Origin of the sequence: uncultured Marinobacter sp., assembly GCF_947488835.1 — a bacterium.
GTDB lineage: Bacteria > Pseudomonadota > Gammaproteobacteria > Pseudomonadales > Oleiphilaceae > Marinobacter.
In genome coordinates, this window is sequence record NZ_CANLBK010000001.1 from 57,672 (window position 1) to 519,044 (window position 461,373).

Annotated in this window: 423 protein-coding genes, 13 tRNA genes, 3 pseudogenes and 1 riboswitch (2 of these 440 running past the window's edge); of the genes and pseudogenes, 246 read left to right on the forward strand and 193 right to left on the reverse strand. The window is 53.0% G+C overall.

Features of this window, described 5'->3' with window-relative positions:
• The 5 genes from Q0824_RS00270 to Q0824_RS00290 form a co-directional block, all read left to right on the forward strand.
• Window positions 1-501: the final stretch of a DUF2066 domain-containing protein gene (locus Q0824_RS00270; protein ID WP_298446785.1), read on the forward strand. The gene continues 825 nt to the left of window position 1, outside the view; 501 of the gene's 1,326 nt are visible here — the last part of the coding sequence; the start codon falls outside the window, past its left edge; the stop codon is at window positions 499-501.
• Window positions 502-522: 21 nt separating this feature from the next.
• A complete protein-coding gene (locus tag Q0824_RS00275; protein WP_298446786.1) occupies window positions 523-1,083 on the forward strand; it encodes a CDP-alcohol phosphatidyltransferase family protein in 561 nt (186 codons plus the stop codon).
• The gene (gene hda, locus Q0824_RS00280) at window positions 1,062-1,778 is read left to right on the forward strand and encodes a DnaA regulatory inactivator Hda (protein WP_298446787.1); all 717 of its coding nucleotides are present in this window, start codon (window positions 1,062-1,064) and stop codon (window positions 1,776-1,778) included. Before Q0824_RS00275 ends, hda begins: the two co-directional genes overlap by 22 nt.
• A gap of 82 nt (window positions 1,779-1,860) precedes the next feature.
• On the forward strand, window positions 1,861-2,658 hold the full coding sequence (locus Q0824_RS00285; RefSeq protein WP_298446788.1) for a ParA family protein: 798 nt from the start codon (window positions 1,861-1,863) through the stop codon (window positions 2,656-2,658).
• 9 nt (window positions 2,659-2,667) lie between these two features.
• The gene (locus Q0824_RS00290; protein ID WP_298446789.1) at window positions 2,668-3,003 is read left to right on the forward strand and encodes a YqcC family protein; all 336 of its coding nucleotides are present in this window, start codon (window positions 2,668-2,670) and stop codon (window positions 3,001-3,003) included.
• A 31-nt stretch (window positions 3,004-3,034) separates the two neighbouring features.
• Here Q0824_RS00290 and nadC read toward each other — a convergent pair whose 3' ends face one another.
• Window positions 3,035-3,874 (reverse strand): carboxylating nicotinate-nucleotide diphosphorylase, encoded by an 840-nt coding sequence (gene nadC, locus Q0824_RS00295; RefSeq protein WP_298446790.1) that lies wholly within the window; start codon window positions 3,872-3,874, stop codon window positions 3,035-3,037.
• A 235-nt stretch (window positions 3,875-4,109) separates the two neighbouring features.
• Between nadC and Q0824_RS00300 the strand changes: the two genes are divergently transcribed.
• From Q0824_RS00300 to Q0824_RS00315, 4 genes are all read left to right on the forward strand, one after another.
• On the forward strand, window positions 4,110-6,413 hold the full coding sequence (locus tag Q0824_RS00300) for a DUF1631 domain-containing protein (protein ID WP_298446791.1): 2,304 nt from the start codon (window positions 4,110-4,112) through the stop codon (window positions 6,411-6,413).
• 72 nt (window positions 6,414-6,485) lie between these two features.
• The gene (gene ampD / locus Q0824_RS00305; RefSeq protein WP_298446792.1) at window positions 6,486-7,136 is read left to right on the forward strand and encodes a 1,6-anhydro-N-acetylmuramyl-L-alanine amidase AmpD; all 651 of its coding nucleotides are present in this window, start codon (window positions 6,486-6,488) and stop codon (window positions 7,134-7,136) included.
• Window positions 7,137-8,024, forward strand: a complete 888-nt coding sequence (locus tag Q0824_RS00310) for a histidine kinase (protein WP_298446793.1) — start codon at window positions 7,137-7,139, stop codon at window positions 8,022-8,024.
• 103 nt (window positions 8,025-8,127) lie between these two features.
• Window positions 8,128-10,158, forward strand: a complete 2,031-nt coding sequence (locus Q0824_RS00315; RefSeq protein WP_298446794.1) for a methyl-accepting chemotaxis protein — start codon at window positions 8,128-8,130, stop codon at window positions 10,156-10,158.
• 161 nt (window positions 10,159-10,319) lie between these two features.
• On the opposite strand, the gene Q0824_RS00320 is transcribed toward Q0824_RS00315, so the two are convergent.
• Genes Q0824_RS00320 through Q0824_RS00330 form a run of 3 tightly spaced genes read right to left on the reverse strand, consistent with a single transcriptional unit; the run spans window position 10,320 to window position 14,777 of the window.
• Window positions 10,320-10,877 carry a cob(I)yrinic acid a,c-diamide adenosyltransferase gene (locus Q0824_RS00320; RefSeq protein ID WP_298446795.1) on the reverse strand — a complete coding sequence of 186 codons (558 nt, stop codon included), beginning with the start codon at window positions 10,875-10,877 and terminating at the stop codon, window positions 10,320-10,322.
• Window positions 10,878-10,899: 22 nt separating this feature from the next.
• Complete coding sequence (locus Q0824_RS00325; protein ID WP_298446796.1) at window positions 10,900-11,922, reverse strand: 2-dehydropantoate 2-reductase; 1,023 nt, start codon at window positions 11,920-11,922, stop codon at window positions 10,900-10,902.
• A 2-nt stretch (window positions 11,923-11,924) separates the two neighbouring features.
• Entirely contained in the window at window positions 11,925-14,777 is a 2,853-nt protein-coding gene (locus Q0824_RS00330; protein WP_298446797.1) for a valine--tRNA ligase, read from the reverse strand.
• A 283-nt stretch (window positions 14,778-15,060) separates the two neighbouring features.
• On the opposite strand from Q0824_RS00330, the gene Q0824_RS00335 reads away from it, so the two are divergent.
• Window positions 15,061-16,272 (forward strand): pilin, encoded by a 1,212-nt coding sequence (locus Q0824_RS00335; protein WP_298446798.1) that lies wholly within the window; start codon window positions 15,061-15,063, stop codon window positions 16,270-16,272.
• A gap of 63 nt (window positions 16,273-16,335) precedes the next feature.
• Here Q0824_RS00335 and Q0824_RS00340 read toward each other — a convergent pair whose 3' ends face one another.
• Window positions 16,336-16,854, reverse strand: coding sequence for a DNA polymerase III subunit chi (locus tag Q0824_RS00340; protein ID WP_298446799.1), 519 nt, complete (start codon window positions 16,852-16,854; stop codon window positions 16,336-16,338).
• 9 nt (window positions 16,855-16,863) lie between these two features.
• Window positions 16,864-18,357: a leucyl aminopeptidase gene (locus tag Q0824_RS00345; protein WP_298446800.1), complete on the reverse strand. Its 1,494-nt coding sequence runs from the start codon at window positions 18,355-18,357 to the stop codon at window positions 16,864-16,866.
• A 200-nt stretch (window positions 18,358-18,557) separates the two neighbouring features.
• Here Q0824_RS00345 and lptF point away from each other — a divergent pair, with 200 nt between their 5' ends.
• Together lptF and lptG are read left to right on the forward strand one after the other, a co-directional pair.
• On the forward strand, window positions 18,558-19,661 hold the full coding sequence (gene lptF, locus Q0824_RS00350) for an LPS export ABC transporter permease LptF (protein WP_298446801.1): 1,104 nt from the start codon (window positions 18,558-18,560) through the stop codon (window positions 19,659-19,661).
• A complete protein-coding gene (lptG, locus tag Q0824_RS00355; protein ID WP_298446802.1) occupies window positions 19,654-20,715 on the forward strand; it encodes an LPS export ABC transporter permease LptG in 1,062 nt (353 codons plus the stop codon). Before lptF ends, lptG begins: the two co-directional genes overlap by 8 nt.
• A gap of 17 nt (window positions 20,716-20,732) precedes the next feature.
• Here lptG and Q0824_RS00360 read toward each other — a convergent pair whose 3' ends face one another.
• Window positions 20,733-21,272 (reverse strand): RDD family protein, encoded by a 540-nt coding sequence (locus Q0824_RS00360; RefSeq protein WP_298446803.1) that lies wholly within the window; start codon window positions 21,270-21,272, stop codon window positions 20,733-20,735.
• 141 nt (window positions 21,273-21,413) lie between these two features.
• Between Q0824_RS00360 and alaS the strand changes: the two genes are divergently transcribed.
• From alaS to Q0824_RS00405, 9 genes are all read left to right on the forward strand, one after another.
• On the forward strand, window positions 21,414-24,044 hold the full coding sequence (gene alaS / locus Q0824_RS00365) for an alanine--tRNA ligase (protein WP_298446804.1): 2,631 nt from the start codon (window positions 21,414-21,416) through the stop codon (window positions 24,042-24,044).
• Window positions 24,045-24,152: 108 nt separating this feature from the next.
• Window positions 24,153-25,391 (forward strand): aspartate kinase, encoded by a 1,239-nt coding sequence (locus tag Q0824_RS00370; RefSeq protein ID WP_298446805.1) that lies wholly within the window; start codon window positions 24,153-24,155, stop codon window positions 25,389-25,391.
• 148 nt (window positions 25,392-25,539) lie between these two features.
• A complete protein-coding gene (csrA, locus tag Q0824_RS00375) occupies window positions 25,540-25,737 on the forward strand; it encodes a carbon storage regulator CsrA (RefSeq protein ID WP_100640407.1) in 198 nt (65 codons plus the stop codon).
• 128 nt (window positions 25,738-25,865) lie between these two features.
• Window positions 25,866-25,955 (forward strand) — tRNA-Ser (locus Q0824_RS00380).
• A gap of 65 nt (window positions 25,956-26,020) precedes the next feature.
• Window positions 26,021-26,097, forward strand: a tRNA-Arg gene (locus Q0824_RS00385).
• A 209-nt stretch (window positions 26,098-26,306) separates the two neighbouring features.
• Window positions 26,307-26,383, forward strand: a tRNA-Arg gene (locus tag Q0824_RS00390).
• A gap of 206 nt (window positions 26,384-26,589) precedes the next feature.
• A complete protein-coding gene (gene dsrO / locus Q0824_RS00395) occupies window positions 26,590-27,369 on the forward strand; it encodes a sulfate reduction electron transfer complex DsrMKJOP subunit DsrO (protein WP_298446806.1) in 780 nt (259 codons plus the stop codon).
• On the forward strand, window positions 27,350-28,459 hold the full coding sequence (gene nrfD, locus Q0824_RS00400; protein ID WP_298446807.1) for an NrfD/PsrC family molybdoenzyme membrane anchor subunit: 1,110 nt from the start codon (window positions 27,350-27,352) through the stop codon (window positions 28,457-28,459). Before dsrO ends, nrfD begins: the two co-directional genes overlap by 20 nt.
• Before the next feature lie 22 nt (window positions 28,460-28,481).
• The gene (locus Q0824_RS00405; RefSeq protein WP_298446808.1) at window positions 28,482-31,583 is read left to right on the forward strand and encodes a molybdopterin dinucleotide binding domain-containing protein; all 3,102 of its coding nucleotides are present in this window, start codon (window positions 28,482-28,484) and stop codon (window positions 31,581-31,583) included.
• A gap of 51 nt (window positions 31,584-31,634) precedes the next feature.
• On the opposite strand, the gene dsbG is transcribed toward Q0824_RS00405, so the two are convergent.
• On the reverse strand, window positions 31,635-32,426 hold the full coding sequence (gene dsbG / locus Q0824_RS00410; RefSeq protein ID WP_298446809.1) for a thiol:disulfide interchange protein DsbG: 792 nt from the start codon (window positions 32,424-32,426) through the stop codon (window positions 31,635-31,637).
• A gap of 20 nt (window positions 32,427-32,446) precedes the next feature.
• Window positions 32,447-33,259 (reverse strand): TlpA disulfide reductase family protein, encoded by an 813-nt coding sequence (locus Q0824_RS00415; RefSeq protein WP_298446810.1) that lies wholly within the window; start codon window positions 33,257-33,259, stop codon window positions 32,447-32,449.
• A gap of 123 nt (window positions 33,260-33,382) precedes the next feature.
• Here Q0824_RS00415 and Q0824_RS00420 point away from each other — a divergent pair, with 123 nt between their 5' ends.
• Complete coding sequence (locus Q0824_RS00420) at window positions 33,383-34,114, forward strand: 5-oxoprolinase subunit PxpA (RefSeq protein WP_298446811.1); 732 nt, start codon at window positions 33,383-33,385, stop codon at window positions 34,112-34,114.
• Here the strand turns inward: Q0824_RS00420 and Q0824_RS00425 are convergent.
• Window positions 34,104-34,640 carry a DUF2058 domain-containing protein gene (locus tag Q0824_RS00425; protein ID WP_298446812.1) on the reverse strand — a complete coding sequence of 179 codons (537 nt, stop codon included), beginning with the start codon at window positions 34,638-34,640 and terminating at the stop codon, window positions 34,104-34,106. The genes Q0824_RS00420 and Q0824_RS00425 overlap by 11 nt on opposite strands.
• 107 nt (window positions 34,641-34,747) lie before the next feature.
• Here Q0824_RS00425 and dbpA point away from each other — a divergent pair, with 107 nt between their 5' ends.
• The 4 genes from dbpA to Q0824_RS00445 all read left to right on the forward strand — a co-directional run bounded on the left by dbpA (window position 34,748) and on the right by Q0824_RS00445 (window position 39,775).
• Window positions 34,748-36,121, forward strand: coding sequence for an ATP-dependent RNA helicase DbpA (gene dbpA, locus Q0824_RS00430; RefSeq protein WP_298446813.1), 1,374 nt, complete (start codon window positions 34,748-34,750; stop codon window positions 36,119-36,121).
• Window positions 36,122-36,340: 219 nt separating this feature from the next.
• Window positions 36,341-36,589 (forward strand): OadG family protein, encoded by a 249-nt coding sequence (locus Q0824_RS00435; RefSeq protein ID WP_298446814.1) that lies wholly within the window; start codon window positions 36,341-36,343, stop codon window positions 36,587-36,589.
• 49 nt (window positions 36,590-36,638) lie between these two features.
• On the forward strand, window positions 36,639-38,426 hold the full coding sequence (oadA, locus tag Q0824_RS00440; protein WP_298446815.1) for a sodium-extruding oxaloacetate decarboxylase subunit alpha: 1,788 nt from the start codon (window positions 36,639-36,641) through the stop codon (window positions 38,424-38,426).
• 14 nt (window positions 38,427-38,440) lie between these two features.
• Window positions 38,441-39,775: a sodium ion-translocating decarboxylase subunit beta gene (locus Q0824_RS00445; RefSeq protein WP_298446816.1), complete on the forward strand. Its 1,335-nt coding sequence runs from the start codon at window positions 38,441-38,443 to the stop codon at window positions 39,773-39,775.
• Window positions 39,776-39,842: 67 nt separating this feature from the next.
• On the opposite strand, the gene Q0824_RS00450 is transcribed toward Q0824_RS00445, so the two are convergent.
• From Q0824_RS00450 to imuA, 4 genes are all read right to left on the reverse strand, one after another.
• A complete protein-coding gene (locus tag Q0824_RS00450; protein WP_298446817.1) occupies window positions 39,843-41,969 on the reverse strand; it encodes a methyl-accepting chemotaxis protein in 2,127 nt (708 codons plus the stop codon).
• A 190-nt stretch (window positions 41,970-42,159) separates the two neighbouring features.
• The gene (locus Q0824_RS00455) at window positions 42,160-45,282 is read right to left on the reverse strand and encodes an error-prone DNA polymerase (protein ID WP_298446818.1); all 3,123 of its coding nucleotides are present in this window, start codon (window positions 45,280-45,282) and stop codon (window positions 42,160-42,162) included.
• Entirely contained in the window at window positions 45,282-46,700 is a 1,419-nt protein-coding gene (locus Q0824_RS00460; protein WP_298446819.1) for a DNA polymerase Y family protein, read from the reverse strand. Before Q0824_RS00460 ends, Q0824_RS00455 begins: the two co-directional genes overlap by 1 nt.
• Window positions 46,701-46,705: 5 nt before the next feature.
• Entirely contained in the window at window positions 46,706-47,395 is a 690-nt protein-coding gene (imuA, locus tag Q0824_RS00465) for a translesion DNA synthesis-associated protein ImuA (protein ID WP_298446820.1), read from the reverse strand.
• 144 nt (window positions 47,396-47,539) lie between these two features.
• On the opposite strand from imuA, the gene Q0824_RS00470 reads away from it, so the two are divergent.
• Window positions 47,540-47,878, forward strand: a complete 339-nt coding sequence (locus tag Q0824_RS00470) for a 4a-hydroxytetrahydrobiopterin dehydratase (protein WP_298446821.1) — start codon at window positions 47,540-47,542, stop codon at window positions 47,876-47,878.
• Here Q0824_RS00470 and Q0824_RS00475 read toward each other — a convergent pair.
• Window positions 47,869-48,042, reverse strand: coding sequence for a DUF2897 family protein (locus tag Q0824_RS00475; RefSeq protein WP_298446822.1), 174 nt, complete (start codon window positions 48,040-48,042; stop codon window positions 47,869-47,871). The two genes, Q0824_RS00470 and Q0824_RS00475, sit on opposite strands and share 10 nt — an antisense overlap.
• 139 nt (window positions 48,043-48,181) lie before the next feature.
• On the opposite strand from Q0824_RS00475, the gene Q0824_RS00480 reads away from it, so the two are divergent.
• The 3 genes from Q0824_RS00480 to Q0824_RS00490 all read left to right on the forward strand — a co-directional run bounded on the left by Q0824_RS00480 (window position 48,182) and on the right by Q0824_RS00490 (window position 50,203).
• On the forward strand, window positions 48,182-48,484 hold the full coding sequence (locus Q0824_RS00480) for a monooxygenase (RefSeq protein WP_298446823.1): 303 nt from the start codon (window positions 48,182-48,184) through the stop codon (window positions 48,482-48,484).
• A 63-nt stretch (window positions 48,485-48,547) separates the two neighbouring features.
• Window positions 48,548-49,435 carry a glutathione-dependent disulfide-bond oxidoreductase gene (yghU, locus tag Q0824_RS00485; protein ID WP_298446824.1) on the forward strand — a complete coding sequence of 296 codons (888 nt, stop codon included), beginning with the start codon at window positions 48,548-48,550 and terminating at the stop codon, window positions 49,433-49,435.
• Between the two features lie 42 nt (window positions 49,436-49,477).
• On the forward strand, window positions 49,478-50,203 hold the full coding sequence (locus tag Q0824_RS00490) for a divalent cation transporter (RefSeq protein ID WP_298446825.1): 726 nt from the start codon (window positions 49,478-49,480) through the stop codon (window positions 50,201-50,203).
• Window position 50,204: 1 nt separating this feature from the next.
• On the opposite strand, the gene Q0824_RS00495 is transcribed toward Q0824_RS00490, so the two are convergent.
• Both Q0824_RS00495 and ggt read right to left on the reverse strand, forming a co-directional pair.
• Window positions 50,205-50,453: a YkoF family thiamine/hydroxymethylpyrimidine-binding protein gene (locus Q0824_RS00495; protein WP_298446826.1), complete on the reverse strand. Its 249-nt coding sequence runs from the start codon at window positions 50,451-50,453 to the stop codon at window positions 50,205-50,207.
• A 51-nt stretch (window positions 50,454-50,504) separates the two neighbouring features.
• Window positions 50,505-52,283: a gamma-glutamyltransferase gene (ggt, locus tag Q0824_RS00500; RefSeq protein ID WP_298446827.1), complete on the reverse strand. Its 1,779-nt coding sequence runs from the start codon at window positions 52,281-52,283 to the stop codon at window positions 50,505-50,507.
• 169 nt (window positions 52,284-52,452) lie between these two features.
• Here ggt and purU point away from each other — a divergent pair, with 169 nt between their 5' ends.
• From purU to pyrF, 12 genes are all read left to right on the forward strand, one after another.
• On the forward strand, window positions 52,453-53,307 hold the full coding sequence (gene purU, locus Q0824_RS00505) for a formyltetrahydrofolate deformylase (protein ID WP_298446828.1): 855 nt from the start codon (window positions 52,453-52,455) through the stop codon (window positions 53,305-53,307).
• Window positions 53,308-53,436: 129 nt separating this feature from the next.
• Window positions 53,437-56,085: a DNA gyrase subunit A gene (gene gyrA, locus Q0824_RS00510; protein WP_298446829.1), complete on the forward strand. Its 2,649-nt coding sequence runs from the start codon at window positions 53,437-53,439 to the stop codon at window positions 56,083-56,085.
• A 50-nt stretch (window positions 56,086-56,135) separates the two neighbouring features.
• The gene (gene serC / locus Q0824_RS00515; protein ID WP_298446830.1) at window positions 56,136-57,218 is read left to right on the forward strand and encodes a 3-phosphoserine/phosphohydroxythreonine transaminase; all 1,083 of its coding nucleotides are present in this window, start codon (window positions 56,136-56,138) and stop codon (window positions 57,216-57,218) included.
• A gap of 2 nt (window positions 57,219-57,220) precedes the next feature.
• Window positions 57,221-58,318 (forward strand): prephenate dehydratase, encoded by a 1,098-nt coding sequence (gene pheA, locus Q0824_RS00520; RefSeq protein ID WP_298446831.1) that lies wholly within the window; start codon window positions 57,221-57,223, stop codon window positions 58,316-58,318.
• 22 nt (window positions 58,319-58,340) lie between these two features.
• Window positions 58,341-59,465, forward strand: coding sequence for a histidinol-phosphate transaminase (gene hisC / locus Q0824_RS00525; protein WP_298446832.1), 1,125 nt, complete (start codon window positions 58,341-58,343; stop codon window positions 59,463-59,465).
• 1 nt (window position 59,466) lies between these two features.
• Window positions 59,467-61,725 carry a bifunctional prephenate dehydrogenase/3-phosphoshikimate 1-carboxyvinyltransferase gene (locus Q0824_RS00530; RefSeq protein ID WP_298446833.1) on the forward strand — a complete coding sequence of 753 codons (2,259 nt, stop codon included), beginning with the start codon at window positions 59,467-59,469 and terminating at the stop codon, window positions 61,723-61,725.
• 2 nt (window positions 61,726-61,727) lie between these two features.
• Window positions 61,728-62,405, forward strand: a complete 678-nt coding sequence (gene cmk, locus Q0824_RS00535; RefSeq protein WP_298449463.1) for a (d)CMP kinase — start codon at window positions 61,728-61,730, stop codon at window positions 62,403-62,405.
• Between the two features lie 130 nt (window positions 62,406-62,535).
• Window positions 62,536-64,230 (forward strand): 30S ribosomal protein S1, encoded by a 1,695-nt coding sequence (rpsA, locus tag Q0824_RS00540; RefSeq protein WP_200204364.1) that lies wholly within the window; start codon window positions 62,536-62,538, stop codon window positions 64,228-64,230.
• A gap of 132 nt (window positions 64,231-64,362) precedes the next feature.
• Window positions 64,363-64,659, forward strand: a complete 297-nt coding sequence (locus Q0824_RS00545) for an integration host factor subunit beta (RefSeq protein ID WP_100640373.1) — start codon at window positions 64,363-64,365, stop codon at window positions 64,657-64,659.
• Between the two features lie 67 nt (window positions 64,660-64,726).
• Window positions 64,727-65,029 carry a LapA family protein gene (locus tag Q0824_RS00550; protein ID WP_298446834.1) on the forward strand — a complete coding sequence of 101 codons (303 nt, stop codon included), beginning with the start codon at window positions 64,727-64,729 and terminating at the stop codon, window positions 65,027-65,029.
• The gene (gene lapB / locus Q0824_RS00555; RefSeq protein WP_298446835.1) at window positions 65,029-66,198 is read left to right on the forward strand and encodes a lipopolysaccharide assembly protein LapB; all 1,170 of its coding nucleotides are present in this window, start codon (window positions 65,029-65,031) and stop codon (window positions 66,196-66,198) included. The genes Q0824_RS00550 and lapB overlap by 1 nt, the downstream gene beginning before the upstream one ends.
• Before the next feature lie 68 nt (window positions 66,199-66,266).
• A complete protein-coding gene (gene pyrF / locus Q0824_RS00560) occupies window positions 66,267-66,977 on the forward strand; it encodes an orotidine-5'-phosphate decarboxylase (RefSeq protein WP_298446836.1) in 711 nt (236 codons plus the stop codon).
• 53 nt (window positions 66,978-67,030) lie between these two features.
• Here the strand turns inward: pyrF and Q0824_RS00565 are convergent.
• A tRNA-Asn gene (locus Q0824_RS00565) sits at window positions 67,031-67,106 on the reverse strand.
• A gap of 69 nt (window positions 67,107-67,175) precedes the next feature.
• A complete protein-coding gene (locus tag Q0824_RS00570; RefSeq protein WP_298446837.1) occupies window positions 67,176-68,360 on the reverse strand; it encodes a pyridoxal phosphate-dependent aminotransferase in 1,185 nt (394 codons plus the stop codon).
• A 213-nt stretch (window positions 68,361-68,573) separates the two neighbouring features.
• On the opposite strand from Q0824_RS00570, the gene uvrB reads away from it, so the two are divergent.
• Window positions 68,574-70,634 carry an excinuclease ABC subunit UvrB gene (uvrB, locus tag Q0824_RS00575; RefSeq protein WP_298446838.1) on the forward strand — a complete coding sequence of 687 codons (2,061 nt, stop codon included), beginning with the start codon at window positions 68,574-68,576 and terminating at the stop codon, window positions 70,632-70,634.
• Between the two features lie 18 nt (window positions 70,635-70,652).
• On the opposite strand, the gene Q0824_RS00580 is transcribed toward uvrB, so the two are convergent.
• Window positions 70,653-71,777, reverse strand: coding sequence for a GNAT family N-acetyltransferase/peptidase C39 family protein (locus tag Q0824_RS00580; RefSeq protein WP_298446839.1), 1,125 nt, complete (start codon window positions 71,775-71,777; stop codon window positions 70,653-70,655).
• Between the two features lie 199 nt (window positions 71,778-71,976).
• Between Q0824_RS00580 and Q0824_RS00585 the strand changes: the two genes are divergently transcribed.
• Window positions 71,977-73,476: a RimK family protein gene (locus Q0824_RS00585; protein ID WP_298446840.1), complete on the forward strand. Its 1,500-nt coding sequence runs from the start codon at window positions 71,977-71,979 to the stop codon at window positions 73,474-73,476.
• Window positions 73,477-73,509: 33 nt separating this feature from the next.
• Here Q0824_RS00585 and Q0824_RS00590 read toward each other — a convergent pair whose 3' ends face one another.
• Entirely contained in the window at window positions 73,510-74,673 is a 1,164-nt protein-coding gene (locus Q0824_RS00590; RefSeq protein ID WP_298446841.1) for a cation diffusion facilitator family transporter, read from the reverse strand.
• A 355-nt stretch (window positions 74,674-75,028) separates the two neighbouring features.
• Here Q0824_RS00590 and Q0824_RS00595 point away from each other — a divergent pair, with 355 nt between their 5' ends.
• Window positions 75,029-76,048 carry a quinone-dependent dihydroorotate dehydrogenase gene (locus tag Q0824_RS00595; RefSeq protein ID WP_298446842.1) on the forward strand — a complete coding sequence of 340 codons (1,020 nt, stop codon included), beginning with the start codon at window positions 75,029-75,031 and terminating at the stop codon, window positions 76,046-76,048.
• Window positions 76,049-76,203: 155 nt separating this feature from the next.
• On the opposite strand, the gene rmf is transcribed toward Q0824_RS00595, so the two are convergent.
• Window positions 76,204-76,416, reverse strand: a complete 213-nt coding sequence (gene rmf / locus Q0824_RS00600; RefSeq protein ID WP_200204386.1) for a ribosome modulation factor — start codon at window positions 76,414-76,416, stop codon at window positions 76,204-76,206.
• 319 nt (window positions 76,417-76,735) lie between these two features.
• On the opposite strand from rmf, the gene rlmKL reads away from it, so the two are divergent.
• Window positions 76,736-78,910, forward strand: coding sequence for a bifunctional 23S rRNA (guanine(2069)-N(7))-methyltransferase RlmK/23S rRNA (guanine(2445)-N(2))-methyltransferase RlmL (rlmKL, locus tag Q0824_RS00605; RefSeq protein ID WP_298446843.1), 2,175 nt, complete (start codon window positions 76,736-76,738; stop codon window positions 78,908-78,910).
• Window positions 78,911-78,938: 28 nt separating this feature from the next.
• Here the strand turns inward: rlmKL and Q0824_RS00610 are convergent, their stop codons facing one another.
• Window positions 78,939-79,547, reverse strand: coding sequence for an outer membrane beta-barrel protein (locus Q0824_RS00610; protein WP_298446844.1), 609 nt, complete (start codon window positions 79,545-79,547; stop codon window positions 78,939-78,941).
• Between the two features lie 82 nt (window positions 79,548-79,629).
• Window positions 79,630-80,115: a hypothetical protein gene (locus Q0824_RS00615; protein ID WP_298446845.1), complete on the reverse strand. Its 486-nt coding sequence runs from the start codon at window positions 80,113-80,115 to the stop codon at window positions 79,630-79,632.
• Between the two features lie 136 nt (window positions 80,116-80,251).
• Here Q0824_RS00615 and Q0824_RS00620 point away from each other — a divergent pair, with 136 nt between their 5' ends.
• Window positions 80,252-81,541, forward strand: coding sequence for a M18 family aminopeptidase (locus tag Q0824_RS00620; RefSeq protein ID WP_298446846.1), 1,290 nt, complete (start codon window positions 80,252-80,254; stop codon window positions 81,539-81,541).
• A 5-nt stretch (window positions 81,542-81,546) separates the two neighbouring features.
• Here Q0824_RS00620 and Q0824_RS00625 read toward each other — a convergent pair.
• Window positions 81,547-81,622 (reverse strand) — tRNA-Asn (locus Q0824_RS00625).
• Window positions 81,623-81,695: 73 nt separating this feature from the next.
• Between Q0824_RS00625 and Q0824_RS00630 the strand changes: the two genes are divergently transcribed.
• Window positions 81,696-82,661: an alpha/beta fold hydrolase gene (locus Q0824_RS00630; RefSeq protein WP_366521613.1), complete on the forward strand. Its 966-nt coding sequence runs from the start codon at window positions 81,696-81,698 to the stop codon at window positions 82,659-82,661.
• A gap of 6 nt (window positions 82,662-82,667) precedes the next feature.
• Here Q0824_RS00630 and Q0824_RS00635 read toward each other — a convergent pair whose 3' ends face one another.
• Window positions 82,668-83,297, reverse strand: coding sequence for an arylesterase (locus Q0824_RS00635; protein ID WP_298449467.1), 630 nt, complete (start codon window positions 83,295-83,297; stop codon window positions 82,668-82,670).
• Window positions 83,298-83,355: 58 nt separating this feature from the next.
• On the opposite strand from Q0824_RS00635, the gene Q0824_RS00640 reads away from it, so the two are divergent.
• Window positions 83,356-84,075 (forward strand): ABC transporter ATP-binding protein, encoded by a 720-nt coding sequence (locus Q0824_RS00640; protein WP_298446847.1) that lies wholly within the window; start codon window positions 83,356-83,358, stop codon window positions 84,073-84,075.
• Window positions 84,075-86,561 (forward strand): FtsX-like permease family protein, encoded by a 2,487-nt coding sequence (locus Q0824_RS00645; protein ID WP_298446848.1) that lies wholly within the window; start codon window positions 84,075-84,077, stop codon window positions 86,559-86,561. Before Q0824_RS00640 ends, Q0824_RS00645 begins: the two co-directional genes overlap by 1 nt.
• Window positions 86,562-86,609: 48 nt before the next feature.
• Here Q0824_RS00645 and Q0824_RS00650 read toward each other — a convergent pair whose 3' ends face one another.
• The 4 genes from Q0824_RS00650 to Q0824_RS00665 form a co-directional block, all read right to left on the reverse strand.
• Window positions 86,610-87,389: a transporter substrate-binding domain-containing protein gene (locus Q0824_RS00650; protein WP_298446849.1), complete on the reverse strand. Its 780-nt coding sequence runs from the start codon at window positions 87,387-87,389 to the stop codon at window positions 86,610-86,612.
• A 175-nt stretch (window positions 87,390-87,564) separates the two neighbouring features.
• On the reverse strand, window positions 87,565-88,752 hold the full coding sequence (locus Q0824_RS00655; protein WP_298446850.1) for an iron-containing alcohol dehydrogenase: 1,188 nt from the start codon (window positions 88,750-88,752) through the stop codon (window positions 87,565-87,567).
• On the reverse strand, window positions 88,753-89,298 hold the full coding sequence (locus Q0824_RS00660; RefSeq protein ID WP_298446851.1) for a hypothetical protein: 546 nt from the start codon (window positions 89,296-89,298) through the stop codon (window positions 88,753-88,755).
• 171 nt (window positions 89,299-89,469) lie between these two features.
• Window positions 89,470-90,702 (reverse strand): M48 family metalloprotease, encoded by a 1,233-nt coding sequence (locus Q0824_RS00665; protein ID WP_298449469.1) that lies wholly within the window; start codon window positions 90,700-90,702, stop codon window positions 89,470-89,472.
• Between the two features lie 152 nt (window positions 90,703-90,854).
• On the opposite strand from Q0824_RS00665, the gene Q0824_RS00670 reads away from it, so the two are divergent.
• The 6 genes from Q0824_RS00670 to Q0824_RS00695 all read left to right on the forward strand — a co-directional run bounded on the left by Q0824_RS00670 (window position 90,855) and on the right by Q0824_RS00695 (window position 96,893).
• A complete protein-coding gene (locus Q0824_RS00670; RefSeq protein WP_298446852.1) occupies window positions 90,855-91,325 on the forward strand; it encodes a PaaI family thioesterase in 471 nt (156 codons plus the stop codon).
• Entirely contained in the window at window positions 91,322-91,756 is a 435-nt protein-coding gene (locus Q0824_RS00675; RefSeq protein WP_298446853.1) for a PaaI family thioesterase, read from the forward strand. The genes Q0824_RS00670 and Q0824_RS00675 overlap by 4 nt, the downstream gene beginning before the upstream one ends.
• 220 nt (window positions 91,757-91,976) lie before the next feature.
• Window positions 91,977-93,869 (forward strand): molecular chaperone HtpG, encoded by a 1,893-nt coding sequence (gene htpG, locus Q0824_RS00680; RefSeq protein ID WP_298446854.1) that lies wholly within the window; start codon window positions 91,977-91,979, stop codon window positions 93,867-93,869.
• Window positions 93,870-93,874: 5 nt separating this feature from the next.
• Window positions 93,875-94,093, forward strand: coding sequence for a DUF2835 domain-containing protein (locus Q0824_RS00685; RefSeq protein ID WP_298446855.1), 219 nt, complete (start codon window positions 93,875-93,877; stop codon window positions 94,091-94,093).
• Between the two features lie 186 nt (window positions 94,094-94,279).
• Window positions 94,280-95,794, forward strand: a complete 1,515-nt coding sequence (locus tag Q0824_RS00690; RefSeq protein ID WP_298446856.1) for a catalase — start codon at window positions 94,280-94,282, stop codon at window positions 95,792-95,794.
• Window positions 95,795-95,912: 118 nt separating this feature from the next.
• Entirely contained in the window at window positions 95,913-96,893 is a 981-nt protein-coding gene (locus Q0824_RS00695; RefSeq protein WP_298446857.1) for a tRNA-dihydrouridine synthase, read from the forward strand.
• A gap of 7 nt (window positions 96,894-96,900) precedes the next feature.
• Here Q0824_RS00695 and Q0824_RS00700 read toward each other — a convergent pair whose 3' ends face one another.
• The gene (locus Q0824_RS00700; RefSeq protein WP_298446858.1) at window positions 96,901-97,914 is read right to left on the reverse strand and encodes a class I fructose-bisphosphate aldolase; all 1,014 of its coding nucleotides are present in this window, start codon (window positions 97,912-97,914) and stop codon (window positions 96,901-96,903) included.
• A 100-nt stretch (window positions 97,915-98,014) separates the two neighbouring features.
• A complete protein-coding gene (locus tag Q0824_RS00705; protein ID WP_298449471.1) occupies window positions 98,015-98,281 on the reverse strand; it encodes a DksA/TraR family C4-type zinc finger protein in 267 nt (88 codons plus the stop codon).
• Window positions 98,282-98,398: 117 nt separating this feature from the next.
• Between Q0824_RS00705 and Q0824_RS00710 the strand changes: the two genes are divergently transcribed.
• Together Q0824_RS00710 and Q0824_RS00715 are read left to right on the forward strand one after the other, a co-directional pair.
• Window positions 98,399-99,157: a DUF1499 domain-containing protein gene (locus Q0824_RS00710; protein WP_298446859.1), complete on the forward strand. Its 759-nt coding sequence runs from the start codon at window positions 98,399-98,401 to the stop codon at window positions 99,155-99,157.
• 100 nt (window positions 99,158-99,257) lie between these two features.
• A complete protein-coding gene (locus Q0824_RS00715) occupies window positions 99,258-99,920 on the forward strand; it encodes a histidine kinase (RefSeq protein ID WP_298446860.1) in 663 nt (220 codons plus the stop codon).
• A 38-nt stretch (window positions 99,921-99,958) separates the two neighbouring features.
• On the opposite strand, the gene Q0824_RS00720 is transcribed toward Q0824_RS00715, so the two are convergent.
• From Q0824_RS00720 to Q0824_RS00775, 12 genes are all read right to left on the reverse strand, one after another.
• Window positions 99,959-100,330, reverse strand: coding sequence for a YajD family HNH nuclease (locus Q0824_RS00720; RefSeq protein ID WP_298446861.1), 372 nt, complete (start codon window positions 100,328-100,330; stop codon window positions 99,959-99,961).
• A gap of 142 nt (window positions 100,331-100,472) precedes the next feature.
• The gene (locus Q0824_RS00725; protein ID WP_298446862.1) at window positions 100,473-100,715 is read right to left on the reverse strand and encodes a hypothetical protein; all 243 of its coding nucleotides are present in this window, start codon (window positions 100,713-100,715) and stop codon (window positions 100,473-100,475) included.
• 150 nt (window positions 100,716-100,865) lie between these two features.
• Window positions 100,866-101,201, reverse strand: coding sequence for an MliC family protein (locus tag Q0824_RS00730; RefSeq protein ID WP_298446863.1), 336 nt, complete (start codon window positions 101,199-101,201; stop codon window positions 100,866-100,868).
• Window positions 101,202-101,239: 38 nt separating this feature from the next.
• Window positions 101,240-102,778 carry a glutamate synthase-related protein gene (locus Q0824_RS00735; RefSeq protein WP_298446864.1) on the reverse strand — a complete coding sequence of 513 codons (1,539 nt, stop codon included), beginning with the start codon at window positions 102,776-102,778 and terminating at the stop codon, window positions 101,240-101,242.
• 21 nt (window positions 102,779-102,799) lie between these two features.
• On the reverse strand, window positions 102,800-104,053 hold the full coding sequence (locus tag Q0824_RS00740; protein WP_298446865.1) for a glycerophosphodiester phosphodiesterase family protein: 1,254 nt from the start codon (window positions 104,051-104,053) through the stop codon (window positions 102,800-102,802).
• A gap of 73 nt (window positions 104,054-104,126) precedes the next feature.
• Window positions 104,127-104,909, reverse strand: coding sequence for a DeoR/GlpR family DNA-binding transcription regulator (locus Q0824_RS00745; RefSeq protein WP_298446866.1), 783 nt, complete (start codon window positions 104,907-104,909; stop codon window positions 104,127-104,129).
• Window positions 104,910-104,925: 16 nt separating this feature from the next.
• A complete protein-coding gene (locus tag Q0824_RS00750) occupies window positions 104,926-105,699 on the reverse strand; it encodes an HAD-IIB family hydrolase (protein ID WP_298446867.1) in 774 nt (257 codons plus the stop codon).
• 70 nt (window positions 105,700-105,769) lie between these two features.
• Window positions 105,770-106,597: a phosphonate ABC transporter, permease protein PhnE gene (gene phnE, locus Q0824_RS00755; RefSeq protein WP_298446868.1), complete on the reverse strand. Its 828-nt coding sequence runs from the start codon at window positions 106,595-106,597 to the stop codon at window positions 105,770-105,772.
• Window positions 106,573-107,391 (reverse strand): phosphonate ABC transporter, permease protein PhnE, encoded by an 819-nt coding sequence (gene phnE, locus Q0824_RS00760; RefSeq protein WP_298446869.1) that lies wholly within the window; start codon window positions 107,389-107,391, stop codon window positions 106,573-106,575. Before phnE (Q0824_RS00760) ends, phnE (Q0824_RS00755) begins: the two co-directional genes overlap by 25 nt.
• Entirely contained in the window at window positions 107,388-108,182 is a 795-nt protein-coding gene (gene phnC, locus Q0824_RS00765; RefSeq protein WP_100640337.1) for a phosphonate ABC transporter ATP-binding protein, read from the reverse strand. The genes phnE (Q0824_RS00760) and phnC overlap by 4 nt, the downstream gene beginning before the upstream one ends.
• Before the next feature lie 52 nt (window positions 108,183-108,234).
• Window positions 108,235-109,227, reverse strand: a complete 993-nt coding sequence (phnD, locus tag Q0824_RS00770) for a phosphate/phosphite/phosphonate ABC transporter substrate-binding protein (protein WP_298446870.1) — start codon at window positions 109,225-109,227, stop codon at window positions 108,235-108,237.
• 167 nt (window positions 109,228-109,394) lie between these two features.
• Window positions 109,395-110,183: a DUF1206 domain-containing protein gene (locus Q0824_RS00775; RefSeq protein ID WP_298446871.1), complete on the reverse strand. Its 789-nt coding sequence runs from the start codon at window positions 110,181-110,183 to the stop codon at window positions 109,395-109,397.
• Between the two features lie 162 nt (window positions 110,184-110,345).
• On the opposite strand from Q0824_RS00775, the gene Q0824_RS00780 reads away from it, so the two are divergent.
• Window positions 110,346-110,669 carry a hypothetical protein gene (locus Q0824_RS00780; protein WP_298446872.1) on the forward strand — a complete coding sequence of 108 codons (324 nt, stop codon included), beginning with the start codon at window positions 110,346-110,348 and terminating at the stop codon, window positions 110,667-110,669.
• A gap of 72 nt (window positions 110,670-110,741) precedes the next feature.
• On the opposite strand, the gene Q0824_RS00785 is transcribed toward Q0824_RS00780, so the two are convergent.
• From Q0824_RS00785 to Q0824_RS00845, 13 genes are all read right to left on the reverse strand, one after another.
• Window positions 110,742-111,236, reverse strand: a complete 495-nt coding sequence (locus Q0824_RS00785; RefSeq protein WP_298446873.1) for a hypothetical protein — start codon at window positions 111,234-111,236, stop codon at window positions 110,742-110,744.
• A 149-nt stretch (window positions 111,237-111,385) separates the two neighbouring features.
• A complete protein-coding gene (cysK, locus tag Q0824_RS00790; RefSeq protein ID WP_298446874.1) occupies window positions 111,386-112,357 on the reverse strand; it encodes a cysteine synthase A in 972 nt (323 codons plus the stop codon).
• A gap of 26 nt (window positions 112,358-112,383) precedes the next feature.
• Window positions 112,384-112,632, reverse strand: a complete 249-nt coding sequence (locus tag Q0824_RS00795) for a DUF3297 family protein (RefSeq protein ID WP_298446875.1) — start codon at window positions 112,630-112,632, stop codon at window positions 112,384-112,386.
• A 91-nt stretch (window positions 112,633-112,723) separates the two neighbouring features.
• Window positions 112,724-112,903 carry a hypothetical protein gene (locus Q0824_RS00800; protein WP_298446876.1) on the reverse strand — a complete coding sequence of 60 codons (180 nt, stop codon included), beginning with the start codon at window positions 112,901-112,903 and terminating at the stop codon, window positions 112,724-112,726.
• 61 nt (window positions 112,904-112,964) lie between these two features.
• The gene (locus tag Q0824_RS00805; protein ID WP_298446877.1) at window positions 112,965-113,381 is read right to left on the reverse strand and encodes a hypothetical protein; all 417 of its coding nucleotides are present in this window, start codon (window positions 113,379-113,381) and stop codon (window positions 112,965-112,967) included.
• Between the two features lie 39 nt (window positions 113,382-113,420).
• Window positions 113,421-114,506 (reverse strand): glutathione S-transferase family protein, encoded by a 1,086-nt coding sequence (locus Q0824_RS00810; protein WP_298446878.1) that lies wholly within the window; start codon window positions 114,504-114,506, stop codon window positions 113,421-113,423.
• A gap of 101 nt (window positions 114,507-114,607) precedes the next feature.
• On the reverse strand, window positions 114,608-114,991 hold the full coding sequence (locus tag Q0824_RS00815) for a DoxX-like family protein (protein ID WP_298446879.1): 384 nt from the start codon (window positions 114,989-114,991) through the stop codon (window positions 114,608-114,610).
• Complete coding sequence (locus Q0824_RS00820; RefSeq protein WP_298446880.1) at window positions 114,984-115,421, reverse strand: thiol-disulfide oxidoreductase DCC family protein; 438 nt, start codon at window positions 115,419-115,421, stop codon at window positions 114,984-114,986. Before Q0824_RS00820 ends, Q0824_RS00815 begins: the two co-directional genes overlap by 8 nt.
• 126 nt (window positions 115,422-115,547) lie before the next feature.
• A complete protein-coding gene (locus Q0824_RS00825; protein WP_298446881.1) occupies window positions 115,548-115,880 on the reverse strand; it encodes a YnfA family protein in 333 nt (110 codons plus the stop codon).
• A gap of 45 nt (window positions 115,881-115,925) precedes the next feature.
• On the reverse strand, window positions 115,926-117,500 hold the full coding sequence (locus Q0824_RS00830; RefSeq protein WP_298446882.1) for a hypothetical protein: 1,575 nt from the start codon (window positions 117,498-117,500) through the stop codon (window positions 115,926-115,928).
• A gap of 296 nt (window positions 117,501-117,796) precedes the next feature.
• Window positions 117,797-118,339 carry a DinB family protein gene (locus Q0824_RS00835; RefSeq protein WP_298446883.1) on the reverse strand — a complete coding sequence of 181 codons (543 nt, stop codon included), beginning with the start codon at window positions 118,337-118,339 and terminating at the stop codon, window positions 117,797-117,799.
• Window positions 118,340-118,378: 39 nt separating this feature from the next.
• Window positions 118,379-119,074: an aspartate/glutamate racemase family protein gene (locus Q0824_RS00840; protein WP_298446884.1), complete on the reverse strand. Its 696-nt coding sequence runs from the start codon at window positions 119,072-119,074 to the stop codon at window positions 118,379-118,381.
• Window positions 119,075-119,091: 17 nt separating this feature from the next.
• Window positions 119,092-119,367 carry a hypothetical protein gene (locus Q0824_RS00845; RefSeq protein WP_298446885.1) on the reverse strand — a complete coding sequence of 92 codons (276 nt, stop codon included), beginning with the start codon at window positions 119,365-119,367 and terminating at the stop codon, window positions 119,092-119,094.
• A gap of 207 nt (window positions 119,368-119,574) precedes the next feature.
• Between Q0824_RS00845 and Q0824_RS00850 the strand changes: the two genes are divergently transcribed.
• The gene (locus Q0824_RS00850) at window positions 119,575-120,702 is read left to right on the forward strand and encodes a zinc-binding dehydrogenase (protein WP_298446886.1); all 1,128 of its coding nucleotides are present in this window, start codon (window positions 119,575-119,577) and stop codon (window positions 120,700-120,702) included.
• 164 nt (window positions 120,703-120,866) lie between these two features.
• Here Q0824_RS00850 and Q0824_RS00855 read toward each other — a convergent pair whose 3' ends face one another.
• The 9 genes from Q0824_RS00855 to Q0824_RS00895 form a co-directional block, all read right to left on the reverse strand.
• On the reverse strand, window positions 120,867-121,448 hold the full coding sequence (locus Q0824_RS00855) for a hypothetical protein (RefSeq protein ID WP_298446887.1): 582 nt from the start codon (window positions 121,446-121,448) through the stop codon (window positions 120,867-120,869).
• A 75-nt stretch (window positions 121,449-121,523) separates the two neighbouring features.
• On the reverse strand, window positions 121,524-122,417 hold the full coding sequence (locus Q0824_RS00860; RefSeq protein WP_298446888.1) for a hypothetical protein: 894 nt from the start codon (window positions 122,415-122,417) through the stop codon (window positions 121,524-121,526).
• 123 nt (window positions 122,418-122,540) lie between these two features.
• A complete protein-coding gene (locus Q0824_RS00865; RefSeq protein ID WP_298446889.1) occupies window positions 122,541-123,323 on the reverse strand; it encodes a hypothetical protein in 783 nt (260 codons plus the stop codon).
• A 217-nt stretch (window positions 123,324-123,540) separates the two neighbouring features.
• Complete coding sequence (locus tag Q0824_RS00870; protein ID WP_298446890.1) at window positions 123,541-125,124, reverse strand: transposase; 1,584 nt, start codon at window positions 125,122-125,124, stop codon at window positions 123,541-123,543.
• Between the two features lie 259 nt (window positions 125,125-125,383).
• A complete protein-coding gene (locus Q0824_RS00875) occupies window positions 125,384-126,376 on the reverse strand; it encodes a hypothetical protein (protein ID WP_298446891.1) in 993 nt (330 codons plus the stop codon).
• Window positions 126,363-128,852, reverse strand: coding sequence for a hypothetical protein (locus Q0824_RS00880; protein ID WP_298446892.1), 2,490 nt, complete (start codon window positions 128,850-128,852; stop codon window positions 126,363-126,365). Before Q0824_RS00880 ends, Q0824_RS00875 begins: the two co-directional genes overlap by 14 nt.
• Before the next feature lie 354 nt (window positions 128,853-129,206).
• A complete protein-coding gene (locus tag Q0824_RS00885) occupies window positions 129,207-129,686 on the reverse strand; it encodes a hypothetical protein (RefSeq protein WP_298446893.1) in 480 nt (159 codons plus the stop codon).
• 713 nt (window positions 129,687-130,399) lie between these two features.
• On the reverse strand, window positions 130,400-131,095 hold the full coding sequence (locus tag Q0824_RS00890; protein WP_200371165.1) for an NrdJb: 696 nt from the start codon (window positions 131,093-131,095) through the stop codon (window positions 130,400-130,402).
• A gap of 29 nt (window positions 131,096-131,124) precedes the next feature.
• A complete protein-coding gene (locus tag Q0824_RS00895) occupies window positions 131,125-133,269 on the reverse strand; it encodes an adenosylcobalamin-dependent ribonucleoside-diphosphate reductase (protein ID WP_298446894.1) in 2,145 nt (714 codons plus the stop codon).
• Window positions 133,270-133,889: 620 nt separating this feature from the next.
• Here Q0824_RS00895 and Q0824_RS00900 point away from each other — a divergent pair.
• Window positions 133,890-134,708 carry a DUF6160 family protein gene (locus Q0824_RS00900; RefSeq protein WP_298446895.1) on the forward strand — a complete coding sequence of 273 codons (819 nt, stop codon included), beginning with the start codon at window positions 133,890-133,892 and terminating at the stop codon, window positions 134,706-134,708.
• A gap of 48 nt (window positions 134,709-134,756) precedes the next feature.
• Here the strand turns inward: Q0824_RS00900 and Q0824_RS00905 are convergent, their stop codons facing one another.
• From Q0824_RS00905 to Q0824_RS00915, 3 genes are all read right to left on the reverse strand, one after another.
• Window positions 134,757-135,551, reverse strand: a complete 795-nt coding sequence (locus Q0824_RS00905) for an ABC transporter ATP-binding protein (RefSeq protein ID WP_298446896.1) — start codon at window positions 135,549-135,551, stop codon at window positions 134,757-134,759.
• A gap of 9 nt (window positions 135,552-135,560) precedes the next feature.
• Complete coding sequence (locus tag Q0824_RS00910) at window positions 135,561-136,463, reverse strand: ABC transporter permease (protein ID WP_298446897.1); 903 nt, start codon at window positions 136,461-136,463, stop codon at window positions 135,561-135,563.
• 70 nt (window positions 136,464-136,533) lie between these two features.
• Window positions 136,534-137,508: an ABC transporter substrate-binding protein gene (locus tag Q0824_RS00915; protein WP_298446898.1), complete on the reverse strand. Its 975-nt coding sequence runs from the start codon at window positions 137,506-137,508 to the stop codon at window positions 136,534-136,536.
• Between the two features lie 241 nt (window positions 137,509-137,749).
• Here Q0824_RS00915 and Q0824_RS00920 point away from each other — a divergent pair, with 241 nt between their 5' ends.
• Both Q0824_RS00920 and Q0824_RS00925 read left to right on the forward strand, forming a co-directional pair.
• Window positions 137,750-139,417: an AMP-binding protein gene (locus tag Q0824_RS00920; protein ID WP_298446899.1), complete on the forward strand. Its 1,668-nt coding sequence runs from the start codon at window positions 137,750-137,752 to the stop codon at window positions 139,415-139,417.
• A 127-nt stretch (window positions 139,418-139,544) separates the two neighbouring features.
• The gene (locus Q0824_RS00925; RefSeq protein ID WP_298446900.1) at window positions 139,545-140,036 is read left to right on the forward strand and encodes a thioesterase domain-containing protein; all 492 of its coding nucleotides are present in this window, start codon (window positions 139,545-139,547) and stop codon (window positions 140,034-140,036) included.
• Window positions 140,037-140,042: 6 nt separating this feature from the next.
• Here Q0824_RS00925 and Q0824_RS00930 read toward each other — a convergent pair whose 3' ends face one another.
• Window positions 140,043-141,731 (reverse strand): iron ABC transporter permease, encoded by a 1,689-nt coding sequence (locus Q0824_RS00930; RefSeq protein WP_298446901.1) that lies wholly within the window; start codon window positions 141,729-141,731, stop codon window positions 140,043-140,045.
• Between the two features lie 147 nt (window positions 141,732-141,878).
• Window positions 141,879-142,895 carry a Fe(3+) ABC transporter substrate-binding protein gene (locus tag Q0824_RS00935; protein WP_298446902.1) on the reverse strand — a complete coding sequence of 339 codons (1,017 nt, stop codon included), beginning with the start codon at window positions 142,893-142,895 and terminating at the stop codon, window positions 141,879-141,881.
• A gap of 224 nt (window positions 142,896-143,119) precedes the next feature.
• Between Q0824_RS00935 and Q0824_RS00940 the strand changes: the two genes are divergently transcribed.
• The 3 genes from Q0824_RS00940 to Q0824_RS00950 all read left to right on the forward strand — a co-directional run bounded on the left by Q0824_RS00940 (window position 143,120) and on the right by Q0824_RS00950 (window position 145,586).
• Window positions 143,120-143,398, forward strand: coding sequence for a PilZ domain-containing protein (locus Q0824_RS00940; RefSeq protein WP_298446903.1), 279 nt, complete (start codon window positions 143,120-143,122; stop codon window positions 143,396-143,398).
• A 55-nt stretch (window positions 143,399-143,453) separates the two neighbouring features.
• Window positions 143,454-144,074: a hypothetical protein gene (locus Q0824_RS00945; protein WP_298446904.1), complete on the forward strand. Its 621-nt coding sequence runs from the start codon at window positions 143,454-143,456 to the stop codon at window positions 144,072-144,074.
• A 201-nt stretch (window positions 144,075-144,275) separates the two neighbouring features.
• Window positions 144,276-145,586, forward strand: a complete 1,311-nt coding sequence (locus Q0824_RS00950) for an HD domain-containing phosphohydrolase (protein WP_298446905.1) — start codon at window positions 144,276-144,278, stop codon at window positions 145,584-145,586.
• 6 nt (window positions 145,587-145,592) lie between these two features.
• On the opposite strand, the gene Q0824_RS00955 is transcribed toward Q0824_RS00950, so the two are convergent.
• Complete coding sequence (locus tag Q0824_RS00955; protein ID WP_298446906.1) at window positions 145,593-146,741, reverse strand: organic solvent ABC transporter permease; 1,149 nt, start codon at window positions 146,739-146,741, stop codon at window positions 145,593-145,595.
• A gap of 234 nt (window positions 146,742-146,975) precedes the next feature.
• Here Q0824_RS00955 and Q0824_RS00960 point away from each other — a divergent pair, with 234 nt between their 5' ends.
• Genes Q0824_RS00960 through queF form a run of 3 tightly spaced genes read left to right on the forward strand, consistent with a single transcriptional unit; the run spans window position 146,976 to window position 149,558 of the window.
• Window positions 146,976-147,926, forward strand: coding sequence for an ABC transporter ATP-binding protein (locus Q0824_RS00960; protein WP_298446907.1), 951 nt, complete (start codon window positions 146,976-146,978; stop codon window positions 147,924-147,926).
• Complete coding sequence (locus Q0824_RS00965) at window positions 147,923-148,696, forward strand: ABC transporter permease (protein WP_298446908.1); 774 nt, start codon at window positions 147,923-147,925, stop codon at window positions 148,694-148,696. The genes Q0824_RS00960 and Q0824_RS00965 overlap by 4 nt, the downstream gene beginning before the upstream one ends.
• A gap of 43 nt (window positions 148,697-148,739) precedes the next feature.
• The gene (queF, locus tag Q0824_RS00970) at window positions 148,740-149,558 is read left to right on the forward strand and encodes an NADPH-dependent 7-cyano-7-deazaguanine reductase QueF (protein ID WP_298446909.1); all 819 of its coding nucleotides are present in this window, start codon (window positions 148,740-148,742) and stop codon (window positions 149,556-149,558) included.
• Here queF and Q0824_RS00975 read toward each other — a convergent pair whose 3' ends face one another.
• On the reverse strand, window positions 149,559-151,004 hold the full coding sequence (locus Q0824_RS00975; RefSeq protein ID WP_298446910.1) for an adenylate/guanylate cyclase domain-containing protein: 1,446 nt from the start codon (window positions 151,002-151,004) through the stop codon (window positions 149,559-149,561).
• A gap of 178 nt (window positions 151,005-151,182) precedes the next feature.
• Between Q0824_RS00975 and Q0824_RS00980 the strand changes: the two genes are divergently transcribed.
• The 19 genes from Q0824_RS00980 to secF all read left to right on the forward strand — a co-directional run bounded on the left by Q0824_RS00980 (window position 151,183) and on the right by secF (window position 170,206).
• Entirely contained in the window at window positions 151,183-151,746 is a 564-nt protein-coding gene (locus Q0824_RS00980) for a nitroreductase (protein ID WP_298446911.1), read from the forward strand.
• A 225-nt stretch (window positions 151,747-151,971) separates the two neighbouring features.
• The gene (gene flgB, locus Q0824_RS00985; RefSeq protein WP_298446912.1) at window positions 151,972-152,370 is read left to right on the forward strand and encodes a flagellar basal body rod protein FlgB; all 399 of its coding nucleotides are present in this window, start codon (window positions 151,972-151,974) and stop codon (window positions 152,368-152,370) included.
• A gap of 34 nt (window positions 152,371-152,404) precedes the next feature.
• On the forward strand, window positions 152,405-152,854 hold the full coding sequence (gene flgC, locus Q0824_RS00990; protein WP_298446913.1) for a flagellar basal body rod protein FlgC: 450 nt from the start codon (window positions 152,405-152,407) through the stop codon (window positions 152,852-152,854).
• 18 nt (window positions 152,855-152,872) lie between these two features.
• Window positions 152,873-153,550, forward strand: a complete 678-nt coding sequence (locus tag Q0824_RS00995; protein WP_298446914.1) for a flagellar hook assembly protein FlgD — start codon at window positions 152,873-152,875, stop codon at window positions 153,548-153,550.
• A 26-nt stretch (window positions 153,551-153,576) separates the two neighbouring features.
• Complete coding sequence (locus Q0824_RS01000) at window positions 153,577-155,517, forward strand: flagellar hook protein FlgE (protein ID WP_298446915.1); 1,941 nt, start codon at window positions 153,577-153,579, stop codon at window positions 155,515-155,517.
• An 88-nt stretch (window positions 155,518-155,605) separates the two neighbouring features.
• Window positions 155,606-156,358, forward strand: a complete 753-nt coding sequence (locus tag Q0824_RS01005) for a flagellar basal body rod protein FlgF (RefSeq protein WP_298446916.1) — start codon at window positions 155,606-155,608, stop codon at window positions 156,356-156,358.
• Between the two features lie 81 nt (window positions 156,359-156,439).
• The gene (gene flgG / locus Q0824_RS01010) at window positions 156,440-157,228 is read left to right on the forward strand and encodes a flagellar basal-body rod protein FlgG (RefSeq protein WP_298446917.1); all 789 of its coding nucleotides are present in this window, start codon (window positions 156,440-156,442) and stop codon (window positions 157,226-157,228) included.
• Between the two features lie 28 nt (window positions 157,229-157,256).
• Complete coding sequence (gene flgH / locus Q0824_RS01015) at window positions 157,257-157,958, forward strand: flagellar basal body L-ring protein FlgH (RefSeq protein WP_298446918.1); 702 nt, start codon at window positions 157,257-157,259, stop codon at window positions 157,956-157,958.
• A complete protein-coding gene (locus tag Q0824_RS01020; RefSeq protein WP_298446919.1) occupies window positions 157,955-159,052 on the forward strand; it encodes a flagellar basal body P-ring protein FlgI in 1,098 nt (365 codons plus the stop codon). The genes flgH and Q0824_RS01020 overlap by 4 nt, the downstream gene beginning before the upstream one ends.
• An 8-nt stretch (window positions 159,053-159,060) precedes the next feature.
• Window positions 159,061-160,044: a flagellar assembly peptidoglycan hydrolase FlgJ gene (gene flgJ / locus Q0824_RS01025; RefSeq protein WP_298446920.1), complete on the forward strand. Its 984-nt coding sequence runs from the start codon at window positions 159,061-159,063 to the stop codon at window positions 160,042-160,044.
• A gap of 3 nt (window positions 160,045-160,047) precedes the next feature.
• Window positions 160,048-162,084 carry a flagellar hook-associated protein FlgK gene (gene flgK, locus Q0824_RS01030; protein WP_298446921.1) on the forward strand — a complete coding sequence of 679 codons (2,037 nt, stop codon included), beginning with the start codon at window positions 160,048-160,050 and terminating at the stop codon, window positions 162,082-162,084.
• Between the two features lie 18 nt (window positions 162,085-162,102).
• Window positions 162,103-163,341 (forward strand): flagellar hook-associated protein FlgL, encoded by a 1,239-nt coding sequence (gene flgL, locus Q0824_RS01035; protein ID WP_298446922.1) that lies wholly within the window; start codon window positions 162,103-162,105, stop codon window positions 163,339-163,341.
• A gap of 83 nt (window positions 163,342-163,424) precedes the next feature.
• Window positions 163,425-163,511, forward strand: a tRNA-Leu gene (locus Q0824_RS01040).
• Between the two features lie 266 nt (window positions 163,512-163,777).
• On the forward strand, window positions 163,778-164,425 hold the full coding sequence (locus tag Q0824_RS01045; protein ID WP_298446923.1) for a hypothetical protein: 648 nt from the start codon (window positions 163,778-163,780) through the stop codon (window positions 164,423-164,425).
• A gap of 222 nt (window positions 164,426-164,647) precedes the next feature.
• Window positions 164,648-165,760 carry a tRNA preQ1(34) S-adenosylmethionine ribosyltransferase-isomerase QueA gene (gene queA, locus Q0824_RS01050; protein WP_298446924.1) on the forward strand — a complete coding sequence of 371 codons (1,113 nt, stop codon included), beginning with the start codon at window positions 164,648-164,650 and terminating at the stop codon, window positions 165,758-165,760.
• Window positions 165,761-165,774: 14 nt separating this feature from the next.
• Window positions 165,775-166,896: a tRNA guanosine(34) transglycosylase Tgt gene (tgt, locus tag Q0824_RS01055; RefSeq protein WP_298449473.1), complete on the forward strand. Its 1,122-nt coding sequence runs from the start codon at window positions 165,775-165,777 to the stop codon at window positions 166,894-166,896.
• Between the two features lie 29 nt (window positions 166,897-166,925).
• On the forward strand, window positions 166,926-167,291 hold the full coding sequence (yajC, locus tag Q0824_RS01060) for a preprotein translocase subunit YajC (RefSeq protein ID WP_298446925.1): 366 nt from the start codon (window positions 166,926-166,928) through the stop codon (window positions 167,289-167,291).
• A 94-nt stretch (window positions 167,292-167,385) separates the two neighbouring features.
• Window positions 167,386-169,260, forward strand: coding sequence for a protein translocase subunit SecD (secD, locus tag Q0824_RS01065; protein ID WP_298446926.1), 1,875 nt, complete (start codon window positions 167,386-167,388; stop codon window positions 169,258-169,260).
• Window positions 169,253-170,206 (forward strand): protein translocase subunit SecF, encoded by a 954-nt coding sequence (gene secF / locus Q0824_RS01070; RefSeq protein WP_298446927.1) that lies wholly within the window; start codon window positions 169,253-169,255, stop codon window positions 170,204-170,206. The genes secD and secF overlap by 8 nt, the downstream gene beginning before the upstream one ends.
• 113 nt (window positions 170,207-170,319) lie before the next feature.
• On the opposite strand, the gene Q0824_RS01075 is transcribed toward secF, so the two are convergent.
• The gene (locus Q0824_RS01075; protein ID WP_298446928.1) at window positions 170,320-171,120 is read right to left on the reverse strand and encodes an inositol monophosphatase family protein; all 801 of its coding nucleotides are present in this window, start codon (window positions 171,118-171,120) and stop codon (window positions 170,320-170,322) included.
• 183 nt (window positions 171,121-171,303) lie between these two features.
• On the opposite strand from Q0824_RS01075, the gene trmJ reads away from it, so the two are divergent.
• The 13 genes from trmJ (at window position 171,304) to der (ending at window position 184,013) form a co-directional block, all read left to right on the forward strand.
• Window positions 171,304-172,140 (forward strand): tRNA (cytosine(32)/uridine(32)-2'-O)-methyltransferase TrmJ, encoded by an 837-nt coding sequence (trmJ, locus tag Q0824_RS01080; protein WP_298446929.1) that lies wholly within the window; start codon window positions 171,304-171,306, stop codon window positions 172,138-172,140.
• A gap of 18 nt (window positions 172,141-172,158) precedes the next feature.
• Window positions 172,159-172,932, forward strand: a complete 774-nt coding sequence (cysE, locus tag Q0824_RS01085; protein ID WP_298446930.1) for a serine O-acetyltransferase — start codon at window positions 172,159-172,161, stop codon at window positions 172,930-172,932.
• 77 nt (window positions 172,933-173,009) lie between these two features.
• Window positions 173,010-173,507: a Fe-S cluster assembly transcriptional regulator IscR gene (gene iscR / locus Q0824_RS01090; RefSeq protein WP_298446931.1), complete on the forward strand. Its 498-nt coding sequence runs from the start codon at window positions 173,010-173,012 to the stop codon at window positions 173,505-173,507.
• A gap of 18 nt (window positions 173,508-173,525) precedes the next feature.
• Entirely contained in the window at window positions 173,526-174,674 is a 1,149-nt protein-coding gene (locus tag Q0824_RS01095) for an IscS subfamily cysteine desulfurase (protein WP_298446932.1), read from the forward strand.
• Window positions 174,675-174,755: 81 nt separating this feature from the next.
• The gene (gene ndk, locus Q0824_RS01100; RefSeq protein ID WP_200204986.1) at window positions 174,756-175,184 is read left to right on the forward strand and encodes a nucleoside-diphosphate kinase; all 429 of its coding nucleotides are present in this window, start codon (window positions 174,756-174,758) and stop codon (window positions 175,182-175,184) included.
• Between the two features lie 62 nt (window positions 175,185-175,246).
• On the forward strand, window positions 175,247-176,359 hold the full coding sequence (rlmN, locus tag Q0824_RS01105; RefSeq protein WP_200204985.1) for a 23S rRNA (adenine(2503)-C(2))-methyltransferase RlmN: 1,113 nt from the start codon (window positions 175,247-175,249) through the stop codon (window positions 176,357-176,359).
• 46 nt (window positions 176,360-176,405) lie between these two features.
• Window positions 176,406-177,206, forward strand: a complete 801-nt coding sequence (gene pilW / locus Q0824_RS01110; protein WP_298449475.1) for a type IV pilus biogenesis/stability protein PilW — start codon at window positions 176,406-176,408, stop codon at window positions 177,204-177,206.
• Entirely contained in the window at window positions 177,196-178,170 is a 975-nt protein-coding gene (locus Q0824_RS01115; RefSeq protein WP_298446933.1) for a RodZ domain-containing protein, read from the forward strand. Before pilW ends, Q0824_RS01115 begins: the two co-directional genes overlap by 11 nt.
• 37 nt (window positions 178,171-178,207) lie before the next feature.
• Window positions 178,208-179,326: a flavodoxin-dependent (E)-4-hydroxy-3-methylbut-2-enyl-diphosphate synthase gene (gene ispG, locus Q0824_RS01120; protein ID WP_298446934.1), complete on the forward strand. Its 1,119-nt coding sequence runs from the start codon at window positions 178,208-178,210 to the stop codon at window positions 179,324-179,326.
• 41 nt (window positions 179,327-179,367) lie between these two features.
• Entirely contained in the window at window positions 179,368-180,648 is a 1,281-nt protein-coding gene (hisS, locus tag Q0824_RS01125; RefSeq protein ID WP_298446935.1) for a histidine--tRNA ligase, read from the forward strand.
• Between the two features lie 43 nt (window positions 180,649-180,691).
• Window positions 180,692-181,357, forward strand: a complete 666-nt coding sequence (locus tag Q0824_RS01130; RefSeq protein WP_298446936.1) for a tetratricopeptide repeat protein — start codon at window positions 180,692-180,694, stop codon at window positions 181,355-181,357.
• Window positions 181,357-182,574: an outer membrane protein assembly factor BamB gene (gene bamB / locus Q0824_RS01135; RefSeq protein ID WP_298446937.1), complete on the forward strand. Its 1,218-nt coding sequence runs from the start codon at window positions 181,357-181,359 to the stop codon at window positions 182,572-182,574. The genes Q0824_RS01130 and bamB overlap by 1 nt, the downstream gene beginning before the upstream one ends.
• A 17-nt stretch (window positions 182,575-182,591) precedes the next feature.
• Complete coding sequence (der, locus tag Q0824_RS01140) at window positions 182,592-184,013, forward strand: ribosome biogenesis GTPase Der (RefSeq protein ID WP_298446938.1); 1,422 nt, start codon at window positions 182,592-182,594, stop codon at window positions 184,011-184,013.
• Between the two features lie 26 nt (window positions 184,014-184,039).
• Here der and pta read toward each other — a convergent pair whose 3' ends face one another.
• The 3 genes from pta to Q0824_RS01155 form a co-directional block, all read right to left on the reverse strand.
• On the reverse strand, window positions 184,040-186,196 hold the full coding sequence (gene pta / locus Q0824_RS01145) for a phosphate acetyltransferase (RefSeq protein WP_298446939.1): 2,157 nt from the start codon (window positions 186,194-186,196) through the stop codon (window positions 184,040-184,042).
• Window positions 186,197-186,266: 70 nt separating this feature from the next.
• The gene (locus Q0824_RS01150; protein WP_298446940.1) at window positions 186,267-187,454 is read right to left on the reverse strand and encodes an acetate kinase; all 1,188 of its coding nucleotides are present in this window, start codon (window positions 187,452-187,454) and stop codon (window positions 186,267-186,269) included.
• A gap of 21 nt (window positions 187,455-187,475) precedes the next feature.
• Window positions 187,476-189,893 carry an EAL domain-containing protein gene (locus Q0824_RS01155; protein WP_298446941.1) on the reverse strand — a complete coding sequence of 806 codons (2,418 nt, stop codon included), beginning with the start codon at window positions 189,891-189,893 and terminating at the stop codon, window positions 187,476-187,478.
• Between the two features lie 243 nt (window positions 189,894-190,136).
• Between Q0824_RS01155 and ccoM the strand changes: the two are divergent.
• Window positions 190,137-190,229: pseudogene (ccoM, locus tag Q0824_RS17320) on the forward strand (cytochrome c oxidase subunit CcoM); the annotation flags it as partial.
• Between the two features lie 128 nt (window positions 190,230-190,357).
• Here ccoM and Q0824_RS01165 read toward each other — a convergent pair.
• The 3 genes from Q0824_RS01165 to Q0824_RS01175 form a co-directional block, all read right to left on the reverse strand.
• Window positions 190,358-190,433 (reverse strand) — tRNA-Glu (locus Q0824_RS01165).
• A 93-nt stretch (window positions 190,434-190,526) separates the two neighbouring features.
• A complete protein-coding gene (locus tag Q0824_RS01170; protein ID WP_298446943.1) occupies window positions 190,527-191,429 on the reverse strand; it encodes a TIGR01777 family oxidoreductase in 903 nt (300 codons plus the stop codon).
• Between the two features lie 11 nt (window positions 191,430-191,440).
• Window positions 191,441-191,818, reverse strand: a complete 378-nt coding sequence (locus tag Q0824_RS01175) for a CbiX/SirB N-terminal domain-containing protein (protein ID WP_298446944.1) — start codon at window positions 191,816-191,818, stop codon at window positions 191,441-191,443.
• A gap of 101 nt (window positions 191,819-191,919) precedes the next feature.
• On the opposite strand from Q0824_RS01175, the gene Q0824_RS01180 reads away from it, so the two are divergent.
• The 4 genes from Q0824_RS01180 (at window position 191,920) to Q0824_RS01195 (ending at window position 195,547) form a co-directional block, all read left to right on the forward strand.
• Window positions 191,920-192,522 carry a DUF924 family protein gene (locus Q0824_RS01180; RefSeq protein ID WP_298446945.1) on the forward strand — a complete coding sequence of 201 codons (603 nt, stop codon included), beginning with the start codon at window positions 191,920-191,922 and terminating at the stop codon, window positions 192,520-192,522.
• 80 nt (window positions 192,523-192,602) lie between these two features.
• A tRNA-Gly gene (locus Q0824_RS01185) sits at window positions 192,603-192,678 on the forward strand.
• 95 nt (window positions 192,679-192,773) lie between these two features.
• On the forward strand, window positions 192,774-193,568 hold the full coding sequence (locus Q0824_RS01190) for an MOSC N-terminal beta barrel domain-containing protein (RefSeq protein ID WP_298446946.1): 795 nt from the start codon (window positions 192,774-192,776) through the stop codon (window positions 193,566-193,568).
• An 8-nt stretch (window positions 193,569-193,576) separates the two neighbouring features.
• On the forward strand, window positions 193,577-195,547 hold the full coding sequence (locus tag Q0824_RS01195; RefSeq protein WP_298446947.1) for an ATP-binding cassette domain-containing protein: 1,971 nt from the start codon (window positions 193,577-193,579) through the stop codon (window positions 195,545-195,547).
• Between the two features lie 84 nt (window positions 195,548-195,631).
• Here Q0824_RS01195 and Q0824_RS01200 read toward each other — a convergent pair whose 3' ends face one another.
• Window positions 195,632-196,063, reverse strand: a complete 432-nt coding sequence (locus Q0824_RS01200) for a universal stress protein (protein ID WP_298446948.1) — start codon at window positions 196,061-196,063, stop codon at window positions 195,632-195,634.
• A gap of 74 nt (window positions 196,064-196,137) precedes the next feature.
• Window positions 196,138-196,956 carry a hypothetical protein gene (locus Q0824_RS01205; protein WP_298446949.1) on the reverse strand — a complete coding sequence of 273 codons (819 nt, stop codon included), beginning with the start codon at window positions 196,954-196,956 and terminating at the stop codon, window positions 196,138-196,140.
• A gap of 427 nt (window positions 196,957-197,383) precedes the next feature.
• Between Q0824_RS01205 and fadB the strand changes: the two genes are divergently transcribed.
• The 3 genes from fadB (at window position 197,384) to topA (ending at window position 203,651) form a co-directional block, all read left to right on the forward strand.
• On the forward strand, window positions 197,384-199,531 hold the full coding sequence (fadB, locus tag Q0824_RS01210) for a fatty acid oxidation complex subunit alpha FadB (protein WP_298446950.1): 2,148 nt from the start codon (window positions 197,384-197,386) through the stop codon (window positions 199,529-199,531).
• A 33-nt stretch (window positions 199,532-199,564) separates the two neighbouring features.
• A complete protein-coding gene (gene fadA, locus Q0824_RS01215) occupies window positions 199,565-200,740 on the forward strand; it encodes an acetyl-CoA C-acyltransferase FadA (protein ID WP_298446951.1) in 1,176 nt (391 codons plus the stop codon).
• A 271-nt stretch (window positions 200,741-201,011) separates the two neighbouring features.
• The gene (gene topA, locus Q0824_RS01220; protein WP_298446952.1) at window positions 201,012-203,651 is read left to right on the forward strand and encodes a type I DNA topoisomerase; all 2,640 of its coding nucleotides are present in this window, start codon (window positions 201,012-201,014) and stop codon (window positions 203,649-203,651) included.
• Window positions 203,652-203,733: 82 nt separating this feature from the next.
• On the opposite strand, the gene Q0824_RS01225 is transcribed toward topA, so the two are convergent.
• Window positions 203,734-204,606, reverse strand: coding sequence for an NAD(P)-dependent oxidoreductase (locus Q0824_RS01225; RefSeq protein ID WP_298446953.1), 873 nt, complete (start codon window positions 204,604-204,606; stop codon window positions 203,734-203,736).
• Between the two features lie 133 nt (window positions 204,607-204,739).
• Window positions 204,740-206,014 carry a citrate synthase gene (gene gltA / locus Q0824_RS01230; protein ID WP_298446954.1) on the reverse strand — a complete coding sequence of 425 codons (1,275 nt, stop codon included), beginning with the start codon at window positions 206,012-206,014 and terminating at the stop codon, window positions 204,740-204,742.
• 477 nt (window positions 206,015-206,491) lie between these two features.
• Here gltA and sdhC point away from each other — a divergent pair, with 477 nt between their 5' ends.
• The 13 genes from sdhC (at window position 206,492) to rluB (ending at window position 221,682) form a co-directional block, all read left to right on the forward strand.
• Window positions 206,492-206,869, forward strand: coding sequence for a succinate dehydrogenase, cytochrome b556 subunit (sdhC, locus tag Q0824_RS01235; RefSeq protein WP_200204961.1), 378 nt, complete (start codon window positions 206,492-206,494; stop codon window positions 206,867-206,869).
• The gene (sdhD, locus tag Q0824_RS01240; RefSeq protein WP_298446955.1) at window positions 206,860-207,207 is read left to right on the forward strand and encodes a succinate dehydrogenase, hydrophobic membrane anchor protein; all 348 of its coding nucleotides are present in this window, start codon (window positions 206,860-206,862) and stop codon (window positions 207,205-207,207) included. The genes sdhC and sdhD overlap by 10 nt, the downstream gene beginning before the upstream one ends.
• A 3-nt stretch (window positions 207,208-207,210) precedes the next feature.
• A complete protein-coding gene (gene sdhA, locus Q0824_RS01245; RefSeq protein ID WP_298446956.1) occupies window positions 207,211-208,983 on the forward strand; it encodes a succinate dehydrogenase flavoprotein subunit in 1,773 nt (590 codons plus the stop codon).
• Window positions 208,984-208,997: 14 nt separating this feature from the next.
• Entirely contained in the window at window positions 208,998-209,702 is a 705-nt protein-coding gene (locus Q0824_RS01250) for a succinate dehydrogenase iron-sulfur subunit (RefSeq protein WP_298446957.1), read from the forward strand.
• A 316-nt stretch (window positions 209,703-210,018) separates the two neighbouring features.
• Entirely contained in the window at window positions 210,019-212,856 is a 2,838-nt protein-coding gene (locus Q0824_RS01255) for a 2-oxoglutarate dehydrogenase E1 component (protein ID WP_298446958.1), read from the forward strand.
• 25 nt (window positions 212,857-212,881) lie between these two features.
• Window positions 212,882-214,111: a 2-oxoglutarate dehydrogenase complex dihydrolipoyllysine-residue succinyltransferase gene (gene odhB / locus Q0824_RS01260; RefSeq protein WP_298446959.1), complete on the forward strand. Its 1,230-nt coding sequence runs from the start codon at window positions 212,882-212,884 to the stop codon at window positions 214,109-214,111.
• Window positions 214,112-214,146: 35 nt separating this feature from the next.
• A complete protein-coding gene (lpdA, locus tag Q0824_RS01265; RefSeq protein ID WP_298446960.1) occupies window positions 214,147-215,589 on the forward strand; it encodes a dihydrolipoyl dehydrogenase in 1,443 nt (480 codons plus the stop codon).
• A gap of 194 nt (window positions 215,590-215,783) precedes the next feature.
• A complete protein-coding gene (sucC, locus tag Q0824_RS01270) occupies window positions 215,784-216,950 on the forward strand; it encodes an ADP-forming succinate--CoA ligase subunit beta (protein WP_298446961.1) in 1,167 nt (388 codons plus the stop codon).
• Window positions 216,950-217,822, forward strand: a complete 873-nt coding sequence (gene sucD / locus Q0824_RS01275) for a succinate--CoA ligase subunit alpha (protein WP_200204954.1) — start codon at window positions 216,950-216,952, stop codon at window positions 217,820-217,822. The genes sucC and sucD overlap by 1 nt, the downstream gene beginning before the upstream one ends.
• Window positions 217,823-217,941: 119 nt before the next feature.
• Window positions 217,942-219,156: a tryptophan--tRNA ligase gene (locus tag Q0824_RS01280; RefSeq protein WP_298446962.1), complete on the forward strand. Its 1,215-nt coding sequence runs from the start codon at window positions 217,942-217,944 to the stop codon at window positions 219,154-219,156.
• On the forward strand, window positions 219,149-219,940 hold the full coding sequence (locus Q0824_RS01285; RefSeq protein ID WP_298449477.1) for a segregation/condensation protein A: 792 nt from the start codon (window positions 219,149-219,151) through the stop codon (window positions 219,938-219,940). The genes Q0824_RS01280 and Q0824_RS01285 overlap by 8 nt, the downstream gene beginning before the upstream one ends.
• A gap of 47 nt (window positions 219,941-219,987) precedes the next feature.
• Window positions 219,988-220,629 (forward strand): SMC-Scp complex subunit ScpB, encoded by a 642-nt coding sequence (gene scpB, locus Q0824_RS01290; protein WP_298446963.1) that lies wholly within the window; start codon window positions 219,988-219,990, stop codon window positions 220,627-220,629.
• Between the two features lie 39 nt (window positions 220,630-220,668).
• Window positions 220,669-221,682, forward strand: coding sequence for a 23S rRNA pseudouridine(2605) synthase RluB (gene rluB / locus Q0824_RS01295; RefSeq protein WP_298446964.1), 1,014 nt, complete (start codon window positions 220,669-220,671; stop codon window positions 221,680-221,682).
• A 42-nt stretch (window positions 221,683-221,724) separates the two neighbouring features.
• Here the strand turns inward: rluB and Q0824_RS01300 are convergent, their stop codons facing one another.
• A complete protein-coding gene (locus Q0824_RS01300; RefSeq protein ID WP_298446965.1) occupies window positions 221,725-222,651 on the reverse strand; it encodes a GGDEF domain-containing protein in 927 nt (308 codons plus the stop codon).
• Between the two features lie 289 nt (window positions 222,652-222,940).
• Between Q0824_RS01300 and Q0824_RS01305 the strand changes: the two genes are divergently transcribed.
• The 5 genes from Q0824_RS01305 (at window position 222,941) to Q0824_RS01325 (ending at window position 233,323) form a co-directional block, all read left to right on the forward strand.
• Complete coding sequence (locus Q0824_RS01305) at window positions 222,941-223,627, forward strand: GntR family transcriptional regulator (RefSeq protein WP_298446966.1); 687 nt, start codon at window positions 222,941-222,943, stop codon at window positions 223,625-223,627.
• Between the two features lies 1 nt (window position 223,628).
• Window positions 223,629-227,123 carry a chromosome segregation protein SMC gene (smc, locus tag Q0824_RS01310; RefSeq protein WP_298446967.1) on the forward strand — a complete coding sequence of 1,165 codons (3,495 nt, stop codon included), beginning with the start codon at window positions 223,629-223,631 and terminating at the stop codon, window positions 227,121-227,123.
• A 147-nt stretch (window positions 227,124-227,270) separates the two neighbouring features.
• Window positions 227,271-228,296, forward strand: a complete 1,026-nt coding sequence (zipA, locus tag Q0824_RS01315) for a cell division protein ZipA (protein WP_298446968.1) — start codon at window positions 227,271-227,273, stop codon at window positions 228,294-228,296.
• Between the two features lie 78 nt (window positions 228,297-228,374).
• On the forward strand, window positions 228,375-230,405 hold the full coding sequence (gene ligA, locus Q0824_RS01320) for an NAD-dependent DNA ligase LigA (protein WP_298446969.1): 2,031 nt from the start codon (window positions 228,375-228,377) through the stop codon (window positions 230,403-230,405).
• A 191-nt stretch (window positions 230,406-230,596) separates the two neighbouring features.
• Window positions 230,597-233,323 carry a hypothetical protein gene (locus Q0824_RS01325; protein ID WP_298446970.1) on the forward strand — a complete coding sequence of 909 codons (2,727 nt, stop codon included), beginning with the start codon at window positions 230,597-230,599 and terminating at the stop codon, window positions 233,321-233,323.
• Between the two features lie 27 nt (window positions 233,324-233,350).
• Here the strand turns inward: Q0824_RS01325 and Q0824_RS01330 are convergent, their stop codons facing one another.
• The 3 genes from Q0824_RS01330 to Q0824_RS01340 all read right to left on the reverse strand — a co-directional run bounded on the left by Q0824_RS01330 (window position 233,351) and on the right by Q0824_RS01340 (window position 236,568).
• Window positions 233,351-233,983 (reverse strand): CBS domain-containing protein, encoded by a 633-nt coding sequence (locus tag Q0824_RS01330; RefSeq protein ID WP_298446971.1) that lies wholly within the window; start codon window positions 233,981-233,983, stop codon window positions 233,351-233,353.
• Window positions 233,984-234,059: 76 nt separating this feature from the next.
• Window positions 234,060-235,964, reverse strand: coding sequence for an FAD-dependent 5-carboxymethylaminomethyl-2-thiouridine(34) oxidoreductase MnmC (mnmC, locus tag Q0824_RS01335; protein ID WP_298446972.1), 1,905 nt, complete (start codon window positions 235,962-235,964; stop codon window positions 234,060-234,062).
• Window positions 235,957-236,568, reverse strand: coding sequence for a peptidylprolyl isomerase (locus tag Q0824_RS01340; protein ID WP_298446973.1), 612 nt, complete (start codon window positions 236,566-236,568; stop codon window positions 235,957-235,959). Before Q0824_RS01340 ends, mnmC begins: the two co-directional genes overlap by 8 nt.
• A 216-nt stretch (window positions 236,569-236,784) precedes the next feature.
• On the opposite strand from Q0824_RS01340, the gene Q0824_RS01345 reads away from it, so the two are divergent.
• The gene (locus tag Q0824_RS01345) at window positions 236,785-237,528 is read left to right on the forward strand and encodes a pilus assembly protein PilB (protein WP_298446974.1); all 744 of its coding nucleotides are present in this window, start codon (window positions 236,785-236,787) and stop codon (window positions 237,526-237,528) included.
• Here Q0824_RS01345 and Q0824_RS01350 read toward each other — a convergent pair whose 3' ends face one another.
• The 3 genes from Q0824_RS01350 to flgA form a co-directional block, all read right to left on the reverse strand.
• Complete coding sequence (locus tag Q0824_RS01350; RefSeq protein WP_298446975.1) at window positions 237,529-237,999, reverse strand: flagella synthesis protein FlgN; 471 nt, start codon at window positions 237,997-237,999, stop codon at window positions 237,529-237,531.
• A gap of 7 nt (window positions 238,000-238,006) precedes the next feature.
• Complete coding sequence (gene flgM, locus Q0824_RS01355; protein WP_298446976.1) at window positions 238,007-238,333, reverse strand: flagellar biosynthesis anti-sigma factor FlgM; 327 nt, start codon at window positions 238,331-238,333, stop codon at window positions 238,007-238,009.
• 197 nt (window positions 238,334-238,530) lie between these two features.
• Complete coding sequence (gene flgA / locus Q0824_RS01360; protein ID WP_298446977.1) at window positions 238,531-239,232, reverse strand: flagellar basal body P-ring formation chaperone FlgA; 702 nt, start codon at window positions 239,230-239,232, stop codon at window positions 238,531-238,533.
• Window positions 239,233-239,420: 188 nt separating this feature from the next.
• Between flgA and Q0824_RS01365 the strand changes: the two genes are divergently transcribed.
• From Q0824_RS01365 to Q0824_RS01375, 3 genes are read left to right on the forward strand one after another with little or no spacing between them, the layout of a single operon-like run.
• On the forward strand, window positions 239,421-240,350 hold the full coding sequence (locus Q0824_RS01365; RefSeq protein ID WP_298446978.1) for a chemotaxis protein CheV: 930 nt from the start codon (window positions 239,421-239,423) through the stop codon (window positions 240,348-240,350).
• Window positions 240,351-240,389: 39 nt separating this feature from the next.
• The gene (locus Q0824_RS01370; RefSeq protein ID WP_298446979.1) at window positions 240,390-241,217 is read left to right on the forward strand and encodes a protein-glutamate O-methyltransferase CheR; all 828 of its coding nucleotides are present in this window, start codon (window positions 240,390-240,392) and stop codon (window positions 241,215-241,217) included.
• 3 nt (window positions 241,218-241,220) lie between these two features.
• Window positions 241,221-242,411: an MFS transporter gene (locus tag Q0824_RS01375; protein WP_298446980.1), complete on the forward strand. Its 1,191-nt coding sequence runs from the start codon at window positions 241,221-241,223 to the stop codon at window positions 242,409-242,411.
• Here Q0824_RS01375 and Q0824_RS01380 read toward each other — a convergent pair.
• Window positions 242,359-243,027 (reverse strand): cupin domain-containing protein, encoded by a 669-nt coding sequence (locus Q0824_RS01380; RefSeq protein ID WP_298446981.1) that lies wholly within the window; start codon window positions 243,025-243,027, stop codon window positions 242,359-242,361. The genes Q0824_RS01375 and Q0824_RS01380 overlap by 53 nt on opposite strands.
• A gap of 72 nt (window positions 243,028-243,099) precedes the next feature.
• On the reverse strand, window positions 243,100-243,630 hold the full coding sequence (locus tag Q0824_RS01385) for a hydrolase (RefSeq protein WP_298446982.1): 531 nt from the start codon (window positions 243,628-243,630) through the stop codon (window positions 243,100-243,102).
• Between the two features lie 210 nt (window positions 243,631-243,840).
• Here Q0824_RS01385 and Q0824_RS01390 point away from each other — a divergent pair.
• Window positions 243,841-243,931 (forward strand) — tRNA-Ser (locus Q0824_RS01390).
• 44 nt (window positions 243,932-243,975) lie between these two features.
• Here the strand turns inward: Q0824_RS01390 and Q0824_RS01395 are convergent.
• Entirely contained in the window at window positions 243,976-244,845 is an 870-nt protein-coding gene (locus Q0824_RS01395) for a LysR family transcriptional regulator (protein ID WP_298446983.1), read from the reverse strand.
• Window positions 244,846-244,938: 93 nt separating this feature from the next.
• Here Q0824_RS01395 and Q0824_RS01400 point away from each other — a divergent pair, with 93 nt between their 5' ends.
• On the forward strand, window positions 244,939-245,439 hold the full coding sequence (locus tag Q0824_RS01400; RefSeq protein ID WP_298446984.1) for a lactoylglutathione lyase family protein: 501 nt from the start codon (window positions 244,939-244,941) through the stop codon (window positions 245,437-245,439).
• Here the strand turns inward: Q0824_RS01400 and Q0824_RS01405 are convergent.
• Complete coding sequence (locus tag Q0824_RS01405) at window positions 245,433-246,122, reverse strand: haloacid dehalogenase type II (protein WP_298446985.1); 690 nt, start codon at window positions 246,120-246,122, stop codon at window positions 245,433-245,435. The genes Q0824_RS01400 and Q0824_RS01405 overlap by 7 nt on opposite strands.
• Window positions 246,123-246,285: 163 nt before the next feature.
• Here Q0824_RS01405 and Q0824_RS01410 point away from each other — a divergent pair, with 163 nt between their 5' ends.
• Window positions 246,286-246,900, forward strand: coding sequence for a TetR/AcrR family transcriptional regulator (locus tag Q0824_RS01410; protein WP_298446986.1), 615 nt, complete (start codon window positions 246,286-246,288; stop codon window positions 246,898-246,900).
• A 91-nt stretch (window positions 246,901-246,991) separates the two neighbouring features.
• Here the strand turns inward: Q0824_RS01410 and Q0824_RS01415 are convergent, their stop codons facing one another.
• The 3 genes from Q0824_RS01415 to Q0824_RS01425 form a co-directional block, all read right to left on the reverse strand.
• Window positions 246,992-247,546: a carboxymuconolactone decarboxylase family protein gene (locus Q0824_RS01415; RefSeq protein WP_298446987.1), complete on the reverse strand. Its 555-nt coding sequence runs from the start codon at window positions 247,544-247,546 to the stop codon at window positions 246,992-246,994.
• A gap of 402 nt (window positions 247,547-247,948) precedes the next feature.
• Complete coding sequence (locus Q0824_RS01420; RefSeq protein WP_298446988.1) at window positions 247,949-248,212, reverse strand: hypothetical protein; 264 nt, start codon at window positions 248,210-248,212, stop codon at window positions 247,949-247,951.
• A gap of 14 nt (window positions 248,213-248,226) precedes the next feature.
• Complete coding sequence (locus Q0824_RS01425; protein ID WP_298446989.1) at window positions 248,227-248,547, reverse strand: 2OG-Fe(II) oxygenase; 321 nt, start codon at window positions 248,545-248,547, stop codon at window positions 248,227-248,229.
• 108 nt (window positions 248,548-248,655) lie between these two features.
• Between Q0824_RS01425 and Q0824_RS01430 the strand changes: the two genes are divergently transcribed.
• Together Q0824_RS01430 and Q0824_RS01435 are read left to right on the forward strand one after the other, a co-directional pair.
• Window positions 248,656-248,994: a MarR family transcriptional regulator gene (locus Q0824_RS01430; protein ID WP_298446990.1), complete on the forward strand. Its 339-nt coding sequence runs from the start codon at window positions 248,656-248,658 to the stop codon at window positions 248,992-248,994.
• Window positions 248,994-249,623 (forward strand): annotated as a pseudogene (locus tag Q0824_RS01435) (siderophore-interacting protein); the annotation flags it as partial. The gene Q0824_RS01430 and the pseudogene Q0824_RS01435, both read left to right, overlap by 1 nt.
• Window positions 249,624-249,644: 21 nt before the next feature.
• On the opposite strand, the gene Q0824_RS01440 reads toward Q0824_RS01435, so the two are convergent.
• Both Q0824_RS01440 and Q0824_RS01445 read right to left on the reverse strand, forming a co-directional pair.
• Window positions 249,645-250,244 (reverse strand): DUF938 domain-containing protein, encoded by a 600-nt coding sequence (locus tag Q0824_RS01440; protein WP_298446991.1) that lies wholly within the window; start codon window positions 250,242-250,244, stop codon window positions 249,645-249,647.
• 44 nt (window positions 250,245-250,288) lie between these two features.
• A complete protein-coding gene (locus Q0824_RS01445) occupies window positions 250,289-251,236 on the reverse strand; it encodes an AEC family transporter (RefSeq protein WP_298446992.1) in 948 nt (315 codons plus the stop codon).
• Window positions 251,237-251,367: 131 nt separating this feature from the next.
• Between Q0824_RS01445 and Q0824_RS01450 the strand changes: the two genes are divergently transcribed.
• The gene (locus Q0824_RS01450; protein WP_298446993.1) at window positions 251,368-251,772 is read left to right on the forward strand and encodes a DUF1330 domain-containing protein; all 405 of its coding nucleotides are present in this window, start codon (window positions 251,368-251,370) and stop codon (window positions 251,770-251,772) included.
• Window positions 251,773-251,781: 9 nt separating this feature from the next.
• Here Q0824_RS01450 and Q0824_RS01455 read toward each other — a convergent pair whose 3' ends face one another.
• Together Q0824_RS01455 and Q0824_RS01460 are read right to left on the reverse strand one after the other, a co-directional pair.
• Complete coding sequence (locus Q0824_RS01455) at window positions 251,782-252,132, reverse strand: AzlD domain-containing protein (RefSeq protein ID WP_298446994.1); 351 nt, start codon at window positions 252,130-252,132, stop codon at window positions 251,782-251,784.
• Entirely contained in the window at window positions 252,125-252,829 is a 705-nt protein-coding gene (locus Q0824_RS01460) for an AzlC family ABC transporter permease (protein WP_298446995.1), read from the reverse strand. Before Q0824_RS01460 ends, Q0824_RS01455 begins: the two co-directional genes overlap by 8 nt.
• Window positions 252,830-252,916: 87 nt before the next feature.
• Between Q0824_RS01460 and Q0824_RS01465 the strand changes: the two genes are divergently transcribed.
• The 4 genes from Q0824_RS01465 to pgsA all read left to right on the forward strand — a co-directional run bounded on the left by Q0824_RS01465 (window position 252,917) and on the right by pgsA (window position 256,331).
• Window positions 252,917-253,168, forward strand: a complete 252-nt coding sequence (locus Q0824_RS01465; protein WP_298446996.1) for a hypothetical protein — start codon at window positions 252,917-252,919, stop codon at window positions 253,166-253,168.
• A 98-nt stretch (window positions 253,169-253,266) separates the two neighbouring features.
• Window positions 253,267-253,926, forward strand: coding sequence for a UvrY/SirA/GacA family response regulator transcription factor (gene uvrY, locus Q0824_RS01470; RefSeq protein ID WP_298446997.1), 660 nt, complete (start codon window positions 253,267-253,269; stop codon window positions 253,924-253,926).
• Window positions 253,910-255,772 (forward strand): excinuclease ABC subunit UvrC, encoded by a 1,863-nt coding sequence (gene uvrC, locus Q0824_RS01475; protein ID WP_298446998.1) that lies wholly within the window; start codon window positions 253,910-253,912, stop codon window positions 255,770-255,772. The genes uvrY and uvrC overlap by 17 nt, the downstream gene beginning before the upstream one ends.
• A 7-nt stretch (window positions 255,773-255,779) precedes the next feature.
• A complete protein-coding gene (gene pgsA, locus Q0824_RS01480; RefSeq protein ID WP_298449479.1) occupies window positions 255,780-256,331 on the forward strand; it encodes a CDP-diacylglycerol--glycerol-3-phosphate 3-phosphatidyltransferase in 552 nt (183 codons plus the stop codon).
• Here pgsA and Q0824_RS01485 read toward each other — a convergent pair.
• From Q0824_RS01485 to thiB, 7 genes are read right to left on the reverse strand one after another with little or no spacing between them, the layout of a single operon-like run.
• Window positions 256,328-256,954, reverse strand: coding sequence for an ABC-type transport auxiliary lipoprotein family protein (locus Q0824_RS01485; protein WP_298446999.1), 627 nt, complete (start codon window positions 256,952-256,954; stop codon window positions 256,328-256,330). The genes pgsA and Q0824_RS01485 overlap by 4 nt on opposite strands.
• The gene (locus Q0824_RS01490) at window positions 256,951-257,889 is read right to left on the reverse strand and encodes an MlaD family protein (RefSeq protein WP_298447000.1); all 939 of its coding nucleotides are present in this window, start codon (window positions 257,887-257,889) and stop codon (window positions 256,951-256,953) included. The genes Q0824_RS01485 and Q0824_RS01490 overlap by 4 nt, the downstream gene beginning before the upstream one ends.
• A gap of 6 nt (window positions 257,890-257,895) precedes the next feature.
• Window positions 257,896-258,723 (reverse strand): ATP-binding cassette domain-containing protein, encoded by an 828-nt coding sequence (locus Q0824_RS01495; protein ID WP_298447001.1) that lies wholly within the window; start codon window positions 258,721-258,723, stop codon window positions 257,896-257,898.
• Between the two features lie 3 nt (window positions 258,724-258,726).
• Window positions 258,727-259,908 (reverse strand): ABC transporter permease, encoded by a 1,182-nt coding sequence (locus Q0824_RS01500; protein ID WP_298447002.1) that lies wholly within the window; start codon window positions 259,906-259,908, stop codon window positions 258,727-258,729.
• A 41-nt stretch (window positions 259,909-259,949) separates the two neighbouring features.
• Complete coding sequence (locus tag Q0824_RS01505) at window positions 259,950-260,564, reverse strand: ATP-binding cassette domain-containing protein (RefSeq protein WP_298447003.1); 615 nt, start codon at window positions 260,562-260,564, stop codon at window positions 259,950-259,952.
• Window positions 260,557-262,281, reverse strand: a complete 1,725-nt coding sequence (thiP, locus tag Q0824_RS01510) for a thiamine/thiamine pyrophosphate ABC transporter permease (protein WP_298447004.1) — start codon at window positions 262,279-262,281, stop codon at window positions 260,557-260,559. Before thiP ends, Q0824_RS01505 begins: the two co-directional genes overlap by 8 nt.
• A 9-nt stretch (window positions 262,282-262,290) precedes the next feature.
• Window positions 262,291-263,295 carry a thiamine ABC transporter substrate binding subunit gene (gene thiB / locus Q0824_RS01515; RefSeq protein WP_298447005.1) on the reverse strand — a complete coding sequence of 335 codons (1,005 nt, stop codon included), beginning with the start codon at window positions 263,293-263,295 and terminating at the stop codon, window positions 262,291-262,293.
• A gap of 67 nt (window positions 263,296-263,362) precedes the next feature.
• Window positions 263,363-263,460, reverse strand: a riboswitch (TPP riboswitch).
• A 52-nt stretch (window positions 263,461-263,512) separates the two neighbouring features.
• Between thiB and Q0824_RS01520 the strand changes: the two genes are divergently transcribed.
• From Q0824_RS01520 to Q0824_RS01535, 4 genes are all read left to right on the forward strand, one after another.
• The gene (locus tag Q0824_RS01520) at window positions 263,513-264,646 is read left to right on the forward strand and encodes a DNA repair exonuclease (RefSeq protein WP_298447006.1); all 1,134 of its coding nucleotides are present in this window, start codon (window positions 263,513-263,515) and stop codon (window positions 264,644-264,646) included.
• The gene (locus Q0824_RS01525) at window positions 264,643-267,291 is read left to right on the forward strand and encodes an AAA family ATPase (protein WP_298447007.1); all 2,649 of its coding nucleotides are present in this window, start codon (window positions 264,643-264,645) and stop codon (window positions 267,289-267,291) included. Before Q0824_RS01520 ends, Q0824_RS01525 begins: the two co-directional genes overlap by 4 nt.
• A 113-nt stretch (window positions 267,292-267,404) precedes the next feature.
• Window positions 267,405-267,480, forward strand: a tRNA-Gly gene (locus Q0824_RS01530).
• A gap of 63 nt (window positions 267,481-267,543) precedes the next feature.
• Window positions 267,544-267,617 (forward strand) — tRNA-Cys (locus Q0824_RS01535).
• A 97-nt stretch (window positions 267,618-267,714) separates the two neighbouring features.
• Here the strand turns inward: Q0824_RS01535 and Q0824_RS01540 are convergent.
• From Q0824_RS01540 to Q0824_RS01555, 4 genes are all read right to left on the reverse strand, one after another.
• Window positions 267,715-268,326, reverse strand: a complete 612-nt coding sequence (locus Q0824_RS01540; protein WP_298447008.1) for a VTT domain-containing protein — start codon at window positions 268,324-268,326, stop codon at window positions 267,715-267,717.
• Between the two features lie 36 nt (window positions 268,327-268,362).
• A complete protein-coding gene (locus tag Q0824_RS01545) occupies window positions 268,363-271,518 on the reverse strand; it encodes an EAL domain-containing protein (RefSeq protein ID WP_298447009.1) in 3,156 nt (1,051 codons plus the stop codon).
• Window positions 271,519-271,661: 143 nt separating this feature from the next.
• Complete coding sequence (locus Q0824_RS01550) at window positions 271,662-272,030, reverse strand: type 1 glutamine amidotransferase domain-containing protein (RefSeq protein WP_298447010.1); 369 nt, start codon at window positions 272,028-272,030, stop codon at window positions 271,662-271,664.
• A gap of 215 nt (window positions 272,031-272,245) precedes the next feature.
• Window positions 272,246-274,345: a catalase gene (locus Q0824_RS01555; RefSeq protein ID WP_298447011.1), complete on the reverse strand. Its 2,100-nt coding sequence runs from the start codon at window positions 274,343-274,345 to the stop codon at window positions 272,246-272,248.
• A 231-nt stretch (window positions 274,346-274,576) separates the two neighbouring features.
• Here Q0824_RS01555 and Q0824_RS01560 point away from each other — a divergent pair, with 231 nt between their 5' ends.
• From Q0824_RS01560 to Q0824_RS01575, 4 genes are all read left to right on the forward strand, one after another.
• Complete coding sequence (locus Q0824_RS01560; RefSeq protein WP_298447012.1) at window positions 274,577-274,801, forward strand: ChaB family protein; 225 nt, start codon at window positions 274,577-274,579, stop codon at window positions 274,799-274,801.
• Between the two features lie 122 nt (window positions 274,802-274,923).
• Window positions 274,924-275,892: an ectoine hydroxylase gene (gene thpD / locus Q0824_RS01565; RefSeq protein WP_298447013.1), complete on the forward strand. Its 969-nt coding sequence runs from the start codon at window positions 274,924-274,926 to the stop codon at window positions 275,890-275,892.
• 47 nt (window positions 275,893-275,939) lie between these two features.
• A complete protein-coding gene (locus tag Q0824_RS01570) occupies window positions 275,940-276,962 on the forward strand; it encodes a potassium channel family protein (RefSeq protein WP_298447014.1) in 1,023 nt (340 codons plus the stop codon).
• 164 nt (window positions 276,963-277,126) lie between these two features.
• Window positions 277,127-277,411 (forward strand): hypothetical protein, encoded by a 285-nt coding sequence (locus tag Q0824_RS01575; protein WP_298447015.1) that lies wholly within the window; start codon window positions 277,127-277,129, stop codon window positions 277,409-277,411.
• A 106-nt stretch (window positions 277,412-277,517) separates the two neighbouring features.
• Here the strand turns inward: Q0824_RS01575 and Q0824_RS01580 are convergent, their stop codons facing one another.
• Both Q0824_RS01580 and Q0824_RS01585 read right to left on the reverse strand, forming a co-directional pair.
• Window positions 277,518-278,243 (reverse strand): PspA/IM30 family protein, encoded by a 726-nt coding sequence (locus Q0824_RS01580; protein ID WP_298447016.1) that lies wholly within the window; start codon window positions 278,241-278,243, stop codon window positions 277,518-277,520.
• Between the two features lie 4 nt (window positions 278,244-278,247).
• On the reverse strand, window positions 278,248-278,517 hold the full coding sequence (locus Q0824_RS01585; protein ID WP_200204705.1) for a YiaA/YiaB family inner membrane protein: 270 nt from the start codon (window positions 278,515-278,517) through the stop codon (window positions 278,248-278,250).
• A 153-nt stretch (window positions 278,518-278,670) separates the two neighbouring features.
• Here Q0824_RS01585 and Q0824_RS01590 point away from each other — a divergent pair, with 153 nt between their 5' ends.
• A complete protein-coding gene (locus Q0824_RS01590) occupies window positions 278,671-279,435 on the forward strand; it encodes a helix-turn-helix transcriptional regulator (RefSeq protein WP_298447017.1) in 765 nt (254 codons plus the stop codon).
• 45 nt (window positions 279,436-279,480) lie between these two features.
• On the opposite strand, the gene Q0824_RS01595 is transcribed toward Q0824_RS01590, so the two are convergent.
• Complete coding sequence (locus Q0824_RS01595; protein WP_298447018.1) at window positions 279,481-280,230, reverse strand: CLCA_X family protein; 750 nt, start codon at window positions 280,228-280,230, stop codon at window positions 279,481-279,483.
• 439 nt (window positions 280,231-280,669) lie between these two features.
• Between Q0824_RS01595 and Q0824_RS01600 the strand changes: the two genes are divergently transcribed.
• Entirely contained in the window at window positions 280,670-281,677 is a 1,008-nt protein-coding gene (locus Q0824_RS01600; protein ID WP_298447019.1) for a hypothetical protein, read from the forward strand.
• 95 nt (window positions 281,678-281,772) lie between these two features.
• On the opposite strand, the gene Q0824_RS01605 is transcribed toward Q0824_RS01600, so the two are convergent.
• From Q0824_RS01605 to Q0824_RS01615, 3 genes are read right to left on the reverse strand one after another with little or no spacing between them, the layout of a single operon-like run.
• A complete protein-coding gene (locus tag Q0824_RS01605; RefSeq protein WP_298447020.1) occupies window positions 281,773-283,275 on the reverse strand; it encodes a tripartite tricarboxylate transporter permease in 1,503 nt (500 codons plus the stop codon).
• The gene (locus tag Q0824_RS01610) at window positions 283,275-283,745 is read right to left on the reverse strand and encodes a tripartite tricarboxylate transporter TctB family protein (protein WP_298447021.1); all 471 of its coding nucleotides are present in this window, start codon (window positions 283,743-283,745) and stop codon (window positions 283,275-283,277) included. Before Q0824_RS01610 ends, Q0824_RS01605 begins: the two co-directional genes overlap by 1 nt.
• A 26-nt stretch (window positions 283,746-283,771) precedes the next feature.
• Entirely contained in the window at window positions 283,772-284,740 is a 969-nt protein-coding gene (locus Q0824_RS01615) for a tripartite tricarboxylate transporter substrate binding protein (protein ID WP_298447022.1), read from the reverse strand.
• 532 nt (window positions 284,741-285,272) lie between these two features.
• On the opposite strand from Q0824_RS01615, the gene Q0824_RS01620 reads away from it, so the two are divergent.
• From Q0824_RS01620 to Q0824_RS01655, 8 genes are all read left to right on the forward strand, one after another.
• Window positions 285,273-286,049 (forward strand): SDR family NAD(P)-dependent oxidoreductase, encoded by a 777-nt coding sequence (locus tag Q0824_RS01620; RefSeq protein WP_298447023.1) that lies wholly within the window; start codon window positions 285,273-285,275, stop codon window positions 286,047-286,049.
• A 90-nt stretch (window positions 286,050-286,139) separates the two neighbouring features.
• A complete protein-coding gene (locus Q0824_RS01625) occupies window positions 286,140-287,717 on the forward strand; it encodes an aldehyde dehydrogenase (NADP(+)) (RefSeq protein WP_298447024.1) in 1,578 nt (525 codons plus the stop codon).
• Window positions 287,718-287,800: 83 nt separating this feature from the next.
• Window positions 287,801-288,535: a ribonuclease activity regulator RraA gene (locus Q0824_RS01630; protein ID WP_298447025.1), complete on the forward strand. Its 735-nt coding sequence runs from the start codon at window positions 287,801-287,803 to the stop codon at window positions 288,533-288,535.
• Between the two features lie 127 nt (window positions 288,536-288,662).
• Entirely contained in the window at window positions 288,663-289,646 is a 984-nt protein-coding gene (locus tag Q0824_RS01635; RefSeq protein ID WP_298447026.1) for a DMT family transporter, read from the forward strand.
• 132 nt (window positions 289,647-289,778) lie between these two features.
• On the forward strand, window positions 289,779-290,480 hold the full coding sequence (locus tag Q0824_RS01640) for a FadR/GntR family transcriptional regulator (RefSeq protein WP_298447027.1): 702 nt from the start codon (window positions 289,779-289,781) through the stop codon (window positions 290,478-290,480).
• 64 nt (window positions 290,481-290,544) lie between these two features.
• Window positions 290,545-290,709, forward strand: coding sequence for a hypothetical protein (locus Q0824_RS01645; RefSeq protein ID WP_298447028.1), 165 nt, complete (start codon window positions 290,545-290,547; stop codon window positions 290,707-290,709).
• A 38-nt stretch (window positions 290,710-290,747) separates the two neighbouring features.
• Complete coding sequence (locus Q0824_RS01650; protein WP_298447029.1) at window positions 290,748-292,361, forward strand: FAD-dependent oxidoreductase; 1,614 nt, start codon at window positions 290,748-290,750, stop codon at window positions 292,359-292,361.
• A 53-nt stretch (window positions 292,362-292,414) separates the two neighbouring features.
• The gene (locus tag Q0824_RS01655) at window positions 292,415-294,070 is read left to right on the forward strand and encodes an acetolactate synthase large subunit (RefSeq protein WP_298447030.1); all 1,656 of its coding nucleotides are present in this window, start codon (window positions 292,415-292,417) and stop codon (window positions 294,068-294,070) included.
• Between the two features lie 114 nt (window positions 294,071-294,184).
• On the opposite strand, the gene Q0824_RS01660 is transcribed toward Q0824_RS01655, so the two are convergent.
• Window positions 294,185-295,207, reverse strand: coding sequence for an AraC family transcriptional regulator (locus Q0824_RS01660; protein ID WP_298447031.1), 1,023 nt, complete (start codon window positions 295,205-295,207; stop codon window positions 294,185-294,187).
• Window positions 295,208-295,338: 131 nt separating this feature from the next.
• Between Q0824_RS01660 and Q0824_RS01665 the strand changes: the two genes are divergently transcribed.
• The gene (locus tag Q0824_RS01665; RefSeq protein ID WP_298447032.1) at window positions 295,339-296,841 is read left to right on the forward strand and encodes an NAD(P)/FAD-dependent oxidoreductase; all 1,503 of its coding nucleotides are present in this window, start codon (window positions 295,339-295,341) and stop codon (window positions 296,839-296,841) included.
• 30 nt (window positions 296,842-296,871) lie between these two features.
• Window positions 296,872-297,687 (forward strand): alpha/beta hydrolase, encoded by an 816-nt coding sequence (locus Q0824_RS01670; protein WP_298447033.1) that lies wholly within the window; start codon window positions 296,872-296,874, stop codon window positions 297,685-297,687.
• 3 nt (window positions 297,688-297,690) lie between these two features.
• Here the strand turns inward: Q0824_RS01670 and Q0824_RS01675 are convergent, their stop codons facing one another.
• The 7 genes from Q0824_RS01675 to Q0824_RS01705 form a co-directional block, all read right to left on the reverse strand.
• Window positions 297,691-298,146 carry a DUF302 domain-containing protein gene (locus Q0824_RS01675; RefSeq protein ID WP_298447034.1) on the reverse strand — a complete coding sequence of 152 codons (456 nt, stop codon included), beginning with the start codon at window positions 298,144-298,146 and terminating at the stop codon, window positions 297,691-297,693.
• An 89-nt stretch (window positions 298,147-298,235) separates the two neighbouring features.
• Entirely contained in the window at window positions 298,236-299,507 is a 1,272-nt protein-coding gene (locus tag Q0824_RS01680; RefSeq protein WP_298447035.1) for a TRAP transporter large permease, read from the reverse strand.
• Window positions 299,507-300,070, reverse strand: coding sequence for a TRAP transporter small permease (locus tag Q0824_RS01685; RefSeq protein WP_298447036.1), 564 nt, complete (start codon window positions 300,068-300,070; stop codon window positions 299,507-299,509). Before Q0824_RS01685 ends, Q0824_RS01680 begins: the two co-directional genes overlap by 1 nt.
• Before the next feature lie 81 nt (window positions 300,071-300,151).
• Window positions 300,152-301,141 (reverse strand): TRAP transporter substrate-binding protein DctP, encoded by a 990-nt coding sequence (gene dctP, locus Q0824_RS01690; RefSeq protein ID WP_298447037.1) that lies wholly within the window; start codon window positions 301,139-301,141, stop codon window positions 300,152-300,154.
• 52 nt (window positions 301,142-301,193) lie between these two features.
• Window positions 301,194-302,141 carry a hydroxymethylglutaryl-CoA lyase gene (locus Q0824_RS01695; RefSeq protein ID WP_298449480.1) on the reverse strand — a complete coding sequence of 316 codons (948 nt, stop codon included), beginning with the start codon at window positions 302,139-302,141 and terminating at the stop codon, window positions 301,194-301,196.
• An 11-nt stretch (window positions 302,142-302,152) separates the two neighbouring features.
• On the reverse strand, window positions 302,153-303,382 hold the full coding sequence (locus Q0824_RS01700) for a CaiB/BaiF CoA-transferase family protein (RefSeq protein ID WP_298447038.1): 1,230 nt from the start codon (window positions 303,380-303,382) through the stop codon (window positions 302,153-302,155).
• 120 nt (window positions 303,383-303,502) lie between these two features.
• A complete protein-coding gene (locus Q0824_RS01705) occupies window positions 303,503-304,390 on the reverse strand; it encodes a LysR family transcriptional regulator (RefSeq protein ID WP_298447039.1) in 888 nt (295 codons plus the stop codon).
• 164 nt (window positions 304,391-304,554) lie between these two features.
• On the opposite strand from Q0824_RS01705, the gene sstT reads away from it, so the two are divergent.
• Window positions 304,555-305,778, forward strand: a complete 1,224-nt coding sequence (gene sstT, locus Q0824_RS01710; RefSeq protein ID WP_298447040.1) for a serine/threonine transporter SstT — start codon at window positions 304,555-304,557, stop codon at window positions 305,776-305,778.
• A gap of 31 nt (window positions 305,779-305,809) precedes the next feature.
• Here sstT and Q0824_RS01715 read toward each other — a convergent pair whose 3' ends face one another.
• On the reverse strand, window positions 305,810-306,448 hold the full coding sequence (locus Q0824_RS01715; RefSeq protein WP_298447041.1) for a TetR family transcriptional regulator: 639 nt from the start codon (window positions 306,446-306,448) through the stop codon (window positions 305,810-305,812).
• A gap of 102 nt (window positions 306,449-306,550) precedes the next feature.
• On the opposite strand from Q0824_RS01715, the gene Q0824_RS01720 reads away from it, so the two are divergent.
• From Q0824_RS01720 to Q0824_RS01755, 8 genes and pseudogenes are all read left to right on the forward strand, one after another.
• The gene (locus Q0824_RS01720) at window positions 306,551-307,342 is read left to right on the forward strand and encodes a MipA/OmpV family protein (protein WP_298447042.1); all 792 of its coding nucleotides are present in this window, start codon (window positions 306,551-306,553) and stop codon (window positions 307,340-307,342) included.
• A gap of 25 nt (window positions 307,343-307,367) precedes the next feature.
• The gene (locus Q0824_RS01725) at window positions 307,368-308,447 is read left to right on the forward strand and encodes an efflux RND transporter periplasmic adaptor subunit (RefSeq protein WP_298447043.1); all 1,080 of its coding nucleotides are present in this window, start codon (window positions 307,368-307,370) and stop codon (window positions 308,445-308,447) included.
• Entirely contained in the window at window positions 308,447-311,488 is a 3,042-nt protein-coding gene (locus tag Q0824_RS01730) for an efflux RND transporter permease subunit (protein WP_298447044.1), read from the forward strand. The genes Q0824_RS01725 and Q0824_RS01730 overlap by 1 nt, the downstream gene beginning before the upstream one ends.
• A gap of 129 nt (window positions 311,489-311,617) precedes the next feature.
• The gene (locus Q0824_RS01735; protein ID WP_298447045.1) at window positions 311,618-313,366 is read left to right on the forward strand and encodes an amidohydrolase family protein; all 1,749 of its coding nucleotides are present in this window, start codon (window positions 311,618-311,620) and stop codon (window positions 313,364-313,366) included.
• The gene (locus Q0824_RS01740; protein ID WP_298447046.1) at window positions 313,363-314,310 is read left to right on the forward strand and encodes an ROK family protein; all 948 of its coding nucleotides are present in this window, start codon (window positions 313,363-313,365) and stop codon (window positions 314,308-314,310) included. Before Q0824_RS01735 ends, Q0824_RS01740 begins: the two co-directional genes overlap by 4 nt.
• 306 nt (window positions 314,311-314,616) lie before the next feature.
• Window positions 314,617-315,132, forward strand: a pseudogene (locus tag Q0824_RS01745) (outer membrane beta-barrel protein).
• A gap of 37 nt (window positions 315,133-315,169) precedes the next feature.
• On the forward strand, window positions 315,170-316,063 hold the full coding sequence (locus tag Q0824_RS01750; RefSeq protein ID WP_298447047.1) for an EamA family transporter: 894 nt from the start codon (window positions 315,170-315,172) through the stop codon (window positions 316,061-316,063).
• A gap of 45 nt (window positions 316,064-316,108) precedes the next feature.
• Window positions 316,109-316,921: a thioesterase family protein gene (locus tag Q0824_RS01755; protein WP_298447048.1), complete on the forward strand. Its 813-nt coding sequence runs from the start codon at window positions 316,109-316,111 to the stop codon at window positions 316,919-316,921.
• A 105-nt stretch (window positions 316,922-317,026) separates the two neighbouring features.
• Here Q0824_RS01755 and Q0824_RS01760 read toward each other — a convergent pair whose 3' ends face one another.
• A complete protein-coding gene (locus Q0824_RS01760; RefSeq protein WP_298447049.1) occupies window positions 317,027-318,649 on the reverse strand; it encodes a M28 family metallopeptidase in 1,623 nt (540 codons plus the stop codon).
• 283 nt (window positions 318,650-318,932) lie between these two features.
• Between Q0824_RS01760 and Q0824_RS01765 the strand changes: the two genes are divergently transcribed.
• On the forward strand, window positions 318,933-320,492 hold the full coding sequence (locus tag Q0824_RS01765; protein WP_298447050.1) for a DUF4139 domain-containing protein: 1,560 nt from the start codon (window positions 318,933-318,935) through the stop codon (window positions 320,490-320,492).
• A gap of 53 nt (window positions 320,493-320,545) precedes the next feature.
• Here the strand turns inward: Q0824_RS01765 and Q0824_RS01770 are convergent, their stop codons facing one another.
• The 4 genes from Q0824_RS01770 to Q0824_RS01785 form a co-directional block, all read right to left on the reverse strand.
• The gene (locus tag Q0824_RS01770; RefSeq protein ID WP_298447051.1) at window positions 320,546-322,105 is read right to left on the reverse strand and encodes an FGGY-family carbohydrate kinase; all 1,560 of its coding nucleotides are present in this window, start codon (window positions 322,103-322,105) and stop codon (window positions 320,546-320,548) included.
• Complete coding sequence (locus Q0824_RS01775) at window positions 322,095-323,732, reverse strand: glycerol-3-phosphate dehydrogenase/oxidase (RefSeq protein WP_298447052.1); 1,638 nt, start codon at window positions 323,730-323,732, stop codon at window positions 322,095-322,097. The genes Q0824_RS01770 and Q0824_RS01775 overlap by 11 nt, the downstream gene beginning before the upstream one ends.
• Before the next feature lie 14 nt (window positions 323,733-323,746).
• Complete coding sequence (locus Q0824_RS01780) at window positions 323,747-325,363, reverse strand: FAD-binding oxidoreductase (protein ID WP_298447053.1); 1,617 nt, start codon at window positions 325,361-325,363, stop codon at window positions 323,747-323,749.
• A gap of 112 nt (window positions 325,364-325,475) precedes the next feature.
• Window positions 325,476-326,129 (reverse strand): type II secretion system protein N, encoded by a 654-nt coding sequence (locus Q0824_RS01785; protein ID WP_298447054.1) that lies wholly within the window; start codon window positions 326,127-326,129, stop codon window positions 325,476-325,478.
• 255 nt (window positions 326,130-326,384) lie between these two features.
• Here Q0824_RS01785 and gspE point away from each other — a divergent pair, with 255 nt between their 5' ends.
• The 11 genes from gspE to gorA are packed head-to-tail and all read left to right on the forward strand — an operon-like array spanning window position 326,385 to window position 336,231.
• On the forward strand, window positions 326,385-327,893 hold the full coding sequence (gene gspE, locus Q0824_RS01790; protein WP_298447055.1) for a type II secretion system ATPase GspE: 1,509 nt from the start codon (window positions 326,385-326,387) through the stop codon (window positions 327,891-327,893).
• 3 nt (window positions 327,894-327,896) lie between these two features.
• Window positions 327,897-329,108 (forward strand): type II secretion system inner membrane protein GspF, encoded by a 1,212-nt coding sequence (gene gspF, locus Q0824_RS01795; protein ID WP_298447056.1) that lies wholly within the window; start codon window positions 327,897-327,899, stop codon window positions 329,106-329,108.
• 48 nt (window positions 329,109-329,156) lie between these two features.
• Entirely contained in the window at window positions 329,157-329,603 is a 447-nt protein-coding gene (gspG, locus tag Q0824_RS01800; RefSeq protein ID WP_298447057.1) for a type II secretion system major pseudopilin GspG, read from the forward strand.
• Between the two features lie 3 nt (window positions 329,604-329,606).
• Complete coding sequence (gene gspH / locus Q0824_RS01805; protein WP_298447058.1) at window positions 329,607-330,143, forward strand: type II secretion system minor pseudopilin GspH; 537 nt, start codon at window positions 329,607-329,609, stop codon at window positions 330,141-330,143.
• Complete coding sequence (gene gspI / locus Q0824_RS01810; RefSeq protein WP_298447059.1) at window positions 330,143-330,544, forward strand: type II secretion system minor pseudopilin GspI; 402 nt, start codon at window positions 330,143-330,145, stop codon at window positions 330,542-330,544. Before gspH ends, gspI begins: the two co-directional genes overlap by 1 nt.
• Entirely contained in the window at window positions 330,541-331,266 is a 726-nt protein-coding gene (gene gspJ / locus Q0824_RS01815) for a type II secretion system minor pseudopilin GspJ (RefSeq protein ID WP_298447060.1), read from the forward strand. Before gspI ends, gspJ begins: the two co-directional genes overlap by 4 nt.
• A 6-nt stretch (window positions 331,267-331,272) precedes the next feature.
• On the forward strand, window positions 331,273-332,283 hold the full coding sequence (gspK, locus tag Q0824_RS01820) for a type II secretion system minor pseudopilin GspK (protein WP_298447061.1): 1,011 nt from the start codon (window positions 331,273-331,275) through the stop codon (window positions 332,281-332,283).
• A gap of 2 nt (window positions 332,284-332,285) precedes the next feature.
• Window positions 332,286-333,590, forward strand: a complete 1,305-nt coding sequence (gene gspL, locus Q0824_RS01825) for a type II secretion system protein GspL (RefSeq protein WP_298447062.1) — start codon at window positions 332,286-332,288, stop codon at window positions 333,588-333,590.
• A 4-nt stretch (window positions 333,591-333,594) separates the two neighbouring features.
• The gene (locus Q0824_RS01830) at window positions 333,595-334,125 is read left to right on the forward strand and encodes a type II secretion system protein M (RefSeq protein ID WP_298447063.1); all 531 of its coding nucleotides are present in this window, start codon (window positions 333,595-333,597) and stop codon (window positions 334,123-334,125) included.
• A 55-nt stretch (window positions 334,126-334,180) separates the two neighbouring features.
• Complete coding sequence (locus Q0824_RS01835) at window positions 334,181-334,843, forward strand: GNAT family N-acetyltransferase (RefSeq protein WP_298447064.1); 663 nt, start codon at window positions 334,181-334,183, stop codon at window positions 334,841-334,843.
• A gap of 26 nt (window positions 334,844-334,869) precedes the next feature.
• A complete protein-coding gene (gorA, locus tag Q0824_RS01840; protein WP_298447065.1) occupies window positions 334,870-336,231 on the forward strand; it encodes a glutathione-disulfide reductase in 1,362 nt (453 codons plus the stop codon).
• A 54-nt stretch (window positions 336,232-336,285) separates the two neighbouring features.
• Here gorA and Q0824_RS01845 read toward each other — a convergent pair whose 3' ends face one another.
• From Q0824_RS01845 to Q0824_RS01855, 3 genes are all read right to left on the reverse strand, one after another.
• Window positions 336,286-338,229: an ATP-binding protein gene (locus Q0824_RS01845; RefSeq protein ID WP_298447066.1), complete on the reverse strand. Its 1,944-nt coding sequence runs from the start codon at window positions 338,227-338,229 to the stop codon at window positions 336,286-336,288.
• Entirely contained in the window at window positions 338,222-339,172 is a 951-nt protein-coding gene (locus Q0824_RS01850; protein ID WP_298447067.1) for an ABC transporter substrate-binding protein, read from the reverse strand. Before Q0824_RS01850 ends, Q0824_RS01845 begins: the two co-directional genes overlap by 8 nt.
• Window positions 339,173-339,243: 71 nt before the next feature.
• Window positions 339,244-341,436, reverse strand: a complete 2,193-nt coding sequence (locus Q0824_RS01855) for a TonB-dependent receptor (protein ID WP_298447068.1) — start codon at window positions 341,434-341,436, stop codon at window positions 339,244-339,246.
• A gap of 124 nt (window positions 341,437-341,560) precedes the next feature.
• Here Q0824_RS01855 and Q0824_RS01860 point away from each other — a divergent pair, with 124 nt between their 5' ends.
• Complete coding sequence (locus tag Q0824_RS01860; RefSeq protein WP_298447069.1) at window positions 341,561-342,025, forward strand: hypothetical protein; 465 nt, start codon at window positions 341,561-341,563, stop codon at window positions 342,023-342,025.
• Between the two features lie 10 nt (window positions 342,026-342,035).
• Here the strand turns inward: Q0824_RS01860 and Q0824_RS01865 are convergent, their stop codons facing one another.
• From Q0824_RS01865 to Q0824_RS01885, 5 genes are all read right to left on the reverse strand, one after another.
• Complete coding sequence (locus Q0824_RS01865) at window positions 342,036-343,040, reverse strand: bile acid:sodium symporter family protein (protein WP_298447070.1); 1,005 nt, start codon at window positions 343,038-343,040, stop codon at window positions 342,036-342,038.
• A 2-nt stretch (window positions 343,041-343,042) separates the two neighbouring features.
• Window positions 343,043-343,720, reverse strand: coding sequence for a FadR/GntR family transcriptional regulator (locus Q0824_RS01870; protein WP_298447071.1), 678 nt, complete (start codon window positions 343,718-343,720; stop codon window positions 343,043-343,045).
• 197 nt (window positions 343,721-343,917) lie between these two features.
• Complete coding sequence (locus Q0824_RS01875) at window positions 343,918-344,190, reverse strand: YebG family protein (RefSeq protein ID WP_298447072.1); 273 nt, start codon at window positions 344,188-344,190, stop codon at window positions 343,918-343,920.
• A gap of 98 nt (window positions 344,191-344,288) precedes the next feature.
• A complete protein-coding gene (locus Q0824_RS01880; RefSeq protein ID WP_298447073.1) occupies window positions 344,289-345,452 on the reverse strand; it encodes a mechanosensitive ion channel family protein in 1,164 nt (387 codons plus the stop codon).
• 60 nt (window positions 345,453-345,512) lie between these two features.
• Window positions 345,513-346,481 carry a beta-ketoacyl-ACP synthase III gene (locus Q0824_RS01885; RefSeq protein WP_298447074.1) on the reverse strand — a complete coding sequence of 323 codons (969 nt, stop codon included), beginning with the start codon at window positions 346,479-346,481 and terminating at the stop codon, window positions 345,513-345,515.
• Window positions 346,482-346,736: 255 nt separating this feature from the next.
• On the opposite strand from Q0824_RS01885, the gene Q0824_RS01890 reads away from it, so the two are divergent.
• The gene (locus Q0824_RS01890) at window positions 346,737-347,807 is read left to right on the forward strand and encodes a nitronate monooxygenase (protein WP_298447075.1); all 1,071 of its coding nucleotides are present in this window, start codon (window positions 346,737-346,739) and stop codon (window positions 347,805-347,807) included.
• 24 nt (window positions 347,808-347,831) lie between these two features.
• Here the strand turns inward: Q0824_RS01890 and Q0824_RS01895 are convergent, their stop codons facing one another.
• Window positions 347,832-349,037 carry an alpha/beta fold hydrolase gene (locus Q0824_RS01895; protein ID WP_298447076.1) on the reverse strand — a complete coding sequence of 402 codons (1,206 nt, stop codon included), beginning with the start codon at window positions 349,035-349,037 and terminating at the stop codon, window positions 347,832-347,834.
• Between the two features lie 235 nt (window positions 349,038-349,272).
• Between Q0824_RS01895 and Q0824_RS01900 the strand changes: the two genes are divergently transcribed.
• Together Q0824_RS01900 and Q0824_RS01905 are read left to right on the forward strand one after the other, a co-directional pair.
• Entirely contained in the window at window positions 349,273-349,677 is a 405-nt protein-coding gene (locus tag Q0824_RS01900) for an antitoxin Xre-like helix-turn-helix domain-containing protein (protein WP_298447077.1), read from the forward strand.
• Entirely contained in the window at window positions 349,677-350,375 is a 699-nt protein-coding gene (locus tag Q0824_RS01905; protein WP_298447078.1) for an RES family NAD+ phosphorylase, read from the forward strand. The genes Q0824_RS01900 and Q0824_RS01905 overlap by 1 nt, the downstream gene beginning before the upstream one ends.
• A gap of 5 nt (window positions 350,376-350,380) precedes the next feature.
• Here Q0824_RS01905 and Q0824_RS01910 read toward each other — a convergent pair whose 3' ends face one another.
• Window positions 350,381-351,571, reverse strand: a complete 1,191-nt coding sequence (locus tag Q0824_RS01910; protein WP_298447079.1) for an MFS transporter — start codon at window positions 351,569-351,571, stop codon at window positions 350,381-350,383.
• A 99-nt stretch (window positions 351,572-351,670) separates the two neighbouring features.
• Between Q0824_RS01910 and Q0824_RS01915 the strand changes: the two genes are divergently transcribed.
• Entirely contained in the window at window positions 351,671-352,024 is a 354-nt protein-coding gene (locus Q0824_RS01915; RefSeq protein ID WP_298447080.1) for a YkgJ family cysteine cluster protein, read from the forward strand.
• Window positions 352,025-352,111: 87 nt separating this feature from the next.
• On the opposite strand, the gene Q0824_RS01920 is transcribed toward Q0824_RS01915, so the two are convergent.
• Window positions 352,112-352,657, reverse strand: coding sequence for a DUF488 domain-containing protein (locus Q0824_RS01920; protein WP_298447081.1), 546 nt, complete (start codon window positions 352,655-352,657; stop codon window positions 352,112-352,114).
• 357 nt (window positions 352,658-353,014) lie between these two features.
• Here Q0824_RS01920 and Q0824_RS01925 point away from each other — a divergent pair, with 357 nt between their 5' ends.
• Both Q0824_RS01925 and Q0824_RS01930 read left to right on the forward strand, forming a co-directional pair.
• Complete coding sequence (locus tag Q0824_RS01925; RefSeq protein WP_298447082.1) at window positions 353,015-354,775, forward strand: protein adenylyltransferase SelO family protein; 1,761 nt, start codon at window positions 353,015-353,017, stop codon at window positions 354,773-354,775.
• 105 nt (window positions 354,776-354,880) lie between these two features.
• On the forward strand, window positions 354,881-355,156 hold the full coding sequence (locus Q0824_RS01930) for a DUF6172 family protein (RefSeq protein WP_298447083.1): 276 nt from the start codon (window positions 354,881-354,883) through the stop codon (window positions 355,154-355,156).
• A 27-nt stretch (window positions 355,157-355,183) separates the two neighbouring features.
• Here Q0824_RS01930 and Q0824_RS01935 read toward each other — a convergent pair whose 3' ends face one another.
• Both Q0824_RS01935 and Q0824_RS01940 read right to left on the reverse strand, forming a co-directional pair.
• On the reverse strand, window positions 355,184-355,729 hold the full coding sequence (locus tag Q0824_RS01935) for a hypothetical protein (protein WP_298447084.1): 546 nt from the start codon (window positions 355,727-355,729) through the stop codon (window positions 355,184-355,186).
• A gap of 17 nt (window positions 355,730-355,746) precedes the next feature.
• The gene (locus tag Q0824_RS01940) at window positions 355,747-356,580 is read right to left on the reverse strand and encodes a hypothetical protein (protein ID WP_298447085.1); all 834 of its coding nucleotides are present in this window, start codon (window positions 356,578-356,580) and stop codon (window positions 355,747-355,749) included.
• 216 nt (window positions 356,581-356,796) lie between these two features.
• Between Q0824_RS01940 and Q0824_RS01945 the strand changes: the two genes are divergently transcribed.
• From Q0824_RS01945 to Q0824_RS02005, 13 genes are all read left to right on the forward strand, one after another.
• On the forward strand, window positions 356,797-357,759 hold the full coding sequence (locus Q0824_RS01945) for a helix-turn-helix domain-containing protein (RefSeq protein ID WP_298447086.1): 963 nt from the start codon (window positions 356,797-356,799) through the stop codon (window positions 357,757-357,759).
• A gap of 241 nt (window positions 357,760-358,000) precedes the next feature.
• A complete protein-coding gene (locus Q0824_RS01950; protein ID WP_298447087.1) occupies window positions 358,001-358,915 on the forward strand; it encodes an ATP-binding protein in 915 nt (304 codons plus the stop codon).
• The gene (locus Q0824_RS01955) at window positions 358,912-359,532 is read left to right on the forward strand and encodes a response regulator (RefSeq protein ID WP_298447088.1); all 621 of its coding nucleotides are present in this window, start codon (window positions 358,912-358,914) and stop codon (window positions 359,530-359,532) included. Before Q0824_RS01950 ends, Q0824_RS01955 begins: the two co-directional genes overlap by 4 nt.
• A 137-nt stretch (window positions 359,533-359,669) precedes the next feature.
• Window positions 359,670-360,047 (forward strand): response regulator, encoded by a 378-nt coding sequence (locus tag Q0824_RS01960; protein WP_298447089.1) that lies wholly within the window; start codon window positions 359,670-359,672, stop codon window positions 360,045-360,047.
• A 160-nt stretch (window positions 360,048-360,207) separates the two neighbouring features.
• Window positions 360,208-362,436 carry a DUF3604 domain-containing protein gene (locus tag Q0824_RS01965; RefSeq protein WP_298447090.1) on the forward strand — a complete coding sequence of 743 codons (2,229 nt, stop codon included), beginning with the start codon at window positions 360,208-360,210 and terminating at the stop codon, window positions 362,434-362,436.
• A complete protein-coding gene (locus tag Q0824_RS01970; protein ID WP_298447091.1) occupies window positions 362,437-363,384 on the forward strand; it encodes a peptidyl-prolyl cis-trans isomerase in 948 nt (315 codons plus the stop codon). It abuts the gene before it with no gap.
• On the forward strand, window positions 363,381-364,400 hold the full coding sequence (locus Q0824_RS01975; protein WP_298447092.1) for a HupE/UreJ family protein: 1,020 nt from the start codon (window positions 363,381-363,383) through the stop codon (window positions 364,398-364,400). The genes Q0824_RS01970 and Q0824_RS01975 overlap by 4 nt, the downstream gene beginning before the upstream one ends.
• A gap of 143 nt (window positions 364,401-364,543) precedes the next feature.
• The gene (locus Q0824_RS01980; protein WP_298447093.1) at window positions 364,544-365,965 is read left to right on the forward strand and encodes a DUF1254 domain-containing protein; all 1,422 of its coding nucleotides are present in this window, start codon (window positions 364,544-364,546) and stop codon (window positions 365,963-365,965) included.
• Between the two features lie 28 nt (window positions 365,966-365,993).
• Entirely contained in the window at window positions 365,994-367,511 is a 1,518-nt protein-coding gene (locus Q0824_RS01985) for a DUF1254 domain-containing protein (protein ID WP_298447094.1), read from the forward strand.
• A gap of 134 nt (window positions 367,512-367,645) precedes the next feature.
• Complete coding sequence (locus tag Q0824_RS01990; protein WP_298447095.1) at window positions 367,646-369,064, forward strand: DUF1254 domain-containing protein; 1,419 nt, start codon at window positions 367,646-367,648, stop codon at window positions 369,062-369,064.
• Window positions 369,065-369,132: 68 nt separating this feature from the next.
• Window positions 369,133-370,698, forward strand: a complete 1,566-nt coding sequence (locus Q0824_RS01995) for a DUF1254 domain-containing protein (protein ID WP_298447096.1) — start codon at window positions 369,133-369,135, stop codon at window positions 370,696-370,698.
• Between the two features lie 77 nt (window positions 370,699-370,775).
• The gene (locus Q0824_RS02000) at window positions 370,776-371,393 is read left to right on the forward strand and encodes a hypothetical protein (protein ID WP_298447097.1); all 618 of its coding nucleotides are present in this window, start codon (window positions 370,776-370,778) and stop codon (window positions 371,391-371,393) included.
• Between the two features lie 92 nt (window positions 371,394-371,485).
• On the forward strand, window positions 371,486-372,325 hold the full coding sequence (locus Q0824_RS02005) for a transporter (RefSeq protein WP_298447098.1): 840 nt from the start codon (window positions 371,486-371,488) through the stop codon (window positions 372,323-372,325).
• Window positions 372,326-372,424: 99 nt separating this feature from the next.
• Here the strand turns inward: Q0824_RS02005 and Q0824_RS02010 are convergent, their stop codons facing one another.
• From Q0824_RS02010 to Q0824_RS02020, 3 genes are all read right to left on the reverse strand, one after another.
• Window positions 372,425-372,616, reverse strand: coding sequence for a phage/plasmid replication protein (locus Q0824_RS02010; protein WP_298447099.1), 192 nt, complete (start codon window positions 372,614-372,616; stop codon window positions 372,425-372,427).
• A 601-nt stretch (window positions 372,617-373,217) separates the two neighbouring features.
• Entirely contained in the window at window positions 373,218-373,754 is a 537-nt protein-coding gene (locus Q0824_RS02015) for a porin family protein (protein WP_298447100.1), read from the reverse strand.
• A gap of 163 nt (window positions 373,755-373,917) precedes the next feature.
• A complete protein-coding gene (locus tag Q0824_RS02020; protein WP_298447101.1) occupies window positions 373,918-374,844 on the reverse strand; it encodes a pirin family protein in 927 nt (308 codons plus the stop codon).
• Between the two features lie 146 nt (window positions 374,845-374,990).
• On the opposite strand from Q0824_RS02020, the gene Q0824_RS02025 reads away from it, so the two are divergent.
• Complete coding sequence (locus Q0824_RS02025; protein WP_298447102.1) at window positions 374,991-376,013, forward strand: adenosine deaminase; 1,023 nt, start codon at window positions 374,991-374,993, stop codon at window positions 376,011-376,013.
• On the opposite strand, the gene Q0824_RS02030 is transcribed toward Q0824_RS02025, so the two are convergent.
• On the reverse strand, window positions 375,999-377,447 hold the full coding sequence (locus Q0824_RS02030) for a malate:quinone oxidoreductase (RefSeq protein ID WP_298447103.1): 1,449 nt from the start codon (window positions 377,445-377,447) through the stop codon (window positions 375,999-376,001). The two genes, Q0824_RS02025 and Q0824_RS02030, sit on opposite strands and share 15 nt — an antisense overlap.
• Before the next feature lie 310 nt (window positions 377,448-377,757).
• Here Q0824_RS02030 and Q0824_RS02035 point away from each other — a divergent pair, with 310 nt between their 5' ends.
• Window positions 377,758-379,065, forward strand: a complete 1,308-nt coding sequence (locus tag Q0824_RS02035) for a carboxylate--amine ligase (protein WP_298447104.1) — start codon at window positions 377,758-377,760, stop codon at window positions 379,063-379,065.
• A gap of 19 nt (window positions 379,066-379,084) precedes the next feature.
• On the opposite strand, the gene Q0824_RS02040 is transcribed toward Q0824_RS02035, so the two are convergent.
• Both Q0824_RS02040 and Q0824_RS02045 read right to left on the reverse strand, forming a co-directional pair.
• Complete coding sequence (locus Q0824_RS02040) at window positions 379,085-379,708, reverse strand: ATP-dependent zinc protease (protein ID WP_298447105.1); 624 nt, start codon at window positions 379,706-379,708, stop codon at window positions 379,085-379,087.
• Complete coding sequence (locus tag Q0824_RS02045) at window positions 379,705-380,280, reverse strand: ACP phosphodiesterase (protein ID WP_298447106.1); 576 nt, start codon at window positions 380,278-380,280, stop codon at window positions 379,705-379,707. Before Q0824_RS02045 ends, Q0824_RS02040 begins: the two co-directional genes overlap by 4 nt.
• A 244-nt stretch (window positions 380,281-380,524) precedes the next feature.
• Here Q0824_RS02045 and Q0824_RS02050 point away from each other — a divergent pair, with 244 nt between their 5' ends.
• Window positions 380,525-381,937 (forward strand): TrkH family potassium uptake protein, encoded by a 1,413-nt coding sequence (locus Q0824_RS02050; RefSeq protein WP_298447107.1) that lies wholly within the window; start codon window positions 380,525-380,527, stop codon window positions 381,935-381,937.
• A 36-nt stretch (window positions 381,938-381,973) separates the two neighbouring features.
• Here Q0824_RS02050 and Q0824_RS02055 read toward each other — a convergent pair whose 3' ends face one another.
• Both Q0824_RS02055 and Q0824_RS02060 read right to left on the reverse strand, forming a co-directional pair.
• The gene (locus tag Q0824_RS02055; RefSeq protein WP_298447108.1) at window positions 381,974-382,633 is read right to left on the reverse strand and encodes an alpha/beta fold hydrolase; all 660 of its coding nucleotides are present in this window, start codon (window positions 382,631-382,633) and stop codon (window positions 381,974-381,976) included.
• A 39-nt stretch (window positions 382,634-382,672) separates the two neighbouring features.
• Complete coding sequence (locus tag Q0824_RS02060) at window positions 382,673-383,866, reverse strand: 1-acyl-sn-glycerol-3-phosphate acyltransferase (protein WP_298447109.1); 1,194 nt, start codon at window positions 383,864-383,866, stop codon at window positions 382,673-382,675.
• A gap of 188 nt (window positions 383,867-384,054) precedes the next feature.
• Here Q0824_RS02060 and recQ point away from each other — a divergent pair, with 188 nt between their 5' ends.
• Window positions 384,055-385,923 carry a DNA helicase RecQ gene (recQ, locus tag Q0824_RS02065; protein WP_298447110.1) on the forward strand — a complete coding sequence of 623 codons (1,869 nt, stop codon included), beginning with the start codon at window positions 384,055-384,057 and terminating at the stop codon, window positions 385,921-385,923.
• A 21-nt stretch (window positions 385,924-385,944) separates the two neighbouring features.
• On the opposite strand, the gene Q0824_RS02070 is transcribed toward recQ, so the two are convergent.
• Window positions 385,945-386,499 (reverse strand): DUF4442 domain-containing protein, encoded by a 555-nt coding sequence (locus Q0824_RS02070; protein ID WP_298447111.1) that lies wholly within the window; start codon window positions 386,497-386,499, stop codon window positions 385,945-385,947.
• Window positions 386,500-386,707: 208 nt separating this feature from the next.
• Here Q0824_RS02070 and Q0824_RS02075 point away from each other — a divergent pair, with 208 nt between their 5' ends.
• The gene (locus Q0824_RS02075; RefSeq protein WP_366521617.1) at window positions 386,708-387,658 is read left to right on the forward strand and encodes a hypothetical protein; all 951 of its coding nucleotides are present in this window, start codon (window positions 386,708-386,710) and stop codon (window positions 387,656-387,658) included.
• Between the two features lie 7 nt (window positions 387,659-387,665).
• Here the strand turns inward: Q0824_RS02075 and Q0824_RS02080 are convergent, their stop codons facing one another.
• Window positions 387,666-389,552, reverse strand: a complete 1,887-nt coding sequence (locus tag Q0824_RS02080) for a methyl-accepting chemotaxis protein (protein WP_298447112.1) — start codon at window positions 389,550-389,552, stop codon at window positions 387,666-387,668.
• A gap of 114 nt (window positions 389,553-389,666) precedes the next feature.
• Here Q0824_RS02080 and Q0824_RS02085 point away from each other — a divergent pair, with 114 nt between their 5' ends.
• From Q0824_RS02085 to selD, 4 genes are all read left to right on the forward strand, one after another.
• On the forward strand, window positions 389,667-391,187 hold the full coding sequence (locus Q0824_RS02085; protein WP_298447113.1) for a bifunctional GNAT family N-acetyltransferase/carbon-nitrogen hydrolase family protein: 1,521 nt from the start codon (window positions 389,667-389,669) through the stop codon (window positions 391,185-391,187).
• 116 nt (window positions 391,188-391,303) lie between these two features.
• On the forward strand, window positions 391,304-391,702 hold the full coding sequence (locus Q0824_RS02090; protein WP_298447114.1) for a hypothetical protein: 399 nt from the start codon (window positions 391,304-391,306) through the stop codon (window positions 391,700-391,702).
• A 38-nt stretch (window positions 391,703-391,740) separates the two neighbouring features.
• Window positions 391,741-392,391: a helix-hairpin-helix domain-containing protein gene (locus Q0824_RS02095; protein ID WP_298447115.1), complete on the forward strand. Its 651-nt coding sequence runs from the start codon at window positions 391,741-391,743 to the stop codon at window positions 392,389-392,391.
• A complete protein-coding gene (selD, locus tag Q0824_RS02100) occupies window positions 392,391-394,667 on the forward strand; it encodes a selenide, water dikinase SelD (RefSeq protein ID WP_298447116.1) in 2,277 nt (758 codons plus the stop codon). The genes Q0824_RS02095 and selD overlap by 1 nt, the downstream gene beginning before the upstream one ends.
• Window positions 394,668-394,669: 2 nt before the next feature.
• Here the strand turns inward: selD and senB are convergent, their stop codons facing one another.
• Window positions 394,670-395,641 carry a selenoneine biosynthesis selenosugar synthase SenB gene (gene senB / locus Q0824_RS02105; protein WP_298447117.1) on the reverse strand — a complete coding sequence of 324 codons (972 nt, stop codon included), beginning with the start codon at window positions 395,639-395,641 and terminating at the stop codon, window positions 394,670-394,672.
• Window positions 395,642-395,850: 209 nt separating this feature from the next.
• On the opposite strand from senB, the gene Q0824_RS02110 reads away from it, so the two are divergent.
• From Q0824_RS02110 to Q0824_RS02120, 3 genes are read left to right on the forward strand one after another with little or no spacing between them, the layout of a single operon-like run.
• Entirely contained in the window at window positions 395,851-396,726 is an 876-nt protein-coding gene (locus Q0824_RS02110) for a putative selenate ABC transporter substrate-binding protein (protein WP_298447118.1), read from the forward strand.
• Window positions 396,726-397,376 (forward strand): ATP-binding cassette domain-containing protein, encoded by a 651-nt coding sequence (locus Q0824_RS02115; protein ID WP_298447119.1) that lies wholly within the window; start codon window positions 396,726-396,728, stop codon window positions 397,374-397,376. The genes Q0824_RS02110 and Q0824_RS02115 overlap by 1 nt, the downstream gene beginning before the upstream one ends.
• Window positions 397,377-397,392: 16 nt before the next feature.
• Window positions 397,393-398,859, forward strand: coding sequence for an ABC transporter permease (locus tag Q0824_RS02120; RefSeq protein WP_298447120.1), 1,467 nt, complete (start codon window positions 397,393-397,395; stop codon window positions 398,857-398,859).
• A 26-nt stretch (window positions 398,860-398,885) separates the two neighbouring features.
• Here the strand turns inward: Q0824_RS02120 and Q0824_RS02125 are convergent, their stop codons facing one another.
• Together Q0824_RS02125 and cls are read right to left on the reverse strand one after the other, a co-directional pair.
• Entirely contained in the window at window positions 398,886-400,295 is a 1,410-nt protein-coding gene (locus tag Q0824_RS02125; RefSeq protein WP_298447121.1) for a MipA/OmpV family protein, read from the reverse strand.
• 33 nt (window positions 400,296-400,328) lie between these two features.
• Window positions 400,329-401,759, reverse strand: a complete 1,431-nt coding sequence (gene cls, locus Q0824_RS02130) for a cardiolipin synthase (RefSeq protein ID WP_298447122.1) — start codon at window positions 401,757-401,759, stop codon at window positions 400,329-400,331.
• 183 nt (window positions 401,760-401,942) lie between these two features.
• Between cls and Q0824_RS02135 the strand changes: the two genes are divergently transcribed.
• Window positions 401,943-402,515 (forward strand): hypothetical protein, encoded by a 573-nt coding sequence (locus Q0824_RS02135; protein ID WP_298447123.1) that lies wholly within the window; start codon window positions 401,943-401,945, stop codon window positions 402,513-402,515.
• Window positions 402,516-402,519: 4 nt separating this feature from the next.
• On the opposite strand, the gene Q0824_RS02140 is transcribed toward Q0824_RS02135, so the two are convergent.
• On the reverse strand, window positions 402,520-402,822 hold the full coding sequence (locus tag Q0824_RS02140) for a hypothetical protein (RefSeq protein ID WP_366521618.1): 303 nt from the start codon (window positions 402,820-402,822) through the stop codon (window positions 402,520-402,522).
• Window positions 402,823-402,920: 98 nt separating this feature from the next.
• Entirely contained in the window at window positions 402,921-403,385 is a 465-nt protein-coding gene (locus tag Q0824_RS02145; RefSeq protein ID WP_298447124.1) for a hypothetical protein, read from the reverse strand.
• A gap of 147 nt (window positions 403,386-403,532) precedes the next feature.
• On the opposite strand from Q0824_RS02145, the gene Q0824_RS02150 reads away from it, so the two are divergent.
• Genes Q0824_RS02150 through Q0824_RS02160 form a run of 3 tightly spaced genes read left to right on the forward strand, consistent with a single transcriptional unit; the run spans window position 403,533 to window position 405,735 of the window.
• Window positions 403,533-404,468: an ABC transporter ATP-binding protein gene (locus Q0824_RS02150; protein ID WP_298447125.1), complete on the forward strand. Its 936-nt coding sequence runs from the start codon at window positions 403,533-403,535 to the stop codon at window positions 404,466-404,468.
• Between the two features lie 11 nt (window positions 404,469-404,479).
• Entirely contained in the window at window positions 404,480-405,241 is a 762-nt protein-coding gene (locus Q0824_RS02155) for an ABC transporter permease (RefSeq protein ID WP_298447126.1), read from the forward strand.
• Entirely contained in the window at window positions 405,205-405,735 is a 531-nt protein-coding gene (locus Q0824_RS02160; protein WP_298447127.1) for a DUF192 domain-containing protein, read from the forward strand. Before Q0824_RS02155 ends, Q0824_RS02160 begins: the two co-directional genes overlap by 37 nt.
• On the opposite strand, the gene Q0824_RS02165 is transcribed toward Q0824_RS02160, so the two are convergent.
• A complete protein-coding gene (locus Q0824_RS02165) occupies window positions 405,732-406,514 on the reverse strand; it encodes an enoyl-CoA hydratase (RefSeq protein ID WP_298447128.1) in 783 nt (260 codons plus the stop codon). The two genes, Q0824_RS02160 and Q0824_RS02165, sit on opposite strands and share 4 nt — an antisense overlap.
• Before the next feature lie 86 nt (window positions 406,515-406,600).
• Window positions 406,601-407,617: an AraC family transcriptional regulator gene (locus tag Q0824_RS02170; RefSeq protein WP_298447129.1), complete on the reverse strand. Its 1,017-nt coding sequence runs from the start codon at window positions 407,615-407,617 to the stop codon at window positions 406,601-406,603.
• Between the two features lie 142 nt (window positions 407,618-407,759).
• Here Q0824_RS02170 and Q0824_RS02175 point away from each other — a divergent pair, with 142 nt between their 5' ends.
• Together Q0824_RS02175 and Q0824_RS02180 are read left to right on the forward strand one after the other, a co-directional pair.
• Window positions 407,760-408,656: a fatty acid desaturase gene (locus tag Q0824_RS02175; protein ID WP_298447130.1), complete on the forward strand. Its 897-nt coding sequence runs from the start codon at window positions 407,760-407,762 to the stop codon at window positions 408,654-408,656.
• Window positions 408,657-408,704: 48 nt separating this feature from the next.
• On the forward strand, window positions 408,705-409,211 hold the full coding sequence (locus Q0824_RS02180; protein ID WP_298447131.1) for a hypothetical protein: 507 nt from the start codon (window positions 408,705-408,707) through the stop codon (window positions 409,209-409,211).
• 17 nt (window positions 409,212-409,228) lie between these two features.
• Here the strand turns inward: Q0824_RS02180 and Q0824_RS02185 are convergent, their stop codons facing one another.
• From Q0824_RS02185 to Q0824_RS02215, 7 genes are all read right to left on the reverse strand, one after another.
• On the reverse strand, window positions 409,229-409,729 hold the full coding sequence (locus Q0824_RS02185; protein ID WP_298447132.1) for a GNAT family N-acetyltransferase: 501 nt from the start codon (window positions 409,727-409,729) through the stop codon (window positions 409,229-409,231).
• Between the two features lie 123 nt (window positions 409,730-409,852).
• Entirely contained in the window at window positions 409,853-411,124 is a 1,272-nt protein-coding gene (locus Q0824_RS02190) for a DUF2254 domain-containing protein (protein ID WP_298447133.1), read from the reverse strand.
• A gap of 97 nt (window positions 411,125-411,221) precedes the next feature.
• A complete protein-coding gene (locus tag Q0824_RS02195; RefSeq protein ID WP_298447134.1) occupies window positions 411,222-411,902 on the reverse strand; it encodes an SDR family oxidoreductase in 681 nt (226 codons plus the stop codon).
• Window positions 411,903-411,948: 46 nt separating this feature from the next.
• Window positions 411,949-412,347: a GFA family protein gene (locus Q0824_RS02200; protein ID WP_298447135.1), complete on the reverse strand. Its 399-nt coding sequence runs from the start codon at window positions 412,345-412,347 to the stop codon at window positions 411,949-411,951.
• Between the two features lie 128 nt (window positions 412,348-412,475).
• Window positions 412,476-412,694 (reverse strand): DUF6500 family protein, encoded by a 219-nt coding sequence (locus Q0824_RS02205; RefSeq protein ID WP_298447136.1) that lies wholly within the window; start codon window positions 412,692-412,694, stop codon window positions 412,476-412,478.
• 276 nt (window positions 412,695-412,970) lie between these two features.
• Window positions 412,971-413,057 (reverse strand) — tRNA-Leu (locus Q0824_RS02210).
• An 84-nt stretch (window positions 413,058-413,141) separates the two neighbouring features.
• Window positions 413,142-413,768 carry a class I SAM-dependent methyltransferase gene (locus tag Q0824_RS02215; RefSeq protein WP_298447137.1) on the reverse strand — a complete coding sequence of 209 codons (627 nt, stop codon included), beginning with the start codon at window positions 413,766-413,768 and terminating at the stop codon, window positions 413,142-413,144.
• A gap of 184 nt (window positions 413,769-413,952) precedes the next feature.
• Between Q0824_RS02215 and Q0824_RS02220 the strand changes: the two genes are divergently transcribed.
• From Q0824_RS02220 to cydC, 4 genes are read left to right on the forward strand one after another with little or no spacing between them, the layout of a single operon-like run.
• Complete coding sequence (locus Q0824_RS02220; RefSeq protein WP_298447138.1) at window positions 413,953-415,380, forward strand: cytochrome ubiquinol oxidase subunit I; 1,428 nt, start codon at window positions 413,953-413,955, stop codon at window positions 415,378-415,380.
• A gap of 2 nt (window positions 415,381-415,382) precedes the next feature.
• Window positions 415,383-416,384, forward strand: a complete 1,002-nt coding sequence (cydB, locus tag Q0824_RS02225) for a cytochrome d ubiquinol oxidase subunit II (RefSeq protein ID WP_298447139.1) — start codon at window positions 415,383-415,385, stop codon at window positions 416,382-416,384.
• Complete coding sequence (gene cydD, locus Q0824_RS02230; protein ID WP_298447140.1) at window positions 416,385-418,100, forward strand: thiol reductant ABC exporter subunit CydD; 1,716 nt, start codon at window positions 416,385-416,387, stop codon at window positions 418,098-418,100.
• Window positions 418,093-419,712 carry a thiol reductant ABC exporter subunit CydC gene (gene cydC / locus Q0824_RS02235; protein WP_298447141.1) on the forward strand — a complete coding sequence of 540 codons (1,620 nt, stop codon included), beginning with the start codon at window positions 418,093-418,095 and terminating at the stop codon, window positions 419,710-419,712. The genes cydD and cydC overlap by 8 nt, the downstream gene beginning before the upstream one ends.
• A 10-nt stretch (window positions 419,713-419,722) precedes the next feature.
• On the opposite strand, the gene Q0824_RS02240 is transcribed toward cydC, so the two are convergent.
• Window positions 419,723-420,964, reverse strand: coding sequence for a saccharopine dehydrogenase NADP-binding domain-containing protein (locus tag Q0824_RS02240; RefSeq protein ID WP_298447142.1), 1,242 nt, complete (start codon window positions 420,962-420,964; stop codon window positions 419,723-419,725).
• A gap of 277 nt (window positions 420,965-421,241) precedes the next feature.
• Between Q0824_RS02240 and Q0824_RS02245 the strand changes: the two genes are divergently transcribed.
• Window positions 421,242-421,514, forward strand: coding sequence for a hypothetical protein (locus Q0824_RS02245; RefSeq protein ID WP_298447143.1), 273 nt, complete (start codon window positions 421,242-421,244; stop codon window positions 421,512-421,514).
• Between the two features lie 12 nt (window positions 421,515-421,526).
• The gene (locus Q0824_RS02250; RefSeq protein WP_298447144.1) at window positions 421,527-422,003 is read left to right on the forward strand and encodes a hypothetical protein; all 477 of its coding nucleotides are present in this window, start codon (window positions 421,527-421,529) and stop codon (window positions 422,001-422,003) included.
• Window positions 422,004-422,016: 13 nt separating this feature from the next.
• On the opposite strand, the gene Q0824_RS02255 is transcribed toward Q0824_RS02250, so the two are convergent.
• From Q0824_RS02255 to Q0824_RS02265, 3 genes are all read right to left on the reverse strand, one after another.
• Entirely contained in the window at window positions 422,017-422,859 is an 843-nt protein-coding gene (locus tag Q0824_RS02255; protein WP_298447145.1) for a putative RNA methyltransferase, read from the reverse strand.
• Window positions 422,860-422,964: 105 nt separating this feature from the next.
• On the reverse strand, window positions 422,965-423,906 hold the full coding sequence (locus tag Q0824_RS02260; RefSeq protein WP_298447146.1) for an FAD-binding protein: 942 nt from the start codon (window positions 423,904-423,906) through the stop codon (window positions 422,965-422,967).
• On the reverse strand, window positions 423,907-424,656 hold the full coding sequence (locus Q0824_RS02265; RefSeq protein ID WP_298447148.1) for an electron transfer flavoprotein subunit beta/FixA family protein: 750 nt from the start codon (window positions 424,654-424,656) through the stop codon (window positions 423,907-423,909).
• A gap of 535 nt (window positions 424,657-425,191) precedes the next feature.
• Between Q0824_RS02265 and Q0824_RS02270 the strand changes: the two genes are divergently transcribed.
• A complete protein-coding gene (locus Q0824_RS02270; RefSeq protein WP_298447150.1) occupies window positions 425,192-426,844 on the forward strand; it encodes an electron transfer flavoprotein-ubiquinone oxidoreductase in 1,653 nt (550 codons plus the stop codon).
• 153 nt (window positions 426,845-426,997) lie between these two features.
• On the opposite strand, the gene Q0824_RS02275 is transcribed toward Q0824_RS02270, so the two are convergent.
• The 7 genes from Q0824_RS02275 to Q0824_RS02305 all read right to left on the reverse strand — a co-directional run bounded on the left by Q0824_RS02275 (window position 426,998) and on the right by Q0824_RS02305 (window position 432,537).
• Window positions 426,998-427,459 carry a peptidylprolyl isomerase gene (locus Q0824_RS02275; RefSeq protein ID WP_298447152.1) on the reverse strand — a complete coding sequence of 154 codons (462 nt, stop codon included), beginning with the start codon at window positions 427,457-427,459 and terminating at the stop codon, window positions 426,998-427,000.
• A 200-nt stretch (window positions 427,460-427,659) separates the two neighbouring features.
• Window positions 427,660-428,226 carry a DUF1285 domain-containing protein gene (locus tag Q0824_RS02280; protein WP_298447154.1) on the reverse strand — a complete coding sequence of 189 codons (567 nt, stop codon included), beginning with the start codon at window positions 428,224-428,226 and terminating at the stop codon, window positions 427,660-427,662.
• A 24-nt stretch (window positions 428,227-428,250) separates the two neighbouring features.
• Window positions 428,251-429,147, reverse strand: a complete 897-nt coding sequence (locus tag Q0824_RS02285; protein ID WP_298447156.1) for a radical SAM protein — start codon at window positions 429,145-429,147, stop codon at window positions 428,251-428,253.
• A 43-nt stretch (window positions 429,148-429,190) separates the two neighbouring features.
• The gene (sixA, locus tag Q0824_RS02290; protein ID WP_298447158.1) at window positions 429,191-429,640 is read right to left on the reverse strand and encodes a phosphohistidine phosphatase SixA; all 450 of its coding nucleotides are present in this window, start codon (window positions 429,638-429,640) and stop codon (window positions 429,191-429,193) included.
• Window positions 429,641-429,674: 34 nt separating this feature from the next.
• A complete protein-coding gene (locus tag Q0824_RS02295) occupies window positions 429,675-430,742 on the reverse strand; it encodes an NAD(P)H-dependent glycerol-3-phosphate dehydrogenase (protein WP_298447160.1) in 1,068 nt (355 codons plus the stop codon).
• A gap of 66 nt (window positions 430,743-430,808) precedes the next feature.
• The gene (locus Q0824_RS02300) at window positions 430,809-431,300 is read right to left on the reverse strand and encodes an STAS domain-containing protein (RefSeq protein WP_200200716.1); all 492 of its coding nucleotides are present in this window, start codon (window positions 431,298-431,300) and stop codon (window positions 430,809-430,811) included.
• A 16-nt stretch (window positions 431,301-431,316) separates the two neighbouring features.
• Window positions 431,317-432,537, reverse strand: coding sequence for a SpoIIE family protein phosphatase (locus Q0824_RS02305; protein WP_298447164.1), 1,221 nt, complete (start codon window positions 432,535-432,537; stop codon window positions 431,317-431,319).
• A 113-nt stretch (window positions 432,538-432,650) separates the two neighbouring features.
• Here Q0824_RS02305 and Q0824_RS02310 point away from each other — a divergent pair, with 113 nt between their 5' ends.
• Entirely contained in the window at window positions 432,651-434,135 is a 1,485-nt protein-coding gene (locus tag Q0824_RS02310) for a phosphohydrolase (protein WP_298447166.1), read from the forward strand.
• Here Q0824_RS02310 and Q0824_RS02315 read toward each other — a convergent pair.
• Window positions 434,125-435,168, reverse strand: coding sequence for an FAD-dependent oxidoreductase (locus tag Q0824_RS02315; RefSeq protein WP_298447168.1), 1,044 nt, complete (start codon window positions 435,166-435,168; stop codon window positions 434,125-434,127). The genes Q0824_RS02310 and Q0824_RS02315 overlap by 11 nt on opposite strands.
• A gap of 118 nt (window positions 435,169-435,286) precedes the next feature.
• On the opposite strand from Q0824_RS02315, the gene Q0824_RS02320 reads away from it, so the two are divergent.
• The 6 genes from Q0824_RS02320 (at window position 435,287) to Q0824_RS02345 (ending at window position 439,813) form a co-directional block, all read left to right on the forward strand.
• Entirely contained in the window at window positions 435,287-436,243 is a 957-nt protein-coding gene (locus Q0824_RS02320; RefSeq protein ID WP_298447170.1) for an acyl-CoA desaturase, read from the forward strand.
• Window positions 436,240-436,575 carry a nuclear transport factor 2 family protein gene (locus tag Q0824_RS02325; protein WP_298447172.1) on the forward strand — a complete coding sequence of 112 codons (336 nt, stop codon included), beginning with the start codon at window positions 436,240-436,242 and terminating at the stop codon, window positions 436,573-436,575. The genes Q0824_RS02320 and Q0824_RS02325 overlap by 4 nt, the downstream gene beginning before the upstream one ends.
• 56 nt (window positions 436,576-436,631) lie before the next feature.
• Window positions 436,632-437,780, forward strand: a complete 1,149-nt coding sequence (locus Q0824_RS02330) for a cyclopropane-fatty-acyl-phospholipid synthase family protein (protein ID WP_298447174.1) — start codon at window positions 436,632-436,634, stop codon at window positions 437,778-437,780.
• Window positions 437,781-438,028: 248 nt separating this feature from the next.
• Complete coding sequence (locus Q0824_RS02335; protein WP_298447176.1) at window positions 438,029-438,268, forward strand: hypothetical protein; 240 nt, start codon at window positions 438,029-438,031, stop codon at window positions 438,266-438,268.
• An 81-nt stretch (window positions 438,269-438,349) separates the two neighbouring features.
• A complete protein-coding gene (xthA, locus tag Q0824_RS02340; RefSeq protein WP_298447178.1) occupies window positions 438,350-439,162 on the forward strand; it encodes an exodeoxyribonuclease III in 813 nt (270 codons plus the stop codon).
• Between the two features lie 18 nt (window positions 439,163-439,180).
• Entirely contained in the window at window positions 439,181-439,813 is a 633-nt protein-coding gene (locus Q0824_RS02345) for a TetR/AcrR family transcriptional regulator (RefSeq protein ID WP_298447179.1), read from the forward strand.
• 7 nt (window positions 439,814-439,820) lie between these two features.
• Here the strand turns inward: Q0824_RS02345 and Q0824_RS02350 are convergent, their stop codons facing one another.
• Window positions 439,821-440,237: a phasin family protein gene (locus Q0824_RS02350; protein ID WP_298447181.1), complete on the reverse strand. Its 417-nt coding sequence runs from the start codon at window positions 440,235-440,237 to the stop codon at window positions 439,821-439,823.
• A 392-nt stretch (window positions 440,238-440,629) separates the two neighbouring features.
• Here Q0824_RS02350 and Q0824_RS02355 point away from each other — a divergent pair, with 392 nt between their 5' ends.
• From Q0824_RS02355 to hemH, 4 genes are all read left to right on the forward strand, one after another.
• Window positions 440,630-441,067, forward strand: coding sequence for a YeeE/YedE family protein (locus Q0824_RS02355; protein ID WP_298447183.1), 438 nt, complete (start codon window positions 440,630-440,632; stop codon window positions 441,065-441,067).
• A gap of 4 nt (window positions 441,068-441,071) precedes the next feature.
• The gene (locus Q0824_RS02360; protein WP_298447184.1) at window positions 441,072-441,503 is read left to right on the forward strand and encodes a DUF6691 family protein; all 432 of its coding nucleotides are present in this window, start codon (window positions 441,072-441,074) and stop codon (window positions 441,501-441,503) included.
• 62 nt (window positions 441,504-441,565) lie between these two features.
• Window positions 441,566-441,994, forward strand: coding sequence for a TIGR01244 family sulfur transferase (locus Q0824_RS02365; protein WP_298447186.1), 429 nt, complete (start codon window positions 441,566-441,568; stop codon window positions 441,992-441,994).
• 45 nt (window positions 441,995-442,039) lie between these two features.
• A complete protein-coding gene (gene hemH / locus Q0824_RS02370; protein WP_298447188.1) occupies window positions 442,040-443,149 on the forward strand; it encodes a ferrochelatase in 1,110 nt (369 codons plus the stop codon).
• A 69-nt stretch (window positions 443,150-443,218) separates the two neighbouring features.
• Here hemH and Q0824_RS02375 read toward each other — a convergent pair whose 3' ends face one another.
• From Q0824_RS02375 to Q0824_RS02405, 7 genes are all read right to left on the reverse strand, one after another.
• Entirely contained in the window at window positions 443,219-443,437 is a 219-nt protein-coding gene (locus tag Q0824_RS02375; protein WP_298447190.1) for a hypothetical protein, read from the reverse strand.
• Window positions 443,438-443,594: 157 nt separating this feature from the next.
• The gene (locus tag Q0824_RS02380) at window positions 443,595-444,902 is read right to left on the reverse strand and encodes a HAMP domain-containing sensor histidine kinase (protein WP_298447191.1); all 1,308 of its coding nucleotides are present in this window, start codon (window positions 444,900-444,902) and stop codon (window positions 443,595-443,597) included.
• Window positions 444,889-445,578 carry a response regulator transcription factor gene (locus Q0824_RS02385; RefSeq protein WP_298447193.1) on the reverse strand — a complete coding sequence of 230 codons (690 nt, stop codon included), beginning with the start codon at window positions 445,576-445,578 and terminating at the stop codon, window positions 444,889-444,891. The genes Q0824_RS02380 and Q0824_RS02385 overlap by 14 nt, the downstream gene beginning before the upstream one ends.
• Entirely contained in the window at window positions 445,572-448,739 is a 3,168-nt protein-coding gene (locus Q0824_RS02390) for an efflux RND transporter permease subunit (protein WP_298447195.1), read from the reverse strand. Before Q0824_RS02390 ends, Q0824_RS02385 begins: the two co-directional genes overlap by 7 nt.
• On the reverse strand, window positions 448,732-449,898 hold the full coding sequence (locus Q0824_RS02395) for an efflux RND transporter periplasmic adaptor subunit (protein WP_298447197.1): 1,167 nt from the start codon (window positions 449,896-449,898) through the stop codon (window positions 448,732-448,734). Before Q0824_RS02395 ends, Q0824_RS02390 begins: the two co-directional genes overlap by 8 nt.
• A complete protein-coding gene (locus Q0824_RS02400; RefSeq protein WP_298447199.1) occupies window positions 449,895-451,196 on the reverse strand; it encodes a TolC family protein in 1,302 nt (433 codons plus the stop codon). Before Q0824_RS02400 ends, Q0824_RS02395 begins: the two co-directional genes overlap by 4 nt.
• 332 nt (window positions 451,197-451,528) lie before the next feature.
• Window positions 451,529-451,619, reverse strand: a tRNA-Ser gene (locus tag Q0824_RS02405).
• Window positions 451,620-451,876: 257 nt separating this feature from the next.
• Here Q0824_RS02405 and Q0824_RS02410 point away from each other — a divergent pair.
• From Q0824_RS02410 to Q0824_RS02430, 5 genes are all read left to right on the forward strand, one after another.
• The gene (locus Q0824_RS02410; protein ID WP_366521620.1) at window positions 451,877-452,593 is read left to right on the forward strand and encodes a Bax inhibitor-1/YccA family protein; all 717 of its coding nucleotides are present in this window, start codon (window positions 451,877-451,879) and stop codon (window positions 452,591-452,593) included.
• A gap of 105 nt (window positions 452,594-452,698) precedes the next feature.
• Window positions 452,699-453,115, forward strand: a complete 417-nt coding sequence (tusD, locus tag Q0824_RS02415) for a sulfurtransferase complex subunit TusD (RefSeq protein ID WP_298447201.1) — start codon at window positions 452,699-452,701, stop codon at window positions 453,113-453,115.
• Between the two features lies 1 nt (window position 453,116).
• Window positions 453,117-453,467 carry a DsrE family protein gene (locus Q0824_RS02420; RefSeq protein ID WP_298447202.1) on the forward strand — a complete coding sequence of 117 codons (351 nt, stop codon included), beginning with the start codon at window positions 453,117-453,119 and terminating at the stop codon, window positions 453,465-453,467.
• Window positions 453,468-453,492: 25 nt separating this feature from the next.
• Window positions 453,493-453,777, forward strand: a complete 285-nt coding sequence (gene tusB, locus Q0824_RS02425; RefSeq protein ID WP_298447204.1) for a sulfurtransferase complex subunit TusB — start codon at window positions 453,493-453,495, stop codon at window positions 453,775-453,777.
• 3 nt (window positions 453,778-453,780) lie between these two features.
• Window positions 453,781-454,107: a TusE/DsrC/DsvC family sulfur relay protein gene (locus Q0824_RS02430; RefSeq protein ID WP_298447206.1), complete on the forward strand. Its 327-nt coding sequence runs from the start codon at window positions 453,781-453,783 to the stop codon at window positions 454,105-454,107.
• Here the strand turns inward: Q0824_RS02430 and Q0824_RS02435 are convergent.
• The 3 genes from Q0824_RS02435 to nfuA all read right to left on the reverse strand — a co-directional run bounded on the left by Q0824_RS02435 (window position 454,104) and on the right by nfuA (window position 456,584).
• Entirely contained in the window at window positions 454,104-454,436 is a 333-nt protein-coding gene (locus Q0824_RS02435) for a hypothetical protein (protein WP_298447208.1), read from the reverse strand. The two genes, Q0824_RS02430 and Q0824_RS02435, sit on opposite strands and share 4 nt — an antisense overlap.
• A gap of 30 nt (window positions 454,437-454,466) precedes the next feature.
• The gene (locus Q0824_RS02440; protein WP_298447210.1) at window positions 454,467-455,666 is read right to left on the reverse strand and encodes a hypothetical protein; all 1,200 of its coding nucleotides are present in this window, start codon (window positions 455,664-455,666) and stop codon (window positions 454,467-454,469) included.
• A 330-nt stretch (window positions 455,667-455,996) separates the two neighbouring features.
• Window positions 455,997-456,584 (reverse strand): Fe-S biogenesis protein NfuA, encoded by a 588-nt coding sequence (nfuA, locus tag Q0824_RS02445; protein ID WP_298447212.1) that lies wholly within the window; start codon window positions 456,582-456,584, stop codon window positions 455,997-455,999.
• Window positions 456,585-456,826: 242 nt separating this feature from the next.
• On the opposite strand from nfuA, the gene metH reads away from it, so the two are divergent.
• From metH to Q0824_RS02460, 3 genes are all read left to right on the forward strand, one after another.
• Window positions 456,827-460,525, forward strand: coding sequence for a methionine synthase (metH, locus tag Q0824_RS02450; RefSeq protein ID WP_298447214.1), 3,699 nt, complete (start codon window positions 456,827-456,829; stop codon window positions 460,523-460,525).
• Window positions 460,526-460,559: 34 nt separating this feature from the next.
• Window positions 460,560-460,796, forward strand: coding sequence for a DUF2970 domain-containing protein (locus tag Q0824_RS02455; protein ID WP_298447216.1), 237 nt, complete (start codon window positions 460,560-460,562; stop codon window positions 460,794-460,796).
• 364 nt (window positions 460,797-461,160) lie between these two features.
• Window positions 461,161-461,373 carry the beginning of a nitrite/sulfite reductase gene (locus Q0824_RS02460; protein ID WP_298447218.1) on the forward strand. It continues 1,440 nt past the right edge of the window, so the window shows 213 of its 1,653 coding nt (coding positions 1-213); the start codon lies at window positions 461,161-461,163; its stop codon lies off the right edge, out of view.

A 461,373-nucleotide genomic window follows, 5' to 3' on the forward strand; every position in this document is an offset into this window, starting at 1 on the left:
GCAGCCGGTGAGGTTGGAGACTTGCCGCAGGTTGATATTGTACTGCGGGGTGTTACCTCAGTTACGGACTATGGCAAGGCTACTCAGGTTCTTGAGGGGCTAACGCCTGTGGTAAGTGCAGGGGCTTCGCGAGTCAAGGGTGAGCAATTAACACTCAGGGTGGCATTTTCCGGTGAGCTCGATCAACTCAAGGAATACATTGCTCTGGATTCAAGGTTCGTGCCTGTTGAGGGTGAACCTCAGGATATGCGGCAGTCTCGTTTGACGCCACCTGAAACCCCCGCAAAGCCAGCCCAGTCGCAAGCCGGGCAGAGCAGCCCAGAGGCGGCTCCAGAAATAAAAGCAGACACAGAAGCGGGTTCTGCTGAGCAATCCAAGTATACCTACCAGCCATCTCCTGTAGATGAAGAGGAGGCGGAGCAGGCATTCGAATCGCTCTATCAAGTTCTCTATTACCGCTGGCAGCCCGTGCCGGTTATTGTGAATGATGGCGGGCAGTAAGCCGCAACCGGAGGCAGCTCAGTGAACACATACGCCTGGCGCTGGATTCCCAATGCTTTGACGTTTGTGCGCATATTGCTGATTGCTCCTTTTGCAAGGGCGTTACTGGTGCATGAGTACCGCCTTGCTTTGCTTATCTTTGCTGTCGCGTCGTTGACAGATGGTCTTGATGGTTTCCTTGCACGTCATTTCAACTGGCGTTCGCGTTTTGGTGCTGTGGCCGACCCCTTGGCCGACAAGGCTCTATTGATCACAGCCTATCTGGTGTTGACATACACATCTGTACTGCCGTTGTGGTTGTTCGCACTGATACTCGGGCGGGATCTTCTGATTGTTGGTGGTGCACTGGTTTATCATTACCGAATCGGCCGCTTTGAAATGGAACCCAGTATGCCTGGAAAGTTGAATACCCTGGTTCAGGTTCTGGTAATTTTGGGCGTGATTATTGTTATGGCGGGTTTGCCGGTGCAGCCCGTGTGGATGGATGTCGGAATCTGGCTGGTTGCAGCTTCAGCTGTGTTTAGTGGAGGCCATTACGTAGTTGTCTGGGGTGCACGAGCATGGAGGGCCAGTCAGTCGTGAGCGCATCGCAACTGGTTCTTGGTGTCCGGCTTCGGGACGATGCACGTTTCGATAATTTTCACGGGGATCGCAACCGGGAAGCTGCGCAGCGGCTGTCATCGGTGTTCAGTCAGCCTGAAGGGCTGCCGGTGGTGGTGGTCTGCGGCGATTCCGATACGGGTAAAAGCCACCTGTTACAGGCAGCTTGCCACCATGGAGAAGCCGACGGAAAAACAGCCGTGTGTATCAGTATTGCCGAGCTGGAACCTTTCGGGCCAGACGCGCTTGCGGGGCTGGACACCATGGATGTTGTCGCGCTTGATGATCTGGATCGGATAGCCGGTAAAGCAGACTGGGAAGAGGCGGTTTTTCACCTTTATAACCGCCTGCACGACGGTGGGCGTATGCTCGTTGTCAGTCTCTCTGAGGTCCCTGCCTCCTTGCCCTTTGTATTGCCAGATCTGGTCTCTCGGTTGCATCACGGTGTTACGGTGCAGCTTGGGATTTACCGTGATGATGATCGGTTAAGGATACTCATGGCCCGTGCCGAACAGCGCGGGCTAACAATGACGGACGACGTTGCAGGCTTTATTATGCGCCGTGCTCCACGGCGTCTCGGAGAATTGTTGAGCATTCTCGATACCCTCGATGAAAATTCCCTGCAAGCACAGCGACGTCTCACTATTCCGTTCGTGAAAACGGTCATGCAGTGGTGAGTCAAAGGCACAGGCATAACCAAACACAAAAACAGCAATCAAACGATAAGACGCTGAGTAAAGCGCCAGATGGAGAAATGACATGAGACGGGTAGTATTCAACCAAAAAGGTGGAGTCGGAAAATCCAGTATTACCTGCAACCTGGCAGCGATCAGCGCGGCAAGAGGCAAGCGCACGCTGGTTGTTGATTTGGACCCCCAAGGTAACTCAACGCATTATCTCTTAGGCAAACCTGCGAGCGAGCTCAAAGATACGGTTGCAGACATGCTGGAACAAACGGTGGCCTTCAAGGTATTCAATCGGCGTCCGGAGGAATTTGTTCACGCGTCGCCGTTCCGAAACCTCTATGTGTTGCCCTCTAGCCCGGAGTTGGATTTTCTTGAGCGTAAGCTGGAAGCGAAGCATAAAATTTACAAGCTGCGGGAAGCCCTCAAAAAGCTGGGTGAGTCCTTCGACGAAATCTACATCGACACGGCACCGGCTCTGAACTTCTACACCCGTTCGGCACTTATCGCGGCTCAGCGCTGCCTGATCCCATTTGATTGTGATGATTTTTCTCGTCAGGCGCTATACAACATTCTCAATGAAATTAGAGATCTGCAGGAAGATCATAACGAAGAGCTGGTGGTGGAAGGTATTGTCGCCAACCAGTTCCAGCCCAGGGCCAGCCTGCCCAAGAAGCTGGTGAAAGAGCTGATCGAAGAAGGATTGCCAGTGCTGCCCGTACGCTTGTCAGCGTCTGTAAAAATGAAAGAGTCTCACCAGTGTCGGCAGCCGCTTATTTACATGGCTCCAAAGCACGCCCTCACAAAGCAGTTTGAAGATCTGTATCGCGTATTGAGTGGCGAGACGGTCGAGCTGGAACCTTTGGCGGATTGAGGAGGGGTTATGGCCGGCACCGGTGACGTGACAGGGCGGGTGGCAGATTGCCTTCTCGGAATTGAAATAGAGCTGCGCAAACTTGACATGTGGGCGGCTGAACGCCCGCCAGCAGAGGCATTCGACAGCACTGAGCCCTTCTGCATCGACACACTGGCATTTACCCAGTGGATTCAATTTGTATTTCTCGAGCGCATGAAGTTCATTGTTGAAAACGGCCACCCTTTGCCCAGGGTGTCTGGCATTGCGCCCATGGCAGAAGAGTACTTTCGTGGTCTTCCTGAGTCAGGGCAGGGGTTGATACAGGAGCTTGAGGCAGTTGATCAGCTACTCTCGGGTAGCTGATCAACTGTGCTTGAATGGTGAACAGCCCGGTTCAGTCCAGGCGCATGGATAGGTCAATTGCTTTGACATCTTTGGTCAGCGCGCCAATGGAAATATAGTCGACACCGGTTTCTGCAATAGGAACCAATGTGTCTGTATTGATACCTCCCGAAGCTTCCAGTTTTGCCCGCCCTCCGGTCATGGCGACGGCAGTGCGCAGATCTTCCATGGAAAACTCGTCAAGCATGATGATGTCAGCTCCGGCACTGAGCGCTTGCTCCAGTTCTGTCAAATTTTCGGTTTCCACTTCTACGGGTTTTCCTGGTGCGATTCTGTGGGCTGCTGTTATAGCGTCGGCGATGGAACCGCAGGCGGAAATATGGTTTTCTTTGATCAGAAATGCATCCCAAAGCCCCAGACGGTGATTGTGGCAGCCGCCGCAGGTTACCGCGTATTTCTGGGCGAGCCGCAATCCGGGCAGTGTCTTCCGGGTATCCAGAAGGTGAACACTGGTATGCGCCACACGCTCAGCGTAGCCCGCACAGTTTGTTGCAACCCCTGAAAGCGTTTGCAGCCAGTTCAGTGCGGCCCTCTCAGCGGTTAAAAGGCTCCGGGCGGTGCCCTTCATGCGAAACAGAACCTGGTTGGGCGACGCGGATTCACCATCCTCGATTAGCCACTCCAGAGTGACCGAGCTGTCTACCTGGCGGAACACTTCATTCACCCATTCGCGCCCTGCGATGTGGGCCCGCTCCCGGGTAATAACATGACCTGTAGCCTGCTTTTCCAGTGGGATAAGTTGAGCTGTAATATCGCCATCGCCGATATCTTCTCGCAGGCTCGCTGCGACGGATTCAATTCGTGACTGGCGTAGGCGTTCGGTGAAATTCATGGTCATGCATCCGCTTGTGTCTGGGGCCAAAGTGCTCTGAATGAGTTGAGGAGCATGATTCTATAGACCGCTAGCGGTTTCGCCAAATTCTGCCAAGATTGTGATCTGGGTCCGCTCTACACAAAAGGTGACAATTTCTGACACAAGGTGACGCAACTAACTCGTATGATATGTAATCCGAGTAGTTTCTTAGCGATGCTCAGGCGTTTCACGTACCTTGGCTGAGGGGTAATCAATGAAGCAGGAAAACAAGGTTGTCAATTTTTCCGGGCAGAAATCGTTTTCACGGTTTGATCTGCCGCCGGCCCTTGTTCGCCTGCGTGATTCGTCTGGCCAGTCTTTGAAAGGTGTGCTCGAACGTTTTTTCGAGCGTGCTGACGACTCCTTGTTTGAGCTTGCGGATCGCGCCGGCTCCAACATGGATCAGACAGTCTATTTTGATGCTATGCGCGAATTGCGGCTGCGCCGCAAAGCCATGGTCGTTTCAATGCTGCAGTACGTTAGCCAGGCTTTTAACGATATTGGCAAGTTCCGGCCCCGACAGGCCGCAGGTGCCCTTGATGAAGTTGATCGCGATTCCCTGAGCCTGCTGGAGCATTCAGACCTGGAGCAGCAGGTAGCGATTGATAACCTTATCAATAAGCTGCGAAATCAATATCAGGCCCCCATCCAGCTTTTGTCTTTGCGGGTGAACCACCTGGTGAAGGGGGTGGATCTCTCCGGCAGTCAGATGCCTCTCAGTCCCGAGGTGATCTGTGGCGGTATCGCAGAGGCTTGTGCTGATCTGGATATCGATATCCGTGCAAAACTTGTTGTTCTTAAACTGTTTGACCGTTTGTTGGCGGATACGCTCGGTGATTTCTATCAGGAAGCTAACCGCACGCTGGTTTCAGAAGGTGTTCTTCCGGATGTAAAGCGTCCACCAGCCCGTTCCGCCGGTGCCAGGTCTGCGACCTCCGCCCCGGTGCCGCCAAGCTCAATGCAGCAAGGCGCGAGTGAAGGGTCGGGTGAGGTCAGTGGTGGCCAGTATTACAGTCATGACCAGATCCAGGGCGGTGCTTCCTATGCAACGTTTTCCGAATTGAGCGCGCTCCTGCATCAAAGAGGTGCATCCCAGGCTATGTTAGAACCGGACAAGGCTGATGAAGCCTACCTGGATACTGATGGGTTGCTGGCTCGTCTCAGCGAGGCACAGACATCGTTCGCGCAGTGGGAAGGCGGTGACGTGGCTTCTCTCGATCAGCGGCTTCAGCCTGTTCTCAGGGCGGCTAGTGGCGAGAAAGCGAACATTGGGCAGGTAGACAATGATGTCATAAACCTGGTTTCCATGTTGTTTGACTTTATTCTGGAAGACCGGCAATTGCACCCGGTTATGAAGGCGCTCATAGGGCGCTTGCAGATACCCGTTTTGAAGGTTGCCCTGAGCGACAAAAACTTTTTTAACCGTGGTGGGCACCCGGTACGAAAATTATTGAATGAACTGGCGCTATCTGCCATTGGTTGGAGTGAGAAGCGGGCCGGCCAGCGCGATCCGCTGCACGAAAAGATCGAAACGGTGGTGGACCGGGTGTTGAGTGAATTCACCAACAACGTGTCACTCTTTGATGAGCTCTTGAAGGATTTTTGTCACTTCACGGACCTTGATCGCCGCCGTCGGGAACTGGTAGAGCAACGCTTGCGCGATGCGGAGGAAGGTCGGGCTCGGCAGGAGCAGGCGTCGAAGGTTACTGACACTCTGATTCAGCAGCATACCGCTGGCAGGGATATTCCTGAGCCTGTGCACGAAATGCTCACAGAAGCATGGACAAAGTACCTGCAGTGGGTGGTATTGCGGGAGGGGCAAGACAGTGAACGCTGGGCAGACGCAAAAGAGCTGACTGGCCACCTTGTTTGGAGTGTGGATCCTCAGCCTGTAGAGAGCTCCACCCGAAGCGACTTGCTTCGCGCAATCCCGGCTATTGTGGATGATTTCCGCAGGGCGCTTCAGGAAATTTCCTGGGATCCGTTTGCAACAGATACCGCGGTAAGAGATCTCGAACTGGCGCACGTGGACGTGTTTCAGCGTTTGGCAACGGCCCCGTCGCGGCCAGTACCGGCGGTGGAAGATGAAGAACCACTCATTGAAACTTTTGTAGTGCCAGAGACCGAGGCTACACCGCCGGACACCGGAACGAAGGCTGAGGCGAATATACAGCAGCAACCTGAAGTGGTGGGGTCGCTAGTCGAAGCGTCCTCTGAGTCGGTTGAGGAAGATATTCCGGAACGGTGGCTGATCAGGGCAGACGGCCTTCGCGTTGGCGCCTGGGTAGAGCTTACCCGCGAGGAAACCAAGCTTCGTTGCAAGCTGGCTGCCGTTATCAGAGCCACCGGCAAGTACATTTTCGTTAACCGCAGCGGTGCCAAAGTGGCGGAGTATCATCGCCAGGAGTTGGCAGCCGCAATGGCCGCTGGCTCGGTATGCATGCTTGACGATGGGCTTATCTTCGACAGAGCACTGGAATCCATCATCGACAATCTGCGCAACACTCGCAAAGATTGATCCGTGGTAACAGGTGTTACTTTGTGATTCAATCAGATCACAGTGTAATGCTCTGATAATAATGGATTCATCTTGCCCCATTCAGCCTCCGATCATGGTAGTACAGCTAATTACGGCGAAAACATAGAGGCGCTTCGCCAAACGGGGCGCCTTGAAGGTGCTCGCTGGTGTCCTTCGCCGAATTACGGCCCTCGCCCGGAAAGCGCGACCATAAACCTTCTGGTGGTGCACAGTATCAGCTTGCCGCCCGGCGAGTTTGGTGGCCCCTACATTGAAGACTTCTTCACCAATAGCCTGAATCCGGATTTGCATCCTTACTTCGCAACCATTGCGGAGATGCGCGTGTCGGCCCACGTACTGATTCGCAGGGATGGCAGCCTGGTTCAGTTTGTCAGCCTGCTGGAAAGGGCTTGGCATGCGGGCCGATCCAGTTTTCAGGGTGTACAAGAGTGCAACGACTTCTCTATTGGCGTTGAGCTTGAAGGCGCAGACGATGTTCCTTATACGCTCGAGCAATATCGGGCGCTGGCAGAACTCTCGGTAGTAATTTGTTCTGCCTGGCCGGCGATCACCGGCAACCGTATTACTGGCCACAGTGATATTGCTCCTGGTCGCAAAACGGACCCTGGGCCGGCGTTTGATTGGCAGCAATTTCGGGCGGCTCTACAGACAGCTCAAGCTGGAAAAAGCAGTGCCGAACAGCCTCCTGAAGGAGCAGTTTAGATGATTCTGGTGGTATTTCTCATTGCGTACCTGGTACGCAGACGACTTGATAGCCTGAATGCGATTTCCGGGGATGAACTTTGGCGGCGTTGGTTTCGCCAAGGCACCGTTGTTAAAGCGGGTCGTGAATCAGGGGTGGTGGCTGGTCTGGTTCTGATCACTGTGCCTGCGCTGCTGGCGGCTTTGAGCGTTTATGCTTTTGAGCTATACGGCTGGCGGCTTGCTGCCTACCCGCTGGAAACTCTAGTGCTTGTGTTGATGATGGGCTCGCCTGGCTGGCGGCAAGCACTTGAGCCCTACGCGGAAGCTTGGCGTAAAGGTGACATGCAAGCTGCATGGCATCTTATACAGGAGCGCCTGCCTGCCAACGAGCGTGGTGCTGCTGTATCACCTGAGATTATGCACCTTGCCTTGTGCAAAGCGTTGATGTTGGCCGTATTTCAACGGTTCTTCCTTGTGGCTTTCTGGTATGTGGTGGGCGGCATTGGCTTGGCAATTTTTGTACGTGGGCTTGTGGCTCTATCAGAACAGTGGCCACAGACAGCGGCGAGACCGCGGTACTTGAACGCATGTGAATGGTTTAACTGGATACCGGTGAGGTTGCTTTCAATAACCTTTGGGATTGCCGGTGATTTGTCGGGTTGGTTGAGTGAATCCAGAGCTGCGATGACGAGTATTACGAAAAAGACGTCAGAGATCCTCATGATTTCCGCCAATGGGTCGTTAACCGGGTATGCACTTGATCCAGCCCGCTTTTCCCGGATTCATGCGGACGAATGGGCCGGTTTTGGCGGTCGCAGTTTGAGTGCGGTAAGAGACTTACTCAGCCGGAGCATGCTGGTGTGGATTTGTGCGCTTGCGTTACTGGTGATTGCAGGGGTTGTTTGACCCTTAGTTTGGTAATAAATAGTTACTCAAGTTTTTTCGAATTTGGGCGATAATAAAAACAGAACATGCATTCATTTGTTTGCGTTTCAAAGAGAGGGTCGATGTGAAGCAACTCATTAATCCCGCAGTAGCACTGATGAACCGGCTGCCGATGCTGTATAAATTCAGCCTTATCAGCATCTTGTTCCTCTTACCGATTGGTGGGTTATCCTGGCTTGTCATGACGGAACTCAACCGCTCAGTTGCAACCACAACGCGGGGCGTTGAAGGCCTTGAGCAGCTTCGCCAGATTGACCGACTTGTTGACGCAGCTATTGATTATCGGGACTACCGTGCGCCTGGAGTCGCCAAGGATGAAGGCAGTCTAAAGGCTCTCTCCGACCAGACTGCCAGCGAAATAAATTCCATTCTTGATGCCCTGACTGCAGAGCCACGTTCCTTTGATACGTCTGGAGCCTGGGCCGAGCAAGTGGAGGCGCTCAAAGCGGAGTGGCAGAGCATTCGTGGGGATGATAACTATCAGACCAACTTTGACCCCCAGTTTAAATATTTTCAGGAATTTGTTCAGAAAGCGTTGGCCCTGATTCCTGCCACTATAGAGACGTCGGGGTTGGGCCAAGGTGCCTCAAGGGAAAACCTGCTTATTCTCGGCCTGATCCGTGAAACCCTTCCCGATGCCCGCAGCGAACTAGGTCGGGCGCGCTCCTATGGTTTGTTCGCGCTTGTTGATGGCCAGCTAGGTTACGCCCTCAGCGAAAACCTGAATGAAATCTATGATGCTTTGACTAACCGTAGTTCACTGCTTTCGCCAGCCTTGACCCTCGCGGCAGATGCGTCTCCAACCCTTGCGGCTTTGGCGGGAACAGCATTGAATCGCGTTGATGAGAGTCTTTTGAACGCCCGTGAATTGCTTGAGGTGAATGTCATTGCGCCAATGCGGCTGGAGATGGCTTGGGCGGAATACGATTCCCGGATTTCTGCAGAGTTGGAAGGCTATGTTGAGCTGAAGGAGGCTGCGTTTGATGTGGTGGCCGCCAACTTGGGAGCCAGGCTGGAGCAGGAGGTAAGTCAGCGCCGTCTCATTGTAGTGGCACTGATTGTTGTGCTGCTGTTTGTTGTGTACCTCTATGTCGGCTTCTTTATGTCTGTCCGTACTGCGATAAACCGCTTCAGCGAAGCGGCGCGCAAGGTTGCTGCTGGTGATATGACGACCCGGATTTCCCTGGATAATCGCGATGAACTTGGCGAGTTGACCGGTGAGTTCAACAATATGACGGATCGCATAGCCGAATTGATTCGCTCTGTTGGCCAGACAACGCACGAGGTCGATCAGCAGGCTGCTCGCGTGAAGGATACAGCGGCCGCCAACAGCGAAGCGGTAGCCCGGCAGATGGCCGAGAGCGGTCAGATCAATGAAGCCATGAGCCAGATGGTAGAGGCGGTGAGTGAAGTCACTGAAAGCGCCCACCGGGTTGCTGACAGCGCCACCGCCGCAGAGCAAGATACGGAAACCGGCCGCGGCGTTGTTTCCGATACCGTTGAAACCATCAATCGCCTGGCAACGGAGATTTCCAGTGCGGTGGACGTGATCAACCGGGTAAGCGAGGACAGCAATAACATCAGCCAGGTTTTGGTGGAAATCAAAGCCATTGCTGAGCAGACCAACCTGTTGGCCTTGAACGCTGCCATCGAGGCAGCACGTGCCGGCGAGCAAGGGCGTGGGTTTGCGGTGGTTGCAGATGAGGTTCGCTCTCTGTCCCAGCGCACGCATAAGTCCACTGAAGAAATTGAAGGCATGATTTCACGGCTTCAAAGTGGAGTAAAAGATGCCGTAGCGGCCATGACCAATAGCCGTGATGTTACTCAGACAACCGTTCAGAAGTCGGGAGAGGTTACTGAGGCGTTGAGCAGAATTGCCAAGGGTATTTCGGTGATTGTGGACATGAGCCACCAGATTGCCCAGGCAGCTGAAGAGCAGTCGGCGGTGTCCAAAGACGTGAACTCCAGCGTTGCTCACATTGGCGAACTGGGTGAATCGACTGCTGCGAACGCTGAAGAGACTCTGGCTTCTTCCCAGGAGATGTCCGATTTGACGGCTTCTTTGCAGAGGCTTGTTGAGGCGTTTAAGGTTTAGTTTTTAAGACGGCCAGGTGTGGCGCGAAGGCTCCGGAAACACGCTGTTAATACGTCCGTGTACGCTTGGCTCCGCCATCCCTGGCTCCGCACAGTTTCCGGAGCCTTCGCGCCACACCTGGCCTGGTTATGGTGAACGCGACGTTACGCTCAGCGCGATTGTTACATCCCCGACTTCTTCTGATCCCACAGAATCTCTTCAGCGCCTTCCCTGCGCGCCAACACCCTTGAAGCTACAAACAACAGATCGGACAAACGGTTCAGGTATTGGCGCCCCAGTGGATTGATGGAATCCTCGTGACTGAGGGCTACCACTACACGCTCTGCTCTGCGACAAACGGCGCGGGCCAAGTGGCACTGAGCAGCAGCCGGGCTTCCGCCTGGGAGGATGAAGTTCTTTAGCGGAGGCAAAGGCTCGTTCATTTCATCCAGCAGATTCTCCAGCCAGCTGATGTGATCGTCTGTAATTGCCGTGCTACCCGGAATCGCAAATTCACCACCCAGATCAAACAGGTGATGCTGAATGCGGCGCATGGATTCCAGCATGTCATCGTCGCTGTCCAAAGTTTCGATCAGCAGGCCAATATGGCAGTTCAACTCATCGGCCATGCCCATCGCCTCAACACGCTGAGCGTTTTTGGCAATACGGTTGCCATCGGCCAGGCCAGTAGTGCCATCGTCACCAGTGCGGGTGTAGATCTTTGAAAGGCGGTTGCCCATAAGGTTACTCCTGATTGTTGAGTTATAGACCTTGTACTCGTTCGGTCAGCATTTGGTTTACCGGCGTGGCAATACCATGGCGCTTTCCACGCTGAACAAGGTAGCCATTGATAAAATCGATCTCGGTTTTACGGCCAGCTATAACATCCGCCCGCATGGACGAAGTATTGCTGGCGGTATTCCTCGCCACGGTTTCGATTCGTTCCCGAAGAACCCCCGGCGCAATCGCCTCTGAGGTTTCAGCTTCCAGCAAAACCGAAATCTCCGAGCAAAGCCCGTCAATGTTCTGCTGGTAAAGAGGTGAATTCAGAATATCGCCGTTGGGGCAGTCGAGCAGGGCCGTAAACGGATTGATCCCTGCGTTAACCACCAGTTTCTGCCAAAGCCGCTGCAGAATGTTTTCCTCCACATGAATCCGCAAGCCGGTTTCAGCCAACCGTTGAACAACACTCTCGGTATGATTAACGGCAGTAGCCGTAAGTGCGCCCACCCAAGTGTCACCGGCTCCGGCATGAACCAGAATATCCGGGGAAGGGCGGTTAGCCCCTTCGGTAGTGCTGGCCGCCAAAATCGGCCGCTCCGGCCAGCGTGCGGCCACTGCCTGCTGGCTACCCAGACCGTTCTGAAATAAAACAACGGGTGTAGCAACCGGAATGCGAGGCAGCCAAGTATCTAAAGCCGCGAGGGTATCTCCGGCTTTTGTTGTTACCAGCAGAAGAGTTAGATGCTCAACTGACTGAAGCCACGGAAGGCTTACGTTAGTGCGGGCTTCACCAAAGTCCGGCGAAGCCGTCAGGGCGCCCCTCCCGAAACCTTGTGGAGCCATGGATGGCGGAACAGAGCGTACAAGGACGTATTCACAGCGTGTTTCGGGAGGGGCGCCCTGACGGCTGACGCTACTCCCAAGTTGAGAAGCGTGCTCAGGCCGAGGCAAGAAACCACAAAGAGCAGAAGGCAAAAGGGCGGCCCAAAGCCGCCCCAAAGAACCCGCTCCAAGAATGGCAATCACCCCGCCACCCCCGGAACGCTCACCCGCAGATACCATACCTACATGGCCTCAATATCTACACGCTGCTGCTGCAACCGGTTCAAATTACCCTGAACCTCAGCCAGCTTCTCCTGCTCCTTGGCCACCACTTCCGCAGGTGCCTTCGCAGTAAATTTCTCATTGTTCAGCTTTCCTTCCAGGCGCCCGATCTCCTTCAGCAAACGCTCAAGCTCCTTATCCAGACGCTTCAACTCCGCATCCTTATCGATCAGCCCCGCCATAGGCACCAACACTTCCATGTCGCCAACCAACTGGGTGGCACTCATGGGCGCATTATCACCCTCAAACCACTCCAGGCTCTCAAGCTTGGCCAGAGAACTCAGGAACTGACGGTTCTCATTCATCCGGCGCTGACCTTCCGCACTGTTACCACGGAACAGAACCGGAATCTTCTTCGCCGGAGAAATGTTCATCTCGCCGCGAATATTACGCACCGCCACAATCACACCCTTCAGCCATTCGATATCTTCAACGGCTTTAGCATCGTGCTTGCTGGCATCCATTTGAGGGAACGGCTGCAGCATAATGCTGTCACCGGACTTCCCGGCCAGTGGAGCAATGCGCTGCCAGATTTCCTCGGTGATATACGGCATGATCGGGTGCGCCAGGCGCAGAACCGTTTCCAGCACGCGAACCAGAGTGCGGCGTGTGCCGCGCTTCGCCTCAACACTGCCGCTGTCGTCGCTCAGGCAAGGCTTGGAAAGCTCCAGATACCAGTCGCAATACTCATTCCAAATAAACTCATACAGTGCGTGAGAGGCCAGATCGAAACGGTACTGATCTAAATGGCGGGTTACATCCTGCTCGCACTGCTGCAGTGCGCTGATAATCCAGCGATCGGCCAGAGACAGCTCTACCGGCTCGCCATTCACACCGCAGTCTTCGCCTTCCACGTTCATCAGCACATAACGGGCAGCGTTCCACAGCTTGTTGCAGAAGTTGCGGTAACCTTCCAGGCGTTTCATATCCCAGTTGATGTCACGACCGGTAGTGGCCATGGCTGCCAGAGTGAAGCGCAGCGCATCGGTACCGTGGGCAGAAATTCCTTCCGGAAATTCCTTTTCGGTCTGCTTGGCAATCTTCTTCGCCAGTTTGGGCTGCATCATGTTGCCGGTGCGCTTCTCAAGCAGCGGGGCCAGATCAATGCCATCAATCATATCCAGCGGGTCAATTACGTTGCCCTTGGATTTGGACATCTTGTCGCCGTGCTCGTCGCGGATCAGACCGGTCACATACACCGTTTTGAACGGAACCTGAGGCGTGCCGTCTTCATTTTTCATGAAGTGCATGGTCATCATGATCATCCGGGCAACCCAAAAGAAAATGATGTCAAAACCGGTCACCAGAACATCCGTCGGGTGGAAGGTTTTCAGGCGCTCGGTAATTTCCGGCCAGCCCAGAGTGCCGAACGTCCACAGAGCAGAGCTGAACCAGGTATCCAGTACGTCATCATCCTGCTTCAAGGCGAAGTTGGCTGCCAGGTTGTGCTTCTCGCGGACTTCCTCTTCACTGCGACCTACATAAATATTGCCGTCGGCGTCGTACCAGGCAGGGATGCGGTGGCCCCACCAAAGCTGGCGGGAGATACACCAATCCTGAATGTCCCGCATCCAGGAGAAGTACATGTTTTCGTACTGCTTGGGCACAAACTGAATGCGGCCGTCTTCGACTGCTTCAATGGCCGGCTCGGCCAATTTTTTCGCATCGGCAAACCACTGATCGGTCAGCATCGGCTCGATAATCAGGCCGGAGCGGTCGCCACGGGGTACGCTCAGTACGTGATCTTCCACTTGCTGAACCAGGCCGGCGGCTTCCATGTCGGCCACTATCTGCTTGCGGGCGTCTTCCCGGGTCAGTCCGGCGTACGCTGCGGGCAGGCTGGCATCCAGCTCAGTGTTTTCTGTGCCGTCGCTGTTGAAGACTTCGGCCTGCTCACGGATGTTCGCATCCTGAGTCAGCACGTTCATCATCGGCAGGTTGTTACGTTTGCCTACGGCATAGTCGTTAAAGTCGTGGGCCGGGGTAATCTTCACGCAGCCGGAACCTTTCTCGGGATCGGCGTGGTGGTCGGCAATCACCGGTATGCGACGGTTCACCAGCGGCAGCATCACGAACTTGCCAATCAGGTGCTGGTAACGCTCGTCATCCGGGTGAACGGCGACAGCGGTATCGCCCAGCATGGTTTCCGGGCGGGTAGTGGCCACAACCAGATAGTCTTTACCATCTTGTGTGGTAGCGCCGTCAGCCAATGGATAACGCAGGTGCCAGAAAAAGCCTTTTTCTTCCTTGTTCTCTACTTCCAGGTCGGAAATGGCGGTGTGCAGCTTCGGATCCCAGTTCACCAGGCGCTTACCACGGTATACCAGTCCGTCCTCGTACAGACGGATAAACACTTCCTGTACGGCTTTGTAAAAACCATCGTCCATGGTGAAGCGTTCGGTATCCCAATCAACGGAGTTACCTAACCGGCGCATCTGACCAGTAATAGTGCCGCCAGATTCTTCCTTCCAGTCCCAGATACGCTTGATGAACTCGTCGCGGCCCAAGTCATGGCGGGTTTTGCCTTCTTCGGCCGCCAGTTTGCGCTCAACCACCATTTGAGTGGCGATACCAGCATGGTCACTGCCAACCTGCCATAAGGTGTTGTGGCCCTGCATGCGCTTATAGCGGGTGAGGGTGTCCATGATGGTGTGCTGGAAGGCGTGGCCCATGTGCAGGCTGCCGGTCACATTGGGTGGCGGGATGGCAATGCTGTAGGACTCACCCTCGCCGCTGGGGCGGAAGTAGCCTTTGGATTCCCAGTTTTCGTACCACTGGCGCTCAATGTTTTCTGGCTGGTAGGTTTTTTCCATGGGTTTTTCTGGCGACCGTTTGATTGATTCACAAGGGGAAATTGAAACGCTGGATTATACATGGTCGCTTGCCTTCGAGCCATGGAGGTCGGCTTCGGCAGGCCGTGTCCCACCTTCGGGTATGTGAAATCGACATGTAGTCGTGGAAGATGTTCGCTGTTTTTCTCTATAATCGCCGGCTTTGCTGCGTGGGTGCGCCGCAATAAACCTCAGTCATGGTTGGCTCAGGTCTTGTGCCGTGCACTCGCCGGTCACTTTGAAAGCATCTTAACGAGGGAATACCATGGATTTGGTTTACAAGAACGAGAAACCGTTGCTCAGGATAGCGGTCGTGTTTTCAGCGATTATCTGGCTTGCGTTGTTTGTCGGGACGTTCGGGATTTTGTTGTTGTACTTGCTTTTGGGCTATGTGTTTTTTCTGTTTGCGCATTCGGCATTTATCTCCCACCTGAAAGGCTCGGGTGTGCGCATCAGCCAGGATCAGTATCCAGATCTCTATGAACGGCTTGTTCGTTGTTCTGAAAAAGTCGGCGTCACAGAGTTACCTGAGGCATATCTGCTTCGCACCGATTTCTTTAACGCACTGGCTACCAAGTTTCTCGGCCGTCACTTTGTGGTGTTGTTTACCGATGTGATTGATGCCCTGGAAGATCAGCCGGGTGCGGTCGACTTCTACATTGGCCATGAACTTGGCCACATACACCGCAAACATCTTTCCTGGCGCGCGTTTGTCATGCCCGGCTCGCTGTTGCCTGTGGTTGGTCCGGCTTTGCGTCGTGCAGAAGAGTACACCTGTGATCGCTACGGCGTTGCCTGTTGCCAGTCTTCAGAGGATATCAAGGCCGCCATAGCAGCCATCGCTGCAGGGGATACCCGCTGGAAGACCATCAATGTGGATGCATACCTCAGTCAGATTCAGGCAACCAGTGGGTTCTGGATGTCGTTCAACGAGCTAACCGGCGACTATCCGTGGCTGACAAAACGCATGGCGACCGCTTTGGCGCTGGCACAAGGCAGGGAGGTGAAGCATCCTCGCCGCAGTATCGGGGCCTGGGTGCTATCGATGTTTGTGCCCCGGTTGGGTGGTGGTGCTGGCGGAGCTGCATCCCTGTTGGTAACTATCGCGATTATCGGTGTGCTGGCTGCGGTGGCAATTCCTGCTTACCAGCAGTACGTCGAAAGCGCACGTTATTCGGCTGCATACTCCATGGCTCAGGAGGTCCAGGCTCGAGTCACCTCCTACGCCACTGAGAACCAGGCTTGGCCGGTAACTATGCAAGAGCTGGGCTACCCGGAGCTGACATTGGAGAATGACGTCCAGAACTATACGATCGATGTATATGAAGACGGCATGATCGGGGTCGAAATGGGCGTGGACCGTTCGGGAGAGTCCAAATATATCGTACTTGAACCTGCCGTCGATGAGGGCGAGATCAGTTGGATGTGTTACGGCCAGAATGTGAATGAAAAGCACTTGCCAGCGAATTGTCGTTAATTTCGTCGTATTCGCAAGCTGGAAGCTTTAATCCAGCGCTGTCCAGCAATGTATGATCAACGATCAGGATCCTGGTCGTTGATCATACACCTGAGCCTCGATACCCAAGGCGCGCAACTGCTTGAAATGTGAACGAGCCTGGTTGAGAACGGCGGGGTCGTTATGGGCCACTAAAGCGAGGCGTTTGAATTTTTCTGCGTTCGCGGGAAGGGTGTGGGAGAGAATGATTACGGTATCCCAGTCCTCCGCAATCGGCGGGCACAACAGTATGCCAACAGGCTCTGCGCAGGGTGTTGCGGCATCGGGTATGACGCTGTGCGGGATGAATGCGTCCGGGCTGAAGCTCCAGAGTAGTTCGTCCAGTTCCTCAGCTTGTTGCTGGGTGTCACACACAATGCACACCCTGTCACCCTGCTGCCAGGCCTTGCTTACAAGCTTGGTGGCGTGCAGGTTGCGGGCGGCGGGAGTGTCTTGCAGGAGAATGTGAAACCAGTAACGCTGGTTTTTATCTTCCTGTGCCGACCCGGGCCGAGAGTTGCCGGCAGCAAGGCTGCCGGGTTGTGAGGCTGAATTACTTTCCATTACTTGCCATTATTTTCCAGCGTGGGACATCAGGTAGTCGACCAGCAGGGGAACCGGTCGGCCGGAGGATCCCTTGGCTTTACCGGAATGCCATGCAGTTCCCGCGATGTCCAGATGAGCCCAGCGATACTCCTTGGTAAAGCGCGCCAGGAAGCAGGCTGCGGTTATGGTGCCTGCAGTGCGGCCCCCAATGTTGGCCATGTCTGCAAAGTTGCTGTCCAGCAGGCTCTGATACTCGTCCCAAATGGGCAGGCGCCAAGCTTTGTCGCTGGCACGTTCGCCCGCAGCCAGCAGTTCGTTGGCCAATTCGTCGTTGTTTGCCATCAGGCCTGTCGTTTCGTGGCCAAGGGCAACAATGCAGGCACCGGTCAGTGTGGCCAGGTCGATGACCACTTCCGGATCAAACTTCTTCACATAGGTGAGGGCATCGCACAATACCAGGCGGCCTTCAGCGTCTGTGTTGAGGATTTCAACCGTCTGGCCAGACATGGTGGTGACGATATCGCCAGGGCGAGTCGCGTTGCCATCCGGCATATTCTCAGCAGCTGCGATAACGGCAACCACGTTGATTTTTGGTTTGGTTTCCGCGAGTACCTGCATGGCTCCGAATACGGCAGCAGAGCCACCCATATCGTATTTCATTTCATCCATGCCAGCGCCCGGTTTAAGGCTTATGCCGCCGGTGTCGAAGGTAATGCCTTTGCCTACCAGGACATGAGGCTTGTCTTTCGCATTGCCGCCACGGTATTCCATGATGATCAAGCGGGGTGGTTGGGCGCTGCCCTGACCCACGGCCAGAAGGGAATTCATGCCGAGCTTTTTCATCTGCTTTTCATCAAGCACTTCGGTCTTGATGCAGTCGTGTTCAGCGGCCAGCGTTTTGGCTCGATCTGCCAGCCATGAGGGGTGGCAGATGTTCGGTGGCATATTGCCCAGATCGCGGGCCAGGTTCATGCCACGACCAGTAGCCAGGCCAAGGTTGAACGCTTCTTTTTGAGCTTTTCCAGCATCGGAAGAGGCGACCAGAACCTTGTTGAGCCTGCGCGCAGAAGGCTTCTCGCTTTTGAATTCGCTGAAGCTGTACAGTTGGTCTTCCAGGGTGCGGCCGATCAGGCTTAGTTTTGATTGTTCGGAGCTAAGGCTTTCATCGCCGGCCAGGGGGGTGTCGGTCAGGTTGATCAGCACGCTCTTTGATGGCCCATCTTTCAGCGCGCCCACCATGGCAGTCAATGCCTTTCGAAAATTTGCACCAGTGCGTTCAGTGTCTTTACCTGTGCCAACAACAAGCAGTCGATCCCATGGTTGGTCGCTAAGTGGAATCAGGCTTGTGTCCGTATTTTTACCATTGATGTCGCCGGCTTTCTGGAGTTTGGTAATCAGCCCGCCAAGTGCGCTGTCCGCCTCGGTAGTAGAGGCTGGCCAATCCCCTTGTTCTGGAAGGGCGACGACCAGGCAATCGGCTTTTGTGCTCGCAAGGGCAGTACTGTTAAGGCTGAAGTTCATGGAAACTCCTATAGTTATCCGGGGAACGCCGCAATGATGAGCGGCGAGAATGATTTGATCCTGTTCCCCCAAGCATTGGGGTTTGTAGGCGGATTATCAAGTTAGGAGGGCTACACTGTTATTCAGCCCCAAGGTTACATAGAATACCCGCAGTTTTCCCATTCCTCCATGTTCCGGTTTATACGGGCAGAGAAACCGTTTTGAGCATTATTTTCCGCTATCTCATACGTCAGGTTATGGTCAGCATGGTTGCCGTCTCGGGCATTCTTCTGCTGGTGTTTATGAGCGGCCGCTTTCTCAAATATTTGGCCGGTGCCGCTGAAGGCAAGATTGCCCCCGGCGTGTTGTTTGAAATTATGGCGTATCGCTTTCCCGGGTTTCTTGAGCTTATCCTTCCGTTAGGTCTGTTCATCGGCATACTGCTGGCCTATGGCCGTATGTATCTCGAAAGTGAAATGACCGTGCTGTCCGCTTGCGGTGTAAGCGACGGTCAGTTGTTGTCAAAAACCCTGGTGGGCAGCCTTGTCGTCATGTTGATTGTCGGAAGCATGAGTCTGATGGTTTCGCCTTGGGGTATGCAGCAGGTTGAAGAAATTTTTGCGGAGCAGGCGAAGGCAACCGAATTCGATCTGCTGGCGCCGGGGCGGTTCCAGAAGCTTTCGTCGGGTGGGCGAGTGACCTACACCGAGGCCCTTAGCGATGATAAGCGCCAGCTGCAAGGCGTGTTTATTGCTGAGTACGGTAAAGGCGGAACTGGTGTGAACGTCATCACCGCCGATTCCGGATCCCAATTGATTGATGAGGAAACCGGCAGTCGTTTCCTTATTCTCGAGAACGGTGCGCGTTTTGATGGGACGCCCGGGAAACTGGATTACCAGATTACAAGCTTTGAAGCCTACGGCCTGAAGATTCGCAGCGGCAGCAGCGGTGATGTGGATTTGGATGAGGGCGTCACTACCGGTCAGTTGATGAAGTCGAACGACCCCCGCGACCGGGCCTTGTTGCACTGGCGCTTTTCGTTGCCGCTGATTGTTCCGATAGTAACCCTGCTGGCGGTTCGGCTAAGCCGGGTTAATCCTCGACAAGGGCGCTTTTTCCATCTTCTGCCCGCCATGCTTGTATACGTTGCCTACCTTGGCTTGTTGATTGTTGCCCGAGATGCCATGGCGGACGGCAAGGTGCCTGAGTGGTTGGGCATGCTCTGGGTGCACGCGATCTTCCTTGCGCTTGGTCTCTGGCTGCACTTTGGCCCGGCTTGGCTTCACAGGAAAAAGGTGAAGCGGGAAGGAGTGGTCAATGCGTAAGATCGATCATTATGTGATGCGCAATGTAGGCGGAGCCATGCTCTTGGTGATGCTCGTAGTTCTGTCCCTCGACCTGATCTTCGCCTTCGTTGCCGAGCTGGACGACACCCGTAATAACTATCAGATTCTGGATGCCCTCTGGTTTGTAGTCCTTACCGTGCCGCGCCGGGTATACGACTACCTGCCTCTTGGAGCCTTTATGGGCTGTTTGATCGGGCTGGGTAGCATGGCCAGTTCTTCCGAGCTCACGGTGATTCGTGCGGCCGGGGTTTCTATCAAACGGGTTGTCTGGTCTGCAATGAAGCCTGCATTGGTGATCGTTCTGGCGGGTGTCCTTATTGGTGAGTACCTGGCGCCCCCGGCGGAGCGCGCTGCTCAAAGCCATAAAGCGGTTGCTCTCGGTGCGGGCCAGAGTGTGGCCGCAGCCCACGGGGTATGGCACCGGGAGGGTAATGTGTTCATGCACCTTAATGCGGTGCAGCCAAACGGTGTGTTGCACGGTGTTTCGTTGTTTCGTTTTGATGATCAGCGGCAACTGATAGCGGCCAGTTTCTCGGAGCGGGCAATTTATCAGGGCGACCACTGGCTGCTGGAGAACTCCACGACCACTCGCCTTGAGGGTGAATCCACCAAGCGGGTAGATCACAAGAGTCTGCGCTGGGATACGGGGCTGTCCCCAAGTGTGTTGAGCGTGCTGATCGTTAAGCCGGAAAACCTTTCTATGACAGGCTTGTATACCTACGCCAACTACCTTGGTGATCAGGAGCTAAATGGCTCTCCCTACTGGCTGGCCTTCTGGAAAAAGGCCCTGATGCCGCTGGGCACAGGGGTGATGGTGTTGGTGGCGATTTCCTTTATCTTTGGGCCGCTGCGCTCAGTGACTATGGGGTTCCGGGTGTTTACCGGGCTACTTGTGGGATTGTTATTCAAGTATATGCAGGACCTGCTGGGCCCCATGAGCCTGGTTTATGGGTTTAACCCGGTTCTGGCGGTGGTCGTGCCGATTGCAATCAGTGCGTTGTTTGGTGGCGTATTGATGCGCCGGGCAGGATAGCCGCCCGGCATTCTGGTTCAGCCTGCCTTGGCTTTATGGGGGATGCCGACAACCATGCTGTCTGAAAACCTGTCAGTTATGGACAGACCGTTTATAGGGTAGAACAGCGCGATCATCGCTGGAACGGACAGAAATAGAGTTGCCGAACCGAGGTAGTAGCCGGCCAGAAGAGCCAGAAAAAATACCGCCGCTGCGCTCACATACCTACGAAGAGCCTGACTCCAGCTCACCGAGGAGCCATCCAGATTCTCAATGCGGATACGCCAAACCTGCATGCCCAGTGTTTGCCCGATTCGTGTCCAGAAATACGCAAAGAACAGGTACATCACCAGAAACAATACGAATGTCAGGCCGGGGTCGCCGGATAGCTGCCCCGCTTCTGCCTTCTGCTCCATACTGTCCCAGCCGGTAATCCAGCCAGTTATCATGGTGTATATCCATGTGGTAACCAGAAGTACGGCAATGCTGATCAGGCCATCGTAAATAATGGCCAGTGATCGTTTGAGAAACGTCGCCGGGGGTAGTAATTCGTCAGCGGCGTGGAAGCGGCGGGGCATGGGCTCTCCTGTGATTTTTCACGTTTTTCCTGTACTCAGCGTGTGCTAGAGTAGCCGATTTGCACACGCATGTAAGTATTCGAATTCAATCGCGGATCCCGCCGCTTCCCGGTGGGATTTATGGAAAGGTATCAACGGGCTATGAAAACCGCAGAGTTGCGACAGGCATTTCTCGATTATTTTAAACAGCAAGGTCATTCCATTGTTTCAAGCAGCTCGCTGGTGCCGGCAGACGATCCGACACTGCTGTTTACCAATGCGGGAATGAACCAGTTCAAGGACGTATTTCTTGGCCGTGAGGAGCGCGACTACAATCGCGCGACCAGTTCCCAGAAATGCGTTCGTGCTGGCGGCAAGCATAATGATCTGGAGAACGTGGGTTACACAGCGCGCCACCATACGTTCTTCGAAATGCTGGGCAACTTCAGCTTTGGCGACTATTTCAAGCGCGAAGCCATCAACTATGCGTGGACCTTTCTGACCGGCGAACAGTGGCTGAAGCTGCCCGCTGAGAAGCTTTGGGTAACCGTCTACGCCGATGATGACGAAGCCTACGATATCTGGAATAAAGAAGTGGGCGTGCCAGCAGATCGTATTGTTCGCATTGGCGACAATGGCGGCGCACCCTATGCTTCAGATAACTTCTGGCAGATGGGCGATACCGGCCCTTGCGGCCCTTGTACCGAAATTTTCTATGACCACGGCCCGGACGTGGCGGGTGGTCCTCCCGGCAGCCCTGACGAAGATGGCGACCGCTACATCGAAATCTGGAACGTGGTCTTCATGCAGTACAACCGCACTGCAGATGGCGAGATGCTTAAGCTGCCGAAGCCTTCGGTAGATACCGGCATGGGCTTGGAGCGGGTTACCGCTGTGATGCAGGGCGTACACAGCAACTACGAAATTGACCTGTTCGATGATCTGCTGAATGCAGCGTCGGCCATACTGGGCGGTGCTGCAACAACGGAAGCCAGTCTGCGCGTAGTGGCCGATCATATCCGCTCTTGTGCATTCCTGATTTCCGACGGGGTTATGCCTTCAAATGAAGGTCGTGGTTTTGTGCTGCGCCGCATCATTCGTCGCGCAGCTCGCCACGGCAACAAACTTGGCGCTACCGGTCCGTTCTTTTACAAGTTAACCGGTGCATTGGTTGAGTTGATGGGCGAGGCGTTTCCGCAACTGGTCAGCAGCCGGAAACAGATAGAGAGAGTGCTGCTGCAGGAAGAAGAACAGTTTGTAAAAACTCTGGATAAAGGCCTGCGCCTGCTGGAGCAGGATATCGCCGACCTGAAAGGCGACATAATTCCCGGTCAGACGGTTTTCACACTGTACGACACCTACGGTTTTCCTGTGGACCTTACCAACGATATCGCCCGAGAGCGTGGCCTGACGTTGGATTATGAAGGCTACGAAAAAGCCATGGAAAGCCAGCGTGAACGGGCCAGAGCTGCCAGCAAATTTGGCATGGATTACAACGCAGCTGGCCTGGGTATTGACGGTAAAACCGAGTTCACCGGCCACGAGCACATTGATGGCCACGAGCGTATCCGTGCCGTCATCGTCAACGGCGAGCAGAAAGCAGCAGAAGCCGGCGATGAAGCAATTGTGGTGCTGGAGCGCACACCGTTTTACGCTGAATCTGGTGGCCAGGTAGGTGATACCGGGCTGCTGACCTGGAGCGGTGGCCGCTTCAAGGTAACCGATACGCGAAAAGACGGTGATAACCATCTGCATGTGGGCACCCTCATAGAGGGTGAGCTGTTCGAAGGCCTGGAAGTGGACGCCCGCATTGACCACGCACGCCGTGAGCGGGTTCGCCGGAATCACTCTGCCACGCACTTGCTGCATGCGGCATTGCGCAAAGTGTTGGGAGAGCATGTAGGCCAGAAGGGTTCTCTTGTGGATCCGGACAAGCTGCGCTTTGACTTCTCGCATTTCGAAGCGGTTACGCCTGAACAGTTGAAAGAAATTGAGCGCCAGGTAAACGAGCAGATTCTCAGCAACACCGCAGTACAGACCGACATTACAGATATGGAGCAGGCGCAAGCAAAAGGCGCCATGGCTTTGTTTGGTGAAAAGTACGGTGATGTGGTTCGGGTGCTGAGCATGGGTGCCGACAGCTACTCTGTAGAGCTTTGCGGTGGCACCCACGTAACTCGCACTGGCGACATTGGCCTGTTCCGTATTACATCCGAAAGCGGCATTTCTTCGGGTGTTCGTCGAATTGAAGCGGTGACCGGTTTTGGTGCCCTTGAGTGGGTTGACGATACCGAGCGTACGCTGCGTGAAGCAGCCCGACTGGTAAAAGGCAGCCGGGAAACAGTTATCGACAAGGTGCAACAGACCATTGACCGGAATCGGCAGCTTGAGAAAGATGTTGATGCCCTGAAGGCCAAGCTGGCCAGTTCCGCTGGCAGTGATTTGGCTGATTCTGCTGTAGACGTTGCTGGCCTGAAGGTTGTTGCTGCCGAGCTTGAGGGCGCAGACCGTCAAACGCTTATGGAAACTGCAGACCAGCTTAAAAACAAGCTGGGAGAGGGTGTGGTTGTTCTCGCGAGCGTAGAGGATGGAAAGGTAACCTTGGTGGCGGGTGTAACAAAGTCTGCAACTGGTCGCATCAAAGCGGGTGACTTGATGAAGCATCTGGCAGGGTTGGTTGACGGTAAAGGCGGCGGTCGCCCGGATATGGCCCAGGGCGGTGGTAACGACGCCTCGAAGCTTGCGGATGCCCTTGCCGGGGTGCCTGAGTGGGTTGGGAAAAATATCACCTGAGCAACTATTTTTCAGAAGCGATCGGGGTTTATAATTCCGGTCGCTTGTATATTGACGGGTAGGGTGCTCCGCCCTGCCGTAGGCCTCGATTCGGATATTGGAAAGACAATGGCTCTGTTTGTTCAGAAATTTGGTGGCACCTCGGTGGGTACAACCGAGCGCATAGAGGCAGTGGCTGAAAAGGTGATTGGCTTCCGCAATGCGGGCCATGATGTGGTTGTTGTAGTGTCTGCCATGAGCGGTGAAACCAACCGGCTAATCGGGTTGGCCAGCGATATTATGGAAGAGCCTGCGCCTCGTGAAATGGATGTTCTGATTTCTACGGGGGAGCAGGTAACCATGTCGCTTCTCTCTATGGCGCTGCAAAAACGTGGCCTTGATGCTCGCTCTTATACCGGTTCGCAGGTCCGTATACTCACGGACAATATGCACACCAAGGCGCGTATAAAACAGATCGACGAGCAGCGTATACGTGCGGATCTGGATGCAGGCCGTGTTGTAGTTGTTGCTGGATTCCAGGGCGTTGATGAGGAAGGCAATATCACTACCTTGGGCAGAGGTGGGTCAGATACCACTGCGGTGGCCCTGGCGGCCACGCTCAAGGCCGATGAATGTCAGATCTATACCGATGTGGATGGCGTTTATACAACGGACCCACGAGTGGTAGACAGCGCCCGTCGGCTGAAACAGATTACGTTTGAAGAAATGATGGAAATGGCGAGCCTGGGATCCAAGGTTCTCCAGATTCGCGCTGTAGAGTTTGCAGGAAAATACAACGTTCCGTTAAGGGTTCTTTCCAGCTTCGAGGAAGGTGAAGGCACCCTGATTACATTTGAGGATAACAACGCCATGGAACAACCGGTCGTCTCCGGCATCGCTTTTAATCGTGATGAAGCCAAAGTCACCATCTCTGGAGTGCCTGACACCCCGGGTAGTGCGTTGCGCATTCTGAAGCCGGTAAGTGAAGCCAACATTGGTGTGGACATGATTGTTCAGAACGTTGGCGAGGATAATCGCACAGCCTTCACTTTTACCGTTCATCGCAATGATTTCAAGCGCGCTAAAGACGTGCTTCAGCGTGTGTCGGATGAGCTGGGTGCTCGGGGCGTCAGTGGCGATACCAAAATCGCGAAAGTCAGTATTGTCGGCGTTGGTATGCGCTCTCACGCGGGTGTGGCAACTCAAATGTTTGAGGCGCTGTCGAATGAAGGGATCAATATTCAGATGATCTCCACATCGGAAATCAAGATTTCTGTCGTGATTGATGAGAAATACCTTGAGCTTGCGGTTCGCGCACTTCACAGTGCGTTTGAGTTGGACAAGCCTGGAGTAGAAGAAACCTTATAAAAAGAGACCCACTTTCTGGCCTAGTGCTCGCATGTGTTCGTATAAGGGGATGTGCGTCTTTTGGTTAGCCCGTGTTCTCAGTATAAAAGTCGAACTAAATAAAACATTACTTGTCGGAACAGGTAGCTCAGGATAGGGAGAAAGGGATATGTTGATTTTGACTCGCCGTGTTGGCGAAACGTTAATGGTCGGTGATGATGTCACTGTTACTGTGCTTGGGGTGAAAGGTAATCAGGTGCGTATCGGTGTTAATGCACCGAAAGAAGTAGCCGTGCACCGGGAAGAGATCTACCAGCGCATCCAGTCTGAAAAAGACGGCGATGAGCCGGAGCCGGGCAACAGCTGAGAAGAGAAAAGAGGCCGCCCAAGCAAAACTTAGGCGGCTTTTTTGTTTTCAGGGGAAATGAAGGTTAAAAAAATCTTGTCAAGCCTATGAAAACAGAAAAATTATGGTAGTATACGCCCCGTTCTGAAGGAGAGGTGGGTGAGTGGCTGAAACCAGTTCCCTGCTAAGGAACCGTACGAGCAATCGTACCGAGGGTTCGAATCCCTCCCTCTCCGCCATTTTCTTTTTATAAGAAAAGCGGAACAGGTTGAAGTTGCATTCAACCAACTAAAGTGATCAATGCGCGGCTGTAGCTCAGCTGGATAGAGTACTCGGCTACGAACCGAGCGGTCGGAGGTTCGAATCCTCCCAGCCGCGCCACTTTTTAGAATAATGACTCGTGAACCCGGCCATAGAGTCTGGCTCAAAAGTCAGAAAGGATTTGAACCGAAAGAGGTTCGACCGAAGCACACGAAGTGTGCTGAGGAACGCCAGAGCGAAGCGACGGCGGCCCCGAAGGGGTGAGGGCCAAAGGCCCGAATAATCCTCCCGTTGGCTCATACCCATCCGGGCAGGATAGAAAGTTATTGGCGGCTGTAGCTCAGCTGGATAGAGTACTCGGCTACGAACCGAGCGGTCGGAGGTTCGAATCCTCCCAGCCGCGCCATATTCAAGTCAAAGCGCCTCAGTTTGTGAATCTCACAAGCTGGGGCGTTTTGCTTTGTGCCCCCCGCAATCATTCCCGCCTATGGGAATACCCCTACTGCTCAACAGCTTCCAATTGACCCCCGTCAAGTTTCCCTATGCCCGACCCGCTAGACTTTCGTTAGTTACCTTATTAATCCACGTCCAGCGCAATTGGATGGAGAACTCATGGATAAAATTCGCCGCGCTCTGCTCGGGCAGATAGCCAAATTGACCGCCGGAGCAGCGCTTGTTCCCCTAAGCAGCATTGCTTCTGCTGGCATCAACGACCAACCACCCCGCAGGGAGGGTGATCCTGAAAAGCGCTACGCGATGCTGATTGATCTAAGGGCGTGCATCGGATGCCAGGCGTGTACTGTTTCCTGCCATATCGAAAACGAAGCACCGCTTGGCAACTTCCGTACCATTGTTTCGCAGTATGAAGTGGAGCATGAAGAGACGGGCAACACTGCCACCTTTATGCTGCCGCGCTTGTGCAATCACTGCGAGACTCCGCCTTGTGTTCCTGTGTGCCCTGTACAGGCAACCTTTCAGCGTGAGGACGGCATTGTTGTCGTCGACAACGAAGCATGCGTGGGCTGTGCCTATTGCGTGCAGGCTTGCCCATACGATGCCCGGTTTATCAACGAATATACCCAAACAGCAGACAAGTGCACTTTCTGTGCGCATCGCCTGGATGTGGGTTTGCTGCCAGCGTGTGTGGAGTCGTGTGTGGGTGGCGCCCGTATTATCGGCGACATACGCGACCCCGACAGCCAGATCAGCCGCATGATGAAAGAACACTACGACGAGCTGATGGTACTCAAGCCGGAAATGGGCACTGCACCCCACGTGTTCTATTTGGGCATGGACGAGCGGTTCGTATCCCGGCCAGATGCTAAGCCCGCAATCTGGGATGTGCGAGACCAACAAGGTGAGGAGGTTGGCTATGAATTCAGCGGTCATTGAGGTTCTGGCACCTCGCTATGGTATTGCCTGGTATCCATGGGCAGTCCAGTACTTCTTCCTGATTGCGGTTTCATACTCGGCGCTGCTGTTGACGGTGCCGGGTTTGCTGTTCGGCAAGAAGAATTATGAGTCGCTGGCGAAAGTGGCCCTGTTGGTCACCGTGAGTTGCACTCTGGTAGGGCCGGTAGCTTTGCTGGCTGACCTGCATCAACCGCTAAGGTTTTGGCATTTCTACGCGAATCTCACGCCTTGGTCGTGGATGTCCATAGGCAGCTTGCTGCTCCCCGTGTATCTCGTGCTGGTTGTGGCTTATGCATGGCTTGCGTGGCGGCCGGCTATGCAGGTACAGGCTCAGGGTGAAGGGTGGATTGCGAGGCTCTCGGGCTGGGTCAGCTTGGGCCAATGGCATGCGTCTCGTTGGATGCTGGTGGTTGCGGGGCTTGGTGCGCTCGTTCTCTCTGTTGGCATCATGGTCTATACCGGCGCGGAAGTGGCGATCGTTAAAGCCCGTCCTCTCTGGAATACCTACTGGCTCCCCGTCATGTTCGTGCTGACCGGTTTGGTCGCAGCGGCGGGATTGGTGATTCTGATTAACCGCCTGATGACAGGTAACGATCAGGAGGTTAACGAGCAGAGTCTGAAAGTCATCTTCGTGACCATGGTTCTCTCTGCCCTGGTCGCTGCACTCTGGGTTTCTGAAGGTATTACCGGCTTCAGCCCCTCGGTTGAGCAGGCCTTTGCGTCGCTGCAGAGAAACCCCGAGTGGCGTGCCGTCGCGATCTACGGCTTGTTGGTGGGGGTGGCGCTCACACTCAGTGCCATCGCTATGCTGCGGCGTCCCGGCTGGATAGGGCGTTCCTGGCTAGCAGGCCTGTTGGCCGTGCACATCGGCTGGACGTTTCGCTGGATGGTACTGATGGAAGTACAAACCGTGGCCAAAAACACGGCGGGCTACTACCACTACGCCATTGAGGCTGGTTCCAGCGGGTTGATGGGCATTATCGGAACCTTCGGGCTCTGGCTGGCCGCACTGCTGATTATTGACATTCTGGTGCCCTGGAAGAAAAGCCTCCAGGCAAGCAGCCATTGATTCACGTCTTCGGAGCAAAATAATGGACAAGAATCGTCGTAATTTCCTGAAAGGTGCAGCCGCTGCCGGCGGTGCTGCAACTTTCGCGGCGGGCTACTATGGCCCGCTGGAAAAAATGGGCAAGGGCCTGGTGAATGGTACTTCTGGTGTCGCTACGGCGGATCGGCTGCACGGCAACAGCTTGGCACCTGAATACTCAGTTGACCCCAAAACCGGAGAAGTAGTGCTTAATCCGGATCAGCGCATCGCTTTTACCGTCTGTTATGGCTGTACCACCAAATGTGGCGTGCGGGTTCGAATCGATAACAACGAGGAAAAGGTTCTGCGGGTATCGGGTAACCCATACCACCCGTTGTCCTCTGACGAGCATCTGGATGAAAGCGCACCGGTGCTGGAAGCCTTTCAGCGTATGAGCAGCTTTCAGGATCAAGGCCAGCTTAACCGGTCGACTGCGTGTGCCCGTGGTAACGCGGCAATGTCACAGCTGACCAGCGACCAGCGAGTGCTGAAGTGCCTCAAACGCACCGGCCCGCGTGGAAGCAATCAGTGGGAAACCATTCCCTTTGAGCAGTTGCTGGACGAAATTGTGGCTGGCGGTAACCTGTTTGGAGAAGGCGAGGTTGAAGGCCTGCGCTCTATCCGTGATTTGAAAACACCACTGGATTCGGAGAACCCTGAATACGGGCCCAAGTCAAACCAGTTGCTGGTGATGGAAGCAACGGATTACGGACGGTCGGCGTTGCTTAAGCGCTTTGCATTCAATGCTTTTGGAACCCGAAACTACGGGCATCATGGCGCCTATTGTGGTCTGGCGTTCCGTATGGGCTCTGGCGCGCTGATGAATGATCTGGCGAAGAATGCCCACGTGAAGCCGGATTATGCCAACGTAAAGTTTGCCTTGTTTATCGGAACCGCGCCCAGCCAGGCGGGTAACCCGTTCAAGCGTCAGGGCCGTTTGCTGGCACAGGCGCGGACTTCAGGCAATATGGAGTATGTGCTGGTTGACCCCGCACTGACTGCCGCTGCATCCCATTCCGCCAGTGACCGTAACCGTTGGGTGTCTATCCTGCCGGGTACCGATACTGCCTTTGCCATGGCATTGATTCGCTGGATGCTGGTGAACGAAGCCTATGCCAAAGATTATCTGGAACTCCCTGGCAATATGGCCGCCAGTAAAGCAGGCGAGTCTGGCCACACCAACGCAACGCACTTGGTGATTGACGACGATAACCACCCCCGTGCAGGTTACTTTCTGCGCCTGAGTGACATAGCCCAGGCACAGGCCGGCGCCGATGATGATTACCCGGTCGTGGTGAACATGACGGGCGATTTTGAAAGCTCTGAAGTAGCCACGCGCGGCCAATTATTCGTTGAACGCACTGTGGAAACCGGTGCTGGCCCGGTACGGGTGCGTAGTTCACTGTTCAAACTACGCCAGGAGGCCATGCGATACAGTATCGAAGAATACGCAGAGTTCTGTGGCATTGAGCCTGATGTTATACGCAATCTGGCCAAGCGCTTCACAAGCTTTGGGCGTATGGCGGCGGCAGACACCCATGGTGGAATGATGTCGGGCTCTGGCTTCTATGCCTCATACAGCATCAATATGCTGAACCTGCTGGTTGGTAGTTTTAACCAGAAGGGTGGGGTGGCCAAAGGTGGCGGAAGCTTCAACGGTGTTGGTGCTGGCCCCCGCTATAACCTTGAGGACTTCCCCGGGAAAGTTGGGCCCAAGGGCGTGTTTCTCTCCCGCTCGCGTTTCCCCTATGAGAAAACCAATGAATACAAACGCCGTGTGGCCGCGGGCGAGTCTCCTTATCCGGCTGCTGCACCCTGGCGTTCGCTGGCTCCACCCATTCTCACTGAACACCTGCTTTCTGGCCTTGAAGGGTACCCCTACAAGATCAAAGCGATGATAGGGGTTATGGCTAACCCCATGTATGGCCAGGCGGGCCTGACCTCTTTGCTGGAAGAAAAACTGAAAGATCCCGGGAATATTGGTTTATATGTGGCTGTAGACGGCTTCATTAACGAAACCAACCGTTTTGCAGACTACGTAGTGCCGGATTCGGTTATGTATGAGGTTTGGGGCTTCACCGGCGCCTGGAGTGGCACTCTGACCAAAATGACCACTGCTTGTTGGCCGGTTGTTGAGCCTCGCCAGGCTAAAACCGCTGCGGGTGAGCCTGTATGCATGGACAACTTCTTTATTGAACTGGGTAAGCGCCTTGAGTTGCCGGGCTTTGGTGATAATTCAATTGAGGGGGCAGATGGCCAGATGCACGGCCTGAATCGCGCCGAGGATTTTTATCTGCGCGCGGCGGCCAATATCGCCATGGCTGGAAAGCCTTTGCCGGTAGCCAGTGACGAAGACATCCATGCCAGTGGCATTGAGGCATTGCTGGATCGAATCAAAAGCACGGTGGCCGGGGATGAGGTTGGCCCTGTGGCTCACTTGTACTCCCGTGGTGGCCGTTTTGAAACCATGGCGAAGGCCTATGACAAGGATAAGCTCGGCCATGCATGGAAGCGCCCTTTGTGCGTTTACAATGAGGCAGTGGGTACGGCAATCGACAGCTACAGTGGAAAGCGGCTGGTGGGAACCCCCACGCATCATGCGCCAAGGTTCTGGGATGGCTCCCTGCTAAGAGACCATTATCCGGAGAGCGAGTGGCCGTTGCTGGCTTTCTCGTTCAAATCGAACCTGATGAACTCCTACGCCATTGGGCTTGAGCGTCTGCGCATGATCAAGCCTTACAACCCGGTGCTTTTGCATCGCAACGATGCTGAGAAGTTCGGTGTGCGTCACGGTGACACCATCAGTATTGAAAGCCCCGGCGGCAAGGTTCTGGCGCTGGCGTTGGTAGGGGGTAACGTGCACGAAGGCGCACTCGGTATTGAGCATGGCTACGGCCACCGCGAACTGGGTGCTGCAAGCCACATCATTGATGGTCAGGAGCGCGCCGGCAATCCCTACCTCGCGGCAGGTGTGAACATCAACGATCTGGGTTTTGCGGATCCCACCCGCAAGGACGGCACAGCTACCTGGCTGGAAAACGTCAGCGGTGCATCTGTTAGGCAAGGATTGCCTGTTCGGGTGCGTGTGGTAGAGAGTATGGCCTGATACTTGAGAGGATAAGGGCCCAGCAACGCTGGGCCAGAATCTCTGAATTGTTCAGGGTTTTGGGCTACCCATAATGGCTTCCATTTCATCGGAACGCGGCGCACCCTGTTTCATCTGGATGGCGCCATCAGTGCCTTTAAAATAGGTGCTTGGTGTAGCACTCAACCCCAAGTCAGACATCAGCCGATTGTTCTGCCTGATTTTTTTCGCATGCGCACTGACGATGTTGCGATTCACGGTAACGCCACCCTGAGCATGATTTTGCTGGTTTTCTTTCAGAGCTTCACTGGGATTGTTTGAGCCCAGGATTGTCGCGGCCTTGGGCAGGCTGTCCTGTGCCAGTATGCCCACCATTACGTGCCGGAGTTGCACCTTGCCTGCATCAATCCAAGGCTCCGCGGCTTGGCGGAATCTGTGACAGAACGGGCAGTTAGGGTCGGTAAAGGTGTAGACAATAACCGGCGCATTGGCATCGCCATCACGCACCCAGTTGGCTTTTTCAATCTCACCCCAGGCCTTTTCGTTCTGAGGTCCCACAACCAATTCCTGTATTTTCGGGGCCGTAAGGTTTTCGCCGCGGCTGTCCAGCATGTTGCCTACGATCACGTGCTCCTTGTCTGGAGTGAGATAGAACGCAACCGGGCCACCTGGCATGCTGCCGACATAGCCGGTCATGCCTCCAGGGCCTTCAAAAGTTGCCGAGATCGTTACGCCGCGATCAACCAGAAGTTGAACCGGATCAGGAAGTTTTTCTTGCGCGAGCGCGGGGAGGCTTAGCAGCCCGCTGGTCATCAGCGCCGTTGCAAGCAGGGATCGTTTCAGAGAGAAATCAGACAAGTGCATAGTTAGTCTCCAGGTGAGGTTCAGTCCGCGCTAAAGCTTCGGAGATTGTGAGCAAGGGATGCGTTCGACAGTTCGCCCAAGTGCGCATTCACCTGCTTACCGTTTGCATCGTAGAAGAGCGTGGTCGGCAAGGCTTGGCTGCCCGTTGTGCGGCCAAGGCTGGCGCTGGTGTCAGTAAGGACATTGTTCAGCGAGAGCTTGTGCTGGTCCATGAACTGAGTAATGGTTTCAGGGTATTCACCCTGATTTACAAACACAAAGGTAATGTCCGGGTTTTCCAGTTGAGCTTGTTCCAGTACAGGCATCTCCCGGATGCAGGGCGGGCACCAGGTTGCCCACAGGTTCACCACAATGGGCTTACCTTTTGCTACTTCCTGAAGCGTTACCGGCGTGCCGTCCATCAGACTGAAACTACTTTGAGGCATGCTTCTGGAGCTGCTTTCGACCAATGTGACCAGCAGGGATATGGAGCCCCAGGTTAGCATCCCGGTTGCTACAGCAATGGATAAAGGCTTACGGATACTGGCGTGCCGCCAGAGCTTCCAGGCGGTCAGCGCAATTGCACCGAGCACGCCGGCGACAATATGAAAGCCGCCATCCCGAATATCGACGATGCCCCAAAGGTTGTCCTGATAATACTCGAAGTACTGGATTACGAAGCCAACTCGCGCAGCAACCATGGAGGCCAGAAAAATATCAGATAGGGTTCCGGCGATAGGCACGCCGTGTTTTCGCCCACTGACAGCGCCAACAACCAGTGCAAGCACGAATGCGCCAAGTAACAGAACATGCCCCAAAGACAGGCTTAGCGGGCCTAAACTAACCGATAGCATCATCGCTCCTTGTTTATAACTTTATAACTGGCGGGCATACGACCCGAAGATCTCCCATGAGTTCCTTTTTCAGGCTATTGTTAGGCTCAATAGTTTGTTTTTTAGGGGTGACTGGATACAAGCATGTTATTGAATTGCGATATTGGTGAGAGTTTTGGTGCCTGGACGATGGGGCTGGATGAGCAGGTTATGCCTTATATTGACCAGGCAAACATTGCCTGCGGCTTTCATGCCGGTGACCCTTTCGTTATGCAAAATACCGTTCGCTTGGCGCTGCAGCATAACGTGGCTCTGGGTGCCCATCCTGCCTACCCGGATCTTCAGGGCTTTGGCCGTCGCTCCATGGTATGTCGCCCGGAAGAGATTCACGCCATGGTGCTTTACCAGGTAGGAGCCTTGAGCCAGATAGCGGCAGCACAAGGTGGCAAGCTCAGCTACGTTAAACCCCATGGCGCGCTCTATAACGACATGATGCGGGATGAAGCCGTGCTCAGGGCAATTCTTGGAGCGCTTGGTCAAACCACTGGCAAACTTGCACTCATGGCGATGACAACGGCTGATAATCAGCCGTTAAAGGCGCTGTGTGCGGAGTATGGCGTTGAGTTATTACTTGAAGCCTTCGCGGATCGTGCATATGACGAAAAAGGGTACATTGTTCCTCGCCGCATCGCGGGGGCCGTACATCACGATACGGACATTATACTGCGCCAGGCAAAAGCGATTGCTGAAGGGGGCGCCATCTCGACGATTAACGGAAGATTGCTCACACTGGAAGCAGATACTCTGTGTGTTCACGGCGACAACCCCGAGTCGGTTGCCGCCGTGCGAGCTATTCGTCAGGCGCTTACCACATAAGGTCGTCGGGAATTTCATACCCTGCGTATGGATCGTCGTCACCCACATCGTCTTTCGTGCGGTCGTGGAGCACAACCACTGCCTGTGCATCACGCTCGATAATCTTACGCGCCACACCGTCGGCGACAATCTCATACTGATCATTTACCGACACGATGGCCAAGCGGCCCCGGGAGAGTTGATCGGCCATGATGTCGTCGACATACAGTTTTTTGATTTTTTTGTCGTGAACGAATTGATATGAGGTTTCGCCCCGGCTGCGATCCAGCCGATTGGTCTCCACCAGTTGGCGAATTTGGGCCTGAACAGCCTTCTTCTCGGCTTCCTGCTGCCGCTTGAGGTTCAGCTGACGGTCGCGTTCGGCCTTTTCTTCACGGGCTTGACGGGCCCGGATCTCGGTCTCATTAACCTGCACGGCACCTTTGGGCTGCTGTTTGCGCTGTTTGTGTTTTTCATTGCGAATAGCTTTGGCCTTTTTTTGATCGGCCAGGCCCGCTTTCAATAGCTGATCCTGCAAGGATGCCATGGGATAACTCCGTTAATTGGTCATGAATTCTGGTATTCTATGGCGTTAGTATACGCCCTCGTGCTTACCTTCTTAACCAGCAACCGCTGATTCCGGGATTTTCTTGTATGCCTTCCTTTAAAGATCTTGATCTGTCTGCAGCCATGCAGGCCAATCTCGCCCAGTTGGGCTTTTCACAACCTACGGACATTCAGGAGCGAGCCTTGCCTCATTGCCTGGCGGGTCGTGACGTGATCGCCATGGCGCAGACCGGCAGTGGTAAAACGGCGGCTTTCGGCATCGGACTGATTGAAGGCCTCAAGCCGAAACTGTTTGCGGTGCAGGGGCTGGTGCTGTGTCCCACCCGTGAGCTGGCAGATCAGGTAGCGAAGGCCCTGAGGGAAATGGCACGGGCGCAGGAAAACGTAAAGATTCTGACCCTCTGTGGCGGCGTGTCTATTGGACCGCAAATTGGCTCTCTGGCTCATGGTGCGCATATCGTTGTTGGTACACCTGGGCGAATTGCCGACCATCTGCGCAAAGGGACTCTGGATCTTAAGCGTCTCACGACCCTGGTTCTGGACGAGGCCGACCGGATGCTCGATATGGGTTTCCAACCCGCCATGGAAGAAATTCTGAGTTACACGCCCAAGCAACGCCAAACGCTGATGTTTTCAGCGACCTGGCCGGATTCGATCCGTAAACTCAGCGCCGGGTTCCAAAGGGAGCCGGTGGATGTGCGGGCAGAGTCGCAAAGCGTCAATACCGATATTCGTGAGCTGTTTTATGAAATTCCTGCCTCGGAGCGCACCCGAGCCATCGTGAGCTTGTTGTCTGAGCATCAGCCTGCATCCTGTCTGGTGTTCTGTTCCATGAAACAGCAGTGCGATGAACTGGCGGCAGAGCTTGGCGCGCAGGGGTTCTCGGCATTGGCGTTGCACGGCGATCTCGAGCAGCGCGAGCGCGATAGTGTCCTGGTGCGTTTTGCTAACCAGAGTTGTCAGGTTTTGGTGGCAACCGACGTTGCAGCACGCGGTCTGGACATCAAGGCTTTGCCATTGGTAATCAATGCCGAACCCGCACGGGACCCGGAAGTGCACACTCATCGGGTAGGGCGCACCGGGCGTGCAGGTGAAGCAGGTCTGGCGGTTACGCTGTGCAGCCCCGCGCAGGGTCATAAAATTAATCGTCTTGAGAGTGAGCGGGGGCGTCCGGTTACTTGGGGAGACACCGAAATTCTGCTTTCAGTACCCGCAGAGCCGGTCACCCCGGCGATGAAAACGCTTTGTATCGCAGCCGGGCGTAAGGAAAAGCTCCGCCCGGGGGATGTGCTTGGTGCACTCACTGGAGAAGCCGGCCTGGATGGTAAATCCGTGGGCAAAATCGATCTGTTTGAGTTTCAGTGCTTCGTCGCTGTCGAGGCAGGGCAGGCCAAACGTGCCCTGAAACGCCTTGAAGATGGAAAAATAAAGGGTCGCAAGCTAAGGGTCAGGCTGGTCTGAGAGTGTGTCGTCGCGGGCTTTTCTTGCGCTTTGAGGTCGTGGCGAAGCGCTCGGAAAGTTCGTATAGCCTTTTTTGATTTGGTTGCTCACTGCGCCCGAAACCGGTAAATTACGCAGGATTTTGCCTCCGGGTTTATTCCGGCGCACCTAAAGGCTCAGGCCATCGGTGCACCGGTTCCCTGGGAAAACACACAAATGAATCACAGGTAGCTATTCAATATGGATGACCTGATGTCACAAGCCGTCGATCTGATGGTTGCGGGTATGGGCTTTGTGTTCGTGTTCCTGATTATTCTGGTGTTCGCGACCCTGCTTATGTCCAAACTGCTTATCCGGTTTGCACCGCCCGAGCCGGTAACCCCGGCCAAAAAGCCCCGTGCCAAGCCCAAGGCACCTGTTTCAGTTGATCCTGATACAGCAGAGGCGATTAAACAGGCGATTGCCAAATTCCGGTCGCGCCACAAGTAAGTGAGCCGGTAACCGATTAGATAGAACCTTTAAACAGAAGGCTGACACGATGACTGATACAAAGAAACCGCTGGGGATTACGGACGTTATACTCCGCGACGCCCACCAGTCCCTGCTCGCCACCCGTATGCGGCTTGACGACATGCTGCCCATTGCCGAGAAACTCGACAAAGTCGGTTTCTGGTCTTTGGAATCCTGGGGTGGAGCTACCTTCGACTCCTGCATCCGTTACCTGGGCGAAGATCCTTGGGAGCGCATTCGCGAACTGAAAAAGGTAATGCCCAACACGCCCCAGCAAATGCTGCTTCGTGGTCAGAACCTTCTGGGTTATCGGCATTATGCGGATGACGTGGTAGAGCGGTTTGTTGATCGTGCCGCAGAAAACGGCATTGATGTGTTCCGTATTTTCGATGCGATGAACGATCCCCGCAACCTGGCGACCGCCATCAAGGCCGTGAAGAAAACCGGCAAGCACGCACAAGGCACCATCTCTTATACCACCAGCCCGGTGCACACCATCGAGATGTGGGTAGAGTTGGCGAAAGAAGTTGCCGACATGGGCGCAGATTCCATTGCGATCAAGGACATGGCCGGTATTCTCAAGCCCTACGTGGCTTTTGATCTGGTTAGCCGCCTGAAGAAAGAACTCGACATCCCGATTCACATGCAGTGCCACGCGACCACTGGCATGTCTACCGCGACAGCTATCAAAGCAGCGGAAGCCGGTATTGATAACGTGGATACGGCCATATCTTCAATGAGTATGACTTACGGCCATTCGCCCACTGAGGCGGTTGTTGCCATTCTTGAAGGCACCGAGCGTGACACTGGTCTGGACCTTGTGTTGCTGGAAGAAATTGCCAGTTACTTCCGCGAAGTTCGCAAGAAGTACGCAAAGTTTGAAGGCAGCCTCCGTGGTACCGATTCGCGCATCCTGATTGCTCAGGTACCGGGCGGTATGTTGACCAACATGGAAGGCCAGCTCAAAGAGCAGAATGCTGCGCATCGATTTGACGAAGTACTGGCTGAAATCCCCAAGGTTCGTGAGGACCTGGGCTTCATCCCGCTGGTAACACCGACGTCTCAGATTGTAGGTACTCAGGCTGTACTTAACGTTCTGACGGGCGAGCGTTATAAGTCTATCTCCAAGGAAACCGCGGCCATCCTGAAGGGCGAGTACGGCTCCGCGCCTGCGCCTTTCAACAAAGAGCTGCAGGAAAGGGTTCTGGAAGGTAAAGAAGCTATTACTTGCCGTCCGGCTGACAATATTGAGCCGGAAATGGACAAGCTGACCGACGAGCTGAAAAAGCTGGCAGGCGAGAAAGGCATTAAGCTGGCGGACAACACCGTTGATGATGTTCTGACCTATGCTCTGTTCCCGCAGATTGGTCTCAAGTTCCTTGAAAACCGCAACAATCCGGATGCCTTTGAGCCAGTGCCTACGGCTGAAGGCGCGCTTCCGGCCAAGAAGGCCAGCGGCCCTGAAACTTATACTGTTGATGTTAACGGTAAGAAATTCGTGGTTGCAGTGTCTGAAGGCGGCGAAATCTCCCAGATTCAGGGCGAGGGTGGTGCTGCATCTGCGCCAGCTGCGTCTGCCGCGCCAGCCCCGGCTGCCGGTGAAGGCGAGCCTGTTATCGCACCTCTGGGTGGCAACATCTTCAAGGTGCTGGTGTCACCAGGCGAAGCCGTTGAAGAAGGCGATGTGCTGATTATTCTCGAGGCCATGAAAATGGAAACCGAGATTCGTGCACCAAAGGCCGGCACTGTCGGCGAAGTCTTCATCAAGGTCGGTGATGCCGTCTCCCCTGATGATGAAATGCTGACAATCGCATAAAGGGCCAGCATTCCATGGATAAGTTAATGACGTTATGGACAGGTAGTGGCCTGTTCAATATAGAACTTGGCCAGGTGATCATGATTGCCGTTGGCCTGCTTCTTCTGTTCCTTGCGATTCGCAAAGGGTTTGAGCCATTGCTGCTGGTGCCTATCGGGTTTGGTGGCATTCTGGCGAATATTCCGGAGGCAGGGCTTGCCCTGACTGCGGCAGAAAATGCTATCCATCTTGCCATGAGTGGCGGGAAAGGGGAGTTGCTGGCTGCGCTTGCTGCGCCTCTGGATGTGGCTTATCAGGCTGGGCAAGCAATTACGCCCGAGCTGAAAGAAGCGTTCAAGGTGGCCGTAAAAGAAGCTAGCTATTCCGAAATGGCAGCAGCTAATACGGTCGCTCAGGATGCCGGTTATGGTAATGGCATGCTGTATAACTTCTATTCTGTGGTTATCGGCAGCACCATCGGGCCTCTGGTGATTTTCATGGGTGTTGGTGCAATGACGGATTTCGGTCCGTTGCTGGCTAACCCGAAAACCATGCTGCTGGGTGCTGCTGCCCAGTTCGGTATCTTCGGTACCGTTTTGGGTGCCGCACTGCTGGATTGGCTTGGCATACTGGAGTTCACGATTCTGGAAGCCGCCGCTATCGGTATCATTGGTGGTGCTGATGGCCCGACGTCCATCTACGTTTCCAGTGTTCTGGCTCCGCATCTGTTGGGTGCAATTGCGGTATCCGCATACGCCTACATGGCTATGGTTCCGATGATTCAGCCGCCGATCATGAAAGCGCTGACTACAGAGAAAGAGCGGGCTATCAAGATGTCCCAGCTGCGCCCTGTCAGCAAGCGTGAAAAGATCGTTTTCCCGCTGGTTGTTCTGATCGCTGTGGTTCTATTCCTGCCAGATGCTGCGCCCCTGCTGGGTATGTTCTGCTTCGGTAACCTGATGCGCGAGTGTGGTGTGGTGGAGCGTTTGAACGACACCGCCCAGAATGCTCTGATCAACATCACTACGATTTTCCTGGGTTTGTCTGTTGGTTCCAAGCTGATGGCGGACAAGTTCCTGGATGGCCAGACTCTGGGTATTCTGGGGCTGGGTATCGTAGCGTTTGGCGTGGGCACGGCGTGTGGTGTTCTCATGGCCAAGTTGATGAACAAGTTCAGTAAGGATCCGATCAACCCGTTGATTGGTTCTGCCGGTGTATCTGCGGTGCCGATGGCGGCGCGGGTTTCCAACAAGGTTGGTCTTGAGGCGAATCCGCAGAACTTCCTGCTGATGCATGCTATGGGGCCGAACGTTGCTGGTGTTATCGGTTCGGCTGTTGCTGCGGGTGTGATGATCAAGCTACTTAGCTGATTGTTGCCCTTGTAGTTCTGAAAACCCCGCCTTGCGTTAGCTCGGTGGGGTTTTCTGCTTTTCAGGCTCAGGTTTTCAATCGTCCTAGCTCGGTATCCAGTATTTCAACCTCTTTATCGAGTGATTCACCGCTACCACGCACCCGCTGGGCAAGCTCGCGCAGATCACTTGCGGCATCACCAATAGCGGTCAGATTTCGGTTTATTTCTTCACTAACAGAGCTTTGCTCTTCTGCAGCTGTGGCTACCTGAGTGACGTGTTCAACAATGGTGCCTATGCGCGTTACCACAGATGCTAGCGAGTGATCGGCTTCACGGGTGCCTTCAACGGCCATGGTTGCCCGCTCAACACCGGTATTGATGACCGCTACGGTTTGGTGCACTTCTTGCTGCAGGCCATCGATCATTTGACTGATTTCATCGGTTGATTGCCGCGTACGCGATGCCAGTGTGCGCACCTCATCGGCTACCACCGCAAACCCGCGACCCTGCTCTCCTGCTCGGGCGGCTTCAATAGCGGCGTTCAGTGCCAGCAGGTTGGTTTGCTCGGCAATGCCTCGAATGACATCCAGAATGCGGTTGATCTCATCACTGCGACTGGCGACATGGCCAATCGCTTTGCTAGCCTCGCCCATATCATCGGCTAAGGCGCTTACACCCTCAACAGCAGAACCCAGGGTTTCTTGTGTAAAGCGAATACCATCCTGTGCCTGGCGAGCATTCTCGGCAGACTCACTGGCAAAGCCAGCCACTTCACCTGCGGCCGCTGACATTTCATTCATTGCCGTGACTACGCTGTCTACCTCATGGTGCTGTCGTGTTGTGTTTTCCTCAGTATCCCGGGCAATGGTGCCGACATCCGTGGCTTGCTCATGTACGCGAACATTCACCGCTTTCAGGTCGTTAATCATCTCGCGCAGACGTGCCAGGAACGTATTGAAACCACCGGCAAGTTCAATCAGTTCGGCATGGGTATCAATATTCAGCTCTCGGGTCAGATCGCCTTCAGCGTTGCTGAGGCTATTCATCCGGTCGCGAATTTCATCCAGCGGCCGAATGACAGAACGAACCATCAGGATCAGCATTAATACCGAAAAAATGGATACAACAATGCCCACCAGCAACTGACGTTGTGCCGTTGCTGAAACCTCATTTGAAAGCAGCGTGGTTATTTCATCAAGCTGCGCAAGTGCCGCAGCACGGGGAAGTTCAATCAGCAGCGACCATTCCCGGCCGGCGTCTGCTATCCGAACCGGGTAGGATACCGCGAGCGTCTCACCGTCATCATAGCGGCCTCCATCGCGATGCAGTGCTGCCATTTCGCTGGCCCGCTCGGGCATGGCCTCTGCCAGCGGCCGCGCCAAGGCGTCACCGTAGTGGCTGCTCGCTACGATCAAGCCTTTCTCGCTCAGTAAAGTGACACGTGATTGCCCGTTATAGAGCTGCCCGCTGACTGATTTAACAGTGTCTTGCAGGGTATCAAGGTTGATATCGACACCGACAACGCCCGCAAAGTTACGGTCGGCCATGATCGGCACTACGAGCGTAGTCACCAGCTTGCTGTAGCCGTCTTCAATCTCATAGTTGTACGGTTCCATGATGCAGGAACCTTTGGTTTCCATCGGGCAGAAATACCACTCGGCCTCGCGGGCACCAAATTCGTTCAGTGTGTCATCGTATTTTTCTTCGGGATCATCCACTTGCTCAAACTGGACATCACCATTACGGTCACGGAAATAATAAATCTCCAGTGTGCCGGTGGGAGTGCTGTGTTCTTCAACGTTCCCGGTGAAGTATCGGTCCTGGCCATCGTAAGCATTGGGTTCAAATTGGGCGTAAATAGTACTGAGGTTTTGTTCTGGAATCAGCACTGCTCGGACAGCGTCTGATAGGGCACTACGGCTGATCCGCGCAGAATTATCGGCCGCTATGTTCTCTTGAATAATGTTGCGTACGATTCCCGGAACTTTGAATGCAGCGTTGAACTCACCGCCTACCTGCTCGCCATACTCGCCTGCCGTTGCAAGCAAACGATCCATGACAATATCCTGCACCAGTGTGCCGGTGTCTTCAGTCAGGCGATTTTCCATCTGGCTAAGCGACAATTGCGCTGTCACCATCATGCTGGCACCCATTACGAGCAACAAGCTGATAACCAATGCGTATAGCTTGATCTTAAGCGGTAGCTTTTTCATACCTCAAGTAACCTTCTTGGCTTTAATCATCAATCGGTTTTGTGCGGGGTGTTACATTTTATTGCAGTATATATGGTGTTATCGGCGGGCAAGTTGATCACTTGACGTGATAAACGTAACGGAACGTTAGCAAAAGCCGCTTTGGCTCTATGAGCCTGGGAGGTGTCGCCCAGGGAGTTCAGCAGAATACTTAATGAAAATCTCGCGAACTGACCGGGAGTGTCTGTATCAGATGGCTCAGGTCCGAGAGTTTCCCTGCCATAACATGAACAATTTCCCCCTCTCTTTCCAGAATGCCTTTTACGTGCAACAACCGTGCGGTGAGTAACGGTTTTCGCTGCCGGCGGGCGGTTTCCAGCCAGACCACGACGTTCACGTTGCCGGTTTCGTCTTCCAGGGTTACGAAGGTAACGCCGGAGGCGGAGCCGGGGCGCTGGCGGCCGGTTACCAGGCCGGCTACCTGTACGGGGATGCCGGCTTTGGTGGTTTTTAGTTGTTCAGCGCTGAGGCAGAACTGTAGGTGGCCTTGTTCCCGGAGCAAGGCCAGTGGGTGGCGTTGGAGGGTTAGGCCCTGACTGGCGTAGTCGGCGAGGACGTTCTGGCCTTCGGTGGGTTCCGGTAATTGGTTGCAGGTTTCCAGCTCGTAGTGTTCGTCGTCTTCGGCGGCAGCGAAGAGCTCAGAGGGTTTTTCGTGGCCCAGCAGTTGCCAGTAGGCTTGATGTCGGTTCGCAGCGAACGCGGGCATGGCGTTGGCGCCGGCAAGGAGTTCCATGTCGCGCTGGTTGAGGCTTGCCAAGCGGCGTAGCTCTGTGGAAGACCGGTAGCCAGTTTCGGGGCGATTTTGATATAGGCGCTCGGCGGCACTGCTTGAAAATCCCTGGATGATTCTCAGGCCCAGGCGTAGTTGCAGGTCCGGGCCTTCCAGAGTGTGATTCCACTGGCTGTTGTTGATGTCGAGAGGTAGTGCCACTACGTTGTGGCGTTTGGCGTCCTGCAACAGTTGCGATGGGGAGTAGAATCCCATGGGCTGGCTGTTGAGTAAGGCGCAGTAGAACGCAGCAGGGTAGTGGCATTTTATCCATGCGGAAACGTAAACGAGCAAGGCGAAACTGGCTGAATGGGATTCCGGGAAGCCGTAACCACCGAAGCCGCAAATTTGCAGGTAGAGGCGTTCGGCAAAGTCGGCATCGTGGCCCCGTGAAAGCATACCGTTGATGAGCTTTTCCCGGAACGGCGTCATGTCGCCATGGGATTTCCAGGCAGCCATGGCGCGGCGGAGTTGGTCGGCTTCGCCTGCTGTGAATCCCGCAGCGACCATGGCGAGTTTGATGACCTGTTCCTGGAAAATGGGCACGCCTAGCGTGCGCTCCAACACGCCACGGATGGCGTCGTTGGGGTAGTCCACCGGCTCCAGCCCATGCTTGCGGCGCAGGTATGGGTGCACCATGTCGCCTTGAATGGGACCGGGGCGGACGATGGCAACTTCAATCACCAGATCGTAATAGGTTTCAGGCTTCAGTCTGGGGAGCATGTTGATCTGGGCGCGGGATTCCACCTGGAATACACCAATGCTGTCGCCTTTTTGCAGCATGTTGTAGGTGGCTCGGTCTTCTTGGGGAATGTCCTGCATGCGAAAGGGTTCGCCTTTCTGTTGACTGATCATCTCCAGGGCTTTGCGTATTGCCGTGAGCATGCCCAGTGCGAGCACGTCAACTTTCATCAGGCCCAGGCTTTCCAGGTCGTCTTTGTCCCACTGGATAACGGTTCGGTCTGCCATGGCGGCATTTTCCACTGGCACCAGTTCGGACAGGGGGCCGGAGCTGATTACAAAGCCACCCACGTGTTGGGACAGGTGGCGGGGGAAGCCGAGCAGGGTGTTCACCAGAGCAAAGAACTGGTCTGCCACTTGCGGGTTGCGGGTCAGACGTTTGTCGAGAATTTGCTGGCGCCAGTTGGTGGCTTTGTCACGCCAGTCGATGCCTTCAAGAAGTTGCTCCACCAGTGCTGGATCGAACCCCAGAGTCTTGCCAACGTCGCGAATAGCGCTCTTTGGACGATAGCGGATAACTGTGGCTGCCAATGCCGCCCGCTCTCGGCTATAGCGTCGGTAGATGTACTGGATCACTTCTTCCCGGCGTTCGTGTTCAAAGTCCACGTCGATATCCGGCGGCTCGTTTCTGTCTTTGGAGATGAAGCGTTCAAACAGCAAATCCACCTGTGCCGGGTTTACTTCGGTAATGCCCAGACAATAGCACACGGCGGAGTTTGCGGCGGAGCCACGGCCCTGGCATAGAATGTCGCGGCTGCGGGCGAAGGCTACTATGTCGTGAATGGTGAGGAAGTAGTGTTCATACTTCATCTCTGAAATCAGCCCCAGTTCTTTGCGGATCAGGGCCTGAACAGACAGTGGCGTGCCTGCCGGGTAGCGTCGTCGCTCACCTTCCTGAGTTAGGCGTTTCAGATAAACATCCGGGGTTTCTCCCTTTGGCACCAGGTCTGGGGGATATTCGTAACGCAAGCTGCCGGGCTCAAAGGTGCACTGTTGGGCAATGCGTACAGATTCTTTCAGCCAGGCTTCCGGAAACAACCGTTGCAGGACCGGTAACGGGCGGAGGTAGCGTTCACCGTTCTGGAATAGACAGTGGCCGGCGCTTTCCAGGCTGGTGTGGTTGCGCAGGGCAGTGAGGACATCTTGCAAAGGTTGGCGTTGCCGGTTGTGCATGTGAACTTCGCCAATGGCCGTAATCGGGCAGCGCAAGTGGTCACTAAGCCAGCGGGCTCTGGCCAGTTGCTGCTCTTCACCGGATTCCAGGGTGCGGGCGGCGGCAATCCAGAGGCGGTGTTCGAATAACCGGGTTAACCATTCGCCGCAGGCCAGAGCCTGATCCGCATCAGCTTCGATAGTTGAGGGCGGCAACCACAGGCACAGGCAGTCATCCAGAGCATGTGTTTCCACGTCGCTATGGAAAATCCGGTATTGCCCTTTTTCAGCCCGGCGCCGACCGATGGTTATAAACTGGCAGAGCTGCCCATAGCCTTTGCGAGTGCGCGCCAAAAGAATAAACCGAGACGTGCTGGCACCGGGTGGGCTGTCAGCCAGCTCAAACCAGCTCCCGGTAATCAATTTTACCGGGCTTTCTTTCAGTGCTGCCCAGGCGCGGGGGATGCCCGCAACCGAGCAGGCATCGGTGATGGCCAGTGCTGTATACCCAAGCTCTGCGGCGCGCTCTGCAAGTTCATGGGGGTGAGAGGCTCCAGTCAAAAAAGTGAAGTTACTGAAGCAGAAGAGTTCAGCGTAGGAAGATTCGCCCATCAGCCAAACCACCCGTGTATAAACCAGCCTTCCCGCATATCCCGGAATACCCAGGCCAGTTGTCCGCTGTTCAGTTGGGCTATGTAATAATCCCGGTGTACTCGCTGGCCGTCCCACCAACCCCCGCTGATCCGTTCCGGGCCGGTAAACCAGGCTTTGGGACTTTCTGTGAGCGGCTGAGGGCCTTGCAGGAGCCACAGAGGGCGGCGGGGCAGTTGGCATGCTGTTGTTATCGTTGCACGGTTTGATCGGCGCACATCTGAGGTACTCCAAGCCCGCTCGGGCCGGTGGTCATCCTTGGGCGCTAGCTGTTTCAGTGCGTTATCCCCAAGCCTTGCCTGCAGGCGGCTCATCAGGGTGTGCCAGGCTTCGTTCAAATCCTGGTTTTCGCCTAGCAAATCCTGTCCTCCGGGCACCTCCCGCCCAAGAAACCGCTTAACCGTCAGGCGCAATGACGCGACCGGAGCTTTAAGCGGCTGCTGTTCAAATCGCAGGCTAATGAGGCTCAAAAATGCCTCCGCGCGGTGTTCCGGGCCGGAAGTGCGAATGCGGAGGCGCGTGGGTTCCCCGTGCCGATGTTGGAGCACTAACAATAAACAATCAGTATCCTGCTGGCGCCAACACAGATCTTTTTCCAGCTCAGACAACATGCGGTGCAATGGGAAAAGCAGCCCCTGTGACTGTTCAATATCCTGGACAAAGTCTGCTTGTTGCCGGAAATGATGTGGCGGTTGCCAAGATACTTGAGGGTCTGCCCTGGAGCCTTGAATTTTCTGGATGGTCGCCAGGGTTTCCGGGGATAGTCGCCGTGCCATTTCTGTCGGGGGCAAACTGAAGACTTCACCAAGAGTGCTCAAGCCAAGTCGTTTCAAGCGTGTGCGGGTGCGTACGTCAAACTCCGCAGCTTGCAGGGGTATTCTGCCTAGAGTCCGGAGGATATGGGCTGTATCAGATGTACATTCAGCCATACCGTTACGTGCGATCAGGCCCGCTGCCAAGGGTGTGTGGCCAATGCCCACCCAGGCGGTAAGCTGACGCTCATGAAGCACTTCTTCTATTGTTCTCCAAACAGCCGGAAGGCCACCGTACATTCGCTGCAGACTGCCGATTTCAGCCAACAAACCGTTAGGCGGAACCAACACAATATGAGCTGCATAGCGATACATCCAGAGAGCCTGGTCTTCCAGAATGCGGGCTTCTTGTGATTGGTCTGCTCTTACTATTCCCAGATCCGGCGCAAGGCTGACGGCCGTTTTTAGCCGCATGCCAGCTTTCACGCCCAGGTCCCGGGCGGCAGGGCAGGCCTGTATTACCTTCTGCCCGGAGCCCTCCACAATCACCAGCGCCGCGACGTGTTCACCGGAGCGGCGAATGTGATCCAGCAACAGGTGAGGGAAGTGCAAATGCAGCCAAAGCATAGAAGTTACCGTGCCGCCCCAGGCCATGGGCCTTGAACCACGCGGGGCGCTTCATGGTGAGACAGGCTTGCCCGATGAGCTATGGCAAGCGAGCAGCGTTGGCCCGGCCAGCTGCCGCGGCGTTTTACCACATTCACTTTCAGGCCCTGCTGATGGTCAGGCTCCAGCTCAAGGCGCAAGGCAGCCGGGGAGTTTTGTTCCACGTAGTGGCGCTCACGAAAAAGCACGCAAACATTGCTTCCAGCTTCAGCCGCCAACTGCAAACGCCGGATTTCCCGGGCGGCCAGTTTACCGGGCCAAGCCATGACCAGGCCGGTAACCGGGGAACGCAGGCAATTTTCCAGAGTCCAGAGAAAGTCTCCTTTGTCTTCGGTGTGGATTATGATGACTTGATCCAGGTCGATACCTGCCCGCGCCAGTGCCGGAGCATAGGGCGTGTGAGGCGGATTCAGCCAGAACACGGTTTTACCGGCCTGCGACAACCTCTGCATTAGCGGTATTAACAGAGTCAGCTCACCAATGCCGGGAGTATCCAGTAGGCACTCACTCAAAGCACCTCGGGGCCAGCCCAGCCCGCCGAGCTGGTTATCCAAGGCCTGATAACCGGTCGGTTCTGCCGGTTGAGTGGTTTTGTTGTGTTTGTGTCCCTGCCAAACACGGGCATCCTGCATTAGTGTGTTAAGAAGCTCGCTCATGGTGTAATCTCGGAATACTGTTTAAATATACAGTATTCCGAAGAGGGGCCGATTTCAAGACGCCGGTTGATAAAATGTATGACCGGGCCCATCTTGTATTATGTGTAGCGGTAGAGAATTCGGATATCGGCTCGGAGGTTTTGCATGAGTGGACTGGCTGAACTGCGTTGTGAGGCGTGTAGTGCGAACGCCCCCAAGGTAACTGATGAAGAGAAACGGTCACTGCACAAAGACGTTCAGGAGTGGGACATTCTCAGCGTTGATGGCGAAGAACAATTACGCCGGGTATTTAAATTCAGGAATTTTGCTCAGGCCCTGGCGTTTACCAACACGGTAGGGGAGCTGGCTGAGGAAGAAAATCATCATCCGGCCATTTTATTGGAATATGGGAAGGCGACCATAAGTTGGTGGACCCACGCAATCGGTGGGTTGCACAAGAATGATTTCATCATGGCAGCGAGAACAGACTCGGCTTACCACTGATCGTCTTTTTTTTCCTCGGCTTCAAGTTCTGCCTTGCGCTTGCGGACTTTTTCCAGCTTGTCTTTGGGAATGCTCATTTTTCTGGCTGAGTCCCGAAGCATGAATAAACTGCCCAGAATCAGACCCAAGGCGGCGAGTATAAAAATCCAGCCTATCATTGGCATACGTCAGGCTCCTTTTTAGTTGGAGTAGTGTTGTTGGAGTGGCTTTCTCTATAGTGGCATGTCCCGGCCGGGTTGGCGGCACATTCCACCCCTTATCAAGCATTATGGCAGTGTCTGCCGAAAACAGGAGTGCTACCAGGTGGCAAAACTATTACAGATCGATTTTCCTTTCACGGGTCCGTTTGGTTCAGAAATGGCTGAGGCGCTAAGAGATCTCGCCGTTTCCATCACGGAAGAGCCCGGCTTTATCTGGAAAATCTGGACGGAAAATGAGTCTGAAAAAGATGCGGGCGGTATTTATCTTTTTAAAACGGAAGAGACTGCGCAAGCCTATCTTGAGAAACACACAGCAAGGCTCAAGGGGCTTGGCGTTGAAAAGGTTCACGCCAAGATCTTTGATGTGAACGAGGCATTATCCAAGATTACAGCAGGGCCGATTTGAAACTCTGGCATCCGCATAGATCCGATCCGTCGTAAACAAACAGCATTTAAGGAGTCCGATACAATGAGCGATCCCGGTTATGTTCCCCCCAAAGTCTGGAAGTGGGAATCTGCCAGCGGTGGTGCATTTGCAAATATTAACCGCCCTATTGCAGGCTCTACTCACGAGAAGGATCTGCCGATTGGCAAGCATCCTTTTCAGCTCTATTCACTGGCGACACCAAACGGTGTAAAAGTCACAATAATGCTGGAAGAGCTGCTGGAGCTGGGCATCAGCGAGGCGGAATACGATGCCTGGTTGGTTCGCATTAATGAAGGTGAGCAGTTCGGTAGCGGGTTTGTGGATGTGAACCCCAACTCCAAGATTCCCGCGTTGATGGATCACTCGCAGGACCCTGCTGTTCGGGTGTTTGAGTCTGGTTCCATACTGCTTTATCTGGCTGAGAAGTTTGATAAGTTTCTGCCGTCGGATATCACTGCTCGTACCGAGACACTTAACTGGCTGTTCTGGCAAATGGGCAGTGCCGCGTTTGTGGGTGGTGGTTTCGGACACTTCTATGCTTATGCGCCAGAGAAGTACGAATACCCTATTAACCGCTACACCATGGAAGTGAAGCGGCAGCTGGATGTGCTGGATCGCCAGTTGGCCAATAATCGCTATGTTGCGGGTGACGAATACACCATTGCCGATATGGCCATCTGGCCTTGGTATGGCGCACTGGTAACTAACGCTGTGTACGATGCCGCAGAGTTTCTTGAGGCACACACCTACACCAATGTGATGCGCTGGGCTCTGGAGCTTAAAAAACGGCCGGCCGTGCAGCGCGGGCGAATGGTCAACCGCGCCTGGGGTGAACCAGAAACCCAGTTGCACGAGCGCCATGACGCCAGTGACTTTGAGTACAAAACCCAGGACAAGATTGGTGAGAGTTCTGAAAGCTCTGAGGGCTGAGGGCTCTTAATTCCTGAAGCGTTAATTAAGCCAGGCAGTTTGATGATTTCTGACATTGCTTACATTGTTGGCTTAACGGCACTTGCCGGTATCTGTATTCCTCTTGGCGGATTACTGGCAAGCGTTGAGCGCATTGGTCCCAAGTGGCTGGAACAGGAGTTTCGGCACTTCCTGATCGCGCTGGGCGGGGGTATTCTGCTTGGCGCGGTAACCATTGTGTTAATCCCGGAGGGGCAGTCGAGCATTGGCGACTCCTTCTGGGCTATCCCCGCCATCATTGCCGGCGGCCTGCTGTTTTTCTGGATCGAACGGATGCTTGGGGTACATCACCGGGAATCGCCCCAGTTGATGGGTGTGATGCTGGACTTTGTGCCGGAAGCCGCCGCTCTGGGTGGGCTGATTATAGTGAACCCAGGCCTGGCACCCTTGATGGCTGTACTGATTGCCATGCAAAACCTGCCTGAAGGCTTTAATGCCTACCGGGAGTTTCTGGATAAGCCGGGCTACACACCGAAGAAAACTCTGGCTGGCATGTCCAGCCTGGCAATGGCCGGGCCGGCCGCAGGACTTCTTGGGTACTTCTTCCTTTCTGAACAGCCCGTGGTTCTGGGAGCCATCATGCTGGTGGCGTCCGGTGGGATTCTATACCTGATCTTCCAGGATATAGCGCCCCAGTCCCGATTGGACAGGCACTGGGGGCCACCGCTTGGTGCAGTACTCGGTTTTTGCCTCGCGTTGTTCAGCGATATGTTGGTCGCAGGGGGCTGAACTATTTCGGCCTCCGGTCCCCCTCCATAATTTTTGCCACAAAAACGGACTTTCCATACGTCTCAAATGACCATTTCATGGTATCGGAAAGTACCTTCATAACTTCGTCATACTCACCAAAAATCTCAGTACTCATGCGCCCAGCGACAACTTGCAGGCCGGTTTCTTCCAGCCGGGCAATCAGGTCCCAGATAGGCTGCTTGTAGTCGTCGGTAAGTGGGTAGCAGCTAAGTTGTACAGACAGAAACATAAAAGCCTCCAGTGTTCATATTCACTAGTCGTTTGTTCGGTGCGCAAAACATCAGTAACCCATGGCCGAAGACGTGCTGCGTCTCGGATCTGCGCCGCCGTACAGCGTGCCATCTTCTCCAATCATAATACTCTGAATGGCCCCCATGGCTGAGTTGGTGACCACCTTGTGGCCCCGGCTTTCCAGCAGGCGTATTGTGTCTTTGCTGATACCTTGTTCGATGCGAATTTCATCCGGCAACCACTGGTGATGGATGCGTGGTGCATTGACGGCGGTTTGTATATTCATGCCGTGGTCAATCACGTTCATGAGCACCTGCAGGGTCGTCGTGATAATTCGGGAACCGCCAGGGCTGCCGGTGACCAGAAAGTTCCGGTCGCCTTTGCGAACGATGGTGGGCGACATGGAGCTGAGCATGCGCTTACCAGGCTCCACTTTGTTCGCTGCGCCGCCAATCAGGCCGTAGGCATTGGGCACGCCCGGCTTGGCGCTGAAGTCGTCCATTTCATTATTAAGCAAAAAGCCGGCACCTTGAACAGTAATGCCTGAGCCATAACTGAAGTTAATGGTGTAGGTGTTCGATACCGCATTGCCCCACTTGTCGACAACCGAAAAATGCGTGGTTTCAGGGCTTTCGTAGCTGGCTGGCTGGCCGTAGCGAACGTCTTGGGCAGGGCGTGCCTTGTCTGGTTTGATGCCTTGCCTTAGCTCTTCTGCGTAAGCTTTGCTGGTCAGCCCTTTCAGCGGTACGTCTACATAATCCGTATCGCCCAAATACTCGGAGCGGTCGGCATAGGCAAGCTTCATGGCTTCGGCCATATAGTGAATGGTATCTGCTGAGTTGTGTCCCAGATCCGGGATAGGAAAGCCTTCAAGAATGTTCAGTATCTGTACGATGTGAGCGCCGCCAGAAGAGGGTGGTGACATGGAAAAGATATCGTAGCCCCGATAATTCCCATGCACAGGGGTGCGTACAGCTGGCTGATAGTTTTCAAGATCCTGTCGGGTGATGAGGCCCCCGTGCCTTTCCATCTCTTCAACAATCAACTTTGCAGTTTCACCTTCGTAAAAACCTTTAACGCCCGCGTCTGCAATGCGCTGCAGGGTGTCTGCCAGTTCCGGCTGGCGAAAACGCTCGCCGGCTTGCCAGGCAGAACCGTCTTCTTTGTAAAAGGTTGCCTGGGTTGCGGGCCAACGCTGAAGTCGTTCGCGGGCTTGCTCAAGGCCTTCGCTGAATCGCTGCGGAACAATAAAACCGTCACGGGCAAGTTTGATGGCCGGGGCCAATGCCTGTTTCAAGGAGATAGTGCCGTGACGCTCCAGTGCCAAAGCAAAGCCAGCAACGGTGCCTGGGACGCCCGCGGCCAGATGGGTAAACCGGCTGCGATCCTTGACCACTTCTCCGGATTCATCCTGATACATGGTTTCAGTCGCGCCGGAGGGTGCTTTTTCCCGATAATCTATGGCTTCCGGTTCAGAGCCGTCGCCTTTGGAGATCAGCATAAAGCCGCCGCCGCCGATGTTTCCGGACCTTGGTTGGGTGACGGCAAGTGCGAATCCGGCGGTTACAGCGGCATCCACTGCATTGCCACCGTTTTTCAGCACTTCCAGTGCTACCTCTGTGGCCAGGGTATGACTGGTTGCCACCATGCCGTTAGTGGCGCTGGCGGGATAAAAGCGTTCACCCTCCAGAATGGCCTGGCTGAAAACCGGAGTTGCCAGAGTTGCAAGGTAGACTGTGATGCTCGCCATCAGGGCGAGTGCGCGTAGCCTGCCTGAGGGTGCAGTGAGTTGGGCTTTTCGGATTTGCTGGTGCGGGCCTCTGTCCATGTCTCGATTCCTCGTTTCTGATGTTCAGATAGGCTATAATAGCCCGTCATTTTATAGGGTGCGTACCGACTAACCCTGGTTTCTATTCAGGTTCCTGTTCGGACTGCCGTTTCCGGCAAGAGTTTTCGACGCATCTGCTTTCCCGTTTGTCAGTTAAGGAAAGGCTTTCATGGAGCATACCTACCGTCTTGTGATTTCCTGCCCCGACGGGGTTGGAATTGTCGCCAAGGTGAGTAATTTTCTATCTACTTATAATGGTTGGATAACCGAAGCAAGCCATCACTCCGATACTCATAGTGGTTGGTTTTTCATGCGTCACGAGATCAAAGCTGAGTCTATCCCGTTTGGTCTTGAGCAATTCCGTGCTGCATTTGCGCCGATTGCCCGGGAATTCAATATGAATTGGCATATCGCCGATTCTGCCCAGCCAAAGAAAGTGGTCCTGATGTGCAGCAAGGAGTCCCACTGCGTGGCCGATCTCCTGTACCGCTGGCACAGCAACGAAATCAACGCTGATATTGTCGCGGTTATTTCCAATCACGATGACTTGCGCAGTATGGTGGAGTGGCACGGTATCCCATACCACCATATTCCGGTGAGCAAGGCCAATCGTGAAGAGGCGTTTGCCCAGATCGACGAGCTTTTCGAGGGCTACGAAGCCGATGTGGTGGTGCTTGCGCGCTATATGCAGATTTTGCCCGCCGAGCTTTGTGCAAAGTACTCAGGCAAAGTGATCAACATTCATCACAGCTTTCTGCCTTCCTTTGCCGGGGCGCGGCCTTACCATCAGGCGTACAGCCGTGGAGTGAAGCTGATCGGCGCTACCTGCCACTACGTGACCCAGGATCTTGATGAAGGGCCAATTATTGAGCAGGACGTTATCCGCATTAATCACAGTGACACCATCGAAGACATGGTGCGCCTGGGTAAAGATGTCGAGAAAAACGTTCTTGCAAGGGGGTTGCGCTCTCATATCGAGGATCGTGTGATCACCCACGAAAACAAGACAGTGGTATTTGATTAAGGCTGACGCACCACAGTTGCCCCCAGCAGGGTGCGACTGTGGTAGAGTTGGCGGTTTGATGAAGAATAATTATGGGGCCGGGAAGCGGCCCTGAAACGACTTCCAGATAACGCAAAGGAACCTTTCTCGATGGGTGAATTAGCCAAAGAGATCCTGCCGGTCAATATTGAAGACGAACTGAAGCAGTCTTACCTCGATTACGCCATGAGTGTAATCGTCGGGCGAGCGCTTCCTGACGTGCGGGATGGCCTCAAGCCGGTTCACCGTCGTGTTCTGTTCGCTATGTCCGAACTGAACAACGACTGGAACAAGGCCTACAAGAAGTCTGCCCGTGTGGTGGGTGATGTTATTGGTAAATACCACCCGCACGGTGACTCTGCTGTTTACGACACTATCGTTCGTATGGCCCAGCCTTTCTCTCTGCGATACCCGCTGGTAGATGGCCAGGGCAACTTTGGTTCTATCGACGGTGACAACGCGGCAGCCATGCGTTACACCGAAATCCGCATGAAGAAAATTGCGCACTCGTTGCTGGCGGATCTCGAGAAAGAAACCGTAGATTTTGTCGATAACTACGATGGCACAGAGCGTATCCCCGAGGTTATGCCTACCCGGGTTCCTAACCTGTTGGTAAACGGCTCTTCCGGTATTGCCGTAGGTATGGCGACCAACATACCGCCCCACAACCTGACCGAAGTGGTTAGTGGCTGTTTGGCGTTGATTGATAATCCGGATCTCACCTGCGATGAACTGATGGAGTTCATACCAGGCCCGGATTTCCCGACAGAAGGCATCATCAACGGTCGTGCCGGAATTGTTGAAGCCTATCGTACTGGTCGTGGCCGCATTTATATTCGCGCTCGCCACGAAATCGAAACCGATAAGAAAACCAATCGCGACGCCATCATTATCACTGAGCTGCCGTATCAGCTGAACAAGGCTCGCCTGATCGAAAAGATCGCTGAGCTGGTGAAGGAAAAGCGTCTGGAAGGCATCACCGAGCTTCGGGATGAGTCCAACAAGGAAGGTATTCGAATCTTTATAGAGCTGCGCCGCGGTGAAAACCCGGAGGTTGTGGTCAACAACCTGTTCAAGCACACCCAGCTACAAACTGTATTCGGTATCAACATGGTTGCGCTGATCAACGGCGAGCCAAGAATACTTAATCTTAAAGAAATGCTGGATGCGTTCGTGCGTCACCGCCGTGAAGTGGTGACCCGTCGTACCATCTTTGAGCTGCGTAAAGCCCGCGAGCGTGGCCATATTCTTGAAGGCCTGACCGTCGCACTGGCCAACATCGATGAAATGATCGAGTTGATCAAGGCGTCCCCAAGTTCTTTGGAAGCCAAAGAAAAGTTGATGGCCCAGGGCTGGGCGCCCGGTAATGTGATGGCAATGCTTGAGCGTGCCGGCGAAGATGCATGCCGCCCTGACGATCTGCCAGAAATCTATGGCCTGCGCGATGGCCTGTACTTTATGTCTCCGGAACAGACCCAGGCTATCCTGGATATGCGTCTGCACCGTCTGACCGGTCTGGAAACTGAAAAGCTCCAGAACGAGTACAAGGAAATCCTGGAAAAAATTGCTGGCTTGCTTGAGATTCTGGCTGACCCTGATCGTTTGATGCAGGTTATCCGTGAAGAGCTGGAAGCCGTGGTTGAAGAATTTGGTGATGAGCGTCGTACGGAAATTACCAGCTCCCAGCGCGATCTTACGATTGCCGACCTGATTGATGAAGAAGAGCTGGTTGTCACCATTTCCCACAGCGGTTATGCGAAGACCCAAGCGGTAGAAGACTATCAGGCCCAGCGCCGTGGTGGCCGTGGTAAGGCCGCGACCTCTATGAAAGACGAAGACTTCGTTGAGAAGCTGCTGGTTGCCAACTCCCACGACACCATTCTGTGCTTCTCTAACCGGGGCAAGGTTTATTGGTTGCGTGTGTTTGAGATTCCCCGTGCCAGCCGTGCGTCCCGTGGTCGGCCGATGGTAAATATCCTGCCGCTGGATGAAGGTGAGCGTATCACCACGTTCCTGCCGGTGCGTGATTACCCTGAAAACCAGTTCGTTCTGATGGCAACGTCTGCCGGTGTTGTCAAGAAAACGGCTCTGCCGAACTTCTCACGCCCGCGTAGCAGTGGTTTGATTGCTTTGTCTCTGGACGAAGGCGATACATTGATTGGTGCTGCGATTACTGAAGGTGATGCGGAAATCATGCTGTTCTCTACAGCAGGCAAAGCGGTTCGCTTTAATGAAGAAGCCGTTCGACCGTTGAGCAGAACGGCCCGCGGTGTGCGCGGTATCAGAATGCCGGAAGGCCACCAGGTGGTATCCCTGATCATTCCGCAGGAAGGCGGCGTCATTTTGACCGCCAGTGAGAATGGTTACGGTAAGCGCACCGCGCTTGAAGAGTTCCCAACCTACGGTCGTGGCAGTCAGGGCGTTATCGCCATGCAATGCTCCGATCGTAACGGCAACCTGGTTACAGCTCTGCAGCTGTTTGAGGGTGACGAGATGATGCTGATCTCCGATAAGGGCACGCTGGTTCGTACCCGCACGGATGAAGTATCGGTTCTTAGCCGGAACACTCAAGGTGTGCGTTTGATCAGATTGAGCCAGGAAGACGAGCGCCTGGTTGGTGTGGAGCGGATAGCGGAAACCGACGATGAAGACATCGAAGATGCAGATGTAGACGTTGAAGGTACAGATATCGAAGGCGAAGACGCTTCAACAAACGAAAGCGATACTAACAGTCCGGAACAGGATGCTGGCGAGGAATAAGCCAGCACTGCCGAACACCGAATCCGCAAGACGTGAGAGACCACAGGAACATGAGCAGGGCGTATAACTTTTGTGCAGGTCCGGCAACCTTGCCGGAAAGTGTGCTGGCACAGGCACGGGATGAAATGCTGGACTGGCGTGGCACAGGCATGTCCGTAATGGAGATGAGCCACCGTAGTGATGCGTTCGTTGAGATCGCCGAAACTGCTGAGCGAGACTTGCGTGAATTGGCCGGTGTATCAGATGATTACGCCGTACTCTTCATGCAAGGTGGAGCTTCAAGCCAGTTCTCCACGATTCCTCTGAACCTGCTTGGCGAAAAAACGTCTGCGGATTATGTAAACACGGGAATCTGGTCGAAAAAGGCCATTGATGAAGCCAGGCGCTACGCCAATGTGAACGTAGTTGCGAGCTCGGAAGAGGGCGGTTTCGTCAGCATTCCAGATCAAACATCATGGCAGACCAGTGCCGATGCGGCTTATCTGCATTACACGCCCAACGAAACCATCGGTGGCCTGGAATTTGACTTTGTTCCCGATAGCGCCGGTGTTCCATTGGTGGCAGACATGTCTTCTACCATGCTTTCGCGCCCGGTAGATGCTTCAAAGTTTGGTCTTATCTATGCAGGTGCCCAGAAAAATATAGGCCCCTCCGGCCTGGTTGTTGTCATCATCCGGAAAGACCTTCTGGGCAAAGCCCGCAAGGACACTCCGACCATGATGAATTATCAGGTAATTGCGGATAACGGCTCTATGTACAACACACCCGCAACATACTCCTGGTACCTTGCCGGACTGGTCTTCAAGTGGTTGAAAGCTCAGGGTGGTGTAACAGCCATGGGCGAGACAAACCGCAGAAAAGCAGAAAAGCTGTACGGCTTTATCGATGCCAATGAGTTTTACGCCAACCCTATTGATCCACGCTTCCGTTCCTGGATGAACATTCCCTTTACCCTTCAGGACGATGCCCTCAACGGCGCTTTCCTTAAGGGAGCCGATGCGCGGGGATTGTTGAACCTGGCTGGACACCGCTCAGTGGGAGGTATGCGTGCCAGCATCTATAACGCTATGCCTGAAGCTGGCGTGGATGCTTTGATCCAATACATGACTGAATTTGCGAAGGAGCGGGGCTGATCATGAGTGATGAGCAGACTCGCTTAGGGGAATTACGGGTAGAGATAGACAGCCTTGATCAACAGATCATGGAGCTGATCAGTGCCCGCGCAAAATGCGCTCAGGAAGTAGCCCACGTAAAGACGGCTGCAAACCCCGGGCAGGACGTGTTTTTCTATCGTCCGGAACGGGAAGCTCAGGTGCTACGCCGTATCAAAGAGGCCAACCCGGGTCCTTTGCCTGACGAGGAAATGGCACGGCTGTTTCGTGAAATCATGTCGGCTTGCCTGGCGCTGGAAAAGCCCATGCACATTGCCTTTTTGGGCCCTGTTGGCACTTTCACCCAAGCCGCTGCGCTCAAGCATTTCGGGCATTCGGTCGTAAGCGTACCTCTGCCGGCAATTGATGCGGTGTTCCGCGAGGTCGAATCCGGCGCAGCTCATTATGGTGTTGTGCCGGTCGAGAACTCCACGGAAGGCATGATCAACCACACCCTTGATATGTTCATGTCATCTCCGCTCAAAATTTGCGGTGAAGTGCAGCTTAGAATTCACCATCATCTTTTGGTGTCGCCGGAGTTTCGGGATCAGGAAATAACCCGCATTTATTCCCACCAGCAATCATTTGCCCAGTGCCGCCAGTGGTTGGATACCCACCGCTACGGTATTGAGCGAGTAACCGTTTCCAGTAATGCCGAGGCGGCACGCCGTGCAGCTAAAGAACCCGGTACCGCAGCGATTGCTGGGGATATGGCCGCAGAGCTCTATGGCCTGGAAAAGCTGGCGAACAGCATCGAAGATCGACCAGACAACACCACCCGGTTCCTGATTATTGGCCGTGAAGAAGTGCCAGCCAGCGGACACGACAAATCATCCATTCTTGTCTCCATGAGAAATAAGCCGGGTGCTTTGTATCAGCTGCTTGAGCCGTTTCACAGTCATGGTATCAGCCTTACACGTATTGAAACCCGGCCGTCGCCTAGCGGCACATGGGCTTATGTGTTCTATATCGATTTTGAAGGGCATATGAACGATGAGCAGGCTCGCAAAGTGCTTGCTGAGGTGGATGAAGAGGCGGTCGAGCTCAAGCGCCTGGGTTCCTATCCCATCGGTGTTCTTTAGCAGATAGTTTTAAGGAAGGTATATGGCCATCGATTATCAGAGCCTTGCTGTAAAAGGCGTTCAGGCTTTGTCTCCTTACCAGCCGGGCAAGCCGATCAGTGAGCTGGCCCGTGAGCTTGGGCTGCACCCAGCTGACATTATCAAGCTTGCCAGCAATGAAAACCCTTTGGGCCCCAGCGATAAAGCGATTGCAGCGGCTGAAGACGCGCTGAAGGAACTTTGCCTGTATCCCGACGGCAATGGATTTGATCTGAAGCAGAAGCTGTCTACCTATCTTGGTGTTAGCTCGGATCAGATCACGCTTGGAAACGGCTCAAATGACGTGCTTGAAGTGATTGCCCGTTGTTTTGCAGGCGCGGATTCCGAAATTATATTTTCCCAGTATGCATTTGCCGTTTACCCGATTGTTACTCAAGCCATTGGCGCTAAAGCAGTTGCTGTACCGGCCAAAGACTGGGGTCACGACCTGGATGCCATGGCGGCGGCAGTCACAGAGCGCACCCGTCTGGTATTTGTGGCTAACCCGAACAACCCAACGGGCACCGTGCACGATTCAGACGCGATTGAAGCATTTTTGGGCGAAATTCCGGGCGATGTACTGGTAGTCCTTGATGAGGCCTACTACGAATACATGACCGGAGAGAAAGACCCGGACGGTGTTGCGCTGCTGAGCCGCTTCCCCAATCTGATCGTGTGCCGTACCTTTTCCAAAGCCTGGGGTCTTGCTGCCCTGCGTGTTGGTTACAGCATCAGCTCACCGGCGATTGCCGATATCCTGAACCGCGTGCGCCAGCCTTTCAATGTGAACTCCACCGCTCTTGCAGCCGCCACCGCGGTGTTGGACGACAAAGACTATTTGCAGCGCTCCCGTGCCGCCAACACTGCTGGTCTGAAACAGTTGCAAGAAGCCTTCGATCAGATGGGGCTTCGGTATATTCCGTCATCCGGTAACTTTGTGGCCGTTGAAGTGGGGCCGCAAGCTATGGGTGTGTACCAGGCCTTGTTGAGTCAGGGAGTTATTGTGCGCCCTGTAACAGGCTACGGCATGCCCAATCATCTTCGGGTGTCCGTGGGTTTACCTGAACAAAACGAACAATTTATCGCCGCCCTCGCAAAAGCGCTGGCGGCATCAGGGCAGGGAGCCTGAGGTGCGATTGCGCGAACCGCTATTTCAGCGTGTGGCCATTATTGGGTTAGGCCTGATAGGTGGTTCGTTGGCGAGCGCCATCCGCAACAACAATCTTGCACGGGAAGTGGTTGGCGCAGATCAGAGTAAAGAAGATCTCCTGTTTGGCCAGTCTCTGGGTGTGATTGATACAGTTGCGGAAACCACTGCAGATGCAGTGCAGGGGGCTGACCTCGTTGTGCTGGCTGTGCCAGTGCAGGCGACCCGTAAGGTATTAGAAGACGTACGCCCGCATCTTGCAGAAGACGCCATTCTTACGGATGTGGGTAGTACGAAATCCGGTTTCGTAAAGGACGTAGAGGCGGTGTTTGGAGAGTTTTCGCCTCGCGTTATTCCCGGACACCCGATTGCGGGATCGGAGCGAAGTGGCATTCGTGCGGCCAACCCCGATCTGTTCAGCAACCACAAGGTGATACTGACCCCTCCTGATAAGGTTAGCGCCCCTCATCTGGCAAAGCTCCAGGCCTTGTGGGAAGCCTGCGGTGCCACAGTGCTCACCATGTCGGTGGCATATCATGATGAAGTGTTGGCGGCGACCAGCCACTTGCCCCACCTGATTGCGTTCTCCCTGGTGGATACACTGGCCGGCGAAGACCAGAACATGGATATTTTTCGGTATGCTGCAGGGGGTTTCCGTGATTTTACCCGGATAGCCGCGAGTGACCCGGTTATGTGGCACGACATTTTTCTTTCAAACCGCGATGCCGTTCTCCGGGTGATTGACCACTTTACCCAGGATCTGGACCAGCTGCGCACAGCAATCGCAGATCAGGACGGCGCCACACTTTTGCGTGTGTTCGGCCGCGCCAAAGCAGCACGCGAACACTTTTCAAAAATGCTTTCAGGACAGGCTTACGTGACAAATAACAGTGAAAATCAAGTGACGTTTCGTCTTCAGCCCGGCGGCTCAGTTAATGGTGACATTCGGGTGCCCGGCGATAAATCCATTTCTCATCGCTCGATTATGCTTGGGGCGCTGGCAGAGGGGGTAACCGAGGTAAAAGGTTTCCTCGAAGGAGAAGACAGTCTCGCAACACTGCAGGCTTTCCGTGATATGGGTGTTGCCATTGAAGGGCCGGATAACGGCTTTGTGCGCATTCACGGTGTTGGAATGCATGGTTTGCAGGCGCCGCGTGGGCCAATATATCTCGGCAACTCTGGCACTGGCATGCGCTTGTTTACCGGGCTGCTGGCCGCGCAGCCTTTTGAGTCTGAGCTCACCGGCGACGCCAGCCTATCCGTTAGGCCTATGAATCGAGTTGCTGACCCACTTAGGTCTATGGGTGCAGTGATCGACACAGCAGAGGGTGGTCGTCCGCCTTTGAAAATCCGGGGTAGCCAGAACAAGAAGCTCACCGGTATCCACTACGATATGCCGGTTGCCAGTGCCCAGGTGAAGTCTTGCCTGTTGCTTGCCGGCTTGTATGCCGACGGCACCACCTCTGTTACTGAACCAGCGCCAACTCGCGACCATACTGAGCGCATGCTGACTGGGTTTGGCTATAAAGTAGAGCGTGATGGCCCAACTGCCAGCCTTACAGGTGGTGGTAAGCTAATGGCTAATGCTATTGATATTCCCGCAGATATATCATCGGCCGCTTTTTTTATGGTTGCCGCCAGTATTGCTCCGGGATCTGACCTGACGCTGCGCCATGTGGGTATGAACCCGACACGGGTAGGTGTGATCAACATCCTGCAGCAAATGGGCGGAAACATTGAGGTCATGGCCGAGCGTGAAATTGGCGGCGAGCCAGTTGCCGATCTTCGCGTTCGCTCCGCTGAGCTCAAAGGTATTATTATCCCGGAAGACCAAGTGCCGCTGGCTATCGATGAGTTCCCGGTGCTATTTATTGCTGCCGCTTGCGCTACGGGGCGTACCGTTTTAACCGGCGCTGAGGAGCTGCGGGTAAAAGAAAGTGACCGTATTCAGGTGATGGCAGACGGCCTTGCAACACTGGGTGTCGAAACCACGGTTACGGAAGATGGCATTATTATCGAGGGCGGGCAGACCATTAAAGGCGGCTCTGTTTACAGCCATGACGACCATCGCATTGCTATGTCTTTTGCAGTGGCCTCGTTGCGCGCCACCGAAGAGATTGAAATTAACGGCTGCGCGGTTGTGGCAACATCCTTCCCGGGCTTTGTAGAGCTTGCGAAGGAGACAGGTATCAATATTGTCGCTGAGGTTTCCGAGCCGGGCGCTGAAAAGGGAGCCCATTAATGCTGGAAGGTAGCGCACCGGTTATTGCCGTTGATGGCCCAGGCGGATCAGGCAAGGGCACAATTACTCAAATGTTGGCCAAAAAGCTGGGCTGGCACTTACTCGACAGCGGCGCGCTCTATCGGCTGACGGCTCTTGCGGCAGAGCGTCAAAACGTATCGCTGGAGGATGAGGCCGCGTTGGTAAGTGTGGCAGCGTCTCTGGATGTGGCTTTCGAACCCACGCCCGAAGGTGAGCCGGTAAAAGTGATATTAGCCGGAGTAGATGTCACTGCAGATATACGTACAGAAACTTGTGGCAACAACGCTTCAAAGATTGCCGTTATGCAGCCGGTTCGTGATGCGCTTTTGCAGCGTCAGCGTGACTTCCAGCAAAAACCTGGGTTGGTAGCTGATGGCCGTGATATGGGTACCGTGGTGTTCCCGGACGCACCCGTCAAAATTTTCCTGACGGCCAGTGCAGAAGAGCGAGCTCAGCGGCGTTTCAGCCAGTTGAAGGCAGCGGGTGTCGATGTTAGTATTGACGCCCTTTTAGAGGAGATACGGGTTCGTGATGAACGGGATATGAACCGTTCCGCAGCCCCTCTCAAGCCAGCAGACGATGCGCAAGTCATTGATTCTACAGGTTTGAGTATACAGGAGGTGCTAGACAGGTGTGTGGCCGCAGTAGGTCAGACCTGACTACACCTTTTTGTCGTTGAAAGTCCGGGAACAGCGTAATCTGCCAGCCGCTGGCTGATTCCGGAATTTATTAACAGACCGTGTTGCTGGTGACACGGAGCATACTTGCATTGAACCTATAGGACTCATAATGAGCGAGAGCTTTGCGGATCTTTTTGAAGAAAGCCTAAAAGAAATTGACATGAAACCAGGTTCCATCGTCCAGGGAACCGTAGTTGATGTTGATAGCGACTGGGTCACAGTTAACGCCGGGCTGAAGTCCGAAGGTGTTATCCCCGCCTCCCAGTTCCTGAATGAAAAAGGCGAGTTGGAAGTAGCTATTGGCGACGTAGTCGACGTAGCACTGGATGCAGTGGAAGATGGTTTCGGTGAAACCCGTCTTTCCCGTGAAAAGGCCAAGCGTGCTGAATCCTGGAAGGTACTCGAGAAGTCCTTCGAAGCGGAAGAAGTGGTCAAAGGTATTATTAACGGCAAGGTTAAGGGTGGTTTCACCGTTGATCTGGCTGGTATTCGTGCGTTCCTGCCGGGCTCCCTGGTAGACGTTCGTCCGGTCCGCGATACCGCGCACCTGGAGAACAAGGAACTCGAATTCAAAGTTATCAAGCTGGACCAGAAGCGTAACAACGTGGTTGTTTCTCGCCGCGCCGTTCTGGAAGCTGAAAACAGCGCCGAGCGTGAAGCTCTGCTCGAAACCCTGACAGAAGGTCTGTCAATTCAGGGTATCGTCAAGAACCTGACCGACTACGGCGCGTTCGTAGATCTGGGCGGTGTTGACGGCCTGTTGCACATTACCGATATGGCTTGGAAGCGCATCAAGCACCCGAGCGAAATCGTAAACGTTGGTGACGAGATCAACGTTAAAGTACTGAAGTTCGATCGTGAGCGTAACCGTGTATCTCTGGGTCTGAAGCAGCTGGGTGAAGATCCCTGGGTTGATATCAAAGGCCGTTACCCTGAAGGTACCAAGGTTACTGCACGTGTAACCAACCTGACTGATTACGGCTGCTTTGCTGAGCTGGAAGAAGGTGTTGAAGGTCTGGTTCACGTATCTGAAATGGATTGGACCAACAAGAACATCCACCCATCCAAAGTCGTTAATGTTGGCGACGAAGTGGGCGTGATGATTCTCGACATCGATGAAGAGCGTCGTCGTATCTCTCTGGGTATCAAGCAGTGCGTATCCAACCCATGGGAAGATTTCTCCGGCAACTTCAACAAGGGCGACCGCATCTCCGGTAAGATCAAGTCAATCACTGACTTCGGTATCTTCATCGGTCTGGACGGTGGCATCGATGGTCTGGTTCACCTGTCAGACATCAGCTGGAACGAAACAGGCGAAGAAGCCGTTCGTGAATACAAGAAGGGCGACGATGTTGACACCGTTATCCTGTCTGTAGATCCCGAGCGCGAGCGTATCTCCCTGGGTATCAAGCAGCTCGAAAGCGATCCATTCGCTGAGTTTGTTCAGTTGAACGATAAGGGCTCTATCGTTAAAGGCACTGTTTCCGCCATTGACGCCAAGCAAGCTACTATCGCTCTGAACGACGAAGTTGAAGCGATTCTGAAAGCCTCTGAAATCAGCCGTGATCGCGTTGAAGATGCGCGTAACGCTCTGAAAGAAGGCGAAGAAGTCGAAGCTAAGATCATCAGCATCGATCGCAAGAACCGCATCATCAACCTGTCTGTCAAGTCCAAGGACGTTGAAGACGACAAGCAGGCGATTGATACAGTTCGCAGCAAAACTGCAGAAACTTCCTCCGGTGCGACCACCATTGGTGATCTCATCAAGGAACAAATGCAGCAGCAGAACGCCAACAAGGACTAATATCCGGTTGGTAATAAAAAAACGGGCTCTAAGAGCCCGTTTTTTTTGTGTTTTTTTCTGATTTAGCTAAACTGAAGGGGTGGGAATTCGGCGATCATCGGCCGAATAAATAAGAAAAGAGGGAAGTGCCTCATGACGAAGTCAGAACTGGTCGAATTAATTGCCTCGAAACAAACGCAGCTCTCAGTTAAAGACGTTGAGTTGGCGGTGAAAACAATTATTGAGCATATGTCCCAGTCGCTTGCTAACGGACAAAGAATTGAGATCCGGGGATTTGGCAGTTTCTCCCTTCACCATCGAGCCGCCCGCACAGGCCGGAACCCGAAAACCGGAGAGGCTGTGCAGTTACCGGCAAAGTATGTTCCTCACTTCAAGCCCGGCAAGGAACTTCGTGAACAGGTGAATGACAGTTTGAAACAGGGCTTTTAGGCTTTTCATCCCTGAATCGAAACACCTATAATTCGGGCACTTAACAGCGTTTGGGAGAGCTAAAGCTATGGCAGGATTACAGAAGATCCTTTTGATTCTGTTGGTACTGGTCCTGGTATTGCTGGCACTTGTGTTCTCCCTGAATAATCAGATGGCGGTGGCTCTCAACTTTTTGGTGTTTGAGACCAAGCCCCATGGCGTCGCCGTCTGGATTATCATGGCTTTTGTTATTGGCGCATTGGTTGGAATTTTAATAACCATTCTCGCTACTTTCCGCACGTCAGTTTCCCGTCGAACTCTCCAGAAACGACTAGGTCGCGCCGAGCAGGCATTGGAGAAATCCAAGGCTCAGAACGATCAGGCTATTTAATGGACATAGTCTTTCAGTGGCTACTGTTGACCGTTGCAGTTGCCGTGGGCTGGTTTGTCGGCCGGCTGGGTAATGGTCGTAGCCGAACTCGAACAAAGATTGCCGACGAAGACTCCGTTAAAGATCGACTGCAGTTTCTCTTTACGAATTATTCGGACCAGGCCGTCGATAATTTTGTGCAATCGCTGGCTGTTAATAAAGATACGGTAAGTCTCCATCTCTCCATTGGAAGACATTTTCGCAACAAAGGCGAAACCGACCGGGCCATTCTCGTGCACCAGAATTTGCTCGCAAGGCCTGAGTTGCCTCCTCGGTTCTCCCCCCAGGTAACGCTAGAGCTTGCAATGGATTTCCTCAATGCAGGATTGTTGGACCGCGCTGAAGCGCTACTGCAGCAGTTGATGGGGGATCGCGAGTACGGCCGAAAAGCGGCGCAGCAACTCATCGAGCTCTATCAACAAGAGAAGGAATGGGGCAAGGCTGCAGATGTCGCCCGAGCCCTGACCAAAAATGATGCAGATCCTGCCATGTTCAAGGATCTTGCTTATCTTACCTGTGAGTTGGCGGAAAAGGCCCTTGTGCAGGATGACCGCTGGGGCGCTCAGAAGCTTGCCAAAGAGGCTCTGGATTACGACCGCTCTTGTGTTCGCGCCACATTGATTCTGATGAAGATACTGGTCCGACAGGGCAGCTATCGGGATGCGGGTAACCAGGGACTGAGAGTATTTGACCAGAACCCGAATTTTGGACCGGAAGCCATTGACCGTCTCATGAAGCTTGAGCACGAGCACGGAGATATTGGCAGGCTGGCCAAAAAACTACGTAAGTTATACGAGACCTACCCGAGTACCAGCTTACTATTGGCTCTGGTAGAGTCGGTTGAGCGAGTTTCAGGCCGCCCCGCGGCTATAGAGTTGTTGCGTCTTGAGCTGGAAACCCGCCCCAGTATGAGAGGCCTGTTACGGCTTGTTGAAATGGCAGGCTATGAAAAGGGTATAACCACTGACGAAGGGCGCCTCGTTAGCCGCATCGGTCTTATGATCCTTGCCAACAGGCCGGTTTACCGCTGTGTAAGCTGCGGCTTCTCCGGGCAGCAGCTGCACTGGTTGTGCCCAAGCTGTAAACAATGGGAAACGGTTCGCCCAATACAGGGTGTTGAGGCTGAATAGCTTTTCCCTGTTTTCCGATATTAATATTTACCGACATTCTTTATCAAAACCCTGCAGGACATACCAACGTGCAAACTTCGAACGACCCCAATATCATCGTTGCTCTGGACTTCCCCTCTGCAAGCCCGGCGCTGGAGCTGGCAGATAAGCTTGATCCGAAAAAGTGCCGACTGAAGGTTGGCAAAGAGCTTTTTACCCGATCCGGACCTCAGCTGGTTGAAAGCTTGCAGGATCGAGGGTTTGATGTGTTTCTGGATCTGAAATTCCACGATATCCCCAACACTGCCTCATCGGCTGTGGCTGCCGCGGCGGATCTGGGCGTGTGGATGGTGAATGTGCATGCATCTGGCGGCGAGAAGATGATGCTGGCTTGCCGCGAGCGGCTGGAGACCTTTGGTAAAGATAAACCACTGTTGATCGCAGTTACGGTCCTCACCAGCATGGGTGCGGAAGACCTCGCCGGAATCGGTATAGCCGACTCCCCCGAAGTGCAGGTGTCCCGGTTGGCGACGCTGACCCGAAACTGCGGCCTGGACGGCGTAGTTTGCTCCGCACAGGAAGCCCCCAAGCTCAAAACAGAGCAGGGCATAGGCTTCAAGTTGATCACCCCGGGCATTCGGCCCTTAACCGCCGATAAAGGCGACCAGCAGCGCATTATGACGCCCAGCGATGCCCTCAAAGCCGGTTCCGACTATCTTGTTATAGGTCGCCCGATAACCCAGGCGGCCGATCCTCTGGCTGCGCTTGAGGCTATTTATGCTGAGGTAGTGGGGCTCTAGGGTGTAAAACGAAAAAACCCGCTAACTCAAAGAATTAGCGGGTTTTTAAATAGTGGCTCCCCGAGCTGGGCTCGAACCAGCGACAAACGGATTAACAGTCCGTTGCTCTACCAACTGAGCTATCGGGGAACGTCGTCATGTGACGAGGCGCGTATATTAAGATTACACCACGGCCTCGTCAACCCCTTACCGAAGTTTTTAGCTCAAAGCCTTCTGTAAACGCTCAATGGCCTTCTCCAGATTATCCATGCTCGTCGCAAAACTCAGGCGCATATGGCCAGGGCAACCGAACGCAGAGCCCGGAACCAGGGCCACGCCGGCTTCGCTCAACAGCTTCTCTGCGAACTCCACATCGTTGCTGACCCCCGGAGTGGCATCAATTGCTGCCTGGAAGCTCGGGAACACGTAGAAGGTGCCGTCGCCTTTCAGGCATTCAACACCTGGCAGCTTGTTCAAAGCATCTACCAGCCAGTCGTGGCGTTCTTTGAACGCCTTGACCATTTCACCTACGCAAGCCTGATCCCCATCCAGAGCGGCAGTAGCAGCGGCCTGAGAGATGGAGCAGGGGTTAGAGGTGCTTTGAGACTGAATCTTCTTCATAGCCCCAATGATTTTCGCGGGGCCAGCAGCGTAACCGATACGCCAGCCCGTCATTGAGTAAGCTTTGGATACCCCATTGAGAACAAAGGTGCGCTCGTAAAGCTCTGGGCAAGCGTTGAGAATGTTGCAGAACGGCTGACCTGTCCAGAGGATCGGCTCGTACATATCATCTGTGGCAATCATGATGTTGGGGTGCTTCTTCAGCACCTCGGCAATCGCCTTCAGCTCTTCCATGGTGTAAGCCATACCGCTGGGGTTGGAAGGGCTGTTGATCACGAACAAACGTGTGCGCTCGGTAATCGCGCTTTCCAGTTGTTCCGGAGTGATCTTGAAGCGGGTTTCGGCACCGGTTTCGATGATAACCGGCTTGCCTTCAGCAACCAGAACCATATCCGGGTAGGATACCCAGTAAGGCGCAGGGATAATGGCCTCGTCGCCAGCATTCAGAGTCGCCAATGCAAGGTTGAAAAAGCTCTGTTTGCCACCACTTGATACGAGTATCTGGTTGGCTTCGTATTCCAGGCCGTTATCCCGTTTGAATTTCGCAATGATTGCTTTCTTTACGGCTGGCGTACCATCAACAGCTGTGTACTTGGTCTGGCCGCTTTTGATGGCCTCAATGGCTGCCTGCTTGATGTGCTCCGGGGTATCGAAATCCGGTTCGCCTGCACCAAGGCCTATAATGTCCTGGCCAGCTGCGCGTAATTCGGCAGCTTTATTGGTGACTGCGAGAGTGGGGGATGGCTTGATTGCCTGTACTCGGCTGGAAAGTTGAAGGTCCAAACTTGCGCTCCTTAAAGCTGCGTCTGATAGGTCCATGACCGGCGGGGTGTCTGAATCCTTGCCTTATGGCGGCTGATTTTCGCCCAGCCGTCGATCGCGTTGATGGTACCATGAAGCTGGCGTAACAATAAATTTCTCTCTCTGGCCAAGTCTTGCAACCATAAGATCTGGCTAGGGTTCTTAGGTTGTGTAAGCGGAGGTTGTGTGCCGATTATGGCCAGTAGTGATTCCAGCATTTCAGGTAAAGAGGGCGTCTTCATTGTTGACTCGCCATTTGAGCCCGCAGGCGACCAGCCAAAGGCCATAGAAGGCCTGATTGACGGCATTCATTCGGGATTGGCAAGCCAGACGTTATTGGGCGTTACCGGCTCGGGCAAGACGTTTACCGTAGCCAAGGTGATCGAATCGGTACAGCGTCCGACCATTGTAATGGCCCACAACAAAACCCTGGCTGCGCAGCTTTATGGCGAATTTCGCGAATTTTTTCCCGACAATGCCGTGGAATACTTCGTGTCCTACTACGATTACTACCAGCCTGAGGCCTACGTTCCCTCATCGGATACATTTATAGAGAAAGACGCTTCTATTAACGAGCACATAGAGCAGATGCGGCTGTCTGCCACCAAAGCACTGCTTGAGCGCCCCGATGCGATTATTGTGGCAACGGTGTCTGCAATCTATGGCTTGGGTGATCCAAAGTCCTACCTGAAAATGATGTTGCACCTGGATAGGGGTGACAAGATAGACCAGCGGCATATTCTGCGCAGGTTGGCTGAGTTGCAGTACACCCGCAACGACATCGAATTCCACCGGGCCAATTACCGGGTGCGGGGTGATGTTATCGATGTGTTTCCAGCGGAATCGGAAAAGGAAGCGGTGCGCATCGAGTTGTTTGATGAAGAGGTGGAAAACCTCAGTTATTTCGACCCGCTTACCGGCGAAGTGCTCCGACGGGTTCCCAGGGTTACGATCTATCCCAAGTCGCACTACGTCACACCGCGGCAGACGATTCTGGACGCCGCGGAGCGAATCAAGGTTGAGCTGGACGAGCGCCTGCAGCAGCTTCGGGACAACAACCGCCTTGTGGAAGCCCAGCGGCTGGAAGAGCGAACCCGCTACGATATGGAGATGATGAACGAGCTGGGCTATTGCAACGGCATCGAGAACTATTCCCGCTACCTTTCAGGCAGGGAGCCCGGCGAAGCCCCTCCAACACTGTTTGATTACCTGCCGCCGAATGCGCTGCTGGTTGTTGATGAATCCCACGTGACCATTCCGCAAATCGGTGCCATGTACAAAGGCGACCGCTCCCGGAAAGAAACTCTGGTGGAGTATGGTTTCCGCTTGCCGTCTGCGTTAGATAACCGACCCATGCGGTTTGACGAATGGGAGCGCATTGCGCCCCAGATGATCTTTGTGTCAGCCACACCCGGCAATTACGAAGCCGAACATGCGGGGCAGGTGGTAGAGCAGGTTGTCAGGCCCACTGGTTTGTTGGATCCGGTGATTGAAGTGCGCCCGGCGTCGACACAGGTGGACGATCTGCTTTCGGAAATCCGTGCCCGAGTGAAGGTGGAAGAGCGAGTTCTGGTAACAACGCTCACCAAACGTATGGCAGAAGATCTTACGGACTTCCTGATGGAGCATGATGTTCGCGTGCGCTACTTGCACTCGGACATAGACACGGTTGAGCGTGTAGAGATTATTCGGGACCTGCGCCGGGGCGAATTTGATGTGCTTGTGGGCATCAACTTGCTGCGTGAAGGCCTGGATATGCCGGAAGTGTCGCTCGTGACCATTCTGGATGCGGATAAGGAAGGCTTCCTGCGCTCCGAAAGGGCACTGATTCAGACGATTGGCCGGGCCGCCAGGAACCTCAACGGGAAAGCCATTCTGTACGGCGATCGCATTACCGGTTCTATGCAGCGGGCCATTGATGAAACAGATCGCCGGCGCGCCAAACAGCAAGAGCACAATGAGGCCCAGGGTATCACGCCTCAGGGGCTTAATAAGAAGGTGGCGGACATCATGGAAGGTGCCGGTGGTGGTGGGCGCGGCCGGCGCAAAGCCGAACGGCCAGGGGAGAAGGCTGCAGAAGAGGCTGAGCAGTATCGCGCACGGGTTGGCAGTCGTTCGCCACAGGATTTGCTCAAGGAAGTGTCACGCCTTGAGGACGAGATGTACAAGGCAGCGGCAGATCTGGACTTTGAGGCAGCCGCCCGCCTGCGTGATGAAATATCCGGCCTTAAAGAGGCCGCTCTGCGAACCGGTTAAACCGGTTCAGAGACCATTTCAGCGCTTGGGGCCAACAATAACAGCGGCCCTGAGTGGCTGAACGCTGCCGTATCGAGAAATTTGGCTGAATACCCGTTTATCCACCGGTAAATACTGTTTGTCTGCCACGGTTTCGCCGTCGTCCGTGTCTATTTCCGGATCGTGCAAATACACAAACTGGTCGTCTATGGCGCATACCGTGACCCAGTGAGGCACGCGGCTGCGGTTCAATTGCCAGGTGCTGATCAGTATGACCGGTATCTGGCCGCTAAGCAGAGCCTGCTCCATGGCCTCCAGCGTCAGCGGGTCGTGGTGTAGTTCGATGTCTGTTTGGCCGATATCATGTAGAAACCCTTCATGAACCAGCTCCAGAACCCGCTTTTTATCGTCGCTGCGAACCGTGTCCCGGAATAGTGGGCCTTCCGTGCTGATCCAGGCACTGGCTTCAAAACCACGCTTCCATGCCGACAGCGCAAGACCATGGGGACCGCAGCCACCGTGGCCGGCCAGCATGAAGATTGTGGTCGCCTCACGCCAGATTCTGAGTTCTTCCAGCGTGGTAAGGGATTGCTTCTCATCAAGCGCAGCCATAGCCATAATCAATGCGGCCGGGCCACAGGAAAAATCAGTGGTTTGCGGATAATAGGGTACGGGCAGGAATTCCTGTGTCGGCTCATAAAACAGGATGCGGCGCTCAAAGCGCAGAGCGGTGCCTTGATCTTCGTAGTAGTCCCGATAGGTACCAAACTGCCGATAGCCCAGGCGCTTGTATAAGGCAATGGCACCGCCGTTATCTTCCCGAACTTCCAAACGCATGAGAATGCGGCCAGCATCTGCGGCCTCGCGCTCTGCCGCCTTAACCAGTTTTTCACCAACACCGCGGCCACGCGCTGCTGGTAGCACCGCAATCGAGTATATGCGCGCCATTCGGGTTGCTGCGCTCATCAACACCAGGCAATAGCCTAAAAGCTCGCTCACGCCCTCCTTTGTTGCCTCTGCAACAATCAGCCTGTCACGGGGCATGTCCAGAAAACGCCGGAAGCTTCGGCGAGATAACCTGTCTTCCGTAAAACAGCGATGCTCAAGCTTTAGAAGTGTATTCAGATCATCACTTGTGGCTTGCCGGAGTTGCAAATCGGACATGGTTAGGCCTTGCGAATATAGGCATAGGGCATGCTGGTAGGCTTCCCGTATGCAGCTATTATGATTGAGAGTAACGAATTGGAAAATACGCTTATTATGAGTAAAAGCACTCATTATCAGTGGATTGTTCTAGCACCCGCAGCGGCGTATTGTTGCGGCGTGTTATCCAGGCATTTATCTCCGGGGAGGAGCGCCTTTAATGTCTCGTTTGCTTATCGTTGTAGACCGCACCAAGGACTGGGCTCCGTATTACCCCAGTGAGGATGTACTGACGTTCGATCAGTACCTGCAATTTTCTGCGCCAGCGACCAGTCGCGTGCGTGTTATCAACTTGTGTCAAAGCGCGAAATACCTCAGCCGTGGTTACTACTGCTCCTTGCTGGCAGAAGCCCGGGGACACCACGTAGTTCCGTCTGTGATGACGCTGAACGATTTGAGCCGGAAAGGGTTATTCTCTCTGGAGTTGGAAGAACTCGACGCGAGTGTCGTCAATTGGCTGGAAGCGGCTGGCTCGGCCATTGATCCGGCCAGCGATGAGCGCAATGCCACCCACGAGGTTCGGGTTCGCACCTACTTCGGGCAAACCGAGCATCCGGATCTTAAACCGGTGGCGCGGGCCTTGTTTGAGCGGTTTCCTTGCCCGATTCTTGAGATCGTGTTCCGGCGCAGGAAAAACTGGCAAATTGAATCCATGAAGCCCGCTGCGCCTGCAGATCTGAACGAGGCTGACCAGGATGTTTTTGCCGCCGCACTGGATCGATTCAGCAGCATGGTATGGCGTAAGCCCCGAACCCGCCGCCGCTATCGCTATGACCTGGCGATTCTGGTGAATCCGGATGAAGAAATGCCACCCAGCGATGCGGTGGCATTGAAACGCTTTGAAAAAGCCGGACGTAAGCTGGGTATTAACGTGGAGCAGATTACGCGCCGGGATTACATGCGTTTGCCTGAGTACGACGGCCTGTTCATCCGTGAAACCACAGCCATAGACCACCACACCTATCGCTTTGCTCGTAAGGCCGAAGCTGAAGGCATGGTGGTGATTGACGATCCTGCATCGATCCTGAAATGCACCAACAAGGTCTTTTTGGCGGACCTGCTGAAAAACAACAAGATACCTACGCCCAAAACGCTGATTCTTTCAAAAGACCAGAAAGATGCCGTGGAACAGGTGATTCAGGAGTTGGGTTTTCCGGCGGTTATTAAAATACCGGATGGTGCATTCTCCCGAGGAGTGACCAAGGCTGAAGATGAGGCATCCCTCAGGGCAGGGTTGAAAGATCTGTTCCGGCAGTCAGCGTTGGTGTTGGCGCAAGAGTATCTGTATACCGATTACGACTGGCGTATCGGCGTACTGGGTGGCCGGGCCATCTACGCGTGCAAATATATGATGGTGAAAGGCCACTGGCAGATCTATCAACATGGCGAGTCAGCAAGTGAGAGCGGTGGGTTCGAAACCATGCCCACTTATGAGGTGCCGAGAAATGTTATCCAGGCCGCACTGAACTCCACGCGACTGATCGGTAACGGTCTCTACGGTGTGGACATCAAACAGTCCGGAAACCGGGTTGCCGTTATTGAGGTCAACGATAACCCGAGTATTGATGCTGGCGTTGAAGACCTGTTTCTCGGCGGCGAACTTTACACGCTGATCATGCAGGAATTCCTTTCCAGAATGGAAGAGAATCGCCGCCGTTAATACCTTTTGAATTGCCGGTGCCGGGTGGCCGGCTTACAGGCCAGCTACCCAGATTCGTACACTGCCAAACCATGGGTAAGGTTCCAGACGCAGCCGGACGTTTTCCAGCGTAAACACTGAATCCGGGTCCTCCTCATCCAGAAAAATCTCCAGGTGCAGCTTGTTTCTCAAGTAATGAAGTCTTAGCCGGCTACGCTGGGGAATTTCGCCCAGGTGTTCCGCAATGATGCTTGTAACTTCTGCACGTGAGGGCAGTTGTTTGGTGGTTGCAAACTCATGATCCTCGTCATTCTCGGCGTCAATGTGAAAGTTGATGTCGAGAATGTTGTCCAGAGCATTGCGCATTCCGGCGACCACTTGCATACCTATCTGATGCCCTTCGGACACGCTGATTTCCGGGCGCACGACCAAGTGGATATCCAGCAGAATATCCTGCCCCATACGCCGGCTGCGAAGTTCGTGCACGTTTAAAACGCCGTCAGTTTCCCGCGCTATGGTTTTCAGCATTTCGGTATCATCGGGTGACAACCCGGTGTCTACAAGCTCCTGAACGCTGTCCCAGGTAAACTTCCAGCCAATGTGGATAATGATCACCGCAATCGCTACGGCTGCGAGCATATCCAGCCATACAAATCCAAGCATGGCGCCCGCGGTTGAAACCAGAACCACCAGAGAAGAAAGGGCATCGGTGCGGCTGTGCCAGGCATTGGCGATAATTAAATCTGAGCGGATGGCCAGGCCGACGTGCTTGGTGTAGCGGTAAATCCACTCCTTTCCCACAACAGAAATGGCTGCGGCGACCAGCACTGGCCATTCGGGAATGTGGTCAACATCGCCTTCAATCAGCCTGAGGGTGTTTTCCCAGGCAAGGGCTGCACCCACAGCGATCAAGATACTACCAAGTACCAGGGTGCCAAAGGTCTCGATGCGCTGATGTCCGTATGGATGACAATCATCCGGTTCCTGGCGGGAGACTTTCATTACGCCCAGCACAACAACATCGGATGCTACATCCGTAAAAGAGTGAATTCCGTCAACCAGAAGAGCTTGGGAGTGAAAAAGCGTGCCGCCAATGACCTTGATGACGCCAAGGAAGGCATCAAGGATCATTCCTATAATCGTAACCCGGGAGGCTGCTTTCATTTCCACCGCCAGGTTGTCCCGATTGCGTTGGGCTGGTGAAACGGGTTGCTGCATTGAAAAAAACTCCGAAAATTTCTGTATTCCTGCTTGATTTATACACATCATAGCAGTAGTGGCTTTGAATGACAGTTTGTTCAGAATCTTTTCTATTTTAAGTAAAAATTAAATAACATGTTGAAAATAAAAGAAAAATAAACTGATCAAAAAATGATCAATCTGTAGATGGGCGCAGATTGCAAGGGTTAGGCAAGGATGCTCCGCGATTTTCAACAGGGTTATCCACAGATTCCGTGGAAAAGCTCCCAAGGGCCTAAGTATACAGATGTTTAGCGCTGTTGTTTTATGTTACCGGGCCGCTGTGGAAAACTTCCGGTATACTCGCGAGCACGTTTTATTGAGGAGTTTTCAGATGTACGGCGTTATCCGCAACCTGCTTTTCCGGTTACCACCCGAACAGGCACATGCTGTTGCATTGAACGGCTTGGATCTGGCGCATCGCCTGCGTCTGCTAGGTGCTTTATCACCTAAAACGGAAGCACTGCCAGTCAGCGTGATGGGGCTTGATTTCCCCAACCCGGTGGGGCTTGCAGCAGGGCTGGATAAAAATGCAGATCATCTGGACGCTCTGGGCGCCCTCGGCTTTGGGTTTATTGAAGTTGGAACCGTTACACCGCTGGCCCAGCCCGGTAACCCGAAACCCCGCATGTTCCGCTTGCCAGAGCATCAGGCCATCATTAACCGCATGGGGTTCAATAACGAAGGCTTGGCCCACATGCTGGAGCGAGTAGACAAACGCAGCTACCGAGGCATTCTCGGCATTAATGTTGGTAAAAACAAAGATACGCCAAACGAAGAGTCCGAGTCGGATTACCGTAAGGGCATTGCAGCTGTTTATAGCCGGGCAGACTACATCACTGTAAACGTGTCATCACCGAACACGCCGGGTTTACGGGATCTTCAGTTTGGTGATTCACTGAAAGGCCTACTCCACGCCATCAAGGATGAACAGCTGAAGTGCCAGAGCCAGCTCGGTCGTTACGTGCCTATAGCCGTTAAAATTGCACCGGACATGGATGACGAAGGTATAAGGTTTGTTGCGTCAGCTCTGAAAGAGGCTGGCTTGGATGGAGTTATCGCCACAAACACCACCATAAGCCGCGATGCCGTTGCCGGCCACGTTTATGGGGCAGAAGCCGGAGGGCTTAGTGGTGCACCGGTTAGAGAAGCGTCCTTAAGGGTAATCAAAGGGCTGTATGCAGAGCTTGGTGATGAACTGCCGATTATCGGTGTGGGCGGTATTACCGATGGCCAGAGTGCGGCTGAAAAAATCCGTGCCGGTGCCAAACTGGTTCAGCTATATACTGGCTTTATATACCGGGGGCCCGAACTGATTGGTGAAACCGTCGAGGCGATTCGGAAGCTCCGGTAAAGGAAGGGCCCGCAATGCGGGCCCTCACGGGGAGTTAACCCCGTTGCGCTCATCAGCGCATGAGACGGGGCGGGAGGCCCCGTATTGGTTGTGCTGAATACTGCGTCAAATGGTGTGACAAAAGATCAGATTAAGAAGTCGGGGTTTAGCAAATATCACGCGGTGGTGACGTTTGCCATTTTATGGATACCAGAGACGCCGGTCATGCCATCCCATTGATCTGTGCGGCCTTCTCGCCACCCGTTCAGCCATTCCTGGCGAACTTCTGCCTGGTCGAGCGGACAGCTGTCTTTGGACTTTCCGGATACGCCAGCGAGGTAACCCCGCTTGAATGCACGAGCGTACATATCTCTTTTCTGTCTTTTCATGCCGTTCCTCACTAATGGATTAACAGAACAAGCGTGTACACTTCTGCAGTGGCTGTGACATGTGGAATCCACTCCGGGATAACCCACTATTGCCAGCTCCAGCCAGAGCAGTCAGGATCCTGTTAACGAAAGGGAGTTACCCCTTTCCGAACGACGCGTCACCTACAAGGTAAGCCGAAGTTCGAGCAGAAGTACACTATCATTTTGATCTAACGGATCGCTTTTTTTGGTCTAAACTGAATAAGCGATTACCTAAAACCTATGAACGCTGCAATTCCCGTGACTTAGCGAGAGTTGCCTAAAGAGCCTGGAGTTGAACTTGTCCAAACCTGTATTTTTTGTAAGTTGCCCAAAGGGTGTTGAGTACCTTCTGGCGGACGAGCTCGGCACCTTCGGTCTCGGGCTGGTGAAAAACGCACCGGCTGGCGCATGGGTAGAGGGCTCGCTTGAGGCTGGATACCGGGCCTGCCTGTGGTCGCGTTTGGCGAACCGGGTGGTTCTCCATATCGACGAAGTAGCGGCTACCAGCGCCGATGAGCTTTACGATGGCGTTGTTCACATCGACTGGCAGAAGCACATTCCGGTGGATGGCAGCTTCCGGGTCAACTTCATTGGTGAAAACGAAGAAATCCGTAACACCCAGTTTGGTGCTCAGCGGGTAAAAGACGGAATCGTAGACCGGTTTACGTTGGGCGGCGGAAAGCGCCCAGCAGTTGAGGCAAAAACACCGGATGTCACCGTGTCTGCACGGTTACATCGTGGTCGACTGGCATTAGGTATCGACATCAGCGGGCACAGCCTGCACCAGCGCGGCTATCGAACAGAACAAGGTCTTGCGCCTCTGAAGGAAAACCTTGCAGCTGCGTTGCTATTGCGAGCGGGCTGGCCTGAAATTGCAGCGGCGGGTGGTGATTTTATTGATCCGATGTGTGGCTCGGGCACGCTGGTAATCGAAGCGGCCCTGATGGCGTTGGATATAGCACCTGGCCGACGTCAGGAGCGATTTGGTTTCGAAAAATGGTTGGGCCACCAACCTGAAACCTGGCTGTCTTTGCGGCAAGAGGCTGAGAAGCGGGCTTACGAAGGCAAGCAGGGCAGAATACCGACGTTTTTGGGATTCGATCAGGATAGCCGGGTCATTTCCACTGCCCGCAATAATGCGCAGCGAGCAGGGCTTGAAGGTTTGATTGAGTTCCATGCGCAACCAATTGAAGAGCTTTCATTGGGTGAGAATCGGTCAGAATCCGGACTGGTTCTGGTAAACCCTCCCTACGGCGAACGCCTGAGCGACAGGCAGGCTTTGGCAGGCCTGTACGAATCACTTGGCGATGCTGTAAAAGAAGCCGCATCAGGATGGCGCCTGGGCGTGTTCACGGGTGCTCCGGAGTTCGGTAAGTCCATCGGCCTGCGCAGTTTCAAACAGTACAAGCTGTTTAACGGCAAGCTACCAGCACAACTGCTTCTGTTCACCATTGACGAGGCGAGCGTACGCACGCCTCGTGAGCCTGGACTACCGGGTGAAGTTTTGCCGCGTATCGCGAATGAAGAGCGTGCCGCCATGCTGCGAAACCGACTCAAGAAAAACATGAAAACCATCGGTCAGTGGGCGCGCAAACAAAATATAGGCTGTTACCGCCTGTACGATGCGGATATGCCGGAGTATGCGCTGGCGATCGATATGTATGAGGGCAGGGTGCATGTGCAGGAATACGTTGCCCCCAAATCCATTGATGAGCGTTCCGCACGGGATCGTCTGGCCGAAGCGCTGGCGGTTATTCCGGAAGCCCTGGGCATTGAGCGGGATCAGATGGTGTGCAAACAGCGGCAGCGTCAGGCTGGCGTAAGCCAGTATGAAAAGCAGGATGCCAGTGGCGAGTTCTTTCAAGTAAAGGAACACGGTGTCACCCTCAAGGTGAACCTCAAGGATTATCTTGATACCGGGCTATTCCTTGATCATCGCCCTGTGCGCCATTGGATACAGCAGAACGCTCAGGGCAAGCGCTTCCTGAACCTGTTCTGTTACACCGGTGCTGCGACTGTTCATGCGGTTGCTGGCGGTGCAAGCCGGTCCCTCAGCCTGGATTTGTCGAACACCTATGTTGGCTGGGCTCAGGACAACCTCAGATTGAACGCGGCAGATCCACGGAAGCACAAGGTAGAGCAGACGGATTGTCTGGCGTGGTTGGCTGCAAAGCCCAAACCTGATCAGGTTTACGATCTGATCTTTATGGACCCGCCAACCTTCTCCAACTCTGCCCGTATGGCAGGTGTATTGGATGTTCAGAAGGATCACGGCAAGTTGATCCGCCAGGCCATGGCAAGGTTAAGTACGGACGGCTTGCTGATTTTTTCCAATAACTTCCGGCGCTTCAAACTTGATGACGAGTTGGTCGCAGAGTTCGAGGTTGAAGAGGTAAGTGCAAGCACTCTGGATAAGGACTTTCAGAGGAATGCTAGAATTCACCGGTGCTGGCACATCCGGAAAAGCCTGTAGCATTCCATCTGAATATTGAGAAGGTGTTTCAAAACTCGTATTTCAGGCCGGTAGAAAACTGAAAGGTGTTGGCGTCAGTACCAGTATCCTTGAAGAATTTACCGCCCTCTAATACGAGGTAAGTGTCGTCAAACACTTCGAAGTCCATCCCGAATACCCAGCTTACGCCGAAGCTGCTGTCGGGAAAATCACCTTCCATATCCTCGAATTCGGATCGTACCGGCCCATTCTCATCGCTGATCTCAGCAGTGCCGTGGATAAAGGAAAATCCGGCCTGAGCGTAGACGTTGGCATAGTCTGTAACAGGGTAGTGCAGCCCCATGTACCAGCTGGCAAAGTAGTCAACGGCTAGGGTCAGGCCGCTATCGCCTACTTTGGCATCCCTGTATCCACCGCCTGCACGTAGCTCTGCGTGGAACAGATCTGTGATATGGGTGCCCATAATCAATGCGGCGCCACTACCAGTGGCCTGCTCTTTCGAGACTTCACCTATGGTGCGGTAGTTAAACGCTGTGGTTATCAAGCCCACATAGTGTTTATCCTCCCGTGGCTTTTCCTGCGCCAAGGAAGCATGAGAGTGAAGCAGGCAAGCCGGCAGCAGTGCGAGGATCAGGTGCGATCGAACAACCTTTTTCATTATTATCGGGTTTCCTGACGTGAGCGGTTACGGGCTGAGTTTGCCTTGTGTAACCGATTGTTACGTCGACCCAAGTCACAGTTTAGTCTTCCTCGAACAGGCCATGTTCCTGAGCCATCAACAATAGAGCGTAAACGCCGTTTTCCGGCAGTTGGGGCTCAAGACTTTCATCAAACAGCAACTGGCGCCGGCGATCTTCCAGGGCGTTGCTATCCATGCTGGTGATCAGGTCTGTGATGGGTGCGATCTCGAAAGGTGCGTCTTGCTCCATGGCGGTAAAAATCAAATCAATCAGGATTTCGTCCGGATCCAGCCCGTCTACGTATACGGTTTGATCGGGCAGGTCTTGGTGCAGTTCATGAACAAGCTCAATTAAAGGCACGCCTTGTTCGGCCAGGTAGTCCAGATCGATGTCGCCGAAGTCGCCGTCTTCCGGTAGCCATTCATCCACTGGAGCAATAACCACTGTTTTCATTTGGCCGTCTTCCAGTGACCAGGCCATTGCAATTGGAAACAGGGCATCTTCGGTCTGGCAGTACTCGATATCGAGAAATCTTGGTGTCGACATGGCAGGCTCCGTTTAGTGGGTGGCGTACAGTGAGTTCAAGGTTTTAAAGAAGGCGATTAATGTCTGTTGGTCAGGTATGAGGTATTAAGGCTTCATGCCATACTGTAGCAATCCATATCATTCTATCAGGGACACCATGGAACAAGCTGAATTCAACAAAGATTTACTGAAGTTTTTGAACGCATCGCCCACGCCCTGGCATGCTGTGGCAACCATGAAAAAAAGGCTGGATGCAGCCGGTTTCAAAGAGCTGGATGAAAAAGAAGATTGGTCTCTTGACGAAAATTGCAGTTATTACGTTATCCGCAACGGGTCGTCTATCGTAGCGTTCCGCACCGGAACAAACGATGCCGTTGCATCGGGTATCCGCATGGTTGGCGCTCATACCGACAGCCCGTGCCTAAAGGTTAAGCCCAACCCCGAACTGCGCCGCAAAGGCTATTTTCAGCTGGGTGTCGAAGTTTACGGAGGCGTGCTGATGAACCCGTGGTTCGACCGGGATCTTTCGCTGGCCGGCAGGGTGACGTTCCTGGATGGCCATGGGAAGGTCGCGGATACACTGGTGGATTTCCGTAAGCCGGTGGCGTTCATTCCCAGCCTCGCAATCCATCTGGACAGAGAAGCCAACACCAAGCGCACAGTGAATGCGCAGACAGATCTTCCGCCCGTGCTGATGCAAGTTGCGGAAGACGATAGCACCAGCTTTCACGACCTATTGGGCCAGCAGATAACCAGTGAGACCGGGCTCAAGGTGCGCAAGATTCTTGGTTATGAACTGGGCTTCTACGATGCCCAGGAAGCTGGCTTTGTCGGGCTGCGTGAGGAATTTATTGCGTCTGCACGGCTGGATAACCTGTTGAGTTGCTACATCGGCCTGCAGGCTTTGCTGAGTACCTCAGGTGACGAGGCGGCGCTGCTGGTGTGTAACGACCACGAAGAAGTGGGTAGCGTATCTTCCGAGGGCGCTCAGGGGCCATTTTTGACTGCGGTTCTTGACCGCTGGTGTGGCGCCGGCAAGGCAAAAGCCATTGCGCGCTCGATGATGATATCAGCCGACAATGCCCACGGTGTTCACCCCAACTTCATCGATAAGCACGATGAAAACCATGGTCCCATTTTGAACCAGGGTCCGGTTATCAAAGTGAACCATAACCAGCGCTACGCAACCAACAGCCGGTCTGCCGCGGTTTATCGGCATATCAGTGACGAATTGGGGTTGCCGCACCAGAGCTTTGTCGTGCGCAGTGATATGGGTTGTGGCAGCACCATCGGGCCGATTACGGCTGCAAATCTGGGGGTGACAACACTGGATATTGGCGTGCCGCAATTCGGCATGCACTCGATTCGTGAGCTGATCGGTACTGAGGATGGCTTTACGCTGTATCGTGTGCTGACAGAGTTCATGCAGCGTGGGCAGGTGTTCTGACTAAGTGGCTCCCCGAGCTGGGCTCGAACCAGCGACAAACGGATTAACAGTCCGTTGCTCTACCAACTGAGCTATCGGGGAACAGCATCAAGTCGGGCGGCATAGTAGTCGCTTTGAATTAGCTGGTCAACCCCCTGATATAAAAGGTCAAAATTTGTACCGCAGTATGGCTCATCAATATCGCCCTCCACCCTGGTTTCGCAGTGGCCATGTCCAATCGGTATGGCCCGCGTTGTTTCGCAAGGTAAACCTGCAGGATCCGGTAGCAGAAGTGCTCCCCACGGACGATAAAGATGAGCTGCATCTCGATTGGTATCGTCAGGGGAGCGGCCGCTTGGCCATCATTTCCCATGGGCTGGAAGGAAATAGCCGGAGACCCTATGTGAAAGGGATCGCCAGGGCGCTGATGGCCGAAGGATGGGATGTTCTGGCCTGGAATTTCCGCTCCTGCGGGGGTGTGATGAATCATCAGCCAAGGTTTTATCACAGCGGCGCCACCGAGGACCTGCGCAGGGTTGTGAGCCATGGTTTGGCGCAAGGCTATCAAACAGTGTTTCTGTCCGGTTTCAGCATGGGAGGCAACCTTACGCTGTTGTATCTCGGCGAGCAGGGCGAGCGCGTTGACAGCAGAATCTGTGGTGCAGTGGCTTATTCGGTACCCTGCGATTTGGCGGGCAGTGCAGATAAGCTTGCCTTGCCAAGTCGGAAGATCTACATGCAACGATTTTTAAAGGATCTTCGCGTAAAGATGCATGAAAAGGCGCAAAAATTTCCCGAACTTATTGATGTGTCAGATTTTGACTCAATCCAAAGTTTTCATGGCTTTGATGATCGATATACCGCGCCACTGCACGGATTCAAGAACGCTGAGGATTATTGGGAGCAGTGTTCTGCATTGGGCAGGCTGAAAGATATCCGGGTGCCGGCGCTTATGATTAATGCCGCGGACGATCCGTTTCTATCGTCCGCATGTTTCCCGGAATCGCCGTCTTTACTCGGCGCTCACGTGCGTATGGATGCGCCCAAATGGGGTGGCCATGTGGGGTTCGTGGAGCTTGGGCAGGGCGGCATCTATTGGTCTGAGCGCCGGGCCCTGGCATTTTTGCAGGGCGTGGTGTGATTCACTTTATTGAAGCAAAGGCTTGAGGACTGGCCATACGTTTTCAAGGAGTATGGGTTGGGCTTCGGCAGTAGGGTGAATGCCATCACCCTGCATAAGGTTCTCCTGATCGTAGATTCTGTCGAGAAAGAAGGGAACCAGAGCGGTGTTATAGCTGTCTGACAGCGCTGGAAAGATGTCAGCAAACATTTGCGTGTAGCGCTGGCCGTAGTTGGGGGGTATTTGTATTCCCACCAGAATGGCGCGGGCGCCAGAGTTCTGAACATGCCCAACCATGGTTGCAAGGTTGGACTTGATTACATTGGGTGGAAAGCCGCGCAGGCCATCGTTACCACCCAGTTCGATAATCACCACGGAGGGGCTATTCTTTTCCAGCAGCTCTGGCAGTCGGCGAACACCGCCATCGGTGGTTTCACCGCTGATGCTGGCATTTACCACGTGCCAGTTGCCAAGGCCATTGCTTTGTAAGCGCTCACGCAAGAGTTGTACCCAGGCGGTTTCGGTTGGCACGCCGTAGGCGGCGCTCAGGCTGTCACCCACAATCAGCAACGTTTGCTGACTGGCCATCACGGGCACGGTAATAAATGCCAGCAGAATGAATGCGATCGATCTTGAATACAGCAGCACTTTGTACATAAACAACTCGTATACCTTGATAAATGAACGTGCTTGTTCCGGGAGCTCCGTAAACAAAATGCAGACTATAAATCCTGATAGCCAGCGCCCGATGTTGCGCGTTGAAAACCTGACCCATCGTGTAAGTCTGGAAACAGATACGCTGACGATATTGAAGGCGGTCAGTCTTGAAATCAATCGGGGAGAATCCGTAGCCATTGTCGGCCGCTCCGGCTCCGGCAAAACCACCTTGCTTGGGTTGCTCGCCGGCCTTGATACACCCACCGAAGGCACGGTTGAGCTCGATGGCGCCGTTATAAGCCGGTTAAGTGAAGATGAGCGGGCCCAATTGCGTGCTCACCGGGTCGGGTTTGTATTTCAGTCATTCCAATTGCTGCCCGCGCTGACTGCCCTGGAAAATGTCATGCTGCCTCTGGAATTGGCCGGCATGGACGCGCCGGAAAAACGTGCCCGTGAATTACTTGAGCGGGTTGGACTCGGTGAGCGGCTTACCCATACACCTCGGCAGCTATCTGGCGGTGAGCAACAACGGGTGGCCATTGCCCGGGCGTTTGCTTCTGACCCGGCCATTCTGTTTGCTGATGAGCCGACTGGAAACCTGGATAACCGCACTGGGCAGGAAATCTCTGACCTTCTGATGGCGCTGAACCAGGAGCAGGGCACCACGCTGGTGATGGTTACCCACGATGAACAACTGGCAGCACGCTGCTCCCGACAGTTCCACATAGAGGCCGGTGAGTTAACTGAGCCAGTTGCTCAGGCGGAGCTTGCTTACTGATGGCTGCTGCAAAAAAACTGATGTCTGTACGTCGCGATTGGCGCGAGCGCGATGTGAGGGTGGTGCTGGCGGCACTGATTATTGCCGTTGCGACTGTTGCGACGATTGCTCTGTTTGCCAGCCAGCTACAACGCACTCTGGTGTCTTCAGCCAGTTCATTCTTGGCAGCAGACCGGCAACTGGAAGCCGAGAATGGCCGCCCCGTGCCTGAGCCCTGGATTACTGAAGCCATGGATCGCGGGTTGGAAACCGGTCGCATGGTGGAGTTCTCTACCATGGTGTTTGGCCGGGATGCCTTTCAGCTAGTGTCGGTAAAGGCGGTCAGCAACGAGTACCCATTGCGCGGCGAGCTCGAGATACAGGGGCCGTCAGAAGGTTTGCGGGTTCAAGTTCAAAATGGGCCAGCGCCGGGTGAAGTCTGGATCAACCCCAGGCTGTTACGGCTGCTGGATATTCAGATTGGCGATGCCCTGGAAGTAGGTAACCGAAAACTGACCGTGTCGAGCCTGGTGCTACGTGAACCGGACGGTGGGTTCAGCCTTTCTGCACTCGCACCCAGGGTAATGATGCACGTGGATGATGTGGCGTCTACAGGCGTTCTGCAGGAAGGCAGCCGGGTCGAATACGTTTACCTCTTTGCCGGCGAGGAAGCGTCTCTTGAACGCTATTATCAATGGCTGCAGCCACAGTTGGAGCCGAGCCATGAATGGGAAGGTGTGCGCGATGGTGAAACTTTTTCACGATCTCTGGATCGTGCTGAGAGCTTCCTGCTGTTAGGCGGCAGCCTTGCAGTTTTACTGGCGGCTGTCGCTGTGGCAGTGGCAAGCCGGCAGTACGCGCTTTCCCAACGCGACACCGTGGCTCTGCTCAAAACCCTGGGTCTTGGCAGTTCCGGAATCGGCAGGCTATACCTTAAGCGGCTCGCGCTCTGGGGCGTGACCGGTATGGTCGGCGGCCTTCTGGTAGCTTTGCCGCTGTTCTGGGTGCTCACCCGATTGCTCAGCGAAGCCTTGGAAAGACCGGTGCCGTTTCAGTTGGATTCAGCCGCACTCACGCCCGCGCTGTTAACAGCGGTCGTTTCCCTTTTTGCTTTTGCTTATCCGCCCATCAGGCGCCTTAGAAACGTGCCAGCTATGCGTGTGTTACGCAGCCAACCGGGCGAAACCGGGCGCGAAGCCCTCCCTGATATGTTGATTGCGATTGTGGCTGTGTTTGGCCTGGTGTGGCTGTACGCGGGCGAGGTGTCGCTGGTAATTTCCCTGCTGGGAGGCCTTGCTTTGTTGCTGGGTGCTCTGGGCGTGCTGGGTTGGCTGCTTGTGGCAACTCTGCGAAAGGTTCGCGGTGGCGGGCATGCCTGGCGCCTTGCGTTGGTTGGATTGTACCGCCATCGCCGTGCCAGCCTGTCGCAAATTGCCGTGTTTGCCATGACGCTCATGCTGGCGACAACGCTGATTCTGGTGCGCACCTCCTTGCTGGACGATTGGCAAGGACAGCTGCCAGACGATGCACCGAATCACTTCCTGATCAACATTGCTCCGGATGCAGTGGATGAGGTTGCCGGCTATTGGGAGGAGCGTGGTCAGACATTGGATCAGCTATATCCAATGGTGCGTGGCCGGTTTACAGAACTGAACGGGCAGCCTGTAAAAGAGGTGGTGAGTAAAGACCAGCGAGTAGGGGCCCTTAACAGAGAACTGAATCTCACATGGATGCCCTCGCTTCCGGCTGACAACGTTATTGTCGAAGGCAGCTGGTTTAAGGAGGGCCAAACCGATGGTGTCTCCGTAGAGGCCGATCTGGCGGCTGCGCTGGGCCTGGAGTTGGGCGATGAGCTGACGTTCACCATCGGTTCCGACAAGGTCAACGCAACGGTCACCAGCATTCGCACAGTTCAGTGGGACAGCATGAAACCCAACTTCTACATGGCGTTTCCTCCGGGGGGTGCTCTAACCAATATGCCCGCCACCTGGATAACCAGCTTCCACTTGCCCAGAGATCGTAAAAGTGAACTGAATGAGTTTTCCCGGCGTTTCCCGACAGTGTCGTTGCTGGAAATTGACAACATCATTGAGCGCATACAGGAAATTGTTCGGCAGGTTACCCAGGCCATAGAGGCAATCCTGGTGTTGATACTGGCAGCAGCCCTGGTGGTGATGGCCGCAGTAGTCAGCGCCACGCTTCAGGATCGCCAGCGGGAAGGCGCACTGTTGCGCACACTGGGCGGTCGCCAGAGCTTGCTGGTACGAAGCACCATGCTGGAGTTTGCCTTGCTAGGAGGCTTTGCCGGGATTCTTGGGGTGGCAGCGGCAGAGGCTGCCGTATGGGCCTTGCAGTTCCGGATGTTTGAGGGGGCCTTCAGTTGGCACTGGCAAGTTGTTCTGCCTATACCGATAATCAGTGCGGTAGTGCTTTCATTGTTCGGGCGCTGGCAACTCCGGCCAGTATTGAGTGTTTCGCCTATGCTACTGTTAAGGCGCCTCGAATAAAGTGATGCCTCCGGCAAATGAATCGTCCGTTTCTGTTCCAGGATATTCTTAGCGGTAATTCGCGAGAATAGCGGCCAGTTCGCCGCTCTTGCGGATGCGTGCCAGTTCTGCGTTGAACTTCTCGGCAAATTGCCGGGATTCCTTGCGCAGCATAATCCGGAAGCCGTAAGAGCTTATGCTCCCTGAAGACACGATCTGATCCTGCAAGCCTTCATTTTTCAGCATCCACTTGCCCACAAGCAAATCCATCACCGCGACATCGAAACGGTCGCCGTGAAGTAAAAATTTAAACATATCTATTTCTTTGGGCACGTCGAAACGCTTGATAGCACCCGACTCGAAGTGTGGTTCCAGTACCGGGTATATGTAACCTAAATGGGTAACGACCGTTTTTGAAAATAGGTCTTCGGGGGAGTGGTAAGTCTCACCGGTACTTTTGGGTGCAAAGAACACTTCCTGCACATCTACTACTGGTTCGGTAAACAGAAAGTCTTCGGGGTTTTGTGTCCATTCAATAGCCCGGGAAGTGCCATCGATATAGCTATCCAGCAACATCTGATCCACGCGTTTGCGGGGAATCTTTTTGGCGACGAGTTCATAACCCAGGCGCTCGGTAATCAGCGAAACTACGTCCCACATGATGCCGGAGGGCGCGTCCTGATCAACGATCATATAAGGCGGGTAGCCGTTAGGGGAAATGTTGAAGCGAAACACCTTTGCATCGCTGGCAAACGCAGTGTTTATGGCCAAGGCAAACATCAGCAATATGGGCAGGCGGACAAAGCGTCTCGTAAAAGCTGTAAACCAGCCAGATTTCAGGTGCTTCATCAAAAGGGACTCTCTGCGGGTGGTACGGTCCGTGGAAGAACTGACCCGGCTAAATCCCTGCCAGAAGGTGGGTAATTGTTACTTGTCTGTCACGTTATTTCAACAGTGTTGAGTAATGTTGTGTTAAACAGGAACGGAGCCGGTGTTCGGGCTCCGTTTCAGCGTCGTTGTTGTATCAGGCCCAGGCGCGCTGCAGTACTGCTCGTGCGTCCTTCAGGTTCACCTCTTTCGGATTGAACATGATGGAACCGTCGTCAAGCGCCATCTCTGCAATTTGATCCAGCTGATCTTCGGTAACCTTGCCTGTTTCTTTCAGTGTGCGCGGCAGCTTACAGCGTTTGTAAAGCGCATCTCTCAGTTTGCGCAAGGCTGAGATGCTGGCTTCTGCGCGGCGGCTGGAAGGAGTAGCGGCGTACACCTCCGGGCCTTCCAGGTACAAAAGCAGTTCGCTAAGTGGTTCGCGGATAGTTTCAAGATTGTACTCAAGTACATAAGGCAGGTAGAGACTCATGCACAGACCGTGGGGCAGGTGGCAGATAGCACCAGTGGCGTGGCCAAGAGAGTGCACCAGACCAACCATGGAGTTAGAAAACGCGATGCCCGCCATGGTGGACGCCTGCGCCAGCTCAAGCCTACCATCGCTGTCTTTCGGGTTGTCCATTACCTGTAGCAGAGAACGGCTGACCTTTTTTATAGCCGCGGCAGCATAAGCATCGCTCAGGGGGTTTTTCGCCATACACGTGAAGGACTCAATTGCGTGGGTCATGGCGTCCATGGCCGTTGCTGCCGTGATGTGAGGTGGCAACGTCAGGGTCATTCGCGGGTCGATCACAGCCGCGTTTGGCAGCAGATATGAAGAGGTGAAAGGCAGTTTTACACCTTTTTTCTCATCGGTTATGACAGCAATAGAGGTTACTTCGGAGCCGGTTCCCGCCGTGGTAGGTACCACCAGAAATGGTTTGAGGGGACGTTTCAGCACCCCAGCACCCGTGTACTTGGCAATGTCATCTCCGCCTTCTGAAACCAGAATATTGACCGCTTTGCCTGTGTCGATGGCCGAGCCACCGCCAATAGCAATGATGGAATCGCATTTTTCCTTACGGTAGACGGCTGCAATGTCACGAACAACGGTGGTGGAAGAGTCCGGTGGAACATCGTCGTAAATGGAAATAATTTCGAGCCCACTTTCTTCACAAGCGGCAATCACAGGGTCCAGCAGCCCGGCGGCACGAACGCCCTTATCTGTGACAATCATCGGGCGCTTAGCGGCGAGGCCGCTCAATTCATAAGGTATGTGCTCAAGGGCAGCTTTGCCGGCAATGACTTTTACCGGGCAGAAGAACTCGTAATAAGAGTTGGACATTTAGGCTCTCACTGTCTGGACAAAATGGGTCGCAACTTTCAAGTAAATCTGTGCAGCACTGATCAGCTTTTCCGGGAGGTGCAGGTTTGCCGGATATTCCTTTACGGCTCGCTCGGCAATGATCTTGGGCAGAATGAATGCCTCCAACCGGTTCAGCACCCGTGTCATACGCACAGCGTAACTGACATCGCCATCCACCAGCATGCGGTCATTGGCAAATGCGACTGAGGTTTTTTCCTGGAACGACAACACCAAAAAAGCGTGGGTAAGGTGCTTGAACTTGATGGACACATCTACCGGGCGAGGAGCTGAGTTCCCATGGTAATGGAAACGGCCGTCGCCGATGTGTTCCACGATCAGCTTGGAGCCGTCTGGCATCACCATCATTTCAAACAGGAACCTTTCAGGCAGAGTTCGCGCCTCCCCCTGAACCTCGCTATCAACCTCACTGACTGCCTGTAGGGCCCGCCCCATAACCTGGAACATAAGCTCTACATACAGGCGTTTCGCCTGGGAAGCCATCGGCTGGATACGTTTCGCTAACATGTCCGTCACCTGAATATGGTTATTGATGGCTGATTTTTAGAGTTATTGCTCTAAAAGTCAATGATCATGATGACAGTAAAGTTGCGCACTCTTGGCAAACCTGGATTCGGAAACGAAAAAAGGCCGTCATCCCCAGGATGGCGGCCTTTTAACGTATGATTTTTGGACGTGTTACTGGGTTAGCGCGGCAAGCTTACGCTTGGCTTCCTCCGCAATGTCGCCGCCGGACTCTGCCGCTGTGCTGTAATAAGCGATGGCCTCCTTGCGGTTGTTATCCTTTACGGCAATATCGCCCAGCCGCAGAAAGGCAATGGACGTGGGTACCACCTCGTTAGCCCGGGTCAGATTCTCCCGCGCTTTGCTCAGATTATTAAGCTGCAGCGCAGTCAGGCCGCTGTGGAGGCGATATGTGAACATCTCGGGGTACATAGACACCGCCTTGTCGAAATCAGCCTGGGCTTTCTCGGGCAGCTTCTGCTCCTGATAGATGCGGCCACGTAATGAATAGAACATGGCTTCGCGGGGTAGCAGATTAATGGCCTCGTTGACCTTTTTTAGCGCCCCGGACATATCATCACTGGACGCAAGTTTCATGGCTTCATCGTGGGCATCGTAGGCGGGCTGAGCCTTGCGCAGGAACGCGGTTTTCTTCTTGTAAACGTCTTCCCCGCGATAACCACCGCCGCCTATCTTGGCAACCAGTTTACTGTTCTCCTGTACGCGCTTGGCGGAAGGCGGGTGGGTTGCAAAAAGACCATCCACAAATCCTGCCTGCTGCCCCTTGGACAACTGAAGAAAAATCTCTTGCAGTTCAACGGCAGCCTGTGGGTCGTAGCCGGCTTTTTTCATATAAACGATGCCGTAGTAATCCGATTCCAGCTCGTCTCCCTGGCCGTATTGCGCCAGAGCAAGCTGCGCGCCGACGGCCGCGCCACCCATAAGCAAACCAGCCCACTCGTTATCAGACAGCGCAAACCCCAAACCGGCTACGCCGGCGCTGATCAGCATTCCCTTTTGCATACGCTGAACACTGTGGCGCGCGGCCGCATGCACAATCTCATGGCCCAGCACCGATGCAAGCTGGGCTTCATCACTAAGCTGCGTCAGCAGGCCACGATTAATAGCAATCTTTCCGCCCGGCAACGCCCAGGCGTTAGGCACACTGCTGTTGAGAACCACGAATTCGTAGGGCAGGTCGGGGCGGTCGCTCACCTGCGCCATCTTTTGGCCAACCTCCCGGACGTACAGCGTAAGCTCGGGGTCAATGTAGAATTGCCCGCCTTGAGTCTGCTGGGTGGGCGTATACTGTTCAGCACCCATGGCGAATTCCTGGCTCTCACCAATCAGCGAAAGCTGGTTCTCGCCAGTAACCGGGTTTACCGAGCACCCGGTAAGCACCAGCATAAATGCCAAAACTGGCGCACAGCGTTGCAAGACCGTGTTTTTCACACTCGACTCCTGTAATTGAAATACTAAAGCGTATAATTACACGGCTGCTGCCGGCTTGAAACACTGCCAGTGGTAAAACCCATACACGACGCACAGGTTTGTTCTGAATGAACGATCGAATCCGAGCCGACCGGGTAACCCGGTTTATCCAAACGCTCAATCAGGCTGTGGAGCTTGGTCTCACGGTAACCGAGACAACGGATCGCAGCCTCACACTTTGCTTGCCATACAGTAACCGAATCATCGGCAATCCAGTTACTGGCGTGATTCATGGCGGAGCCATCACAACGCTCATGGACACCACATCCGGATCGCTCATGCTTTGTGCCCTGGACGTATTCGAACTTTGCCCCACGCTGGATCTTCGGGTTGATTACATGCGCCCGGCCGAGCCTCACAAGCCCGTATACGCAAGGGCAGAGATCCACAGATTAACCCGCAACATCATATTCACCCGGTGCGAAGCCTATCAGGACCACGGCGAAACCGTAGCTAACGCCGTAGGAACCTTCATGCGCATCGGCCCCCAAGCCTTGCCGCAAGCCTACCGCGAAAAAATCACCGGAGGCCCGGTATGACCGATCTGGAAACCTTAAAATACACCCGAGAAACAGGCGACTTCTCGCGGCTGATCGCGAGCATTCCCTATGCAAACTTCATTGGCCTGGAATGCGATCAATTTGGCGACGACCTCATCTTTCGCCTGCCAGCCAAAGACCAAAACCTGGGCAACCCCGTACTGCCCGCTATTCACGGCGGCGTAATAGGCGGTTTCATGGAGCTATCCGCTGCGATATACCTGATGCTCGCCCAGGAAACCGTTCGCATGCCCCGCATCGTAAACTTCTCCCTGGACTACCTCCGCGCCGGCCTCGACCGGGAAACCTACGCCGAATGCCAGCTCACCCGACAGGGCAACCGGGTAGCCAACGTAATGATAACCGCCTGGCAAAAGTCCCGCTCCAAGCCGATTTCCACCGCACGGGCGCATTTCCTGCTGGAAGACTGATTCAGTTGGCATGTCGGGGCTTGAAATACCCCTGCATGCCCCCACTTTTGCTGCAAGACACATCTGAACGTTAGACGATGCGGGAGCTGAGGGGCTTTTCAAAACCGTGCGGAGCCATGGATGGCGGAGCCGAGCGTACACGGACGTATTCACAGCGTGTTTTGAAAAGCCCCTCAGCTCCCGCGTCCTCCCCCAATGTCTGCAGCAGGAGAGACAATAAATGACAGTTGAATCGCAAAAAGAGACGTTAGGATTCCAGACCGAAGTAAAACAACTACTTCACCTGATGATCCATTCACTGTATTCAAACAAGGAAATTTTCCTCCGCGAACTGATTTCCAACGCCTCCGATGCCGCCGATAAAATGCGCTTCGCCGCCGTGAAAGACGACGGCCTGTACGAAGGCGATTCCGACCTCCGAATCCGCCTGGATTACGACAAAGAAGCCAACACCATTACCCTGACTGACAACGGCATCGGCATGAGTCGTGAAGACGTTGTTCAGAACCTCGGCACCATCGCCCGATCCGGCACTGCAGAATTCCTTAAGCAGCTTTCCGGCGATGAAAAGAAAGACAGTAAACTGATTGGCCAGTTTGGTGTGGGCTTCTATTCCGCATTCATCGTTGCCGACAAAGTAGACGTATTCACCCGCCGTGCAGGTGCGCCAGCAGAAGAAGGCGTACATTGGCAGTCGGCTGGAGACGGCGAGTTTACAATCGAGCAGGTCGCTCGCGAAAAGCGCGGCACTGAAATTGTTATTCACCTGAAGCCGGATGCCACCGAGTTTGCCGATGGATTCCGCCTGCGCAACCTAGTGAAGAAGTACTCCGACCACATCTCCTTCCCGGTGGTCATGAAGTCCGAACCGACCGAAGAAGGCGAAGAGCCGAAAGACGAAACTATTAACGACGCAACTGCGCTTTGGACCTTGCCTCGCACTGAAATCAAAGACGAGGAATACAAAGAGTTCTACAAGCACATTGCCCACGACTTTGAAGACCCGCTCACCTGGTCCCACAACAAAGTGGAAGGCAAGCTCGACTACACCAGCCTGCTGTACATTCCAGCCCGTGCACCGTTTGACATGTACAACCGTGATGCGCCCCGTGGCCTGAAGCTCTATGTACAGCGCGTGTTCATCATGGACGACGCAGAGCAGTTTCTGCCGTTGTACCTGCGCTTTGCTAAAGGAGTGGTGGATTCCAATGATCTGTCACTGAACGTATCCCGTGAAATTCTGCAGAACGATGCCACGGTAGACAGCATCCGCACAGCGCTTACCAAGCGTGTGCTGGACATGCTTGGTAAGTTGTCCAAGAAAGATGCCGGTGAATACCAGAAGTTCTGGGATGAGTTCGGCACGGTTCTCAAGGAAGGCCCGGCGGAAGATTTCAGCAACCGCGAGAAAATTGCCGGCCTGCTGCGCTTTGCCTCTACCCACACAGGTGAGAGTGCCCAGAACGTATCTCTGGACCAGTACATTGAGCGGATGAAAGAAGGTCAGAGCAAGATCTACTACATCACTGCTGATAACTTCATGGCCGCCAAGAGCAGCCCGCACCTGGAAGTCTTCCGCAAGAAAGGCATTGAAGTGCTGATCCTCTCCGACCGTATCGACGAGTGGATGATGGGGTACCTCAACGAATACAGCGAAAAGCAGTTCCAGGACGTAGCCCGTGGCGATCTTGATCTTGGCGATGTGGAAACCGAAGAAGACAAGAAGCTCAAGGAAGAAGCTGCTGAAGAGCACAAGGCGCTTCTGGAGCGTATCAAAACAGCACTCACCGACCGGGTTCAGGAAGTGCGGGTAACCAACCGCCTGACAGACTCACCGGCGTGCCTGGTAACCGGCGACTTCGATATGGGCGCCCAGATGAAGAAGATTATGGAGGCGGCTGGCCAGAAGGTTCCCGACAGCAAACCGATCTTTGAAATCAACGTAGATCACCCGCTGGTTCAGCGCCTTGAAAGCGAGAAGGGCGATGAACGCTTCAACGAACTTTCTGCCGTTCTGCTGGATCAGGCCACACTGGCCAGTGGCGAGCAGCTACAGGATCCCGGTGCCTACGTAACCCGCTTGAACCGTCTGTTGCTGGAACTGGCTAACTAAAGCCCATGCACCAGATTATCGTGGACATTAGCATCAGCCCTGATGAGTGGATAAAATTCTACCAGGGCGTTGCTACCGATGTTCACGCTACGGCCCGGGACGGACGCTCAGTCCGCTTCCCGGCCCGTATTCTCTCCCGCTTTTATCTTCGCGACGGCGTTCGCGGCTCCTTCCGAATTGTGTTTAATGAACAAGGTAAGTTTGAGTTCATTGAGCGAGTTTAATACCTTTCCATTATTGATAGTTAAAAGCTCTGGCTTTCTTTTTCTTAATTGATTATCCGCGCAGTGACTGACGTGGTCCAATGACGTTGAACGCTTACACCGAAACAAGGAAAAGAGCGAAAGTTGCTGAGTACAAGTCTTGGTATAAGCTGTTCAATGGTGATATGAACTTCAGAGGAACGGATCATGAGCGATGAAAACTCGAAAAAGGGTAAGTGCCCGGTATCACACCTGACAACCGCTTTTGGTGCCCCGGTAGTCGACAACCAGAACTCGATGACCGCTGGTAAGCGTGGCCCCGTGTTGGTTCAAGATGTGTGGCTTAACGAAAAGCTCGCTAATTTCGTGCGTGAGGTTATTCCTGAGCGCCGCATGCACGCCAAAGGGTCGGGCGCGTTTGGTACGTTTACCGTAACCAATGACATTACCCGCTATACGCGCGCTAAAATTTTCAGTGAAGTAGGGAAAAAGACCGAAATGTTTGCCCGCTTCAGTACTGTCGCAGGCGAGCGGGGCGCGGCCGATGCCGAGCGTGATATTCGCGGCTTTGCGCTCAAATTCTATACCGAAGAAGGCAACTGGGACATGGTGGGCAACAATACCCCTGTGTTCTTTTTACGGGATGCCAAGAAGTTTCCGGATTTGAATAAAGCCGTAAAACGCGATCCGAAAACCAACATGCGTTCGCCCACGAACAACTGGGATTTCTGGACACTTCTGCCCGAAGCTCTGCACCAGGTGACTGTGGTGATGTCAGACCGTGGCATCCCCAAAAGCTACCGGCACATGCATGGCTTTGGCAGCCACACTTATAGCTTTTGGAACGAGGCAGGTGAGCGTTATTGGGTGAAATTCCACTTCAAAACGCAGCAAGGCATTGAGAACCTGACCGACGCCGAGTCAGCGGCAGTTGTTGCTGTTGACCGTGAAAGCCATCAGCGGGACCTTTTTGAAGCGATCGAGCGTAGCGACTTCCCGCGCTGGAAAATGTATGTGCAAGTGATGCCCGAAGCCGAGGCGGAAACCTACCACGTGCATCCGTTTGACTTGACCAAGGTTTGGCCCAAGGGGGACTACCCGCTCATCGAGGTCGGCGAGTTTGAGCTAAACCGAAATCCTGAAAACTATCATATGGATGTTGAGCAGGCGGCCTTCTCGCCAGCGAATCTAGTACCTGGTATCAGTGTCTCTCCGGACAAGATGCTTCAGACGCGGCTTATTAACTACCCCGATTCGCAAAGGTATCGTTTGGGTGTGAACTACCAGCAGATACCGGTGAATGGGGCTAAATGCCCGGTTATGAGCAACCACCGCGACGGTCTTGGCAGGGTGGACGGCAATTACGGTAGTTTGCCGCATTATCAGCCAAACAGCTTCGGTCAGTGGAGAGATCAACCCGAGTATGCAGAGCCGCCGCTCAAGATTGACGGGAATGCGGCCATGTTCGATTTCCGTGAGGATGATGACGATTATTACAGTCAGCCGCGCGCACTGTTTCAACTGATGACACCTGCTCAACAGCAGATACTGTTTGAAAATACGGGACGAAACATGGGGGACGCTCCGGATTTCATTAAACAGCGCCACATCGACAACTGCACCCGTTGCGACCGGGCGTATGGCGAAGGAGTTGCCAAGGCTCTGGGTATGTCGGTCAAGTCGCCTGATGAGCTGGATCCCAACCCTGAATTGGCAGAGTAATATTTACCTGCAGTAAAAAGCTTTCATGGGAGGTGAGCCCCGGTAGCCTTCACTACCAAAGCGAGCGCGAATTGCCTACAATCGCGCTCGCTTGAATTTTGAACAATTGGAGACACCCATGCGAATCATCCTTGCCCCGATGGAAGGGTTGGTCGATGCACCTATTCGTGAAACCCTGACCAAAGTCGGCGGGATAGATCGTTGCGTAACCGAGTTCATCCGTGTGACCCATAGCATGTTGCCGCCACGGGTTTTCTATAAGTTTGCCCCTGAACTGCATAACCATTCCCTCACACGGGTGGGCACCCCTGTGGCTGTTCAACTGTTGGGTTCAGACCCGGAGCAAATGGGCTGGCACGGGAACAGAGCAGCGGAGTTGGGCGCAACTCAAGTTGATATCAATTTCGGCTGCCCCGCCAAAACGGTGAACAAGCACAAGGGTGGCTGTGTGTTGATGCGAGAGCCGGAACTGATGCATAACATCGTTGCGGCCGTGCGTAAGGCGGTTCCTGAAGGCGTGCCGGTTACGGCCAAGATGCGCCTGGGGTACGACGATCGCTCCATGGGCGTGGCCTGTGCTCAGGCGCTGGAAGCCGCCGGGGCAGAGGAGATTGTTATCCATGCCCGCAGTAAGGTGGATGGCTACAAACCACCTGCCTACTGGGAGGAAATCGCCAAGGCTCGCGAGGCGGTGAAATGCAAAGTGATAGCCAATGGTGAAATCTGGACAGTAGCCGATTACTGGCGCTGCCGGGAAGTGTCCGGTTGTGAGGATGTCATGATCGGCCGAGGCCTGATTGCAAGGCCGGATCTGGCCCTCAAGATCAAGGCCAGCCAGCAAGGCGAAGAGGTTACAGGCATGTCCTGGCCAGAGGCGGTAGCCTTGGTTCGAGAATATGCCGAAGTGCTACAGGGCTGGCTGGAAGACAAGTATGTAACCGGCCGCATCAAGCAGTGGCTGAACTTTTTGCGACAGGGCTTTCCGGAGGCTGAAGCCATCTGGCAGGATGCTCGTAAAATTCGGGAAGTTGTGCCAATGCTGGCGTGCCTTGAGCAGGTTGTCCCTGCCAAGCCCTCGGCTCCCGTTCAGGCTGCCTGAATTACCTTCAGGTTTCCATATCGGGTGTGTACAAGCCTTGAGACGCAGCACCGTTCAGACGTGCGCGTTTTAGCATGGCTGCCTGAGTGTACGATTTGTTGTTAAGGTCGCCAGCCCAGGCTATCTGAGCGGGCTCTTGTAGTGCGCGCCCATAGGAAAAACTCAGATACCAAGGTTGCGGGCCATGGCTGTTCATGGCGTTCAGGTTACTGGTCGCTTCTTCAGGGGTCTGTCCTCCAGACAAGAAATTAATGCCTGGAACCGCTGCAGGCACAACCTTGCGGAATACCTTCAACGTCGCTGCTGCGACTTCCTCTGGAGACGCCTTCGCACACTCTTTGCCTGGCGTTAACATGCTCGGTTTAAGAATGATGGTTTCCAGTTGCACTCGATGCCGGCGAAGCGCGTTGAAAACCTCCGAAATCACGACTTCGTTTACTTCCGCAGACCGTTCGATGGTGTGATCACCGTCAATCAGTACCTCGGGCTCCACAATAGGCACAATGCCTATGGCCTGGCAGAGCGCGGCATAGCGCGCCAGCATTTCAGCGTTGGCTTCCACCGCTTGGCGTGAGGGTAGGGTCTCGGAGATAGTGTAAACAGCGCGCCACTTGGCAAACCGGGCACCCTGATTCTTGTAGATTTCCAGACGATCATCCAAACCGTCCAGCCCGTAGGTTATTTCATCGCCCGGGGCGTTAACGAGTGGTTTCTTACCCTTATCTACCTTGATCCCCGGCACAATCCCCTGGTTTTCCAGCAGCGCCGGGATTGTGACTCGTTCAAGACTGTTCTGGCCAAGGGTTTCCTCAAAGAGAATGACGCCACTGATGAACTCACCGAGCCCGGGTGTAGAAAAAACCAGACTGCGATACTCCTGACGTTTGCTTTCCGTACATTCGACACCAACGGCCTTGAAGCGCTTGGCAATCGTGGGATGGCTTTCATCGGCGGCAAGAATTCCTTTTCCTGGCTGAATGAGGGCTTGAATGGTTGAATTCAGTTCGGCTTGAATGCTCATACCGGCTCCTTATGACGGGGAGAGTGTTATGGCGTATATCCGTTGTGGTATATCCTCAAGTGTAGTCTGTGCTTCAAGGCCTTTCTTTGATTGCACCCGGTTATCTCAGTTGGCTATCTTTACTGCCTCGTCGGTTGATGCCGCCTGATGCTGTTTCCTGTTTTTCCAGCGCCGCCTGACAATTAACACACAGGCGTACACCGGAAATCGCTTTGCGCCGAGCTTCAGGAATAGGGCAGTCACACTCTTCGCAGAACTCCGCACTTTCACCCCTGCCAAGCCGACTACGTGCCTCGGCGACGGCATCCTCTACGCTCGCATCAATCTGATCCTGCACAGCCCCATCACGGGTCCACCCACCAGCCATAACCTTACCCTCGGCAAAGCCTTTACCTGTTGTGAACATCAGCATACCAAAGCCGTGGTGATCGGGCTAAGGTAGGGCATCGTATTAGGTTTTCCCACGTATAGATAAGGAAGCAGAATGTCGCCTGAAAACAACTCAACCCGACGCGGCGGAAAGTGGCCACTTGTTACTGCGTGGCTTGCAATAACACTGTTGATCGTAGCGGGCGCGTTGATGGGCGTTGCCGGGCCGGCATTCAGGGCAGAGTGGATTGAGTTGGGCACCTCCTTCACGTGGATGCGGCAGGGCGCGCAACTGGCAATGGGTGCTGCGGTAGTGGGGCTGATTACTTTGGTACTTGCAGGTGCACTGCGCCGATGGCGGCCGGCTCTGGTGGGTGCTTTGGTCACCCTGGCGGTAGTGGCCATGATCGCCATACCCATGCAGATGAAGCAGCGCGCCCAAAGCGTTCCGCCCATCCACGATATAACAACGGATATGGAAAACCCTCCGGCCTTCACATTGTTGGCGGCGGCCCGTGAGGAAGCACCCAATGCCGTCGATTATCCGGGAGCGGAAACTGCAAAGCAGCAGCAATTGGCCTACCCCCAGTTAAAGCCGATTATTCTGGATGCTCCTTTAACGGGTGTTATGAACGCAGTGAAAACCATGGTTCAAGCCTGTGGCTGGGAGATTGCCGGAATCACCGACAATACCATTGAAGCCACCGCGACAACCCGCTGGTTCGGGTTTAAAGATGACGTGGCAATTCGCATGACGGAAACAGAGCAAGGCGTGCAAGTAGATATGCGTTCTGCCTCCAGGCTAGGGAAAAGCGATCTTGGCACCAACGCAGAGCGAATTCAGGTTTTTCTTGAAGATCTGGCAAAACGATAAAGTCGTTTTCCAAGCGAGCCAAGGGGTATACTCTGGAGGAGTAGGGTTTTCCGCTTCATTTTACAGGTTGGCGGGCCTAACTCCTTTAGTGTGACCCACAATGAAATCACCCCTGCGTCTTCGCTACCAAACTATTGAGTTCGGCAACGTGGACATTCACGTGTGTACCTTGCGTGATAATCAGCAATTCGACGATCCAAACGACATCGCCCTCAAGCTGGGTATTTCCTCTGCTACCTGGCCCCTGTTCGGAATTATCTGGCCATCAAGCCTGGTGCTTGCCCACCACATTGTGAAGCATCCAACGGAGGGCAAGAGAGTTCTGGAAATTGGCTGCGGAATGGCGCTGTCCAGTTTGTTGCTGAACGAACGTAACGATGATATTACGGCGACCGACTATCACCCTGAAGTAGGCGTTTTTCTGGAGCGGAACACTCAGCTCAACCATGGTAAACCGATAGGCTATCAACGAGTCGACTGGGCGGATAAAGCCAGTGATCTCGGCTTGTTTGATATTATCATTGGCAGTGACGTGTTGTACGAAGACGAGCACGTAAACCTGTTGGCCGACTTCATTGACCGGCACGCCAACCCGACCTGTGAAGTAATTCTGGTGGACCCGGGAAGAGGCAGAAAAAACAAATTCAGCCGCCGCATGGAAACTCACGGTTTCAGCTTTTCTGAAGAGAAGCCGGAGCATACGGACTACCTGGAAAAGCCATTCAAAGGGCACGTACTTAAATTCTGGCGGGGGGATGTGTAGAGCCAGCCCAAAGGGGCTCTTAAGATCCAGGCAGGCTGTTAGTTTTTCTTTTCAAGGGCCTCCTTCAGGCCTGCAAACGGGTTGTGCGTTGCGGCTTCACGCCGTTTCTCGGAACTGCCGCCGTACCGCACAAAATCCTCAAACTTGCTGTGTTCTTCATCGTGACAGTAAACACATAACAGCTCCCAGTTACTGCCGTCGGCCGGGTTGTTGTCGTGGTCATGGTCAACATGGTGCACGGTGAGCTCTCGTAAATTGATGCGCGTAAACTCACGGGCGCAACGGCCACATACCCAGGGGTACATTTTCAGAGCGCGTTCACGGTAGCCACTTTCGCGCTTTGCGATATAGTCACGCTGCTCAGCCAGTAGTTTGTCTACCTTGCTTGTGCTGCCGGTATTTTGGCTCATGCAGGTTACTCCCCTGTGCGGGCGTAATTGGTGCCCATGCTGTCCTGTAGATCAATCATCGACTGCTGGCTCACCTTTATTAAACCGCTTTGGGGGCGATTAAGGTCCACAACCAGTGTCATAAGCACCGCGAAAGCCAATATCAAGGGGATAAGTCGCGGGTATGTACCGCTTCCAGCCGAACATCCTGTTTTCTTTGATCATTCTGAGAGGATGCCATCGAAAATGTGAACGCCAGTACAAAAGACGCCATTGCGTCTTCGTCCCGACGAGTTCGGGTGCGTTTGCCAAATTGGTAGCCAATTTCACCGAAAGCCATCATCAAAAACGCAACTGCCACGTAGAGAACACTGATAGGCAGGGATTCGAACAGCTCATTATTCATAGGGGCTCCAGCGCTCCTGAACTACCTGTTATTATTTTTTCGACCCCTGTTTACACTGGGCGAAGGCGCAACCTCGCGCCTTTTCTGGGCCCAGTCTCTATATTAGTTCAAATGCTACAGAGCAAGCGTGATTATCATCACTTTCGATGCTCAGGATTCAGCACAGTTCTCGATGATTTTGCCTGAAGTGCCGTCAGACATGTGGTGGAGCAGGGCAGCTTCAGCTCCAGGGCCGGAACCCTTCGTCCACCACTCCAATTCGTTGCCGACGTAGCGTGAACCACTGGCAGAGACTGCGATTTGCAGGGTGTGCTTGGCACCCTTGTGCTGAATTACTGCAGATTTGCTGGAAGGGTAGGTTGCAGTAATCACTTCGCCACTGTCGCACTGATAAGTATGCGCGGTGCGCCCATCATCTTGCTGCGAACTTGCACAGGCAGTTAGGAAAAGGGCAGACGCCAACGTAAGGGGAGCATAAATTTTCATACATGCCTCGAAGGTTTGATTAGTGATGAAAAAGTTGATCAGGGTTCGATGAACCCGGAAAACTTTACTCCTGATAACAGAGCCATCTCTCGATGCCAAGTTGCCAAATCGTCACTGTTGAAGGAATTCAACGAATCGTGACCACAAGCTCTGGCCATCACTTGCATCAACTCTACAGAGGCTTCTAAGAAATTCCTGAGCTGCCCGGCGGATTTTTCGACGTTCAAACGCTGCCGAAGATCGGCCTTTTGTGTGGCTATACCGGCAGGGCAGTTGTTGGTGTTACATATACGAGCCGCCACACAGCCTATTGATTGCATCGCGCTGTTTGCTATGGCTACCCCATCGGCGCCCAGAGCCAGGGCCTTCACAAAATCCATAGGTGTACGCAGGCCACCGGTAATAATCAGGGTAACGTCGCCACCCACGCCTTGCTCATCCAGATAACGGCGTGCCCGTGCCAGCGCAGGTATGGTAGGCACACTGATGTGATCGCGGAACATTTCTGGTGCCGCACCCGTACCGCCGCCGCGCCCATCCAATATGATGTAATCCGCACTGGCATCCAGCGCAAATTGAATGTCTTTTTCGATATGGTTGGCACTCAGTTTAAAACCAATGGGAATGCCGCCCGTTACCTCACGCACACGATCAGCAAACTTCTTGAAGTTTGCAGCGGTGTGCAAATGTGCAAACGTGGGCGGAGATACGGCAGGCTCGCCTTCGGGAATGCCACGAACCTGTGAAATTTTTCCGACGTTTTTATTACCGGGCAGATGGCCGCCGGTTCCGGTTTTTGCGCCTTGGCCGCCCTTGAAGTGAAAGGCCTGAACACCTTTCAGCTTTTCTTCGTCATACCCGAACTGGGCGCTCGCCAATTCGTAAAAATAACGGGAGTTGGCAGCCTGTTCTTCTGGAAGCATCCCGCCTTCGCCAGAGCAAATACCTGTGCCGGCTAGCTCGGCACCTTTCGCTAAAGCCAGCTTGGCTTCTTCTGATAGCGCCCCAAAACTCATATCAGACACAAACAGAGGGATTTTAAGTTTCAGTGGCTTTCTAGCTTTAGGGCCAATAACCAGTTCGGTGCGAACAGCAACGTCTTCAAGCAAGGGCTGAGTGGCCATCTGGGCCGTCATCACTTGCAGGTCGTCCCAGTGGGGGAGCGTGTGACGGGGCACACCCATGGCCGTCATAGGGCCGTGGTGTCCCATTTTGGATAAGCCATCCCTGGCCAACTGATGTATGAACTCGACCGTAGGTTCCTCTACAGTGGCACTAGCGACGGGCATCTCACCCGCACCCGCTTTAACGCCTGGCCCTTCTTTACCAACCGCATCGGCATCAAATTGCTTATGAGTGCCATCGCAAAACGGCAGGTTTGCCGAATGCTTGCACTGACACAAAAAAGCATCACCGGATTTCTCGGCGGTAAAGGGCATTGGTTTAAAGTCAGTACCCACGTGGGAGCCGTCGCAAAATGGCTGATTGGCAGAACGACCACAGGCGCAAAAGTAGTATTCTTCGCCTTCATTAAGGTCGACTTTTGCGGGTCTGTTATTCGCTACGGTCGGGTTCATTAGTTAACTCCAGGGTTCAGCTTATATGCCCATGCAGTTGGCGTAGTAGGTTGTAGTGGCCGGCCAGTCCGAAAAGATTCCGATTACACCCACATCCTGAGCCAACACATCAATCACTGTGAACATATCACCATCATTATTGATGGCATCGGTTACGCTTTGATAGTACCAGCCACCGCCCGTGTGTAGCGGTCCGCTGCGCTCTAGCGACCAGCCAATCAGGTCAAGGCCTGCAGCTTTGGCGTTGAGAGCGTACTCAGAAGGTACAATTTCGTTGTTGCTGTTCAGGGTCAGCATTTTCCAGATTGCAGGCGCCAGAACAGGAACCCCTTGTTGAACGAGGCTTTCCATGTACTCAAGGGATACGTTTTCAGGGGTGTGATCATCTTCATCAAGGAAGACCGCTTGCTTGCCAAATTCAGGCGTTTCATTGATCCAGAAAACCACGTCTTCCAGCAGGAACGACTGCGGCCATACATCGGAAGGGCTAACGCCTGCCTGTACATAATCATTAATCATCTGGCGAGCATAATCCTGCTGTGTGTAGTCGCCTTCAAACGGCATGTCGACCACCGGCGTTTTCAGCTCCGGAGTGAACTGAACACCCAGTTCCTTGAGCAGCTCGATGCTTTCACGGTGGCTTAATACCGTTCCATTCGTGGAGTACAAATCCGTTCGCCAGTCGGCTGTGCCGCCCAGGTATTCTTCTGGTGTGGTGGCATCGGCGTTAAACGCATCCATTTTACCCCTGAGCGATTTGAACTCAGCCAGTGTTATGTCGCTTGTGCGGCATTCAGCTTCGGCCTTTTGGCCTGTGGCCGGATCTGCCGGGGTGAAGGGCTTGGTGCATTTGGCGTTCAATTCCGGCACAGCCACGATGTTGGTGGTTGTGTGCAGGTCATTCTGGGCATGGCGGCACACGAGCTCCCGGTCCTTGGTAAAGGCCACGTCGCACTCTACGATCCCGGCGCCCATTCGTGCGGCCGCTATGTAAGATTCGCGGGTATGCTCAGGAAACTGCATAGGAGCACCGCGGTGACCGATGGAGAAGGTCGACGACGTCACCGGCTTGGATTCACATGCTTGTAAGGACTGCTTCAGCTTGCCTTCGTCCATGTTGTTAATCAGGAAGTAAGGCCGGGGTCCAACTTGAACCAACGCCTGGCTGTCAGTAGGGGAGGCTCCAGGTGCGCTGGCATTGTGATCCATGGTGCTGCAGCCAGACATGACCGCAATAGCACCCGCGAGTAGTGACAGGGAAAGTGTACGTTTCATGACAGAATCCTTCTGTATTTTTTGTTTGAATTTATATTACTGAGCTAAACATTAGTGGCCACCTCATTATTGGTCAACTAACCACCAGCTGTGGTTCGTCGCATTCAATGATGGCCATGGAGCCGGGCAGGTTTGCCCGCTGTTTCCGTGGGACGGAATCGGTGTAAAAACGGTCAACGTATTTGAACGTAGCCACTTTACAATGTGCGTTCAGAGCCCATTTGCTGTGGTCTGCCACAAGCATACGGGTTCTGGTGTTTGCGATGATGGCACGGCTAACTTCAGCCTCGCGGATTTCGTGATCCATCAAGCCTTGTTCCAGATCCATGCTTCCGGTGCTGAAAATGCCGAAGTCTGTCGTGAAGGAGCTGAAAAAGCTGGTGACTTCTGGCCCAACCACATCGTGATGGTTATGGCGGTACATGCCTCCAGACACGATAACCTCGATACCCGGGTTACCTGAAAGTGCCGCCGCCACACTGAAATTGTTGGTCAATATCCGAAGCGAATGATGATGAATCAGTGCTTGTGCAACCAGTTCAACGGTACTGCCAACCCCCAGACTCACAGTGGCGCCTTCAGGAATATCTGTGGCAACGCGTTTGGCCATTCGCTGTTTAGCGATTTGACTGGATGTAGGTTTATCCTGGGGCACAGCAAAGGATGGTGCAGGCGTTGCCGGCAGGCTGACACCGCCATAACGACGGCGCAACAAACCCTGTTCGCACATCTTGTTGATGTCGCGGCGAATGGTTTGGGTAGTGACGCCAAAGCGCTGAGCGATGTCTTCAACTTCGACATGCTCTTGTTCATGCACCCATTCGAGGATGCAGCGCTGGCGTTCTTTGGCACTCATCAGATTACCTGCTCGGTCAGGTGCGATGTTGCAGCCAGGCCTCTGCCATTTCTGCAAAGCCCAATCCCGAAGGCTGGCTGACAATCGCTGCGGGCTGATGGGTCATAACGTGCAAATGCTTACGAATATTGGCCACGCCAACACTCATGGGAAAGCTGCGGAACATGCTCTCATCATTAGGGGCATCACCAATGAAAATGGAACGCTTCTGCAAAGACTCGATATCCAGCCCCAGTAACTCCTGGCCCACTCGAAGTGACATAGTGGATTTATCGAAATCGCCGAGCCAGATGTTGATGTGGATAGAGCTTTGGCGAACGCTGAAGCCCTGGGAAACCAAAGGATCATGTATCGCCGCTACCTGCTCAGGTGTTAGCGATTCCTGCTGGTTGTAGTCCACTGCCACATCGACAAAACGGAAGGGTTGGTCTGTGGCCAGCTTGGCCTCGAAATCCAGATCCAGTGCTGCGACAGCGTCTAATATGGACTGCTGGTCGCGTTGGTGTTTCGCTTCGTTTTCCCAGAAGTGCCATTTAACAGTTTGCGGGGCAGTGCGCTCAGCATAGAAGGCTCCGCCTTCACCAATCACCGCTTTTACCGGCCAGGTACGAATAATCTGGTCACACCAGCCAGCACAGCCCCCTGTTACGGGAATGACGCTGATACCTGCATCGGCCAGCCGGCAGATCGCGAGATAGGTCTCTGGCAGAAGGCGGCCACAGGTGGTGAGTGTATCGTCGACATCGGTGAAAAGAATGTCGGCCCTGCCAAAATCAATACTGTCTTTCATAGAATCGGTTATCCAGTTCACAGCGCGAGTGTTTGCCACCCGAAACGCTCGGGCGGCAAACTACTCAAGGTCAAATTACTTTTTTGCGCAGGACGCTGGTCAGCGCCTCGCCCAGAATGACCAACACAACGATTGCAAGCAGGATGGTTGCAACGGTTTGCCAAGCGAACATGTCGATTGACCCCTGCAGCAATACACCGATACCACCGGCACCGACCAAACCCAGCACAGTGGATTCACGGATGTTGATGTCCCAGCGCAGAATGATGATGGCGAAGAATGCCGGCATTACCTGAGGCACAATCGCGTACAACACCACTTTCATCTTGCTGGCACCGGTCGCTTCCATGGCTTCCACCGGGCGGCGGTCAATCTCTTCTATCGCCTCGCCCATCAGCTTGCCGATAAACCCAACGGAGCGGAACATCACCGCCAAAATACCGGCTAGCACGCCCGGGCCAAAAATAGCCACGAACAGCAATGCCCAGATGATGGTATTCACAGAGCGGCTGGATACCAGGATGAACCGGCCAATCCACAGTGTGACTTTGTTCGGTGTGGTGTTCTGAGCCGCTATGTAAGACACCGGCAGAGCGATGAAAATCGTCAACATGGTGGATAGGGTGGCAATGTGCACCGTCTCCAGCATGGCGGAGAAAATCGCACTCCACTTGCTGAATTCCGGCGGCCACATGCGTGCGCCCAAGCTTTGGATCTGGTTGGGCGCATCCCAAACCCAGGGCCAAAAAATATCAATATCACGCACGGCCCAAACAATAGCTATCAGCGTGGCCAGGTAGACCGCATAGCGCGTAAGCTGTTCTTTACGGTCGTAGCGCGACCAGACTCGATCGGTCAGTTTTGCAGCGTGATCTACCATACTTTTTTCCTCACCCATCCGCTCAAACCTTCACTGACCAGAATGATCGCAATAATCATCAGCAAAATGGCAAAGGCGAAATCGTAATCGTAACGTCCGAATGCGTTCATCAGAGTGCCACCGATACCGCCAGCACCCACAATGCCAACAACGGCCGATGCGCGAAGGTTGCTGTCGAGCTGATACATGGATAGCCCGATCTGGCGTGGCATGATCTGAGGGAAAACCCCATAAACCAGGATTTTCATGTAACCGGCGCCAACAGAACGCATGGCTTCAACCTGACCCCAATCGATTTCCTCAATCTCCTCAGCCAGTAACTTGGCAACGAAGCCGATGGAGTAAAGGGTTAGGGTAAGAATGCCCGCCATTGGGCCAAAGCCCACCGCTGCAACAAACAGAATGGCGACAATAACCGGGTGAAAGCTGCGGGAGACGATAATAAGTGTCCGCCCCAGTATGTAAACGGGAAGGGGCGCTACGTTACGAGCCGCCATAACCGCAATGGGCACAGACAGGAGAACGCCCAGCATGGTCGCCAAAAAGGCGATCTGGAAGCTTTCCTTGAAGCCCGTCCACAGTAGCCCGCCACGTTCGAAACTGGGAGGGAAAGCGCCGCCAAAAATTTTGCCTGCACGGGGCAAGCCTTCAGCGATACGCTGCCAATCAAAGGGCAGTGTTGAGAATGCCCAGAACAGATAGGCCAGGGTGATTGCGACCAATCCATAGCGAATCCAGGGATTTGCTATGAAAGGGGGCTTTTTCCAGACCCTGCCCGGTTGTGCACCGGATGCAGTGTTCCCGGATGTCATGCCGAAGCCTCCTCAGTTGGGGATGCGGGTTCACCTGCATCTTCTTCCGGCGATTCAATGCCACCGTAAATGGCATCCAGAGCATCCTGGTTGAAGTCTTTAGGTTCACCGTCAAAAATCATCTGCCCATGACGCATGCCGACAATACGGTCGGTGTACATGCGCGCCTGAGTTACGTTGTGAATGTTGATCAGTACAGGCAGGGACATTTCACTGGCAAGGCTTTGCAGCAGGCTCATGATCTGCTGTGAGGTTTTCGGGTCCAACGACGCCGTGGGCTCGTCGGCCAAAAGAATCTCGGGCTCTTGCATCAAAGCACGTACCACGGCAACACGCTGGCGTTCACCACCGGAGAGTTGGTCGGCACGTTTATCGGCGTAGTGGGCGATACCCACACGCTCCATGAGGCTGAATGCGCGGTCGATATCCGATTGTGGGAAGCGACGGGTCAAAGCCTGAAAGAAGGACACATAGCCCAAGCGGCCGGAGAGCACGTTTTCCATAACGGTTAAACGGTCGATCAGGTTAAAGCCCTGAAACACCATACCGATACGCCGACGAGAGTGGCGCAGGTCGCTTCCGCGAAGATTGACCAACTCGTGGCCGTTCAGCTTGATCGAACCCGACGTTGGCTCGACCAACCGGTTGATGCATCGTAACAAGGTGCTTTTACCTGCACCGGATGCGCCGACGATGGAAACAACACTGCTGCCTTCCACCTTCAGATTCAGGCCTTTGAGCACAGGTTCGTTTTGCCCGTAACGTTTTACGAGGTTGGTAATCTCTAACATGTGTTTACTCCGGATAGAGCCTCTGGCGTGATGCCAGAGGCTCCTGGGCTACTTATTTAAGGTTATCGCGGGTGTACTGAACGCCATTAGAGGCCTGGATGGTGCGGATGACCTTCCAGTTATCTTTGTAGTTGATGGGAATGAATGTTTCGACGCCTTCAAACTCCTCACCTAGCTCGGTGCCGGCAAACTTGAAGGTGTAAAACGCTTCGCGGATCTTCTCAACCAGATCCGGGTGCAGGTTGTGCGCATAGTTGTATGAGGTAGTCGGGAAGCGATCGGATTCCCAAACAAGACGCACGTCGTCTGTGTCATACAGCCCGCGAGCCGCCATACGCTCCACAACTTCTGATGCTACCGGAGCGGCATCATAGTCTTTTGCGACGACACCAAGCATGGACTGGTCGTGGCTACCCGAGAAAGAAATCTCATAGTCATCCCCAGGAACGATACCCATCTCAGGGAACAGAGCCCGTGGAGCCTGGTTGCCCGAGTTAGACGTTGGGGAAGTGTGAGCGACACGCTTGCCCTTCAGATCTTTCATCTCATGAATATCGGAATCAACGTGGGTGAACACCTGCAGCGTGTAACCAAACTGACCTGTGTCTGAACCCATCAGCGCAAACGGAACCGCACCGGCCAGGTTAACCGCGAAAGGCGTTGGGCCAGTGGAGAAGCCAGCAATATGCAGACGGCCACTGCGCATAGCTTCTACTTGAGCTGAGTTGGACTGAACGGCAAAGAAGCGAACATCACGGCCGGTTACTTCCGACAGGTGATCGATGAACGGCTGCCAAATATCGGAATAAATGGCGGGGTCTTCAACCGGGGTGTAGGCAAAAATCAGGGTGTTGGGATCGTTCCACTTGGACTTGTCCTCAGGCAAGTCTGCAACCATGTCGCCATTTTCATCGCAATACAGAGTATCCAGTGCGCCTCTCTCGCAGTCGGCAAATGCCTGACCGCTGAAACTTGCCATCAAAACGGAAGCCGCTAAGGCAGCAGAGGGCAGTACCCCGGGAAGCTTTTTTTTATGGAAATTCATTGTGATTCTCCGTCGGGAGCGGTCCATGCATGGGGTTCCATGCGGTTTTATTGAACATCTGGGAGGGCCGACTCCATTGGTTTATTATTACTAGATGTTCAATTGAACATGATGATAGCAGTAAACCCTGACTAGGCAAGGATGAAAAAGCATGAATGTTGATCGGGCTATGGTGGATCAACACGTCGATAGAAAGCCTCCAACATGCTGTACATGCCGAAAGCGAACAGCCCGACGGCGATGAACGCCATAAGTGGCGTGCCGAAAGGCTGCTTGCGGAAGGTTGAGAACACTTCGGCTATACCGCCGGCCTCATCCGGATTGACCTGGTAAGCCGCGATAATAAAAAAAGTACCCGTAACGATGAACACCAAGCCACGAACGACCAGGCCAAATCGGCAGATGGGGTAAGCCCAGCGCTGGGTGCTCTGTGGCATACAAAAATGGCGTTCAAATTTGGCCTTTGCGCCCTTAACGCTGTGCGCTACTCCGGCGCCGATCATCATCAGCCCAACAGCTCCCACTAACCACTGGCCATAAGGTTGCTTCATGAGCCAGCCGGCAGCGCCGTCAGAACCACTGCCACCGCCGCTGCCACCCAAGGTAAAGATCAGATTAATGGCAAAGAACGCGAGTAGCAGGTGCGTTGCGGCACTTACGAGCAGGCTGGCCCTGATAATAATGCCTTTAAAGCTTTTCCCATGGCGGTCGGTGTCTGCGATGGCTTGTATGCAGCGCCATAATGCATAACCAACAAGGCCTAAGGCCATTGCGCCTAAAAGAATCTCGCCCAGAGGTGCCGACAACAATCTTTCCAACGCCCCTTGGCTTCCCGTAGTCTGGCCGCCTCTACCGAGCGCCGACAAGGTGGCTAGGCCTCCGATCAGCAAATACACAATCCCGCGGGCGGCGTAGCCAGCTCGAGCAAAAAAAGCGATGGATTTGTCGGGGGGCATTGTTTTGACGGCTCCTCTCGTAACTCGGGCTGTTGTGCACCCGAACCTTGCTACAGATATATGCAGTCTAGCCTATCAGGCTCGTTGGCGTTCAGCGTGGTTGAGGAAAGTCTCATCAGGTATGCTCGTAAAAAGCTCACAACCAACTGCAAGATAATCATTATGTCTGTTGATCCCCTGAAAACTCTGGCCGATATGGCCAGTGAAGCACACGCACGAATTCAATCCACGCATGAGCACATAAACCCAGTTGTTGAAGTGCGCCGCGGCATGCGCGATGCAGGCATTCCTGCAGATGCAATGACCATCGATTGCCTGCGAACGCGTCGGCGCATTACGCTTATTTTGCATGACGAGCAGCCCGGCAAACTCCTCTATCAGTTTATTACCATTGATGAAGAAGTTGGCGAGGGGTTCAAAAGTGTTGATATGGCGGATGTGAGCGCGGAAACGTTGTTTGAATGGATGCAGGAGTACTTTGGTTGAGCAGTACTCCCGGAGTTTGCCTTCTCAGTGAGCACCGAGAAGGCGAGGTTCAGTAAGTATTGAAGTTTGAACTTACTGGTATACAACCTCTCTCTTGGAGACGAGGCAGATATTGTCGTTCGTACCCTGAGCTGAGAGATAGATATTCACTGTGTCGTCGTCATTTTTAAGAATTAGAGTCTTCTCGTTCATGGTGCCTACATAGGCCCAGTCACCAAACACCTCTTCTCGGGTGAGCATGCAGGATTTGGCCAAGGCAAAGGTTTCAATATAGGTTGTATCGCACTTGCCGGATGACGTGGGCGCGGCAATCACCGTTACATGGGAATCGCCATCGGAGTAACCCTTGCTCGACAAGGACGCATAGATGCGGTTGTCCGGGTCTTTCGAGTTCCATGTTGAATGGGACGCGTGGCTCTTATCCCCAATAATGAAATCCCCCATCTCTGCCAGAGGTTCAGCGCATTTTACGACCCCATTTTTGTCGGCCTGAGATTCGATTACGGTAGTGTCTGCATGGGCACTCAAAGCAAACAGAACAGACGCAGCCAAAAGGATTTTTTTCATTATGTCTCCAAAAATTAAACTAATCTTCGCTTGGGCTAGGCTGGCGTAGCAGCCAGCCGTTTAAGGTTGCGCTAACCCTAGCCCAAAGCGAATGGAACCGGAACACGGAACCCGCGGATTTTGCAGTGTTTTACGGGGCAGGGTGCCTTTTACTGCACGTTTTCCGTATCGCCAAACTGCTCAGCAAAGAGGGCGCTGGAGAGGTAGCGCTCGGCAGAATCCGGCAGGATGACCACAATGTTCTTGCCCTTGTGTTCAGGTTGCTGGCCAACACGGACAGCGGCAACCACTGCTGCACCACAGGAAATGCCACACAGAATGCCTTCTTCCTGCATCAACCGGTGCGCCATGGCCATGGAGTCTTCATTGGTGACCGTTTCCACCTGATCAACCATGTCCAAATCAAGGTTTCCAGGCACAAAGCCTGCGCCAAGCCCCTGAATTTTGTGCGGTGCCGGCTTGAGGGGTTCGCCATTACGCACCTGAGTGATAATGGGTGAGTCGGCAGGCTCAACGGCTACCGTAGTGATAGCCTTGCCCTGGGTGTTCTTGATGTAGCGAGATACGCCTGTAAGCGTGCCGCCCGTGCCTACGCCAGAAACAAAAATATCCACGGCGCCATCGGTGTCGTTCCAGATCTCAGGACCGGTGGTGTCTTCGTGAATTTGCGGGTTAGCCGGGTTGTTGAATTGCTGAGGGAGAAAGTACTTCTCAGGCTCGGCCGCTGCCATCTCTTCCGCTTTGGCGATCGCGCCGGGCATGCCTTTGGCGGGTTCTGTCAGCAGCAAATCTGCACCCAGCGCTTTCAATACCTTTCGGCGCTCCAGGCTCATGGAGGCGGGCATGGTAAGAACGATCTTGTAACCTCTGGCCGCAGCAACAAAAGCCAGAGCGATGCCCGTGTTGCCACTGGTGGGCTCGATAATGGTCATGCCCGGCTTCAGCACGCCCCGCTTCTCGGCATCCAGCACCATGGCCGTGCCAATTCGGCATTTCACCGAGTAGGCCGGGTTACGACCCTCAATCTTGGCCCAGATAGTCGCGCCATCATTTACACGGTTAAGCCTCACCAGCGGTGTGTTGCCAATGGACTGAGAGTTGTCTTCAAAAATGCGGGGCATGGGCTGTCTCCTTGGCACCGTGTTGCTTAGTCGTAGTAGGCTTCAACCTTACCCTTCATGGTCATCATAAGCGGTTGGCCACGACGGTCCAGCGCCTTGGGGGAGGCGATTTTTATCCAACCTTCACTGATGCAATATTCCTCAACATTGGTGCGCTCTTTTCCATTCAGCTTGATAGCAATGTCGTGCACGAAAACTTCAGCGACATGGTGCGGGCTATTGGGGTTTCTTGAAAGACGATCCGGCAGTGCTGGCAAAGATGTAGTTTCGCTCATGATAGTAATCCGCGTTGAATAGGAAAGGGCGCCATTCTAGGCAATATAGATCGAGCGCTCAATAACGGCAGCAGGGTTATTCGCGCTGCACTTAGTTGCCTTCGCGCCTTGGGCCTGGCTTGAAGAGTTTAAACCAGGCAATTGCGCCTGCTATAGACGCGAGCGCTAGAATTACGAAGAATTCCTGGGCGTTAAAATCGCCAACCTTGTGCAATAACCCCAGAAAAACCAAAAGAAATGTTCCAATGGTGCCAACAATCCTTAAATGCATATTTGTTCCTCGGAGCTGGAGCAGCCCACTGAGTGTGCTGCGTGCTCCACTCATAGATGGTTTATTGTCTTTGGATCAGAACCCGCTGGATAACATGGCCCCAGGTGCGATCTTTAGCATCGCTGGCATGCTGGTCAGCGCGGCTTAGGGCTTCTGCTTGGCCCGCACTTGATACAAAGGCCGTAAACTGTTTGGTCACGGCCTGATGATAACCCCTGAAAGCAGCCTCACAGCCCGCTTGGGCACCCTTGGCAATGTCTGAAGGGGGTGCCGAGCTTATATGGCTGAAGCGATCGGATTCACCGACCATGCAATCCTGATACGCCTTGTACTTCTCGTTCAGGTTGGCACTGAGGGCTTTCTTTTCATCGGCGGTCAAATTCGGTGCAGGAGAAAGTGCCGCGCAACTGGCCAGCGATCCGCACAATGCAACTGCAATGGTAGCGCCCCGCCAACGGGCAGCATTAAAGAAAATCATACCTATCAACCCCTTATAATGTGCATTGAGCATTGTATTCTAGCTTTTATAAAGCCGAGCCCGCTTTAATTCTACCTTCACAGGTAAGGGCTCAGAAAAGACGGAAGCCAGCCCGAGTTCTTGGATAAACCCTTTAAGCTCTGAAGAGCCTGCGTCCACATTTTGATTGATTCGTTGCACCATCCAATAAGGATAGCTCACGTTGTAGCGCGTCTCCGATTCTCCCTCAATCGTTAACCGAGCGTCTCCAAGACGTTGGGGTATCTTATCTTTAGCGGGGTTTTCATCTGCCCAGGTTTTCACCCCCTGAATAGCTTGTTCTAACAATGGAGCCTGCAGTGACGACATTGCCTGCAATACTGAAATCAGTGTGTCAGGTATTTGATCATTTGATCGCAAGGCTTCACAAGGCTGATCGAACGATCCATGCATAGCCATTAGCCAGGTATACAGATGGTCGTATTTTTTAACTAAATCTACCGGTTCGGGGTCACGATGCAGGTGGGCGTATAGCTGGCCGTATAGTGCGAAGTCCCCAATGGTAGGCTGGCCGCCTAATAGAAATGCACAGGCCTTAAAGTGCTCGTCCAACAGGGACAGAATATTTTCGACCGCGACCTCTAACTTGGGCTCCATTTTCTTGGTGATGCCCAAAATTGGCAAATAGCCTGACATTTTTCCGGCGAACTTTTTAGCCACAGTGCGCTGTAGGACGCCGGGGAAATAGGGGAGTGCATTTTTACCGAATTCGCCAATAATAAACCTCAAGTTACCCTTGTAATTCCAACGGTAGTGAAGGGAGGCCATGGGTAACCACTCATCAGCAAAAAGCTCTACCAACAGGCTGGCAAAGGCTTGTTTTGGTGTTTCTGGGATAACCGGTTTGAGTCGGTTTTCCGTTTCATACACATCGATGATATGGCTTGAGTCTTGTAGCACGGTGCCATCGAGCCGAAACACAGTGGGCATTATTATTTTGCCAACGGCAGGCTGCACCTTTCTGAACAGTGTGTGCGCGTTGGGTGGCCTGTAGTCGTATGGAATGTTTTTGTAGTTGAAATAACTCCGCACTTTCGCGGTGTATGGGGAAACATCCCACCCTAAGAGCTGGTCTTTTTTAGCCATTTTGTTCTCGTTGTTTTATGTTTTTGGCCGACGCTGATTTAGCGATTCGCTAAATGATGTCCTTTACGATCATGTTTCGAACGAGCTCAACGGCATCTCTATCACTCTATCACCCGCAGAAGGTGCAAACTGGTGATTGAAAGCGCAGCGACAGCAACATTCGTTGTTACTGGGTTGAACGCGGCACCTAGCATTATGGGCTGCACCAGAGTTACGAATGCCAGCAAACCTACCATTGCGGTTAATGTAAGCAGCAGCGGCCAACGCTGTCGCCAAAATATCAAGATTACAACGGCCATGGCAATCTCTAACACGCCAGCGATAGTGGCCAACTGAACTGCATCAGAGCGTGAAAATCCGGCCGCCATGCTCATTGCCAGCTCATCCTCATGGGGGTAGAGCAATTTCGGAATCAAGCCTTGATAGAACCAAATAAAAGCAATGGTGCCCCGGCATACTGCGTAGCTTAAAAGTGGACTATTCACCCAGGAACCTTGAATCGTGATCTTTGTTGGGAATCACACAAGCATCGTAGCGACCGAACAGCTTGTAGCGGTTTACTGCAATTCGGTCGTATAGCCAGTCTCGAATGACGGATGGCACAACCCAACCAATACAGGCCAATGGCCACGGCCATGGCAGTTCACGCATTACCCTGAAAAAGGCCGTAGATTTGGTATAAATATCCGGCCCCTCAGCAAGCAGCATGGTTTCGTAGTAGTCCGTTGGGAAACCGTGCGACTGAAGAATCGCCTGGCCTTCAGGTGATTGAACGGTCGCTAATTTAAATCGGCGCTTTCTATCAAACCTAATGAGGAAGCGAGCCCATGCGGCGCAAAGTCGACACACGCCATCGAACAAAACCACAGGGTCCTGCGTAGCAACATTTGTTTGGGATTGCGGTTTCTGTGTCATAGTAAATTTGAGTTATTGATGTTTTTCTTCGGCATGATATGAACCGTCTTTAAATCCCGGACTGCAACAACCTGGCGCCACATCTCGTCGGGGACGACGAAGCTTCCCCTTGGGCCTGTGCTTCGGTTATGTAGCGCGCGGTGCAAACATAATGATAGCCATACCTGCTAAGGCAACGCCTGAGCCAGCCAGATCCCAGGTAGTGGGGCGAATGCCGTCCACGGTCCATAGCCAGAGAATGGCCGTGAAGATATAAACGCCGCCATAGGCAGCATAAACCCTGCCTGCAGCCGTGGGGTGCAACGACAGTAACCAGACAAATGCCACAAGGCTCAACGCGCCTGGCACCAGGAGCCATACGGTTTTACCTTCCCGAAGCCAGAGGTAGGGCAGGTAACAGCCAACAATCTCGGCTAGAGCGGTAACGAGGAATAGTCCAACTGTTTTCAACTCAGACAAAATAACCTGCTCCTTGGTTGAGAGCTTACTTTCATGCCCTGACTATCATGCGTCTCCGTCAAACATGGCTTCAAAATCCGGGTCGTTCTTTGACTTGCATGCCTGTCTATCCGTACCTATCTTGCTCATCGTCGTTTTAAGATCTTCAAGATAACGATCATCCACTTTGACTTCCGGCAGCCTTAGCGACGCAGCAGAGTATTTCCCGGTGAAACCCGTCAGCGGCATACCTGTTAATGCCTTCAAAGCGTTGACAGTCGTCATCATGCTTGTGCCCTCGCAATGAAAATTCCCTGCTACACAGTGGCATTTGGGGCTTACATCGTAGGAGCCAATTCGCGTTCTGGCAGGGAACCGGAGAGCAGAGTCAGAAATATCTCCAGCCAATGTCGAGCCGGGTTTGTATGAGCCATAAACGACAGCTCGAACATCAGCACCGAAGGGATTGGAAAGATACCATTTCACCGGACTGTAGGAACTCAACACTAACAGGACCGGCCGGGCGGTCTTTTGCATGTTCACCACAGTCATCAGATCCTTCGATGAGCTTTCATAAACACTCGCATAATACACCTGGTAATCCCCGAGAAGGTTGGCCTTCAATTGGGCATTTATCTCATTCAGATCGTAATAGGCGACCTCTGAATTTATATCTACGCTCAGCTCAGTGGTATGCCAGTTGTTGACGTATTCCACCTCGATCTGATGTAACCCTGGCTCGAAGCGGTACAGAATCGATGCGTCTGAACCACCCTCGTACAATACACCGCCATTAATAAGAATTCGGGTTTTCGACCAGCTTTGACTGACAGAAATTCTCCTCACTTCCTGGGTATCGAATTCCAGGTTACCCACCCAGTAACCACCAAAATCCCTGGATTCAATGCCGTGTAGTTCATCCCTGATATAATTGATGGCGATGTTGTCCACGGATTCGGTGGCGATCACCGTGCGAGGCTCGTTTGTGTTGATATAGAAGGCTTGAAAGCCGTCTTTCGGTAGCTTATTCGTCGGGTTCAGGTACGCACCCCAAGTGTTTTTGCTAACCTTTAGGTCGGTTGCCGTTTTGATAGCAGGTGATTCGCTGTTCTCCCCGGACGAGCGTGATCTTGCCGCCTTCCTTTTTTCTGCGGCCTTTCTCAAACGCTCCGTTCTGTCTGCCAGGTAGGCTTCGTCGGCTCTCGTGCAATCGAGCTGATAGCCATAATCCGGAAGGGGTGATTGGTAGGTGCATTGATTGATGTAAGCCTCGAAGCGGCCCTTATAGACAGGATTATTTCCTGCCAGTGCAGCCGGATAATGCCCAGCCTGACCGAAATAGGCTTCCACCTGTTTGTAAACATCTCTGGAAACCGCACCGCTGTTGATTTCACGATTGTGCTCAGAGCTGGACCGCGCCCGATAATCTTCAAACCGTGCTGCTCGCTCCTTTAGGGCTTCGGTAGCGGCCACGGTATCCAGGTACTGCGTATTGATACGGTCGAATGTTGCCAGTGCCTGCGCAAGCTCTCCACGATCCCACTCCTGGATCCCTTGATTGAGCAGAGTGCGAGCTTCCTTTTCGGAGTTGGAGCAGGCAGCGAGAAATGGCAGTAACAGTAGGGCGAATACAATCTTCACAGAAAATCCTTAACTGCTTTCAGATTACCGTCTGTCGAACTCGAAGAGGCCAATCTGAACGATAGGGCATCGATCAGAACTGACGATGCTTTGCGAGCGGCAAACCGTTAGCCTCAACGTACGCGTTCGAGCTTGCGAAGTGCTCGTAAGAAATGACACATCAATAATATGCGCATATACATTGCCCATCAACCCTGCGCGGCGGCGAGCTTAGGTGTTGATGTAAGAGAATTCCTGGGGTCAGTTACCAATGCTTGCTGAAGTGGCGAAAGTGCAGAACGTACTTAAGAGACAGGTTATACATGAGCTTCCTCCGGAATCAGAGCCAATAGATCAGTAACCCCAACGTCCGCACCTGCCTGTGATAATAAAGCAGAAACTTGCCCTCGGTGGTGAGTCTGATGGTTGAAGAAATGAAGAATCAGACTCGAATAGCGCTTGTTGGCCGAAATCCCTTTGGTATTTCTGTAGCTAAGAACTAAACCCAGATCACCTTCGGTTAGCTGGGCTATCCAGCTGACAATTTGCCGGTCAAGCCAAGCCCGATGTTCAGATAAGCTACCAATATCGTCAAACACTGTCTGGCTTAGGCTTGTCGGGTTTGAAAGCTTGGAGACCTCCTGCAAGGAACTCACGCAGGATGGATGGGTGGCAAACCGCTTCAGCCAGATGGTGTCACCAACGAGGATGTGATTCAGAGTTCCAAGAATCGAGCCAAAAAAAGCACCGCGGTCTTTCGCTAATTCTGTTTCAGAGAGTTGGCCTGCTGCCTCATAGACTTTGGAGTTCATCCACTGATTGTAAGCAGCTAACAATTCAAAATGATGTTTCAGGGTCATAAGTGTTGTGCTCTCTCATTCCCTTGCCGCAGACTCTGGTTAAATCCTGCCCAAGGCATACTGAACCGCCTGCTCGGCATGTATTTCTGTGGTGTCATACAGTTTGACCTCTGTATCCGAGCCCTGAATCAAAAGGCCTATCTCCGTGCATCCCAGAATCACTCCCTGCGCACCGCGTTCAGCCAATGATGCGACAACGTCCAGATACATGGCTTTTGAATCAGGCTTGATCACACCTTGGCACAACTCATTGTAAATCACCGAATGAACGCTCTCTCTTTGAGACTCATCTGGCACAACAACCTGGATACCATGGTCCTGAAGACGCCCAAGGTAAAACGTCTGCTCCATAGTAAATCGTGTTCCCAGCAGTCCTACACAGGTTATCCCATCCTGTTTGAGCACGTTGGCCGTGGCATCTGCGATGTGGAGTAGGGGGATGTTTACTGAGCGTTCAATTTGGGGAGCGACTTTATGCATCGTGTTCGTACAGAGAACCAAAAATTCTGCGCCTGCCGATTCAACCGACTGGGCGACTGATCCCAGTATTTCCCCTGTTGCCTGCCAATCCCCTTGGTGCTGCAACGCCTCAATCTCGGCAAAATCCACACTATAGAGAACGAGTTTTGCCGAATGGAGTCCACCGAGTTCGTCTCTTACTCGTTCGTTGATCAGGCGGTAATAAGTCTGAGTTGACTCCCAGCTCATTCCACCAATTAGACCTATTGTTTTCATGGGATGCCTTACCGTGTTTACCAACCCCACCAGCCCCAAACTTTGGCCATAGCGCGCCAAACAGCCCCGAGAATCGATGGAAAGAGTTGCGGGAGCAGCAACGCCAATACAGCAAATACGATGATACAGCTGACAAGGTAGCTACTACTGAGAAAGCCATCCCAATAGACGGCCAGCTCCAGGTTTGCCCAGAGCCAAACGAAGGCTGCGGTCGGGATAGAGAAGAACAGCGATGCGAAGAGGCTAATCAGCCTTGTTTCAATCGGCCCGCCTTGGCCGCGATGTTTTGCCATAATCGATGACTTCCTTGTATATAACTTCAGCGCCTGCACCCGCTTGTAATAATAGAGCAGAAGCTCGCCGCCTTCAGCTCATTGTCGGTGCCATTGAGGGCTGTTGAACATTAATACTTGGTGAAGTGCTAATCTGACACTAGTTTTCCGTTACGATCAAACAGTTCAGCAAAGTGACAGACAACCTGACTCTTTTGGGAGAAAAAAATGTCGGACACCAACATCGAACTTATTTCCACCATTAGCGAAGACAACAAGCTGGAACTTGCTCTGCGCGAGATCGAGATTCCCCAGCCCGGCGAAAACGAGGTGGTCATCCGCATCGAAGCCGCCCCTATCAACCCGTCTGATTTGGGCGTGATGTTCAGCGCGGCCGATATGACGACGGCCAGCCAATCCGGTACCGCCGAACGCCCGGTCATCAGTGCCGATGTTCCGGCCAAGTTCATGGGTGCCGTTAAAAAGCGGGTTGGCAAGCCTATACCTGTAGGCAATGAAGGGGCAGGTACCGTCGTTGCTGCAGGCTCATCCGCCGCTGCGCAAAGCCTGATGGGCAAAACCGTTGCGTTCATTGGCGGTGGTAGCTACCGCAAATATCTCTGTGCCAAGGTGCAAAGCTGTCTGGAGCTAGAGCAGGGTACGACTGCAGCCGAAGGCGCTTCAAGCTTTGTTAACCCGCTGACGGCATTAACCATGGTCGAAACCATGCGCGCTGAAGGTCACAAGGCTATCGTTCACGCAGCCGCCGCCTCTAACCTCGGACAAATGCTCAACCGCATCTGCATCGCCGACGGCATCGACCTGGTGAATATCGTCCGCAAGCCAGAACAGGAAACATTGCTGCGGGAATTGGGTGCCAAATACGTGGTTAACTCCAGTAGCGACAGCTTTATGGCAGACCTGACCCAAGCACTGATCGAAACCGGCGCGACCATCGCGTTCGACCCGATTGGTGGTGGTAAATTGGCCAGTGACATTCTCACCTGCATGGAAGCCGCCGTGTCTCGCAACATCACTGAATACAGCGTGTATGGATCTGACATCTATAAACAGGTTTATATTTATGGCGGACTTGATCGCGGCCCCATCACGATAAACCGCAACTTTGGTTTTGCCTGGGGTGTGAACGGCTTTTTATTGTTTAATGCATTAGGAAAACTGAACAAGGAAGCCGTGTTCGCCATGCGCAAACGCATAGCCGCCGAGATCAAAACCACGTTCGCCAGCCACTACACTCACGACGTATCCCTGGCTGGTGCATTACAACTGGATGCGATGGCGGTTTATGGCAAACAGGCTACTGGGGAGAAGTTCCTGATCAGGCCACAGAGCTGACGTTTGATGTTTGGCCGAAAAGCCATTCCAGGCTGCTGGAGGCAGAGTGACTCCAGCAGCCTAACTCTCTTGTTTGTGCTGTTTAACTGCTCTGGGGAAGTGCAGAACGAACTTAATTGACCGGTTATGTATTTGAAATAGTTATAGCTGAACATACCTTGCCTTCAATTCGTAAGGATTCTCAGTAAGATTAGGTTTACCTTGGGCGGGAGATCTTGGATTATGCCAATTGTGCCCCGAAGGCTTGAGACTGGGGTATATGCCTTGTTAGACCTAACCAGAATCTCCGGCCACTGGTCTGCCTCTTGAAAATCAAGCAGAAGCTGCGATAGCTGAACCCACCAATAAGCTTCGGTTGTTGAGTCTTTAGAGTTCCGAATTTTAGAAAACACCACTTCTGAATTAGAAACGATTACCTCTATTTTTCTTTGAATATTAACAGGGTTGCTCCGCAGCTCCCCAAGAGCGCGGGCCATTGAGTCAACATCCAGATCTCCAATCTTATTTATCTCGGCCGTAACCCAACTTTTTTCCGCGGGAGTTGGAGCTTTTACAGACTGGCCAAGACCCTGAAGCATTCGTTCGAACAGCTCAAGGCCGAGCATCCGTGCATCTCGACTTTCATAATTAAACTCCCCGCCCATAAGAGAACGAAATACCTCTTGTCTATCTAGCTTCGCCACAGCTGGCGAAGCTACAAAGAAAGAAAAAATAACTAAAAGCAATGCGATGTTTAATCGAAACACAGTTTCAACCTCTTATGACATAACGCCTTGAATAGGCCGCCGTTTGGAGCGGTAGCGCAAAACGGTCGGCTTGATTCACTGGTTATTTCTTTTTCGGGCAGTCCTCTTGGCGATTTTGGGCACTGACTCAGATGGTGAAACAACGGTGCTTCCCTGCACACTTTCGCCAAGATATTTTTGTACAAGCGATGCCATTGGCTTGCCGGTTTTTCTACTTTCCTCCGCCATAGCAACAATAGCATCGCCACTTATTGGCTCCTTGTCCGCCTTTATCATTGTTTGTATATGGTAAGTCGCCTCTGCTTCATCCTCGCATAAAGTAGTATTCTCAACGATATCTTGAGGCTCAATTTCTACTGCTTCCTGCATGCCAGAACCACCCGGGCCAAAATCGTGATGGACTATATCTGGTTTCTCTCTCACGAGGTCTAGGTTGAACAAATCTCTTTCAGAAAAAGGGATGTGGTGAGAGTTGAATTTTATGAACGGACGTTCTTCGATTCTCATCTGGAAATGAAAATGCGGAAAATCCGATTTGGTTCCCTCATGCCCCTGATAGTCGCTCTCTGAGCATTCGAATGTCCATTCGATGTTTTTCCATTGAATTGTTGTTTGAAAGACCTTTTTCTCTGACCTCTCATCTTTCAGGTCATTGATATTTCCCTGAAAACGCTCTTCGTTCGCGATCCATCGTAGGTATGATTCAATCTGATGGTAATCAAACTCTCGGTATAACTTAGGGAAATCCTTCGCTTTAAATTTGCATCGCCGCAGTAACCAGTGAAGACACGGCTTCTCTTTACTTATTGTTTTAAACGGTTTTCCACAAAGATAACACTCACCTCTTGAATACGAATCCTTAAAACGCTCGTACTCTTGGAGGTTAAGTTCATGCTGACTTTGGTTGCGGTGATCAATCTCTTCGGGACCCAATCTCTCAAGCATTTTCTCAAAAGCCTCGGGATCCATTCGTCTTGGTCGATTCATATGTCACGCTCGTAGAAATAACGCTTTTGTTAAGCGGCGACCTTTTGCAGCGAAGCGGAGAAAGGGCGTCCGGTGGAGGCCTTTCAGGGCCGGAACGACCTGCAACTAATTGTTATACAGATATAAACCAAGATCACTATCCAATCCATCAATCAAAAACTCTCGATATCGCTCCGGGACCATAAAAGGTATGCTCCGAACATTGAATCTTATGGACAAGAAAGAAGCTACCGCTAATGACAAGAAAAAAACAACAGTAAAAACATCAAGAAAAACTGATCCATTTGTAAAATGAGGAAAGGTAGTCGAAGCGTAACCAAAAGTAGAAAAAATGAGAAAGCCAGAAATAACAAGAGGCCAAACTATATTCGTAGCGGTTCTGCTTTCTATAAGTCCTTTTTTGACTTTTGCACCCTTAATAGACCCAAGAAACTCAAATTCAGCATTTTCCTCGTCGGCACTCGAAAAGTATATTTCCCCTATGAGGGCATCGTCTTTGTTGAGGTAGTCGAAGGTTAGGCATGCCTCATTGTGCTTAGAGAACGTTATTTTGCCAGTGTCATCCCCAGTCGAAGAATAAGCGAGCTGACTTAAGACCTTGGAGCCGCTATCGAATTTAATTCTTGGGCCCGCTTTTGGGTTCGGCAAATCTTCTGACCTGATTTCCTTTTTGCCTGCGTTCCATAAAACAAATCGCAAAACATAAAGGTTTGGAACAGGATCTCCTTTAAAGGTAATTCCAATATCAGGGTGTTCGATCCCTCCAAACTTAGAAATGTCGATTAAATACAGGGGGCGAACGCTTTTGTGCAGTACGACCGTTAATACCGTGGCGATAGCGGTAAGCGCCAAACCACCTATACCGATAAGAAAACCTAGGTAATCCACACTCTATCCTTTTCTGTATAACGAGGCTGTAGAAAAACACAAAAATTAGCGAGCATTCCACCGCCTACGATCTCGTTTTTTTCAGCCGGTCAGTTCGCCCGGCAACGTTCAGTTTTCGTATGAATTGTCCTTTATAGCCCCCAATCCTGGGATTTCAGCGTTCAGGCGCCCGTAATCTTCTGCCCAAGGGGTATTTCGGGAGGGCTTGCTCCCCCGATCATGCCGCCATCCGCCCATAATTCGCTAGCTTCTCAATATTGTGCACCATGCAGAACAATCGCCACTGACCTTGCACCTTCTTTTTGCCCCTGAGACTGAAGCGGTTCAACCGCTTGTTGGTGCCAATATTACCAAACACCGGCTCCACCACCGACATTCGATGGCTGTAAATCTCTTTGCCCTGAGGGCTATCCACCCGATGCTTCATCCAGTCGGTGTAGCTCGGCGCACGATTGCGCTCTAATGCAAACGTCACTTGCCTGCCACTGCCTTTGCGGTGGTCAGCCGACGCCGGGTTTTGCATGCACTGGTGCTTTTTGGTGCAATGACGACACTGCAGCAGGCGGCCTTTGAAGTGGGCGCGGGAGACACCATTCCCATCCGTGCGAGTCGCCTCATAATGAAGTTCTTGGCCGGCCGGACAAATGCAAGTGAGGTTGATCGGATCGAACTGGAATTCACGGGCAGGAATGACCTCTTTCCAGCCTGTGTCTGGCTGGTTCTGGTGACGCTTGCCGTATTTGTCCTTCTGGTTCTGGAACTTTGGATCCCTGCTGCGGAAGCGATTGTCCGGGATGTAACCGTTGATCTGCCGTTCGTGCAGGTACTTCATGTTGGCTTCATTGGCGAAGCCGGTGACCGCAGTGACAAGGGTACCCTGATGATAAATGTTGTCTGCAATGCTGAGCTTTTTGAAGCGGGCTTCCACACTTTCCAACACCGGCTTTAAAGTGTGGTGTTCCTGGCCTTCGCCGAAGGCTTGGGCATCGATGATGATCTGGTGTTTCTTGTCCACCGTGGCGACGCCGTTATAGCCTTGGATCGTGCCCTTGCTGGTGGTCATCTTGCCGCTTTCGTTATCGGTGATGTTGCTCTTCACTTCCTTGCGTCGCTTCCCCTGGCCCATCCTTGGGCTGTTGGTCTTTAGGAAGCGGTCCACTTTCTGCAAGGACTCGTCCAGAGAGAGAACCGTCTTCGCACGGCGGATATCCCGGTCCAGCTCGGCCTCGGTTTCCGCCTCATCCCGTTCGTGGTGTTCTTTCAGGTGGTGGCGGATGAGTCGTTTGAGTTTCTGGCGTTTTTCTTCCAGCTCTTTAAAGGTGCCAGACCATTCCTTGGCGGCATTGGAGGGCATCTTGCAACCGTCGATGGCAAATAGTTCGTGGCACAGCAAGCCCTGTTCGTCACAGACCAGCAGCACCTGCTCGAACAATTCCTCAATCTCATCAGCATGGCTGCTGACGAACTTGGCCAAGGTCGTGAAATGGGGAACCGTGTCGCAGGACAGCGCTTTGAAAATAACGTTGGTCTCGCAGCACCACTGGATCTCCCGGCTGGAGGTGATACCGCGGGAATAGGCAAACAGAATAACGGGCAGCAGAATGGCCGGGTCGTAGGCCCGACGGCCTGTGTCCTTGTTGCGATAACGGGGATAAAAAACCGACAGATCGAGCTTGTGCTGGATCAGGTAGTGCACGGCATGTTCGAAGGTGCCGGGCTGAAGCTGATCTTTATAATTCACCACGAGAATAGTGTCCTGGTCGTGGTTATAGGGCCTGAAGCGGGGCTTGGCTTTGGGCATCTGACAGCTCCTTGTCTGTTTGCTCAATCCTATCAAACCGAAGCGTGATTTCGGGGTTTTTCTACAGCCTCAACGCCGCAAATCACCGGCGAAAAAATGCAGAGCGAGGAACGAGCGACGCTTTTTGTCGTCCGTGTGAATTTGCCTTGTTATGTTCGCCATACAATAAATAAACGTGATCACCTACGACTGCTTCGTGCCCACTCCAGACATTCATCAGGCTTTAGTCTGCTGCATTGCGGCCCTTCGAACAGGCCATTCAGCGCTTGTAGCAATAGTCGATGATTTCATTGAATCCCACCTCTTCACTCGCCAGCCTCACCTCCAATTCGTTAAGGTGTGAGACGTTGGGCAATTCATCAGTTCCCGATATTTCAACCGAGAATTCGGCCTTGTAACCTTTACCAATCCTCGAGAGCTCACTGCTGAGCTGGTTCAAAATGTCGTCTCTTAGCAAGAGTTGGTTTCGTCGAAAGCGGATAAGACGGTGACAATCGAAGAAGTCTGAGCGCTTTGTCGAGTCATATTTTCTACCGTTCCAGCCGGTTCTTCGCGTGGCACGATACAAAGCGCGTTCTTGCGTATCTCTCCACACACGGAAATCGAAATGGTTGGTCGGATTTGGGTTCTCGTGTGTGGCCTGAGAGTGAAAATTAGCTTCTCCAAATTGGTGTTTATCAAGGACAGCCAAAGTCCTGTTCTGTGCGGATAACATGCGTTTTATTGGTGTGGGCATGTCGAAGCGCATTACTTTGGCTGCATCCAAGATACGTATTTCTCTCGGAATTTCCTCGTCATCTCGATCCCAGTGCCTCTCCAGCCGTTTGGGAACCCACTGAATATACGTACAAAAGAGGCGCACAACGCCGTCTGAGCTGAATGAAGCCATGTGAATTTTTTCCTGCTCTGTATCATCGTGAAGGAAAAAGTACGCTCTTCCGGACCAAATTAGCGACTGAGCTATTTCCTCCACCAACTCACGTATGGTTTCGTCAACTGAATGTGGTGCATATCTCGTCTTAATGTTGCCAAGTAACTTTTGCGTTAATTCTTCATCATTCGACACGATATCGAAAAGGTTGCCGCTTCGCTGGTTCATCGAGCGAAACAATCTGGCAAAATCTTCATCAAACATCCGACGATTAAAATCAGGCCTCTCTCGCTCTCTTTTCACCAAAAGTCGATCAATTAACCCAAGATGCACATCGTGAAAGTGGTGTTGGTGCAAAGGTTCGGCTCTAAATATCTTCATGCTGAATCTCTTCACGTTCTTCACTCAATCGACGCGCAAGACTGGTGATGTGGTAGTCGATATCGAAGTCAATTGGATCGAGTTGCGGCACAATCTGGTCTGCAAAGAACAGATGTGACGCATCGGCATGAGACTTCAGGAACTCCCTCACTATTTTATTTGGGTGTGGCACCCCTCTCGCCATTCCCATTTGGTCCTCAAAACCATCATGTCTCGCGCGGTGTTCAAACGACATTTTCCAGTTAATCCGGATTAGACTACGTGGCGACGCACTCAGGCTAAAGTTATGCGGGTTTAAGAGGAGTAACATTCTCTTGAAGTACTGTTGCTTGTCAGTTGCGTGCTCAATCCAAGCATCGAACTTCGCTATAGCTCCCGCAGACAACTTTTCATTGCCAAAGTATGCTCCGTAAAGAATGGCAAAACCTAAGACTGAAGCCAAGTCATTGATCACCGTTGAAATGAGATGGAGTCGGAACTCGTTGTTTACATCCAGTGATGGATCTGCAAATCTCGAGTCCGCCGCCAGAAACGCAAGGGACATGAACATCGGGAGTACCTTGTCCAACTTACTTTCATCGTTTTGTTCAAGAGCGCTTATACATGCTTCGGCCAGTTCGAAGTAGATCTGCCCAAAATGATCCGGCAGTTCATCATTGTGTTTTGGTTCGAAGATATGTCCGACCATGGTTCCGCTGCCGAGCAGGGTAATTGCATCATCTCGGGCAGAAGCAAGCTGCTGGGTCATCTCGACAGTGTTTATCTCAGGCAGTTTGTACTGCTCTTCGGTGTAGCGCCCATATTCATGATACCGGTCCACTAGTTGGGTAAATTCTTCGAACCAGCGTGGTAATTTCCAATGGCTATGTAAGCTTGCTAGGACTACCTGTGTTGCGGATTCGGACATTTTCAATTTTGATAGCGAGTCCACAAAGTCTGGAAGCATATTCTGGTAGAAGTCGCATATCGCAGGCAGGACTTTTGAATAGTGCTGCAACAGCCTTTGGACCGCCAACTGTTGGACGTATTTTGGCTTGGATAGGCGTTGCCCCTCGATCACTTGTTCAAATTCAATACGTTCGACGATGAAGGCGAGCTCTACTTGGAAAAGGGCGGGTAGTCTGCGTAGGGACTTTTCGGACCACTCGTCCCTCTCAAAGAACCTTTCCAGTTCTTTTTCAAAGGTAAACATTCTGCGTAGTGTTTCTAAACAGAGGTTGCTCCCTAGCGCAGCCCATGTGTCTGCTATGCCAATCTGTACCTTTGCTGCTTTATCATCCGCTACGGGATTCAATGAGGCGAAAGCCTGCTCTATGATTTCTTTGAATCTCTTGAGCTCTTGCATGCCAATATCGAACTGAAACCGTGCTGCATAAGCTGAAATACGAGTCGAGAAGCCACCGATGAGTTTTAATGCAAGATCGAAGTCTCCGACTTGAAATGCAAGCTCAATATGGCCAGCCAATCTGTCGACGAGCTCGTTTTCGAGCCATTGGCGATCAGGCTCTTCTTCAACCAGCGGTTGCTGACTGCTCGTTTGCAGCGCCATAGAAGTGGCTGTGTCCCCCGCAAGAAACCACTCCTTATGTTTGCGTCGTCTTGGAAACCAATAGCTTTCTTGGTCTATTGTGTGTTTTCGTTGAAGGTAGTGCAAAAGCAAAGCCGTATAGTCGTCGGTCAATGCAGGCAGCTTATCTTCCAAACCCTCCTTGCCAGCTTTTACACGATCATCAATGTACGAAAGTTGTTCAAGAGCCAGTCGCGCTGCCTTTGAATGATGGTTGGCCAATGAATTTGAATTCTTACGGTTTGCCGCACCCTCAATGTGACGCGCAATGTTGGGAAGTATTTCGCTGCGAACTAGAATATTTAGGTCAAAGAAATTAAATATTCTCTGGCCCAAGGGAAACAAAGCCAAAGCGCTCAACAGAGTCAAAATGGTACCGCCGGCATAAACGAAAAGGCCGGGTTCTAATCCAAGCAAAGGCAAGGCCGTTGCGGCTAAACAGAACATCGCTGAAAGCACCAAAACTCGAGAATACACGCTACCCACCTGCTCGTTGGTGAGCATTTGGATGATATCCCGGCGAAGTCTGGTGTAACCGGCACTCAGTATAATGCCAATTGTAGCGAAATAGATCGAGAATATTGCAGTGAGCAGTTGGGCATACAGTCTGAGCTGCTCGATATTGAATTTTTTGTCGTCCGCGCTAAGTGGTGGGAGCCAAGACAGGTTGTTATTGACGTAATCTTCAACGAAAATTAGGGTTGCCAAACCCAAAATGACCCAAAACAGGCTTTTCACACCGATCCATGTGAAAGAGCCTAAAATGCGAGTGTTTTCCTTTGCTTTTGAGAATGAGGCGCTTCTCTTGTACGCGCTGCGCTCAAAGGCAAAGTTTATTTTTCCTAACCATGTTCGGAACTTCCAAAACCAGGGCTTGGAGCTCATCCAGATCTTCAACCAATCTATCAAAAAGTTCTCCTTCTCAATGCTTATTCCAATTGCTAGATTTTGTAACCTCTATCGTTCTGGGAGTAGTTACGGAATCTTCAATCGTTTGGAAGCCCTTTTGCTTCAAACCTTCAAGAGACAGCACAACTTCTGAATGATCGCTTAAAGCTTGCTCGGCTGCTACATTGCACTTACACCGAGCAATCGTCATTGGCAGATAGCAACACTACGCTAAGGCCAAGATCCAAATCTTAAGCTGCAACTTAGGCAACATAACGCCAATATTCAGCGGCGGCCTTTGCGTAGCGAAGCGGAGAAAAGGCCGTCCGGTGTAGGCCCGTCGGGCCGAAACGAACTGGAATGACTGGTTATATTTTACCGAGCCACAGTCCGAACTATCCTATCCTGCGTGCCATCCTCATTTTCCCACCGAAGAGAAATGCTGTAGGCAGACTGCCGAACGCTCAACGGGATCTGAGCAAGAAGGTAAAAACTCTCACCTGAGGCCAATGATGGGAAAGGAGTCTTCTGCTCAAAATCTCCATGAACCAATGGATTGTGCTCATTATTCTCTTCGAGCCCAAAGTAGATATCCGTTGCGGTGGCTTGGCCCGTATTCGTGATAACAAATTTGTTGTTATTGCCCTGCTGCTCCATATGACAACGAAGTTTCGCTTTCTGTGCCTGGCGCTCCTGCTCTTCCATTTCGGCAAGTTGCTTTCGGCTCAGCTCTGCGTGGACCCGCTCAAGCTCGATTAGCTGTGCATGGTTTCGCCTTGACCGAATGAGCGCAACAGCCGAAATAACCACGGCGACGACCGAAACCAGTAAGCTGATGATCTCGAAAGGACTCAAGTTATCTCCTCAAAATATAATTTGGAGCTCATGAGCGCTCGCAACGCGAGTGTCTCATGTAGCGACTTTGTTTGGCTGCCTAGTCCTGCGAGGGTACCAAGAGTCACCTTCTTCTCAGGCCACTCCGGATTTATGGGCATGCGGTGTGGTTCCAGGCCAATAGTTAAAGACTTGCTGAGAAGATGCGAATAGCACCAAAAAGGCAACGCGATCGCTGATGAATGGCGTACCCTCAGAGACCCGCTGGTGTCGCTTTCAAGCTGCGTCTTGACGCGCACCAGCGGGTCTCTGAGGGTAGCTAAAAAAGCGTTCAACAACGATCTTCCTTATTGGGTTTCGTGGTTCAGATCTCAAATTAAAGAATACTGGTTGAATATACAGCTTTCATTATCTAAGTTATTGAGATCTTGGTTCTTTGGGTCTATTGCACTCAACTAAGGTCTGCCCAAACAGCGTATTAGACCGCACTCTTCGTTATTCAATATCGTGACTTCCACATTGTCACGCATCGCGATTACGTGCTTCTTAAGCAAGCTACTCAAAAAACTAGCCTAAAACCAAACAATTACAACTGCGCTGCAGTGAAATTCCGTAATATCACCGCGCTATAACGAAGCGGTCACGCGATTACAAGGCTGCGGTAGGTGAGGGCACAAAAAAAGGCCCGAAGCGTTAACCCCGAGCCTTCCTTTCAATCGGTCAATCGAGTTACGTCAACCGCACTTACTATCCCCACAAGACAAGCAAGTCGCACAGCCGTCCATCACAATCACCGCCTTGGTGCTGCACTTGCCGCACATGGTGGCGTTGGGTGGGAAGTCACCGGCTTTGTCGTCGTTGGTTGCCTTGGCGTTATTGGCTTCAAACTCCGCACGCTTTTCCGCAAGGATGCGTTTGGTGGTTTCGCTCATTTCTTCGCTTTCCATCAGGCCTACGGCCTTCAGGTGCTTCTCGATAACCGCGCCAATTTCAGCCACCAGGGAGGGCATGAACACGCCGCCCTTTTTGAAGTAGCCGCCGTTGGGGTCGTATACCGAGCGCAGTTCTTCAACCAGGAAGGTCAGGTCGCCGCCTTTGCGGAATACCGCCGAGATTACGCGGGTGAGGGCGATTACCCACTGGAAGTGCTCCATGGATTTGGAGTTGATGAACACTTCGTACGGCTGACGGCTTTCGTGGTCAGTGTCTTCGTTCAGTATGATGTCGTTGATGGTGATGTACATCGCGTGCTCGGCCACGGGCGGTTTGATCTTGTAGGTGGTGCCTACAAGAAACTCTGGCCGCTCGATGTACTCATTCATTTGTACCAGTGAGGTTTCTGGCTGTGCTGCCGGCTGTGGGCTGGCTGCATCTGTGTCGGCTTTCTTTACCCGGTAGCCGACGATTTTATTGCTGATTTTAACTGTCATGTCTCTATGTCCTGTGTCGGTGTTCCGGATCAATACTTTCCGTAGGTGCCTTCTTTGAGCGCGTCAAACAGGTTGGCGGCGGTGTGCATTTCGCCGTCGTACTCTACCTGTTCGTTGCCTTTCAGCTCTACTTTGCTGCCGTCGTCGAGGGTGAACTCGTAGAGGGTGTTTTCAAGGTCTTTCTCTTTTACCAGTACGCCCTGGAAGGCTTCCGGGTTAAAGCGGAAGGTGGTGCAGCCTTTCAGGCCCATGTCGTAGGCGTAGAGGTAAATGTTCTTGAATTCCTGATATTCAAAATCAGTCGGCACGTTCGCGGTTTTCGAAATGGATGAGTCTACCCACTTCTGTGCGGCGGCCTGGATGTCTACGTGCTGTGCCGGGCTTACATCATCTGCGGTGGTGAAGTAGCTGGGCAGTTTTTTGTCTTCTTCGTCTGAGAAGGGCATGGCACCGGGGTTTACCAGGTGGCGGTAGGCCAGCAGCTCGAAGGAGAATACGTCGACTTTTTCTTTGGTCTTACGGCCTTCGCGGATTACATTACGGGCGTAATGGTGCGAGAAGCTGGGCTCTATGCCGTTACTGGCGTTGTTGGCCAGGGACAGGCTGATGGTGCCGGTTGGTGCAATGGACGTGTGGTGAGTAAAGCGGCCACCTTTTTCGGCCAGTTTTTCAACCAGCTCTGGCTCAACTTTGGCAATTTCCTGCATGTAGCGGCTGTATTTGGCGTGCAGTACGCGGCCTGGCAGTTTATCGCCGATTTTGTGGCCGTCTTTCGCCAATTGTGGGTTTTTGCCCATCATTTTCGGGGTAATTTCAAAGTCGTCGTTCATGATCGGCGCAACGCCTTTCTCTTCCGCAAGGGCAAGAGACTGGCGCCAGCCTTCTACGGCCATTTCACGTACTACGTCTTCGGTAAACTGTACGGATTCATCAGAGCCGTATGGCATACGCAGCATGGCGAGGGTTGAGCCCAGGCCCAGAATGCCCATGCCGTGGCGACGCTTGTAGTTGATTTCGTGGCGTTGCTCAGGAAGAGGCAGGCCGTTGATTTCTACTACGTTGTCCAGCATGCGGGTGAAGATGCCCACTACTTTGCGGTACTTCTCATAGTTGAAGCTGGCTTTGTCGGTGAACGGGTAATCCACAAACATGGTCAGGTTCACAGAGCCCAGCAGGCAGCTACCGTAAGGGGGCAGGGGCTGTTCGCCACAGGGGTTGGTGGCGCGGATGTCTTCACAGAACCAGTTGTTGTTCATCTGATTGACCTTGTCGATCAGGATGAAGCCAGGCTCTGCGTAATCGTAGGTGGAGGTCATGATGGTGTCCCAGATGAACTGGGCTTTCAGGGTGCGGTAGATACGGCACGCCACCTTGCCTTCATCGTTAACCACATAGCCGTCGAGGATTGGGAAGTCGCGATACACAAACTGCTTGGAATCGGCGAGATCCAGGCCTTCTTCTTCCACTTCTTTCTGGGTAACCGGGAAGGAGAGGTGCCAGTCGCTGTCGTTGCGAACGGCTTCAATGAAGTCTTCGGTGATCAACAAGGACAGGTTGAACTGGCGCAGGCGGCCATCTTCACGCTTGGCCTGGATGAAATCGATGACGTCCGGGTGGTGAACGTCGAAGGTTGCCATTTGCGCACCGCGGCGGCCACCGGCAGAGGATACGGTGAAGCACATGCGGTCGAAGATATCCATGAACGACAGCGGGCCAGATGTGGTTGCACCGGCGCCAGCAACGTAAGCACCTTTCGGGCGCAGGGTAGAGAACTCATAACCGATACCACAGCCTGCCTTGAGGGTGAGGCCTGCTTCGTGGTTTTTCTCCAGGATGTCGTTCATGGAATCCTGAACGGAGCCAGATACGGTGCAGTTGATGGTGGAGGTTGCAGGCTTGTGCGCTTCGGCACCGGCGTTGGAGGTAATCCGGCCTGCAGGAATGGCACCGTTTTTAAGAGCCCAGGCAAAGTTCTTCATCTGCTCGGCGCGAACATTTTTGTTCTCTACCTGAGACAGGGCAACCGCAACGCGGTGATAAGTGGCGTCGATGTCCTTGTCTACAGGTTCGCCGGTTTTCGTTTTCAGCTGGTATTTACTGTTCCAGATATCCAGCGAAGTTTCCTGCATCGGAATCGTTGTAACCACTGCCTCTGCTTTAGCCTTAGCGTTCATTGCCACCCTCAATCTTCAAATATGACTGTTGTCTGTCGATGGCACCCTTATCGGCGGTGCCATTTCCCTGTAAAAGTTTGCTAAACCTGCGCTTGTGCTCTTGATCTTTGCACGGCGTTTATGTTTCACCGCTGAAACACTATATGTGGTGCTCGCGAGAACCTGCTGTAGTGCTCCGGTACCTGATAACCACACCCGGAAAACAACCCCTCAAGCGTTCATTTCGGGGCTTTGGCCGCTAGTATGCTTGCTTTGGTGCAGGTTTGCCAGAAAGTAGTTTGCCCTATATATGGGATTATTGTGGGGTGAGTATAACAGGATATAGTGGTTTGTGAATTTAAGCTGGGCTATTGATATGTGACTTCTTGCAAAGAAAATCAATGGGAAATAGCTTGCAAGAAATAAAAGTTCGGTAAATCCGTCGCTTGGCCGCCAAAATTGGAAATTACTACATGTTGTGATCAAAAAATGCGCGAAGTTAGTTGTTTTACTTAGTAAATACACACTGTTTGTGACTCCTGCACGTATTCAAATTGCACGTGTCGCTAAAGTAGTGACGTGGTGTCGAAAACCGCAGTGGCCCACAGGATGTAATAACGACTATAAAAAGGAACCGAACAATGAAGGGCCTGAAACCTACATTGCTAGCGCTGTGTATTGCGGGGGTCACACCTGCAACCATGGCTGACATACAGCGCCTGGATGATTCCATGATGGGTAACATCACGGGGCAGGCGGGTGTGAGTATTGAACTTGAAACAAAAATCGATATCGGCCGCTTCCTTTATTTCGATGAAGGTGCGCTGGCTATCGAAAACATCAGTATTGGCGGTGCTGAGCGCACGGATTTCTTCGGGTTCGGCGGGATTGCCGGGCCAACCGGTACGGATCGGTTGGATAACATCCGGATTGATATCGATGTGCTCGCGGATGGCGATGCGGCGATTAATATCGTGCCCACAAACTTTGCTGCGGTGGATTTCAGAATCACCACAGGTGCATGGTATCTGGCTGCCACAGACGGAAGTAATAATTACACCGATCTGATTGGTAACTTTTTTGCGGAAGGCTTAATGGGGCGTGGTTCTATTCACATCGATACCGCAACGGATGTGATGCGCTTCAGAACGGCTTTTGCGATTGAGACCATGGAGTTTGATGTGCCGTTCCTGGCGATTGGTGTGCGCGGCATGCAAATTACCGGTGCCGATTACGATCGCACGTTCCCCAGCCCGTTGGATCTGTTTGCTGAGGTGGATCTCTATATCTACGAAGGCGCTCGGTTCTCTAACGGTTGGTCGTCTTTGGCGATTGAGATGCCGTCGTTCCGGGCGGATATCGGGATAGATGAACTGATTGTTGGGCAGCAGTCCATCGGCAGTATTTTTGTGGATGACCTTGCGATTACCAATACGTCGATGCGTATCTACGGTCACTAAAGGTTGGTGCAGTAAAAAAAGCGGGAGCTCAAGGCTCCCGCTTTTTTGTTAGCCGAGCAGTAAACTGTCGTCGTCTACCGTTAGGCCTCGCTGCTTTTCAAACAGCTCCAGAAGATCCTTAACTTCAAGACCTTCCCGGTCTTTGCCTGCAATATCGAACACCACCTGGCCCTGATGCAGCATGACTGTGCGGGTGCCCACTTCCAGCGCCTGCTTCATGCTGTGGGTGACCATCAGAGCGGTCAGTTTCTGCTCGTTAATGATCTTGGTGGTGAGTTCCAGCACAAAGGCCGCTGTTTTTGGGTCCAGCGCTGCAGTGTGTTCGTCCAGCAACAGAATGGCTGATGGGGTAAGGCTTGCCATCAGCAGGCTTACGGCCTGGCGTTGGCCACCGGAGAGTAGGCCCATTTTGTCGCCAAGGCGGTTTTCCAGCCCGAGGTTCAAAGAGGAAAGGCTTTCCCGGAATTTATCCATGTACTGCTTTTTAACGGCGGTACCCAAACCACGGAACTGGCCACGTTTGATGGCGAGCGAGAGGTTTTCTTCAATGCTCAAGCCTTCGCAGGTGCCTGCGAGAGGGTCCTGAAAGACTCGTGCTACGCGTCCCGCCCGTTTGTGGGTTGGCAGTTTGGTAACGTTTACGTTGTCGACCACGATCGTGCCGCTATCGACCAGGGTTTCACCTGCCAGAGCATTCAGGAAGGTGGACTTACCGGCGCCGTTACTGCCAATCACGGTAACAAATTCGCCCTGATTTACGGTCAGGCTCATGCCTCGCAGTGCAGGGTTCTCCAGTGGAGTGCCCTTGCCGAAGGTAAGCCGGAGATCGGTTGCGCTGATCATAGTGCCTCCTCAGGCCTTTTTGCGGGTGAGTTTGTTTACCAAAGAGGTGCGAACACCAGGCAATACTATTGCCAGGGTAACCAGCACAGCGGTAATCAGGTTCAGATCTTGCGCCTGCAGACCAAGGAAATCAGCGTTCAGTGCGAAGGCGATGGCCAGGCGGTAGATGATGGCACCAACCACGCAGGCAATCAGCGCACGCACAACGGTTGATGGGGTAATAACCGCTTCACCACCAATCAGAGACGCCAGGCCAATAACAATGACGCCAACGCCCATGGTTACGTCTGCAGCACCTTGGCTCTGGGCAAACAGCGCGCCCGCCAAGCCAACCAGGCCGTTGGATACGGCAACGCCAAGAATGATCATGGCGCCGGTGGCGATGCCTTGGGCGCGGGCCATTCTGGCGTTAGCTCCGGTGGCGCGCATGGCCAGGCCGGTTTCAGATTTCATGAAGCGCCAGAGCAGAATAAGGGCGACAACAATCACGATTGCAAACAGCAATACCGGCACCTGGTGGTAGGCAATGTCCAGCGAGTACCAGGGGGTGAGTACGGTCTCTTCACCAAGTAACGCTATGTTTGGTCGCCCCATAACCCGGAGGTTGATGGAGTAGAGGGCAATCATCGTGAGGATGGATGCCAGCAGGTTCAGGATGTTCAGTTTTACGTTGAGTATGGCAGTAACTGCACCGGCGGCCATGCCGGCAAGAACGGCAGAACCGGTTGCCAGCCAAGGGTTCCAGCCTTCCATAATAAGAACGGCCGCAACGGCTGCACCGAGAGGGAAGCTGCCGTCAACGGTCAGATCCGGAAAATCGAGTACGCGAAAAGAGAGGTAAATACCGAACGCAACCAAACCATAAATAAGGCCAGTTTCGACTGCGCCGTAAAATGCAATTTCACTGAGCATGGGAAAGATTCACTGTGGAAGAAAAAACGGGCGGGCCCTTTATACAGAACCCGCCCGCGTATGTCAGGTATTACTTTCCGCTACTAATCACTTCAGCAGCTTCAGCGAGTATGTCGTCTGGCAGGGTGGTGCCCATGCGCTCACCGGCTTCCGGGTTTACAAACAGGTTGAGCTTTTCCATGGTTTCTACCGGCATGTCGGCTGGTTTTTCACCGTTGAGAATGCGCGCAACCATAACGCCGGCCTGGCGGCCGTGGTCGTAGTAGTCAAATCCCAGTGCGGCTACGGCGCCACGGGCGACGGTGGCTGTGTCGGCTGCAAATACCGGGATTTTGGCGCGCTCGCCCACAGAGATTACGGCTTCAGCGGCGCTGATCACGGTGTTGTCGGTGGTCAGGTAGATAGCATCGGCTTTGCCCACCAGGGAGCGTGCTGCACCGAGCACTTCGGAGGTCTTGGTGGCGGCACCTTTAACCAGAGTCAGGCCGCGGGCTTCAAGGCGTTCCTCAAGCAGCTCGATAAGGGACACTGCGTTGGCTTCACCGGGGTTATATACGGTGCCGATACGCTTGGCGTTCGGAACCATGCGCAGCAGCATGTCGATGTGCTTGTCGATAGGCAGCATGTCGCTTACGCCAGTAATGTTGGCACCCGGTGCTTCAGCGCTTTTTACCAGCTTTGCGCCGACCGGATCTGTTACGGCTGCAAACACGACCGGAATGTTCCGGGCAGCGGCGGCAACAGTTTGTGCAGACGGTGTTGCGATGGCCACGATAACGTCGGTGTTATCGCCCACAAATTTACGGGCAATCTGGGAGGCAATCGCTGAGTTACCCTGGGCGCTTTCATGCATGAGTTTGAGGTTTTCACCCTCAATAAAACCCTGGGCGGCCAGTTCATCTTTTACACCTTGATGAACAGAGTCGAGAGCAGGGTGCTCCACAATCTGCGTAATAGCGACAACACGCGGTTCCGCGGCCATTGAAAGACTTGTCAGTGCCATTAGTGACGCGCCCAGCAGGGTGCGCAGTGTTTTCTTGGCCATATTGCCCATCTCCGAGGTTTGATACGGTATTTCGAGTTGTTAAGGTGCGGGAGTTTATCACAGCCTCACCCACTTGTTGTTAGAGCGTGCTAACGTGTTTGCAGTCTGATTCGTTATTCTCCGGTTGAGTTTCTGTTCAGCAGGCCTGTGTCACGCTTTGGCCCGCCATAATGTGTTGAAATATGCTACTAAAGTCTAAATAATGCCCTTATAAATCAAATAACGTACGTAAGGAAAGTCCATGCCAACTAAAAATAAATTGCCCCTGGATATGGTCTATCACTGGGAAACGGCTAAATCGAATTCCCTGTATATGACACAGCCCATCGGAGATGGGAAGGTGGTTGAATACACTTGGGGTAGAGCGGTCGACGAAGCCCGCCGAATGGCGTCCTATTTGAAGTCGCTTAACCTTCCGGAAAAGAGCCGCGTAGGCCTGATTTCCAAAAACTGCGCGCACTGGATTATGACCGACTGGGCAATCTGGATGGCGGGGCACATTTCTGTACCTTTGTACCCAACCTTGAATGCCGACACCGTCAATTACGTGCTGAACCACGCCGAGTGCGACGTGTTGTTTGTGGGCAAACTCGACGACTGGGATATGATGAAACCGGGCGTTCCTGAATCTGTTCGCTGCATTTCCTTCCCCCTGAGCCCCCCCAACGATTTTGAAACCTGGGATGATATTGTTGCCAAGTACCCGCCGCTGGAAGAAAACGTTCAGCGTGATGCAGACGAACTGGCAACCATCGTTTACACCTCCGGTAGTACTGGAAGGCCCAAGGGTGTCATGCTCAGCTTCCGCAATATGGCTTACGCAGCGGAAGGTGGTATGGATGTGCTGCAGGTAGGCCCCAATGAGCGCATGCTGTCTTACTTGCCTCTTGCCCATGTGTTTGAGCGTACGTTTGTTGAGCTTGCATCGCTGTATGCCGGCTTTCACCTGTTCTTTGCGGAATCTCTCGACACCTTTGTAGATGATATGAAGCGTGCGCAGCCCACTCTGTTCCTCTCGGTTCCGCGCCTTTGGGTCAGGTTCCAGCAGGGTGTTCTGCAGAAGCTGCCACAGAAAAAGCTGAATACCTTGCTGAAGATTCCTGTGGTGAACAAACTGATCAAAAAGAAGGTTCTCACTGGGCTGGGCCTGGATAAGGTCAAGTTGGCGGGTAGTGGTTCTGCGCCGCTGGCCGGTGATGTGCTGGATTGGTATCGCAACCTGGGCCTGGAGTTGCTTGAAGGCTATGGCATGTCGGAGAACTTTGCCTATTCCCATATCAACAAACCAGGGCGCTCTCGCACCGGTTACGTGGGTGAATCCATGCCCGGTGTGGATACCAAGATTAGCCCGGAGGGTGAAATTCTGGTGAAGAGCCCGGCCACCATGGTGGGTTACTACAAGGATGAGGAAAAGACCAACGAAACCTTTACCGAAGACGGATACCTGAGAACCGGCGATAAGGGTGAAATTGACGAGATGGGCCGCCTGAAAATTACCGGCCGGATGAAGGAAATCTTCAAGACCAGCAAAGGCAAGTACATTGCCCCCGCGCCCATTGAAAACAAGTTGATGGCAAATCAGTCTATCGAGCTGGTGTGCGTGTCGGGTGCCAATCAGACCCAGCCCTATGCCATGATTCAACTGGCGGAAGGCGTTCGGCCCAAGGTGGGCGATGCGAACTTCCGGAAGGAACTTGAAGCGGAACTGACGGAGCTGGTTGAACGGGTGAACAAAACTGTCGACCCGCATGAGCAACTCGCATTCGTTATTATTGTGAGCGATGAGTGGAGTATCGAGAACAGTTTCCTTACACCAACGCTGAAGCTGAAGCGGAACGTGGTAGAGGACACCTACGAAGGTAAAGTAAACGAGTGGTATGCGCAGAAGAAGAAGGTAGTTTGGCAGTAACGCGCAATCCGTTTTGTTTCAAATCAGGCCCGGCTCACGCTGGGCCTGATGCGTTTTGGAACCGACATTGGTCGCATTGGGAAAGACGAGTGGCGGGCATAGAATTAACTCACATCAGGAGGGGTTTATGGCTCAGCTTTCCGCTTTCCAACGGCGCATCCATGAGGAAATTCCGCTTTCTCGCGCGCTAGGCATCCAACTGCATTCATGGGATGGCAGCTCGTTGCTTCTCAGCGCCCCGCTTGCGCCCAACATCAATCACCAAGGTACTGGGTTTGGAGGTAGCGTTTATTCAGTGGCCGTAACGGCAGCTTGGGGACTCACGGAGCTTGCGCTGGCTGATCTTGGGCTGAAGGGGAGTGTGGTGGTGCAAACAGGGAGCATTGATTACCTTGAGCCAGTTACCTCTGACTTCTACGCCATTTGTCGCCTGCCTGGGGATGAGATCCCCGAGCGCTTCAGGAAAAGCCTGGCAAGGCATGGTAAGGGCCGTCTTGATTTGACCACAGAAGTGTTCTGCGGCGAACCTAACCCTTTGCCCCAGGGTGATCCGGTGGCGGTGTTTCAGGGCCGGTTCGTGGTTCAGGACGCCCGCTCAAAGATGCCCCCTCCGCTTTGAGGTGTTTCAGGCCATAGAGCGGGAGTTGGAGATGGATCGGCTCATCAGAATGATGGGAATGATACCGGCCAATACAATAATCAGGGCAGGCAGAGCGCTGTGGTACAAACGCTCATCAGAAGCAAACTGGTACACATAGGTAGCCAGGGTTTCAAAGTTAAAGGGCCGGAGTATCAGCGTGGCCGGTAGTTCCTTCATGCAGTCCACAAAAACCACCAGTGCGGCGGTTACAAGGGTGCCGCGCAGCATGGGCAGGTGCACCTTCACCAATGTTTTGCCGGGGCTATTGCCCAGCGACCGCGAGGCCATATCCATACTCGGGGTGATTTTTTGCAGTGCGCTTTCGACGCTGCCGGCGGAGACAGCAAGGAAGCGCACGGTATAGGCAAATACAATGGCGAAGGCCGAGCCGCTCAGCAGCAGGCCGGTGCTCACACCGAAGTAATCCCGCATCAGGCTGTCCAGCCAGTTATCAAAACCCGCCAGGGGCACAATTACACCCACTGCCAGCACGGCCCCCGGCATGGCATAGCCCAGGCTTGAAAGCCGCATGAGCACCTGCATGCCGCGGGTATTGTGAAGCCTGCGGCTGTACGCAAGGGTAACGCCGATCAAAAGGGTGGTCAGAGCGGCCGTTCCCGAAAGGAACAGGCTGTTGAAGGTGTTGCGAACGAAATCCGGGTTCCAGCTCTCACCAAAATACTCCCACGCATAAACACTCAGCGTGACGCCGGGAATGACAAAGCCAAGCACCACTGGCACGGCGCAAACGGCAACGCAGATCAGCTGCCGGGGAAACGACATGGTAAAGCGGCGAATAGGGTCGCGGTTGTCGCGCGCTGCGAACTGTTGCTGGCGTCGCCGGGAATAGCGTTCCAGGGTGACCAGAATAACAACGAAGATAAGCATGGTGGTGGCAATTTGCGCGGCGCCGCCGAGGTTGCCCAGGTTCATCCAGGTATCAAACAGGCCAGCAGTGAGCGTTTGTACGGCAAAGAAATCGACGGTACCAAAGTCGTTCAGTGTTTCCATCAAAACCAGTGAAAGACCCACAGCAACGGCTGGGCGGGCAATGGGCAGAACCACTTTGAAAAAAGTGCTCAACGCTGAATGGCCAAGGCTACGGCTAACGGCAAACAGAGAGGGCGACTGCTCCAGGAAGGCGGCGCGGGCAAGCAGGTAAACGTAAGGGTAAAGCACCAAGCCGATCATTAAGGTGGCGCCTTCCAGGCTGCGGATTTCCGGGAACCAGTAATCGGCGGCGCTGGTCCAGCCAAACACCTCCCTCAAGGCGCCTTGTACCGGGCCGGCATAATCCAGAAGGCTGGTGTATACATAGGCGATAACATACGCCGGAACCGCAAAGGGTAACAACATGGCCCATTCAAAGAACTTGCGCCCCGGAAATTCGCACATGGTGACTGCCCAAGCGGTTGCAAGGCCAATTACCAGAGTAATGGCACCGACACCGGCCATGAGCTTAATGGTGGTTACAAGATAGCGGGGTAGAGTTGTATCCAGCAGATGAGGCCAGATGTTTTCTTCCGGGAAAAAGGCCAGAAAAATAACGGTGAGAACCGGCAGCGCGACAATGGCTGTAGTGAGTGCAGCGCTGACCAACCAACGGCGTGAGGTTCGCTTTGCCAGCAAGGGCTGGGTTAGCCCGGGGTTAACGCTGGTCGCGACCTCGCTCATAGGGTTCCTGTTGGCAATTTGGAATAGGGTTTAACGCTGAAGGGTAGGGATTGTAGTCAGCTCAAATAGCCGCTGCAATGACTGGTGTCATTTGCCAGGCCGATTAAAGAAATAGCGAGGGTGGTTGCGCCACCCTCGCCAAAACACTTATTCGCCGTCGTAATCTACGCGGTCAACCAATTTCACTGCTGCATTGCGCTTGTCTGCAATTTCCTGAAGAGAAAGGCTGTCTGGGTGGATTTCTCCCCATTCTGCTACCAGGCCAGTGGGTGTTACGTTCGGGTTGGCTGGGTATTCAGTATTCGCCTCAGCGTAGATGCCTTGGGCTTCCGGAGATGACAAGAACTCCATCAGCTTGATCGCGTTTTCGCGGTTCGGGGTGCTCTTGGTCAAAGAGATACCACTGATGTTGATGTGGGTACCACGGCCATCGGCATTAGGGAACACCAACCGAACGGCTTCTGCCGTTGGGCGCTGGCTCTCATCCTGTAGCATGTTGCCGTAGTAATAGCTGTTGCCGATAGACACATCACACACACCTTCCGCGATGGCTTTAATCTGGTCGCGGTCTCCGCCTTGGGGTTTGCGGGCGAGGTTGTCTTTCAGGCCTTTGAGCCAGGTTTCTGTCTCGGCTTCACCGTGATGCGCGATCATGGATGAGATCAGGGCGATGTTGTAAGGGTGCTTGCCACTGCGGGTACAGATGCGGTTGTCCCACTTGCTGTCAGCCAGCTGCTCGTAGGTTGTGATTTCACCTTCTTCAACGCGCTCCTTCGAGGTGTAAATCAGGCGGGCACGGGTAGTAAGGCCAAACCACTTACCTTCGGGGTGGCGAAGGTTTTCGGGGATGTTCTTTTCCAGCACATTGTTGTCCAGGCCTTGAACCAGATCGCGCTCTACCAGTTCGTTAAGGCGTGAGATGTCTACGGTCATCACAACGTCGGCCGGGCTGTTGCGGCCCTCACGCTCCAAGCGCTCAGCCAGACCCTGCTTTGCAAACACAACATTACTCTTGATGCCAGTCTCTTGCTCGAATGCGTTCAGCAGCGGCTCAAGAAGATACGCCTGCCGGTATGAGTAGATATTAACTTCACCGTCTGCGGAGGCGGCAAGTGGGAGAGCTGTAAGGGCGATTGCCGCAGTTGCAGCGAGTTTCATGCGCATAATGCATCCTTAAATGAGTCTGTTTGGGTTCGCATCTGAGTTTGAGATGAGTTGCGGTTGGTAAACGCCAACCATTCTCATTTCTATTACAGGTGTTGTCAATATTCCCTTTGGCGTACTTCTTCAAAATGGTGTTACTCTACGTATTGATACATACGAAATATGATTCGTATAAACACATAAAAATCTACAATGTACCGTAGTTAAGCAGTGGATCTTTGTTGATGGCTGTAGATGACCGCAGAATACACTGTCGCACGGCGATGAGTGCCAAGGTAAAAGTAACCCACGAACAGCTGGGAGAATTTATATTCTCTACCCGCGATATATCAGATGGTGGGGTGTTCGTCGTGGTAGACACTGAGCCGTTTGCTCCGGAAATGGGCGATAAGGTAAATGTTCAGGTGCAAGGCTTGCCCGTAGAGGCACCGCTGCTGGAAATGGTTGTAGTTCGCAAAACCATTGATGGATACGGCTTACAGTTTGATGAAAGCGTAAACTAGGACACGCCTGCCGGCTGCACCACCACACATATTCCCTATGTACAGATTAGGTATCATGACCGCTTTTCGATTTAACACCTCCCTTAGTGGTACTGCTGGCATTGCGCGCTTGTTGGTTGTCGCCGGGTTGCTGGTGATGCAGGCTGGCTGTGCTACCTATTACTCCCATTACGCGATGTTTCCTGCGGAAAATTCGAAGGGAGAACCGCGCACTGTCCGGCTATCCTGGGACACTGCGGAATACCCCGGTTGGTGGTTTGCATCCGATCGTGCCACGCCTTTAACAGTCGAAACCCAGTGCAGTGAGCGGGTTTGGAAGCTTTATGATGAGAGCCATGCTGAGGCGGAAGGCTGTGGCCAGGGTATCCGGGCCTGCGGGCAGCCCGCGCAGGATCGGCTGGTAGAAAGCAGGCAGCCAGCGGGTGTGGACGATCTGTGTATGTCGGTGAGGTCGTCCGATTCGGAGGCAAGAATTGCAGATATCCCCGGCCGGCTGGAGCTTGTTGTGGCCTGTGAGCCGGTTTCTCCCGTTAAAGGCGAAGGCAAGGAGGCGGTGAATGTTGATTACATTCGCGCATCGACGGTGCCTTATACTGTTTACTCTCGCAAAGCCCCAAGGGGCGCGTTCAATGCGCGCCCTCCAAAGTTCGAACGCTCGGTATGCGATGCCGAGTGATCGGTATTCAGATTTAGTGACATGGTGAGGGTAAGTACTGTGATGTTTGTCACGGTATTACACTCTGTTTCCGGCCGATTACAGTCGTTACTGTTTGTGTTGTTGTCGTTACTTTAAGGTGCCAAGTTGTAATAGACAATTCCCTTTCTTCGGTTGAAAATAGTAGCAATCAAAGAAGTAACTGGCTCAAGGAGTGACGCGGTGGGTGTCTGTCAGAGAAAAGTAGCGGTGCATGATCTGGAGGTTGGCATGTTTGTGTCTGACCTTGATCGGCCGTGGCATCAGACACCGTTTCCGATTCAGGGTTTTCATATCCGCTCCGAAGACGATATTCGTGCGCTTGTCTCCCATTGTAAATGGGTGTCCATCGACGTTGCGGAAACATCTGGTACCGTTGAACTGACAAGAATTGTACGGCCGTCTTTTGGAAAAAGAAGCCAACAAAAGAATGAAGGGCGCGAACAGCTTCAGCTTCCGCCGCTTAGTATACGTGAGCCGGTAAAGTATCAGGCAAGCACCACGCTGAAGCGTGAAATGAAAACCTCCAAGCACCTGCTTGAAGATGCCTGCACTGCCCTTGAGCGGCTTTACACCGCTGTAAATACCCAGGAAACCCGCGACCTGCGCCCGATTGCAACCGTGATCAATAAAATGGTGCGCAGTGTTATTCGCCAGCCAGATGCCTTGTTATGGCTGAGCCGTATTCAGCAGCACGATAGCCATGTGTACCGGCATGCACTCAATACGTCCGTGTGGGCGCTTGTTTGTGGTCGTCAGCTTGGTTTGAATGAAGGCTTGCTGAGTCATCTTGGTTTGGGTTGCTTGTTGTCCCAAGTGGGTAAAGCGCAGCTGCCTCAAGACCTGCTCAGTCGGGAAGGCCAGTTGGGCCCGGAAGAATTTGCGTTGTACCGGAGTTATGTCGAAAAAGGCATGGCGATGCTCGAGGATAGCGGGCTTTCCCGTGCGGTTCTCAGCGTTGTGCAGGGCCACCGTGAGCGCCATAACGGTTCGGGCTTTCCGGAAGGCATTCGTGGTGACAGGATTCCATTGTTGGCCAAGATTGCCGGGATTGCTGAGTTCTTCGAATCGCTTATTGAGCCGAGGGCAGGTTTAGGCGAGCCGATGACGCCTGCAAGGGCAGTAACGCTGCTTTATGACATGCGCAACATAGAGTTTCAGGATGAGCTTGTTGAGGGGTTTATACGTGCCATAGGCATTTACCCAACAGGCAGCCTTGTGGAGCTGACGGATGGTCAGCGCGGTATTGTGGTGTCGCATTCACCCGGGCGCCGTTTGTGGCCCAAGGTGATGGTGATGTCGGACAGCAACCGCTCGCCTCTGAAAGCCGCAAAGGTTGTTGATCTTGCGAAATACAACCAGAGCCGTTCAGCAGCCCAGGTATTGGCGATCAGGGAGTGCCTTGCCCACGGAACTGAGGGCCTGAACCCGGCCGGTTACGATGTTACCGGTTCAGAATCCCGTTGGAGTGTGAGCCGGTTTATCAGTCGATAACCGTTTTCACGGTGTTATAACAACCCGCAGAGTCTTCCGCACCCATCTGTAAGTAGAATCGGGCAAGAAGCTGGTCACAATCTCGGACTCGCCACCGGCAGGTCCGCCTATAAAGTATTCCACATCGGCCGTTTGCCAACTAAAAGAATGCACACTCACATCTTGTGGTCGGGTTGTGATGGCTTCAAGGTCTGTAAGCTCAGCACTGCCACCAATACGACGTATTTCAAACCGTTTTATGCCGGTGTCGCTAGCCGGGTGCTTGGCTACGTGATTTTCCAGATAAAAGCGGTTTCCAATGGTGGTCGAAATGCTATCCAGCTCCCGGGTTAGATAGAGCCTGGCATCTTCAGAATCAACATCCTCCATGGAGCGAACAGAGTCGAGAATACGTTGTCTTTTGTTGCGCAGATCTTCTTTGTACTCAATGTTCGGGTCCCATAGATCTTCGTCTTCTGGCCGATCAGGGGCTTGGTCTATTTCGTCTTCAGTTGGGGGCGCCTGGCAAAGTTCATTATCTGGCGGGTAAAAACAGATGCTGGTCAGCAACTGGTTTGCGGGGGAAGGCGCCGCGCCGGTTGCATTAAACTCAGCCTCACTCACGCGGAAATCAATTGGGCTGGTGAGGTTGGGCAGGGCGGCGTTCATCTGCTGCAGTACGCGGTCGCGGATATCGATGCCATTGCCTTCCCGCAAATTTTCGGACCAATTGAGCGACAAAAGGAATCGGGTGAGGTTGGTCAAGGTTACGTTAGTAAGAAGCTGTTGTTCCGTAATCCTGTGAGTGCTGAGACCCTCAGCATCGACAGCGGGTGTTGTGAGTTGGCTGCGTACTTCCAGTAGAAACTCGAGTAGCGTGACCCATTCCTGCGCAGGTACGTCTTCTGCAAGAAGCAGATCGCCAACTTTGAGGCGGAGTGTTTCACCTGGGTAATACTGAAAATGGCCCTTGATGTCGGTTTTACCGGACTGGCTGCTGGTTTGATAACTTAACCCGCTAACGCCCAATGCGTTTATTGTCCCTGTGCTCGGGCCACCACCGTTATTGTTGCTGTCACTGCTCAGGCACCCGGAGAGTAGAGGCGCGACAATCAGCGCAGCTAGGAGCGCGCGGGGAGGAGTAAAAAGTGAGCGAGCAAGGTGAACGGCAGCCATGGTTCGTTGTACATTCCCTGAGGTTGGGCCGTGCCAACTGAGCAGTCGTGGACGGCCTTCTGTAAATTGTTGTAACCGGCATTATAGGGAGCCCAATCAGGGTATATCGGGATACCTGTCGCAGTTTGCAGATTTCGCGGAGCCTGAGTGGGTGTGCATCGGCCTTGAAAAAATGGGATAAGCCTCAATAAATGAGTGTTCCCTGAACACTGCCTATTTCAATCGGAACCTTTTATGACCAACGCTCTGGAAATCGAGGGGCTAACCAAAACCTACGGTAGTGGGTTTGAAGCACTCAAGGGAATTGACCTGAAGGTAACGCAGGGCGATTTCTTTGCGCTGCTGGGCCCCAACGGTGCCGGCAAATCAACCACGCTGGGTATTGTGTGCTCCCTGGTGACCAAAAGTGCGGGTAAGGTAAGCGTATTTGGTTACGACATAGATACCCATCTTTCCCAGGCAAAGCTCCATCTCGGGGTGGTGCCTCAGGAGTTCAATTTTAACCAGTTTGAGAAGGTGTTTGATATTGTCACCATTCAAGCGGGTTATTACGGAATTCCGTTAAAGAAAGCCGCGGTTTCTGCTGAAAAGTATCTGAAAAAGCTCGGTCTGTGGGATAAGCGGAACACACCAGCACGCATGCTGTCTGGTGGTATGAAGCGCAGGCTGATGATCGCCCGTGCCCTGGTGCACGAACCAAAACTGCTGATTCTTGATGAGCCCACCGCGGGTGTGGATATTGAATTGCGGCGTTCCATGTGGTCATTTCTTGAGGAAATGAACCGGCAGGGCACCACCATCATCCTTACGACCCATTACCTGGAAGAGGCGGAGGCCCTGTGCCGGAATATCGCCATTATTGATCATGGGCGTATCGTCCGGAATACCAGTAAGCGGGAACTGCTGCAGCAGCTCAGTCTGGAAACCTTTCTGCTTGATACCGAGAAGCCGTTGAGTAAAACGCCAGAGTTGGAAGGTTTTACCTGCCGGTTAGACAATGAGGGTGTTCTGGAAGTGGATGTCCACAAAGGGCAAGCATTAAACGATGTATTTGCGCAGTTGGAACAGCAGGGTATAAAAGTTATCAGTATGCGGACCAAAGCAAACAGGCTGGAAGAGTTGTTTATCCGCATGGTGGAATCCAGTGAACCTGCAGGCGAAGCCATCACGGAGGGCAGGGCATGAATGCTCAGGCACTGTTTACCGCTTACAGCACTATTGTACTGCGGGAAATTCGCCGGTTTACCCGTATCTGGCCCCAGACTCTGCTGCCACCTGCTGTCACCATGACGCTCTACTTTATTATATTTGGCAACCTGATCGGCTCCAGAATTGGTGAGATGGGCGGTTTCGACTATATGTCGTTTATCGTTCCGGGGCTTATCATGATGGCGGTTATTACCAGCTCCTACGCCAACGTAGTGTCGTCGTTTTTCTCCATGAAGTTTCAGCGCAGCGTTGAAGAACTGCTTGTTTCACCCGTGCCGAACTGGATCATATTGGCCGGTTATGTAACGGGAGGAATGGCGCGCGGGCTAGGAATTGGCGTGATTGTGACTCTTTTGTCGCTGGCGTTTACCCAGCTGAAAATCCACAGCCTGCCCATGGTTGTGGTAACGGTATTTCTGACATCTGCATTGTTCGCGGTGGGCGGCTTTATTAACGCGCTGTTGGCCACCAAGTTTGATGATGTCTCCATTGTGCCGACCTTTGTTCTGACGCCGTTAACCTACCTCGGCGGGGTGTTTTACAGCATCGATCTATTGCCGGATTTCTGGCAGGGCGTGTCTATGGCAAACCCGATCCTGTACATGGTTAACGGCTTCCGGTTTGGCATACTCGGCGTTTCTGATGTAAACCCGTTTGTGTCCCTGGGAATGATACTGGTGTTCATCGTTGTGCTTTCCTTTATCGCGCTCAAATTGCTGGCGCGGGGCAAGGGTATCAGGCATTGATGCCTTCACCCGATACTGACAACTGTTATTTTTAGGACGTTTTATGGCTCTTGATAATGCGCCGCTTGGCAAAACCAGTGACTACCCGGATCGATACGATCCAGCCCTGCTTTTCCCGGTAGCCCGGGATGAAAATCGCCGCCGAATCGGCCTCGAGGATGGGCGCTGGCCCTGGTTTGGGGGTGATTTGTGGCAGGCTTGGGAGATATCCTGGCTGCGGCCCGATGGCATTCCCCGGGTTGCCTGGGCAGAAATCCGGTTTCCGGCAGCATCTCCGTCTCTGGTTGAATCCAAGTCACTCAAGCTCTATTTAAACTCTCTGAATCAAACCGTGTTCTCATCCGATGAACAGGTTGAGGAGATCGTTACTGCGGATCTCTCCAGTGTGTGTGGAGCTGCAGTGAATGTTCGCCTTTTGAGTGTTGATGAGTCTGACACGGCTACCGGGCGTCCATCGGGATACGAATTGATTGATAACGAAACGGTTGAGGATGTGGTGTATGACTATGCGCCGGAGTCACTTGCGGCATCCGGGCCTGTGGTTTCAGAGAAGCTGTGCTCACACCTGTTGAAGAGTAATTGCCCCGTAACCGGGCAGCCGGATTGGGGCACGGTGTTGATCAGCTATACCGGCTCAGCCATCGATAGAGCAGGGTTGTTGCGGTACATCGTGAGTTTTCGGCAGAAGCAGGACTTCCACGAGCATTGTGTGGAAACCTTGTTCACGGATTTGTTGAGTCGTTGCAAGCCCGAGAGCCTGACAGTTTGCGCCCGCTATACCCGCCGGGGTGGCTTGGATATCAACCCTTGGCGCAGCACTCAGCCGGAAGAGCAGGTTGGCCCCAGGCTGATTCGCCAGTAATCAGTCCCGGGCGCTGTCTTCTTCATGCCGCAGTCGCTCGGCGGCATCTTCCAGGGCACTGAGGATACTCTGCCGTTCTTTGCCGGTGATTTTTTCAGAATCCAGGTACATGGCAAAGCCGCTGTGCTCATGCTCCATAAAGCTGCGGTTTGGCCCCATGTCCCTGCGGAAATCTACCACTTCATAGATGGGTACGGGGCGGCCGAAGCCTTTCACCGTGATTTCGCCCTTGTCTCGGCACATGATCCGATCCTTGATCAGTGAGAAGGTCTCGTAGGAAACGAGAATTTCCCCCGGCTCTGCGAGAGATTCCAGCCGGCTGGCAAGGTTAACTTCCTTGCCGATAATGGTGTAGTCCATGCGGTTTTCAGCGCCAAAGTTGCCAACGGTTGTGTAGCCGGTGCTGATGCCCATGCGGATTTCGAGGGGAGATTTAATGCCCTGGCTGCGCCACTTCTGCCGCATGATCTTCATGTGCTTGCGCATATCAATAGCCATGGATACGCAGGCAAAGGCGTCTTCCCGCTGGCCACGGCTGGTGGGGTCGCCAAAGAAGATCATGATGGAATCGCCCACGAACTTGTCGATAGTGCCACCATACCGGAGGGCTACTTCAGACATTCCGTTGAAATAGTGGTTGAGCAATTCGGTAAGGGCCTCTGGCTCCATCTCTTCCGACAGTTCAGTAAAGCCTTTTATGTCGGAGAAAAATACAGCGAGCTTTTTGCGCTGGGTTTCAAGGCGAACATCTCTTTCCCCGGTAAAGATGGATTGCCATACCTGGGGTGAGAGGTATTTGGACAGCTTGTGGGAGAGTGCTATGGACTGCTCGCGCTGGTTTTGAATCTGGGTTTTTGCCAGCATGAGCGCCCGCGCCTGTTGATGCGAGTAAAACGCAGTCACACAGATGTAAAAGCCAGCTGCGAGTATGGAGAACAGGCTTGTGAATAAAGGTGACTGGAACGAATCTGCGGGTCCCACCAAGGCCAAAAAGGCCAAAGCGGAGATGAACATATACACGCAGCCAATAAGCCACTGTCGAATCCCGCCAATGATCAGCGCGCTGAACATCACCATAAGCCCGGCACAAGCGGATGGAATGGCAATCAACCCGATACATCCCATGAAACTGCCGCCGATCAAGGAGTCGACCATCAGCATTTTTTGCCGAATGCGGGAAGAGTTTTTCAAAAACGTACGACGGCTTAACAGGTGCGCAATGTGCGGCCACATCAAGGCGCCGGCAACCAGCCACAAATGCCATGTTTGGAACACTTCCTCCCAAACGCCCACAGTAATAATGATGGCTGTGGCCGTATACGCCAGCACTCGCCCGCTGTAGTCGGGCATCGGGGGAATCACTACCGGTCTGTTCTGAGCATCGGATGCCAGAGATTTCCCCAAGCTATTACTGGCGTTGCGCAGATCTGCCGGAGCACTCATCATGTATGCTGATCACTCATGGTGCTGGAACCATTCAAATTTATTTGTAGTTTGTAAGGCACGTTTGAGAGTAAAGATTGGAAGTACGACTAAAGGTTAGCAGTATTACGTATAACCCACAATTCGCTGGCACGGTTTGAATGCTAACGGGCCAGTGTTCTGTTATTGGAAAATTATCGATATGAGTTCAGTCACTGACTTTTTGCTCAACAGGGCATCTGAGCCACGGCTGGAAGCGCCAGCTCCTGATGCCGCAACACTTGACCGGGCCTTTGCTTGTGCAGCCCGGGCACCAGACCATGCATTATTGCGCCCGTGGCGTTATCTGGTGATTGAGGGTGAGGGTCTGGATGCCCTGGGTGAGGTGCTTGCGGTGGGCTACTCCGATTTAAGGGGTAAGACCGACGAAAAAAAGCTCGACATCATACGCAATAAGGCGCGTCGCTCCCCCATGATCATTGTTGGAATTGCATCCCCTAAGCCCCATCCGAAAGTTCCGGAGGTTGAACAGATACTCTCGGCGGGCGCCAGCATGAGCTATCTTGGGCTTGCCCTTCAGGATGCCGGCTATGGGGTTATGTGGCGCACCGGTGAACTGGTTTACAACCGCTTGGTTCTGGAAGGGCTTGGCCTTGAACAGGGAGAATCCATAATCGGTTTTCTCTATACAGGTACCGTGTCGTCGAACAAGCCCGCAGTTCCAAGGCCTGAGCTGTCGGAATTTGTTGCCCGTTGGCCGGCGTAACAACAGGTCTGCTTCCCCTGGCGATTCAGCGGGGGAAGCCGCTTGCCGCTTTCATCAGACTTTGCCGCTTCTTTATCTGCATCATTATTCCCCACAGCTCTGTAATCCCCTAAAACACCCGAATTCAGCGTACTTCCGAAATCTGGCATCAGCATTGCTTTAGTTCTGCCATAGAACGAAACCGGCAAAGCCAAACATTGCTGGTGACAGTATTTCGGAGGTTGTATGGCAATCACTTTTGATAGAGCTCTTGGCATTCACCAGCATGCGCTGCACGCCCGGGTTCAGCGTGCGGAAATTCTGGCGAACAATCTTGCCAACGCCGATACGCCGGGCTTCAAGGCTCGGGATGTGGACTTTCAGGCAATGATGCAGAAGGCCCAGGACAGCATGGGCGGCATTAGCATGGAGAAAACCCACGCAGGCCATATGGATACCTCAGCAGGTGGCGGCGTTTCAGATGTGCTGTATCGGGAGCCAGACCAGCCTTCGGTAGATGGCAATACGGTGGATGCACAGGCAGAACAGACCCGGTTCATGCGCAATGCGATGGATTACCAGGCGAGCTTCCAGTTTTTGAACAGTAAATTTACCGGCCTGACCAAAGCCCTGAAAGGCGAGTAATCCGCGGTTCCACGATTTGTGAAGGAGAGTCACCATGTCCCTGGGCAACATATTTGATATCGCCGGTTCCGGCATGACAGCGCAATCGTTGAGGTTGAATACCACCGCCTCAAACATCGCTAACGCCGAGACAGCGAGTTCCAGCACCGACACGACCTATCGTGCGCGCAAGCCGGTGTTCTCAGCCATTCAGCAGTCGATGATGAATCCAGGCCAGCAGGGATTCGGGGTTCAGGCAGGAGAGGGTGCGGGTGCGGGCGTTCGTGTGGAGGGCATCGTTGAGAGCGATGCCGAGCTGCAGATGCGTTACGAGCCACATCACCCGGCTGCCAATGAAGATGGCTATGTGTACTACCCCAACGTGAACGTGGTGGAAGAAATGGCAGACATGATGTCTTCCTCAAGAAGCTTTCAAATGAACGTGGACATTATGAACACGGCGAAATCCATGATGCAGCGCATCCTGACACTTGGTCAGCAGTAACGGGGCGGGGATTGAATCATGAGTGCAGTTAACGCAACACAAGCCTCAGATGTACTGGCGAACTACAGGAGCCAGCCACAGAGCGGCGCCAGCGGCAAAGGCGAACTCGGCAAAAATGAGTTCATGGAGCTTATGCTGGCACAGCTAAAAAACCAGAACCCGTTAGAGCCCCAGGACAACGGCGAGTTTATTTCCCAGTTGGCTCAGTTCAGCTCGCTGGAAGAAATGCAGAAACTGTCGGGCACTGTTGAAGACGTGGTAGGTCAGTTCCGCTCCACGCAGGCGCTGCAAGCCTCTGCAATGGTTGGCAAGACAGTTCTGGCGCCTTCGGAAGTCGGTATTCTTGGTGCGGAAGGTGAAATCTCCGGCAACATTCAGGTACCGGCCTCCACCGGCGGCGTGCGCTTGTCGATCCAGAGCCCCAATGGCGAACTGGTGCGGCAGATTGATCTTGGCAGCAGCTCTGCCGGGGTCAAAGCGTTCAGCTGGGACGGCAAGGATGGCAACGGCAATAGTTTGCCGCCCGGGCCTTATCGAATTGTGGCTGAAGCCTCTTATCCGCAGGGTAGCGTGCAGCTTCCGACTCTGGTCAGTGCAAACGTGGACAGCGTGTCACTTGGGCAAAATGGGTCAGTTACTTTAAACCTGGCAGGCATGGGTTCTATTGCCCTGTCAGATGTACAACAAATCAATTAATACCGGTGTCAGACCAGGGGTGAATTATGGCTTTTAATACGGGGCTCAGTGGCCTGCGGGCTGCAGCGGTAGATCTGGATGTGACGGGCAATAACATTGCCAACGCCAGCACAGTAGGGTTTAAAGGGAGCAGGGTTCAGTTTGGCGACCTGTATGCCAGCGGCTTTCTGAGCGGCGGCTCCAACCCGATTGGCGACGGCGTAAATGTTCAGGACGTAAAGCAGTCGTTTGGTCAGGGCAATATCAGTTTTACAGACAATGGCCTGGATATGGCTATTAGTGGCGATGGCTTCTTTATTCTGAATAGTGGTGGCGAAACCCGCTACTCTCGTGCCGGGCAATTCACCATCGACAAAGACGGCTTTGTGGTAAATAGCCAGTCGATGCGGGTACAGGGCTACACTGCTGATGATGATGGTAACCTCTCGGGTATCCGGGGCAATCTTGAAATTGCCACGGATAACCTGGCGCCGCGCCGTACCACCAATTTACGCTCGGATCTGAACCTGGACTCTCGCCAGTCTGTGCTGGAATCCAGAGTACGGGATGTGGTGCCCTTGTCATACAATGACATTAATACTGAGTCTTTCGATGTAACCTATACCGATGGCACTCCTGCCTATTCCGTGGATTTGAGTTCGTTGCCAACGGCACGTGCGATGGCCGACCAAATAGCCAGTGCGCCGGGTCTTAGCGCTTCCGCGACAACAACGGCACGCATTCAGCATCCAACCACGCCTGCACCGGCGGGCTCGGAACTTAACGACGCCTATATTTCGACGGCTCAAGCTCAAGTCCCAAGCAGTTTCTCATTCAATCTCAGTGTTAACAATGCGCCGATTCCTATAGATATCAGTTCTGTAAACTCGCTGGTTGACCTTCGGGATGCTATTAACAGATCGAGTGATAGCGCAATCTCCGCCACCATTGACAGTACTACTGGTGTGTTGAATGTTGTTCATAATCAGGGTGAGAATCTTCAATTCAGTTATGGCAATGGAAATCCGGGCCAATCCATAGATCCAACCTCGCCTGTAACGGTCTTTGGTGATGTGAATGCCATAGGCGACCGAACCATTTTGGGTCTTAATTCAACAGGCGGAACAAGCAACTTTGTTGACAGTTATGGGACGTCTCCTATCCGCATAACCAATGAGTTCAACCCGCAGGATCAGCGAACCTATAACCACGCCACATCGACCTCGGTTTTTGACAGCTTGGGGAACTCCCACGAGCTGACGCAATTCTTTGTTAAAGAGCCAGCCCCAGGAAACGGTGTGGGCGTGAGTGAGTGGTCTGTGTACCTGCAGATTGATGGTGAAATGGTAGCGGGCACAGACATTACCCCCTACACGGCACGATTTGATCAAGACGGTGTGCTGCAATCCATTAACGGCGATACCAGTGGTGAAATTCTGATCACTGACTGGGTTCCGAAAGATAGCCAAGGCCTGCCAAACGGCGCCGATGGCCCTCCGGCTGCTGGCGCACTTGTGGTCACTCCCATTCCGGAGCCGCCTACTTCGTCCGCCTTTGTGTTGAGCCTTGGGGAAACCACCCAGTACGGTGCCGCCTTTGGCGTGGACGATCAGCGCCAAAATGGCTACACCACTGGGCGGTTGTCAGGCCTGGATGTGTCCAAGCAGGGTGTTTTGTTCGCCCGCTACACCAATGGTCAATCCAAAGCCCTGGGTCAGGTGGCCCTTGCCAGCTTTAACAACACCGATGGCTTGTCGCCCGTGGGCGATACCAGCTGGGTTGAAACCTTCGAGTCGGGCCAGCCAATTATTGGCCAACCTGATACGGGCACATTAGGTGGCATCAAAGCCAGTTCGGTGGAGGAATCCAACGTGGATCTTTCTGCGGAACTGGTCAACCTGATCATTGCGCAGCGCAACTATCAGGCGAACGCGAAAACCATTGAGACCTCCGATGCGGTCACCCAGACCATCATTAACCTCCGCTAAACCGGCTTTGATATGAACATGGCATGACTCCTGCAGGAATGACTGTAAGAACACTGAAAACAGTCAAAATTCCGGCAGGAGTTTTCCCATGGACAAAGCACTCTATCTTGGTATGTCTGGCGCGAAGCAGAATATGCTTTCCCAGCGTGCCCATGCCAACAACCTGGCAAACGTAAACACTACAGGCTTCAAGAAGGACTTTGCTCAGGCCCGTAGCATGCCCGTGTTCGGTGGGCATCATCCTACCCGTGCTTACGCCATGGCTGAACGCCCCGGTACAGATCTTTCGGCGGGTGCACTGATGCAAACCGGCCGGAAAATGGACGTAGCCATAGAAGGCGAGGGCTGGCTTGCCATTCAGAACAACCTCGGCGAGGAAGTTTTTACCCGGTCTGGCAGCTTGCAGATTGATGTGAACGGCCTGGTGCGCCTGGGTACTGGCGAGATGGTTCTCGGTAACGGCGGCCCGGTGGCTCTACCCCCCTTTGATAACGTACAGGTCGGTGCTGATGGCACTGTGTCTATTGTTCCCGTGGGTGGCCCGCCAGATCAGTTGGTGGAAGTGGACCGACTAAAATTGGTCAACCCGCCGCCAGAAGCGCTTGAGAAAGGCCTGGATGGTTTTATCCGCCGCAAACCTGGCGAGGGAATTGATGGCGAAGAACCCACCGATGCGAACTTGCGCGTGGCCTCAGGCTTCCTCGAAAGCTCCAATGTGAATGCCGTAGAAGAAATGATTTCCAACCTTCAGCTCTCACGCCAATACGAGATGCAGGTGAAGGTAATGCGTACGGCAAACGAGAATTCCGAAGCAGCGGCACGACTGTTGCAGAACCTTTGATAGCGATTGAAAACAACGCCCGTCTGGCCAGGAAGCGGCAAATCTTAGCCGCAGGCCGGGCACCGGCAAGGAGTAATGACTATGCATCCAGCTCTTTGGGTTAGTAAAACGGGGCTCAGCGCCCAGGACACCAACATGTCCACCATCTCGAACAACCTGGCCAACGTGAACACCACGGGCTTCAAGCGAGATCGGGCGGTATTTCAGGATTTGCTGTATCAGATCAACCGGCAGCCTGGCGGCATGAACACGCAGAACTCTGAGCTGCCTTCGGGTTTGCAGCTGGGTACGGGTGTGCGAGTTGTCGGCACAGCAAAGCAGTTTAGCCAGGGCAACCTGCAGATCACTGAACAGCCTTTGGATTTGGCTGTTAACGGCCGTGGGTTCATGCAGATTGAACTGCCGGATGGCCAAACCGCTTATACACGGGATGGCCAGTTTCAGCTCAACGCAGATGGCGATGTGGTTACGCCGGAGGGCTATGCACTTCAGCCCAATATCAACGTGCCTGAAAACGCCACAAAAGTGACCATCGGCAAAGATGGCACTGTTTCGGCGATCACTGATGATCAGGCTGCGCCGGTGAACCTCGGGCAGATCACTCTGGTGAACTTCATCAACCCTCAGGGCTTGCAGGCTATTGGCAACAACCTGTTCAAGGAAACCAACTCCAGCGGTGACCCTGCTGAGGGTGAGCCTGGCTTGGCCGGGCTGGGCTCATTGGAGCAGGGAATGATTGAGTCGTCCAACGTGGAAGTGGTTGAGGAGTTGGTGAACATGATTACCACCCAGCGTGCTTATGAGATGAACTCAAAAGTTGTTTCAACTACCGATCAGATGCTCCAGTTCATTACCAATAATATTGGCTAATAGACTGAAAGAAGTGAGGAGTGTGCTCATGAAACCGACTACATCAATCTGGATAGCTAAACCGGTAGGCAGCGTTGCTCTGGTATGGCTGCTGATCCTGCTGCAAGGATGTACGGCCATGAGCCGGCCCAGAGCCGAGCCGGATGATCCCGCATACGCACCTGTGCGCGCCAATGCAATGATGCAGCGTGATCCGGAATCAGGCGCGATTTTCCAGAGCTCCCGCAACTACAATTTTTACGGCGATACAGTGGCTTTGAATGTGGGCGATGTACTAACGGTTACGCTCAAGGAGTCTACTCGCGCCAGCAAAAATGCTGAAACCAAGATCAATAAGGACAGTGATATTTCACTGATAGAGCCCACTATTCTGGGCAGGAATGATTTTGGCATCGCAACGTCCATCAAGAATGAAAGAGACTTTAACGGTAAAGCCGAAGCAGACCAGAGCAATAGCCTGGCGGGCAGTATTACAGTGACCGTTATAGAAGTGTTGCCCAACGGCGTATTGAAAGTGCGTGGCGAGAAGTGGATCTCGCTGACCAACGGCGATGAGTATGTGCGTCTGACAGGCCTGGTGCGCCCACAAGATATTGACCCGGGCAACATTGTTGCTTCCAGCCGTATAGCCGATGCGCGCATTGCCTACGGTGGCACCGGCGATTTCGACCAGGCGAATCAGATGGGCTGGCTGGCCCGGTTCTTCAACAGTGAGTGGTGGCCCCTATGACGTTACGCCGGTGCGTAGTTCTCTCACTGATGCTTGCGGTAATGGCCGCACCCGTAATGGCCGACCGCCTGAAGGACCTCGCGCGCATCAAAGGTGTGCGTAACAACCAGCTTGTGGGTTACGGCCTGGTGGTTGGTCTGGATGGTACGGGTGATAAAGCACCTTTCACCAACCAGACGTTTCGAAACATGATGAACCAGTTCGGCATTACTCTGCCTGATGGTGTGAACCCGAACCTGGCCAACGTGGCTGCGGTTACGGTGAGTGCCACTTTACCGCCATTTGCAAAAATGGGTCAGGAAATGGATATAACCGTTTCGTCGATTGGAAACGCCGACAGTTTGCGCGGCGGAACCTTGCTGATGGCCCCCCTGAAAGGCGCAGACGGTAATGTTTATGCCATGGCACAGGGTAGCCTTGTGGTGGGCGGGTTCGGTGCTCAGGGACAGGATGGTTCGCGTATTACAGTGAACGTGCCCAGTGTTGGCCGGATTCCCAATGGTGCGACCATTGAGCGTGAAATTGCCTCGCCGTTCACCCGCGGTGACACGATTACCTTCAACCTGATGCGTCCGGACTTCACTACGGCGCGCCGGGTGGTAGAGGTGGTTAACGAATTCCTTGGCCCTGATATGGCCTATGCCCATGATGCAACAGCCATCTCGGTTCGTGCACCACGGGACCCTTCCCAGCGTGTGAGTTTTCTGTCCATTCTCGAAAATCTGGAAGTGGAGCCTGCAGAGGATGCAGCAAAAGTTGTCATAAACAGCCGCACGGGCACCATTGTTGTTGGGCAGAACGTGAAAGTCAGCCCCGCGGCCGTCACCCACGGCAACCTGACGGTGACCATTCAGGAGAACCCCGCCATTCAGCAGCCCCTGCCGTTCTCAGGCGGCACCACTGCGACCGAGCTGGACAGCCAGATTGCCATCACAGAAGACCCGGCCCGCATGTTCAAGTTTGGGCCAGCGGTTACGCTCAACGAAATTGTTCAGGCTGTAAACCAGGTAGGTGCGGCACCGGGGGATGTTATGGCCGTGCTGGAAGCTCTCAAACAGGCTGGCGCACTGCGCGCTGAGCTTATTGTTATCTAGGTGATGTGATGCAGGATTATCAGCTTCAACAGGCCAGGGTATACACAGATTTCAGCGGGCTGAACGCACTGAAGCACAGCGCCGGGGATGACAAACAGGCTGCGCTGGAAGAAGTGGCGCGCCAGTTTGAGAGTATTTTCCTGTCTGAAATGCTGAAATCCATGCGCAAAGCCGGAGATGTGTTTGCTGAGGGCAACTACCTGAACAGCAATCAGTCTGAAATGTATCGGGACATGTTCGATAGCCAGCTGAGCCTGTCCATGGCAGGCGGGCAGGGCACCGGGCTTGCGGATGCTCTTGTACGTCAGCTCGGCAAAAACATTCCGGGAATGGATGAGCAGGGTAGCCCCTTGGCCTCCCACAAGAAGGTGTTGACGGACTATGAGCGCAGCCTGCCGGTGATTTCACCGCGATTGCCTGAGCGGGTTGATGAAGTGGCAGAAGTAGCGCAGCAATCCAATGCCAAGCCTGCTGTTCAAACCATCACGCTGCCCGAAACGTTTGAATCGCCCGAACATTTTGTAAGCACATTGCTGCCGGTGGCAGAAACCATTGCTGCCGATACGGGCATCAGCCCCAAGCTGATGGTTGCGCAAGCGGCGCTGGAAACTGGTTGGGGCCGGCACATGATTCGTGGTGACGGAAATCAGCCGAGTTTCAATCTTTTTGGTATCAAGGCGGACAGCCGTTGGCAGGGTGATTCGGTGACGATTACAACCACAGAGTTCCGTGAGGGTGTGCCCATGAAAGAGCGAGCGGACTTCCGCGCTTACCCGGATTACGAATCCAGCTTCCGTGATTATGTGGCATTTCTGGAATCGAACCCTCGCTATCGTGATGTGTTGGCCAGCGCCGATCAGCCCGATGTGTTTGCCAGAAAGCTGCAGGAAGCCGGGTACGCCACGGATCCGCAGTATGGGGATAAGATCAATCGGATTATGAACCGGGATTCTCTGATGACACTTTCAATGGGCAATGGAGCCGGGGAGTAAATTATGGCGGGACTGATTGGTATTGGCCTGACCGGTATTCTTGGTCATCAGAGTGCCTTGAACACTACGGGCAACAACATCACCAACGCGAATACGCCTGGCTACAGTCGGCAGGAAGTGGTGTTCGAAACTCAGCAGGGGAACCGAACCGGCGCCGGAACCATCGGCACGGGTGTCAGCGTTATAGACATTCGCAGGCTGGCAAATGAGTTCCTTGTGCAGCAGGTTCGGGAAGACAGTACCCTGACAGGCGAGCAGCAAACGTTGAATTCCGAACTGCGCCGGCTCGACAACTTGCTGGGTGGCGAGACCACGGGGCTGAACAATGCCCTGAATAACTTTTTTGCGAGCCTGCAGAACGCGGCAGAAGACTCAGCCTCCCTGCCACAGCGCCAGCTTGTGTTGAGCGAAGCCAAGCAGGTGGTTAACCGGTTTCAATCGCTGAGCCAGGAGTTCATTCAGCAGCGGGAATCTGTAAAAACACAAATGCAGCAGGGTGTTAAAGACGCCAATACCTTGTTGAAAAGCATTGCCGATCTTAACTTGGCGATCTCGGAATCCCCGGGGTTGGCCCAAGGCAGAATGCCAAATGAGTTGCTGGATCAGCGTGATGAAAAACTGCGCCAGCTCTCTGAGTTGGTCAATATCCGGGTAACCGAAACAGAGGGCAGCCAGGTTAACGTTTCTCTATCCAACGGGCTGTCCCTTGTGGTTGGAAATAACGCGGCTCAGCTCGGTACCCGGAATAACGCGGAAGATCTGACCCGCCTGGAATTCACACTTAGTACCGGTGGTCGCACTCTTAATATTGATGAGCAGATCACCGGTGGAAAGCTTGGTGGTTTAAGACGCTTTGATGATGAGGCGCTTAAACCCGCGTTTGATGAACTGGGCCGGATCGCCATCGGGCTTGCGGCCAGTGTGAACCATCAGCACGAAATCGGGATGGACCTTGAGGGGGATCTCGGTGGACTGTTTTTCAACGACATTAATGATCTGGCTGTTCAAAGAAGCCGTGTAGTGGCCAACGCGAACAATCAGTTGCCGAAAGATGGGCAGTTGGCGGTTGAGATTACTGACAGCACAAAGCTACCTGCGGGTAGCTGGATACTGCAGTTTAGTGGTGACGGCAGCAGTTTTGAGCTTATCGACAAGGCCAGCGGGGAAGTTGTTAATCAGGGCCGGCTGCCAAATCCCGTGCAGTCGGAAATTTCCATGCCCGGCTTTAATATTCGTATTGAAGGTGGCACCTTCAACGCGGGTGACAAGTACCTGATTCAACCGAGCCGAAACGCTGCCGAGTCCATGGGCTTGCAGGTAAGTCGGGAAGAAGACCTGGCATTTGCCAGCCCAATACGGGCGACGTCTGGCGATCAGAATGTCGGAACTGCGAAAATTGATCAGGGCACCATGCTCGATGTGCGTAATCCTTTTACGGGTTCGCTGTTGCCAGGATTCCAAACGACGGGCGAACTGGCGAATGGTCCGCTGACAATCACGTTTGATGTGCCAGACCCTAACAACCCGAATGCCATGACCTACACGGTTTCCGGAACGTCAGGGTTCGTGAGCACAACCACCGCGTTCAACCGTGGCGACAACATAACGTTGTTCAGTGATGACCCTGCCGCAGGTGCTGCCTATCAGGGCTTTCAGTTCAAGGTGACGGGTAAGCCTGCGGACGGCGATACCTTCGAGATTGATTTCAACAGCAACGGCGTGTCAGACAACCGCAACGCTGAACGACTGGCTGCGCTCGGTACAGCCAATACGCTGAACGGCAAAAGCCAAAGCTTCACCGAAGGCTACGCCGGTTTAGTTGAGGATATTGGTGTAAAAACCCGCCAGAGCCAGTTTGATCTTTCAGCGGGCAAGACACTGCTCGAGCAGTCCACTGCTCAGCGCGAGTCGGTTTCAGGGGTCAACCTTGATGAGGAAGCCGGCAGGCTCATTCAGTACCAGGCCGCTTACAACGCTTCGGCGCAGGTAATATCGGTGGCCCAGGATTTGTTCAATACGCTGTTGCAGACGTTCCGGTAACAGACGAGGTGATGTGACATGATCAGAATTTCATCACAACAGGTGTTCTCAAGCGGTATCAACCGGTTGCAGGAGTTGAACAGTAACCTGAACAACACGCAACAACAGATATCTACGGGTAAACGGGTGAACAAGCCCTCGGATGATCCGGTGGCTGCGGCTCGCATTCTCAAGCTGGATCAGGAGCTGACCCGGGTTAAAACCTACGAGCGCAACGTGAACCTTGCGGATAACCGGCTCAAGCAGGAAGAAAATACGCTCACAAGCGCGATCGACGTAATACAACGGATCCGCGAGTTGACGGTGCAGGCAGGTAACGGGGCTCTGTCCCCCAATGATCGCAAGTCGATTTCTTCCGAAATGAAGGAGCGGCTAGGGCAGCTTGCCAACATCGGCAATACCCGGGATTCCTCAGGTGAGTATATTTTCAGTGGGTTCCAGGGGTCGGTGCAGGCGTTTCAGAAAAATGCCGAAGGCAAGTACGAATACCATGGCGATGAAGGGCAGCGGGTTCTTGAAATAGATGACGGTGTGACTGTACCGATCAGTGACAACGGCAAGGGTATATTTGTCAATGTGCCAGCGGCAGTGACTGGGCAGTTTGATGGTCCAGCCCCTGCGGGAGAATCTATTTCAGGCGTTAAGGTAGTTAACGAAGCCGATTTGGTTGCTGCGTTTCCGAACGGATTCCCCAATGATATAACGCTTCAGGTCGATAACAGCGTGCCGCCACAGGTGTTAGCTTTCGACGACAGCACCACTCCACCACGCCCCCTGCCTGTTAGTCCGGCGGATTATGAGGATGGAGGTGTGTTTGTTGTTGCCGGGATCGAGGCAAGTATTGCCGGAGCAACTCCAGGTTCGCCTGATACGTTCACACTGAAGGTAGGTGAGAAACAATCCGTTTTCGGTACCATCGAAAACCTGATTGCCGGCCTGGATGCGATCAATAAAGGCACTCCGGAAGGTCAAGCCGAATATGACGATTTGATCGCGCAGTCTCTGGTGAATCTCGATAATGCTCAGGAAAGCTTTATTCTCAAGCAGACAGAGCTCGGCGGTCGAATGAATGCAATTGAGTCTACCAAGAGCTTTCTTGCAGACTCCTCTGTGTACACCAATGAGATTCGCTCACAACTGCAAGATGTGGATTATGCAGAGGCAATCAGTAACCTGAGCTTCCAGAGCTTTGTGTTGCAGGCAGCCCAGCAGTCGTTTGCCCAGGTTTCCCAGCTGTCGTTATTTGACCGGCTGTAAAATGTTTAGCCTGTGAGGAAAACTTGCAGGCTCAGTGTCTTGCTTTCGCGATCAGGCTAAGTATAATTCCCCCACTCTTCGTTGGCGGCGTGGTGGAATTGGTAGACACGACGGATTCAAAATCCGTTGCTAGAAATAGTGTGGCGGTTCGAGTCCGCCCGCCGCTACCAAAATCTTACGAAGGTTTTTGGTTAAAAAGAGAAACACAAAACCAGCTTCAAGGCTGGTTTTTTTGTGCCTGTCTGTTTCCCGGGGATTGGGGGGGGAAGGGGCGGGAAGCATTCCTACTCAGTTCACTAAATTGAGAATTTCGTGGGCGATTGATAGGTCGCCTGGGACCTGCTGAACTATAATGTTCTTGATTTGCGTCCGAAGTCTCGAGCAACCGAATAAGAAAAGGTCTGGCTATGGCCTTCAAAGAATCAAGAGGAAGAGTATGAAAGGAACTACGGCGATGATGAAATATGCCTGCTTTTTTATTGCTGCACTTCTGGTCGGGTGCGCCGGCCCCGGTACGAAGGTTGAACGCATTGACGCAGTCTCAGAGGTTGATAAAGACTATAAACGCGTCATGGTGTTTGCAGTAACGGAAAAAGAGCATAACCGCTCGATGATTGAAGCCGAGCTTGTTGCGGAACTGAACGCGCATAATTTCAAAGCCAGTCCGTTTCCTGTGTCTAACTCTGATATCCCCTGGGGTGACCCCACCAGGCTGCAGCAGCTCGTTGCTGAGGATGCCCGAAATGGAGCATACGACGGTGTGATGGTGGTTTCGCTTGTGAGTAAGCAGCGCGAATCACGATACGTGCCAGAACAGGTAAACTATCAGCCCATTGTTACATCAGTTGGGCCGCTCGCTGCATCTACCTATATGCAGACAACAGTTGTACCGGCTGAATACGAAGAAACAACCACCTATGCATTGAAATCGACACTGTTTGATACCGACTCCGCCAAGCCTGTTTGGCAGCTGTATTCCAGCACCGTTGACCCGAAGACCATAGATGCTGCTGCCAAAGACTTCGGGGCAGTTATTGTTAAGGCACTTGAAAAGACCTTGCCCCACGTAAAGAAGGGTCCGTAAGGGCATTCAGGCCTGAGTGGTTACGGTGAGCTGCGGCGTGGTATGCGCGCGCTGTGTGGTTGTAACCAGGCTGGTGTGCGTGCGATACTATGCCGCCTCCGTAAGTGGGTGAATCCAACTAAATCAGCCACTTACGGAAATTAGCCAGCAGCGATCCGGAATTGGCATCTGCCGCTACCCCAATCAAGTCGCAGTAATGCGGCGCCTTGAATAGTCTGGTCCATGAACGTCTCCGATTTTCACTTTGATCTCCCGGATGATCTCATCGCCCGGTACCCTCTCAGGGAGCGTAGCGCTTCCCGTATGCTCTGTCTTGACGGTATTACCGGCGACACGACACACCGCTCTTTTACCGATCTTCCGGATTTACTCCAGCCAGGCGACCTGCTTGTTTTTAATAACACCCGGGTTATCCCTGCCCGGCTGTTCGGAAAAAAGGAAACCGGTGGCCAGGTTGAAGTGTTGGTTGAACGTGTCACTGGTGAGCATGATCTTGTTGCCCATGTTCGTGCCTCCAAGGCATTGAAAGAAGGCCAAAAGGTGATCCTTGAGGATGGCAGTGCACTGCGCATGACGGGGCGAAGCGATGCCTTGTTCCATCTTGAAAGTGAGGCAAGTGAGCCGGTGTTGGAGCTGCTTGAGCGCATCGGGCATATGCCGCTGCCGCCTTATGTTGATCGTCCCGATGAATCAACTGACCGCGAGCGCTATCAAACCGTTTACGCGAAAGAGTCTGGAGCGGTTGCCGCGCCGACAGCGGGTTTGCATTTTGATTCGACAATTTTGGATGTTTTAAAGACCAGGGGTGTTGAAAGTACGTTTGTTACCCTACATGTAGGGGCGGGCACGTTTCAGCCGGTGCGGGTTGATCATATCGATGAGCACGTTATGCACAGTGAAATAGTGCATGTGTCCCAAGAGGCAGTGGATGCGGTTAATCGCACCCGGGCAAGGGGAGGGCGAGTGATCGCCGTTGGTACTACATCTGTGCGATCCCTTGAATCTGCTAGCCGGAGCGGTCGTTTGGAAGCCTTCCAGGGTGAAACCAATATCTTTATATACCCCGGCTACCGATTTCAGACCGTAGATGCACTGGTCACTAACTTTCACCTGCCTGAATCCACACTGATTATGCTCGTCAGTGCGTTCGCAGGGTATGGGCATGTAATGCAGGCATATAAGGAAGCGATTGCCGAAAAGTATCGGTTTTTCAGTTACGGCGACGCCATGTTCATTACCGGGCAGGAGCCGAGCAGGGGTATGCTACGGGGCGCGCCCGATGAGCATGCACATGCGGGCAGCCCATCATCATTCAATTCCGGAGATAAAGCGTGAGCCAGTCCTGTTTTATGACATTCGAAAAGCTGGCGGAAGATGGCCTGGCCCGTCGCGGTCGGCTGAGCTTTCCCCGTGGAACCGTTGAAACACCGGCATTTATGCCCGTAGGCACCTACGGCACGGTAAAGGGAATGTTGCCCCGGGATATCCACGAAACCGGTGCAGAAATTATTCTCGGCAATACGTTTCACCTGATGTTGCGCCCTGGTACGGAAGTGATAAAGGCCCACGGTGACCTCCATGATTTTACTCAGTGGAAGGGGCCGATCCTCACGGATTCGGGTGGTTTTCAGGTGTTCAGCCTGGGGGAGATGCGAAAAATCACTGAAGAGAAGGTGACGTTTCGTTCTCCGGTAGATGGATCTCCAGTCGAGTTGTCGCCAGAAATTGCGATTCAGGTCCAGCGCGATTTGGGCTCTGATATCGTCATGATTTTTGACGAGTGCACGCCTTACCCGGCGACAGAAAAGCAGGCAAAAGAATCCATGGAGCTTTCACTACGTTGGGCAAAGCGTAGCAAGGACGCTCATGGAGACAGTTCTTCAGCGCTGTTTGGCATTGTTCAGGGCGGAATGTATGAATCGCTGCGCGATCGTTCTCTCGAAGGGCTGACGGATATAGGCTTTGATGGCTACGCCATTGGTGGTCTTTCCGTTGGTGAGCCCAAAGAGGATATGATCCGCATACTCGACCACCTGCCACCCAGGATGCCGGCTGATAAGCCCAGGTATCTGATGGGAGTTGGGCGGCCGGAAGATCTCGTGGAAGGGGTGCGCCGTGGCGTCGACATGTTTGATTGTGTGATGCCCACAAGGAATGCCCGCAATGGCTACTTGTTCACGTCCACCGGAATCGTAAAGATCCGAAACGCCAAGAATCGCCATGATACGGGCCCTTTGGATGATCGTTGCGACTGTTATACCTGCAAGAATTTTTCTAGAAGTTACCTGCATCATCTGGATAAGTGTGGGGAAATGCTGGGCTCCCAGCTGAACACAATCCACAATCTGCGCTACTACCAGAACCTCATGGCTGGATTGCGCGGGGCCATTGAAGCAGGTACATTGTCGAGCTTTATAAATGACTTCTATGCTCTGCGCGGCGAGACAGTGCCAGCCATGGGTAGTGAGTAAATCCTTTTCTTAATCAACGGAGAGTTTTGATGAAATCAGTCAAGTTGTTTTTGGCCGGCCTGATCGCAATGATGCCTGCACTGGCTATGGCTCAGGCGGCTCCTGCCGCTGGTGGTATGGGTGTTATGGGTCAGGTTATCTTTTTCGCCGGTTTTATCCTTATTTTCTACTTTTTGATCTGGCGCCCACAGTCCAAGCGTGCCAAAGAGCACAAGTCACTTATGTCTGGCTTGAACAAGGGTGATGAAGTGATTACCTCTGGCGGCATTGCTGGAAAGATCACCAAAGTAGCTGACGACTTCATCGTTGTTGAGATTGCTGACAATGTTGAAGTAAAGGTACAAAAAGTAGCTGTAGCTGCCGCACTGCCTAAAGGTACGCTCAAAGATATCTGAGCAAGGACTCTCTGGCCGGCCCTGATACCCGCCGGCCTGAACCTTTCTGGCTGAAACACCAAGGCCGGCTTTTGGGCCGGCTACAAGGGATCCCATGCTGAACAAGTACCCGCTTTGGAAAAACCTGATTATCCTGGTCGCGGTCGTGATCGGGTTTATCTACGCTTTACCCAACCTGTTTCCCGATGATTACGCTGTACAGATCACCGGTGCCCGTAGTAGCACCGAAGTGAACTCCGCTGTTCTCGAACGAGCCGTTAAAGCGCTGGAATCGGATGGCATTGAGGTTAAAAGCAGCACGCTTGAGGATCGGGATGCCCTTATACGGTTAACCAGTTCCGATGATCAGTTGCGTGCCCGCCCTGCCGTTCAGGCAGCTCTTGGCAGAGATTATCTCGTTGCATTGAACATGGCACCGTCTACGCCAGCCTGGCTCAAGAGTCTGGGTGCGGGGCCAATGAAGCTTGGCCTTGATCTGCGTGGCGGCGTCCACTTTTTGCTTGAAGTGGATATGGATACTGCCGTTGGTCAGAGGCTGGAAGCAGTTTCTGGTCAGATCAAGCGCGAACTCCGCGAAGAACGCATCCGCTACCGCGGAGGCGATGTTAAAGGTACTCGCGATATCATTTTGAGCTTCCGCGATGAAGCGTCGCGTACCGAAGCCTTTAACCTCATCAAGCGTCAGTACAATGAGTTTCTTTTGGATGAAAAGACTGTCGGCGATGAGTTTCAGATTGTCCTTACGCTTTCCGAAGCAGAAGTAAGTGCCATTCGAAAGTATGCCCTCGAGCAAAACCTGACCACTATTCGCAATCGAGTGAACGAGCTGGGCGTTGCAGAGCCTTTGGTTCAACAGCAGGGCGCAGACCGGATTATTGTTGAGCTTCCGGGTGTTCAGGATACCGCTCAGGCAAAACGGGTACTTGGAGCCACGGCGAACCTGGAATTCCGTATGGAGGCGCGGCAGGATGCACCTGCCAGTGAAACCGAGCAGTTCAGTTTCCGGAATGAGCGCCAGCGTACTGCTCGTTTGGAGCGGGACACAATCGCTACCGGTAACAACGTTGCAAACGCGCAGCAGGCCTTTGATGAGAATGGTCAGCCACAAGTTAGCATTACGATGGACTCGATCGGGGGCGATCTGATGAATCGCGCTACGCGGAATGCAATAGGGCGGCGCATGGCTGTTCTGTTTATCGAATTCCGCACGGAAACCGAAACCAGAATGGTTGATGGTGAGCCTGTTGAAGTCGACAAGCGGGTCGTTGAGAAAGGCATTATCAGCCTCGCGACTGTTCAATCTGCTTTAGGTAGCAGCTTCCGCATCACCGGGCTGGATTCGATACCTGAAGCGTCCGAGCTTGCGCTGCTGTTGCGTGCAGGTGCTTTGGCGGCGCCTATGTACTTTGTTCAGGAGCGCACTATTGGACCTAGCCTGGGTCAGAAGAACATTGATGCCGGCATGATGTCGGTGGCTCTGGGCTTCATTCTTGTGTTGCTGTACATGCTGGTCTACTACCGTGGGTTTGGCGTTGTGGCGAATATCGCTCTGACCATCAACCTGATGCTGCTGATAGCGTGTATGTCCATCCTTTCCGCGACGCTAACGCTGCCTGGTATTGCCGGTATCGTTCTGACTGTGGGTATGGCGGTCGATGCTAACGTTCTGATATTCGAACGTATAAAAGAAGAGCTTAAATCGGGTGTGTCGCCGCAGCTTGCTATAAACGCGGGCTACTCTCGTGCTTTTGTGTCGATCTTTGATGCGAACATTACCACTTTACTTGTGGCCATTATCCTTTTCGCAATGGGCTCAGGCCCGGTAAAAGGGTTCGCGGTGACACTGTGTATCGGGATTTTGACGTCCATGTTCTCAGGACTGATGGTCAGCCGCAGTATCGTCAATATGGTTTATGGCGGCCGCAGGGTCGAGAAACTGTCGATCGGAGGAAAGCTCGCCAATGTCTGATGATCAGAAGCAAAAGTTCGATTTTATGGGGTTTCGGAAAATTGCTTCCGTAATCTCCATTACTTTGGTGGTCGCGTCTATCGTGTTGCTTGGAGTCCGCGGCCTCAACTTCGGCATGGATTTTACCGGCGGTACGTCGGTGGAACTGGAATACGCACAAGCGCCGCAACTGGATGAGGTGCGCTCAACCCTTACAGAGGCTGGCTACGATCAATTTGTTGTACAGAACTTCGGTGCGGATACGATTGTTCTTGTGCGCCTCAATGAATCGGGTAACGACCAGTTGGCTCCAGAGATTGTCAGCGTTTTGACCAAAAACGGTGGCGACCTGAAGCTGATAGGTTCCGAATTTGTAGGGTCGCAAGTGGGCGACGAGCTTAAAGAGAACAGCGGCCTTGCGCTTCTCATCGCGCTTGCGGTGGTGCTCATTTATGTGGGCATGCGGTTCCAGTTCAAGTTTGGTATTGCGTCGGTAGTGCCATTGGGTCACGACGTTATTATCGTTCTTGGAATCTTCGCGCTGTTTCAGTGGACGTTTGACCTTACGGTTCTTGCAGCTCTGCTGGCGATTATCGGCTACTCGCTGAACGACACCATCGTTGTGGCTGACCGTATTCGGGAGAATTTCCGGAAAATGCGGGTGGGAGAATCCTGGGATATCATCAACGAGTCTATTCATCAGACCATTGCCCGTACCATAAACACCTCTGGTACTACGTTGGTGGTTCTTCTGGCTCTGTATTTCTTCGGAGGCGAAGCCATTAACAAGTTTGCGTTGGCATTGATTATTGGTGTGGTGGTGGGTACCTACTCATCTATCTATGTCTCTGCCAACTTGCTGATGGTAATGGGTGTTTCTCGCGAGGATCTTATGGTGCCTGCTAAAGAGGGCACTGGGGAAGGTGATGAAGAGGAACAGCCACCGGAATGGCTTGACCGTATGTAATCCAGGTCCCGGGTTAATAACCCGGGCACAAAAAAACCGCCACTAATTAGTTGGCGGTTTTTTTGTGCCCTGAACTTGGCTTTGGCTCAGCTCAGGGGTTAAGCGTATTCAGCTCAGGCGGGCATGCGACCACGGAATGGGTGCAATACCTTGAGAACTTCCCGAAACAGCTTCGGGTTCGCAACGACGAGTTGGCGTGCCTTATCTGTTGAAGGGTTGCCCGAGAAGTCTGCGGTGAGAGCACCGGACTCCATTGCCAAGGCTACGCCAAGGTCCAGATCAACGGCATCTGGGCGGAAGATGACTGCAGCATCGAGAAGGCCAGCGGAGACCCGCGCAATATCGAGAACCACGCAGCCAGATGTGCGAAACATGGAGGAGTTCTGAGCCAGCACTGCGGCCATCTCGCCCCAAAGCAGCGGGTTCTCGCTTTTACGTGCCTGATCAAGCAGGTTGGTTGCAAATGCAGCTTTCTCGGCATGCTTGACGTCAGATACCCGAACTCTGCGGCTATTCAGTGCGGCGCCTCGGCCACGGCTGGCAGAGTATTCCTCACCGGTAACCGGGTTAACCAGAAGAAGGTTTTCCGTGCGGTTGTTTTTCTTCTGAGCCAGTGCCAGAGCAAATTCAGGAATGCCACGAAGGAAATTTTCGCGTCCCAATACCGGGAAAATATGCCAGCTACGTTCGCTGGTTCCGGCGTCTGATTCGTTCAGGGGCGCAATGGTGTGATCTTTGTAGGCCTTTTCGAGTTGCTCTGCAAAGTTGTCATAAATGGATTGCTCGACCCGGTCCAACTGGAAGCGACGCTCGTCGTCGTCTTTTCCGGTAGGCTCCTGGCGCTCGAAGTGGGCTTTCAGGTAATCCGACCCTTGACGCGCGACGCGCAGGGCCATTTTAATAGCTGGTTGCATCTGTGTGTTCGTTATCCGGGTGTGTGAAGGCCGGGTATGATAGCAAAAGATCCCCCTCCTTGTATGTTTTTTGACTCAGGAAAAGCACGGATGTTGCTATGTGAGTGAATATCCGGAGCGCAGAAGGTATCTGGTTTCTGCTATCATTGCGGCCCTTAAATTTTAACCTCGGGCTAGTCACCAATGCATAAGCCATCTCCGCCTCTGGAAGGGCCAGACGCGTTTCAGGATAAAATTCGAATTGTCCTGGTTGAGACCTCTCACTCCGGAAACATCGGGGCTGTCGCACGGGCCATGAAAAACATGGGGCTGGCCAATCTTTGGCTGGTCAATCCCAATTCTTTTCCAGATGAAGCCTCATACGCCCGAGCAGCCGGAGCCTCCGACATACTTGATAGGGCCCAGGTGGTTCCAACCCTGGATAAGGCGCTTGAAGACTGCATTATGGTGATGGGTACCAGTGCCAGAGGTCGGAAAATTCCCTGGCCAGTATTGCCGCCGCCGGAGGCCGCCGGGATTGCTGCCGAGAAAAGTCTCGCAGGGCCAGTGGCGCTGGTGTTTGGGCGTGAAAATCATGGGTTGAGTAACGATGAGCTCCACCTATGCCATTACCATATTCATATTCCGACGAACCCGGATTACAGTTCGTTGAACCTGTCTATGGCAGTTCAGATCATGTGCTACGAATTGCGCATGCTATTCTTGCGTAATCTTGAAGATGGCAAAGACAACCCATACTTAAAGCCCATGTTGGCGCCGGGAGATGCTGGCTGGGATGTACCGCCCGCCAAGGTTGGTGATGTGGAAGGTTTTTTTGGCCACCTCGAGCAGACCCTACATGATGTGGATTTCCATCGTCGTGATAATCCCAGGCAGTTGATGTCTCGCTTGCGCCGACTGTTCCAGCGCGCAAAGCTTGATCAGATGGAAATCAACATCCTTCGGGGCATTTTGAGTGCCGTTCAAAAGGCCGCAGGCGCATCCGGGAACACCAATTCAACCAAGGCCAGTACAGACTGACCGGGCAGGGAAATGGCCATGTTTAGGCATTTGAAAGAAGATATAAATAGCGTTTTTCATCGAGATCCTGCTGCCAGGAACACTTTTGAGGTACTCACGAATTACCCGGGGCTCCATGCTCTGCTTATTCACCGGTTCTCCCATTGGCTATGGAATGTCGGGCTAAAATGGCTGGCTCGCACAATATCGACCTTGGCGCGATGGTTTACGGGTATCGAGATTCATCCGGGCGCTACGATTGGTCGGCGCTTTTTTATTGACCATGGCATGGGTGTGGTTATTGGGGAAACGACGATTATTGGCGACGATGTGACGCTGTACCAAGGTGTGACGCTCGGCGGAACAAGCTGGAATAAGGGCAAGCGGCATCCCACGATTGGTAACGGTGTGGTCGTTGGTGCAGGCGCGAAAATACTGGGGCCCTTTGAGGTAGGCGAGGGTGCCAAGGTTGGATCTAACTCAGTGGTAACCAAAGCGGTTCCCGCCGGTGCAACTGTTGTGGGAATCCCCGGGCGGATTATCGTAAAGCAAAAAATGGAAGACGATGCCCGCCGCAAGGTTATGGAAGAGCGCATGGGTTTTGATGCTTACGGCGTGACCGAAGAGATGCCGGATCCTGTTGCTCGCTCCATGCGTGCGCTGTTGGATCACATGCATGCGGTGGATGATCGCATTGAAATCATGTGCAAGGCACTGCGCAAGGTGAATAGTGAATACCAGAATGGAGAGCTTCCGGTGCTGGATGAAGACGATTTTGATTGCGTGCGTGATGAAAGTGAGGATCGCGGCTGAATACTTGACTGAATTACTTGGTCAATTCATACTCAGTCTCGCATACTGAGATTCATTCCCATCATGGGGCTGATGCCATGAAGTTGACTACTAAAGGCCGCTACGCCGTTACGGCAATGCTCGATCTTGCTCTCCACGGGGGGCAGGGGCCAGTAACTCTAGCGGATATTTCAGCCCGTCAGGAAATATCGCTTTCCTATCTGGAGCAACTCTTCTCACGTCTTCGTCGCCGGGAGTTGGTGATAAGTATTCGTGGGCCCGGCGGTGGTTATCACCTTAGCCGAAGTGCAGCCAGTATTTACATTGCCGAAGTGGTTGATGCGGTCAGTGAGTCGCTGGATACCACACGGTGTGGAAATAAGGGCGATTGCCAGAATGGTGAAAAATGTCTGACGCATCACCTGTGGTCTGACTTGAGTGATCAGATTCATCAGTTTCTTAGCGGGATCAGTCTCGGAGATCTGATGCAAAGACATGAAATCCGCCAGGTTGCGGACCGACAGAACCGCCGGCAAGCCGAAGGTGATTCTGACACAATTAATACCGAGCGTCTGATAGATCAGGCGCCCGCCTGAATCAAACCTCTGTATTCTATGAAAAAGCCTGTATACCTCGATTACGCTGCAACAACACCCGTTGATCCTGCCGTAGCGGAAGAGATGATCAAGTACCTGACACCGGATGGCCTCTTTGGTAATCCGGCGTCCCGTTCCCATGGTTTTGGCTGGCAGGCTGAAGCGTCTGTAGAGGCTGCTCGAGGTCAGGTGGCGAGCCTGATTCATGCGGATCCTCGTGAAATAGTCTGGACTTCAGGAGCTACCGAATCTGATAATCTCGCCATCAAAGGCGCGGTTGCGGGTCGAGATAAAGCCCACGTCATAACCTCTACTATTGAACACAAGGCGGTTGTTGATACCTGTAAATGGCTCGAGGGCCGCGGTGTTGAAGTTACGTGGTTGGAGCCTGAACGTGATGGCGTGATCCGGCCGCAGCAGGTATTTGATGCGCTTAAGCCAGAAACTCTTCTGGTGAGCCTGATGCTTGTGAACAATGAGTTGGGTTGTGTAACTGACATAACCACTATTGGTGCGGAGCTTCGCAACCGTGGTGTTTTGTTCCATGTCGATGCAGCCCAGGCCGCTGGTAAGCTCGCCGTTGATGTCACCACTATGCCGGTGGATCTTATGTCTCTCTCCGGCCACAAAGTATACGGACCCAAAGGTGTGGGCGCGCTCTATGTGAGGCGGTCGCCGGATGTTCGTATCGAAGCCCAGATTCATGGCGGGGGCCATGAGCGTGGTATGCGTTCGGGAACCCTGCCGACGCACCAGATTGTTGGCATGGGGAAGGCATTCGCAATTTCCCAGCTCTGTCTTGAGGAAGAAATCGGCAAGCTCGAAGCCTTGCGTGCTGAATTTCTCGGTGGCCTTGATGGGCTGTCGGGGATAACCCTCAACGGTTCAGACTCTTGCCGTGTGCCCGGAATAATTAACCTTTCCTTTGATGGTGTAGATGCCGAATCTCTCATGCTTGGTCTCAGGCATCTCGCTGTGTCATCTGGTTCTGCTTGCGCCTCCGCCACCTTGGCACCTTCATATGTGCTTCTCGGTATTGGATTGGGCGAAGAGTTAGCCCATCGTGCACTGAGATTTTCGATCGGGCGTTTTACCACGTCTGAGGAAATTGCCTTCGCCAGCGCGCAAATTGTTGAAGTTGTTACCCGCCTTCGCGCAGTGCGGTAGGCAGTGGGCCTCTGACTGCGTATAATCGCAGGCCTGAAATTCATCCGTATTCCATAACCCAAACCCTCTAGGAGAAATACCATGGCTAATGAGCGCACGCTTTCTATTATCAAGCCCGATGCAGTTGCAAAAAATGTGATCGGTGAAATCTACAGCCGCTTTGAAAAAGCCGGCCTGAGCATTGTAGCGTCACGCATGATGCACCTTACCCAGGAGCAGGCAGAAGGCTTTTACGCTGAGCACAAAGAGCGTCCTTTCTTCAACGATCTGGTTGCATTCATGACCTCCGGTCCTGTTGTTGTTCAGGCTCTGGAAGGCGAAGGCGCAATCCTGAAGAACCGCGACCTGATGGGTGCAACTAACCCGAAGGAAGCGGATGCCGGCACGATCCGCGCAGACTTCGCTACATCTATTGATGCGAATGCGGTTCACGGTTCCGATTCTGCAGCTTCTGCAGAGCGTGAGATTGCTTATTTCTTCAGTGACAACGAAATCTGCCCGCGCGGCTGATTTTGTTGGTCGGGGGCTGCCGTCGGCGGCTCCCGCATTGATTATCTGATCGAGGTTATAAAATGACAGCCGCTGCTGAAAAGACCAACCTGCTGGGAATGCCCAAAGCAAAGCTTGAGGCTTTCTTTGAATCCCTGGGCGAGAAGCGATTTCGTGCTACTCAAATGCTCCAGTGGATGCACCAGCGGGGTGTGGATGACTTCGATCAAATGACCAATGTGAGTAAATCTCTACGGGAAAAACTCAAGGAGATAGCCGTAATTCGTGGTCCGGAAGTTGTCTACGATGAAACATCGAAAGACGGCACACGCAAGTGGGTCATGCGCATGGATAACGGCAACAGTGTAGAAACTGTTCTGATTCCAGACGGTGAGCGGGGCACTTTGTGTGTGTCTTCGCAAATCGGCTGCACCCTGGACTGCACCTTTTGCTCAACGGGCAAGCGTGGTTTTAACAGAAACCTGACGGCTGCCGAAATTATCGGGCAGGTATGGGTTGCGCGCAAAGCCTTCATGCCATTTGAGCCGGGCCCTGACCGGCCAATTACCAACGTTGTCATGATGGGAATGGGAGAGCCCCTGATGAATTTTGACAACGTGGTAGATGCAATGAATCTTATGATGGAGGATCTTGCATACGGTATCTCCAAGCGCAGGGTAACTCTCAGTACCTCGGGCGTGGTGCCGGGCATTGATAAGCTTGCGGAAGTTACCGATGTTTCACTGGCCATTTCCTTGCATGCGCCCAATGATGAGTTGAGAAACAAGCTGGTGCCGCTTAACAAAAAGTACCCGATTGCGGAGCTTTTGGCGGCCACAAAACGCTATTTCAGCCGTCTTCCTGATAAGCGTAAAGCGACCATTGAGTATACGGTTATTGAAGGCATGAATGACAAGCCAGAGCATGCTCACGAGCTGGCTGAGTTGTTGCGGGACATTCCTTGCAAAATCAACCTCATTCCCTTTAATCCGTTCCCGGAAAGCGACTTCCGTCGGCCTAGCATGAACGCTACCCGGCGTTTTCAGGCTGTCCTGAATGAGGCGGGCTACATCGCTACCATCAGAACAACCCGCGGCGATGATATTGATGCGGCGTGTGGACAGCTTGTTGGACAGGTTGAAGACCGTACCCGTAGAAGCCAGCGATACATCAACGTTCAGCAGGTGAATTCCTGATCGGACACTTGCAATGTTTAACCCGCGAGGAACGCATTCTGTGGCTATGAAATTGCTAAATGGACGATGTTCTGCGGCAGCGGCCTTGTTGGTTGCTCTGCTGGTCACCGGGTGTGTTACCACTACGGATAACCGTTTTTCCCGTGAAGCGGACCGCCAGAAAGCTGTTGATAGTTACGTTGAGCTTGCCTCGGCCTATATTGGCCAAGGTAATATTGAGCGCGCGCGGCATCATCTGGACCGTGCTCTTGAGATTGAGCCAAACAGCCCGCAGGCCCTGGCGACTCTTGCGTTGATTTATAACGCTGATGGCGAGTCGGAGCTTGCAGAAGAGAGCTTCAAGAAAGCAATTTCCAAAGACGCCGGATACACACGTGCAAGAGTGTATTATGGCGCCTTTCTTTATTCCAAACAGCGGTTTTCAGAGGCGCGCAATCAATTTAGCGCAGCTTCCAGAGATACGAGTTACAAAGACCGTGGGTCTGTTTTTTACAATCTGGGTATGACACAGGAGCGTCTTGGGGAGCAGGACGGTGCAATTGTTGCCTATCGTCGCGCGACGGAGCTTTCCCGTGGCGATGCGCGCTCCTTGCTTTCGCTTTCCCGGGTAATGGTCGACTCGGGCGATGTGGCCGGGGCCAAGCGCTATTATGACCGCCTTCTGTCGATCATGCAGCGTAACCCGAATTTGCAGCATTCGCCTGAGAGTCTTTTTACGGGTATTCGTATTGCGCGATACTCCGGTGATAGAAATCAGGAAGCAAGCCTGATTCTGCAGCTGAAGAACAAGTACCCGGAGTCAGTAGAGTACCAACAATACAAGGCGCTGATTTCAAATGACAAGTGATGACTCCCAACAAGATGCAGCGAATGAAGCCGTTGGCCAGCAACTGAAGCGGGCTCGTGAAAGGCAAGGATTAAGCATTGCCCAGATTGCTGATGCCCAGCATTTAAGAAATGGTGTTGTCCAGGCTATTGAAAATGGCGATTACGCACAAATCGACAGCGAGCTATTCCTTAAAGGTTATGTTCGAGCCTATGCTAAACAGGTCGGCCTGGATGCAGATGCCATTATTGCTGATTTAAATGTTGAACTTGAACCTGCGCGAATTCAAAAAGCCCGGGAGCTTGAAGCCAACCCTCTTATTGATATTGAGCGCCGGAGGCGCAGGAAGCGTCGAATCGCCAAGCTTTTTTTGCTGTTTGCGGCATTGGTGGCTATTGGCGCTTTAGTGGTTATGTTTGTTATGCCGAAGTTTACTGCGGGCCAAGCAGATGCCGAGCTTCCGGCAGAAACGGGTGTAATGTCGCAGCCGGATGACGCGCTGCCAGAAGATAGCATCAGCATACCTGATGATCCCGGCAGTAATAGTGGTGGCAATAACGAGATTCAGTCTGATCTTGGATATCTTGATGAAGCCCCAGCGGCCGAGCTGGTTGGCAGGGATGTTGAGCCTGAGCAGGTTGTGGTGCAGCCTGAAGTTTCAGACCAGGTACCCGTTGTGGCTCAAACCATAGAGCCAGCTCTGGCCCAGCCTCCGGTTACGGAAAGCTCTGGGCCTGTATCCGGCGTGCTGGAAATTGCATTTACAGGTGACTGCTGGGTACAGGTAAGTGACGCCACTGGAGATCGTCTGGCCAGTTCCCTGCAAAGAGCAGGTGATACACTTCAAGTAGCCGGCAAACCCCCGTTAAAGGTTGTTATTGGCGCAGTAAGTACCGTGGATACGATTCGCTTTCAGGGCGAGTCTGTGGACATAAGGGACTTCCCGGTGGTGAACAATCGGTCTGAGTTCACACTGACAATCTGAACACTTTTTTGCATTTATCTATCTCGGTCGTAAGCACATGAAACACGAATCCCCGATCAAAAGACGCAAATCCCGCCAAATCATGGTTGGGGATGTTCCCGTTGGTGGCGATGCGCCCATAGCCGTTCAGAGCATGACCAACACCAATACCTGCGATGTTGACGCAACGGTGGGTCAGATTACTGCGCTCCAGGAAGCGGGTGCCGACATTGTCAGGGTATCTGTACCCTCAATGGAAGCTGCTGATGCCTTCGGAAAGATTCGCGAGCGGGTGTCTCTGCCGTTGGTTGCAGACATCCACTTTGATCATAAAATAGCGCTTCGGGTTGCTGAGCTGGGTGTTGATTGCTTGCGCATAAACCCCGGTAACATTGGTCGCGACGACCGGGTGAGCGCCGTAATCAGTGCCTGCCGTGATCGCAATATACCTATGCGTATTGGCGTAAATGCCGGTTCACTTGAAAAAGAGCTTCAGCGCAAGTATGGCGAGCCCACTGCGGACGCTTTGGTTGAGTCTGCCATGCGCCATATCGACATTCTTGATCGGCATGATTTCCAGAATTTTAAAGTGAGTCTGAAAGCATCGGAAGTGTTCATGACGGTAGAAGCCTACCGCAAGATCGCCACCCAGATTGACCAGCCGCTTCATCTGGGCATAACTGAAGCCGGCGGGCTTCGGGCAGGTACCGTTAAATCATCCATCGGTCTTGGTATGTTGTTGATGGACGGTATTGGCGACACTATCAGAGTGTCTCTGGCCGCAGACCCGGTCCAGGAAATCAAGGTCGGTTTCGATATACTCAAAAGCCTGCGCTTGCGTAGTCGGGGCATTAATTTCATCGCGTGCCCGAGCTGCTCCCGTCAGAACTTCGACGTTATCCAGACCATGAATGATCTGGAAGTGCGACTGGAAGACGTGAACGAATCACTGGATGTTGCCATCATCGGCTGCATCGTCAACGGTCCCGGTGAAGCCAAAGTGGCGGATATCGGGCTAACCGGAGGCAGCCCAAAGAACCTGTTTTACAGGGCGGGAAAACCAAATCAAAAGCTCGACAATGCCAATCTTACGGATGATCTTGAGCGGCTGATTCGTGAAGAAATCGCCCGGAAAAAAGAACAGGAAGATGCCATTATTGCGCGCTCGGGCAAGTAATCGAGCAGGCACGATTATCCAGCAGGAATTAAGGGTTTACATTGGCTAAGATTCAGGCAATACGCGGGATGAACGACATCCTGCCAGAGCAGACACCCATTTGGCAGTTTGTTGAGTCCACTGCGCGCAAAGTGCTCCGGCAATATGGGTATCAGGAAATCCGGATGCCCATTGTCGAGCAGACAGATCTGTTTAAACGCTCCATTGGCGAAGTGACCGATATCGTCGAAAAGGAGATGTATACCTTTGAGGACCGTAACGGCGATAGCCTGACGCTTCGGCCAGAAGGTACGGCTGGCTGCGTACGGGCTGCTGAAGAGCACGGGCTGCTGTTCAACCAGACCCGGCGGTTGTGGTACACCGGGCCGATGTTCCGGCATGAGCGGCCACAAAAAGGGCGCTATCGTCAGTTTCATCAAATTGGCGTTGAGTGTTTCGGCATTCAGGGCCCGGACATTGACGCAGAACTGCTGATTCTTACTGCCAGACTCTGGCGGGAATTGGGCCTTACCGATCATGCTCGCCTGGAAATCAACTCAATCGGATCATCTGCTGCCCGCAAGGAGTTTCGTGGGGCATTGGTTGAATACTTGGGGCAGTACAAATCGGAGCTAGATGAAGACAGCCAGCGACGACTCGACACCAACCCACTTCGCATTCTGGATACCAAAGACCCGGGCACCCGCAAGTTGCTTGCCGATGCGCCGCGCCTTGAAGACTATCTTGATGCAGAGTCACGTGAGCATTTCGATCGCCTGAAACAGCTTCTGGATGCTGCGGGTATCGTCTACACCGTTAACCCAGCTCTGGTACGCGGGCTCGATTACTACGGGAAAACCGTTTTTGAGTGGGTTACCGAGAGTCTTGGCGCCCAAGGTACTATCTGTGCGGGCGGCCGTTACGACGGTCTTGTTGAGCAGCTTGGCGGGAAGCCGACTACGGCTGTTGGTTTTGCCATGGGGCTGGAGCGTCTCATTTTACTGCTGGATACCCTCGGGCTTGTGCCGGAAGAAGCAAACAGCAATGCGGATGTCTACGTAACCGCTATGGGCGATACAGCGTTAGCACCGGCAATGGCGCTTGCGGAAACACTGCGTAATCAGCTGGAAGGTCGAGTGGTGATCAGCCACTGTGGCGGTGGCAGCTTCAAAAGTCAGATGAAAAAAGCAGACAAAAGTGGCGCTCGGTACGCAGTGATTCTGGGCGACAATGAAATAGAGAACGCAACGGTGGGTCTCAAACCGCTGCGTTCCGATGAAGAACAAAGCAGTGTGGCACAGAGCGATCTTGCATCGGTGCTTGCGAAAGCCCTGGCGAACTGAATTCGCATCAATATAAAAGTAAAAAACCATTACAGGAGTCATCATGGCGGAAATGCGCACCGAAGAAGAACAGGTTCAGGCGATCAAGGACTGGTGGAAGAAAAATGGCAGTTCTCTGCTCATTGGTATCGGTGCCGCCCTCGCAATTGTGTTCGGCTGGCAGGCTTGGCAGAACCATCAGGAACAACAGCGAGCGGAAGCTGCTAACCAGTTTGCCACGCTGTTAAACGCATTTGGCAATCAAGCGGATGACACTGCTGGCGAAACGGTGGACTTCGTTGCGAACACGCTGCGTGAAGATCATGCCGAAAGTGCTTACGCAGTTTATGGCAATTTGATTCTGGCCCGTCAGCAGCTGGTTGAAGGCAAGGATGCGGAAGCAGCCGTTGCTTCACTGGAGTGGGCTCTGGCAAAAGCCGGTGACCATAAAGCACTGGCGCTGGTGGTTCGTAACCGCCTGGCCCGCGCTCAATTCTCTGCCGAGCGTTATGATGATGCACTGGCAACCATCGATGGTGCTGGCGATGTTGAAAGCGCTGACGCTTTTGCTGCAATTTTCTCTGAGTTGCGTGGTGACATTCTGTTGGTTAAGGGCGACAAGAAAGGTGCACTGGATGCTTATCTGGCTGCCCGTGAACAAAGCCAGCAAGGCCGCAGTGGTATTTTGGAGCTCAAGCTGTCTGATCTTGGTGTTGGAGAGGAGGCCTGATGAAGTTTGCGGGTAACAGGCTGTTCCGGGCTGGTGTTTTTTCAGCCCTGGTAGCTGCACTGGGTATCACCGGGTGCAGCACAACCGATACCTTTGAGCAACCAGTGCCGGTTCCTGAAGTAGATACTTCCGTTACGCTCAAAACAGTCTGGGAGATGTCCGTCGGCGACGGGCATGATGGCGATTTTCTATACTTGGCACCATTGAATGCGGGAGACGTTGTGTACGCGGCTTCTGCGGATGGCGAGCTGGTTGCCGTAAATTCGGAAACTGGTAAGTTGCTATGGGAGCGCGAGCTTCAAGACCGCATATTCGCCGGTGTTGGTGGGGATCTGGAACAACTCTACCTGGTCACCCGTGAAGCAGATCTGGTCGCGCTTTCCCGTGAAGATGGGCAGGAGCTATGGCGTAGCGCCTTGCCCACAGAGGCCTTGGCGGCACCGCAATCGAACGGATCGCTGGTAGTGGCTCAAACAACGGATGGGCGAGTCCTCGCGTTTGATACAGCTGATGGCGAAATACTCTGGCAGTATGACGGAGTTGTACCTGCGTTGTCTCTGCGGGCTGCTACCGCTCCATTGGTGGGCGGCGATGTGGTGATTGCGGCGTTCTCCAACGGAAAGCTAATGGCGTTGGCGGCCGACTCAGGGCAGCCATTGTGGCAGTACGAAGTTGGGCAGCCTCAGGGGCGGACGGAACTTGAGCGGCTTGTGGATATTGCGGGTCAACCTTTGGTGCTCGAGAGTGCAATAATGGTTGCGGGATATCAGGGAAAGCTTGCGCTGGTTGATATACGCACTGGGCAGGAAATATGGAGCCGTAAGGCATCCAGCTTGCAAGCCCCGATGATCGGGGGTGGCAATATATATATGTCATCTGCTAACGGCGATGTTGTAGCTTATCGTGGCTCGGACCGCAGAGAAGTATGGCTTCAGGATAAGTTATCCTGGCGCCAGTTGACCCAGCCGGCTGTTTACGAAAACTATCTGGTTGTTGGCGACTACGAAGGCTATCTGCATGTATTGTCTGCAGATGATGGGCGCCTTGTTGGTCAGACGCACTATGATAGCGATGGACTCCGGGTTCCATTACAGCGGTTGGCGAATGGCAACCTGATGGTTTTCGGAAACGGCGGTAAACTGTCTGTATTCACACTGAGAGAACGGAGCGGATCCGTTCGTACTCAAGGCTCTGCCAAAAGGCAGAGCCTAAAATAACTTCATAGCGAACCATTATGACCCCAGTAATTGCCCTTGTTGGCCGGCCGAACGTTGGCAAGTCGACGTTATTCAACCAGATGACGCGCTCCCGCGATGCTTTGGTGGCGGACTTTCCCGGCCTGACCCGGGATCGCAAATACGGTGAGGGCACCTACGAAGACCAGCGCTTTATCGTTATTGATACCGGCGGTCTGACGGGTACAGAAGAAGGGCTGGATCTCGAAATGGCCCGGCAGTCCATGCAGGCCGTAGACGAAGCAGACATAGTTCTGTTCCTGGTTGACGGTCGGGCTGGCCTAACTGCTGGCGATGAGATAATTGCGGATCACCTGCGCCGGTCGGGCAAGCCAGCCCATTTGGTGGTTAACAAGACCGATGGGCAGGATCCCGATGTCGCTGCGGCTGACTTTTATAGCCTTGGGTTTTCTTCAACGTTTATGGTTGCTGCATCCCATAACCGCGGCATACGATCGATGCTTGAATTGCTTCTACCTTCTGAAGAGGAGCGTGAAGCCGCTGATCGGGCGGATCGTTATCCTGGTATTCGCATAGGCATTGTCGGTCGTCCCAACGTAGGTAAATCAACGCTGGTCAACCGTATGCTGGGCGAGGATCGGGTGATTGTTTATGACATGCCTGGTACTACCCGGGACAGTGTTTATATCCCTTATGAGCGCCACGAAAAGCAGTACACCCTTATCGATACCGCAGGTATTCGACGCCGCAAGAATGTGAATGAAGCGGTGGAGAAGTTTTCCATTATCAAAACATTGAAGGCCATCGACGATGCCCATGTTGTGATACTGGTTATTGATGCGCGTGAAGGATTGGTTGATCAGGATTTGCATCTTATCGGCTTCGTTCTCGATGCCGGCCGTTCACTGGTGATTGCAGTCAACAAGTGGGACGGAATGGATCCGGAAGCCCGCGCCAAAGTGAAGGAGCAGGTGAAGCGTCGTCTGGACTTTCTGGATTATGCTGACAAGCACTATATCTCTGCGCTGCACGGCTCGGGGGTAGGGGTTCTGTACGAGTCAGTGGAGGCTTGTTATGAGTCAGCCATGGCGAAGTGGCAGACCAACCGGCTTACGGCAATTCTGGAAGATGCGATTGCGCAACATCAGCCCCCAATGGTTCGTGGGCGCCGGATAAAATTGCGCTATGCACACCAGGGTGGCTCTAACCCGCCGGTTATTGTTGTCCACGGCAACCAGACAGATGCCTTGCCTGGCTCTTACAAACGCTATCTTGAAAATACGTTTCGCAAAGTGCTGAATGTCACCGGTTCACCGATCCGCTTTGAGTTCCGTTCCGCCGAGAACCCGTTTGCCTTCAAGGTAGACCGGAAAACACCTCGCCAGAAGGTAAAGCAGGACAACGACCTGAAGGCAGGTCGTCAAGTGAAAAAGACCCGCCAGAAGAGCACTAAACGCTAGCGGGACTGTTTGTTGATCGGGGCGGCTCAGGCCAGCCCCGCATCCTCAACCTGCTTTGCCTGCACCGCTGTCAGTGCGATGGTAAACACAATATCCTCTACTAACGCCCCCCTCGAGAGATCGTTAACTGGTTTCCTCAGGCCCTGCAGCATTGGGCCAATGCTCACCACATTAGCGCTACGCTGAACCGCTTTATAGGTTGTGTTTCCGGTGTTGAGATCCGGGAATATGAACACCGTCGCCTTGCCCGCGACCTTGCTATTGGGTGCTTTACTACGTGCCACGCTTTCGATGGCTGCTGCGTCGTACTGCAGCGGACCGTCGATGAGCAGGTCCGGCCTGCGTTCACGGGCTATTCTGGTGGCCTCTCGCACCTTCTCCACATCGTGCCCACTGCCAGACTCGCCAGTGCTGTAGCTGATCATGGCAACCACAGGCTCCACACCAAAAGCTTCTGCAGATTCGGCGCTCTGGATAGCGATATCGGCCAGCTCCTCTGCATTGGGGTCTGGATTGATTGCGCAGTCACCATAAACCAGTACCTGTTGCGGAAGCAGCATGAAGAACACGGACGACACTACTTTGGCGTCGTCATGGGTCTTGATCAGCTGCAGGGCAGGGCGCACGGTGTTTGCGGTGGTGTGGATAGCACCTGAAACAAGACCGTCGGCCTCATCCAGAGCCACCATCATGGTGCCCAGAACCACGTTGTCCTCAAGCAGTGCTTCAGCCATATCCGGAGCCAGCCCTTTGTGTTTGCGCAGCTCTACCATGGGGGCAATATAGTTTTTGCGCACCGCAACCGGGTCAATGATCTCAATGTCGTCAGGCAACTCGAAGCCTTGCGAAGCCGCAACATCCCGAATGTCTGCTGCGTAGCCAATCAGGGCGCAACGTGCAAGCTTGCGTTGGTGACAAATGATCGCTGCCTGAACGGTGCGTGGCTCACTGCCTTCTGGCAGTACAATGCGCTTGTCTGCCGCCCGGGCGCGTTCAGATAACTGATAGCGGAATGCCGGTGGGGACAGTCGGCTTTGAACGGCAACGCGCAGATGCTCCTGCAGCCAGTCGGTATCGATTTTGGTCGCTACGGCTTCCATCGCTTTTTCGACCCGGTCGGGGTCGTCGGTGGGAATTGCGCTGGAGAGATTCGCCAACATGTGTGCGGTTTCATACGTGTTGGTGGGGGAGCTCAGCACCGGCAAGCCCGTATGCAGCGCACGGGAGCACAGATCAATTACTCGCTGATCAGGCATAAGCCCGCCGGTCAGCATGAGGCCCGCTAAAGGAACACCATTAAGTGCCGCAACGGCGGTTGTCACAATAATGTCTTCGCGGTCGCCAGGGGTCACCATTAAGGTGCCTGGGCCAAGGGTCTCCGTCATGTTTCGAATGGAGCGGGCGCAGACAGATACTCTCTGAACTCGTCGAGTGTGCATCTGGCCTTCATACAGCACCGGGACATTAAGCTCTCGGGCAATATCAGACACGCGCGGTGCCAGTAAGTCGGACTGCCACGGGATTTGGCCAAGCAAGCGGAAGCGCCCATCGCGGAACACCTTGCAGCTATTTCGGTAGTCCGGCGTTTCCCCTTCGGTCTGGCTGATATTGCTGTAGGGTTCCATGCCAGAACGTTCGGGCTCGCCGAGTTTGTTGAGAATAACGGCAATCACATCCTGAGCTGAAACATCGGAAAACAGCCGTGCAGAGAAATCCAGTTCCTCGTCGAGTTCGGCAGGGCTGCTCTTGCCCGGTGTGCTGACCAGCACCACGTCTGAACCCAGATTGCGCGCCACTTCCACGTTTAGACGGGCGATGTAGGCCTCGCGACGGTCGGGAACAAGACCTTCAATAATAACAACATCGACATCTTTGGCGACTTTCTGGTATTCGCCCACCACGGTTTCCATCAACAGATCGGATTTGCCGCGGTTCAACAGGTGCTGAGCCTTCTTCAGGGGAATCGGTTCGGGGGGCTGCAGGTGGCTTCGCGAGCGCACAAAGGTAACGGATGAATCCTTGCCATCGTTATGCAAAGATTCGGCTTGGTTCACCGACTGGTAGAAGGGTTTGTAGAACCCAACGCTTATACCCACGCGCTCCATTGCGCGCAACAAGCCCAGACAAACGGATGTAAGCCCTGAGTCCATGGATGTAGGTGCAATAAACAGACTTTTCGCCATATATAGAGGTTCCGGTAGTTCTGGTAACAGGTTCTGGTAGTGGGCGAAACAGGCAGCCCGGTAAATCTATTTAAAAACTCTCAGCCAGGCGCGCAGCCTCGCGTGCGATTACAAGCTCTTCGTTGGTGGGAATGACCAGAATCGGAAATCGTGAGTTGGCGCTTTCTATCCTGCCATCGCTGCGACGCCCGTTATGCTGATTCCGGTCCGAATCCAGATCAAATCCAAGCAGCTTCAGATGACCCAGTGTCTTCTGTCTTACCCGACTGCTGTTTTCTCCGATACCACCGGTGAATACAAGCGCATCAAGATGATCCAGTGAGGCCATCATGGCACCAACATACTTTGCCAGGCGGAAGGAGAATATCTCGATTGCTAGCGCTGAAGGCTCGTGCCCTTGGTCGGCCAGTTCACACAAGGTGCGCATATCGTTCGTTTTTCCGGATATTCCCAGAAGCCCACTGTTTTGGTTCAGTTCCTTGTGTACATCGGCTAATTGCATACCACGGGAGTTCAGGTAATCAAAAAGCCCCGGATCGATATCACCACTGCGGGTACCCATCACCAGTCCTTCCAGCGGGGTCAGACCCATGCTGGTGTCCACGCTGGCACCGTTCTTGATTGCCGTAATGCTGCACCCATTCCCCAGATGAGCTGAAATAATCGAGGTAGTGGCAAGGGTTTTACCAAGAAGACGCGCGGCCTCATTGGCCATAAAGAAATGGCTGGTTCCATGGAACCCGTAGCGTCTTACGCTCCAGTCTCGATAGTAGGACTCTGGTAGTGCATAAAGATAGGCATGGGGTGCAAGGGTTTGGTGGTACGCGGTATCAAACACGGCGACTTGTGGTATTTCAGGAAACTGTTCCCGGGTGGCTTCAATGCCAGCAAGATTGACCGGGTTATGGAGAGGAGCCAGGCCTGCGCAGTCGTTGATTGCGTCCACAACACCGTTGTCTATTAAAACGGCTTCGCGGAAGGTTTCGCCACCATGCACCACGCGATGGCCGATAGAAGTGGGCGCTGCGGGCATAAAATCACGCTCACGGAACGCCGATACCAATGCACTAAGGGCTTGCTTGTGATTAGCTTTGGCTGGCAATTCGACGATGCGATCATCACCATTGATTCGTGCGAAGGCTTGCGGCTCATTGAGCCGTTCTGCTATTGCAGATACGAGCTTTTCTTCATTTTCGTCGAACAAGGCAAGTTTCAGCGACGAACTGCCGCAGTTAACGACAAGAATGGACTGTTTCATGTTACCGGTATTCCGTGAGAGTCAGGTTGGTGTACGGTGATTGGCTTTCAGCCACTCAATAAACTCCCCTGCAGGGAGTGGGCGACTGTAAAAATAACCCTGGGACAAATCACACCCTTCCTGCTTCAGGAAATGGGTCTGTGATTCCTCTTCAACGCCTTCCGCTATGATGGTTAGCCCGAGGCTGTGAGCCATATTAATTATTGCGCACACCAGGGAGGCTCCCCCTTGTGTCTTTGTCACATCGTTGATGAAGGTGCGGTCAATTTTGAGGGTATCGAACGGGTAGCTCTTGAGGTAGCTTAGAGCAGAGTAACCAGTACCGAAATCATCAACTGACAGGCGGATGCCCGCCCGGTCCAGCTCTCTGAGAATTTCTGCTGTTTCGATGGAATTGTCGAGCAGCAAGCGCTCGGTAATTTCCAGTTCCAGCAACTGGGGGGCGAGATCGTTGTTGGTTAGCGCACGCATCACAGCATTGATAAATCCGGGGTCCCGGAACTGTCTTGGTGACACGTTGACAGAAATTCCAATATCCCGGCCGGCAATTGATTTCCACTCGGTAGCTGCGAGGCAGGCTTGTTCAAGCACCCACTCACCAATAGCGATGATAAGCCCCGTCTCTTCAGCCAGCGGAATAAAGCGGTCCGGCATGACCATTCCCATAGCGGGGTTGTTCCAGCGTAGAAGTGCTTCTACAGAACGCACTTCGCCGGTAGTGGTCTCAACAATCGGTTGAAAATACAGTTCGAATTCATTTTGCTCCAATGCCCTCCGCATGCGGGATTCCATTTGCAGACGCTCATGGGAGACCTCAGACATTTCGGGAGTGAAGTGCGCAAAGGAGCTTTTGCCTTGGCGCTTTGCCTGATACATGGCGGCATCCGCGTGCTGAAGAAGGGTGCCACTGTTGTCCGAATCGGTCGGGAAAATTGCAATACCAATACTGGTCGTAACAAAGACTTCCTGGCCATTCAGGGTATAGGCCGGGGTAAAGTTCGAAAGAATACGTTCTGCCACTTGTGCTGCGGATTCAGAGCCGTTAAGCCCTGGCAAAATGACAAGAAATTCATCGCCTCCGAGCCTGGCGACCGTGCTTGTTCCGCGCAAACAACTGGATATTCGCCTCGCAGCTTCAATCAGCAGATTGTCGCCTGCGTCGTGCCCTAGTGTGTCGTTAATGTGCTTGAAGTTATCAAGATCCAAAAACATGACGCCAACCATGGTGCCTTCGCGGCGCGCCTGAGCCAGGGCCAATTTGAGCCTGTCCAATGCCAGCATGCGGTTGGGTAAACCGGTCAGTATGTCATAGTTCGCTTGACGCAATAATTGCTGTTCGTAACGCTTACGAATGCTGATGTCTTCACCGAGAATAAGGTAGCCCGTCGCTTCGCCAGCACTATCCTTGATTGGTGTAACAATAAGCTGTTCCCAAAAGCGCTCGCCATTGCGTCGTGCGCTGTTTACTTCACCCTGCCATACACCCACGCGCTGAACCTGCAGGCGGATGGATTGCCACAGTTGGCGATTCTCACGGATTTCCATGGTGTTATCGCTTAGTGCACCAGGGTGTTGGCCAACAATCGCTTTTGCGTTGTAACCCGTAAGCTGCGTGAACTTGTGGTTCGCAAACTCGACCCGCCACTGCCGGTCGCATATAACGACAGAGGAGGGGCTTTGCTCGATAGCCATGGAGAACTTGTGAATCTCGGCGGCATCCCTTTCCTGCCGCACCATGTCGTCATTCAAACGCTCGCGCATCTGGTTGATAGCATCGGTTACTCGGCCGATTTCGTCCCTGTGGTGCGACGGCGTATCCGGACGGTCAAGAGTGAGCGGGGTGCCGAGGTTCTTCAGGGAGATGTCCTTTGCGTAGTTCGCCATAGCGGTTAAATGGCGGGTAACAAAGTGCTGGAAAACCCAGATGATCAATATCGATACAAAAAAGGTTTTCAGGAATTGGGTGGCGAGAATAATGCCGACTTTAACCTTTAGATCTTCATAAACACGATCAAGATTGGCTGTTACCGTGAGCTCGCCCAGTTTGAATGCCCCTTCGCCCTCATGAAACAGATCAAATTTGTGGGATTTGGTATCAGAGCCTCGAGGAATGTCTCCCATAACCAGCTCAGAGTCTGGTTCAATGCCCAGTCTCAGATGAACAATGTCTGGCAGGCTGAGAATCCCTTCCATCTGGGTTTGCAGAAGTTTCTGGTCAAGGGCCCAGAGGCTTCTGGCAAGGCTGGAGGCATACCCGGATTCAACCACAGCTATGCGGCTATCGATCTGTGATAGGTCTTTGCGGTAATCAGAATAAATTTGGATAGCCGATGCTATCAGCGTGAAGGCCGAGCTGAACAGAAGTATCCAGGCGAGCAGCCTGAAGGACAGGGGGGAGCCTGAGCGAAAACGTTGTAAGCGTGTCGGCAGTTTCGGCATCTTATACTTCAGCCACCCAGACCGGTTGATATAAACAGATAGTCCATTATTCGCTGACTATAGCAGTCCTATTATTCAAATTCCCTGCAAATCCGCGAAAACACGGGATAATTATATTCACTTTTGTATTTGAGGGCTTTTGAGTTATAGCAGTGATGTCGCCATTGATCTAGATCAATATCCGTATTCAGTAGTGACGTAATCTGAGCTTAATCAAGTTTGAATATGGGTAGGAGAAAAAATATGTATATGGATGTGGTGGTTTTCGCTGGAATTGCGACTGTGTTGTTGATGGTGGCGTTTTTTGTTGGCGTAGGCATTTTCGTGATGCGGGATCAAAAAGCTCACGGCTCTAGCGCAACAAAGAAAGATATTAAACTGGATAGAAAGGCCGCCTGAACAGGCGCGCCTTGATGTGGGCAAGTAAGCGCTTTTTTCACTCAAGAGTTCTATGAGAGAGAAAATGGCGTCCCCTAGGGGGTTCGAACCCCTGTTGCCGCCGTGAAAGGGCGGAGTCCTAGGCCACTAGACGAAGGGGACGCAACGCTTTAAAACTTTGCCTCGTCGAGGTGGCGCGTATATTAAGTAAGCCTCGTGCAGCTGTCAACGCTTTTGATGAAAAAAGCTAATAAGTTATTTAGTGCTGGCTTCGAGCGCTTCTGCAAGTGTCGGATAGCGAAATTCGAATCCGGAGTCGATCAGCCTTTCTGGTATTGCCCGTTGGCCAGTCAACAAGAGTCGTGACATCTTCCCGAGTGCAAGTTTGAGCACTGATGCCGGAACCGGGAAAATAGCGGGTCGATGTAGCGTGCTGGCAAGGCAAAGGGTGAACTCACGATTGGTGACCGGGTTGGGACTGACTACATTGTATGCACCGGAGGCCTGTGGCGTTTCCAGCATCCAGATAAGAGCTGCGACCACATCCTCGCGATGAATCCAGGGCATGTACTGATGCCCGGCACCAAGGCGGCCACCCAGTCCAAGCTTAAATGGCAAAACCATACGCTTCAAAAAGCCTCCCTCAGGACCTGCCACTATGCCCGTTCTGGAGAGGCATACGCGCACTCCAAGCGATTCCAGTTCGAGCGCCGCCTTTTCCCAGTCCCTGCACATCTGGTGAGTAAACTCATCGTTGGGTGCGGTGTTTTCGGTTACCCGCAGCTCGCCCTGATCACCGTAAAAGCCCACAGCCGAGCCCGAAACTATCACGTCAGGCTTTTGCTTCCAGCTCTTGATGACCTCTGCCAGAGTGTGGGTTAAAACCACGCGGCTGTTTATCAATGCCTGCTGCCGCTCGGCAGTCCAGCGCTTGTCGGCGATGCCTTCACCTGCGAGATTGATCACGGCATCGAAACCCGCATGGCCCCGGAGGCTTTCAAGGTTATTGATCACTTCAACCTGCCCGCACAGGGCCCGTACTGCATCGGCGGACTGACGGCTTAAAATGGTCAGCCCGTAGCCACGATCAAGCAACGTGCCGCAAAGCGCGCCGCCAATAAAGCCAGTGCCGCCGGTAATCAGTACGCGCTTGTTCATGTTGGTGCTCCTTAATCTTTGGTGCTGTGAGCCAGTTGCAGGGTTACCACGTCTTTGATGGCTTGTCCCAGAAGCGGGTTCTCTCCAATAGGGGGGGAAAGCGTAATATTTGCCCCTGTGGATGTCTCAAGGGCTGCAATCATGGCAGGCACATCTTTACGCAGGTGGCGTCCGGCGGCTAGAAAAAGGGGAACAATTGTGAATTCTCGGCTTCCGGCTGCCACACCGTCGCGAACGACGGCCTCCATGGAGGGTTCCGCCAGTTCCATATAGGCAATCCTCGAGTTTGCTACAGCCTTGAGCGTCGGCTCTGCAAGCGCTTCGAACGTATCGCACCAGCGTTTATCGCTGCTACCATGGGCTAACAGAATAATGCGGCGACTGCTCATTCGTGCTCCTCGATGATCTGTGACAGGTGTCTGTCGTAAATTTGGTTGCGGGTCGGTATTCTCTGTCGATCCCGTCAGTCAAGATAACAGGGTGTTCTTTAATGTTCGATTGGAAAGAGATTCTGGATTTCTGGTTCGGTGAATTAGATGAAAATGGACTCCCTGACAGCGAACATCGTAGTCGTTGGTTTCTCTCAAGCCGTAAGTTCGACCAGGAAATTCGCCGTCGGTTTCTTTCCATGGTTCTGTTTGCGTCTGAGCAGGGTCTGGATCACTGGCGTAAGACTCCTGGTGGTCGGCTAGCTGAAATTATTCTGCTTGACCAGTTTTCCAGAAATATTTTTCGGGGCGGGGCACTTGCGTTCGAGCAGGACAAGCAGGCAAGGGAGCTTTGCAAAGAAGCCATGCGCAGGGGAGGTGATGTCGCGCTTCCACCGATTCAGCGTGCATTTATGTATATGCCTTTACAACACTCTGAGCGGCTTGATGATCAAGCGTTGTCGGTGGAGTGTTATGAGCAGCTGGTCGCGTCTACCTCAGGGATGCTGCAGGATTTTTTAAGAAGCTTTCTGCGGTCAGCTCAGGATCACCACAACATCATTGAGTGTTTTGGGCGGTTTCCCCATCGTAATAAGGCTCTCGGACGACCCTCGACTGAGGCGGAGAAGGACTATCTGGGCACCGCCAATCGATTTGGGCAATAAAAAAGTTTGTAAAGGAGGTTGACGAAAGGGGCGGGATGCGTAGAATACACATCCGTTGTTAGCGCAAGCTGATCAACATTGCGGGAATAGCTCAGTTGGTAGAGCACGACCTTGCCAAGGTCGGGGTCGCGAGTTCGAATCTCGTTTCCCGCTCCAAATTCCAGAAACCCGGCCTCGAAAGAGGTCGGGTTTTTTGTTTTTGGTTATACTGCCCGCCTCCCCACATTTGATTCCTGCTCTGGAGACGCGCCTTGAAAGTTCATTCACTCCATATTTACCCGGTGAAGTCGCTCACTGGCATCGAGGTTTCCTGTTTTGAAATGGACGACTTCGGCCCTAAAGGTGACCGGCGATGGATGATTGTTGATGAGGAACGCCGGTTTGTTACCCAGAGAGAGCTTCCTGAGTTGGCCAGGGTGTCAACTTCTCTACATGGAGGCTCCGTTAGCATTCACGTGCCAGGTGAGGGCGATTTCCAGTTGCAGCAGACTGACCGGGAGTTACGAGTGCTGGTCTGGCGCGACTGGGTTAAAGCTCTGGAGGGTGGGTCAGCCGCCAGTGAGGCGCTAAGTCACTATTGCGGTAAGAGCTTGCGCTTTGTCTATATGCCGGACTCTTCGTTTCGGCGGGTTGATGCCGGGCATGTAAGTGAATATCGTCGAGTAGGCTTTGCCGATGGCTTTCCTTTTTTGATCACCAATCTGGCCTCTTTAAGTGAGCTTAACGGGCGACTCGAGACGCCTGTGGATATGCGCAGGTTCCGGCCCAACATCGTTATAGAGGGCATGGCACCCTGGCAGGAAGACCACTGGCGCACGCTTTTGGTAGGAGATCAAAGCTTCAATGTTGTGAAGCCAAGTTCCCGTTGTGTGCTGACCACCGTTGATCCGGATACCGGGTTGAAAGATCCCGGCCTGCAGCCTTTGAGAGCGCTCTCTGGATACCGCAGAACGCCAGACGGTGTTATTTTCGGCCAAAATGCCATTCACGAATCCCCCGGAATAATCCATGTGGATGATTCCGTCACTGTTATTGAATCGGAGTAGAAAACAACGTGCCACTGTTAACACTGGACTCGATTTCCCTGGCCTTCGGAATGCACCCGCTGCTTGATCAGGCTTCGCTGAATATTGAAGCTGGCGAACGGGTATGTTTGTTGGGAAGGAATGGCGAGGGTAAGTCCACTCTGCTAAAGATCGTCTGCGGTGATGTTATTCCGGATGGCGGCAAGGTACGCCTTGACGATGGCGCCGTGTTGGCGGTCCTGCCCCAGAACCTTCCCTCTGACGATACCAGAACGGCGTATGAAGTTGTGTCTGGCGCCTTCCCGGAAGCAGGTCAACTCCTGGCGGAGTTTCACACACTTACCCAAAGCGCAGACGAATCCAGTCTCGATCGCATGATGAAGGTTCAGGAGCGCATTGAAGCTCTTGACGGGTGGCGGCTCGATCAAAAGGTTACGGCCATTTTGGCGCAATATGGCATAGATCCGGACCAGCGGCTGAATACGCTCTCTGGAGGGTGGCAGCGGCGGGTGTTGTTGGCGAAAGCGCTTGTTGGGGAACCGGATATTCTTTTGTTGGATGAGCCCACCAACCACCTTGATGTGCCAGCCATTGCTTGGCTTGAGGAGGCGCTTGGCGCCTTTCGTGGCGCCATGCTGTTTGTGAGCCACGACCGGGCTTTTATCAGGCGCATGGCTACCCGCGTTGTAGAGTTGGATCGCGGAAAGTTGATTAGCTTTGCTGCCTCTTATGACCGGTACCTTGATCTTAAAGAGAAGGCGCTTGAGGAGGAGGATCGGGAAAATGCGCTTTTCGACAAGCGGCTGAAGCAGGAAGAGACGTGGATTCGCCAGGGTATCAAGGCTCGCCGCACCCGCAACATGGGTAGGGTAAGGGCCCTGAAAGCGATGCGCGAAGAGCATCGGCAGCGCAGAGTTCGTGGTGGTACAGCAAGCTTCGCTGTGGAAGATGCTGCGCGCTCGGGCAAGCTGGTAGTGGAGACAGTTGAGGCTGGCTTTGCTTACCCTGACGGGACAGCCATCATTCGCGATATGAGTCTTACTGTGCTCCGGGGCGATAAAATTGGCCTTGTGGGTGAGAACGGAACGGGTAAAACAACGTTGGTGCGTTTGTTGTTGGGCGACCTGAAGCCGACTGAAGGCACGATCCGCTTGGGTACCAACCTTCAGGTAGCCTATTTTGATCAGCTTCGTGGCGAGCTCGACCTCAATTTGAACGCGCTCGACAATTTGTCGGAAGGCCGGGAATTTATTGATATCAACGGCCAGAGCAAGCATGTGCTTGGGTATTTGCAGGAGTTCCTGTTTACGCCAGAGCGGGCCAGATCGCCTGTTCGGGTATTCTCCGGGGGTGAGCGTGCAAGGTTGTTGTTGGCAAAACTGTTCAGCAAGCCAGCAAACATTCTGGTATTGGATGAGCCAACCAACGATCTGGATGTGGAAACCCTGGAGTTGCTGGAAGAACAGCTTTCCGAATTTGCAGGCACCGTCATTGTTATCAGCCACGACCGTGAGTTTCTCGATAACGTTGTAACGGAAACGGTTTTCCTGGACGGTTCTGGGCGGGTGCGAGAATACGTAGGTGGTTATAGCGACTGGCGTCGGCAGGGAGGATGTTTCCCTGCTGAGGAAACGGGCGCACGCCCCGATCGGCACGACAAGGCAGCAAAGTCAGGTAAGCAAACTGGTGCCAAAAAAAACGGTGATTCGCCAGCAAAGGGTGAGCAAGCTGCAGAAAGCTTGAATAACGCCGGTGCCAGCAAGCCTAAGCCGGTTAAACTGAGTTATAAGTTGAAGCTCGAGCTTGAACAGTTGCCAGCGCAAATAGAAGCTTTGGAGCAGGATGTAGCGAGTATTCAGGCGCGTATCGCTTCAGCCGATTTTTATTCCGGTACAGCTGAAGAGGTTGCTGAGGTTCTGGAAGAGCTGGAACAGAAAGAGCTCAAGCTGGAGAAGGTCATCGAGAGATGGATGGAACTGGAAGAGCAGGCGCTTGGTTAAGGTAAGTGCTTGGGGTTAATAAAAAAAGCCTGGGGCAATGCATTGCCTCAGGCTTTTTTTCAGGGCTGGGTGTTGCGAGATGAGTTAGCGAATTCTGATTGCTAAAACATCGCACTCTGTGCCATGCAACACGCCATTTGCAGTTGAGCCGAGTAGCAACTGGAAGCCCTTCCTGCCGTGGCTTCCCACAATCACAAGATCCGCAGCCTGCTCTTTAACCAACCGGTGTATCTCTGATTCCGGCCGGCCCACAGTCACAATCTGGTTGGTCTTTTCGACGCCATACTGTTCACCGTACGCAGCCAGCTGTTCCCGAGCCGCTTTATCGAGCTGAGTTTGAAGCTCGGTCAGGTCCATCGGGATATCTCCTCCATACGCGTACCCCACTGGCTCGACAACGTGTACCAGAACCAGGTTGGCACCGTGAGCTACGCTCATGGCTTTAGCTTTCTCCAGAACCTGAGGTGCTTCTTCGGTAAGATCGATAGCAACGAGCATTGTATTGTATGCAGACATCCCTAACTCCTTCTATATCGGCTTTGCTACAGCATAGTACGCGAGCCCGGCTGGGGGAAGGGCTCTCGTGGTATTCACGCGCTCTGCTGGAGTAGCGAAATAACCGAAGTCAGGCTTTCGAGGATGCGCTTGGAGTACCTGTCAATTACAAAGCCAACGTTGTTTTCGTTGTAGTTGATGTAAGAGCCGCGAATAAACTGCCATTTGGCATTTACGTCGCTCAATAGTCCGCTCAGCTCTGCGTTACTTTCACCCGTGCTCATTGTTTCAAGCAGCTTGTCAAAGTCTTTGGCCTGCTCATCAAGTGACGTTTCCAGGGAGGAGCCTTGAAAGATTTGCGCGACCGACGAGTTGGTGCGAACAGAGTACTTTGCCATCATTTGGGCGATGACAACCGCGCCCATTCTGGCTGCTTCAACCCGTGGGCGTGTTTGTTTCGTGGAGCTTTCCTGGGCAATCTGGTACAGCTCGGTTGCCTTGCTGTTCATTTCCAGTGCCTGGTTAGCCATGTCTGACACCAAACGTAAATCTGGATAACCCGTTGTCCGCACATCGTTGATGTTGTCGCGCATCAAGCTTTTGAACTTATCAAATTGGCCGTTGAGCTCTTCAAGTTGTTCTTTGGATAGTCCGCCACTTGTATTGTTTGTAACGAGGTTCATGGCGTCGTTAGCTGAGTTGATACCCGCCACGATCTCGTTCAGAGTGTTGGTGCTGCCAGATCCGATAAACCGGTAATACGCATCAAGCGCCACGTAGTTGCTCACGCGGAAGTTATGCAGTTGGGCGAGGAAGTCGTCAGACTCCTGTGCCTTTACGTTCAAAGATGTGAGCAAGAACAAAAACAGTGAAGCAACCAGAGAGGCGCGAGCGCCCAGGTGGGTGGTTTTCATCGGACGGATTCTCCGTAAAGCGTTTATTATTGTGTACCAAAGTCGTAGAACGAAGGTAAAGTAAGTTTCTCGGCCAATCAAGCAGTTTTGCTGGCGCGGGAATCAGGAATTGTAAATATCTTTGAAATTTGCGCCATGAAGTTCAAGCTCTTTCTATGTATTAGGTTGTAATATGCTGATACGCAAGGATCTGATGTCGTGGCGCAGGTGTAATAGCTGCATGTTGCGTCCGATCTCAAAGAAACAAATTGACAAACGTGCTGTTTTTTCACATCGTGTGCCCTCACGATTCAAACGACTGTATGAATTTTTGGTCGTCTGATCGGGCAGTGACAGAAATCTCGCTGCATCAAACAGCTTTGGCAATCTCAATAAAGAGGCTGTCCAGAGTTGGAAGCAGTTCCAAACACAGACTGGAGATCAGTTGATGATTTACGAAGGTAAAGCCATCACGGTTAAAGAGATCGAAGGCGGGATCGCTCAGTTGGACTTCGACTTGCAAGGCGAGTCGGTAAACAAGTTCAACCGTCTTACCATTGAAGAGCTCCACGCCGCGACTGATGCACTTAAAGCACAGAAGAAACTCAAGGGCCTGGTAGTAACCAGTTCCAAAGACAGTTTCATTGTTGGTGCCGACATCACAGAGTTTACTGAACTGTTTGCCGGTTCCGAGGAAGATCTGGTTGCCAACAACCTGAAGGCCAATGCAATTTTCAGCGCGGTAGAGGATCTTCCTTTCCCCACTGTAACTGCAATTAACGGTATCGCTCTGGGCGGCGGTTTTGAAATGTGCCTGGCGACCGATTATCGGGTTATGGCTCCGAAGGCTAAAGTAGGCCTGCCTGAAGTAAAACTGGGTATCTTCCCGGGCTTCGGCGGCACTGTTCGTCTATCCCGCCTGGTAGGTGTGGACAACGCCGTTGAGTGGATTTGTGGCGGTGCAGAAAACCGTGCCGACGTAGCTCTGAAAACAGGTGCTGTTGACGCAATCGTTGAGCCGGCGAAGCTGGTTGAAGCGGCTGTTGCAATCATTGATCAGTGCAACGAAGGCAAGCTTGACCACGAAGCGCGTCGCGAAGAGAAGAAAGGCAAGATCAAGCTCAACGCCATGGAAAGCATGATGGCGTTCGAGATTTCCAAAGCCTTTGTGGGTGCCAAAGCGGGCAAGAACTACCCGGCACCGGTCGAAGCGATCAAGGTGATGCAGAAGCACGCTGGCATGACCCGCGACAAGGCCATTGAAGTGGAAGCCAAAGGCTTTGCCAAAATGGCGAAGACGAATGTGGCGGCCTGCCTTGTTGGCTTGTTCCTGAATGATCAGGAACTTAAAAAGAAAGCCAAAGCTTGGGAAAAAGAAGCGTCTGAAGTGAAGCTGGCTGCCGTTCTGGGCGCCGGAATCATGGGTGGTGGTATTGCTTATCAGTCGGCACTGAAAGGCACGCCCATCATCATGAAAGATATTAATCAGGACGGTATTGCACTGGGCCTCAAAGAAGCCAAAAAGCAGCTAACCAAGCGCGTCGATAAAGGCCGCATGGACGCAGGCAAGATGGCTGATGTTCTCAACAGCATTACTCCAACGCTTAACTACGGTGATTTCAAGAACGTAGACTTGGTTGTTGAGGCTGTTGTTGAAAATCCCAAGGTAAAAGATGCGGTTCTGCGTGAAGTTGAAGATGCGGTTCGTGATGACGCTATTCTGACGTCTAACACGTCGACTATTTCTATCGACCTTCTGGCTAAGAACCTTAAGCGTCCGGAAAATTTCTGTGGCATGCACTTCTTTAACCCAGTGCCCATGATGCCGCTTGTTGAAGTTATCCGTGGCAAGAAGACCAGCGATCGCGCTATTGCAACAACGGTTGCCTACGCCAAGGCGATGGGTAAGACCCCGATTGTTGTTAACGATTGCCCAGGGTTCCTGGTGAACCGTGTTCTGTTCCCTTACTTCGGCGGTTTTGTCGGCTTGGTACGTGACGGTGCGGATTTCCAGCGCGTAGACAAGGTAATGGAAAAGTTCGGCTGGCCTATGGGCCCGGCATACCTGCTGGACGTTGTTGGCATGGATACCGGCAAACACGCTGGCGAAGTGATGGCCGACGGCTTCCCGGATCGTATGAAGCATGCAGAAAAAACGGCCATTGACGTGATGTTTGAAAACAACCGTTATGGTCAGAAGAACGAACTGGGCTTCTACAAATACGAACTGGACCGTAAAGGTAAGCAGAAGAAGGTTGTCGATGAAGAGACCTACGAGCTGCTCAAGCCGGTTGTTCAGGGTGAGGGCGAGTTCAGCGACGAAGATATCATTGCTCGTATGATGATTCCGCTATGTCTGGAAACTGTGCGTTGCCTGGAAGATGGCATCGTGGCAGATGCAGCTGACGCGGATATGGGTCTGATCTTCGGTATTGGCTTCCCGCCGTTCCGTGGTGGTGCCCTGCGCTACATCGATGATATGGGTGTAGACAAGTTCGTTGAGCTGGCAGACAAGTTTGCAGATCTTGGTGCTTTGTATCATCCGACCGAGAAGCTGCGTGAAATGGCCAAAACTGGTGAAAAGTTCTTTGGTTAACCCTGAACGAGATTTCCGAACGGAGAAAGATCTATGAGCCTTAATCCGAGAGACGTTGTCGTCGTCGATTGCGTGCGGACTCCGATGGGTCGTGCCAAAAATGGTTGTTTCCGCCATGTGCGTGCGGAGACCCTTTCGGCTACGCTGATCGATGCGCTTTTCGAACGCAACCCGAAGCTCGACCCAAAAGAAGTTGAAGATGTTATCTGGGGCTGTGTAAATCAGACCAAGGAGCAGGGCTTTAACGTGGCGCGGCAGATTTCTGTGCTGACCCGTATCCCTCACGAGTCTGCAGCCCAGACTGTGAACCGCCTGTGTGGATCTGCAATGAGTGCAATCCATACGGCAGCTCAGGCCATCATGACCGGCAACGGCGATGTGTTTGTGGTAGGTGGTGTAGAGCACATGGGGCACGTACCCATGACGGAAGGTTTCGACCATAACCCGGCTGCCTCCAAGTACACTGCCAAGGCCTCGAACATGATGGGTCTGACTGCAGAAATGCTGGCGAAAATGCACGGTATTACCCGTCAGCAGCAGGATGAGTTCGGCGCGCGTTCACATCGTCTGGCCCAGGAAGCGACCGTTGAAGGTCGTTTCAAGAACGAAATCGTGCCTATTGAAGGTCACGATGAGAATGGCTTCAAGGTGCTGATTGAGCATGATGAAACCATCCGTCCACAGACCACCGTTGAATCACTGGGCCAGCTCAAGCCGGCTTTTGATCCGAAGAGCGGTACTGTAACAGCTGGTACTTCCTCTCAGCTGACTGATGGTGCCTCTGCAATGGTACTGATGTCTGCAGAGCGTGCAGAAGCGCTGGGCCTTAAGCCGATGGCGAAGATCCGCAGCATGGCCGTTGCTGGCTGTGATCCCGCAATCATGGGTTACGGCCCAGTACCAGCAACCAAGAAGGCGCTCAAGCGTGCAGGCCTGAAAGTTGAAGATATCGACTTCTGGGAACTGAACGAAGCCTTTGCTGGTCAGTCTTTGCCAGTACTGAAAGACCTGAAACTGCTGGGTGTTATGGAGGAGAAGGTAAACTTGAACGGTGGCGCGATTGCTCTTGGGCATCCGCTGGGCTGCTCAGGTGCCCGTATCTCTACGACCCTGCTGAACGTAATGCAGGCCAAAGGCGGTAAACTTGGTGTGTCCACCATGTGCATCGGCTTGGGTCAGGGTATTGCGACGGTCTGGGAGCGCCTGTAATCCGCTAGACGGATGCAGTAACGCTTTCATGGAAGGCCCGGCTCGCGCCGGGCTTTTCTTGTTTCTGGGGAGCTGTAGAGTGCGCCACGGAAACTTGAAAAATGCATGACTGAAACAAAGAATGGGTTGTCTTGCTATTCCTGACCCTGTAAAACAGTGAGCCTATACACAATGGCGGCTCCTATAGCTTTTCCAGCCGATTGATTTTACAGCGAGTTTACGGTCTGCTTGTTTACCGGCCGATTTATCGCAAAGGATACAGAACTCCGATATGGGTAAAAGTCTCGTAATTGTCGAGTCACCAGCGAAAGCGAAGACCATCAACAAGTACCTGGGCTCTGACTTCATCGTAAAGTCCAGCGTTGGGCACATTCGTGATCTCCCTGTTAGTGGCAGCGGATCCCAGTCTGATCCGAAAGAGCGCGCCAGGCAGGCGGCGATAACTCGTAAGCTCAGCCCGGAAGACAAGGTTGCACACAAAAAGCGCAAAGCGCGGGAACAGTTGGTTGCCCGGATGGGTGTTGATCCGGACAATGACTGGAGCGCTCGCTATGAAGTGCTTCCTGGCAAGGAAAAAGTTGTCAGTGAGCTGAAGCGCCTTGCTAAAAATGCCGACCACATCTATCTCGCAACGGATCTTGACCGCGAAGGGGAGGCCATTGCGTGGCACCTCAAGCAGACCATTGGTGGTGAGCCTGAAAAGTACCGCCGTGTGGTGTTCAATGAGATCACCAAGCGAGCCATTCAGGGAGCATTTGAAAACCCGGGAAGTCTCGATACGAATCAGGTTAACGCCCAGCAGGCTCGTCGTTTTCTCGACCGGGTTGTTGGCTACATGGTGTCGCCGCTGCTTTGGGCCAAGCTTGCCCGTGGCTTGTCGGCTGGCCGCGTTCAATCGGTAGCGGTGCGTTTGATTGCAGAGCGTGAGCGAGACATTCGTGTGTTCGTGCCCGAGGAGTACTGGCAGATGTTTGCCGGGCTGGGTGCAAAGGCCAGCAAGCAGCCTGTGCGTTTTGAGGTCACTCGCTACAATGACAAGCCCTACCGCCCGGTTAACGAGCAGCAAAGCAATGAGCACGTAGAACGCCTTAAGGCGGGTAGCTTTGAAGTAGCCAAGCGGGAAGACAAGCCCACCAGGTCTCGCCCTGGTGCGCCGTTTATCACCTCGACCCTGCAGCAGGCTGCAAGTAACCGCATGGGGTTCAGTGTCAAGAAGACCATGATGCTGGCGCAGCGCCTCTATGAGGCCGGTTACATCACTTATATGCGTACCGACTCCACCAACCTTAGCCAGGATGCAATCAACAGCTGTCGCGATTACATCACGGACCAGTTCGGTGACCGTTATCTGCCAGAGAAACCCAAGGTATATGGCAGCAAGGAGGGCGCCCAGGAAGCGCACGAAGCGATTCGCCCAACCGAGGTGACTCGCAAGGCGTCAGCAATCAGCGGCCTGGAAAAGGACGCAGAGAAGCTCTATGACTTGATCTGGCGTCAGTTTGTTGCCTGCCAGATGGCTGAGGCAGAATTTCTTAGCACGTCTATCGTTGTTGCCAATGGCAGTTACGAGCTACGCACCCGTGGCCGTATCATCAAGTTTGAGGGTTTTCTGAAGGTTGCTCCCCAGTCGGCCAAGAAAGAAGAAGACGTCGCCCTGCCAGACATCAAGGTAGGTGAGTCTCTGAGTCTCGAAAAGCTTGAGCCAAGCCAGCACTTTACCAAGCCTGCGCCTCGTTATACGGAAGCCAGCCTGGTTAAAGAGCTTGAAAAGCAGGGTATTGGCCGGCCTTCTACTTATGCATCGATTATCTCCACCATTCAGGATCGCGGTTATGTGCGTTTGCAGAACCGTCGCTTCTACGCGGAGAAGATGGGTGAGATTGTCACGGATCGCCTGTGCGAATCGTTTTCCAATCTGATGGACTTCGATTTTACGGCAAAGATGGAAGGTGATCTGGACCGTATTGCCTTAGGCGATGTGGAATGGAAGAAGGTTCTTAACGACTTCTATGCCAATTTCCGTCAGCAGCTGGAATCGGCGGAAACGGCTGATGGTGAGGGCGGAATGCGCCCGAACGACCCAACAGAAACCAATATTCCTTGCCCAACCTGTGCTCGTAACATGCAGATTCGTGTTGCCAGTACGGGTGTGTTCCTGGGTTGCTCTGGTTATTCACTGCCACCTAAAGAACGCTGTAAAACCACCATTAACCTGGTGTCTGGTGATGAGGTGGTTAGCGCGGATGACGATGTTGAGGGCGAGGGTGAAACCCGACTGCTGCGTAAAAAGCGTCGCTGCCCGATCTGCGCAACGGCTATGGACAGCTATCTGGTAGATGAAACCCGAAAACTCCATGTGTGCGGTAATAATCCGGACTGTGCCGGGTACGAAGTGGAGGAGGGTACATTCCGGATTAAAGGCTACGATGGCCCCACGCTGGAATGCGATAAGTGTGGTGCCGAAATGCAGCTGAAAACTGGCCGGTTTGGCAAGTACTTCGGTTGCATGAGTGATACCTGTAAGAATACCCGCAAGCTATTGAAGAGCGGAGAGCCGGCGCCACCAAAAATGGATCCGGTGCCGATGCCTGAACTGCAATGCCAGAAAGTCGACGACACCTATGTTTTGCGTGATGGTGCATCAGGAATGTTTTTGGCGGCCAGCAAGTTCCCGAAAAACCGTGAGACTCGGCCGCCACTGGTCATGGAGATCAAACCGCATCGGAAGGAAATCGATCCGAAACACGATTACCTGATGGAGGCCCCGGAACGTGATCCTGAGGGCAACCCGACGGTCATCCGGTATAGCCGAAAAACCAAAGAGCAGTATGTGATGACCGAAAAAGACGGTAAGGCTACCGGTTGGTCCGCATGGTATGTGAATGGAAAATGGCAGCCGCGCGAGAAGTAGTAAAGACTGGTCAGGTGAATAGAAAAAGAGGCCAGAGCGTAAGCTCTGGCCTCTTTTTCGTTTAGCCGGGCTTTTTTCTCGCTTATCTGAACTTCCGCAATCTCTGGATCAGCGAAGACGTATCCCAGCGCTTGCCGCCCATTTCCTGAACGTCGCCGTAAAACTGGTCCACCAGTGCTGTAACTGGTAGCGAGGCATTTACCTTGCGTGCTTCATCAAGGCATATGCCCAAGTCTTTGCGCATCCAGTCGACAGCAAATCCATGATCAAATTTACCATCAATCATGGTTCCTGATCGGTTTTCCATCTGCCAGGACTGTGCTGCGCCCTTGGAAATGACGTCCACAACTTTTTTCACATCGAGATTTGCCTGTTCGGCAAAATGCAGGGCTTCTGACAGCCCCTGTACCAAACCGGCAATGGCAATCTGGTTGACCATTTTCGTTTTCTGGCCGCTTCCTGCGGGGCCCATGAGGTTCAGTGCTCTGGCATAGTTCTGCAGTAGCGGTTGGGCTTTCGAGTAGTCATCCTCCGACCCGCCGCACATGATCGTAAGCTGTCCGTTCTGGGCGCCTTGTTGGCCTCCGGAGACCGGTGCGTCGATAAAACCCATGCCGACCTTGCGGGCAGCCTCGGAAAGGTTCTCAGCTACGCCGGCAGAAGCGGTGGTGTGATCCACCAGCACGGCCCCATATTTTGCGTGTGCCAGAATGCCGTTCTCTCCTTCGTAAACCGCAACCAGGTCCTTGTCGGCGCCTACGCAGGTCATTACAAAATCAGCGCCTTGGACGGCCTCTTTGATGGTCTCGCAGGCGGTTCCTGGGTACTCTCTGGCCCACTCTAACGATTTTTCCTTTGAGCGATTCCAGACCCGAACGGTAATGCCGGCCTTGGCGAGGTGGCCGGCCATGGGGTAGCCCATAACGCCAAGGCCGATAAAGGTTGCGGTTGTCATTGGTTTCTCCTTGAAGAGTTATGGCAATTAACTTAGCACAGACAGGGTAAGTTACCCGCGAAAGGGTGGCGATCAAACCCATAAAAAAAGGCCGCTGATTCAGCGGCCTTTTCGTTTTCAGTGCAGGTAAGGGTTACTTTTTAGGGTAATCCCTTGCTGGAGAACCAGTGTACAGCTGGCGCGGACGGCCAATGCGGTAATCACCGCTGACCATTTCGTTCCAGTGGGAGAACCAGCCGATCGTCCGTGCCATGGCAAAGATTACCGTAAACATGGATGTCGGGATCCCGATTGCCTTGAGAATGATGCCTGAGTAGAAGTCTACGTTCGGGTAAAGCTTACGCTTAACGAAGTATTCGTCTTCAAGGGCGATCTGCTCAAGACGCTGAGCGATTTTCAGGAGAGGGTCATTTTCCAGTCCGAGTTCACTCAAGACTTCATGGGCAGTTTCCGCCATAACCTTGGCGCGTGGGTCAAAGTTTTTGTAAACCCGGTGACCAAAGCCCATCAAGCGGAAAGGATCATCTTTGTCTTTAGCTCTGGCAATGAACGCATCGATATTAGAGACGTCGCCAATTTCCGCAAGCATGTCCAGGACGGCCTCGTTAGCGCCACCGTGTGCAGGGCCCCAGAGTGCTGCAATGCCAGAAGCGATGCAGGCGTAAGGGTTGGCGCCTGAGGAGCCGGCCAGTCGCACAGTCGATGTGGAGGCGTTCTGTTCGTGGTCCGCATGGAGAATAAAAATCTTGTCCATGGCTTTTGCGAGAATCGGGTTTGGCTTATAAGTCTCGCAGGGCACGCCAAACATCATCTGCAGGAAATTCTCTGAGTATGACAAATCGTTTCGTGGATAAACGAAAGGCTGGCCGATGCTGTATTTGTAGCACCAGGCCGCAATTGTTGGCATTTTGGCGATGAGGCGATGGGCTGTAATGTCACGCTGATGTTCGTTGGTTACGTCCATCTGATCGTGATAAAACGCGGAAAGTGCTCCGACAACTCCACACATGATTGCCATAGGGTGCGCGTCCCGGCGGAAGCCGTGGAAGAAATTGCGCATCTGGTCGTGCAGCATGGTGTGGTTTTTGATGGTGTCGTGGAACAGCTTGTTCTGTTCGGCTGTTGGCAGTTCGCCTTTCAGTAGCAGGTAACAGACTTCAAGGTAGTCTGAATGCTCTGCGAGCTGCTCGATTGGATAGCCCCGGTGCAGCAGAACGCCTTCGTCACCATCGATGTAGGTGATAGCCGACTCACAGGCGGCCGTAGAGACAAAGCCCGGGTCGTAAGTGAAAACGCCATTCTGGACTAAACCTCTAACGTCGATAACGTCAGGGCCAACGGTGCCGGAATAAATCGGTAGCTCAATGGACTCATTCCCCACCGAGAGCGTGGCTTTCCTGTCGGTCATAGTGCTCTCCTGTTTATCAGCTTTGACAGTGCTAGCTGTCTTTATAGTTGCGCGAGAAGGCGCGTATTATCGCAAAACTGGCGGCAAAATATAGGGCGTAGGCTTTTTTTGTCAATGAAAGAGTACGGAAACATCAGGATAAGCCCCTCATTGTAAATCAGGGATATCCCGAATAATGCGGCCCCGGATGGAAAAAAGCATTTGTCAATACGCTTAATAGCTTGCTCTGTTACAGTCCTCGCGCGGCTTCAGCGTGTGTTGCGCGTTTGTAATTATACGGGCGTCTCCTTATAATCCCTAGCCCGGAATTGGGGATCCATCTTCACGGGTGCTTGTGCGTAGCAAGCTACCTTGTTGGTGTTCGCCCTCCTGAACCAATCGTCTGTCGATATCGTATTCAACATTCGATCGTTACATACCAACTAACCGCCGCCGGCTTGCCGGTTCTGCGGCACCAAAAGAGAGTGTGAGAGCGCTGTGAATAGCAAACGACCAGTAAATCTCGATCTCGGCACGTTTCATTTTCCGCTGCCAGCCATTACGTCCATATTGCACCGCATCAGCGGCATCATCATTTTTGTTGGTGTTGCGTTCATGCTCTACGGACTTCAGCTTTCCCTTTCAGGGGAAGAAGGCTTCAGTCAGGTCAGTGAACTGCTGAACAGCTTCCTTGCCAAGCTGATTACCTGGGGCATTCTGTCTGCTCTGCTTTATCACCTGGTTGCGGGTATCAAGCACCTGCTGATGGATATGGGCATTGGTGAAGAGCTGGAAAGCGGGCGAGCAGCTGCAAAGATCACGATTGCAGTATCCGTTATCCTTATCGTTCTGGCAGGAGTTTTCGTATGGGCATGAATAGTGTGACCAACATTGGCCGTAACGGTATCCAGGATTGGATTATCCAGCGGGTTTCTGCATACGTCCTGGCCTTTTATACACTGTTTTTGATTGGTTTTTTTGTCACAACCGATGTGGACTACCAGTCCTGGTCGGCTCTGTTTAATCAAACCTGGTTCAAGATCTTTTCATTGCTGGCTCTGCTTTCGATCGGCGCTCACGCGTGGGTTGGACTTTGGACGGTATCTACCGACTATATCAAATCAGCAATGCCGCGCTTTCTGTTTCAAGCCGCATTCATCCTGGTTAGTTTTGTGTATGTGGTCTGGGGAATCCAGATTATTTGGGGGCTTTGATCGATGTCTAATATTAAGACTATCTCTTACGACGCAATTGTAATCGGCGGCGGCGGTGCCGGCATGCGAGCGGCCCTGCAGTTGACCGAGTCAGGCGTCAAAACTGCGTGTATCACCAAGGTGTTTCCAACCCGTTCGCACACGGTATCTGCCCAGGGCGGCATTACCTGCGCGATTGCAAGTGCAGACCCCAATGATGACTGGCGCTGGCACATGTACGACACCGTTAAAGGGTCTGATTACATTGCCGACCAGGATGCAGTTGAGTACATGTGCTCCGTAGGGCCGCAGGCTGTTTTCGAGCTTGAGCACATGGGGCTGCCTTTCTCCCGAACTGAGCAGGGCCGCATCTATCAGCGCCCATTTGGTGGTCAGTCCAAGGGGCCGGATAACCCGACTCAGGCCGCACGCACTTGTGCAGCCGCTGACCGTACCGGCCACGCGCTGTTGCACACGCTATATCAGGCGAACCTGAAGGGCGGTACTACCTTCCTGAACGAATGGTATGCCGTTGATCTGGTGAAAAACAGCAAAAACGAAGTTGTTGGTGTTGTTGCCATTGAAATTGAAACCGGCGAAGTGGCTTACATCAAGTCCAAGGCGACGGTTCTGGCGACCGGTGGCGCCGGTCGTATCTATGCCTCTACGACCAACGCGCTGATTAACACTGGCGATGGCGTTGGCATGGCGCTGCGTGCGGGATTCCCGATGCAGGACATGGAAATGTGGCAGTTCCACCCAACTGGAATCTACGGTGCCGGTACGCTGGTAACCGAAGGTTGCCGGGGTGAGGGTGGCTACCTGATCAACTCTGAAGGCGAGCGGTTTATGGAGCGCTACGCTCCGAACGCGAAAGACCTTGCGGGCCGTGATGTTGTGGCGCGCTCCATGGTTATTGAGATCCTTGAGGGTCGCGGTTGCGGTCCTGATAAGGATCACGTGTTGTTGAAGCTGGATCACCTGGGCGAAGAAACCCTGAACCTGCGACTGCCGGGTATCTGTGAGTTGTCCCGTACATTTGCTCACGTAGATCCCGTAAAAGAGCCGGTCCCGGTTGTTCCTACCTGTCACTACATGATGGGTGGTGTTCCTACAAACGTAGGTGGCCAGGCACTGACGCAAGACGAAAGCGGTAACGATCAGCCGATCCCGGGTCTGTTTGCCTGCGGTGAGGCAGCCTGTGTTTCCGTACACGGTGCAAACCGCCTGGGTGGTAACTCGCTATTGGATCTGGTTGTTTTTGGTCGTGCGGCAGGCCTGCACATTGAAGAGCAGTTGCGCGGCGGTTTCGAAACTGACGACGCAACCGACGCAGACATCAAGCGTGCAATGGCTCGTCTGGATCGCCTGAACAGTGCTTCTGAAGGTGAGAGCGTTGCTGAGGTTCGTAAGGATCTTCAGAATTGCATGCAGCTCTACTTTGGTGTGTTCCGTGACGGCAAGAGCATGGAAGAGGGCTTGAAGAAGCTCGCGGCGATCGGTGAGCGCGTTCGTAACACCAAGCTGACTGACACAAGCAATGCATTCAATACTGCCCGTATTGAAGCGCTTGAGCTGGACAACCTTTTTGAGGTGGCTCAGGCAACGGCCATTGCGGCAAACGAGCGTAAAGAGAGCCGTGGTGCTCATGCCCGTAACGATTTCACCGAGCGTGATGACGAAAATTGGCTGAAGCATTCTCTCTACTTCCCGCTGGATAAGCGTATTGGCAAGCGTGATGTTAACTTCGCGCCGAAAACTGTCGAAACCTTCCAGCCGAAAGTCCGGACATACTAAGGGGAACGTACACTATGTTGGTAAGTCTTTACCGTTATAACCCGGAAACTGACAACGCCCCTTACATGCAGGACGTAGAGGTTGAGCTTCCGGCAGGAAAGGATCTGATGGTTCTTGATGTGCTTAACCTCATCAAGGAAAAAGATTCGTCAATGGCCTACCGCCGCTCGTGCCGTGAAGGTGTGTGTGGTTCGGATGGCATGAACATGAACGGCAAAAATGGCTTGGCATGTATTACGCCCATGTCGCAGGTCGTCAAGAATGGCAAGTTGGTATTGCGCCCTCTGCCAGGCTTGCCGGTTATCCGCGATCTGGTCGTAGATATGAGCCTGTTCTATAAGCAGTACGAAAAAGTAATGCCGTATCTTGTGAACGATACGCCAGTGCCTGCTATTGAACGTCTCCAGACACCGGAAGATCGGGAAAAGCTGGATGGTTTGTACGAGTGTATTCTCTGTGCATGCTGCTCCACATCCTGTCCTTCGTTCTGGTGGAACCCGGACAAGTTTATTGGTCCGGCAGGTCTGTTGCAGGCATATCGCTTCCTGGCGGATAGCCGCGATACAGCGCAAGCTGAGCGTCTCGCCAATCTGGATGACCCGTTCAGTGTGTTCCGTTGCAGGGGCATCATGAACTGTGTCAGCGTATGTCCGAAAGGCCTCAACCCCACAAGGGCAATTGGCCATATCCGGAATCTTTTGCTGCATAGAGCTACTTAAGCGGCAGGATTTCAGACAGGCGCTATACTGGTCTGAATAGGTTGGACTCCCGGAAGGCCTCGCATTTTATGCGGGGCCTTCAACCAAAGGCTTATAGTCAAAGGTCTTACCCGGGTGCACACTACGCAAGCCGTGCCGGGAACTCAGCAGGTTTTCTTGCGGCGTTGCAGAGTATAAAAAATCATTGGGGAACGGAAAACATCCATGTTGGGTGTGGTGGCCATAGTCGATCCCGTAAAAACCCGTATTGACTGATAGTTACCCCTGGCCGACCATACTTGGCTCCCCCGCACCAGCCCAAGGTGAGCTATTCAAAATGCAAGAAAGCATGATGGAGCAGTTATGGCAGACGTCCCACTTGCAAGGTGGAAATCTGGCCTATGTTGAACAGCTTTTTGAAACCTACCTGACAGACCCTAATGCCGTTCCTGAAGAGTGGCGCAGCTATTTCGACAAGCTTCCAAGCGTTGATGGCAGTCATGGCCGCGACGTTATTCACTCTTCGATCCGGGAACAGTTTGAGCACATCTCCCGCAATCAGCGTTTCCTCACGACTAATGGCGTGCCAGCTGGCGCTACGTCGGATGCTGATAAAAAGCAGATTCGTGTTCTTCAGTTAATCAATGCTTATCGTTTTCGTGGTCACCAGGAAGCAAAGCTTGATCCACTCGGCGTCTGGAATCGTCCCAAGGTAGAAGATCTTGAACTGTCGTTTCACGATCTGTCCGAGTCCGATCTCGATCTGGAATTCCAGACAGGCTCTCTGAGCTTTGGTTCTGACACCATGAAGCTTGGCGATATCTACGATGGTCTCCGCAAGACATACTGCGGAAGCATCGGTGCCGAATATATGCACGTGGTTGATACCCGCATCAAGCGCTGGTTTCAGCAACGTATGGAACCGGTTCGCTCAGAGCCCGGTTTCGAAGCCGCTACCCGTACCCATATTCTTGAACGCCTTACGGCTGCCGAAGGCTTGGAGAAATACCTTGGCTCCCGCTACCCAGGCGTCAAGCGTTTTGGTCTTGAGGGTGGTGAAAGCCTTATTCCTTGCATGGATGAGCTTATCCAGCGTGCCGGTCATTACGGTGCCAAGGAAATTGTTCTGGGTATGGCCCACCGTGGCCGACTGAATATTCTGGTCAATACTTTGGGCAAAAACCCCAAAGAATTGTTTGATGAATTCGAAGGTAAAAGGCTCGCCGATTCCGGTTCCGGCGACGTCAAATACCACCAGGGCTTCTCGTCCAACGTTATGACAGACGGCGGTGAAGTGCACTTGGCCATGGCGTTTAACCCATCCCACCTGGAAATAGTATCTCCCGTGGTAGAGGGGTCGGTTCGTGCCCGCCAGACGCGTCGTTCCGATACGGAAGGCAATCAGGTTGTTCCGGTTATCATGCACGGTGATGCGGCATTTGCCGGTCAGGGTGTGGTGATGGAAACTTTCCAGATGTCCCAGACCCGTGGTTTTGGCGTGGGTGGCACCATCCATATTGTTATCAATAACCAGGTTGGCTTCACCACCAGCAAGCAGGAAGACGCGCGCTCTACGGAGTATTGCACCGACATCGCGAAGATGGTCCAGGCGCCGATACTGCATGTGAACGCTGATGATCCTGATGCGGTTGTGTTTGTAACTCAAATGGCGATGGACTATCGCAACGAGTTCAAGGGTGACGTGGTTATCGATCTGGTTTGTTATCGCCGTCGTGGACACAACGAGGCGGATGAGCCTGCTGCAACACAGCCGATGATGTACCAAAAAATTCGTAAGCTGCCAACCACGCGTAATATATACGCAGACAAGCTGATTGCTGCAGGTGTGGTGACTGAAGACGAAGCCAAGCAGATGGAAAATGACTACCGTGATGCGCTGGATAACGGCGAGCATGTGGTCAAATCTCTTGTCAAAGAGCCGAACAAAGATCTCTACGTGGACTGGGCTCCGTATCTTGGTCACGCATGGACTGCCAAGTGTAAGTCCAGCGTGCCATTGAAAACCATCCAGAAGCTGGGCAAGAAGCTGACCCAGGTACCCGAAGGGTTCAGCATTCAGCGTCAGGTATCCAAAATCGTCACTGATCGCGACAAAATGACCGCCGGTGCGCTGCCCATTAACTGGGGTTACGGTGAGATCATGGCGTACGCAACGCTGCTGAACGAAGGGCATCCAATTCGCTTGACCGGACAGGATGTGGGGCGTGGAACCTTCTCTCACCGCCACGCGGTTTTGCATAACCAGAAAGATGGCTCCAGACACATAGCGCTTGCACAGCTCTCTGATAAACAGCCAAAGTTTGAAATATACGACTCGCTACTGTCGGAAATGGCAGTGATGGCGTTCGAGTACGGCTACGCAACAACTACGCCGGATGCACTGGTTGTCTGGGAGGCTCAGTTTGGGGACTTTGCAAACGGCGCCCAGGTGGTTATCGACCAGTTCCTGACCAGTGGCGAGCATAAGTGGGGCCGCCTGTGCGGGCTGACTCTGTTGCTGCCGCACGGCTATGAAGGGCAGGGGCCTGAGCACAGTTCTGCGCGGCTTGAGCGTTTCCTCCAGCTATCGGCAGAGCACAATATTCAGGTATGTGTGCCAACCACGCCTTCCCAGGTTTTCCATATGCTTCGCCGCCAGGTTAAGCGTCCATTGCGTAAGCCTCTGGTGGCAATCACGCCCAAGAGTCTGCTGCGCCACAAGGAAGCGACCTCGGATCTCGACGATCTGACCTCAGGCACCTTCCAGACAGTACTTCCTGAGAAAGATCTGCCTGAAGCGAAAAAGGTTACCCGGGTTATTCTTTGCAGTGGCAAGGTCTATTATGACCTTCTGGAAAAGAAGAAGACCGAAGAGCGGGACGACGTTGCCCTGATACGTATTGAGCAGCTCTATCCGTTCCCCGGTGAGGATCTGGACGAAACCTTGGCGCAGTATCCGAAGCTCAAACACGTTGTTTGGTGCCAGGAAGAGCCAATGAACCAGGGTGCCTGGTATTGCAGTCAGCACCATATGCGTAATGCGCTGCAACGTCTGAATCCAAAGCTGTACCTTCAGTATGCTGGCCGTGAGGCTTCTGCTGCTCCGGCGGCAGGGCACATGTCTGTGCATATTGAAGAGCAGAAAAACCTTGTTAACGACGCGTTTGAAATCTGACGAGCTACCGAACTAAGGAACTGTAATGTCTACTGAGATTAAAGCCCCCGTATTCCCGGAGTCGGTCGCAGAGGGTACCGTCGCGACCTGGCACAAACAGCCTGGCGAAGCCTGTTCACGTGACGACCTGATTGTCGATATCGAAACCGACAAAGTGGTTCTCGAAGTTGTCGCACCTGCAGACGGTGTAATCGAGGAAATTCTCAAAGGTGAAGGCGATACCGTAGAGAGCGGTGAAGTCATTGGTAAATTTAAAGCCGGCGCTGCGGGCGACTCCGGTTCTTCGGAGAGCAAAGCCAGCAGTGCCAGTGCGGATAAAGGTGAAGCCAAGTCTGAGCAAAGCCAGGAGTCCGGCGACGCGATTCTGAGCCCGGCTGCGCGTAAGTTAGCTGACGAAAACAACGTTGATCCGGCTGCTGTAAAGGGCACTGGAAAAGACGGGCGTGTCACGAAAGAAGACGTTCAAAATCACGTGGACTCTTCCAAGTCTTCAGGTGGTTCCGCAAAAGCAGCTGCACCGTCTGCTATGCCCGAAGTGAACGTGGCCGCTGGTGAGCGTCCTGAAAAGCGTGTGCCAATGACCCGCTTGCGTGCCAGCATCGCCAAGCGACTGGTTAATGCGCAACAAACAGCCGCCATGCTGACGACCTTTAACGAGGTTGATATGGGGCCTATCATGGAGCTGCGCAAGGCCTATCAGGACAGCTTCGTGAAGCGTCATGATATCAAGCTGGGCTTTATGTCTTTCTTCGCCAAGGCTGCCACGGAAGCGTTGAAGCGTTTCCCGGCTGTGAACGCGTCTATCGATGGTAACGATATGGTTTACCACGGCTACCAGGACATCGGTGTTGCCGTATCCACTGATCGCGGCCTGGTTGTTCCGGTACTCCGTGATACGGACGCAATGGGCTTGGCAGATATCGAGAAGAAAATTGTTGAGTACGGCACCAAGGCGAAAGGTGGCAAGCTTGCGATAGAAGATATGACCGGTGGTACCTTTACCATTACTAATGGTGGTATTTTCGGGTCCCTGATTTCTACGCCGATCCTGAATCCGCCGCAAACAGCGATTCTGGGTATGCACAAAATCCAGGAGCGCCCCATGGCGGTCAATGGCAAGGTGGAAATCCGTCCGATGATGTACCTTGCGCTGTCCTATGACCACCGCATGGTGGATGGCAAGGAGGCGGTACAATTCCTTGTGGCCATCAAAGACATGCTTGAGGATCCGGCGCGCATTCTTCTGGACGTGTGAGCTGACACCTAACGAATCGGAAAACAGGATTTACTATGTCTGATAAGTACGACGTAATTGTTATTGGCGCAGGCCCTGGTGGCTATGTTGCTGCCATCAAAGCGGCTCAGCTTGGCCTCAAAACTGCGTGTGTCGAGTCGTGGAGCTCTAAAGATGGCAAGTCACAGGTTTTGGGCGGCACCTGCCTGAACGTGGGTTGTATCCCGTCGAAAGCCTTGCTTGAGATTTCCCACAAGTTTGAGGAAGCAAGCCACGACTATGAAATGCAGGGCATCATTGCCAAGGATGTCAAAATCGACATCGCCAAAATGATGGAGCGCAAGGACGGTATAGTAAAACAGCTGACTGGCGGTATCGCCGGGTTGTTTAAAGCTAATGGTGTCACCTCTATTTATGGTCACGGCAAGCTGTTGGCTAATCGTCAGGTGGAAGTGACTGACAAAGACGGGAAAACCAGCACCTACGAAGCGGATAACGTTATTATTGCAACCGGCTCCAAACCTATCGATATCCCGCCTGCGCCTATGACGGAAGGCTATATTGTCGATTCTGAAGGCGCGTTGGAATTTGATAAGGTGCCAAAGCGTCTTGGTATCATTGGCGCTGGCGTTATCGGCCTTGAGCTGGGTAGTGTTTGGGCCCGCTTGGGCGCTGAAGTGACTGTGCTGGAGGCGCAAGATACCTTCCTGCCGGCGGTTGATCAGCAGATTGCCAAAGATGCACTGAAGCAGTTCCGTAAGCAGGGCCTGGATATTGTCATGGGTGGCCGTGTAACCGGTGCCGAGGTCAAGCGCAAGCTGGTTAATGTTAGTTACGAAGACAGCAAGGGTAAGCAGGAACTGAAGGTCGACAAGCTGATTGTTGCCGTCGGTCGCAGACCTTATACAGATAACCTTCTGGCAGCAGATTCCGGCGTAAGCATGGACGAGCGCGGTTTCATCTTCGTTGATGAGAAGTGCAAAACCGAAGCACCGGGTGTTTGGGCTGTAGGGGATGTCGTGCGCGGCCCGATGCTGGCGCACAAAGCTTCAGAAGAGGGTGTAATGGTCGCTGAGCGCATCGCTGGCCAAAAGCCCCAGGTAAATTACGACTGCATTCCCAACGTTATTTACACCTCGCCGGAAGTGGCCTGGGTAGGCAAGACGGAAGAGCAGCTCAAGACTGAAGGCGAAGCCTACAAGGTTGGTACTTTCCCATTTGCGGCGAACGGCCGTGCAATGGCTGCAAATGCCGCCTCAGGTATGGTGAAAATTATCGCCGACGAGAAAACTGATCGAATTCTGGGCTTCCACGTTGTTGGGCCTCAGGCATCAGAGATTGTTGCCCAAGGCGTTATTGCCATGGAATTCGGTTCCAGTGCAGAAGATCTGGCGCTGACCTGTTTTGCACATCCGACTCTTTCGGAGTCTGTGCATGAGGCGGCCCTGGCAGTCAACGGTGGTGCGATTCACATCGCGAACCGTCGCAAAAAGAAGTAACGCAAAACAGGAAGTAGGGGCGTCCGTAATGGCGCCCCTTTATTATAAAAAGACAGATTTCCGTTTGCGATCGTGGTGAGCTGAGGTGATCCCCTGCTCATCGAACAGAATTCGCGTTTAAGGCTCCTCATTCGGGGAGTGGCGAGTTCACTGCCGTACGTGGTTATCCTCCATCAAAAAGCGGGACACTAACTATGAATTTGCATGAATATCAGGGCAAACAGCTTTTCGCTGAATATGGCCTGCCCGTATCTCAAGGCATTGCCTGTGATACTCCGAAAGACGCGGTTGCAGCCGCTGATGAAATTGGCGGCGATGCGTGGGTGGTTAAAGCCCAGGTTCACGCGGGTGGCCGCGGTAAGGCCGGCGGCGTAAAGCTGGTCAAGAGCAAAGACGAAATTCGCGAGTTTGCTGAAAAGTGGCTGGGCAAGAACCTGGTCACCTATCAAACAGACGAAAACGGCCAGCCAGTCACCAAGATTTTGGTTGAGTCCCTGACCGATATTGATCAGGAGCTGTATCTGGGCGCAGTTGTTGACCGTGCCTCCCGTCGCGTCGTGTTCATGGCGTCCACCGAAGGTGGTGTCGAGATCGAGACGGTTGCTGAAGAAACACCGGAAAAGATCTTGAGAGCTGAAATCGATCCGCTGGTTGGCGCACAGCCGTTCCAGGGCCGCGAGTTGGCGTTCAAGCTTGGGCTCGAAGGCAAGCAAATCGGTCAGTTCACCAAGATTTTCATGGGTCTTGCGAAGCTGTTTGAAGAGCGTGACCTGGCACTGCTGGAAATCAACCCGCTGGTTATTACCCCAGCCGGTGACTTGCACTGCCTGGATGCCAAGATTGGTGTTGACGGTAACGCACTGTATCGCCAGAAAAAAATTCAGGAAATGCACGATCCTTCCCAGGAAGATCCTCGTGAAGCCGAAGCTGCCAAGTGGGAACTCAACTATGTAGCGCTGGATGGAAACATCGGCTGCATGGTTAACGGTGCGGGCTTGGCCATGGGCACCATGGACATCATCAAGTTGTCTGGCGGTGAGCCGGCAAACTTCCTTGATGTTGGCGGCGGTGCAACCAAAGAGCGTGTTACTGAAGCGTTCAAGATCATCTTGTCTGACGACGCAGTACAAGCCGTTCTGGTTAACATCTTCGGTGGTATTGTCCGTTGTGACATGATTGCTGAAGGTATTATCGGTGCAGTCAAGGAAGTGGGCGTCAAGGTTCCTGTGGTTGTGCGCCTTGAAGGCAACAACGCTGAGAAAGGCACCAAGGTACTTGCTGAAAGTGGCCTGAACATTATCGCCGCCACCAGTCTGGCGGATGCTGCAGAGCAAGTTGTTAAAGCCGCAGGGGGTAAATAATGAGCATCCTGATCAATAAAGACACCAAGGTTATTTGCCAGGGCTTTACTGGCGCGCAGGGTACCTTTCACTCTGAGCAGGCTATCGAATACGGAACCAAAATGGTCGGTGGCGTAAGCCCGGGTAAGGGCGGCACTGAGCATTTGGGCCTGCCGGTATTCAATACCGTTCGTGAAGCAGTAGAAAAGACCGGAGCCGAGGCTACCGTAATCTATGTTCCTGCTCCGTTCTGTAAGGATGCGATCATTGAAGCGGCAGATGCCGGTATTGAGCTGATTGTGTGCATCACTGAGGGCATTCCGACCATCGACATGCTTTACGCCAAAGAATACGTTGATCGTAAAGGCGTTCGCATGATTGGTCCTAACTGCCCGGGTGTGATTACTCCGGGTGAGTGCAAGATCGGTATTATGCCGGGCCACATTCACAAGCCAGGCAAGGTGGGTATCGTATCCCGTTCCGGCACCCTGACTTACGAAGCGGTCAAGCAGACCACAGACTTCGGCTACGGCCAGTCTACCTGCGTAGGCATTGGTGGCGACCCGATTCCAGGCTCTAACTTCATCGATATCCTTGCACTGCTGCAGAATGACCCGCAGACAGAAGCGATTGTGATGATTGGTGAAATTGGCGGTACTGCTGAAGAAGAAGCGGCTGCTTTCATCAAGGAAAACGTCACTAAGCCAGTGGTTGCTTACATTGCCGGTGTTACAGCACCTCCAGGTAAGCGCATGGGCCACGCTGGTGCCATCATCTCTGGTGGTAAGGGCACGGCAGACGAGAAGTTCGCAGCTTTGAACGATGCCGGTGTTAAAACTGTTCGCAGTTTGGCCGATATTGGTAAGGCTCTGAAGGAAGTAACTGGCTGGTAAGTTAGTTTCTTTCTTGAAAACCCCCGTTTCTGTTCTGCAGAGCGGGGGTTTTTTATTTATAATGCTGGGTCGTCTGATCTAGTATGGGCGAATCCCATTCAAAAGAAGGAGTTTGTGCTTTGAGTTCAGTAGAGTCCCAGCAACGGGTTTTGTCTGGTATGCGTCCGACCGGCAAGCTTCATCTAGGTCATTACCATGGTGTGCTAAAAAACTGGGTGAAACTCCAGCACGAATTTGAGTGCTTCTTCTTTATCGCCGACTGGCATGCCCTGACAACGCAATACGATGACCCGTCCGGCATAGAACAAAGCGTATGGGATATGGTGGTCGACTGGTTGGCAGCAGGGGTAAATCCCGGCTCATCCACCATGTTTATCCAGTCTCAGGTACCGGAGCACGCAGAGCTTCACTTGCTGTTGTCCATGATTACACCGCTGGGCTGGCTGGAGCGCATTCCCACCTATAAGGATCAGCAGGAAAAACTGCGGGAAAAGGATCTGGCAACTTATGGGTTTCTTGGGTATCCACTGCTGCAGACGGCAGACATTCTTATGTACCGGGCAGGCAAGGTGCCTGTGGGCGCAGACCAGGTGTCCCATGTGGAAATCACCCGTGAAGTAGCACGCCGGTTTAATCACCTCTATGGGCGCGAGCCCGGTTTTGAAGAGCAGGCAGAGTCGGCCATCGTGAAGATGGGTAAGAAAAACGCCAAGCTCTATCGCACACTCAAGAAGCGTTATCAGGAAGAGGGCGACATGGAAGCGCTGGAAACGGCCCGTGCGTTACTTATGGAGCAGCAGAATATCTCCCTTGGTGATCGTGAGCGCCTTTACGGCTTCATTGAAGGTGGTGGCAAGATCATATTGCCTGAGCCACAGCCCCTTTTAACGCCCGATTCAAAAATGCCGGGGTTGGACGGTCAAAAGATGTCCAAGTCCTATAACAACTATATTGGGCTGCGGGAAGATCCTGATACCGTGGCTCAGAAAGTTCGTACCATGCAGACAGATCCCCAGCGAGTACGTCGCACTGATCCGGGTGAACCCGAGAAGTGCCCTGTTTGGGGTCTGCACAAGGTGTACTCCGATGAGGCCACTAAAGAGTGGGTTCAAACGGGTTGTCGCAGTGCCGGCATAGGCTGTCTGGATTGCAAAAAGCCATTGATTGATGCAATTGTGGAAGAGCAGCGGCCCATACGCGAACGGGCTCTTGAATATGAAAACAGCCCCGATCTTGTACATTCCATTTTGCAGGAAGGGCGCGAACACGCACGTGACGCTGCAAGAGACACTCTGGACGAAGTTCGGGCTGCTATGGGATTGAGCTATCGCTAAGCCAGATCAGGCTCCATTAGCGCGGGTGTCAGGCAAGGAGGTTGTTGACCTTCCCAATGATCTGTATATCCCGCCGGATGCCCTTGCGGTATTTCTTGAGGCTTTTGAAGGCCCGCTCGATCTGTTGCTGTATCTCATACGGCGCCAGAATATGGACATTCTGGACATAGACGTAAGCGAGATAACCCGGCAGTACATGGAATATATTGGCGCCGTAGAAGTCATGCGCTTCGAACTCGCAGCTGAATACCTTGTAATGGCGGCAACGCTTGCGGAGATCAAGTCCCGTATGTTGTTGCCACGGCATGAGGCCGAGGAAGACGATGAGGTGGATCCGCGCGCAGAGCTCATTCGTCGGCTGCAACAATATGAGCGTTTCAAAAAAGCCGCTGAGGATATTGATGCCCTTCCGCGCATGGAGCGCGAGACATTTACGGTGTCCGCATCCTTGCCGAAGCTTCCGTCAAATCAAGCGCATCCAGATGTTGAAATGCGTGATCTGCTTCTTGCCTTGCAGGGCGTTCTGAGCAGGGCCGACCTTTTCACCAGTCATCACGTTGAACGGGAAAGGCTGTCCACCCGCGAACGCATGTCCGCTATTTTGTCACTGTTGCGGGATGATCAGTTTGTCACCTTCCAGAGCCTGTTTACCATTGAAGAAGGGCGGTTAGGGGTGGTAGTGACATTTCTGGCAACCCTGGAATTGGTGAAAGAGCAGTTGATAGAAGTAGTGCAGGCGGAAGTGCTGGGGCAGATTCACGTGCGTGCGCGGGCAGCACGTTAGAATGAATATCGCATTGGAACGCGGCACAGAGAAGGCTGATAGCCATCATGAATGAAGAAAATCTCGCTAAAATTCAGGCGATTGCCGAAGCGGCGTTACTTGCAGCGGGCAAGCCTCTGACACTGGACCAGCTAAGAGAGTTGTTTGCAGAGGATGAGCGCCCGGCGCGGCAGGTTATGGAACACGTTATGATGCTCGTGGGCAACGCCTGTGAGGGTCGCGGTTTCGAGCTACGCAAGGTTGCCAGCGGCTACCGGCTACAGATTCGTGAGGAGTTCGCGCCTTGGGTCAGTCGCCTTTTTGAGGAGAAGCCTCAACGCTACTCCCGTGCTCTGCTGGAAACTCTGGCTCTGATTGCCTATCGTCAGCCAATAACTCGCGGTGAAATTGAAGATATCCGGGGTGTTGCGGTAAGCAGCAATATCATTCGTACCTTACTTGAGCGAGAGTGGGTCCGTATTGTAGGGCATCGAGATGTTCCTGGCCGACCGGCTATGTATGCGACAACCCGTCAATTTCTCGACTATTTCAATCTTTCCGGCCTGACTGAATTGCCACCTTTGTCTGAAATCCGGGATCTGGAAGAAATCGGCAGGGAAATTGAAAAGAATATACAGGCTGAGATCGAGTTTGATTCAACATCAGCTCAGCCCACTGGCGACAACACGTCAGATCAGACATTTCACTGATACCATTCGGGTGTCAGTCAGCGATTAAGGATTAAGTTCATGGCGTCAGAACGCCCCGGAAGAAAAGCAAAACCGGCCGCAGATACGGCTATCAATGACGAGCCAGAGCGGATTCAAAAACTGCTGGCCCGAGCTGGAGTAGGCTCACGCCGGGAAATAGAAGGCTGGATGGAATCCGGACGTCTTATCGTGAATGGTGAGCCTGCAGTGCCGGGCCAGAAAGCCACGGTAAGCGATACGTTTGAGCTGGACGGAAAGCGACTGGACGTCGCAGCAGCCGCTGTGACAGTGCGCCGGGTTCTTATTTATAACAAACCTGAAGGCGAAGTCACTACCCGTAAGGATCCTGAGGGCCGGCCGACGGTCTTCGACCGTCTGCCAAGGCTGAAGGACAACCGTTGGATATCCATTGGCCGCTTGGATATTAACACTACGGGTCTCGTGCTGTTTACCACCGATGGTGAGTTGGCCAATCGCCTTATGCACCCCTCCAGTCAAATTGACCGGGAATACGCCGTCCGGGTGTTCGGTGAGGTGGATGACGCCATGATAGCTCGCCTGATGGCGGGCGTTTTGCTCGAAGATGGTATGGCAAAGTTCAGCGATATCACTCAGGCAGGTGGAAGCGGCATAAACCGCTGGTTCCACGTTACGCTTCTTGAAGGTCGCAACCGTGAGGTTCGCCGTTTGTGGGAGTCTCAGGGTGTACGGGTAAGCCGGCTTAAGCGGGTGCGCTATGGTCCTGTTTTCTTGCCAAGCCGGCTGACGCTTGGGAAGTGGGAGGAGTTGGACCAGAAAGCAGTCGATAGCTTGAGCAAAACAGTTGGGCTTGCCTCTGTGGATATACCTCAGAAAACCCCGGACGAGCAGGCCGCGCATGAGCGGCAGAGAAGAAAAAGCCCTGGAAGCGGAGGCAAGAAGCCTGGAACTCGGCGCTGGGATGTCAGTGACACGAAGCCTGCCCGCAGTGGTGGTTCTGATAAGGCCCGTGGCGGTGCCCGAAAGCCACAAAGAGGAACGGGCAGACCCCGCAAATCCCATTCCGACAAATAATATCTGAAATGCATAGCCTGGGTGCCACAAGGCTCAGGCTGTTCATCCAATGCTTGCAAATACTCTAGTACAGTTCCGGCCTTGAGCCTTCGCCCTGTAAAGAGCCTCATCGGCGCGGGCTATCCATTGGCTCGGCCCTTCTTCACAAAGGTGCCTTGCCAAGCCACAGCTGATGGTTACAGATAGCTCTGTGCCGCCACAATCTATCTTGATATCGCCAACCGCATTTCTTACGCGGTCAGCAACATCTCGCGCTTCCCGCTCGCCGGTGTGTGGTAGCAAAATCGCGAACTCCTCACCACCAAACCGGTAAACGCTGTCTGAGTTTCTGATGGCGTTTTCAATTGCTTCTGCAGTCAGTTTCAACAGGTGGTCGCCTACTACGTGGCCGTGCTGGTCGTTTACAGTCTTGAAGTGGTCCAGATCACAAAGAATCAGCGTGTATTCTTCTCCGTGCCTGTCTGACAGCGAGCTTGCTCGCTGAAGGTGTTCATCAAGCGCACGCTTGTTGGGGATCGATGTGAGCGCATCCGTTAGAGCTGCTTGTTCAATTGCAATATATTGGCAGGCATTGCGCAGCGGAAAGATAGCAGCGCTGATGATCATCTCGATGGCCTGGAGCTCATCATCCGTAAACCTCTTTCGGCGGTTCAGTGTGAGCGTACCGTAAAAGAACCCTTCCAGATTAAGGCGGTATTCGCACTGGTGGGGGCCGCCCATGCCGGTAGCAAACACAAAGTCACGGTGTGCGATTGTATGGCGGTAGCTCAGGGTATCGAAGGGGATAGCATTCCCTAGTTCTTCGGCCAGAATTCCCAGCTGAGTTTCCAGTGAGAGCGTAGTGGATAGCCGGCGGGTCAGCCGTGTGAGTGGGTCGGGGCTGTTTGACCATCCCTGAAACGCCTGCCTGATTTCAGCCAGATTTACTGGCGGTTTGGTGGTTCGTTGTATCGACGGTGTGTTTTTCACTTGGGCTCACTCACTGGCAACGTGTTTCAATGCTTCAGGAGATTCTTAGCACCGATCGTGCCATGAGCTTGCAGTTGTTTATAAACAGTGATTTAACAGATGATCTTAAGGCAGTTTGGTGCCGGAATCTGTGAAGGTCAAGATAAGCGTCAATAATACGGCAAGCCTGTTCCGGCAATAGTACAAGCTGAAATAAAATGCCTGTTCAGGAGGGGTGGGGATGTAGAATCCCTGTGGTAAACTCACGGGCTTGTATTCGCCCCATTTTCAGAAGTGAGCACCATTTCGTATGACGTTTCAGGCTCCAGAAAGTCTTTCCGAACAGATCGCCCAGCATTTGGGGCAGCGGATTGTTACACGGGATCTGAAGCCTGGTAGTCGCATTCAGGAGCTCAAGGTTGCCAGCGATCTTAGCGTCAGCCGGGGGTCCGTGCGCGAAGCCTTGTTGATTCTTGAACGGAGGCACCTGGTTGAGATATTTCCCCGCCGGGGCGCAGTGGTTTCCAGCTTGACGGTGACCAGCGTCAACAATCTTTATGATATTTACATCGACCTGCTCTGTATGCTCGGGCGAAAACTCGTTGAGCGTTGGGCCGGTAATAAAGAGTTGGGCGGCATTCTTGGGCGGGTTCGTGAGGTTGAAGCAATAGCGCAAGCTGTGAACTCAACTAGGCCGGATGCTGCCGAGAAAGTGATCGAGGCGGGCTTTCAGGTTCTGCTTTATGCCTATCGACTGGTGGAAAATCCGTTCCTGGAGGAAACGCTCGAAAACTTCCGGCCTGCCATCAGTCGCACCTATTTTGTTGCACTTGAGAACTTCCGGGGTGGCATAGGCCAAACCGCGGCCTTTTTTAAGCAGCTTGCAGAAGCTGCGCTGAGTGGTGACGCAGTTCGTTTAGAGTCTGCAATACAGGCATTTGGTGAGCATCAGCGCCAACAGGTCTTGAGTATTCTCATGGAGGAGGAGAGCGCGTGACATGCGCCTGAAGTCCATCAAGCTTGCCGGGTTCAAGTCATTCGTTGATCCCACTACCGTGCCTTTTCCTACCAACCTGACCGCGGTAGTCGGGCCTAATGGTTGTGGTAAATCCAATATTATTGACGCCGTTCGCTGGGTAATGGGGGAAAGTTCCGCCAAGTACCTGCGAGGCGAATCCATGACTGACGTTATCTTTAATGGCTCCAGCTCCCGCAAGCCGGTTGGTCAGGCGTCTATTGAACTGGTGTTTGATAATAGTGATGGGTCGGCACCCGGTGAGTTCGTGCGTTTTAACGAGATTTCCGTGCGACGCAGAGTGTCCCGGGAAGGCCAGTCTGAGTATTTCCTGAACGGCACGAAATGTCGACGCCGCGATATTACTGATCTGTTCCTCGGTACCGGCCTCGGCCCTCGAAGCTATGCCATCATTGAGCAAGGCATGATTTCACGGCTGATCGAAGCCAAACCGGAAGAGCTACGAGTTTATATTGAGGAAGCTGCAGGTATTTCCAAATACAAGGAGCGGCGCCGCGAAACGGAAAACAGGATGCGGCGCACCCAGGAAAACCTTGAGCGCCTCACCGATCTTCGTGAAGAGCTGGGGCGCCAGTTACAGCACCTTGAGCGGCAAGCTGCCGCTGCAGAAAAATACAAAGCCTACAAGCAGGAGGAACGCCAGAAAAAAGCCGAACTCACGGTTCTGCGCTGGCAAGCCCTCGATAATGATCTTCAATCCTGGCGTGGCAAAATCCGCGACACAGAGCTGGAGCTTGAAAAGCAGCTCACTGAACGCATCAGCCTTGAAACGTCCCTTGAATCCCTTCGTGACAGCCACCACGAGCGCACAGAGCATTTTAATCGTGCCCAGGCCCGCTATTACGAGGCCGGCGCCGATATTGCCCGCATTGAGCAGAGCCTTGAGCATCAGCGGGAGCGCAGTCGGCAGACCGCGGTGGAATTGGATCAAGCCATGGCCAACCAGCGTGAGCTCACCCGCGAGCTGGCCCAGGACGAAGACAAACTGTCTGCTATCCGTGAAGAGCTGGAGATGATTGAGCCAGAGCAGGAAGCCCTTGCTATCCGTTCTGAAGAATCCGGAGAAAAACTTCAGCTGGCGGAAGATGCCATGGGTGAGTGGCAACAGCGTTGGGAAGAATTCAGCTCACGGTCCGCCGATGCCCGTCGTGAGGCAGAGCTTGCCCAGTCACGCATCAAGTCTCTTGAGGAAGCCACAGATCAGTTGCTTGCCCGTCAGCGCAAACTTCAGGAAGAGCAGGCACAACTGGACGACCAGATTGATCGGGATGAGTTACAGGATTTCCTGGAACAGCAGGAAACGCTTTCGCTGCAGCGCGAGGAAATGGCTGAGCGCATTGATGTGGAACAGGACGAGCTGCAGCATGCCCGACAAAATCAGCGGGATACCGAACAACGCCTCGCAGAAGTCCGGCAACGGGTTCAGAGTTTGCAGGCTGCACTGGAATCCCAGCAGTCGCTTCTGGATGAGCAAATGGGTGGTCAGAATGACACGCTTCAAGCGTGGTTATCAGAACACCGGCTTGGTGACCTGCCAAGGGTTGCCGCCAAGCTGCAAATACAAGATGGATGGGAATTTGCTGTAGAGCAGGCGATTGGTCGCCTAAGTCAGGGGCTTTTGTTGCCAGAAATTGAACACATTTCAATGGCTTTACAAAACGCACCAAAGGGCCTTGCTGTAATGGAGGCGGGTGCTGGCAGCAATGCCTCGGCTCAGGGCCTCGCAGCAAAAGCGACCGGTGTCGCTGCGGTAACAGCTATGCTGGCAGGCATCGACGTTGCCGACACCCTGGAGGAAGCGTTGTCGCAGAGGTCGACGTTGGCTGAAGGGCGCAGCGTCATTACCCCCGAAGGTGTTTGGGTGGCGAAGGATTGGGTTTTGATGCCTGATTCGGATGTCAGCCAGATCGGCGTTATCGAGCGGCAGAAGAAAGTGGATGAGCTGGCGGAGCAACTGGCACAAGCTGAGCATTCTCAGGAAGAGGTGGTCGCTCGTTATGAAGCACTGCAGGCGCAAACAGAAAGAGCAGAAACTGCACGGGATGACGCGCAGGCGCAGTTAAGTGAAACTGATCGTGAACTCAGCCAGGTCGTGTCCAGGATCAGTGGTCTTCGTGCGCGGGCAGAGCAGATTGATGCGCGGCTTGCACGGATTCATGAGGATGCGTCGGATGTGGCGCTGAACCTCAAAGGTCAGCAGGAAAGCCTCGGCATCGCCCGTGAAGAATGGCAGCAGGCTTTGGTACAGGCTGAAGACGGTGACGATGAAAAAGAGCGCCTTCTGGAGCAGCGTGACGTACTTAGAGAAAAGCTTGATGGCTTGCGCCAGGAAGCCCGTCATGATCGGGATCACGCCCACCAGCTGCAATTACAACTGCAAACTCTGAGTAGTCAACGAGATGGCCTGAGTCAGACTATAGACCGTATGCAGTTACAGAAAGAACGGTTGGAAGAGCGGCTTGAAATGCTCAGAGAATCGAGAGAGAGCGCGGAAGAACCCGTGGAAGATCTGCAAATGCAGCTCGAAGGGCTGCTGGATCGACGTCTTGCCGAAGAAGAAAAACTTGGCGTGGCCCGGGACGCGTTGGAAGAAATTGATCGCGAGGTGCGTGAGAAGGAGCAGGGTAGAAGTGGCACCGATCACCGGGTGCAGGATGTTCGTACCAAGCTGGAAAAGCTAAAAATGGAATCTCAGGCTCTTGAGATCCGAGCGGGGAATCACATTGAGCAGCTCGAAGAGCTGAATGTGAAGTTGCAGGAAATACTGCCGCAACTGCCGGAAGGTGCCACTCAGGACGAGTGGGCAGAAGAGCTGGAAAAAATTGGTAATCGTATTCAGCGGCTTGGTGCCATTAACCTTGCTGCGATTGATGAGTATCAGGTGCAGAGCGAGCGCAAGACCTATCTCGACAGCCAGCATGAAGACCTGACCGAAGCGTTGGATATTCTCGATACTGCCATTCGCAAGATCGACCGGGAGACGCGCCAGCGCTTCAAGGAAACGTTTGACCAGGTAAATGCCGGCCTTCAGGCCCTGTTCCCGAAGGTGTTTGGTGGCGGCAACGCATATCTCGAACTGACTGGTGAGGACCTTTTGGAGACGGGTGTGGCTATCATGGCGCGCCCACCAGGTAAGAAAAACAGCACCATCCACCTGCTTTCAGGCGGTGAAAAGGCCTTAACGGCCATTGCGTTGGTATTCTCGATTTTTCAGCTCAATCCTGCGCCTTTCTGCATGCTGGACGAAGTTGACGCCCCCTTGGACGATGCAAACGTCGGACGCTATGCAAATCTGGTCAAGGAAATGTCAAAACAGGTACAATTTATATACATAACCCACAACAAAATTGCTATGGAAATGGCGGACCAGCTGATGGGGGTTACCATGCACGAACCTGGCTGCTCGCGCTTGGTTACTGTGGATGTGGAAGAAGCGGCCGCTCTGGCTGAAGCCTGAAATATTGCTGACCAGAAAACCGCCAAGAATGACAAAAAGGCCATGTGATGCGGCTTTGCGTTGTATTCATTACGGGCTTTTTTTAGAGTATCAGGCGAAGCCCTTTATTTGCTTCCGGATCTGATCTGCAAACAGGACAGCAGCACTATGTCACTTAGGGAATGGTTAATTGCCATCGGCACCTTGGTTATCCTTGCCATTGTTATCGACGGATTGAGGCGCATGCGACGCGCCCGCAAAGAATCTATTGCGATTTCATCCGGTATGGGTGTTGATGACTTGAAAGAGTCTCCGCTGGATGACTACCACAATCCTGAGCTCCCGAACGGTGGGGCGAGGGCGATTTCAAAAGATACACTCGAAGAGCGTGGTTATGTTCGGCGTGAAAAGCCCTCGCGCTTTCAGACCAAGCCCCAGAAGCCGACGCGACCTGTTCGAGATACACTTGGGGAAAACACGCTTTCATCCGATGACACGTCATGGGAGCATGAAACGCCCGAAGATAATGTCGATGACTGGGCACTGGAAAACACGGATGCAAGTCCTGAAGAGGACGAATGGTCGTCCGCTGAACCGGATGATTTGACCGCTGATACCGGTTGGGGGGCATCTGAGGAAGAACTGCCTGTTTCCGAGCCTGCTGAAAGCCCTGCTATTGATGTCGAAGAAGATACCGCCCGTCGAGAGCCGCAGAGAAGCTCTGGCGCAGACCAACCTTTGGCGGGAGCTAATCGCCCGGAAGCCCGTGAGGTTATCGTTATAAACGTGCTTGCTCGCCAGGGGGAAGAGTTCAGCGGAACCGCTTTGCAGAAATTATTTGAGGCATGTGGTCTGGCTCACGGTGATATGGAGATTTACCATCGCCATGAGGCAGATAATACCACCAGCCCTGTACAATTCAGTGTTGCAAATGCCGTAGAGCCAGGCACGTTCAAGCCGAATGATGCGGCTGCTATGACAACACCAGGCATCAGCTTTTTTATGAGTATGCCAGGGCCAACAAATGCACTCCAGGCCTTTGATTTTATGCATGAAACGGCCCAGTGTGTGGTCCGGAATCTGGGTGGCGAACTCAAAGATGAACGGCGCAGCGTGATGACAGCCCAAACCGTAGAGCATTGTCGGCAGCGCATCCGTGAGTTTGAGCGCAAGCAGCAAACGCCACGCCACTGAGCCGGTCTGGGACAGAACGAGAAATAACAATGCCCGGGTTTGTCCGGGCATTTTTTTGACAGCCAAGAGCACTAAGCTATGACCAAGCCGTTACCGGAAACGATCAAGCGGGTAGATGAGTTGCGTTCCGCCCTTGATGAACACAATTACCGGTATTACGTGCTGGATGATCCCGGCATCCCGGATGCTGAGTACGACCGCCTGTTCCGGGAGCTTCAGAATCTTGAGGCGGAGCACCCGGGGTTGGAATCTGCAGACTCGCCTACTCGCAGGGTAGGGAGCAGTGCTGAAACCAGCTTCGAGGAAGTTGTTCATCGCTTGCCCATGTTGTCGCTCGACAACGCTTTTAATGAAGACGAACTCCGAGACTTTGATCGCCGGGTGAGAGAAAGGCTGGGCACGGATGAAGACGTTGAATATGTCTGTGAGCCCAAGCTGGATGGTTTGGCGGTTAGCCTGCATTACGAACAAGGCTCCCTCACTCGGGCGGCAACCCGGGGCGATGGTTATGCCGGCGAAGATATCACAGCCAATATCCGCACTATCCCATCGGTCCCACTGCGGCTTAGAGGCAGTGACGTACCCGATCTTGTGGAGGTAAGAGGTGAAGTCTATATGCCTCTTGCCGGCTTTGAAGCGTTGAATGCAAGGCTGGAAAATCAGGGCGAAAAAGCCTTTGTGAACCCGAGAAATGCCGCTGCTGGAAGCTTGCGCCAAAAGAAATCAACGGTCACCGCACGGCGGCCACTGGAGATGTGCGCCTACAGCGTCGCGGTCACAGACGAGAGCTTGTTGCCAGACACACAGTGGGAGGGGTTGCAGCAGGTTCAGCGCTGGGGATTCCGGATTAATCCCGAAATGCGCAAAGCGGTTGGCGCCGGGGAGTGCCTAAAGGCTTATGAAGAGCTAATGCAGAAGCGCGGTGGGTTGCCTTACGAAATAGACGGCATCGTGTTCAAGGTAAACCGATTGGATTATCAGCAAGCCTTGGGATTTGTTTCCCGTGCACCACGCTGGGCTATTGCCCAGAAGTTCCCTGCCCAGGAAGAGCTGACCGTTGTTGAAGATGTTGAATTTCAGGTTGGGCGCACCGGCGCTGTTACACCGGTTGCACGCCTGAAGCCGGTGTTTGTCGGGGGGGTGACGGTCAGCAATGCCACTCTCCACAACATGGATGAGATACGCCGGCTGGATGTTCATATCGGCGATACTGTGTTTATCCGCAGGGCTGGCGACGTTATTCCTAAAGTTGTGAAGGTGGTTCTGGAAAAGCGCCCGGCAAACGCCCAATCGGTGGAGCTTCCCAAACAATGTCCTGTGTGCGACTCGGATGTTATCCAGATTGAAGGCGAAGCTATCGCGCGTTGCTCGGGTGGTCTTTTTTGTCCTGCCCAAAGAAAAGAAGCGATCCGCCACTATGCCTCCAGAAAAGCCCTGGATATCGAAGGCCTTGGTGATAAATGGATCGATATTCTGGTTGACCAAGGCATGGTTAAAACCGTTGCAGACATCTATCTGCTGACCGTCAAGGATTTAACTCGTCTGGAGCGAATGGGTGAGAAATCGGCTACTAATCTTGTTGAAGCCATCGATCGCTCACGGCAGCCGGTTCTCTGGCGTTTTCTGTATGCATTGGGTATCCGGGAGGTGGGTGAGGCTACGGCAAAGTCCCTGGCATCTCATTTCGGCACTCTGGAGGCTGTAGCAGAGGCAGACATGGACGCGCTCATCGCTGTGCCAGATGTTGGGCCAATTGTCGCTGGCCATATTGGCAGCTTTTTTGAGCAAACCCACAACCGCGAGACTCTCGAAGCCCTTCGTGCCGCAGGTGTTGAATGGCAGGAAGAGGAAGTCACCGGCGGTGAAAAGCCCCTGCACAGTCAAACCTGGGTGCTCACTGGAACCTTATCTGAAATGACCCGTGATGAAGCCCGGGAAAAGCTGGAAGCCCTTGGTGCAAAGGTTGCGGGCAGCGTGTCGAAAAAAACATCCTGTGTGGTGGCGGGTGAGGCTGCGGGTTCCAAGCTCACAAAAGCTGAGCAACTTGGGGTAACAGTTATGGATGAGGCGGCCTTGCTGGAAATGCTAAAAGAATATGGTCTGTTATAGGCACTGGATTCACAGTTTGCGGGCAACTGTCCCGGCGAAGTTCGGCTGGCCGGTGAATCTGAGAACTCGCGCAGATACCCGGTTTCCGAAACTGGCTAACATGGAGGCACTCTGTAACTGTGTGTAAATCGGTGGTTTCCGCCAGGGTTCACGCACTGCTATAACAACAACGTTCTGAAACGGATTTTTCCATGCGCGCCGAGTTGTTTCCCCGCCCTGTCACCGCTTTGCAGGTGAGTATTGTTCTGTCACTTACCCTCATTGCTGCAGGCTGTAAAACCGAGAAAGATCCCGACCAGCCGACAATTCTGGGTATTCCGCCAGGGGTTGCCTACATAGGCGTTGAGTATTATTACAACTTTGGTGCCTATGGCGGGGAGGACATACTTGATTACTCGTTGACCAATGCGCCTTCCTGGCTGGCTTTGGAAGATACCAGCAACAAGGCGCGACAGGGCATTATCATGCGCGGTGTGCCAGGCCTGAATGGCGGAGCCCGTGGCGATGCCGACCTTGGTAAGCTGACGAATATTAATCTGGTGAGCACTGACGGGCAGATGGCGGGCTCAGTGCCATTCGATATTGAAGTCAAATACAACGTGCTTTCACTGGAAGCCGACACGTTTACAGAAGGAAAATCTCCCTCCATTCCAGACACAAACCGGGAGCGCTGTGAGTTGCCCGATCTGGAAACCCCGGGAGAGCACAGCTTTACCGTCAATACCTATGATGCTAATGGTGCAGTGACTGCAAGCCCCCTCGATCTTACGTTGCCCACCAGGCCGGTTTTCGTAAAAGTACTGCTGGATCGTCCATCAGTAACCCGTGTCGCCGTTGCTTTCGAATTGATATCGGATTACAACCCACAAAGTTGCGACCCAGGCTTTACGGCGCCCCATCAACGATGTGACCACGGTCGAGCCAACACTGGCGACGCCATTCCCGGTACCGATATTGTGGCCCTTGGTAGCGGCAGCGAGGCACTGCTCGAAGACATTCCCTATCTCACTTATGAAACGGACCCTGCAGGGGCTTATCCTGGTGTCTATACAGGAGGCGTAGTCACCTTCGAACCAGGTATAACCGAGTGCTACATTCGTCTGGAAGTTGTGGATGATAGTTTCCCCGAACCTACAGAAGTAGCACAGTTGCGGCTGACTGAAGTGCGCTCAGGTCTCGCGGCGGTTGGGCCAACCAATGAGGGTGCTCGCACTAATCTGGTTATTGATGACAACGAGCCAGAAGTACATCTGGAGACGGTTAAAGGCGGAACACGAGATGCGCTGAATGTGGGCGACTCCCGCACGTATATTGCGCGCCTGACTGGTGAGCGAGATGTAGAAATTCGGGCGAAGCTGGGCCATACGGAAGATTCGTCGGCGCGGTTGAATACCGAATTCGGGACCGATCTTCCGAACGACGAGTTGGTATTCCCCATGGGCACAGATGAGGTTAGCTTCACAGTGACGGTTGAGGACCCGGCTTCTTACTTCAATGCGGGGCCGGATGATCGCTTTATACTTCTGGGATTGGACACGCTCTATCAGCTTGGCCGAGAAAATTACGCCCGGGCTGACAACGAAGACATACTTCGCGTCAGCATTAATGAGCTGACATCGCCGTTGACCGTTGGCTCTAGCGTTGGCTTTGTCGCGACAGATGTTGCGGTGGGGCATGGGGGCAAAATGTTCGTGGCCGGTTACGATAGTACCGATAGTGACCGGGTGTTTGTGAAAATATACGACCAGAAAGGGAATTTATTGCAGTCGCTTTCCGTGTCCGCGCCCGGAGACCAATTAGCAGCACCGGATCCGGTCGTTGGTGTGGCGAGACGTGAGGTGGTCCAAAACAATATTCGAACGATCCGCTATGAACTCGTGGTGGCATACACGGCGGAAGGTCCGGCAAGTGGTACGACCGGGGTCGGTGGGAAGGATGTTGTTTCGTCGTTGTATTGGTATGACGAGGCGAGCAATGCCGGTGAATATGTAGAAACCTGGACCACCCGCACCGGTACCGCTGCTGATGACATAGTTCGCTCGGCAGGCATCAATCCCGCAAGCGGATTTGTCGTAATTGCGGGTGAAACCGAGGGTGAATGGCCGGATCAAACCTCCGCTGGCGGTTTTGACAGCTTCCTGCAGCGGATAGATTCATTACCTGACGGGAACACCTTTGCTCCGACATTGGCTTGGACTCGCCAAGCTGGGTCCGCCGCAGACGACCGTGTCGCTGGCGCAAGGGCAACGGGGCTTAGCCCGATATTGTTTGGGTCTGCCATGGGTTCGGTTAACGGTGAGTCGTCACTGGGAGGCGAAGATGTCTATTTTTACAGCGCGGCATCAAGAGAGGGTGAGCTTAATGTGCGCCAGCGTGGTACAGACGCGGATGAGCAGGTTGTTGACGGCATAGTAGAGGGAACCACCTTGTGGTTGCTAGGGAATGGCAGCAACCGATACAGCGTAGAGCAGGGCGACGAAGACAGTTTGAGCCTGGCAAGTCAGCCTGGCTCAAGCCTGAGTGGCTTCTTGCTGGGCTATACCCTTGATGGCGAGATTGTTCGCTCGTTTAACCTGAATGATGAAGACGATCTTTCCAGCGAGCAGTTTTCGGCATTAACCGGCTTTTTCGGAGACTTGATTGCCGGAGGCGTTACGGATGGAGATTTCACCGGTACTGCAGGGATCAGCGGCTCAGAAACTGGCATCGTTGCCCGAGTATCATTGGTACCCGAAGATGAGCCGGATGCAGAAACTGCAGCATATCGTAATGAGTGGCGCTTTCAGATTAATACCGCAGGCTCGGACGTTGCGAAGTTGGCCAATTACCGGGATGACGAAGTTGTGGCTCTGACGCGTATCGGGGCGGACTGGACAATACTGCTGCTGAGCCCTGAGGGTACGCTGCTGACACCTTAGTCTGCAGCATGTCTGCTGCTTTAATGTCTAGACAGTGCCTTGTTGCCCGCTGGCACTGGCATACAGGCGAAGGTAGTCTGTGCTGGTAACAATGCCCACGGGCTCGCCTCTGGCATCAATTACAAGGGCAGCGTTCAATTGGTGTGCCAGCATGAGCCTGGCTAATTGGTGGGCATCTGTTTCGGGAGAGGCCGTAAGGAATGCCGGCAACTCTATTTGGGTCAGGCTGTGGCTCATGGCATCGGCCTGATGTTCGTGGAGCCATGCCAGGAGCCATTGCTGTGCTACAAGCCCTGCAATGTGAGTATCGGCAGTAACCACCAGATGATTGGCGCCTTGCTCTTCCAGCATGGTGATTGCTTCAGCCACCGTCCCAGAGGCGGGCAATGAGTAAAGCACAGGTGAGCAGATGGACGATACTGGCAGATATGGCCGTTGGTCCTTGCGCTCGCCTGAAACGGCTGCGCCATACTCTTCCAGCGCGCGATGTCGGCCTGACCGCGCAGCAAGCTGAAATTCGGCATCCGTAGCTTCGCCACGTTCAGGATCGATGGGTTGACCCTCTGTCAGCTCACTGACATCACCCACGCGCCGCCCCCGAAACACTTCCGGCAACCTTGTCCCTACTGGACGACCTGGTTCGCTAACAAAAATGGACACCTGTCTTACCCTCTGGAGAACAGACCTATCTGTTAAGTGTATCGGCGCCTTGGCGCAGAGCATTAGCTAAAATTGATTACGAAGACGCCACGTTTGGCCTATGCATGCGAGCAGTAGCCAGCCTTTTTGCCAAAGACCCAGGCAGAGCCGTTGGCTGTCCGGATATCTGATCTGCCATAAACTCGGCAAGCAAGGGGGCATAAGTAAGGCCCTTGCTGCCTAACCCTGTAAAAAGGTAAAGCCCTGATACTGCTACTCCGGACCCATCATAAAATGGCCCTGCTACGGGCTGATAATCATGGGTTGTGCACCGAAACCCGACACGGCCCGTAAGCCGCTCTGGCAGATCGCTGCTCGACATGTCTGGTGACAGCATTTGCGGAACCATGGCTGAAAGCGCCCTGATATTTTCCCGATGGCTTTCGGTTGTGGGCTCGGGCTCGCGGTCGTGAAGATCAAACGTTGCCCCGATAACTGCCTGTCGCTGTCCCTCAAGACCGTGGGCCGGATTGAGATACCGGGCTCCACAGATAACAGCACTGGGGCTGGCGGCAAGCGCTTCAGGTAGATGAGTGACCTGGCCTCGAATGGCCTTGAAGCGAAATGCACCCGAGCCAGGAATCAGCTGTGGGCTCAAGTGCCCGGCACAGATCACAACACGGTTTGTCTGAATGTTCGGGCTGTCAGTGTTTGTTGTGGCAAGGTGCCATTGGTCTCCAGTGGCAACCATTTTCGTGATAGAACAACCAAACATTTTGTGTATGCGAGGGTGCATGGCAAGCGCTTTGCAGAGCTTGCCTGGCTCAAGCCAACCGCTGCCCGGAAACCATAGTCCGCCGCTCTCCAAGGCTGCGCCGGTCAGTGTTTCTGCCTCTTCCCGGGATACTTGTCGCAATACATCTTTTGGGTACTGGTTGCGTTCGATAAACCGGCGCTGGCGATCCTGCTCGCCGTCACTCCAGGCAAGTTGAAGCAGCCCGGTCGGATGCCAAAGCAGCCCTCCCTGGTTGCTGTAATAACGCTGGCTGAAGGTTAGTGCTGAGAGTGCGAGTTCGGTTTGGTGATTAAATTCCACACCCAGTTTGACGTACATAGCACCCTGAAGGTTTCCAGATGCCGCCGATCCAGCATCGTCTGCAGCGTCCACGAGCGTGACGGAGTAGCCTCGTTGCGCGAGGTTGTTTGCAAGCAGGCAGCCTGCAATACCAGCGCCAATTACAGCAACAGACATGCCCGGTTCCGCGGGCTTGCTCTGCGCGGGAGAAGGCCCCTTGCCGGGCTGGAAGACGCCACAGAAGCTATCTGGCTGACTGTCGGGGCTGTTGCAGGCCTGTTTGAGAAAGCCTGCTTTCTCAAGTGCAATCTGGCAGGCTTGGGTAGCTTGCGGAGCGGCGAGGGTAGTGCCGGGCCTGCTGAACTTGCGGATATGGTTGGTAGTCTCTTCCGGGCACGCTCCCCGGCTTGCGGCGGGTGAGCCGACATTAAAAAACCATGCATCAGCCAGAAAAGAAACTGTGTCGTAAGCTTCATGCATAGCACCAAATATAAGGGTCAGGCGAACTCTGCCACCCTCCAGCACCAGGCGATGGGTGCCGCGAATCAACGCCGGATAATTGGCAATCAATTCATCCGAAAACTCGCGAAGTTCTGGCCGACGGGAAAGAACTTTTTCAAGATCCTGTCGGCTTAGGGGAAAGCGGGCTGCTGAGATAAAGTGCAGGGTGGCTGAGTGTGATGGGCCAAAAGCTCGCCAGGCCTGCCACGCGGCAAGAAAATTAAGGCCCGATCGGAAGCTGTTTTCAGCAACCACAAAACAACCTGCCTCCGGAAGCGCGGCAAAACGTGCTGGCAGGTCATTGAGTTTGATGTATGCCTGGCTGGATTCTGACACGTCATTGAACCAACCCAGCTCCGCCGGCGTTATGGCGGGCGGAGCTGGCGACGGGTTCGTAGGGGTGTCTTGCTGTGTTGGTTTATTCAACCAGAGTAACGCTTTCGATGATGACAGGATTCACGGGCACATCGGCCATGCCCCGAACACGTGCAGTTTTCACTCCGGCAATATTGTCTACCACCCCCATTCCCGCGGTTACCTTTCCGAAAACGGCGTAGCCGGCTCCTCGAACACCTGCGTTGAGGAAATCGTTGTTTGCGACGTTAACGAAAAACTGGGACGTGGCTGAATCCGGGGCGTTTGTCCGAGCCATGGCAACCGTGCCACGCAGATTAGGCAAGGTTGCTGAGGCTTCGTTTCGGACCGGCGAGCGGGTTTCCTTGCGGGCCATGTCCTTTGTGAAACCGCCACCTTGAACCATGAAACCCGGAATAACCCGGTGGAAAATCGTGCCATCAAAAAAGCCTTCGCGAGCGTACTGCAGAAAATTTTCTACGGTCTCCGGTGCCACGTCTGGGCGAAGTTGCAGTTCTATAGCCCCCTGGTTAGTCAGGATGCGCACTTTAGGCAGCGCCTGATCTGCACTATCCGCATCGGTTTGGGCGCTTGCGTTAAGTGCAACGAGCGACAGGCCAAGAAACATAAGTACGACCTGGAACACGTTGCTAAAGGGTTTTACCAAATTTGTCATTGCCGGGCTCTCGCTTAGTATAGTAGTGAGTGAATTTCCTGTAATAATCAGGGGGCTTCATGAGTGCTCCGATCTTAACAGATATGTTTGTTTTTTCGGGACACACGCCCGCGCAGAATGTGCGGTTGTCAGCTAATATTTTGATGGTAGTTAAGCAGTAACATACTCACCGGGTCGCGTTGTACGGTAATCACTGTGGGAAATGGGAGAGGCTTAGTGAGATTCCATAAAGGGTTTGAGGAAAAGTCACGGCTCGGGCGACTGCTGGTCAATCGCGGTTATTTGTCTGAGAGTCAGGTTGACGAGGGCCTCAGATTACAGCGTGAGAGCGGCACCCGTCTGGGTGAGGTGTTCATTGCGGCGGGCTGGATAACCGAGAAAGAGCTTGGCCGTGTGCTGAAGCATCAGTCCCGTTATCGCAGTGCGGCGGCAATGGTTACCATGGCAACGCTTCCATTTCAGCCATTGGTGACATTTGCCGCGAGCAACAACGCCAATGCAGCTCAGGCGGCAGATGCCGGTGAGTTGTTTGATGCGGCAGGAATGTCGCCCCTGACAGAGGATGAGCTCTCTGCCGTTGCAGGGCAGGGCAACAGCTCTCTATTCGATCGGGTTGAGATGGTTAGTGGTATGGCTGGCGGCTCTGGTTCTGACGAGGGCGCTGGCCAAGTGGAGCCTGATGTCATAGAGGGCATGAAGCTCACAGCCAATGTGTTTTTTCCGGTACTCAACGTTCTGGACTCAGATCTTACGATCACCGGAGTCCATTATCGCGACGGGGAGCCGCGCTACACGGTGGCTGAGAATGGCCGGGTAACCATGGCATTCCCGGAGCGCATTGAAGAGATTCGAATGGACAATATTCGGGTCAGGGGTGGAGGTAGCCCGTCCATGGGCAACGTCAGTATTCAGGACATCAGCTTTCACCCCGACTCCAGAATGACTATCTATACGAGATAATCAGGCGCTGGCAAGCACCGTTCGGCTTGATACGGTTGTTTGCTGGCCCTTTGCACCATAAAGCTTTTGCTGGCCCGAGGCGCCCCGGAATATGTCTGTAAGCCGGGTTAGGCGTTTTTGAAGATGGTTTATAATGCGCCCGTTGTTCTCATTAAGAATATGGCACTCCCGAAGCTTTGAATCGGCTTCTTGCCAAAGGGCGTAAAGCTCATCAAGCCCGGCACTGCGGATAAAGCGGGAAGGGTCACCAGAGTCTGGCCGAAACCCCATTGCTACAAGCGTGCGGATTTTTTGCTTGGCACGTTCTCGAATTTCTCCCAAAACTGCGTTCTTTTCTCGAGTCAGAGTGTCGAGTGCTTTGGTATCGGAACCGGATAGGCAGGTTTTTTCGTTCTTCAGGATGTCCGCCAGGGTTTCAAGCTGACGGATATCCAGCGAAAGGAGATTCTTCAGATCATCAATTGCAGCCATGATTTACTCACCCAAAAATGCTTTCATCCATATCAAGCATTTTCTGGGCCAGCTTTTCTGCATCGATTTTATAAGTGCCGTTTTCCAAAGCTGAGCGAATCTGCTCAATTCGCTCATCGTCCATTTCAGGGTAGTCCCCCAGCTTCTGTTCCAGCTGCTTGAGGTTCCTGGCCTGGCTGCTCAGATTCACGTTTTCGCCGCGGGCACTCTGAGCCTTCGCATTAGCCTGCTCGGGGGCGGCTGGCTTGGCGCTCTGGGTGTTGGCGGACTTATCGGCCGTGGTTCTCTGGGTGTTGACCTGGCCTTGGCCAATTCCATTTAAGTCAACTGACATATCAATACCTGCTTTACGGTTAAGCCACACTTTGTGTGGGCTGACTCTGGTTTATATCCATTTAACGGCTAGTGGCCGATATACTTTAGGATCAATTTATCGAATCTTGTTAACATTTTGTCACACTTCTGATGCCGTCCCGGGCAAGGAGCTTCGCCGGCATAAACCTGCCGGCGGAAAGAGTTTGCCATGGGGCCCTACATTGGCACTTCTACATGGCCGGGGGCTGTTACGTTCGCTTTTACCGTGCGAGATGAGCCAAGGTTTTCTATAAGTACCTGTTCGCCCACCGACGCATTGGCCAGAGCCTTGCCGCGTGAGCGCACTGAAAAAGCCCCGCGGCGGGCGGTAATGATAACATGGTCGCCCCGGCTGACAGCGTTAGGTGCGTCGAGAAGGTCCGGGGTGAGCACCGAGCCGGCATTCACGGGTCGGCGTACGATCATACCTTCAACCATTTGTGAGTCGGTTATTATTCCCCGTCGGCTGGCATTCACTACAACAGATCGGGTTTCAAGCATATTAGCCGTTACGCGCTCACCTCTTCCGAACGGGCGGGCAGCAACCAGTGCAGGGCCGTTAATGGAAACCGTAGTCGTTACAAACATACGCCAGGGGCGTTCGCCGGCGCAGGCTATCTGAACTGAGGGGTGCTCGCTTTTCCATGGATCGCCAGTGAATTCTATAGCCAGATCTGCAGAGCAGGGGGCCAGCGCCAGCCTGCTGTCAATGTTGCCGGTTTCGAAGGTGACGTTATAGCCCCTGCTGGCTTGCGCTGTGGCAAAGGTCTCAAGAAATGCTGTTGTTGCTTCGCGTATCTCGTCGGCGGTTGTTTTCGCCTGTGCCGGGCTTGCAACCGCTGCTACGAGAATGGTCCATACTAAAAGCTGGGTGCGCATATCTGCTGGTTTGTCCTATGCTGACAGTAATACGGCAAATACCACTGAAGATGCCTAAGGATTGCGGCGTTCCGGCCGTTAAACAGGCCTAACCGCTTGCAGGCGACGTTATTGCGTCGCTCTGACAACTCAACGTAATAGAAAGCAAAATGTATGCCGGTGATACAGGCCGGCCAGGGGAGACTGCGATGGCAGGGGTATTGGACAGTGTAAATCAGCGCACGCAGTTGGTCGGGCAGAACCGCCTTGAGCTCCTACTTTTTCGTTTGCGTGGCCGCCAGATATACGGCATCAACGTGTTCAAGGTTAAGGAAGTACTGCAGTGCCCCAAGCTGTATTCCATGCCTAACAGCCGTGCAGTGGTTCGTGGTGTGGCGCACACGCGGGGCGAGACTATTCCGGTTATTGATCTTGGTATGGCTATTGGTTTGCCGGGGATACCTCAGGAGGACTTGCCCAACAGCTTTGTGATCATCACTGAGTACAATCGAAAAACCCAGGGGTTTTTGGTCACTGGTGTCGACCGGATACTGAACATGAATTGGGAAGACATTCTTCCTCCCCCAAAAGGGGCAGGTAAGGATATCTACCTTACAGCTGTTACCAAGATTGATGATAAGTTGGCAGAAATCATAGATGTAGAGAAGATTCTTTCTGAGGTGTCTCCGATTAGCCACGATGTGACCGAGGCAGTTCGGAACAAGAGCGCGGAAAGAGAAGCCGGACACCTGCCAATTCTTGTGGTGGATGACTCTGCTGTTGCGCGCCGGCAAATTGAGCGTTGCCTTACGGCCATCGGCATGGAAGTGGTTTTGAGAAACGACGGGAAGCAGGCTCTCGAATATCTCAAGGAAGTGACAGCGGATGGCTCCAAGGCAACCGATCATTTTTCATTGACTATCTCGGATGTAGAAATGCCCGAAATGGACGGGTATACACTGGTTACACGAATCAAAAGTGATCCCGCACTCAGTGGGCTCTTTGTTATGCTCCATACTTCACTGAGTGGTGTATTCAACAAGGCGATGGTTGAGAAAGTCGGAGCTGATGATTTCATGGCAAAGTTCAGCCCGGATGAGTTGGCTGAGCGGGTCATGGAAGTGTTAGATCAGGGCTGAGGCTTTTTCGACAGGTAATTCATACAGAACTGAGATCCAATGAAAGCAGAAATTACCCCACAGGAATATGAAGCCTTCAAGTCGTTCCTGCAGGATGCGTGTGGTATTTTGCTGGGCGAAAACAAGCAGTACCTGGTGAAAAGCCGTTTGCGGCGGATACTGGAAGAGAACGATTTGAATTCTCTGGGTGATCTGCTCGGGCTTTTGAGGAAGTCTGGTAGGGCGAGCCTTAGAGAGGTGGTCATTGATGCAATGACCACCAACGAGACCCTATGGTTTCGTGATAACCACCCGTTCCGTATCCTTCAGGAACAACTGCTCCCCGAGTTTGCCGAACGTTCCGCGGCAACCCCATTGCGAATCTGGTCAGCTGCCTGTTCTACAGGTCAGGAGCCGTACTCGGTCGGGATGATTGTGGACGAGTTTCGGCGTCAGAAGCCCGGGAAATTGCGCAATGTGAAGGTGACTGCGACAGACATATCCAAAAGCGTGCTTGAAGTCGCCCGCCGGGGTGAGTACGAGATGATCGCTATTGGCAGAGGATTGTCGCCAGAACGACAGAGAGCGTTTTTTACACCTTCCGCCAATGGCGGCTGGCAGATTCGGCCCGAAATCAAAAGCATGGTGGAGTTCAAAGAACTGAACCTCCTTGAGCGGTATATGTTGGGAAAATTCGACATTGTGATGTGTCGTAACGTGTTGATCTATTTCTCTGCCGATCATAAGAAAGATATCCTGACCCGCATACACGCCACCCTTAATTCCGGGGGGTATTTGATTTTGGGTGCGTCTGAATCCCTCAATGGCTTGCCCGATCTTTACGAAATGGTTCAGTGCCACCCCGGAATCATTTACAGGAAAAAATAAGCGATGCCCTTCAACGTATGGGTGCTGGTAGCTGCACAGGCATTGGCCATGTGCACGGCGCCCTTTATCGTGTTTATCGGAAGCATTCAGGGGCGCCTTCTGGCGCCGGCCCCGGAGTACGCAACCCTGCCTGTCGGATTGGTGGTGGTGGGTACTGTGCTCGCCATCAAACCAGCCACCTGGTTGATGGAGCGCCTGGGGCGCAAGCGCGTAATGCTGCTTGGAACGTCCATGGGTATGGTGGCGGGCATCCTGGGTGCTCTGGCATCCTGGCTGGCCCTGTTCCCATTGCTTTGTCTGGCGGCAGTGGTTGGTGGGACCGGACTGGCAGTGGTGCACCAGTATCGCTTCGCTGCGATGGAATCAGTGCCTGCCAACATGGCTGGGTCAGCTGCTTCACGGGTTTTGCTTGGCGGGCTTATTGCAGCCTGGCTTGGGCCTGAGATTGCGGCACTTGGCAGTGGGGCCGGAACGGATCATCCATTTCTCACAAGCTGGCTCGCGCTGTCGTGCGTTCAGTTAGCAGCCCTGGCAATACTGAGCCTGGGTTATCGTGCGAAGAGTGAGCTGGTAAGGCCTGCTCATGCCAACGGCGGCGGCCGGCCTATGAAAGACATTCTCGCCAACCCTCTGATTTGGGTGGCAATCAGCGGTGCAGCGATTGGCTATGCCGTGATGAGTTTTATCATGACGGCAACGCCACTCAGCATGACTGAAATGTCGGGGCATGATCTGGACGACGCCAAGCGTGTTATTCAGCTGCACATCATGGCCATGTATTTGCCATCGCTCATCAGTGGCTGGCTTACACGGGTTGTGGGTATACCACTTATGATGGCAGCAGGGCTTCTTGCGTATCTTGGGTGTATTGTTCTGGCCGCCAGCGGCATAGAGTTTCACCACTACCTTTCGGCATTGGTGCTATTGGGTATTGGCTGGAACTTTCTGTTTGTGGGTGGCACTACACTGTTGCCGAGGGGTTATACAGATGCCGAACGATTCAGGGTTCAAGGTCTGAATGATGTGTTCGTGTTCGGCTCCCAGGCCACGGCGGCTTTATCGGCCGGTGTCATACTCTCATGGGTTGGCTGGTCTGCGCTTGTGATGGTTGCTGTACCCTTCCTGGTCATCCACGGGCTGCTTATGGTGTTCTGGTTAACTCGAGGGGCAGGTGGCCGGTCTTTACCCAGATAATTGTTTCTTGCTCCACAAAAGGGTGGTGCTGACTCATGTGAGGGCTTCGCATCCATGTACCCTGGGGATAGCGCCCATGGTCATCACAAAACTCACCAGAAATAACGAATATCTCTTCGCCTCCGAAATGTCTGTGGGGCTGGAACTTCTCATTGGCTGGCCACTTAACAAGTGCCACATGCTCGTGCTCAAATTCATGCAGTGGCATTACTTCAAGGCCGCCGATTCCTGGTAGCCAGTCGGTATTTTTTGTATCAATCTGCACTGTTTTAAGATCCCGTTCATTAAACTGGTGCAGCTTTACCAGCAGCGTGCAGCCCAACTGACTGAATGGCGCGTGTCCACTTCCGGGTGGGTTGCGCAGGTATGTGCCGGCAGGGTAGTCACCGTTTTCGTCGGAAAACATGCCTTCCAGGACCAGTATTTCTTCACCGAGAGGATGCTCGTGCCGACTGAATGAAGCGCCCGGGTCGTAACGCACAATACTGGTTGCGTGGCCTCGTTCTGCCTCCTCTCGGGCAAGCGGCTTTCTGACCACGCCCCCTGCGGGGCTGGGAGACCACTCTTGTTCACCGGTGCGGATGACAACCTTGCGGCCAAAATCCATATTCAGCATTTTATGCCTCTTTAATAAAAGTCGAACCGTTCATTACGACGCAAAACTACGAGTGGATGGGCGGGTTTGCGGCTATTTGATTAACGCTTGAATATCACGGAAGGCGGGGTGCTTGCAGTGCCCCATCCATTCAAACGCGACCATCTCGACCGTGACAATACGAGCACCGCTCGCACTGAGCCGATCAAGTGCCACGTCCCGATCAAATTCATTCCGCGAACCCGTTGCGTCAGCAACAACCCATACCTTGTATCCGGCATCAATCAGGCTGAGAGCCGTTTGCATCATGCACACATGGGTCTCGCAGCCAGCAATAATAATATGCTGCCGGCCTTCTGGCAGGCTTTCCACTAATCCGTCGGGGCAGGCGTCAAAGTGGTACTTTGCAAGAGTATGGTGACAAAGTTCTTTGATGGCTTCCACGTTAGGCCCCAGCTTTTCCGGCAGCTGTTCGGTGGCTACAACGGGTATGTTCAAAAGCCCTGCAACGGTTGCAAGGGTTGTGCACCTGTCTACTACATCCTGGCCGTAGGCAATGGCTGGCATCAGCTTCTCCTGAATATCTACCAGCAGAAGAATCGATTGGTCGGGTTTCATTAGCATGGACAGCCCCCAAGCTTGGTTAACATACTGAACAGATTGGAAATGCCATGATACTCCTAACGTGAATAGTGAGCACGTTACTGCCAATTATTGGTGCAAACCGGAAATTTTGCCGGGATTTATCCCAAGGGAGTTGCCAAGCGCCCCTAAAACCATTAAAGTTTGCGCCCTCAAATGAGCGACGATATTGCTGATTTGAAACAGGTTATTGGAGAGGTGGCCGAGTGGCTGAAGGCGCACGCCTGGAAAGTGTGTATACGTTAATAGCGTATCGAGGGTTCGAATCCCTCTCTCTCCGCCAATACGAAACCCCAGCAGAAGTGCTGGGGTTTTTTATTGGGCGTCTCAAAGCCACTTTCTGGCCTCGGCGATCACTGTATTCATTCTATTCTGCAAAGACTGCTCACGCCGAACTACAAGGTAAAGGGTCTCACTGACTGGTTGCGGCAATTGATGGCTTTTGATGGAGTTTGGCCGATTAAAGGCCTCAACAGCATGCGCTGGCAATACGGTAAATCCCAATCCCATGCTCACCGGTTCCAGGATCAGGCTAATCTGGTTCGAGAAGCCTTTCTTTTTGAACAGGTTGCTGTGTTGAAACTGGGGGAAGTTCGCGCTGAGTAGCATGCTGGCATGATGAGTGCCGTCAGGGTGATCGATAAAGCCTAGCTGTGTTAATACCTCCCAGCTTGGGTCAACAACATTCGCAGGCGTGACCAGAAGCAAGGATTCATGTGCAATTGCTTGGCAGCACACTTTTTCAAGGGTTGGCGCGCTGGTCATGAATCCAATATCGGATTTATAGTCCGCAATAGTCCTTTCAACATCTGTGTTGGGGGCAAACCGGTAATCAATGACCAGTTCAGAATGCTGGCTCTGCAACCCAAGAAGGTGCGGGTAAAGCTTTAGGCCTACGCTTCCAGGCGACATCACCCTCACTAGCCCTTTGTATGGGGGGTCCTCCGCTATTCTTTGATCAAGGCTCGACAGCGCCTGAATGAGCGTTCGCCCTTCAGCGTAAAGGCGTTCACCTGCATCTGTGAGTGAAAACTGCTTACCGTCCCGTAGAAGTAGCGCCACTCCTAATTGATTCTCCAGCTTCCGTATATGCTGGCTGACGCCAGATTGGGTCATGTGGAGGCGCTCAGCTGTGCGAGTGAAGTGGGCTGTTTCAACCAGGGTGCAGAAACTGCGTAGCCATGTCGTGTTGATCATTACCAAATGTACTCATCGTGATGCTAAATGATAATTTTACGTAATCACTCTGCGTTTGTAACCTGATGCAAGGTTTAAACAGGAGAGCAGAGCATGAGTAACGTATATCCAAGAAACTTTTCACACATTGGGCTTTCAGTCCCCAGCCTGGAAGAAGCGGTCAAATTTTATACCGAGGTGATGGGTTGGTATCTGATCATGGAACCGACTGAAATCGTCGAGGATGACAGCCCCATTGGTGAGATGTGTACAGAAGTATTCGGAAAAGGATGGGGGAGTTTTCGAATTGCTCACATGTCGACCGGTGATCGGATTGGGGTGGAAGTGTTCCAGTTCAAAAATCAGACCGACCCGGAAGATAACTTTGAATATTGGAAAACCGGCATTTTCCATTTCTGTGTGCAGGATCCGAACCTCGAAGAATTGGCTGATCGAATTGTTGCAGCGGGTGGCAAGAGGCGAATGGAAAAGCCGCGGTATTACTACCCCGGCGAAAAGCCCTATCGCATGATCTATATGGAAGACCCGTTTGGTAACATTGTGGAGATTTATAGCCACAGCTATGAGCTGATATACAGCGAGGGTGCTTACTGAAGACCGATGATCTGATCGGCGAGGGCGGCCAGTTCTGGTGCGATAAAATCCGGAACTGGCACACCTGGAGCTGGCAGCATGGCGTTGCCGGAGCGGGTAATAAATGCTCCACGGCAACCAGCGGCCTGAGCACCTATGGTATCCCAAAGATGGCACGCAACGAGGCACAGATCAGCCGGTTTGACTGCCAATTCCTGTGCGACCAGGCTATAGGTTTCGGGTGCTGGTTTGAATTTACCCGCCGCATCAACGCTGAAGTTACGTTCAAAAAAATGACTCAACCCGGCCGTTTCCAAAGGGGTAGGCGAAGCACCGCTGGATGAGTTGGTCAATGTCACCAATCGGAACCCAGCGTCGCGAAATCGGGTCAAGGCCGGTGCTGCGTCTGGGTGGGCCGGCATAGTGCTCATGCGTTCCTTCAGCTCTGCAATATCACCATCTCCGACCGTTACCTGATGAATATTGGCGATCATCCGCAGTGTTCCCACTCCAAGCTCACCAAAGGGAACATAGATGCCTGACAGCGTGATTGTTTGCGAGTAGAGGATCAGCTGGGCGAACCACTCTCTCAGAATGTGGCCATCACCGAAAATGCGATCAAACAAAGGTTCCAGTGTTGTTATATCGAGCAGCGTTTCGTTAACGTCGAAAACGAAAATCGACGGAAATTTGTCGTGTGCCATGGGGTGTATTCCTTCCGTCATTACAGATTCAGCCCGATGTCTGAATGGACACCTGTCTCACTCACTGTAGCTGGACTTGAATGAACGCTCAATATAAAATTGAGTAATCATTCAAGTTGTCACCGCGTTGTATCGCGGCCCTGTAAAACACTGGAAATGACTTATGGCGCGCGCATCAATTCACAACCGGCAAGATTCGCTTGAACGAGCCCTTCACCTTTTCTGGCAAAAGGGCTTTCATGCCACCTCGCTGAAAGACCTGGAAAAGGCCCTCGACATGCGGCCGGGCTCCATTTATGCCACCTTTGGCAGTAAGGATGGTCTGTTTCAGGAGGCGTTGGAGCGCTATGCCCGCCTTGGTCTGGCTGAACTGGACCGCACCTTTCAAGCTTACGAATCACCCTTGGCAGGGCTGGCGGCCTACCTGCGTGGTCTTGGCGGGATATGTGATAAAGAGTTGCCAAGCCGGGCCTGCATGCTGGTGAAAAGCCTGCTGGAACTTGGCGAGCGAGAACAAATTGCTCGTGATAAAGCTGAAGAGTTACTGGCGGGTATGGAAGCGCGCTTTGTTGATCAATTTGCTGAAGCCAAGAGAGTAGGGGAGCTGGATAGCAGGCTTGATCCCGTTCGGCTTGGCCGACGGCTACAGGCTGAGATAATGGGGTTGCGGGCGTTTGCACAGCGTGATGTCGATAGTGCAGCCGTGCATGCGCTTGCGGAAGACATGGCTCAGTCTCTGGAAGAGCTGCGAGTTGATGAGATTGCAGAGATAGTATGATTCTTAGTGCGTATCTGCTTGCTTTCGTTGCTACACAACATGCGGTCAAGACGGGGCAGCCACAGAGAGCTGCCTCTGACTTACGGTTTGGTTAATCTGCCTTGTGCCACTCAAATTTCTGGAACGGCTTGTCTATCGGCGTGACAGCAAGGTGGTTGGTGTAGTTGCTGATGGTCTTCTGAGCCAAACCAAGAACAACCTCCAGGATCTGGCGTTTGGTGAATCCTGCTTCAAGAAATTTTGTCACAACATCGTCATCAACGTTGCCACGGCCACGCACGATGGCGAGGGTGAAGTTACGCAGCGCTTCCAGTCGATCAGTGGGCAAAGGCGTTTCGTTGCGCAGGGCCTCTGTGATGGCGTCATCAACGTTCATGCTTTTGGCGATGCCGGTGTGAGCTGGAACGCAATAATGACATTCATGCTCGACGTTGATGGTCTGCCATACCACCGTGGTTTCCTCATCATCAAAGCTGCTGTCGAGAAACAGCTGGTGGAGGCGTTGATAGCCTTCCAGGAGCCCGGGCGCTTCTGCCATGACCGCATGCAGGCTCGGTATCATGCCAAAAGATTTGAGAGAGGTGTCCAGCAATTCCTGACTCTTTTCCGGAGCACTTTCTTTATTGTGAAGGGTAAAGTCTGCCATAGAGTAGCTCCTCGTATTTAGGTGGATAGAATTTCGTTCGCTTTGATTGCCGGATGTTACCAACTTGAGTGATCACTCAATTTAGGGTGCAACTATTCGACAACCAATTCGAGAACAGACGATAACTTAACTTGAGTGATCACTCAAGTTAAGTTTGATCAATCGCTCAGAAATGTATGGTGGATGGTTGAGGCTGATGAGTTAAGGGTTCAGTGTGATCGTGCTTTTCAGTTGCTGGAATCTTCGGGCAGGTTTCTTGCTCTGACAGGTCTTTCAAAATTTTGGCGCATTTTATTTTCAGGTGATCTCTTAGAAGGCGCATCGCTGGTGTGATGGACTGCCGGCTGGGGCAAATTAACCATAGCTCTGATACTCGTGGCCTGAATTCCGGCATTACGCTAACTATTCGGCCTGCCAAAATGCCGAAAACCTCAGGGCGGCAAATGCAGAACTGGAAACCGGCCGTGCCGTAGGCAAGGTTGTTCCGGAAGGTTTTTGAACCTTAACGACCTGCGTTTGAAAATTTTTAATAGAGAGAACAAACGGATGACTAAGCTTGCCATGATTGCTCATATCACGTTCCATCCCCGACCAACTCAAAGCAGTTGAGGGTTTCACCTTGGTCACATTGGCTAAGGCACTGGCTGGAACCTTGGAATAGGGCACCAGCTGTCATGCCGCTATTGTTGGTCAGCCGAGCCCCAGGGTGCGTGCAGCGCGATACTGAGCAGTACGCGCTTGCCACGCTTGATGGTCGACACGCTGTGATCATATAGATCGGGTCGGAACAGGACGACACGATTAAAAAGAGAGAAGATAGCTCGGTCGGTCTCGAAAACGCCGCCCTCTGCAGGTTTTGTCACCACAAAATTCAGTTTGTAGTAGCTTCCGTCCGCAACGGGGTCGTTGTGACGTCTTACGCTATGACCTTTGGGATAGGTGACCAGATTGACGCTTAGGCGCTGGGTGTTGAGTAAGAAGCGGTTGGTGATACGGTTCATAGTGAAGTCTCCGAAAGCGAAAGAAAACAGTGTTTGGTGGGATCTTGAGTGATCGCTCAAATGTTACACTTTTTGTTAAACCATCGCACCTGAGATTCAGTCGCCAGGGTGCTCAAGGCGATCTGCCGGAATGATCAGATTACCGCTCAATCCATTGCGAAACGGATGCAGCGGGACAAGGCTCAGATCACTCGTGCACTCAATGACTTGATCAGAGACGGGCTGATCGTTGAAGCGGATAATCCGCTGGATCGTCGCAGCCAACTGCTGAACCCCACATCTGAAGGCCGGGCAGTGATGACTAAACTGGATTCCGTGGAAGAGTGGGCGGTGCAACAATTGACCGCAAAGCTTGAGAGCGATGAGCTCGCGTTTTTCCTCCGCATCAGTCAGACGATGGCAGATAGCGCGAAACAGGTTGGAAATGCTGAGAAGGAGGAGTCCTGATGTCTAAACCTGCACCAAGAACTCTGGAGGTGGTTCGCTCCGCCTACATCACTCCACATATGCTGCGTTTAACGCTTGGTGGTTCGGGATTGGCCGACTTTCCGGAGGACCAGGAAAGCGCTTATATAAAGCTTGTTTTTCCGCAGTGCGGGGAAGCGCGACCGTTGATGCGTACCTATACCATCAGCGGACAGCGCAGCAATGAGATAGACGTGGATTTTGTGCTTCACGCTGCAGACGGGCCTGCATCAGCATGGGCCGGTAGTGCGAAACCCGGAGACCAAATTCTCGTGGGTGGGCCGGGGCCTAAAAAACTGATCAATAGGCACGCAGACTGGTACCTTCTGGTGGGGGATATGACAGCGCTACCGGCAATCGCAGTCAATCTTGCTCAGCTGCCGAAAGATGCCCGGGGCTACGTAGTTATTGAAGTAGTGTCAGGTGAAGACATTCAGCCGCTGCAGCATCCAGAGAATATTGAGGTTCACTGGGTTGTGAGCGCCACACCGGAAGTTGATGCCAGCACACTACTGAAACACGTTGAACAGCTTTCCTGGTTGCCGGGCCAACCGGCGGTCTGGGCGGCTTGCGAATTTCATAGCATGCGCGCACTTCGAGCATGTTTTAAGCAGGAACGCGATTTTCTTGGGTTAACCTTTTCTCCAGACCAGCAGCCGGTTGTTGGCCGGCATTTCGAAGTCGGATTCGAGGGTCAGTCTGACCGCATTGCCGATTCGTTTGAGGTCATCCATATCCCGAATACCCATTTCCGGTTTTCGCTGCTTCAGGTGAGCATCAAACTGTTGGTTGCTGGGGCTTGTAAATTGGCCTCTGTAGTTGAAAGGCCCATACAGACAGAAGGCTTCGCCCGAATCGAGAATGGCAGCCACACCCCGGAACATGGCCTCAACCTCAGGCCAGGACATGATGTGTGCTGTGTTGGCAGAGAAAACACCATTGATTGGCGGGAGTTGCCAGTCAGGCGCGCTGACATCCAGAGGCAAGGGGGTGTTGATATTAGGCAGGTTTGCATCCTCTAGCCAGGCCATGCACAGCTGGGCGTTACTTGGGTGATCGCTTGGTTGCCACTGAAGGTGCGGAAGGTGTTGGGCAAAATGAACCGCATGTTGCCCGGTACCTGTGCCAATCTCCAATAGGGTTCCAGGTTTGCGGAACACAGCTGCAATCTTTTCGAGAATAACCTGTTTGTTGTTCTCACAGGCTTGCGAATAGGGCTTTCCGTGAGTCATTTTGGGCTCTTATAGATTGTTGAAGGTTTGAGCGTAACAGATGTTTATATCAGGCCGGCGCCTTTCAGGACAAACACCCCCAACGTTATGGTGACACTTGCCATCAGTGTGGTTATCGCAATGATGTTTGCCGCCAAGCGGTCGTTACCACCAAGTGCTTTAGCCATCACAAAGCTTGCAGCTGCAGTAGGGCTGGCAAAGAACAGAAATAACAGCCCCAACTCAGGCCCGGAGAAGCCTACTGCCCAGGCTGCTCCGGTACACAGCGCCGGCAAGAAGACCATTTTCATCAGGGATGAACTAAACGCTATTGAACTGTCATTGCGAAGGGCGCTGAAGGATACCGTTGCGCCGATGCACAACAAGGCCAATGGAAGGGTAAGCGATGCAAAGTAGTCGCCGCTGGTAAGAACCCAGTTTGGAAGTTGAAGATCAAGCCAGGCCACGGGGACAGCTGCAAATACCGAAAGTATGAGAGGGTTGCGCAGTATGTCCTTGAGGATGCGGCGCCACTCCGGAGACTGTCCCGCCTGATAGGCAGTAAGAACAATCACAGAAAGTGCATTGTAAGAAAGAATCACTACGCCCAGCAAAATACTGCCCGCTGAAAGCCCGAAGTCTCCGTAAAGGTTTGCCGCCAAAGCAAGGCCGACGATGCCGCAGTTACCCCTGAAAGCTCCCTGCACGTAAACGCCCCGATCAGCATGGGGAACGCGCCAGCGTGCCCAAAACCAGGCAAGTGTGAAGCTGGCGAGTGTTGCAAACAGGTAGAAAACGAGAAGGCCAAGGTTAAGGGAGGTGCTTAGATCTGCCTTTATGATGCTTAGGAACACAAGCGTTGGTAGTGTGGCTTTGAAAACCAGTGCTGATGCAGTGTGCACAAAGGTGTCGTCTATCCAGCCGATGCGGCGCAACCCAAGCCCGATAAAAACCATAGCGAAAACCGGGAGGGTGGTTGCAAGAGTTTGCTGAAACAGATTGATCAGGTCCATTGTAGAGCGGCCAGTGAGCTGGAGAGTGAAGGTTCCATCATAGATCTGAAGGAACGTTAATGAAATCGCTTGCCGAAGCCTCTAACGGGTGGGCTATAGTATGGCAAAACCTATAATACAAAGGGCTCAGCATGAACGTCGTTAATCCCGCGCCGGAACAGCTGCAGAAAGTTTTGGCAGACACTCCAAAAGACCAGCCTGTCGTAATGCTCAACCTGCTACGGTTTCGCGATAAAGCCGATTACTCCGATGATTCTGGTGAGTGCAGTGGGCGCGAAGCGTATCAACAGTATATGAAAGAAGCGGCCGCTTGCGTGAGCGCCGTGGGCGCTGAAGTTATCTGGTCTGGCCGTAGTGTTGGTTCTCTTATTGCTCCGCCCGATGAGTCTTGGGATCAAGTGTTGCTTGTGCGTTATCCGTCAATCGATGCGTTTATGGCAATGATTCAAAGCTCTGAATACAAAGGCGTGGTCAAACACCGCACAGCCGCTTTGAGAGATTCAAGGCTGGTTGCCAATGTGGAAGGCCCGCGCTGAAGCAAAGCCTCAGCCAATAATCCCGGATTCCAATAGCCCCGACTGGCGTATCACCATATAGGTTGCTGTGCCTGCAGCAATAGAGAGCAGGGCATTGCGTCGCCACAGATGAACTATTACCACTAGAACTCCCGCAAGAATTGCATCAAATCCGGGTAAGACAGCATTCCAATCAGCCGAACGCTGTAAAAATACCGTAGCCAACAAAGCCATAACTGCCGCGGGCAGGAAGCGCCCCAGGTGTTTTACCAGAGGGTGCTCGGTATAGCGTTCGAAAAACAGAAACGGAATGATTCTCGTGGCGAAGGTCGCAGCGGCAGCAACCGCAATGAAGGCTGTGAGATAAACGGTATCAGACATGGCTGTGGCCTTCCGCAGCAGGCTTGGCGCGCAGGTTACGATACTGGAGTAAAAGTACCGCGGTCACTATCGCAATGGCGCCAATGAGCTGGTGTGCCGGTGGCAGTATTATCATGGCTACCCCTGCCGCCGCTGCGCCAACCCATACCGGGAACGCATCCCCCAGTGCCTTGAGCTGTTCAATTGTGAGCACAATGAACAGTGCAACAAGGGCAAATTCGATACCTGTGCTGTCAAACGCTACGTTTCGGCCCAGAAGAGCGCCAAGAATGCAGCCAATGACCCAGTAAACCTGATTGAATGCCGTTATCCGGAAATCAATGTCCAGTTCCTTTAGTGTGTCCTGTGATCGCGGACGGCTTGTAAGTAGTGAGTAGGTCTCATCGGTCAGGCCAAAAATCAGATAGAGCTTGCGCCAGCCGGCCCGCCGGAACTGCCCGAGTAGAGACAGGCCATAGAAAAGATGGCGGGCATTGAGTACAAACATCGCGATGAATACTTCCAGCAAACCGGCGCTGGCCGCTAAAAGGCTGACTGCCAGAATCTGGCCGGCCCCAGCGTAGATGACTACGCCCATGAGTGGTGCTGCCCACCATGCATAGCCCAGCTGGGTTGTGAACAGTACCCCGAAAGCCATGCCAAGCGGGAGGTAGCCAAAAAGAATGGGCAGTGTGAGTCGAAAAACCAGAGAGTTCATTAGCATCCAAACGTTCTGAAAGTGAAGGATGATAGAGAATCGATCCGAATTTTGAAAGTGGGTATAGTGGCCCCAACAGGAGATACTATGAATCATGAAGTCGGGCACCTGCCACAATCCGATCCCCGTGAGGAAAAGTTCATTGTAGACAATGAGTTGTTAACGGAGGATCAGTTGCTTGGTTTGGCAGAAGAGTACTGTACTCGCTACCATGGTCTAAACGATAACGAAAACCCCATGGCAGAACTGAGCCGCGTACAGGCTGCTATCAAGAGGGGTGATCTGGTGGTGTGGTTTGATCCGGTAGAGAACACTGCCGGGCTTGGCGTACCGGAATGAGCACTCAACCTCAAAGAGTATTTCGGTTTGCACCTACCCGGGGGCGACCGTAACCGGTACAATCGCGCAGTTCTTTGAAGCGGTTTGCGAGGTGAAATTTGATCAGGGTATTGGTTGTAGATGACCATGAGCTGGTTCGTTCCGGGATAACCCGGATGCTCGCGGACGATCCCGATATAGATGTTGTTGGCCAGTCCCCATCCGGAGAAGACGCCATCGATTTCGTGCGTAAAGAACGCCCGGATATCGTATTGATGGACATTCGGATGCCGGGCATTGGCGGCCTGGAAGCTACCCGACGCATTCTGAGAATCGACGACACTATCCGTGTGATCGTGGTAACCGCCTGTGCCGACGACCCTTATCCAGCCCGTGTAATGCAAAGCGGCGCGTCCGCTTACATCACCAAAGGTGCGGATATCAGGGAAATGGTTCGTGCTATTCGTATGGCGCATTCTGGCCAGCGCTATATCAGCCCCGAAATAGCCCAAAAAATGGCCCTCAAGCAATTGGGTGGTGAAAAGGATGAGGAGGGCGAGCTCTCCATGTTCGATCGCCTGTCCGAGCGCGAAATGCAGATAGCCATGATGGTCGTGGACTGCCAGAAGGTGCAGGACATTTCAGACAAACTCTGCCTTAGCCCGAAAACTGTTAACAGCTATCGTTACCGGATTTTCGAAAAGCTGGAGATATCCAGCGACGTTGAGTTGGCCCTGATGGCAGTACGGCTCGGGTTGCTCGATGCCCACAAGGTCTGATCCCACCGATGAAAACAGCGAGGGGTTTGACAGCAAGCACTTCCTGAAACAGCTAACCGAGCGACCTGGCGTCTACCGAATGTACGACGACGCAGGCTCGGTGCTGTACGTGGGCAAAGCCGGAAATCTGAAGAAGCGGGTCAGCAGTTATTTTCGGAAGACTGGCTTGGCGCCCAAAACGGAAGCTCTGGTTGCAAAGATTGCGTCCATTGAAGTCACCATTACCGGTAGCGAGACAGAAGCTCTATTGTTAGAGCAGAACCTGATCAAGTCTCTGCGCCCGCCATACAACATCCTGCTTCGGGATGATAAATCCTACCCTTACATTTACGTGTCTGCCCACAGTGATTATCCCTCGCTGACCTTTCGGCGTGGGCGTACCAAAAAGGGCGGAGGTACCTGGTATGGACCGTTTCCGAGTTCGGGTGCAGTCAAGGAAAGCCTTAATGTACTACAGAAGGTTTTCCGCATAAGATCATGTAGTGAAAGCTATTTTCAAAACAGATCGCGCCCGTGTCTGCAGTACCAGATCAATCGATGCACGGCGCCGTGTGTGGGGTATATTTCGCCCGAGGACTATCTGCAAGATATCCGCCACGCGAGCATGTTCCTTGAAGGCAAAAATCCTGCGATTATTCGTGACCTGATGGATGCCATGGAAACGGCCGCCAAAGGCCTCGAGTTTGAAAAGGCCGCTGCGTACCGTGACCAGATAAACCACCTGCGCCATGTGCAGGAACAACAGTCGGTGGATGGGGAAGGTGGGGATGCGGATGTGGTGGCCATTGCACAGGACGCCGGCGTTGTGTGTATCGTGGTCATCATTGTGCGTGGCGGCAGGGTTTTGGGAACCAAGGATTACTTTCCTCGCTATTCTCTTGAGCAGTCAGAGGGCGAACTGTTAAGCGCATTTCTCGGCCAGTACTATTTCGGGGGCAATACGCGCCGCGAAATCCCCAAAGACGTGCTGGTTCCGGTTAATGTGGACGGTCAGGAACTGCTCGCTCAGGCACTTTCCGATGCAGCCAATCGGGACACCCGCATTCGTGGTAATGTTCGGGGCGAGCGCCGTCGTTGGCTGGAATTGGCGATGACCAATGCCCGGCAAACGCTGCTTACCCATATTGCCAGCAAGGAAACCGTCTATCGCCGTTTGCTGGCCCTGCGAGACATGCTGGAGCTGGCGGAAACACCCTCGCGGATGGAGTGTTTTGATATTAGCCACAGCCACGGCGAAAACACCGTCGCATCCTGTGTTGTTTTCGATGAGAATGGTCCCCTTAAAAGTGATTACCGGCTGTATAATATCGAAGGCGTGAAGGCAGGGGACGATTACGATGCCATGCGCCAGGTTCTGACTCGCCGGTACCGTCGAATGGTTGCAGGTGAGGGCAAGCGCCCGGACCTTGTGTTTATTGATGGCGGTAAGGGGCAGTTGAGCATTGCTCGGGAAGTGTTTGATGAGCTTGGGGTTTCTGACATTCCCCTTATCGGCGTGGCCAAGGGTGTAACCCGGCGCGCAGGCATGGAGCAGCTGATCGATGCCATGACCGGTGATGTGTTTCGTGTGCCCGCAGATTCCCCGGCGTTGCACCTGATTCAGCACATACGGGATGAATCCCACCGTTTTGCGATCACCGGGCATCGTAAAGGGCGCGACAAAAAACGCCGTCAGTCTACGCTTGAAGGCATTGAAGGAGTTGGCCCCAAACGGCGCCGGGAGTTAATCCGGTACTTTGGCGGTATACAGGAACTACGCAAAGCCAGTGTTGATGAGATGACCAAGGTTCAGGGCATCAGCAAATCATTGGCTGAAAACATATACGCAGCATTGCATGACGAGTAATAACCGTATGAATTTACCGAACCTGCTCACACTCTCCCGCATCATCATGATTCCGGTCTTTGTGGCGGTGTTTTATCTTCCCATGCATTGGAGCTATATGGTCAGTGCGGCAATTTTTGCGTTGGCTGCAGCTACGGACTGGTTGGATGGTTATCTTGCCCGCAAGCTTAACCAGAGTACGCCGTTCGGCGCGTTTCTCGACCCGGTTGCTGATAAATTGATGGTGGCAGTGGCACTGGCGATGTTGATTCAGGAATACTCGGCAATTTTGCTGACCATTCCAGCCACGGTGATTATCTGCCGTGAAATAGTGATTTCCGCCTTACGGGAATGGATGGCGGAAATCGGCAGCCGGGCAAGTGTTGCTGTGTCTTATATCGGCAAGATTAAAACCACTGCGCAGATGGCGTCGATTGTGGGCTTGCTGGCGTTCCCCCCTGGCCAGCTGCTGTCTGATATTGCCGTGGGGCTCTTGTATATCGCCGCCATATTAACCCTATGGTCTATGGGGCTGTATATCAAAGCTGCCTGGCCAGATCTGTTCCCTGAGAACGACTAGCTCGGGTTAGCGTCGCAGTTTGTTGCCCAGGCAATAAGCTCGTTTGCAAGCTGCTCTCCCGCGTCACCAAAAGCTAGTACCACTGACTCAATGCTCGTGTCTTCAGCCGGTGTAGACACAGTGAAGCTGTTTGAGCACAGAATTACCTGTGACCGGTTATCAACCAACTGCCCATATATCGAAAGGGTTACCCGGGCGCTGTCACCCTGATTGATCGCATGGAAGGCGTTGATTTCTGTCGAAAGGCTCAGATCAGCGCTGCCTGGAGCAGGGTCCATGACCACATGCTGAAAGCTTGCGCTGGCCCTGAATGCGCCTGCCAGCATGTCCCTCACTAAAACCGGTACCGTATCCCGCCATCGCACTCCCCCATACACTCTGAACTCCCACGGCAGAGGTTTTGCCAGAATCCGCGAGCTGTTGTATGGGTCGGATGCCATCGGGGTATCAATTCGCAGGCTTTCAGACCTGCTGGCGGTGTTGCCGTTGAGTGCATGAGGGGTGGGAAAGTCCATAACCCTGGGGGCTTCTGGTACAGGAAATACCGTACAAGCGGCCATTGAGCCTGAAATCGCCAACGCGATACCCGCAGCCTTAAACCTCTGTATAACTGAACGGCTCACTGGGACACCTCCTTGATTGTTGGGGCACCCAAGAGAGTACCCCTGGGGTCTTCTTCCAGGCGGCGGGTAAATTGGTTCAGGTTTCTCAAGGTGCCACGAAGTTCTCTAAGTGCCGGCGCTAGTTCGCCCATTCCCTGAAGCCCTGAATCCAGAGCGCCTTCGTTCTTTCTGGTTAAATCGTCGATACGCACAACCGCTTCCTGAACTCGGGTCATGGCTGAGTTCATACTGGTTAGCACCGATTTTGCTTCATTCTGCAACAGAGCGTTGGCGTTATCCGACACCCTGGACACCTTCAGAGCGGCTTCAGCGGCACGCTGACTTGCATCATCCATCCGGGCTAGCAGGGCCACCAGCTGTTCGCGGCTGCCTAACAAGGATTCACTGGCTTCGCGGGTGTTGCGGAAAATCGCCGTCAGGTTCTCGGTGTTTTCGTTCGAAAGCAGCGTGTTTGCGCTGGTAAGCAGTTGTTCTGCCTTGGTCAGTATTGCCTCACCATTGGTCAGTAAGCTTTTAAAAGCTGAAGGTTCGGCGGTAATTTGCGCCGGATTGGTTCGGGTGCCAATCAGCACCGGGCTATCTTTGGTGCCCCCGCTGAACTGTACGCTCATACTGCCAGCGATGTTGGCCAGCACCAAACCCGCACGGGTATTTTCCCGTACAGGAACTGTCTGTTCGACGCGAACCAGAACCCGAACATGGCCAGGGTTGTCCAGATCCAGTTTTAGCTCCAGTACATCGCCCACGGCAACGCCGCTATAAAGAACCGGGTTACCCTTGGAGAGACCACCCACGGCTTGATCGAATACGATTTCGTAGTAAGACCACTCGCGATCTGCGGAGGATTTTGCCAGCCACAAGGCGAACAACAATGCCGCCACCACCGCCGTGAGCGTAAATAGCCCGATAATCAGATGGTGTGCTTTTGGTTCCATAGCCTCTTACTCCGGTAACCGGCTCGTATCTAGAGCACGAAATGCGTAACTGGCGGCCCGCCCGCGGGGGCCCTGAAAATAGTCCTGAATCCATGCATCGTCTGTAGCGGCGACGTTTTCAATGGTGTCTGCCACCAGAACCTTCTTTTGCGACAGAACAGCCACTCGATCGCAGGTTGTATACAGCGTATCCAGATCGTGGGTGACCAAAAACACAGTCAGCCCTAGCGCATCCCGGAGGGTAACGATCAGCTTATCAAAGGCGGCCGCGCCAATTGGGTCGAGCCCTGCAGTTGGTTCATCCAGAAACAACACTTCCGGATCCATCGCCAGCGCCCGGGCCAAGGCAGCGCGCTTGACCATGCCTCCAGAGAGTTCCGACGGGTACTTAAGGGCAGAATTCGCCGGAAGGCCCGTCAAGGCGAGCTTCATGCGGGCAAGCTCTTCTGCATCCGGGCGGGACAGGTCGCAGTGCTCAATTAATGGCAGGGAAATATTCTGAAGGAGATTCAACGAGGTGAACAGCGCGCCTCTTTGAAATAAAACGCCAAACCGCTGCTCGGTTTTCGAACGCTCTACGGCGCTGAGTTCATCGAGATCTTTGCCAAAAACCCGTATTCGGCCCGCCGAAGGTTTAAGTAAACCCACGATGCTTCTCAGGAGTACCGATTTACCCGTTCCCGAGCCACCTACAACGCCCAGAATTTCGCCTTTGACGAGATCCAGATCCAGGTTTTCGTGGACAACATGGCTGCCAAATCGGTTATCAAGCCCTCGCACTTCAATAACGGGCGCTGGACGACTGTTGGTTTGTTGAATGATTGGCTCTGCCATGATTTACCAGCCCATTTCCATGAAGAAGAGTGCAGCTGCCGCATCGAGAAGAATAACCATAAAAATCGACTGCACCACGGCGGAGGTGGTGTGAATACCAACGGATTGAGCGCTGCCACCAACCTTGAACCCTTCCAGGCAGCCAATGGCCGCGATCAAAAAGGCAAAAATGGGCGCTTTCGATATGCCTACAAGAAAGTGCTTGAGCGCAATGTCACGTTCTACAATCGCCATGAATTGAGTGGGAGAAATGTCCAGCGCAAGCGCGCAGACCATGCCACCGCCAACCAGGCCTGAGATAATGCCAACGAAGGTCAGAATAGGCAGGCTGACCATCATCGCCAGAACCCGCGGAATAACGAGTAATTCAACCGGATCCAGCCCCAAAGTGCGGATAGCATCCAACTCTTCGTTTACCTTCATGGCGCCTATTTGTGCAGTGAAGGCGCTGGCTGTTCGGCCTGCAAGCAAAATGGCCGCGAGTAAAACGCCAAACTCTCGGAAAAATGAGAAGGCGACGAGATTGACGGTGTAGATTGTAGCGCCAAAATCTTTGAGAACCGTGGCGCCCAGGAAGGCGACTACGGCGCCAACCAGAAACGTAAGCAGAGCAACAATTGGAAGTGCGTTGAGCCCGGTATTCTGAATCGCCGCGACGAACGGTGTAACACGCCAGCGACTGGGTCGCGGCAGAATAACCACCAGCGTTGCGATAATCTGCCCAACAAATCCGGACAACAAGTAAGCCAGGTGCCAAACGGCCGCAACTCTCTTGCCAGTCTCGGTGAGAAACTCAACAACCGGCGTAAGACCTTCAGGCTCAGGGGGTGGCCCTTCTCGCATTGCATCTGCCACTGCATACAGAAGTGCACGTTGTTCACGGGGCAGGGTTGTCGGGGTGTGGTCATCCTGTTTTGTCAGTGCAATGAGAGTGTTCGGCCCCAGCAGGGTGGCCAGAAGCGATGCACCGGCTGTATCAACTTGCCCCAGATCTTTCAGGTCGATTCGTTCTGCGGCCCATTGTTGGCCTGAACTGGCCTCAATATGCTTCTTGAGTGCTTTATAGTCAGCCAGAGTCCAATCGCCCTGAACAATCAGGTTGCCATTCTCGCTCGCCAGAGATCCTGGCCGACCGTGATGCGATGAAGACTTTTCATGTTCCGGGGAACTGGCACTGTTGGGCACGGGTGTCAGAATTCCAAAGGTTGGTTTATTAGCTTACTAGCTTAGAGTCTGTGAACGCTATCTGCCAGTAGCTTACGGTCTTCCTTGTCATGGCTGGCCAAAACAATGAGTGTACCCCGAGCTTTTGCTTGTAGCAGTAGTTGCCGAAGAAGATCCCGTGCATCGCTGTCCAGCCCGGTAAGAGGCTCATCCAGAAGTAGTATCGGCTTTTGGCGCAGCATCGCCCGCAATAGGGCTACACGCTGCCGCTGGCCTCCAGAAAGGTCTCCGGGTAAGCGCTTCCCAAAGCCTTCCAGGCCAACATTGTGCAGTCCCTGTTTGATAGCCTTCTGGTCCTCGGGTGTGAGCTTTAACCCAGGGTGGATGCCAAGGCCGATATTCGTCTCAACATTGAGGTGTTCAAACAGGTTGTGCTCCTGGAACACGCTGGTCATGGGTCGTTGCCAAGGTGCTCTTTTGCGCAGGCTTTCATCCCGCCAAAGTATGTCGCCAGATTGAGGCTCAAGAAAACCGGCCAGCAGGTTCATTAGTGTGGATTTGCCCGATCCGCTGGCGCCATGGATGGCAATGCATTGCCCTGGTTCCACTGAAAAATGAAAATTCCATGGAGATTCCTGATCCGGGTATGCAAATACCAGATTTCGTACTTCAAGCATGCTCAGGCTCCGGAACACTTCTGGGTGATTTGGTCGCCAAGCCGGTTTTGTTTAACGGCGATCCCAACCTGTTAAAAACGCTAAACAGCAGGAGCAAAAGCAACACGAGCCAGAGCCCCGTGGCGGCTGCGGCATCCATTCGGTAACTGCCAAGCTGCTGATACAGCAAGACTGGCAGAGTAGGCTGGCCCGGTGTACCGAACAGCGCAATAACCCCGAAGTCACCCAGCGATAAGCCTGTGCCGTAGGCCATGGCCAAAGCCAGTGGCTTGCGCATTCTCGGCCAGTGCAGCCAACGCCAGCGATACCAGCCCAGCACGCCAAGCTGATCGGCTTGCTGACGGCTGGCTGAGTCGAGGCTCCCCAGGGGCCCTTTGAGCATCTGTAATACAAACGGCAAGGCCATCATGGCGTTGATCAGGGTAACCAGCATCAGCCCTTCACTTGAGCTGCCAAGGCTAGGGCGGAACAACAGAAACAAGCCGGTGCCGAGAACCAGAGGCGGGATCATCAAGGGTAAATACGCTGCAACATCGGTTAGCCGGGTGATGGCGGGTTTCTTCGATGTTGTTCCACACGCCAGGATCAGCAGAGCGGCGCATAAAGACATCAAGCCGGCGGGCAGGGCGATGGCCAGGCTTCTTACTGTGGCATCAAGTAACGCGGGATTGACCGAGAAGCTACCCTGCGTGAAGAAGGCGCTGCCCATGCCGGGAAGCCCTCTGATTAAAATGGCCAAAAGCGGCATTCCCAGAAAGAGCACAAACAATCCGAGGACGGTGCCATCTGCCAAGCGCGCGCTGGGAGAGCTCCCTGCTTTGGTTCGGTGGGCTGCAACGCGCCTGTCGGGAAGTAGCGACGCCGTAAGCCCACGGCGTACTGCCAGCCACCACAGAAAACCGCAAACAAGCAGCTGAACCATGGCAAGAAGCGCGGCCTGGCCAGAATCGAATTCGAATCGCAAAGACTGGTAAATGGCAACTTCAATGGTGGTTGCTGCAGGCCCGCCGCCCAGGGTCATCACGATGGCGAAGCTGGTGAAGCACAGGGTGAACACCAGCGCTGCAACACCGGGCAAGACAGGCTTGATGGCAGGCCACTCCACCGCGCGCCAATACCACCAGCGCCCAAGCCCGAGTTGGGCGGCAGCCCTGAGTTGCGATGGAGGTGCACCTTCAATGGCCTGCAACAGAATCCGGGCGGCCAGAGGCGCATTGAAAAACACATGGGCCAATACAATGCCGTTGATGCCGTAGAGGTTCCAGGAAGCACCAAACCAGTCGCTGGCAAAGCCAGTGAACCAACCCTGGCGCCCGTACACGCTAACCAATCCAGACACCGCAACAATCGAAGGGAGTACCAGGCTCAATTCCATCAACCGCAGCAGAACAGCGCGCCCCGGGAACGCAGGTTGTCTGGCGAGGATTCTGGCAATCGGAATAGCCACAAGAAGGCTGAGTAAAACAGAAAGAAACGCCTGCCAAATCGTAAAGGTAACCACGGTTCGCAAATAGCGGCTTTGCCAGAGTTGGCTGATATCCGGTAGTGAAGCCTCCCAGATAAGCGCTCCCAGCCCCGCCGCTGAAAGCAGCACCAGCGCACCGGCGATCGTAAGCCCGGGCCAGAGCTGCCACCCGGGGCGACTGAAAGGTGCAGGCCGCCCGAGTCTCGAGTGCGAAGGTAAAGCGTGTTGCTGGCGCTTAGCGAGGCTATTCATGGTCTGTGATTAGCGTGTCATGGCATCCAGCCACTCGTTCATCCATTGGCGGCGCTTATCACTGACCGTTTTTGGGTCAAAATACAGCGCTTCCTCTGGCTGAATCAGCTTGTCGAAAACAGACGGCAATTCATCGCCCAGGTCAGTAGCTGGGTACATCACATTTTTAAGGGGAATGTGCCGTTGGAAATCCGCGCTCAGCATAAAGTCCAGAAACTCACGCCCGAGTTCTTTCTGATCGGATGGCTCAACCAGAGCCGCCACTTCAACCTGCAGGTAGTGGCCTTCTTCGAATTGCACAGCCTGGTAACGGTCGGTTTTATCCACGGCCATGTGGTAAGCCGGGGAGGTGCTGTAGGAAAGAATCATCGGTGCCTCACCGTTCATGAACAGCGAGAAATAGCCGTCGCTCCAGCTTTTGGTTGTGGTGAGAATCTTGCCGTTGAGTTGCTGCCACTTTTCAGCCGCCTGATTACCATAAATATGGCGCATCCAGAGCAGCAATCCAAGGCCGGGGGTGCTGGTTCTCGGGTCCTGGATGATGATCTTCAGGTCGTCAGGGGCTGCGATTAATGCTTCCAGGCTTTTTGGCGGGTTGGGTAGTTGTTCGGTATCGTAAACAAACGCAAAGTAGCCCCAGTCGTAAGGTACAAATACCGGGTCTTGCCACTTGATGGGCAGGTTCAGAGCTGAAAGATCGGTTTCATGGTTTGCCAACAAGCCGGTTTGCCGGGTGGTTTCCATGGTGGCGGTGTCGAGGCCCAGCACCACATCGGCCTGAGTGCTTTTGCCCTCAAGGCGCAGGCGTTGGAGAATGTCGCCACCGCTGTCCAGAACCACATAGTTGATCTGGCAGTTGCACGTTTGCTCAAAGGCTTCTTTAACGGCTGGACCCGGGCCCCATTCTGCGGCGAAAGAGGGGTGGGTATACACAGTAAGGGTGGTTGCCTTTTGGGCGTGTGCAGGCGCAAACGCCAAGGCAAGCAGAAACAGTGCAAACGCTCGGATGAGCATGGTGGTGTAACCTCCGCAACAAGTTAAGGGTGGCCATAATTGGCAGCCATGTCGCGGGCCCCACCGGCTCTGGTGAGTGCTCAATCCCTTCGCCGGCATAATCCGGATCAGGTTCCGCGGGTATGGTCTCAGCCCGGCATTTGCCCGGCACCCCGTTGAGTTGAATTAAGTGTACCATGCTGGCGGTTGGCAATGGTAAGAGGCAAGGAGAACGCAGGTGCCAAAGTTTTTACACACAGCAGACTGGCAAATGGGCCGGACCTACAGCCGGTTTGACGCCGAAGATGGCGCGGCATTGGTTGAAGCACGATATGAAGCCATCGAGCGGCTGGCGGCACTGGCCACTGAACACCAGTGCGATGCGGTATTGGTTGCCGGCGATGTGTTTGATGCTCAAACGGTGGCTGATCGCACCATCAGGCGCGTATTTAACGCCACCCGTGGCTTTGAGGGTCCCTGGGTAATGCTGCCAGGTAACCACGATGCGGCACTTGCCGAGAGCGTGTGGGCTCGCGCAAAGCGCCTTGGCGCCGTTCCACCGAACGTTCACCTTGCGCTTGAATCCGGGGTTACATCGTTGCCGGAGCAGGGCATCGCAGTGCTGGCCGCGCCTCTAACCCAGCGCCATACCTATGGCGACCTGACTCAGCCATTTGCTGAAATGGAAACCCCTCCCGATTCGCTTCGCATAGGATTGGCCCACGGCAGCGTTCAGGGCTTGCTACCGGATGAAATTGATTCCACCAACCCCATTGCCCCCGACAGAACCGCCACAGCCAATCTGGATTACCTGGCCTTGGGTGACTGGCACGGCGTTAAGCAGATAAATGATCGAACCTGGTACAGCGGCACGCCGGAACCCGAGCGATTCCGCAACAACGATGCCGGGTACGTATTGATTGTTGATATTGAAAGCCCCGGTGCGACACCTCAAGTGACCCGCCACGAAACCGCCCGGTATCAATGGCACCAGTGGCGAGAGACTCTATCTGTCCCGTCCGATCTGGGCGAACTGCTGATTCGCTTAGGCCAATTGCCCGAGGCTTCGGTTCTGGATTTGAAGCTTAACGGTACACTCACGCTGGCCGGCGATCAAAAACTGACGGATGCACTTTCTGTCGCAGAAGCTCGCTACCGCAGCGTTACCTGTGATCGAAGCGGCCTGCAGCTTTCGCCAACAGAAGAAGATATTGCCGAACTGCATGCAGACGGATACCTCGGAGAAGTGGTTCAAGAACTGAGGGAGAGCCAGCAGGCGACAGAAGAAGATGAGGCGGCTGCCGTAGCACGGGATGCATTGGGCATTCTTGCAGGCTTGCTCAAATCTAAAGACGCGGAGGTGGCCCAATGAAACTCCAGCGTTTGCGTGTTGAGCAGTTTCGCCAATTCAGGCAGGGCCTGGAGCTGGATAGCCTTCAGTCTGGTATCAACCTGATTCATGGCCCCAACGAATCAGGTAAGAGCACCCTGGTCCGGGCCATTCGTGCCGCCTTCTTTGATCGTTACCGGTCCAAATCCGCTGAGGAACTGGCACCCTGGGGCGATTCATCCGCTGCCCCGACCGTTGAGTTGGTGTTCGAACACAAAGGCCAGCGCTGGCAGTTGGACAAACGCTTCCTCAAGCGCCACCGCTGCGACTTGAAGGTTGACGACACAGAGTTCAGCGGTGAAGAAGCCGAAGAAAAGCTTGCCGAGTTGCTGGGCTATCAGTTCCCCAAAAAAGGCGCCAGTAAAGAGGAGCACTGGGGCATCCCAGGCTTGCTTTGGGTTGAGCAGGGAACCGGACAAAACATTGAGAACGCCGTACTGCACGCCGGTGGACACCTGAAATCCGCATTGAACAACCTGGTGGGTGAAGTCGCCAGCAGCGGTGGTGACGAGATTATTCAGGCAGTAGAGCAGCAGCGCAAAGAACTCATGACATCCACCGGGAAACCAAGGGGCGACTATCTTGAGCTCGCAAATACTCGAGAGACACTGCAACAGCAAGTGTCGGACCTGAAATCACGGGTTGAACAGTACAAGGCTCAAGTGGATCGTTTGGGAACTTTAGCCGCAGAGCATGAGCAGGCCAATCGCGAACGGCCCTGGGAAGAGGCCCGTCGGGAAATGCAGCTCGCAGAAACAAAGTACCGGGAAGTTGAGGCGCTGCAGGAGCAACAAGCTCGGGGAATCGAGTCGCAAAAACAGATTCAGAAAAACATCATTTTGCTCCAGCAAAGCCAGACCCATTGGCGCAACCAGAATGAGCAGCTCGCGCTGCGTCATCAGAGTTATCTCAAGGCAAAGCAACAACTGGAGCAGGAAGAACTCGCCAGCCCTGAGTTGGTTAAGAAGGTTGAGGCTGCGCGTAGCCAGTACCAGCTTGCCAATCAAGCCGTGCAGCAGGCCCACCTCAGAGATAAATGGGAGAGGCTGGAGAAGGACTGCGCGAGACTGAAAGCGGATCTCGCGAAACTGAATCAACGCCAGGAAGAGGCCAAAGGGATTCAGGTTTCGCTGGATGCAGCACGAAGTGCTAGAAAGACAAACCTTATAGATATCGAAGCATTACGAGAGCTAAAGAAGAATCAACGTGAACTTGATGATGCGAATATCCGAATCCAAACCGTAGCCACCCGTGTTACCTGGAACTTGAAACCAGGTGTATCGCTGGATCTGGATGGGGAGAGCGTTGAGGGGCAGGGCGAGAAGCTGCTGCTGGAACAAAGCGTTCTCGCAATTCCAGGTATCGGTGACCTTGGCATTCAGCCCGGTGGAAATGATCTTGCCAGCCTCAGACGGCAGCTCGAGCGGTTGGAGCAATCTGTTTCGCAACAGCTCGCTGAGCTGGCTGTTGAGTCCGTTGAGGCGGCGGAGTTGAAGCTGACGCGACTGCACGATGCAGAGGCACAGATACAGCGTTTTGATGACCTACTGAAATCCCTGGCACCTAAAGGCGTCGATCAGCTTGGCTCCGAGAGATCTGAGGTGGAGTCCGAACTGCTCGCCCATTCAACGGAACTTGAAGCCCTGCCAGACGCTGCTGTGACGGATGGTGACGCCAAGCCGCTCAGCCAGGCCGAGGCGGAGCTGAAACAGGCGGAAGTACGACTGACGGAAGCCGAGGCCGGGCAGAGGAATCAGGAAGGCCTGCTGCATAAAGCCCGCTACGTTAGCGAATCGGCATTGCGGGAATGGCAACGAATGCACGAGGAGCTGAACAGCCCTGAGCGCCAGTCGCAGATAGAAGGAATAGCTCGCGATATCGCCGCTGCGGAAACGCAAAAAGCAGAACTCGAAGCATCCTTGAAAGACCGTGAAACCCTCATTCGAGAAGCTCGCCCAGAGCTTTTGAAGCAGGACATAGCGCGTTACCGTGCAACTGCCGAGCATCAGGAAACTGCCCAACAAAAGCGGGCCCTGGAACTAAGCGAAATCCGGGCGAAGCTGGAAGCCTGGGGTGCTGAGGGGTTGGAGGAGAAGCACAACGAACTGGCGGCTGATCTAGAACACGTTACCCGCCGGTATTTTGAGCTCGATAGACGGGCAAAAGCGCTGGATATGCTCCTGAACCTGTTAATTGAAAAACGCCAGGCACTGACAAGGCGTTTGCAGGCGCCGCTGCAAAAACATCTGGATCACTACCTGACCGTTCTGTTCCCCGAAGCCAGCCTGGAAGTGGATGAAAACCTCATGCCCGGGAAATTCAGCCGGGGCAGTGAGCTGGGGCAGATGGCAGAGTTGAGTTTTGGTGCCCGGGAACAGATGGGCCTGATCAGCCGCCTGGCCTATGCAGACCTGCTGCAAGAAGCAGGGCGGCCGACACTGATCATTCTGGATGACACCCTGGTGCACAGCGACTCAGCGCGTCTGGATGGTATGAAGCGGATACTGTTTGACGCCGCCACTCGCCACCAGATACTGTTGTTGACCTGCCATCCTGAAAAGTGGCGGGACTTGGGCGTTGAGCCGAGGGACCTCGAGGCACTTAAGATTCAGAGTGCTTCTGGTTAAAAAACACCCACAAACCTCTACTAAAACAGAAACTTAAAAAAAGGTGTTGACGAAAGAGCCGTAATCCGTAGAATACGCATCCGTTGTCGGGGCATTGCTTCGATACGCTTGAAGCGGGAATAGCTCAGTTGGTAGAGCGCAACCTTGCCAAGGTTGAGGTCGCGAGTTCGAATCTCGTTTCCCGCTCCAATTTCTTCAAGTCTCTCAATGCCAACCTGAGAGCACAAAGACTCGATTCCTTCGATCTTTTTAGGCGCGGTGGCAGAGTGGTCATGCAGCGGACTGCAACTCCGCGTACGCCGGTTCGATTCCGACCCGCGCCTCCATTATTTCTACATAGTTTTCAGTTGCTTCACCTGTCAGCCTAGCTGTGCACTACACCAATCTGGCTCGGTTTTACTCGAGTTCACCCTGTGTGTTTATTCACCCGTTCAATAAAGTCCCGCCCCAGATCACAAGTACCACTATGGTAACGGCGATGGCTGCCGATACTTTGTGGCGTTCGAAAATAGCCTGGGCTTTGTTGCCCGCAATGAAAACCAGCAGCCCCAAACCATAGTATCTCAGTGCCCGTGACAAGGCAGACGCTAAAATAAACAAGAAGAAAGAGTAGCTCGTTGCGCCAGCGGCCAGCATGGCAATCTGAAACGGAATCGGAATAACGCCTACGCTCAGGATAAACCAGAACCCGTCCTCCTCCATTCGCATACGCACGTGCTCGAATTGCTCGGGTGTGGAGACCATCTCTACCAGTTGCTGTCCAACGGCATCAAACACGAAATAACCAACGAAATAGCCTACCGTCGCGCCGGCCAGGCAGCCGAGCAGGGCAATCGTGCTGAGAATAAATATCTGGCTGCGGCGAGCCTGCATCAGGGGAATGAGGATGGCTTCCAACGGGATGGGAATGATGATGGATTCGAGAAAGGACGCAATTCCTAGCCCCCAGAACGCGTGGCGTGAGTATACCAGGCGTTTAGTCAGACTTTTAAAGCGGTCCCGTCCCCGGTAAGTATCTGAGCTCGCGTCGTTCATTGCGTCGCCTTTCACTCTTTGTATGGCGTAGGCTTGTTATGTGCCAACGTTCTGTTGCGAGTTTGCTTTGGCTCGATACCAACGCTCAAACTCCTCGCCGGAAATGGGTTTGCAAAATAGGAAGCCTTGGGCCTGTGTACAACCTTGGGAGCGCACGTATTCGAGGGCATAGGTTGTTTCGATGCCTTCAGCTACCACTTCAAGATCCAGCGCAAGTCCCAGTGTAATCATCGCATCAGTCACAGCGCGGCTTCCTCTGTCCTTTTCAAGCCGGTGAAGGAAGGATTTGTCGATCTTTATCTTGTCCAGAGGCAGGCGACTAAGGGACGCGAGGCTGGAGCTGGCGTGCCCGGTTCCAAAATCATCAAGTAAGATGGCAACGCCCAGAGCCTTGAGCCGCGACAGTGAGGCGATCGTGTGGTCAAGGTCGTGTAGCAATGCGGTTTCGGAGACTTCCAGTTGCAGTAATTTTGGATCAATGGAATACCCACCGATCAGTTGTTCGAAGCGATCAACGAAGTTCAGATCACGAAACTCAACAGCTGACACATTGACCGCGATGGGAATAGCTGGAAGTCCCAGGGCGCTCCAGGACGCTAAATGACGTACTGCCTCCTCAATCACCCATCGGCCTATAGAGTTAATGATACCTGTGGCTTCTGCAACGGGAACAAACTGCTTTGGGCCTATCGCACTTCCATTCTGGAGGCGAAGTAAGGCTTCGACACTAACCACCTCTAAGGTACTGATGTCTAATACGGGCTGGTAAACCAATTGAAAGGAGTTGGTTTGTATTGCGAGTTTAAGCAGCTGTTCAATGTTGTTTTGTTGCTGGATACCATCAGTAAGTCCCGAAGAGTAAAACTGGAAATTGCCTCTGCCGTCCTGCTTGGCCTCATACATCGCAGCATCGGCATGGCTCACTAATGTATCGATGTCTTGACCGTCGCACGGAAACATACTGATGCCGATAGATGTTGAAACAGATAGCGTCAACTCTCCAATCTGATAAGGTTCGCTGATCTTTTCGGTGATGGAGCGGGCAACATCTGCGGCATAGGCGGAGGCATCGATATCCTGTAGCAGAACCACGAATTCGTCGCCGCCCATTCTTATGACCAGATCTTCAGCGCGCAAACTTTGTGAAAGCCTGGCGGATATCTCCTGGAGCACCTTGTCACCAATTTCGTGGCCGTGTGTGTCATTTATCGGCTTGAAACGATCCAGGTCGAGAAACAATACTGCGGCACCACGAGCGGCTCGTCGGTTATGAGGCAGCAAGTGCGCAGCGTATTCGAACAGCATCGCGCGATTCGGCAAGCCCGTTAAGGGATCGTGCAATGATGCATGACGTATTTCCTCGTCGACCCGTTTACGCTCGGTGATGTCCCGGAAAAATACCGCAAGCCCGCCATCAATAGCAGGGTAGGCTCTTATTTCTAGCCAGACTTGAGTGCCATTAGGAGTCAAATGGGGCACCTCGGTTGTACTCGACTTTCGGGTTTGCATGACTCGAAGATACAATTCTTCCACTGCAGTGCCTTTGAGTTCTGGCCAGACCTCCCAATGGTTCCTTCCAACGACATCAAAACTACTGAGTTGAGAGATGCGCGACGCTTCTGCGTTAAAATGGGTCATGACCCAGTCGGCAGATATTGAAGCGAAACCTTCCGTCATGCTGTTCAGAATGTATTCGCTGTAATCGCGCTCGCGTCGAAGCTCCGCCTGGGCACGAGCAGACTCGATAGCGGCCCAGGTACGGTCCACTACGTCTTCGGCCAACGCAATCTCTTGTGCTGACCAGTGATGGACTTTGGAGTCGTGAAGCCCCAGCAATACTTGCAACGAACCGGCTTTCAAGACCGGCACTGCGAGTACGGCCTTAATGTCCCTGTCCAGATATGCCTGGGCGTAGCCGGCAGATCGGTTGTCCGTGGTTGCGTCACCAAGAACAAAAGGGTTTCCACTCTTAACCTGAGACGCAACCTCGGGTCCAAAATCCTCCAGCCGGATTTCTGCACCAGCCATTGAATCTGCGCCTTCCGTTGTCCAGCCGGGCCGTATAATTACGGCGTCGCCCGCCTTTGTGAAATCGCCGTAAAACACGCGAGTAACGCCCAGAAACCGGCCAAGTAGTTCCGTTGCCGCAGCCGCGATCTCATTCGGATCCACGAGGGCGCGTAACCGGTCAGTCAGTTTCAACCGGAAACTTTTTCGTTGTTCGATCGCTTTGAGCCTACGCAAGGTGTCTGCCAGCTCGTTGTTGACTCGCTCGAGTTCCTCCTGAGTCTGCACCTGATCGGTTACATCGATACCTTCAGCAAAGATCGCGCTGACTTGGTCATCTGCACCAAATACCGGCCGATACACAAAGTTAAGAATGCGTTCTTTAGCTGGCCTATCCGGATCTGCTTGTATTCTGTACCTGGCTCGGTCTGCGGTGTAAGGCTCTCCTGTAGCAAAGACGCGATCCAGAATACGCACAAAGCCTTGCTCCTTCGCATCAGGCAGTGCTTCTGAGACGAATCGGCCCAAAATAGGACGATGATCGACTACTTGGTCGTGACTCGGGTTGGAAAGTTCAAATCGGTGATTTGGACCGCTCATTAACGCCATAAACGTTGACGCTTTGTTGAACATCTGGGTCAATTGCTCATACTTTACGTCGAGCATTTGATTGGCGTAGGCGAGGTCCGACACTTCATTGCAGATTACCAGTACCCCGCCCAAACCGTAGGGAGCACTCAGGTCGTCTACCGGGGTGAAATCATAGATCCACTGGACACTCTCTTGCTGACCATGGCGGGTAGTAGGAATCGTACGGTTGATTTGTCTGATTGAGCCTTTGCCGGTGAGGACTTGCTCAAACTCCGAGCCGATCATGTGCCAGATGTCCCTCCATACTTCCCTGGCAGGTTGTGCCAGAGAGCCCGGGTGCTGGCGAGGGCCAAGGGTCTGACTGAAAGCATCGTTGTAGATGCAGATGCCATGCTCACCCCACAACACCGCCATCGGCTGTTTTGAACTGAGCACCAGGCTCACAACAGTACGCAAGGATTGTGACCACTCATGGGGCCAGCCGCACACGCTCTCCGTCCAATTATGATCGCGTATTAAACGACCCATCTCGCCCCCGCCTGCGAGAAAATCCCGCGACGGTGTTGCCGTTTTGCATTCTTGGTCTGATCTCATCCGATTTGAGTCTCCCGAAAGAATCTAAAATCCATGTTATCGTTTTTGTCAAGTCTAAGTGTAGGTTCGAACTACTGGTGTTACCAATGAATAATCTGGCATTCACGAGTTCACGGGCGCCAAGTCGAGCAAGTTTTCTATCACTATTCTTTGGAAAGTACTTCAAGGAGGCGTGCGCAGAATGCGTCCAGATCCTGTGGGTTGCGGCTGGTAATCAGCCCGTTATCATTGCACACTTTTTCATCGACCCACGCCGCGCCAACATTTTGTATGTCGGTTTGCAAACTCGGGAATGAGGTTAGAGTCCTTCCTTTGATTACATCTGCTTCGATGAGCAGCCAAGGCGCATGGCAGATTGCGGCAACCGGTTTGTGGCTGTTGAAAAAGTGCTTTACGAAAGAAATAGCGTCATTGTCCAGTCGCAGAGCGTCTGGATTGGCAACGCCACCAGGTAACACCAGTGCATCGTAGTCATTGGCGGTCACTTCATTGCCATTCAGTGGTGCGTCCATAGTCGGGTGCTCCTTTAATGCTGAATGAAATAATTTTTTATAACATCTTAGTATTCGTTGTTAGAAGCCGCTAACGCGTAGGCAAATCAGAGTAGGGCGTTGCTCAACGCACTGATGAGAAATGAGGGCAACGTTGGCGGGCATGTTTTCAAATCGATAATGTCCCATCATTCTGACTGGTGGCGTCAATCAGAATGATGGCTGTGTTTGGGAAGCTACACCTTGTTGACGGCACCTTCCCGGGGCCAATAACGTAGGTTTCGACACTTCATGACAAATTGAGTTGTGGAATCGTCCAGATCATTGGCACTCAATAGTAGGAAACCTTCGTCAAGCGGCTGCTTGATGCCCGCAGAGTCCAGAAGCTCTTTGGCCGCTTCATTAAAGCCAATAAATTTACAGTGAGCGAAGGCGTCATTGATAAAGTCCCGTACCGGACTGTGTTTAGCCAACCGCTCTAGTTCCTGCGTTCCTGGCAGCAGTGCAACTGCATCGAATAGCACAGATGGACCGCCATCAATCTTTTCATTTGCCGGAATCTTGCGACCACCGCTATCAACTACACCGCTAATGTGAGGCGCAATCACAGCGACAACAGCGCCTTCTCTCTCCACTGCAGCTTTAAGGGCATCGAAGGTTTTTGCGTCGGTGCCTTCGCTGACAAAAACGCCCAGCTTGCGACCGCAGAAGCTGTCCGGGCCGTTCTTTAAAATGCTCAGTGCGTCTGAAGGTGGTAAGTCTTTTCTGGGTTTTGAAGCCGGCGTTGGCGCTTCTGGCAACGGATCGATGCCAAGCCCGTCCGCCACAGTTTTCGCCAGATTATCGTCGACATTCCTCAGGTGCGCGACCATGCGCAGCCGGATATCCTCGCGCTCGACCTTGCTAAGTTCAAACACGAAGGCATCGGCTATATGACCTTGCTCTGTTTCCGTCTGGCTGATGTAAAACTGCCAGGCTTGGCTGTAATGGTCTGCAAAGCTGGGTGAGCGTTCGCGAACTTTCGTGCCCTCTTCAGTTTCGGCATAGCTGTGGAATCCTTCGCTTGGGTTTTCCCGCGGCCCCGGGTTGTCTTCCCAGCTGTTGGGTTCGTAATTGGCGCGCCCGCTGGGGTTGGTCATTGCCATGTGACCGTCTTGCTGGAAATGATGCATGGGACACTTTGGCGCGTTGATGGGTATGTGGGTAAAATTGGGCCCGCCCAGACGTTTGGTTTGCGTATCCAGATAAGAAAAGTTTCGGCCTTGGAGCAGCGGGTCGTTTGAATGATCGATACCGCGGACGATGTTTTGAGTGCAAAATGCGACCTGTTCGGTCTCAGCAAAAAAGTTATCGACCACGCGGTTCAGCACCATTTTGCCTAACGGCGTAATGGGCACCTGCTCCTCGGGAATCAGTTTGGTGGCGTCCAGAATGTCGAATTCGAATTTTTCGGCAAAAGTCTCATCAAACACTTGCACACCCAATTCCCATTCTGGGTAGTCGCCGCGCTGGATGGCGTCCCACATATCTCGACGGTGAAAGTCCGGGTCTGCACCGTTTATTTTCAAGGCTTCGTTCCACACAACCGATTGCATGCCGTGTTTGGGCTTCCAATGGAATTTCACAAATTGTGACTCGCCCTTAGCGTTCACAAAGCGGAAGCTGTGCACACCAAAACCTTCCATAAAACGGGGCGAGCGCGGGATAGCGCGGTCGGACATCGCCCACATCACCGTGTGGATACTTTCAGGCATTAGTCCGACAAAATCCCAAAAATTATCGTGTGCAGACTGTGCCTGAGGGAAGCCTCGATCCGGTGCTTCTTTTACCGCGTGCACCAAGTCAGGAAACTTTATGGCGTCCTGAATAAAGAACACCGGCATATTATTTCCTACCAAGTCCCAGTTGCCCTGCCGGGTGTAAAATTTAGTGGCGAACCCTCGCACATCGCGGGGCAGATCTGCGGACCCTTTGTTACCAGCGACCGTTGAGAAGCGTACAAAAACGGGTGTCTGTTCTCCGGGCCGCTGGAATAGATCGGCAGCAGTCAGTTCTGACTGATTGTTATAGTTCTCGAAATAGCCGTGGAAGCCCAGCCCGCGAGCATGGACAACGCGCTCCGGAATACGCTCGTGGTCGAAATGGAAGATCTTTTCGCGCATTACGTGATCTTCCAATAGTCCCGGCCCTCGCGCTCCTGCACGCAGTGAGTTTTGATCATCGGCGACGGGAGCGCCTTGCTGGGTGGTCATTGTTGGATGTGTGGTATCTGCGTGCTGATGTAGCTCGCCGCCTTTACCTTTGGCGTGCGGTGATGGTTTTTTAGGGTCAGACATTCGCTGGCTCCTCTATATATTGTGTAGTGCTTTCAATTAAGACTTTACGTCAGCAATCAATTGCGGGTTACTCAGAGAAGTTTAGTTCTTAGTTGAAGGTTTGGTAGATCATGTGAATAATATTTAAGGCAGCGGACATGTTTCCCTTGGAGCTTGACTTACCCTTTGCGGATTACTAATAAACACTTACGGCCGTGATACTGTTTTGAATCAATGCCAAGGGGGGATGTTATGCCTTATTCAAGAAGTTCAGAGCTACCACGAAATGTTATAAACAGTTTGCCAATTCATGCCCAGGAGATCTATCGAAGTGCTTTTAATTCAGCTTGGAAGGAGTATAAAGACCCTGGCGACAGACGCGGGAACGCAGGGCGCGAAGAAACAGCGCACAAAGTAGCTTGGGCTGCTGTTAAGCAGAGCTATCATAAAGAAGCCGATGAGTGGGTTAGAAATTGAATATTACCAATATGATTCGTGTCGATTAAGTTTCAGTTATTAAAAAGCGGATTTGTTGAATGAGTTGAGCGGTGCAGGTACTACTGTTAAGTGAATGTGAAAACTAAACAGGAGGTATCAACATGGTGAAGAATGCAGATCCTTTCCCGTCCCGGTTAACACACGCAAAGAAACCTTTCTTACGATGTGATCCTGTCGTTCATTCGCGCAATCAACATCGCTGGGAAGGACCTCTCGATGAAGTATCGCTGTCCCGCTATGAGCGAGATGGGTATCTCTGGTTTGAAGGATTTTTCAACCAGGAGCGTATGATGCCCTTCTTCGATGAGCTCAAAGAGATGGCAAACGATAAAAAGCTCAAAAAATCGGATCAGGTTATCCATGATCCTAACACGGACGATATTCGCTCCGTTTTTGCAATGCATGAACTGTCAGATCATTTTAGCCGCCTGACGCGCGACCCGCGGATATTAGGGATGGTGCGCCAGCTATTAGGAAGTGAGGTGTATATTCACCAGTCTCGAATCAATGACAAGTTTGGGTTCGAAGGTAGTGGATTTGACTGGCACTCCGATTTTGAAACCTGGCATGCGGAGGATGGTATGCCGCGCATGCGAGCGGTAAGTGCCTCCCTTATGCTCACCGATAATAATGAGTTCAACGGCCCGCTGATGCTGGTTCCCGGCTCGCATCATTATTTTGTACCCTGTGTTGGTGAAACGCCCGACCTTAATTGGAAGGACTCGCTAAAGTCACAACGGTTAGGCACCCCGGATCGCGATAGTCTGGCTTGGCTGGCGGAGCGGGGTGGGATTGAGGCACCGAAAGGGCCGGCCGGATCGCTACTTTTATTTGAGTGCAATACGTTGCACGCATCCAATAAAAATATGTCACCTTGGCCACGCTCGAATCTTTTTTTCGTTTACAACAGCGTCGAGAACACACTCGGTGAGCCATATGCAGCAAAGCAACAACGACCGGAGTTTCTCGCTGCCAGAAAAAACTGCGCCCCTCTATCGATGCATGACGATTTTCCGGAACTCGCCCAACAAGGCGTGCCACCTTTAGCAGGCCGAAGAAACGCAAGATAGCTGACGCTGTTCAACGTGAAATAACGAATGGGACCTAAGGGGGCTATATGGGATGGATGTTATCCGGAGCGCTCGTTCTCAGTTTTGTGATGGTTGATGTGGTGTGGACGACATTGACGACACAGGGCAGTGGTCCGTTGACGACGTGTATCACCGATGCATCAAGAAGATTATCTAACGGATTGCATCGGCTCTCCGGCGGAAGGGCATTTATGCTGCCCACGGCCCCTCTAACAATTGTTACCCTTGGTGTGCTTTGGCTCGCGGCCCTGTGGATTGGCTGGTTTCTTCTGTTCAGCGCGTTCCCGAGTGGATTGGTGTCGGGACAAACGGGGCGCGCCGCTGACACTGTCGAACGTATTTACTATGTAGGGTTTACGCTGTCTACTCTTGGGGTTGGCGACTATAAACCCACGTCTGATATCACCCGTTTATTTACCGTATTCGCATCGTTTAATGGCCTTGTCATAGTGACCCTTGTCATAACCTATGCGATCCCACTCGTCCAGGGCGCTGTGCATCGCCGCAAGCTTGCTTTCACAATTTCGCTGTTGGGCAAAACCCCTCTGGATATTGTAAAAAGAGCCACCGATACAGATAACACGCGGGGCTTTGAAGGTATCCTCCAGACAGTGACAAATGACCTGATCCAGTCATCGGAACAGCGGCTCGCCTATCCGGTTCTGGATCTGTTTTATTGCAGGCATCGTCGTTACTCACTGGGTCTCCAGGTTGCAAAGCTTGATGAGGCTTTGAGTCTCGTGGCATTCGGGTTTAAGCCAGGCGCGCGATTGCAATCCAACGCTATTTCCGACTTGCAAGAGGTGATCAAACAGTATCTCTACAGGGTGGAGAGTAGAGCAGGCAAATTGGACTCGGAGGTGCCTCCTGTGGAGCCTTCTCCCCAATACTCTGATGGCTATCAGTTGCCTCTTTTGAGCGCCAAGGAATTGGAAGAGACTTTTAAGTGCTTGCGCAATCGGCGTATGCATTTGCTTCAATTGGTACACAGTGAGGGGTGGAATTGGAATGATGTTGAAGGAAGGGCGCTAGACGATAAAATGCGCTGACTAACCTGTTGATGGGCCCCGCCGAGACTATGAAGACTTTGACTTCGACGTAGGTTTAACTATGTTTAACAAACTTGGGACTCAACTTTAGTGTTCGCCCGAGGAAATGAAAGGACGGTGTATTAAACAATGCGGTTATTGACGTTCCGAAAGGAGGTTATGCCATGGGCCTTGAGAGCACCGATCATCACTTGCTTGCGAAAGATTTTTTACGACTTTCGCTGGACGAACTGAAAGCCAAATATCCGGAGGATGAGGAAGTTCAGGGTGCCCTTGCTCAAATCACACTGATTCGGAAGCGGTTTCACATTGGTGACGGGTCTTCAATGGCTCACGACATGATTGAAGTTGCCATAAGGAAACGGATTGCGTTGAACCTGGCGCAGGGGCTTCCCATCCTGGTGCCGAATATTGACGAATATTGTCGTGAACTCTCTGCACATAGGTAGGCAAGTACTCTAGTCAAAAAGTATGGAGATAAATTCCTGACTGCCGAAATAGACGTTGAGTTAATCTCAGAGTCAGGCCACCACCCGGCAGCCTGACCCCATTCACTTATGGTTGAGGCTGGCTGTTGTCAGCCGGCTCACTCTGAGTTTGCGCAGCTTTTATACGCGCAAGTACTTTCGCACCGTCGCTCTCGCCGTTGTCGATGCCGGCGGCCTTCAAACGGGCATCCAGGTCACCGTTCTGTTGTTCCTCATCCAGCTCTGTCAAAGCAGCTTCGACGTCTTCGGCTTCGGTTTGCCGGGCACGAATCCGATCGGCTGATACGTTCAGGTCTTCCATGTAGCTGTGTAATCCCGTTGCGTGGCCCCGAAGCTGGCGGGTGACCTGTTCGGCGTGTCGGTTGGCTTTCGCCAGACGCATTTCACTGTAGAAGTGTTTCAGCGCACGGCCGGAATCCCTCAGCTGGCGGCGTAGCTGGCTTTCCTGTTGCCGGAGCTTTGCGTACTGTTGCCGCTGGCGTTGTAGTAGGCTTTCATCCTCTGCAATCAGGTTGGCCAGCTCCAGCGCCAAGGTTTCTTCGTTTTGCTCCAATGCTTGGCTGGCTTGCTGCTCCCGTTTGCTAATAGCAGCTTGCAGGCCGGTGTTGTCGCGATCCAGCCGGGTTTTCTCAGCCATAAGGTGCGCCAGTTCTCGCTTTGATCGGGCAATGGCTTGCTCGGCGTCCCGCAGTTCCTGTTCAAAGATGCGAATGTCGTTCGCGTCTACCAGCCTTGCGACTGGTTCGTGGGCTGATGCTCTGAATAGCGTGTTCATTTTGCGCCAGATACTCATGGTGTTACTCCCCGTATTCTTTTAGCAGCTGATGGGTACGAGCCTCGGAAATGCGGTTCGCGATTCGGTGTTGCTCGTGTTCATCACGCAGCGTTTTCGACAATGTGATGGTGGTGCTGACGAGAAACAGAGCGCTGATCGCCATGTAACCTTTTATCACTATATCAACGGGCGCAAGCACCACGCCCGCAGCGGCGGCAAACAGTGCAATCGCGAATGAAACCTTCACAAAAAATACCCAGGAGTTTGAGTTGCTCTTCAGTTCGCTATCCATGATGTTTTCCTCGTTGGCTTTGTTGTTGGGACAGCCGAACTTTGCGCTATCACTGGATACGTCGCGAGTGAATCCCCAAAGGTATTGCTACCGTATCTATCAGGTATCGAATAGTGATACCTTTTCGAGTGGGAACCTAATGGGAGGTGAATCATGGCGCAAACCAGTGCCATTGTTGGTGAGCTTAAACGGCAGCTACGGTCTCATGGCTTGACCTATCAAGACGTTGCTGAGGCTCTGGATCTCTCGGAGGCGAGTGTTAAGCGTTTGTTTTCTGAGAAGCAGTTTTCGCTCAAGCGTCTTGATCAAATTTGCGCACTGATGGGGATGGAGATCAGTGATGTTGTTCGCAAGCTGTCGCCAGAGCTTGAAGTCGAGCAACTGAGCCAGGAACAAGAGCGGGAACTGGTGTCGGATGTACGACTGTTACTGGTGGCAGTCTGCGCCATGAACCGTTGGCAGTTTCAGGAGATCCATCAGGTTTACGATGTGCCTGAAACCGATTTGATTGGTTATCTCGCCAAGCTGGATCGTATGGGGGTACTGGAGTTGCTACCCGGTAACCGGTTCAAGTTGTTGGTCAGCCACGATTTCGCCTGGCAGCCAGGCGGGCCGATACAGCGCTTTTTCGAAGCGGAAGTGCAGCAGGATTTTTTGAAATGCCGGTTTAATCACCCCGGTGAGTTGAGGCTGTTTGCGAGTGGCATGCTGTCTGCTCAGTCCAACGAGGTGGTTCAGCAGAAGCTCAAACGGTTAGCTCTGGAGTTTAGGCACTGTCATGAGGAAGATCTTGCGCTGCCCTTGGAGCATCGTTTCGGGGTGAGCCTGTTGATGGCCATGCGCCCATGGGAGATTGAGGCGTTTGACAGTTTCCGGCGCCCCGAGGCGCGTAAGGACTACCCACCGTTTGGCCGTTGAGGCCAGAGTGGGTAAATGCGTTAGCGTGGTCGGGACGTGCGCGCTCTATCCCGCTTTCGCCTGTTCCCGATACAAGGCCGCACCCAGGGCAGAAAAATAGTCTTGAAATGCGTCGTTGATACGCTGGCGATGCACGTGATTTGGATAAAGGCCTGCACTAGCTTCATCGGAGTAAACAGTACCGCGCACCAGGAAAGAATTGTTGGGAGTGCTGTCTTCGATGAACGCCTCAAAAGCCCGGGCGCAAAGCTCTTCTGGCTTTGCGTAGTACAGCACCCTTAGTTGCTTGTCGGCTTCCTTGGATGCCTGAAACAGGGGGCTAGGTGCTGTTCCGTCTTCAGTCAGCAGAATTGTTTTAAGACAGGTGCAGAGCAGGCTGTTTAGCGGGTGTTCTTTCTGCTTGGCGCTACCGAGCCAGCCGCTGGAGGCAAACGCAAGCTTACCTAAACCCTGAAAGGCTCTATTCCCCATGTAATGATCAAACGCATGGAACCACTCATGCGCCAGGCTGCCGGCGCCGGCGTTCTTTGCGAGTGCCAGCTGACGGGTTGCTGGAATGTAGTGGGCGGATACCCCAGGCCGACCACCAATACCGTATTGCATGCCAAGAGATCCACGAAGTGATATCAGGCTCTCGGGCCCCTGCAGAATTTTCATAAGATCACACAGAGCCCGGTAAAACCGATCAGCAGCTCGATCCCGCTCTGCGGGTGTCACCCAGCGACCGACCTCTATGCTTCGGAAATCGAACCGGCGTCGAACCGTAACAAAGGAAATGGGGTGAGACATCGTCATGAGGTTCCTCCACGCTTGAGCGAGCGACTTATGGTCGCCAAGAACTGTGACGGGCATATTACACCTAATTACTGTTTTTATATACAGTGCTCTGGTTTGGTTTCTCCATTGGGTCAATTCTGAAAATGAAAATCCCTGTAAATTTTAGAGAGAGTGGGCGTAATGATCGAAAACCTTAAAACCGATCTAATAGTGCGTGTCCCCGCCATCCCGCTCGAGGTCAGTTAAGGCAGGTTGAAAGAAGCAAGTTTATAAAAAACAACCAGTTAAATAACAAACTTTTACAGAGTCTCCCTTTTCCCTCGAGTTAATCTGGCGCATGATCGTGCTCATAATCACGCCATATGAATCATGCGGCATCGGATCCCCGAGGCCTCAGTCAGTATCTTGGCTGAAATATAACCTTCACGTGAAAACACGAGCAAAGAGGAGTGGAAGAGTGAGAACGGTTTTTTTACTTTCAATGTGTTTTTTGCTGGCTGGTTGCGCGAGCACGAAATCAATTTTGGGGGTTCACCCAGGCGTTGTTGAAAATGAGGATGGAGCAACAAAAATATATGACTTGGAGAATATCGCTTTCCTGAATCACAGCGATTCTTTTTGGCATCAGCTTTATTTGATTAAAGACGGCGACTCAGAATTTCGGCCCGATATTTTGGCCGATGTTTTTATGGACGTATCAGTTGATGAAAAGCGATGGGTAAATATCAATGAATTTGAAGCAGTAAGAGCAAGAAGCGCTATAATCGAGGATCTTAAAGAAAAACATAAATCCCGAGAGTCATTGTTAGATAATGCCGTATTCGTTATCGAGGGATTCGCAGAGTTCAGTGATTACGATTTCGAAAGCGAGAGTTATAGCCTTGAAGAAGTTCGCGTCCCAAACACCGATACGCTTACTTATTCAACCTACCGTGATAATGATGGGTCCTTGCGTCGGTATAGAACGTTTTTCCAGGGCGCGTCGACGCCACCCATAATTGAACCGGTAAGGGATATGGTTCTCTTGAACCATACGACCTATCGGTCTTCTGACAGGTTTCTTTCAAAGCTATCAGTAAATGCCTCCGGGGTTGCCTATAAATTTCCACCGAATGAAGCCGAGCAGTTAAAGAGCTTTTTCTCCGATGATGGCCTTAAGGTTAGTATCGTTTCGGAGCTTGTTAGTTATTCCGATTACGCGATTCAGAAGAAAGACTATGTAGTGTTTGAGCATAATGTGCTTTGCTATATATTTCACAACGATCAGCGTTTGCAAACGAAATACTACGAGAACAGCGATATAAATAACCGCAGCAGAGAAATCTGCAAGAAGGAAGTTGACAGGCTGCTCAGTGGCGAGCCGCTTGAGGAAGCGAACATCCGTCCTTCGTTTTCTGTGTTCCCCGAAGGGGCAATCACCGATCGGGGGGAGCGTGTGCGCTCTAATCTTGATAAATACTTTTGAGGCGACCAGCTCTTTAGGTTGCCCGGTAACCCCCCCACTAAAAGTGGGGGGGTACACCTACACAAACCCCACGTGGTTCAGAGTGGGCCTGCTTATTAATTGAAGGACAACCTGCTTTTCGTTCGGCTTGAGGCAATACCGTTAGCCACAATCATTCCCCAGATCAAGGCAGCAGCAACCGCTAGCGTTATTGCAATCGGCCGATCAACGAAAGCTGTTAGGTCCCCGTTGGCCTTAATGATTGAGCGCATGAAGTTACTCTCAATGATTGGGCCAAGGATCACGGCCAGTATTAAGGGCCCGACCGGGAAATCATTTTCTGCCATTACATAACCAAGTAGTCCGAAGGCCAGCATAATCCAAACGTCGAACATCGTGTTGTTCGCAGCGAAAGCGCCCACCATGCAGAATATGAGAATCAGGGGGAAGAGCACTCCGGAGGGTATTGAGAGTATGTGTCGCGCCCCTTTGATAGCCAGGAATCCAAGGGGAAGCAAGAGCAAATTGGCGATAATAAAAACCAGCAGAATCGCGTTAACCAGCGGGGCTTCACTAACAAAAACATCTGGCCCTGGTGTAATGCCTTTCGTCATTAAAACGCCGATGATGATCGCGGTGATAGCGTCACCGGGGATGCCGAATACCAATGCAGGGATATACGCCCCGGATAGTGATGCGTTGTTGGCTGAGCTTGCAGAGATCAGCCCTTCCGGGTGGCCCGTGCCGAATTTCTCTGGCGAACGCGAAAACTTGCGGGCGATGGCATAGCTAATCCACGAGGCGATATCTGCACCTGCGCCAGGAAGTGCACCTATCAAGGTTCCTAGCACGCCGCCCCGTGCTACGCCGAACTTATATTTCCAAAGTAGGGGGCCGACACCGGCGAAGGGCTTTTTGACCCGTGTTTGCACCTCTTGTTGCGGGTTATGACTTTCGGGCATGCGGCGAATGAGCTCTGAGATCGCGAACAAGCCGATCAGCACTGGCAAAATGGAGATGCCAGCAAGCAGGTCATAACTACCCATGGTGAAGCGAGCTTGGCCAGAGACGCTGTCCATGCCAACCATTGAGATAGCTAAGCCGGCAAGCATCGAAATCACGCCTTTGAGCCGGTCCCCGCCTGAAACCAAAATAGCGCAGGATAACCCCAGCAGTGCGAGCCAGAAGTACTCATCGCTTGTAAACTTGATTGCAAAATCAGCAATAAGTGGTGCAAGCATCGCCAGGCATACTACGCCAATGATGCCGCCAAGCATTGAGCAAACAATGTTGAGGCCAAGCGCGACACCAATCTTGCCTTGCTTGCCCATGAGGTAGGCTTCATCGGTGTATACCGCAGATGCCGGTGTGCCGGGCATGCGCAGCAGGGCGCCGGGCAGATCGCCAGCGACGATAGCCATGGCTGTCGCTGAAACAATTGCTGCAATTGCAGGTAGCGGTTCCATAAAAAAAGTGACCGGCACTAATAGCGCTGTTGCCATTGTCGCCGTAAGCCCAGGAATCGCACCCATAAATAATCCGAAAACGGATGCTGAAATAACGATAAGCATCACATCCCAGGTGAACACGAGCGTAGTCGCTGCCAGAAAGCTATCCATTAGTAGACCACCTTTTCCAGAATACCTAGTTCGAGCGGCACCTGGAGAAGGCGGCCGAAAACAACCCAGATGACAGCCGTTGAAGCTACTGCTGTGCAGGCCGCTAGCGTCCAGTTTTGACGATAAAAGCCATACAGTAGAAGGCTCAACAGAACAGTAGAGACAATAGGAAATCCAACAACCGGAACCAGCAATATGTACGCGACGATTGCTGCGATAATTGCCAGCAAGGTCAGGTAGAAGCGTTTGATCGGGACGTCGTTAACCCAGACCATCAGGGGGGCGCTGCTGCTCAATCCCCTCAGGGTCAAAAGTCCTCCAAACGCGATCAAAAGCCCTCCAATAACGATGGGGAAGGTTCCCGCCCCATAATCCTGCTGCGGTAGGTTTGCCAGCCCTCTGGAGTTGGTTATTACCAAAACCCCGAATGTTACTGTCACCAGCCCTGTGATCTTGTCATTACTGCGCATATGGCTGTCCTCTGGGTGGTGTCGGCTTAGTTGGCCAGGCCAAGCTTTTCAATTGTTACGGCATTCTTTTCGTCTTGTTCCTTCATGTAGGCTTTGAACCCTGCAGCGTCAGCCCATACCGCGCCAAATCCACGCCCCGCCATAAATGTCTGAAATGACTCAGAGTTGAACACCTTCTTTGCTGCTACAGCCAAGCGCTTCGTGACATCTTCAGGCAGGTTTGCCGGGCCAACCAAGCCGCGCCATGAACCTTGAGTCCACTCGTCGCCAGTCACCTCTTTGGCAGAGGGCACATCGGGAAATCTCTCCAGGCGGTCGTTCGACAGCACGGCCAGTGTGCGAGTGCGGCCAGACTTGTTCATCGGCTCGGTTTCCGGGAGAGAGTTGAAAACAATATGCACGCCGTTAGCTGCCAGTTCCTGTAACCCCGGAGCAGCGCCTTCGCTTGGAACCAGGTTGATCGTCTGGGGATCGATGCCCTGCTGGTCGATAAAGCCCGCAAATGACAAGTGGTAAGCGGCACCTGGAGCTGAGCCTGAAACAGTGAATGTGTTCGGGTTGTTTTTTAGGTCGCTCAATGCGTCGCCCAGGTTTTTCCAGGGCGAATCGGCATTAACGGTAAATGTTGCGTAATCAACGTTGAGTAGTGAGATTGGTGTGAAGTCTGTGTACGAAATGTCTGCCGTGCCAATGTGCTTGTACGTTGCAATTTCAGCGGTGCCGAGCCCCAGGGTGTAACCGTCTGGCCTTGCCATTTTCATGGTCATGTGCCCAATCACGCCCGCTCCACCTGTTTTGTTTACAACGTTTACAGGTTGTCCAAGCTCTTCTTGTAGCCCCATTGCTAATTGTCGACCAACAGCGTCTGATCCGCCTCCAGCAGACCAGGGAACAATCAGCGTAATCGGCTTTACGGGATACGGGGTGGCAGCGAACGCGGTGCTTGCTGCGAGAGTGAGTGCGGTGGCGTATAGAATTTTGGATAGCGTGCTCATTACAAACCTCATTATTTTTAGATGGTTTAATGATTGGCGGGGTGCGTGCACGACAAAAAGAGTATGTGTGCTGCTGTGCCCATTTGAAGCCAATGGCAGACAGGAGCTCCCAGGAGTCCGTTTGCTTGAGAGAGTATCATTGTGAGGTAAAAAATTTGCAAGTATTTACAACAATTATTTCTAAGCAGACATTTTTTACGGTTTTTCGGGTGCTTTAGCCCACATCTGTGGGCGAGCGGGCACCTCTTCGGGGAGGTTTGTGGCCTATGTGATATCCGTTAGGCATATATAACTGATTGTTTTTATGAGTAATATTTTATTTTTCTTGAATGAGATGTTGCCATGTATTGATCTAGAGGAGCGCCCCAATGCTATCCGCTGACTGGATAATGTAACAACGAACAAGTTGTAAAAATTTGTTTGATTGGCGTTGGAGTCTCGGCTATATTGAGAGCGTCTGGCAGTTGCAATGGGGTATCGCTAACCCCGTTCGCACCACCTAAAGCTTATTCAAGAGACTCAAGGAACTGACATGTTTAATGATCTGAAAAATAAAAAAATTCTGGTTACTGGTTCAACCAAAGGAATTGGGCTTGCGGCGGCATTGGAATTTGCCAAGCAAGGCGCAGCTGTGGGAATTAACAGCCACGTTGTGGACGCTGCAGCAGAGGAGGCAATTGCACAATTTGAAGCTATCGGTGCCAACTTCGCCTATTTTCAGCACGACCTGAGCCGTAGCGAAGAGTGCGCGGCACTTATTAATGAGTTTGTCGAAAAATTCGGTGGGTTGGATGTATTGGTTAACAATGCGGGCGGCCTGGGTGTAAGAGAGCGCCTTGAAAACCTGGATGACGCGGCTTACGACCTGGTTTTTGATCTGAACATTCGTTCTGTTGTCATGACTACAAAATACGCAGTGCCCCACCTTAAAGAGTCTGCGGCCAAAACTGGCACCACAGCGGCTGTTATCAGCACAGGCTCCATAGCTGGGCGTGAGGGTGGCGGTCCTGGCGCGAGCCTCTATGGCGGTTCCAAAGCAGTTATTCACAACTTACACCGAACCTGGGTAAAGGAACTGACTGCCAGCAATATTAGGTTCAACGTTGTGGCGCCGGGCACAATCGATACCGCTTTTCACGATGACAAAAGCCCTGAACTGAAAGAAAAAATCCGCAATTCAATCCCCATGGGCCGCTTCGGTACATCGGAGGAGTGCGCTCCCGCCTACCTGTTCCTGGCCTCACACCAGGCAAGTGGATACATCACCGGGCAGGTAATTGACGTTAACGGAGGCCAGATGTGCCCTTAACGGCGCTCATCCGGTAGCAGCTTCGCATGTTATAGCGCCCTGTTAACTCAGCGGGGCGCCCACTTCATATCTATCTCAGGGTATTCTTTTATGCACCTCAAAGGACACCAGCTCATCGGGCAAGAATCCATTGCAGCGACGGGCAAGCCGATCTACGCAATCAATCCGGCTAGCGGCCAACCTATTGAACCCGGCTACGGCAGTTGCGGCCAGGAAGAGGTCGAGCAAGCAACCCAGTTGGCATGGTCAGTATTTGACCAGTATCGCGAGACATCGTTGGCACGCAGAGCGGAATTTCTCGAAACAATTGCTGATCAAATTGAAGCAGTTGGGGATGTGCTGATTGAGCGTGCCATGCAGGAAACCGGCTTACCTCGTGGCAGGCTGGAAGGTGAGCGCGGTCGAACGTGCGGCCAGTTGCGGCTTTTTTCGAAAGTCATTCGTGCAGGCGAGTGGCTCGATGTGCGCGTCGATCCTGCATTGCCTGATCGCAGCCCTCTGCCGCGCACCGATTTACGGCAGCGGCGTATCGCCATAGGCCCGGTAGCGGTATTCGGGGCAAGTAACTTTCCTTTGGCTTTTTCGGTTGCCGGGGGTGATACCGCATCTGCATTGGCGGCGGGCTGCCCGGTTATCGTCAAAGCGCATTCTGCTCACCCAGGGACATCTGAGCTGGTCGGGCGTGCCGTGCAAAAAGCAGTGGCTATCTGTGAGCTTCCATCCGGTGTGTTTTCATTGCTTTATGGTGCTGGCAAAGAGTTGGGCCAGGCACTGGTTACCGACCCCCGTATTCAGGCAGTTGGTTTCACCGGCTCACGGAGTGGCGGAACGGCTCTGATGAAAGCCGCAAACAACCGCCCGCAGCCGATACCTGTATATGCTGAAATGAGCAGTATTAACCCTGTGCTGCTCATGCCAGCCGCTCTGGAAGAAGCGCCCGAAACCCTGGGGCAAGCTTTTGTAGCGTCACTCAACATGGGGGCAGGGCAGTTTTGCACTAACCCTGGATTGATCCTCGCTGTGAAGAGTGCGGGGCTGGATCGCTTCAAGAACGCTGCGGCAGAGGAAGTGATAAAAAGTGCGCCGCAGACCATGCTGACACCGGGTATACATTCAGCCTATAGCGCCGGGCTGATGCAGTTGCGGGAGACTGGCAAGGCTAAAGAGGTCGCCACAAGCAAGCTTGATAGTGATTCACACAGTCCATGCCACAGCACTTTGTTCGCAGCGAGTGCGGCTGACTTCATCAAGGATGAGCGTTTGCACGCCGAAGTGTTTGGCTCCTGCTCGTTGATTATCGAGTGCTCCGATATGGCTCAACTTCAAGAGGTACTGGAGCATTTGGAAGGCCAGTTGACAGCCACGGTTCACATGGCCGACGCCGATTACTCCATGGTTGAGGCGCTGCTGCCGACCCTGGAGCGTAAAGCCGGAAGAATTCTTGCAAATGCGTGGCCCACCGGTGTCGAAGTGTGTGAGGCAATGGTTCACGGTGGCCCATGGCCGGCCACTTCTGATAGCCGGAGTACGTCTGTTGGCACCGCGGCCATTCAGCGCTTCCTGCGCCCGGTTTGTTATCAAGGGATACCGCAAGCACTACTACCTGATGCGCTTAAAGACGGAAACCCCTTGGCGGTTTCACGTTTGGTCGATGGCGCGCGGGAGTAAGGCCGTCAATTTGTAAGCAAGGCGCACCGCGATTCAAAACCAGCGGGCGCTTTATCCACTACATACCAAAAAGAGAATATGACATGGGCATTTCTGAAGGCGCTCCAAAGCAAACCCTATCCAGCACGGCTAAAGCAGGCCTGATGCGGGCCTCTACCGCATCGCTACACACGATTCTGTTTAAGCGAGGCCTACGTAATACGTACATTCAAGGCGTCGGAAAAATAAATAGCGGTTCGGTGAAAATGGTGGGCCAAGCCTTCACTCTGCGCTACATTCCCGCACGGGAAGATATCGATACAGTTGCCGCATTCAGGGATCCAAAGCACCCGCAGCGGGTTGCCGTAGAATCCGTTCCGGAAGGTATGGTGCTGGTTTCTGACTGTCGTCAGGATGCCTCCGCCGCAAGCGCAGGAAGCATTTTGCTGAATCGACTTGAATACCGTAACTGCGCGGGATTTGTATCGGATGCAGGTATTCGTGATTCCAAGGATGCGGCAGCCATGAATATGCCGATCTTTTGCGCCAAGGCCAGCGCACCAACGAACCTGACCAAGCATCACGGGGTTGATATTCAGGTACCCATTGGTTGCGGCGGGGTGGCTGTTTTCCCGGGCGACGTATTGGTAGGTGATGACGACGGAATTATCGTCATTCCGTTGGAGCTGGCAGATGAGGTGGCTGAAGAAGCCGTAAAAATGGAGGCGTTTGAAGACTACGTACTTGAGAAAGTCCGTACTGGAACCCCCGTCATCGGGCTATACCCACCCAGCGAAGACGCTCAGGCCGAATACAAGCGCCACATGGAAAGTCGTTAACAAGGCCTGAGTATGTGCTGATCTGAACGGTAGGTCACCTGCATCGGGTGGCCTGCCGCACAGTAAATCCGGACATAGGCCATTCTGTTGTTGACGAGTAAACCTAACTGAAGTGGAAGCTGCTGCCATGACGTCGTCTGCTCAATTACCCCGCCAATTTGCGGTTTTGATTCTTGTAATACTGGCTTGTTCATTCGCTGGCAACCATGTTGCCGCCCGTATTGCATTCGATCACGACGCCGGGTTGTTGGTAGCCATACTCTTCCGCTCAGGGGTGGCCATGGTGGGCCTTATATTATTGGTAGTTTGGCGCCGTGAATCGCTGCGATTCAAGCCACAAGCCTGGGGTTGGCAATTCGTGATGGGGCTGCTTATCGCCATCCAAAGCTTCAGCATCTATTCCGCGGTGGCACGAATCCCGATTGCGTTGGCGCTCCTGGTGGTTAATCTTGCGCCTATCATGCTTGCATTGCTCACTTGGGCATTGGGTGGTGCACGCCCATCGCGCACGGCTAGCCTGCTGATGCTTTTCATTTTGTTTGGGTTGGCACTGGCGCTGGATTTGCCCTCTCGTTTTTCGGATTCCGGCGAAATAGATTTCAGGTTTGTGGAAGGTGTGCTGTTCGGCATCACGGCCGCGGCAGTTTTTGCTTGTGCTCTATGGATTACAGATCATCGGCTGGGGAATATGCCGGGGTTGGTGCGCAGTATGCTTACTATTATGGTGGTGTTTGCGTCGACCGCTATCGCAGGCGCTGCCGGGCTGGTTCCAGATGGGATGAGCCTGCCTAGCGCTCCAATGGGCTGGGTTGCATTAGGCAGCTTGGCCATTTTGTATGGGGCGGCTTTCTCAGTATTATTCACTCTCGTTACGCGGCTGGACATTGCTCGCAACGCACCGGTAATGAACGTCGAGCCTGTGGCCGGGCTGATATTTGGGTGGCTGATTCTTGATCAGGTTTTAGGTGGGATTCAGGTTGTCGGCAGCTTTATTGTGGTTAGCGGAATCGTTATGCTCGCCTATACCAAAATACCTGACAGGCAGTTGTCACGGCCTCTTCGTGAATCTAAAACCGTTAAGTGTGGAGAAACGTGCATGGCAGACTCCTAGGTTTGAGGCCAATAGTCATAGCCATTAGAGTACCGTCATATAGAGTACCGTCATATAGAGCACCGTCGTTTTTAGCGTATTTTCATAAGTGCACTCATGGATTAGAGAGTGCGCAATTAAGGCTCATAGCGAATGAGAGTAAAAACTGAAAAGCATTCTTTATCATCGGTTGTGTATGAGAAGATCTTGTCTTCCATTATCGACGGTGAGTATCCGGTTAATCAGAAGTTACCGACAGAAGCCGACTTGTGTGAAGCCTATAACGTTTCCCGCCCCATACTGAGGGAGGCGCTTGCACGCTTGCGTGAGGATAACCTGGTTATCTCCCGTCGCGGGTCAGGCAGCTTTGTAATTAATCGCCCTGATAGTGCAGTATTGGAGTTTGCTCGCGTAGCCAGCATTGCAGATATACAGCGGTGTTTTGAATTTCGTACCAATGTAGAGTCCAGCGCTGCCTCTCTGGCAGCAATTAGAAGAACGGATGAACAGCTCAAACGCATATGGGAAAAGTACGAAGCGATCAACCAGGCAAATAGTAAGCATGATCTGGCAACGAACGAAGACTTCGAGCTTCATCTGGCGATTACTGAGGCATCGAGCAATCACTATTACGCTACTGTTCTCAAGTCCCTCCACGAAAGTATCAAGGAAGGCATGAATATAACGCGAGGCCTGTCGTTGCTTGCGCCAGAGAAGCGTTTGAGAATAGTCCAGGACGAACATCTGGCTATAGTAAATGCCATTGCCGAAAAGGATGAGCATAAGGCAGGGGAGAGCATGCGCCATCACTTGGAGAATGCTCGACGGAGAATGTTTGAAGGAGTTACCGAGTAAAACTCCCAGTTATCCTGATAAGATCGAATACCTACAATAACAAGGTCCAAAAAGAGATAAGGCGATGACCCCGTACGATTTCATCATCGAAGGCGGCCGGTACTTCGACGCCGCTGGCAAATGGGTTACGCAGGGATTTCTGGTGAGCCCGAGCGCTGCCCATCTTGAAAGAGCACAAAACCTGGTCAACCGCAACCCGGGCTACGGTTCGTTTATTCCCGCCCGTTGAATTCGGGGTTCACACATTTAGCCTGAAGGGGTTCCTTAATGGGCAACCAAATTGCCTCAGACACTCTTGTTATTGGCGGCGGAATTGCCGGTATCGTCACCGCGTTGGAACTCCTTCGGGCGGGTAAAACCGTTACGCTGGTAGACAAAGATACGCCGGAGCGTTTGGGTGGGCTGGCACTTTGGGCGTTTGGCGGCATGGCCCTGGTTGGCACACCACTGCAACGCAAACGGGGTATTTCAGATAATCCCGAGCGGGCTCTGAAAGACTGGATCAGTTTCGGTGAGCTGGATACCGGTGACGAGCATTCCCTGGCTTGGGCCCGGTATTATGCGCAGAAATCCTGCAGTGAAGTGCACGATTGGCTGAAAGCCGAGGGCATCAAGTTTTTGCCTGCGGTAAACTGGGTTGAACGAGGCCGGTCAGGTGAGGGAAACAGTGTGCCGCGCTATCACATAGTGTACGGCACCTCCCGTGAGCTCACCCGCACGTTGATTTCCGCCATGCGCGATGCTGGTGAGGAGAATCGACTCGCCATTCTCCATCGGCACAGCATTGACGCCCTGGACTACAGTAGTGGCCGTGTTGCAGGTGCCAGCGGCACGAATGATGAAACCGGTGAACGCGTCAGCTTTACTGCAAACCGGGTGGTGGTGGCCACCGGTGGAATCAACGGCAGTCATCAAGAGACCCGCGCCAACTGGCCGCAAGATCGCCCCATGCCGAAAACCATGCTGAATGGGGCGCACCCTCACGCCGATGGAAAACTGCATCACGAAGTGGCTAACAAGCTGGGCGGTACAATCGTCAACCCAGGCGAAATGTGGAACTACGCCGCCGGCTTTCACCATCCTTATCCTCATTTTAAAGGCCACGGTTTGTCGACCATCCCCTGCAAATCTGCCCTGTGGCTTGATCACACCGGCAAGCGGATTGGCCCGGAGCCACTGGTCACCGGTTTCGACACCCATTGGCTTTGCCAGCGTGTTGCCGAACAGGAACAGCCCTGGACCTGGCATTTGCTGAACTGGCGTATCGCAGCAAAAGAATTCGCCATATCCGGAGCAGAGCACAACCAGCGCATACGCGACAAACAGTTGGTTCGTTTTGTATTCGAGACGCTCACCGGCAACCACAACCTGGTTAAACAAATGGCCCGTGAAAGCGATGAATTTCTCGTGGCAGACACACTCGCTGAACTGGCCGATAAAATGAATGCGCTAACCCAGTCCCACGATGTTGATCCGGCCACTCTACAGGCTACCGCTGATGCGTTCGATGCGAACTTCGCCGCAGGCAGCAAGATTGAAAATGATGAGCAGATTCGCCGTATTTTGCAGGCCCGAGAGTGGGGGCCGGATAAACTACGCACCTGCAAGCCTGCGCCACTTCAACAGAAAGGCGCCGGGCCGTTCATTGCCGTGCGTATGCAGTTGATTACCCGTAAAAGCCTTGGTGGTTTGCGCACTGATCTTATGTCCCGCGCGCTTGGGGCCGATAACCAGCCGATACCGGGGCTCTACTGTGTGGGTGAAGCCGCCGGTTTCGGTGGTGGCGGGTGTAACGGCAAACGGTCACTGGAAGGCACCTTTTTGCCCGGTTGTATTTTGACTGCACGTGCAGCAGCACGGTCGATTTTGTCGGGCTCATAGTTCAGCCAAAGCAGCTAGCTGAATGCTGACAAAGAATAACAAGGAGAGTAGCGATGAACGGTGCGCAAGCCCTGATGAAAACCCTGGTGGACGCTGGTATTGAAGTCTGTTTCAGCAACCCGGGTACCAGTGAAATGCACTTTGTAGCGGCGCTGGATAATGAACCTGAGATGCGCGCTGTGCTGGCACTGTTTGAAGGCGTGGCAACGGGTGCGGCCGACGGCTACGCCCGGATGGCCGACAAACCCGCTGCAACGCTGTTGCACTTGGGCTGCGGCCTCGGCAATGGCCTCGCCAATTTGCACAATGCCCGTAAGGGTAAAGTGCCGGTTGTAAATATCGTTGGTGATCACGCCATTGACCACGTGAAATACGATGCCCAGCTTCAGTCAGATATCGAAACCGTCGCCCGTAATGTGTCACCGGGTTTTGTTCGCACATCTCAAACCACGGCTGAACTGTGCAAGGATGCGGTAGATGCCATCACCACCGCACGCGGCCTGCCTGGCCAGGTAGCTACCCTGATCCTGCCCGCTGATGTCTCGTGGGGAGAGGGTGGTAGCCCCTGTGCCTTGACGAACCAGGTAGAGTCTCCGGCGGCCGATGCCGGGGCCGTTCAAGCTGCGGTCGACGCCATTCGCTCCGGGAAGAAAACAGCACTGTTGCTGGGTGGCAGAGCTCTGCGGGAACCGGCACTGATGGCCGCCGCCAAAATTGCCGCCGCCAACGGTGTGAAATTGCTGGCAGAAACCTTCCCGACACGTATTGAGCGTGGCGAAGGCCTGCCCCCCGTTGAGCGCGTGGCCTATTTAGCAGAGTTGGCAGGGGTGCAATTGGCGGACATCGAGCACCTTATTCTGGTGGACAGCAAGGCACCCGTCTCCTTCTTTGCCTACCCCGGAAAAAAGAGTTATCTGGTGCCAGACAGTTGCGCTGTTCACACCTTGTCCAGCCCGGAGCAGGATGCCCGGGCCAGTCTTGAAAAACTGGCTGAGGCATTGGGAGCGAACAATGCCAAGCCCGAGATTCAGCAGCTGCAGCGCCCATCGGCACCCCGTGGTCGCCTCTCCGCACCCAAAGTCTGTAAAGCCGTTGGCCACTACCTGCCAGAGAACGCCATTATTATCGACGAGGCCATCACCTCAGGCCTCATGCTGAATGCCCTGACCGCTGGCTCACCTCGCCACGACATGATTGCGCTCACCGGAGGAGCCATTGGCCAGGGCTTGCCCAACGCTGTGGGCGCCGCGATTGCTTGCCCCGGACGGCCGGTGATTGCTCTCATTGGCGACGGCACGGCTATGTACACTATCCAAGCCCTCTGGACCATGGCACGTGAGCAATTGAATGTGACTACCATCATTTTCAATAACGCGTCTTACTCGGTGCTCAATATTGAGCTGGAACGTGTAGGCGCGGAAGAGGTGGGAGAGAAAGCGAAATCCCAGTTGGATCTGAATGGCCCTGTGCTGAACTTCGCCCAGCTGGCCCAGGGCATGGGGGTTCATGGCGTGCGGGTAGACACTGCCGAGGCCTTCAATCATGCCCTTCAATATGCGTTGTCACAGCCAGGCCCTCACTTGATCGAGGCCATGGTGCCGGAGTCCCTCAGCGGTTTGAAACGGAAAATCCTGCCTTGGGTATTGCGCTCGTTACCGAGTTTGCCTGTGTCAGTCACCCGTACCCTGAAGAATAAAATTGCACCCTGACACGGGAAGCCCCATGTCTTGGCGCTGGGGTAATCCCCCCCCATTTCTAAGGGGGGATTACCGAGCCGGCCTTTGAACTATGGCAATTAGGGGTGGTTCAGGAGAGTGCTGAGATCAATTGCGACCAATTAGCTGTTTGCGATACTGCAGCGGCGACACGCCAAACCAGTCGCGGCAAGCTCGGTTAAAAGCAGATTGCTCAGAATAGCCGAGTAATCCGGAAATCTGGGTTAGCTTCAGGTTTGGCTCCATCAAATAAAGTTTTGCGAGTTTTAATTTTTCTGCATTGAGGAGCTGCGCAAAAGAGGTCCCTTCCTTGGCCAAACGTCGCTGCAGTGTGCGTTTGTCTATGTGAAAGTGAGCCGCAACCACGTCACTTTTGCATTGCCCTGTGGGGAGCAGAGTAACGATGAGGCGGGTTACGTCCTCAAAGAGGCTTTGGGCATTCGGAGGCCGCTGGGACGAGAGGTACTGTTCGGCGAGTCCAAAAGTCTGGTGGTCTGCACTTGATAGAGGATGCTGAAACGTTTGCGTTGGCCAGCGCATGCCACACCAGCTCTGATTAAAGTGCACCTCGCAGCCAAATACTTCCCGATAGATGTGAGTTTCAGCAGCTTGGGCGTGGAGAAAGTGGACGCTAGAGGGTTTGAAGCGGTTGCCACACAACAATTTCATCACTTGCATTGAGTTGGAGAGGCTCAGCTCATAGCTTTGACGGTGATACCCCCCGGCATTCTCATCATCAATTTTGAATTCAAACTTTATGTTCTCAGAGCCTGATGAGTTGCTGTGTGTTGCTCTTATACTCAAGGCGGGGCTGTGAAGGTGAAGGTAGCGGCTAATATTGTTGATTGCCTCACCTACGGTGCCCGAATTGCGGGCAATAACGCTGATTGGCCCGAGAATGTCCAGCCCTTGGGACTCCGCAAGCTTTAAGCCAAGCTCTGGGTAGTCCAGCGTTTTAGCTGTGTCTTCAAGAAGGTCTGCGAGGTTCCTGAAAGGCAAAAAGCTACTGTCATCTCGATGTTTATCTGGAAGGATGTTGTATTTTTCCAGCAGGGGCAGTGGGTTTTCACCTCTTTGCTCTATAAGCTTTTCGAAGCCCCTCAGGTTTGTTGCTCTGATCAAGTTGGCCATTCTGGTAGCGCTCCAGCGGATCAGGTGTCGTGATTTATTAAAAACTTGTCTCGTTTTGTCAATATTGTAAAGGCGGCGTTTGCGAGAATCAAAATTAACGTTGGTTGACTAATAACAAGAAGGACACTCAGATGACTACCAAACACTACGACATCATTATTATCGGTGCTGGGCTCTCCGGCATTGGAACGGCAAGCCACATTGCCCGGGAACACCCCGGAAAATCTATGGCGATATTGGAACGTCGAGAAAATGTGGGTGGCACTTGGGATCTGTTCCGTTATCCCGGCATACGTTCCGATTCCGACATGGCGAGTTTCGGGTTTAACTTCAAACCTTGGTATTCCGACAAAGTGCTGGCCCAGGGTGATGGTATTCGTGAGTATGTGCGTGAAACAGCACAAGAGTTTGGGTTGTACGAGAAAATCCACTTTGGCCTCAAACTCAAAAACTCTGATTGGTCCACCAAAGATCAAAAGTGGGTCCTCACCTCTGTGCAGGAAGCCACCGGCGAAGAGAAGGTATTGAGCTGCAACTTCCTCGTTAACTGTGCCGGGTATTACAACTTCGATCAGGGCTACCGCCCAAGCTTCCCCAAGGAAGAGCTCTTTAGCGGGGACATCGTTCATCCCCAGAGCTTGCCTGAAGATTTCGATTACAGTGGTAAAAAAGTGGTGGTCATCGGCAGTGGGGCTACGGCAATAACACTGGTACCGGCCATGGCGGATAAAGCGGCAAAAGTCACCATGCTGCAACGCTCACCCAGCTACATTATGTCTTTGCCGAACACCGATAAAATTTCCATGGTGTTGAACAAAATTTTGCCAAAAGCCTGGGTCTTCAAACTGGCCCGTCGGCGCAACATCCTATTCCAGCGTGCTATTTACCTGGCTTGCCAGCGTTGGCCCAATGCGATGCGCAAGATGTTTTTGTCGCACATGTACAAACATGCGCCAAACGTAGATAAACGCCACCTTACACCTGAGTACATGCCTTGGGACCAGCGCTTGTGTGCGGCGCCCGATGGCGACTTTTTCGAAAGTTTGAACTCCGGTAAGGCGGAGATGGTAACCGACCACATCGACCGATTTGATGAAACGGGCATTGTGTTGAAATCCGGCCAGCATATCGAAGCAGATATTGTGGTTGCGGCCACTGGGCTGAATGTTCAGCTGATGGGTGGATCAACACTCAGTATCGACAACGAAGAAGTGAATCTGCCTGGGAAAATGGCCTACAAGGGCATTTTGATTCAGGACGTACCCAATTACGGGTGGATTTTTGGCTATACCAACGCGCCCTGGACCCTCAAGTGCGATATTGGTGGGCGCTATTTGTGTCGTCTGCTCGCCCACATGGACAAAGCGGGAATGCGAGTCGCCACAGCAATAGACACAGGGAATAACGCGACCGATGCCAGCGTGCTGGAAGGGTTTGCACCTGGCTATATCATGCGGGCAATCGACCAAATGCCCCGGCAGGGTAAGGCCGACCCCTGGAGGATAACCATGCATTACGGTAAGGATAAAAAAATGCTGGTTAACGACCCTGTGGATGATGGGAACGTGCAGTTTGAAGCTGCAGCTTCCGCATCCTCCCGGGAGTCAGATCTTCAGCAAGCCGCTACGGCCTGAGGCCAACCTACGATAAAAAGAGGGAAGGGTATGGATAAGGTGCACAGCGATAAGCCGACGGTCTTACTGATTCACGGGATGTGGAGCGATCAGAACACTCTGAGCGATGTTAAAGAGGCTTTTGTTGCTCAAGGGTATACTGCGGATTCTCTGTGCCTCCCATACCATGTCCCCAAAGCCGAGCATACGGAGGCCAGCCGTGCGAAACTGGCCAAAACCCGCGTACAGGATTATGTGGCATATATTGTCGAGCAGGTGGAACGCCTGGATGCCCCGCCCATTCTGGTAGGGCATTCAATGGGCGCGCTCTTGGCCCAGTTGGTGGCCGCCCAGGTACCCTGTGATCGGTTGGTTCTCTTATCCTCCGCGCCACCGGCAGGCATAAACGGCCTGAGCAGGTCGGCAATTCGAACCTTGGGGCGCAACCTGTTGCGATTCCCCTTGTGGAAGAAGGTGACTGAAGTCGGGCTGAGCAATGTGGAGTACGGCATTGCGAATGCCCAAAGTGCGGCTGTACAGAGGGACATATACGAAAGCTGCACTTATGAATCTGGTATGGCCACTTTCCAGATTAGCATTGGCTCTTTGCTGGGGCGCAGGTCTGCCACATACGTGAACACTCAGAGCATCGAGTGCCCGGTTCTGATAGTGGGTGGATCCGCCGATAGAATTACACCCATAACTATTCAGCGCAGCATGGCTAAACGCTTCGGGAAGCAAGCTTCCTTGATCGAAATAGAAAATTGCTGCCACTGGACGGTGGGTGGGGCATATTTCCCGGAGGTTCGGGTTGAGATATTCCAGTGGCTGGAGGCTAAAGCTAACTCCCAGCCACATACGGGCTAGCCCTTACTGTGGCGCCAATGCCGCCTTTACAAAACTTGCCAGTGCACCGCCAAGCTTCTCAGCTACCGCGCATTCGGGCACCTCATGGCGCTTGGCCAAATACGTCGGGTCGTTGTAACCCAGCCATACTTGTCCTGATTCGTCTTCCCAAACCAGGGCCTTGAGTGGCAGGTCTATGCCGACAGTTTGTGCGCACTTCATGAATGGGGTTCCCCCCTGTGCATTGCCGAAAATCAGCAACTCAGTAGGCCTGAGCGCCATACCTGCTTTTTCAGCCCCTGCTGCATGATCTATGCGCGCGAAAACGTTCAAGCCTTTGCCTTTCACAACGTCTTCGAACTTGTTCATGGTTTCTTCAGCGCTGTAGGGGCTCTTAACCGAAATCAGGCCATCAGCGGCTTGGGCTTGGGCGAAAGCCATAACCAGCAAGAGTGCGACAGCGTACTTGATTGTCTTCATGATCCACCTCGATGACGATGTTTGTGCCTGTAGTACGACTTTGTGTCGTACGTGGTTTTTAATTCAGCCTATCACCTGGCTTGCCTTCGTTATAGGTAGAAGGGCAAGTAAAGCGCCACAATCGGGAAGAAGTAAACGATCAGCAAGCAGCCAAACATCATAATGATGAATGGCCATACGCCTCGCACCACGTCCATCACTTTCCCCCCGGCGACGGCCTGTATCACGAACAGGTTTAGCCCTACGGGTGGGGTTATCAAAGCGCACTCGATCATAATCACGAAAATGATGCCGAACCAGATGGGGTCTATGCCCAGCGGTGCCAGTGAAGGGTAGAGCACCGGCATCATAATCAGCAGCATGGATATGGATTCCAGGAAGAATCCCATCACCAGCAATACCAGACACACCGCTAGGATGAACAGGCCAGCACTGCCAATGTGCATGGTGACGAACATCGAGATGTCTTGCGGGATCTGATACAGGGTGATGGCCTTACCGAACACTTTGGCACCGGCCATGATGATGAAGATGGTGATCGTGGTTTTCATGGTGTCGATGCAGGCCTTCTTGAAGCGCTCCCAGTTCATTGTTTTCAATGCGAGAACAATGATCAACGAGAGAGCCACACCGATGGCTGCAGATTCTGTCGGCGTGAACACGCCTGCATAGATACCGCCAATAATAATGACAGCCAGAATGATGATGGGCAGAGCCCGCCAGGTGGCTGCAAGACGTTCACTTTTAGTGGCCTTGGGCACTGGTGTGCAGGCCTTGCCAAGCGTTGCGTAGAGAAAACTGAAGATAATAAAACTGCCGGCCATTATCAGCCCGGGCACTATGCCAGCCAAAAACAGGTCGACAATGGATTCCTCGGTAATAACGCCGTATACGATCATCGGGATCGATGGTGGGATAAGAATGCCGAGGGTACCGCCGGCGGCGATCAAGCCCAACACAAAGGGGCGGTGGTATCCGCGATCGGTCATTTCCTTGATGGCGACACTGCCAATGGTGGCGGCGGTGGCAACAGACGATCCGGAGATTGCAGAAAAGATAGTACACGAGGCGATGGTTGCGATTCCCAAGCCGCCGGGCCAATGCCCAACCCAGGTTTGAACCGCGTTGAACAAATCTTTGCCGACGCCGCCTTGCAGTAGAATGTTAGACATCAACAGGAAGAGCGGAACAGACAGCAGAATAAAGCTGTCGAATGAGGAGTACATGGCCATGGGCACCATCAAAGGTGACATGTCGGCCAGTAGCAGCATGCCAAGCCCCAGCCCGCCCAGTACAAATCCCACGGGTACGCCAGACAGCAACAACATCAATAGGGCGAATATAATCAGAGCAACAGTCATCAGACATGAACCTCTTCAGAAGGCTGAATGTGCCCTGTTATTACAAGCGCTGCCTCTGTGAGGCATTGAACAAAAAGAAGGCCAAAGCCCACTGGAATAGCGCTTTTAGTGATCCACATTGGCATGCCCAGCATGGATGCGGATGCGGCATTTATTGCAACAGCATCTTTGACGATATACACGCCGTACCAGGTGACCCAGCCTGAAAACAACGCAACAACAAGCAACGACCACAGTTCTGCGGCCGCTCGCATGTGAGGGCCAAAGCGGCTGATTAACATGTCGATACGGATCAACGCCTGGTGCTGGAGCAGCCAGCTTGCGCCCAGACAGGAAGCCCAGATTTGGCAAAGTAGCGAGAGATCTTCTACCCAGATAGTTGGGGACAAGAATACGTAACGGGCTATGACCTCATAGGTGATCATGGCCGCGATCACGGCAAATAAAGCTGCAGCGAGTCGTCCGCAAAGGGTAACCACTGCATGATTAATACGCACCCAGGCCGAGGGATGGCTTGCGCGCCAGGCCTGTGGGTCTTTTGATGTGGCGTTGTTAGTTGACATGGATAATCCCGACAACAGAAAAAACAAACAATAACGGACGCCTGCACAGCAAGCGCCCGTATACGGGAGGTAGTGTTTAGATCAGAGCGCGTTTGCGGCTTCGATCACTTGCTCACCCAATGGGCCTGCGTTTTCGAGGAAGCTCTTCAGCACAGGGCGGGTTGCCTCCTGCCATTTGGCGATATCTTCCGGGGTGAGATCAATCACGTTCATTTCTTTGCGGGCATCTGCAATGGCATCGGCTTCAAGTGACTGAATCTTGTCGCGCAGTTGCTTCTCCACCTTTGCCGCCGCGTTTTGCAGAATGGTCTGTTCTTTCTCCTTCAAACCCTGCCAGGTTTCCTCGTTAATAAGCGTCATGAACTCAATGTTGGCGTGGTTGGTCAGGGTGAGGTGGTCCATAACCTGATACAGCTTGCGAGGGCCAACAGCGGTAACACCGGTCATGCCTGCATCAACGGTTCCGCGCTGGTACGCCAGGAACTGCTCGGAACCGGCCATTACGGTAGGTGCGGCACCAACAGATTTGGCGAATTCACCAAGAGTTTTACCGAACACGCGTACTTTCATGCCCTTCATGTCGTCTGGCTGCTGAATAGGCTTTTTCTTGGAGAGCAGTGCAACGCCACCATAAGCCTGCCACCACAGAGGGCGAGCGCCGGTTTTGATGATTTCGTCGTCTAACAAGGTGCGCACGGGGCTGCCGGGTTCCGTAGCTTTAACGACTTTCTCGTTTGTAGGGAACATGAAGGGTACGTAGAACACATCGACTGCAGGGATGGTGCCCGCCATCTGGGTAACGCTGATTACGCCCATTTCAATGGCGCCAGAACTCACGGCGTTGTGAACTTCTTTGTCTTTATAGAGCTGTGCGGCTGGGAAAATCTGAATCTTTATATCGCCATTACTGGTGCTTTCAACTTCGTTTTTGAAGTCGACCAGGTTTTGACCCAGGTGGTGCTTCAAGGGCAGTTGCAGCGTTACTTTCAGGGTGGTTGCTGCAAGTGCAGGCATGGCTGCGCCGAGGGTGCAGGCCAATACGCCTGAGTAGAGGAGGTGCTTTAGTTTCATGTTGGTTAGATCCTTATTGTTGGCTGTTTTTGGTTTTTTTAGGGTGGCCTGATCAGCTGCGGCCGTCTTGCATCAATTCTTTTACGGACTGTGGGAGCGGGCGAGTGTCGTTGCGCTTTCCAGCTTTGCGAACCTGTCCGGGAAGGTCATGGTTAACGATTTCTTCCATGCGTTGGGATTGTAGCAACAAACCATCAAGATCTACGCCGCTATCCAGCCCCATTTCATTCAGCATGTGCACCAGGTCTTCGGTACAAATGTTGCCAGTAGCTCCAGGGGCGAATGGGCAACCGCCGAGCCCGCCGAGCGACGCATCGAACTGGTCAACCCCGGCAGCCAGAGCTGCGTACACGTTCGCAAGCCCAAGGCCGCGGGTGTTATGAAAGTGCAGTGTCAGTTCCAGATCTGGCCAGCGTTTGCGAACTTCCTCGCACAGTGATTGCACCTGATTGGGTACGGCCATGCCGGTGGTGTCGGCGAGGGTCAGGCTATGGAGTCCGCGCGTCAGGTAGGCATCAACAAAACGCAGTATGCGTTCCTGTGACTGCTGGCCTTCAAACGGGCAGCCAAAGGTAGTTGCCAGAGAGCCGTTCAGCCGCATGGGGGTGCCCGATGTCATCTCCGCAATGTCTTTGAACTGCTGCAACGACTGATCACAGGTCATGCGCATATTCGCCAGGTTATGGCTTTCGCTGACCGACATGACCAGGTTAATTTCGTCCACGCCAAGCTCCAGTGCTCGGGCGCAGCCTTTTTGATTGGGCACCAAGGCGACGTAGTGGGTTGGAGTATCCTTCCGGATGCCCTGAAAAACCTCTGCGGCATCGCTAAGATTGGGTACCGCGCGGGGCGATACAAACGAGCTGACCTCAATCTTGTTCAGCCCCAGATCGGCCAGGGCGTTGATGAGTTCAATTTTTGTGTCTGTTGGTACGAACGCCGGTTCGCTCTGGAATCCATCCCGAGTGACCACTTCGTTAACGAATATTCGTTTCGGCAGGTCGGCAGACATCAGATCACCTCCTTAATTTTGAGGGCCTGAATATCGTCATCGGAATAGCCCAGGCTGGCCAGTATTTCGCTGTTATGTTCGCCAAGGCTTGGGCCCACCCAGCGGGTTGCTCCGGGGGTGCCGCTCAGTTTTGGCACTATGCCCGGCAACGAAATCTCGCCACCACCAGGTAGAGGCCGTTCGACGATCATTTCTCTGGCGCGGAAATGGGGATCTTCAAAAATTTCGGCTGCGGTGTTAATTCCGCTGGAGGGAACCGCTGCGTTTTCCAGAACGGCCAGGGCGTCTGCAAGGTTATGCTGGGAGGTCCAGGCCTCTATGGCTTCATCCAGTTCATCACTGCGCTTCGCCCGGCCATCGTTATGGGTCAGCTCGGGATCGTCCGCCAGATCGGGGCGGTCAATAGCGTTCATCAGTCGTTTGAAAATGCTGTCGCTGTTGGCGGCAATGACGATGTATCGGTCGTCCCGGCTGCGATAGGTGCTGGAAGGAGCAATGCCGGGCATGCTGGCACCGGTACGTTCCCGAACAAAGCCAAACATGCCGTATTCCGGAATCAGGCTTTCCATAACGCCGAAAACCGCTTCGTACAAAGCTACGTCAACGAACTGCCCCTTACCACCGTTAACCTTTAGGTGATGCATTGCCATCATTGCGCCGATCACGCCATATAAAGAGGCCAGGGTGTCGCCAATGCTGATGCCGGCGCGAACCGGTGGGCGGTCGGGATAGCCTGCAAGATGGCGCATGCCACCAATTGATTCTGCAATCGCTGCAAAGCCTGGGCGTGCTGCGTAGGGGCCATCCTGGCCGTAGCCTGATACGCGAATCATGATCAGTGCAGGATTAATAGCCGACAGCTGCTCCCATCCGAGATTCCACTTTTCCAGTGTGCCGGGGCGAAAGTTTTCGATAACGATATCGCACTCTTCGACCAGCTTGTGAATCACAGCCTGAGCTTCGGGATCTTTCAGGTTGAGCGTAAGAGATTTTTTGTTTCGGCTCTGGGAGTACCACCATAGCGAGGTGTCGTTGTGCATTTTGCGCCAACGCCGTAGAGGGTCGCCGGTACCCGGTGGCTCTACCTTTATAACATCTGCACCGAACTGGGCAAGGATGCTGGCGGCATAAGGGCCTGCAATCAGTGATCCCAGCTCAAGCACGCGAACGCCTTCAAGGGGTTGCGGTGTTTTCTCCTGATCCCCTTGGCAGGAAGATTCCTTGGTCATGTTCATCTCACATTGAATGGCATTGTTATCGTGTTGTTTTACAAAATAATGAGCCGGGAGGGAGAAATAACAAAATGGTTAAATGTGAGCCTGCCATCTCGAAATACGATGGCCGGAGTATTAGCAGGGCGTCAGGTGTTCGAGCAAACGCAATGTTGCATGGGATAAGGGGTGTTGGTTGCTGGTGCACAGTTTAAGTTTTCGGCTTGCCCAGCTGTCATTCAGTGGGATGACCTTAACACGATGGGTGGTCGCATAAGGTTGCGCGATGTCCTGAGGCATGATGCCAATCCCGGGATCCTGTTCAACCATGCGTAGCAACGCTTCGTAACTTGTGACCTGAATGCGCATGCGAAAGGCCTTCTCAGCGGCAGCTGCGGCTTGCAACAACTTATTGTTGATCGCACTGCCAGTGTGCAAGCCTACATAATCGTATTGCAGGGTTTCGATAAAGCTCAGGCTGTCGGCTTGGCTGAGGGGGTGCTGGTTGGCGGTAATCAAGGCTAGCCGGTCGGACTGGTAAGGGTAAATGTTCAGGTTTTCTGTGTTGCCAAATACCTCGGTAAAAATGCCAATGTCTGCCTGGTTTTGCGCTACCGTTTCAATGATTTCAGAACTGATGCGTTCTTCCAATTGAATCTGGATAAAAGGATGCTGGTCCAGAAACGCCTTTAACTGGCCGGGTAAGAATTGCGTGATCGCTGAAATATTGGCGACGATTCGAACTTCTCCCCGAATACCTTGGGAGTATTCATGCATACGTGCATGAACCTCTTCTAGCTGATGCAGTACCCCTCTTGATAGCTGTGCGAGAGCCTTTCCCGCCTGAGTGCCCCCAACGCCTCTGTTGGTGCGAACCAGCAACTGCGTGTTGAGGCTGGTTTCGAGCTCACTGATGCGCTTACTGATGGCTGAGGCGGCAATGAATTCTTGCTCAGCCACCGCAGCAATTGTGCCGGTTTCCAAAACGCGCACAAACAGCCGCAATGAGGTGGGGTCCAAATGCATACACAGGCTCCGGGAGGGTTCGCCGTTGATTCTATGGGTTTGGGCTGAAAAAGAAAGTGCAGGGCGGATCTAACGCCTCCCCGCATTAACGAGCGGGCTCTCTATGCGGTACTATGTGCACCCACTAAGCATCCATTCCTTTGAAAGAGCAGCGTGAGGTTTCCATGTTTTCTGCACTGAGCAACTTATTTCGACCTTTAATGCGTTTGGGGCTGGTTGCTCAAATTGCGCTTGGTATTGTCGCAGGCGTGTTACTGGTGATCATATCGCCTGACGCTGCCAGTTCAGTGGCTATACTTGGCCAACTGTTCGTGAAGGCTTTGAAAGCCGTAGCCCCGGTGTTGGTATTTGTTTTGGTGGCTGCGGCCATTGCCGGCCACACGCAGGGGCAACCGACCCACATACGTGGTGTGTTGTTGCTTTATATAATAGGGACGCTTGTTGCAGCAGTGGTTGCTGTGGTCGCCAGCTTTTTGATTCCAACTCAGCTGTCGCTGGACTTGAGTGGGGTCAGCGGTAACCCGCCTTCAAACATCGGCCAAATCCTGAAAAACCTTGTGCTAAGCGCAGTCAACAACCCTGTCAGGGCGCTGATGGAATCCAATTTCATTGCCATACTTGTTTGGGCGGTTGGGCTAGGCTTTATGCTGCGCACTGCGAGCGATACCACTCGCCGGGGGCTCGAGGACTTGTCTGAGGCAATCTCGGGGATTGTGCGTGGCGTGATTAGCCTTGCGCCTTTGGGTATTTTCGGGTTGGTTGCCAACACACTTGCAGAGTCTGGCATCAGTGCTTTGCTGGGTTACGGTCAACTACTCGCTGTTATTGTTGGCTGTATGTTGTTTGTGGCACTGGTTACGAATCCACTTATCGTGTTCTGGCAGATTCGAAGCAACCCCTATCCTTTGGTGTTTGAGTGCTTGCGTGGTAGTGCGATTACTGCATTTTTTACGCGCAGTTCCGCAGCTAATATTCCTGTTAACCTTGAGCTGGCTGAGCGCCTGAAGCTCGACCCCGACACCTATACAATTTCTATCCCTCTTGGCGCTACGGTGAACATGGCGGGCGCTGCTATTACCATTTCTGTGATTTCCCTCGCGACTGCACACACGCTTGGAATTCCGGTGGATTTTGGAACGGCGCTCCTGCTCTGCGTTGTGTCGGCATTGGCGGCTTGCGGCGTATCCGGTGTTGCCGGCGGATCACTTTTGTTAATTCCCTTGGCCACCAGCCTGTTTGGAATTCCAGCGGAAGTGGCCATGCAGGCAGTTGCAATTGGCTTTGTTATCAGCGTGGTTCAGGATTCAGCCGAGACAGCGCTGAATTCCTCTACCGACGTATTGTTCACTGCTGCGGCGTGTTATCGGGCAGATGCCAAAGAAGGTTGAATGCCCGGCAATGCGTTGTTCGCCACGTTTTTTAGCGAAGCAAAAAATGATCGGGCAGCTGTGCAAAAAACAGATCGATCAGGTGCGCGGTCTGCCTCTTCAGTTCAAAGCTTTCCGGCATTAATAACCATAGATAGAGCGCACCCGTTACCTGAGCCTGAAGGTGGACTATGGCGCTCTCTATATCCAGATTCTCAGGCAGGATTTTCTCCTGCATAGCGGTACCAAAGGTTTTTCGCATTCTTGCAGATCCGATCAGGGCATTTTCTTTTAGCAAGGTGCCAATGGGCTCACTCTGGGCTGTAATTTCGCATTTCTGGAATATGATTTCATACACCCTGCGGCGATTCGGGTTGCATTCGATTTCGTTAATGACGAACAGAATGGATTCCCGTAGGCGGGCCAGGGGATCCTGCTGGTCGGCGCCTGTCGTGCGATCCATTTCCTGAATTGTTTGCTTGAATGACAGTGTCTGACGATCAAGCATCGCTTTAAAAATATCTTGCTTGTTCTTGAAATGCCAATAGAAAGCGCCTCGGGTTAACTGCGCTTCTTGGGCAATGTCATTCAGCGATGTCTGCGCCACTCCTTTCCGATGGAACACCATTTCTGCCGCATCTATCAATTGCTCCCGGGTCCTTTGGGCGTCCTCTTTTGTACGGCGTGCCATGGAAAATCTCCCTATAGGTATTTTTCCTTTATGCTAACACTTTTATACATACAGTCGTGTATGTATAGTGCTCCACCTTAATTTAATGGTTTGGAGCATGCAGTGAAACGAAGCAAAGCCAGGTATTCGAAAGTGAGCCGCGCAGGCGTGCCGATTGTCTCCGCAATGTTGGCCACATCGGCGTTTGCAGCCAATGTCGGTGGTGCTCCGGAATGGTCTGTGGGTCTTGGATTGGGCGGTGGGTGGTCACCGGAATACCGCGGTGCTGATCGTTATTCTGCAGAGGGGCTGCCCTGGGTGCAGGCGAAAAAAGGCCGGGTATCGATAAATCCGGTTACGGGTGTTAGCTACGATTTGGTGGCCAATGAACGCTGGATGCTGGCGCCCACAATTTCATACGCCCGGGGCCGGGAAAATACCGGCGCTCTTTCTTCATTCGATAATGTGCACGGCAGCCTGATGGCCGGTGTCGTGGTTAATTGGACGAGTAACAACTGGCAACTAAACGGCGATATTGCGGCGCCGGTTAGCGGGGATGTTGAGGGCATTCGAGCGCGGGGCTATCTGCGGTATCGCGGCCAGATTGCCCAGCGGCTGCGGTTTGCAGCTGGCCCTGGAATGTCTTGGGGCAATGAGCGCTGGAACCAATCGTTGTTTGGTGTCTCCGCCGAGGACTCAGCGCGCTCGGGATTAAAAGCCTATACAGCTGATAAGGACTATGTACGGGCCAGTATGAATGGCCGCTTAACCTATCTGATAACCCGGCAGCTGAGTGTGTCAACGGTGGCGCGCTATAGCCGGCTAATCGGGAATGCCGCCGACAGCCCAATTGTTGAAGACGTGGGCGATGCCAATCAATGGCATGGCAGCATGGCGATTAATTATCAATTCTGAGATTTCAGTTAAAGGGCTTCGATTCATGAACCGTTTGTTTTTTCGGTATCTTTCTATCTTTGGGGCACTGGCGCTTCTTGTTGGCACTTCTGGGTGTTCCGTGGACGAGCCGGAACCTGCAACCCATGCCAGCACCACAGCGCGGCCTGCGGCCATTCAAACCATTTCGGGTTCAAATCCAGGAAGCGTAGTGTTCAATGGCGTGGTTCGTGCTGCTGATCGCGCCGAGCTTGCATTTCAGGTTCCTGGCCGGCTGATTGAAATGATGGTTCAGGAGGGAGATCGCGTTGGCAAGGATGAGGTCCTTGCCAAGTTGGACCAGGAGGAATTTCTGCGAGCGGTAAGCTCCGCCAGGGTAGAGTTCGATAAAGCCCAGGCCGATTACGAGCGGGGTGTGCAAATATTCGAGTCAACCCAGGCCATTGCCAAAAGCGATCTCGAAAAGTTGAAGGCCAGTCGGGACCTTGCCAAAAACAGACTCTCTAATGCCCGGCAAGATCATGCAAATACAGCGCTTCGTGCCCCGTTTGAAGGTGTTATCGCAAGCAAGTCTGTTAGCAATTTTCGTAACGTGAATTCTGGCCAGGCTATCTATGTGCTTCACGATCTCAATGATCTTGAGGTGGCAGTGGATGTGCCAAGCCGGATGTTTTTGTCGCCTACCGATCAACGAAAGGCTTTTGCAACGGTTGAGAACGATAGCGGCGAACGCTTGCCTGTGGTTTATAAAAGCCACTCATCGGAATCCGATTCGTTGTCGCAGACGTTTCGCGTAGTTCTCCGGTTTACTGAGCTTAAAGGGCAGAATGTTTTGCCGGGGATGAATGCCCGAATTTACACGGAGGAAAATGGAATTGCTGACCATACGGTTATACAGGTACCGGTTCAGGCCGTGGTGCCCACCAATACCGGCGGGGAGTACGTGTGGCTGGTAAATGATGAGGGGGAAGTTACAAAGAACCCTGTCAAGATTGGCGGCCTGTTGGAAGACACTGTGGTGGTAAAACAGGGTTTGAAACCTGGCGACCGCATAGTGGTTGCGGGTGTTAACGCACTTACGGAAGGCATGAAGGTGCGACCCCTCAAAGAGAAGGGGCAGCCGTAATGAATCTTGCAGCCTACGCCATTCAAAAGCGCACCAGTTTATGGGTCATTATTGTTCTGATTCTGCTGGGCGGGTATCTGAGCTACAACAATCTTGGCCGCTTTGAGGATCCTGAGTTTACCATTCGCAAAGCCGTCATTAACACGTCCTATGAGGGCGCCAGTGCTCAGGATGTAGCCGATGAAGTGACCGATGCCATTGAAGCCGCCGTGCAATCCATGCAGGAGGTAAAAGAGGTGACGTCGGTATCCAAGCAGGGGCGTTCGGAAGTCGACGTTGAGATCAAGCTGGCGTTCTCCAAAACCAAAGCAGAGTTGGAGCAGGTGTGGGACAAGCTGCGGCGCAAGGTGAATGACGCCCAACGGTCTCTGCCTTCCGGTGCCGGGCCATCTTTTGTGAACGATGATTTTGCCGATGTGTACGCGCTTTTCTACGGTATAACCGCGCCTGGCTACAGCAATAAACAGCTACACGAGTACGCCGAATTTTTGAGTAAGGAGCTGGCACTGGTCGGCGGTGTGGCAAAAACTGCCTTGATAGGTCAGCGGGAAGACCGGATCTACATCGAAATCTCCAGCGAACGGCTGGAGAATCTGGGGGTTACCGCGCAGCAGGTATACCAGGTTCTGCAAAAGCAGAACACGATTACAGTGGCAGGTGACGTCAAAGCCGGTTCCATGCGATTGCCAGTGATTCCGGAAAGCGCCGTTGGAAGTTTTGAACAATTGAAAAATCTGCCGCTGGGCATTGGCTCTGATGGCCAAACGGTGAAGCTGAAGAACGTCGCCGATGTGAAAAGAGGGTACCAGGAACCTGCGCAGTTTCTGATGGAATACAATGGCGAACGTGCCATTGGCCTGGGCATTTCCAATGTGTCCGGGGGCAATGTGGTCGAAATGGGTAACGCGGTAAAAGCTCGCCTCGCAGAACTGGACGCTCAGCGGCCCGTGGGCATGGAGTTGAATCCGGTATCCATACAGTCGGATTCCGTACAGGCCTCAATCTCGGATTTTGTCGGCAACCTGGCCGCTGCAGTGGTGATTGTTTTTGTGGTGTTGCTGGCCTTTATCGGTTTGAGATCCGGCGTCATCATTGGCTTTGTGCTGTTGCTCACTGTGGCTGGCACGTTGATTATCATGCTGATAGACGACATTGCCATGCAGCGGGTGTCTCTTGGGGCGCTGATTATTGCACTGGGCATGTTGGTAGATAACGCCATTGTGGTCACCGACGCGGTGCTGGTGAAGCTACGAAACGGTGAAGACCGCTATCAATCGGTTGTGGATGTGGTGCAGTCAACCCGTTGGCCGCTGTTGGGCGGTACGCTGGTGGGTATTCTCGCGTTTAGCGCCATTGGTTTGTCTCCCAGTGATATGGGTGAATACGCGGGCTCACTGTTCTGGGTGATTTTGTATTCCATGGCGCTGAGCTGGCTGTTTTCGGTGACCGTAATTCCGATACTGTGCTACCAGTTTTTGACGGTGAAGCAAACCGATGAACCTGTAAAAGAAGGCCGGATATTAAGGGCTTACCGCCAACTGTTACAGTGGGTTTTGAAGTACAGGAAAACCACCGGCGTTGTGTTGCTGGCTTTGTTTGCTGGGGGGATTGCCGGTACGGGGCTGGTGCCACCGGGCTTCATGCCGGAATCCCAGAGGCCGCAATTTGTGGTGGATGTGTACTTGCCGCAGGGCACGGACATATCCCATACCGCTGATGTGTTGGGCAGTATTGCAGATGATGTAACAACTCATGATGGTGTTACTGATGTAACTTCCTTTATTGGCGGCGGCGGGCTTAGATTCATGCTGACCTATTCGCCAGAACCCCGTAACGCATCCTACGGGCAATTGCTTGTGGACGTGGAAGATGAAAGCCTCATTTCGCCTTTAATAAGCAAGTTGCAGAGCGAACTGACTGAAGCCCATCCAGAGGCTGCAATCAAAGCCTGGAAGTTCATGCTGGGCCGCGGCGGCGACAAGAAAATCGAGGCCGGGTTCAGCGGCCCGGATTCGGCAGTCTTGCGTCAGTTGGCTGAACAAGCCAAAGCGTTAATGGAGCAGAACCCGAACCTGATTGCGGTGCAGGATGACTGGAGGCAGCAGGTGCCGGTTGTGGTGCCAACTTACAACCATTCGCTGCTGCAGAAATTGGGGTTAACTAGCGTTGAGCTTAACCAGGCGGTGGCGCAGACTCTCAATGGCCGCTCTGTAGGCCAGTATCGTGAGGCGGATGACCTTATCCCTCTGGTTGTGCGTGCGCCCTTTGACGAGCGCAGTCGTCAGCGCGCCATCGAGAGCATCAATGTCTACAGTGAAAAACTGGGCGAGTCGGTGCCGGTAAGCCAACTGACCGACTCTGTGCGAGTGGTGTGGCAGGATGCAATGATCCGCCGCGTTGATCGCCAGCCCACCATCATGGTGCAGTCTGATCCCGCACCGGGTATTGCCACCGACCAGGCCTTCACATCCATCCGCGAACAGATTGAAGCCATAGAGCGTCCGCCCGGATACGAACTGACCTGGTACGGTGAGTACAAAGCCTCGCGGGATGCCAACGAAGGGCTTGCCATATCGGCGCCTTACGGGTTCGCCGCCATGATTCTGGTGGTTGTATTCATGTTCAATGCAATTCGACAGCCCCTGGTGATCTGGTGCACCGTGCCTTTTGCTGTGGTGGGAGTGGTGATTGGTCTGGCGTCGTTCCAGGCGGCATTTGAGTTTATGGCGATTTTGGGCTTCCTGAGCCTGATTGGAATGATGGTGAAAAACGCCATTGTATTGGTGGATCAGGCGGATAACGACATCCAGGCAGGCATTGAACCTTTCGACGCTGTAGTACACGCCTCCATCAGCCGGGCGCGGCCCGTTGTTCTGGGAGCCTTGACCACCATTATGGGGGTAGCGCCCTTGCTGATGGACCCATTCTTCAAAAGTATGGCGGTGACCATTATGTTTGGTCTGCTGTTCGCTACGGCGCTCACTCTGGTGGTGATTCCGCTGTTGTACTCCGTATTTTTCCGGATTCAATCCAAGAGCTGAGCTTGCCCTAAAAGCGCTTGGATGAACCAGCACTGAAGTGCACCAGCCGGAGCTGGTTATTTAATCAGCTTCGGTTATTCTAATTGGGTCGGATACATACAATAAAAAGATCCAATAAGAGACAATGCAATGACCCCGTACGACTTCATTATCGAAGGCGGCCGTTACTTTGACGGTACAGGCGAACCTTCCTCTATTCGCAATCTGGCTATTAAAGATGGGCGCATTGCGAAAGTAACCGCAGACCCAATACCCCACAATCAGGCAGGCCGCGTGATCGATGCCGAAGGCAAGTGGGTCACACCCGGATTCCTGGATACACACACTCATTACGATGCCGAGCTGCTGGTAAGCCCGAGCCTTTCCGAATCTGTACGCCACGGCGTTACCACCGTGTTGGTAGGTAGTTGCTCCTTGAGTATGATCTGCAGCGACTATGAGGATGCCTCAGATATTTTTACGCGGGTTGAAACCGTACCAAGGGAGCGGGTGCTGCCGATTCTCAAAGAACACAAAACCTGGTCGACGCCAAAACAATGGGTGGACCATATAAAGCAGATGCCCCTGGGCCCTAACGTCGTCAGCTTCCTGGGCCACAGCGACATGCGGGTTGGTGTGATGGGGTTAAGCCGTGCAACAGATTTGTCCATCCAGCCCAGCGAAGAAGAAATGCAGACCATGGAGCGGTTACTGAAAGAAGCTCTTGATGAAGGATTTCTGGGGCTGTCGACCATGTGCCTGAAGTGGGACAAAGTGGATGGAGATAGGGAGTGGTCCAAGAGTTTGCCAAGCACTTACGCAAAGTGGAGTGAGATCGCTCGTTTGAACAAGTTGGTGCGCCAGTACGGTCGGGTGCATCAAGGTGCGCCGAATGCGGCGACGCCCTTGCAGATACTTCAATACGTTCGTGAGTGCGTGGGGCTGCTGCGGCGGCCGCTAAAAACCACGTTAATCAGCCAGATGGATCTGAAAGGCAGCGCGGCGCTGACCAGCCTCACCAGGATAACATCCATGTTTACCAACGCTATGCGGGGAGATTTCCGCTGGCAGGTATTGCCTACACCGTTCACGGTCTATGCAGACGGCATTGATGTGGTGTTCTTTGAAGAATTTGGGGCAGGGGAAATGGCTCTGGATTTGAAGGATGCCGTAGAGCGAAATGACCTCCTGCAGAATGAGGATTACCGTCGCAAATTCCGAAAATTCTATGGTGAAAAACTAAGCCCGCGGGTTTGGCAGCGGGACTTCGGTGACGCCATGATCATCGACTGCCCCGATGAATCACTGATCGGCAAGAACTTTGAAGAAGTAGCTCAGGCCCGGGGCATCCATGTGGTGGATCTGTTCCTCGATCTGGTTGTGGAGTTTGGTAAAAAGATCCGTTGGTACACCACGGTTGGGAACCACCGAAAGCACGTGCTGAAACGCCTGGTAAAAGACCCCAGCACCCTCATTTCCTTTAGCGATGCCGGAGCTCATATTCGCAATATGGCTTTTTATAATTTGCCGCTACGCATGTTGAGGCTCGTTAAGGAATCCATTGACGAGGGTGAGGCGGTGATGACCATGGAGCAGGCGGTTCATCGTTTGACGGGCGATCAAGCCGATTGGTTTGGTATTGAAGCAGGCAAGATTCGGGAAGGGGATAGGGCCGATGTGGTGGTTCTGGATCCATCCGGCTTTGACCAGAATCTTGAAGAGGTTTCCTGGGGCGAGATGGAAAACTTTGACCTGCAACGGCTGGTTAACCGTAATCCGGGCATTGTGAAAACCGTGATGATCAATGGAAAGTTAGCCATTGATGAAGAGACGTTTTTACCAGGGTTCGGGAAGGACAAGGGATACGGAGCCTTTCTGCCCAGCGGGCAGCAGCCTTGATCCGTGATTGGCGTGTTGGCATAGATCTGGGTGGTACCAAAACGGAAGTTGTCCTGATGAGCCAACAGGGTGCCCAAAGTTCAGAGAGTTGGGAGCATTTCAGAAAGCGTGTACCGACGCCTCAGGGGGATTATTACGCAACGCTTCAGACTATACGGTCACTGGTGTTGGAAGCTGAATCACAGGCCGGGGTCAGCGGTTTGCCTGTGGGGATTGGCATCCCCGGCAGCGTTTCCGGTATCACCGGTAGAATCAAAAATGGCAACTCCACCTGGCTTAACGGGCAACCTATGCAGGATGACTTGCGGGCCCTGCTGCAAAGGCCTGTAATCCTCACCAACGATGCCAACTGCTTGGCGTTGTCTGAGGCCACAGATGGTGCGGGTAAAGACTATGACATAGTGTTCGCCGCCATACTCGGCACAGGCTGTGGTTCAGGCATAAGTGTAAACGGCCGGGTTCTCAGCGGTCCGAACGGTGTTGCAGGTGAATGGGGCCATAACCCACTAGCCTGGACTGCTCAGGAAGAGCTTGAGGAGCGCCCTTGTTTCTGCGGTCGCAATGGATGCAATGAAACATTCCTCTCTGGTACCGGATTGTCTTTAACCCACAAGCTGTTGACCAGCAAAGCTCTGCCTGCAAAGGATATTGTGGGAAATGCCAACCAAGGGGATAGGGCGGCAGCCGATTCCCTCAACCACTATCTGGAACACCTGGCCCGTGGCTTGGGGGCCGTTATCAATCTACTCGACCCAGACGTTATCGTACTGGGTGGTGGCATGAGTAACGTAGAACAGATCTACCAGGAACTGCCCCGGCGATTGCCAGAGCATGTGTTCGGTGGGGAGTGCGGAACACCGATTGTTCGCGCTGCCCATGGAGATTCCAGTGGGGTTAGGGGCGCGGCTTGGTTATCAAGTTCACCAGCTGAGGGTTTTCTGTGAGAGGTTTTTTCCTGCGCATAGGGTTGATCATTTGTGCATCCCCGATCAAGTCTCGTGGAGTAGTCCTTCGCATTCAGTTACCAAAATCATGGCAGGCAAAGGAATCCATTGTTCGCAAGTGATAATGTGAGGCAGGGATCTGTTAGCCTGCAACAATTACACTTGCCTGATTGGTCGCCAAGTCGGCTATGGAATTTTAATACTTAAAGGAATAACTCAATGAAATTAGTGAAATCACCATGGGTGCTGGCGTTGGCTATTACGGCACATGCATCAGCACATGCTGTCGAGTCTCGTCCTGCCTACATGGGCATCTCACTGGGGCAAGCCACAGTAGAGGATTTTTGTGATGGGTCTGAAACAAGGTGTGATGACAGTGCTCCAACACTTCGTGTCTATGGTGGAACAGAGCTTAATAGCTTTGTGAACCTGGAGTTCGGGTACCGTTATGCTGATGATGTTGAGGCGTCGGGTGTGTTTAATGGAGTGGGCGTTGCTGTGGCTGTTAGCGGCCATTTCGTTGATACCACATTGCAGCTTGGTATGCCTGAAAAAGGTCCCTTCAAACTGTTCACAAAGGCCGGTTTATTGTTTTGACGGCTCAACTATGAGGCAGCTGCCAGCAATGGCTTTATGACCGTATCAGAGAGCGACAGCGATAGCGGTGTCGCTTTTAGAACCGGGTTGGGCGTTAGCTACGACGTCTCTGACACTCTTCGTTTGCGGGCTGACTGGGACTATCTGGTAAATGTTGGTGATGAAGATGAACTGGGGCAGACCGACATCAATGTCTTCAGCATAGGGCCTGAATTCCGGTTCTAAGAGCTGGGGGCACTTTAAAATACGGAATCCTGAGCAAATGAACCCACACATATTGGCAGCCATTTTGGCTGCCGTTTTTATGGGCACCATCGGGGCGATTTCTATCTACGCCGATGTCAGTGCCGAAACGGTTACGTTTTATCGTCTGTTTATCGGTGCAGTCTTGATGGCTGGCTTTCTTCTGGTTACTGGCCAGAAAGATAAAATGCTTACTTGGCCCGGCATTAAGGTTCTGGTGACGGGTGGGTTCCTGGCAGGGTTTGTGGTTTTCTATATTGTAGCGCTGAGCTATACGAGCATGGCCAACGCTGTGATGTTGCTCTACCTGGCGCCTGTAACCGCGTCTGTTACTGCGCACTTCTTTATGGGCGAGCGGCTAACAGGCTCCAGCACTGCATTGATTGGAGTGGCGTTGTTTGGCTTCGCGATGATGATGGAGTTTAACTTCAGTCTCTCGGGGCGAAAGGAAGAGGCAGTGGGCCTGTTCTACGCACTGTGTGCCATGCTTTGCTATGCCGCGTTTATCGTCACAAACCGGCTGATTCCCGAACGGGTGCATGTACTGACACGCAGCGGCTACCAAATGCTGGTCGGCGCTCTGTGCATACTGCCTTTTATGCTGCAGCAAGGTGACAGCATTGTTGGCGCGCAGTGGGGATGGTTGGTTACAGCAGGTGTTGTTCCGGGGTTCCTGGCCATTATGTTAGCGGTTGTTGCCTTGAGAGCACTTCCAACGGCGACTTATGGCACCTTGGCTTATCTGGAGCCAATTACTGTTGTTGCACTCGGGTGGGTCCTATTTAATCAGAGCCTGAACACGCTGCAGATGTCTGGCTGTACGTTAATTATCGTGTCGGGCGTTATTCAAGCAGTGTTGTCGCAAAGAGCCTCTCGCTTCTCTCTACCTGAGTTGGGCGTGGAGGCGCGCTGAAAGGTATTATCGCTCATCTTATTTTGACAACAACAAGGACCAATCATGATTGAAGCGCTATTTCGGCGTGAAGGAGATTTTTATATCCCAACGCCTTCGAGCCGAGGCCCCTGGAGCCCGCAGCACCTGCATGGTGGGCCTGTGGTGGGTTTGATGGCGCATGCCATGGAACATGCGTCGGATAATGCCAGTTTGAACCTGGCGAGGCTTACAGTGGATCTGTTAAGGCCTGCGCCGGATGCGCCCTTAACGGTGACCACTCGGTTGGTGCGCGGCGGCTCGCGACTTCAAATACTTGAGGCATCGTTACTGGCTGGCGATACCAAGGTCGCGCGCGCAAGTGCGCTTTTTCTGGCGCACAGTGAGGCCGTCGTTCCGGAATACGGTCGCTTTTCGCCTGCAGAGTACGAACCTCCCACAGGGCCTGTTGACGTAAACATTTCGGATGCAGCAGGTTGGACAAATCAATACAGCCCGGTGGGGCTGCACAGCACAGCAAAAGCCGTGCTCATTGATGGTGTTCACGCTAAGGGACAGGGCATTGCATGGATGAAACTGCCGGTACCCGTTGTGGAGGGTGTTGAAACCAGCCCTGGTGTTATGGCCGCAACGCTTTGCGATTTTGGTAACGGTGTAGGCCAACTGAGCTTGGGTGGTGGTGTGGGATGCATCAATGCCGACGCAACCCTTTATCTTCATCGTATGCCAGTGGGTGAGTGGTTGGGTCTGGATGCTCGCAGCCGTATGCAAGATACAGCAGTTGGCTTGGTTGAAACGACGTTGTTCGATCGCCAGGGACCGGTGGGCAAAGTTATGCAGACTATCCTTCCCATGAGAATGCCAGGGGTTGAGGGCTAGTGGGTTCGCCTCTTTTATTCAAACATTCTTGAGTGCACGGTATCGGGTTTAAGGAAGGGCCAATCTTGAAAGCGGCCCTTCCTTTTGGTTCTTATACCGGAATCACTACTTGATCCACTTATCACCCCAATGGGTAATGTCGTGCTTTTGTTCCACCTGCAGTGAGCGTGCGTTTGCTGCAGGTTGCGCGTCTTCGGCTTGCGCAATTTCCCTGTCGATCACCCTTGTTGAAAGTGACAGCCAGCTGGTAACGAACGCTGCTGCGTCACCATGGATCTCCAGTGCCAATTCATCAACGTTGGTGATGTCGTCACAGGCTGCGTGATAGCAGGGATCGTATGAGATGCCTGCTTCGCCGCCAAACTTGGCCGCCTGTTCTTCGGTTTTTATTCCTTCAGCACCCGTAAACAGTCCTCCAAAGGCTATGCCGGCCTCAAAGAACTGAGCGTAGTCGGAGCGAAAGCTGATCTCAGTACCTTCAGATGCAATGCCCCGCAGATTGAAGTACTTCTCAAAAAGCGCCTCAGTGGCAGCCGAGCCCGGGGGGCCAGCAAGCTCAAAATCAGAGCCATCGCCATCGTAGATAAAATTCCCGAAGTTGGGCGAACCAATCATGTCGTAGTTCAGGTACACCTTGATTTTATCCTGCTCTTCCTGAGACAGGTTGTTCACGTAAAACGTTGAGCCCACGAGGCCCGCCTCTTCAGCACCCCACCAGGCGAAGCGAACCTGGTTGCGGGGATGTGCCCGCTTCATTTGCAGGGCTAGCTCAAGTAAAGCCGCACTGCCAGATCCGTTGTCGTTTATACCGGCGCCTTCAAACACGGAGTCAAGGTGCGCGCCGGTCATTATTACGTTGTCTGCACTGCCGCGGCGAGTTTGGGTTATTACGTTGAAGGTTTCTGTTTGCTCTCTGACCACGTTAGCGACGACTCGTAACGCCAGATCTGGTTGGTCGGCCCAGCTTGCGCCTATATCGTAGGTTGTAAATACAACGGGTATGCCACCAGCGTAATCGTCGCCGAGAGTGGCATTCAGCAAGCCTTTGCGGTCGTCGGTATTGCCCTGGTTAAAAATAACCACGCCATGGGCACCGGCATTAGCAGCATTAGTCGCTTTCTGTCCAAAACTACAGGCGCCACGCTGGATAACAGCAATTGAGCCTGCCAGAAAGCTGGTAAAATCCTCCGCTTCGCAGCCGCTTGTCGATGTGTTGTCGGGGCCGAGCTGAACATCGACAGGCACCGCAGTACCTGATACATCACCGGGTTCAGTTTGCGATAGGTAGGTGAAATCTTCGTCCCATACATAATTCACCGGAGTGGGTGCAGTGGCTTGTAAAACCCCATCCCCGGCGGAGTAGTATGCGTTGAATGGGAAGGGTTGGATTGCGACTTCGTACCCGGCGCTCTCCAGTGTGGTTTTGATGTAATCAACCGACGCCTGGTATCCGGGCAGCCCGGCGGCGCGGTTACCATCGTTGGCTTGAGCGATGCCATAGAGCATATCCAGATGATACTGAATGTTGCTGGCTTGCATACAACGAGGCAGGCCGAGTGGCGTACTGTTGAGAATGCCAAATCGGCACTCGAAGGGACTCAGGTGGCCAGGGCTCCAAAATGAATTATAAAGGTCGGCGTTGGATTTGTTGCTTGGGCCGGCTAAAGCAGTTGTCGCAAATAAAACAGATCCTATCGCCAGGGTGCGGCTAACAGTGTAGATGTTCATTTGAGTTCTCCAATCCCGGGAGGTTTTTTGTTTGGCCCGGTGGTACCGGGCTATCAGGACAGGGCGCCTGAGTTGTGAAAAAACAGGCTCCTGGGCACCACTGCTTCCTTCGATGCCAGCCATAAGCCTAGTTCGGACTATTGTGTCTCGCCAGATGAGAAACATTACAAAAAACATCGTTGTTTGATAGACATGTCGCTGATAAAAGAGTGTTTATCCTGTGCGTTAGTGAGCACAGTTAAGGTTTCCACATAGACCAGACGCTACCTCGAAGGGGCTTCTAATGAAAAAACATAGCTTACTTGCAGTCGCCATTGCGTTTACGCCGCTAAGTGCACAGGCAGACATCACGGCGGCCACTTTGTATCCATCCCACGCCGAACTTACCTGGCTGGAGAGCGATCAGGTAAATGCTGGCGTGGGCATTGTTGAAGTCGGTGGCTTACCGGTCAGTTTGCAGGATCAGAGCCTTCAGGTACTGCTTGAAGGGAGCACTGGAGCGCAGATCCAGCAGGTGCAGATCAGCAGGGTGGAGCAGGCAGAGTTTGTAGCCGGAGAAACCCGCAGGCTTCAGGATGAGTTGGCTGTTGTGAGCGCGCGAATTCAAGCCCAGGAGGATTTGATTAAAGCCTGGAACCAACAGGTAACCCTTGCCAGCAAAGCCGCAGAACTGCCCCATGAGTTGAAGGCTTCAGAATTGAACGACATGGCCGCTGCGCTGAAGGATACAACCCAGAAAGCACTGTCAGCGATCCGGACTATCCGGTCGGAAATGACCGGCGATATTGCTTTGAGAGATCGTTTGATGCGGGATCTTGCACAAATTAAACAAGGCGCCAAGGCCACCAAGAAGGTGCGTGTGCACTATCAGGCACCCGTGGTTGGCGAGCTCCAGGTAAAGCTGACGTTTCAAACGTCGGAGGCCAGCTGGCGCAGCGAATACAGTGCACGCCTGACATCCGAGCTGGAAGGGAAGGCGGGGGGCGAAGTAGCCCTTGAACATCTTGCAGTAGTGCAGCAATCAACAGGCATCGATTGGGAAGGAGTAGAGCTGAACCTTGCCACGGCCAATGCCCGCAGGGGAACTGCGATGCCGCCACTGTATTCCTGGGTTGTCAGCCCAGAGCCACCGGAGGTCTATAGTACGAAATCCTTAGCGCGCTCAGCTGATATGCAGGCTGAGATGGTAATGGGTAGCCCGGCTATTGTGGAACGCCAAAGTACCTTCACCCAGAGTTATCGCCTGCCCCAGCCGGTAGATGTTCCCAGTGGTAATTCTGGTCAGCGCTTGACGGTCGCCGAACACCGTATTCCTGCAGACGTTGCTACCTGGACTGCACCGGTTATGAACCCAACCGGCTACCTGCACGCCACCGGCATATTCACTTCCGAGGCTCCGATACCCGCAGGGCGAGTCACTCTATACCGGGATGGCCAAAGTGTAGGAGAAAGCCATCTGCCGGAACTGACTGACGGCGAGGAACTAACCCTGGGGTTCGGGGTGGATGAAGGTATTCGTGTGGCGGTGGTGAATGAGCTTGAGCGCACAGGGGAAGAGGGTGTGTGGAAGAGCGAAAATGTTCAGCGTCGACAAAATCGGTTTGAGATCACCAATCATCATTCGAAGGCAGTAAAAGTCCGTGTTTTTGATCGGATGCCTGTATCACAGAAAGACATTCTGACTGTTAAGCCCCTTGAAATAAGCGAACCGGTGCAACGGGATGTTGAGGATAAAAAAGGCGTTTTGGCATGGGATCGTGAGGTGCCAGCGGGTGGGACGGTTAATGTAAAATCCGGATTTGAGATTCGTGTACCTGAAGGAACCGAACTGCCACGAATCTAAACTCTGAGTTCCAAGGGTGCGTGCAAACGTGCCCTTGGAATACTGGATCAAATCTACTTCGGGTAACCGGTAATATCCCGAATTTTCTGATACAACGGTTGCAATTGCGGATACATGCGCAGGTACACCTCCGAATATAGCCTTTCGTAGAGATCGCGTGCTTCAGGGTTGGGGTGAAACACGTCCCCAACTCGGGTCATGGCAGCAACTGCAGTTTCAAAATCCGGGTGTAAACCAAGCCCAACGGCAGCATCTATGGCCGCTCCCAACCCTGAGGTTTCATAGGTGTGAGGGCGCTCGGCGGGTAGGCCGAATACGTCTGCCGTTAGCTGCATGGCGGCGTCGCTCTGGGAGCCGCCGCCCGCTACTCGAAGCTTGGTTATCTTGATGCCACTGCGCTTTTCGATTTTCTCTTTGCCTTCCCTAAGCGCGTATGCCAAGCCTTCCAGAATTGCCCTGTAGATATGCGAGCGGGTGTGGACGTCACCAAAACCGATAATAGAGCCTTTGGCTTCTGGCCCAGGCTGGCGGACGCCAGGCGACCAATAGGGCTGTAACATCAACCCCATGGAACCCGCAGGTACGGATTGAACCAGCTCATCAAACAGTTCTTCAGGCTCTATGCCGCGTTTTTCAGCAATTTCCCTTTCCCGCAAACCGAATTCCCGCTTGAACCAGCTCACCATCCAGAAGCCACGGTATATCATGACTTCTGTGGAGTAGTGGCCAGGCCGTGCAGAAGGGTAGGGCGGCATCAGTTTAACCGGCTCCACATACTTCTTATTTGTCGCATTGATGGTGGCCGTTGTGCCGTAGCTCATGCAGCCAACGTCGGGAGTCAGGCCACCGGAGCCGAGAATCTCACACGCTTTATCCGAAGCCGCAGCAATCACCGGTAAGCCTTGCCGGAGACCCAGATGGACAGCTGCCTCTGACGTGAGATGGCCCAGGGTAGCGCCGGGACTTACGAGGTCTGGCAGCATGGATCTTTTAACGGGCATGGTGCCCCACTTAAAGTCCCGCTTGGAAGCCCATTGGTGTTTTTTATAATCAAATGGCAGGTAGCCCACTTGGCTGCCAGTAGAATCCCGAAACTCGCCGGTTAAGCGGTAGTTCAAGTACCCGGACAACAGAAGAAAATGCCGGGTTTTTTTCCAGACTTCCGGTTGATTCTGGGATATCCAGTTAGCCTGCGTGTTTTCGCGGAAGCGTTTGACTGTGTCTTCAAGTCGCGCCAGTTTAAAGACCCATCCCCAGAGGCCTTTAATCGGGCCATCAACCCTGGCATGGCGCTGATCCAACCATATAATCGCCGGGCGTAGCGGTTTGCCATGCTCATCAAGGTTAATCACCGTGCCACGCTGTGTGGTGACGGAAATCCCAACAATTCTGTCTGGGGATACGTCTGTGGAAGACCAAAGCTCAACGCAGGCTTTGCCGAGGCTTTCCCAGAAATACTCAGGGTGCTGCTCTGCCCAGCCAGGCTGTTCGGAGAAGTACGGCTCGATCTCTTGCCGGCCCTTTGCAATCAGATTGCCCTTGGTGTCGAAGAGCAGTGCGCGAACGCTTTGAGTGCCGTTATCAATGGCCAGAATCAACGGGTCAGACTGCATGCTTTGGCTCCGAACGTCCCGGAAGGGAGTAGGCTTCACCCCAAATCGCAAGATATCTCGCTTCTTCGGCACGCCACTGGTCGTCATCCCAGTTAAGAGTGCTTTGGCAATGCAGCTTCAAGGCGGGTAGCAGTGCTTTGCCACCTTCGGGAACGATCAGCCCAAGCCGGGTGCGGCGAAGCATAAGATCATCCAGATGTTTTACGTCTTCCTGCGAACACGCCCATGTAAGCTCGGCCCAAAGGAGTTCGCCCGGAACCGAGGCAGAACCACTATTGTCGCTTACAGGCGTATCCGGGCCGCTCTGAAGCACAGTGGCCAGATCCGCGCCGTAAAAGCCGGTAAGACGCTGCCAATTCTGATGGCTAATGCTGTCTGGCTTTGGCGGTGCAAGTGTTGGCCTGAATACCGGGTCTTTCTCTGCGCGCAATGGTTCGTCGCTGCCCAAGCCCCGGGTAAGAGCTTCTCTCGCTATGAGGCGAAAGGTAGTGAGCTTGCCGCCGGCAATACTGATCAAGCCTTTATCTACGCGGAACTCGTGCTCTCGACTTTCTTTGGAAGGGGCTTTGGATGGCCCATTTGAGCCTGCTACCTTAGGCGTGGCTGTAACCACTGGCCTGACGCCTGCCCAAGTGGAGAGCACGTCATTTTTAGAGACAGCCGCACCCGGAAAAAGCCTGTTTGAAATGCGTAGCAGATAGTCGACTTCGTCAGCCGCAATGCGTGGCTCGATATCCAAGCTTTGCTTGTGGTCGAGATCTGTGGTCCCGAGCACTGTAGTGCCCGCCCACGGGAAGGCAAAAACAGGACGTTTGTCATCCGGGTGGAGCAGGGAAACAGTGCAGGATACGGGTAGGGTACTCCAGGGAAGCACCAAATGGCTGCCGCGAAGGGGCCGGATCGTCATCGGCTGTTCGCCGTTATCGGATTGCTGTAGGCGGTCTGCCCAAACACCTGTGGCGTTGATGACCAAAGGCGTATCGACCGTAAAGGTGTTTACATCGTCTTCAGCTTGGAGTTCAAGCCCACTGACTTTTCCATCGGTGCGGAATACGCGCACGGCCTTAACGTAGTTGAGGCACCAGGCGCCGTCCTGGCGGGCTTCTGAAATCACTCGCTGTACAAGCCTGGCGTCGTCTGTGACTGCGTCGGTAAAGCCGCTGGCACCGGTTAGCTTTTGCATATTCAGGCCGGGCACCCATTGCATGGTTTCACCCGGAGTCAGCAAATGGCGGGATTTGGAGCGGGCTATCCAGTCGTAAACACGGAGCAGAATCTGAAACAGTCGGGGCCCGGGAAACTGGCGCTGAAAGTGGGGCATGATAAAGCGCAGGGGATCAATCAGCCCCGGCGCTTCTGTCATCAACCGCTGGCGCTCGGTTACCGCATCGCGAGTCAGGCTGTATTGGCCGCTGCCAAGATACCGCAGGCCACCGTGAACCATTTTCGAGGATCGGCTGGAGGTGCCCCAGGCAAAATCTTTTTGCTCAACCAACAGGGTTTTCAGTCCACTGCCAGCAGCTTCCCGTGCTATGCCTGCGCCTGTTATACCGCCCCCAATCACAACAACATCAAAGGCTTGAGGGCTACTCTTAAGTTCGCTTAGCAAGGCGTCTCGACGGTTCATCGGGGGCGCTCCGCTCATTCGATCAAGGTTTTCGGGTTGAGCATACCTTCGGGGTCGAAGGTGTTGCACAGCGACCGAATAGCCAGCATTCCAAGTTCACCTTTTTCAGTCGGCAGGAAGGGCGCGTGATCTTTGCCCACTCCGTGCTGATGGCTGATTGTGCCGCGATTACGCACGATCAAATCAGACGTGGTGTTCTTCAGATGTTTCCAGCGGGCCAGAGTTTCCGCGTAGCTGTCTGCAACCCGGAACACATAGGTTGTGTAAATGCTGCAACCTTGCCCGTAAAAGTGCGATAGGTGTGTGAATACATGAGCCCGCTCGTTTTTGCTTTCTTCGCGGGACTGCAGGCTGGTGCGAAGGCTGTTTTCCATCAGGCCGAGCAGGTTGTCTACGTTATCCCAATCGGTGGCGGTTTCAAGGGTGTCCACGGCATAGCCAAGCTGCCATAGCGCCTCGCGGAGGTAGGGCATGGTAAAACGCTTTTCGGCCCATTTCTTACCGAGCCGGGTGCCGGTGTAAACACCTTTGTACTCGGAACAGATGCGCTTTGCTTCCTGCTTCGCGCTGGCGCATTGATGTTTGCTGCCGGTCAGGCCGAAGGTCATCATGCATTTGCCTTCAGCGGAGCCCTTTAGGGAAAGTACCTTTTCTAACATGCCAATAAGGTGTGGGTGTCCGGCCAATGCCAGTTGGGTTTCTGTTTCTATGGCGTTGCTAAGGCGCAGCATGGACAGCTGAATGCGATTTTGAACCAGTTTTCGGCACGCGGTGCGCGCTTTATCCCAATCTGGAAAGAACACAACGTGAAAGCTTTCCTTCTCCGCCAGACGGCTCACACGAACCTTCACTTCGGTGATCAGTCCAATCCGGCCCTCAGAGCCAAGAATCATCTCGCGAATGTCAGGTCCAGCGCTCGAGGCCGGTATAGTGGGGATGTCCAGTGTGCCTTTTAGCGTTTCAACTCTGGCACCTGCAAATAGTTGTTCGATTCGGCCGTAACGGAGAGATTGCTGGCCGCTTGAGCGGGTGGCCACCCAACCGCCTACAGTTGAAAGTTCAAACGACTGAGGAAAGTGACCAAGAGTGTAGCCGTGAGCACGCAGTTGGGATTCAACCAGGGGGCCCGGAGTGCCGGCGCCAAATGTTGCAATCTGGCTTTCGCGATCAAGATCCATGAGGCGGTTCATGCCGCCCATGTCTACCGTGAGCACAGGCTTGTCGCCAGCCAGCGGGTTGATGTGTCCGGCAACGCTGGTACCACCACCGTAGGGGATAACGTCGATTTTGTTGGCTTGTGCATACTCGAGCAGCTTCTGTACGTCGAGACTGCTTTCAGGGCGGGCAACGCCATCGGGGAAAACCTTGAAATCGCCACTGCGCATGGCTAGCCAGTCATCAAGGCTTTGGCCGCGGGAATAGCGCACTCGGGTTTCAGGGGTAGTGTCGATCAGAGAATCAACGGTGGTGTCAGCCGGCAGGCGTGAGCCCGGAACCTTGGCGCAGACAGATTCCAGGGTGGCTTCGCTAAGAGGTTTGCTCGCCCCTATGCGCTCCGAAAGAAAGCCCTGACCCTGTGCGGGAAGCTCCAGATTGAATTGCTCATCGCCCCAACCGTTCCAACGTCGCATCAACATACACTCCCGTTATCAATTGAATGACGTTCATTCTATCGATTTATCGAGTGCGTACACTGTCCCATGGCGACATTGGTTGTGTCATTTGCCGACATGGGCGCAAACACTAGCCGTTAGTGCGGAGGCGCTCCCGGAGCTGCTCAAGGCGTTTGCGGATTTCTTCACGGCGAGGCTGGTCATTTGCCGGGGGTGTTGCAGAAGTAGGCTGACTGGTGATGTTCGGTGTTCGGCTTGGTGGCTCAGATTGCTCGAGGTTGTCTACGCCGGCGGAGAAGGTCATGCCGGAACGATCATCCGGCTCCGGAAAATACAGGTTTTCCAGCTTTCCACCGCGATCAAGAATCACACGGTTCGGATGTACAGAGCGAAGCTTGGCATTGCCGGGCAATTCATCGCCTACCAGAAAGACCTCTGTTTTGCTTTTGTCGTCTTCTATCAGTGCGCTACCAGGGAACTCGCCGTCGGCTGCCAGTACGCCGCGGAGAAAAATCCGGAGGTTGGTTTCTGGCAAATCCTCGGTGTTTTCCTCAATTGAGGTCTCGCCGACCTGGGCTGTGCCAAAAATTTCCAAAGAGGCAAGCGGCAGCTTGGGCGTCTCGCGCTTCTCTGGCAGTGGTTGTGATGCAGCAGACGTGTCCTGAGAGGGTTGGTGGCTTTGCGTTTGCCAGAAACCATACCCTTGCCATGCAGTAGCACCCACCATGGCCAATCCTGCGACGATAGCCAGAGCAAGTGGAACCTTTGGGTTTATAGAGAGCATTGATTGTCCTGAAGGCGCGTTCGCAAGCTGCCAAAACCGTTGATCATGAAAGACGGGTTAAGAAACGCTGCTGTAAAAATACTGAAAGTACCACAGGTTATCAGAATACCGTCTTTTATTGGGAGTATAGTGTACAGGGTTATTCAGCAGGCCTATATCCTGTGGTAGCCTTCTCTAATCCTATAAAACAGAAAGGGTTTCAGAGTGTGCGCATGCTCACAAAACCCTGAATGCCTGATAGCAACGAGGACAACCTTGACCACAGAAACCGAACTTCAGCCGCAGGATGCTCCGCTGGGTCGTCTGCCTTTCACCTTTGCCAAGCGCAACGGCGTTATTCTGACTCGTTCAGAAGAGGGTAACCCGGTTATTCTGGTCAGGCCTGGTGCTCCTCACTCAGCATTGGCAGAAGCGAACCGCATCAGCGGCGGGCGGGCCCGGTTCACTACTATCGATCCGAATCATTTTGATCATGCATTGAACGCCGCCTATCAGAACGACTCTGCTGAAGCCATGCAAATGGTAGAGGGGATTGGCGATGATATGGATTTGGCGTCACTTGCTGATTCGGTTCCAGAAACGGAAGACCTTCTGGAGCAAGAAGACGACGCACCGATCATTCGTCTGATTAACGCCATTTTGACGGAAGCCGTAAAAACCAGCGCCTCGGATGTGCACATTGAAACCTATGAAAAACGCCTGGTGGTGCGGTTTCGTGTAGATGGTGTATTGCGGGAGGTTGTTCAGCCAAAACGGGCGTTGGCACCCTTGCTGGTTTCCCGGATCAAGGTTATGGCAAAGCTGGATATCGCGGAAAAGCGTGTACCTCAAGACGGTCGAATTGCTCTAAGGGTAGCGGGCCGTGAAGTGGATATTCGGGTATCCACAATGCCCTCATCCAGTGGTGAGCGGGTTGTGTTGCGACTGCTGGATAAGCAGGCAGGCGCCATACACCTTGAGTCCCTGGGCATGGCCCCGGACGATTTGAAAATCCTGCGTAAGCTGATTCACCGGCCATACGGCATATTGCTTGTTACAGGGCCGACGGGCTCGGGTAAATCGACAACCCTGTATGCCTCATTGCAGGAAATAAACGACCGTAGCCGCAATATCCTGACGGTCGAAGACCCCATTGAGTACAACCTTCCAGGCATAGGCCAAACCCAGGTCAACCCGAAGGTTGAGATGACCTTTGCGCGGGGCTTGCGTGCAATCCTGCGTCAGGATCCTGATGTGGTGATGATTGGTGAAATACGGGATCTTGAAACCGCTGAAATTGCCGTTCAGGCCAGTCTCACAGGCCACCTTGTGTTATCTACTCTGCACACGAATACTGCGGTGGGCGCCATTACCCGACTGATGGATATGGGTATTGAGCCGTTCCTGATTTCATCGAGCCTGGTTGGAATTGTCGCTCAGCGCCTGGTAAGAGTCTTGTGTAAAGAGTGTCGCGAAGCTTACATACCAACCGAAGAACATTGTGTCTTTCTGCAGCAGGATTTTTTGAAGCCGCCAACCATATACCGGGCGAAGGGATGTGACGAGTGTAACCACTTGGGTTACCGCGGGCGGATTGGTATATATGAAGTGGTAGAAGTAACCGAGGAGATCAGCGCTTTGATTCACAAGCGTGCAGGTGAGTTGGATCTGGAGCGTGTAGCCCGCATCAAAGGGCCGAGTATCCACTCAGATGGGGTCCGGAAGATACTTGAGGGAGTGACCACGGTGGAAGAGGTGCTCCGTGTAACGCACCGGGGCCAGTAAGCCATGCCCGCCTACGAATACAAAGCCCTCGATACTCGGGGAAAACAGAAGCAAGGTGTTATCGAAGCCGATGCACCTCGCGCCGTGCGTCAAAAACTCAGAGAAAAAGGCCTAACCCCACTCGCCGTTGAACCAGCGGTTCAGAAACGCACCCCCAGCAACCCATTAAGTGGTGGAGGCTCGTTAGCGGCTGCCGATCTTGCATTGATCACACGTCAATTGGCAACGTTAATCCAGTCCGGCATTCCTATTGAGCAGGCGCTGTCGGCAACGGCTCAGCAAACAGCAAAGCCACGAATCCGCAGCATGCTCATCGCCATTCGTGCCAAGGTTATGGAGGGCTATACGCTGGCAGATAGCCTTGGAGAATTCCCGAAAGCCTTTCCGCGCCTCTATCGCTCTACCGTAGCCGCTGGAGAGCATGCAGGGCACCTGGATCTGGTACTTAACCGGTTAGCGGATTACACCGAGAACCGACAGGAAGCACGCCAGAAAATCCAGTTGGCAGCCATCTACCCAATTATTCTGAGTTTCGTTGCAATTGCCATTGTGGTGTTCCTGTTGACGTATGTAGTGCCGGATATCATCGACGTGTTCCTCAAACAGGGCCAGGAACTGCCTGCACTTACTCAGGCGATGTTGGCCATGTCGGAATTTCTAACCAGTTACGGTGTCTATGTCTTTATTCTGTTGGTGATCGCCTTTATGGCATTCCGCTTTGCACTGACAAAACCGGCGTTCCGGATGCGCTTTCATAAGCGCCTGCTGCACTTACCCTTGTTCTCCGGAATGGTGAGGGGCGTAAATACGGCCCGGTATGCAAGCACGCTGAGTATATTAACAACCAGCGGCGTGCCTCTGGTAGATGCTATGAGAATTGCGGGCGAGGTACTTTCGAATGATTACTTGCGCCAACAACTTAAAGAAGCTGCGCGCAAAGTAAGTGAGGGCGGCTCCTTGCACCGCGCTCTGGATCAGTCAGGCTATTTCCCGCCGATGATGCTGCATATGATTGCCAGCGGGGAAGCAAGCGGTGAGCTAGACAGCATGTTGGAGCGCACCGCCAATATGCAGGAAAACGCACTGCAATCTAAAATTGCCGCCATCGTTGGGCTTTTCGAGCCGATGATGTTGTTGATTATGGGGGTGGTTGTTCTGATTATTGTGATGGCTATCATGCTGCCCATACTGAACATGAGCAATCTGGTGGGTTAACGCCATACAAGCCAACTTTTCAAGCTAACAAAGAGTGATGTAAATACAATGAAACAACTGAATAAACTGAAATCCAGCCGGGGCTTCACCCTTATTGAGATCATGGTCGTTATGGTTATTCTTGGCCTGTTGGTGGCCGTTGTGGCGCCGAACATTATGGGCCGGAGTGATCAGGCAAAAGTAACCATTGCGGAAACCCAGCTGAAGAACCTTGCCGGGGCGTTGGACATGTACCGGTTGGACAACAGCCATTACCCCTCTACACAGCAGGGCCTGGATGCATTGGTATCTCGCCCGAGCGGCAGCCCCGAGCCCAAAAACTGGAACCCTGATGGCTATATGAAAAGTGTTCCCAGCGACCCTTGGGGCAATGAATTTCAGTACGTAAGCCCTGGCCGGGATGGCGCCTACGACCTCTATTCCAAGGGCTCGGATGGGCAGGATGGCGGTGACGGCGATGCAGCAGACATCAGTGTATCGAATATCGGCAATTAATTGATGAGGCGCACAGAGCCAGTAAACAACAGCAGCGGGTTTACGCTGATTGAGATACTTGTTGTCCTGGTTCTGGTGGGCCTGCTTGCGGCTCTGGCTGTCTTTACCATGGGTGGTAACTCCCAGCAGCGCGAGCTTAAGAATGAAGTGCGGGAACTGTATCTGCTAATGCAGACTGCATCAGAGCAGGCAGTGCTGAACAATATGGAACTGGGCCTGCTCTTTGAAGAGAACGGGTATCAGTTTGTTGCTTTTCAGGATGATTCCGGGGACTGGAAAGCCACCGGAGAACGTATATTCAGGGCCAGGGATTTCCCGGACTGGTTGGTTGCGACCCAGTTTATTGAGAGTGACACGCCGAGGCTTGCGTCCGTTGAAGATAAATTAAGGCCTGATCTGGTGTTTTTCTCCAGTGGCGAAACCACACCTTTTGAGCTTGAGTTCACGATTGGCAGCCAGACAGATTACACCCATATTTTGGCATCTGATGGCATCTCGCCCATTGAATGGCGCAACCCCGGCGATGAGGCAGGCGACTGATGAGGCCGAAGAATCCGGCAAGATTCGCTAAATCCGGAAACGGCTTCACACTCATTGAAGTGATGATAGCGTTGTTGGTGTTTGGCCTTATCGCAACCGCCTCAGCAGAGGTGGCCAGTCAGTATATCTCCAGTTATGAACGTATCCGGGACAAAACCTTTGCTGGATGGCTTGCTGACAATCGAATGAATGAAATTCGGTTGGATAAGAACCTGCCGGGCATATCCGAGAACTCTAAAGACAAAGATTATGGCCCTCACCGTTGGCAAGTGACGACGAAAGTCATTGCGACCGCCGAACCTAAAATGCGCCGTGTAGAAGTTGAAGTGGCTCGCTACCGGGACGGCAGCTCCAAATCTTACCCAGTACACACGCTCTCTGCCTTCGTAGGTCAAAAATGAGGGAGAGTAAGGGCCAGTGGGGATTTACGCTTCTTGAGGTAATGGTCGCCATAAGTATCACTGCGGTTATCGGTATAGGCGTTTGGCAAGTTTTAAATAATGTGATCGCCTCCAGAGACCGGGTTGATGAGCTTGCCGAAAGCTTCGATGGGCTGCAGCGGGCAATGCTTCTTATGGAGCGGGATATCATGCAGATTGTTAATCGATCCGCCCGGGACATCTATGGTGATTTCAAGCCGGCATTAACGAGCCGTGAAGATGATTTTTCTTTGATGTTAACCCGGCAGGGCTGGCGCAATCCCCTCGGGATAAGGCGCAGCAGTTTGCAGCGCGTGGGGTGGGAATATACCGGCAGCGAACTCCGGCGTCGTTATTGGCCAAACGTGGACCAGGGTCAGGAGGACAACAGTCAGGACCTCATGCTTCTGGATGGTGTTACCGCCTTTGATTTGCGGTTTATGAACGATCAGAACAGTTGGGAGCCGGAATGGCCGCCGGAACAAGCCATGGCTGCGCTGAGCCCCGGCACACGCCCGGAAATAGCCTTTCCTCTGGCCATAGAAATTACGCTCGAGCATGATCGCTTTGGTGAAATCGTACGAACCTTTGTACTACCCGACTTTGATCTCAAAGGTGCTCAAGGCCTGTTAGACCAGCTGAAGCAAGCAAGCAACAAAGCGGCTGAAGAGGAAGGTTCTGGTGCGTCGGGGCAGGGGGGGTAAGATGTCATGACTGCCCACTCCTATGATCCTGGCCCGAATAAACAGCAGGGTGTTGCGCTGATTATGGTTTTGCTCGCCATGGCCCTGGTGGTCATGCTCGCTTCCGGTATGAGCCAACAACAAAATGTACGGGTATTCAAAGCGGGTCATTATTTAGCTCAGCAACAAGGCCAGAGTATTGCTTTGGGCACAGAAGCCTTTGCCGGCCAGATTCTGGTAAGGGATTTTGAGCAGGATAAAGAAGACAATCTGATGGTCGACAGCCTGGATGAGTTCTGGGCTAAAAATGCCGCTATTCTTCCTTTGGACAACAACGGTGTTGCAGAAGTTCAGATAGACGATCTGGGCGGGCGGATCAACCTCAATGATCTGGTCATTGGCAAAGGGCAGGTGGATCCGATAACAAAAGATCGCCTTACCCGTTTGTTGGTTGCTCTCGGCATTACAGGAATGTCGGTTGATGCCTTGGTTGATTGGGTAGACTCAGACGATCAGACAATCAGCGCCTACGGCGCAGAAGACGGCCAGTACCTTATGGCAGAACCTGGTTATAGGGCCGCAAATCAGCCTTTTGTAAGCGTGTCTGAACTCCGGCTGATAGAGGGTATGACTGAAGAAATCTATGTCGCATTGCGCCCTCACGTTACCGCCTTGCCGGTAAACGGGTTGGGTATCAATGTGAACACAGCAACGGCTGAAGTATTGATGTCGCTGTATGATGAATTGTCGTCGGCGCAAGCTGCGTCTATTGTTGAAAAGCGAGAAGAAAAGCGGTTCGAAAATCTTCAGGATTTTCTGGCACTTCCTGAGCTCGCCGCATCTGGCCTGAAGCCCGTAGGCCTGGGGTTGCAAACCCGCTTTTTTGAAGTTGTTTCACGGATTACCTACGATAATCGTGTTGTAAATATGGTAAGTACCGTTTTCCGTGATCAGGAAGGTGACGTTCGGACGGTTCACAGGGATACCGGACAAAAAAATCGAATTACCAAAGAACCCTTTACCATCTCGGAAGGATAACCATGTCTTACCGCCTTTACGTGCGACCACTGACGCCCTTTGAAGATTCCAGCCAAAACCCGGAGGAGCGGCTCTTCAACTGGGTGCTTTACGATGCCGGTGGCGATGCCCAGGCACAAGGTAGCGGCGATGTTCGTAATACCATCGAACAAACACTGAGTCAGAACGGACTTGATGATGTCTTGCTTATCGGCCTTATTCCAGGTGATGAAGCCCTGTTCTGCGTGGCTGACATTCCTGCCAAGCAAAGCCGGTTCATCAACCAGGCGTTGCCTTATGCGGTTGAAGAACAGATAGCCCAGGATATTGACAGTGTCCATCTGGCTCTTGGCTTGCACACGCACGAAGGGTACAGGGTTGCAGCGATTGATCGGGACAGAATGGCCCAATGGCTGGAACTGTACCGCGGCTGGCTGCATACCAGGCTTGACGCCATCTACCCGGATGCCGCATTACTCCCGGTTACTGAAGAAGGATGGTCTATTTGCCTTGATCGTGAGTCTGCGATGATGGCCAGCTTTCGTGGCGAGTGGTTGAGCATGCAGTCCGCTAACCTTGGGATGTTTGCACACACCCTGGCGCTGCCGCCCTCCGAAGATGTGGTTGCTGAAGTCCCAGTGGTCATCTACGGCACGGAAACCGAGTTTGACGAACAGCAGGCTGTGCTTGGCGAGCTAATGGCCCCTGGACGATTGACTGTGCGCCGGGAATCACTGGAACTGATGCCACTGGAGTTGTTGGCCCACGCTCACCACCACCACTTGTGCCGCCCCATTAATCTATGCCAACGGGACTTCTCAGTAAAAGGTAGTAAGGCAAGCCCGTTGAAGCCCTGGAAGCCGCTCATCGCGGTCGCGTCGGTATGGTTTGTTGTGCAGTTGGCTTTGGAAGCCGGAATGGGCTTCTATTACCAGAAACAGGCGGAGGATATGCGACAGCAGGCTATGTCGGTCTATCGGAGTGCATTTCCTCAGGATCGAAGAACCCATGCAGGTAATGTTAAGCGGGTCATTGAAGGGCAGCTTCGTATGGCGGGTTCAGATGGCCCTGATGCAGATTTTGTAACCCTGATGAAATACACGGGACAGCAATATTCGAATGTTGCAGGCACCGGCACAGTAACGTTTAATTCCATTAATTACAGCCAGTCTCGCGGGGAATTGGTGGTGGATGTTCGGGCAGATAGCTACGACCGTCTCAGCGCTCTGCGAAACGGCCTTGCTGGTCAGGGACTTGATGCCAAAATTGGCTCAGTGGTTAACGAATCCAGCGGTGCCCGTGGCCGCCTGACGGTATCTGGAGGTTAAGGCTATGTTGACGAAGCTGAAAGAACAGCCTGCGGTCGGGAAGTTAATTGCGCAATATGACCAGCTTCCCAAGCGCGATCAGCAGGCGCTTGTGGTTCTGGCGATAGCCGTGTTTTTCGGTATTCTCTATTTTGCAGTTTGGAGCCCGATCACGAGTTTTCATGATAAGGCGGAAGCCAGTAAAGAAAATGCGTCAGAGTTGGTAGCCTGGATACAGGCAAATGAGCCAGTCATCCGTCGCATGGGCAGCAGTGGCAGTGGGCCAGCAGCTACATCTGCAGATCGCCCAGCCGATGGGCGGGCTCTGATGGGTTTGGTTACCCGTTCCGCAAGGGACTCCGGCCTCACGTTGCAGCGCTTCGAACCTAGCGGTGACAGCGCCATCCGGGTTTGGCTGGAATCCGCTCGTTATTCAGACGTTGCAGCATGGCTTGAGATGCTGAATGGTAAGCATGGAATTGTGATTGACCAGGCTGCGTTGGATCGTGGTAACGAACCAGGCAGGGTGTCTGTTCGCCTGACATTGGCAATCTGATTCTGACCAACAGGGTTCCGGGGCGGTCTCGCCGGACAGAGACAGGAGCGAAAACATGAGTAACGATAATAAAAACGAGTCGGATCCGGTTATTGTTCGGTTGGATGTGAGTGCTTTGAATGAAGCCAGATCGATTCTGTATGATGCCTACCGGGACGAGCCTACATTTCAGTACCTGTTTAACCATCGCAAACCGGGTTATAAACAACGGGTTCGCGCAACTGTTCGAGAGCTGGTTGATTTGTATTTTGATCTCAATCAGGAATCCGTAGGCGTGATGGTTGATGATACGCTGGTGGCCGTGGCGTTTATTGGCGACCCGGACTTGCGGTTGAACCTTGCGAATCAGTTTAGCTGGAGAATTCGTATGGTATTGACAGCAGGTTTTGCCTCCACTCGTCGATACCTGCACTATCACGAAAGGATACGCGCGATTTTGCCACAGCCACTGGCGCATCAGTTGCCATTAATGGGTGTAAATCCCAAGTACCAGAATCGTGGTTACGGGCGGCTTTTGCTACAAGCTGTACAACGGCTTTGCGCAGAGAACCCTCGTGTGACAGGCCTGGTCCTCGACACAGGAAATAGCCGTTACCTGCCATTTTATGAATCTGAAGGCTTTCGCAGCCTTGGGAAAATTCGTGTTGGTGGTTTTGAGGATCACATACTGTTCCGCGAGATTCACCCGGAAGCCAAGGCGGCCGCGAACCAAAATTAACGCTGTAACAAGCAACAGGAGACACCGTGTCTGACAGCTTGGATTATGATCTGATTGTGATTGGTGCCGGTTCCGGCGGTGTGCGTCTTGCGCGTATGTCTGCCGGGCGTGGCGCGCGGGTAGCCGTAGTTGAATCCCGCTATCTTGGGGGCACCTGCGTTAACGTTGGTTGTGTACCTAAAAAGCTGTTTGTTTACGGGGCTCACGTTCACGACGAGCTGGAAGATGCAGCAGGTTATGGCTGGGACATATCCTTGGACGGTGTCAGTTTTGACTGGCCCACACTGGTTGCCAACAAGAATACTGAAATAGAAAGGCTTAACGGTATTTATGGCCGTCTGCTTGAGAACGCTGGCGTTACCATTATTGAAGGCACGGCATCCCTCAAGGATCCGAATACCATTGTGGTAGGTGATAAGGAATATACAACCAGGCACATAACAGTTGCGACGGGCAGCTGGCCAATTGTGCCCGATATTCCTGGCAAGGAAAGTATTCTTACATCGAATGAAATGTTCTATTTACCGCAATTACCCAAACAGGCTGTTGTTTGGGGCGGCGGTTACATTGCCGTTGAATTCGCCGGTATTCTTGCAGGTCTTGGTGTGGAGACAACGCTGCTGTATCGGGGCGATTTGTTCCTTCGCGGCTTCGACAGCGATGTGCGTAAATTTACTGAGCAGGAGATGCGCAAAAAGGGCATTCGGCTCGAGTTCGGCGTAACCATTGAGTCCGTCGAACCCGAAAACTCCCATTACCGGGTTAAACTCAGTAATGGCGAGATCATGGAGACAGGGCTTGTGATGGCCGCAACGGGCAGAAGGGCGCTGGTTGATGGTTTGGGCTTGACCGAGCTCGGCATCGAACTCAATGCCTCAGGGCATGTGGTGGTAGACGATTATTTCCAAACCTCAGTGCCATCAATAACCGCCCTGGGGGATGTGATCGGTACGCCACAGTTGACGCCGGTAGCGCTTGCACAGGCTATGGTACTGTCGCGAAGGATGTTCGGGGACGGCGAAGGTGAAATGGACTACACCGCGATTCCTACAGCGGTTTTCTGTCAGCCAAATATCGGCACGGTGGGCTTAACAGAGGAAGAGGCGCGCGAAGCAGGGCATACCCTGCGAATCTACCGCTCTGAATTCAGACCGATGAAATACACACTCAGTGGTCGCGATGAACGCTGCCTGATGAAGCTCGTAGTTGATGACGCCACAGATCGGGTTCTGGGTGCCCACATGGTGGGGGCAGATGCTGGTGAAATTACTCAGGGGCTTGCCGTAGCCATCAAAGCCGGCGCAACCAAAGCGCAGTTTGATGCAACGATTGGCATACACCCAACCTCAGCAGAAGAATTCGTCACCATGCGGGAGCCTGTAGCCTGATAAACACTCTGAGCCCAGGGAAGGGCTCAAATACCGACCATCTTTTCGCTCTACTCACGTGAGTGTTACCCAACGCTCCAGGATTTCCCGAAGAATTTCCTTTCGCACAGGTTTGGACAGGTAGTCGTCCATGCCGCTTTCATGGCAGTTTTGCTCCGTACTAGGCAATACATCTGCGGTCAGCGCAATCACGGGGGTTCTGCCCACGCCGTTGGCAGTTTCCCACTCCCGGATATAACGTGTTGTTTCGTAGCCATCCATAACTGGCATCTGGCAATCCATGAGGATGACATCAAAGCCTTGGTGACTGGCACGGACTTTTTCCAATGCTTCCCGCCCATTGGTGACAGCTTCCGTATGAAAACCAAGGCGGTTTAGCAGTGCTACCGCAACCCGCTGATTTACCGCGTTATCCTCAACGACCAATGCACGTTTGGATAGAGGCACCTCAACAAGGAGAGAGGATTCAGGTTCATCTGGCAAGACTGCTGTGGAGGCGAGCTCCAGGGGTAACTCAAAGCGGAACGAAGAACCTTCTCCATGCAGTGACTCCACCTGAATATGGCCTCCCAGAAGCTCCACCAGCCTTTGAACCAGAGACAGCCCAATACCGGCACCGCCGAAGCTTCGGGCATCTCCACCCTCGATTTGTTGGAAGGTGCTGAATATATCGGTCACCCGGTGGTGGGGAATGCCGCTGCCAGAATCGCTGACGGAGCAGTTAATAATGATGCAGCCGTCCTCAACCCCGAAGCAACCAAACTGTACGTTAACAAATCCGTCATTAGTGAATTTGATTGCATTATCAAGCAGGCACGCGAGAATCTGGCGGATCCGGGGCGCATCTCCTTTTACCAGAGGCGTTGTGGGCCAATCACCGTAAAAGTTAAGGGTTAGAGCTAGCCCCTGTTCTTCTGCCATATGGCGATACGACGCAACGCAGTTCGTAATAAGCGTGTGCAGATTAAAAGGCTGATGGTCCAGCATAATACTACCGCTATCCATGTGGGAGTAATCAAGAATATCGCTGATAACCGTTAAGAGGTCGTCCGTTGACTGGCGGGCTGTCTTTAAATAATCGCGCTGTCTCGGGCTCAAAGACTCTTCCTGAACCAGGTCAATCATACCGAGCACTCCATTTAGCGGAGTGCGAAGTTCGTGGCTCATGGTTGCCAAAAACTCTGATTTGGCGTTGCTTGCTGTCTCGGCCTTTTCCCGGGCATGCTCGGAAATAGCCAGTGTCTGATCTCTCGAAGCTTTAAGCGACTCAAGGTGCTCAGCCAGTTGGTTCAATTGCTGCTCAATTGCAACCAATTCCCGGGAGTTCTTACGCCTGTTTACTTTGCTAACCCGATAATCGCTCTCAATAAGACGATTGATGCGCCCGGAAAGATCGTTAATGGGGGAGAGAATCGTATTCAACGTATGCTTGATAATCAAAATGGTGAATAGCAGCAATGATAGCCCTACGGTTAAAGACGACCAGAGAATATCGTTTCTGCGTTCGGTGAGGGCCTTGTCACTCACACCGACCATAACGGTACCGACCCTCAGCGCTCCGGAACTGATACCAAACTCAGGCTCGAACCACAGGCTTTGGCGATCTGTTTCAAACTCCAGGGGCTTCTGCAGAATCTCTGCCTGAAAAATCGTAAATTCACCCCCCGCTTCTGTGGCGGGGCTATCGCTAGCGTAGGCCGCACCAATCTCTTCGCCGGTAACGTCCTCTACACGAATCCAGTCCGCTCTGCTGTGCCGAATGGACTGGGAAAGTATTTCCTGCAGCGCCAGAGTGTTACCGGATACAACGGCGTACTCCAAAGAAGGGGCCAAGGTATCAGCCAGTAGCTGGTTGCTGTCGGCGAGGTCGCGCATGGCATCATCCAGGCGCGCAGAGGTAAAGAACCCCATGAGCGTAATGAACATCACGACTGACGGGAGCGCACCGAGCAGTAATAGCTTGCGAGCCAAAGGCGTGTTGGTGGACTGCTCATTCATCGACTTGTCCTCCATGTTCTTTTAAGCGCAGCTCGACGTTTCGGATGATCTGCTCCGGAGTCGCCAATGGAATGTTTAATGAACGAGCAACCTGTTCGTTGATTTCAACTCGAAACTGGGGCGGATAACCCGGGCGCGGAAACTCGCCGCTTTCAAAGAACGACTTCAGGTAGTCCTCTGCCATCTCAACCATGGCGGGAAAGGGGGCGTAGCCCGAAGCAAGAGAGCCTGCTTTTACATAAGCCTGGCTTGGGCCTATGACAATTCTGTTTCTGCGATAAGCCGTGAGAAGAACGTGTTTAATAGTTCTGGGGTTGTAAATGGTGTTATCTGGTGCAGCCAGCAAAAAGTCGCCGTAGCTCAGTGCTCTGTTGAGTGTCGGGATGAGCTGTTTGTCACCGTCCACTACGAAAAGCCGGGCTTCGAGCTGGTAGGCTTGAAGTTGGTCAATAAGCTCATCGTAGACTTCTGCAGTGCCTGAGGTGGCCATCAAGGCGATTCGTGTTGCTTGCGGAAGGATGGCCTTTCCAATCAGAGCTTGCCTGAGCAGCGTGGCGCCGTGGTAGATACCCGAAATATGCCCTGATGAACGGCGAGCGAAACCCTCAAGGAAATCCGGCTCTACCAATAGCGCCAGTACGGGCGCTTCGCGATTAATCTGCCTTATCCGTGAAAACGCACCCGGGCCCAGCGTAACGATGGGGCCGTCATTCGCCTGGGCTGCTTGTTCGTCGGAGATAAGAACGAGATTATTCTGTCCCTCGAGTGCGCGCTCAAGGAGACTTTGGATATGGTGATCAAGAGCGAGATTTCCGGAACCGGCCAGATACACAGGTGGATAGCTAGTGTCCTGTGCCGGGGCGGCGGGGGATACAGTCAGATAAGCGAGCGCCATCAAAGTTCGAAGCAATGCGGCTGCAGTCAGGGATTTTACTGCCTGCATCGCTTCTCGCCTTATCAAGAGTCCCTTGTTTTTCATACCATCCCAGGCCTGAAACAATCCCTGATTTACGATCAGAAACGGATGCCCGCTTCTACGAAGAGTTGATTTTGATCTGCAATAATATTTGCCCGGCTCATATCCGGCTCATCGTTTATGTAGTGCTGCATAGTGAGCGCAAGTTCAGCTGAATAGCGTGGCTGAAAGATTCGTTTTGCAAGACGGAAGTCGATGCGCTCAAACCGCGAGTTTCGAAATTTGTCTGCCCAGTAGTATGCCGTAGAACCCCTGATCCCGAATGGCAGGTCCTGGATGAGGGCCAGGCTGCCTGAATGTCGTGTCGACATGCGACCAAGCAAGTCAACCGTGTACTCTTCCCGGCCGGGGTCAGGGTTACCATTTTCATCAAGTATGGGGGACCCAGTGTACCGACCATGCTGTTCCAGATAGCCATAGCTTGCTCTGAACGTGGTTCCCGGGAACTCAACGGAAGCCTCAATCTCAAGGCCCTCCTGGTCGAGCGCAACGTTGTTATCTATGGTCCAGTCCTTGAACTGAATAACGCCGCTGATCATGTCCCGAAGCTCATCCTTGAATAATCGAACCTCCAGAGACAGTTGACCTGTATTCATAGGAAACAGACCGAAGTAACTGATTTCTCTCGAAGTAATGGTTTCTTCTTTGAGCGTTTCCCCAAGAGTCACATAAGATAAGTGCCTCCAAACCGCAGGGCTCTCAATCCGATACCCTTCATAGCCGGCATACTGTGCAGGCTCAACGTTATTCAGTGTATATCCATAATCCGGATTTTGCTCAAATCCATCAGGGGTGCGGACGGCTTTCGAGTACACAAACCTGAGCGCATGGTTGTTTGCCAGAGTGAAGTTCGCCGCAACACGGGGTGAAAAATAGTCCTCATGGGTTGTTGTTGTGCGCTCCCAGTTACCGCCACCGTTCAAAGTGAGCCAGGTAACAGGCGTGTACTCAAGGTTCCCGAACACACGGGATTGGTGATTGTTGCCTCTACCGTTGAAATAGGTTTCTGAGCGATAGGTGTCTTCACGGAAGCCAACGCCTGTGACCAGCTTCAGGTCGTCGTTGAACAAAATCGTATCCTGAAGCTCTAACTCAAGCCTGGAGTCTTCCGAATCTGCGTTAACATCTGCCGTCAGCGGAGTTCCTCCACCGGCAAAACACACGCTTTTGTTCAAATGAAGCAGTGTTCCATTTGCCAGGCAATTCGCTGCTGCTTCTGGTAGCTCAATAGGCCATCGTTGCCTGCGATCAAAGTTCTCAAAACTCACTTGAATGTGGAAGAAATGTTGTTCTGATGGGGTGAAGTTTAGCTGGGTTTGCAGGTAATAATCCCTGAGGTCGATGTCTGGGTGACCAACGGCTTCCAGCTCTCCGCTTCTATCTTTGTCTTGTTGGTTTATACCGTCCACGACACCCAACCGAATATCGGCGTTGAACCCGGAATTAACCTTCAGGCGGGAGGAATAGTCGAATGAGTTGATATTATGGCTGTCATGGAAGGACTCAGGGTCAGCCCCTCCGCTCTGGTAATCAAATCCACCAAATTTGCGCTTCTCAAAGGCTAATCGCCAGTCGTAACTGTCATTGGCATCACCAACGGAGGCAAACGTTCGGATATAGTTTCTTGAACCACGAACAACCCGTATCTCTGCGCCAGAGGTGTCGGCGGGGTTTCGCGTAATAATGTTGATGGTGCCCAGAAAGGCATTGATGCCGTAGGCAGCCGAGTTTGGCCCTCGGCTTACTTCTATACGCTCGATGAGTTCCAATGGCACCGGCATGGTTTGCCAGTCCATATCTGACAAGGTTGCCCGGTGAGCAGTGCGGCCATCGACCAACACTTGCATCCGTCGCTGCTCATAATGCACGGTACCGTGATATGTAGTAACCGGTGAGTTGCTTCCGACTTCTGCCACAACCATGCCAGGAACCAGCCGAAACACCTCAACAAGGCTCATAATGCCAAGATCACGGATCATTTCGCCTTCAATGACGGTCGTGGTTCCTGGAACCCGTGTTTTGGGCTGCCTGAGCCGGGTAGTGGTTAGAACTTCTGGTAGCTCGTCATTGAACCCATAGAACCCGATAGGTTGAGCGTCGTCAGCGGGCGACTGTGCTGCCGCGGGCATTGAGCCAAATAAGATGGATGCCGCCAAAGCCGTTACTGCAATGTTTGTGCAGTGCAATGCTGGACGACGAAAAGCGATTGTATCGAAATTCGTAACGAACATAGGTGTCGTTCTATAATCTGCCGAGTGAATAGGTGTAAGGTTTGCTTTTATGTTTTTTGCTATCGTATTTGACTACACACTATTTGTCTCTCCTAAAAATGTTAAGAGTTGATAGGTTTTCAATATGCCTGATAAGAGTTTGAGCGAAGTTGATCGCGATCTTGACGCCTCGGAAGGGCAGGTTGTCCGTGAGGTTGTGATCCAGATCAAGGCGCTTTTGAATGATCCCGGCCGAAGCAGGGATGTGGGCATATGGAAGGCCATCCTTCGTGAGCCCCCTGCTGATCAGATGCTGTTGCGCCAGGAGCTTGGCAGGCAACTGGAGCCGCAGCTTCGGCCTATGGCTGAGAATGGCAGTTTTCCACCCCCGGTCGTTATCTTTCTGGCGGAGTGGTTTGAATGGCAAAGCCTTCAGGAAGTCGCGGCTCTGGAAGAGGAGCGCCGATATCCGGACCCTGATCCCGACACGTCGCGGGAGCCTTTAGATGACGATTCACCGCAAATGGTCAACTTTTGGCCGGCCGTCATAGGCTGGATTATCGGGCTTGTGATCCTCGCTACGATTTTCGGTGGCATGGGTGGCGGCTGATTGCCGCCTTTCATGCCTCCTGATCACCGGGGGCTGACTGCGACTCTGCGATTTTTTCCCGATATCTCTCAGCCAATATTGCGCCAAGAATAACTTGAACCTGGTTGTAGCACATAATCGGCAACACGATCATTCCAAAACCCGGGTGCCCGGAAAACAGCACTTTCGCCATGGGTAGCCCCGACGCAAGGCTCTTTTTCGAACCGCAGAAAACCACTGCAGCTTCATCCTCCAGACTGAATCCGAATCGCCGCACCAGGAAACGCGCAAAGAACATAAAAAGGGCGAGTAGCGCGATACACAGCAGTATGGTGAGAACTATGGCTTGGACCGGCAGGTTTTGCCAAAGACCGCTCTCCACGGAATGGGAGAAGGCGGAATACACGATCAACCAGATCACGCATTTATCGTACCGTGCCATCAAGTGTTCGTTCCGACCCAGAAATCCTCCCAATACAGGGCGCATTGCGTGGCCGACAGCAAAAGGCAGCAGTAGCTGTAATACGATATCTTTAAGAGCTTCACCCACTGCAAAATCCCCGCTGCCCGCAGAGCTCACCAACAAGAGTAGAAGAAAGGGCGTCAGCATCATTCCGAATACGTTCGATGCCGCAGCGCTGCAGATAGCCGCAGGTACGTTACCGCGGGCCAAAGCTGTGTACGCAATGGATGAAGAGACAGCAGACGGCAATACGCCCAGATACAGAAATCCAAGCCCCAAATCGGCAGGCATCCACGAGGGTGCGATGCTGCTCATGCCATTTATGGGGAGCACGACAAGCGGGAAGAAACCGAAAGTAAGCGCCGTAATAAGTATGTGCAGCCGCCAGTGAGAAGCTCCGGCAACGATTTGCTCCCGGGAAAGTGCTGCACCATGGAAAAAGAAGAGCAGGGCGACCGCGACGGTTCCCGCAGTTGCCAGTAGTTCCCCAATATTGCCTGTGGCCGGCAAAAATGAGGCAAGGGCAACGGCGCCCAGTAACATAATAGTAAAGGTGTCTGGCCGGAACTTCATGGTCAGGCGTCTCTCTTTCTTAAGGCTTGAAGGCTGGGGGAGAGGAGTGATCGAGCGAGCTTTTCCGCTTTTTCTGAGTCCTGACGACGAACGGCCGCAAGAAGCAGTTCATGATCTTCCTGGGTTGGCTCCGGCAGGTCGGCGTCAAGCTCAGTGCGCTCGATGGTCTGGGTTATGGCGTGGGAAAAGTAGTCGTAAAGCTCCGAGAGCGCCGAATTATGGGACGCGGCTACGAGAGCGTGGTGGAATGCTTCATCGTGACGAATACGCGCTTGCATGTCCGAATCAGCCTTACCCCTGGCATCGAGAGCCGTGGTCATGGCGCGAATATCCTGGTCGGTGCGCCGTTGCGCCGCCAGCTTTGCAGCTTCGGTTTCCAGCATAATCCTAACTTCAAGTTGATCTGTGAGCTGGGTACGGGCAATCCGCTTAAGGGTTTCCCCGGCATCCCGGGTGGCCCTCACATAGGTGCCGTTTCCCTGCCGGGTTTCAAGCATCCCTACGTGGGCAAGTACGCGCACCGCTTCGCGCACGGTGTTGCGACTAACACCAAGGGCCTCCGACAGTTCAGCTTCTACCGGAAGCCTGTCTCCAACCAACCATTGCTTGGTTTCTATCGCGTGCCTCAAGCTTTCTATGGCGGTTTCTACCAAGGAACCTTTTTGAATCTTCTTAAGCATTGTAGATCATCCGTTCAGCTGATCATCGAATCATCCTATGAATTATTTGGCAATGCAAATTCATTGGTAAAAAATCGAGCATCCAAACAGGCGATAAAGTACGTGAGTGCGAGTGGGAATGTATAAAGCCAGGCATTACCTGGCTACTTTGAAGAGACGATCGTCTGCTGGGGTGGCGCCATTGTCCCCAGGATGAGCTACTCGTGGGTTGCGTTCAGCAAATCCGGCTTTTTCAGAGCTTTCTGGAATAGATCTTTATCCTCAGCAATTGCCATGGCGCATTTTTCCGCCAGATCGTCGCCAAGTCCTTCTACCTTACGGGCCAGGTATACCTGAATCTCTTCAGCCAGTTCCAACACCTTATCTCTGGCATCGGCGTCCGCTTTCGATGTGAAAAGCATGGTCTCAGGATTTTTTAATGCCATATCCAGGCCGTCCCTATCGGAAAAATAGACTGCTTGTACCGCCATGGTCATTCCTCGCAGTGAATGTCTGATTTACTGTATAGGTATACAGTGTATCCGACTTGCCCTGGGAAATACACTCAATCGGGAGCTAAGCAGCTCGTTTATTCACGCTCTTCGGGGTGATCGGCACAGGCTTTTGGATAAAGTGGCTCAAACAATGGCTTCAAGCCTTTCGCTTCATCAACAAAAAGCTGGAGGTGTGGGAAGGGTATTTCGATGCCAGCTTCATCAAGGGTCTCTTTAATCTGCTCCAGCACTTCGGCCATGATGCCCGGCTGAACGTCCAGATTATCTGGTGTAATCCATATTTTTACTTCGAGGTCGACGGATGAATCACTTAGATTTTTAAGCACTACCCGTGGTTCCATGCCCGGCGATTGCAGTACTTCCGGGTGCCCCAAAAGTACCGGCATAATGATATCTCTTGCGGCTTTGGCAGACTCTTTGTAAGCAATACCAACAGGGATGTTCAGTCTTGTAGCACCTTCTGCGCTGTAATTCACAATCTCTGACGACGCCACGCTATCATTGGGAATCATGGTGAAAATGTTATCGCGAGTCCGCAGCCACGTGGTGCGCAGAGCAATCTTCACCACCTTGCCATCCTGACCATTAATCGTAACCCAGTCCCCAATTCGAAACGGCCGCTCAATCAGCAAGGTGATACCAGCGATGAAGTTTGAGAGTGTCGACTGAGCCGCAAACCCCACGGCGATGCCCACAATACCCAAGCCGGCCACAATCGAAAGCAGATCAAATCCGAATTGTGCAAGTATGGTAACCACCGCAAAGGTTGCCATTACAACAGATAACACATTGCCCGCTAACTGCTGGATGGATGCATCCAGCTGATTGCGACGCAAGGTTTCGGCGGTCAGGCGACGGACAACTAACCATGCTACGTAGAAACCCAGCGCTAACAAGCCTGCTCTGGCAACCGCCTTCAGAAACTCTATGCCAGCTCCAAATTGCGCCAGTATTATCAGGAGCGCGCCTAGCCCGGTAAGATAACGCAAACCACTTCTGCCATGCCTGAACATCGGGCTATCAACATTGCGCTTTCCGGCTACCAATCGGCAAAGCCCAATCACCACCAGGTAAGCACCCAAAAACAAAACCAAATACAGAATCGAAATCACAACTTGGCTGAGCACATAGGCGCCAACTTCACGCCAAGCGACCTCATGGCCGCCAAAAGCGTCGAGCGTATCTCCCAGGTTTTTCTTTAATTGCTCAACTACGGCTGTCGTGAATTCGACCATCATTGCTGTCCTTTACAAAAAAGAGAGCGGAGTGCTTTCGAATTATAGAAGCCTTTAAGAAGTTCAGTAGCGTAAAAGAGCGGATCCCCAGGTAAAACCTCCGCCAAAGGCTTCAAGCAAGACTACTTCGTTGCGTTGAATGCGCCCGTCTCTCACAGCGACATCAAGGGCGAGAGGAATTGAGGCTGCTGAAGTGTTGCCGTGTTTGTTCACGGTCACCACAACCTGATCCATTGGCATGCTCAGTTTCTTTGCTGTAGCCGAAATGATGCGTAAATTGGCCTGATGCGGGACCAGCCAATCAATGTCGGACTTTTGCATCTGGTTGGCCTCAAGGGTTTCATCAACGATCTTGCCCAAGGTGTTTACCGCAACCTTGAACACTTCGTTGCCTTTCATTTCTACAAACGCTTTACCCGCTTTAACCTGGTCGTAATTGCTCGCAATTCCGCAGGGCACGTGAAGCAGTTCTTCGTATTGGCCATCAGCATGAATATGGGTTGAAAGAATACCCGTTTCTTCGTGCGCCTCCAGTATCACGGCACCCGCCCCATCACCGAAGAGCACGCAGGTGCCTCGGTCGGACCAGTCAATGATCCGGGAGAAGACTTCAGCGCCAATAACCAACGCTTTTTTGCTGGACCCGGTTTTTATAAATTTGTCGGCAACCGAGAGGGCGTAAACGAAGCCGCTGCACACGGCCTGAATATCGAAAGCCGGGCATCCACGAATCCCCAACCGGGCTTGCAAAATGCAGGCTGAGCTTGGGAAAATCTTATCCGGAGTAGATGTAGCAAATACAATCAGGTCAATCTCGCTGGCATCTATGCCGGCTGCGTCAATAGCGTTCAGCGCAGCTTGTTCAGCAAGATCAACGGTAGTCTGGCCTTTCACGGCAATGTGTCGCTGCTCAATCCCGGTGCGCTCACGGATCCATTTGTCCGTGGTATCAACCGTCTTTTCGAGATCTTTATTCGTAACAATGTTCTCTGGCAGGTAAGAGCCAGTGCCGGCAATGCGTGCAAAGGTCATTCGCTAAGTCCCACGATATATTCGATTAGGGAGCTTTGTGTATTAAACGCTCCTTGGCTTTCGACCATGCTATACCCCTGAACCTTTGTCTGTTATTAGCTGTTTGTCAAAGACGCCCGTGAAAACACTGCATAAACAGGCCAACTTCGCCTTACACGGCTGCCGCAGGATGCACTAATCTGCGTTACACTTCTGTTCTTTAAAGGGCATGCTCCGAATGCCTGAACTGATTCTCTACACACTCAGGTTTCCTCTATGAATACTTCCAGCCGACTAACGACCCGTTTAGGTATTCGCTATCCAATCGTGCAAGCTCCAATGGCCGGAGTGTCGACACCGGAACTGGCTGCTGCGGTCACCAATGCAGGCGGCTTGGGTTCGCTCGGGATCGGTGCCAGCACAACGGCTGATGCCCGAAAGATGATTGAACGGGCTCAGGCCCTCACCAGTGGGCCTTTCAATGTGAACGTGTTCTGTCACAAGCCTGCACGTCGGGATGGCGTTGCAGAGGCCGCTTGGGTCGAATATTTGGCGCCGTTATTCGAGGAAGCAGGCATCGCGCCTCCAGATACGCTTAGCGAAATCTATACATCGTTTATTGAAGACGATGAAGCACTGGCCATGTTGCTTGAATTGAAGCCGGCGGTTGTGAGCTTTCACTTTGGAATTCCATCGCCAGACCGTATTGCCGCATTGAAAGATGCGGGCATCTTCACTATGGCAACGGCAACCTGCCTTGGGGAAGCCGCAACAATCGAGGCAGCGGGCATTGACGCCATAGTGGCGCAAGGTATCGAGGCCGGTGGCCACCGGGGTATGTTCAATCCGGAGGCCACGGATCAATGCCTGAGTACTTTTGTGCTGGTGCGGTTGCTAGCGCAGAAAACCACGCTACCCATTATTGCAGCCGGTGGAATTATGGACGGTTTCGGGGTGAAAGCTGCAATTCAATCTGGTGCGGCCGCGGTTCAACTAGGAACAGCGTTTGTCCTGTGCCCAGAGTCGTCTGCGAACGAGGCATACCGAGAAGCACTCAAGAGTGAGAGGGCGGCAGAAACACGTTTAACGAAGGTACTTTCCGGCCGCCCGGCAAGAGGCATTGTTAACCGTCTGATCTCCTTCGGTGAAGCCAATCAAAGCCCGAACACTGCGGGTTACCCGATGGCTTACGATGCAGCAAAACGCCTGAATGCGGCGGCCTCGAAACTCGGTAATCATGAGTTTGGCGCGCAGTGGGCAGGTCAGGGCGCACCCATGGCGCGGGAATTGACTGCAGCGGACTTGATGGCACTGATTCTGAGTGAATTGCTAATGGAAGAGGTCTGAGGCAAAGACTGTGACTAAGGCCTGCTAAGCGAGCCATTCCAGTATCTGATCGTGCACCACCTTGTTGTCGAGCAAATCAAGGTGGTTGAGCTTTTCAAATACTCGACAATCTTCCGGGCGGATTGCCAGCCTTCGCGAGTCCTCAGGGTGATGCCCTTTGGCACTATCCAGTCGCACCAAAAGATCACCCATCATGGTGCTAGGAATATCCGACACATGCTTACCTACGGCCGCGGCTATAAAGTAGTGGCGGGTCCCTTCTCGCAGGGGGACCGGTTTGCGATCATCCGGGTGGAAGTCGTCTTGATCAGTGCCATTCCAGTCATCGTCCAGCAAGTTACCGTGGCGTAGGTCCTTGATTCCGGCACTGGTGTGACGGCCAAGCGCCAAGGGGCTGACATAGCGAAACTGCTTCATGACAAAGGTCAGCATATGCCCGGCTTTGGCGACGGGTGAGCCGTGGTGTGGTGAGCCAAGGTAAAGGGCATTTCGCAACAGCTCCGTCCAAGGCAAGTTCAGTTCGTCGCCGTACCAGCACGCACTGCGTATTACGAGCCCGCCCATGCTATGGCCAACAAGCGTTAGCTCTTCAATCTCAACCGGCCATGCTTCAACCAACGCCTGAAGTTGTTCGCTTAACTCCTTGCCATTGATGGAAATGTGCCGGCCCGTATTGTAATTCAGATACAGTGGCGTGAAGCCGCGGACGCGCTGCAGTTCGGTGCCAAGGTTACCTTCGTTGTGCCCTCTCCAGTACTCATGTGAGAGGCACAAACCGTGAACCAAAACCACGATACGTGGGCTGGCATCCGGAACCAATGCGCTGAGATTGTGCGAGCCGGGCTGTACCTTCTGGCCGAGACTGTTTCGAAAATTCATCTTGATCGCAAGGGGGTTATTACTGGCTTCCAGGTGATCGCCGCACACGCCATTCAATGCAGCCGCAACTCTCACACTTTGTAAAGAATGTGAGTGCCCCTCACTCCCTGAGAATTTGGAGAGGGAGTAGTGCAGACCCTGCTTCGCCGCATAGGTGATTGATTGAATAGCCCGGTAAGTGATGAGCCTTCGTTGTTCGACCTTAGGCAAGCCTGCAGCATCGAGCAGCCGGTATAGTGGGTTGGCATCTCGCGCGATAGTGCGGTGCATCTTTTCCGTAATATCGGTAACGCCACTGGTAGCATCCAGGAGCAGTTGTGCTGAGCCGTGTAATGTTTTGACTGACACCATTTAGCTGGGCTCCCAAGCTGCGTTCAGACTATGCGGATCAAGCGAAGCTTTTACTATCCAAGAAACGATGATCGGCGCATATGGCTTGATTGCAGGCAGAAACGGTCATCTCGGTATTATTCCCCCTGCTCAGGCCTCTCTGTCAAGGAACACCAGGCAAAGTTAGGGTGACATAATTGGTCTGATTGAGCTATATTGTTTATATGTGAACAACGTAAGTTTCGGGAGGCAAGCCATGACAGCTGTAGTTGAACGTAGAAGCACTGAAAGTGATCGCGAAGCTGAAAAAGGGCGTGTAGCACTAAAAGGCTTTTTCCGTATAACGGAAGAGTGGGGTTGTAATGCTGAAGAGCGGAGCAAGCTGCTTGGCGGACCCTCCAGAACAACGCTCTACAACTATGCCAAGCTGAATCCAACCAAGCTCTCTAACGACACAATGGAGCGCATCAGCTATATCCTGGGCATCTATAAAGCCTTGCAAGTTCTGTATCCCACCCATGAGCGAGCAAACCGCAGAATTCGCTTGAGAACGACGGAAATACCCTTCTGTGGCAAGTCTGCCATGGAGTTCATGATCCAAGGCTCTATGATGAACCTGATGATGACCCGCCAGTATTTCGATGCCAAGCGGGGCTGGTGATGTTCTCGACCCCTCCGCTGCACCTTCCAGAATGGGAAACCTACAGGATCATCCCCAGCCATTACCCACCTATAGACTTGTTCGAGCGAATTTACGAACCAGACGAGTTTGAACTGGCATTCGAAATTGAAAGCATGACCAACCCTCGATTGCGGGATGAAGTAGGGGATATCCATCTGGTGCAGCCCTGCGACAGAATTAGCGGTCCCGGAAGCTCGCCTGTGATGGCATCCTTCACGCATATTGGTTTTGGAAGTCGCTTTGCGGATCGTTATTTCGGGGTTTACTACGCCGCCAACTCACTGGAAGGCGCTATTCGTGAAACTGTGTTTCATAAAGAGCGTGAGCTGGCAGCTGCCAACGAGGATTCAATAGCTCTTACCATGAGAGCCTACATTGGTGCCGTAGTTATGAACATGCACGACATCCGCGGGCTAGGGTTCAAGGACCTGCATAACCCGGATGCCGATGATTACGGTTTAAGCCAGACATTTGCGGCTCGATGGCGGAAAAAAGGATCAAATGGGCTGTTGTACAACAGTGTACGGCACCCGGGTGGTGAGTGTATTGCAGCGTTCAAGCCAAAAGCCGTTTCGATTCCAGTGCAGGGACCCCACTTGAAATACTTCTGGGATGGCGATAAGCAATGCATTACCCACTGGGCTGAGATCGGGGAGGCGCATTCCCTGAAGACATAACGTGCTTATACTTTCGCGCTAAGCTGTTTATGTGCAGCGAAAAAAATGACCAGCCCCGCAACCGCAGTAGCGGAACCCACATATCCGGTAACCTGCCACCCCATTCCCGCACTGATCGCCATGCCGCCCAGCCAGGGCCCAAGCGCGTTAGCCAGATTGAATGCGGCATGGTGGGAAGCCGCTGCAAGGGTTTGCGCTCCGTGGGCAACGTCCATTAAATGGGTTTGGAGGGCGGGGCCCATAGCCACCATCAACGCAACCAGAAAGCACGCAATCAAAATGGACCAGAGAGAACCTGTTGTATGTGGAAACAGAGCCAGCACGATGGCAGCCCATAGCAGAATCAACCCCACGCTTCTGAATTGAAATCGATCGAAAAGCCAGCCACCCAGCATGTTGCCGACAAAGCCGCCTAACCCAAACACAAACAAAGCGACAGGAATCCAGATGGGCTCCACCTGGGTCACGTGCAGCAATGTAGGTGCCAGATAGCTGAACACGCAAAACATTCCTGCAAACCCGATTGAGCCGATGGCCAGGGGGTACCAGATTTGCGGACGATTGAAGGAACGCACTTCCTCCAGGGAGCTACGGCGAACTTCCTCACGGTTCAAAGGGAGAAAGGCGGATACAAGTAGCGTCGTTAATGTGGCAACAACTGCGACAAAACCGAAGGCGTATCGCCATTCAAGGCGCTGCCCCAGCAGCGTTGCCAGAGGATTGCCAAACAACAATGCCAGTGCCAGCCCCATCATTATGAAGCTCACCGCTTTGGCCCTTTGGTTAAGCGGCACCAACGATGCAGCGACTAAAGCCGCAACGCCGAAATAAGCTCCGTGAGGCAGGCCTGCGATAAACCGGGAAACCATCAGCACTTCGTAACTGCCAGCCATTGCACTGGCCAGGTTACCCAAAGCATAAAAAACCATCAGACCAATCAGCAGGTGTTTGCGAAAAAACTGCGCACCAAAAATGGCGAGTACAGGTGCACCAACAACAACCCCTAACGCGTAGGCACTGATCAGATGACCAACCTGTGGCTCGGTAACACCGAAATCCTGAGCTACATTTGGCATCAACCCCATAATGGCAAACTCACCGGTGCCGATGCCGAAACCACCCATGGCAAGGGAAAATATAATCAGAATAACTTTCTGGCGAGAGTAATTCTCAGTGGCAGGTGAGGGTGCAGGCATGAATGACAGGGTTCCCGGATTGGTAAAATGGCAGCCGGGCATTGTATCTTAGGGCGAGTTTACATACGACAAGCTACCTAGAACCAAAGGGTGATATCCATGTATCGTAACCGGGACATAATCGCGCGACTGCGCGAGGACATTCCAACATTTGAGTGTGTACCCGGCTGCCATGATTGTTGTGGGCCGGTGACAACCTCCTCTGAGGAAATGTCGCGCCTGCCAGTTAAAACCGATGCCGAGCATGAAGCGGCGTTGAGCGATTTCAATTGTGTGCATCTTGGCCCCAGCGGATGCACCGTGTACGAGGAACGACCGCTGATTTGCAGGTTGTTTGGCACGACACCCAGCATGCCATGCCCCAGGGGGCGTCGCCCCGAAACCATGGTCGACTCCAAAACCGAACGCCAGGTTCATCACTATATTGCCACCACGCGGCAGGTCCTGGTTTAGACTAAGTCAAGGTCAAAGAGTGTATTAGGCAGGCATCTCGACAGGAAGCCCCGCATGGTGCTTTCTGCATGCTTTGTTCTCATCAATTCACGTCTGAGAACCGTCGCTTGGGTAGATCAGTGCACCGTCGTCGCGAGTGGCGGCTCCTTCAGTCATCGTTGCGGGCACGAGCCGGTCGCTATTCATCAAATGACAGACTTCGTGGCCTAGATGAAGTAAATGGTCGGCAATGATTCGCCGATGACAGCGCCACCACACTGCCTCAGCACACATAATAGCGCAGGTATGTTGATCACCGAGCCTGATCAGCGAGTTAAGTCCGTCGTGAAACGATGCGGACAAAGCGTAATCCGCATAGTTATGAAAACTTTGGTTCCGCCAATTTCCATTCACGCCATCATTTACGCTCTTGGAGCGCTTGCGCAGCCCCGCCAGCTCAGCAGAATGGTTATAGCCAATACCAACCGATTCAAGCTCGTCAGGCAGTGTATCCTGATTGAACTGCGGATTACTGCGCGAGCGTGGCATAGCCCGGACATCGACGATGTGATCGATATTTCCTGCCTGCAGTAGCGTGAAAAACTCATCGAGTGTGCGAGTTGAATGCCCCACTGTATAGAATGTGTTTGTCATGATTGACCCCCTTTGTCTGGTAAAGAACCCCAATTAAAAAGTGGTCGTTTTCATCGTTAGCCTCCTTTGAGTGCGTTTAAACGAGCACACTAAAATTCGATCTCACGCACAGTTGGCGTTGCATCACGCCTTATATAGTCCAAAACTACGAGGAGAGCCATCTTCTGCCTTCTATGCAGATGTCTTGCAACAAGTACAAGGGGGTGGAGCTGTTTATGGTGCTAGGGCTTGAGCTTGGGGCGAATGGGTTGATCCATCTGGCCGGGAGTGCGATGTTGTTACCCATAAAGTGATTGTTTTGCTGATCCGTAATGCACTACTAAAGATATGATTAAATCCGGCCTTGCGAGAATTGCCATGATTAAACAACCGTCCAATATTGGTGCCAAAACGGCCCAAGTGCGCGCTCCTATTAAAACCCTCAACGAGCTGACCCTATTGGCGGACTATTCGCTGATGAAATTTCTCAGCCGCGATCCGGATGCAACAGAAAATGGACGCGACCACGCGCCGAGGCAGGTCTTCAGCGGCCACTACGTGCCCGTTGTCCCCACGCCCATAGAAAACCCCGAGTATGTGGCCCACAGCTTCAATTTGTTCCGCGAGCTGGGTTTTGCCGATGAATTGGCGAAAACAGATGATTTCATGGCAATGTTCTCCGGCGATTTATCATCTGTTCCTGCGCCCATGAGTAAGCTTGGTTGGGCCAGCGGATACGCTTTGTCCATTATGGGTACAGAGTACGTTCAGCAATGCCCGTTTCAAACGGGTAACGGATACGGCGATGGCCGCGCCATATCGGTATTGGAAGCAGTCACCAACGGGCAGCGTTGGGAAATGCAATTAAAGGGCGGCGGCCCCACGCCATACTGCCGGGGAGGCGATGGCCGGGCGGTGTTGCGGTCCAGTGTTCGGGAATTTTTGGCGCAGGAGCACATGCACGCACTGGGTGTGCCTACATCACGGTCTTTAAGCCTATACGTGTCCAAAACTGAGAAGGTCAGGCGGCCCTGGTATTCTGAGGGCTCCCGCTCCAGAGACCCGGACACACTGGTTCTGGAACCCGTAGCTATCTCTACACGGGTGGCGCCATCGTTCATCAGGGTTGGCCAGCTTGAATTGTTCGGGCGTCGTGCACGCAAGAATGAACATCCGCAAGCGTTGGCAGAGCTTGAACAGATTGTGCTGCACTTGATTGAACGTGAATACAACGCCCAAATTAACCCAAAACTGTCGCTGCAGGATAAAGTTGTAGCTCTGGCGCGGGCATTTCGAGGTCGGTTGACATCGCTGGTGGCGAACTGGATTCGAGTCGGGTTTTGCCAAGGCAACTTTAACAGCGATAACTGCGCCGCCGGCGGTTATACACTGGATTACGGCCCCTTCGGATTCTGCGATGCATTCAATCCGCGCTTTCAGCCCTGGACGGGTGGGGGAGAGCACTACGCATTTTTGAACCAGCCCGTGGCGGCCGAGGCAAACTTCCACATGTTTTGCGTGGCTTTGCAGCCGTTGCTAACCAAACACCCGCACTCCCTGCAACAACTCAAAGAGATCAGAGGCGGGTTTGCCAGCGTTATGCAGGCCGAGATGGAAACTATGTGGGCTGCAAAGCTGGGACTGGATACATTTGATCCGGATTTGTTTAGTACTATGGCTGAGTTGATGATGCAGGCACCGGTAGATTACACGTTGTTTTTCCGAGAGCTTTCGGCGCTGCCTGACGATATAAAACCACTGAAAAAGAGCTTTTATAGCAGCCAGGCGTATGCGGCAGATCCGGGCGGCTTCGACAAGCGTTGGTCTGCGTGGCTTGAGCAATGGAAAGCACTGGCAGGCGTCGACAAAAGTGCCAGTGGAGCCTCCGAGGACTCTGACGATGGGTCTTTAAGCCGGATGAAGCAGGTAAACCCCAAATACAGCCTGCGGGATTGGCAAGTTGTGCCAGCCTACGAACAGGCGGAAGCGGGAGACTATGAATTGTTGCGAGAATTACAAAGTGTGATGACGCTGCCATACACCGAACAGTCGCCGCAGGTTGAAGATAAATACTACCGTCTGAAGCCCTTGGCACTCTTTGGGGTTGGCGGTGCATCCCATTACAGCTGCTCATCTTAAAATCCAGATCTGCTATTGTTGGTAGAAATTCTCCGTAGCCTTTACACTGCGCGCCATTGAACTCAGCCCGCATCCGCAGTGGCTACCCATTCCAGCAGGATTCCAATGAAAAAGACCTATAAGTTAAGCCACCCTAAAATCAAAGTGCCGCGCCTTGTTGACTCGATGAAGCACGACATCAAAAAGTTTCTGAAAAATGAACGCAAAAAGCCCTTGCCGGATGGCGTGAAGTACTGGGGTTTTGATTGCAAATTTGGCCAATCGGAAGAGGCGGCCGTTGAGGTGGAGCTCTCGACACTGATGAGCCGTATTGACGATCTGGTTGAGAATAAAATTATGACGGTTTATGTGGAAATCACACCAAAACCCATGGCAGGCTGAGGCCGGTCAATACCTTCCGCTAGCACCCTATATTGGGTGCTTTCCCTTGCTTCCGATGTAAAGAACGTTGCTCTGAAGTTGTCGGTGAGCTTTGGGCGGCACGTTGTTCTGGACGGATATAATAAGCCCCGGTACAGAAGGTGAGGTAAAGATGGTTGCCGGCCCCAGAGGCTTACCGTCTTGCTCTCGCTCTACTTCTTTTTGCTCCCAGCTGCTGCCCACGCATGCCTGAACGAAATCTTTTGTTTTAGAGTAACGCTGTTCGGCCACTTCGCTCTGCGGCGTGGTTGCTGAGCAGGAGTAGGCTAATTCACCTCCCGCCCATTCCCAAATTTCGCAATGTCCTTTAACAAGCTCTACTTTGGCACTGTATAGTTTGAACGATGGGTAATTAGATCCGGACCCTTTGGTCTTTTCGAATCCATTCTCATAGTCGGCCGTTATAGCTTTCAGGCTCGCGCAGGGATCATCAACGCCCAATTTGGGCGAGCTACCCACCGCACAACCTGTGAGTGCAAGTGTCCCGGCGCCGCATACGAGCAGTGCCTTGAAGAGTGGAAGACGCTTGTGCATTGTTGTTCTCTCAGCTTTTAGAAGAAAAATGCGCCGTATAACCGGGCGCCACGATAAAGATCATCTACCCGGCCTTTAAACTCAGTACCATTCATATCCACAGCAATTGCGAGTCGCGATAGCGAGGCACCAAACGCAAAGTGATCGAGTGCACGATATTCCAAGCCAACCTGGATATCGAGTAGTGAGCCACGAACCTTATCTTCAAAATCGAAATAGAAGCTGTCAGTGCGGAACCTGGCGGTTAAGCGTGGCGTAATCGAATAATCCATTCTAAACCCGAAAACAGGCATGGGGGCAGTCGTCGATGCTGCTTCGGTAAAGCCTCCGGCAGACGATATTAACTCAATCTCGTAATCCAGTACGGTGAATCCTGCAGATACTGCCAGCTCAACTTTATCCAGATGATAGAAGCTGTAGCCATACGCCAGCTTGTATATGTTGTTTTCAATACGGCTGTCGACCTGGCTACTCGCCGAAAACGTGCGGTCCTGGAATGTGAAGCTTCTGTTCAACACTTGGCTGCCTTCGCGATCCAACTGGAACGCCCCCATCTCTATTCTGTGATGGTCTGTAAATCGGTAATAGAATTCGAAGGTAGGGGTTGTTATAGCCGAGTCACCATCGAGATCCTTACTGAAGTCGATTGTGGTGCCGAGCCCCGACTTTGTACTGCTGGCAGAAAAGGTTGTGTCCGAATCGAAAACGAACAAAGTCCCGAGTTGAATCATCCCCTTGTCAGGAACTATGGGCTTGTCATCCAGATTGGCAGAGTATGCTTGTGTCGAGGTAAGGGCAGTGACGAAAACCGCGGGTAAGCACAGTCGCTGAACTCGTTTTTTTAGCATCATGAATTCAGGCCTCCGACCTTTCCGTGGTTTAACAGCACGGCCTGATTACAAAGTTAATATACTTGTTTTCAATTTAGTATAGCGCCATAGGTTTGCAAGGAAAACCAATGAGCGCATAGCTATGCCACGATGTTAACTGTTGAGAAGTTTATAGCGGTGAAGTGGCGATTGGCTTAAGCTTAAACAGGATTATTTTACCATCGCAAGGAGCGCTCCATGGGCCAAGCATCCAGCAGTCTAAGGGATGGTTATCAGCCTCCGGCTCGGTTTCATGATCTGGACGAGGTTAACCATGCCGTTAGTGGTTCCAATCTGGAATTTCTTCAACTGAAGTCCGGCAAACTCGACATCTCGCTTGACCAGATGTCATTTGATGGCCTTTCTGTCGACATTGGTACTGCGAACTTGCCTATTCGTGCGATGGGCGAGTTGGACCCTGAGCGATTCAGCATAGCGGTCTTTGCAAATGGCGCTCAGGCTATGTGGAACGGTAATCCCATTGATGACTCGCACCTGTTAGTGTGCCCGCCGGGCGTGGAACTTAACGGCTACTTATCGCCAGTTTATGGGTGGACCTCCCTGGTTTTTCTCCCCGAGTGGATCGAATCCTTCGAACAGGTCATGTTGCTCACCAACGTGACTCATGCTTCCTCCGGCTCATCTTTCAGACCCAATCCCACAAAGTTAACAGATCTGTGGCAAGCGATCGAAAACCTTGTTCGGCCAGCCGAGATCCCGCTGGGAAGTCTGGCTGAAGAATGGTTAATGACCGACCTGCGCAACGCGCTGGGTGCCGTGCTGAGCGATACGGATGTCCCTCCGGCGAAAGTTATGACTCAGGCCCGGGGGCACTTCATGACTGCGAAGAGAGCAGAATTCTACATGCGCGAGAGAATTACAGAACCGCTCAGCGTTGACGATCTGTGTGTGGCTATGAATACCAGCCGCCGATATCTGGAATACGCCTTTTCTGAAGCGTTCGGAACAAGCCCGTCCCGCTATTTACGGTTGTTGCGGCTGCACGAGGTACGCAACAAATTAAAGGCGTCCGGTGGTCAAACAACGGTTACGAACGAGGCTCTGAGTTTGGGCTTCAACCATTTGAGCCTATTTACTACACAGTACAAGAGTGTATTTGACGAATGCCCGAGCCTCACGCTTGCTAGGGCGGGCGCTTAATATGTGCGCGCTTGCCCTTCAAAAATCGGCACCCGTGCGCATTCACGATAGCCATCAGGAGCGCGCGGGCCTATCTTGAATTCGGTTTCTATAGGCTGAAGAACGCAAAATGAAACACCATCACAATATTGCTCACTAATAACGAGTGCCACGGAGGGTAGGGATTTTGTTAAAGGCAAGGGTTAACGCGATTACCCCTGCGGCTAGCGTTGTCTTGTGTTTTTTTGTGCTGGGATCGTCGATGGCTACTGCCGATGGGCTGGCACCGGGGGAAGGCAGATTTTGGCTCGGCGGAAACTGGCAAACTATCGTTTTAATCGCCATGCTGGTCGTTCAGGGGATGTTGATTGCTGCACTCTTGCTGGAGCTTCGCACGCGTTCCAAGACGAAGAACACCATGGCCGAAGGCCGAGTCAAGCTGTTGCACGCTTCACGTCTGACTGTTGTCGGCCAGCTTTCTGCCTCGATCGCGCATGAGATCAACCAACCACTTGGGGCCATTCTGAGTAATGCGGATGCCGCTGAACTCATGTTGGCTAAAGCCGATCCGGATTTTGACGAAGTGCGCCTGATTCTCGCCGATATTCGCACGGATGGCTTGCGGGCGAGCGAGGTTGTTCGCCAGGTTCGAGCCCTTGCGCAAAAACGCCAACCCAGATTCATCGAATTCGATTTGCAGGATGTTACCAGAGACATCTTGCAGTTGGTCGCTCCGATCGCGGAGAGCCGCGGCGTGACGATCCTGACAGATTTCAATTCGGAGACACTGCGGGTGCGGGGCGATCCGGTTTTGCTTCGACAGGCGATGCTCAACCTTCTGTTAAATGCGATAGATGCGCTGATGGATGTGCCCGAATCGCAGGCCAAGATCAAATTTACCACGGCCCTGTCGCAACCCGGAAGCGTTGACATTATGGTGCGCGATTACGGCAACGGCCTACCGGAATCGCAACTGGACAACTTGTTCAACGCCTTCTTTACTACTAAGGAGCATGGCTTGGGTCTTGGGCTTCCCATTGTACGAACCATCGTCGAATTCCATGATGGTCGCATTCACGCGGAGAATCATAGTGATGGCGGCGCTCTGTTCCACTTCACTATTCCGACGGCAGACGTAACAGGCGAAGCCAATCATTTTTCGGGGAAGCCGGTATGACCAAGGAAATGCAGGCTACCGTACATGTTATTGATGACGATGAATCGCTTCGCACGGCCCTCGCGCGGCTACTTGGAGCAGCCGGTCTTGAAGTGCGCACGTATTCCGGAGCAGGAGACTTTCTACTGAACTGGCACGAAGGCGGCGCTGGTTGCATCCTGTTGGACGTGGACATGCCGGGCGGCCCGAGTGGCACCGAATTACAGCAGGCTTTGGCTCAACGAGCTGATGCGCTTCCCGTGGTGTTCCTCACGGGCCATGGCGATATCGGCATGGGAGTGGATGCGATCAAGTCTGGCGCTGTGGATTTTTTGACAAAACCCGTCGAACGCGATTGTTTGCTAGCCGCGGTTCATACCGCTATCGCACAGGATTGCGCACGCCGTGAAGCGCAGGCCAAAGAACGTGAACTGCAGGCAAGCTATGAGTCTTTATCTCCACGGGAGAAAGAAGTGTTTGTTCAGGTTGCCGCTGGACGCCTCAATAAGCAGATCGCCTATGACCTGGGCACGTGTGAACGCACGATCAAAGCACACCGCGCGAAAGTGATGGAAAAATTCCATATCCATCAGTTTGTTGACCTCATCAAAATCGCGACCAGGCTCGACATCGAATAAACAGCACCACCCGGTTTTGCCCCAAAGGGCAGGCCGCTCGCCCCCAGTAGCCAATGTTCTATTCAGACTGATTCAGGGATGCTAAGGCTTGATTGCGTGCGGATCTTCCGTGCTGCAACCCTAGGGAGTCAGACGGCATGCCGGACCGCAGTATGGAAATTGTCCTGGTCGAGAACGATGCAAGCTTGCGCCTTGCAATGCAGCGCATGCTGCAGGCTGCTGGATGCACCGTTACAACTTATAGCTCGGCGGAAGATCTGATGGATGTTGGCATTGACGAGGCCAAGCAGTGCGACTGCCTGGTACTCGATATATGTCTGCCCGGGATCTCTGGTATTGATCTCTGCCGCACTCTGCAAAAAAGCGGCACCCTTCCGCCTTGTATTCTTATCACCGGCCATGACTCTCCAGGGCAGCGTGATATCGCTATCCGTGCTGGCGCTTCTGACTATCTTCTAAAGCCATTCACCGGGACCAGTTTGCTTGACGCCATAATGCGAACGGTAGCGGTGTAAATTCGTTTTGTTTTCACCCTTTCGGTCATCTGATTTTGCCCCTAGGGACAATACTCAGCTGGCGCCACCTGTGGTCGAATTAACATAGACGCAAGATGCGCTTGATCCCGTCTTCTGAGATTCGTAGCCGTCGTGCCAACTACCACAAAGGGGTCACGATATGTTTTCTTTAAGCCCAGTCAAGCATCAAAAGGTCGAAAAAGCACTGTATGGCCGCACTTCAGTCCCCGCTGGCATCGCACTGGTGCTGCTGTTTTCGCACGGCACAGTGCTCGCCGAGGAGTCCAGCCCCGACCGTAACGCCTACTTCGGGCAGACCCACCAGCACACAAGCTGGTCTTTGGATGCTTACATAATTGGAAATACGGTGGCAGGGCCAGAAGAGGCTTACCAATATTCGATGGGTAAGACGATCAAGCATCCCGCCGGATACGACGTCAAGATCAAGACGCCACTCGACTTCCAGGGTGTCACGGATCACGCGGAATACGTAGGCGTCATCGGCATGGCGAATGATCCGAATTCTCCGATCAGCAAGCTGCCAATTGCCCAGAAGCTCAGGGTGAGCAAAGACAACACCGTGATAGACATATTCCAGTGGATGGCAGGCAGCATTGCGGAAAGCAAGCCAATCCCCGAATTGCTTGACCCAAAAATAACCAATTCGGTCTGGGCACAAAATATCGCCATCGCTGAGAAGTACAACAAGCCTGGTGAGTTCACAACATTCTGTGCCTATGAATGGACGGCGATGCCACAGAACCAGAATATGCATCGAAATGTGTTTTTCAAGGACTGCTCGAACCTTCCCGATGCGCCGTTTTCTGCGCTTGACTCAGACCACCCAGAGGACTTGTGGCACTGGATGGACGGCCAGAGGAAAAACGGCGCCGAACTTTTTGCAATCTCGCACAATGCCAACCTCTCTAACGGCCTCATGTTCCCCATCGAACTCGACAGCAAGGGTAAACCAATCGATGCCGCGTGGGCGCAGCAGCGCCTGACCAACGAGCCATTAACCGAGATCAAACAAGTTAAAGGTGCGTCGGAAACCAATCCGGCGCTTTCGCCAAACGACGAGTTCGCCGGGTTCGAGATCATGAGCTACCTGATCGGCCTCGATGACAGTTTCTCAAAGTTCCGTGGAAGTTACATTCGTGAGGCCTACCAGAACGGCTTGGCGATGCAATCTGCGCGAGGCTACAACCCTTACAAAATGGGCGTATTAGGTGCGGGCGATTCACACAACACGGTGAGCGCCTATTCGCAGGATAACTATTTTGGAGACCATAGTGTTGTTGATGCCACCCCCGCAGTCCGACTTTCCGGAACTGTCGCATCTGGCATGGATATCCTGAAAACGGGAACGTCCGGCTTGGGTGGAGTTTGGGCGGAGGAGAATACGCGCGAGTCCCTGTTTGCGGCAATGCAGCGTCGGGAAGTATTTGGAACCAGTGGGGTAAGGCTTAAGCTGCGCATGTTTGGCGGGTGGGGATACGATAAAGACATGTTGTCGCAATCGGATTGGGTGAAGACCGCATATGCAGGCGGCGTGCCCATGGGTGGCGACCTTACACAGGCGGAGGGCAAGGCGCCTTCATTCATCGTTTGGGCCATGAAAGACCCCGCCGACGGAAATCTTGACCGTGTTCAGATCATTAAGGGCTGGACCAAAGATGGCCAGATATTCGAGAAAATATATGACGTTGTCTGGTCCGGCGATCGCAAACCGGATTCCGCCACAGGCAAACTTCCGCCAATCGGCAACACGGTTGATATCAGCAACGCTACCTACACCAACGACATCGGTTCCGTAGAACTGAAGGCGGTCTGGACCGATCCTGACTTCGATGCCACCCAGCACGCGTTCTACTATGCCAGGGCCATCCAGATTCCGACCCCTCGCTGGAGTACGTTTGACGCAGCCGAGCTCGGCATACTACCCCCCGGAAACGCACCGGCCACTATCCAGGAGCGCGCCTGGGGCACACCAATCTGGTACATACCCACAGAGGCCGAAATTGCCAAGGCCAAGCCTGGCTTGATGGTCGCTGACCTGGCTAAGAGCAAAGCGAGCGCACTCGGGGACGATGATCTCAAGAAACTGATTTTTGGCAAGAACGTCATGATCAGAAACAACGTGACAGGCCAAACATCGCAACTGCTGTTCGGGACGAACGGCAAGCGTATCACCACCTCGCTGGATGCCACCTCGAATAGCGTTTCAAGCTCGTCTGCGGATTATGAGATCAAGGACGGTAAGATCATGACCACCATCGACGGTACGACCTCCGCGTTAACGGTCTACCTCACTGACAACAAATATCTCGCAGCCAGTGGAGATGAGTTTGGCTATGCCAACTATGAACTAACGAAAACGGTGGATTGAATGGGCCAAACTTCGCAGGGCAATTCCGGAAGTGGGTGGCGCAGACTTTTGCGAGAGCCACTCGTTCATTTTTTCGCGGCTGGTGCGCTCGTGTTTGGTGTGTATTGGGCTCAGGATGAGGGGGAGGCATTGGTTGACGAACAACAAATCGAAATCAGTGAAAACGATGTTCGTCAGATTGTCGTTGCGTGGCTTGCTCAAGGCCGATCGCCGCTTACCCGGGATCAGCTGCAAAGCCTGATTGATCAGAAAATAAATGAAGAAGTCCTGTTCCGCGAAGGATCAGCTCTGGGATTCGACCGCAATGATGAGATCATCAAGCGCAGGGTGGCACAAAAGATGGACTTCCTCGCCGCGGATGTAGCTGCGTTGCAGGAACCGGACAAAGCTGAACTGGTGGAATGGTTCTCTGACAATATTGAACGTTTTTCACCGCCGCCCCGATCCAGCTTCCGCCACCTGTATTTTTCCCCCGACAGACGCAGTGGCAACGCACGCGGCGATGCAGAAGTGGCGCTCGATACTATCGCCGGTAAGGCGATCGACTCCCTCAAAGTGGCTGCAATCGCAGACCCTTTCTTTTTGCGCAGCAATTACAGCAACGTTACCCCCGACCTGGTGCTAAAGGAATTCGGCCCCACATTTGCGGCTGAAATATTCAAGCTTGAGCCAGGCGGCTGGCGTGGGCCGATCCAATCAGGATACGGCTGGCATTTGGTCTGGTTAGACTCGATAGAACCGGCTCGCGCACCGAGCTTTGAAGAGGTTGAAACAGACGTCAGATCTGCGTGGCGTGAAACGCGCTATAAGGAAATCAAGCGCACCGCCCTTGAAGAAATGCGCTCCCGCTACACGGTAGTTGTGCCGGCCCTCGATACGATCGACATGAGCAACTTGTTTGGCACTGATCAAACAGGCACCAACCGGCCGGGAGCAGCCACGCTATGAACCCTGTTATCCGATCCTGGCTTGCAGGTGCAGGGTTGTTGCTCGCCTTGGTGATGTCTAATTTTGCCATGTTTAGCAGCGCTTCCGCGCATGAGGTAAGGCCTGCGTACCTGCAGATCGACCAGGTTGGCGAGCATCGCTTCAACGTACTCTGGCGCACACCTGTTCTGTCGGGAACGCGACTGCCGGTTATGCTGCGTTATTCTGACGGCATTCAGGTTGTGACAGGGCCTGCCGAGCGACTGTTGTCCGACTCCATGGTTGAGCGAAGCGTTATCGAAGCACCCGATGGCCTACTTGGGCAACGAATAACTTTCTTCGGGCTTCAGGCAACCATCACCGATGTCATGGTTCGCGTAAAGCTGGATGATGGCACGGTCACCACAACGCTCGTTCGCCCCTCCCAGCCCTGGATTGAAGTTAAGGCTCAAGACAGCGTATTTCAGGTCGTGAAGTTGTTTGTGGTTGAGGGAATCGAGCACATCCTGTTCGGTTTTGACCACCTTCTGTTCGTTTTGGCTTTGATGCTGATCGTAAGAACCCTGCGTACTTTGCTTCTTACCATTACCGCTTTCACAGCGGCTCATTCGATTACGCTCACGTTTGCCACTCTTGGGTGGGTATCGCTGCCATCGGGGCCGGTTGAAATCATGATCGCTTTCAGCATCGTTCTGATTGCCGCTGAAATTGTTGCGATGAAGCGGGGCCAAACCAGCCTGACCATCACATACCCGTGGGTTGTAGCTTTTGCGTTTGGATTGCTGCATGGCTTCGGATTTGCAGGTGCGTTGAGCGAGCTGGGTCTGCCGCAGAATGACATCCCCCTGGCGCTGCTGTGTTTCAACGTGGGTGTTGAGATCGGCCAACTGATGTTTGTTGCGGTGATACTTGCGGTAACGGCGCTTTTGCGAAGGTTCCTTCAAATACCGCCGAAGGCCATTTTAGCTTCAGCTTATTGCATAGGAACCGTCGCCGCGTTTTGGACTCTTGAGCGCATTCAATCGACTTTTATATAGCAAGCTAGCAGCCCGCAGCCACCGCAACTTGCTCGATGCTGCAGACCAGCCAACTGTTCCTGTCTGTTGTAGCGGGCTGGCGTCCGAATGAGATTGAGCTGACCAAATAGACACAAACAAACCATGGATCAGGAATCATCAATATGAAAATCCTCCTTCAGACTACATCTAAACTGGCCATGGCTAGTGTGTTTGCGCTGGCCATACTGCCAGTCTCGGTTACCAGTGCTGCTGTTGCGTCCGCTGTCACCCCGGCCGAGGCCCGTGCTATCGCCAAGGAAGCCTACATCTACGGCTACCCGATGGTGGACAATTACCGCGCCCAATACGCTTATTACGTGGACACGAAAAACCCCAATTTCAAGGCACCCTGGAATCATCTAAAGAACATCCACAGAGTCTTCACACCGGACGATACTGCAGTGCAGACGGCCAATTCGGACACACCTTATTCTTGGGCGGGGCTGGATTTGCGTGCCGAGCCAATTGTGATTTCTGTGCCAAAGATCGATAAGGATCGGTATTACTCTGTCGAAATCTGGGATGCCTATACATATATCACGGGCTACGCGGGTTCGAGGACGACGGGCAACGATGCGGGCAACGTCATGGTTGTCGGGCCGGGCTGGAAGGGTGAAACCCCCAAGGGCATCAAGAAGGTATACGCTTCCGATACGGATTTTGGCGTGGTCGTGATACGCACGCAGTTGTTTGATCCGGCCGACATCGACAATGTCAAAATGATCCAGGAGCAGTACAAGATGCAACCTCTGTCCGCCTTCCTGGGCACAGCACCACCCCCTGATGCGCCGATGGTGGATTTCATCAAACCGTTGACTCAGGAGGAGCAGAAGACGTCACTTGAGTTTTTCAACATCATGAACTTCGTGATGACTTATAGCCCGCCAGTGCCGAGTGAGGTAGCTCTCAGGGAACGCTTCGCCAAGATCGGTATCGAGGGTGGCAAGACCTTCGACCCCGCGAAGTTGTCGCCTGAAATGAAGGCTGCCATCGAGCAGGGCCGCGCCGACGCATGGCAGGATTTCGCCGGTGGTGTGAAGCAGATGAACGAAGGCAAGATTACCTCCGGTGATGTTTTTGGCAGCCGCGAATTCCTTGATGATAATTACTTGTACCGCTGGCTCAGCACTATTGGTATCTACGGTAACGCCAAAGAGGAGGCGATGTATCCGATCTACCGCGTGGACAGCGAAGGCCAGCCACTCAGCGGCGCCAACCGTTACACGCTGCATTTTCCCGCCGACCAGCACCCGCCGGTTCACGCCTTCTGGTCACTGACGATGTACAAATTGCCGGAAAGCTTGATGGTGGCCAACCCGATCAACCGCTACCTCATCAACTCGCCGATGCTGACGAACATGAAGAAGGATGAGGAGGGCGGATTGACGATTTACATCCAGAACGAATCGCCCGGCAAGGACAAGGAATCGAACTGGCTGCCTGCGCCTAAGGGGCCGTTTGCCACCTACATGCGCTTGTACTGGCCGGCTGAAGCCGCGCTGGATGGTTCGTGGACTCAGCCAACGCTGCTCAAAGTAAATTAATTAAATCCACGAACCGGGAGCTACCTTCATGAAAACGTTCCGCCGTACTACCTTCAGTCTGGCCATTGCGAGCCTATTGTTCACTACATGCGCCTGGGCCGAGACAAGCCCAAAGATGAAAATGACGACCCCGATCCCGGAGAAGATCACCACTCCGGCCAAAATCGAAAGTCGACTCGGTACCCTCGAGTTTCCGCAGGGCTTTCCGACCGAGGAGACTGCCGATAAGCTATATGAACATCTGCAGTTCATGCATGGCGTTGAAGCTTTTCTATACGCCTTGCCGGGTGCGTCGGCCCACGCGGCTGGCAGGGGCATCAAGAGCCAAGGCGGAGACAACCAGACGGTTTTGATTATGGAGCAGCTAATGGACTCCAAATCGCTGTTCCTTACCGCCAACACTGAAAGCATCTACAACATGATGTGGCTGGACTTGAAGGACGGCCCGCTGGTGATCGAATCGCCACCCGATATCCTCGGTATCGTGAACGATCATTGGTTTCACTACGTCGGTGATATCGGCAACGCAGGGCCCGACAAAGGCAAGGGCGGTAAATACCTGCTACTGCCACCCGGTTATAAAGGTGAAGTGCCGGAGGGGTACTTCGTGTTGCGAAGCCAAACCTACCAAAACCTGTATTTCTGGCGCGGATTCATTAAGGATGGCAGCACTGCGACCGCAGTCGCAAACACCAAAAAATTTGCCAAAGTTTACCCGCTGGCCGACGTCAATAACCCACCGGCGATGAAGTACCTCGATGTTTCCGGCAAGGCGTTCAATACCATTGGCGGCAATGATTTCAGCTTCTTCGAGGACATCAACGAGATCGTCCAGACAGAACCTAATGAGGCCTTTAGCCCGGAACTTCTCGGTATGCTCGCCGCCATTGGCATCGAGAAAGGCAAGCCTTTTGCTCCCGACGAAAAGCTCAAGAAAACTCTCACCGAAGCCGTAGCAGTGGGCAATGCCACCGCGCGCACCATCGCCTTCAAGCCCCGAACTGAAGAAGCATACCTCAGTCCGGGCAGCGCATGGTTCTTCACATTTGTCGGCGGCAGCTACCAGTTCCTCTCGCAGCCGGGCGTGCGCAACCTGTCAGCACGCGTTCTGTTCCATTACAACTACACCGGTGTCACCCCGGCGATGGCATTCGAAATGGTGGGTATAGGCTCGCAATACGTCATGGCGACCACCGATTCCAAGGGTAACCCGCTGGACGGTGCCAAAACCTACAAGATACAACTGCCACCGAATATCCCGGCCAAGGACTTTTGGTCCTTTGTCGCATATGACAACCAGACCCGCTCAATGTTACAGACTGACCAGCAGTTCCCAAGCATAGGCAGTAAAGACAAAAACTTGGTCATCAATGCCGATGGCTCGGTGGATGTCTGGTTCGGCCCAATGGCTCCCAAAGGGCATGAAAACAACTGGGTTCAGACTGTTCCAGGGAGAGGTTGGAGCGTGCTGCTGCGCTTGTATGGGCCGGAGAAAAGCTGGTTCGACAAAACATGGACGCCGGGTGAGTTTGTGCTGCTGAAATAGTCATGCGGCTGCCCTCAGGGGCAGCTTGGCTCTCCCGTGAGACCAATACCCATACAGCAGCGACCGCACAATAATCAAGAAGTACCTGATCAGTACCGAACTTGCGGATGTAATTTTTGCCCCATGGAGCTGCTATGAAAATTCGAATGAAATTGATGATGACCGCCTTTGTGGCGCTCGTCAGCGCGACAACATCTGCAGATAAACTCAGTACCGAGCAATTTAAAGCCATCGCCGAAGAGGGCTATATTTATGGCCTGCCGCTCGTCATGAACTACGCCGTCATGAATGAGTATGTCGTCGATAAGAACTCAGGCCAGTACAAAGCACCGTTCAACCAAATCAAGAACGAGCCTCGTCTCTATACTTATAAAGACACCACAATCCTCAGCCCGAACAGCGATACGCCTTATTCTATTGCTTGGCTGGATCTGCGCGCCGAGCCTGTCGTAATTACGGTTCCAGAGGTCGACAAGGGCCGTTACTACTCAGCGCAACTGGTCGATGGGAACCTTTACAATGCAGGCTATATTGGCAGCCGTGCAACCGGAAATGAAGCCGGTTCCTATGCGGTTGCCGGTCCTGACTGGCAAGGCGATACGCCGGAAGGCGTCCGTAAGGTTTTCCAATCAACGACGCCGTTCATGTTCGTCATTTACCGCACACAACTCTTCGATGCCCAGGACATGCCCAAGGTAGAGAAAGTCCAGGCCGGATACAAAGTCGATCTGCTGTCGGCGTTCCAGGGCTCGCCCGCGCCAGCCGCGCCACCGGAAATAGATTTCATCCCTGCAAATTCGGCCGGGGTCAAAGCCCATTTTTGGAGTTACCTCAGCGCAGCACTGGAATACATTCCTGAGTCAGACCGAGACAAGGACATTCGTGCCAAGCTCGCCAGTATCGGTGTCGAGCCGGGGAAGACTTTCGACATGACCAGCCTCTCGCTGGAACAACGGCAGGCGATGGCTGAGGGGATGAAAGCAGGAGACGCCAAGGTCAACCAGTTTGTGGCTAGTGGTGCAACGGACGTCAATGGCTGGCAAGTCGGTTCCATGTGGGGCGATAGCGCTTTCTACAACGGTGACTGGCTCAAGCGTGCCGGCGGCGCTAAGGCTGGCATCTACGGCAACGATGCCGCCGAGGCTATGTATCTGCTGGCCCGCAGCGACAGCAAAGGCCAGCTTCTGGATGGTAGCAAGCATGACTACACACTCACTTTCGCCGCCGACCAACTACCACCTGTAAACGCGTTCTGGTCGGTGACTATGTACTACGGAGACAGCCAACTATTGGTCGAAAACCCGATCAATCGTTATCTGGTCAATTCGGCAATGGTGCCGGACATGAAGAAGAATGCCGACGGTACTCTGACCCTCTACATACAGCACAACTCGCCCGGTAAGGACAAAGAGTCGAACTGGCTGCCTGCGCCGGATGGTCCGATTTATATGGCGCTACGCATGTATTGGCCAACACCAGCGAGCGAGGCTTCAACTGTACTTCCGCCTGGAAAGGGCACTTGGCAGCCACCCGGTATTGAGGTTGCCGATTGAACGGCAATTCATTAAGTAGCAGATAGTTACCAAGCCCTTGGGTTGGATATATTCCTTATGGAGCCGTAATGAAACACAGCACGATTGTTCTTCTCACTGCCGCACTCTCTACGGGGGTGCTCCCAGTTGCTTATGCGGAAGAGCTCACGCCGGGTTACAATCACAAAATTCCTGCGAAAATAATGACTCCCGACGAGGTGGAAACACCCATCGGAACACTGAATTTTTTCGATGGCATGCCTGATGAGGCAACCGTTGAGAAGGTATACGACAACCTTGATCTCATTCGCGGAACTGAAACGTTTTTGAACGGCATTCCCGCTACATCGATGGAAGGCATGCGTTTAGGTTTTGTTAGCATGGGCGTCGACGCGTCGAATAAAGCCATCATTATGGATAACCTGCTTGATTCCAGTCCGCTGTTCCTTACCGGTAACACCGACACGGTTTATTGCATCGCTTTCCTCGATCTCAAGAAGGACGGGGCTACCGTTGTGGAAATTCCTGCTAATTCGGCGCCTGGCACTGTGGACGACGCCTACTTCCGCTTTGTGACAGACATGGGGATCCCCGGGCCTGATGCGGGTAAAGGCGGCAAGTACCTGATCTTGCCGCCTGACTATGACGGCGACCTCAACCCTCCGGAGGGTGGCATGAAGGCTGAGATTGATGGAGAAACGTACTTCGTCTCCAAATCTACCAGCTATATCAATCTGCTGTTCTTGCGTGGATTTCTGGTAGACGGAAAGCCCGATGTAGCAACCGCGATGTTTGAGAACGATCTTAAGATTTATTCACTGAAAGACGCTGACAATCCTCCAAAGATGGAGTTCATCAGTGGTTCGGGAAAAAGCTTCAATACCATTCACGCGAACGACTTCGATTTCTATGAAGAACTCCACACGGTGATCGAGCGCGAGCCCGTATCAATGCTCGAGCCCCAATTGCGCGGCCTGTTTGCTTCCATAGGTATTGAAAAAGGGAAACCATTCAATCCCGACGCCCGAATGACGAAAATACTGACACAAGCAGCTGCAATAGGTAATGCGACTGCTCGTGCAATCGTGTTTCGTCCTCGGCTCGAAGGGTTTGCCTATTATCCCGACAGTGGCTGGGGAACAGGTTTTGTTGGTGGCTCTTACAAATGGTTGAAAAATGACGGCATGGGCGGGCGCAATCTAGATGCCCGGGCACTATTTTTCTATCAAGCCACCGTTAATACGCCCGCAATGGTCATGGAAATGGTGGGTAAAGGATCGCAGTACGCGGTTACATCGGTGGACAAGAATGGCGATTACCTTAATGGCAACAATAACTATCAGCTGAACATTCCTGCCAATGTTCCTGCCGCTGATTTCTGGTCTGTCGTGGTTTATGACCCGCAGACTCGGTCCGAATTGCAAACCAGTCAACCGTTCCCTAGCAAGAACAACAAACGCGATGAACTGGCTGAGAACCCGGATGGATCGGTAACGCTCTATTTCGGACCAGATGCACCCGAAAAGAACAAGAGTAACTGGATTCAGACTATGCCAAACAAGGGCTGGTATCCAATTCTGAGGCTCTATGGACCCTTGGCTCCGTGGTTCGACAAAACCTGGCAGCCTGGCGAAATAGAGCTGACGGCTAAGTGATCTTGGCAATAGACTAATACCTGACTGCCGGCCACGCAGCGTTGCCATGGATATCAACAATTTACAAAGGAAGAGATATGAAGTTCACAGTAAGAGCTTTGGGTGCCGGTTTGTTGTGTTTGATGGTTACGGCGCCGGTAATGGCAGCCGTCTCCGCAGACAATGACAATGCTGTTTCCGAGCGCGAAATGCCAGCCGTGGCGATGGGAGAGGGCGTTAGGGCGACAGCCATTGTTGTGGCAGTTGATTGGGGCAACCGTGTGTTGGTGCTGCGCACTGAGGACGACGAACTCGTTCGCCTGAATGTGGGCGAGGAGGCCCGCAATCTGGAACAGATTCGTGCCGGAGACAGGGTTACAGTGACCTACAGCATTGGCGTTGCGTTGGCACTCAGCCCTGCTGATGCCGACTCAGACATGCGCGCGCGCGTTGATGCGGTGACGCTGGACCGTGCCGAACTTGGCGAAAAGCCGGGCGGAACGCTGCGTTCAACGATCCATGCCCGGGGTGTGGTTCGCGCTATCGATTCAGAGCTACGAACAGTTACCTTTGAGGGTGCTGAGCACACGGTCACATTGGCTGTTGGCGAGGAAGTTGATCTGGCGAAGATCCATGTTGGTGACCAAGTGGATGCCCTGTACCAAGAATCGCTTGCTATTAGCGTAGAGCATACGTTGTCGTCTGCCCGCGATTGACCAAACCCTTGGCGGTCCAAACCACCGCCAAGAACGACGATTATAATCTCACTATGTCGGCAATAGCCTTCCCGGCGACCGGAGAATAAATCATGCGTTCACCATTCAAAAAGCGTGTGCTGTTGCGGAAATCCTGCTCGTTGAGTGTTTTGGCGATACCACTGAGCATTGGTTGCTCGGCTGCCTATGCACAGGGGTCTGCTGATGAGCTTGCCAAGCAACTTGCAAACCCCATTGCCAGCCTTACCAGCGTGCCGATGCAGCTGAACTATGATGACAGTATTGGCGCTAAGGATGACGGCTACAAGTACACCCTTAATGTGCAGCCAGTAGTACCTGTTTCGATCAGTGAAGACTGGAATATGATCTCGCGCACGATCGTTCCACTCGTGTATCAAGATGAGGTTTTTCCCGGTGCGGGCGACCAATCTGGGCTTGGCGATGTAACGCAGAGCCTGTTTTTCTCACCAAAGGCGCTGACAGCAAGTGGATGGACATGGGGAGCTGGACCGGTTCTCCTTATTCCTACAGCAAGCGATGATTTACTTGGTGCAGAAAAATGGGGTGCCGGTCCCACTATCGTTGCATTGAAGCAAACGACTGGTGGTTGGACATACGGCGCGCTGGCTAATCACATTTGGTCCTTTGCGGGAGAAAGCGCCCGTGGGGACGTCAACGCCACATATTTGCAGCCGTTCCTTGCGAAAGGCCTTGGTGGCGGGCGAACTGTGAACGTTGCCCTGGAGTCGACCTATAACTGGGAGGCTGAGCAGTGGACAGTTCCGCTGAATGTTGCGTACAGCAAAGTAACGCAACTAGGCGAACAGCTCGTAAGCTTTCAGGGTGGTGCACGTTATTATCTGGATGCGCCAGATAATGGCCCCGTATGGGGATTGCGCTTCACGTTTACGCTGCTGTTTCCTAAAAAGTAGCGCGGCAGTGAGAAATTACGCGGGTAAGTCTTAAACGAATATTCACCAATACTGCGCATAATGTATATTCAACAGTCTGTTTCTTAAGGGGTTTTCAGGTCACACCCTGTGCGCAATATCGATCCCAAAAGTCGACAGTAGCTCTCTTTTATGGCGGTAGTAGGTTTCTCGGGACATCAGGAAGTAGGGGTTGTATCCCATGAGCCAAGTCACATAAGTTCCGCGCAATTTGACCGGCAAACGCAGGAATGTGAGTTGTTCATCTTTGGTCATGGAAAAGTTGGCGGGCATAGGTTCAATGTCGGTCGGTTCCCGCAACGGCGTTTAATCGCCGTCCAGAGAAGGCCTACAGTGGAATCAACCCGGCGTGCCGGGTTTGACATTCCCCCAGGTGAAGCATTCGCCTGGGCATACCAAGCAGGCTTTAAAAAAAAGAAATCCCGAATCATCGGCGTTGGCGCGCCTATCGGGATCGAGGTTTTCAGAATGGCTGCATTGGCAGTTTACACCGATTTCTAGGTGGCCTGACAAGCTGGCCAACCCCCCTTGCTCTAATAGGGGGGTTCGCTCCCAAACTCCGACCCAGCTCCCCAGTGAAATATGGCACCACTGGAGCCGCTGAAAATCCCTGAAAGCCATGCACCCCAAGGTGTACAGGCCAGTTCGCATTGCTGAAAGTTCGCAATCAGCCTGCGGCTTAACAAGGGGGGCACCCGCGTGCGGGGGGTTCCTTGTTGGCCTGAGAGCCTGTTTATTGTGTAAATCTGCATCCCTTACTGCGCATAATGTATATTATGTTAAATCATGTTTATAGTTGAACGATTTAACACGGCATAACGAAAAATGCCCGTGGGCCTTTTTCAAGCACACGGGCATTTTCAGGGCAACTGACTCAGAAATTGAACTGAACGCCCAAACCTATACCGTCAACGGTAACGTCGTTGTCATCATAGTAGCGCATGTATTCAAGATTACCCGACAGATTCTGGGCCATCTCGAAGTTTACGCCCGCACCGTAGGAGAAATCTGACTCATCGTCCGAAGCGTTACCAACCTCAAGTTCAACCCGAGTGAAGCCGAGAACTGCATACGGCGTAAACGGGCTTTGATTAACCATGTTGAAGGTCGCGTAGCCGCCAAAGAAGTTGTCGAGCGCTACATCCATTCCGGCAATGCTATCGTCGTCCACACCAAAACCGGCACGAGCTTCCAGGCCGATGTATTCATTCGCCATTACGCCAACTTTGCCCGACAGTGTTCCAACGTCTGCGTCTGCACCTTGCCCGTCAATGTTTACAAAGGTGTAGTTCAGTCCTGCGTACAGCGCGCCAACGCCAGACTTGTACATGTCTGCGGCCGATGCAGTGCCTGCCATAGCAATACCCGCGGTAGCAATAGACGCGATCAGCAAGTTTTTTCTAATAGTCATCAGCACTTCTCCTCAAAATAAACAGAGTTGGTTTACCTCTTCTTATAATTTGGCTCATCAAATGCGCGATAGCCATAGATGAAACCTAAATTTACGGCGTTTTAATTTTCCGGTAACTCTGGCCTGAGCCCTGTCTTTCCTTGCGAAAGCTCGTTAGATAAGACTATTCCGGCAATGGAATAAACTCTTCGTCATCACCGACCACTTTTGGGAAAGCTTGGGCTTTCCACTCAGCCTTGGCTTGTTCGATGCGGTCGCGGCGGCTAGAGACAAAGTTCCACTCCATGTAACGCTTACCCAAGTGTTCACCACCAACGATTGCAATTCGGGCGTCGTGTGTTGCCGTTAGTTCAAGCCCAGGCTTGTCGGATAACACGGCCATTGCGAACTCGGGTATTGTTGTATCTCCCGCACGCAGTTCGCCGGCTGCCACGTAAACTGCACGCTCGTCTGCTTCTGGCACGCTGATGCTTTGCCCGGCCTTCAGGTGGGCTTCAACGTAAAGCGTGTCGGCAAACACCTTCACCGGTGACGTTTCACCATAAGCACTGCCCATAATCACGCGAATCGGAACGCTGTTCACTTCAACGCGGGGAATGTCGGCGTCCGGATAATGATAAAAGGCCGGGTCAATCTCTTCATCTTCTTCCGGCAACGCCAACCAAAGCTGGAGCCCGTGTAAGCGATGTGCGGTTTCAGTCACTTCTGGCCGTTCACGCTCGGAATGTGTAATGCCCTTGCCTGCAACCATGAGGTTTACATCCCCTGGGCGAATGGGCTGGAGACTTCCCAGAGAATCCCGGTGCAGTATTTCACCTTCAAAAAGATATGTGACCGTGGCGAGATTGATGTGCGGGTGCGGGCGCACATTGATGCCCTCTCCTGCGGGAAATTCCGCCGGTCCCATGTGATCAAAGAAAATCCACGGGCCAACCATTCGGCGTTGCATGGTTGGCAACACGCGTCTAACCGAAAAGCCGCCCAGATCCCTGTCGCGAGGCTCGATTAGCAAATCAACTTCTTTACATCCCGCAGGTTCAGAGCAGTCCTGCTCATACGCCTCATCCGGGTGCTTCGCATCTGTGCTCATCTGTACGCTCCTGTAAGACAGAAAACGAGTTCAGGGTGTGGGTTCATTGCACACCCAGCTAAGTAGGGTTTTGATTGGTATATCACATAGAATCACTCTATCTAAGCTTACCTTCATTTTCCGCTATATCCAGCTGAGGAGCCTACATGGATTCGTTTACACTCGCACTTGCCGAGAAGTTGCCAAAGGCCGAGCTTCATATGCATCTTGAAGGCAGTCTTGAGCCAGAACTCATGTTCTTGCTGGCACGCCGCAATAACGTATCTCTTCCTTACGAAAACGAAGAGGCTCTGCGCCAAGCCTACCAGTTCAATAACCTTCAGGAATTTCTCGATATATATTACAGCGGCATGTCCGTGCTTCTAACCGAGCAGGATTTTTATGATCTTACCTGGGCTTATCTTGAGCGCAGCCATCATGACAACGTGATTCATACAGAAGTATTTTTCGACCCCCAAGCTCATCTGGCACGGGGCGTCGCGTTTGAATCACAAATTAATGGAATTTATCGGGCACTTACTGACGCCCAGGAAAAACTGGGCATGAGTTTTCGCTTGATCATGTCGTTTTTGCGCCATTTGTCCGAAGAAAGCGCCTTCGAAACACTGGAGCTTGCCCTTCCCCACCTTGATCGCATTGATGGGGTCGGGCTGGACTCCTCCGAGTTGGGACACCCGCCTGAGAAGTTTGTACGTGTGTTCAAAAAGTGCCACGAACTCGGCCTTTTGGTAACCGCCCATGCGGGAGAAGAAGGCCCACCAGAGTATGTTTGGCAGGCGATTAATCAGCTAAACGTTCACCGTATTGATCATGGTAATCGCGCTTTGGAAGATGCGGATCTGACCACACTACTTGTGGAAAAAGAGCTGACGCTAACCGTATGCCCTCTTTCCAATAAGCGATTGCGGGTTGTGGATGATATGAAAAAGCATCCGTTACCGGAGATGATGGCCAAAGGTTTGAAAGTAACCTTAAACTCCGATGATCCTGCCTACTTTGGTGGCTACATGAACGCCAATTTCCATGCAATCATCAAGAGCCTCGGCCTATCGCCCGCGCAGGTGGTGCAATTGGTGAAAAACAGCTTCACCGGTAGCTGGCTAAACGATGACGAGAAAGCACAAGCACTTGCGCAGGTTGAATCTGTATGGGCGTCACACGATCCCTAATCGCTTGTTCACTGCATCGCGAATCTCTCGGTAACGCTCAGGATGATCGATTAACGCATCCAGATTGTCCTCTGGAAATATCTGCTTTTTCTTGGCCTTCACGTCTTCGTTTGAAAAAACAGACGGCAACATCCTTTCCAGGCAGCGCAAAATCACCTCTGGTGAAACAGAGGCGCCAGGAGATGCTCCTAATAAGGTGCCGTAGGTCTTATCCTTGGATACCAGAATCTCAGTGCCCATCTGTAAGTCGCGGTCTTTGATGATTTGCACTCGTTGGCCAGCTTCAATGGGTTTCCAGTCAAACCTTTTGCTCAATCCGGGGGCAAAGTTTTCAAGCTCTTCAAATAAGCTTTTCTCACCTTTGAAGGTTTCAGAAATCAGGTATCTCATCAAGTGAGAATGGCGCAAGGCGACGTTAAGCAAGCTGGGGATATCGTGCAGCCTGATTGATGTAAGGTAATCGAAAAATCCACGGCCCTTTTCCAGCACGGGTTTGAACGAAGCGAACGGCCCAAATAGCAAATAGTACTTGCCATCTACTGCCCGCAAATCCAGGTGCGGAACAGACATGGGCGGGGCGCCAACCTTAGCTCGACCGTAGGTCTTGGCTTTGTAGTTCTGAGCCTGCTCTTCCGTGATTTGGGCCTGCAAAAACCTCCCGCCTACAGGGAAGCCTGCGTATCGACTCCGGGATGGCAGGTGGCTTCTTTTGAGCAGGGGGAAGGCACCACCACCCGCGCCGACGAAGAGGGCGTCGGCGCGATATTGAAGGGTTTGCCCGTTACTGTTGGCGTTTATCACCCAGCGCCCAGTGGGACTACGATGTGCACGTGTAACGTGAGTTCCGTATTCGATCTTAACGCCTAAACTCTCCACTGCATAAGCGGCCATTTGTTCTGTTAGAGACCCAAAGTTTACGTCGGTACCTGTATCAATAACGGTGGCAGCCATTTTTTCATGGCGAGGGCGTCCATCCATCGTCAGGGGAATCCAGCTTTTAATCTCGTCGAAGTCGTCTGAGTAGCGCATGTGATCAAAAAAGTGGTGCGCGGACATCTCTTCGAATCGCAGTTTAAGCTCGTCAATGGCGGATTCGGAAACAAGGGTGCAATGCTTGGTCTGATTGATAAAGGTTGACGGCTGTTTGATTGCACCTTTTCCCACCAGATAAGCCCAGAACTGTTTGGCCACATTGAATTGGGCGTGGATTTTAAGGGCTTTTTCAACAGAAAGGACTTCGCCGTCGACCGGTGTATAGTTAAGTTCGCAGTTTGCTTCGTGCCCGGTACCCGCGTTGTTAAAAGCCCACGAGTTGCCCCCGCCTGCGCGATTCAGTCGTTCCAGAATGGTTATGTCCAGATCGGGAGCCAGCTCCTTTGCCAAGGTCGCAAAGGTGGTGCCCATAATGCCTGCGCCGATGATAATTATGTTCATAATGTCCACCCGCCAATTCCAATGTTTCTGAGATTAGTCGGTTGAGCCTGCGTCAGTAATAACCGTCAAATCTCCCTCTTCCCTTGAATCATAGTGAAAGACACACCAGCGTGATGCAAATTCTGCAAACAGCTAAGGTTCAGCAGCAATGCCCGGAAGAGGCTTCATAGCCAAACTATTCCGGAGTTTCGTTTCTAAATGCAACTATCAGGTCTATATTGATACTCAGAGCACACTTATAAATCGCTCAGCTTCTCGGTGCGTTTCAGCGCGTGCGCCTTGTCTGGGTTTATCAGCAAGGAGAACAGTAATGTCGATAGCATCAGAAAAGCAGTTACCCACAGAGGTACAGGCTTGGCTCGATCCAGAAATGGATTCGGTCAAAGGAACAGAGACACCCAAGGATCCCAGCAAGGGCTACATCGCCCTACTCGGCTGGAGTGTCAATGCCATCAAGGCAGCGCAAAAGTTTAATCGCCGCTATATCGTGGTCGCTCCGGAGTGGGCTGCAGATTTTTGTACCGCAAACAAGATACCTTTCATTCCCTGGGATTTTCTCCGCTTAAATGACCGGTCTTATGAAATAGCACAAAGGCTGAAGGCCGAAGGCGTGGATGTTGCCATACCTCTTTTTGAAGAAACCGTTGAGTGGTCCGGTGCTATCAACTCAGTGCTCCTCGACAGCCCACGCATGTTTGGGCAGTCTATTCTATTCCGGGACAAATCATTGATGAAACGTCGGGCGCAGCTTGGCGGAATTCGTGTCGGTATCTTCGAAGAAGCCCACGAGAAAGACGACGTTGTCCGCTTTATGAAAAGAGTCAACCAGACACTGCTCAAGTTAGATGGAGATCCTGACGACCCGATTCACGTTAAGGCGTTCGACAAGGCAGGCTGCCTTGGGCACCGAATGATTCGCAAGGTTGAGGAAATAGACTCCATACCCGCTGAAGAATATCCCCTGCTGATGGAAAGCCACCTGGATGGCTGGGAATTCGCCGTTGAAGCTTGGATCCACGATGGGAAAATCAAGTTCCTGAATATTTCTGAATACGTAACGCTGGGATACTCCGTGTTCGTGCCTGCTACCGAAGAGCTCGAGAGCTGGCGCAACGCAATCACCAAGCAAATCGAGCTACTGATCAAGACCTTTGAGATAAAGTTTGGATTGATTCACCCCGAATACTTTGTGACCGCAGACGGCGAAATGTATTTTGGTGAAGTCGCCTATCGCCCGCCCGGGTTTAAGGCATTCGAACTTATTGAGAGAGCCTACGGGTTCAGTGCGTATCAAGCCTCAATGTTGGTGTTCGATCCTAAAAGCACCAAGGAAGAGGTTGATGCCTTCTTCCCTCGCGAAGTCGTTGATGCGAAGGGTTACGCGGGCTGCTTCGGTGTGTACCCAAGGCGGCGGGTGGTCAGCAAACTGGAAATGCCGAAAGAAACTACGGAACACCCCTACTTCGAGTCCCATGAGTTGTTGGAACCAACTGAAGAAATGGTACCGGACAGGGCAGCTTTCGGAACTCACTGGGGCTTGGTCTTCTTTTATGGCGACGACCCCATAAAAATGCGGGACTTGTTGAAAGCCCAGGAAGATCTGGATTTTTACGTTTAGGTGTTTGGCCGGCCAGTTGTCAGCTGGCCGTGCCTGGCTTAACGAGTTTCGCCTGCTGCTTGTCCACAAGCTCTTCCATGGACATGTACTCGCATTCCTTGCTGGCTATAAAGCTGTCTGCAGAATCGATCAGTATGTTGTCGTCTTTCATGAAGCGGCGACCGAGCAGCACCGGATAGGAGAAGTTTCCGCGATCAGTCAAAGAAAACTGGGTTTTGTGGCTGGTACCGGCAATGCAGAAATCCATCATCACAACGTAGCGTCTCTGAGATGGAGCACCTTTTCGTTTGATTAGCACCGTGCGCTCTACGGGCCGCTCCAGCTCAAGAATCACTTCTTCGTGCTCAATAGTGCTGTCATCCGACGTAGGATGGTCTTTATGGTCGGCCAGCGGAATTTGGAATTTCACCCATTTCTGATCGTCTTGCTTGAACTCTTCTACGTTCACCGCGTGCAGCGATGAGGTTTTGGCACCGGTATCCAGTCGGGCTTTAAGCCTGAGCCCCGTATCGTTCATCACAACCCACTCTACGAAACCGAGCGTTTCGGCAGCCGGTACGTCGCTATTGTCAGCTTTCTCGGCAAGGGTTGTGGCCGGAACTATGAGCGCGGTAGCAAGGGTCAAAGGGATCAGAAATTTCATTCAATTCCTCCTGCAAATGATTGTAAATCAGGGAAAAATGATAAGAACCGTTCTTCTAGCTCTGAGTGCAGCGGTCGTATTTCCTCAATAATTCCTGCAAATGAATTCTGAAAGCGAATGCGAGTGGCCACTCGGTCAAGGGCGTAGCCAATGTTATCGAGATCGCGATAGGACCCAAACCAGTCATGGGAAACAAGGTGTCGGGTTGTTGTGGCCATATCGGGTGTCATCAGGCTTTCGTTATTTTTCAGTTCTTCATAAACGGCGCTGATAAAGGCGTTTTGATCGGTATCAGTAAACTCGCTCCAGTGCCGTAAAAGAAAGTGGTCGTATAGGACGTCCAGAGCGATACCGGAAAACCTACGACGCCGCGCAGAAAAAAGCCGCTTGCTGGCGAGTACATCTGAGTGTCTATCGGTAAAGCTGTCTACGGCCAGATGGTGCCGAACTCCCAGCCTTACTGAATCCGGGAGCGCAGCAATGTCCAAACCACGGGTGAAATCACCAAGCATGCTGCCCACCCGCGCTTCAGGCGAGTCAGGGGCAAGAAATAGGTGCGCCAGGTGATTCAATGTCGTTTCCCCAATTCCGAAGCTGTCTGTTGATCAGACTGCAACAATCTACACGGCTTTTCCACACCAGGGACGGTAAAAAACCCTTTGCTGACGGCGTTTTAATACCGCGGCAATCATGCTGCAAACCGTGAGTTTCCTTGCGGTTGAACGTTCCCACAGGTATTCTGACGCCCTCTCTCGGTTCAGCTAGCTCGGGCATCCATTGAGAAACCTCTACCCTGTTATTTTTATTGTAAGTCTTATGTTTGTGCTGCTCAGCATATTCATGACGCTGCCTGTGTTTCTGATGTTGGGCTCGGATGCGCCGAATGCGGCGTCGTTTGTGGAATCTGCAGCCATCGTTTTCGGAATCGGGTTATTCGGCATTGCCTCTACTTACCGCAAGCCCAGAGACTTGAAACCGCGGTATATGTTCGTGCTTACCGTATCATCCTGGTTCATTATCGCCCTGCTCTCCGCTCTTCCTTTCTACCTTAGTGATGACGGCATTTCCGCTGCAGATGCTTTTTTTGAAGGGGCTTCAGGCATCACAACCACGGGCGCTACCGTATTCAGTGGCCTGGATACCATGGATAAAGATTTGCTTCTTTGGCGATCGATTCTGCAGTGGATCGGCGGCATAGGGATAATCGGCATGTTTGTAGCGGTGCTTCCGTTCCTGCGTGTTGGCGGCATGCGATTGTTTGCCACTGAATCTTCAGAGTGGACAGATAAAGCCCTCCCAAGAATGAAAACCCTGAGCCGTGGGCTTCTCATTGTTTATCTTGTCTTCTCAACCATCGCGGTCGTCACTTACTGGCTATCCGGTATGACGTTGTTCGATGCCTTTAACCATGGCTTAACCAGCATTGCGACTGGGGGATTCTCCACGTCGGATATGAGCATGGGCAAATTTAACGATTTGATTTTGGTGGAAGCCTCGTTTTTCATGATGATTGGCAGCCTGCCATTCTTCCTTTTTGTCAGAGAGATGCATGGGCAACGTGGCGTGTTGTTCAGAGATCAGCAGGTACGGCTGTTTCTAACCATACTGCTGGTTGTGCCTGCCCTTCTCACGCTTTACAGGTGGGCGGTATCCCCAGTGCCTTTTGACCCGGTTCATAACTACATAGCCACCTTGTTTAACGTGACTTCGGTAGTAACTACAACCGGGTATGCGTCTGAGGACTATTCAGCGTGGGGACCTCTGGCGTTCGTGTTGTTCTTCTTCCTGATGTTTATTGGTGGTTGTTCCGGCTCAACATCCGGCGGCATGAAAATTTTCCGTTTTCAACTCTCGCTCATTGTCCTTCGCGAGCAGCTAATCCGCTTGCTGCACCCGCGGGCTGTGCTCTCTCGTAACTACAATGGGCGGGCGGTCAGTGATGACATCATCGCGTCGATGATCGCTTATACATTTATCTTTCTGCTTTGCCTGTTGTTGATTACGGTTTCGCTGGCCGCTATGCAACTCGATTTCATAACCTCGTTGTCAGGCGCACTGACTGCGCTAACCAACGTAGGCCCGGGGTTGGGCGACATCATCGGCCCTGCGGGGAATTTTGGCCCCTTACCGGATGCTGCCAAGTGGGTTTTAGCAGTCGGGATGCTGATGGGGCGATTGGAAATTTTGAGCGTGGTAATTGTGCTTTCACCGGCATTCTGGCGCAGCTGAATACCTCCGCCAGAATGCCGCTGAGTTTTCTATTGCCTAGAGGGCGTGCTTGCGAATGAAGCGCCCGATTTCCTGAATTTCCTCAAGGCACACGCTGTGTTCCATAGGGAAAGTCATATACGCCGGCTCGTAGCCCATCTCCTTGAGCGCTTCTACGCTGCGTACACCAAGCGATTCCTGAACCATGGGATCAAAGGTTCCGTGATAAATATTGATTGGGATCCCTGCGTTCGCTTCGGAAGGCTTTACCGTTTTCGCCGTGGCGAAGTAGGTAGATAGTGCCAGAATGCCCGCCAGGCGTTTCGGGTATGTCAGGCCAAGCTCGTACGCAACCGCCCCACCCTGTGAAAATCCGGCAATAACGATGTTTTCCGCGGGAATTCCACGTTCAATTTCCCGGTCAACTAACTTGCCTACCGCACGGGCCGAGTCCATCAACTGATCGGTATCCACAACCCGGTCAATATCCATCGCCTTAATGTCGTACCAGGCTGGCATAGACATTCCGCCATTGATGGTAACCGGCAAATTGGGTGCGTGGGGGAAGATAAATCGTACCGCTGCATCGTCTGGCAAGCCCAACTCTGGCACAACAGGCTCAAAATCATGTCCGCTTGCGCCAAGGCCATGCAGCCAGATGACTGCGGCTGTAGGGTTGGGGCGGGTTTCCAGCTCAATATGTTGAAGATCCTGCACGCAGTACCTCTTTTATCTGAAAGGGGATTGTTGTCCGGATTAATCCGGTGCGTTTAACTTGGCGCTCGCATCCAGTGCGCTCTGAACCGGATTGGCATACATATCCAGTAGATAGGGCCGAATTGCGGGATCACAAGCTTCAAGCCTGTTTTCCATTTCTCCGCGGGCTGCCTGAATATCGGCCTCCGACCAGTTTCCTGCGGTTACGACTGACTCCCGAATCACATCCAGGCTGCTAGCTCCCTGGGAGCCCTGCCCGCGCATTTCGTAGGCGATCAGGTTGGATGCGTGCAAGTGATAATTCGCGTGAACCTCCGTGTCGATCACGCCGGCTAGCTCTTTTGCATTCTCCGGGGCACTGGTGATCGGGGCGCCAAAATGTACGTGAACATGGCCCTTGAACTGGGTTAGACCCTTCATGATCTGCTCAGTATCTTCGCCTTCTGCTTTTTTATAGTTGCCACTGCGGGCCTTCGTTTCCAGCTCCCGAGCCTTATCAGCGTCACAGGGATCGTATTCGTAGGATATGGACACAGGAACAATGCGGAGCTTGTTCATGGCTTCTGCAAAGCTCAGCCCGCTTTTTTTGCAGCTCATATAAAACATTTTTATGATAGCCGGATCGGTAAAATCACGACCGTCTTTGGCGCGCCCTTCCCGCTGGGCAATCCAGATGTTCTCGTTGTTCGCAACGCTGTGATTGATAAAGCCCGAGAGCGTAATATAGGCGTCACGCATTTCTCGAGGGCTGGTCATATCACGGCGGACGATGAAGCTTTTGTTAAGCCGCATCATCTCTGCAAACACTCGGTTTGCAAGCAGATTGTCGCCAATAGCGATGCGTGTGGTGCGCAGATCGTTATGAAACAACAAGTAGTTGACTACCATGGGATCAAAAACAATATCCCTGTGGTTGGAGATGAACAGGTAGGCGCCCTGCTTGCTCAAGTTCTCCAGGCCGCTGCTGGTGACACGGGCTGTTGTGCTCTCAATCAGCTCACCGATATAGCCGGAAAGCCCGGCCTGCAAATCATCTACCTTTGTAAAGTGGCCAAATCGGCTAGACAGCCAGCGCCGGGTAAAAAACCGCAAGGGTGCCGGGGCCCAGCGAGCAAGTAATGGCGACTTGAAGCGCGCGACCATATCCAGAAATTCCTGGTCGTTAACCAACCGTTGAATTGCCGGGCCGGTTTCGTCGTCCGAATAGGGACGGATGGCGTCAAATTCTTGCATGGCTGCCCTGTTATTGTGTGTGTCGATGATCTTGAGCTGTTAAACCTAGGCTTAAAGCGGCGGTATTGTATCGGTTTTCCCATGGGTTTGCTTCCCAAAAACACGTCTTGCCCGGCCATTCCTTGCGGTGAATCTGGTATCATCCTCCACCTGATTAAACCCCAGCCTCGCGAATAACCGGTTATTCTATGTATCCCGACCAGGACTTTGAACAGCTTTCTGCCGAGAGGCCCACAACATCTGGAAGAAGCCCCGAACAGGTTTTGCACGAAGTGTTCGGGTACGAATCGTTCCGCCCCCTGCAGGGGGATATCATCCACGAGGTTGTATCCGGTGGCGATGCCTTGGTGCTCATGCCCACTGGCGGGGGTAAATCTCTCTGCTATCAGGTTCCTGCGCTTGTTCGCTCCGGCACGGCCATTGTGATCTCGCCACTGATCGCCTTGATGCAAGATCAGGTTGCCGCGTTGCGTGAACTGGGTGTGAAAGCGGCCTTTCTAAATTCAACGATGGATTTCGAGCAGGCCCGCGCCACCGAGTACGCACTGAGCACCGGTGAACTTGATCTTCTTTATTGCGCGCCAGAGAGACTTATACAGCCACGCACGCTTCAACTATTGCACGATGCGTCTATTTCGCTATTCGCCATTGACGAGGCCCACTGCGTATCCCAGTGGGGGCATGACTTCCGTTCTGACTATCTGCAACTGGCGGTGCTCGCAAATGAGTTCCCGGCTATTCCCAGAATTGCGTTAACGGCAACGGCCGACGAGCGCACTCGCAAGGAGATCGCGGAACGCCTGTCCCTCACCGAGGGGCGACACTTCATTAGCGGTTTTGATCGCCCAAATATTCAATATCGTATAGCGCCGAAGGTTAACGCAAACAAACAGTTGCTGGACTTTATTAAAGCAGAGCATGAGGCTGACTGTGGCATAGTTTATTGCTTGTCTCGCAACAAAGTAGATGCCACCGCGAAGTTGCTTGCCCAGAAAGGTTACACCGCATTGCCCTATCATGCCGGGCTTCCGGCAAACGATCGGGCACGTAATCAGGAGCGCTTTCTCCGGGAAGATGGTGTGATTATCGTTGCCACCATCGCCTTCGGCATGGGTATTGATAAGCCGGATGTGCGCTTTGTTGCGCATCTGGATCTACCTAAAAGCCTGGAGGCCTATTATCAGGAAACTGGCCGTGCTGGTCGTGATGGTAAGCCTTCTACAGCCTGGATGGTGTATGGCCTTCAAGATGTAATAAAGCTTAGGCAAATGCTCGAAGCCTCCCAAGGTAATGATCATTTCAAGCGCATTGAGCGGCAGAAACTCGATGCCATGCTGGGGCTGTGTGAAGTTACCAAATGCCGCCGGCAAGTCCTGTTGAACTATTTTGGCGATGAGTTGGATACTCCGTGTGGTAATTGTGATACCTGCCTCAATCCGCCTGCAACCTGGGACGGCACAGTTGCTGTTCAAAAAGCGCTGTCTTGCGTGTTCCGCACCGGGCAACGTTTTGGCGTTACTCACCTGATTGATGTGTTACGGGGTTCCGAAAATGAACGCGTTCTCCAATTGGGGCATCATCAGGTTTCAACCTACGGCATTGGCGCGGAGTTTTCGGTTAGCGAATGGAAGTCGGTGTTCCGTCAATTGGTGGCGAACGGCCACTTGAGAACAGATCCCGATGGCTATGGCGCGCTGCAGCTCACTGAAGAATGCCGACCTTTGCTGAAAGGCGAGCACAAGGTTGAATTGCGCAAAGACCCGGTCGTTAAAAAGTCGTCAAGCCGCTCTTCCGGTGGAAGAACCGGCGGCCCGGTGAAAGACCAGGTTACCGATCACGTAGGCTGGGATGCGTTAAGGGCGTGCCGCAAGGAGCTTGCGGACAAACAGGGCGTACCGCCCTACGTTATTTTCCACGACACCACGCTGTTCGACATGCTCGAACGCAAACCCCAAACGCTGGATGAGCTTGCCGGTGTAAGCGGTGTGGGAGCTGCCAAACTGGAGAAATACGGCGAGATATTCCTCGCCGCCATTGCCAGTCTGGATCCAGCCTGAGGGAACACCTCAGGCTTTCTTCTAAGCGGTGGGCTTGAAACCCTTCTTACGAACCCGATACTGAGCGACGGATGTAGCAACGTGATTGCCTTCCATATCGCGCAGCTCCCCGGTTAGGCTGAACTTCGCCCGACCAGTCGCGTCTGCATCCGCAAGAATCCCCGCCACTTCTTCCGGCGATAGCTCAAACTCAACGGTCACATCGGAATTGGCGGGCAGCAGAAACTGCAGGGTCATTTCTTTCAGGATTGGCGTATAGGCAGGGCCAAGATCAAACAAAGTGAGCACACCACCCGGAATCTCCGCCACAAGAAAGTAAGCCCCGGCGTACAGGCTGCCAAAGTGGTTCTTGTTACCTTTAAGCTGAATGCGCGCTCGCACGTAGCCCGGACGAACCTCTTCAACACTGAATCGATTTCGGGGTGCGAACGGAATCGACATCCCTATGAGGCGGTTAACGGCGGCGTAGCCCCCGGTTTTCTTCAACCACTCGACGGGTTGCGCCAAGGTTGCCTTAGGATCAGTGGTGGAAATCCATTGACCAGTGGCCCCGATAATACTGTCTATAAACGCCATTATTCTGCTCCGAAAGTTTTATTGAAGCGGATCATTACAATGCCGAACACACATCGCAACACTCTTTTACATTTTTGTGGAGAGATTTGGCGGCTCTCCGGAGAATTCTGATCTAAAGTGTCATTACTCGGAACCATTGCTATAACGTCACAGCAGCCGGCTTTCGCTTGCTGGAATGGATTCGGAACATTTCACAAGGATTCGGATAGTGCCATATGCCCACGTCATTCTGACCTGTGGCCACGCAGGCCCAAGAGTGCTTGTTGCCACCAGGTTTTCTCTGAGGCTCTTTTGTGCGCTTATGTTGAGTGGCTTTGTTCAGGCAAACCCGGCGCAGCCCCCTGATCAGGAGTATGTTCTCTGGTATCGGAATTACGATAGCCCCGCTATCCATGCGCTGGTTACTCTGGCATTGGAAAAAACACCCGAGTATGGAGAGTTCCGCATCATCCGGAGCCAGGAGCTTAGCCAGGGACGCGCATTGCGCGAACTGGCCCGAGGCGTTAACCGTATGGTGGATATCGCCAATGTGGCGACATCGGCAGAGCGGGAGCAGTTTTTGACGCCTGTGCCCGTGCCTGTAGATGGAGGGTTGCTTGGTTTTCGCGTGTGCGTGGTGATGCCAGAAAGCCTGTCACTGTTTGAGGATATCCACTCCCTCGACGATCTTCGCGAAAGTGGTGTACGAATTGGTCAAGGTGATCACTGGCCAGACACACCAATTCTCAGAAACAACGAAATACCTGTGATCACCCACTCTCGTTATGAAATTCTATTTGGAATGTTGAGAAAACACCGTTTCGACTGCTTTGCCAGAGGTGTCAGTGAGGTGATTAACGACCTGCAAATGGAAAACGACCCAGAAATGACGGTAGAACCCAACCTTGTGCTGGCCTACCCCATGCCCTCGTACCTGTTTGTGGGTCCGGAAGACCAGGTAACAGCGCACCGTTTGCAACTGGGAATGGAGCGCGCTATCCGTGATGGCAGCTTTGGTGTGTTTCTTGATCAGTATTATGGTGAGGCAGTCGCCACCCTCAATCTGGACAAGCGCACGATCATCGTTCTGGATAACCCTTTCCTGAGCGAGGAATCAGGCAACATTGGCCGCGATACACTGAATAACCTGCGCTGGCGCATTGAGTTGCTTCGCAACTGAGCCTCAATCAAACCCGAAAGCGAGATACGTTGCCGTCGAGGGTGTGGCCAATCTTTTCGATATGCCCGCTATAAACATCGTTTTCACTTGCGGCTGCAGCGGCTTCCTGGCCTTGATCCGCAATACGGGTAATCGACGAATTCAGCTCTTCCGTTACCGATGTTTGCTCCTCAGAGGCAGTGGCAATCTGAGAGGTCATCTCGCTAATGGCGGTAATGGCGCCAGTAATACGGTTCAGGGAGTCCATGGCATCCTGAGCTTTTTCCATGCTCACGTTAGACACCGCGGTTGATGCTTTCATTACCTCTACCGCGTCATTGGCACCCGTCTGCAGACGCTCAATCATATTGTTGATTTCTTCAGTGCTTGTTTGAGTGCGCCTTGCAAGGTTTCTTACTTCATCGGCCACCACTGCAAAACCGCGGCCAGCATCCCCTGCCCGCGCCGCTTCAATGGCAGCGTTCAGTGCCAACAGGTTGGTCTGCTCAGCAATGCCTTGAATAACTTCCAGTACGGTTGTAATGGAGGCAACATCGCGCCCCAATGAGTCGATGACCTCGGCAGCCGCGCTTACTTCGTGGGATAGCTTCTGCACCGCATCCCGCGAGGCAGACATGGTTTCCAGCGATGCACGACTGTCGTCATCAGCAGTGTTGGATGCATCTGCGGTTTGCTGAGCATTTTGTGCAATTTCATGCGCCGCTGCGGACATCTCGTTTATCGCCGCCGCTACCATATCGATTTCGGCCTGCTGATTTTCAACGCTGCTGCGGCTAGTCTTGGCTGTATTTCTCAGGGCCGTTACGTTGGTGGCCAGTTCACCGCTTCCCTGTTGGACTTCACGAACAACCTGATGGATTTTACCGACAAACTGATTAAAGCTTGCAGCCAACTGCCCAAATTCATCACGGGCGCTGTCATCCAGGCGCTGGGTAAGATCAGCATCGTTTGATCCAATGTCTGCCATGGCAGCATTCAACCTGCGTACGGGTGCCATCAAGGTGCGAATTCCCAGATGAAGCACAACGAGCGACACCAAAAGCCCAACGATTGCGATAATCGCGCCGGTTACCATGGCGCTTCGCACAGGGGCGTTTATTTTATCCTGGTTAACGAAGGTACCCAGATACCAGTCAACACCACGGGCACTGCTGATTGAGTGAAAGCTGGCGCTCCAGGCAGAGCCTTCCTGCTCATAGCTGTGCACGTCTTTGTTCAGCTTTGGAGCCTCACCAAGCAGTAAGCTGATTTTTTTGCCAATCAGGCTTTTGTTCGGATGGTACAGAACTGTGCCGTCTTTACTGATCAGAGCTGCATAGCCGGTGCCTGCCAGGTTAATCACTGACAACATTTGCTCAATGGCATTGAGTGTAATATCCGCGCCGGCAACGCCTTGATACGGCCCACGCTTCACAGGCGCGAAGGTTGAGATAACAATCTCGCCGGTTCCAGCGTCGAGATAAGGCGTCGTAAAGGATGCACGCCCGAGGTCCATGGCCCTCTTGTACCAGGGGCGAGTGCGAGGATCATAGCCTTCAGGCAATGCATCGGTGTCAGCCTGGGTTTTCCTCAGCATGAAGCCATCGGCACGGCCAACGTACACATCCTTGAAATTGCCGCCGGTTGAAATCGCCTGTAACAACGTATGTGCCTGTGAATCGTCTGACACTGTTTCGAGGGCTTTAGCTGTTGATTCAGTCATTACAAGGCGGGTGTTGAGCCATTCAGCAATACTCGACGTATTCTGTTCCGCTGTGTTTTCGATTAAGGAATCCACATAGGTATGCGATGTATTCTGCAGACGGAGGTTTCCGGAAATGGTAAAGGCCGCCATCACCAATATCAGGAGAATGCTGAAGGTGACCTGTAGTTTTTGACCAAATGTAAGATGCACGGCGTACTCCTGAATATGTTTCATTGATTAACGGCGGTCTGTGCGAACTCTTTAATGCCTTCTGATAAACTTGTTTCGAACATTCATTTCACCGCCGTACAGGAGCCCCACTGAATGGCCCATGAAGAGCTGCACCTAAATCTCCGCAACCTGAAGCTTGATGATTATGAACAGCTCCAGGTACTCATGGATCGGGTTTACGACGACATTGGCGGGGCTTGGCCCAAAGACACCATAAAGGCACTGGTCGAACAGTTCCCCGACGGTCAGATTTGCATTGAAGATAACGGCCAGCTGGTGGCCGTGGCTCTGACAGTTTCGGTCAAGTATGAGCGTTTCAGTAACCCTCACACCTATGACGACTTGATTCTGAGCAATGAGCAAATCCGTCATAACCCGAAGGGCGACTCGCTTTATGGGCTGGATGTGTTTATTCATCCTGAATATCGCGGCTACCGGCTTGGTCGCCGGCTGTACGAAGCGCGCAAGGAACTTTGCCGCTCGATCAACCTGCGCGCCATTTTGGCTGGTGGGCGTATACCGGGCTATCACAAGTATTCAGAGCAGTACTCCCCTGCCGAATACATAGATCGCGTTGACCGCAAGGATATCTACGACCCGATTCTGAGCTTTCAGCTTTCCAATGATTTCCAGGTTACGCGTTTGATGCACAAGTATCTGCCTGAGGATGAGAAATCTCTGGGGTATGCGACTTTACTGGAATGGCGGAACATTCTTTATACCCCACCCTCCTCAGTATTGAACGAAAAGAAAACCCAGGTACGTATGGGCGCCGTTCAGTGGCAAATGCGTGAGTTCGGCTCAGTCGAGGAAGTGCTGGAGCAAGTTGAGTACTTTGTGGACGCCCTCTCTGATTACAAGAGTGACTTCGCGCTCTTCCCGGAGTTTTTCAACGCGCCCCTAATGGGCTTGACCGATCAGGTTGATCAAACCCGAGCCATACGGTTCCTCGCCGGCTTTACGCAGCAGTTCCGGGATCGTATGTCAGAGATGGCGGTGAGCTATAACATCAACATTATCACCGGCTCCATGCCTCTGCTGGAGAACGACCGGGTCTATAACGTGTCCTATCTTTGCCATCGTGATGGCCGGGTAGACGAACAGCGCAAAATCCACATTACCCCTCACGAACGCCGCGACTGGGTTGTTGAAGGCGGAAACAAGTTCGAAGTATTCGATACAGATTCAGGGCGGGTTGCGATCCTTATCTGTTATGACATTGAATTCCCCGAGCTTGGGCGAATTGCCGCCATGAAGGAAGTCGACATCATCTGCGTACCCTTCTGGACAGATACCAAAAACGGGTATTTGAGGGTTCGCCATTGCGCCCAGGCCAGGGCTATTGAAAACGAGTGCTATGTGGTCATCACGGGCAGCGTCGGGAACTTGCCGAAAGTGGAAAACCTGGATGTGCAGTACGCTCAGTCATCGGTATTTTCGCCGTCTGATTTCGCCTTCCCACACGATGCAGTGATGGCTGAAACAACACCCAATACCGAGATGATCATGTTCTCCGATATGGATCTGGAAAAGCTCACACTGGTACGCAATGAAGGGTCAGTTACCAACCTTAAAGACCGTAGAATTGATATGTATGAAATTATCACCCGATAGCTGTTGAAGAACAGGGTTAAAGGTTTATCGTACGGCACTGATGGCGTTGCAAATCCCGATTTCAGTGTCTATTGTTTAATCAATATCCAAACCGGATCTGTAGAGACTTGGTATTCATGAACGAAGCGTTGCCCGATCTTATTGCCCGATTCACAATTCGGCACGGTCTGTTCCGTAAGGAACGGGTTGATGCTGCGCTTTTTGAACTGGACTCTTACGGGTGCGTTATGAAGACGGACAAGATGTTCAATCCAGGCGATACAGTCACGCTCGATCTGATTATGGACATGCCGTTTGATAAAATCCGGGCGGAGAATGTGTCTGGGTTGATTACTGAACGCAGAAAGCACTGCAGCAACTTTTTTTATTCGATCGACTTTTCCGATTTAAAGTCAGACGGTGACACCACTCTTGAAGAAAAATTACGCCGTATCAGAGAGGTGCTTTCCAAAAAGCAGTCGTTGAAGTCACGACGTTCCTCGGGTTCTGTGTCCAACATGCGGCATATAGCCTGATTCCTATCCGTTCTACCCGCCTGCAAGGAGTCAATACCATGGCGAAAAATGCCAAATCGAGCGTTGATAAAATTGTAAAGAAGGTCAACAAAGAATTTGAAAAAACCTCCGCCCAGATAGAAACTTTGATCAACGATGCAATGAAGCACTTCGACTCTCTGCAGCATCAGGTTCAAGACCCGGTGCGCAGATTACTGAAAGAAGTGGATGAGCTTCGTGAGCGCGAAATGAAGCGCTTTAGTGATGAGTTTGAGCGCCGGCTGGAAGAGTTCCACGAACTGCAATCCAACATTCTCGAGCGTTTGGGTGTTGCGTCCAAAGAAGATATTCGCAAAGCCGAGAAAGAGAGCAAGAAGCAGCTCAAGAAAGCGCCTGCTAAAAGTACTACTGCCAAAGAAACCAAGGCCAAAGCACCTGCGGTCAAAAAAGCCGCACCTAAAAAGGCAGCAGCCAAAAAGCCCGCAGCAAAGAAAGCACCGGCAGCCAAGGCTAAGAAAGCCGCGGATAGAAGCGATCTTACCTTGGTTAAAGGCATTGGGCCTGCCACAGCCAAAAAGATGAAAGACGCCGGCATTACCTCCATTGACCAGATTGCCAATCCATCGGCAGCAGACACGGAAAAGCTGAAGGCTTTCTCCAGCATCAAGGGGTTCGACCAACTCACGGCCGAAGCTAAGAAAATTAACTGATGCGAGCGCCTGAGCAGCCTGTATTACGGGACATTGTCCTGATTGGCGGCGGGCACAGCCACGTCGGGGTACTGAAACGGTTTGCAATGAAACCCGTTCCCGGCGTGCGCTTAACCCTCATCTGCCGTGACACCCACACACCCTATTCCGGAATGCTGCCAGGTTATGTGGCTGGGCATTACAGCTACGACGATGTTCACATCGACCTCAGTCGCCTCGCGGAATTTGCCGGCGCACGATTTTATCGCTCCGAAGCCATCGGCATAGATCGCAACAGCAAGCGCGTGATCTGCAAAGGCCGGCCGGATGTGCCTTACGACATACTCTCGATCAACATTGGCTCCTCTCCCAGAGTGAATGAGGTTGAGGGCGCTTCTGAATTCGCGGTGCCTGTCAAACCAATCACAGGTTTCAATAATCGATGGCTTGCTCTGCTCTCCCGTATCGAGAATCACCAAGGCCCCCTGACTATTGGTGTTGTAGGTGCAGGTGCAGGAGGCGTAGAACTTACACTTGCCATGCAGTTTCGCCTCAAGAGCGAGTTGGAAAAACGTGGGCGGGATTCCGATCAGCTGCACTTCCATTTATTTGATGCAGCCAAAGAAATTCTTCCGACCCACAACACCAAAGTGCGTGAGATATTCCGAAAGACACTCGCTGATCGTGGTGTAAAACTCCACCTTGGCTCTCCGGTAGAAAAAGTCAGCGACGGGCTATTGCGCATGGCCTCAGGTGAGACCCAGCAGGTAGATGAAGTGCTTTGGGTTACCCGAGCTGGCGGGCCAGCCTGGCTGCAAGAAACCGGCCTGGCGCTGGACGACGGCCTGTTCCTGCGGGTACGTGATACCTTGCAGGTTGAAAACGACGACAGCATTTTCGCCACCGGTGATATAGCCAACGTGGTTAACCACCCCCGAGAGAAAGCTGGCGTGTTTGCAGTGCGCCAAGGTCCACCGCTGGCTGACAATCTCAAACGCATGGCATTGGGCAAAGCACCAAAAGATTTCAGTCCCCAGAAAAAATGGTTGGCGCTGATCAGCACCGGTGACAAGTATGCGGTAGCCTCCCGTGGCGATATGCAGTTTGATGGCCCCTTGGTGTGGCGATGGAAAGACTGGATCGACCGTCGGTTCATGGAAAAATTCACCGACCTTCCTCCCATGGAAGAATCTGGCGCCCTGCCCGATACCGCAGCCGCCCAGAATCCTGAGGAGGCATCCCAGGCCATTTCTGCAGTTGCCATGCGCTGCGGTGGGTGCGGTGCCAAGGTAGGCAGTACGGTGCTTTCGCGAGCGCTAGGCGAGCTACGCCCCATTGATCGGGACGATATTATTATCGGCCTGCATGCGCCGGATGACGCCGCTGTGCTGAGAGTGCCGCCAGGGAAAGCGGTGGTGCATACCGTCGACTTTTTCCGGGCTTTTATTGACGACCCTTACACGTTTGGTCGCGTTGCCGCCAACCACGCCTTGGGCGACGTTTTTGCCATGGGAGCTGAAGCCCAGAGTGCAACGGCAGTGGCAACGGTGCCTTATGGTATCGAATCCAAGGTGGAAGACGTTGTTTTCCAGATGATGTCTGGTGCCGTGGATGTACTGAATGAAGCCGGCTGTGCGCTGGTGGGCGGTCATACAGGTGAGGGCCAGGAACTTGCACTGGGCTTTGCCGTTAATGGCCTGATCGATCCGGATGAAGTGATGAGCAAAGGCGGCTTGCGCGCTGGCGATGTGCTCATTATCACCAAGCCGATCGGCACCGGAACGCTCTTTGCAGCCCACGCCCGCTTGGCGGCCAAAGGTCGTTGGATCGATTCTGCCCTCGCCTCCATGGTGCAGTCGAACAAAGCGGCAGCGGACTGTCTGCGCCGTTCGGGCTCAAAAGCCTGTACCGATGTGACCGGTTTCGGATTACTGGGACACCTGGTTGAAATGACTCGGCCATCCGGTGTGGATGCGGAATTGGATCTCTCTGCTATTCCCATCCTTCCGGGTGCGGAAGAAACCGCTGCGGCAGGCATTCTCAGTTCCCTTCAGCCAGCCAACATACGCTTGCGTCGTGGTATTCGGGATCAGGAAAAATGGGTGAATCACCCACGCTATCCACTGATTTTTGACCCACAAACCGCGGGTGGCTTGTTGGCGAGTATTTCGGCCGATAAAGCAGAAGAGTGTGTTCGAGAGCTAAAAGCCCTCGGCTACCCGCATACCGCCATAATCGGTCGGGTAACCCCGCAGGATGAAAGCGGGCCAATCGAGCCGATTACGTTGAAAGATTGAATTCAGCATTGATTCCCGGAGCAGCGCTGCACCGCAAGTGCAAGCGCCTGCTCCAGGGACGCCTGTTCTTTTTCCGGAGTGAACAGCCCAGCCAGCTGGCCCACCTGTCGTCTTAACTGCTCTAAAAACTTCGAATTGGTTTCTGCCCGTTCGAGTACCGCTGCCAAAGCCGATGTGTTGCCAACCGGGTAATAACCAGCATAATCCCTACCAAGCAACCCGATATTTCCGGATATGTTTGAAGCAATTATCGGCAGGCCCGCGCGACAGGCTTCCGATATTACGTTTGCTCCGCCCTCCATCACTGAGCTCATCACTAATAGTTGGCTCTTTGCCATCAGCCCCACAACATCGGATTTCTCAAGTTCACCAAGCCAGCGAAACCTTGGGTTCTCATCTACTTCCTGGAGCGCAAGGCGTTCCCAATGCGCATCGTGGGCCTTGCCCGCGCACAAGACACGGATTCGGGAAGTCTTTGGCAGCGCCCTTGCCGCCTTGGCCGCCGCCAGTGAGTCCTTTTCAGACCTGAGGTGACCGATAACACATACATTAAAATCAGGCGCGGCAGGGTCACTGGTTCCGGGCATCTCTGTTGGCTTATCGGCTGACTGAAACAGCGTGACCAGCTTGTCCCGAAAACTCTCAGGAATATCGGCGCCCACTTGTGCGTGCAATCCAATAAGCGCATCGGCCGCCTGCATGGAGTAAAGGGTTTGCTCCGGATATTGGTACTGATGCCGATATATGTCTGTTCCCGTAAGGGCCACCACCAAAGGTTTGCTCGGCCAAGTCTCACGAAACAACTGCACGGCATCGTAGCTGCGCCAGGCATGAAGGGCGAGGAATAGCTCACAGGGCTCACCACGGTATTCCGTGACAACGGACACCTGATGCCCTGAACGTTCCAGCAACGCTTGCCAACGCTCTGCAGTTGCCCTGTTACCAGCTTTCGACCCAGGGGCAGCCGGTGTCATGATGATAATATCCATAGGTATCTTTGGTATAAGTAAGCCCTTACCGGGCCCGGGTGAAGCTTTGGTAGACTAACATAGGGCATCTGAAGAATAGTGCCCGGATACATGACCCATTTTAACCCGAAAACCGTATAGCTGTTCAGGCTAGACGGCAATCAGAGTATCCTGCTCCTTACAATATCAATCACATAACCGATCAAGGATTTCAAATGGCTTTGAATCTTATACGGAAGTTAGTGGTATCCAGCTTGTTCTGCGTCACCGCTGTAACCGCATCGGCAGAAACATTTGTATTTACAGCAATCCCTGATGAAGACGAAACCAAACTGGTAGAACGTTTCCGCGGTGTAGCTGATTACCTCTCCGAGCAACTGGATGTTGATGTACGTTACATCCCAGTGAAATCCTACGCCGCAGCGGTTTCAGCATTCCGCAACAACCAGGTGCAATTAGCGTGGTTTGGCGGCCTTTCTGGCGTGCAGGCCCGCAGGCTGGTTCCGGGTTCCGAAGCTATCGCTCAAGGTGTTGAAGACGAAGCATTCGAGACCTATTTTATTGCGAACACCAACACTGCTATTGAGCCGGCCGCTAAGTTTAGCGATCTTGAAACTCCGCTGAAGGGAAAAACTTTCACCTTTGGATCAAAGGGCTCAACCTCTGGCCGCCTTATGCCAGAGTTTTATGTGCGTGATACCTTTGGTGCCAAGCCAGAAGATTTCTTCTCGCGGGTTGGCTTCAGTGGCAACCACACACGCACTCTCCGTTTGGTTGAAGCCGGAACCTACGGCGTAGGTGCGCTCAACTTCCAGGTTTGGGAGAAAGAGCTGAGTGACGGGAATATTGATACGGATGCCGTTCAGGTGATCTGGAAAACGCCCGCCTATCCGGATTACCAGTGGACTATCCGTGGTGATGTAGATAAGCGTTTTGGCGAAGGTTTCAAACAGCGCGTTACTGAAGCGTTGTTGAACCTCGATAATCCGGAGCTTCTGGAAAGCTTTCCGCGCTCTGGTTTTATTCCTGCCTCCAATGACGACTATGAGCCGATTCGCAAAACTGCCGAAGAGATTGGAATCCTAGATTGATGTCAGGATTCGATTTCTCTGGCCTTACGGCATCATTCAGCGGCAAGCGGGTAATAGGCCCGCTGTCGCTGGATGTTAAACCGGGCGAAAAAATTGCACTTGTGGGCAAAAGCGGAGCGGGTAAATCCACGCTTATCCGCTTGATTCATGAACGAGTCAATCGGGATTCGTCGCTTATCCCGCAGGAGCTGGGTTTGGTGAGTGCCTTGTCCGTGTTCCATAACGTATTTATGGGGCAGCTGGACAAACATTCCACCTGGTATAACACGGTAACTCTCGCCCGGCCCTTTGCTAAGGACCGTGCCGATGTGAACACCCTGTTGCAGTTACTTGGAATGACAGAAAAACTCTGGACGCCCACCGCTTCCCTTTCGGGTGGGCAACGGCAGCGTGTGGCTATTGGCCGGGCCTTATACCGTAACGCATCCATACTCCTGGCTGATGAGCCTGTTTCAGCACTCGATGGGCCCATGGCAAATTCAGTAATGACACTCCTTCGAGATCGTTTTTCAACGAGTATTATTGCGCTGCATGATGTGGAACTGGCGTTGAGTTACTGCACCAGAATAGTTGGCATCCAGGATGGGCAAATCGCTCTGGATGAATCAAGCGCGAAGCTTGTGGCTTCAGACATAATGTCTCTTTACTAGGTAACACAGCCGTTTCATGCTTTCTTCCCCAACGGTTCGTACCAGTCTTATTTTCCTTGCCATCGCCTTGGTCGGGCTTCTGTTTGCCGACATTGCCATAACGGCATCCAATCCCTGGCGAGATCTAGGTAACTTTTTTCTCGGAATTGTAACGCCCAATTTTTTCAGCAGCGAAGGCTTGATGACCGCCCTGTTAAGAACGGTCGCTTTCGCCTTCGTTGGGGTGGCGCTTGGCGGCGTTGCAGGGTTTCTTCTTGCTCTGGTTTACCGCTCCCTGCCCGTGCGCATGTTCTGCGCGTTTATTCGTGCGATTCACGAACTGTTCTGGGCACTTATCTTCCTGCAGTTTTTTGGTTTCCACCCGTTAACCGGGGTGCTGGCTATTGCTATCCCCTACGCGGGGATTTTCGCCAAGGTGTACTCGGAAATTCTCGAAGAGGCAGATCCGGAACCCGGTCGGGCCTTGCCTCCAGGCACCGGAATTGTCTCGGCGTTTCTCTACACCCGGATTCCAGACTGCTGGGTAAAGATGCGCACCTATACCGCTTACCGCCTTGAGTGCGGCTTGCGCTCCAGCGCGATTCTTGGCTTTGTTGGCTTGCCAACACTCGGGTTTTATCTGGAGGCCTCGTTCTCCCAAGGGCTGTATTCAGACGCCGGCGCCATGCTGATTCTGTTTTACATCCTGATTGCTACCATGCCCCTTTGGGTGCGGCCAAAGCTTCTGCCCGTATACATTCTTGGCGCCCCCTTCTTTCTTGGTGAAGGTTTGCCCATTGTGTGGGGCAACGTGCAGCGCTTCTTTACGGAAGACATAGTGCCGGCCCCACTGCGAAACGGCGAAGGTCTCGCGGGCCTTACCCCCTGGTTGAATGACTTGATGATTAACGAGGCCATGCCGGGCATCTGGAACACCATTGTGCTCACTCAGATTGCCTTGGTGGCTACCGGGATTATATCGTTGCTGGCATTCCCGTTGATCTCAAATCACTTTGGCGGTCCCTTAAGGCGCAATGCCGGCCATGTTGCATTGGTGATTGCGCGCTCTACACCTGAGTACATTCTGGCTTATATTCTCTTGCAGCTATGGGGGCCATCCATGTTGCCAGCGGTTGTAGCTTTGGCTTTGCATAATGGCGGCATCATTGGGCACCTGATAGGCCGGCAAACCAGCTCAATCAAGCTCCGTCCCGACGCGCCAAGCGGCTTGAATCGATATGGCTGGGAACTGGTGCCCCGTGTTTACCGTTCGTTTTTGGCGTTTTTGTTCTATCGCTGGGAAATAATCATGCGGGAAACAGCCATTCTGGGGATTCTCGGCATCTACACCCTTGGGTTCTATGTAGACAGTGCCATACAGAACATCCGGTTTGATCGAGCCATGGTACTGATACTGGTAACCGCCCTGCTCAACATCGGTGTGGATACACTAGGGCGCTATATACGTCGCAAGCTTGCACTCCAGACCATGCCAACCTGCTAAGGCGCGGCGCCACAGAGAATAGAGACTTAGCGCTTACATTCTATGTGCCCAGTCACCATGTCGGAACCGCCTGATACACTGCCCAGAATATCTGATTTGGCAAAGATACCCGAGCGGTGCAGCAATGAAATGCCCACATAACAGTTGCTTACCGCCTTGTTATCAGTAAACAAGCGAAGTGGCACATCAAGCTGCCCCTCGAGGTAATTGAGAAAGCGTGAGGTATTTCGCTCCCGCTTTGCCTGTTTAACCTGCTCTACATAAGGCACTTCCGCGGCATAGGAAAAACCAAAACCAATACCAAAGCGAAACCACTCCTTCGATGACCAGGGCGGCTTAGCCGGCGTCATGGCCATGACATAGGCGTTGTATTCGCCAAAATTATCCTGGTATCCATTTTCGAAACGGCGATTTAGCGAAAGCCTGCCCCAATAATCGACGTACTTGCCGTCGGAAATCAGTTTTCCCAGCGTTAAGCCGGCCATGTAGGCGTGAACATCCTCACTGCGCTTCAGAGTACCTGTGAGTGTTCGAGTAAATGGTCCTTCAGCCTGGTAGCCAGAATTCAGTCGCCAAGACCATTCTCCGGAACGTTCTGACCCTGGCTGTTTGGTTGAGTCGTCCAGAGCATTCCCGAACAAGTAAGCAAAACCAAATGTGGCCGAAACAAGCTGCGATTCGTCCACCAGTGGGCTGTTGTAGATCTCGCTATCTACATGCTCGGATGCAACGTTTGTAAACAGCAGCAAACGGGGTGTTGCCTGATAGGAGGTATTTACGCCTGCGCGCCAGAAAGCGGCGGAATCCGGTTCATAGGCAGGTCTGTCGGCCCTCGCCTCATTTGCGTCAACACCATAGTAGTAATCTGTAAGGTCGCTGTCCTGATACACGTAACTGACAAACGGCGTGAACGACCAGCGGCCACTTTCCCATGGGTAAGAGTAGGTGAAATCCCACTCGTAACCGTTGTGAACGCCAAGAACGTCATTTGCCCAGGTTGCGGAAAGCGAGCCCCAATCCCCGAAAAATGTGGCAGAGAAGCCCATGTCGACGGTCTGATCTCGATCGTCAATGCCACTGAAATAGGGAGAGGCATCCGATTCAAGCCGGTTGAAGCGATATTTGGCAAGCAGATCAACTTTTAACCAATCCGATTTCACAAGATGTGCTCCCGCTGAAGTGCCATGGGCGAATAGCCACTTTCCTTCATAGAGATACAGCGGAATAAGGTCTGCTTTGCTGTCGTTGAGCACGCCCGATATATTATCCACCCCAGCGTAGGGGCTCGTTCCTCTACGCAAGGCTGCCCCAAGGCCAACTGTGCCTGCGGGCACTTCGTTAACAGACGTTCGGGTGTCCGGCAGGCTGGCGTATCCATCACCCGCAGTTAAACAAAGGCTTAGGCAGACGCTGAACCTGATACATCCTGATTTCATTTTGAGTTTCCGGTTTGTCGCAGATACCCCTGGTTATAGAACAGGGCCAATGGTTGCGATAACGTTGTGCCAAATCCTTTCGTGATAATGCCAGGCAAGAACCTCTGGCAAACTGACCACCTCAGATCGGCTGATATAGCTCTGCTGGCGTTCTTTAATGGCCTGTGTCGTGGCCTCATCTTGCAGAAGAATATTGTTTTCGTAGTTGAGATCGAAGCTTCTCAAGTCGAGATTCGAGGACCCGATCAGGCTGATTTTACCGTCAATGGTGAGGGTTTTTGCATGAAGCAACCCTCCTTTGAACTCGTGAATCACGCAGCCGGCATCGAGCAACCGGTGATAATAGCTACGGCTGGCAGCAGCCACAATCCAACTGTCATTAATTTTGGGGAAGATCAGCGCAACTTTCACGCCCCTATAGGCCGCTGCGCAAAGGGCTTCCAGTACCGTAGCGTCGGGAACGAAATAAGGCGTAGAAAGGGTCAGTTCGCTTTGGGCGCAGGCAAACAGGTTAGCAAAGAGATGCGGCGTGGCACCGTGGCGCTCAGTTGGGCCAACGCCCATAACCTGTGCGGGAAAACCGCCCTCCCCACGCCCTGACGATAAAGGTATGTCATCCAGTGACTCGTTGGTGGCCTGCATCCAGTCACTGGCAAACAACAATTGATTTTGAACCACTACCGGCCCGGTAAACCGGAGCATGATATCTACCCAGGGCGCGTATCTTGCCTTAACCAGGAACTCCGGGTCTGCAGAGTTCCGGCTGCCGCAATAAGTGATACGAGCATCAATCACCGTAATCTTGCGGTGGTTTCGGAGATCCAGCCGGCTGGTCAGAATGGTGCGAACAGGATGCTTCAGGGATAGCGCAACCGCCATATGAACGCCCGCCTCTGCCATACGCTGCCAGAGCGGGGAGTTGATAATCGCACGTGAACCCAGCCCATCCGCCATGGCCCGGCATACCACGCCTCTATGGGCCGCTCGAATCAGGGCTTCAGCAATGGCGTGACCGGTATTGTCGTCAAGCCAGATGTAATAGAGCACGTGAACATGATCGGTAGCTGCATCTATATCGGCCACCATTCTTTCAAGAGTTTCATTGCCGTCTCTCATAAGCTCGGCAGTATTACCCGATGAAGGATGGAAGCCGTTGATGGAACCTGCATAACGAAATGCAGGCCGATACACCGGCTCAATCAGCGCCTCGGTATTGGCAGCATCACCCATAAACCAGGACGCTTTCGCCCTTATTTCGTGGAAAACTTCTTTGTGTCGCTTGCTCGCGCGATTGCCAATATCTGTTTCGCCGAACAGGAAATAAATTGCGCTGCCGAAATAAGGCAACAAATTGAGAACCACAAACCAGGCAAGCCGACCGGGAGGCGAGAGATCATCCCGGAGCAAAATCCGAATGGTAAACGTAAGAACCAAAAGAGTGTGGAGTACCAGAATAACCGTCATCAGGCTGCCTTTGGTGGTGTTGGACCCTTCACTTATTCACTAGCCGCTGGGAACCTTGTCACAATTTCTTCAGGTCGATCGGCTTAAAGGCCGGTAATGACCAAGAGTTCGCGGCGACTTAAGGATACAATCCGTTACACTGTTGAAACGTTCTGTAATAGTTCATTCAAGGTAGCACCGCTCATGATCGAAGGACTTGTTGTACTGACTCAGGTCGGCCTGCTGGTTTTGGTTGTGACCCTGGTGTGGCGAATGCTAATACTGACTCGCTCCGAACCTCTACTAGCGACTGCTGCTGACAGCCAACTCCTACCGGTAACACGCAAAGAAAAGCCGGTTGTTCAAAAGCAGAAACGTCTAGCCTCTGCAGATCGTACAGAGTTGTTTACCCAGCTGCACATTCTTGCAGGGCTTCAAGAACGGGATTGTCGAATAAGTGGCCTACAGCTGAATGACGCGCCGGAAACGGTTCGTGCTTATGCGGCAGCCTGGTTATACGGAGCCGGTTGCGCTCTGTGCGACCAATCAGAACGGCACAGTGATTCATTGGCGGGCTTGGTGGCTCAGATCGCCGCGCGTAAAACCGGTATTCGACAGTCTGAGGCCGTGCAGGCGATTGCAACACTGACATCCTGCGGTGTGCTGCTTGCCTGTTTCCGCGCCGGGCTTGAAGGCGCAGAATTTTGGCAGACCCACCAGTACGTTCAGCCTGAAAACAGCCTTTACTCCGCTATTACCGCGAACGCACTGATCTGATATTTTAACCTTTGGGCTGCTCCAGCACCCAGTCTGTGCCCAGCGGTACTGAATCTGCCTGGTTGGGCTTATCCGCTGGCACGCCTGCTACAGATGGGCGAGTAAATACACCATCTTCCGTAGATTCCATAGACTCCACATCTACTGAGAGAATCAGGTAGGTTGTTCCACCAGACAATACTCTGGCCCGATGGGTAAGACCAAAAACAAAACGGCAATAATCCAACTTCAGTTGCATTAGATCCTGTTCTGCCTTGCGGATCTTCCTCAGCAGTACTTTTTGTACACTTTCCCCATAATCCATCATATTTTCTCTGAAGTTGGCGCGACTTTGTGCGTGATTTTACACTGTTCTCGGGTTTTGTCAGCCAAGGCATCGTGTGAATAAGGGCCAGTTTAGCCTGCTCAATGACCCTCGCTCTGAAAGACGAGCTTCAAGGGCACGGATTCTGAAAGAGGCTGCTGGCCACTCTGTAGATCAACGCGCCATACCATCTCAGCGGCGGTGGTGCATAAAGGCGCAACGAAGTGCGCCAAATATTGCCCATCATCTCCTCGGCGTAATGGTATCGGGTACTCGCCCATGTACATGGACTCCCCCCGCAGAACTGCAATAAAACGTTCTGGTGTGTCTGGCGCAGAAACTGTTAACCGGTATTCTGCGCCCTGCCCTTCGTCGCCAATACTCTGCAGGCTCACACTCCACAGGCCCGCTTCCGTTTCCCATTCACAGGGAGGCCCCATCAAGTCGCATGCAGGTAGCACTATGGCTACGGCCCCATTGTCCGGGGGTTGTAACCAGCGAACACTAAATACAGCTATTATCGCCAGGCCCAAAACGAAACCCAAAATCAAAATCGCTCGTAACATACCGATACCGGGCTTAAACCCCTGTTGAAAACCACAAAGCATTATGGACACTATCTGCGTCAAGGCAAAGATTTCTAAACCAGCGCCATACATGAGAAAATGCCGCGCTCGCATATCTGACCCACTTTCAAAAACAGGAATACGCCCGTGCAGCCGGATATTTCCGTTAAAAACCTCAACAAGATTTATGAGGGCGGTTTCCAGGCCCTGAAAAACATCAATCTTGAAATCAATCGGGGTGAAATTTTTGCTTTGCTTGGCCCAAACGGCGCCGGCAAAACCACCATGATCAGCATCATTTGTGGGATCGCTAACATGACATCCGGTGAAGTCCGTGCGGGTGGTTTTGACATAGTTAAGGATTACCGCAAGGCTCGCTCAACCATTGGCCTGGTGCCGCAAGAGCTAAATACCGATTCATTTGAAACGGTTTGGAACGCAGTATCGTTCAGCCGGGGCTTGTTCGGTAAAGCGCCCAAACCGGCCCACATCGAAAAAGTATTGAGAGATTTATCCCTGTGGGATAAACGAGACAACCGTATCATGACCCTGTCCGGCGGCATGAAGCGCCGTTTGATGATTGCTAAAGCGCTGTCTCATGAGCCCCGAATACTGTTTCTTGATGAGCCTACGGCAGGCGTGGACGTGGAACTTCGCCGAGATATGTGGGAGATGGTTCGAAAACTCCGGGAAGACGGTGTAACCATCATTCTCACGACTCACTACATAGAAGAAGCGGAAGAAATGGCGGATCGCATCGGAGTGATACGCCAAGGTGAAATCATTCTGGTGGAAGAGAAGAGCCAGTTGATGAGCAAGCTCGGTAAGAAAGAACTCCGCCTACAACTGCAAAACAAACTGGACGAGGTGCCGAGTGAATTGCGAACCGAGCCAGTTGAGTTGTCGGAAGATGGCTACGAACTGATATATACCTTCGACTCACAGCAGGAGCAGGCTGGCGTCGCGAGACTACTGCGAACCCTTGGCGATATAGGGGTTGATTACCGCGATCTGCGCACCCGTGAGAGCTCCCTGGAAGACATATTTGTCGGCCTGGTGCATGAACAAGCCACCAAAGGCTAACAGGAGAAAGCATGAATTTTTACGGTGTTAAAGCCATTTACAACTTTGAAATGTCCCGCATGCGGCGCACTCTGATGCAAAGCGTGCTTTCACCTGTCATCTCCACCTGCCTGTATTTTGTGGTGTTTGGCTCTGCGATTGGTTCCCGCATGGGCGATATCGACAACATTGCATACGGCGCCTATATCATCCCCGGCCTGGTGATGCTCTCGTTACTGATGCAAAGTATCTCCAATGCCTCGTTCGGCATTTATATGCCGAAGTTCTCCGGCACAATTTACGAAGTGCTTTCTGCACCGGTATCTTACGTGGAGGTGGTACTAGGCTACGTGGGTGCTGCGGCAACCAAGTCGGTGATACTGGGCCTTATCATACTCGCCACCGCCAGGCTGTTTGTGGACTACAGCATACTGCACCCATTCTGGATGCTGTCGTTTCTGATACTGACCGCCGTAACCTTCAGCTTATTCGGGTTTATCATCGGAATATGGGCCGACGGTTTCGAAAAGCTGCAGATCGTTCCCATGATGATCGTAACCCCACTCACCTTTCTTGGGGGCACCTTCTATTCCATCGACATGCTTCCGGAAGTCTGGCAAACCATCAGCCTGTTCAATCCAGTGGTGTACCTGATTAGCGGGTTCCGGTGGGCTTTTTATGGTGTGTCTGATGTACACATAGGGATCAGCGTAGGGATGACCCTGTTATTCCTGGCAACTTGCATGGCAGGTATCTGGTGGATTTTCAAAACCGGCTATCGGCTGCGCACCTGATGCGATACCGCTACACCCTGCTCTGCATTGTGGCCACATTGGCCGGCTGCTCTGGCTCGGCTGCTGTTGAGCCGTCAGCCAGCCTACCGGTTATAGAAGGATGTTTTGTAACGGCCGCCAACACCGTTAGTGTCAGCCTGGAACTGGCGCGGGCGCCCAGGGATCGTCAGAAAGGTTTGATGGGCAGAGAGTCTATGGCCGCCAACTCGGGCATGCTGTTCGAGTATCAGGAGCAGCAGAGCCGGGACCATGGTTTCTGGATGTTCCAAACCCTTATCCCCCTGGACATCGCTTATCTGAATGACCAAGGCGTGATTGGCAACATTAAACAGATGGCCCCTTGCGACTCATCAAGTGGCGCGCGCTGCCCCAGTTACCCTGCGGAGGTTGCGTTCATCTCAGCCGTGGAAATGAACGCAGGGTTCTTTGACGCTAATGAAATTGCGGTCGGAGACCGTCTCAAGCTTGGCGAACAGAACTGCAGTAATCGCTAGCTGTCTTTCCACTCCGGTTTGCGCTTATCCAGAAACGCACAGATGCCTTCCCGGGCATCATCCGCAAGCAGGTTTTCCGCCATCACCCTGGCCGTGTAGTCGTATGCATCGGCCAGCGGCATTTCCAGCTGTTTATAGAAAGCGCCCTTACCTATTTTCAGCGTGTGCCCGGATTTTTCTGCAATGGTGCGGGCCATCGCGTACACCGTTTCATCCAGCAAGGATTCGTCGACAACGCGGTTTACCAGCCCTAGCTGCTCTGCACGGGCAGCGCTGATCATTTCACCGGTAAGAAGCATTTCCATAGCGTGCTTTCGGGATACGTTGCGAGATAGTGCGACCATAGGCGTTGAGCAGAACAACCCGATATTCACACCCGGCGTCGCAAAGCGAGCAGAGGTTTCCGCTACCGCCAGATCACAACTCGCCACCAGCTGGCACCCAGCTGCCGTTGCAACACCCGCTACCCGGGCAATCACGGGCTTTGGCAGGTTGACCACCTGCTGCATTACCTCACTACAGCGCTTAAACAACGCCAACTGAAACTCGTGGCTGTCGAGTTGATCTCGAATTTCTTTCAGGTCATGACCAGCACAAAACACCTTACCCTCGGCCGCAATCACTACAACGCGGGTAGTGTTGTGTGCGGCGATATTTTCGAGAGCCTCCGCCAGAGCATCCAGCATGCCCATGGAAAGACTATTGCGCCGCTCAGGCTGGCTCAGGGTAAGGGTTGTAATGCCCATTTCATCGGTATGTTGTTTCAGAAGTTCGGTCATGGCTGGCTACCTCGGTTCACCGTAAATCAGAGAACAGTCAGTATCAGGCAGGATGCGTTCGCTGTCGAAGCGACCTTTAGCGCATGTCACAACACGTTGTTTTTTCGATATTCGCCGGGAGCAACGCCCATCCAACGCCGAAAAGCCCGGGTAAAGCTGGCCGTATCGGTGTAGCCCAAATGAATGGCTAACTCGTCGAGTTTCATGTCACTGCCGCTGAGTATCTGCGTAGCCGTTTGTCGACGCTCTTCATCAACCAGAGCCCGAAAACTGGTACCTTCCTGCTCCAACTTCCGCCGAAGGCTTCGGGATGACATAGCGAGTGCGCTGGCCACCTCATCAAGTGTTGCCACCAACCCAAGCGGGCCAAGAATTTGCTGCCGCACCAACCCGGACAACCCACTGGTTTGCCGTTGTTCCAGCTGCAAACGGCATTGATCGTTCAGCATCCTCACCAACCTTGCATTGAACGTCGGCAGCGGCTTATCGGCGGCAAGGCCCGCCACCATAATTGCGTTACGGTGACTGTTATAGGTTGGGCGAACCCCAAGAACCTCTTCAATAAAACCAGCATACACAGGCTCAGGCCCTTCAAACTCTGCTTTACTGATCGCCAGGCCAGATAAACTAAGCTCCCGCACCAGATTCACGCCCGTTGCCAGATCACGCTCCAGCAGAAACTGGCGCACATGCGGAGGAATAGATTCCGGATCTAAACCAATTCCAAAGAAGCCATCTTCATCGAAACAATACAGCCGACAATAGGCCGTGCTTAACGGCAGGTAACGGATGGCCGTTTTAGCTGCATCCCTTAGCGTGCGGCTGGTACTCAACGCAAAGCCCCAAATACCAAACGTCGCCACGTTGTATTGCATCCCGAGCTTCAAGCCCAGCGCAGGCGTGTCTGGCAACGCAAGAATCAGGTTCTCGATCAAACGCATTTCCTGATCGAGGGCAATCAGTGCCTCGCCATCCCCTAACGCCTCATCGGTGATACCCGTGCCCTGCAGACAGGTGTCTTTATCGACACCCAGGCTGGCGGCGAAGTTAAGCATCACCTGGCTGATGACAATGGGATGAAGAATGGGGTCTGCGTTAATCATCAAGGTACTTTTATAGTTTGGGTTTGATCAGCATAACTGGCCACAAGGGCTTCTCGATTGGCCAGAGCTGCCCTGTGTGCAGGTTACCGAAGACATTACATTGAAAGCATATTCCCAACAAATATTAAAACGAGAGGTGAGCATGCTCCAGGATGTAAGTACAGCCAACCGCGAAGCCGTTGTTTTCGCAAAGAACTACATGGGGCAATTCGGATGGCCAACGGTTGTTTTAGTCGCATTGGTGCTGGCTGGCTTTGTCGGCAACCTGGCTCTTTTTGCGTTTGGCGTGGTGCCAGCCTGGGCCGCAATGCTTATTCTTGCCGCCCTCACCTATATGGCCTACACCCCGGTGCATGAAGCCGTTCACGGTAATATCCATGGCAAGCATGACAAGCTGCGCTGGGTGAACGATCTGTGCGGCTATTTAATGGCTCCCCTGATCGCTATCCCCTACGCCTCACACCGGCTTGAGCATTTTACCCATCACCGATACACCAACCAGCCAGACAAAGACCCGGATTATCTGATCAGCGGAATCGGCCGAGGGCCGATTGGAGCAATTCGCACGGTGTTCCGATTTTTATGGCTACAAAATACGTTTTTTGTAAACGCCCACTGGGGCAAAGCCACGATTAAGGAGCGAACCGTGTATTGTGCAGAGATCGCGGCTTCTCTGGGGTGGCGACTGGCCTTTCTCGCCTTGGTTGATGTGCCCGGTGCTGCCAGGGTGGTTTTTCTTGGATACGTGATGGGGGGCTTTTTCACAGCCTACTGGTTCGCCTATCGGCCACACATCCCTTACAAGTCTGCGGAGCGATACCGCAACACCAACAGCCTGATCATGCCCACCTGGATGAAGCCGTTAGAGTGGTTCTGGCTGGGACAGAATCTGCATTCCATCCATCACCTATTCCCCAGAGTTCCCTTTTATCACTACCACGCACTTCACCGGGATATTGAGCCTATCATTCGGCAACAGGGAACGCCGATACTTTGCATATTCACACGTAAGCCCCTGACGCCAAAAGCAAGCCGATGATCATAATCTGTATACTAGGTTCCAGGTAAATTGTTTGAGGCAAACCGCGTGACAAAAGCACTCCGTACATTTCTTGCTCTACCAGTGGCTGCAGCACTGCTTACTGGCTGTGAGTTATACAAAAACGGGAGTGTTGAGTCAGAAAAGAAAGTGGAGCCAATTGCCTGGTGGGAGCCACTGGAGCCAGATTTGACCATCAACGGCGATGAGTTTTACGCCGGCACCTGTTCCATCACCCGAGTAACAGGCAGTAGTGATGAGAAAACCGCAGAAGTCATATTCAAAGTCCCATCCCGCCTGTTCACCCAGTGCTCCAATAGCGGGCGTGGTGAGAAGGTCCTCGATTACGACGGTGAGTATATTGTTTTAAGAGTTTGCGAGATCGCCTACGGTGCAGGTGGTTGTGGAGGTGATAGCTACAGAAGTGCAGACTTTGAAAACTGGGAAGAACACATAGGCGTTACGTGGATTAATGGCGAAGAATACGAAGCCTGGAGAAAAGTTGGTTCCAAATCATCAAAAGCGGACTCGGTGAAAAAGGTGGTCAGGGAATAGCCGGCATTCGGCGTGTGCTAGCCCTTACGATAGATCCCGACGTCCCAACCCCGGTAGGTTGTTGAGAAATCAATGTTCAGCCCCACCTTCGCGGCTACCCGAACTGACGCTATATGGCGATGAGCGATAATCGCGATGACAGAATCCAAGCCACATTGCGAAAAGCCGTACGCGAGCGCTGCCGCGGCAGCCTCTGACGCCAAACCTCGGCCCCATACATTACGAGCGAGGCGATAACCAATCTCCACCTCCTGCACTCCGTTCAGGTCAACCGGACTCAAGCCGCAAAAACCAATGATGGCTCCCGAAGAACTGTCCACAACCCCCCACTGACCAAAGCCATGCTCTTTGTATGACACCAGACACCCGTCAATAAATTTTCGGGTGTCGTCATCAGTGCACGGCCCATTGGTCGAAAACTCCATTACTTCTGGATCGCCAAGAATTTCCCCAAGCGCACCAACGTCAATTGAGGTGAATTCTCGAAGTACTAGTCTCGGCGTTTCTGCTATGAACATTCCACCTTCCTTGATAGATCTTTGTGCACACAACGTGTCCAAGCTGATAGTACTCATCCATGTTTCTTCGATTCAACCTAAAACAACAACACGTACTTCACCAAACTCAACTTTAACTGCCAATTATTCTCCGGAATCCAACGAGCGCGCAAATTCTGATACGGCTTGCAGTTTTTCGATATCGGATGGTATTGAAAGCGATTCTTGGGCATGCGCAATAACAAGGCGGGCAGATTCCAACGCCGCTGCTTCCATTTTTTCGTTGCCGACGGATGTGAGTGTAGCCAGTGCTTTTAGCGTTCGGAGGACAACCTCAATGGTTCCCGCACCGTCACGGGCAATAGCATTGAATGCATCCTCAAACAAATCACTTAAAGGAATCTCCGGTACAGCAACACGATCATACTCGATGCGGGGTAGTTCCTGCTCTGAAATCTCCTGGGCCAACTCCGCGAACAATCGAACAAAAATACCAGTAACTTGGATCGCGGTTCCAGGGTCGTTGACAGCAGGAGACAGCGCACGACTAGCAATTTCGGACAGCGTAATAAGACCAAACCGGGGATCATCATCGAATGTTCGCTGGTTGCCGATAAAAAATGCGTTAACTATCGATGCCGTTTCGATCACTGCCTCTGCATCCCTGCCGCCTCTTAGATAAGCCAGCGGCCGATTAGGTGCCACAAATGCACCTGGAAGCGTCGCTACTATAATCTGCATTTCTCCATTCTTTGCGGCAGTCTGCAAAGCATCCATATCGATCCGCTGAATATAGCCAACAGTGGTTGGAAATACTGGCAAACCATCTGTTTGATGGTCTGACTGAGTCCCTCCAAGGAAAGGCTTCTCTCTTCGCCGGCGCAACGCTTCGGCAGTGGCTTTCTCAACCTTGGCGATTGTTGTGCCGAGCCGTCCCAGCCGAGCGATTCCATCAACCCATTTGATAAAGTTGATAATGACTAATACAAAAACCACTATGGTAATAATAAAAAGGATGAACCTGCCTGCTTTTTCGTAATAGCCATTCAACAACGCAACCTGAGCGACGATACTGAAAATAAATGCACCAATAAACGTGGACAATGCATTTTGGGAGACATCGTCGGAGACAACCAGCGTGAAGGCCCGTGGAGTCGCCGAATTGCTCGCAGACTGATAAGCAGCCAGCATCGAGCCCACGGCAAATACCGCCATGACCAGCATGCTTGCCGAAATGACCTCGAGCAGCATCTCAATTGATTCGGTATTTACCTCGGGGGCCTTCTGAAATATCTGGAACTGGTCAGCCCATTGAGCGATGAAAGCGATAGCGATGGACACAAGACAAACGAATAGCGGCTTGACCCACAGCCTCTCACCTATACGATTGAGTATAAACCTGAGTTTGTCTTTCATGCTTTATTCCACCTTGAGGTGAAGTTAAGCGTGCCCTTCTTACTTGGTTTATGAGGTAAGTTTTCGTAAGTAGCCAGGGCGCGCGCTACATGACTAACTACTTAGTTGGCATCAGCGTAATTTCACGCACATCGCATCTAGGGGCGGCAGAAATAGCATACACAACCGCATCGGCTATATCGCTGGGGTCTAGCTTGTCTGGCTTGGCTTCATCAAAAAAGGGCGTGTTGACCATGCCGGGGCAGATGGTGGTACAACGGCCATTCCATTCAGCCATTTCGGCGGCTAGATTTTGGCCAAATCCGTAAGCAAACCACTTCGAGGCACCATACACAGAACCTTTCAATGTGATCTTGCCTGCAATGGAGCTGGTAATAATAAAATGCCCTTGGGTTTCTTTTAATGCGGGAAGGCTGGCTTTGGCGGTAAACAACAGCGCATTGATATTCACGTCCAGCATCGTTTTCCATTCGTCAGGATCACCGTTTTCGATGCCCGGAGCGTTAACGCCTGTGCCTGCATTAGCGAACACCACATCGAGTCTGCCGAATGTTTCTATGGCTTTGTCCACCACGTTTGTAATTTCGTTTAGCTTGGACACGTCTGCCGTTACCGCTAACACCCTGTCGTTGGCACACCTTTTGACTATGTCATTTAGCTTGTCGGTACTTCTCGCCGTAATAACGACTTTGTGCCCCGCCTCGATGAGTTTCTCAGCTGTGGCTGCGCCAATACCGCTAGAGGCACCTGTGATCAGTACGATTTTTTGGTCAGTCATTGCTTTTACTCCTCATTAGAGGCTGATACACCCCTGCCCGGCACATTCACTCCTTCGGAGCAAATTGGTCGAAGACCTCTTGCCCTGTCATTTTCTTTGTTTTGTTCTTGAACTCGTAGAATGCGGGCTTTTCATCAATGAAGATCTCACTATTCAGCGCGAATTGCTCGCTCTGGAATAGTCCTGCCGGGATGATGTACTCATTGTTTGGAAGCAGATGATAGAAGAGATGCGTACCGCATTTGGAACAAAAGCCACGCTGCGCCCAGTCGGAAGACTGGTAAGTTGAAGGCTCGTCTCCCTCAAACTTTACGTTCGAGCCACAATGGACTGCAAACATTGGTCCACCAGACCAACGTCTGCACATAGAGCAGTGGCAAAGCCCCACTTCAGCCTGGCTTTCCGAAACAACTTCAATAGAACCGCACAAACATTTACCTTTCATGTGAGTCTCCATGGCTGATCGATGGCCCTTGCCAACGACTACAGCACGTGCGGCTGCTGAATGGAAGCGAAGCCGCGACAGACAAGCTGTCGCCGTGACTGGCCTGACTATCTGTTTTTCACCTGAGATCAGAGCCCATCTTTTATCATTCCTTTGATTTTCTGTGCTTTTTCAAAATGGTCAAGCTGGTGCGTCTGTATCCACCATGTAGCTGCTTCCATTAACCGCTCTGGGTCATCATTTTTGTTGGCGAAGAATGCATAGAAAGAAAGGCCGACAGTGCTGCCTTTAGCCGCTATTTTTTTGTCACACACTTCGACTATTTTGGCTCTCAGATCACTTCTCATTTTTTGGTTGTTTCCAAGCTCGTTTCACGTTTTCAGTCTCAAATTTAAAAACAGGTTAGTTCAGTATTACCGCGAGCTCCACGGAAATGCGAAGCTTCCTGATTTCGTGAATTCAACAATGCTGTATAAAAAACAGTGTTAGGCGCGCACATAGCTGTACAGCGCAGGCGGCACAAAGCCTTAGCCTCGCCTTCGGCGGTCAAGCCTAGAAGGCTATCCAGTTTGTGCGGATTTCAAATGTATTGAGTATTAAACGTCGTGGAAAACTGACTTTAATGGTGCTCCGGGCCGGAATCGAACCGGCACGACCGTGAGGTCGAGAGATTTTAAGTCTCTTGTGTCTACCAATTTCACCACCGGAGCATTCGGGGGGAAGTTTTGAGGGCCGGAATTGTATAAGGCCATGGGCGATAACGCAATTCAAAACGCCCTCAGTCAGCTTTTCCCTCAGGCTACTGGCTTTCGGGCCATCCCTTTGTAGATATACCCGGCTATCTTCGGTGATTTCGGAATGTAGAGATTTTCCAGTTCCTCAAGCTCAAACCCGGCATGGCGAATCAGGTCTGCGATATGGCGATTCAGGTGGCAGCCACCCGCCAGTTTTTTCCAGCTTGGGTTGATACGATTTTGCCATTTACGGGTGCTGTCATCGGGAGACTCCCCATGCTCCAGAAACAGGAGTTCCCCACCGGGCTTTAACACGCGTTTCATTTGCAGCAGCGCCGCGTTCCAGTCGGGAATGGTGCACAGGGTGAAGGTAAGCAAAACGGTATCCACGCTGTTATCTTGTAGCGGTATTTGCTCCCCCGGCAGGCCCAACCATTCCACATGAATGGGCGCGCGCTCCAGATTTGGCTGTGCTTTGCGGCGCATGCCTTCCGAAGGCTCCAGGCCGTAAACCATCTCCACGGTATCCGGGTTGTAAAATTGCAGGTTAATACCCGATCCCATGCCTACTTCCAGCACCCGCCCTTTTGCTCGCGGCACAATCTGGCTACGCAGTTTCATCACCTGGCCTAAAGAGCAGGCTTTGTCGATAATATGCGGCAGGATGCGTTCTTCGTAAAAGCTCATGCTTTTCACCATACTTGTTTTTAATCAACGGGTGCGACAATCTGCCCTATCGGTTTAGCAGCCATATCCAGTAGCATGCTCTCTAACTGCCGGTAAAAACAATATTACAATTCAGGCTGTGGCAGCTGTGGAGTGAGTGCGCTGTGCTCGCTTATTGTGACGTTAACCTTTACCGGGGGTTCCTATGGAACTAGATCCTCTCATCCTATCGCGAATCCAGTTCGCTTTTGTCGTGTCATTTCACGCCATTTTTCCGGTGTTCACCATCGGTCTTGCTTCCTACATTGCGGTTCTTGAAGGGCTTGGTTACAAAACCAAGAACCCGGTATGGCTGAAGCTGTCTTCGTTCTGGACCACGGTGTTTGCGGTGGTCTTCGGAATGGGTGTGGTGTCCGGGATTGTTATGTCGTTCCAGTTTGGTACCAACTGGAGCAATTTCTCCCAGGCGTCTGCCAACTTCCTTGGGCCCATGCTCAGTTATGAAGTTATTACGGCCTTCTTCCTTGAAGCGGCGTTTCTTGGGGTGTTGCTCTTCGGGCGCGATCGTGTGCCACCTGGTGCGCATCTATTTGCCGCAATCATGGTCGCCACGGGCACGTTCATATCGTCGTTCTGGATTCTGTCGGCTAACAGCTGGATGCAAACACCTGCCGGAACCGAACTGCGAGATGGCATTTTCTACGTTACTTCCTGGAGTGAGGCGATTTTTAACCCCTCCTTCCAGTTCCGCTTTGCCCATAAGGTTATCGCTTCGTTCCTGACGGGCGGCTTCGTTGTTGCTGGTGTCAGTGCATGGTATCTGCTGAAAGGCCGTGAGGTGGAAGCAAACCGCAAAGCGCTTTCCATGTGCCTTTGGTTACTGTTGATTCTTGCACCAGCACAGTTGGTAGTTGGCGATTTCCACGGGTTGAATACCCTTGAGCACCAGCCAACAAAAGTGGCGGCAATGGAAGGCAACTGGGAAACCTCCCGCAACGTTCCGCTGTTGTTGTTCGCAATTCCTGACCAGGAAAACCAGACCAACCATTTCGAAATTGGCGTGCCCGGGCTTGCCAGCCTGATTCTTACCCACGATTGGGACGGTGAAATTCCTGGCCTTAAAGACGTTCCGGTAGCGGAGCAGCCGCCGGTTGCCATCGTATTCTGGTCGTTCCGGATTATGGTTGGGCTGGGAATGCTGATGATTCTTTTCGCCCTTACCGGGCTTGTTCTGCGCTCCGGCGGCCGCTATTGGCGCTCATCCTGGTTCCTTCAGGGTATGCGGTTTATGAGTGTTACGCCGTTTATTGCTGTTCTCACGGGCTGGTTTGTAACCGAGTTTGGGCGGGCTCCATGGCTGGTCTATGGAATGATGACTCAGGCTGAGTCCGTCACTCCTTCCCTCACCGGTGGTATGGCACTGTTTACGTTGATTGGTTACGTGGTTGTGTATGCCCTGGTGTTCACGGCCGGCGTGTATTACCTCATGCGGGTTCTGTACGAGGGCATGGAGAGCAGTCAGCACGAGCCAGACATTCAATCTGAGCGCCCCAAACGGCCTATGTCTGCTGCGCACACGTCGTTTGAGCTCCATGACTCCAAAGAACAGCCGACCAAACAGGGAGGACACTGATTATGGAACTGCTTGATTTGGCACTCGTATGGGCATTCATCATCGGTTTTGGTGTGATCATGTACGTGTTGATGGACGGCTTCGATCTGGGCGTGGGAATACTCTTTCCCTTCGCCCCGACAGAGCAGGATCGCGACGTGATGATGAACTCGGTTGCTCCAGTATGGGATGGCAACGAAACCTGGCTAGTGCTCGGCGGTGCCGGCTTGCTGGGCGCATTCCCGTTGGTTTACAGCATATTGCTGCCGGCATTATACATTGGTGTGTTCCTGATGCTGGCCGGCCTGATTTTCAGGGGCATTGCCTTTGAGTTCCGCTTCAAAGCGCGCACCTCCCGTTATCTGTGGAACTGGGCCTTTGCCGGTGGCTCAACTGTGGCTGCATTCGCTCAAGGCGTTGTTGTCGGCACCTACATTCAGGGCTACGAAACCGCCAATGGCGTGTTCATTGGCGATGCGTTTGACTGGCTGACCCCATTCACCGTACTGACTGGCCTTGGCCTACTCGCAGGCTATGCGCTATTGGGCTCCACATGGTTGATTATGAAAACCGAGGGCCGTTTACAGGAGTGGGCGTATAAAATCACCTTACCTCTTTTAGCTGCTGTACTTGTGGTGTTTGGCATTATCAGTGTGTGGACACCGTTTATTGACGATATGGTTCGCGACCGCTGGTTCAGTAACTTGACCATTATCTGGGTTCTGCCTGCACTCACCTTGCTGTGCGCGTTCCAGATTTTCCGGTCGGTTCGCAACCGGTTTGAAGGCATGCCGTTTGTTGCCACTATGGGGCTGTTCATAACGGCTTATCTGGGACTGATTGTCAGCCGCTGGCCCTACCTGGTTCCACCCAACTACACCCTGTGGGATGCAGCCTCGGCTTACGATTCGCAGCTTTTCCTGTTGATCGGCTTGCTGATAGTCATTCCGTTTGTGCTGACCTACACGGCGTGGACCTATTGGGTATTCCGCGGCAAGGTACGTGCTGGAGAGGGTTACCACTAAGTGAGCGAAACAGCTCTCGACCAGCGTGTCGTTCGGCGCTGGCTTTCAGGGCTTACACGCGGCAACCGGCGCTGGATTCAGGGCACGGTTGCCGCAGGTACCCTGGCCGGCGTCGCAACCATTCTGCAGATGGTTTTTCTGGCGCGCATTGTTCACCTTGGTGTTATTGAACATGCGCCGGCCTCTGAGCTGACGCCCTATTTCTTCGGCCTTGTTTTGGCCATCGTGTTTCGATCTGTGGCGCAGGGTTTGCAAACTCATCTTGCGGCTCGATGCAGCGAACAGGTGCGGCGTACTGCAAGGCGCCAGATTCACCAGCACTGGTGCAACGTCGGGCCACTCGAATTGGGGCAAACCTCTGCAGGTAGCCTGGCAAGAGAGTGGATTGATCACGTTGATGCCTTGCACGGGTATTTCGCGCGTTTTCTTCCCCAGATGACGCTTTCCCTGATCGTTCCGCTGTTGATTCTGGTGCTGGTGTTTTATCTCGACTGGCTCGCCGGTATCTTTCTGCTTCTGTCAGCTCCTTTGATTCCTTTCTTTATGGCACTGGTGGGTATGGGCGCGGAGAAGCTCAACCAGCAGCATTTTGCGACTGTGAGCCGTTTGTCTGGCCAGTTTCTGGATAAGGTTCGAGGCATCACCACTCTGCAGCTGTTCGGGCAAACCGAGAGCGCTGCAGAAGTGATTCAGCAGCGTTCGGATCAGTACCGCAGAATCACTCTGAAAACCCTGCGCGTAGCGTTTTTATCCTCAGCGGTTCTGGAATTCTTCGCCTCCGTCGCAATCGCCGTCATCGCCATCTACATCGGCTTTGGCCTTCTGGGTTACATAACCTATGGGCCATCTTCGGATTTAACGCTCTTCTCCGGGCTGTTGATTCTGTTACTGGCGCCGGAGTTCTTTCAGCCGTTGCGCATTCTCTCTCAGCACTACCACGACCGGGCTGCTGCGCTTGGGGCCGGTGCGGAGATTCTTGCCCGGCTGAACGATGGCGAACCGGCTGCTTCTTTCTCCAATGCGGAAGCAGAGCGTATGGATGCTCAGCCGACAACCGATGAGCCAGGCACCAACGGCAAAGCAATCGGGTTGAACGCCGTGTCACTGGCTTTTCGCGCTGACCAGAAGGTTCTTAACGATGTCTCTCTGATGATCGGTGAAGGCGACGTGATTGCCCTTACCGGCCCTTCTGGAGGCGGCAAATCCACGCTTCTGAATCTTCTTGCGGGTTTTTTGGTACCAGACAGCGGCGATATTCACCTGTTTGGCATGCCCGCAGGCAGCTTTGCCTTTGGCTGGCTGGGCCAGAGCGGATTTCTTGTGCACGGCACCTGGGCGGATAACCTTCGGCTGACCAGCCCGGATGCGTCTGACGTAGCGATCGAAACTGCCCTTCGAAACGTTGGCCTTGGTCCTTTGCTGGACAGCCGGAAAGACGGTATTTTCAGTCAAGTAACAGAAGACGGCCAGGGGTTATCCGGCGGCCAGGCCCGACGCCTGAGCCTGGCCCGAATATTTGTAGCGGATTACGATGTCATTCTCCTGGATGAGCCAACTGCCGGCCTCGACAGCGACAGTGAGATGTATGTTCTTGAAGCGCTTCACAAGCTTGCTCTGGCCGGCAAGACACTGATCTTTTCCACCCATCATCAGGCGCTGCTGGCTCTCGCCAATCGTGTGTTGTTGGTTTCTGGCGGGGAGGTTAACGATGTCTGACCTCAAGCCATGGCTAACACTAATATACCAGCGCCCGGGCAGGCTCTTTATCGGTGCCCTTCTGATGTTGGCCGCCCTGCTTTCCGGGCTGGGGCTGCTTGCGCTTTCCGGCTGGTTTATCACTGAAACTGCGCTGGTGGGCGTTCTTCTTGCGGCCAGTTTACCGGCCACGATTAATCTGTATGTGCCAGGTGGTGGCATCCGCTTTTTTGCAGTATCCCGCACGGTGTCCCGCTATGTGGAACGGCTGTATAACCACGATACCGTGCTGCTACTGCTCACAGATATTCGCGTCGCCTTGTTTCGAAAGCTTGCCGCCGCCGGACGAGGCCAGAGACGCGAACTGACTGGCGCCCAGTGGTTATCGCGGCTTACCAGCGATGTAGATGCTCTCGACACTCTGTACCTGCGCCTGATTGCGCCAACGGCTCTGGCCGCATTCGTAACGCTCCTGCTCTTTGGGCTGACTTGGATACTGTTTGATGTCAGGATTGCCGCTAGCGTCGCCCTGATACTCGGCATCGCATTTGCAGTGGCCACAATCGGTGTTTACGCTAGAACAGCCAGGATTGCAGCCCGGCAGAGTGATCAGCAGGAATCTCTTCGTATGGCGGTTGTAGAGCATCTGGAAGGTTTTGCAGAGCTTACTGCAGCTGGCCGCGTAGGCAAACACGGTGCATGGCTTATGCGCCAGGCGCACCAAACGGCAACGGAGCAGGTAAAAGCGGACTCCCGCACCGGCTGGCATCTGGCAGGCTCTAACTTGCTGATTAATCTTTCTGCAGCATTTGCGCTTTGGGCAGGCTTTGAGTTGTTCCGCGCCGGCATGATTTCCGGGCCCGTTCTGGTTCTGTTGCCTATTGCCCTGCTCGGCCTGGCTGAGGTCTACAGCATGCTGCCGGAAGCCTTCGGCAAGCTGGGTGCCACGCAGGCATCTGCTGCTCGCCTGAACCGCGATTGCAGGAGTAATGATTTACAGCAGTTGCCAGAAGAGGCCATTGCGCTACCTGAAGGCACTGCCCTGCTGGCGAAAGATCTAACCGTAAAGCATCCGGAGCATGCGCCGCTTTTCACGCATTTTGATCTTCAGGTCAAAACCGGCGAGCGAGTGGGCATCCTTGGTCACTCCGGAAGCGGCAAGTCCTCTCTTGCGGATACGTTCTCCGGGCTTCTGGCTCCTTCACATGGCGCCAGTTCAGGCCTTCCATGTGCGTATCTCACTCAAAAAACCGTGTTGTTTGAAGATACGTTGCGGGCAAACCTGTTGCTAGGTGCTCCGGAGACAAGCGATACGCAGCTTTGGCGTGTTCTTGAGATGGTGGACCTTGCCGAGAGGTTCGGTTCGGAACCGGATCAACTTGATACATGGTTGGGGAGTTCCGGAAGCCGGCTTTCAGGAGGTGAGGCACGTCGCGTTGCGCTCGCCCGAGTGTTGTTGAGCCCTGCCCCCTTGCTGATATTGGACGAGCCGTTTACCGGGGTTGATGCACCCACGCGAGAAAAGATCACCAAGCAAATGGATGTCTGGCTGGAAGGACGAACTGTAATCAGCTTGGCACACGGGCCGGATGCCCTTCCGGGCACCGACCGTGTGGTTCAACTGGGAGTTTAAGCCCTCGTTTTTACCGCGTTTCCAATACCTCGAACGTCAGCCCCGCTTTACTGGTCAAACGGCCCAGCAGCTTATCGCTGAGTATCGATGCAGGGGTCCAGAAACCGCCCGGCTTATCTGCAGGAATATCGAATGCCAGGCACATGCCGGCTTCACCCAGCATTTTACCGGTAGAGCCGTAGCCTGGGTCGGCATCACCGGTCACCTTCGTGATCATGGTTTTGCCATCCTGAGTACGCCCCACGAAACGAATATCATAAAACCCGGCCTTTTGTGCTTCGGGGCTGGGGCCTTCGCCAGGCTGGGGTACAAACTTTTCGACCACCCATCGGGTTGGCTTGATTGCAGAGGCGGTCAGGAAGCTCACCAGTGCTGCGGTAACACCGTAAGCTGTGAGACGCCCCTTAGTACCCGCACCCGTCATTATGGCTTCATCGTAGGTGAATTCCTTGCCGTAACGAGCATCTTGCAGTGCGTTAGAGCGGTGTACTATGCGGGTATTTATTGCACCCATCACGAACGGTGCCAACCAGGTATTGAAGGTTTTATCGAACTCTGCACCTTTCAGGCTCGGCTGGCGTGCTTTTGAGCGATGCCCTTCTGGGCTGATCGAAAAGGGGTTTGCCAGCTCTTTACGCAGTTTCGGGTCAACAGCCACTTCTTTGGCGATGTTGATCATGGAAGCGACGGTACCGCCTGAGATACCACCCTTAGCTACCTTCACGCGCATGCGTACATCCTGACATGCTTCACCAAAGGTTTTCTCCGCCTGTTGTTGCAGGAACCAAACGCCCATATCGGATGGGATGGAATCAAACCCGCAGCAATGCACAATGCGCGCGCCAGATGCCCTTGCCTGATCTTCATATCGGTCAACCATCCGGCGAATCCACTGAACTTCACCCGTCAGATCGCAGTAATCGGTGCCGGTCTCTACGCAGGCTTTTATCAAGGGCTCACCAAATAAGGCGTATGGGCCAACGGTAGAGATAATCACCCGGGTTTGCTCACACATGGCCTTCAAGGCTGCGTCGTCGGTGGAGTCTGCAAGTATCACCGGAAGTTCAGCGGCACCAGCACCCAAACCTGATTTGAGGGTATCAAGCTTGGATTCTGAGCGACCGGCAATGGCCCATTTAACCTCGCCAGCAACGCCATAGGAGTCATACAGATATTGCGTGAGTATCTGGCCAACAAAGCTGGTCGCACCGAACACAACCAGGTCGTATGTGGTTTCTGCTGATTTGGTCATTGCCTGTCCTTTTTCTGAAGTTTTTTGCTGAAGTTTTATGTATTTTCAAGGCTATTTACAGCGAGTTTCAATAGTTGGATCTTAACAGCTTTGGGCTACTGTTCTAACTTCGCAGGAAGCGCTTTGGCGACGTCGTCACGGCCAATCGCACGGCTCGGTCTATAGGGCACACTGCTGAACATAATAGATACACCCTTGGAGTCTCGAATTGGCTAACTTCCTCCTGATACTTTGTTTGATTCTCACTATATTCAGTGGTGTTCTTTGCTGGCAATTTATGGAACAGCGAAAAATTCTGGCCCGTCTGATAGCCGAGACTTCGGGAAGCAACGCATCGGCTAATCTTGAGGAAGAGCCGGATTTGATCCTGACGCTTAAAGTACTCAATCCGATTGCGGTGGCAAAACGTGAGTCACGTTCTGCGCGGGTACTCGCCGATAAACTCCCTGTTATGGTACGCAAAATGGTTTACCAGGGTGTTATGAAGGAACTGGAGCAAGAGATGATGGAGCGTGAAATCGAGGTGGAGCTGAATATTGAATACCGCTAGGAGTATCGCATAGTGACTGCCAAGCTAGCCCTGGCATTGCTTCTATTGATCATTGCCTCAGGTGCTCTTGGCTATGGATTCGTGCAAGCCAGGCGTTCCAGAGTTCTCATGCGCAAGTTGAATTCATACAGCATTGCCGTCAACAGTGCCGTTCAAAAACGCCGCCTCGATCTCTATGAGGTACGTAACCGGGCAAAACTATTGGAAAACACAGTATCTGGTGGTACGAGTGCCGTGGAAAAGGTGCACAAAGCGATCGCCAACACTACTTTTGGCCTGGTTGAGCGCCTCTCAAAAGACAACGAAACCCGCGAAAATGCTCTGAAAGCCCGAAAAACCCACGATCAGACCAGCAAGCAGGTTTATCATGCGGTCCGCACTACGAACAAGGCCATTCATTTACTTGCCGACTCCCTTTTTATCACTAAAGCTGAGAAGCGGGTGATGTTAAAAAGGAATACTCCTGAGCAGAAAAAGAGCGACCAATAGGGCGCAAGGCAGATCAGCTCTTTTTGAAGCGCTTTACGGTGGCCTCTACAGTAACCGTAAGTGACTCAAGCTCTGCCGCACGCGCGAGACCCTCTGCTCCGGATCGATACAAATGTGGCGTCATCGCCAGCAAGTCAGAAACAGACTGTTTATCTGGAAGAGTGAGGCTGAAACGAACGGCAGACGTATCCACAGTTGTGAAACCCTCAGGGGCATCACTCGGCGACTGCCGGGACTCTTTCAATTCGGAATATATGATTTCCCGCAGCTCTATGAGGTGGTCTGGCCCAGAGTCTACCTGCACTATCTCCCCGCCTGGCCTGAGCACTCGGGCAAACTCCTTGTAAACCGGAAAGCCGAACAAGCACAGTATGCAATCCAGCGTTTCAGGCAGCACAGGCAGATTAGCGTTACTGCCAACGACCCATGCGGGCGCTTTGTCCTGTTTGGCCGCAGATAATATGGCCCACTTGGAGATATCCAGCCCCAGCAGCGCGAGGCGCGCGGTATTTGGCATTTTCCCTGCCAGATAGCGCATGTAGTACCCTTCCCCACAGCCTGCATCCATGCAAGCGATAGCCGCATCACTGTGGTTTTCATGGAACACTGCCCGATAAACTGCTTCAGCAATGGGCTCATAAAATCCCGCGGCCAGAAACCTCTGGCGCGCCGCAACCATCTCCTTGTTATCTCCGGGATCTTTGGAGCGTTTATTCTGAACTGGCAGCAAGTGGACGTATCCCTGGCGCGCAATATCAAAACTATGGCCAGCACCACACTGCCAACTGCTCCCGTTTAACTGCAGGGCAGATCCGTCGATTGGGCAAGCAAGAGCTTCAAATGGGGTGATGGTCATTCACAGATATCCGCATCGGAAAAGATAACGAGTACAGGGTTACAGTTTAGGATTATCCAACAAAAAAGACACCCGTGGGTGTCTTTTTTGTTTACTGACAGAGGGTTATAGAACCTTCTTCAGCTCTTCCTCAAGTTGCGGTACTGCTTCAAACAGGTCCGCTACCAGGCCGTAATCGGCAACCTGGAAGATAGGCGCTTCTTCATCCTTGTTGATCGCAACGATCACCTTGGAATCAGACATACCGGCCAAGTGCTGGATAGCACCGGAGATACCAACAGCAATATACAGCTGTGGCGCAACAATCTTACCGGTCTGGCCTACCTGCATGTCGTTCGGCACGAAGCCTGCGTCGACTGCTGCACGGGAAGCACCCATACCAGCGCCCAGCAGATCAGCAACCTGCTCCAGCATCTTGAAGTTGTCGCCGTTCTGCATGCCACGACCACCGGAGATAACAATACCGGCGCTGGCAAGATCAGGACGATCAGATTTGGCTTTCTCTTCACCCACAAACGAAGACAGGCCTGCGTCTTTTACAACGTCCAGCTGCTCAACAGCAGCAGAGCCACCTTCAGCGGCTACTGGATCAAAGCCTGTCGGGCGTACGGTGACAACCTTGATGCTGTCGCTGGTCTTAACCGTTGCGATGGCATTGCCGGCGTAGATCGGACGAACGAAGGTGTCTGCAGATTCAACGCGGATGATGTCAGATACCTGAGCAACGTCCAGCAGCGCTGCAACGCGCGGCATGAAGTCTTTGCCCGTGGTACCGGCAGAGGTCAGGATGTGGCTGTAGCCCTTACCCACTTCTGCAACCAGCTCGCCCAGATTCTCACCCAGGAAGTGGCCGTAGGCTGCGTTGTCGGCAACCAGTACCTTTGCAACGCCTTCCGCCTTGGCGGCAGCTTCTGCAACCGCGCCACAGTTTTCGCCGGCAACCAGTACATCAATGTCGCCACCGATGGCCTTGGCAGCCGCTACAACGCTCAGAGTCGCCTGCTTCAGGCTGCTGTTGTCGTGTTCAGCAATTACAAGGATGCTCATTTAGATCACCTTCGCTTCGTTCTTCAGTTTATCGACCAGCTCGGCTACGTCTGCCACTTTAATACCTGCTGAACGGGCAGCCGGTGCTTCCACTTTCAGAGTGGTCAGGCGCGCTGCAATCTCAACACCCAGATCCGCCGGGCTCATCACATCGAGCGGCTTCTTCTTGGCTTTCATGATGTTTGGCAGGGACGCGTAACGCGGCTCGTTCAAACGCAGGTCGGTGGTTACAACTGCCGGGAGGCTCAGGGAAAGGGTCATCAGACCACCGTCTACCTCACGGGTAACATTGACTTTTTCGCCATCAACAACCACTTCAGACGCGAAGGTGCCCTGGCCCATGCCAGTCAGCGCAGCCAGCATCTGGCCGGTCTGGTTGTTATCAGAATCGATGGACTGTTTGCCGAGAATAACCAGTTTTGGCTCTTCTTTCTCAACCACAGCCTTTAGTAGTTTGGCTGCGTCGAGGGACTGAACGTCCTCATCGGCTTCAATGTGGATACCACGGTCAGCGCCCAGCGCCAAAGCAGTACGAATCTGCTCCTGACATGCCTTGGGGCCAATGGAAACCACGACAATTTCGTTTGCAATGCCCTTTTCCTTCAGACGAACCGCTTCTTCAACAGCGATTTCGCAGAATGGGTTCATTGCCATTTTGACGTTGGCGAGATCAACACCAGTGTTATCCGGCTTGACGCGTACCTTTACGTTGTAGTCGATTACTCGTTTTACAGCGACCAGAACCTTCATAGATTCCTCGTTCTTCTACGATGGGTTAATGACTCTCAACCAAAAAATACTCTTAGACAGGCCCTGAATGGGCGGGTGACAGAGCATTCTCGATTGCTGCGTCTCGGCAAGATACCGGTAAACTGGTATACAGACCGAACGTTACAAACAGCGGCCTCGCACTGGGGCCATCCGTCACGGCGGACTAATACTGAAGGCAAAGATTAAACGGGTCAATAGTCCAGTTAGACGCGCCACAGATGTTTTCTGAGCCAATTAACCGATACAGCACCTGCTGATAAGGGCAGAAACACACGCACCGGGCGGCTCAGCGCACTGTTTTACAGTACGAATCTACAATGCCAAACCTTTGGCTAAAATTCAAACAAACGTTTGTTTGAATCCTCAAATACGTTATCCTTTAAGCTCATAAAGGCTGAGTATTCGCCTGTGGGTAGTCGTCTGGGCAAACATTTACCGGTATGATGGCGCCCCAGAATTTTAAAAAAGCCTACGGGCATACAAAATCCATTAAAAGATGTTTGAGGAGACCAACGTGGAACGCGAATCGATGGAATTTGATGTTCTTATCGTCGGCGGCGGCCCTGCTGGCTTGTCGGCAGCTTGCCGAGTGATGCAGCTGGCACAAGAGTCTGGCGAAGAACTGACGGTGTGCGTAGTAGAGAAAGGTTCTGAGATCGGCGCGCACATTCTGGCCGGCACCGTATTTGAACCCACCGCCCTCAATGAACTCTTTCCCGATTGGAAAGAGAAAGGCGCCCCACTGAACACTCCGGTTACCCGTGACGATATTTTCCTGCTGAAGAACCAGGACAAGGGAACCAAGATACCAAACGCTTTCGTACCGAAGAACATGCACAACCACGGCAACTATATTATCAGCCTTGGTAACCTGTGCCGCTGGCTTGGTGAACAGGCGGAAGCCTTGGGCGTAGAAGTTTACCCGGGGTTTGCTGCAGCTGAGACGATTGTAGAAGACGGCCAGGTTAAAGGCATCATTACCGGTGACATGGGCGTTGCAGCCGATGGCTCGGAAAAAGACGGCTACATGCCGGGCATGGAACTGCGCGCCAAGTACACACTGTTTACCGAAGGCTGTCGTGGGCACCTAGGCAAGCGTCTGATTAAAGATTTCAATCTCGACGAAGGCAAAGACCCCCAGCATTACGGCATCGGTATTAAAGAGCTGTGGGACATTGACCCTGCCAAACATGAGCCAGGCCTTGTTGTTCACACAACCGGTTGGCCTCTGACAGAGACCGGCTCTACTGGCGGCTCCTTCCTTTATCACCTTGAGAACGGCCAGGTCTACGTTGGGTTGATTGCTGATCTTTCCTACAGCAACCCACACATGAGCCCGTTTGAAGAATTCCAACGCCTCAAGCTCCACCCTGAATTTCGAAAGTACCTGGACGGCGGCAAGCGGGTATCCTATGGCGCCCGGGCCCTGAGCAAGGGTGGATACAATGCTCTGCCCAAGATGAGCTTCCCCGGCGGCCTGATACTGGGTTGCGATGCGGGCACCCTGAACAGCTCCAAGATTAAAGGGTCTCACACTGCTATGAAATCAGGCCTTTTGGGCGCTGAAGCAGTATTTGAAGCACTTAAGAGTGGCCAGACTGGTGAGGAAATTACCAGCTTTGCAGACCGTTTTGAAAAGAGCTGGCTGTATAAAGAGTTGTACGATGAGCGCAACTTTGGTCCAGCGATGCATAAGTTCGGCAACTTCATTGGTGGAGCAGTTGCATTCTTCGAGCAGAACATTCTGCGTAGAAGCCTGCCGTTCACGCTGCGTGACTTGACGCCCGACTACGCCACAATGAAACCTGCGGCTGAGTGCAAAAAGATCAACTATCCCAAACCGGATAACAAGCTGACCTTTGATCGCCTGACGTCGGTGTTTATTTCCAACACCAACCACGCGGAAAACCAGCCGGTTCACCTGAAGCTGACCGACCCTGACATCCCCATTAACCACAACCTGCCGAAGTACGATGAGCCTGCTCAGCGCTACTGCCCTGCAGGGGTTTACGAAGTGGTTGAAAAGGACGACGGCAGCGGAATGCGCTTCCAGATCAACGCTCAGAACTGTGTTCACTGTAAGACCTGTGACATCAAGGACCCTGCCCAGAACATTACCTGGGTAACGCCCGAAGGCGGCGGTGGTCCCAACTACCCCAACATGTAAGTTGGCGTGGTAGCCTAAAGTATCGATTTACCCGATGCTTTGAAAGAACGGAGTTGCGGTTGAATCCGCAGCTCCGTTTTTTTATGCACGCTTTATAGGCGCACAAAAAAAGGGCTCCCTTGGGAGCCCTTTTCAGAACCGGCACTTACACTCTTAGTGAGCGTGACCGTGTTCCTGCTCTTCTTCAGTGGCGTCACGCGCTTCGATGACTTCAACATCAAAGTGCAGGGTCTCGCCAGCAAGCGGGTGGTTCGCGTCGATGGTGACGGTTTCTTCGCTTACTTCCACAACACGTACAACCTGGGGGCCGCCCGGGGTCTGTGCCTGGAACTGCATACCTGGCTCGATGGTGTCGACACCTTCAAACGCGGTACGTGGAACTGGCTGAACCAGCTCTTCGTTGATTTCGCCGTAGCCTTCAGCAGGCTCAACAGAAACTTTAACCTGGTCGCCTGCGCTCTTCTCGTTCAGTGCGCTTTCCAGCCCACCGATGATGTTTTGTGCACCTTCCAGATAAGACAGAGGCTCGCGACCTTCGCCACGGGAGGAGTCCAGCTCTTCTCCCTGGTTGTTGGTGAGCGTGTAGTGGATGGTAACAACGCGAGGTTGGGCCATGTGATCTCCTTGAGTGTCGCAATGACTGTTTGATTGATTAAGGGCAATCGAAAGTAATCATGAACAGCCAGACTGAACAGAGGGACTAACGACCACCGGGCCTCGTTTGAGAGCCAGGCTCGTAACAAGAGTGAAAACACAGTTTAACAAGTGACAGAGTGCGTTTTCCACCGTCATTTCTGGGGGCGCCCCCAGGCTTTTCAACCGCCCTGCCCGATTTTGTAGAAATTTCCGTGACTGAACACGCCCAATATCGGCTTTCCGTCGATGGTTTGTTCCACAACGTACTCTGCCAAATCGTAGTAAGCCGCGGTTACCAGGCGGGCGTCGACACCGTGGCGAACCCGCACTATGGGCCGGGGTTGATCCGAATCCCCATAGCTTCCGACTTCCAGCGGGTGGTCCTTGCCAACTTCAATCGTTTCGCCCACGTTGGTGGTTAACTTGATAACCTGATACTCGCCGCTTCCCTCAACGGTAAGAGAGTGAGCAAGCAAAGGCGTATCCTCTACCTGAATCCGCCACTTCTCTACAGGCGTTACCAGGTAATAGTGCTCGTCTTCTTCACGGCGGAGTATGGTTGAAAACAATTTCACGATAGCTTCCCGGCCGATTGGGTCGCCCTTGTGAATCCATAGGCCATCACGGCTAATCCGCAGATCCATGTCTCCGGAAAGTTCCGGGTGCCATTTGTCCAACGGTGGATGGCTGAGATTTTTTCCAGCTTTCTGCACCTGTTCAACAATATTGTCCGGGCTTTGGCTCATATCTCTGCTCCGTTAACCGGTAATTTACAACCCACGCTGCCACTCAGCCCTGAGCGGCACTGCGCCCGGGCTTGTGATGGCAAGGTTAACCTGATCCAACAATTTCTGCTTGTCCCGCCCCAGGGTTCCTTTAAGGACCAGATAATTTGAGGCGTGGTCGCTTCTGAATATGGTTCTATCAAGTTCAAGGTGCTCGAGAAAGGTTCGAATCTCCTCAAACAGGCCTTGCTGGGAAAGCGGTACAAAATCAGCACCAAACCCTTCACGGAAACGTTCTTCGCCCTGGGGAAAGCTGACCACCAGAGTAGAGAGGTAATCGGGCTGGGTTTCGTTGCACAAGGTTGCCGTATTGATGGCATGTTGGCGGGAAAGGGTTTCGCCACCTAAACCATTCAGCACCATTACAGAACTGGTTAGCCCCGCTTCACGAATTTTCACCAAGGCAGAACGCGTTGATTCCCAGGTTTCCCCTTTATTGATGCGCCGCAAGACCTCGTCGTCCCCCGATTCCATTCCAACGTAGAGAATCTTTAGCCCGGCTTCCCGCAGCTGTTTGAGTTCTTCCACAGTCTTCTTGGCAAGGTTTCTGGGAAGGCAGTAGCTGGACACTCGCTGCAATTCCGGGAACGCCGCATTCAACTCCCCCAGTATCTCCAGCAATCGCCGGGTGGGCAGCACCATGGCGTCTCCATCCGCCAGAAACACCCGCTTTACTCCGCCCAGGCTTTTGGCTGCATTTTCAATATCCTTGCGGACATCCTCCGGCTTGCGGGCGCGGAATTTCTTCTGTGGCTGAGTATACATTTCGCAGAAGGTGCATTTATTCCAGGAGCAGCCGTTAGTAACCGGCAGAATTAGCGATTTTGCTTCGCTCGGTGGCCGAAAAACCGGCTCAACATAGTCAATAGGAAAACTGTACATAGTATGTACTCAAACAATAGAAGTGACCCTGACCAACATTCAATCAGGGCAGAAACTGAGTTTTCAAGTCTGCGCAACCAGGCCCTACTACGGGCATATCAAGAACCACTGCTTGCGAAGTCATAAAGGGTATACCGCGGCGATGCCCATCAATGAGCAATGTAGACAAGGCTCCCACCAATGGCATATGCGATACCAGCATCAACGGTGAGTGCTTGTTTTCAAGCAGAGCATTCAGACAAACCCCAGGGTCGTCATCCGGTGTGATGAAATCTTTCTCTTCCACAGGGCAGTTCAGGATTTCAGAGACAATGGCCGCGGTTTGTCGTGCGCGTATGTAGGGACTGCTCCAGATTACTTCTGGGCGCCAAGGCGACGAGGCGATCTGCGTCGCGCACTGCGCAACCTGCTTGCGGCCAATTTCGGTGAGCGTTCGTTCCTGATCAAGCGAGTGCCAACCAGCCTCGCCATGACGCATAATGAGCAGATGCACAGTTAACCTCCACTAGTGGCTCCCGTATTACTCTTTATTCTGCGACTGTCCTAGGCAGTATGAACTCCACATCGGAGTTCTGCACGGACATCATCAGCTTGTTGATTACGACACCGATGGGCGCGTCTCCGTACAAAATCTCAAAAAGCCCGCGAACCAAGGGCATGTAGATCCCTAGCTCTTCAGCCTTTTCTTTCACCAGCTCCAGGGTGTAAATACCTTCCGCTACCTGTCCTAGCTCAGCCACTGCATCATCCAGCTTCTTACCCTGGCCTACAGCATGGCCAACCCGGAAATTTCTGCTTTTTGAAGAAGTGCAGGTAGCAATCAGATCGCCTACGCCCGCAAGCCCCAAAAAGGTCATTGGGTTGGCTCCAAGGCTGACAGCAAAGCGGCTCATTTCCGCAAGCCCGCGGGTAATCAGCATGGCCTTGGCGTTTTCACCCATATTCAGGGCGGAGGCTAAACCAGAAACAATGGCGTAGATATTCTTGAGTGCGCCCGCTAGTTCTACGCCATAGATATCCACGTTGGCGTACACACGGAAGTACTCACATCCCAGAAGATCCTGAACCCGGCTTCTTACCTGGGGATCTTTGGCTGCAATCACCGTGGCGGTAAGCTCCCGGTTTGCGATTTCGTTCGCCAGGTTCGGGCCGCTTAGAACCCCAATACGACAGTGAGGAATCTCTTCCTGAAGAATTTCGCTCATGAGCTTGAAGCCATTCGCTTCTATGCCCTTGGTCAGGCTTACAACAATCTGCCCTTGAGGAAAGTTGCCACTGTTTTCTTTGATTACGGCACGGAATGCCTTGCTGGGGATAGCGACAAATACGATTTCCGCCTTGCTTACAGCGCTGGCCAGGTCTGTGGTCGGCTGTATATCGCCTTTGATTAAGACACCAGGCATATAACGGCTATTAATGCCGGTTTTGCGTATTTCTTCAGCTTGGGCCTCATCACGCATCCAGAAGTGAACCCGGTGGCCATTCTCACCGAGTACCTTTGCCAGGGCAGAGCCAAAGCTGCCGCCTCCGAGCACCGCTACATCGTGCACCGGCGCTTCGGCCCCGTTTTTTAGAGGCTCGTTTTTTTCAGGCATAGTTGTTCCGTCTGTTTTGAATCAGGTTCGAATCTGTTGGGGCCTTGATGAGACAACCACAGCATTTCAGCTGGGTTCTTCGCACTCCAGGGCGCGAACAAGATTCTTGAACTCTTCCCGGTTTTGGCTGTTCAGCCCCATAAGAACTTTATGGGCGGCCAGTACCCTGTCTCGCACGTCTTGCTCGCTCGCTCTTAGCACAGGTATTTCTTCGAGTTCTTCGATGCGAGAAGCAGGTTCACGGACAATAATAAAGATCTTATCAAAGCCCATGGAGGTGATAATACGGGTAATATCCGGATTGGTTGTAATAAGCGTAGGTAAGAATTGGCTTTGCTTTTGGGCTGCCATCGCAATTTTAGCAAGAAGGCCGAGGGTGGTGCTGTCAATAATTTCAGTTTCCGTGAGATCGATCACCACGGTTTTGAAGTGCGGATCCAGGGTAATGGAGTCAACCAGATTATCCAGCGTGCAACAAAGGTTCAGCCGGATTTCTCCAATAAACTTAAGGACATAAATGCCCTGTTTTTCAGCCTGTAGGATCTTGTAACCAGCCATGTCTCTCACACTGCCATTATTTCAACGATGTGTTGTCTGACACCTTAACTGTATCAGTAACCGTCACTATACCGATATCATCCGGCAACTCCGTGATCTCATCGAGATTGAGAGCCTCGCTTAGAGATGCGACAGTGTGACGACCTCCAGATACGAGTTCAAGTAGTCTCTGCTCCTTTTCATCCAGACTCTTTTGCCGGATGACTTCCAGAATCCCATCTGAAAACAGAATCAGATGAAACGGTTTGTCCAAAGCAACGTCGTATACTTCCCACTCCGGGGTTTCAAACAGTCCAATCGGAAGGCCGCTGCCTTCGAGAAATGCCGTTTCTCCACCATCAAAAGAGAGCACCGGCATCGGAAAATGTCCGCCCACCGAATACCGTAACTTACGCTCGCTAATAGAAATGATACCAACAAACATCGTTACGTGTTTTCCGAGACCCGTGTCGAGCAGCTCGGAGTTAATGCGCTGCAAAAACCGATCAGGATAAAGAATGTCATCGGTGGAGCCACGGCGAAGATTGCGCTGCAAACGGTTGCTCAGGTTTTTCAGCAGCACGGTGACAAATGCAGAGCTGGCACCGTGGCCCGACACATCGGCAATATAAACCAGCGTTTTGTCTTCACTAAGGGGAAAGTAATCGAGAAAATCACCACTCAGAAAGAGCGAAGGTTTAATCAGGTGATCGACATACAGGCCACCGGTAAACTGCTCTTTCTCGGGCAACATGCGCATTTGGACTTTGCGCCCTGCCCTTTGATCAGCCCGCAGCTCGGCAATACCATTTCGAAGGTCGCGGTTGGCGTCTTCCAATTCCTGGCGATACAGCTGATTAAGGCGACTTAACCTTACACGGTCGAGTAATTTGCGAATTACATCGCTCAGGGATTTTTTGTCTTTACCAAATGGCTTGAGTACGAAATCCGAGGCCCCTGAACGAAGCGCATCGACGACCTGCTTGCTCGATTCAGTGGCGGAGAATGCAACAATGGGCGTGGGTGATTCGGCTTCTTCCAGCTGATCCGCCAGGCTCTCGATCTGAGGGGGCATAAGGTCTGCAAAGATAACATCGGGCATGTTATCTTCAATGACTGCACTTGCCGTGGCCAAATCATGATAGCCAGACACGTAAAAGCCCCTGGTTTCAAGGTAACGCGCAAGTTCGGCGCGAGTTTTCTCGTCGGCATCAATGATCAGGATTCGAATGAGTAGGCGCCCGGTGCGCGAGGTCATGGCTGCTGCCCTAAACTACCAGCGATAAAGGAAAATCGGCGTTTCAAAACCTATTTTGGCACGCCCCTGTGATATAACAAGGCCAGTTTCACGAAACCCGGAGATTCCTGCGAATGAGAAGTGCGGTAAATGACCTGTTGGGCGCTTATGACAAGCTGATTATGGACCCGGTTCACGGTGCAATTCCGTTATATCGCCATGAGGTGCAGGTCATCGACCACCCTCTGTTCCAGCGCCTGCGAAACATCTGCCAAAACGATATTCTCAGCCTGGTATTTCCCGGCGCAACACACTCCCGGTTTCTGCACAGCATTGGCGTGATGCACGTTGGTACGCGCATGTTCCGCTCAATGATCGACGCCTACCTGCGTGAGCGTCAACTTAGTGACCAGACAGACCTCAGTTTTAGCCAACTGGATGCCATTGATTATCTGGCAAAAACCATACGCATGGGGTGTCTGCTTCATGACAGTGGGCACTCAAGCTTTTCCCACCAGTTCACCAAGGCACAGCGGATTCGTGATTTGATGAGCCGCCCCGGTCGCTTCGCCGACCTGTGGGAAGGTGTCGATTACTCTGCCTACCACCGTGCCGAACCAGAGGAACTGGAGCATGAGCACTATTCCGTGCGAGTGGCGCACGATGTGCTTGCAGCCGTGGATATGGAAGGTGCTGGCCTCCATGCCGAAGATATTATCGGCATTATGGAAACCACCGAGGTAACACCCAGCGAGACCTTCTGCCGTCATGCCCGAACCTTTTGGGGTTTTATTGCAGGAAAAGATGCAGAAGCTGGGTCCTTGATCAGCGAGAATATTCCGCAGTTGGTGCTTGGCCTGCTTTCATCCATCGTGTCCGGAGAAATTGACGCCGATCGCGCGGATTACATGCTCCGCGACGGGTTCCACTCTTCGGTGACCATCGGTGGGTTCAACCTCGATCACCTACTAAGCAACCTGCGCATCGGATGGGACGAATCAGAACCCTGGTTGGGCCTGGCAATTACCCAGAAAGGACTGGGAGCGCTTGAGGACTTTGTCTATAGCCGCTACCAGATGTACCGCAAAGTATACGCCCACAAAACAGCGCTGGGATTCGACTGGCTACTGCGTGAGGCCATCAACGAAGTTCTTGAAGATGCAGAAAGTTTTGAGTGGGTTGATACCTGCCTGAGTAACATGCAGTACTTTGCAGAACTTACTGATAACTTCTTTTGGGAAGCTTTCCGGAAGGTTGCCCGCCAGCGTCCCGAGAGCTTCTCCTTCTGTATCGTCAATCGGGTAAAACTGAACCATCTGGATACCCGTGAGGATCTTTCCGCCAGCAGCATTGCCAGCCATAGTGCCTGGTTGGCTGAGGCCATGAAATTGAATCCGGCCCAGGTGGTGACTTGCTCCATGCGGGCTCGTTTTTCCAATATTCAGGATAACTTCAACGGCATCAAGGTGCTGGTTCGGGACCCGGTGAACCGTACCCGCTCGCTGAAAAAGATCACCGATGTCAGTGCTTTTTTCAGCAAATTCAGCGACGGAACCATCACCCACTTTTATACCCGACCGGATTCCACCGTAGATGCCGCAAAAAAGATCACCGGCTAACCTGCGCTTCCGAACACACAGATACCAGGCTGCAGGCGCTGTCGAACGCGCCTTCAACCCTGCCGCCACAGAGCCAGTCGCCGGCAAGGCCGATACCCTGCTCTTCAAACCAAAGGTGGCCGGGGTTGGCACCACCTTCTGAGCGCGCATACAACCAGCGATGGGCGACTGAATCGGTTACTGTGGCATCCGTTCTTGTCAGTTCCCGGAAGGCTGTGACCAGGCCTGCCGTTACCTGCTCCGGCGTTGCATCGACATTCTGTTCTGTCCAGTCAGCGTTTGCATGCAACACCCACCACACACTTTTGTCCTGAGAATCTGCATTTTCACGCCCAGGTTTGCTGGAGTTATTGGCCACCCAGTAAAGCGCGGGGTGGTCACACCGCATGCCAACGTGGCGCGGCCATGGATCTTCCTCAAACCTGGCGGCCACAGCCCAGCAAGGTAAAACCCGACTTACTGCATCATCAAGCTGCGCAGCCAGTTCCGGCAAGTCACTCTGCACCAGCAAATCTCTGGCCTGGGCCGGCGGCGCGGTGATAACAACCCGATCGAATTGGCCCACCTGCGCTCCATCAGTATCCGAAAGTAACCACCTACCCTCTTTACGGGTAAGTTGTTCAATGCGGGTTTCCGTTACCACATTTACATGGGCCGCAAGTGCACGGGAAATAGCAGTCATTCTCGGCGTACCAACATAGCGGGGTTCATCAGGAAAACTCTGCCACTCACCTTGCTTATCCTGAAACCCAAAGTGGCCATCCCACGTACTAAAACTATTGTTACCGGCAAACTCCGTCAAAAAGGGCAGAAACTCCGGATTGCGGGCCGTGAAGTACTGAGCACCCACATCGGCAGAGCCATCCGCAACCCGTTTTGCTGCGAGCCTGCCGCCTGGGCCTCGGCTTTTTTCAAACACTGTTACATCGTGGCCCTGCTGTTTCAGTTTGATGGCGGCAGTTAAACCGGCAAGGCCTGAACCAATTATCGCGATACGGCGTATATCATTTTCACAAATCGTCTCATTAAACATGGTTCTGGGTGCATCCAATAACAGTGGTCAGAGCGTACAAACGAGCAAGCGGCAGGGCCCGGGCTTTCCGAACTCCTCGCTGTACAGGTTCCATTCAGAACAAAAGGGCAATCAGGGTATGACCCGAGTGCAAAACTTTTTCATCAATATTCAAAGATGGTTCGATTCCGACGCAGGTTCGGATCACATAGATGCAACCTCCCGCGCCTTTAACATCGTGCGGGTCATACCGTTTCTGGCTCTGCATCTGGCTTGTTTGCTGGCCTTCTACACGGGCGTAAGCGCATTCGCGGCTGGTTTCGCCCTGGTGTTTTTCTGGCTGAGAATGTTTGCCATTACCGGATTCTACCATCGCTACTTTGCCCACAAGACCTTTAAAACCAGCCGCACGGCACAATTTGCCTTTGGCGTGCTTGGCGCCAGCGCCGCTCAGCGGGGGCCACTTTGGTGGGCAGCGCATCACCGGCACCACCACCAGCATTCAGACCGTGAACAAGATCTGCACTCCCCTCATCATGGAGGTTTCTGGTGGTCTCATATGGGGTGGTTCGCCTGCGATGCAGGATTCATAACTGATGAAAAACGCATACGAGATTGGCTGAAGTTCCCCGAACTCAAGCTTTTAAACCGTTTTGATGCTCTGGTACCAGCAGCTTCTGCCGTATTGATATTCGGCTTGGGTGAGGCGCTGGCAGCCTGGGCGCCGGGGCTTGGCACGAACGGCCTGCAGATGCTGGTCTGCGGATTTTTCATATCAACGGTGGTGCTGTTTCACGCAACCGTCTCAATTAACTCGCTCTCCCATGTGTGGGGCAAGCGTCGGTTTGAAACTGCAGACGATAGCCGAAATAACTTTTGGTTAGCTCTGCTTACTCTGGGTGAAGGCTGGCATAACAACCACCACCGGTGGCCGCAGTCAGTACGCCAGGGCTTCCGCTGGTACGAAATAGACATCACCTGGTATGGGCTTTGGGCTCTATCGAAATTAGGCATCATCTGGGATTTGAACCCGATCTCCAGGCATATTCAGGAAGAAACCCGCCAGCGTGACGAACTCAGGAAGGTGCAGAAATGAAAATCGAAGTTGGCTGTCCCAATTCGGCTGTCCCCGCCACATTGGAAGCGTTCAAAACGCTGTTCAACCAGCTGGACAAGGGTAATCTGAATAAACTGCCTGCTGTGTACAGCGAAAATATCCGGTTTCAGGACCCGCTTGGTGCTGTCGAAGGCCTTGATGCGTTAACCCATTACTTCGCCGGGGCTTATTCCAACGTTATTTCCTGCCAATTTGTTTTTGAAGATGCCGTGGTTCAGGACAGCTCTGCCACTATTCCCTGGGTAATGCATTTACGCCACAAACGCATTCGAGGCGGGCGTGAGATACACGCAGAGTTGCGCGCAACCTGATTATTCAACAGCTACGGCAATTGGGCGCCGGAACCCTCACAATTCGGGAATCCGGCATGGAGGAGTTGATGTTTGGCGATGGCAGCATTGACTATCCTCCTGCCGCGCTAGTAATTCACGACCAAAGCACCTGGCTAGACCTGCTGACCGGCGGCAGCGTTGGTGCGGCCGAAGCCTTTGTGGCTGGGGATTGGTCGTCACCTGATCTTGTTGCCCTGCTCCGGTTCTTCACACGCAATATAAACCGGATGAACGAGTTTGAAGATAAGTTCAGTTGGGTCACCAAGCCGGCTCTGAAAGGCTTGCACTGGCTGAACCGCAATACAAAAGACGGCTCTCGAAAGAACATAAGCGCGCACTATGATCTGGGCAACGACCTATTCGAAACTTTCCTGGATCCCACCATGATGTATTCCTCTGCGATTTACCCCAGCGATGATTCGACACTGGAAGAAGCAGCCGTTCATAAGCTGGACACCATCTGTAGAAATCTGGACTTACAACCCGGCGACCGGGTGATCGAGATAGGCACCGGCTGGGGAGGCTTTGCCATCCATGCTGCCAAACACTACGGATGCCACGTAACCACCACCACGATTTCCGAAGAACAGCTGGCACTGGCACAAGAGCGAGTACGCAGCGAGAGCCTGGACGACAAAATCACTCTGCTATTCGATGATTATCGCGATCTGGAAGGTCAGTTCGACAAGCTGGTTTCTATTGAAATGATTGAGGCCGTAGGTCCGCAGTTTTTGGACAGCTACTTCAGCCAGATTAACGCCTTGCTGAAACCAGATGGCTTGGCCCTGATTCAGGCGATCAATATGCCGGAACAGCGATACCAACGCGCTCTGAAAAATGTGGACTTTATCCAGCGTTTTATCTTCCCCGGGAGTTTTATTCCTTCCTTCGGTGCCATTCTGGAATCGATGCGTAATCAGTCAAACCTGGTTCTGACCCACTCGGAAGACGCCGGTTTTCATTATGCTCGCACGCTCCGGGACTGGTGCGACCGCTTTATGGCCAACCGTGAAGCCCTTGAATCCATGGGCTACGACCAAGCCTTTCGCAAGCTCTGGCACTTCTATTTCGCTTACTGCGAAGCAGGATTCAGCGAGCGGGCTATCGGGGTATCACAGTTGGTTTTCGCCAAACCCGGCAACAAGCGGCAGAACATACTGAGTGGGAGATGTTTCCCTGCCTGATCTGCCGCTCTCCCTGGCCGCCTTGGCATTAGGTTGGCTTTTGGTGTTTCCGCTGTTGTTGTTTGCCCGAAAGTTACTCTACCCGGGGTTGACGTAGATGAGCCGGGGCTTTGGATGTATACCTGCTGCATTTGTTCTGGCCGCCTCGGCGGGACAGGTGTACGCCGATGTGTTTGAGTTTACTGGCGTAGCTGCATCCAGCGCGGGAAAAGCGCCTCGATTACCGCGCATCTGCGTTGCGCCCAACAGTGAACTACACACAACCAGAGTTTCAGGAGTCGCTTGATATCAACTACCCAGATTCGGACTCTGCAGCGGTCGTATGGAACCCGCCCAAGGGCCAACCCGAGCGTCACAGCGTGAAGGTTTCGGACGATCTGGTAGTGGATGTGGGCCTCACCAACGTGCGCAAGAACGCCGACCAAAACTACACCGCAACCATTCATTATGACGTGAGCAGCTACCCGGAATGTGACCTCACTCCCTGAAACTGCTGTCGCTATGGACGCAGATCAGTGGTTTCAATGTGGTAAACTCCTGCAGCAACCAACGCCGGAGAGTTTTTAGCCATGATGTTTGTGTCTTTTAACGTCAACAGTATACGTACCCGCCTGCACCAGCTTGAAGCACTGATCGAAAGCCATAACCCGGACTTTATCGGCCTTCAGGAAACCAAGGTAAGAGATGAAGAATTCCCGGTTGAGGCCATTCGCGAGCTGGGCTACCACGTGCATTTTCATGGCCAGAAAACCCACTACGGTGTAGCGCTGCTGTCTCGCATGGAGCCGGATCAGGTTCATAAAGGCTACCCCGGGGACGATGAAGACGCCCAGCGCCGGATGATTACCGGCCAGTTCACCATTAACGGGAAAAAACTTACTGTTCTTAACGGTTACTTTCCCCAAGGGGAGAGCCGTGCTCACCCAACCAAGTTTCCAGCCAAAGAAAAGTTCTATGCGGATCTCATGGCCTATCTTGACGAACTTAACGATCGGGATGGCCACGTGGTGATTATGGGCGACATGAACATCTCCCCTACCGATAAAGACATCGGCATAGGCCCGGACAACGCAAAAAGATGGCTTCGCACGGGCAAATGCTCATTCCTCCCGGAAGAGCGTGAATGGCTGGGACAGATTGAAGCCCGGGGGTATACCGACGTATTTCGCCACCTCTACCCCGATGAGGCACAAACATTCAGTTGGTTTGATTACCGCAGCAAAGGGTTTGACCGGGAGCCCAAACGGGGCCTGCGCATCGACCTGATCATGGCCAGCGACGGCCTGTTAACGAAAGCAAAGGAAGCTGGCGTATCTTACGAGTTCCGCGGCATGGAGCGGCCATCCGATCACTGCCCGGTGTGGGCTACATTCGAACTCTGATACCTGGCCAGGGCCGATATGACAAAAATTAAAACCCGGGACAGAATACTCAACACCAGCCTGTCGTTATTCAACAGTTTGGGTGAGCCCAACGTCACGACGTTACTGATCTCGGATGAGCTGGATATCAGCCCTGGCAACTTGTATTACCACTTCAAGAGTAAGGGCGACATTGTAGAGGAGCTGTTCTCTGCGTTTGAGTCCGAAGTGCTGGATTTGCTGAGTGTTCCTGAAGATGTGGATATCAGCCTTGATCAACAGAGTTTCTTCTTGCACATGCTATTTGAAGCTGTAGCAAGGTATCGGTTCCTGTACCAGGATCTGGTGAATGTATTATCCCGCTACGAACGCTTGCAGTTGCGGTTTAAACGGATACTTAAAAAGAAGACCGGAGCCTTCCGTAGCATCTGCGAAAGCCTGCGAAACCAGAACATGATGAGAATTGCAGACGATGATCTGGGCTCGCTGTGTGAGCAACTCACCCTGACTGCCTGCTACTGGAGTGCGTATGACACACTATCCCATCTTCATGACCGGGAATTGGTAGACCCCGGTCGTGGCGTATATCAGATGATGCACCTGATGCTGCCCTATTTCGCACCCGATGCTCAGGAGCATGCGAAACTGATCAGCCTGGATTACCTGATGTAAGGCACTTTTACTCTTCTTCGTCTGAGCGATTCCCGCCACGTAGCATCGAGAGTTCCGCTTCCAGTGCTTCAATTCTGTGCTCCAGGGCTGCTATATCTTCCCTGCGATGAATGCCCAGCCTACGCAATGCGCCCGACACGCGCTCATCAAAAAGATGTTCAAGCCTATCCCAAGTGCCTGTTGCCCGCTCACGAACACCCTCAACCCGATCCTCCACGGAGCGAATTTGTTTCTCCACCGCTCCCCGGGTTTTATTCTCCAACTGCTCGCCTTCCTGAACAAGGCGCTCAAAAAAGCGGCCTGTGTCCTCCTCAGCTTTTGTATAGGCTCCAAGGCCAGCCAGCCAGATCTGCCGTGCTGAGTCCTTTATTTTTGCAGCCAGTTGCGGATCATTTTCCGGGTTTTTGTCGTTCTCATCAGACATGTAACAACCTCTGGGAAGGGATAGTTCGCTTAAAGCCCATTATATTACAGCTAGCAGGCAATTTCAGTCGGGCTGAAAGCCCCATTGCAGAAGGGCTCAGTATAACAGCGGGGTTTATATGCAAAAATGTTCCCACGCAAAGAGGCTGTCAGCTTGAAGTGTTCAAAATATAGGCAATACTTGCTTATACCGGAGTCCTCGCTGACGCCGGTTTGTCTGGAAGCCTTTCATGGATACTACTCGCACGCCTCTGCCCGGCATTCCCGCCGGGCTTTTTTTTGGTATGATTAATACTGGTTATAAGCTTATTCCTTTATGAACCATAAAAGCCGCTTAGCATCACAAGCAATTGGTATTCCTTTTCTGAAATGACGCGTTACAGGAGTTACTGAATGATTGACATTGCCTGGAGTAGTTTCACTCCCTGGTCGGCACTGATTGGTGGCGTACTGGTAGGTCTCGCCGCTGCAAGCTTTCTACTGCTAAATGGACGGATTGCCGGAATCAGTGGAATTCTCGGAGGGCTGCTCTCTCCATCTTCCGGCGACATCAGCTGGCGAATTGCATTTCTCGCCGGAATCATCGGTGCACCGGCTATCTGGATGCTCGCCGCGGAGCTGCCACCCATTGAGATAGAGGCTGGATACCCTGCCCTGATAATTGCAGGTCTCCTTGTGGGCATAGGTACGCGATATGGCTCCGGCTGCACAAGCGGTCACGGCGTTTGCGGACTATCGCGGCTGTCACCCAGATCATTCGTGGCAACCTTGAGCTTCATGTTCGCCGGGTTTGTAACTGTTTATATTATCCGACACGTACTGGGAGTGTAATTTCATGAAATCTGCTTTGGCATCTTTATTTGCAGGCTTGCTGTTTGGCTTTGGTCTAATCGTATCTGGTATGGCAAACCCGGAAAAAGTATTGGGCTTTCTTGATATTACAGGTCTCTGGGATCCATCTCTTGCGTTCGTTATGGGTGGAGCGGTTCTGGTTGGGCTTTTTGCATTTGCCATTGCTCGCAAAAGAGCTTTGTCATTCCTTGGCTTCAACATGAAAGTACCGACACATACTCACATAGATAAGCGCCTGATCATCGGTGGCCTGATGTTCGGTGCTGGTTGGGGTATTGCCGGTTTCTGCCCGGGGCCAGGACTTGTGGGTTTGGGCGCGGGTGAAATCAAAGCTGTTGTATTTGTAGCATCCATGGTTGTTGGGATGGGGATATTCGAGATGGCCGAGCGTATGAGATCCGGCCCTTCATTCTGACAGGCGCCACTACCTATGAGATGATAACCTCGCTCTTTTATTGAATCCGGAGACTACCCCCCATGGATATCCGAAAGATTGATGACACGATTTCTGTCTCTCCCCAAATCACATATGGAGATGTGGCAGAAGCCGCCAGACTTGGCTTCAAAACCCTGGTTGCAAACCGTCCCGACCAGGAAGAATTTGGCCAGCCTGCTATGGCGGATATTGAGGCAGCAGCATTGGAAAACGGCATGAGCTGGGTTTACATGCCTGTCGCATCGGGTAATGTAACAGATGCCGATGTTGATCGTTTTGGCGCCATGATCCAGAATTCCGACAAACCCGTATTGGCTTTCTGCAGAAGCGGTACCCGCTGCACGGTGCTTTGGGCGCTCAATGCGGCCCGCAGCACTAACGCCGAGGAAGTTTTCACCAAGGCGCGGGGTGCCGGTTACGACATCAGTGGTCTGGCTCCTCGCATGGCGCAGCAAGCTCGCGGCCAGTAAATATCACCTCGTTCTTTACGATCAACGCTCAGGATTCACCTCCCCATGCAATACATAGGTTCAGAGAACTTCCGGCACAACCAACCGGAACGGATTGGTGTGCTGGTAACCAACCTGGGCACACCCGATGCCCCAACGCCCTCAGCCTTAAGACGATATCTCGGTGAGTTTCTTTCTGACCCCAGAGTAGTTGAACTACCTCGCCCCCTTTGGTGGCTGATATTGCACGGAGTTATCCTTCGCATACGCCCCAAGCGCAGCGCTGCGGCTTATGCCAGTGTGTGGCAACCTGAGGGCTCCCCACTGCTGATTCATACGGCCAAGCAAGCTGAAGGTATTCAGGGGGTTCTGAGGAAGAAATACGGCAATGACGTGGTTGTAGGCTTTGCCATGCGCTACGGCAACCCTTCTATTCCAAGGGTGCTTGATGAAATGCAACAGCAGGGTGTCAGGAAACTGATAGTGCTGCCCCTTTACCCGCAGTATTCCGCTTCTACATCGGCCTCGACGTTCGATGCCATTGCCAAAGATTTCTCTAAGCGCCGCTGGTTACCGGATCTACGCTTTATCTCACACTATCCGGATTACCCGCCCTACATTGAGGCGATGGCCCGCCATATTGAGAGCCACTGGGCAGAGAAAGGGCGCAACCAGAAGCTGATCCTCTCCTATCACGGAGTGCCCCTTAAATACCTCACCAAGGGCGACCCATACCACTGCGAGTGCCACAAAACTTCACGACTTCTTGCTGAGCGGCTTGGCCTGGCGAAAGACGACTATATGACCACCTTCCAGTCTCGCTTCGGTAGAGAAGAGTGGCTCAAGCCCTATACCGACGAAACGCTGAAAGCCCTTCCCGGCCAAGGAATAAAGTCCATAGATGTGTTTTGCCCGGGCTTTTCGTCTGATTGCCTTGAGACCATTGAAGAAATTGATGAAGAAAATCGCGGGTACTTTATGGAGGCAGGCGGTGAAGGCTTCAGCTACATCACTGCGCTGAATGCGACACCCGGGCACATTGAGGCCCTGGTGCAATTGATTGAAGACAACCTCAAAGGCTGGCAACTACCAGATAACCAGCCTGAATCGCTCATCGCCCGCAATCAGCGCGCAGATGAGCAGAAAAATGCAATCTATCCTGGTCGGGAGCTTTGAATCAAAGGCTCAGCAGCATTTACCGTTTCTGAGCCTGTTTCAAAAAATGCTCATTAAGCATTGAACGCCCTACTCTCCCTCTTCATCCTTTTGGCGCTGCCCAGTCCCTGAAAGATCGGGCATCGCTTCGCAAAAAGTGCACTCATCAATATCCACGCCGGCACCGCCCGCCTCAACATAGCGAACCCTATGGCTGGCCTGGCCGCGGTTAGTAGACACAGAAAATTTACGATCGCGACGATCATCAACGCCGGTGTCTTTCACGGTATCCATTTTATCATCAGACATAACTCACTCCCGGATGGCGCCAAATATAATGCTAGTTGGGCTATAGAAGCTAAGATGGGGGTGTTTTGTTAAGTTTAAAGCCTGAAGCATACAGTATTCCAGGTAAGCATTCTTTGGACTGCTTGATACTTCATAGCGCCGATATTGAAGTTGCTTGCTAGCTCTCCAGGCGGGTTCCAACTTCAACAACCACGCGATGACAGTTTCCGTGGCGACTGGACGTGTAATGCCATCCAACTCGCTGACTGAGAGTCGTGGTGAGCTCCAACCCAAGTCCGTAGCCAGTATTGTGTGAGGATTGTGTGGCCGTATCTTCTCCATCCGGTGGTGCGGGATTGCTGATCGTAATTCGGTTTTCCTGTTGCTCAATAACAACTGTGCCCTCCCAACAGTGCTGAAAAGCATTCCGTATCAGGTTGCCCAGAATGATGCGTGCGGGCACCAAAGGCACAGTGCAGCTATAAGGGGAGGCACTAATTTCGGTGGTTACAGGCTTTCCCGCCAACAAATACGTCATCTCGGCAGCCAACTCCCCTATCAGCTCTGATAAGTCGACAACCTCGGACTGAAGCGGGGTGTCCGGTTCATGATTCAGCCAGAGCAGCGTTTCGGTAAGATGTTTCATAGTCAGACTGGCGCGGTCGATACGATCGACGATGTTTTGTTCGTCCTCGAACTTTTCTCGTTTCTGAGTCAGTTTTCGGTGTAGCTCGATGTTGGAGCGGATTGTGCTGATTGGTGTCCGGAGTTCGTGGCTGGCGTGCCTGAGAAACCGCCGCTCACGGTCTACCGCTTGCTGCACCGAGGAGAGACTGTTGCGGATAAGCTCTGCCATTTCATTCAGCTCAGGATAAGAAAAATCCGGCACCGGATCCGAGAGTTTGTCGTTGTCGAGAGAATGAGTCCAGGCGCGCAACGCTGCCATGGGGCGAGACACGTGCCACAGGAGCAGCCAGGCAACAATAGAAACAAAACCAATCACCAGTATACTGACGGTCAGCGTGAACACTCGGTTTTGCCGGGAGGCTTGCGGAAGCACCTCCGAGGCTTGTCGAGGTGTCACTTTCTGACTCAGGTAAAGTGGGCCGTAATCGGTATCGTCGCGCATTGCAAAGACGATTGATTTTGGTCGGCTGAACCAGGCGCTATCTTCTTGCTTAAGCAATTGGCCAGACTTGCCTGGTCCATTCGGAAAAGCCTGAAGAGCATAATCCGGCATGTCGTTCCATTGTGTTGCAACGTCAAAACCGCTGAACTCTCTGACCTGCACGCTTTCCCCTGCGCCAATCACCTCACTGAATGTTCGAGCGGCTTTTTCCATATTGCCTGCCATCGCCGCATCCAGCCCCCGGATGAAATGTTCCTTGGCGACCAGTGTATAGGCCGCGACCAGAATGAGCCCCAAAGCCAGAAAAGAGGCGATCAAAACGGTTCTGAGGCTAATCCTGAATCTAAACATTTGCATTGTCTGTTCCGGGAGCTTTGAGAGCAAAGCCGGCTCCGCTGATGGTATGCAGCAACGGCTCAGAAAAGGGGCCATCAATGGCCTTGCGCAGGTTGTAAATATGAACCTTGAGACTGTTGCTATCGGGGTGGTCATCCCCCCAGGCCGAATCCATTAATTCTTCACGAGATACCGGGGACGGTGAGGCCCGCATCAGGCGTTCGAGCAGGCGCCAGCTCGTGGGCGACAGTTTCAGGGCCTGACCGTTTCGCTGCACGCTCTTCTCACTGAGGTTCATTTGCAGATCACCGCAGGTGAGCTTCTGAATCTGACCGCTGCGCCTGTGTGAAAGCGCCCGCACTCTGGCCAACAGCTCCTCCATTTCAAAGGGTTTGACCAGATAATCATCGGTGCCGGCGTTAAATCCCTGCAGCTTATCGTCAAGTTGGTCACGCGCTGTCAGCATCAGTACCGGGGTGTCGTTGCCCTGCTCCCGCAAATGCTGACAAAGCCCAAGGCCGTCCAGGCGAGGCATATTAATATCCAGCAACAGCACGTCGTAGCTGTTTTGTCCGATCAGATTGAGCCCTGCAATACCGTTGCTGACATGGTCACAGATGAACCCCTCCAGCTCCAGGTATTGCACCAACGTCTGGGCCAGGTCGAGATCGTCTTCGGCCAATAACAATTTCAGCATGGATCGGACTCTTGTTTACCTGGCCTCACAGTAAACCAGCGGCGAATATCTGTGAACCTTTCGGTCACGTCGTGCTGAATAGCGACCAGTACAGGTATCAAAATGAGGGTGATGACGGTTGCGAACATAATCCCGTATCCCAATGCCACGGCGGCCGGTATCAGAAACTGTGCCTGTGCTGATGTTTCGAACAGCAGAGGCGCCAGGCCGGCGAAGGTTGTGACTGACGTCAAAAGAACCGCGCGCAGACGGCTCCTGCAAGCTTTGCTGATCGCTTCGATCTGATGGTCTGCATCGGGTTTCAGTTCATTGTAACGGGATACCAATAAAAGGCTGTCATTCACTACAACACCACTGAGCGCAATAATACCATTGAGCGACAGAATGCTGATGGAAAGATCGTTCATCCAGTGCCCCAAGATGGCTCCGACAATTCCGAACGGAATGGCGGTCATGATCAGAACGGGCTGAATGTAGGATTTCAGGGGAATTGCCAGCAGCATGTAGATGAGCAGCATGGCGATCATAAACACATGCACCATAGAGGTCTGTGTTTCTGCCTGTTCCTCTGCTTCACCGGCAAAATTGATATCCAACCCCGGGTATTGCCGCTCCAGTGTCGGAACCAGATCCTTCTGCAGGTTGGCGACCAGTTCGGAAGCCGACAGAATGTCCTTGTCCACTTCAGCGGAGAGGTAAAGCGCCCGCTTGCCGTCAATCCGGGTAATGGTATCCCTGGAGTAGCCGTAGGTGACCGTAGCAACACTGGACAGGGGTAGCACTGTGCCGTCGTCTGTCCGGATGTTGGCACTCAGTACGTCCGTCGGGTTTTCCCGGGCACCTTCCGGGTAGCGGACTTTAACCTCTACTTCGTCGTTATTGCGCTGAAAGCGTTGTACCACCTGACCACTGAAGGCCTGAAGCACCTGCTGGGCCAGCGTATCGGTGCTCAACCCCAAAGCTTTGCCCTGAGCGTTAAGTTCCAGGAACAGGCGCGGCTGGCTGGCTTCGATGTTATCTTCAATGCCACTGATCGCCGGGATGGTTGCGAGCTGTTCCTTTATATCCCGTCCGGCTGCTGTCAGCAATTCATCATCAGAAGCCCTCAGTTCAATACGAAGTGCGTCTACCGTTCCGCGCCGGCTGGCCACGCTAAGGGTTCTTACTCCTTCCGGCTGACCAGCGCTACGTCTCCATTGGTTGGAAAAAGTATTGATATCGTATGGGGAGTCCGATGCCAGTTCTACCGTGACAGTGCCGGACTGGTCACTTCCGGAAAGTACCTGCAAGTTGGCAATGCCGGTTTCTACTTCCACGTTGGCGCGCTTAATGAGTTGCTCATCCACTTGATAAGCTTTTTGCTCAAGAGCAAGCAGTGCGGAATGAGTCAGGCCAAAACTGGCGTCGGTTTCCATGCTGACGTTTGCCCGGACCGTGTCGCCAGGTATGTTCGGAAAAAAACTGGTCTTGACGGTACCGTTAAAAGGCATCGCCATAACCAGCGTAAATAGAGCAAGGAATAAAACCAGAACGGCATACCGGTATGCGAGTGCCCAGTCGATAACCATTTTATAGATCCGGTCGTTGAACCATTGAAGACCGGAATCGGCTCCCTGCTGGATACGTCGCCAGATTTCAAGGAGCGGGTTCTTGCTGGCTCTGCGGTGGGTATTCAGGTGTGCCAGGTGGGCCGGCAGAATGAGTTTCGACTCGACGATGGACAACAGCAGACAAATAGTGACAACGGCAGCGAACTGGGCGTATACCTGCCCAAGCCTGCCGCTGAGATTCGACAGAGAATAAAAGGCCACAACGGTGGTGAACACGCCAAAGAGCGTGGGCACCGCCACGCGCAGGGTGCCTCGGATGGTGTTGCGAAGGGTGTCGCCTTCCTGTTTGCGCACGGTGTAAACGCTTTCGCCCACAACCACGGCATCATCCACCACAATTCCCAACGCCATGATGAAACCAAAGGTGGTGAACTCGTTCAGTGAAAGACCGGCAAACCGGTCGCCCATGAAATACAGGGTTCCGAAGAAGATAAATGGCAAACCCATGGATACCCAGAACGCCACGGTCAGGTTCAGGAAGACTGCCAGAAGAACGAACACCATCAAAATGCCGGTCAGTGCGTTGCTAACGAGCAGATCCAGCCGCTCACTGATCGAGGTGCTCCGGTCGTACCAGCTGGTAAGCTCTACGCCCTGTGGCAGAGCTCCATTGCCGTGCCATTCCTCGACTACCTGCTTGGCCGCTTCAACCGTCTCGGTGATGTCGTCCAGGCCAGTGGTGATCACTTGCAGAGCAATGCTGTTTTCGCCGGCAAAGCGGGACAGCACCGCGGTATCATCATCGTAGGTGTCGTTAATGAAAGCGAGATCACCCAGGGCGACAATCACACCATCGCTGCTGGTGATCAGAGGAATGGCTGCAAATTCTTCTTTCAGATAAGCCTGTTGCGAGGCTTTCAGTTGCAGATAGACCTGTTCATTTTTCAGGACCGCTGTCATTGTGCTGGAGGAGCCCTGATTGATCGCATCCTCGACATCCGACAGGGACAAACCGTAGGCCTGTAAACGCCCCTCATCGATCTCTATCGACATCATGGGGTCAAGCCAACCGGATTTGCTGACCCGGCTGATGTCAGCCTTTGCCAGCAGGTCAGATTTCAGTTCTTCGGCCAGTTGCTGCAGGGTGTGGCGGTCGGTTTCGCCATGGAGTTGCAACCAGAGCGAGTGCTCCTCACGCTCCGCTTTTTCAATAACCGGGCTCTTGGCATCGGCCGGGAAGGTGGAAATCGCATCCACTTTGTTTTTTACGTCCCGCAGCAACACATCCAGGTCGTAATCACTTTTCTTTTCGATAGTAACTTTTGAGCCGCTGGAGGTAGACGTACTGGTGATGTCAGCTATGCCGTTAACATCTTCCAGCTGTTCTTCGATCTTGATAGCCAGCCCTTCTTCCGACTGCTGTGCTGAGCCACTGTTATAGGTGACCGAGACAGAAATGCTGTCTGGTTCTGTGCTCGGAAATGCTTCTTTGCGAAGGTCTCCAACCTGGAGAACGCCAAGGCCGATCACCAGGATCAGCAGAAGGTTGGCCGCAACCGGGTTATTGGCAAACCAGGGTATGATGCCTTTGTTCCAGCTTTGATCAGTCATCGGACGCCTCCACCGGATGAACAGCCATGCCTGGCAGATAGGTGCTCAATGGATGCGTCAGCACGTTCACAGCTTGGCCGGAAAGCGAGGCCGGTGGACGGATATAGATGGCCTGCTTATCACTGGCAACCGGGTCCGCGGAAAACCTGGCCAGAACGCCATCGTTTACGTACCAGACTTCCCCTCGCTGGCTGAGTGAGGACGAAGGCAGGCGCCAGAGATCGCTCAGTGCACGGCCCTCGATTTCCGCCCTGAGGAATGTGCCGGGCGCCAGCATGCTGGCCTGCTCCAGCGGCCGATCTAAAGCTGCGATCACTGACTGCTGTCGGCTTGTCTCATCCAGGTGCAGTTGCGTGCGTTGGATATAACCTTGCCATTGCTGCCCGGTTTCAACAGAAACCAGATTTACCGGCCATTCACCGTTATCCAGCACTTCGATATCCGGCAGCTTCTGCCAGTCGAGTTGAGATAAAGGCAAAGAGATCTCGATTCGGTCCGCACTGTAGAGTTCAGCTATGTCGTTACCGGCCTGCAAATAGCTGCCCGGTGAGACCGAGCGGCTGACAACCAGCGCGTCAAAAGGCGCTTTAACACGGGTTTGTGCCAGATCTTTTTTGGCACTGATTACCGCAGCTTCGGCGTTAGCGACTGCCGCCCGTGCTTGTTTTACCTGAGGTTCACGCAGCACCAATGGAGAGTCCGGCTCGCCGGTCATTCCGGAAGCCTTCCACTCCAGAACGGCCTGCTCTGCTTCTCTTTCGGCCTCGAGAAGATCTACCTGCGCACTGGCCAGATCGTTTTCTGCGCTGGCAAGCGCCGCACGATAATCGCTGTCTTCCAATGTCAAAAGAAGGTCGCCTTTGCTGACGATACGTCCGGATTCAAACGCGCTTGCCAGTTCAGAGACCTGGCCGGAAACCTGGGCAGTGAGCGTTATCTCATATCGCGATCTGGCCGCACCAAAAGCTTCAACGTTGACAGCATGAGATCCTGTTATTACCGGAATAACACCGACATCCGGTGCAATACCACCATCCTCTTTCGCGGGCAGTGATCGACTTTCCTGTTCCTGAAGCTTCTGACCGTTATAAAGGAATACGGTGATCAGCACGCCAACGGCGGCCAACAAAACAAGCCATTTTGCGTATGGTCGGATCATGACTGATCGGTCTCCTTGATGCCCAGCCCCAGTGCAAGCCCGAGTGTGATTCGGTTGCTCAGACGCTCGTAGATTAAGTCGTTAAGTTGTGATTCCAGATTAAAGGTCTGCCGTTGCACTTCGAGTAGGTCGAGTACAGAAACCAGACCATTCCGGTATTTCTGCTGGTACTGCTCATAGTTGCGGCGGGCACTCAGCAATGCGCTGTCTATCTGCTGTTGCTGTTTGGCCAGGCTTGATTCCTGGCCGATTGCATTTTCAACTTCCTGCACTGCGTTCAGTAAGGTTTCCCGATAGGCCTGATAGCTCCTGGCGGTGGTCAGTTCTGCAGCTTCAGCATTAGCTTTAAGCTCACCGCCACGAAACAAAGGCGCCGTTAATTGACCGAGCAATGACCAAACCGGGTTTTTTAACAGAGCCTCGCCTGGTGATGTGCCTGTGTCGCTCAAAGCCGCTCCCAGGCTGATCGATGGCAGCATTTCTTTGTAGGCAACAGACGTACGAAAGTCGCTTGCTTCTATGGCCAGATAGGCCGCTTTAAGGTCTGGTCGGCGCTGTAACGTCTGGTCGGCCAGGCCGGCAAGGGGCAAAAGAACTTGCGGGTAGTCGGCGGCAATGGCCGTGCTGCCATAACTCCGGCCGAGCAACAGGTTCAAAGCTCTTTGTTGCTGCTGCAGGGATTCCTGAGTGGCAAACAGCGTCGCTCTGGCACTGGCTGCCGAGCTTTGGGCACTGTCGAGGTCCTCAATGTCACCCAATCCGGATCGGTAGCGCTGAAGAATCCACTGTTCGTTTTTTTCAAGCAGTTCCACGCGTTGTTCTGCGATAGCAACAGATCGATTCAGATTAACCAGCTTCAGCCAGCCCTGCATAACCTCGGCTGCGAGCGTATCCCGGGCAGCCTGGTAAAGAGCCAGCTGTTCGGCGACATCGCTCTCAGCTGCCGACGCCTCATCAGAGATCTTCGCCCACAAATCCAGTTCCCAGCTGACGCTGATGCTGCCGGTGTAGGAAGTGTCGAGGTCTTCCGTTTTATTGGCGCCGAAGCCAGCCTCGACCTCGGGCAGCTGGTCAGCCCGAGTCGCCCGGTATTGGGCACGGAGAATTTCGAGAGAAAGCAGTGTTTGTCCAAGATCCGGGTTGGCCGCACGCGCTTCGGCAATCAGCGCGCTCAGATCATCGCTGCTGACCAAATCATCCAGATAGGCTGTCTCGGAACCATCCTCCATTTCTGACCAGGGTGCGATATTCTGACGGTCTGTATCGGCGCGAGTGAGATAATTCGGGTTGGTGGACAACGAGCTGCAGCCTGAAGCGACGAGGCCGCATAAGGCGAGCAATAACACTTTCGTGCAGGGGTAACGACACATAAACAGAGTCCAATAATGCGATCTGGTCTGAGGTAAACGACTGGATGCAGGCTATCGGAAGGTCGGTTAACGAAGGGTTAAGATATTCTGATGGGAAGTTACTGGAGAGCAAATACAGTTGTGATTACGGACATGTGGGATTGACGGAACACAGGGGTGAAGAGTCTGGACAACTGTGAACTACAGGGGATTTACGAGGATTCTAGAGAGATGTGATCAACTTAGACAGGTCTTTTTACTGCCTGTATTCGTAGGAAAAATGGCGGTGGGCCAGGGATTCGAACCCCGGGAAGGCTACAAACCTTCGGCGGTTTTCAAGACCGCTGCATTCGGCCACTCTGCCAGCCCACCGTTTTTCCATTGCTGCCTAGCGACAGCGGTGTGCATGATACCGGAATTGTCTGTGCTGTCAACGCCCTGCACAAAACTCCATGCAAATTTGAACATTAACTGTGTTTAATGGAATCTCAGGACGACTTTCGTGTCGTAAATGATTGAAAGTTGAGAATTCGACATTATGATAGTGTGTAATTCTAGGTGATTGGCGTCTATCAGGCTTTGGGCCTGACGCCCGTAACCAACCAAGTTGCATTTAACCGGAGATCAGAATGCAAAACAGACAGTTCAACGCTCAGCAGAACCGCAATGGCATGATTGCCCGTGGGTCCGCTACCGCACCAATGAGTGCGTCAGCTACCAAGGTTTTGCGTAACACCTACACCCTGCTGGCAATGACGCTGGTATTCAGTGCTGTCATGGCAAGCGTATCCATGTCTATTGGCTTGAGCCAGGGCGCAAGCCTTGTATGCAGCCTGGGCGCACTCGCTCTGATCTGGTTTGTACTCCCGCGTACCGCGAACAGTTCTGCTGGCATTGCCGTAGTATTTGCTTTCACGGGTCTGCTGGGACTATCCCTTGGGCCAATCCTGTTCTACTACCTGCAGTTCCCAAATGGTGGTCAGATCATCATGCAAGCCCTCGGCGGCACCGGTCTGGTGTTTTTCGCCCTGTCCGGCTACGTGCTAACCACCAAGAAAGACTTCAGCTTCATGCGCGGCATGCTGGTTGCTGGTCTGGTAGTGGTGCTGGTTGCAGCATTGGGAGCCATGGTTGCGTCCATGTTCGGAGTTGAAGTATCAGCATTCAGCTTGGCCCTGAGCGCAGCGATCGTGTTCCTGATGTCTGGTTTCATCCTGTACGACACCAGCCGTATCGTTAACGGTGGTGAAACCAACTACATCATGGCTACTACAGGACTGTATCTGAACATTTACAACCTGTTCGTGAGCCTGCTGCACCTTATTGGAGCTTTCTCCAACGACTAACCTCGGGGAAGCACTCCACGCAATTTGCAGTTAACGGAAACCCCGGCCTTTGCCGGGGTTTTTGCTATTGGTACACTGGCCCCATATCAGGCGAGAACCGCACCCATGGCTACCATATCTCTTCAAAACTACACACTGGTCATCACCGGAGCCCCCTACTCTTCTCAAGCGCCGCAAACAGCTCTGTCGTTTGCCAGGGCTGCGATAGCAGCGGGTCACACGGTAGACAGGGTGTTTCTTTATGGTGAAGGCGTTCACCTTGCCTCCTCACTCTCTGCGCCCCCCTCAGACGAACCCCACTGGGCAGACCAATGGTCAAGATTTCTGAGTGAAAACGCCATATCTGGTGTCGCCTGTATTGCCTCTGCCCTACGACGCGGGCTGACAAATGACTCTGAGCAAAAGCGTTACGAGTTACCTGCCAACAACATACGGGAGCCATTCATCATTGCCGGGCTTGGTGAGTGGGTAGAGGGCACTATGGCGTCTTCACGGGTACTCTATTTCCATGGCGGAGACTGACATGGGCACACTGATAGTGATCGACCAGCCTCCTTACGGAACCTGGGCGGGCCGCGAAGCTCTCGATATGGCATTTTCCCTTGCAGCATTCGACCAACCAGTTGCACTGCTGTTTACAGGTGCCGGTGTTAACTGGCTACGAAAATCTCAGGAAACTACGGGAATTGGGCAAAAGTCCGTAGAGAAAAATCTGTCTGCCGCTTTGATTTTTGGTGTTGAAGCTCTATATGCAGATGCAACAGCCTGCGCCCGTTATGGACTTGTGCCGGACAACATGGTGACAGGCGTCGCCATGGCTGAAAGCAGTGCTGAGGTAATGCGCCAACATTCACACACCGCCTTTGCAGGCTGATGCACAGACAAGCCCGGAACCCGTTATGACCGAGATTGACACTCTTCATATCCTGAACAAGGCGCCTGAGCACCCGCGCTCGGCTGAGTGCCTCCGTGCTATAGAGCCCGGGGATGCCCTGCTTCTGATTGAGAGCGCGGTGCTGACACTTGCAACCTGTAGCGAACTGCGAGCGGGCATCACCCTTTATGCACTGGCACCAGACGCGCTAGCGCGCGGTATTGCCCAAAACGCTGTGAAAGCTTCCCTTGTTGATTTCCCCGCCATGGTTGAACTGACCGCACAGGCACAGAAAGTAATAAGCTGGTAACCCATGACAAAAGCAAATACACCTGAGAGAAACAATGAAGGGTTTCTCGAAAACTCAAGCGACTGGTCGCCTGAGATCGCTGCTATCATTGCGGCAGAAGATCAAATAGGCCTCAGTGAAAAACACTGGGAAATCATCGGGTTTCTGCGGGAATTCTATAAAGAACATGAAATGTCGCCACCCTCAAACCGACTGTTCGTGAGATCGGTAAAAGAGGCTTTGGGTGAAGACAAAGGTAACAGCATATATCTTATGCAGCTTTTTCCTGGCACCCCTGCCAAAACAGCTTGCCGGATAGCAGGCCTGCCCCGGCCGACAAACTGCCTCTAGGGCTTGTGCCGTTCCAGGTCTGCTGCACTGCCAAGCAAACTGCTGAGTCCGTTCTCGAAGATACCCGAACCAAACTTCAGGAACTGCCGTGTAGACTCTTTAACGGTGCCATCCCAGGCGCTTTCGGGCAACTCCCTCAGCGTTTCAGCAACACCCACCTTTACGCCTTGGGCCACACGCGGCTCAATTTCGTCAGTCATAGCGACAATCTCAGCCACCTTTCGATCAAGATAAGGTCGAATCACAAGTAGCCAAAAGCCCAAAAGTACCGAAAGAACCGCAACGGCGGTAACAACAAACTGCGCGACCAGCATTGCCCAGGCAGGCATGATGCTCTCCTTTGAATCAATATGAAGTGACTAAAGCGCGTAATGAATCAGCGCGAAAAATTGTATGGTTCCGGCGACGGCACCAAATATGCCGCCAACAAACATCAGTTGTAGCTCCTCCTCGCGGAATGCCGGGCGGAGTATGTCCTGAAATTCTGCAGGCTGAAGTGCCTTCATTTGCCCAGCCAGGACTCTTGCCACAACGGGTGCCCGCTCCTTGTTAAAAGCAGGGTTGCTGAAGACATCCTGGGTTGCATGAAGGGCTTGCTGGTTCATCGCCTTTTTCAAATCGGTATAGCCGCTCATCCCAACCGTTACTTGGGCTGAAAGCTTCATCAACAAGGAGTTGTCCATCAAGGGCCGTAGGTGCTTTTGTATGATTGCACGGGTGCGATCGCCCCGACAGCCGTTTATCATCGCATCTGCAACCTTCTCTACCGTTATCAGCTCTTCTGCTACCAGATTTGCCCATATGTCGCTGATTTCAGGTTGGCGCCGCAGAAACAGCCCTTGAACTTTCCAGAATAGAAAACGGCGAGGTTTCAGGGGCGCAAAAATCAGATTAATCGCAAGCCAGTTGGTCACGAAGCCGATTACAAACCCGCCAACGGGCAGCAACCAGGGTTCAGGATAGATTGACCAGACCGGAGCAAGCACGCAGCCGAGGATAGCGCCGATAATGGCGCCACGATTAATGACAGATCGGAGTTCAACTGCGCCAGCCTGTTTGAATATACGATTCATCAGATCGGGGTGCTGCTTCAACTCTCTGCTTAGCAGCGCTTTGAGATCAACCAACTCATCAAGATCATCACCAAAATCCTCAACCAGGCCTTCTATGCGTGCCGGCAGTTGCTCCCGCGCCCACCGATAAATCCGCCGGCGCAAAAACATCGGCAAGTTGTCCCAAAGCACCGGCTGAATTTCGTACATCATTTCATCAATGTACTCATCAAGCCTTGGCGTTACCTGTGAAAGAACCTGCTCAACAATCTTTTGAGGCTCCAACTTTTGATAGACCGCATTCAGATCACCGAATTGCCGAAGTGTTCGATCAATACAGATATGGGCCATTTTCTCGGCTTTGCGGGGAATAACGCCTTGCCAACCGATCACACCAACGCCTAAGAACTGAACCGGGTAAAAAGACATCTGTATAGCAAGCCAGTTGGTAAACCAGCCTACCAAGGCAGCCACGATGGGCACGGAAACAAACGCAGCATCAAACAAGCGGAACCCCGGTTTTCAAATACAGGCAATTAACCTGCAGGTGTTGTCATTAGTGAACGGACGGGCGCTTCGCTGTCGCCTCTGATTGTAGAACGAATGATGCGATAGCCAGCAATTGGTGACATTGGCCGAGAAGCCATTGTTATACAGCAACTGTGGCAGCGAAATGATAAAGATATGAAGAGTTAAAAAGTAGACGAAATAAAAGTGCAACTGGACGGAAATGCAAAATGCACGCGGGATACCTGCGAAATGTTCAGCAGATATCCCGGTATTTGAAGCGAGTTCACACTAACAGTGGCAGCCAGACTTCAGGCCTGCGGGCACTATTTATTGGTAGTATGCGTTCTCGGTCTTCGTGTGATCAGTTACGTCACGAACCGCTGTAATTTCTGGCACTCTATCCTTGAGCGTGGTTTCTACACCCTGCTTGAGGGTAAGGCTAACTGCGGAACAACCTTGGCAGCCTCCACCAAATCGCAATACTGCGACAGAGCCATCCACAATCTCTACCAACGACACATCACCGCCATGGGCTGCCAGGTTCGGATTAATTTCCGAAGCCAGAACGTAGTTCACTCTATCTGGCAAAGGGGCGTTTTCATCAACGCTGGGAACCTTGGCATTTGGCGCTTTGATCGTTAGCTGGCCGCCCATCTGGTCCTTGGAATAGTCTACAAAGGCTTCTTCAAGGAAGGGTACAGAGTTGTGATCAAGATACAGTGTGAACTTTTCAAGATCTACCTGCTCATCCGTCGGTACAATCTCGTTAGGTGGACAATAAGCCAAGCAGGTTTCAGCATTTTTTGTGCCCGGCTGGGTTACGAAAATTCGTACGCCCATGCCTTCCACATCCTGCTTTTCGATAAGTTGTGCAAGATAATCCCGTGCGGGATCTGTCACAGTAACCAATGCCATGTTATCAACCCGTTGGTAAGTTTAGATTCATTTTAAGGGAGTTCGTGGCAACATGAAAGACCAACCAAATTAGTTGGTCTTTCCCAGGGTAGTGACTTTCACTTACCATAGGCTTTGCACACAAACTTGATGCAAGTAAAGAATAACTGGGTGCGGAGCTACGACTGTCGCCAGCATTTTTGCTATGATCCCGCGCCATTGGACCAAACACGCCGTTAATGACGACATCCGGAATACTGACTATGACCGATCGCAATACTCGCCTGGAACAACTTCACAAAGCCCTGCAAGAGCGCATTGTGATTCTCGACGGCGGCATGGGAACTATGATCCAGAACCTGCAACTGGACGAAAAAGCGTTCCGGGGCGATCGGTTTGCCGATTACGATCGTGAAGTAAAGGGTAACAACGACCTGCTCAACATCACCCAGCCTGCCCTGTTGCGGAATATACACGCTGACTATCTGGATGCCGGCGCGGATATTATTGAAACCAATACCTTCAACTCGACACGCGTGTCTCAATCAGACTATGGCCTTGAAGAGTTCTCCAGGGAACTGAACGTAGAGGCCGCAAAGCTCGCACGGCAGGTCGCGGATGAGTATACCGCCAAAAACCCCTCCAAGCCGAGATTTGTGGCAGGCGCCGTCGGCCCCACTTCGCGAACAGCTTCTTTGTCGCCTGACGTGAACAACCCGGGGTTTCGCAACACAAATTTCCAGAGCCTGGTAGACAACTACTACGAATCGGTTGAAGGCTTGGTTGAAGGCGGTTGTGACATCATCCTGATTGAAACCATTTTCGATACGCTTAACGCCAAAGCCGCTATTTACGCTACCCAGCAATATTTTGAAGACAGTGGCATAGAACTGCCGATCATGATTTCCGGCACCATTACCGACGCTTCTGGCCGCACCCTGTCCGGCCAGACGACCGAAGCATTCTGGAATTCTGTGGCCCATGCACGGCCGATCTCGGTGGGATTGAACTGCGCACTGGGCGCAGAGGCCCTACGCCCGTACGTAGAAGAACTGTCGGGCAAAGCCACGACCTATGTTAGCGCACACCCGAATGCCGGCCTGCCCAACGAATTCGGTGAGTATGACGAGACACCGGAAGAAATGGCCGAAATCATTGAGGGCTTCGCTCGCGATGGCTTCCTTAACATTGTTGGTGGCTGCTGTGGTTCCCGCCCGGAGCATATCGAAGCCGTGGCTAAAGCCGTTGCCAAGTACCCTCCCCGCAAGATCCCGGAGCGCCCGGAAGTACTTCGTCTTTCAGGCTTGGAACCTTTTACCGGTGACGAAAACACCCTTTTCATCAACGTGGGTGAGCGCACCAACGTTACTGGATCTAAGCGCTTTCTGCGCCTGATCAAAGAAGAGCAGTATGAGGAAGCACTGAGCGTTGCACGGGATCAGGTTGAAACCGGCGCGCAGATTATCGATATCAACATGGATGAAGGCATGCTGGATTCCAAAGAGGTGATGGTCACCTTTTTGAACCTCATTGCCTCCGAGCCGGATATCTCACGCGTTCCCATCATGCTTGATTCCTCCAAATGGGAAGTGATCGAAGCCGGTCTACGCTGTATTCAGGGTAAGGCGGTCGTTAACTCAATCAGTCTCAAAGAAGGCGAAGAGGCCTTCGTCAAGCATGCAAAGATCTGTATGCGATACGGCGCGGCTGTTGTGGTTATGGCCTTCGACGAACAGGGGCAAGCAGATACCTTCGAACGTAAAACCGAAATTTGTAAGCGGTCTTATGACGTTCTGGTCAGCATTGGCTTCAATCCGGGCGACATTATTTTCGACCCGAACGTATTTGCCATTGCTACCGGGATCGAAGAACACAACAACTACGCGGTGGATTACATCAATGCCTGCCGCTGGATTCGCAAGAACCTGCCCCACGCATCTATTTCAGGTGGCGTGAGTAACGTGTCCTTCTCCTTCCGCGGGAACGACGTGGTGCGTGAAGCGATCCACTCCGTGTTTCTTTACCATGCCATCAAAGCCGGCATGAACATGGGTATCGTAAACCCTGGTCAGCTGGTTATTTACGACGAGATTGAACCAGAACTAAAAGAACTGGTAGAAGATGTTGTGCTCAATCGTCGCGAGGACGCCACGGATCGCTTGCTGGAAATTGCCGAGCGCTTCAAGGGTAAAGGCGGCAAAACCCAGGAAGAAGATCTTGCCTGGCGCGAATGGCCGGTAATCAAGCGGCTAGAGCACTCGCTGGTGAAAGGTATTACCAACTTCATTATCGAAGATACAGAAGAATGCCGTCTGCAGGCCGAGCGCCCGATTCACGTAATCGAAGGCCCGCTAATGGACGGCATGAACGTTGTTGGCGACCTGTTCGGCGATGGTAAAATGTTTCTGCCCCAGGTGGTTAAAAGTGCCCGCGTTATGAAACAGGCAGTTGCCCACCTTATTCCCTTTATTGAAGCTGAAAAATCTGACGACCAGCAGGCTAAGGGTAAAATCCTGATGGCCACGGTTAAAGGGGACGTTCACGACATAGGTAAGAATATCGTCGGCGTAGTGCTGCAGTGCAATAACTACGAAGTGATCGACCTCGGGGTAATGGTGCCCAGCGATAAAATTCTGGCCGCCGCGAAAGAACACAATGTGGATATCATCGGCTTGAGTGGCCTCATCACGCCGTCACTGGACGAAATGGTGCATGTTGCCCGCGAGATGCAGCGCCTGGATTTCCACCTTCCATTAATGATTGGTGGTGCCACTACATCCAAAGCGCATACCGCTGTAAAAATTGAGCCCCACTATAAAAACGACATTGCCCTTTACGTGTCTGACGCCTCTCGTTGCGTGAACGTAGCATCACAGTTGCTCAGCAAAACAGCCAAGGCCAAATTGGTTAGCGATGCCCGAGAGGAATACGACATGATCCGGGAACGCCGCAAGAAGCGCGGTGACCGTACCAAGCTCGTTAGCCTGAAAGAAGCTCGGGCACGGGCACCGGAAATCAACTTTGACAACTACGTTCCACCCAAGCCGACCTTTACAGGAATACGGCGGTTTGAAGAGTACGACCTGAAGGAGCTTGAGCCCTACATCGACTGGACGCCCTTCTTCATCTCTTGGGATATCGCGGGCAAATACCCACAGGTATTCGACGACCCCAAACGCGGCGAAGCAGCTCGAAACCTGTTTGATGACGCCCGGGTCATTCTTCGCAAAATGGTTGATGAGAAGCGCGTAAGTGCTTCTGGCGTAATAGGTTTTTGGCCAGCACACCGCCGTGGCGATGACATTGTGGTATACACAGACGAAAGCCGTACTCAAGAACTAACCACTTTGCACCACTTGCGCCAGCAGGATGACAAGGCCCCGAACAAGTCGATGATGGCGCTCTCAGACTTTGTGGCAGAAGAAGATTCTGAGCATTGTGATTATGTTGGCGGCTTTGCGGTAACCACCGGCATTGGTGCAGAAGAAATGTCACTTGAGTACAAAAATGCCAACGACGATTACAACGCGATCATGGTGAAGGCTCTCGCCGACCGTTTAGCCGAGGCCTTTGCAGAACGCATGCATGAGCGGGTGCGGAAAGAGTTCTGGGCATACAACAGCGATGAGCAACTCGCCAACGAAGACCTGATCAAAGAGCGGTACCACGGTATTCGCCCGGCGCCTGGTTACCCGGCCTGCCCTGACCACACAGAGAAAGCGACTCTGTTCAAGCTACTCGATGCCACGGCCCAAACCGGTATCGAGATTACAGAAAGCTTTGCCATGTTCCCAACGGCTGCGGTTTCGGGTTGGTACTTCTCGCACCCTGAATCGAAGTTTTTCTCGGTGGGTAAAATTGGCGTAGATCAGGTTGAAGACTATGCTGAGCGTAAAGGTCTTTCCAAAGCGGAAGCAGAGCGCTGGTTAGCGCCAAGCCTTGCTTACGACCCAGCGGAGTAAAGGCCAGACTCGCACCCAATCAGGATGAGTTTTTATGGCAGACACGGCAGGCACGAAAAAAAACAAAAGTGAAAAGCCTCAAGGGCCTGGTGTTTTGAAGATAATACAAACCGTGGCCGCCGGCGCTCTGGGCGTTCAGTCCAGTAAGCGCCGGGAAGAAGATTTCGGCAGCCACAGCCCTTGGCCCTATGTGATTGGCGCCCTTCTGTTCACGGGCCTCTTTATCGGTACCCTCATTGTGGTTGTGCAGGTGGTTCTGTCTGGCCGGTAGTCCTTACTGGCCAGACACCCACAACACCGCGAATGCGACAACAAGCGCAATAATCACCACTGCCGCTACAGCGTCGATATTGCTGTCTGATTGCATCGAATCTTTCATTCCCTGCTCCTGTGTTCAGAATCTGTCAGGTTGACGTTGAGCGCATCGAGCGCTCACCTTGGTTTCTCCCTATCAGTAAAGCAGCAAATTGATATTCGTCCAGCCCGCAATACGCTGCCTTATCACCTTAATCGATAAACATATCTTGAAATAATCGTTTCTAGTATAAGGGGCGACTGTTATCCTGCGTTTCAGATATAAGCCCGGGCTTCCGGGCGTTAGCCATTACGACGCTACTATCCAGGGTTTTCCTATTATGTACGTATACGACGAGCACGATCGGCAAATGGCCGCCGAGCGGGTTGCACAATTCCGGGACCAGACCGCACGGGCACTGGCCGGAGAATTGGCAGAAGACGAGTTCCTGCCCCTTCGCTTGCAGAACGGGCTCTACGTTCAGCGGCTTGCACCCATGCTGCGTATTTGTGTGCCTTACGGCATGCTGCGTTCTGCTCAACTGCGTCGTCTG

Excerpts from the sequence above, each read along its gene's own strand:
- hda (WP_298446787.1), top strand. The coding sequence starts at position 1,062 with ATGGAGGGCCAGTCAGTCGTGAGCGCATCGCAACTGGTTCTTGGTGTC.
- Q0824_RS00285 (WP_298446788.1), top strand. The coding sequence starts at position 1,861 with ATGAGACGGGTAGTATTCAACCAAAAAGGTGGAGTCGGAAAATCCAGT.
- Q0824_RS00290 (WP_298446789.1), top strand. The coding sequence starts at position 2,668 with ATGGCCGGCACCGGTGACGTGACAGGGCGGGTGGCAGATTGCCTTCTC.
- nadC (WP_298446790.1), bottom strand. The coding sequence starts at position 3,874 with ATGAATTTCACCGAACGCCTACGCCAGTCACGAATTGAATCCGTCGCA.
- Q0824_RS00300 (WP_298446791.1), top strand. The coding sequence starts at position 4,110 with ATGAAGCAGGAAAACAAGGTTGTCAATTTTTCCGGGCAGAAATCGTTT.
- Q0824_RS00310 (WP_298446793.1), top strand. The coding sequence starts at position 7,137 with ATGATTCTGGTGGTATTTCTCATTGCGTACCTGGTACGCAGACGACTT.
- Q0824_RS00320 (WP_298446795.1), bottom strand. The coding sequence starts at position 10,877 with ATGGGCAACCGCCTTTCAAAGATCTACACCCGCACTGGTGACGATGGC.
- Q0824_RS00325 (WP_298446796.1), bottom strand. The coding sequence starts at position 11,922 with ATGGTATCTGCGGGTGAGCGTTCCGGGGGTGGCGGGGTGATTGCCATT.
- Q0824_RS00330 (WP_298446797.1), bottom strand. The coding sequence starts at position 14,777 with ATGGAAAAAACCTACCAGCCAGAAAACATTGAGCGCCAGTGGTACGAA.
- Q0824_RS00335 (WP_298446798.1), top strand. The coding sequence starts at position 15,061 with ATGGATTTGGTTTACAAGAACGAGAAACCGTTGCTCAGGATAGCGGTC.
- Q0824_RS00340 (WP_298446799.1), bottom strand. The coding sequence starts at position 16,854 with ATGGAAAGTAATTCAGCCTCACAACCCGGCAGCCTTGCTGCCGGCAAC.
- Q0824_RS00345 (WP_298446800.1), bottom strand. The coding sequence starts at position 18,357 with ATGAACTTCAGCCTTAACAGTACTGCCCTTGCGAGCACAAAAGCCGAT.
- lptG (WP_298446802.1), top strand. The coding sequence starts at position 19,654 with ATGCGTAAGATCGATCATTATGTGATGCGCAATGTAGGCGGAGCCATG.
- Q0824_RS00360 (WP_298446803.1), bottom strand. The coding sequence starts at position 21,272 with ATGCCCCGCCGCTTCCACGCCGCTGACGAATTACTACCCCCGGCGACG.
- alaS (WP_298446804.1), top strand. The coding sequence starts at position 21,414 with ATGAAAACCGCAGAGTTGCGACAGGCATTTCTCGATTATTTTAAACAG.
- Q0824_RS00370 (WP_298446805.1), top strand. The coding sequence starts at position 24,153 with ATGGCTCTGTTTGTTCAGAAATTTGGTGGCACCTCGGTGGGTACAACC.
- csrA (WP_100640407.1), top strand. The coding sequence starts at position 25,540 with ATGTTGATTTTGACTCGCCGTGTTGGCGAAACGTTAATGGTCGGTGAT.
- dsrO (WP_298446806.1), top strand. The coding sequence starts at position 26,590 with ATGGATAAAATTCGCCGCGCTCTGCTCGGGCAGATAGCCAAATTGACC.
- nrfD (WP_298446807.1), top strand. The coding sequence starts at position 27,350 with ATGAATTCAGCGGTCATTGAGGTTCTGGCACCTCGCTATGGTATTGCC.
- Q0824_RS00405 (WP_298446808.1), top strand. The coding sequence starts at position 28,482 with ATGGACAAGAATCGTCGTAATTTCCTGAAAGGTGCAGCCGCTGCCGGC.
- dsbG (WP_298446809.1), bottom strand. The coding sequence starts at position 32,426 with ATGCACTTGTCTGATTTCTCTCTGAAACGATCCCTGCTTGCAACGGCG.
- Q0824_RS00415 (WP_298446810.1), bottom strand. The coding sequence starts at position 33,259 with ATGCTATCGGTTAGTTTAGGCCCGCTAAGCCTGTCTTTGGGGCATGTT.
- Q0824_RS00420 (WP_298446811.1), top strand. The coding sequence starts at position 33,383 with ATGTTATTGAATTGCGATATTGGTGAGAGTTTTGGTGCCTGGACGATG.
- Q0824_RS00425 (WP_298446812.1), bottom strand. The coding sequence starts at position 34,640 with ATGGCATCCTTGCAGGATCAGCTATTGAAAGCGGGCCTGGCCGATCAA.
- dbpA (WP_298446813.1), top strand. The coding sequence starts at position 34,748 with ATGCCTTCCTTTAAAGATCTTGATCTGTCTGCAGCCATGCAGGCCAAT.
- Q0824_RS00435 (WP_298446814.1), top strand. The coding sequence starts at position 36,341 with ATGGATGACCTGATGTCACAAGCCGTCGATCTGATGGTTGCGGGTATG.
- oadA (WP_298446815.1), top strand. The coding sequence starts at position 36,639 with ATGACTGATACAAAGAAACCGCTGGGGATTACGGACGTTATACTCCGC.
- Q0824_RS00445 (WP_298446816.1), top strand. The coding sequence starts at position 38,441 with ATGGATAAGTTAATGACGTTATGGACAGGTAGTGGCCTGTTCAATATA.
- Q0824_RS00450 (WP_298446817.1), bottom strand. The coding sequence starts at position 41,969 with ATGAAAAAGCTACCGCTTAAGATCAAGCTATACGCATTGGTTATCAGC.
- Q0824_RS00455 (WP_298446818.1), bottom strand. The coding sequence starts at position 45,282 with ATGGGCGAATCTTCCTACGCTGAACTCTTCTGCTTCAGTAACTTCACT.
- Q0824_RS00460 (WP_298446819.1), bottom strand. The coding sequence starts at position 46,700 with ATGCTTTGGCTGCATTTGCACTTCCCTCACCTGTTGCTGGATCACATT.
- imuA (WP_298446820.1), bottom strand. The coding sequence starts at position 47,395 with ATGAGCGAGCTTCTTAACACACTAATGCAGGATGCCCGTGTTTGGCAG.
- Q0824_RS00470 (WP_298446821.1), top strand. The coding sequence starts at position 47,540 with ATGAGTGGACTGGCTGAACTGCGTTGTGAGGCGTGTAGTGCGAACGCC.
- Q0824_RS00475 (WP_298446822.1), bottom strand. The coding sequence starts at position 48,042 with ATGCCAATGATAGGCTGGATTTTTATACTCGCCGCCTTGGGTCTGATT.
- yghU (WP_298446824.1), top strand. The coding sequence starts at position 48,548 with ATGAGCGATCCCGGTTATGTTCCCCCCAAAGTCTGGAAGTGGGAATCT.
- Q0824_RS00490 (WP_298446825.1), top strand. The coding sequence starts at position 49,478 with ATGATTTCTGACATTGCTTACATTGTTGGCTTAACGGCACTTGCCGGT.
- Q0824_RS00495 (WP_298446826.1), bottom strand. The coding sequence starts at position 50,453 with ATGTTTCTGTCTGTACAACTTAGCTGCTACCCACTTACCGACGACTAC.
- ggt (WP_298446827.1), bottom strand. The coding sequence starts at position 52,283 with ATGGACAGAGGCCCGCACCAGCAAATCCGAAAAGCCCAACTCACTGCA.
- purU (WP_298446828.1), top strand. The coding sequence starts at position 52,453 with ATGGAGCATACCTACCGTCTTGTGATTTCCTGCCCCGACGGGGTTGGA.
- gyrA (WP_298446829.1), top strand. The coding sequence starts at position 53,437 with ATGGGTGAATTAGCCAAAGAGATCCTGCCGGTCAATATTGAAGACGAA.
- serC (WP_298446830.1), top strand. The coding sequence starts at position 56,136 with ATGAGCAGGGCGTATAACTTTTGTGCAGGTCCGGCAACCTTGCCGGAA.
- pheA (WP_298446831.1), top strand. The coding sequence starts at position 57,221 with ATGAGTGATGAGCAGACTCGCTTAGGGGAATTACGGGTAGAGATAGAC.
- hisC (WP_298446832.1), top strand. The coding sequence starts at position 58,341 with ATGGCCATCGATTATCAGAGCCTTGCTGTAAAAGGCGTTCAGGCTTTG.
- rpsA (WP_200204364.1), top strand. The coding sequence starts at position 62,536 with ATGAGCGAGAGCTTTGCGGATCTTTTTGAAGAAAGCCTAAAAGAAATT.
- Q0824_RS00545 (WP_100640373.1), top strand. The coding sequence starts at position 64,363 with ATGACGAAGTCAGAACTGGTCGAATTAATTGCCTCGAAACAAACGCAG.
- Q0824_RS00550 (WP_298446834.1), top strand. The coding sequence starts at position 64,727 with ATGGCAGGATTACAGAAGATCCTTTTGATTCTGTTGGTACTGGTCCTG.
- lapB (WP_298446835.1), top strand. The coding sequence starts at position 65,029 with ATGGACATAGTCTTTCAGTGGCTACTGTTGACCGTTGCAGTTGCCGTG.
- uvrB (WP_298446838.1), top strand. The coding sequence starts at position 68,574 with ATGGCCAGTAGTGATTCCAGCATTTCAGGTAAAGAGGGCGTCTTCATT.
- Q0824_RS00580 (WP_298446839.1), bottom strand. The coding sequence starts at position 71,777 with ATGTCCGATTTGCAACTCCGGCAAGCCACAAGTGATGATCTGAATACA.
- Q0824_RS00585 (WP_298446840.1), top strand. The coding sequence starts at position 71,977 with ATGTCTCGTTTGCTTATCGTTGTAGACCGCACCAAGGACTGGGCTCCG.
- Q0824_RS00590 (WP_298446841.1), bottom strand. The coding sequence starts at position 74,673 with ATGCAGCAACCCGTTTCACCAGCCCAACGCAATCGGGACAACCTGGCG.
- Q0824_RS00595 (WP_298446842.1), top strand. The coding sequence starts at position 75,029 with ATGTACGGCGTTATCCGCAACCTGCTTTTCCGGTTACCACCCGAACAG.
- rmf (WP_200204386.1), bottom strand. The coding sequence starts at position 76,416 with ATGAAAAGACAGAAAAGAGATATGTACGCTCGTGCATTCAAGCGGGGT.
- Q0824_RS00610 (WP_298446844.1), bottom strand. The coding sequence starts at position 79,547 with ATGAAAAAGGTTGTTCGATCGCACCTGATCCTCGCACTGCTGCCGGCT.
- Q0824_RS00615 (WP_298446845.1), bottom strand. The coding sequence starts at position 80,115 with ATGTCGACACCAAGATTTCTCGATATCGAGTACTGCCAGACCGAAGAT.
- Q0824_RS00620 (WP_298446846.1), top strand. The coding sequence starts at position 80,252 with ATGGAACAAGCTGAATTCAACAAAGATTTACTGAAGTTTTTGAACGCA.
- Q0824_RS00635 (WP_298449467.1), bottom strand. The coding sequence starts at position 83,297 with ATGTACAAAGTGCTGCTGTATTCAAGATCGATCGCATTCATTCTGCTG.
- Q0824_RS00640 (WP_298446847.1), top strand. The coding sequence starts at position 83,356 with ATGCAGACTATAAATCCTGATAGCCAGCGCCCGATGTTGCGCGTTGAA.
- Q0824_RS00645 (WP_298446848.1), top strand. The coding sequence starts at position 84,075 with ATGGCTGCTGCAAAAAAACTGATGTCTGTACGTCGCGATTGGCGCGAG.
- Q0824_RS00650 (WP_298446849.1), bottom strand. The coding sequence starts at position 87,389 with ATGAAGCACCTGAAATCTGGCTGGTTTACAGCTTTTACGAGACGCTTT.
- Q0824_RS00655 (WP_298446850.1), bottom strand. The coding sequence starts at position 88,752 with ATGTCCAACTCTTATTACGAGTTCTTCTGCCCGGTAAAAGTCATTGCC.
- Q0824_RS00660 (WP_298446851.1), bottom strand. The coding sequence starts at position 89,298 with ATGTTAGCGAAACGTATCCAGCCGATGGCTTCCCAGGCGAAACGCCTG.
- Q0824_RS00665 (WP_298449469.1), bottom strand. The coding sequence starts at position 90,702 with ATGCTGGTGCTTACCGGGTGCTCGGTAAACCCGGTTACTGGCGAGAAC.
- Q0824_RS00670 (WP_298446852.1), top strand. The coding sequence starts at position 90,855 with ATGAACGATCGAATCCGAGCCGACCGGGTAACCCGGTTTATCCAAACG.
- Q0824_RS00675 (WP_298446853.1), top strand. The coding sequence starts at position 91,322 with ATGACCGATCTGGAAACCTTAAAATACACCCGAGAAACAGGCGACTTC.
- htpG (WP_298446854.1), top strand. The coding sequence starts at position 91,977 with ATGACAGTTGAATCGCAAAAAGAGACGTTAGGATTCCAGACCGAAGTA.
- Q0824_RS00685 (WP_298446855.1), top strand. The coding sequence starts at position 93,875 with ATGCACCAGATTATCGTGGACATTAGCATCAGCCCTGATGAGTGGATA.
- Q0824_RS00690 (WP_298446856.1), top strand. The coding sequence starts at position 94,280 with ATGAGCGATGAAAACTCGAAAAAGGGTAAGTGCCCGGTATCACACCTG.
- Q0824_RS00695 (WP_298446857.1), top strand. The coding sequence starts at position 95,913 with ATGCGAATCATCCTTGCCCCGATGGAAGGGTTGGTCGATGCACCTATT.
- Q0824_RS00700 (WP_298446858.1), bottom strand. The coding sequence starts at position 97,914 with ATGAGCATTCAAGCCGAACTGAATTCAACCATTCAAGCCCTCATTCAG.
- Q0824_RS00705 (WP_298449471.1), bottom strand. The coding sequence starts at position 98,281 with ATGGCTGGTGGGTGGACCCGTGATGGGGCTGTGCAGGATCAGATTGAT.
- Q0824_RS00710 (WP_298446859.1), top strand. The coding sequence starts at position 98,399 with ATGTCGCCTGAAAACAACTCAACCCGACGCGGCGGAAAGTGGCCACTT.
- Q0824_RS00715 (WP_298446860.1), top strand. The coding sequence starts at position 99,258 with ATGAAATCACCCCTGCGTCTTCGCTACCAAACTATTGAGTTCGGCAAC.
- Q0824_RS00720 (WP_298446861.1), bottom strand. The coding sequence starts at position 100,330 with ATGAGCCAAAATACCGGCAGCACAAGCAAGGTAGACAAACTACTGGCT.
- Q0824_RS00725 (WP_298446862.1), bottom strand. The coding sequence starts at position 100,715 with ATGAATAATGAGCTGTTCGAATCCCTGCCTATCAGTGTTCTCTACGTG.
- Q0824_RS00730 (WP_298446863.1), bottom strand. The coding sequence starts at position 101,201 with ATGAAAATTTATGCTCCCCTTACGTTGGCGTCTGCCCTTTTCCTAACT.
- Q0824_RS00735 (WP_298446864.1), bottom strand. The coding sequence starts at position 102,778 with ATGAACCCGACCGTAGCGAATAACAGACCCGCAAAAGTCGACCTTAAT.
- Q0824_RS00740 (WP_298446865.1), bottom strand. The coding sequence starts at position 104,053 with ATGAAACGTACACTTTCCCTGTCACTACTCGCGGGTGCTATTGCGGTC.
- Q0824_RS00745 (WP_298446866.1), bottom strand. The coding sequence starts at position 104,909 with ATGAGTGCCAAAGAACGCCAGCGCTGCATCCTCGAATGGGTGCATGAA.
- Q0824_RS00750 (WP_298446867.1), bottom strand. The coding sequence starts at position 105,699 with ATGAAAGACAGTATTGATTTTGGCAGGGCCGACATTCTTTTCACCGAT.
- phnE (WP_298446868.1), bottom strand. The coding sequence starts at position 106,597 with ATGGGTGAGGAAAAAAGTATGGTAGATCACGCTGCAAAACTGACCGAT.
- phnE (WP_298446869.1), bottom strand. The coding sequence starts at position 107,391 with ATGACATCCGGGAACACTGCATCCGGTGCACAACCGGGCAGGGTCTGG.
- phnC (WP_100640337.1), bottom strand. The coding sequence starts at position 108,182 with ATGTTAGAGATTACCAACCTCGTAAAACGTTACGGGCAAAACGAACCT.
- phnD (WP_298446870.1), bottom strand. The coding sequence starts at position 109,227 with ATGAATTTCCATAAAAAAAAGCTTCCCGGGGTACTGCCCTCTGCTGCC.
- Q0824_RS00775 (WP_298446871.1), bottom strand. The coding sequence starts at position 110,183 with ATGCCCCCCGACAAATCCATCGCTTTTTTTGCTCGAGCTGGCTACGCC.
- Q0824_RS00780 (WP_298446872.1), top strand. The coding sequence starts at position 110,346 with ATGTCTGTTGATCCCCTGAAAACTCTGGCCGATATGGCCAGTGAAGCA.
- Q0824_RS00785 (WP_298446873.1), bottom strand. The coding sequence starts at position 111,236 with ATGAAAAAAATCCTTTTGGCTGCGTCTGTTCTGTTTGCTTTGAGTGCC.
- cysK (WP_298446874.1), bottom strand. The coding sequence starts at position 112,357 with ATGCCCCGCATTTTTGAAGACAACTCTCAGTCCATTGGCAACACACCG.
- Q0824_RS00795 (WP_298446875.1), bottom strand. The coding sequence starts at position 112,632 with ATGAGCGAAACTACATCTTTGCCAGCACTGCCGGATCGTCTTTCAAGA.
- Q0824_RS00800 (WP_298446876.1), bottom strand. The coding sequence starts at position 112,903 with ATGCATTTAAGGATTGTTGGCACCATTGGAACATTTCTTTTGGTTTTT.
- Q0824_RS00805 (WP_298446877.1), bottom strand. The coding sequence starts at position 113,381 with ATGATTTTCTTTAATGCTGCCCGTTGGCGGGGCGCTACCATTGCAGTT.
- Q0824_RS00810 (WP_298446878.1), bottom strand. The coding sequence starts at position 114,506 with ATGGCTAAAAAAGACCAGCTCTTAGGGTGGGATGTTTCCCCATACACC.
- Q0824_RS00820 (WP_298446880.1), bottom strand. The coding sequence starts at position 115,421 with ATGACACAGAAACCGCAATCCCAAACAAATGTTGCTACGCAGGACCCT.
- Q0824_RS00835 (WP_298446883.1), bottom strand. The coding sequence starts at position 118,339 with ATGACCCTGAAACATCATTTTGAATTGTTAGCTGCTTACAATCAGTGG.
- Q0824_RS00840 (WP_298446884.1), bottom strand. The coding sequence starts at position 119,074 with ATGAAAACAATAGGTCTAATTGGTGGAATGAGCTGGGAGTCAACTCAG.
- Q0824_RS00845 (WP_298446885.1), bottom strand. The coding sequence starts at position 119,367 with ATGGCAAAACATCGCGGCCAAGGCGGGCCGATTGAAACAAGGCTGATT.
- Q0824_RS00850 (WP_298446886.1), top strand. The coding sequence starts at position 119,575 with ATGTCGGACACCAACATCGAACTTATTTCCACCATTAGCGAAGACAAC.
- Q0824_RS00860 (WP_298446888.1), bottom strand. The coding sequence starts at position 122,417 with ATGGATCCCGAGGCTTTTGAGAAAATGCTTGAGAGATTGGGTCCCGAA.
- Q0824_RS00870 (WP_298446890.1), bottom strand. The coding sequence starts at position 125,124 with ATGCCCAAAGCCAAGCCCCGCTTCAGGCCCTATAACCACGACCAGGAC.
- Q0824_RS00875 (WP_298446891.1), bottom strand. The coding sequence starts at position 126,376 with ATGAAGATATTTAGAGCCGAACCTTTGCACCAACACCACTTTCACGAT.
- Q0824_RS00890 (WP_200371165.1), bottom strand. The coding sequence starts at position 131,095 with ATGACAGTTAAAATCAGCAATAAAATCGTCGGCTACCGGGTAAAGAAA.
- Q0824_RS00895 (WP_298446894.1), bottom strand. The coding sequence starts at position 133,269 with ATGAACGCTAAGGCTAAAGCAGAGGCAGTGGTTACAACGATTCCGATG.
- Q0824_RS00900 (WP_298446895.1), top strand. The coding sequence starts at position 133,890 with ATGAAGGGCCTGAAACCTACATTGCTAGCGCTGTGTATTGCGGGGGTC.
- Q0824_RS00905 (WP_298446896.1), bottom strand. The coding sequence starts at position 135,551 with ATGATCAGCGCAACCGATCTCCGGCTTACCTTCGGCAAGGGCACTCCA.
- Q0824_RS00910 (WP_298446897.1), bottom strand. The coding sequence starts at position 136,463 with ATGCTCAGTGAAATTGCATTTTACGGCGCAGTCGAAACTGGCCTTATT.
- Q0824_RS00915 (WP_298446898.1), bottom strand. The coding sequence starts at position 137,508 with ATGGCCAAGAAAACACTGCGCACCCTGCTGGGCGCGTCACTAATGGCA.
- Q0824_RS00920 (WP_298446899.1), top strand. The coding sequence starts at position 137,750 with ATGCCAACTAAAAATAAATTGCCCCTGGATATGGTCTATCACTGGGAA.
- Q0824_RS00925 (WP_298446900.1), top strand. The coding sequence starts at position 139,545 with ATGGCTCAGCTTTCCGCTTTCCAACGGCGCATCCATGAGGAAATTCCG.
- Q0824_RS00930 (WP_298446901.1), bottom strand. The coding sequence starts at position 141,731 with ATGAGCGAGGTCGCGACCAGCGTTAACCCCGGGCTAACCCAGCCCTTG.
- Q0824_RS00935 (WP_298446902.1), bottom strand. The coding sequence starts at position 142,895 with ATGCGCATGAAACTCGCTGCAACTGCGGCAATCGCCCTTACAGCTCTC.
- Q0824_RS00940 (WP_298446903.1), top strand. The coding sequence starts at position 143,120 with ATGGCTGTAGATGACCGCAGAATACACTGTCGCACGGCGATGAGTGCC.
- Q0824_RS00945 (WP_298446904.1), top strand. The coding sequence starts at position 143,454 with ATGACCGCTTTTCGATTTAACACCTCCCTTAGTGGTACTGCTGGCATT.
- Q0824_RS00955 (WP_298446906.1), bottom strand. The coding sequence starts at position 146,741 with ATGGCTGCCGTTCACCTTGCTCGCTCACTTTTTACTCCTCCCCGCGCG.
- Q0824_RS00960 (WP_298446907.1), top strand. The coding sequence starts at position 146,976 with ATGACCAACGCTCTGGAAATCGAGGGGCTAACCAAAACCTACGGTAGT.
- Q0824_RS00965 (WP_298446908.1), top strand. The coding sequence starts at position 147,923 with ATGAATGCTCAGGCACTGTTTACCGCTTACAGCACTATTGTACTGCGG.
- queF (WP_298446909.1), top strand. The coding sequence starts at position 148,740 with ATGGCTCTTGATAATGCGCCGCTTGGCAAAACCAGTGACTACCCGGAT.
- Q0824_RS00975 (WP_298446910.1), bottom strand. The coding sequence starts at position 151,004 with ATGATGAGTGCTCCGGCAGATCTGCGCAACGCCAGTAATAGCTTGGGG.
- Q0824_RS00980 (WP_298446911.1), top strand. The coding sequence starts at position 151,183 with ATGAGTTCAGTCACTGACTTTTTGCTCAACAGGGCATCTGAGCCACGG.
- flgB (WP_298446912.1), top strand. The coding sequence starts at position 151,972 with ATGGCAATCACTTTTGATAGAGCTCTTGGCATTCACCAGCATGCGCTG.
- flgC (WP_298446913.1), top strand. The coding sequence starts at position 152,405 with ATGTCCCTGGGCAACATATTTGATATCGCCGGTTCCGGCATGACAGCG.
- Q0824_RS00995 (WP_298446914.1), top strand. The coding sequence starts at position 152,873 with ATGAGTGCAGTTAACGCAACACAAGCCTCAGATGTACTGGCGAACTAC.
- Q0824_RS01000 (WP_298446915.1), top strand. The coding sequence starts at position 153,577 with ATGGCTTTTAATACGGGGCTCAGTGGCCTGCGGGCTGCAGCGGTAGAT.
- Q0824_RS01005 (WP_298446916.1), top strand. The coding sequence starts at position 155,606 with ATGGACAAAGCACTCTATCTTGGTATGTCTGGCGCGAAGCAGAATATG.
- flgG (WP_298446917.1), top strand. The coding sequence starts at position 156,440 with ATGCATCCAGCTCTTTGGGTTAGTAAAACGGGGCTCAGCGCCCAGGAC.
- flgH (WP_298446918.1), top strand. The coding sequence starts at position 157,257 with ATGAAACCGACTACATCAATCTGGATAGCTAAACCGGTAGGCAGCGTT.
- Q0824_RS01020 (WP_298446919.1), top strand. The coding sequence starts at position 157,955 with ATGACGTTACGCCGGTGCGTAGTTCTCTCACTGATGCTTGCGGTAATG.
- flgJ (WP_298446920.1), top strand. The coding sequence starts at position 159,061 with ATGCAGGATTATCAGCTTCAACAGGCCAGGGTATACACAGATTTCAGC.
- flgK (WP_298446921.1), top strand. The coding sequence starts at position 160,048 with ATGGCGGGACTGATTGGTATTGGCCTGACCGGTATTCTTGGTCATCAG.
- flgL (WP_298446922.1), top strand. The coding sequence starts at position 162,103 with ATGATCAGAATTTCATCACAACAGGTGTTCTCAAGCGGTATCAACCGG.
- Q0824_RS01045 (WP_298446923.1), top strand. The coding sequence starts at position 163,778 with ATGAAAGGAACTACGGCGATGATGAAATATGCCTGCTTTTTTATTGCT.
- queA (WP_298446924.1), top strand. The coding sequence starts at position 164,648 with ATGAACGTCTCCGATTTTCACTTTGATCTCCCGGATGATCTCATCGCC.
- tgt (WP_298449473.1), top strand. The coding sequence starts at position 165,775 with ATGACATTCGAAAAGCTGGCGGAAGATGGCCTGGCCCGTCGCGGTCGG.
- yajC (WP_298446925.1), top strand. The coding sequence starts at position 166,926 with ATGAAATCAGTCAAGTTGTTTTTGGCCGGCCTGATCGCAATGATGCCT.
- secD (WP_298446926.1), top strand. The coding sequence starts at position 167,386 with ATGCTGAACAAGTACCCGCTTTGGAAAAACCTGATTATCCTGGTCGCG.
- secF (WP_298446927.1), top strand. The coding sequence starts at position 169,253 with ATGTCTGATGATCAGAAGCAAAAGTTCGATTTTATGGGGTTTCGGAAA.
- Q0824_RS01075 (WP_298446928.1), bottom strand. The coding sequence starts at position 171,120 with ATGCAACCAGCTATTAAAATGGCCCTGCGCGTCGCGCGTCAAGGGTCG.
- trmJ (WP_298446929.1), top strand. The coding sequence starts at position 171,304 with ATGCATAAGCCATCTCCGCCTCTGGAAGGGCCAGACGCGTTTCAGGAT.
- cysE (WP_298446930.1), top strand. The coding sequence starts at position 172,159 with ATGTTTAGGCATTTGAAAGAAGATATAAATAGCGTTTTTCATCGAGAT.
- iscR (WP_298446931.1), top strand. The coding sequence starts at position 173,010 with ATGAAGTTGACTACTAAAGGCCGCTACGCCGTTACGGCAATGCTCGAT.
- Q0824_RS01095 (WP_298446932.1), top strand. The coding sequence starts at position 173,526 with ATGAAAAAGCCTGTATACCTCGATTACGCTGCAACAACACCCGTTGAT.
- ndk (WP_200204986.1), top strand. The coding sequence starts at position 174,756 with ATGGCTAATGAGCGCACGCTTTCTATTATCAAGCCCGATGCAGTTGCA.
- rlmN (WP_200204985.1), top strand. The coding sequence starts at position 175,247 with ATGACAGCCGCTGCTGAAAAGACCAACCTGCTGGGAATGCCCAAAGCA.
- pilW (WP_298449475.1), top strand. The coding sequence starts at position 176,406 with ATGAAATTGCTAAATGGACGATGTTCTGCGGCAGCGGCCTTGTTGGTT.
- Q0824_RS01115 (WP_298446933.1), top strand. The coding sequence starts at position 177,196 with ATGACAAGTGATGACTCCCAACAAGATGCAGCGAATGAAGCCGTTGGC.
- ispG (WP_298446934.1), top strand. The coding sequence starts at position 178,208 with ATGAAACACGAATCCCCGATCAAAAGACGCAAATCCCGCCAAATCATG.
- Q0824_RS01130 (WP_298446936.1), top strand. The coding sequence starts at position 180,692 with ATGGCGGAAATGCGCACCGAAGAAGAACAGGTTCAGGCGATCAAGGAC.
- bamB (WP_298446937.1), top strand. The coding sequence starts at position 181,357 with ATGAAGTTTGCGGGTAACAGGCTGTTCCGGGCTGGTGTTTTTTCAGCC.
- der (WP_298446938.1), top strand. The coding sequence starts at position 182,592 with ATGACCCCAGTAATTGCCCTTGTTGGCCGGCCGAACGTTGGCAAGTCG.
- pta (WP_298446939.1), bottom strand. The coding sequence starts at position 186,196 with ATGGCGAAAAGTCTGTTTATTGCACCTACATCCATGGACTCAGGGCTT.
- Q0824_RS01150 (WP_298446940.1), bottom strand. The coding sequence starts at position 187,454 with ATGAAACAGTCCATTCTTGTCGTTAACTGCGGCAGTTCGTCGCTGAAA.
- Q0824_RS01155 (WP_298446941.1), bottom strand. The coding sequence starts at position 189,893 with ATGCCGAAACTGCCGACACGCTTACAACGTTTTCGCTCAGGCTCCCCC.
- Q0824_RS01170 (WP_298446943.1), bottom strand. The coding sequence starts at position 191,429 with ATGAACAAGCGCGTACTGATTACCGGCGGCACTGGCTTTATTGGCGGC.
- Q0824_RS01175 (WP_298446944.1), bottom strand. The coding sequence starts at position 191,818 with ATGAGCAGTCGCCGCATTATTCTGTTAGCCCATGGTAGCAGCGATAAA.
- Q0824_RS01180 (WP_298446945.1), top strand. The coding sequence starts at position 191,920 with ATGTTCGATTGGAAAGAGATTCTGGATTTCTGGTTCGGTGAATTAGAT.
- Q0824_RS01200 (WP_298446948.1), bottom strand. The coding sequence starts at position 196,063 with ATGTCTGCATACAATACAATGCTCGTTGCTATCGATCTTACCGAAGAA.
- Q0824_RS01205 (WP_298446949.1), bottom strand. The coding sequence starts at position 196,956 with ATGAAAACCACCCACCTGGGCGCTCGCGCCTCTCTGGTTGCTTCACTG.
- fadB (WP_298446950.1), top strand. The coding sequence starts at position 197,384 with ATGATTTACGAAGGTAAAGCCATCACGGTTAAAGAGATCGAAGGCGGG.
- fadA (WP_298446951.1), top strand. The coding sequence starts at position 199,565 with ATGAGCCTTAATCCGAGAGACGTTGTCGTCGTCGATTGCGTGCGGACT.
- topA (WP_298446952.1), top strand. The coding sequence starts at position 201,012 with ATGGGTAAAAGTCTCGTAATTGTCGAGTCACCAGCGAAAGCGAAGACC.
- Q0824_RS01225 (WP_298446953.1), bottom strand. The coding sequence starts at position 204,606 with ATGACAACCGCAACCTTTATCGGCCTTGGCGTTATGGGCTACCCCATG.
- gltA (WP_298446954.1), bottom strand. The coding sequence starts at position 206,014 with ATGACCGACAGGAAAGCCACGCTCTCGGTGGGGAATGAGTCCATTGAG.
- sdhD (WP_298446955.1), top strand. The coding sequence starts at position 206,860 with ATGGGCATGAATAGTGTGACCAACATTGGCCGTAACGGTATCCAGGAT.
- sdhA (WP_298446956.1), top strand. The coding sequence starts at position 207,211 with ATGTCTAATATTAAGACTATCTCTTACGACGCAATTGTAATCGGCGGC.
- Q0824_RS01250 (WP_298446957.1), top strand. The coding sequence starts at position 208,998 with ATGTTGGTAAGTCTTTACCGTTATAACCCGGAAACTGACAACGCCCCT.
- Q0824_RS01255 (WP_298446958.1), top strand. The coding sequence starts at position 210,019 with ATGCAAGAAAGCATGATGGAGCAGTTATGGCAGACGTCCCACTTGCAA.
- odhB (WP_298446959.1), top strand. The coding sequence starts at position 212,882 with ATGTCTACTGAGATTAAAGCCCCCGTATTCCCGGAGTCGGTCGCAGAG.
- lpdA (WP_298446960.1), top strand. The coding sequence starts at position 214,147 with ATGTCTGATAAGTACGACGTAATTGTTATTGGCGCAGGCCCTGGTGGC.
- sucC (WP_298446961.1), top strand. The coding sequence starts at position 215,784 with ATGAATTTGCATGAATATCAGGGCAAACAGCTTTTCGCTGAATATGGC.
- sucD (WP_200204954.1), top strand. The coding sequence starts at position 216,950 with ATGAGCATCCTGATCAATAAAGACACCAAGGTTATTTGCCAGGGCTTT.
- scpB (WP_298446963.1), top strand. The coding sequence starts at position 219,988 with ATGAATGAAGAAAATCTCGCTAAAATTCAGGCGATTGCCGAAGCGGCG.
- rluB (WP_298446964.1), top strand. The coding sequence starts at position 220,669 with ATGGCGTCAGAACGCCCCGGAAGAAAAGCAAAACCGGCCGCAGATACG.
- Q0824_RS01305 (WP_298446966.1), top strand. The coding sequence starts at position 222,941 with ATGACGTTTCAGGCTCCAGAAAGTCTTTCCGAACAGATCGCCCAGCAT.
- smc (WP_298446967.1), top strand. The coding sequence starts at position 223,629 with ATGCGCCTGAAGTCCATCAAGCTTGCCGGGTTCAAGTCATTCGTTGAT.
- zipA (WP_298446968.1), top strand. The coding sequence starts at position 227,271 with ATGTCACTTAGGGAATGGTTAATTGCCATCGGCACCTTGGTTATCCTT.
- ligA (WP_298446969.1), top strand. The coding sequence starts at position 228,375 with ATGACCAAGCCGTTACCGGAAACGATCAAGCGGGTAGATGAGTTGCGT.
- Q0824_RS01325 (WP_298446970.1), top strand. The coding sequence starts at position 230,597 with ATGCGCGCCGAGTTGTTTCCCCGCCCTGTCACCGCTTTGCAGGTGAGT.
- Q0824_RS01340 (WP_298446973.1), bottom strand. The coding sequence starts at position 236,568 with ATGACAAATTTGGTAAAACCCTTTAGCAACGTGTTCCAGGTCGTACTT.
- Q0824_RS01350 (WP_298446975.1), bottom strand. The coding sequence starts at position 237,999 with ATGGCTGCAATTGATGATCTGAAGAATCTCCTTTCGCTGGATATCCGT.
- flgM (WP_298446976.1), bottom strand. The coding sequence starts at position 238,333 with ATGTCAGTTGACTTAAATGGAATTGGCCAAGGCCAGGTCAACACCCAG.
- flgA (WP_298446977.1), bottom strand. The coding sequence starts at position 239,232 with ATGCGCACCCAGCTTTTAGTATGGACCATTCTCGTAGCAGCGGTTGCA.
- Q0824_RS01365 (WP_298446978.1), top strand. The coding sequence starts at position 239,421 with ATGGCAGGGGTATTGGACAGTGTAAATCAGCGCACGCAGTTGGTCGGG.
- Q0824_RS01370 (WP_298446979.1), top strand. The coding sequence starts at position 240,390 with ATGAAAGCAGAAATTACCCCACAGGAATATGAAGCCTTCAAGTCGTTC.
- Q0824_RS01375 (WP_298446980.1), top strand. The coding sequence starts at position 241,221 with ATGCCCTTCAACGTATGGGTGCTGGTAGCTGCACAGGCATTGGCCATG.
- Q0824_RS01380 (WP_298446981.1), bottom strand. The coding sequence starts at position 243,027 with ATGCTGAATATGGATTTTGGCCGCAAGGTTGTCATCCGCACCGGTGAA.
- Q0824_RS01385 (WP_298446982.1), bottom strand. The coding sequence starts at position 243,630 with ATGCTAATGAAACCCGACCAATCGATTCTTCTGCTGGTAGATATTCAG.
- Q0824_RS01395 (WP_298446983.1), bottom strand. The coding sequence starts at position 244,845 with ATGATCAACACGACATGGCTACGCAGTTTCTGCACCCTGGTTGAAACA.
- Q0824_RS01400 (WP_298446984.1), top strand. The coding sequence starts at position 244,939 with ATGAGTAACGTATATCCAAGAAACTTTTCACACATTGGGCTTTCAGTC.
- Q0824_RS01405 (WP_298446985.1), bottom strand. The coding sequence starts at position 246,122 with ATGGCACACGACAAATTTCCGTCGATTTTCGTTTTCGACGTTAACGAA.
- Q0824_RS01410 (WP_298446986.1), top strand. The coding sequence starts at position 246,286 with ATGGCGCGCGCATCAATTCACAACCGGCAAGATTCGCTTGAACGAGCC.
- Q0824_RS01415 (WP_298446987.1), bottom strand. The coding sequence starts at position 247,546 with ATGGCAGACTTTACCCTTCACAATAAAGAAAGTGCTCCGGAAAAGAGT.
- Q0824_RS01425 (WP_298446989.1), bottom strand. The coding sequence starts at position 248,547 with ATGAACCGTATCACCAACCGCTTCTTACTCAACACCCAGCGCCTAAGC.
- Q0824_RS01440 (WP_298446991.1), bottom strand. The coding sequence starts at position 250,244 with ATGACTCACGGAAAGCCCTATTCGCAAGCCTGTGAGAACAACAAACAG.
- Q0824_RS01445 (WP_298446992.1), bottom strand. The coding sequence starts at position 251,236 with ATGGACCTGATCAATCTGTTTCAGCAAACTCTTGCAACCACCCTCCCG.
- Q0824_RS01450 (WP_298446993.1), top strand. The coding sequence starts at position 251,368 with ATGAACGTCGTTAATCCCGCGCCGGAACAGCTGCAGAAAGTTTTGGCA.
- Q0824_RS01455 (WP_298446994.1), bottom strand. The coding sequence starts at position 252,132 with ATGTCTGATACCGTTTATCTCACAGCCTTCATTGCGGTTGCTGCCGCT.
- Q0824_RS01460 (WP_298446995.1), bottom strand. The coding sequence starts at position 252,829 with ATGAACTCTCTGGTTTTTCGACTCACACTGCCCATTCTTTTTGGCTAC.
- Q0824_RS01465 (WP_298446996.1), top strand. The coding sequence starts at position 252,917 with ATGAATCATGAAGTCGGGCACCTGCCACAATCCGATCCCCGTGAGGAA.
- uvrC (WP_298446998.1), top strand. The coding sequence starts at position 253,910 with ATGCCCACAAGGTCTGATCCCACCGATGAAAACAGCGAGGGGTTTGAC.
- pgsA (WP_298449479.1), top strand. The coding sequence starts at position 255,780 with ATGAATTTACCGAACCTGCTCACACTCTCCCGCATCATCATGATTCCG.
- Q0824_RS01490 (WP_298447000.1), bottom strand. The coding sequence starts at position 257,889 with ATGGAACCAAAAGCACACCATCTGATTATCGGGCTATTTACGCTCACG.
- Q0824_RS01495 (WP_298447001.1), bottom strand. The coding sequence starts at position 258,723 with ATGGCAGAGCCAATCATTCAACAAACCAACAGTCGTCCAGCGCCCGTT.
- Q0824_RS01505 (WP_298447003.1), bottom strand. The coding sequence starts at position 260,564 with ATGCTTGAAGTACGAAATCTGGTATTTGCATACCCGGATCAGGAATCT.
- thiP (WP_298447004.1), bottom strand. The coding sequence starts at position 262,281 with ATGAATAGCCTCGCTAAGCGCCAGCAACACGCTTTACCTTCGCACTCG.
- thiB (WP_298447005.1), bottom strand. The coding sequence starts at position 263,295 with ATGCTCATCCGAGCGTTTGCACTGTTTCTGCTTGCCTTGGCGTTTGCG.
- Q0824_RS01525 (WP_298447007.1), top strand. The coding sequence starts at position 264,643 with ATGAAACTCCAGCGTTTGCGTGTTGAGCAGTTTCGCCAATTCAGGCAG.
- Q0824_RS01540 (WP_298447008.1), bottom strand. The coding sequence starts at position 268,326 with ATGAACGACGCGAGCTCAGATACTTACCGGGGACGGGACCGCTTTAAA.
- Q0824_RS01545 (WP_298447009.1), bottom strand. The coding sequence starts at position 271,518 with ATGAGATCAGACCAAGAATGCAAAACGGCAACACCGTCGCGGGATTTT.
- Q0824_RS01550 (WP_298447010.1), bottom strand. The coding sequence starts at position 272,030 with ATGGACGCACCACTGAATGGCAATGAAGTGACCGCCAATGACTACGAT.
- Q0824_RS01555 (WP_298447011.1), bottom strand. The coding sequence starts at position 274,345 with ATGTCTGACCCTAAAAAACCATCACCGCACGCCAAAGGTAAAGGCGGC.
- Q0824_RS01560 (WP_298447012.1), top strand. The coding sequence starts at position 274,577 with ATGCCTTATTCAAGAAGTTCAGAGCTACCACGAAATGTTATAAACAGT.
- thpD (WP_298447013.1), top strand. The coding sequence starts at position 274,924 with ATGGTGAAGAATGCAGATCCTTTCCCGTCCCGGTTAACACACGCAAAG.
- Q0824_RS01570 (WP_298447014.1), top strand. The coding sequence starts at position 275,940 with ATGGGATGGATGTTATCCGGAGCGCTCGTTCTCAGTTTTGTGATGGTT.
- Q0824_RS01575 (WP_298447015.1), top strand. The coding sequence starts at position 277,127 with ATGGGCCTTGAGAGCACCGATCATCACTTGCTTGCGAAAGATTTTTTA.
- Q0824_RS01580 (WP_298447016.1), bottom strand. The coding sequence starts at position 278,243 with ATGAGTATCTGGCGCAAAATGAACACGCTATTCAGAGCATCAGCCCAC.
- Q0824_RS01585 (WP_200204705.1), bottom strand. The coding sequence starts at position 278,517 with ATGGATAGCGAACTGAAGAGCAACTCAAACTCCTGGGTATTTTTTGTG.
- Q0824_RS01590 (WP_298447017.1), top strand. The coding sequence starts at position 278,671 with ATGGCGCAAACCAGTGCCATTGTTGGTGAGCTTAAACGGCAGCTACGG.
- Q0824_RS01595 (WP_298447018.1), bottom strand. The coding sequence starts at position 280,230 with ATGACGATGTCTCACCCCATTTCCTTTGTTACGGTTCGACGCCGGTTC.
- Q0824_RS01605 (WP_298447020.1), bottom strand. The coding sequence starts at position 283,275 with ATGGATAGCTTTCTGGCAGCGACTACGCTCGTGTTCACCTGGGATGTG.
- Q0824_RS01610 (WP_298447021.1), bottom strand. The coding sequence starts at position 283,745 with ATGCGCAGTAATGACAAGATCACAGGGCTGGTGACAGTAACATTCGGG.
- Q0824_RS01615 (WP_298447022.1), bottom strand. The coding sequence starts at position 284,740 with ATGAGCACGCTATCCAAAATTCTATACGCCACCGCACTCACTCTCGCA.
- Q0824_RS01620 (WP_298447023.1), top strand. The coding sequence starts at position 285,273 with ATGTTTAATGATCTGAAAAATAAAAAAATTCTGGTTACTGGTTCAACC.
- Q0824_RS01625 (WP_298447024.1), top strand. The coding sequence starts at position 286,140 with ATGCACCTCAAAGGACACCAGCTCATCGGGCAAGAATCCATTGCAGCG.
- Q0824_RS01630 (WP_298447025.1), top strand. The coding sequence starts at position 287,801 with ATGGGCATTTCTGAAGGCGCTCCAAAGCAAACCCTATCCAGCACGGCT.
- Q0824_RS01635 (WP_298447026.1), top strand. The coding sequence starts at position 288,663 with ATGACGTCGTCTGCTCAATTACCCCGCCAATTTGCGGTTTTGATTCTT.
- Q0824_RS01640 (WP_298447027.1), top strand. The coding sequence starts at position 289,779 with ATGAGAGTAAAAACTGAAAAGCATTCTTTATCATCGGTTGTGTATGAG.
- Q0824_RS01645 (WP_298447028.1), top strand. The coding sequence starts at position 290,545 with ATGACCCCGTACGATTTCATCATCGAAGGCGGCCGGTACTTCGACGCC.
- Q0824_RS01650 (WP_298447029.1), top strand. The coding sequence starts at position 290,748 with ATGGGCAACCAAATTGCCTCAGACACTCTTGTTATTGGCGGCGGAATT.
- Q0824_RS01655 (WP_298447030.1), top strand. The coding sequence starts at position 292,415 with ATGAACGGTGCGCAAGCCCTGATGAAAACCCTGGTGGACGCTGGTATT.
- Q0824_RS01660 (WP_298447031.1), bottom strand. The coding sequence starts at position 295,207 with ATGGCCAACTTGATCAGAGCAACAAACCTGAGGGGCTTCGAAAAGCTT.
- Q0824_RS01665 (WP_298447032.1), top strand. The coding sequence starts at position 295,339 with ATGACTACCAAACACTACGACATCATTATTATCGGTGCTGGGCTCTCC.
- Q0824_RS01670 (WP_298447033.1), top strand. The coding sequence starts at position 296,872 with ATGGATAAGGTGCACAGCGATAAGCCGACGGTCTTACTGATTCACGGG.
- Q0824_RS01675 (WP_298447034.1), bottom strand. The coding sequence starts at position 298,146 with ATGAAGACAATCAAGTACGCTGTCGCACTCTTGCTGGTTATGGCTTTC.
- Q0824_RS01680 (WP_298447035.1), bottom strand. The coding sequence starts at position 299,507 with ATGACTGTTGCTCTGATTATATTCGCCCTATTGATGTTGTTGCTGTCT.
- Q0824_RS01685 (WP_298447036.1), bottom strand. The coding sequence starts at position 300,070 with ATGTCAACTAACAACGCCACATCAAAAGACCCACAGGCCTGGCGCGCA.
- dctP (WP_298447037.1), bottom strand. The coding sequence starts at position 301,141 with ATGAAACTAAAGCACCTCCTCTACTCAGGCGTATTGGCCTGCACCCTC.
- Q0824_RS01700 (WP_298447038.1), bottom strand. The coding sequence starts at position 303,382 with ATGACCAAGGAATCTTCCTGCCAAGGGGATCAGGAGAAAACACCGCAA.
- Q0824_RS01705 (WP_298447039.1), bottom strand. The coding sequence starts at position 304,390 with ATGCATTTGGACCCCACCTCATTGCGGCTGTTTGTGCGCGTTTTGGAA.
- sstT (WP_298447040.1), top strand. The coding sequence starts at position 304,555 with ATGTTTTCTGCACTGAGCAACTTATTTCGACCTTTAATGCGTTTGGGG.
- Q0824_RS01715 (WP_298447041.1), bottom strand. The coding sequence starts at position 306,448 with ATGGCACGCCGTACAAAAGAGGACGCCCAAAGGACCCGGGAGCAATTG.
- Q0824_RS01725 (WP_298447043.1), top strand. The coding sequence starts at position 307,368 with ATGAACCGTTTGTTTTTTCGGTATCTTTCTATCTTTGGGGCACTGGCG.
- Q0824_RS01730 (WP_298447044.1), top strand. The coding sequence starts at position 308,447 with ATGAATCTTGCAGCCTACGCCATTCAAAAGCGCACCAGTTTATGGGTC.
- Q0824_RS01735 (WP_298447045.1), top strand. The coding sequence starts at position 311,618 with ATGACCCCGTACGACTTCATTATCGAAGGCGGCCGTTACTTTGACGGT.
- Q0824_RS01750 (WP_298447047.1), top strand. The coding sequence starts at position 315,170 with ATGAACCCACACATATTGGCAGCCATTTTGGCTGCCGTTTTTATGGGC.
- Q0824_RS01755 (WP_298447048.1), top strand. The coding sequence starts at position 316,109 with ATGATTGAAGCGCTATTTCGGCGTGAAGGAGATTTTTATATCCCAACG.
- Q0824_RS01760 (WP_298447049.1), bottom strand. The coding sequence starts at position 318,649 with ATGAACATCTACACTGTTAGCCGCACCCTGGCGATAGGATCTGTTTTA.
- Q0824_RS01765 (WP_298447050.1), top strand. The coding sequence starts at position 318,933 with ATGAAAAAACATAGCTTACTTGCAGTCGCCATTGCGTTTACGCCGCTA.
- Q0824_RS01770 (WP_298447051.1), bottom strand. The coding sequence starts at position 322,105 with ATGCAGTCTGACCCGTTGATTCTGGCCATTGATAACGGCACTCAAAGC.
- Q0824_RS01775 (WP_298447052.1), bottom strand. The coding sequence starts at position 323,732 with ATGAACCGTCGAGACGCCTTGCTAAGCGAACTTAAGAGTAGCCCTCAA.
- Q0824_RS01780 (WP_298447053.1), bottom strand. The coding sequence starts at position 325,363 with ATGCGACGTTGGAACGGTTGGGGCGATGAGCAATTCAATCTGGAGCTT.
- Q0824_RS01785 (WP_298447054.1), bottom strand. The coding sequence starts at position 326,129 with ATGCTCTCTATAAACCCAAAGGTTCCACTTGCTCTGGCTATCGTCGCA.
- gspF (WP_298447056.1), top strand. The coding sequence starts at position 327,897 with ATGCCCGCCTACGAATACAAAGCCCTCGATACTCGGGGAAAACAGAAG.
- gspG (WP_298447057.1), top strand. The coding sequence starts at position 329,157 with ATGAAACAACTGAATAAACTGAAATCCAGCCGGGGCTTCACCCTTATT.
- gspH (WP_298447058.1), top strand. The coding sequence starts at position 329,607 with ATGAGGCGCACAGAGCCAGTAAACAACAGCAGCGGGTTTACGCTGATT.
- gspI (WP_298447059.1), top strand. The coding sequence starts at position 330,143 with ATGAGGCCGAAGAATCCGGCAAGATTCGCTAAATCCGGAAACGGCTTC.
- gspJ (WP_298447060.1), top strand. The coding sequence starts at position 330,541 with ATGAGGGAGAGTAAGGGCCAGTGGGGATTTACGCTTCTTGAGGTAATG.
- gspK (WP_298447061.1), top strand. The coding sequence starts at position 331,273 with ATGACTGCCCACTCCTATGATCCTGGCCCGAATAAACAGCAGGGTGTT.
- gspL (WP_298447062.1), top strand. The coding sequence starts at position 332,286 with ATGTCTTACCGCCTTTACGTGCGACCACTGACGCCCTTTGAAGATTCC.
- Q0824_RS01830 (WP_298447063.1), top strand. The coding sequence starts at position 333,595 with ATGTTGACGAAGCTGAAAGAACAGCCTGCGGTCGGGAAGTTAATTGCG.
- Q0824_RS01835 (WP_298447064.1), top strand. The coding sequence starts at position 334,181 with ATGAGTAACGATAATAAAAACGAGTCGGATCCGGTTATTGTTCGGTTG.
- Q0824_RS01845 (WP_298447066.1), bottom strand. The coding sequence starts at position 338,229 with ATGAATGAGCAGTCCACCAACACGCCTTTGGCTCGCAAGCTATTACTG.
- Q0824_RS01850 (WP_298447067.1), bottom strand. The coding sequence starts at position 339,172 with ATGCAGGCAGTAAAATCCCTGACTGCAGCCGCATTGCTTCGAACTTTG.
- Q0824_RS01855 (WP_298447068.1), bottom strand. The coding sequence starts at position 341,436 with ATGTTCGTTACGAATTTCGATACAATCGCTTTTCGTCGTCCAGCATTG.
- Q0824_RS01860 (WP_298447069.1), top strand. The coding sequence starts at position 341,561 with ATGCCTGATAAGAGTTTGAGCGAAGTTGATCGCGATCTTGACGCCTCG.
- Q0824_RS01865 (WP_298447070.1), bottom strand. The coding sequence starts at position 343,040 with ATGAAGTTCCGGCCAGACACCTTTACTATTATGTTACTGGGCGCCGTT.
- Q0824_RS01870 (WP_298447071.1), bottom strand. The coding sequence starts at position 343,720 with ATGCTTAAGAAGATTCAAAAAGGTTCCTTGGTAGAAACCGCCATAGAA.
- Q0824_RS01875 (WP_298447072.1), bottom strand. The coding sequence starts at position 344,190 with ATGGCGGTACAAGCAGTCTATTTTTCCGATAGGGACGGCCTGGATATG.
- Q0824_RS01880 (WP_298447073.1), bottom strand. The coding sequence starts at position 345,452 with ATGATGGTCGAATTCACGACAGCCGTAGTTGAGCAATTAAAGAAAAAC.
- Q0824_RS01885 (WP_298447074.1), bottom strand. The coding sequence starts at position 346,481 with ATGACCTTTGCACGCATTGCCGGCACTGGCTCTTACCTGCCAGAGAAC.
- Q0824_RS01890 (WP_298447075.1), top strand. The coding sequence starts at position 346,737 with ATGAATACTTCCAGCCGACTAACGACCCGTTTAGGTATTCGCTATCCA.
- Q0824_RS01895 (WP_298447076.1), bottom strand. The coding sequence starts at position 349,037 with ATGGTGTCAGTCAAAACATTACACGGCTCAGCACAACTGCTCCTGGAT.
- Q0824_RS01900 (WP_298447077.1), top strand. The coding sequence starts at position 349,273 with ATGACAGCTGTAGTTGAACGTAGAAGCACTGAAAGTGATCGCGAAGCT.
- Q0824_RS01905 (WP_298447078.1), top strand. The coding sequence starts at position 349,677 with ATGTTCTCGACCCCTCCGCTGCACCTTCCAGAATGGGAAACCTACAGG.
- Q0824_RS01910 (WP_298447079.1), bottom strand. The coding sequence starts at position 351,571 with ATGCCTGCACCCTCACCTGCCACTGAGAATTACTCTCGCCAGAAAGTT.
- Q0824_RS01915 (WP_298447080.1), top strand. The coding sequence starts at position 351,671 with ATGTATCGTAACCGGGACATAATCGCGCGACTGCGCGAGGACATTCCA.
- Q0824_RS01920 (WP_298447081.1), bottom strand. The coding sequence starts at position 352,657 with ATGACAAACACATTCTATACAGTGGGGCATTCAACTCGCACACTCGAT.
- Q0824_RS01925 (WP_298447082.1), top strand. The coding sequence starts at position 353,015 with ATGATTAAACAACCGTCCAATATTGGTGCCAAAACGGCCCAAGTGCGC.
- Q0824_RS01930 (WP_298447083.1), top strand. The coding sequence starts at position 354,881 with ATGAAAAAGACCTATAAGTTAAGCCACCCTAAAATCAAAGTGCCGCGC.
- Q0824_RS01935 (WP_298447084.1), bottom strand. The coding sequence starts at position 355,729 with ATGCACAAGCGTCTTCCACTCTTCAAGGCACTGCTCGTATGCGGCGCC.
- Q0824_RS01940 (WP_298447085.1), bottom strand. The coding sequence starts at position 356,580 with ATGATGCTAAAAAAACGAGTTCAGCGACTGTGCTTACCCGCGGTTTTC.
- Q0824_RS01945 (WP_298447086.1), top strand. The coding sequence starts at position 356,797 with ATGGGCCAAGCATCCAGCAGTCTAAGGGATGGTTATCAGCCTCCGGCT.
- Q0824_RS01950 (WP_298447087.1), top strand. The coding sequence starts at position 358,001 with ATGGCTACTGCCGATGGGCTGGCACCGGGGGAAGGCAGATTTTGGCTC.
- Q0824_RS01955 (WP_298447088.1), top strand. The coding sequence starts at position 358,912 with ATGACCAAGGAAATGCAGGCTACCGTACATGTTATTGATGACGATGAA.
- Q0824_RS01960 (WP_298447089.1), top strand. The coding sequence starts at position 359,670 with ATGCCGGACCGCAGTATGGAAATTGTCCTGGTCGAGAACGATGCAAGC.
- Q0824_RS01965 (WP_298447090.1), top strand. The coding sequence starts at position 360,208 with ATGTTTTCTTTAAGCCCAGTCAAGCATCAAAAGGTCGAAAAAGCACTG.
- Q0824_RS01970 (WP_298447091.1), top strand. The coding sequence starts at position 362,437 with ATGGGCCAAACTTCGCAGGGCAATTCCGGAAGTGGGTGGCGCAGACTT.
- Q0824_RS01975 (WP_298447092.1), top strand. The coding sequence starts at position 363,381 with ATGAACCCTGTTATCCGATCCTGGCTTGCAGGTGCAGGGTTGTTGCTC.
- Q0824_RS01980 (WP_298447093.1), top strand. The coding sequence starts at position 364,544 with ATGAAAATCCTCCTTCAGACTACATCTAAACTGGCCATGGCTAGTGTG.
- Q0824_RS01985 (WP_298447094.1), top strand. The coding sequence starts at position 365,994 with ATGAAAACGTTCCGCCGTACTACCTTCAGTCTGGCCATTGCGAGCCTA.
- Q0824_RS01990 (WP_298447095.1), top strand. The coding sequence starts at position 367,646 with ATGAAAATTCGAATGAAATTGATGATGACCGCCTTTGTGGCGCTCGTC.
- Q0824_RS01995 (WP_298447096.1), top strand. The coding sequence starts at position 369,133 with ATGAAACACAGCACGATTGTTCTTCTCACTGCCGCACTCTCTACGGGG.
- Q0824_RS02000 (WP_298447097.1), top strand. The coding sequence starts at position 370,776 with ATGAAGTTCACAGTAAGAGCTTTGGGTGCCGGTTTGTTGTGTTTGATG.
- Q0824_RS02005 (WP_298447098.1), top strand. The coding sequence starts at position 371,486 with ATGCGTTCACCATTCAAAAAGCGTGTGCTGTTGCGGAAATCCTGCTCG.
- Q0824_RS02010 (WP_298447099.1), bottom strand. The coding sequence starts at position 372,616 with ATGCCCGCCAACTTTTCCATGACCAAAGATGAACAACTCACATTCCTG.
- Q0824_RS02015 (WP_298447100.1), bottom strand. The coding sequence starts at position 373,754 with ATGACTATTAGAAAAAACTTGCTGATCGCGTCTATTGCTACCGCGGGT.
- Q0824_RS02020 (WP_298447101.1), bottom strand. The coding sequence starts at position 374,844 with ATGAGCACAGATGCGAAGCACCCGGATGAGGCGTATGAGCAGGACTGC.
- Q0824_RS02025 (WP_298447102.1), top strand. The coding sequence starts at position 374,991 with ATGGATTCGTTTACACTCGCACTTGCCGAGAAGTTGCCAAAGGCCGAG.
- Q0824_RS02030 (WP_298447103.1), bottom strand. The coding sequence starts at position 377,447 with ATGAACATAATTATCATCGGCGCAGGCATTATGGGCACCACCTTTGCG.
- Q0824_RS02035 (WP_298447104.1), top strand. The coding sequence starts at position 377,758 with ATGTCGATAGCATCAGAAAAGCAGTTACCCACAGAGGTACAGGCTTGG.
- Q0824_RS02040 (WP_298447105.1), bottom strand. The coding sequence starts at position 379,708 with ATGAAATTTCTGATCCCTTTGACCCTTGCTACCGCGCTCATAGTTCCG.
- Q0824_RS02050 (WP_298447107.1), top strand. The coding sequence starts at position 380,525 with ATGTTTGTGCTGCTCAGCATATTCATGACGCTGCCTGTGTTTCTGATG.
- Q0824_RS02060 (WP_298447109.1), bottom strand. The coding sequence starts at position 383,866 with ATGCAAGAATTTGACGCCATCCGTCCCTATTCGGACGACGAAACCGGC.
- recQ (WP_298447110.1), top strand. The coding sequence starts at position 384,055 with ATGTATCCCGACCAGGACTTTGAACAGCTTTCTGCCGAGAGGCCCACA.
- Q0824_RS02070 (WP_298447111.1), bottom strand. The coding sequence starts at position 386,499 with ATGGCGTTTATAGACAGTATTATCGGGGCCACTGGTCAATGGATTTCC.
- Q0824_RS02085 (WP_298447113.1), top strand. The coding sequence starts at position 389,667 with ATGGCCCATGAAGAGCTGCACCTAAATCTCCGCAACCTGAAGCTTGAT.
- Q0824_RS02090 (WP_298447114.1), top strand. The coding sequence starts at position 391,304 with ATGAACGAAGCGTTGCCCGATCTTATTGCCCGATTCACAATTCGGCAC.
- Q0824_RS02095 (WP_298447115.1), top strand. The coding sequence starts at position 391,741 with ATGGCGAAAAATGCCAAATCGAGCGTTGATAAAATTGTAAAGAAGGTC.
- selD (WP_298447116.1), top strand. The coding sequence starts at position 392,391 with ATGCGAGCGCCTGAGCAGCCTGTATTACGGGACATTGTCCTGATTGGC.
- senB (WP_298447117.1), bottom strand. The coding sequence starts at position 395,641 with ATGACACCGGCTGCCCCTGGGTCGAAAGCTGGTAACAGGGCAACTGCA.
- Q0824_RS02110 (WP_298447118.1), top strand. The coding sequence starts at position 395,851 with ATGGCTTTGAATCTTATACGGAAGTTAGTGGTATCCAGCTTGTTCTGC.
- Q0824_RS02115 (WP_298447119.1), top strand. The coding sequence starts at position 396,726 with ATGTCAGGATTCGATTTCTCTGGCCTTACGGCATCATTCAGCGGCAAG.
- Q0824_RS02120 (WP_298447120.1), top strand. The coding sequence starts at position 397,393 with ATGCTTTCTTCCCCAACGGTTCGTACCAGTCTTATTTTCCTTGCCATC.
- Q0824_RS02125 (WP_298447121.1), bottom strand. The coding sequence starts at position 400,295 with ATGAAATCAGGATGTATCAGGTTCAGCGTCTGCCTAAGCCTTTGTTTA.
- cls (WP_298447122.1), bottom strand. The coding sequence starts at position 401,759 with ATGACGGTTATTCTGGTACTCCACACTCTTTTGGTTCTTACGTTTACC.
- Q0824_RS02135 (WP_298447123.1), top strand. The coding sequence starts at position 401,943 with ATGATCGAAGGACTTGTTGTACTGACTCAGGTCGGCCTGCTGGTTTTG.
- Q0824_RS02140 (WP_366521618.1), bottom strand. The coding sequence starts at position 402,822 with ATGATGGATTATGGGGAAAGTGTACAAAAAGTACTGCTGAGGAAGATC.
- Q0824_RS02145 (WP_298447124.1), bottom strand. The coding sequence starts at position 403,385 with ATGTTACGAGCGATTTTGATTTTGGGTTTCGTTTTGGGCCTGGCGATA.
- Q0824_RS02155 (WP_298447126.1), top strand. The coding sequence starts at position 404,480 with ATGAATTTTTACGGTGTTAAAGCCATTTACAACTTTGAAATGTCCCGC.
- Q0824_RS02165 (WP_298447128.1), bottom strand. The coding sequence starts at position 406,514 with ATGACCGAACTTCTGAAACAACATACCGATGAAATGGGCATTACAACC.
- Q0824_RS02170 (WP_298447129.1), bottom strand. The coding sequence starts at position 407,617 with ATGATTAACGCAGACCCCATTCTTCATCCCATTGTCATCAGCCAGGTG.
- Q0824_RS02175 (WP_298447130.1), top strand. The coding sequence starts at position 407,760 with ATGCTCCAGGATGTAAGTACAGCCAACCGCGAAGCCGTTGTTTTCGCA.
- Q0824_RS02185 (WP_298447132.1), bottom strand. The coding sequence starts at position 409,729 with ATGTTCATAGCAGAAACGCCGAGACTAGTACTTCGAGAATTCACCTCA.
- Q0824_RS02190 (WP_298447133.1), bottom strand. The coding sequence starts at position 411,124 with ATGAAAGACAAACTCAGGTTTATACTCAATCGTATAGGTGAGAGGCTG.
- Q0824_RS02195 (WP_298447134.1), bottom strand. The coding sequence starts at position 411,902 with ATGACTGACCAAAAAATCGTACTGATCACAGGTGCCTCTAGCGGTATT.
- Q0824_RS02200 (WP_298447135.1), bottom strand. The coding sequence starts at position 412,347 with ATGAAAGGTAAATGTTTGTGCGGTTCTATTGAAGTTGTTTCGGAAAGC.
- Q0824_RS02205 (WP_298447136.1), bottom strand. The coding sequence starts at position 412,694 with ATGAGAAGTGATCTGAGAGCCAAAATAGTCGAAGTGTGTGACAAAAAA.
- Q0824_RS02215 (WP_298447137.1), bottom strand. The coding sequence starts at position 413,768 with ATGAGCTTTTACGAAGAACGCATCCTGCCGCATATTATCGACAAAGCC.
- Q0824_RS02220 (WP_298447138.1), top strand. The coding sequence starts at position 413,953 with ATGGAACTAGATCCTCTCATCCTATCGCGAATCCAGTTCGCTTTTGTC.
- cydB (WP_298447139.1), top strand. The coding sequence starts at position 415,383 with ATGGAACTGCTTGATTTGGCACTCGTATGGGCATTCATCATCGGTTTT.
- cydC (WP_298447141.1), top strand. The coding sequence starts at position 418,093 with ATGTCTGACCTCAAGCCATGGCTAACACTAATATACCAGCGCCCGGGC.
- Q0824_RS02240 (WP_298447142.1), bottom strand. The coding sequence starts at position 420,964 with ATGACCAAATCAGCAGAAACCACATACGACCTGGTTGTGTTCGGTGCG.
- Q0824_RS02245 (WP_298447143.1), top strand. The coding sequence starts at position 421,242 with ATGGAACAGCGAAAAATTCTGGCCCGTCTGATAGCCGAGACTTCGGGA.
- Q0824_RS02255 (WP_298447145.1), bottom strand. The coding sequence starts at position 422,859 with ATGACCATCACCCCATTTGAAGCTCTTGCTTGCCCAATCGACGGATCT.
- Q0824_RS02260 (WP_298447146.1), bottom strand. The coding sequence starts at position 423,906 with ATGAGCATCCTTGTAATTGCTGAACACGACAACAGCAGCCTGAAGCAG.
- Q0824_RS02265 (WP_298447148.1), bottom strand. The coding sequence starts at position 424,656 with ATGAAGGTTCTGGTCGCTGTAAAACGAGTAATCGACTACAACGTAAAG.
- Q0824_RS02275 (WP_298447152.1), bottom strand. The coding sequence starts at position 427,459 with ATGGCCCAACCTCGCGTTGTTACCATCCACTACACGCTCACCAACAAC.
- Q0824_RS02280 (WP_298447154.1), bottom strand. The coding sequence starts at position 428,226 with ATGAGCCAAAGCCCGGACAATATTGTTGAACAGGTGCAGAAAGCTGGA.
- Q0824_RS02285 (WP_298447156.1), bottom strand. The coding sequence starts at position 429,147 with ATGTACAGTTTTCCTATTGACTATGTTGAGCCGGTTTTTCGGCCACCG.
- Q0824_RS02295 (WP_298447160.1), bottom strand. The coding sequence starts at position 430,742 with ATGCCTGAAAAAAACGAGCCTCTAAAAAACGGGGCCGAAGCGCCGGTG.
- Q0824_RS02300 (WP_200200716.1), bottom strand. The coding sequence starts at position 431,300 with ATGGCTGGTTACAAGATCCTACAGGCTGAAAAACAGGGCATTTATGTC.
- Q0824_RS02305 (WP_298447164.1), bottom strand. The coding sequence starts at position 432,537 with ATGACCTCGCGCACCGGGCGCCTACTCATTCGAATCCTGATCATTGAT.
- Q0824_RS02310 (WP_298447166.1), top strand. The coding sequence starts at position 432,651 with ATGAGAAGTGCGGTAAATGACCTGTTGGGCGCTTATGACAAGCTGATT.
- Q0824_RS02315 (WP_298447168.1), bottom strand. The coding sequence starts at position 435,168 with ATGTTTAATGAGACGATTTGTGAAAATGATATACGCCGTATCGCGATA.
- Q0824_RS02320 (WP_298447170.1), top strand. The coding sequence starts at position 435,287 with ATGACCCGAGTGCAAAACTTTTTCATCAATATTCAAAGATGGTTCGAT.
- Q0824_RS02325 (WP_298447172.1), top strand. The coding sequence starts at position 436,240 with ATGAAAATCGAAGTTGGCTGTCCCAATTCGGCTGTCCCCGCCACATTG.
- Q0824_RS02330 (WP_298447174.1), top strand. The coding sequence starts at position 436,632 with ATGGAGGAGTTGATGTTTGGCGATGGCAGCATTGACTATCCTCCTGCC.
- xthA (WP_298447178.1), top strand. The coding sequence starts at position 438,350 with ATGATGTTTGTGTCTTTTAACGTCAACAGTATACGTACCCGCCTGCAC.
- Q0824_RS02345 (WP_298447179.1), top strand. The coding sequence starts at position 439,181 with ATGACAAAAATTAAAACCCGGGACAGAATACTCAACACCAGCCTGTCG.
- Q0824_RS02350 (WP_298447181.1), bottom strand. The coding sequence starts at position 440,237 with ATGTCTGATGAGAACGACAAAAACCCGGAAAATGATCCGCAACTGGCT.
- Q0824_RS02355 (WP_298447183.1), top strand. The coding sequence starts at position 440,630 with ATGATTGACATTGCCTGGAGTAGTTTCACTCCCTGGTCGGCACTGATT.
- Q0824_RS02360 (WP_298447184.1), top strand. The coding sequence starts at position 441,072 with ATGAAATCTGCTTTGGCATCTTTATTTGCAGGCTTGCTGTTTGGCTTT.
- Q0824_RS02365 (WP_298447186.1), top strand. The coding sequence starts at position 441,566 with ATGGATATCCGAAAGATTGATGACACGATTTCTGTCTCTCCCCAAATC.
- hemH (WP_298447188.1), top strand. The coding sequence starts at position 442,040 with ATGCAATACATAGGTTCAGAGAACTTCCGGCACAACCAACCGGAACGG.
- Q0824_RS02375 (WP_298447190.1), bottom strand. The coding sequence starts at position 443,437 with ATGTCTGATGATAAAATGGATACCGTGAAAGACACCGGCGTTGATGAT.
- Q0824_RS02380 (WP_298447191.1), bottom strand. The coding sequence starts at position 444,902 with ATGCAAATGTTTAGATTCAGGATTAGCCTCAGAACCGTTTTGATCGCC.
- Q0824_RS02385 (WP_298447193.1), bottom strand. The coding sequence starts at position 445,578 with ATGCTGAAATTGTTATTGGCCGAAGACGATCTCGACCTGGCCCAGACG.
- Q0824_RS02390 (WP_298447195.1), bottom strand. The coding sequence starts at position 448,739 with ATGACTGATCAAAGCTGGAACAAAGGCATCATACCCTGGTTTGCCAAT.
- Q0824_RS02395 (WP_298447197.1), bottom strand. The coding sequence starts at position 449,898 with ATGATCCGACCATACGCAAAATGGCTTGTTTTGTTGGCCGCCGTTGGC.
- Q0824_RS02410 (WP_366521620.1), top strand. The coding sequence starts at position 451,877 with ATGCAAAACAGACAGTTCAACGCTCAGCAGAACCGCAATGGCATGATT.
- tusD (WP_298447201.1), top strand. The coding sequence starts at position 452,699 with ATGGCTACCATATCTCTTCAAAACTACACACTGGTCATCACCGGAGCC.
- Q0824_RS02420 (WP_298447202.1), top strand. The coding sequence starts at position 453,117 with ATGGGCACACTGATAGTGATCGACCAGCCTCCTTACGGAACCTGGGCG.
- tusB (WP_298447204.1), top strand. The coding sequence starts at position 453,493 with ATGACCGAGATTGACACTCTTCATATCCTGAACAAGGCGCCTGAGCAC.
- Q0824_RS02430 (WP_298447206.1), top strand. The coding sequence starts at position 453,781 with ATGACAAAAGCAAATACACCTGAGAGAAACAATGAAGGGTTTCTCGAA.
- Q0824_RS02435 (WP_298447208.1), bottom strand. The coding sequence starts at position 454,436 with ATGCCTGCCTGGGCAATGCTGGTCGCGCAGTTTGTTGTTACCGCCGTT.
- nfuA (WP_298447212.1), bottom strand. The coding sequence starts at position 456,584 with ATGGCATTGGTTACTGTGACAGATCCCGCACGGGATTATCTTGCACAA.
- metH (WP_298447214.1), top strand. The coding sequence starts at position 456,827 with ATGACCGATCGCAATACTCGCCTGGAACAACTTCACAAAGCCCTGCAA.
- Q0824_RS02455 (WP_298447216.1), top strand. The coding sequence starts at position 460,560 with ATGGCAGACACGGCAGGCACGAAAAAAAACAAAAGTGAAAAGCCTCAA.